The sequence below is a fragment of the Kitasatospora paranensis genome (genome assembly GCF_039544005.1).
GTDB lineage: Bacteria > Actinomycetota > Actinomycetes > Streptomycetales > Streptomycetaceae > Kitasatospora > Kitasatospora paranensis.
In genome coordinates this window covers 4370076-4828175 of the sequence record NZ_BAABKV010000001.1, presented here as the reverse complement: position 1 = coordinate 4828175, position 458100 = coordinate 4370076, and the positions used below count along the sequence as shown (strand labels likewise).

The window sequence follows — 458100 nt, the reverse complement described above, 5'->3', positions numbered from 1 at the left end:
GCCTGGTGCGCGAGAAGTCCCAGCACCTGAACTTCGGCGAGTTCTCCTCCAAGTTCGCCTCCTCGGTGAAGGCCGCCCCGTGGCTGGCCGAGCCCACCGTGATCAAGTCGGAGCCGGGTACCCACCCGCTGCCGACCGCCGAGGCGGGCGCGGACGTCTACGCGCTCACCCACAACGAGACCTCCACCGGTGTCGCCATGCCGATCCGCCGCCCCGCGGGCGCGGACGCCGGCTCGCTCGTCCTGGTCGACGCCACCTCGGGCGCCGGCGGCCTGCCGGTCGACATCACCGAGACGGACGTCTACTACTTCGCCCCGCAGAAGTCGTTCGCCAGCGAGGGAGGCCTCTGGCTGGCCGCCTTCTCGCCGGCCGCACTGGAGCGCGCCGCCGAGATCGCCGGCTCCGGCCGGTACATCCCGCCGTTCTTCGACCTGCCGACGGCGATCGACAACTCGTCGAAGGACCAGACGTACAACACCCCGGCGGTCGCCACGCTCTTCCTGCTGGCCGACCAGCTGGACTGGCTGAACGGCAACGGCGGGCTGGACTGGGCCGTCGCCCGGACGGCCGAGTCCTCCTCGATCCTGTACTCCTGGGCCGAGAAGTCCTCCTTCGCGCAGCCCTTCGTGGCCAAGGCCGAGGAGCGCTCGCAGGTCGTCGGCACCATCGACTTCGACGAGTCGATCGACGCGGCGGCCATCGCCAAGGCGCTGCGCGCCAACGGCATCGTCGACACCGAGCCGTACCGCAAGCTCGGCCGCAACCAGCTGCGCATCGCGATGTTCCCGGCCGTCGACCCGGCGGACGTCCAGGCCCTCACCGCCTGCATCGACCACGTGGTCGAGCAGCTCTGACGGCGCCGCCGCACCCGGACGAAGCGCAGGGCCCCCGCTCCCAGGAGCGGGGGCCCTGCGCGTTCGGGGCGGTGTGCACGGGCGGTCGGCGTTCACGGCGGGCGGCGCTCACGGCGGGCGGCGGCGCGGGCCCGGGGTCCGGCCGGATCACCGCCCGACGAGCGAGCTGACGACGACGACCACCAGCAGCAGCACCAGCGCGCCGGTCACGATCCGCATGCGAGTCTTCGGGTCCACGGCATCGAGGTTAGTCGGTCCTCCGCGGGGCCGGGGCACCGGCCGTCCCCCGGTACTCCTGCGCCCGGAACAGCGACGGGGCCAGCCCCACCCGGCGGGTGAAGATCCGGGTGAAGTACGCCGGGTCCTCGTACCCGACCCGGCGGGCCACCGCGGCGACCGGCAGCTCCGCCGAGGCCAGCAGCCGCTTCGCCTCGTCGAGCCGCACGGTCAGCAGGTACTCCTTCGGCCCGACCGCCCCCGCCGCGCGGACGGCCCGGCGCAGCTCGGCCACCGTCATCCCGGCCCGGCCGGCGTGCTGGGCCACCGAGAGGGGCAGGTAGGCGTCCCGGCGCAGCCCCTCCAGCACGGGCGCGCCGGCCGGGTCGAGGTCGGCGCGGTGCCGCCGCAGCTCCACCAGCAGCTCGTGCACGCCCGCCGCCGCGGCCGCACCGGCCAGCGGGCCGCCGCGCCGGCACGCGCCGGCCACCTTGGCGATGACCGCCTCGGCGGCCTCCGTCCCGGTCAGCGGCACGACGTCGTCCTCGGGCAGCAGGCCGAGCTCCGCGTACGCGGCGACGGCCGGTCCGGTGAAGTCCAGGAAGGACTCCGCCCAGCCGCCCTCGTCCGGCGCGTAGTGGTGCGGGACACCGGGGCGCAGCCAGAGCACCGCCGGGGCGACCACCGGCCTGCGGTCGCCGTCCGGTGCGGCGAACCAGCCGCGTCCGCCGGTGACCAGCACGGCGACCCAGCGGTCCAGGGTGCGCGGGCCCACGGTGGGCAGCCGGCCGCGCTGCATCCCGACGCCGAGACAGGCCAGGCCGGTCGCCAGCTGCGCCGGGCCCGGCGTCAGGTACTGCCACCAGCGGTCCATCGCCCCTCCCTCCTCGGCGTCACGACAATCCAACAGACACCCGGGGTTTGTCCATGGCAGCCGCCGGGGCGTTCTTGCAGGCTGGGGACATGCTCACCTACGACTCCACCGGGTTCGCGCTCGACGGCCGCCCGCTGCGCATCCTGTCCGGCGCCATGCACTACTTCCGTACCCGGCCCGAGCAGTGGCCGCAGCGGCTGGCCGCGCTGCGCGCGATGGGGCTCAACACCGTCGAGACGTACGTGGCGTGGAACCTGCACGAGCCCGCCGAAGGCCGGTTCGAGCGGATGGCCGAACTCGGCGCGTTCCTGGACGAGGCCGCGGCCCAGGGCCTGTGGGCGATCGTCCGGCCCGGTCCGTACATCTGCGCCGAGTGGGACAACGGCGGGCTGCCGGGCTGGCTGACCGCCCGGGCCGGGCGCCGGGCGCGGACGGGCGACGCCGGGTACCTGGCCGCAGTGGACGCCTTCTTCGACCGGCTGCTGCCCCTGGTGGTGGAGCGGCAGGTCGACCGGGGCGGCAATGTGCTGATGGTCCAGGTGGAGAACGAGTACGGCTCGTTCGGCAGCGACGCGGCCTACCTGCGGCACCTGGCGGACGGCCTGCTGCGGCGGGGCGTCACGGTGCCGCTGTTCACCTCCGACGGGCCGGAGGAGCACATGCTGGCGGGCGGCACCGTGCCGGGGGTGCTCGCCACCGTGAACTTCGGCTCCGAGCCGGAGGAGGCCTTCGCGCTGCTGCGCCGGCACCGGCCCGAGGACCCGCTGTTCTGCATGGAGTTCTGGAACGGCTGGTTCGACCACTGGCACAAGCCGCACCACGGCCGGGACGCCGCGGACGCCGCCGACACGCTGCGCCGGATCCTGGCGGCCGGCGGCTCGGTCAACCTCTACATGGCGCACGGCGGCACCAACTTCGGTACCGGCGCGGGCGCCAACCATGCCGACGCGCCGTTCAACTCGACCGACTGGACGCACTCGCCGTACCAGCCCGTCACCACCTCGTACGACTACGACGCCCCGCTGGACGAGCGCGGCGCGCCCACCGCCAAGTACGAGGCGTTCCGCGAGGTGCTGCGGGAGTTCGCCGCCGCGCACCCGGACGAGGCCCGCTTCCGGGACGACCGGGTGCCGGAACTTCCCGCACCGGCACCGGTCGTGGGGCCGGCCGAGGTCGCGCTGACGGCGTGGGCGCCGCTGCCGTTCGGCCCGGGGGTGGCGTCCGCCGTCCCGCCCACCTTCGAGGAACTCGGCCTGGAACACGGCCTCGTCCGGTACACCTTCCGCCCGCCGGGCCCGGCGGGCGAGCAGCCGCTGAGCGTGGACGGGCTGCGCGACCGGGCGGTGCTGCGGGTGGACGGGCTGCGCGTCGCGGAGCTGGAGCGCGGCGTGGAGCACAAGCCGCTGCCGGTGCCCGGCGGGAGCGAGGTGGAGCTCCTGGTGGAGTCGCTGGGCCGGGTCAACTACGGCCCGCAGGTGGGCGAGACCAAGGGGATCACCGGCGGGGTGCGGCACGAGCGGCAGTACCTGCACGGCTGCCGGGCCGCCGCGCTGGCGCTGGAGCCGTTGCCGGCCCTGGAGTTCACCGACGCCGCACCCGACGGGGAGTGCTTCGCCCGGGGTTCGCTCGCCCTGGGGTCGACGGGCGACGCCTTCCTCGCCGTTCCGGACGGCGGCCACGGCTACCTGTGGGTGAACGGCTTCCTGCTCGGCCGCTACGACTGCGCGGGGCCGCAGATCACCCTGTACTGCCCGCAGCCGCTGCTGCGCGCGGGGGACAACACGTTCGTGCTGCTGGAACTCGGCGCCGCGCGGCCGCTCCGGATCCGGCTGCGGACGGCGCCCGAGCTGGGCTGAGCCGGGCGCCGGGGGCGCCCCGGCCCGGTCAGGGCGCCTCCCAGCGGGCCAGCGGCCAGACGCCGACGCTGTGGTAGCGGGAGGGGCCGAAGCCGGTGTCACTGTGCATCAGGTGGAACTCCGCGGCCTCCCACTCGGCGCCGCGGAAGCCGTCGAGGCCCGCCGCGACCTGCTGCAGCTGGGCGGCGGCGCCGCGCTGCTCGGCCCGCCGCCGCCCCCGCGCGGAGCCCGTCCGGGCCAGCGTCAGGTGCGGGTGGAAGCCGAACTCGTCGGTCTCCACACCGATCTCGCCGACCCCGGCGCGGACGGCCTCGGCCAGTCGGCGCAGGGCCCACACCTCGCCGTCCACCCCGGCCCACAGCGCCCGGTCGCCGAAGGTGCCGGCGCCGGCGAGCCGCAGCCGGTGGGCGCCGTGCTCGGCGGCGATCCGGGCCAGCAGGTCCTGGAGGGCCGGCACGTCGGTCACCGGGACGTCGCCGAGGAAGGCGAGGGTCAGGTGCCAGCCGGCCACCTCCGTCCAGCGCAGCCGCTCCGCGCCCGGCAGCTCCCGCAACGGGGCTGCCGCGTCCACCAGTTCCTGCACCGCCTCGGTCGGCGGGTTGACCGCCACAAAGAGCCTCATGGGCCCATCCTGCCGTCTGCGGCCGCCCGGGCCTTCCGAATTCCGCACGGCACGAACCAGACTGTTCGTATGAAGATCCGTACCGGTGGTCCGGAGGACGCGGCCGCCACCCTCGCCCTGCTCGACGCCGCGGTCGCCTGGCTGGCGGCCCGCGGCCGCACCGGCCAGTGGGGCGACCGCCCCTGGACGAGCCGCCCCGCCGCCGCCGAGCGGATCCACCGCTACGCGGCCGAGTACCTGCTGCGTGCCGCCGACGACCCGCAGGGGCGCACGGTCGGCGTCTGCGTGCTGGCCGAGACGCCGCCCGACTACGCCCCGCCGGTCACGGAGCGGGAGCTGTACGTGCGGCTGCTGGTGACCGACCGGGAGCACACCGGCCGCGGGATCGGCGCCGCGCTGGTGGCCGACGCGGTCGCCGAGGCCCGCCGCCGCGGGATCGGCCTGCTGCGGGTGGACTGCTACGCCGGCGACGACGGGGCGCTGGTCGCCCAGTACGAGCGGCTCGGCTTCACGTCCACCGACGCCTTCACGGTCGACCGGCCGACCGGGCCGTGGCCCGGCCGGATCCTGGCCGTCCGGGTGTGACGCCGGGCCCGGCCGGCCGGGTGGGACGGCCGGGCCCGCAGGCCGTGCGGCGCACCGGTCAGCAGGCGGTCGCCAGCTCCCGCCGCGGCAGGGTGCGCGGCACCACGGCGACCACCCGGCCGCCGGCGCCCGGGTGCAGGTCGACCCGGACCTTGAGGTCCGCGGCCCGGGCCAGCACCACGGCGACCACCCCGGCCGCCGCCGCCGACACCAGGCCGCAGGCGAGCAGGCCCAGCCGCGGCCCGTACAGGTCGGTCACCCAGCCGACCAGCGGGGCGCCGATCGGGGTGCCGCCGGTGAACACCAGCACCAGCAGGCCCATCACCCGGCCGCGCATCTCGGGGTCGGTGGCCAGTTGCAGGGCCGAGTTGACCGAGGTGTTGAAGGTCAGCCCGAACACGCCGATCAGCGTCAGCAGCCCGGCGAACGTCCAGTAGCCGGGCGCGAACGCGGCCAGCACCTCCAGGGCGCCGAACGCGATCGCGGCACCGACCAGCCGGCGCAGCCGCGGCGCGCCGCGCCGGGCCGCCAGCAGGGCGCCGGTGAGCGAGCCGACCGCCATCGCGGTGTTCAGCAGGCCGTACTCGCCGGCGCCGACCTTGAACGTGTCGTAGGCGAAGCCGGACAGCAGGGTCGGGAAGTTGAACCCGAAGGTGCCGATGAAGGCGGCCAGCACCATCGGCCAGAGCAGCTCCGGACGCTCCCGCACGTAGGTCAGGCCCTCGCGGAGCTGGCCCTTCCGGCGGGCGATCGGCGCGGTGGGGCGCAGTTCGCTCTCCCGCATCGCCAGCAGCCCGCCGATCACGGCCGCGAAGGACAGCGCGTTCACCGCGAACGCCCATCCGCTGCCGACCGCGGCGATGAGCAGACCGGCCACGGCCGGGCCGACCAGCCGGGCGGTCTGGAAGTTGGCGGCGTTCAGGCTGACCGCGTTGGAGAGGTCCTTGGGCGGGACCATCTCGCTGACGAAGGCCTGCCGGGTCGGGTTGTCGACCACCGTGACCAGGCCGAGCAGCAGCGCGAAGACGTACACGTAGCCGGCGGTCACCGTGCCGGTGACGGTCAGCACGGCGAGGCCCGCGGCGAGCAGGCCCATCGCGCCCTGGGTGGCGATCAGCAGCCGGCGCTTGGGCATCCGGTCGGCGAGCACGCCGCCGAACAGGCCCAGCAGCAGCATCGGCAGGAACTGCATCGCGGTGGTCACACCGACCGCGAAGGGGCTGCCGGTGAGGCTCAGCACCAGCCAGTCCTGCGCGATGCGCTGCATCCAGGTGCCGGTGTTGGAGACCACCTGGCCGGCGAAGTAGTAGCGGTAGTTACGGATCCGGAGGGAGGAGAACATCCCCCGGGCCTGGTGAATCCCGCCCCGGTGGGGCTCCCCGCCGCGGGGTCCGACGCGGCGGTGGGAGCCGCCGCGGGACGTTCGCAGGGGTCGTCGTCGCCGGTGCCGGGCAGGCCCACGGGTGCGGGCGCCTGGCTCTCGGCGGTGGCAGCTCCGGCGGGTGCCGGGTCTGCGGTGAGGTCGTCGGTACGGATGGCGGCGGCGCTGGCTGCGGCCGGCGGTGTCAAGGCGGTCTCCCCTCGGGGCGCGGCGGCGGGCAGGTGCGCCGTCGGGCCTGCGGTGTCACGAATCGTTCCTGCGGTGATGCGGTACTCCTTCTTCCGGGTGCCGTGGGATGTCGTCCGGATGGACGCGGTCGATGCGGTCAGAGATGGGCGAGCTTGTAGAGCGCGGGCGCGGCCTGGCGGATCAGCGCCCACTCCTCCTCGGTCAGCCCTTCGGCCAGGTCGGCCAGCCAGGCGTTGCGTCGCCGACGGCTCTCCATGAGGATCGCCTCGGCCTGCTCGGTACTGCTGACGACCACCTGTCGGCGGTCGTCCGGGTGCGGCTCGCGCCGTACCAGACCCTTCTCCTCCAGCATCGCGATGATCCGCGTCATGGACGGCGGCTGGACGTGCTCGCGTCGTGCGAGCTCGCCGGGCGTCGCCTTGCCGCAGCGGGCCAGGGTGCCGAGCACCCCCATTTCGGTGGGGCTCAGCGACTCCTCGACCTGCTGGTGTCTCAGCCGACGGGCAAGGCGCATCGTGGACGATCGCAGCTGGCTGACGGCTGCGAGATCGTCCTCGGACATCTCGGGCATGGTCCTTAGACTATGTCATTACCCTGGCTAAAGAAAACCGGATTTGGATCACACCTCGGCACGCACCCCGACCGGCGCACCGACCGGACGGCCGGAGCGTCGCCGTCAATGCGGAGCCGACCGGGTGATCACGTCAGGACTTGGTGTCGGGGAGATGCGCCTCACGTGAAGTACCCACTCTGACCTGCGAGTTCACCGAATCTCCCGGCGTTGCCCACGACCGGAACCGGTGACTAGGGTGCCCGTTGACAGGAACACAGCACGCGGACAACTTGCACCCCCACTCCGTCCGAGGAGTCCTCTTGGGTCACATCCATCACGCGGTCTACGGCTGGGTGACACCGGCGATCTCCTACCTCGTCGCCTGTCTCGGCGCCCTGATCGCCCTGCGCAGCACGCGCTGGGCCCTGATCAGCGAGGGCCGCTCCCGCCGCAACTGGCTGCTGTTCGGCACCGTCTCGCTCGGCGGCGGCATCTGGAGCATGCACTTCGTGGCCATGCTCGGCTTCGCCGTCTCCGGCACCGAGATCCGCTACAACGTCTGGCTCACCGTACTGAGCCTGCTGGTCGCTGTCGCCTTCGTGGGCGTGGGCATCTTCACCGTGGGCTACAGCACCCGCCCGCGCGGCGCCCTGGTGGCCGGCGGCATCGCGACCGGGCTCGGGGTGGCGGCGATGCACTACCTCGGCATGGCCGCCATGCAGGTCCCCGGCCGGCTGAGCTACAGCACCCCCGTGGTCGCCGCCTCGGTCGCGATCGCGGTGTTCGCCGCGACCGCCGCCCTCTGGGCGACCCTCAACATCAAGGGCACCGGCGCGGTGCTCGCGGCCGCACCGGTCATGGGCGTCGCGGTCTGCGCGATGCACTACACCGGCATGATGGCGGTCTCGGTCCACCTCGACCCCGAGGGCGGCACGCCGGGCGGCGTGGTCGCCCTGCAGTTCGTCTTCCCGCTCGCCGTCGGCTTCGGCACATACGTGTTCATCAGTGCGCTGGCCTTCGCGGTGGCGCCGAGCCGGCACGGCCGGGCGCAGCCGGTGCTGGTCGGGCCGGCCGCCCCGATCCCGACCGTGCGGCCGGCCTTCGAGCCCGCGCCCGGCCAGCGGCGCACCGCGCCGCCCGCCTGGTCGGCCCCGCTGCAGCCGAACCCGGCCCCGGCCCAGCACCGCTGACGGTCCGCCCGGAACGCCCGGAGGCCGGGCCGCCCCTCCCGCACCACGCGGAGGGGCGGCCCGGCCTCCGGGCGTAGGCGGTCAGCCGCGCAGGTGCTCCGGGGTCGCCGTCGGGCAGACCTTGTGCACGAAGTCGCGGCGCAGCCGGTGGTAGGGCTCCTCCGGGTCCAGGAAGTTGCGCCGCATGTGGGTCAACTCCTCCTCCCGGTAGGCCGCGAGCGGCTTGGCATCCTCGTCGGCGGCGCGCCGGCGCTTCTTCTCCAGCAGCCGGTCGGCGAGTTCGGGCGAGCCCGCGAGCTCGGCCGCCCTGGCGTGCACCCAGGACCGGAACTCGGCCGGGCCGCCGGGCCGGACGGCGTCCACCAGGCCCAGCCGCGCGGCCTCCGCACCGCCGACCGGCAGCGCCGCGGTGGTCAGCCGCTCGGCCGCCTCGGCACCGACCCGGCGCGGCAGCGTGTACGTCCAGTACTCGGAGCCGTACAGGCCCATCAGCCGGTAGTGCGGGTTGAGCACGGCGGAGGCGCGGCACCAGACCTCGTCGGCGGCGATCGCGAGCATCAGGCCGCCCGCGGCCGCGTTGCCGGCCAGCGCCGAGACGGTGAGCTTGTCGGTGGTGGTGAGGATCGCCTCGACCAGGTCGTCCATGGCGTTGATGTTGAGCCAGGATTCCTCCGCCGGGTCGGCGGCCGCCTCGATGGTGTTGAGGTGGATGCCGTTGGAGAAGAAGTCGCGGCTCGGGCCGAGCACCAGCACCGCGGTGGGCCGGGCGCAGGCGGCCCGGTACGCGGCGAGCAGGCGACGGCACTGCGCGGTGCTCATCGCCCCGCCGGGGAAGGCGAATTCGAGGTGGCCGACGCCCGCGTCCTCGCGGTAGCGGATCTCCGACCAGGTGGTGCGGACGGTCGCCTCGGCCGGGCCGACGGGGATCTCGGGCACCGGGCCGAGGAGTTCTCCGAGCGCCCGGGTGGCGGGCAGCTTGAAGGTGGCCGGGCCGCCGGGGGTGCGGCGCGGGCGGAGCTGCGGGATCCACACGGCGCCGTCGACGGTGGCCCGGCAGATCGCCCCCTCGCGGGTGGCGATCAGCGCGCCGCTCTCGCCGCGCAGCCGGTCCTCGGGGTGGCCGCCGTGCAGGAAGAATTCGCGGCCGTGGATCTCGTCGAGCACGCCGGGCTGCGAGTCGCCGGAGCGCAGCTTGCGCAGCACGGTGGCGGTGTCGTCGGCGGCCCAGTCGATCCGGCGGACGTCCTGCTTGTGGTACGGGCGCAGGCGCCCCTGGACGTCCCAGCGGGTGTAGTCCAGCGGCTCGGGCTCGAACCAGCCGCCGGCGAACCGCTCGACGGCCAGCAGCACCGCCTCCAGGGCGGCGTCGGCGACCTCGTTGCGGTAGGACTCGCTCTTGCCGCAGGGCTGGAGGGCGAACGGGACGGAGGCCCAGATCGGGCCGGCGTCCATCTCGGCCACGGCCTGCAGCACGGTGACGCCCCACTCCTCGGCGCCCTCGTGGATCGCCCAGTCGAGCGAGGAGGGTCCGCGGTCGCCCTTCGGCCCCGGGTGGACGATGAGGACGGTGTGCCGGCTCCAGACGTCCTCGGGGACGGCTCTGGTGAGCATCGGCGCGAGGATGAGATCGGGCCCGAAGCGGGCGACCGCGGCCCGGACGGGCTCGTCGCCGAGCGCCAGTTCGACCGCCACGGTGTGCCCGCGCTCGCGGAGCTCGGTGTGGACGCGCTGGGTGAGGCTGTTGAACGCGCTGGCGACCAGCAGGATGCGCAAGGTGCCCTCCGACGGCATGTCAGCAGTGCTGGATGGTCCCCCCGTCGAGTCCGGTCACCGGTGGGTACCCGTCGGACCCGTCGTGTCACCACTCCTGGCGTCGCACGGGCCGCGGTCCCCCCGTTCGGCCGATGGCTCGGTGCGGTCATCCAACCATGGTCATGGACACGAAACTTCGCCGTTCGGGGCAGGTCATCAGCCCTGCACAACACCCGCCACGAACGTGCGTTCCATGCCGCGAATCGCCCCGGGATCACCCCGGGACCGCCACCCGGGCTCCAGCGCACGGACACCGTCGCGCGCCGGCACCGGACAGCTCCACCGCCCCGGGTTCCGGGGCCGGTGCGGCCGCCCTGGCGTGTCGGCGGGGCGGACGGATGCGGCAGGTGCACCGTCGGTGTCATGACGACGACCGCACAGCGCCCGCCCGCCGCGCCGGCCCGGGGGATGGCGTGGATCCCCGGCGGCACCTTCCCGATGGGCTCCGCGGACTTCTACCCGGAGGAACGGCCGGTGCGGACGGTCTCGGTGGACGGGTTCTGGATGGACGAGTCCCCGGTCACCGTGGCCGCCTTCCGGCGCTTCGTGAAGGCGACCGGCCACGTCACCGTGGCGGAGCGCCCGCTCGACCCGGCCGACTACCCGGACGCGGACCCGGACGCCCTCGTGCCCGGGGCCCTGGTCTTCCGGATGACCTCCGGCCCGGTGGACCTGGACGACTGGCACCGGTGGTGGAGCTACCTGCCGGGGGCGTCCTGGCGCCACCCGCACGGCCCGGGCAGCACCCTGCACGGGCGCGAACGCCACCCGGTCACCCAGGTCGCCCACGAGGACGCCCGCGCCTACGCGGCCTGGGCCGGCAAGGACCTGCCGACCGAGGCGGAGTGGGAATTCGCCGCCCGGGGCGGTCTCGACTCCGCCGTCTTCCCCTGGGGCGACGACTTCGCACCCAGGGGCCGCCGGATGGCGAACACCTGGCACGGCCGCTTCCCGTGGGAGTACCTGCCCTCCGGGCGGACCGCCCCCGCCCCCGGCACCACCCCGGTCGGCACCTACCCGCCCAACGGCTACGGTCTGCACGACATGGCCGGCAACGTCTGGGAATGGACGGCCGACCACTACGCCGCCCGTCGCCCCGACCCCGCGCCCGGCGCCTGCTGCGCGCCCCGCAACCCCCGCGTGGACACCCCGCAGCCGGCCGGCCCCGGCAGGTCGGCCCCGGAGCGGTTCCCACGCCGGGTGATCAAGGGCGGCTCGCACCTGTGTGCACCGAACTACTGCCTCCGCTACCGCCCCGCGGCCCGGCAGGGACAGAGCGAGGACACCGCCACCTGCCACCTCGGCTTCCGCTGCGTCATCCGCTGACGCCCCCTCACCCGGCCGGCCCACCCGGGCTGCGGGCCCCCGGCCGCGCCGTGAGGATGGCGCCGGAGGTCTGCGCCCGGCACGGTGGCGCAGCCCCGTTCCGGAAGGCAGGTGCGCGGTGGCTGGGACGTTTCGCGGTGTGGTGAACCTGGACGTGCGGGACTCGGTGCCGGACTGGTCCGCATACGAGCAGCCGAAGGCGCCCGAGGGGGCGCCGAACGTGGTGTACGTCGTCCTGGACGACGTCGGCTTCGGCGCGATGAGCTGCTACGGCGGCCCGATCGAGACCCCGAACATCGACCGGCTCGCCGAACAGGGCCTGCGCTACTCGCAGTGGCACACCACCGCGCTGTGCTCCCCGACCCGTTCCGCGCTGCTGACCGGACGCAACCACACCACCAACGGCATGGCGTGCATCAGCGAGGCCGCGATCGGCTTCCCGAACGCCAACAGCCACATCCCGCCCGAGTGCGCGACCCTCGCCGAGGTCCTGGTCGAGCGCGGCTGGAGCACCGCGATCACCGGCAAGTGGCACCTGTGCCCGGAGGACGAGATGAACCTCGCCTCCACCCGTCGCAGCTGGCCGCTCGGCCGGGGCTTCGAACGCTTCTACGGCTTCCTCGGCGCCGAGACCAGCCAGTGGTACCCGGACCTCGTCCACGACAACCACCCCGTCGAACAGCCCGCCACCCCCGCGGAGGGCTACCACTTCGGCGTCGACATCACCGACAAGGCCATCCAGTACTTCGACGACGTCAAGGCCATCGCCCCCGAACGGCCGGTCTTCCTCTACTACGCGCCGGGCTGCGCCCACGCCCCGCACCAGGCGCCGAAGGAGTGGATCGACCGCTACCGGGGGCGCTTCGACGCGGGCTACGAGGCGATGCGCGAGGAGATCCTGGCCCGGCAGAAGGAGCTCGGCCTCGTCCCGGCCAACACCGAACTGCCGGCGCTGAACCCGATCGGCACCCCGGAGACCCGCACCGGCCCGGGCGGCGAGCCGTTCCCCGCCCTGGACTTCACCCGTCCGTGGGCAGAGCTGAGCGCGGACGAGCGGCGGCTGTTCGCGCGGATGGCCGAGGCGTACGCCGGGTTCCTCTCGCACTGCGACGACCAGGTCGGCCGGCTCATGGCCTACCTGGAGGACATCGACCAGCTCGACAACACGATCTTCGTCGTGGTGTCCGACAACGGCGCGTCCGGCGAGGGCGGCCCGAACGGCTCGGTCAACGAGAACAAGTTCTTCAACAACGTCGCCGACGACATCGACGACAACATGGCCATGATCGACAAGATCGGCGGCATCGAGACGTACGGCCACTACCCCAACGGCTGGGCGATGGCCTTCAACGCGCCGTTCAAGATGTGGAAGCGGTACTCCTTCAACGGCGGCACCTGCGACCCGTGCATCGTGTCCTGGCCGGCCGGCATCGCCTCCCGGGGCGAGGTGCGCTCCCAGTACCACCACGCCATCGACATCGTCCCCACCGTCCTGGACTGCATCGGTGTGGAGATGCCCGGGAGCGTCCGCGGGCACGTCCAGGTCCCGCTGCAGGGCGTCAGCATGCGCTACTCCTTCGACGCACCCACCGTGCCGTCCGCCCGCACGACGCAGTTCTACTCGATGCTCGGCACCCGAGGCATCTGGCACCAGGGCTGGAAGGCCGTCACCACCCACCCGGCGATCAGCGGCTGGAGCAACTACGGCCAGGACACCTGGGAGCTGTACCACACCGACGAGGACCGCTCCGAAATCCGCGACCTCGCCCAGCAGGAACCGCAGCGACTCACCGAACTGATCGGCCTGTGGTTCTACGAGGCCGGTGTCAACCAGGCCCTGCCCCTGGACGACCGCTCCGCACTGGAGATCCTCTCCACGCCGCGCCCGCAGCTCACCCCGCCCCGCAACCGCTACACCTACCGGCCGGGCGGCTCCGAGGTTCCCGAGGCGGTCGCCGTCAACATCCGCAACCGCTCCTACGCCATCGGCGCGCTCGTCGACGTCCCCGGCCGCGAGGCGTCCGGCGTACTGTTCGCCCACGGCGGCCGCTTCGGCGGGCACGCCCTGTTCGTCCGGGACAACCGCCTGCACTACGTCTACAACTTCCTCGGCACCGACCACCAGCTGATCACCGCCGGCGAGGAGCTCCCGGTCGGCGAGAAGCTCATCCTCGCCGCGGCCTTCGACAAGGACGGCGAGGTCACACCCGGCGTCGCCACCGGCATCCTCAGCCTCTACCACGGGGACCACAAGGTCGGCGAGGGCCGCATCAAGACCCAGCCCGGCCGGTTCACCCTCGCCGGCGAAGGCCTCAACATCGGCCGCGACAGCGGCGAGGCCGTCACCGACCACTACCCCGGCACCGCCCCCTGGGCCTTCACCGGCGCCACCCTCCACCGCGTCGCCGTCGACGTCAGCGGCGAACCGTACATCGACCTGGAGACCGAGGCGCAGGCCATGCTCGCCCGCGAGTAGCCCCCACGGATCGAGCCCTCCCCGGTGACCGGGGAGGGCTCGACGCGCGTCCGCGGGCGGGATCCGCCGACGGAAGCCCGGATCGGCTCAGGCCGAGCGCCGGCATCACGCCCACTGCTGGTGATGAGAAACGATTCGGACCCTCACCGGCAGGAGGGGACTTCAGCAGGGGAGCCCGTCCGCCTCGATGACCACGGCCGCCTCGGCTGCTTCCCGGAAGGTGACGACCGCCTCGCCGTTCTCCCGCGCCCATGCGGTGAGCATCCTGATGGGCTCCTCCAGGGTTCGCCCCAGATCGGTCAGGCAGTACTCCACGCGCGGCGGCGCCTCCGCGTACGCGTGCCGCTCGACGAGCCCGTTGGCCTGGAGCCGGCGCAGCGTCTGGGTCAGCACCTTGCGCGAGATGCCACCGCTCAGCTCGACCAACTCGCCGTGTCGCAACGGGCCATCGGTCAGCGCGAAGAGCGTGACCATGGACCACTTGCTGGCGATGATCTCCATGGCCAGGAGAGCGGGGCAGTCGGCGAGGAAGGCGACTCCGGGTCGCAGGCTCATGCCCCGAAGGTTACCTGGAGGTACCTAACGGCCGCCTATCGTCGTCCAGGTGCGCACGCCGCCCTGCTCACGTCTCGCATGATTGAGGTCTCAGCCATGTTCGTCCCCCTTGCCGTGGTCACCGTGATCGTGTCGGCGCTTCTCCTGATATCGGCCGGAGCCAAGTCTCTGCGGACGCGCCACATCACCGAGCAGATGTCCACTCTCGGAGTGCCGCAGAGCATGATGGCGTTCCTGATCGGCGCTCAGATCGCGGGCGCGGCGGGTGCGATCGCCGGACTCTGGTGGGGACCTGTCGGCATCGCCGCCGCGATCGGTCTGACGCTCTATTTCGCCGGGGCGGTCGCCTTCCACCTGCGCGTCGGCGACCACAAGGGCGCGTCCCCGGCAGCGGTCCTCACCGTGGCCTCCGTCGCCCTGATCGTGCTGCACACTGCCACCCTCTGATCCGCTGTGCGCCACACGCTCGAACTCGCCCTCGTTCCCGACGCCGAGGAATTCCCGCCATCGACGTGCGGGGATCGCCCAGCGCCTCCCTGTCGTGGGCTGCCCCGTCCCGGCGGCTACGGTCGCCGGCATGAGCGACTCCGAACACAGCGAGGCGGTAGCGCAGCCCCGGACCACCGCCGGTGTGCTGTTCTTTGACGACACCGGCCGGGTGCTCCTGGTGAAGCCCACGTACAAGCCTGGCTGGGAGATCCCCGGCGGCTACGTGCACCCCGGCGAGACGCCGAGCGAGGCAGCCGCCCGGGAGGTCCGGGAGGAACTCGGCGTCACCCCGCCGATCGGCCGCCTTCTGGCCGCCGACTGGGCCCCGCACCCGACCGAGGGCGACAAGCTGCTCTTCGTCTTCGACGGCGGCACGCTCTCGCCCGAGTGGCTCGCCGAGATCAACCTCGACGGCGTGGAGATCGACGCGTACGCGTTCCACGAGATCGACCGGGTGGACGCCCACCTCATCCCACGCATGGCCCGCCGCGTCCACGCTGCCTGTGCTGCTCGCGCAACCGCCGGAATCGCATACCTGGAGCACGGGGCGCCGCTCACTTGACGATCGAGGCGGAGCCGTCCGCCTTGGTGGTCGTGCCCATCGGTCCAGCGAAGCTGCCGTACTTCCGGTCAACGAGACGAGCCCTCCCCTGGCAGTCAGGAGAGGGCTCGACGCGTGTCTGCGGAAGGTACCCGCAGATCAGAAGTACCGGATCAGTTCAGACCGAGGGCCGGCATCAGGTAGTAGAAGGCGAACACCGCGGACACGGCGTACAGCGCCACCGGCACCGAGCGGCCGCGGCCGACGGCCAGGCGCAGGATGCAGAACATGATGAAGCCCATGCCGATGCCGTTGGTGATCGAGTACGTGAACGGCATCAGGATGATCGTCAGGAACGCCGGGATCGCGATGGTGTAGTCGGACCAGTCGATCTCCGTGATGGAGTTCGCCAGGATCAGGAAGCCGACGGTGACCAGGGCCGGGGTGGCCGCCTGGGCGGGGACCATGGTGGCCAGCGGGGAGAGGAACAGCGCCACCAGGAAGAGCGCACCGGTCACGATCGAGGCGAAGCCCGTCCGGGCGCCCTCGCCGACGCCCGCGGTGGACTCGACGTAGCAGGTGTTGGCGGAGCACGAGGCGGCGCCGCCGGCCACGGTGGCGATGCCGTCGACCATGAGGATCTTGTTGATGCCGGGCAGGTCGCCCTTCGCGTCGAGCAGGTGCGCCTCGTCGGCGACGCCGAGGATGGTGCCCATCGCGTCGAAGAAGCAGGACATCAGCACGGTGAAGGTGAACAGCACGCCGGTGAGGATGCCGACGTGGTGGAAGCCGCCGAACAGGCTCACGTGACCGATGAGGCCGAAGTCGGGTGCGGCGACCGGGTTGCCCGGCCAGGTCGGCACGGTCAGGCCCCAGGCCTGGCCGCCGAGGCCGGCGAGCTGCTCGATGAGCAGGGCGACCGCGGTGGAGACCACGATGCTGATCAGGATCGCGCCGGGGACCTTGCGCACCAGCAGCACCAGGGTGAGGACCAGCCCGAGCACGAAGACCAGCACCGGCCAGCCCAGCAGGTGGCCGCTGCCGCCGAGCTGCAGCGGGACGGTGGTGTGCGCGGCGTCCGGGATCCGGCTGACGAAGCCGGAGTCGACCAGGCCGATCAGCGCGATGAACAGGCCGATGCCGATCGCGATGGCCTTGCGCAGGCCGAGCGGAACGGCGTTCATGACCCGCTCGCGCAGGCCGGAGGCGACCAGCAGCATGATCGCGATGCCGGCCAGCACCACCATGCCCATGGCCTCGGGCCAGGTCATCCTGGGCGCCAGCTGGAGGGCGACGATGCTGTTCACGCCGAGGCCGGCGGCGAGCGCGATCGGGACGTTGCCGATCACACCCATCAGCAGGGTGGTGATGCCCGCGGTGAGCGCGGTCGCGGTGACCAGCTGGCCGCTGTTCAGGTGCGCGCCGTTCATGTCCGTGGCGTTGGCCAGGATGATCGGGTTCAGCACCAGGATGTAGGCCATGGTGAAGAAGGTGGCGACACCGCCGCGGATCTCACGGGGCAGCGTCGAGCCGCGCTCGGATATCCGGAAGAAGCGGTCGAGTGCTCCGGCGGGGGCTTCGGAGCGGAGGGCGCGTCGGACACGGAGGTCGACCGGGCCTGGGGAGACATGCGCAGGTCCTCGTCGGGTGGGGGCGGAGGAGGAGGGACCTGGGCATCACTGGCCGGGTCCGCCGGCGACGGGGGAAGGCGGGGTGACCCGCCGGTAGCCAGCCGGAATCCCCAGTATGGGTTTTCGCTCGTGCACACGCCATCTTCGCGCGTAGAGCCGACCCCTTACCTGCAGACGGAGGACAATCGCCCTCAGACGGGGGCCTCGCGCCGCGCCCGCCCGACTCCCCTGCCGGTGCCGCCGCCCGCCGCCGTACCCTAGGGCCATGCCGAAGACACCCCTGCGCCCCTCGCCCCCACCCCTGGAGGCGAACGACGTCGCCATCGTCGGCGGCGGCACGGTGCTGTGGTTCGTCGCCTTCCTGGTGCTGCTGCCGTTCTGGGGCACCCTCTCCGACCACGGCCACGGCGACTGGCCGTGGATCTGCCTCTCCGGCGGCCTGCTCGGCCTGATCGGCCTCTGGTACTGCCGGGCCCGCCGGGACGCGATCCGCCGCGCCCGCGCCGCGGAGGCCGCCGCTGCCGACCCGAGCGGCGAGACGGGCGGCGCCGCCACCCGTCTGGACTGATCCGTCCGAACCGGGACAGCACGGGGCAAACCGCCCCCATAGAGTCGTGCCATGACGCATCCCGCGGAGGGCACGGCCGAGACCGGGCGACCCGGTGCTCCCGCGAGGCCCGGCGGGCTGACCGCCGCCGAGGTGGCCGACCGGGTCGCGCGCGGCCAGGTGAACGACGTCCCCGTCCGCTCCAGCCGCTCCGTACGGGAGATCGTCCGGGCCAACGTCCTCACCCGCTTCAACGCGATCATCGGCGTCATGTTCGCGATCATCCTGGTGGTCGGGCCCCTCCAGGACGGACTCTTCGGCCTGGTGATCGTCGCCAACACCGCGATCGGCATCGTCCAGGAACTCCGGGCCAAGCGGACGCTGGACAGCCTCGCCCTGGTCGGCGAGGCCCGCCCCCGGGTCCGCCGGGACGGCGCCGAGACCACCGTCGCCACCGCGGGCATCGTGCTCGACGACACCGTGCTGCTGGCCCTGGGCGACAAGGTCGTCGTGGACGGCGCGGTGACCACCGCCGACGGCCTGGAGATCGACGAGTCGCTGCTCACCGGCGAACCCGACCCCGTCCTCAAACGGCCCGGCGACCCGGTCATGTCGGGCAGCTTCGTGGTCGCCGGCGCCGGCGCCTTCACCGCCACCCGGGTCGGCCGCGAGGCGTACGCGGCGCAGCTCGCCGAGGAGGCCAGCCGCTTCACCCTCGTCCGTTCGGAGCTGCGCAGCGGCATCGACGCCATCCTCAAGTTCATCACCTGGCTGCTGGTGCCGACCGCGCTCGGCCTGATCATCAGCCAGCTGGCGGTGGAGCGGCACAACTGGCAGGAGGCGGTGCGCCGGATGGTGGCGGGCATCGTGCCGATGGTGCCGGAGGGCCTGGTGCTGCTGACCTCGGTGGCGTTCGCGATCGGCGTGGTGCGCCTGGGCCGCCGGCAGTGCCTGGTGCAGGAGCTGCCGGCGATCGAGGGGCTGGCCCGGGTGGACACCGTCTGCCTGGACAAGACCGGCACGCTGACCGAGGGCGGCATGGACCTGCGCGAGCTGCGGCCGCTGGCCGACGGCGGCGGGCCGTTCGGGGAACGTGCGGACCTGGCGGAGGCGCTCGCGGCGATGGGCGCGGTGGACGTGCGGCCGAACCCGTCCATGCAGGCGGTGATCGACGCGGTCGGCGCACCGCCCGACAACCGCTGGCGGGTGGTGGACTCACTGCCGTTCTCCTCGGCCCGCAAGTGGAGCGGGGTGTGGTTCCAGGAGCCGCAGGGCGGCGCGGCAGCCTGGCTGCTCGGGGCGCCGGACGTGCTGCTGCCGGCCGGGCACCCGGAGCTGGGCGAGGTGGACGCGCTGGGCGCGCAGGGGCTGCGGGTGCTGCTGCTGGGCCGCTCGCCGCGGCCGCTGGACGACCCGGGCGTCGCCGAGGGCCTGCAGCCGCTGGCGCTCTTGGTGCTCCAGCAGCGGGTGCGGGCGGATGCCGCCGACACGCTGCGCTACTTCGAGGACCAGCAGGTGCGGGCCAAGGTGATCTCCGGCGACTCGGCGGTGGCGGTGGGCGCGGTCGCCGCCCACCTCGGGCTGCCGGGCGCCGAGCAGCCGGTGGACGCCCGGACGCTGCCCGCCGCTGGCTCGGACGGGCTGGCCGAGATCGCCGACCGCACCTCCGTCTTCGGCCGGGTCACCCCGCAGCAGAAGCGCGAGCTGGTCGGGGCACTGCAGTCGTGCGGGCACACCGTGGCGATGACCGGCGACGGCGTCAACGACGTGCTGGCACTCAAGGACGCCGACATCGGCGTGGCGATGGGCACCGGCAGCGACGCCACCCGGGCGGTGGCGCAGATCGTGCTGCTGGACGACTCGTTCGCCACGCTGCCCTCGGTGGTGGCGGAGGGACGACGGGTGATCGGGAACATCGAACGGGTGGCCAACCTCTTCCTGGTGAAGACGGTCTACTCGGTGCTGCTGGCCCTGCTGGTGGTCTTCACGCACGTGCCGTACCCGTTCCTGCCGCGGCACTCGACGGTGCTGTCGACGCTGACGATCGGCGTCCCGGCGTTCTTCCTGGCGCTGGCGCCGAACAGCGAGCGGGCCCGCACCGGGTTCGTGCGGCGGGTGCTGCGGCTGGCGGTGCCCGGCGGGGTGATCGCCGGGACGGCGACCTTCACCTCGTACATGCTGGCGCGGGCGGACACCGCGACCGATCTGGAGGCGGACACCAGCGTGGCGACGCTGACGCTGTTCCTGGTGGCGCTGTGGGTGCTGGCGATCGTGGCGCGGCCGTACACCTGGTGGCGGCTGCTGCTGATCGGGGCGATGGGCGGGGCGTTCGCGCTGGTGCTGACGGTGCCCTGGCTGTCGGACTTCTTCCAGCTCCAGCTGGTCGGCGTCCGCGGTCCGCTGACCGGCGTGCTGATCGCGCTGGTCGCCGGGGTGCTGCTGGAGGTGGTCTGGCGGGTGATCGTGCTGCGGACGGACCAGGAGCCGGCGGCGGGCGGGCGGCCCGGAGCCACCCGCCCGCGCGCCGGTCAGCCCTCGTAGTCGCGGGCGTTCAGCAGCTCGTAGGCGCGGTCGGGCTCGGCGAGCGCGGCGAGGACCTCGAACCGGCGGTGCCACTGGCCCACCGACCAGGCGAGGCCGGCCGCGAGGCCCTCCGGGGTGGCGGCGTGCAGCAGGCCGGGCACCGGCGGGATCTCGAACTCGTCGTCGAGGTCGCCGCTCTCGGCCTCCTCCGGGTCGTACGGCAGCTCCGGGGCGTCGGCGGCCGCGTCCCAGCGCCAGTCGACGTGCGCCTCGCCGCCGTCGGGGCCGACGACCAGCAGCTCCTCGTGCTCCTCGTAGACGGCGGGGCAGCCGGGCAGCAGCTCGCGGACGACCGCCGGGACGCGGTGCACGGCACCCTCGGACAGCACCCGGCCGCCGGCCACCTCGCTGGCCAGCGACACGTGCAGCCGCTCGGCGAGGGCGGCGGCCAGCTCCGGGGCGACCGGCAGCACCGGGTGGTCGTGCAGCAGCGCGACCAGGTCCGGCGCATCCGCGACGACGGCCGCGGACGCGTCGACCACCACCGTGGTGTCGGGACGGCGGCCGGTCTCCGGGTCGAGCGGGGCCAGCGCCCGGACGACGTCCAGCGGCTCGACCCGCTCGGCGGCCAGCGCGGCGAGCTGGGTGTGGATGCCGTGCAGCTGGCGGTGGGTCACCTCGGAGGCGTCGTCGACCAGGCGGTCGAGCAGCTCCTCCGGGCCGTGCGGCTCGGCGAGCAGCGCCGCCAGCGTGGTGCGCACCCCGAGCGCGTGCAGGAACTGCTCGTCGAGGGTGGTGCGGGCCTCGTCGTAGAGGCCGCGCAGCAGCGGGTCGGCGCCGGCCGCGCGCAGGCCGGCCGGCTCCCGGCCGTCCAGCACCGGGTGGTCGCGCAGCCACCAGGAGGTGTACGGCGGCAGGTCGACGTAGCGGCCGTCCGGCAGCAGGGTGCGGACGGGGTTGACCACGGCGTCGCGGTAGGGCGGGCGGGCGAGGACGGCGAGCGCCTCGGGCCAGGCCCGGTTGTCGACCAGGTCGAGGTCGCGCACGGCCAGCAGCTCGGCGGCGACCGGCGGGACGCCGAGTTCGCCGCTGTCGTCGGCGTGCAGCAGCTCCAGCGTGTCCTCGCACCAGTCGGCCAGGCCGTCGGGGGCCTCGTCGATCAGGCCGGTCGGGGCGCCGCCGGCGGCCCGGTCGGCGGGGACGGTCGGATCGAGCCGCTCCAGGTCGTCCGGGTCGAGCACCACGTCCTCGGCGCGGACCAGCACGAAGCCGGCCAGCGCGCCGGCCGCGGCCAGCACGTCCGGGCCCCAGCGCTCCAGCAGGTCCTCGTCGACGTACGCGGCGTCGCCCTCGCGGGCGAGGGCGGCCAGCGGGCTGTCGGGGAGGATCAGCTCGCCGGCCCGGCTGAGCTCGCCCTCGTCGTCGGGCAGGGCCAGCCGGGCCAGCCACGGGTGGTCGCCGGGGCCCGCCTCGGCGGCCCTGACCAGGGCGAGCACGGCGTCGGCGAGGTCCACGGCGGCGTCGAAGTCGTCCTCGCCGAGCTCCAGCGAGCGGGCGACCGCGGCGCGCACCTCGGGGGTGTCGAGGATCCCGGCCGGGGTCGCGGTCGCGGCGCCCAGCTTGGCCAGCAGCGGGTGCGCGGCCTCCGGGTGGGCCAGCCGCAGGTCGAGCAGGCCGAGCGCCTCGGCGAGGGAGTCCGGGTAGCCCTCGTAGCCGGCCCAGTCGGCCGGGTCGGAGGGCAGCAGGACGCGGCGGGGCCCGGTGACCGTCCGGCCGTCGGCCAGCGGCACCGGCAGCGCGCCGAGCGCCTCCGGGTCGGCGCCGACCAGCGCCGCGTACAGGTTGCGCCACCAGGCGGGCTCGCGCTCCAGGCCGCCGAGCTGGTCGACGACCTCGGCGAGCGGCACCCGGCGGACATCGAGGGCGCGCAGTTCGGGCCGCCGCTCCAGCCCGGCCGGCAGCAGGCCGGGGAAGATCGGGGCGAGCGCGGCGACCACCGAGGTGTCGGCGCCCTCCAGCAGGGTGGCGTCGCGGGGGCGCAGCGCCGGGGTGCCCTCCTCGACCGGGCCGGGGTGCGGGAGGAACGGCGTGCCGGGCAGGCGGCCGAGGATCGCCGTCCGCAGCGCGTTGTCGAGGGTGCCGTGGCCGAGCGGGCCGGGGACGAGGATGAGCGAGCCGAGGTCGGCGCCGCGGGCCCGCAACAGGTCGGCGTAGGCGTCGGCGGCGCGCTCGGTGAGGAAGTCGGTGAGCGGGCCCGGGGCGACGTGCCGGCGGGTGGAGTCCAGCGGGTACCCGGCGATCAGCAGGGCGGGCACGCCGAGCGGCTCGTCGCTGGGCGTGGGCGCGTGCACGACGGGGGCGGTGCCGAGGGTCTGCGGCACCCCGGTGTCGGAGACCGGCACGGCCCAGGTCACCGACCAGTACGGGCGGGCGCGTTCCTCGGTGGTGCGGTCGGCGAGGAGCTCCGGGGCGACGGCGCCGGCGGCGGTGACGGTCTGCCAGACGGTCTGCTGCGTGTCGTCGGTGATGGTCACGGTGGTGATGCCGTCGGGGTTCTGGTCGCCGGCGGTGCGGGTCAGGGTCCGGACGCCGTCCGGGGTCTCGACGACGACCTCGGCGAGCCCGGGCAGGGTCAGCAGCAGGGCGTCGTCGATCTCGGCGAGCTGGCGGCGGGTGAGGTCCTGGGCGGCGGCGTCGCGCAGCGGCAGGACGACGACGGTGTCGTAGCCGGTCGGTGCGGCGCCCTCGGCGGGGAAGGGCAGCCGCAGCAGCGGGACGTGGTCCTCGCGACGGCGCAGTTCCTCGGCGAGCCGGGGGCGGTCGGCGGTGAGCGCGAGGGCCTCGGCGAGGGACCAGCGGACGGAGCCGTGGGTGGAGAGCACGGCAGGTTCGTCGGTGACCGCGAGGACGGCGGAGAAGCCGACGCCGAACCGGCCCACGGTGGGGGCGCCGTCGGGGCGCTTGGCGGAGGCGCGCAGGGTGGAGAGCGATTCGACGGCGGCGGCGTCGAGCGGGGCGCCGGTGTTGGCGGCGGCGAGGACGCCGTCCCGCAGGGTGAGGCGCAGCCGGCCGGGGGCGACGCCGGCGCGGGCGGCGGCGTCGGCCGCGTTCTGCGCGAGCTCGACGACCAGCCGGTCGCGGTACCCGCCGAGGGCGAGTTCCTCCTCGGCGTTGGCGTCCTCCCGGAAGCGGGCGGGGGCGGCCGTCCAGGCGTCCAGGACCCGGTGGCGCAGCCCGGCCGTGTCGAAGACGTCCGCCGCCTGCCCGTCCGTACCGCCGATGATCCGAGGCTCCACTGGCCCTGCCGCCTTCCGTCGCGCTGCCGTGCGTACGGCCGCATTCTCCTCCGCCGGCGGCGGACGCCACGCCGTGGGCCGGCCGCCGGGGCGGCGGGCCGGCCGGTCAGGAGTGGCCGAGCTCCTCGGTGGGGGCGTCGGGCTCGACGGAGCCGCCGGTGCGGTCGGGGTGGAGCTGGAGCGGCTCGACGACGGTCTCGTCGAGGATCAGTTCGGAGGGGGTGGGCGGAGCGGGCAGCACGGCGGCCTCGGAGTGTCCGCCGCAGCCGTAGCCGAACGCGACGACCTGGCCGTCGGCGGGGCCGAACTCGTTGCCGCAGACGCCGAACGCCTGGCCGAGCGAGCCGCCGATCGGGATCAGGAAGCCGCAGGTGTCGCAGCAGGCGGGAGCGGACTGCGCCATGGGCGTCTGCGGGCCGTAGGCGGACTCCCAGCGCTCCGCGGCAAGGTGCAGGCCGAGCCGGGAGAGCACCCGCGGGCGGGCCATGCCGAGCTCCACGGCGATGGCGCCGATCTCCGCGCGGGCCGGGGCGGGCTGGATGTGCGGGTCGGTGAGCACGAGCTCCTCCTCCGCGGCCTCGACGAGGGCGGAGTTGGGGGCGGGCTCGTCCTCGCCGCTCCAGCCGGGCTCCAGGCGGAGGTCGTCGGCGCCGGTCGGCAGGAGGTCGCCGGGGCCCATGTCGCCGGGGCGCAGCCGCTCGCTCCAGGGCACCCACTGCGGGGCGAGGACGGCGTCCTCGCCGGGCAGCAGGACGGCCTCGTCCAGGGTGACGTTCTTGGCGCGGGGGGCCCGGGCGACGGTGACCGCCCAGTGCCAGCCGCGGTAGGCGGCGTCGAGGCACTCGAAGGAGTGGGTGACGACCCGGTCCGCGTCGGCGCGGACGCCGAGGTGGGCGCCGACGGTCTCCGGCCCGACCATCTCGACGGCGGCCTGGCGGGCGAGTTCGACTGCCTCGGCACAGAGCCGGTCGGGGGTACGGCTTCGCATCGCAGCGCTCACGGCGTCGATTCTCTCCCAGTCGTGTTGTCCAGCGATCGGCCCGCGGCGGCCTCGGCCGCTCCGGCGAGTCGGGTCTCGTGCGGTGGCGCTTCCATTCTGCGCGACCGGAAGGTGTCCGGGCACCGGCCGCGCCGCCCCTGGCGCCGCGAGCGCGTAGTGCAGGCTACCCGTCGGTCGGCACCGGGGCACAGCCCGGGGCGACGTGTCCCGGCGCCGCACGCCCCGCCACGGCCGGGTCCGACGGCCGGTAACGGTCGTACGGAGGCCCATTCTCGGGCAGGATGGCAGATGTGGCGGACGAGAACCCGTCGCAGCACGGCGTGGGAGCTCCGCAGCCGGAGCGCCCTTCGCAGCCTTCGGCTGTGCCGCGACCACAGCTCCAGGAGCCCCCGGCGGACGGTGCGGACCCTCGGCCGGAGGCGGAGTCGTCGTCGCCGCAGGCGGGCAGGGTGCGCAACGTGTTCGTCCGCGGGGCGTCCGCGGCGGGGGTGCGGACGGGCCGGGTGGTGCACGGCACCGGTCGGCGGATCCGGCGGGCGACATCCGCGGAGGGTGCCGGTGAATCGGGTCTCGCGAAGCTGATCGAGCTTCATGCGCTCAACTCCTTCGGCGACATGCTGATCACCGTGGCGCTGGCGTCCACGATCTTCTTCTCGGTGCCGACGGGTGAGGCCCGCGGCCGGGTCGCCCTCTACCTGCTGATCACGATGGCGCCGTTCGCGGTGCTGGCGCCGGTGATCGGCCCGCTGCTGGACCGGCTGCCGCACGGCCGCCGATCCGCGATGGCGATGTCGATGCTGGCCCGGGCGGTACTGGCGTGGACGATGGCCGGCTCGGTGACGGGTGGCGGTATCGCGCTCTATCCGGAGGCGCTCGGCGTCCTGGTGGCGTCGAAGGCGTACGGGGTGGTGCGCAGCGTGGTCGTGCCCCGGCTGCTGCCGCCGCAACTGTCGTTGGTGAAGGCGAACTCGCGGGTGACGCTGGCCGGGTTGCTGGCGACCATGGTGGCGGCCGGGGTGGGCGGGCTGCTGCACCTGATCGGGCCCGGCTGGCCGCTGCGCGGCGCGTTCCTGGTCTTCGTGGTGGGCACCCTGATGGCGTTCCACCTGCCGCACAAGGTGGACTCGGCCAAGGGCGAGCAGCGGGCGGTGCTGCACGCCGAGGACCCGGGGGCGGCGCCGAGCAAGGCGACGCTGCGGACGGTCGGCCCGTCGGTGATCCTGGCGCTGCGGGGTGTCGGCGCTGCGCTGGCTGGTCGGGTTCCTGGTGATGTTCCTGGCGTTCCTGATCCGCAGCGAGCCGGTGGGCGGCCTGCCGGCGACGGCGGCGCTGGGTGTGGTGGCGGCGTCGGCGGGGGTGGGCAACGCGCTGGGGTCGGTGCTCGGTTCGTGGCTGCGCTTCCGCGGCTCGGAGGCGATCGTGACGGCGATGCTGGCGCTGGCCACGTTGGCGGCGACGGCGGCGGCGCTCTGGTACAGCCTGCTGACGGTGGCGCTGTTCGCGGCGGCGTCCGGGATGGCGGCCTCGCTGGGCAAGCTGGCGCTGGACGCGCTGATCCAGCGGGACGTGCCGGAGGCGGTGCGCACCTCGGCGTTCGCCCGCTCGGAGACGCTGCTGCAGCTGTGCTGGGTGGCGGGCGGCGTGGTGGGCATCTCGCTGCCGCTGAACGCCACGCTGGGGCTGTCGATCGCGGCCGCGGTGGTGGCGGTCGTCCTGCTGTGGACGCTGCGTTCGCTGGCCAGGGTGGGGGTGCGCAGACCCTCGACTCGGCCACGCGTGGCATGACCCGGGGCGGCACGTCGACCCCCGCGTCGCGTGATCGCGAAAGCCCGGTAGCCTCTTGCCCATGAGCCTCAGCACCCGTGCATTCGCCGCCCTCGGCGCCCTGGTCGTGATCGGCGCCGGCACGGTCGGCGGTTCCATCGCGTACGCCAACAGTGAGGGCGCGCCGCCGAACCCGAAGCAGCAGGCCACGCTGACGGTCGGCACCTCCTCCGTCCGGGCCCAGCCGCTCTGCTACAACGGCGGCAAGGCGCTGGCACAGGACGTCCTGGCCAAGTGCCAGGCGGACGCCAAGACGGCCAGCCAGAAGGGCACCCTCGCGCACCTGGACGTGATCTCCAGCGACCGGGTCGGTGTGGGCGTGTCCACCGAGATCGCCGACAAGGGCTGGTTCGCGTTCACCGACGGCGGCTCGCAGGGCCAGACCCCGCTCGCCCAGGACACCCGCAAGGCGACGTGGTCCGGCTCGGTGCTCGCCTCCAGCGTGCTGAACTCCAGCGGCACCACCACGGTGACCGTCGTGGAGGCCGACCAGGCCAAGCAGGAGATCCTCGGCATCTGGTACTTCCAGATGAACAGCAAGGGCCAGTGACCGGCGGGTCCGTGATCCCGAAGCATTCCGACGAGCAGTCCGGCCCCGCGGCCGGGCTGCTCGTCGTCGTCGCGGTCGACGCGGAGGCCGACGCGGTGCTGCGCGGGCTGGGCGGCGACGCCCGGCCGGTGCCGCTGCCCGGCGGCGGGCTGCGGCGGGCCGTGCACCCCTCGGGGACGGTGGTGGACGTGCTGGCCGGCGGGGTCGGCCCGGCGGCGGCCGCCGCTGCGGCCTCGGCGGCCCTGGGCGCCCACCGGTACCGGCTGGTGGTGTCGGCGGGCATCGCGGGCGGCTTCGCCCCGGCGGCGCCGGTCGGCTCCACGCTGGTCGCCTCCGAGATCGTGGCGGCGGACCTCGGCGCCCAGACGCCCGAGGGCTTCCAGGACGTCGAGGCGCTGGGCTTCGGCTCCGTCCGGCACCGGCCCGCGCCGGCCGCCGTGGCACTGGCCGCCGGCGCACTGGGCGCGGCGGTGGGACCGGTGCTGACGGTCGCCACGGTCACCGGCGGCGCCGCGCGCGCGGCCGAGCTCGCCGCCCGCCACCCGGGCGTGGTCGGCGAGGCGATGGAGGGCCACGGGGTCGCCGAGGCGGCAGCCCGTTTCGGCGTGCCGTGCCTGGAGATCCGGACGGTGTCGAACCCGGTCGGGCCGCGGGACCGCTCGGCCTGGCGGATCGGGGAGGCGCTGGCGGCCCTGGAACGGGCCTTCGCCGCGCTGCCCCACCCCGAACTGATCAAGGAGGCCGACGGTGGCTGAGCCGCTGCGGATCGCGTACTCGCCCTGCCCGAACGACACCTTCGTCTTCCACGCCTGGTCGCACGGCCTGGTGCCCGGCGCCGACACGCCCGAGGTGCGGTTCGCCGACATCGACATCACCAACGGCCTGGCCGAGCGCGGCGAGCTGGACGTCCTGAAGATCTCCTACGGGCAGCTGCCGTGGGTGCTCGACGAGTACGCGCTGCTGCCCTGCGGCGGCGCGCTCGGACGCGGCTGCGGCCCGCTCGTGCTCACCCGCGAGGCCGGGGCCGACCTGGCCGGCGGCACGGTCGCGGTGCCGAGCGAGCGCTCCACGGCGTACCTGCTGTTCCGGCTGTGGGCCGCGAAGGCGGTGCCGGGCGGCTTCGGGAAGATCGTGGTGATGCCGTTCCACGAGATCATGCCCGCCGTCCGGGACGGGCTGGTCGACGCCGGCCTGGTGATCCACGAGGCCCGTTTCACGTACCGGCAGTACGGGCTGCACAGCCTGGCCGATATGGGCGAGGCGTGGGAGGCCGAGACCGGCCTGCCGATCCCGCTCGGCGCGATCGTCGCCCGCCGCTCGCTGGGCGAGGAGCGGCTGCACCGGCTGGCCGAGACCGTCCGGGCCTCCGTCGCGGCCGCCTGGGACGACCCGGAGGCCTCCCGCGCGTACGTCCTGGCGCACGCCCAGGAGATGGACCCGGCCGTCGCGGACCAGCACATCGCGCTGTACGTGAACGCGTTCACCGCCGACCTCGGCGCCGAGGGCTACGCGGCGGTGGAGACGCTGCTGGCCCGGGCCGCCGCCGAGGGGCTGGTGCCGGCGGTCGACCCGGGTGCGCTGAGGTTCTGAGCCGCGCTCAGACGTCGAACTGGTCGGCTACCGCGCGCAGCAGGACGGCGAGCTTCTGCCCGGTGGGCTTGGCCGGGTAGCGGCCGCGCTGCAGCCCGGGCAGGACGGCGTCCAGCGTGGTGATCAGGTCCTGCACGATCGGCGCCATGTCGTCCGGGCTCTTGCGGTGGGCGGCGGCCACCGAGGGCAGCGCCTCCAGCAGCGTGACGGCCATCGCCTGGTCGCCGCGGTGGCCCGCGACGACGCCGAACTCGACCCGCTGTCCCGGCCGCAGCGTGGTGACCCCGTCCGGCAGCGCCTTGGTGTGGACGAAGACGTCGCCGCCGTCGTCGCGCGACAGGAAGCCGAAGCCCTTCGTCTCGTTGAACCACTTGACCTGGCCGGTGGGCATCTCGAACTGTCCTCGATGTGGGTGTGGGCGGGCCGGCACGGAACCGGCCCCGCGGGGTGGACGACGAACCGACCCCCACGGCGGGCGGTCGGCATCGATCAGCGGATCAATGATCTCTCAGCCGGTCACTCACGTGCGGCCGGATTTCGGTAGGGGGCCGACGCGGCCAGGGCGCGGCGCGGCGCTGTCCACTGGCTGGCACCCCCATCGGCGAAGCGAAGTCCCGGAACGACCTCGTGCGAGGGCTGCATACCCGGCGCGGACGGCGGTCGAAACGTTCGGTCCCCGGAGAACTGCGGGCTGTGACCGTCGCAGCTCCCGGGCCTGTGCCGAGGCCCCCGCGGGCCGCCCGGCCCGGCATAGGGTGATCGCATGGCTCTCACCGTCGGCTTCGACCTCGACATGACGCTGCTCGACACCCGGCCCGGCATCCGGGCGACCTACGATGTCCTGGCCGCCGAGACCGGCACCGCCATCGACAGCGGGCTGGCGGTGAGCCGGCTCGGCCCGCCGCTGGTGCACGAGCTGGCCCACTGGTTCCCCGCCGAGCGGGTGGAGGCGGTCGCCGACCGCTACCGCGAGCTGTACCGCGAGCACGCGCTGCACGGCACCGTGGTGCTGCCCGGCGCACGGGAGGCGGTGGCGGCCGTCCGCGCGCTCGGCGGCCGGGTCGCGGTGATCACCGGCAAGTACGAGCGCAACGCCCGGCTCCAGCTGGACCACGTCGGGCTGACCCCGGACATCCTGGTCGGCGACCTGTGGGCGGAGACCAAGGGGACGCGCTGCGCGAGCACGGCGCCGGCGTCTACGTCGGCGACCACCTCGGGGACATCATCGGTGCCCGGGCCGCGGGCGCCGTCGCGGTCGCGGTCGCCACCGGCCCGTACGGCACCGGGGAACTGCGGGCGGCCGGCGCCGACGTGGTGCTGAGCGACCTCACCGGCTTCCCGGGGTGGCTGGCGGACTACTGCGCGGCGGCCTGAGCCCGCCGCTTCTGCGCACGCGCCGAGACCAGCAGCCCGACCAGCGACACCAGCAGGCCCAGCGGCATCGTCATGCAGACCCAGTAGGCCGCGGTCGGCAGCCTGGTCAGGTCGAGGAACAGCGGCACGAAGGTGACCAGGGTCGCGACGGCCCCCAGGGCGAACAGGATCGCCCCGGCCCGGACGATTGCGTCGCTGCGGTCGGCGGTCTGATGGCTCACAACGGGCTCCTCACGGGTCGGACGTCCCAGTCTCGCAGGAGGACGCCCCCGCCGATCGGCGGGGGCGAATTCCGCCTGTACGGCGAGTTCTCCCAGGAAACTCTCAGTCATCCTTGAGTTTGGCAGGAGACGGCCGGAGGAACGGGGAACGCGGACATGGGGCTGACCAGTCACAAGGTGCTGGCGCTGGCGGCGCTGTTCGCCGTCGCCACCGTGGCCGGCACGGTCTGGCTGTGGCCCCGGCTGTCCCGGCCCACCTGGACGGCCGTGCTGGGCCGGATCGGCACCATCATGGCCACCCAGCTCGCCGTGATGTGCACCCTGGGCCTGCTCGCCAACAACTACTTCGCCTTCTACAGCAGCTGGGACGACCTCCTGGGCACCGGCGACCAGGGCCCGGTGACGATCCAGAACCGCCTCGACGGCCGCGAGCACGGCGTCCGGCAGATCTCCTCCGAGACCGTCCGCGGCACCAACACGGTCGGCCGCGACCCGGCGCAGGTCGGGCGGCTGGAGCGGATCCGGATCCCCGGCGCCACCACCGGCCTCGCCACCGACGGATACGTCTACCTCCCGCCGCAGTACTTCCAGCCCGCCTTTCAGGGCCGGCGCTTCCCCGCGGTGATCGCCATCACCGGCTTTCCGGGCGACGCCCGGAACCTGATCACCAAGCTGAACTACCCCGGCACCGAGCTCCAACTGCTCCGCGACGGCCGGATGCGGCCGACGGTGCTCGTGATGATGCGCCCGTCCCCCGCGATGCCGCGCGACACCGAGTGCGAGGACGTGCCCGGCGGCCCGCAGGCCGAGACCTACTTCGCGACCGACGTGCCGGCCGCGCTCCGGGCCTCCTACCGGGTCGCCGACGGCCCGGGCAGCTGGGGCGTGATCGGCAACTCGACGGGCGGGTACTGCGCCCTCAAGCTGGCGATGCGCCACCCCGACGTGTTCTCGTCCGCCGCCTCGCTCTCCGGCTACTACAAGGCCGCCGAGGACGCCACCACCGGCGACCTCTTCGGCGGCGACGCCGCCCGCCGCGACCAGGCCGACCTCGGCTGGCGGCTGACCCACCTGAAGCCGCCGCCGGTCGCGCTGCTGGTCGGCGGCAGCCGCGAGGGGGACGGCGACTACTACCGGACGACCGAGGAGTTCGTGGCGGCGGCCAAGGGCGGCGCCACCAAGGTCTCCTCGATCACGCTCGCCGCCGGCGGGCACAACTTCAACACCTGGTCGCGGATGCTCCCCGCCTCGCTCGGCTGGCTCGGCGACCACCTCAAGGACCCTTCCTGACCCGACCGTCACGGGCTCGCGGCGCCCCGTGACGGATCTTCAGGACGGACGGGCGGATCCCCCGTACTCTGGGCCAGAGCCCGACCCCGGGAGGAATCCGATGCCCCACCAGCCGACCCGGCGGGCCGTCCTGGCCACCCTCGGCGGACTGGCGGGCGGCACCGCCCTGACCGCCTGCACCGGGTACACCGTCCGCACCGGGGCCGCGCAGAGCGACGGCCCGACCGCCGCCCCCTCCGGCAGCCCCGTCGCGCCGGCCACCCCCAGCACCACCGTGACGGCCGCGACCGGCCCGGTGGTGGTGCCCGGCGGCCCGATCCGGGTGGTCGCCCTCGGCACCCCCGAGCTGGACTCGGCGATGACGCTCGGGATCACCCCGGTCGGGGCCACCCGCTCCCCCTGGACCACGGCTTCCCCGACTACTGGCCGGCCTCGCGCCTCGCCGGGATCGCGGACGTCGGCGAGACCGGCGCCCCCGACCCGGCGCTGGTCAGGGCCACCGAACCGCAGGTCGTGCTCGGCAGCCAGGCCCGCGACGGCGCCCGCTACGAGGCGCTGCGGCGGATCGCCCCGACGGTGCTCAGCCGGACGGCCGGGCCGCCGTGGAAGGACAACTTCCAGCTGCACGCCCAGACCCTCGGCCGCCAGGAGCAGGCCGCCGCCGTCGTCCGCGAGTACGGCCGGCACACCACCCGGGCCGCCCAGGTCATCCGCGACGTCGGGGCGGGCGGGCGGCGGATCAGCGTGCTGCGCTTCGTCGAGGGCACACCGCCCGGCATCCGCACCTACGGCCGGCAGAGCTTCATCGGCAGCGTCATCGCCGACGTGCAGCTCGGCCGGCCCGACGCCCAGAACATCGACCAGGACGAGCTCGAACTCCCGGCCGACCAGCTGGCCAGGGCCGACGCCGACCTGATCCTCTACGCCACCTACGGCGACCCGGGCCGGGCCGGCACCACCGCCGTGCTGCAGAGCCCGGCCTGGCTCGCGCTGGGCGCGGTGAAGGCCCACCGGGCGTTCCCCGTCGACGACCAACTGTGGTTCCAGGGGGTCGGCTACACCGGCGCCAACCTGATCATCGCCGAGCTGCAGCGTTTCCTCGGCGGCTGACCGGCCCGCCCCGGCCGGCCCGTCCGCGGCCGCCGCCCGCCGTCACTTCGGACCGCGCCGACGGAGCGTCAGGGCCAGCAGGAACACCGCGGTCAGCACGGCGGCGACCCGCAGCACCCCCGGCGCGGCCACCCACAGCGCGTGGTTCATCGGCGAACCCTCGGCCAGCGGGGTGCCCCAGCGGCCCTTCGTCCGGCCCCAGAACCACAGCGTCGAGGCGCTCATGCTGACCAGCGGGATGCCCAGCACCGCGAACTTGCGGGTGAAGTCCGACAACCCGCGCGACAGGTAGGCCGCGCCCCAGCCGAGCAGCATCACCAGCAGCTCGCCGACCGCCGCCCCGCCCACCAGCAGCAGCGCGGCCACCAGCAGCAGCGGCGACGGGCGCCGGACACCGGCCGGCTTCCCGGCCGCGGGCTGCCCGCCGGGATCCGCCGGGGCCGCCGGGGCCGCCTTGCCGCGGAGGCCGAACCAGCCCCGCGGGCCGGGCACCGCCGCCGCCCCGGGCGCCGGCTCCTCACCGGCCCGGGGGCGGGCACCGCAACGGGCTCGGGACGGGGCCCCGGCTCCGGCTCCGGCTCCTGGTACTCCAGCCGGACGGTGTCCCAGCCCGGGAAGACCAGGGCCGCGCCCGGAAGGTCGGACCGCACCCCCGGCGGTCCGGCCGCCTCCGGCCCCCGGAACCGCCCGGACCGGCCTGTGCTCCGGGGACGGCCGGACCGTCCGGTGCGGCCGGCTCGGGCTCGTACACGCTCCGGTCGTCCGCCGGGCCGTCCCCGGGCGGCCGGCGCGGGCTGCCGAGCACCCGCCAGGGGGCGCCGGAGCGCCACCACTCGCCGCCGCCCGGCCCGTCCGCGGCGCCGCCGCCCGCCGCACCGTCCTTCGCCGCCCCGCCGTCCGCCATCGCCCGCACCCCTGCTCGCTCACCGGCCCGCCGACCGCCGACGCTACCCACTGCCGGCCCGCCCGCGCGAGCCCCACCGCCGCGCGCCGCCCGTCCCGCGCCGGACGGGTGCGCAGCATCCCTGGGCTCCGGCAACCCGGGCCGACTAACCTGGGTCGGATGACCACGCAGCAGAGCCAGCCCTCCCGCAGCCGGGCCGGCGCACCCCGTACCCTCGCCGAGGAGCTCCGCGCCCGCGGCGACGAGGAGCTGGCCCAGCTGCTGCGCGCCCGGCCCGATCTGCTGAACCCGGTGCCGACCGACCTCACCCAGCTGTCCGCCCGGCTCTCCAGCCGGGCCTCGGCGCTGCGCGCGCTGGAGCGTCTCGACCGCTTCACGCTCCAGGTCGCCGAAGCCCTGGCCGCCGCGCCCGACGGCACCTCGGAGCAGACCGTCCGCGCCCTGCTGGCCGGCCCGGCCCGGGTCCGTCCGCACCCGCAGGCCGACCCGGCCGACCGCTCCGCGATCACTGCCGCGCTGCCCGGCGCGCTGGCCGAACTGCGGGCCCAGGCCCTGCTCTGGGGCCCCGACTCGGCGCTGCGGCTGGTCCTCGCGGTGCGCGAGACGCTGGCCCCCAGCGCCGCCAACCCGGGCCGCACCGGTCTCGGGCCGACCGTCGCCGAGGCCACCGTCGGCATCTCCCCGGCCCGGCTCCAGGAAATCCTCGCCGACGCCGGACTGCCGGCCACCCCCGACCCGGTGACGGCCGTGGCCGCCCTGGCCGGCCTGTTCGCCGACCGCGCCCGCTGCGCCGCGCTGCTGGCACAGGCACCCCCGCAGGCGCTCGCCCTGCTGGACCGGCTGGTCTGGGGGCCGCCGACCGGTGGCCTGCCGGACGCCGCCCGCCAGGTCACCGCCGACCGCGCCCACACCCCGCCGGAGTGGCTGCTGGCCCGCGGCATGCTGCTGCCGTCCGGTCCCGACACGGTGGTGCTCCCCCGCGAGCTCGCCCTGCACCTGCGCGGCGGCCGCAGCCACCGCACGGTGGAACCTCTCCCGCCCGCGCTCGTCCCGACCGCCGAGCGCGACCCGCGGACGGTGGACACCACCGCCGCCGGGCAGGCCCACACGGCCGTCCGCACCATCGAGGAACTGCTCGACGGCTGGGGCCTCCAGCCGCCGCCCACCCTGCGGGCCGGCGGCCTCGGGGTCCGCGACCTCAAGCGGGCCGCGCTCGCCCTGGACTGCTCCGAGCAGACCGCCGCGTTCTGGCTGGAACTCGCCCACACCGCCGGCCTGCTCGCCCCCGACGGCGAGGCCGACGAACGCTGGGCCCCCACCCCCGCGTACGACTCCTGGCTCCAGCAGCCGACCGCGGAGCGCTGGGCCCGGCTCGCGGAGACCTGGCTGGCTGCGACCCGGGTGTCCGCCCTCACCGGCAGCAGCGACGCCAAGGGCCGACCGCGGGCCGCCCTCGGCCCCGAACTCGACCGCACCCTCGCCCCGTCGGTGCGCCGCGCCGTGCTGCGGGCGCTGGCGGAGCTCCCGCCCGGCGGCGCGGCGGGCGGCGACTCGCTCGGGCCGGTGCTGCGCTGGCAGCGCCCGCTGCGCGGCGGCGCCACCGGGCCGGACGGCCGCGACCTGCGCGAGCACCTGGTCGACTGGACGCTGTACGAGGCCGAGCTGCTCGGTTTCACCGGCCGCGGCGCCCTGGCCGGCCCGGCCCGCACCCTGCTGGACGGCGGCGACCCGACGCCCGCGCTCGCCCTGCTGCTGCCGCAGCCGCTCGACCACGTGATCCTGCAGCCGGACCTGACCGCGGTCGCCCCGGGCCCGCTGCTCACCCCGCTCGCCCAGGCGCTCTCGCTCTGCGCCGACATCGAGTCCAAGGGCGGCGCAACCGTCTACCGCTTCACCACCGAGTCCGTCCGGCGCGCGCTGGACGCCGGCCGCACCGCCGCCGACCTGCGGGCCTTCCTGGAGCAGCACTCGCGGACGCCGGTGCCGCAGCCGCTCGCGTACCTGATCGACGACGTGGCGCGCCGGCACGGGGTGCTGCGGGTCGGCGCCGCCTCCTCGTACCTGCGCTGCGACGACACCGCGCTGCTCGCGGAGGTACTGGCCGACCGGCGGGCGGTCGAGCTGCGGCTGCGGCTGCTGGCGCCGACCGTGCTGGCCGCCCAGGTCCCGCCGGAGACCCTGCTGTCGGTGCTGCGGACGATGGGCCACGCGCCGGCCGCCGAGTCGGCCGAGGGCGACGTGCTGATCACCCGGCCGGACAGCCGGCGCACCCCGCCGCGGAGCGCACCCGTGCCGGTGCCGGACGGGCCCGCCCGGCCGGACGACGTGCTGCTCGGCGCGGCGGTGAAGGCGATCCGGGCCGGCGACCGGGCGGCCACCGCCGTCCGGCGGGAGACGGTGGCCGGGCCGGCCGCCGGCGTCCGGCAGTCCGGGCCGGCCCGCACCGACCTGCGGCAGCTGCCGCGGACGGCGGCCGCGGACACCCTCGCCGCCCTGCAGACCGCGGTGATGCTCGGCGAGCGGATGTGGATCGGCTACATCAACGCCGAGGGGCTGGCCTCGCAACGGGTGGTGGACCCGGTGAAGGTCGAGGGCGGGTACGTCACGGCGTACGACCACCTCTCGGACGAGGTCCGCACCTTCGCCCTGCACCGGATCACCGGCGTCGCCGAGGTCGACGAGCCGGCCTGACCGGCGGCAGCCCGCGGGCCGGGCCGCCGCACCCGTCAGTGGCCCTTGGCGGCCTTGGCGTCCTGCTCGGCCTTCTGCTGCTTGGCCTGGTCGACGAAGGTCTGCGGGTCGGGGATCTTGGGCTGCACGCCGGTCAGCAGACCGGTCGCGGTGAAGGCGGTGGCACCCAGCAGGCCGCCCGGCTGGCCCATGTCGGCGACGGTGTCCAGCCCGGGCTCGGAGGCGGCCTGGGCGGGGCTCGCCCCGAGGACGGCGGCGAAGGCCGCGCCGGAGAGGGCGAGGCCGGCGAGAAGACGGTTCGGCTTGTTCATGCCCTGCCCAACGAGACGGCCGCCGTCCGGTCACCTGCCACCGCCGGAGTGCGGGACACTGGAATGCTGCGAGACGACCGACCGGAGGACAGCCCGCGTGAACGACGGACCGCTCATCGTCCAGAGCGACAAGACGCTCCTGCTGGAGATCGACCACCCCAGGGCGGCGGACTGCCGGCGCGTGATCGCGCCGTTCGCCGAGCTGGAGCGCGCCCCCGAACACGTGCACACCTACCGGGTCACCCCGCTCGGCCTGTGGAACGCCCGGGCCGCCGGGCACGACGCCGAGCAGGTCGTCGACGCCCTGGTCAGCCACTCCCGCTACCCGGTGCCGCACGCGCTGCTGGTGGACATCGCCGACACGATGGGCCGCTACGGGCGCCTCCAGCTGCAGAAGCACCCGGTGCACGGGCTGGTGCTCTCCACCACCGACCGGCCGGTGCTGGAGGAGGTGCTGAAGTCCAGGAAGATCACCCCGCTGGTCGGGGCCCGGCTCGACCCGGACACCGTCGCCGTGCACCCCTCCGAGCGCGGGCAGATCAAGCAGGTGCTGCTGAAGCTCGGCTGGCCCGCCGAGGACCACGCCGGGTACGTGGACGGCGAGGCGCACCCGATCGAGCTGCACGAGGACGGCTGGCAGCTGCGCCCGTACCAGCAGCAGGCGGTGGAGGGCTTCTGGCACGGCGGCAGCGGCGTGGTGGTGCTGCCGTGCGGCGCCGGCAAGACGCTGGTCGGCGCGGCCGCGATGGCCGAGGCGAAGTCGACCACGCTGATCCTGGTCACCAACACCGTCTCGGCCCGGCAGTGGAAGCACGAGCTGGTGAAGCGCACCTCGCTGACCGAGGACGAGATCGGCGAGTACAGCGGCACCCGCAAGGAGATCCGGCCGGTCACCATCGCCACGTACCAGGTGATGACGACCCGCCGGAAGGGCGTCTACGCGCACCTGGAGCTCTTCGACGCCCGCAACTGGGGCCTGGTGGTCTACGACGAGGTGCACCTGCTGCCGGCACCGGTGTTCAAGTTCACCGCCGACCTGCAGGCCCGCCGCCGGCTCGGGCTGACCGCGACGCTGGTCCGCGAGGACGGGCGCGAGGGCGACGTGTTCTCGCTGATCGGTCCCAAGCGGTTCGACGCGCCGTGGAAGGAGATCGAGGCGCAGGGCTACATCGCGCCCGCGGACTGCGTCGAGGTGCGGGTCACCCTCTCCGACTCCGAGCGGCTGGCGTACGCCACGGCCGAGCCGGAGGAGCGGTACCGCTTCTGCTCCACGACGGCGACCAAGCGCCGGGTGGTCGAGGCGCTGGTGAAGAAGCACGCGAAGGACCAGACGCTGATCATCGGCCAGTACATCGACCAGCTGGACGAGCTGGGCGAGGTGCTCGACGCGCCAGTGATCAAGGGCGAGACCAGCAACGCCCAGCGGGAGAAGCTGTTCGAGGCCTTCCGGTCCAAGGAGATCGGGGTGCTGGTGGTCTCCAAGGTGGCCAACTTCTCGATCGACCTGCCGGAGGCCACGGTGGCGATCCAGGTCTCCGGGACGTTCGGCTCCCGCCAGGAGGAGGCGCAGCGGCTCGGCCGCGTGCTGCGGCCGAAGGCGGACGGCCACATGGCGCACTTCTACTCGGTCGTCGCCCGGGACACCGTCGACCAGGACTTCGCCGCGCACCGCCAGCGGTTCCTCGCGGAACAGGGGTACGCGTACCGGATCATCGACGCGGACGACGTGTAGCCGGACGCCTGCGGGTGTCGGGCCGGGTCAGACGCCGTCGCGGCCGAGGAAGACCACGCGGGCAGCGGTGTCGATCATGATGCCGAGGTTGCGGACGGCCTTCGCCAGCGGGCGGCGGGGGCGGGGGGCGTCGTCGGCGCCGCGGCTGTTGTGGGGGCGGGGTGAGGGGTTTCTGCTCATACCTCCACAGTAGGAAACGGTCACCCGTCCGGGCATCACCCCGAAGGTCCTGATCAGGGGAGCCGTGTGTCGTCCTTCCGGCGTACGGCCCCCTACGGAAACGAATGGCGTCGCCTCGGGGTCGGGTCTAGGATCTTCGGTCTGCCCCTCCCGAACCGTGGTGCCCCGTCGTCGGCAGCCGTGGGAGGTCCGGCCGGTCGGCAACCGGTCGGTGTCCTTCACCGTGAGCTACGACGAGTCCGCTGACCCGCAGAGACGGGCAGCCGGGAAGGTTCGCTGTGCACTCCCCCACCACCGACGCCGCCGATGCCGCCTTCGACCCGCTGCAACGCGAGCGCGACCACCTGTCCTCCTCCCGGGCGGCGCTGCGCGCCATGCGCGAGGACGTCGAGTCGCTGGACCTGCGCGACGTCGCGGGCACCTGGGTCTCCGCCAAGGTGCTCTCCCGCCAGATCGAGCAGCGGGTGACCGCGCTCGCCGACCTGGCGCACACCCCGCTGTTCTTCGGACGGCTGGACTACCTGCACGCCGTCGGCGAGGAGCTGGCCGAGGGCGCGTCGGGCGAGCGGTTCTACATCGGACGCCGGCACGTCCACGACTCCGACGGCGACCCGATGGTGATCGACTGGCGGGCGCCGGTCTCCCAGCCGTTCTACCGCGCCAGCCGCAAGGAGCCGATGGACGTCGAGCGGCGCCGCCGCTTCGGCTACACCGGCGGCGAGCTGACGGCGTACGAGGACGAGCACCTGTCCGACCCGGCCGAGTCGGACACCCGCTCCGCGCTGCTGGCGGCGGAGATCGAGCGGCCGCGCGTGGGCCCGATGCGCGACATCGTGGCCACCATCCAGCCGGAGCAGGACGAGATCGTCCGCGCGGACGTCTCCGGCACGATCTGTGTCCAGGGCGCCCCGGGCACCGGGAAGACGGCGGTCGGCCTGCACCGCGTGGCGTACCTGCTGTACGCGCACCGGGAGCGGCTGGCCCGCACGGGCACCCTGGTGATCGGGCCGAACAGCTCGTTCCTGCACTACATCGAGCAGGTGCTGCCGGCGCTCGGCGAGCTGGACGTGGCCCAGGCCACCGTGCAGCAGCTGGTGGCGCACGTGGAGGTGCGCGGCACGGACGGTGCCGCGTCCGCCCTGGTGAAGGGCGACGCGCGGATGGCAGAGGTGCTGCGCCGGGCCGTGCAGGCGGGCATCAGGCTGCCCGAGGAGCCGTGCGTGGTCGTCCGTGGCGCCCGCCGCTGGCGCGTCCCGGCCCATGAGCTGACCGGGATCATCGAGGAGCTGCGGGCCCGCGACATCCGCTACGGCGCGGCCCGCGAGGCCCTGCCGCAGCGGATCGCGCACGCCGTGCTGGTGAAGATGGAGCACGGCGGCGAGGCCCCCGACGACCGGGTGCAGGACGCGGTGGCGCGCAACGCCGCCGTCAAGGCGGTCGTGAAGGAGTGCTGGCCGCCGGTGGACCCGGTCAAGCTGGTGCACCGGCTGCTGTCCGACCCCGTGTTCCTCGCCGAGTGCGCCGACGGCGTGCTGACCGCGGACGAGCAGCGGGCGGTGCTGTGGGAGAAGCCCGCCCGCTCGGCCCGGACGGCCGCCTGGTCGGCCGCGGACGCGGTGCTGGTGGACGAGGCCGCCGACCTGGTGCAGCGCACGCCGTCGCTCGGGCACGTGGTGCTCGACGAGGCGCAGGACCTCTCGCCGATGCAGTACCGGGCTGTCGGCCGGCGCTGCTCCACCGGCTCGGCGACCGTGCTGGGCGACCTCGCCCAGGGCACCACGCCGTGGGCGACCGGCAGCTGGCCGGAGGCCCTGCAGCACCTGGGCAAGCCGGCGGCGCACGTGGAGGAGCTGACCCAGGGGTTCCGGGTGCCGGAGGAGGTCATCGCGTACGCCTCGCGGCTGCTGCCGTCGATCGCGCCGGGGCTGGCACCGGCCACCTCGGTCCGTGACGCGCCGGACTCGCTGACCGTCCGGCAGGTGACGGGGGATCCGGTGGCGGCGGTCGTCGAGGCCTGCCGGACGGCGCTCGCCGCCGAGGGCTCGACCGGGCTGATCGCGGCCGACGCGCGGATCCCGCTGTTCGCCGCGGCGCTCGCCGAGGCGGGGCTGCCGTTCCTGGACCCGGGGACCGAGACCACCGCCGAGGCGCGGCTGACCCTGGTGCCCGCCTCGCTGGCCAAGGGCCTGGAGTACGACTACGTGGTGCTCGACGAGCCGGCCGCGGTGGTCGCCGGGGAGTCCGACGAGCGCACCGGGCTGCGCCGGCTGTACGTGGCGCTGACCCGCGCGGTCTCCGGGCTGCAGGTGCTGCACGCGGAGCCGCTGCCGGAGCAGCTGGCCGACCGCTGACGGTCGGTCGACGGCCGGCGGTCGGCGGCCGATCCGGGGCCGGCCGTCAGCCGTCGACGAGGGTGCGCCAGGCGGCGACCTTGGCGGTGTCCACCGGGGTCGTCCAGCCGTCGACCCGCACGGCGCCGCCGATGTGGAAGGCGTCGAAGCCGGCCGCGAGCAGCCCGGGGACGTGCTCGGCGCGCAGACCGCCGCCGACCAGGATCCGCTGGCAGTAGCCGGGCTCGCCCGCCTTGGCGCGTTCGCCCTCCAGGACGCCCTGCCCGGCGTCGACGCCGGCCGGCGCGCCGGAGGTCAGGAAGGTGTCCAGCCCGGGCAGGTCGGCGACGGCGGCGCGCACGGCCGCCCGGTCGGCGCTGTGGTCGATGGCCCGGTGGAAGGTCCAGCGGCAGCCGGCCACCGCCTCGGCCACGGCGGTGGTGGCCGCGAGGTCGACCGCGCCGTCGGCGTCGAGGAAGCCGAGGACGAACTCCTCGGCGCCCTCGGCGCGCAGCACGGCGACCCGCGCGAGCAGCTCGTCGAGGTCGCCGGGGGTGAACCCGTCCCGGATCCGGAGCATCACCCGGAGCGGGAGGGCGACGGCGGCCCGGATGGCGGCGAAGTCGGCCACCGAGGGGGTCAGCCCGTCGGCGGCCATGTCGGTGACCAGTTCGAGGCGGTCGGCGCCGCCGGCTTCGGCGGCGCGGGCGTCCTGAGCGGTCAGCGCGATGACTTCGACGATTGGTCTAGACATATCGCTACCTTGCCACACCGTCCCGGCGCACGGCGAGCCCCTCCCCGGTCCGTTCGGGCCGCCGTCCGGCCGCGGCCGGCACCGCCTGGGGCGGTCCCGGCGCCGGCGCCTTCCGCAGGACCGGGAGGCGGTCGCCGCGGCGGCGCGGCGAGCGGCCAGAATGGGCGTCATGACCGCTGCCCTGCTCGATGGTTGGAACGACCTGCTGCGCCGCTGCGGCGCGACCGCCGACCCGGTGCCGTACGGCCGGGACCTGCTGGAGCGCTGGGCCGAGCCGCAGCGCCGCTACCACACGACGGACCACCTGGCGGCCGTCCTGGCGCACGTCGACATGCTGGCGCAGGACGCCCCGCAGCCGGACGCCGTCCGGCTGGCGGCCTGGTTCCACGACGCCGTCTACCGACCGGACCGCTCGGAGAACGAGGAGCGCAGTGCCGGGCTGGCCGTCCGGGCGCTGCGCGAGGCCGGGCTGGCGGAGGAGCTGGTCGCCGAGGTCGCCCGGCTCGTCCGGCTCACCGTGACCCACCACCCCGAGCCCGGGGACGGCAACGGCGAGGTGCTCTGCGACGCCGACCTGGCGGTGCTCGGCTCCGAGCCGGAGGGGTACGCCGCATACGCGGCCGCTGTCCGCGAGGAGTACGCGTTCGTGCCCGAGGACGCCTTCCGCAGCGGGCGGGCGGCGATCCTGCGGCAGCTGCTCGCGCTGCCCGCGCTCTACCGCACCGCCGCCGCCCGGGAGCGGTTCGACGCCCCGGCGCGGGCCAACCTCGCCGCCGAGCTCAGCCGTCTCGAAGGCTAGCCTTGCGCCGCCGCAGCCCGGCCGCGGTCAGCCGGGCGACGAGCTCGCGGCTGCCGACCGGGCGGGCGCCGAGGGCGACGGCCTTCTCGTACCAGGGGGCCGGGATGTCGTAGTGATCCCGTTCGAAGGCGCGGGCGGGCGCGCCGAGCAGCGCGGCGAAGGCGTGCAGTTCCTCGTACGACACGTCGCTCACCAGGTGCGACCAGAGCTCCCCGTGGCCGGGCCAGGTCGGGGGGTCGACGAGGATCACGTGAGGGCACCGACCGGGGCCACGGCCACGCCCTCCTTGCCGCACACCCAGTGCGGTTCGGGCCCGAGCTCCGGCTCCACGCTGAGCGCGTGCGGGTCGCCCTCGGCCGCGCAGGCCTCGCACAGCGGCCAGCGGCCGTAGCCCTCCAGCAGGGCGTCCTGGACGTCCTGCGCGACCAGCCCGAGCACGTACTCCGTGCCGTCCGGCCACTGCTCCAGCCACCAGCGGCGGTGCGTGACGGCGTTCTCGACCAGGGACACCACCGCGGCGTCCGCGACGTCACGGGCGGTCAGGTCGGCGAGGATCAGCGCCCGGGCGCTGTGCAGGGCGGCTTCGATGTCAGGGGTGGCCATCCGTCCATTGTCCCGCAGGTCGCCCGGCGGCCGGGAAACCCGCGGTGCCCAGCGGTATCCCGAACGGCTCCGGCAGCGTGGGCGGCTCGGGAACGCCGCGAGGGCGGCCTCCCCGTGATGGGGAGACCGCCCTCGCAGAGCGTCAGGAGCTTGCCGATCCTCGGGAGGATCAGAAGTCCATGTCACCGCCCGGCATGCCGCCGCCGGCGGCCGCAGCGGCCTTCTCCGGCTTGTCGGCGATGACGGCCTCGGTGGTGAGGAAGAGCGCCGCGATGGAGGCGGCGTTCTGCAGCGCGGAGCGCGTGACCTTGGCCGGGTCGATGATGCCCGACGCGATCAGGTCGACGTACTCGTTGGTCGCGGCGTTCAGGCCGTGGCCGGCGGGAAGGTTGCGCACCTTCTCCACCACGACGCCGCCCTCGAGGCCGGCGTTGGTCGCGATCTGCTTGATCGGGGCCTCCAGCGCAACCTTGACGATGTTGGCACCGGTGGCCTCGTCGCCCTCCAGCTCCAGCTTGTCGAAGGCGACACCGGCCTGCAGCAGCGCGACGCCACCACCGGCGACGATGCCCTCCTCGACGGCGGCCTTCGCGTTGCGGACGGCGTCCTCGATGCGGTGCTTGCGCTCCTTGAGCTCGACCTCGGTCGCCGCGCCGGCCTTGATGACGGCCACGCCGCCGGCCAGCTTGGCGAGGCGCTCCTGGAGCTTCTCGCGGTCGTAGTCCGAGTCGCTGTTCTCGATCTCGGCGCGGATCTGGTTCACGCGGCCGGCGACCTGGTCGCTGTCGCCGCCACCGTCCACGATGGTGGTCTCGTCCTTGGTGATGACGACCTTGCGGGCGGTGCCGAGCAGGTCCAGGCCCGCGTTCTCGAGCTTGAGGCCGACCTCCTCGGAGATGACGGTGCCACCGGTGAGGATGGCGATGTCGCCGAGCATGGCCTTGCGGCGGTCACCGAAGCCCGGGGCCTTGACGGCGACGGACTTGAAGGTGCCACGGATCTTGTTCACGACCAGGGTCGACAGGGCCTCGCCCTCGACGTCCTCGGCGATGATGACGAGCGGCTTGCCGCTCTGCATGACCTTCTCCAGCAGCGGGAGGAGGTCCTTGACCGAGGAGATCTTGGAGTTGGCGATGAGGATGTAGGGGTCCTCGAACGAGGTCTCCATCCGCTCCAGGTCGGTCGCGAAGTACGCGGAGATGTAGCCCTTGTCGAAGCGCATGCCCTCGGTGAGCTCGAGCTCCAGACCGAAGGTGTTGCTCTCCTCGACGGTGATGACGCCTTCCTTGCCGACCTTGTCCATCGCCTCGGCGATGAGCTCGCCGATCTGGGTGTCGGCGGCGGAGATCGAGGCGGTGGAGGCGATCTGCTCCTTGGTCTCGACGTCCTTGGCCTGGGCCAGGAGCTGGTCGGAGACGGCGGCGACGGCCTTCTCGATGCCGCGCTTCAGGGCCATCGGGTTGGCGCCGGCGGCGACGTTGCGCAGACCCTCGCGGACGAGCGCCTGGGCGAGCACGGTGGCGGTGGTGGTGCCGTCACCCGCGACGTCGTCCGTCTTCTTGGCGACCTCCTTGACGAGCTCGGCACCGATCTTCTCGTACGGGTCCTCGAGCTCGATCTCCTTGGCGATGGAGACACCGTCGTTGGTGATCGTGGGGGCGCCCCACTTCTTCTCCAGAACGACGTTGCGACCCTTGGGGCCGAGCGTGACCTTCACTGCGTCGGCAAGCTGGTTCATACCGCGCTCAAGGCCGCGGCGAGCTTCCTCATCAAAGGCGATGATCTTGGCCATCAGAAGTGGTCCTCCGGGACACGGTCGACTGCTCGGACCAGAGGTGCCCGCGACGGACGGCCCTGGGAGCGGGGGTCCTGTCCCCTACCGCTCGCGGGGGCCTCACCGACCCGGTCCGCGTTGTCACTCTCAAGCTGTGAGTGCTAACGCCAATGATTAGCACTCCGGGGTGGCGAGTGCAAGCCCGTCGGCCGTGTCCGCGGTCCGTGTCCCGCGACCCCGCGGACGCCGACAGGCCCGTACGACGGTGTGTCGTACGGGCCTGTCGTGAAGAAAGGCGGCCGTCGGCGAGGACGAGCCGAGGCTCCACAGGGGAAGGTCAGGCCGCAGCGGCGCGGACCATGTCCGCCTGCGGACCCTTCTGTCCCTGGGAGATCTCGAACTCGACCCGCTGGCCCTCCTCGAGGGTGCGGTAGCCGTCCATCTGGATCGCGCTGTAGTGGACGAACACGTCCGCACCACCGTCGACCGCGATGAAGCCGTAGCCCTTCTCCGCGTTGAACCACTTGACGGTGCCCTGAGCCATTCCGAACTCCCCTTGTGCTGTGCTGGCCCTTCACGGGCCCGCACGGTGCGGGCCCAAGGTCTGGCAGGCCGGCCCGAGGGAACCCCCTGGACGCAGCCGCGCACGCCGCAGACCGCCGCCCTGCGCCCGGTACCGGGCCGCGCGAGCGGGTGACTGCGTCGATCGCGGCTGAATGTATCCGGCCGGGAGCCCTGTGCAACAGGCCCAACTTCGGAGGAATCGAGTACTCCGACAACGGATATGACGGGATGAATGCCGCAGAGAACGGCAATTCGCGCCGGACATAGCGGACGCAGGGCGACATAACGCCGGAGAAATTCTGACGCTCTCCTGACAGGTCCGCCACCGCATCGCCCACGCCCCGTCTCAGCGACCGGACGGCCCGCCACGCCCCTGCCCGGACCCTGCGTATGCGATCCGCGCGGAGCCGGGAAAGCGGAATTCGGCTGCAACGCACGACGTCAGGACCGATCGGGAAGCCGGAAGGAGCGGAGGTTCCGACATCCGGAACTCTACTCCCCCGCGGGCCTGTGCCATTCCACTGACCCTCCGGCAAAACGCGGCGGGCCGCCGTCGGAACCGGAAAAGCGGAATCCGGTCCGACGGCGGCCCAGGTGTGCGCGCCGGGCTCAGCAGCCGCCGGCCACCGCCGGGATGATCGACACGTTGGCGCCGTCCTTGATCTCGGTCTCCAGACCCTCGGCGAACCGCACGTCGTCGTCGTTGACGTAGACGTTGACGAAGCGGCGCAGCTTGCCCGCATCGTCGAGCAGGCGCGCGGCGATGCCGGCGTGGTTCTGCTCCAGGTCCGCGATGACGGCGGCCAGGGTGGCGCCCTCGGCGGTGACCTCGGCCGAACCGCCGGTGTAGGTGCGCAGGATGGTCGGGATGCGGACGTTGGCGCTCATGCGGGTGCTCCTTGGCGGAAGGGGTGGGCTGCTCAGACGAGGCCGGCGGCGCGGAAGGACTCCAGCGTCGGGCGGATGGTGGTGGTCAGGCCCGCGTCGGCGACTGCGTCCAGGGTCTTCAGGCCGTCGCCGGTGTTGATCGCGACGGTCTCCTTGGACGGGTCGAGCTGCCCGGTCTCGACCAGCTTCTTGAGCACGCCGATCGTGACGCCGCCGGCGGTCTCGGCGAAGATGCCCTCGGTGCGGGCGAGCAGCTTGATGGCCTCGACCACCTCGGCGTCCGTGACGTCCTCGACGGCGCCGCCGGTGCGGCGGGCGATGTCCAGCACGTACGGGCCGTCGGCCGGGTTGCCGATCGCCAGCGACTTCGCGATGGTGTCCGGCTTGACCGGGCGGATCACGTCGCGGCCGGCCTTGAAGGCCGCGGAGACCGGGGAGCAGCCCTCGGCCTGGGCGCCGAAGATCCGGTAGGGGCGGTCCTCGACCAGGCCGAGCCTGATCAGCTCCTGCAGGCCCTTGTCGATCTTGGTGAGCTGGGAGCCGGACGCGATCGGGATCACGATCTGCTCGGGGAGCCGCCAGCCGAGCTGCTCGCAGATCTCGAAGGCCAGCGTCTTGGAGCCCTCGCCGTAGTAGGGGCGGAGGTTGACGTTGACGAAGCCCCAGCCCTCGCCGGCCGGGTCGCCGATCAGCTCGGAGCAGAACCGGTTCACGTCGTCGTAGTTGCCGTCGATGCCGACCAGCGCACCGCCGTACACCCCGGCCATGACGATCTTGCCCTGCTCCAGGTCGTGCGGGATGAACACGCAGGAGTTGAAGCCGGCCCGGGCGGCGGCCGCGCCGACCGCGCCGGCCAGGTTGCCGGTGGAGGAGCAGGAGAGGGTGGTGAACTCGAACGCCCGGGCGGCCTCGATGGCGCAGGCCACGACCCGGTCCTTGAAGGAGTGCGTCGGGTTGCCGGAGTCGTCCTTGACGTGCAGCTGGGCGGTGAAGCCGAGCTCGCGGCCCAGGTTGTCGGCCTTGACCAGCGGGGTCCAGCCGGGGTTGAGGTTGGGCTTGTCGGCGACGTCCGCGGGGACGGGCAGCAGCGGGGCGTAGCGCCAGATGCTGGCCGGGCCGGCCTCGATGCGCTTGCGGAGCTCCTCGGCCTCGTACCCGCTGTAGTCGTACGCGATCTCCAGCGGGCCGAAGCACTCCGGACAGGCGAAGTCCGGGCCGAGCGGGGAGCGGGCGCCGCACTCGCGACAGGACAGCGCGGTGGCGGGGCCGAGGTCGACGGCGGTGGTCACGTCGGAGGGTGCAGGGGTAGCGGTAGCCATGGTGGCGGAGGCCTCTCTCCTCATCTTCCCCGTGGCGCGGTCGCGCCACAGGACGGAATTGGCACCTGTCCCGGCGGGCCTGCGGCGCCGCGCGAGAAGGTTGCCGGGACGTCGACGGGCCGTTCCCTCAGTCCCTCTGGATGAGCTCTGTGAAGTTGTGGGTCCTGCGCTGCGGTGACCCCGGCGTGCGATGGTCGGGCCGCAGTACGAAGACTGTATCCGAAGGCCCGTTGTGCGGGCCCGGATGTCCGATACGCGAGATGGCAGCAACGAGGAGCGAGACGTGACCGACCAGCCCCGCCCGGACGTCCTCCCGGAGGTGGCGTCCTGGCTGCGCCGCCGCTCCTGGACGGCGGCCGACCGGCCGGTGGAGCACCTGCTCGCCGCGAAGCGGGCGGCCGGCCCGGACGGCACGGTGAGCGTGGTCCTGCCGGCCCTGGACGAGGAGCCGACCGTCGGGGAGATCGTCACCCGGATCCGCGAGGAACTGATGGAGCGTCTGCCGCTGGTCGACGAGCTCGTGGTGGTCGACTCCGGCTCGGTGGACCGCACCGCCGAGACGGCCCGCGCGGCCGGCGCCCGGGTGGTGCACCGCGACGACCTGCTGCCCCGGGTCGCGGCCGCGCCCGGCAAGGGCGAGGTGCTCTGGCGGTCGCTGCTGGCGACCTCCGGCGCGATCGTCTGCTTCGTCGACGCCGACCTGCGGGAGTTCGACCCGGCGCTGGTCTCCGGCATCGTGGGACCACTGCTCACCGACCCGGGGATCCAGCTGGTCAAGGCGATGTACGACCGTCCGCTGGAGACCCAGGGCGCGGTGGTGCCGGCCGGCGGCGGCCGGGTGACCGAGCTGGTCGCCCGCCCGCTGCTGAACCTGCACTGGCCGCAGCTGGCCGGGTTCGTGCAGCCGCTGGGGGCGAGTACGCGGCGCGGCGCGGCCTGCTGGAGCGGCTGCCCTTCCCGACCGGCTACGGGGTCGAGCTGGGACTGCTGGTGGACGCGCTGGAGGAGGTCGGGCTCGACGCGCTGGCCCAGGTGGACGTGGGTGTGCGGCACCACCGGCACCAGGACGGGCAGGCACTCGGCCGGATGGCGGCGACGATCTACCGCACCGCGCTGGAACGGCTGGACCGCAGCCACCGGCTGAAGGCCTCCGCGGACCTGGTCCGCCCGTTGCTCACCCAGTTCGACCGCGACCCGGAGAGCAGCGGCTTCACCGCGCACACCCACCCGGTCAGCTCCCTGGAGCGGCCGCCGATGCGGACCGTTCCGGAGTACCGGCAGCGCCGCGCGTTTCCCTGAAGTTCACCGGACACCGGGCCGCGCGCCGCCGCCGAATGGTTTGCACCCCCGGCCGCGCGGCAAGCTAGGGGATATGGCCGATCTCGCGTTCGAACCCCAGCAGCAGTCCGGCGCCGCCCCCATCCTGGTGGCCTCGAACCGCGGCCCGGTGTCCTTCAGCAGCGAGGACGACGGCACGCTCACCCTGCGCAGAGGCGGTGGCGGGCTGGTCTCCGGGCTCTCCGCCATCGACGACCCGACCGCGGTCTGGGTCTGCGCGGCGCTCGGCGACGCGGACCGGCAGGCGGCGCGGCAGGCACCGGACGGCCGGCTGGACCGGGCCGGGCACGATGTCGGCGGACAGGCTGTCCGGATGCTGGACATCGAGCCGGGAACGTTCGCCCGCGCCTACAACGGCATCGCCAACTCCACGCTCTGGTTCGTCCACCACCTGCTGTACGACACCCCGGTCTCGCCGGTGTTCGACGACCGGTTCCGGCGCGAGTGGGAGTCCTACGTCGCGTACAACACCGCCTTCGCCGAGGCGCTCGCCGCGGAGGCCGCGCCCGGCGCGGCCGTGCTGGTGCAGGACTACCACCTGTCGCTCGCCCCCGAGCTGCTCCGTGCGCTCCGCCCGGACCTGCGGATCGGCCACTTCTCGCACACCCCGTGGGCCCCGCCCGAGTACTACCGGCTGCTGCCGGACGACGTCGCCGCCGCCGTGCTGACCGGCATCCTCGGCGCCGACCGGGCCGGCTTCCTCACCGAGCGGTGGGCGCTGGCGTTCGCCGACTGCTGTGCCGCCGTCCTCGGCGCCGAGGTCGACCGCGCCGCGCTGACCGTGACCCACGCGGGCCGGACGACCCGGCTGGGCGTGCACGGCCTGGGCGCCGACGCCGACTTCCTGCGGGAGCGCGCGCACCGGCCCGACGTGGACGCCCGGCTCGCCGCGCTGCGCGAGTCGGTCGGCGACCGGCGGACGATCGTCCGGGTCGACCGCACCGAGCTGAGCAAGAACATCGTCCGCGGCCTGCTCGCCTACCGGCACCTGCTGCGCACCAGGCCCGAGTGGCGCGACCGGGTCGTGCACATCGCGTTCGCCTACCCGTCCCGGCACGACCTGCCGGAGTACCGCGAGTACACCGCCGCCGTGCAGCGGATCGCGCAGGAGATCGACGACGAGTTCTCCACGCCCGACTGGCAGCCGCTGATCCTGCACGTCAACGACGACTTCCCGCGGTCGCTGGCGGCCTACCGGCTGGCCGACGTGGCGCTGGTGAACCCGATCCGGGACGGCATGAACCTGGTGGCCAAGGAAGTCCCGGTGGTCTCCGACGCCGGCTGCGCGCTCGTGCTGTCCCGCGAGGCGGGGGCGCACGCCGAGCTCGGCGAGGACGCCGTCACGGTCAACCCGTACGACGTCGTGGAGACCGCGGAGGCCCTGCACCGGGCGCTGACCATGCCGGACGGCGAGCGCGCCGACCGGTGCAAGCGGCTCGCCGCGGCCGCCACCGCGCTGCCCCCGCAGCAGTGGTTCCTGGACCAGCTCAACGCGCTGGGCTGAGTTCGGCCCCGAGGGCGGCCAGCAGGCCCACCACCCCCGCCGGGCCGGGCACCACGAGGTCGGCCCGGTCGGCGAGCTCGCGGACGGGGGCCTCGCCGGTGGTCGGGCCGCTGCACACCAGGAGACCGGGCAGTTCCTCGGTGCGGCGCTCCTCGACGGCGGCGTACGCGGCGAGGTCGCCGAGGTCGTCGCCGGCGTAGAGCACCGTCCGCGCGGAGCGCTCGGCCAGGAAGGCGGTCAGGGCGGCGCCCTTGTCGACGCCCGGCGGCCGCAGCTCCAGCACGAACCGGCCGGGCTCCACCACCAGGCCGTGCTCGGCGGCCAGCGCGGCGAGCGGCGCGCGCAGCCGGTCCAAAGTCTGCTGTGGTTCGGCCGTCCGTCGGGTGTGCACGGCCAGCGCCCGGCCCTTGTCCTCCGTCCAGGTGCCCTCGGGCGCCCGCTCGGCGGCCAGCAGCGCGGGCAGCGCGGCGCGCAGCGCGGCCACCCCCGGCGGCGGCTCGGGCGAGGACAGCGCACCCGTCCGGGCCTCCCAGCGCTCGGCGCCGTACTGGCCCAGCACGGTCAGGTGCTCCAGCCCGGGCACGCCGGCGAAGCCGCCGTACTCGACGGCGACGGCGGCCGGGCGGCCGGTCACCACGACCACGGCGCCCAGCCGCGGTGCCAGCCGGGAGAGCGCGGCCGCGGCTCCGGGGTGGGCCCGGGCGGCGTCCGGATCGGCGACGATCGGCGCCAGTGTGCCGTCGAAGTCGAGGGCGACCACCGCCTCGCGGGGTGCGGACAGCAGCGCCGCCAGGCCGTCGCGGCCGGCGGGGGTGCGCGGGACGAACTCCTCGGGAATGCCCATGCCCAGCACGCTACCCAGCTGCGGCCCGGGCACCCCTGGCCGCGGTCAGCGTTCGGCCCTGCGGCGCTCCCGCACCCGGCGCAGCCGGTTCACCAGGACGGGGTCGGCGGCGAGCGCCTCGGGCCGGTCCAACAGGGCGTTCACCAGCTGGTAGTAGCGGGTGGCGGAGATGTCGAGCTCCTCGCGGATGGCCCGTTCCTTGGCGCCGGCCGTCCGCCAGGGCCGGGCCTCCAGGGCGAGGACCGCGCGCTCGCGGTCGGTCAGGTCGGCCATGGCCGTGTCCACCTCCTCGGCAGCGTCCCCCTCGTACGGTCTTACGGGGTGTCATTCTGCCCGGCCGGTGGGACACACTCTGCCGTCGCGGGGCGGCGCCGGCCGGGTCTAGCGTCGGACCATGACCTTCGTCCTGCACGTCCCCGACGCCGAGCTGGAGCCCGAGCCGCTCGACCCCGCCCAGATCGTCTCCGGCACGCCGGAGGTGACCGGCCGGGTGCTGTGGAGCTCCCCGGACGGCCGCGAGCTGCGCGGGCTCTGGCAGATCACCCCCGGGGTGGTGACCGACACCGAGGCCGACGAGCTGTTCGTGGTGCTCAGCGGCCGGGCCACCATCGAGGTCGAGGGCGGCCCGACGCTGGAGGTGGGCCCGGGCGACGCCGCGGTGCTGCGGGCCGGCGACCGCACCACCTGGACGGTCCACGAGACGCTGCGGAAGGCCTACGCGCTGACCGTCGCCTGACCGTCGGCCCCGGTCACTGCCGGCGGGCCCGGGCGGCCTCGGCCGACGCGGCGGTCTGCAGCGCGGCCAGTGCCTGGTCGCCGCCGTCCTTGACCGCTCCGCCGATCTGCTTCTTGACCATGCCGCTGACCTTGTCCCAGGCCGGGTCGCCGTACGGGTAGAAGTTGGCGGTGGGCAGGGCGTTGAGGAACTCCGTCAGGTCGGCGTGCCGCCCGTTGGAGGTCATCTCCTGGCGGGTGTCCTGGGTGACCGGGAGCAGGTTGTACTGCTCGTCGAACTCGAGCTGGTTCTGCTCCTGGTACAGCAGGTTGAGGAACTTCTTGATCTCCGCGCGGTGGCCGTTGGCCTTGAACGCCATGATCCAGTCGGCGACGCCGAAGGTGGCGTCGCGGACGGAGGCGTCGCGGCGCGGGATGGCCGCCGTACCGTAGTCGACCTTCGCTGCGGCGGCCTTGCTGATCAGGCCGGGGTGGCCGTTGAGCATGGCGACCTTGCCGGCGGCGAAGTCGTTGAAGGCCGTCTTGCGGTCGGTGGCGGCCGGGTCCGCGTAGGTCAACCGGCGCTGTACGAGGTTGGTGCGCAGCCAGGCGAAGGTGGCCTGGTTCTGCGGGCTGTCGAAGGTGTAGTTGCCGGCGTTGTCGGCGAGGCCGCCGCCCCCGCCCATGGCCCAGATCATCGACTCGGCCTGGGCCTCCTCGGGCCCGAGCGGCAGCGCGTACGGGGTGACCCCGGGCACCTTGGCCTTGATCAGTTCGGCGTCGTGCCGCAGCTCGTCCCAGGTGGTGGGCGGGGCGGTGATGCCGGCCTTGGCGAACATGGTCTTGTTGTAGAAGAAGACCCGGGTGGAGGCGACGAACGGGATGCCGTACTGGCTGCCGAGCACCTGGCCGGCCCGGGCGAAGGCGTCGATCATGTTCGCCTGGGTGTCGATGGAGAGCACGTCCGTGGCGGGGTAGAGCCGGCCGGCAGCGACCTGGTCGGCGAAGCCGCCGGTCTGCACCAGGTCGGGGGTGTGGCCGGCCTTGATCAGGTCCGCGACGTGGCGGTCGATGTCCGTCCAGCTCTGCAGGTCGACGGAGACCTTGATGCCGGGGTTGGCCTGTTCGAAGCGCTGCGCCACGTCGGACCAGAAGTGCGCGGTGCTGTTCTCCTCGTTGTCGCCGTAGTCGGCGGCGACCAGCTTGAGGGTCACCGTGCCGTCGAGGCTGCCGAGGGCGCCGCAGCCGGTGAGGAGCAGGGCGGCGGCGGTCGCGGCGGCGAGGCCGGCGCGACAGGAGCCGCGCAGCGGGCGCGGCCGGGCAGGAGTGTTCAACGCGGGTACCGCCTTCGGGAGGGTGAGCGGCGGCCACCCTCCCAAGCCGGTGCACCAGTGGTCCAGACCTCTCGGGCCGGTAGTTACCGAAGTGTCAGATCACGTTGCATCAGGTGCAACCGGAATCGGGCGAATCGGGGCGGTTCGGCCAGGGTGTTCAGACCGTGATCACCTGGAGGCCCGCCTCCGTGAAGGCGCGCGTCACGTCCTCCCCGGCGCCGGCGTCGGTGACCAGGGTCTCGATGGCCTCCACCCCGCAGATCCGGGCGAAGGCGCGCTGGCCGAGCTTGGAGGAGTCGGCGGCGACCACCACCCGGCGGGCCCGGTCGGCGAGCAGCCGGTTCACCCCGGCCTCGCCCTCGTGGTGGGCAGTGGCCCCGTGCACCACGTCGAGGGCGTCCACGCCGAGCACCGTGACGTCGAGGGTCAGCTCGCCGAGCAACAGCCCGGCGAGCGGGCCGATCAGCTCGTAGGACTGCGGCCGGGCGACGCCACCGGTGACCACGATCTTGACCTGCGGGCGGACGGTCAGCTCGTTGGCGATGTTCAGCGCGTTGGTGACCACGGTGAGACCCTGGCCGGCGCCGCTCTCGGGGCGCTCGGTCAGGTCCGTCCGAACGGCGAGCGCCCGCGCGACCTCGGTGGTGGTGGTGCCGCCGTTCAGGCCGACCACCTCGCCGGGCGAGACCAGGCCGGCGACCGCGGCGGCGATCCGCTGCTTGGCGTCGGCGTGCCGCGCAGTCTTGTAGCGCAGCGGCAGGTCGTACGAGACGTGGTGCGCGACCGCCCCACCGCGGGTGCGGGTGACCATCTGCTGACGGGCCAGCTGGTCGAGGTCGCGCCGGATGGTGGCGGCCGAGACCTGCAGGGCCTCGGCGGCTTCCTCGACCTCCAGCCGGCCCTGCTCGGCGAGGAGTTCCAGCAGTGCGTTCCACCGCTCGTACCTGGACATGCTGTGCCGCCCCTCCCGCGCAGACGCCCGATCCGCTGCGCGCAGCTGCGCGAAGCCTGCACAGCTTTGCACACCGCGTGCACGGCGCGCGCGGTCGGGACAGCGCGCGCTGGCCCGTCCGGGCGAACGCTATTGCGTATTCATGCGCGAAAGAGCTATAAATCAATCATCTTCACGCAGTTCCGCGCCGTATGCCCCGAGGAGCCGCTCCATGTCACTGCCATCCCTCACCGCCGAGGAGCTGGCCACCCAGCCCGCCGACTGGCGCACCGCGGCCGCACTGGCCGCCGGGGCGCAGGCCGACCTGCCCCAGCGCGGCGAACGGGTGGCCGTGGTCGGGTGCGGCACCTCCTGGTTCATGGCGCAGGCCTACGCGTCGCTGCGCGAGAGCGGCGGCCACGGCGAGACGGACGCCTTCGCCGCGTCCGAGTTCCCCTACGCCCGCACGTACGACCGGGTGCTGGCGATCACCCGGTCGGGCACCACCACCGAGGTGCTGGAGCTGCTGCACCGGGTGAAGGCGCCCACCACGGCGCTCACCGCGGACGTGGCGCAGCCGGTCTCGGCGGCCGCCGACCGGGTGCTCGACCTCGCGTTCGCGGACGAGCGGTCGGTGGTGCAGACCCGCTTCGCGACGTCGGTGCTGGCGCTGCTCCGGTCCCACCTGGAGCTGGAGGGCGCGCTGCCGGCCGGGGTCCGGACGGTCGCCGCGGCGGCCGCGGACGCCGCGGGCGCGGTGGCCGAGGAGATCCCGGCGGAGCTGGTCGCCTGCGAGCAGTTCTCCTTCCTCGGCACCGGCTGGACGGTCGGCCTGGCCCAGGAGGCGGGGCTGAAGATGCGCGAGGCCTCGCTGTCCTGGACGGAGGCCTACCCGGCGATGGAGTACCGGCACGGGCCGATCAGCATCGCCGCGCCGGGCCGGGCGGTCTGGGTGTTCGGCGCACTGCCGGACGGCCTGGCGGAGCAGGTCGAGGCGGCCGGCGCGCTGCTGGTGTCCGGGTCCGGTCCGGCGGGCATCGATCCGCTGGCGGACCTCGTCCGGGCCCAGCGGCTCGCCCTGGCGATCGCCGCCGCCCGGGGCCTGGACCCGGACCGTCCGCGCAACCTGACCAGGTCCGTGGTGCTCGGCTGAACGCCCGGCCGGCGGGCACGCCCGCAGGAAGGAAGGTCGACCAGGATTCGCAAACCGGCCCAGCCCGGTCCGAACAGCGACAAACCTCACCTCCATGGACCAGACCAATCACGCAACTGGACTAGACCTCTTCGACCAGGTCAAGGGAGACTGTCCCCCGTGAAGCACGTCATCGCACTCGATGTGGGCGGCACCGGCATGAAGGCCGCGCTGCTCGCCCAGGACGGCTCCGTGCTGTTCGAGGCACGCCGACCGACCGGGCGGGAGCACGGCACGGACGCCGTGGTCGCCGCCATCCTCGACTTCGCCGCCGACCTGGCGGACGAGGGCCGCACCCGCCACGGGTGCGCCCCCTGCCGCGGGCGTCGCCGTCCCGGGGACGATCGACGAGAAGAACGGGATCGCGGTCTTCTCCGCCAACCTCGGCTGGCGGGACCTGCCCCTGCGCAAGCTGCTCGGCGAGCGGCTCGGCGGCCTGCCGGTCGCCCTCGGCCACGACGTCCGCTCCGGCGGGCTCGCCGAGGGACGGATCGGCGCCGGCCGCGGCGTCGACCGCTTCCTGTTCATCGCCCTCGGCACCGGCATCGCCGGCGCCATCGGGATCGGCGGACGGATCGAGGCGGGCGCGCACGGCTACGGCGGCGAGATCGGCCACGTGGTGGTCCGCCCCGGCGGACCGCTCTGCGGCTGCGGCGCCCACGGCTGCCTGGAGACCCTGGCCTCGGCCTCGGCGGTCTCCCGGGCCTGGGCGACGGCCACCGGCGACCCGGACGCGGACGCGGCGGCCTGCGCCGTCGCGGTCGAGAACGGCGACGGGCGGGCGGCGGAGATCTGGCAGAACGCGGTGGACGCCCTGGCGGACGGGATCGTGCTGGCGCAGAGCCTGCTCGACCCCTCCACGGTGATCGTCGGCGGCGGTCTCGCCGAGGCCGGTGACACCCTCTTCACACCCCTGCGCAAGGCGGTGAGCGAGCGGCTGACCTTCCAGATGCCGCCCGAGGTCGTCCCGGCCATGCTCAGAGACACCGCCGCGTCCCTGGGAGCGGGTCTGCTCGCCTGGGATCTGCTCTCCATGGAGGTGACCGCGTGACCGCGGACCGTACTGCACTGGCCGGAGCCAGACTCGTCCTGCCGGGCGGCGTCGTCGTCGAGAACGGCCGGATCGCCGTCGACGGCGGCCGGATCTCCGCCGTCTCGACCGGCGCCGACGTCGGACCGGACGACCTCGACCTGACCGGGCGCACCGTCGTCCCGGGCTTCGTCGACCTCCACGTGCACGGCGGCGGCGGCGCCTCGTACGCCTCCGGGGTGGCCGAGGAGGCACTGCTGGCCGCCCGTACCCACCTGGAGCACGGCACCACCACCACGGTCGCCTCCACCGTCACCGGTGAGATCGACGAGGTGTGCCGGCAGGCGGCCGTGCTGTCCGAACTCGTCGAGGACGGGGTGCTGGCCGGCGTCCACTTCGAGGGCCCGTTCATCTCCCCCGGGCGCTGCGGGGCGCACCGCCCGGACCTGCTGCGCGACCCCGACCCGGCGCTGGTGCGCAAGGTCGTCGACGCGGCCCGCGGCCACGCCCGGATGGTCACGCTCGCCCCCGAGCTGCCCGGCGGCCTGGAGTCGGTGCGGATGCTCGCCGACCTCGGCGTGATCGCGGCGGTCGGCCACACCGACTCCGACTACGGCAAGACGCTGGAGGCCATCGAGGCCGGCGCCACCGTCGCCACCCACCTGTTCAACGCGATGCCGGGCATCCAGCACCGCGACCCCGGCCCGATCGTCGCCCTGCTGGAGGACGAGCGGGTCACCGTCGAGCTCATCAACGACGGCGTCCACCTGCACCCCTCGGTGCTCGACCTGGCGTACGGCACGGCCGGCGCCGCACGGGTCGCGCTGATCACCGACGCGATGGGCGCGGCCGGCATGGGCGACGGCCTGTACCCGCTCGGGCCGCTCCAGGTCCGGGTCGAGAACGGCGTCGCCCGGCTCGTCGAGGGCGGCTCCATCGCGGGCTCCACCCTCACCCTCGACGTGGCGTTCCGGCGCTCCGTCACCGTCAACGGCCTGACCCTCGGGCAGGCCGTCGAGTCCCTGTCCGCCGTACCGGCCCGGCTCCTCGGGCTGGCGGACTCCATCGGGTCGCTGGAGGCCGGCAAGTACGCCGACCTCGTCGTCCTCGACTCCGACACGTACGACCTCGTCGCGGTGATGCGCCGCGGCGAATGGATCACCGGCGCCGACCGCCTCGTCAGGACCGTCTCGGTCTGACCCCGTCCCACCGGGGGTGAGTGGCGGTACTGCGTCCCGTCACTCACCTCCTGGGGACAGCCATGCCACTTGCCGCCACCGCCGACCTGCTCGCCGCCGCCGCGGCCGCCCGCCGCGGCCTGCCCGCCTTCAACGTGATCAGCCTGGAGCACGCCGAGGCGATCGCGGACGGCGCCGAACGGGTCGGCACCGCCGCCGTGCTGCAGATCAGTCAGAACGCCGTCCGCTACCACGGCGGCCGGCTGCTGCCGCTGGCCCGGGCCTGCGCCGAGGTCGCGGCCGCGGCCCGGGTGCCGCTCTCGCTCCACCTCGACCACGTCGAGGACCTCGACCTGCTGCACGCCGCACCGGGCGCCGGGTTCTCCTCCGCGATGTACGACGCCTCCCGGCTGCCGCACGACGACAACGTCAAGTCCACCGCCGAGGCGGCGGCCTGGGCGCACCGGCACGGGCTCCACCTGGAGGCCGAACTCGGCCGGGTGGGCGGCAAGGACGGCGAGCCGCCGCTCTCCCCGCACGCCCCCGGCGCCCGGACCGACCCGGCCGAGGCCGCCCGCTACGTCGCCGACACCGGTGTGGACGCGCTCGCCGTCGCGGTGGGCAGCTCGCACGCGATGACCACCCGCACCGCGGCCCTGGACCACGCCCTGATCGCCCGGCTGGCCGCCGCCTCGCCCGTTCCGCTGGTGCTGCACGGCAGTTCGGGCGTGCCCGACGAGGAGCTGGCGGCCGGCATCGCGGCCGGCCTGGTGAAGGTCAACATCGGGACGGCGCTGAACACCGCCTTCACGCCCGCCGTCCGCCGGCACCTGGCCGAGGACGAGCGGGTCACCGACCCGCGGCGCTACCTCGCCGCGGGCCGCGCCGCGATGGCCGAGGCGGTCGCCCGGCTCGCCGCGCTGGTCAGCTCTTCGGGTAGTCGCTGACCGACATGTCGGTCAGCGCGACCTGGTCGAGCAGGATGCCGCTGCTCCCGGCCGGGAGGGTCACCGTGAGGGTGTTGCTCCCGGCCTGCAGCTGCGGCCATATGTTGGTGCTGTACCAGGCCCGGTTCGGGTCGGTGTTGCCCTTGGAGTAGTTCTTGAAGGTCACGCCGCCCGGGTGGTCCTTGCCGTTGACGGTGACCTGCGCGGGCTGGTCGGTGGCGGTGTTGTTGAAGTGCAGCCAGAACTTGAACTGGCCGGCCGACGGCGCCACGACCGTCCAGGTGACGGTGGAGCCGCCCTGCAGCGCCAGGTAGCTGCCGTCGGCCGAGACGGCGCCCTTGACGGTGCTCGCCACCGGGGCGTTCTGGGCCTGGAGCTTGCCGGCGTCGGCGATCGGCTCGGTGTCCGCCGACGGGCTGGCCGCGGCGGACGGCGAGGCCGGGGCCGCGCTGCTGGGTGCGGCCGGTGCGCTGCTGCGGGCGCCCGCGCCGGTCTTGGCCTTGCCGCCCGGGTCACCGGTGGACAGGGCGATGCCGATGCCGATCGCGACGGCCGCGACCACCGCGACCGCGCCGATCACGGCGCCCTTGCCACGGCCGCCGCCCGGCCGCTCGTCGCCCGGCTGCGGCCGGGAACGCTCGGCGTAGCGGCTCTGCTGGGGCAGCGGCGCGGTCGGCAGGGTGCCGGCGCCGGACTGCTGCCGGCCGGGCTGCTGCTGCCCGTACGGCGCCTGGCCGTACGACTGCTGAGGGGCCCCGTAGGGCTGCTGCGCCTGGGCGGGCTGCTGCCCGTACTGGGCGCGGCCGACCTCCATCGGGCGGTTGTACGAGCTGCGCGGCTGGCTCGGCGCGGCAGAGCCGTCGGCCGGCCGGTACAGATAGCCGAACGGGTCGTCGTCTCCCGCGCCCTCGGGCGCGCCGTTGCTGCCGTCCGTGGTCACGGTGCTCACTCCCCGGGCAGATGATGGACGCTCGTACCGGGGGAACCCTACCTAACCTCGGCGGCCGCGGGGCACGCCGGTGCGGCCGGGACTACCCGGCACGGCGGTGGGACCGCTCCCCGCGCGTACCGCGCACCGAACCTCCACGGGCCCGCTTCTCGTCGTACATCCGCTCGTCGGCCGCGTGCAGGACCTCCTCGATGGACATCCCGCAGCCGGCCCATCCGATGCCGAGGCTCACCCCGACCCGCATCCCCCGGTTGTCGATCCGCATCGGCGGGATGATCGCGTTGCGCAGCCGCCCCGCGAGGTCCTTGGCCTCCTGCCGTCCGATGCCGTCGGCCAGCACCACGAACTCGTCGCCGCCGAGCCGGGCGACGGTGTCGCCCTCCCGGACGGCCTGCTGGAGCCGGCGGGCCACCTCGATGAGCACCGCGTCACCGGCGTTGTGGCCGAACCGGTCGTTGATCGACTTGAAGCCGTCCAGATCGCAGAAGAGCACCGCCAGGCCCTTGTCGGCGATCGGCGGCGTCCGGTGCCCCGGGCTCCACGGTTCGGCGTCCTCCGGGGGCTCCACGGGCACCACGGCGTGCACGTGGGCCGGACGGAGGTCGCCGTGGCCCAGCGGGCCGCCGGCGAACGCCGCCACGTCCCGCTCCAGCGCCGCCTCGGCGGAGCCGTAGGCATGCATCGGGGAGGACGACGCGGCACCCTCGAAGGCGGCGTGCGCGCCGAGCGGGAGCCCGGAGGCCGCGAAGGCGGAGCCGTACCCGGCGGCGGCGCCGTGGCCCTGCGGCAGGGCGCAGAGCCGGCGGCCGAGGCGGGTGCGCAGCTCCGCGCCGTTGGGCAGGCCGGTCAGTGCGTCGTGGCTGGCCCGGTGGGCGAGCTGGAGCTCGTGGCGCTTGCGGTCCTCGATGTCCTCGACGTGGGTGAGCAGGAAGCTCGGGCCCTCGGCGGCGTCCGCGACGACCGAGTTGCGCAGGCAGACCCACTGGTAGCCGCCGTCCCGGCGGGAGAGCCGGAGCTCGGCCCGGCCGCCCTCGGCGCTAGTGCGCTGCAGCAGTGCGAGGTCCTCCGGGTGGACGAGGTCGGCGAAGCTCTGCTGGCGCAGCGTCGCCCGCGGGCGGCCGAGCAGCCGGCAGAGGGCGTCGTTGACCCGGGTCAGCTGGCCGCGCCCGGCGCCGTGCAGTTCGGTGATGGCCATCCCGCTGGGCGCGTACTCGAAGGCCTGGCGGAAGCTCTCCTCGCTGGCCCGCAGGGCCTGCTGCTCCTTCTCCAGCCGGGCCAGCGCACGCTGCATCTCGGCCCGCAGCCGGGCGTTGCCTATCGCGATGGAGGCCTGCAGGGAGAACATCTCCAGGGCCTCCCGCGTCCAGGCGCCCGGCCGCTTGCCGCTGCGCGGGCGGTCCACCGAGAGCACCCCGAGCAGGTCGCCGCCGGCGCTGTACATCGGGGCGAACAGGAAGTCGCGGGGATGCCAGTCGTTGGCGTAGATCGGCAGCGGGCCGTCGCCCGTCCAGGTCGGCACGTCGGTGCCGACCGCCCAGCCCCGGTCGTACGGCAGGAAGCGCAGGGTGCCCCAGTGGTCGCTGACGCTGAGCATCCGGTCCCAGGACTCGCGCGGGCCGACCTGGCCGAGCAGCACGGCGGGGCCGCCCACCCCGCTCTCCTCGACCTCCCAGACGGCGGCCACCACCAGATCGCCGTCCGGTCGCACCAGGCTCACCGCGGCGGCGTCGAACCCGAGCCCGTGCACCGCGCCCTCGACCACGGCCTGCAGGGTGCCGGCCAGGCTGCGGGCAGCGTTGAGGTCCGCCACGACCCGGTGCAAGGTGCGGAGGGTCGCGAGGCGGACGTAGGGCTCCGACTCGGCTTCCATGCGGGGGCTCCCCGGCTGCTTCGGATTGGCGGTGATGGTTATCGTCCGATTGCCAGAAGAAACTGAATCACAGCGAGCACAGCGATAGGCACGCTCGGTCAGCAATACGTCGTCACTTGTGACTTAAATCACACAACATGGGCGTGCCCATACCCAGTTCAGGGAGCGGAAACCCGGACATTCCCCGATATCACCCCCTCCCCCGGGAATCTGACGACCCGTCGGCCGGCCTCCGCGCCGACCGCCGTCCCCGGCCCGTGAGACCCCGCCGTTCCCGCCGGGAGTGAACGGCCGGCGTACTCCGCGCCAACCCGCGGGTCCGCGGTCCTACGACCAGGGCCCGATGCCGCCACGGCCGTCGGCGGGCTACCGTGCGGTACGTGTACAGCTCCCCTCAGCCCTCCCGAGCCCCCGCCGCGAGCCCCGACGAGTTCCGGGCCGCCCTCTCCCAGCTGGCCGCCGGGGTGGCCCTGGTCACCGCCCACGACCCCGAGGACGGCGACGACGTGGGGATGACGGCGACCTCGTTCCTGTCGGTGTCGCTCGACCCGCCGCTGGTGCTGGTGTCGGTGCGCGAGGACTCCCGGATGGACGACGTGCTCGCCCGGGCCGGCACCTGGGCGGTCTCCCTGCTCGGCGAGGAGCACCGCACGCTGGCCTCGCGGTTCGCGATGAAGGGCCGGCTCAGCGACCGGCTGCTGTTCGCCGACACCCCCACCGGCGCGGCGAGCACTCCGGATCCCCCTGGTCGAGGGCGCGCTGGCGACCGTGGAGTGCCGCACCGAACAGCGCGTCACGGCGGGCGACCACGTCCTGGTGGTCGGGCGGGTGCTGCACGCGGCCGTGCCCGGGCCGGCCGGGCGGCCGCTGCTCTACTTCCGCGGAGACTACCGCCGGCTGGGCTGACCGGGCGTCACTCGGTGCCGCGGACCCGGTTGCGGCCCTGCTTCAGCTCCGCACGGTGCCGCTTGTTCGTCAGCCGCCGCTCGATCATCCCGCGGCTCGGCTTGGTGGCCCGGCGGGCCTTCGGCGGCGGCGCCGTCGCCTCGCCGAGCAGCGAGGCCAGCCGCGCCGCGGCCACCTCGCGGTTGCGCCACTGCGAACGGTGCTCGGACGCCCGGACGACCAGCACCCGGCCGTCCACCAGCCGGTTCGCGAGCCGCTCCAGGGCGCGCTCCTTCCACACCGGCGGCAGCGCGGCCGAGGCCGCCAGGTCGTAGCGGAGCTCGACCTGGGTGTCGGAAGTGTTGACGTGCTGGCCGCCGGGGCCGGAGGAACGCGAGAAGCGCCAGACGAGCTCGGCGTCGGGGACGACCACCGACCCCCGTACGCGGATGGGCTCGGACATGCCCCCATCATCCCGCGCCCGGGGGCTCCGGTCACCCGGTTATGCACCGCGGACGGCCCGCCCGGCACCGGACGGCCGGGCTGGGACAATGGCCGGGTGATCGAGCTCGGCTACTCCCTCTCCAACCGCTTCCCCGACCCCCGCAGACGGACTACCGCAGCGCCGGGGTGCGCAGCCTGCGGTACGACCTGTTCTGCGGCGACGTCTATCTGGAGGCCGACGGACGCGACCTGTCCACCGACTGGGGATGGGTCCCGGTGCTGGACTTCGCGTGGGCGCTGTGCGACATCGTGGAGCAGCTCGACCGCGATCCGCAGGGCAGCCGGGCCTCCGCCGTGCAGAGCGCCGACCTCGACTTCACCCAGAACACCGAGCTGCTGCGGTTCGCCCGCCGCTTCGGCTGGGTGGAGATCGGCGCGACCTGGCTGCGCGACACCGAGCCGGCCGTCGTCCGCCACGCCGAGCTGCGGCGCGAGGCGCGCGACTTCCTCCAGGACGTGCTGGCGGACCTGACCGACCTGCACGACGGCCTGGCCGACAACCCGGACATCTGGGCCGTGCAGGCCCGTTTCCCGCGGATCTGACGGGTCGGCACCCGCCGCGCCGCGACGGTTCGTGCGAGAAACACGGCCCGCCCTGGAACCATGGCCCCCGCAACCCGCGTTCTTCCGAACAAAAGCGACCGAAGGGACACACACACCATGCCCGTGAGCCTCTCCAAGGGTGGCAACGTCTCGCTGACCAAGGAGGCCCCGGCCTGACGGCCGTCACCGTGGGCCTCGGATGGGACGTCCGCACCACCACCGGCGCGGAGTTCGACCTCGACGCCAGCGCGATCGTGCTGAACAACGACGGCAAGGTGTACTCCGACCGTCACTTCGTCTTCTTCAACAACACCAGCACCCCGGACAGCTCCGTCGTGCACACCGGCGACAACCGCACGGGCGAGGGCTCCGGCGACGACGAGCAGATCAACGTCAACCTGGCCGCGCTGCCGGCCGACGTCACCCGGATCACCTTCCCGGTCTCGATCTACGACGCGGTCACCCGGGGCCAGTCCTTCGGCCAGGTCCGCAACGCGTACATCCGCGTGCTGAACGCCGCGGGCGGCGCCGAGATCGCCCGCTACGACCTCTCCGAGGACGCCGCGACCGAGACCGCCATGATCTTCGGCGAGCTGTACCGCAGCGGCGCCGAGTGGAAGTTCCGCGCCATCGGCCAGGGCTACGCCTCCGGCCTGGTGGGCATCGCCCAGGACTTCGGCGTCAACGTCTGACGCACCCCTCCGGCGCCGACGGCGCCGGCAGCACCACGAACGATGCCCGGGGCAGGCCGCCCCGGGCATCGTTCGTTGCGGGTGCAGGCGCCCCCGAGCCGAAGGGCGCGCCGGTGTCGAAAGCGAGGAGCGACAAGCGACCGACGAAGGAGGGAGTGCCGGAGCGACGACCGTCGGCGCCGGGCCAGAGCGCCCGGAGGCGAACGGGCGAGATCACGACCGCTGTGCGCGGAGCTCCAGCAGTTGCAGCATCTCGGTGTCGTCGTGCGGCGTGAGGTCGACCACCTCGGGGCGGCTGTGCTCGGCCTCGGTCTCCACGGGGGCCGGGCCGGCTCCGCCGCGGGGCGGGACAGCTGGGCGGAGTAGCGCTCGCTCTCGGCTAGGGCCTCGTCGCCGACCACATCGGCCAGGTCGCCCACCGAGGGCGCCGGCACGGCGGCCCGCAGGGCCGCGGCGGTGGCCGGGCGGCCGAAGAAGCTGAACCCCGGGCCGCGGCCCGCAGGGCGCTGCCGGCCGGCCGGCAGGGTGGCCCGCGCAGCGAGCTCGGCCCGCGGCGGGCGCGCCACCGCGGCCTCCGGCTTCACGGGTTCCTGCTGCGGCCGGGCCACCGGCACCGGCTGGGGCATCCGGGGACGCAGTTCCACCTCCGCCTGCACCTGGCCGGCCCGGCGGGACTCGTCGGCCCGGGCCACGGCCTCGCGGGCCTCCTCGGCCCGGGCCGCGTCGCGCTCCAGGGTGCGCAGCGCGGCGCCGGCCCGCACGTAGGCGGCCGGGCTGGCGGGGTAGCGGGGGCGGGCCGCCTCGGCGGCGCGCTTGGTCGTCTCGGCCTCGCGCAGGGCCTGCTCGGCGACGAGCACGGCGCGCTCGCGCAGCAGCCGGGCGATCTCGGTCTCCGCCTTGGCGAGCCGGGACTTCTCCGCGGTCAGCCGCCGGCCGAAGCGGGTGGCCCGCTCCTCGGCGACCTCGGCCGCGTACTCGGCCTCGGCGAGCTGTTCCTCGAACCGTTCCTCGGCGCGCAGTCGCCGGGTGGCGGCGAGCTGGAGTGCGGCGCGGGCGGCGCGGTCGCGCTGGCGCAGCAGCAGGCCGAGGCCGACGGCCGCGACCACGGCGGCGACGCCGACCGACCGGGCCACCATCACGTCGGGCGTGGCGACCAGGGCGGCCACCGCGGCGAGCACCAGCACACCGGTCGCGACGGAGGGCAGGGACCGGCCGAGGACGGAGGAATGACGGTGGCGTCCACGAGACATGCCAAGAAACTAGCGTGCGAATTGGGGCCCTGTCAGCCTCGACACCCATTCGGCTCTTGACAGTCCGTCGGAACTACGGGGCGCGCCTTTCCGGGCACCCCCGTGACGGTGGAACGGGGGTGGCGGGAGAGGGGTGCCGGGGCGTCAGCGCGGCGAGGGGGCTGCCGGGTGAGTGGGGCCCTCGTGGTCCTCGGGCAGCTTGCAGATGTGCTGCAGCCAGAGGGCGGCGGCCATCACGGCCGCCCCGGCCAGCACCGCGAGGCCGGCCGTGATGGCCTGTGACTGGCGTGCGGCGATGTCGAGTTGGCCGAGCAGGAAGACGCCCGTCCCGGCGTAGATGCCGGTGACGACCGCCGAGACCAGCGCACTGGCCTGGGCGAGCACCACCGCGCGGGCCGCGTGCAGCGGGTCGACGCCCTTCGCCCCGGGCTGGCGCTCCCGGACGGCCTTCAGCCGTGAACGCAGCGAGATCGCGGTGGCCAGCAGCACCACGGCGATCGCCGCGAGCACCACGGGCGCCGCGGCGGGCACCCCGGGGAGACTCCCCATGGAGCCCCACAGTTTGGCACCGGCCCAGGAGAGCACACCCGCCACCACGGTGATCCCGAGCAGCAGGCGGAGACGGATCGGCTTCACGCGGAGGTTGTCCTTCCCGACGGACGCGACGGAGGGTGTGCCCCTGACGGACCGTCGCGATGCGGCGGTGCCAGGCCACCGTACCGGCCCGGCCTCACCCGCCACCTGTACGGACGGCCCGCAACGAGGGAAGTTCCCCGCCGCCGACCAGGGACGGAGCGGCGCCGGGGCGGGTCGGGCGGTCTTACTCGGGCAGCCGCAGCCGGAGGTCGTCGCGGCGGCGGACGCCCTGCGCCTCCTCGCCGCCGAGCCCCTTGAGGAGTTCGGCGGCCGGGCCGTGGCCGGCCACCTCGGCCTGCGGGTCGGCGTCCAGCCAGGGGGCGAGGACGAAGGCCCGCTCGTGGGCACGGGGGTGCGGCAGCAGCAGCTTCGGGTCGTCGCTGACGACGCCCTCCACGGCGAGGATGTCGACGTCGAGCGTGCGCGGGCCCCAGCGGACCTCGCGGACCCGGCCGAAGGCGTCCTCGACGGCGTTGCCGCGCTCCAGCAGGGACAGCGGCGGCAGGGTGGTGCGCAGCACCACGACCGCGTTGAAGTAGGAGGGCTGGTCGGCGGGGCCGCCGACGGCGTCCGTCTCGTACACGCCGGAGACGGCGGTGATCCGGACCCCGGGGGTGTCCCCCAGCGCGTCCACGGCGCCCTGGAGGGTCTCCAGGCGGTTGCCGAGGTTGCTGCCGAGGGCGACGGCGGCGTGCCGGACGGTCTGCAGGGTGGAGTCGGCACTGTCCACCCGGCGCTCCAGGTCGAACGTGGTCGGCGTGGCGGTCGGGTCGCTCGTGCTCATCTCAGGATCCCTCTACGGCTCGGGGGCGAGGTGCGGGCGCGTCACGCGCGGCCCCGGTGGATGGTGACGGTGACGTCGTCGAACGGGACGGTGATCGGGGCGTCCGGCTTGTGGACGGTCACCTCGACCTCCTCCACGGCCTCGTGGGTGAGGCACCGGTCGGCGATCCGCTGGGCGAGCGTCTCGATCAGGTCGACCGGGTCGCCGGCGATGACCGCGGTGACCTCCTCGGCGATGACGCCGTAGTGCGCGGTGCGGGTGAGGTCGTCCCCGGCGGCGGCCGGGCGGGTGTCCAGGTACAGCACGAGGTCGACCACGAAGGTCTGGCCCTCGACGCGCTCCCGCTCGAAGACGCCGTGGTGCCCGCGGGCACGCAGGCCCCGCAGAGTGACGCGGTCCAGCAAACGAATCACTGCTCCCAGAGGACGACGGCCCCGGCCAAGGACAGGGCGAAGGCGGGCACCGTCGCCCGCCACCCGTCGAATCTACCCCCGGGCGGCGACAACCCCGGAGCGCTTACCCGGCACGACGCGCGGTCACACGTGCCGGTTCGGCACTTGACGTGACCCTGGGGCGGCGTTTCGGCGCCGGCCCGGCCGCGGGGTCACTCCTCGTCGTCGTCCTCGTCGTCGCCGCTGGTCAGGACGGGTGAGCCGTGGTGGGACCAGAGCCGCCAGCCGTCGGGGGTGCGCCGGAAGAGGTTGCTGGAGACGACCTTGCCGCCCACCAGCGGGCCCAGCTCGCCCTCCTCCTCGGCCTCTCCGCCGGACAGGATGTTCTCGGTGCAGGTGACAAGGGCCACATCGCCCTGCACCTCGCACTCGACGTCGGTCAGGAAGAACTGGATGTACTCCGTGTTCATCATGATCAGCATGTACGACCGGGTGACCTGGGCGCGGCCGCGGAGCACCGGCCAGCCGGGGTGGACGCAGACCACGCCACCCTTGTCGTCGGCGTCGCCCGCGCCCAGCCAGATCTGTTCGACGGCCTCCAGGTCGCCGTTCTCGAGCGCCTCGTAGAGCGCCTGGTTCGCCGCCAGGACGGCCTCCCGGTCGACCTCCAGGGCCGCCTCGCCGCTCACCGCGCCACCTCCGGTCGGACCGCCCGCCTCGCCGTCGTGCCCCACGGTGCCTCCTGCCGGGCTGCTGCCACGCCTACCCCTTCGGGCGGCCTGCTGCCAGGCCGCGACCACTCGTACGGCGTCGGCCGTGCCGGCCACGTCGTGCACCCGGACGGCCCAGGCGCCGGCCCGGGCCGAGAGCGCGGAGACCGCCGCCGTGGCGTCGTCGCGCTGCCTGGCCGGGCGCAGCTCCCCGGTTTCCGGGTTGGCGAGCAGCGTACCCAGGAAGCGCTTGCGCGAAGCCGCGACGAGCACGGGGCGCCCGAGTGAGGTGAGCGCGTCGAGCCGGCCGAGCAGGGCCCAGTTGTGCTCGGCGGTCTTGGCGAAGCCGAGCCCGGGGTCGAGCACGAGCTGCTCCTCCTTGACGCCGGCAGCCAGCAGGACGGCCATCCGGGCGGTGAGTTCGGCGGTGACGTCGGCCACCACGTCGTCGTAGACGGCGAGCGCGTCCATGTCGGCGGACTGGCCGCGCCAGTGCATCACCACGAAGGGTGCGCCGGTGTCGGCGACCACGGCGGCCATCCCCGGGTCGGCGAGGCCGCCGGAGACATCGTTGACCAGGCGCGCGCCGGCCGCGACCGCCTCGGCGGCGACCCTGGCCCGCATGGTGTCGACGGAGACCACGGCGCCCGCCGCGGCGAGCGCCTCGACGACCGGCACCACCCGGCGCAGCTCCTCCTGCTCGGTGACCCGCTGCGCGCCCGGCCGGGTGGACTCGCCGCCGACGTCGATCAGGTCGGCACCCTGCGCGACGAGCCGCAGGCCGTGCGCCACCGCGGCGTCCGGATCGAGCCACAGGCCCCCGTCGGAGAAGGAGTCGGGGGTGACGTTGACGACGCCCATCACGGCGCAGCGGTCGAGGTGGGGCAGGCCGGGCAGCGGGATGTTCATACCGTCATTATCGAGCCACCCGGGGGCGCGGACGGGCGGCCGGTACGGCGACGGCGGGCCGCCGGAGGAGTCCGGGGCCCGCCGTCGCCGTCGGCTGCGGGGTGCGGCTCAGGCCGCCTCGGTGACCGTGCTCAGCGTGGCCTTGCCGTCGCCGGGCAGCGCGCCCGGACGGGGCCGGCGGCGGCCGAACTGGGGCAGGCCGAGGGTGATGAAGGCCTCCGCCTGCATCGCCGCGAAGCCGATCCGCGGGAGGTCCCGGGTCTGCTTGTAGACCAGGAAGCGGGGCTCCCAGTCGGGCTGGAACTTGGCGTTGAACTTGTACAGCGACTCGATCTGGAACCAGCGGGAGAGGAACACCAGCAGTCCGCGCCAGACGCGCAGCACCGGGCCCGCGCCGATCCGCTCGCCGCGGGCCAGGGCGGAGCGGAACATCGCGAAGTTCAGCGAGACCCGGCGCACGCCGAGCGCCGGCACCTCCTGGAGGGCGGCGACGATCAGCAGCTCGTTGAGGCCGGGGTCGGCCTCGCGGTCGCGGCGCATCAGTTCCAGCGAGATGCCGTCCGGCCCCCACGGGACGAAGTGCAGCACGGCCTTGAGGTCGCTGCCGGCCGGCTCGCCCTCCTCGGGCGCCTTGTGGGCGGTGACCACCACGCAGTCGTCGTCGCCGACGTCGCCGAACCGGCCGAGGGCCATCGAGAACCCGCGCTCGGTGTCGGTGCCGCGCCAGCGGGCGGCGGCGTCGGCGATCTGCCGCTTCTCCTCCAGGGTGAGCTCGCCGACCCGGCGGACCTTGCAGGAGTACCCGTTGCGCTCGATCCGCTTGACCATCTGGCGGACGTTGCGCATGGCCCGGCCGGCCAGCGAGAAGGTGGCGGTGTCGACGATGGCCTCGTCGCCGAGCTCCAGCGCGTCCAGGCCCGCCTCGCGGGTCCAGACCTCGCCGCCGACCTCGCTGCAGCCCATCACGGCCGGCACCCAGGCGTGCTCGCGGGCCTCCGCCATGAAGACCTTGATCGCGCCGGGCCAGGCCTCGACGTCGCCGACCGGGTCACCGGAGGCGAGCATCACGCCGGACACCACGCGGTAGGAGATCGCGGCCTTGCCGGACGGCGAGAACAGCACGCTCTTGTCGCGGCGCAGCGCGAAGTAGCCGAGCGAGTCGCGCTCCCCGTGCCGGGCGAGCAGCTCGCGCACCCGGACCTCGTCCTCCGCGGTGAGCACCGGCTCCGGCTTCTCCGGCCGCAGGGCCAGGTAGCCGGTGGTGAAGGCGGTCAGCAGGCCGAGCGCGCCGAGCGAGTACGCGACGAGGTCGGTGATCCGCTCGCTGCCGTAGCTGATCGGCCCGTCGAAGCCGAAGAGGCCGTAGACCGTCTCCTGCAGGCGCTGGACGAGCGTGGGGTTGCCGAGCTCCGACTTCGGGTGGACGCTCACGATCAGCAGGCCGAGCAGCACGCTGAAGGCGCCCATCACGACCAGGTTGGCGGCCGCGCGCCAGCGGGTGCGCGGGTCGGCCTTGGCGTAGAACTCCCGGCGGTGGATCAGGATCACCACGAACAGCGCCAGCGAGACCGCGCCCGGGCCGGGCTGGTGCCAGCGCAGCATGTGCAGGGCGGCGCCGACGGGCAGCAGCACGCACACGGCCCGCCAGGCCCGGCGCTTGCGGCGGCGCAGCGCGTGCGCCAGCAGCACCAGCAGGACGCCGACCATCAGGGTGCCGACCGCCGCGAGGGTGGTGGTCGCCCCGGGGAGCTGCCCGGCGACGGTGTGCATCCTGGTGCGGCGAAGCTTCGGGAAGACGGCGCTGCAGATGTCCAGCAGGCCGATCAGGAGGCAGGCGTAGCCCACCAGCCCGGGCAGCCAGGCACGGGGGACGGCCGCCGCCTGGTTGCGCAGCGTCTGCAGCCCGCGGCGGCGGGCTGCTCGGTCGACGGCTCAACGGACACGGGAACGCTCATGGAAACTCAGCGTACGGGCAGATCCGGCGCGTCCTGTCACTCCGAAGTAGGAGTTGTGATGAACCTTCATGACTATTCCTTGATCGGGCAATCCGCAGGTCAAGAAGGACTCGCCGGCGGGCAGGCCGGCGTGCCTCCGGGGCCGTGGGAGGCCGGGGGACGGGTGGCTGGTGCCGCGGGGCGGCGGTGGGGCGGCAGATGCTCGGGCACGGATCGCGCCGTCGCGGCAGGACGGTGGCAGGCGCATCCACACACGGTGGACGCCGCATTCTAGGGCCTCGGTTGCAACGCGCCGAGAGCTGCGCCATCAGTGTCTTCCGACGCCCGGTCAGGCTAGCTCCGGTGGTCTCGGGTCGTCGACGAACGCACGATGAACCCTGGCCCCACACCCAGCCCGATGGAAGGCGCCGGCATGGAACTGACCAGCAGGTCGCTGGTGTACGTACTCACTGCGACCGCTGCCGTGGCGCTGATCGCCACGCTCTGGCTGTGGCCCCGGCTGGCCCGCCAGCGGCCGCTGCCGATGCTCGGCCGGCTCTGCCTGCTGACGGTCACTCAGGTCTCCGTGCTGGCTGTGATGGCGCTCATGGTCAACAACTCGTACAGCTTCTACACGTCCTGGAACGACCTGCTGCACCCCGGCGGGGCCGCGCTCGCGCTGACCAGCTCCGAGCACGCCAAGGGGGCGGTGCCGGACAACGAGAAGCTGGTCGAGCCGACCACCGACGGCGGGCTCGAGACGGTCAAGGACGTGCTGCCGGCCGGCAAGCCGGAGGAGGTCGGCCGGATCGACTCGGTGAAGGTCACCGGCCCGGAGTCCGGCATGTCGGACCAGGTCTTCGTCTACCTGCCGCCGGAGTACTTCATCCCGAAGTACGCGCGCGAACGGTTCCCGGTGATGCTCGCGATCGGCGGCTACCCGGGGCCCTCCCTCCACCTGGTGGAGGGGCTGAGACTGCCGCAGACCGCCTCCGAGCTGGAGCGCGGCGGGCGGATCTCGCCGACGGTGATCGTGATGGCGCGGCCGACCGTCGCGCCGCCGCGCGACACGGAGTGCGTGGACGTGGCGGGCGGCGGGCCGCGTTCGGAGACCTGGTTCACCAAGGACCTGCCGACCGCGATGCGCTCGGCGTACCGGGTGAGCCACTCCGCCGCGTCCTGGGGCATCCTCGGCTACTCCACCGGCGGCAGCTGCGCGCTGCGGCTGGCGATGCGCAACCCGGACGTCTTCCCCAACGCGGCCGGCCTGGCCGCCGACTACGTGGTGCCGAACGACCGGTGGACCGACGGCGACCTGTTCGGCGGCGACGCCCAGGCCGCCAGCCGGACGGACCTGGGCTGGCGGCTGAAGAACATGCCGGCGCCGGCGGCCAACCTGCTGGTGGTCAGTACCAGGACCGAGGACAACTACCCGGCGACCGAGGCGTTCCTGGCGGCGGCCAAGGCGGCCGAGGCCGACCACCCGGAGTTCCACGTGGACTCGCTGTTCCTGCCGGACGGCGGCCACAGCTTCGAGACCTGGCAGCGGGAGCTCCCCGCGGCCCTGGAGTGGATGAGCGACCACCTCGTCCCGCCGCAGGACCGCGAGCCGCGCTCGTAGGGCGGGGGCCCGGCGGCCCTCCGTCCGGCGCCCCCGGGGCCCGGCTACCTCGCGACGATCAGGCTCATCGCCTCGGCGCGGGTGGCCGGGTCGCGCAGCTGGCCCCGGACGGCCGAGGTGATGGTCTTGGCGCCGGGCTTGCGGATGCCGCGCATCGACATGCACATGTGCTCGCACTCGACGACGACGATGGCGCCGCGCGGCTCCAGGATGCGCATCAGCGCGTCGGCGACCTGGCTGGTCAGCCGCTCCTGGACCTGGGGGCGGCGGGCGTAGACATCGACCAGCCGGGCCAGCTTCGACAGCCCGGTGATCTTGCCGCTCGTGGACGGGATGTAGCCGACGTGGGCGACCCCGCGGAACGGCACCAGGTGGTGCTCGCAGGTCGAGAAGACCTCGATGTCCTTGACCAGCACCATCTCGTCGTGGCCCAGGTCGAAGGTGGTGGTGAGGACGTCCTCCGGCTCCTGCCACAGGCCCGCGAATATCTCCTGGTAGGCCCGGGCCACCCTGGCCGGGGTCTCCAACAGGCCCTCGCGGTCCGGGTCCTCGCCCACCGCGAGCAGCAGCTCACGAACGGCGTTCTCGGCCCGCTTCTGGTCGAACCGCCCGATGACGGGCTCACCCTCAAGAGTCACCGGGTCGATCATGCGGGCCTCGCTTGGCTTCGGAGTGACAGGGACGGGCGGCGTCGCACCGGACAGCGCGAATGCCGCGCCTCCAGGGTACAAACCCTGGCGGCGCGGCATTCATTCCGCCTCGGTGATCAGCCCTCGGAGGGGCGCTCACCGGCCGGCGGCAGCTTCACGACGTCGACCGGGGCCGCGTCCACGGAGGCGGCGACGCCGTTGGTCAGCGCCAGCTCCTTCGGGGACTGCACCGGGGGACGGGTGGAGGGTGCGGCGGGAGGAGCCCGTCCACGCCGGACGGGCCGGACGCTTGACGATCGTCGAGAAGACCTCGGCGATCTGCTCCTTGTTCAGCGTCTCCTTCTCCAGCAGCTCCAGCACGAGGTTGTCGAGCACGTCGCGGTTCTCGACCAGGATCTCCCAGGCCTCGTTGTGCGCGTTCTCGATGAGCTTCTTGACCTCCTCGTCGACCAGCCCGGCGACCTCCTCCGAGTAGTCGCGCTGGTGGCCCATCTCGCGACCGAGGAACGGCTCCGATTCGCTGGAGCCGAACTTGATCGCGCCGAGGCGCTCGCTCATGCCGTACTGGGTGACCATCGCGCGGGCCGTTGCGGTGGCCTTCTCGATGTCGTTGGACGCGCCGGTGGTCGGGTCGTGGAAGACCAGTTCCTCCGCGGCACGGCCGCCCAGCATGTACGCCAGCTGGTCGAGCATCTCGTTGCGGGTGGTCGAGTACTTGTCCTCGTCCGGGAGCACCATGGTGTAGCCCAGGGCCCGGCCGCGGGACAGGATGGTGATCTTGTGCACCGGGTCCGCGTTGGGGAGGCCGCCGCGACCAGGGCGTGGCCGCCCTCGTGGTACGCGGTGATCTTCTTCTCCTTCTCGGACATGATCCGGGTCCGCTTCTGCGGGCCGGCCACGACGCGGTCGATCGCCTCGTCCAGGACGAAGTTGTCGATCAGCTTCTTGTCCGAGCGGGCGGTCAGCAGCGCGGCCTCGTTGAGGACGTTCGACAGGTCCGCGCCGGTGAAGCCGGGGGTGCGCTTGGCGACGGCCGAGAGGTCGACGTCGGGCGCGATCGGCTTGCCCTTCTGGTGCACCTTGAGGATGTCCAGACGGCCCTGGAGGTCGGGGCGCTCGACCGCGATCTGCCGGTCGAAGCGGCCCGGCGCAGCAGCGCCGGGTCCAGGATGTCGGGGCGGTTGGTGGCGGCGATCAGGATGACGCCGCCCTTCACGTCGAAGCCGTCCATCTCGACGAGCAGCTGGTTCAGCGTCTGCTCGCGCTCGTCGTGGCCACCGCCGAGGCCCGCACCGCGGTGCCGGCCGACGGCGTCGATCTCGTCGACGAAGATGATCGCCGGAGCGTTCGCCTTCGCCTGCTCGAAGAGGTCGCGGACGCGGGAGGCGCCCACACCGACGAACATCTCGACGAAGTCGGAACCGGAGATCGAGTAGAACGGCACGCCCGCCTCGCCGGCCACGGCGCGGGCCAGCAGGGTCTTGCCGGTGCCGGGAGGGCCGTAGAGCAGGACGCCCTTGGGGATCTTGGCGCCGACCGCCTGGAACTTCGACGGCTCCTCCAGGAACTCCTTGATCTCCTGGAGCTCCTCGACCGCCTCGTCCGCGCCTGCGACGTCGGAGAAGGTGGTCTTCGGGGTGTCCTTGGTCAGCAGCTTGGCCTTGGACTTGCCGAACTGCATGACCCGCGAGCCGCCGCCCTGCATCTGGTTCATCAGGAACAGGAAGACCAGGACGATGATCACGATCGGCAGCATCGACAGCAGGAGGCTGACGAAGGTCGACTGCTTCTCGGGGCTGACGGTGTAGTTGTCGGGCAGGTTCCCGTTGGCGAAGGAAGTCTGCAGCTTGTCCGCAATGGTCGCGGCCTGGGTGTCCGAGACGTAGGACGCCTCGAACTTGGAGCCCTTGGGCGCCTTGCCGGAGCTGTTGGCCGGCAGCGTCTGCCCGTCCTTCAGCTGAATCTTGACGAGGTTGGAATCACCTGTGGTGATCTGCGCCGACTGAACCTCGTTCTTGTCGATCGCGGCAATGACCTGGCCCGTGTCAGCCGTCTTGTACCCGCTCGAGTCGGAGACGACCTGCATCAGCACAACGACGGCGAGGACGGCCAGCACGATCCACATGATCGGCGCACGGAAGTATCGCTTGACGTCCATCCATGCGGGGCGTTGCCGCCCCGTCCCTCCTGCCACTCAACGGCGCTGCACGGCCTGAGGGCCGCCGGCGCATCCGGTATGTGCTCATGAGAAGAGCGGTTCATTGGACCGTACCGCAGTGCCGCCCGCCGGAGCGGGGGCACGACGGCACGACGTATTTTCCTACCTCGGCACAACGGGCGGGAACGGCCTGCTGTTCCCATCCGTCGCCCGAACGGTCCTCAGCCTCCGTAGACGTGCGGCGCCAGGGTGCCGATGAACGGCAGGTTGCGCAGCTTCTCGGCGTAGTCGAGGCCGTAGCCGACGACGAACTCGTTGGGGATGTCGAAGCCGACGTACTTGACGTCGATCTCGACCTTGGCGGCGTCCGGCTTGCGCAGCAGGGTGCACACCTCCAGCGACGCCGGGCCCCGCGAACCGAGGTTGCCCAGCAGCCAGGACAGCGTCAGACCGGAGTCGATGATGTCCTCGACGATCAGCACGTCACGGCCGGCGATGTCGGTGTCCAGGTCCTTGAGGATCCGGACCACGCCGGAGGACTTGGTGCCCATCCCGTACGAGGAGACGGCCATCCAGTCCATGGTCACCTGCGAGTGCAGCGTCCGGGCGAGGTCGGCCATCACCATGACGGCGCCCTTGAGGACGCCGACGAGCAGCAGGTCCCGGCCGGCGTAGTCCCGGTCGATCCGCTCGGCCAGCTCGGCCAGCTTGGCGTCGATCTCGTCCTTGCTGATGAGCACCTTCGCCAGGTCGGCACCCATGTCGTTCTGATCCACCGGGGATACGTCCTCAAACGTTCGGGGTCTGTGTCGGCGGCGGCCCCGCGACGCGTTGCCGCTAGTCGCTCTGTCGCCGAAAGACCAGCGTGCCACACCTGCGGGTGGCTTCGACCCCCGGGTAGGTGCAGCGGTCCCTGACCGCGCCATCCGGTGACGAGCAGGTCGACGCTCTCCAGGTGCCGGGCGAAGAGGTCCCCGGCCGGGCATCCGGCCCGCAGCGCGGCCCGGCGCAGCACCCGGCGGCGGACGGCGGGGGGCAGTTCGGCGAGCTTGGGGACGTCCAGGGTGCCTTCGGCCGTCCGGAGGTCGCGCTCGGCGAGGGCGGCCCACTGGTCCAGCGCGTCGGCGTCGTCGCGGAACAGCCGGGCGGTACGGGCCAGGGCCTCGACCACGCCGCCGCCGAGGTGCTTCTCCAGCACCGGCAGCACCTCGTGGCGGACCCGGGAGCGGGTGTACGCGGGATCGGTGTTGTGCGGGTCGTCCCAGACCGGGATGGACTGGGCGGAGCAGGCCTGGCGGGTGGCGGCACGGTCCAGCTCCAGCAGCGGGCGGCGGTAGCGGCCCTTCTGGGCGGGCATGCCGGCCAGCGAGCGGGCGCCGGAACCGCGGGCGAGGCCGAGCAGGACGGTCTCGGCCTGGTCGTCGCGGGTGTGGCCGAGCAGGACGGCGAGCGCGCCGTGCCGCTCGGCGGCGGCGTCGAGGGCGGCGTAGCGGGCGTCCCGGGCGGCGTTCTCCGGACCTCCGGCCCGGCCGACCTGGACGGGCACGGCCTCGACCGGGTCGAGGCCGAGTTCGCGGAGCCGGACGGCGACCAGTTCGGCGCGCTCGGCGGAGCCGGCCTGCAGGCCGTGGTCGACGGTGACGGCGCCGACCCGCAGGCCGAGCTTGGGCGCCTCGAAGGCGGTCGCGGTGGCCAGCGCCATCGAGTCCGCGCCGCCGCTGACGGCGACCAGGACGAGCGGGGCGCCGGGCGCCGCGGGGGTGCGCGGCAGCCCGGAGGGATGGCGGCGGGCGTTGCCGATCAGGGTGGTGGCGGCGGAACCGGCCGGCACCAGGGCCGGTGCGGCGGCGGGACGGCTCTGCGGCGCGCGGACGGGCGCGCCGACGGGGACGCCGGCCTCGGCCGCCAGGTCGGCGAGAGTGCGGCGGACGGCGAGGCGTATCGCCGCGACGGCAGGGTGAGGGCCCACGGGGTGCACTCCTTGACGGAGGGGAGGGACGGGCGGCCGGGGCGGGGGCGGCTGGGCGGGGACCCTGCGCGCACTCGGTCACCGGGCGCTCACAGATGGTCGCAGAAAGCGGGTGCCCCGCAGGCCCTGCGCGGCTGCGCCGCCTCCACCGTCCCACGTACGGGTGAATGGAGAAACGTTCATTCGGCCGCCGCCCGGCCAACCGGCCCAGCCGGAACCCTCTCGGGACGGGCGATTCAGCGGGCCACTCGGGCGACCCACGCCGCCGGGTCGTGGACCTCCTCCTTGGTGGGCAGGGTGTTCGGCGATGTCCAGACCCGGTTGAAGCCGGCCATCCCGACCCGGTCCACCACCCCGCGGACGAACACCGCGCCGTCCTGGTACTGCCGCAGCTTGGCGTCCATCCCCAGCAGCCGGCGGAGCACCAGGTCGAGCCGGCCGGCCCCCGGTCGCGGCGGCGCTGGAACTTCTCCCGGATCTCGGCGACGCTCGGCACCACGGCCGGACCGACCCCGTCCATCACCACGTCGGCGTGCCCCTCCAGCAGCGACATCACCGCGGTCAGCCGGCCGAGCACCTCGCGCTGCGCGGGCGACTGGACGGCCTCCAGCAGCGTGCTGGGCCCGGAACCGTCGCCGCGGCCGCCCAGCCCCGGCAGGCCGTCCGCCAGGACCTCCCGGGCCCGCTCCAGCAACGCGCCCGGGTCGATGTCGGTCTGCGCGAGGAAGGCCTGCACCTCGGACTGGATGTGGTCGCGCAGCCAGGGCACCGCGCTGAACTGGGTGCGGTGGGTCTCCTCGTGCAGGCAGACCCAGAGCCGGAAGTCGTGCGGGTCCACGTCCAGCTCGCGCTCGACCTGGACGATGTTCGGCGCCACCAGCAGCAGCCGGCCGGGGCCGGGCGGCTCCGGGCCGCGGCGCGGCTTGTCGAACAGCCCGGCCGGGCTGTCCGGGGCGGGCGGCAGCTCCGCCGGCGCGAAGGTCTCGTACTGCCCGAGCACCTTCGTCGACAGGAACGCCAGCAGCGCCCCGACCTCGATGCCGGTCGCCTTCTCGCCGAGCGTGCCGAAGAGCGCCGCGCCGGGGGTCTCCGCCCGGCGCGCCTGCAGGCGGTCCACCAGCGGCTGGACGATGGTGCGGAATCCCGCCACGTTGGCCCGCACCCAGCCCGGCCGGTCGACCACCAGCACCGGGGTCGCCTCGGCGTCCGCGAGGCGGGTCGGGCGCAGCTCGGTGTAGCCGCGGACGTGCTCCTCGGCCTCGAGCGCGTGCCGCCGCAGCTCGGCGACGACCGTCGCCGCCTCCGCCCGGGTCACCTCCGGACCGGGCCTGGCCAGCCGGGTCGCGGTGCTGACCGCGAGATTCCAGTCGACCATGCCTGTTCCGCCGCTCGCGCTCGTCATGAGCTCACCGTACGTGCTGGCGGGCGGCGGGGGAGAGAACCGGCCGCAGGTCCGGACGGCGGCCCCGGCGGCCCCGGGACGGGTCAGCGGCAGCCGCAGGAGGCGAGCCTGGCGACGATCCGGTCGACCGCGTCGCGGGCGGACCCCGGGTACGCCCCGGTGCGGGTCATCAGGGCGAACGTGAGCACCCGGCCGTCGGCGTCGACCACGGTGCCGGCCAGCGTGTTGACCCCGGACAGGGTGCCGGTCTTCGCCCGGACCAGGCCGGCCGCCTGCCCGGCGCCGGACCGCTCGCCGAACCGGTTGACCAGGGTGCCGGTGAAGCCGGCCACCGGCAGACCGGTCAGCACCGGGCGCAGCTCGGGGTGGGCCGGCGAGGCGGCCCGGGCGAGGAGCTCGGTCAGGGCGAGGGCCGGGATCCGGTCGGTCTTGCTGAGGCCGCTGCCGTCGGCGAGCACCATGCCGGCCGTCGGCACGCCGAGCCCGGCCAGGGTGGCCAGCGTCGCGGCGGCGGCGCCCTCGAAGCTCGCGGGCCGGTGCGCGGCGATCGCGGCCTGCCGGGCGACGGCCTCGGCGAGGGTGTTGTCGGAGGTGGTGAGCATCCGCTCGATCAGCCGCGGCACGGTCGGCGAGAACACCCGGCCGAGCACGGCGGCCCCGGCGGGTGCGGTGACCTGGGCGGGCGTGCCGTCGACGGTGATGCCGGCCGCCCTGAGCCGGTCCGCGAGCGCGTTCGCGGCCTGGCCGGCCGGGTCGTAGACGCGGGCCGGCGCCTCGTCCGGGGAGAGCGGGGCGACCCGTCCCTCGTCCACCATGAGCGGGGTGACGGCGGCGATGTTCATCGCGTCGTGCTCCGGGTGGAGCAGCGGGCCGCTGTACATCGAGGTGTCGTAGTCGAGGTGGACGGCGGTGGTGCCGGCGGCCTTGAGGGCGGCGGCCGTCCGTGCGGCGAGGTCGGCGAGGGAGGCGGGGGCGGTGTCGTCGTCCACCGGTGCTCCGCCGATCCGGATCTGGTCCGCCGGGAGCACGGTGAGGGTCGGGTCGCCGCCGCCGACCATCACGACGGTGCCCGGCCGGTCGCCGCGCACCACGGTGGTGGCGAGCCGGGTGGCGGGCGGGACGAGCGCCAGGGCGGCCACCGCGGTGGCGAGCTTGGTGGTCGAGGCGGGGGTGACCGGCTCGGTCTCGCCCGCGCCGTACAGCAGGGTGCCGGTGACGGCGTCGGCGACGGCCATGTTCAGGCTGCCCAGCGACGGGTCGCGGACGCTGTCACCGAGTGCCTGCCGCAGGGCCTCGGCGCCGGGGACGGGGCTGCCGGCCGCGTCCGCGGTGGCGGCGAGCACCGGGCCGGCGTCCAGGGCGGCGCGGCGGGCGCCGCCCGCATCCGGCACGTCGTCCCTGGCCTGTCGCACGTCCGGGTGGGCCGGGCCCTGCGAGCGGGCTCCCGGGAGCTGCGCCGCACCGGCCGGCAGGGCCGTCGTGCCCGCGACGGCGAGCGCCGCCCCCACCGCTGCCGCGAGGAGCGCCCTGCCGACGCGTCCCACCCCTGTGTCCACCGACCGGCCCCTTTCCCGAGCACACCCCGCCGTGCGAGACACTTGGATTCTGTCAGGCCGCCCGGTGACCGGGAGCGGGGCGCCCGCGAAGTCCGGTCGCCGGGCGGCCCACACCCATACCTTGGAGGAACCGTTGGAGTTCGACGTCCTGATCGAGATTCCGAAGGGCTCGCGGAACAAGTACGAGGTCGACCATGAGACCGGCCGGCTTCGCCTGGACCGGATGCTCTTCACCTCGACCCGCTACCCGGCCGACTACGGCTACGTCGAGGGCACGCTCGGCGAGGACGGCGACCCGCTGGACGCGCTGGTCATCCTGGACGAGCCGACCTTCCCGGGCTGCCTGATCAAGTGCCGGGCGATCGGCATGTTCCACATGACCGACGAGGCCGGCGGCGACGACAAGCTGCTCTGCGTCCCGGCGACGGACCCGCGCTGGGAGCACCTGCGCGACATCCACCACGTGTCGGAGTTCGACCGCCTGGAGATCCAGCACTTCTTCGAGGTCTACAAGGACCTGGAGCCCGGCAAGTCCGTCGAGGGCGCCAACTGGGTGGGTCGCGTCGAGGCCGAGGCCGAGATCGTCGCCTCGATCAAGCGCCTGGCGGAGAACGGCGGCCACTGAGCCGTTCCGCTCCGGGGGCAGGCTCCCCGGGACGACGGGGCCGGGGTGAGCGGTGTGCTCGCCCCGGCCCCGTGCGTTGCGGCGGTCAGTCGGCGTCCTCCAGCCGGAATCCGACCTTGAGCCCGACCTGGTAGTGCTCGATGCGGCCGTCGGCGAGATGGCCGCGCACCTGGGTCACCTCGAACCAGTCCAGGTTGCGCAGCGTCCTGGACGCCCGGTCGATGCCGTTGCGGATCGCCGCATCGATGCTCTCGGAGGAGGAGCCGACGATCTCGGTGACGCGATAGGTGTGGTCGGTCATGACGCTCTCCCAAGCGGTGGTGTGACGGCCCCTCGTCCACCGTGCCGCAGGATGCGGCGGCCCGCTCGGTGAGCCGCCGCCCGGGTGGACCGGGCGGCGGCGGGTGCTCAGAACGCGGCGCGGACCTCGCCGACGACCTCGCCGCCGCCGTGCAGCGGCTCGGCGGCGATCCGGTCCAGCACCTCGTGCTCGACGCCCAGGCGGCGCAGCGCGGCGGCCAGCACCGGGCCGCGGGCCCGCTCCGAGCCGTCCTCGATCTTGAACGCGAGGGCCCGGCCGTCGGCCAGCGCGACGACCTGGACAGCCTCGGCGCCCATCTTCGAGAGCGCGCCGGGCACGGCCCGCATCAGGTGGGTGTCGGCGCGGCGGGTGCCGGCGACGTACTCCGGGTGGGCGCGCATGGCGTCGGCGACCCGGCGCTGCGGGGTGCCGGGCTCGGCGAGCACCAGGGCGCGGAAGCCGCGGGCCAGGCCGGTGAGCGAGACGGCCAGCAGCGGGGCGCCGCAGCCGTCGGTGCCGACGTGCGCCGCCTGCTCGCCGGTGGCCTCCTCCAGCGCCTCCCGAGCCAGCTTCTGAATCGGGTGGCCGGGGTCGAGGTAGCCGGCGGTGTCCCAGCCGTTGGCGGCGCAGGCGGCGAGCCATCCGGCGTGCTTGCCGGAGCAGTCCATCAGGATCGGTGCGGCGGAGCCGCCGGAGCGCAGCAGGGCCTCGGCCTCGACCCGGTCGAGCGGCAGGTCGGCGGGCGTGCGCAGGTCGGCCTCGGTGAGCCCGGCCTCGGCCAGGATCGCCCGGACGGCGGTGCGGTGGAACTCCTCGGCGGAGTGGCTGGAGGCGGCGAGGGCGAGCCGTTCGCCGTCGAGCGGGAGGCCGGCGCGGAGGGTGGCGACGGCCTGGAAGGGCTTGGCCGTGGAGCGCGGGAAGACCGGCTCCTCGGGCGCGCCGAGCGCGAACTGCACCGAGCCGTCGGCGGCGAGCAGCACGAGGGAGCCGCGGTGGCGGCCCTCGGTGAAGCCGGAGCGTATGACGTCGGCGAGGGCGGGCAGGGCGGACTGCGGCATGGGGTTGTTCTCCTGACGGCGGGGTGCACTGGGTGAGGGTGGCCCGGTCGCCGCCCACCCCGGACCCGTCCGGGCCCTACCCCCGTGAGCAGGTCGTCGACCCGTGCTTCCCCTTCACGGTACCTGCGGGTGATCTCGGCGCTGCAGTCGTCCGCCGTCCGTTGGAGGAGCTGCCGGCGGCCGGAGATCTCGCGTTCGTGCCGGACGAGCCGCTCGATCGCGTCGAGCAGGTCGGCGGTGGGGTGGGCGCCGAGGTCGGCGAGCTGGACGTCGCCCATGAGCACGTCGGCCTCGCGGCGGTACTCCTCGCCGCGCGGCGGCCCGAGGGTGAGGTGCCGGGCGGGGCGGCGGACGGAGGAGGGCAGGTCGGCCAGGATGGCCGGGAGGCGCTCCAGCAGGTCGGTGCGGGCGGCCGCCGGGCCGGCGCCGTGCGGGATCTCGCGCCGGTCGAGTTCGGCCCGCAGGATGTCGAGCCGGCCCTGGAGCAGACGGCGCAGGTACGAGAGGTCGGCCTCCTGTTCCTGCGCGTTCCGCCAGAGTGTGCGGAGCTGGTTGAGGCCCAGCCCGCCGATGTCGCTCGCGTCCATCCACCACCTGCCGTCGTCCTGCGTCCGGTGCCGGTCGGCCCGTACGTGAGCACGCCCGGCCGCCGCCGGCGGTTCCCGTCGGGCGGCGGCGCCACCCCTCCGGGGAGGCCGCCCGCATCGTGCCACGCCGGGGCGCCGGGTGGGCCGACCGACAGCGTGCCACCCCGGCGGGGCGGCGCGCACCGACCGGCACCCGAACGGACCCCTGGCGAAGCGCCATGGCTGGTACGACAATTGCAGCCGGTCGGCTGACCTGCGCCGACCGGAGCGCACGCGCACGCCACCCGGCGCGCGCGGGCACCGTACGCGCCTCCGGCACAATGGCGGCATGCGAGCAGTGGTGCAGCGGGTCGCCGGGGCGGCCGTACACGTGGACGGCGAGTGCGTGGGCGCGATCGACGGTCCGGGGCTGTGCGTCCTGGTCGGCGTGACCCACGAGGACACCCCGGCGAAGGCCGCGCAGCTGGCCCGCAAGCTCTGGACGCTGCGGCTGTTCGAGGGAACGCCCGAGCTGTCCTGCTCCGAGCTGGCCGCACCGCTCCTGGTGATCAGTCAGTTCACGCTCTACGGGGACGCCCGCAAGGGGCGCCGGCCGACCTGGAACTCCGCCGCGCCCGGCCCGGTCGCCGAGCCGCTGGTGGACGCGGTGGTGGCCGAGCTGCGGGCGCTGGGCGCCAAGGTGGAGACCGGGCGGTTCGGTGCGGACATGAAGGTGTCGCTGGTCAACGACGGCCCGTTCACCGTGCTGCTGGAGGTCTGAGCCGCTACTGCGGCACGATCACGTCCTGGGTGCCGGGCACCGTGCCAGCCAGCAGGACGGCGTCCGTCGGGGTGTTCCGCTTCACCAGGGCCAGCGCGATCGGCCCGAGTTCGTGGTGGCGGGCCGAGGAGGTCACGAAGCCCACCGGGCGGTCCTGCCCCGCGACGCGGACCTCGGTGCCGTGCGGCGGCAGGGACTCCTCGGTGCCGTCCAGGTGCAGGAAGACCAGCCGGCGCGGCGGCCGGCCGAGGTTGTGCACCCGGGCGACGGTCTCCTGGCCGCGGTAGCAGCCCTTCTGCAGGTGGACGGCGGTGGCGAGCCAGTCCACCTCGTGCGGGATGGTGCGGTGGTCGGTCTCGAAGCCGAGCCGCGGCCGGTGGCCCTCGATCCGCAGCGCCTCGTACGCCCACACCCCGGCGGCCGGGCCGTAACCGGCCGTCAGCTTCTCCAGGTCGCCGCGCGGCACGAACAGGTCGCGCCCGTGGGCGAGTTCGCGGACGGCGGCGGCGCCGCCGGCATCGGCGGTGGAGCCCGCGGGCAGGTGCACCACCGCGTACTCGGCGGTCGCGTCGGTGATCTCCACCCGGTAGAAGAAGACCATGCTCCGCAGGTACGCCAGCAGCGCCTCCCGGGTGCCGGGCTCGACGTGGATCCACGTGGTGGCGCCGTCGTCGACCAGGTAGAGGGCGTGCTCGACGTGGCCGTTCGGGGAGAGGATCAGCGCGTCGGCGGCCTGCTGCGGCGGCAGCGCGCTGACGTGCTGGGTGAGCAGCAGGTGCAGCCAGGTCAGCCGGTCGCCACCGGAGACGGTGACGACACCGCGGTGCGAGAGGTCCACGAAGCCGTGGCCGGCGGCGAGGTCGCGCTGTTCGCGGAAGATGTTGCCGTAGTGGGCGGCGACGCCCTCGTCCGCGCCCTCGGCGGGGACGGCGCCGGGCAGGGCGAGCAGCGGGCTCTTGGTACCGGTCATACCGGCCAGCTTACGGCTGCGCGGCGCGGAGCTTTTCGGTGCAGTCGGCGCAGCGGCCGAAGATCGCGAAGTGCTTGAGGTCGGTGTCGAAGCCGTGCTCGGTCCGCAGGCTCTCGATCAGCGGCGCGGCGATCGCGGTGTCGGTCTCGGTCACCCGGTCGCAGTCCCGGCAGACCAGGTGCAGGTGGGTGTGGCGGCCCGCGAGGTGGTACGTGGGGGCGCCGTGGCCGAGGTGGGCGTGGGAGACCAGGCCGAGCTCCTCCAGCAGCTCCAGCGTCCGGTAGACGGTGGAGATGTTGACCCCGCTGGCGGTCTTGCGGACGTGGCCGAGGATCTCGTCCGGGGTGGCGTGGTCGAGGACGTCGACGGCCTCCAGGACGAGCTGGCGCTGCGGCGTCAGCCGGTAGCCGCGCGAGCGCAGGTCGCTCTTCCAGTCGCTGGGGGTCTCGGTGTTCGCCACGGTGTGTCCCTGCCCGGTTCGAGGTCGGTGGAACAAGTGTAGGGACCGGCCGTCCGGCCGGTCCCCACCCTGCGCGAGCCGGCCGCGGACGGCCGCGGGCTCAGCGGAAGAAGGCGATGCCGTCGTCCGGCAGGTCGTTGATGTCCTGGATCAGCTTCGCGGGGCTGAGCACCTTCTTGAGCTGCGCGGACATGTACGGGCGGAGCGGCACCTCGGGGGCGGCCTTCTCGCCGACCCAGAGCAGCTCCTCCTTGACCAGGCCGTACAGGCGCTTGCCGCCGGTGTAGGCGGGCGCGCCCTCGATCCGGGCGACCGCGTCGGTGGCGAGGTCGATCTGCGGCTTGCCGTCGTGCAGCTTGCCGTACCAGATCTCCACGGTACCGTCGTCGCGGACGGAGGAGACCTCGATCTCGCGCTCGCCGCCGGTGCCGTGCTGGTTGCTGGTGATCCGCCAGAAGGCGTGCTCGTTCTCCAGCGGGCGGACCTTCTCGCCCTGCTCGTCCAGCACCCAACTGCGGGAGCGGAACTCTAGGAACGGGCGGCCGTCGTGCCGGAACACGACCTCCTGGCCGAAGTTGCACTTGTCGGTGCCGGGGAAGTCGTAGACGCCTGCGCCCTCCCACGTGCCGAGGAGGAAGGCCAGCGGGACGACGTCACGGTGGAGGTCGGAGGGAATCTCGATCATTTTCCTGGCTGCTGTCGTCGGTGTCGGAGTGCTTCAACCGTACGGCAGTGGGGTCAGCGCTGGCCCTGGTAGAGCTTCATCACGGAGAAGATGGCGAACCAGGTGATCAGGACGGCCATCAGCACGAGCACGGCGTCGAAGAAGTAGACCATGGCAAGGCGCTCCATTGAGGGCAGGGATACGACCCGCCGAGTCTATCGGCCGCCCCCCAGGCCGGTCGCGGTGAGCCCCGCCACGTCGTGGATAGGGTTGTGCCATGTCGAAGAAGCTGGTCATCAAGGTCACCGCCGGGGCGGACGCACCTGAGCGGTGCTCGCAGGCCTTCACGGTGGCGGCGGTCGCGGTCGCGAGCGGGGTCGAGGTGTCGCTCTGGCTGACCGGCGAGTCGTCGTGGTTCGCCCTGCCGGGGCGGGCGGCGGAGTTCGAGCTGCCGCACGCGGCGCCGCTGCCCGACCTGCTGGAGTCCGTCCTGGCGACCGGCACGGTCACGCTGTGCACCCAGTGCGCGGCCCGGCGCGGGATCGGCGAGAAGGACACCGTCGAGGGTGTCCGGATCGCGGGCGCCCAGGTCTTCGTCAGCGAGATCATGGCCGACGGGGTGCAGGCGCTGGTCTACTGACGCGGTTCGTGGTCCGGGTGGTCCCGGTCGTGGCCGGGCCGGTTCCACCCCGGGTCGTCCCAGCGCGGGTCGTTCCACCAGTCGTCGTCCGGGTCCCGCTTGTTGGCGAACACCGCGGCCAGCGGCGGGATGACCATGGCGACCACGCAGAGCGCGATGGCCGCGGGGACGGACCAGAAGCGCACGACGCCCCAGGCCAGGACGAACATGCCGAGACAGATGCCCATCATGACGAAGTAGCGCCGGTGCCGCTGCCGGGTCTGCACCCTTCCAGGGTACGGCCGGGGCCCCCTGCCTGAGCAGGGGGCCCCGGGGGTCGCAGCCTCGTCAGACCGCGATCGCGACCTCGGTGAACTCGCCCTGGGAGGCGACCACCTGGCGGTCGATCGTGGCACCCGGGACGAGCGCGCGCAGGGTCCACGTGCCCGGGCGGGCAAAGAAGCGGAACTGCCCGGTCGCCGAGGTGGGGACCTCGGCGGTGAACTCGCCGTTCTCGTCGAGGAGCCGCACGTAGCCGTTGACCGGCTCGTTGTCGCGGGTCACCGAACCCTGAATGATCGTCTCGCTCGCCACGTCAACTCCTGCCAGGTCCGGGCCGCCGGCCTTCGCACCGCACATGTCTTGTCTTCCCTTCTACGGTTCGAGCCGGAGGCTCAGTTGCCGAGCTCGATCGGCACGCCGACGAGGCTGCCGTACTCGGTCCAGGAGCCGTCGTAGTTCTTCACGTTCGACTGCTCGAGCAGCTCGTGGAGAACGAACCAGGTGAGCGCGGAGCGCTCGCCGATGCGGCAGTACGCGATGGTGTCCTTCGCCAGGTCGACGCCCTCGGCCTGGTAGAGCGCGCGCAGCTCGTCGTCGCTCTTGAAGGTGCCGTCGTCGTTGGCGTTCTTGGCCCACGGGATGTTCTTCGCGGACGGGACGTGGCCCGGGCGCTGCGACTGCTCCTGCGGGAGGTGGGCCGGGGCGAGCAGCTTGCCGGAGAACTCGTCGGGCGAACGCACGTCGACCAGGTTCAGGCTGCCGATCGCGGCGAGCACGTCGTCGCGGAAGGCGCGGATCGAGCTGTCCGCGGCCTGGGCGGTGTAGGTCGTGGCGGCGCGCTCCGGCACCGCGGCGACCAGCTCGCGGGAGTCGAGCTCCCACTTCTTGCGGCCGCCGTCGAGCAGGCGGACGTCGCCGTGGCCGTACAGCTTGAAGTACCAGTAGGCGTACGAGGCGAACCAGTTGTTGTTGCCGCCGTAGAGCACCACGGTGTCGTCGTTGGCGATGCCCTTGGCACCGAGCAGCGCCTCGAAGCCGGCCTGGTCGATGAAGTCGCGGCGCACCGGGTCCTGGAGGTCCTGCTTCCAGTCGATCCGGACGGCGTTGCGGATGTGGTTCTTCTCGTAGGCGGAGGTGTCCTCGTCGACCTCGACGATGACGACCTTCGGGTCGTCCAGGCGGGCCTGGACCCAGTCGGCGTCGACCAGGACGTCGCTGCGGCTCATGGTGGTGTCTCCATCCGGGGGCGGTTTGCGGAAGGCTGCTGAGAGGTGCCCGGCCGGGGCTCCGTCCGATCGGATGTCCACATGGTGGACACCTCGGATCGGTGCGGATCACCGCCCGGTCGGGCTTTTCGGGTCGGGATGCCGGCGGGCCGTCGGCTCGGCGGACGGGCCGGGACGGGCCGGAACGGGCCGGCGTGCGGGGTCGGGCGGGCCGGAAGGCCGATCAGTGCTGCCCGGTCAACGCATTCGACACAGGCAGGTGGACACGCGGCACAGGTCTACCGCCCGCCGCTTCGTGAGATCCGCCTGTCGCTTCATGCCGACGATGCTAGGGACACCGCACGCCCGCTGTCATCAGCGTGTCAAATAATGAGACTCGAATGGCCGAATGCTGAGATTTGCCGATTTCCCGGCAGGCATACGGGCCTGCGCCGGTCGGCGGGGGCGCCGGAGCCGCCACGGGGAACGGGCCCCACCAGCCCTTCCTGGACAGGCCGTCTCGCGGATCAAGACACGGGCCGGGGCAACGGGCGGAAACGACAGGGCCCCGGCCGGAGGTGTCCGGCCGGGGCCCGTGGCACCGGGCGCTCAGCCCGTCAGCGACACGTGCTCGCCCTTGAACGCGAGCCGCAGGCCTTCCGGCTCCGGGGCGGCGCCGACCAGGCTGAGCCCGGCGGGCAACTGGGTCAGGGTGAAGCTGCGCGGGCCGAGCAGCGCCGACAGCCGGCCGTTCAGCAGGCCCGCGGCCCCGGAGAGCTTGAAGCCGTCCGCGGTGATGGTGTTGCCCGAGCTGTGCACGTCGCCCTGTCCGATCGGCACCCCCAGCACCGACGCCTTCACCTTGCCCGGCCCGCCGTACGACAGCTCCAGGCGCTCGGCGCCCGGCACCAGCCGGGCCGCGTCGGCGTAGCTGATCAGCCCGCTGCCGCTGCCGCTGCGCACCGTGGCGCTGTGGTAGTCGCCGGCCACGGCGACCCCGGACAGCGTGGCGCTGAAGGAGCTCAGCGCCACCTGCTGCCGGCCGTCGCCGACCGTCATGCCGTCGCCGGAGAGCCGGACGTCGTCGAACTCGCCGCTCACCACCTGGGTGAGGAACGGGAAGCCCTCGATGGCCACGTGCGGGCGCTGGGACATGTGGCCACCGGCCGCCAGCCGCTCGGCCGCCTGGTCCTCGGCCACGCCGAGGGCCAGCCGGTCGGCGCCGACCAGCAGCCCGGCCAGGACCGCCAGGCCGATCGTGAGCTTCAGCCAGCCGCGCATGCCACTCCCCGAGGGTGATCGATGTCCGTCGGAGCTACGACGATCGGCCGTGCGCGGTGGTTCCGGCACCGGGGCGCCGCACCACCGGGGACCCGCCGCCCGGTCAGCCGCCGGCGAAGGGGGCAGCACCTCGACGGAGCCGCCCTCGGTCAGCGCGACCTGCGCACGGTCCCGCCCGCCGACCGGGTCCCCGTCCACCAGGAACGAGCAGTGCCCGAGCACCTTGAGCAGGCGCGGCCGGTCGGCGTGGCGCTCGTGCACGGCCGCCAGCGCCTCGGCGAGCGTGGCGGCCAGGTACGGCTCCTCCGCGATCCCCGCCTCCGCCTTGGCGGCGGCCCAGTAGCGGATCGTGCCGCTGACCCGTGCGGCGGCCGGGGCCACTCCGGCGGGTGAAACAGCGGTGGCATCGGTGCCCATGGCAGGCTCTCCTCGTCGTCCTCGCCCGGTGCAGCGGCCCGGCTCCGTCCGCCGGCCCGCCCACTCCGAGGTGTACACGTACGGTGCGGCCGGTGCTGCCTCCCATGATGACCCCGGCCCGGCCCGGCGGGCCAGCACCCCCGGTGGCACCGGCCGCCCGCGGCCGTCCCGGGCATGACACTCCGGGACGCACCGGGTGCACTCTGTGGCCCATCCCTCGCCGCATTGGCCTCCCGGAGCGGGGCGTGGTCGGCTATTCTCGACGCGTAAGGGATCCGGGCAGAGTCGCCCCCGGGTCCTTTTGTGCTTTCAGGACGCCAGTACGGACGTTCTTGCGAACGGCGCCCCACCCGCGCCGGACTCGGGAACCCCCGTGACAGCGGCACAAGGACGTGCGCGCGGTCGGACGGGGCGTCAGGACCGGCGCCGGGCCCCCGCCCGGCGCGGGAGCAGACCGGAAGGTTCGCGGATGAGCAGGGCAGGAACGGGACGCCAGGGGTTGCGGGACTCCTGTCGCACGCCCCCTCCCGTCGTGCGCGCCGGCCAATCCTCCGGAGCTCCCCCGGCACCCCCTGTGAGCGAATCCTCCACCTGCTCAGCAGCCGTGACCGCCGGACCTTCCGGCCGGCACGCTGCGACCGCGACGACCCGGAAAGGGGACTACCGGGTATGAGTTCTCTCCTCCTGCTCACCAACGCCCTCCAGCCGTCCGCCGAGGTGCTGCCCGCACTGGGCCTGCTCCTCCACAACGTCCGGGTCGCCCCCGCCGAGGGCTCCGCGCTCGTCGACACCCCGAGCGCCGACGTCATCCTGGTCGACGGCCGGCGTGACCTGCCGCAGATCCGCAGCCTGTGCCAACTGCTGCGCTCCACCGGGATCGGCTGCCCGCTGATCCTGATCGTCACCGAGGGCGGCCTGGCCGCCGTCACCGCCGAGTGGGGCATCGACGACGTCCTGCTGGACACCGCGGGCCCGGCCGAGGTCGAGGCCCGGCTGCGGCTCGCCATGGGCCGTCTCCAGGTCACCGCGGACGACAGCCCGATGGAGATCCGCAACGGCGACCTGTCCGTCGACGAGGCCACCTACTCGGCGAAGCTCAAGGGCCGGGTCCTGGACCTCACCTTCAAGGAGTTCGAGCTCCTCAAGTACCTCGCCCAGCACCCCGGCCGGGTGTTCACCCGCGCCCAGCTGCTGCAGGAGGTCTGGGGCTACGACTACTTCGGCGGCACCCGCACGGTGGACGTCCACGTCCGGCGGCTGCGGGCCAAGCTCGGCGTCGAGCACGAGCAGCTCATCGGCACCGTGCGCAACGTCGGCTACCGCTTCGTGGTGCCGGAGAAGCCGGACAAGGGCGAGCGGCCGGGCGCCGAGCAGCCGCAGCGGGCCGTGGCCGGCCGGGACGCCTGACCTTCCGGGCGGCCGCCGGAACGCGGCCGCCCGGGCCCCGGGCCCGTCCCGTGCGCACCCCGTTGCGGCGGCCGGGCCGCGGTACCCGCGCGGGGTACCCACCGATACGTGAGACAGGTCATACCGTCCCGGCGCGACCCGCGTAGACTCCCTCCGTGGCCAAGGTGACGCGCGACGATGTAGCCCGACTGGCTGGGACCTCGACCGCGGTCGTCAGCTATGTGATCAACAACGGACCCCGACCGGTCGCCCCGGCGACCCGCGAGAAGGTCCTCGCGGCGATCGAGCAGCTCGGCTACCGGCCGAACAGCGTCGCCCAGGCGATGGCCTCCCGGCGCACCAACCTCATCGGCATGGTGGTGCCCGACGCTCGCCAGCCGTTCTTCGCCGAGATGGCGCACGCGGTGGAACGCGCCGCCTCCGAGCGCGGCAAGCTCGTCCTGATCGGCAACTCGGACTACGTCGACGACCGCGAGGTCCACTACGTCCGCGCCTTCCTCGGCATGCGGGTCTCCGGGCTGATCCTGGTCAGCCAGGGCCCCTCGCAGCGCGCCGCCGAGGAGTTCGCCGCGATGGAGGGCGCCAAGGTCGTCCTGCTGCACCGGCGGCCCGAGGCGATCGACGACGTCGCGGTCGTCACCGACGACGTCGGCGGCTCCGAACTCGCCGTCCGCCACCTGCTGGAGGTGCACGGCCACCCGTACGTGGTCTGCTTCGGCGGCCCGGTGGAGTCCCCCGCCCCCGGTGACCCCGTCATCGACCACGTCGAGGGCTGGCAGCGCGCCATGTCCGGGCACGGGCTGCCCGCCGAACCGCACCTGGTGGACGCCCCCTTCCACCGCTACGGCGCGTACGAGGTCGCGGTCGAGCTGCTGCGCTCCCCGAACCGCCCGCCGGCGATCTTCTGCTCCACCGACGACCAGGCGATCGGCGTCCTGCGCGCCGCCCGCGAGGTCGGCCTGCGGGTGCCCGAGGACCTCGCCGTGGCCGGCTTCGACGACATCCCCGAGGCCGCCCTCGCCGACCCGCCGCTGACCACCGTCGCCTCCGACCGCGACGCGATGGCCCGCGCCGCCGTCGACCTCGTCCTCGACGACTCGCTGATGGTGCCCGGATCGGACACCGAACGGGTGCGGAAATTCGAATCGCGCCTGGTCGTACGCCGTTCCTGCGGCTGCGGCGGACCGGAGCCCGTACCCGCCGCCTGACCAGGCTTTATGAGAACCGAACAGGCTTCTCGGACCCTTCTGACCCGGCTCTCATCAGATTTTCATCCGGCAGGCGGAGCTTGGTCGTCATGAGCGACCAGTACCCCAGCAGCGACCCGTACCGGCCCGAGCAGCCCCCTCTGGTGCACCCCGGGCAGCCGTACGCGGAAAGCCACGCCCACGGCTCCGCCGAGAGCCCCGCCGGCACGCCGGAACCGCCCGCCCCGCCGGAGGGCACCCCGCCCGAGCAGCCCGGCCGGGGGCCCACGCCGGCCATGCCCGGCGCGGCTTCCTGCGCAGCCGGCTCGCCCTGGTCACCGCCGTCGCCGCCGTCGCGGCCCTCCTCGGCGGCGTCACCGGCGGTGCGCTCGCCGAGAGCGGCCACGGCGGCCGAACGACCGCCGCCACCCTCGTCAGCCCGGTCGCGGCCACCTCCGACGGCCGCGCCAACGTCTCGGCGATCGCCGCCGCGGTCTCCCCCAGCGTCGTCCAGATCACCGTGAAGACCGCCGACGGCACCGCCACCGGCACCGGCGTGGTGCTCACCGCCACCGGCCAGATCCTCACCAACTACCACGTCATCTCCGGCGCGGTCTCCGACGGCGGGCAGACCACCGTCACCTTCGGGAACGGCAGCACCGCCCCCGCCACCGTGACCGGCACCGACAAGTCCCTGGACGTCGCCGTGATCACCGCCTCCGGCGTCAGCGGCCTCACCCCGGCCGTCCTCGGCGACTCCTCCGGAGTCCAGGTCGGCGACCCGGTCGTCGCCATCGGCAACCCGGAGGGCCTCACCGGCACCGTCACCTCCGGCATCATCAGCGCCGAGAACCGCGAGGTCACCGTCCAGGTCGACGAGGGCACCACCCGCGGCAACGGCGGCTTCGGCTTCCCCGGCTGCCCGGCATGAACGGCGGCGGCACGCAGTCCACCGGCGACTCCGCCACCTACAAGGCCTTCCAGACCGACGCCGCGCTCAACCCCGGCAACTCCGGCGGCCCGCTGATCAACGCCAACGGCCAGGTCATCGGCATCAACTCGGCCATGTACTCGGCCGGCGGCTCCAACTCCACCGCCGACTCCAGCAGCGCCGGCAGCGTCGGCCTGGGCTTCGCCATCCCGATCGACAACGTCAAGCAGGTCCTCCCGAAGATGCAGGCCGGTCAGAACCTCTGAGCAGCCCCGCCCGCAGGACAATGGCAGTACCGCACCGGACTCAGAAAGGGCCCGCGCCCATGACTCCCCCGCCGACGACCGCATCCAGGCCGAGCCCACCGGCACCAGTGCCCGGCTTCTCGTGGTCGACGACGAGCCCGCCCTGCGGGACGCCCTGGAGAGCAGCCTCGCCTTCGAGGGCTACGAGGTCACCACCGCCACCGACGGCTTCGAGGCCCTGGAGGCCGTCGAACGCGACCGGCCCGACCTGGTACTGCTGGACATCATGATGCCGCGCATGGACGGCCTCACCGCGGTGCGCCGGATGCGCTCGCGCGGCGACACCGCCCCCGTGCTGATGCTCACCGCCCGCGACGCCGTCGGCGACCGCGTCACCGGCCTCGACGTCGGCGCCGACGACTACCTGGCCAAGCCCTTCGAGCTGGACGAACTGCTCGCCCGGGTCCGCGCCCTGCTGCGCCGCAGCGCCCTCGCCTCCGAGGCCGCCGCCCGCGCCGCCGCCGTCGAGGACGACGGCGAGGTGATGTCCTTCGCCGACCTGCGGATGAACACCGCCACCCGCGAGGTCACCCGCGACGGCAAGCCGATCGAGCTGACCCGCACCGAGTTCATGCTCCTGGAGATGTTCCTCGCCCACCCGCGGCAGGTCCTGACCCGCGAACAGATCCTCAAGGCGGTCTGGGGATTCGACTTCGAGCCCTCCTCCAACTCCCTCGACGTCTACGTGATGTACCTGCGTCGCAAGACCGAGCAGGGCGGCATGCCCCGGCTCATCCAGACCGTGCGCGGCGTGGGCTACGCGCTGCGGGCCGCCAGCGGCGCGGCGGCGTGAAGCTCACCGGCCGGCTGACGGGGTGGTTCCGCGGGCGCTCGCTGCGGAGCAGGCTGGCCATGCTCACCGCGGCGGCGGTCGCCGTCGCCATCGCGCTCTCGGCCCTGGCATGCTGGTTCATCGTCAGGGACCGGCTGTACCAGCAGGCCCGGGACAGCCTGCGCGGCGCGCCGATCGTCAGCGGCGGCCCGGGCGACCACCGTCAGCAGTTGGTCGCCTGCGGCACCACCCCGCAGGCGGCCGCCGAGAGTGCGGCCAAGGAGGCCGCCGCGGTGGAGGCGACGCAGACGAACCTGCCGCCGTTCGGCAGCAGGACGCCGTGGGTCAGCCAGCTGGTGTCCACCGACGGGACGATCTGCACGCCGCTGTCCACCTCGGCCAAGGGCATCGTCGTCGAGCCGTCCGACCTCCGCCTGCTGGGCCAGCCGCCGAACAAGAGCACCTACCGGGTGGGCTCCTTCACCGGCAAGGGCGAGCCGGCGATGGTGCGGGTCAGCAGCGTCACCCTCACCGTCCACAATCCGACCACCCAGCAGGACACCACCGGCGACTACGTCCTGCTCACCGCCACGTCGCTGCAGGACACCCAGGACTCGCTCCGCGACCTGGCCTTCACCCTGCTCGGCGTCGCCGCGCTCGGGGTGGTGGGTGCCGGGTTCACCGGCCGGATCGTGGCCCGCTCGGCGCTGCGGCCGGTCGACCAGCTGACCGACGCGGTGGAGCACATCGCCCGCACCGAGGAGGTGGGCACCACCATCCCGGTCCACGGCAAGGACGAGATCGCCCGGCTCTCCACCTCGTTCAACTCGATGTCGACCGCGCTGCTGAACTCCCGGGAACGGCAGACCCGGCTGATCGCGGACGCCGGGCACGAACTGCGCACCCCGCTGACCTCGCTGCGGACCAACGTCGACCTGCTGATCCGCAGCGACGACACCGGGCGCCCGCTGCCGACCGCCACCAAGACGAAGCTGCTCGGGAACATGAAGGCGCAGATGCAGGAACTCACCCTGCTGATCGGCGACCTGCTGGAGCTCTCCCGCCCGGACTCCCCAAGCCGGACCGGAAGCTCTCCGTGGTGGCGCTGCACGAGATCGCCGAGCGGGCGGTGGAGCGGGCCCGGCTGCGCGGGCCCGGCCTGGCCTTCGACGTGAGAATCGACCCCTGGTACGTGCAGGGGGACGCGGCCGACCTGGAGCGCGCCGTGATCAACCTGCTGGACAACGCGGTGAAGTACAGCCCGCCGGGCGGACGGGTGGACGTGTCGCTCTCCGCCGGCCGGCTGACGGTCCGTGACCACGGCCCCGGTATCCCGCCGGACGAGCTGCAGTACGTCTTCGACCGGTTCTGGCGCTCGCCGTCCTCACGGCAGCTGCCGGGCAGCGGGCTGGGCCTGTCGATCGTGGCGCAGACCGTCCGGGACACCGGCGGCGAGGTGGCGCTGGGCCCCGCCATGGACGGCGGCCCGGGTGCGCTGGCGACCGTGCTGCTGCCGGGGCAGCCGGACCTGCCGCAGTGAACGCGCCGGGGGCGGGGCACCCGTCGGTGCCCCGCCCCCGGTGGTCGTTCCCGCGGTGCCGGTCAGTCCTGGTACCGGTCAGTCCTGGTCGGTGCCGCCGCCGAGGACGGTGATGCGGTCCTCGGCCGGGACGGCGAGCGGGCTCGCCGCCGAGCTGTGCGCGGACAGGTAGGCGGTGAAGAGGTCCAGGTCGGAGGCGCCGACCAGCTTGTCGGTGCCCGCGGTGAAGGCCGGGAAGCCGTCGCCGCCGCCGGCCAGGAACTCGTTGGCGGCGACCCGGTAGGAGGCCGCCGGGTCGATCGGCGTGCCGCCGAGCTTCACCGACGGGACGACCACCCGGTCGGCACCGGACTTGGTCATGTCCAGGGAGTAGGTCAGCCCCGCGACCTGGAGGACCTTCGGCGCGGCCTCGTTCAGCCCGCTCACCTGCTGCTGCAGCACCTGGATCACCTGGGCGCCGGTCAGCGTCTTGACCTGCATCATGTTGGTGAACGGCTGGACGGTGAACGCCTCGCCGTAGGTCACCACCCCGTCGCCCTCGCTGCCGGAGGCCTTGTACACCAGGTCGGCGCGGATGCCGCCGGGGTTCATGAAGGCGAGCTGCGCACCGCCCTTGTCGGCCGGGGCGAGACCGGCGAGCTGGGCGTCGGCGATGACGTCGCCGAGCGGCTTCTCCAGGTCGGTGGAGCCGCGGCCGTTGATATCGGCGGCGATGTACCCGACCGGGCGGTTGGCGATCGGCGCGGCGATGGTGTTGTAGTAGCCGATCAGCTTGGTCATGTCGGGCGCCTTGGGCACGTCCCGGCGGACGACGTGGTTGGCGGCGGTCACCGACGGGCGGACGATGGCGCCGGTGCGCTTGTCCAGCTTCAGGTCGATCTCGGTGTAGAGCCGGCCGAAGGAGGCCGCGCTGGTCACCGAGCGCGGCACGCCGTTCGGGTCCGGGATGGAGCAGGCGTAGGCGTTGTGGGTGTGGCCGGTGACGATGGCGCCCACGGCCGGGTCGATCTTCTTGGCGATGTCGACGATCGGGCCGGAGATGCCCGCGCCGGCGGCGCCGCAGTCGTAGTTGTAGACCGGGCTGGCCGGGTAGCCGCCCTCGTGGATCAGGGCGACGATCGAGTTGACGCCCTTGCGCTTGAGCTCCGCGGCGTACTTGTTGATCGTGGTGACCTCGTTGCCGAACTTCAGGCCCTGCACGCCCGCCGCGGTGACGATGTTCGGCGTGCCCTCCAGGGTGACGCCGATGAAGCCGACCTTCACGCCGTGCACCTCGGTGACCCAGTACGGGTCGAGGATCGGCCGGCCGGTCTTCTCGCTGGTCACGTTGGCGGCCAGGTACTCGAAGTCGGCGCCCTTGAACTTCCGGCCCTTGGCGTAGCAGCCGTCGGTGGGGTGGCAGCCACCGTTCTGCAGGCGCAGGAGCTCCTTGGAGCCCTCGTCGAACTCGTGGTTGCCGACGCTGGTGACGTCCAGGCCGAGCTTGTTCATCGCCTCGATGGTCGGCTCGTCGTGGAACAGGCCGGACAGCAGCGGGCTGGCGCCGACGATGTCGCCGGCGGCGACGGTGAGGGTGTTGCGGTGGCCCTCGCGGGCCTGCCGCAGCGCGGTGGCGAGGTACTCCACGCCACCGGCCGGGGTGGAGACGGTCTGGCCGGTCGCCGGGTCGATCTCCTTGACCGTGCCGGAGGAGCCGGCCGGGGGTTCCAGGTTGCCGTGGAAGTCGTTGATGGCGAGGAGCTGGAGGTCCTCGGTGCTGGGCCGGTGGTGGCCGTGTGCCTGGGCGACGCCGGGCACCAGCAGGGTGCCGAGGAGGCCGACTGCGGCCGCGGCCAGCTTCGCGCGGCGGAATCTCCCGGTCTGACCGGTTCTGGACATGAGGGTACCCCTGCACCGTCGGGGCCCCGCCGTTGCGCCGGGGCCGTCCTGGCGTGACCGTTGCAGCCTAGGGTCAACGCGCGTAGCTGTCAGGGCATCTGACGTAACGAACACATTGCCGGCACTTGACCGTGTGTTGATCAATCCCTGCCCGGGCCCGGCCCCGGCCGGTCACCGTCCGGGCTCGGCCGCCAGGTGCTGCTCGGCCCGCTGACGCTCCGCCACGGCGTCCTCGGTCATCGCGCGGTCGGTGTAGACGAGCGGACGCTCCGCCTCGGTGATGATGTGCTTGACCACTTGGACATTGCCGTTGACGTCCCAGACCGCGATGCCCGGCGACAGCGTCGGAATGATCTCCACCGCCCACCGGGGCAGGCCGAGCACCCGACCGGTGGCTCTCGCCTCCTCGGCCTTCTGCATGTAGATGGTGCGGGTGGAGGCCATCTTGAGGATCGCCGAGGCCTCCCGCGCGGCCGCGCCGTCCACCACGTCGGACAGGTGGTGGACGACCGCCACGAAGGACAGGCCGAGCCGGCGCCCGAACTTCAGCAGCCGCTGGAACAGCTGGGCCACGAACGGGCTGTTGATGATGTGCCAGGCCTCTTCGACCAGGAAGATCCGCTTCACCCGGTCCGGCCGCAGCCAGGTGTGCTCCAGCCAGACGCCGACGATCGCCATCAGGATCGGCATCGCGATCGAGTTGCGGTCGATGTGCGAGAGGTCGAAGACGATCAGCGGCGCGTCCAGGTCGATGCCGGCCGAGGTCGGGCCGTCGAACATGCCGCGCAGGTCGCCGTCGACCAGGCGGTCCAGCACCAGCGCCACGTCCAGGCCCCAGGACTGCACGTCGCCGACGCCCACCCCGAGCGACTCCACCGAGGAGAGGTCGGGGCTGCGCAGGGTGGTGATGATGTCGTCCAGGACGGGCTGGCGGTCCCGCACCGTGGCGTGCACGTGGGCGTGCGCCGCCTTGAGGGCGAAGCCGGCCCGCTCCTCCAGGGAGCGGCCCATCGCGACCTCGATGATGGTGCGCAGCAGCGACAGCTGGCCGGTGGTGGTGATCGACGGGTCGAGCGGGTTGAGCTTGACGCCGCCGTCCCGGGCCGCCATCGGGTCGAGCCGGATGGACTTTATGCCCAGCGCGTTGGCGATCAGGTTCCACTCGCCGACGCCGTCCTCGCCCTGCGCGTCCAGGACCACCACCTGGCGGTCGCGGAAGCGCAGCTGGCGCAGCACGTAGGTCTTCTCCAGCGCGGACTTGCCGTTGCCGGACTCGCCCAGCACCAGCCAGTGCGGGGCGGGCAGCTGCTGGCCGTACAGCTGGAAGGGGTCGTAGACGTAGCCCTTGCCGCTGTAGACCTCGCGGCCGATGATCACGCCGGAGTCGCCGAGGCCGGGGGCGGCGGTCGGCAGGTAGACCGCCTGGGCCTGGCCGGTGGAGGTGCGCACGGGCAGCCGGGTGGTCTCCACCTTGCCGAACATCAGACTGGTGAACGCGTCGGTGAGGTTGCCGATCACGGGTGTCGCCTCCTCAGCGTCGGATGCCGGTCGCGAAGGGCAGGGTGTTGACGAAGGCACGGTGGTGCTCGCGGTCGCACCATTCGAGTTTCAGGTAGCTCTTGCCGGCCGAGGCCCGGATGGTGCGCTTGTCGCGGGCGAGCGCCTCGGGGCTGCGGGAGGAGACCGTGATGTAGCCGACCAGGTTGACCCCGGCGGCGCCGGAGGCGAGGTCGTCGCCGCGCTGGTCGACCCGGCCGGTGTGGGCGAGGTCGCGCGGGTCGACGGTGCGGTTCATCTTGGCGGCGCGGCTGGCCTCCGCCTCGTCGTTGGTCTTCTCGGTGAGCATCCGCTCGATGGCCACGTCGGTGGGCTCCAGCTCCATGGTGACGGCCACCGTGCGGATCACGTCCGGGGTGTGCACCAGCAGCGGGGCGAGGAAGTTGACGCCGACCGGGGTCAGCGGCCATTCCTTGATCCACGCGGTGGCGTGGCACCACGGCTCGCGGGTCGCCGACTCGCGGGTCTTCGCGGCCAGCATCTGCGGGTGGGTGGCGTCCAGTTCGGCCGGCCAGGCGTTGCGCCGGGACATCGCCTGGATGTGGTCGATCGGGTGGTCCGGGTCGTACATCGAGTGGACCAGCGAGGCGAGCCGGGCCTGCCCGAGCGGCTGGCGGACCCGGATGTCCGCCTCGGCGAGGCGGGCGCAGATGTCGGTCAGCTCACGGGCCATCACGGTGGCCAGGCCCTCGTCGTCGCGCTGGCGGCGGCCGTCGGCGGTACGGCCCATGGCGTGCGCCTCGGCGGCGAGGTCCCGGGTGTAGTGCATGCAGGCGACCAGGTACGCGCGGTGCTGCTCCGAGGAGGTGGAGACCATCGACTGGAGCTGGTCGTACGAATCCTGCAGCCAGCGCGGGGCGTCGTGGTCGCCGCGGCGCTCGACGTCCTTGGCGTGCGCGTCCGGGTCGGCGGGCAGGGTGCGGGCCAGCATCTGGAGGCGGGTCACGAAGCCGTCGCCGTTGGCGACGTGCTTGAGCAGCGTGCCGAACCGGTCGACCAGGGTCTCCTGGTCCTCCGAGTCGCGCAGGCCCACGCCGGGGCCCTCGATCTCGATCGCGGCGGTGACGGTGCGGCGCTCCAGGTGCATCAGGACACCGACCTCGTCCGGCCCGAACGGCGCGGAGAGCCAGCGCAGCCGGCCGACGCCGGGCGGCGGGCCGATCTCGACCTCGCGGCCGTCCAGCCTCGTCCCGGCGTCGATCACCTCGGACTTCCACTGCGCCCGGCCGCTGCGGACGGTGCGGCGGTAGGTGCGGTTGATCTCCACCCACTTGTAGAAGGTCCGCCGCCGGTACGGCACGTAGACGGCCATGATGGCGAGCAGCGGCAGGCCGATCAGGCCGGCGATCCGCAGCGGCAGGACGGGCATCAGCAGGCCCCACATCATGCCGAGGAAGGCGCCGAAGATGATCAGGATGATCTCGCCGGACTCCCGGTTGCGCCCGATCGGCGCGTTCGGCCGGGACTTGCCGATCAGGTACGTCCGGCGCTGGTGCACGTACGGCTGGGCGTACTGGGTGCCGAACTGCGGTTCGCTGCTCACCCGTCAGCCTCCCTTCATCGGGTTGTTGACCGGGGCCGGTGCGGCGGCCTGGGCCGGCGGGGCGGGGGTGCGGCCGGCGTGGGCGGCGATCCCGGGGGCGACGGAGCCGCCGCCGCTGCCCGAGGAGGCGTTGGCGGCCTGCGGTCCGCCGCGGGAGCCGTGCGTGGAGATGCCCTGCTTGACCAGGCTGGCGGGGCCGTTGATCATCGCGGAGCCGGCCGAGACGGCGCTGGCCCGGGCCCGTCGCATGGTCTGCAGTTCGTCGCCGAAGCCGGGGACGAAGCGGTAGACGGCGGCGCTGGAGAAGATCGACAGGAAGAGGATGGCGAGCCCGGACAGCACCCGGGCGAAGTCGTCGCTCGCTCCGGCACCGGTGGCGACGGCGCCGGCCAGGCCCATGATGATGACGATGATCGGTTTGGCGAGGTCGACCGCGATCATCAGGCCGGCCCAGCGGCGGACGTGCTTCCACAGCTGCTTGTCCACCAGGCCCGCGTAGACGGCGGTGCCCAGCAGCGCGCCGACGTAGAGCATCGCGGCGCGGATCAGCAGCTCGATCCAGAGCACGGCGGCGGCGAGCACCGCGACCAGCGAGACGATGATCAGGATCAGCGGGCCGCCGCCGAGGTTGCCCTTCTCCAGGGTGTCCGCGAATCCGCCGAGGTAGGTGCCGGTGTCCGACTTCGTCCCGGCCGCGATGGCGGCGGTGAGCCCGTCGGTCGCGGAGACCACGGTGTAGAGGATCAGCGGGGTGAAGGCGGAGGCGATGACGGTCAGCCAGAGGAAGCCGATCGCCTCGGAGATCGCCTGGGTGAGCGGGGCGCCGCGGACGGCGCGCTTGGTGACGGCGAGCAGCCACAGCACCAGGGTGATGACGGTGGAGCCGGCGAACACCACGGCGTACTGCTGGAGGAAGGCGGCGTTGGTGAAGTCGACCTGGGTGGTGCCGTCGATGGCGCCGGAGAGCTTGCGGACGACCCAGGCGGCGGCCTGGGCGCAGCCCTTGGCGAGCGAGCCGAGCGGGTCGGTGACCGGGCTGAGCGGGCTGGTGCCGCCGGTGGTGCCGGGCGGCGGGCAGAGCTGGTTGCCGCCGAGCCAGTCGGCGCCGCCCTGCCCGGTGCAGGTGGGGGTGGCGGTGGGGGCGGGGGTGGGGTCGGCGAACACCTGCTGGGCGGTCAGCAGCGCCGCCGCCTGCAGGGTCGCCATGGCGCCGGCGAGCACGCCGGCCCGGCGGACGAGGGGTCGCATCGAGCCGTCACCGCGCATAGCGGAAGCCTCCGTACTGCTGGACGGCGTCGGTGATCTCCTCCGCCGTTGCGGCCTGCTGGTCACCGGGGACGGGCGCCGGGCCGGACTTCCGGGCGAAGTCCGTGAGCTTCCAGTCGCTGCCCGTCCAGCGCATGGTGATCGTCAGGGTGTACCAGGTCTGGGCGACGGGCTGGGTGGAGGAGGCGCCGGCCAGGCCGGTCAGGCCGGTGCACCAGACGTCGACGACGGTGGCGGTGTCGGCGGCGTTGGTGGTGCGGGTGCCGACCGGGATCGTCCGGCTGACCAGGGTGAGGCCCTTGGGGGCCCGGCCCTGGGCGTCCAGGCCGTAGCGGGCCGCGGCGTCGCCGCCGAAGGCGGTGTCGAGGCGCTGCTTGAGCCGGTCGGCGACGCTGGGGTCGGCGACGGTGTCGACGACGGTGCGCCGGGCATCGGCCCGGAACATGTCGGCGGAGCCGAGGGCGGTGGCGTAGTTGGCGGCCGCGGACTGCGCGCCCTGGTCGGTGTGCGGGAAGCCGGAGGCGATGCCGTTGCTGGTGGTGTCGACGGGCTTGGTGCCGGTGGCGGCGGTGGCCGCGGCGCTGGGCCGGGCCTGGTCGCCGGAGGCGGCGGGGCCGCTGCCGGTGGTCGGGTCGGGCTTGCCGCGGTTGGCGATGGACACGCCGAGCACGAGGAGGGTGACGACGACCAGGACGGCGAGCAGTGTCCGGACGGGCCGGGGCTGACGTGCGCTCATCTGGTGGGAGGGCTGTTCGCCGACCGGCAGCCGCGTCCGGGTGTGCGGCTGGTCGTCGGACAACGGCACGGCGGCCCTCCTGGGACGGGGAGCCCGGCGGGCCCCGGTGACGCGAACACGACTGCACCGGCAGCGCGGCTCGCGCCGCCCTGCCGGGATGACTATCCGATCCGTACGATCGTCAGATCGCCATGCCGTACACAATGGTGAACAGGGTGCCCAGCGATCCGATGATGAACACGCCGGTCAGTCCCGCGATGATCAGTCCCTTGCCCTGTTCGGCACTGAAGGTGTCGCGCATCGCGGTCGCGCCGATCCGCTGTTTGGCGGCGCCCCAGACGGCGATCGCCAGGCAGCCCAGGATGGCGACCGCCATCACCACCTCGACCATCACGCGCGCCTCCGAACCCAGGGTCGCGAAGGGCCCCCAGTCCGGCGCGATGCCGCCGATGATGGTGTCGATGTTGGCCTTCTTGGGTGGGTCCTCGGCCAGGTAGCCGATCACCTTGCTGTCCACGCTGCTCAGGTTCATTCCATCTCACCGCCCGATCAGGCAAATTCAAGGCCCCGAACCACGGCTGGGCGAAGGGGCAGGACCTATTCTTGGCCAGATCTGATGTCGACTTGGCTATATCTCGCGGATTGGTCGTGAGGCATGGGACACGTACGACAGGATGTCCACCGTACGAAGGATACCGCTCACTCTTCGTATCTGTGTTGATTGCGCTGAGCAACGCCTTCCGGGACACTCTCAACTGACGCCACGTCGGGGATGGTGCAGATGGTACTCCGCAGAGCGGGTACGGCGGCGGTCGCGGCCGCGGTCGTGACGATCGGATTCGCCGGTCTCGTCGCCGTGGGCACCTTCGCCGCCGGCGGCGCACCGCAGGGCGACCGCAACAATCTCGCGCTCTCCAGCGGCACCGTCCCGGCGGTCTATCAGCCGCTGATCCAGAAATGGGGCACCCTCTGCCCGGAGATCTCGCCGCCGATGCTGGCCGCGCAGCTCTACCAGGAGAGCGGATTCGACCCGACGGCCAAGAGCCCGGCCAAGGCGTACGGCATGGCGCAGTTCCTGGAGGCCACCTGGGCCACCTACGGCGTGGACGCCAACAGCGACGGCAAGCGGGACATCTGGGACCCGGCCGACGCCATCGCCTCCGCCGCCACCTACGACTGCGCGCTCGCCAAGGACGTCTCGACCGTCCCCGGCGACCGCCAGGCCAACATGCTCGCCGCCTACAACGCCGGCCCGTACGCGGTGATAAAGGCCGGCGGGGTCCCCTCCTACCGGGAGACCCAGGGCTACGTCCGCAACATCCAGTCGCTGGCCCGCAGCTTCACCGCACCGGTCGCGAACACCGCCATCGCCGCCTCGCAGCAGGCCGCCGGCGCGATCTACTTCGCCCAGACCAAGATCGGCATCCCCTACGAGTGGGGAGGTGAGGGTCTGCCCTCGCAGGCCGGCCGGTTCGACTGCTCGGGCCTCACCCAGGCCGCCTTCAAGTCCGTCGGGATCACCCTGCCGCGCGTCGCGAACGACCAGTGGTACGCCGGCGAGCACCCGTCCCGCGACCAACTCCGCCCGGGCGACCTGGTCTTCTTCGCCAACGACCTGAGCGACCCGCGCTCCATCCACCACGTCGGCATCTACGTCGGCGGCGGCTACATGATCGACGCCCCGCACACCGGCGCCGTGACCCGCTACGACACCATCGACCAGAAGGGCTACTTCGGCGCCACCCGGGTCACCGGCGACGGCGCGGGCGCGCTGCCCGTCCGCGGCACCGACGGCACCATCAGCGGCGGCCGGGGCCCGGCCACGAGCTGACCGACGCCCCGGGTGTGGTCACCCGGTGGACGGTGAGTCAAGTTTCCATAACACGCGATCTTCCTGGAACCCTGTGGCCTGCGCATGACGTTGTCGCACCGTGGGCGGACGATCCCCCACAGGTGTGCCGGACAGACAGGGAGGTGCAGCGTGTCGACGCTGCTCGCCGACACGGGCAACCCCGACCTCGGCCTGCTGCGCGCGGTCAACGGCCTGGCCGCGGCCGCACCGGCGTGGCTGGACTCACTGGTCTCCTGGATCGGGGAGTACGGGATCCTGCTGGGCCTGGCCGCCGTCTGCGCGACCGCCTGGCTGCAGGCCCGCCGCCGGCCGGACGCCCCGGTCGCCGTCGCCGGCCTGCTCTGGGCGCCGCTCTCGGTCGCCATCGCCGAGGTGGCCAACCTGCCGATCTCCGCGATCGTCGACCGCCCCCGGCCGTTCGTCACCCACCCCGACCTCGACGTGCTGGTCGACGGCAAGGCGGGCACGCTCTCCTTCGTCAGCGACCACTCGACGATGTCGATGGGTATCGCCGTCGCGCTGTACCTGGTCAACCGCCGGCTCGGGCTGGTCGCGGGCGCACTCGCCCTGCTGCAGGGCTTCTGCCGGATGTACATGGGCGTCCACTACCCGACCGACGTGATCGGCGGCTACGCGCTCGCCACCGCCGTGGTGCTGCTGCTGGCGCCCCTCGCGATGGCCGTCCTGGTGCCGTTCTGCCACGCGGTGGCCCGGACGGCCGCCGCACCGCTGATCGTCGCCCCCGCCGGGGCGCGGCCGCCCGCGGCCGGCAGCAGGAGCGCGCCGCCCGGGAGCCGGCCCGCGACTCCGACCTGGCGGCCTGACCCGGCCCGTACGGGAGCGTGCGGGCGCAGGGCTACCCGTGCCCCGCGGCCTCCGCGAGGTGGTCGGCGAGGTCGCGGCGGGCCCGGTCCCGCGAACGGCGGCCCGAGGCCTGCCAGCCGCACGCGCAGCGCGCGAAGCAGAACGAACCGCGTTCCTCGACCGTCGCCCGGTGGAGCTCGGAAGGGGCTGGGCCGGCTCCGGCCGGCTGCTCGCTCTGCACGGATTCACGGTAGCTCTCCCCGACCGGGGCGCGCGGACCGTTCCGCACGCCGGTCGCCCGTAACCCACACGGCCTCAACTCGTTGGGCCGGACAGGCCTCCGCCCACCCGGGGCGGCGGCTTGCCGGGCATCGGGGCCCGAGGGGGTTGTGTCGATCGTGAAGAAGCCGAAGACCGTCCGCACCGCCGCCGTGACGGCGGTGCTCGCCGCCGCGCTGTCCGCCTGTTCGAGCGGCGGGGGGCAGACCCAGAACGCGTCGGCCGACCAGCTGGCCGCCGACCCGCTGACCGCCGTACGCGCAGCCGCGGACATCACCGGCCGGACGGGGTCCGCGCGCACCACGACCCAGCTGACCACCGAGTCCGGCTCCAAGAAGGCGGTCTTCAACGGCACCGGCGGCTACGACTACGTGAAGCGCATCGGCCGGCTGGAGATCGACGTGCCGGCCGGCGCGGCCACCACCGGCACCATCAAGGAGGTCGTGCTGCCCGGCACCGTCTACCTCCAGAACACCGGCGCCAAGATCCCCGCGGGCAAGTGGGTCAGGCTCGACGTGCGGCAGCTGCCCGACGGCAACCTGGTGAGCAGCGGCGCGACCGATCCGGCCAGCGCCGCGGGCGCGCTGCGCGGCGCGGACTCCGCCGACCTGGTCGGCACCGAGACGGTCGACGGCGTCGAGCTCAAGCACTACAAGGGCACCCTCGACCTGGCGAAGGCCGCCGAGGCCACCGGCGGCCGCGGCGCGGACGGCCTGCGGATGGCCGCCCAGACCTTCACCCACAAGCAGGTGCCCTACGAGGCCTGGCTGGACGCCCAGGGCCGGCTCCGCAAGGTCGTGGAGACGTTCGGCTTCGCGGGCGTGGCGGGCTCCAAGGAGGCCAAGGACCAGGTCACGGTGGTCTCGACCACCTCGCTCGCGGACTTCGGCAAGCCGGTCGAGGCCGCCGAGCCGGCCGCCTCCGAGATCTACTCGATGAAGGCCTCCGCGCCGGCCAAGTAGCCCGGCGCGCGGCATCCGGCGGGCCGGATAGTGCCTGCGGGGGCAGAGATGACCCGTCCGTGCCATACGGCACGGCGCCGCGGCTCCCTACCCTGGAGGGTGGGGTGTCTGCCGCCCTGGGCGGCAGGCGGCGCTGGAGGGGTGGTGCAGAAGGTGGCTTCCTCGAACGGCCGCACCGGCGGCCACGACAAGACCGCACTCGACGAGATCGAGCTGGCGGGCGAGCTCATGATCGCCGCCTCGGCCAGCGCCGAGGAGCGGCTGGCCAACGAGCAGATCGACCGGGTGCTGCTCGACCGGGTGCCGGAGCCGGCCGGGTCGGCGGAGGACGGACCGGGAGGGCCCGGCGGGACGGGGCCCGGTGCGACCGCGATGCCGCCCGTTTGACCTCCTGTCAGGTACGCAGCAGACGGGCGATGGCCGCGGTGGCCTCCGCGACCTTGCCGTCCAGCTCGGCGCCGCCCTCCTCGGCGGCGGCCGCGACGCAGTGCCTCAGGTGCTCCTCCAGCAGCGACAGCGCGAAGGACTGCAGCGCCTTCGTCCCGGCCGACACCTGGGTGAGGATGTCGATGCAGTAGACGTCCTCGTCGACCATCCGCTGGAGCCCGCGGATCTGTCCCTCGATCCGGCGCAGCCGCTTGAGGTGCTCGTTCTTCTGCGCGGTGTAGCCGTGCGGGCCGTGGTGGTGCGCCCCCGCCTCGGCGGTGACGTCGTCGGTGCCGGCCGCGGGCTCCGGCTCCGGGCCCTGGGTACGCGTCTGAATCGTGGTCATCCGGTCCTCCGCTGTGTCCCTGCTCGCCGTGCCTGGACCTCCAGTGTCCAACACGGGCGCCGACCGCTCTGTTCCGCCGTCCGGGCGGGCGGACGGATCTCCCGCTGCACGGCAGGGGCAAACCGGCCGCTGTTCCGCCAGACTGAGGAACCGCGTCAACACCCCGTTTGCACACCCGGGACGGACAGCGCCTAGAGTCGTTGGGTCCCTACCCCGCACATCGGAGATTTCCGTGCGTTTTAGCCTGACCCCGAAGGAGACGAGCTTCTACGACATGTTCACCGCCGCGGCGGAGAACCTCGTCGTCGGGTCGAAGCTCCTGCTGGAACTGCTGGGATCGGACGTGTCGGCCCGCGCGGAGATCGTCGAGCGCATGCGCGCCGCCGAGCACGCCGGGGACGACACCACCCACGCGATCTTCCACCAGCTGAACTCCTCCTTCATCACGCCCTTCGACCGCGAGGACATCTACACCCTCGCCGGCTCGCTGGACGACATCATGGACTTCATGGAGGAGGCGGTCGACCTGGTCGTGCTCTACGACATCGAGTCCCTCCCCAAGGGCGTCGAGCAGCAGATCGAGGTGCTGGCCCGGGCGGCCGAACTGACCGCGGAGGCGATGCCCAACCTGCGGTCGATGCAGAACCTCACCGAGTACTGGATCGAGATCAACCGGCTGGAGAACCAGGCCGACCAGATCCACCGCAAGCTGCTGGCGCACCTCTTCTCCGGCCAGTACGACGCGATCGAGGTGCTGAAGCTGAAGCAGGTCGTCGACGTCCTGGAAGAGGCCGCCGACGCGTTCGAGCACGTGGCCAACACGGTGGAGACCATCGCGGTCAAGGAGTCCTGACCGCGTGAACACGGCAGCACTGATCGCCGTCGTCGGCGTGGCCTTCTTCTTCACCTACACCAACGGTTTCCACGACTCCGCGAACGCCATCGCGACCTCCGTCTCGACCCGGGCGCTCACGCCGCGGGCGGCCCTGGCGATGGCCGCGGTGATGAACCTGGCCGGCGCCTTCCTCGGCTCCGGGGTGGCGAAGACCGTCTCCAGCGGCATCATCGAGACGCCGACCGGCAGCCAGGGGATGGCGATCCTCTTCGCCGCCCTGGTCGGGGCCATCACCTGGAACCTGGTCACCTGGTACTTCGGCCTGCCGTCCTCCTCCTCGCACGCCCTGTTCGGCGGCATGGTGGGCGCGGCGCTGGCCGGCGGCACCGAGGTGATCTGGAGCGGCGTCGTCGACAAGATCATCATCCCGATGATCGTCTCGCCCGTGGTCGGCCTGGTCGGCGGCTTCCTGGTGATGCTGGCGATCCTGTGGATCTTCCGGCGGGCCAACCCGCACCGGGCCAAGCGCAACTTCCGGGTCGCGCAGACCGCCTCGGCCGCCGCCATGGCACTGGCCCACGGCCTGCAGGACGCCCAGAAGACGATGGGCGTGGTGGTCCTGGCGCTCACCATCTCGGGCCACCAGTCCGGCAGCGAGATCCCGATCTGGGTCAAGATCTCCTGCGCCACGATGCTCTCGCTGGGCACGTACGCGGGCGGCTGGCGCATCATGCGCACCCTCGGCCGCAAGATCATCGAGCTGGACCCGCCCCAGGGGTTCGCGTCCGAGGCGACCGCCTCGACCGTCATGTACATCACGTCGTTCGTCTACGCGGCGCCGATCTCCACCACCCACGTGATCACCTCGGCGATCATGGGTGTGGGTGCCACCAAGCGCGTCCGCGCCGTCCGCTGGGGCGTCGCCAAGAACATCGTGATGGGCTGGTTCATCACCATGCCGGCCGCCGCGCTGGTCGCCGCGGCCATGTACGGGATCGTCGACCTGATCCTCCTCTGACCCCGGGCCGGTACGGCACCGGGACAGAGGCAGGGCCCGCCCCCACATCACGGGGGCGGGCCCTTGTTACTTCGCGGCGGCACCGCCATGCAGCACCGCGAAGTAGTCGGTGTCTCCGGGTCGGCTCAGCCGAAGCGGCCGGAGATGTAGTCCTCGGTGGCCTGGACGGACGGGTTGGAGAAGATCCGCTGGGTGTCGTCCAGCTCGATCAGCTTGCCCGGCTGGCCGACGGCGGCGAGGTTGAAGAAGGCGGTGCGGTCGGAGACCCGGGCCGCCTGCTGCATGTTGTGGGTCACGATCACGATCGTGTACTGCGACTTCAGCTCGCCGATCAGGTCCTCGATGGCGAGGGTGGAGATCGGGTCGAGTGCCGAGCAGGGCTCGTCCATCAGCAGGACCTGGGGCTCGACCGCGATGGCGCGGGCGATGCACAGGCGCTGCTGCTGGCCGCCGGAGAGGCCGGCACCCGGCTTGTTGAGGCGGTCCTTGACCTCGTTCCAGAGGTTGGCGCCCTTGAGCGACTTCTCGACGACGCCGTCCAGCACGGACTTCTTGCGGACGCCGGCGAGCTTCAGACCGGCCACCACGTTGTCGTAGATGGACATGGTCGGGAAGGGGTTCGGGCGCTGGAAGACCATGCCCACCGAGCGGCGGACGGCGACCGGGTCGACATTGGAGGCGTAGAGGTTCTCGTCGTCGAGCAGCACCTTGCCCTCGACGCGGGCCCCCGGGATGACCTCGTGCATCCGGTTGAGGGTCCGCAGGAAGGTGGACTTTCCGCAGCCGGACGGGCCGATGAAGGCCGTCACGGAGCGGGGCTCGATGGTCATCGAGATGTCGTCGATGGCACGGGTGGAACCGTAGTAGGCGGACAGTCCGCTGACGTCGATGCGCTTGGCCATGGTGATTCGTCTTCTCTCGTTCTCGTACGTCAGTCGGGGTCAGCGTCCGCCCTTGGGCGCGCGCCAGCGGGCGACGCCCCGGGCGATGAGGTTGAGCCCCATCACGAAGGCGATCAGCACCAGCGCGGCACCCCAGGCACGGGCGTAGCCGAAGTCGTTGTTGACCATCGAGTACTGCTGCCAGATGTAGAGCGGCAGCGACTGCTGCGGTCCGTTGAACGGGTCGCCGTTGATCGCGTCGGCACCGAAGACCAGCATCATCACGGGCGCGGTCTCGCCGGTGATCCGGGCCACCGCCAGCATGATGCCGGTGGTGATGCCGCCGATCGCGGTCGGCAGGACGACCCGCAGGATGGTCTTCCACTTGGGCACGCCGAGTGCGTACGAGGCCTCCCGCAGCTCGTTCGGGACGAGCTTGAGCATCTCCTCGGTCGAGCGGACGACGACCGGCATCATCAGGATGGCCAGCGCCAGGCTGCCGGAGAAGCCCGAGTACTCGAAGCCGAGCATGAGGTTCCACAGCGAGAGGATGAACAGGCCGGCGACGATCGACGGGACACCCGTCATGACGTCGACGAAGAAGGTGACCCACGTGGCGAGCCGGCCGCGGCCGTACTCCACCAGGTAGACGGCGGTCAGCAGACCGACCGGCGCGGCCATCGCGGTGGCCAGGGCGACCTGCTCCAGGGTGCCGATCAGCGCGTGGTAGATGCCGCCGCCGGGGCCGGAGGAGATCACGTTCTTCATGGAGTGGGTCAGGAAGTTCCCGTCCACCACCTTCGCGCCCTGCTGGACCGTGTAGATCGTCAGCGAGGCGAGCGGGATGACGGCCAGGATGAAGGCGACCCACACCACGGAGGTGGCGAGCCGGTCCTTGGCCTGGCGGCGGCCCTCGACCCAGGCGGAGAGGGAGTAGCTGAGCACCACGAACAGGGCAGCGGCGATCAGGCCCCACTGGATGTGGCTGGCCAGACCCGCGCCGGCGCCGATCGCGCAGCCGAGGCCGATGGCGGCCACGGCGACGCCGGGGGCGCCCACTTCGGGAGTCGGGCGGTGGTCAGCCGGCGGCTGAGCTGCGGGGTGGCCGCCGCGGTCGTCGTCACAGTGGTCATGCGTCGGCCCCCGAGTACTCCTTGCGGCGCGCGATGATCAGTCGGGCGGCGCCGTTCACCAACAGGGTGATCACGAACAGGACCAGGCCGGAGGCCATCAGGGCGTCCCGGCCGAAGGGCTGGGCCTCGTTGAACTTCAGCGCGATGTTCTGCGCGAAGGTGCCGCCGCCCGGGTCCAGGACGTGCAGCGACAGGACGCTGTTGGCGGAGAGCACGATGGCCACCGCGATGGTCTCGCCGAGCGCACGGCCGAGGCCGAGCATGGAGGCGGAGATGATGCCCGGGCGGCCGAACGGCAGCACCGCGGTGCGGATCATCTCCCAGCGGGTCGCGCCGAGCGCGAGCGCCGCCTCCTCGTGCATCCGCGGGACCTGCCGGAACACCTCGCGGCTGACCGCCGTGATGATCGGCAGGATCATGATCGCGAGCAGGATGCCCACGGTGAACAGGTTGCGCGGGGTGACCCCGGGCTGGGTCTGGTCGAAGACGTACGTCCAGCCCAGGTACTGGTCCATCCAGGACGTCAGACCGTTCATGTGCGGGACGAGGAAGAGCACGCCCCACAGGCCGTAGACGATGCTCGGCACGGCCGCCAGCAGGTCCACCAGGTAGGCGAACGGCTGGGCGATCCGGCGGGGCGCGTAGTGCGAGATGAACAGCGCGATGCCCACGGCCACCGGCACCGCGATCAGCATGGCGATCACGGCGCTGACGATGGTGCCGAAGGCGAGGACGGCGATGCCGAAGACCGGCTTGGGGGCGTCCGGACTCCACTCGAAGGTGGTGAAGAAGTTGCCCTCGTTCTTGGACAGCGCGAGGCCCGAGCGGTACGCGAGGAATCCCGCGATGGCGGCCATGATGACCAGCAGCAGGATGCCCGACCCACGGGCGAGGTTGAAGAAGATGCTGTCGCCGAGCCGGCTGTCTGCCCGGCTGCGGCGGGCCCTGCCCCGTACGGCGGCAGGGGGGATGAAGTCATGATCGTCTACTCCGGTCTGACGGCGCTGCCCCCGTGGGGGACGGCACCTGGCGGCGGTGCCCCGGACTGTGCGGTTCAGGTGGTGCTCCGGCGGGGCGGCCCGTCCCCCTTGAGGGCCGCCCCACCGGTGGTGCGGGGTGGATCAGGCCAGGGTCGGGACGACGGCCTGGACCTTGGCGGCGAGCTCCTTCGGCAGCGGGACGTAGCCCTTGGCGCCGATGGCCTGCTGGCCGGCGTCGCTGATGGTGTAGGTCAGGAAGGACTTCAGGGTGTCGAGGGTGTCCGCCTTGTTGCCCTTGTCGCAGACGATCTCGTAGGTGACCAGGACGAGCGGGTAGGCGCCCTCGTCCTTGGTCGCGTAGTCGAGGCTCAGGGCCAGGTCGCTGCCGGTGCCCGCGATCTTCGCCTTGGCGAAGGTGGTGGCGGCGTTCTCGGCGGTCGCGTCGACCGGCTTGGAGGCACCGGTGTTGATGGCGGCGCTCTTCAGGCTGTTGGTCTGGGCGTAGGAGAGCTCGACGTAGCCGATCGAGTTCGGGACCTGCTTGACCTGCGCGGAGACGCCGGCCGAGCCGTTGGCGGACTGGCCGCCCTTGCCCGCCCAGGTCTTGCTGGCCGGGTAGGTCCAGGCACCGTTCGACGCCTTGGCCAGGTAGCCGGTCAGGTTGGCGGTGGTGCCGGAGTCGTCCGAGCGGTGGATGGCCTGGATCGGCGCGTCCGGCAGGGTCACGCCCGGGTTCAGGGTGGCGATGGCCGGGTCGTTCCACTTGGTGATCTGCGAGTCGAAGATCTTCGCGATCGTCGGGCCGTCGAGGACGAGCTTGTCGACGCCGTCGACGTGGAAGACGATGGAGATCAGACCGCCGACCATCGGCAGGTCGATGCCCTGGCCGGTCTTGCAGACGGCCTTGGAGGCCTCGACCTCGGCCGGCTTCAGGGCGGAGTCGGAGCCGGCGAAGGCCACCTTGCCCTGGTTGAACTGCTGCACACCGGCGCCGGAGCCGCCGCCACCGTAGGTGATGGTCGAGCTGGAGCAGGCGGAGCCGAAAGCGGCCTTCCAGACGTCGATCGCGTTGGTCTGCGCGGTCGAGCCGGCACCCAGCAGCTGGCCGCCCTTGCCGCAGGCGATCGAGGCGGCCGAGGCCGCGCCGGACGCGGCGGCGGTGGAGCCGTTGCTGGAGGTGCTGTTGTTGTCCGTGCCGCAGGCCGCGAGCGACAGCGTGCTGACGAGCGCCACGGCACCGATGGCGAGGGCCTTGGAGCGGCCGTTCCGCTGGAGCTTCACAGGGTTTCCCTTTCTGAGGCATTACCGGCGCCCTGACGAGCTCGTCGATGGCTCGATCGGCGCGGTTCTGCTGTGATCCGAGGCCTGTTCGGCCCTCCGGTGACACCGAAGGTAGGCGGGGCAGGTGACGCGTCAGGCGGTCGCAAATGAACGGAGGGTGAACCTCGAACGGATGGCAGGAAACCGCGGCCGGTAGTAACGGTTGCGTCACGGTGAGGGCGCGGTGGGGTCACCCCGCAGGATCCGCTCGGACCTGGTCGAGCCGCTGGTCAGGAGGTATGCCCGAACAACCGCATCAGGGCGTCCACGAGCACACCGTCCCGGGCATGGGTGAGCCGCCTGCGGGCCTTGCCGGGGGACAGCCATTCCAGCCGGTCCACCTCGCGGTTGGGCGTGAACGCGCCGCCGGTCGGCACCGCCGCCCAGTACCGGACCTCTTTCGGCCGTCCCTGCACCAGGTAGTGCTGGGTCGGCAGCTCCTCCCCCAGCAGACAGCTCAGCCCGGTCTCCTCACGGACCTCGCGCAGCGCCGCCTCCCGCCACCCCTCACCCGGGTCCAGCTTGCCCTTGGGAAGGCTCCAGTCGTCGTACTTGGGCCGGTGCACCAGGGCGATCCGCGGCTTCTTCAGGCCCTTGCCGCTCTTCTTCGGGGGCCCCGGCACCCACAGCACCGCCCCGGCCGCCAGCACGGTCGGCCCGTAGCCGGCCACACCCTTGCGGGCGCCGCGCGCGCCGGCGCGCCCGAAGGGGTTGGATCCGTGCGCCGCCGCGCCCGAGCGCTCGCCCATTCACTCCGTCCGTGCTGTCGGGGGTGCCGCCACCGCCCCGCCGAGGGCGGGCGGCAGCATCGGCCACCGGCGGCCGAAGGCGTACCGTGCCGCCTCGACCTCCAGTCGCTGATCAGCATGCACCACGCCGAGCACGTACGCGGTCGCGGGTGTGATCCGCGGGGTGCGCGCGGCGGCCGCCGCGGTGACCGCCGCGTCCGCGGCCTCGTGGTGCCGGCCGAGGATCACGTCGAGCTCGCCGAGCCCGTCGGCGCCGGTGCTCTCCCCGCACACCTCCAGCGCGTACCGGGCCCGCTTGACCAACACCCGCGCCCGGTGCCAGGGCTCGTCGTCGGCGGCGAGCACCGCCTCGGCGTCGGGCAGCGGGCCGGCGGCCTCGCTCCGGGCGGCCGGCACCGACGCCAGCCGGCGCAGCCCGTCGCCGCCGTACGGCTCGGCGGCCCGCGCCAGCGGCAGCCGCGCCACGGCGGCCTGCAGTGCCCCGAACGCCGATCCGGCGGCGGCCCGCAGGTCGTCGCCCGACCGTCCGGCGGGCCCGGCCAGCAGCGGCACGTCCCCCGCCAGCAGGGTCATCCGGTCCGCGAGCGCGTGCATCCGGGCCGACCTCAGCTCCTGCAGCAGGGCGGTGTGCGCCCGGGTGCGCGAGAGCGTCAGCTGGCGCTCCAGCAGCGCCCGGGCCTTCGGCGCCCCGGCGTGGCCGGCGAGCATGCCGGGGGCGTCCGCGGTGTCGCTGAGCGAATCCACCGCGGCGAGCAGCCGCAGCGAGCGCCCCCGGTAGCCGGGCTCGGTGGCGAGCAGGTCGAGCAGCCAGCGCAGCTCCGACCGGACGTCCCGCGCCCAGTCGTCCTCGAAGGAGGCCCCGAAGGTGTGCAGGGCGCCGCCGATCCGCCGGACGGCCCGCAGCAGGTCGTCCGCGCCCGCCGCCGAGGCCGGCAGCGAGCCCGGTCTGGACGCCGCCTCGCCCACCGCCTGCGGCAGGGCGCGCAGGAACACGCCCGCCTGCCGGGTGAGGTAGCCGGTGAGGACCTCCCCGGCGGACGCCGTGGGCGCCGCCGGGGCGGTCGTCGGCGAATCGGTCATGCGTGGACTCCCCCAGATGGTGCCGGGACCGTCGCCCGGGCCGGGTGCCCTGCGACCGGACGGCCCCGGCGGACGGTCAGCGCCCGACGGCCGGGCTGCGGCGGCGCTGGCGCGAGGCGATCAGCAGGTCCTGGACGTGCAGCAGCGGGTGACCCTCCGAGTCGGTCGCGTGCCGCGTCCAGGCGCCGTCCGGGCCGAGGTGCCAGGACTCCGTCCCGTCGGAGACGCCGAGGTCGAGCAGGCCGGACAGCTCGGTGCGGTGCGCGGGGTCCGTCACCCGGACGAGCGCCTCGATCCGGCGGTCCAGGTTGCGGTGCATCATGTCGGCGCTGCCGAACCACACCTCCGGCTCGCCGCCGTTGCCGAACACGAAGATCCGCGAGTGCTCCAGGAAGCGGCCGAGGATGCTGCGCACCCGGACGTTCTCGCTCAGCCCGGGGACGCCGGGCCGGATCGCGCAGATGCCGCGCACCCACACGTCCACCGGCACACCGGCCTGGGACGCCCGGTAGAGCGCGTCGATCAGGGCCTCGTCGACGATCGAGTTGACCTTGATCTTGACGTACGCGGGCCGGCCCGCCCGGTGGTGCGCGATCTCCCCGTGGATCCGCGACACCAGGCCGTCGCGCAGGCCGCGCGGCGCGGTCAGCAGCCGCCGGTAGGACTCCCGGCGCGAGTAGCCGGACAGCCGGTTGAACAGGTCCGACAGGTCCGCTCCCACCTGCGGGTCCGCGGTCAGCAGGCCGAGGTCCTCGTAGAGCCGGGCGGTCTTCGGGTGGTAGTTGCCGGTGCCGACGTGCGCGTACCTGCGCAGGGTGTCGCCCTCCTGGCGGACCACCAGCGACAGCTTGCAGTGCGTCTTCAGGCCCACCAGGCCGTAGACCACGTGGCAGCCGGACTCCTCCAGCTTGCGGGCCCACTTGATGTTGGCCTGCTCGTCGAACCTGGCCTTGATCTCGACCAGCACCAGCACCTGCTTGCCGGACTCCGCCGCGTCGATGAGCGCGTCCACGATCGGCGAGTCGCCGGAGGTGCGGTACAGCGTCTGCTTGATCGCCAGCACGTGCGGGTCGGCGGCGGCCTGCTCCAGGAAGGCCTGGACGGACGTGGAGAAGCTGTCGTACGGGTGGTGCAGCAGCACGTCGCGCTCGCGCATCGCGGCGAAGATGTCCGGCTGGGACGCGGACTCGACGTCGGTGAGCCCGCGCGCGGTGCCCGCCACGAACTTCGGGTACTTCAGCTCGGGCCGGTCGAGGCCGGCGATGCCGAACAGGCCGGTCAGGTCCAGCGGCCCGGGCAGCGGGAAGACCTCCGCCTCGGTGATGTTCAGCTCCCGCACCAGCAGGTCGAGGATGTACGGGTCGATCGACTCCTCGACCTCCAGCCGCACCGGCGGGCCGAAGCGCCGCCGCATCAGCTCCTTCTCCAGGGCCTTGAGGATGTTCTCGGCGTCGTCCTCCTCCACCTCCAGGTCCTCGTTGCGGGTGACCCGGAAGGTGTGGTGGGCGAGCACCTCCATCCCCGGGAAGAGCTCCTCCAGGTGCGCGCCCATCACGTCCTCCAGCGGCACGTACCGCTGGGGCGAGGCCTCCAGGAACCGCGACAGCGACTGCGGCACCTTCACCCGGGCGAAGTGCTTGTGCCCGGACACCGGGTTGCGGACGACGACGGCCAGGTTGAGGCTCAGCCCGGAGATGTACGGGAAGGGGTGCGCGGGGTCGACGGCCAGCGGCGTCAGCACCGGGAAGATCTGCTGCCGGAACAGCGTGTGCAGCCGTGCCTGCTCCTTGTCCGCCAGGTCGGGCCAGCGGACGACCTCTATGCCCTCGGCGGCGAGGTCCGGCAGCACCTCGTGCTGGAAGGCCGCGGCGTGCCGCGCCATGAGCTCGCGGGAGCGCCGCCAGATCTGGTCGAGGACCTCGCGCGGCTGCAGGCCCGCGGCACTGCGGGTGGCGACGCCGGTGGCGATGCGGCGCTTGAGGCCGGCCACCCGGACCATGAAGAACTCGTCCAGGTTGCTGGCGAAGATGGCCAGGAACTTGGCGCGCTCCAGCAGCGGGACGTCCGGCTCCTCGGCGAGCTCCAGGACCCGCTCGTTGAACGCCAGCCAGCTCCGCTCCCGGTCCAGGAAGCGGCCCTCGGGCAGGTCGCCGAACTCGGACTCCACGTCGGCCAGCACCGACAGCAGCCGGCCGGCCGCTCCGGCGCCCTTGCCGCGCGCGGCACCGATCACCGGTTCGTCGTTGAGCGGCAGCCCGAGCGCGTTGGAGATCACGCTCGGCAGCTGCGTCCCCGTCGCCGCGGCCACGGTGTCGGCGGCCGCCGGGCCGGCCTGGGCCGTGGCCCCCGGCACGGCGAGCGGCGGGAGGGCGGCCGGCGGCGCCCCCGCCGCGCCGTCCGCGGAGCTCCGGCGGGACTTGCCCGCGCCCTTCTGGGCGGCCTTCCCGCCGGCGGACGAGCGTGGCGCCGGCGTCTGGCGGCCTGACGCGCTACCGGCGCCGAGCGGACTGGACGAGGCGGAGACGGGGCCAGGGACGTTCATCGATGCCAGCTCCTCCTGCAGGGCGAAGTCCCGGTCGTGCGCCGTCCGGTCGTCCCGGTCGTCGGTCGTGCCGGCGGCGTACGTACTCGTGGCGTGCGCAGTGTCCTCGTCCCGCCACAGCGCCCACCCGCCAGGGGCGGCCGGATGGTGGCCGGCCGGTCTGCGGACGGCACGGGGACGAGGCACTACGGGCGTCATCCTGTGATCTTCGCGGCGTCAATTGAATCCACGGTAAACACTGCATGGCCAGGAGGAAAGCTGAGACGGTCACCCCTGTGGCCGCACGGCTGCGGCCGGTCGGGGACCGCCGGCGACCCTCCGCACGCGGTACATGAGATCCACCTCGTGGACGGTGAACCCCACCTTCTCGTATACCCGCACAGCAGCCGGATTGTCGGCGTCCACATAGAGAAGTACGGCGGGCACCTTCCGGTCCAGGATCAGGTGCCGCAGTCCGGCCGCGGTGAGCGCCTTGCCGAGGCCGCCGCCCTGTTCGGTCGGGGCGACCCCGACGACGTACACCTCGCCCAGACCGTCCGGGTGCACCTTCGTCCAGTGGAAGCCGACCGGCTCGTCGCCCCGGACGGCCAGGAAGAACCCGGCCGGATCGAACCAGGGCTCCGCCAGCCGGTCCGCGAGGTCCGCCTGCGTCCAGGCGCCCTGCTCCGGGTGGTGCGCGAAGGCGAGCGCGTTCAACCGCTGCCATGCGGCGTCGTCCTCGCCCGGCCGGAAGGTCCGGAGCCCGACACCGGCGGGCAGCACCGGCTCCGGCGGGACCACCTCGGACGGCCGGCGCATCTGCCGCAGCTCGCGGACCAGCTCGCCGCCGTACCGGGCGGCGAGCCGGGCCGCCGCCGGATGGCCCCCGTGGGCCCAGAAGTCCACGTCGACCGCCCCCTGGCCCGTCCGGAGCGCGGCGGCCTCGTCGAGGACGGCACGCACCAGCCGGCCCCCGAGTCCCTTGCCCCGCAGCTCCGGGTGCACCGCGCACTCGGCGGTCGCCCGGCCGCCGTCCTCCGCCGACTCCAGCTGCGCGTATCCGGCCGGCCGGCCGTCGACCGTCTGGAGCAGGTGCCGCACACCCGGCCGGCCCGCCCCGTCACGAATCCTGAGCCGCCCGGCCTCCGACACCGCGTCCCGCCCGTCGTCGACGGCGGCAGCCGTCAGCACGGCGCGGGCCACGGCCAGATCCTCGGGCCCGAGTTCGGACGTGACACGGATGCGGTCGGACGCGGGCGGCGTGCTGGTGGTCTCCATGAGGCGACCCTACGTCCCGTCAGATCGGACGCGCAGGAGGGCCGCCCTCGGGACGATTCCGGTCCGGGAATGCAGAAAGCCCCTCCAGGCGTGGCCTGGAGGGGCTTTCAGAATGATTGTTCGGCGGCGTCCTACTCTCCCACAGGGTCCCCCCTGCAGTACCATCGGCGCTACGAGGCTTAGCTTCCGGGTTCGGAATGTGACCGGGCGTTTCCCTCGTGCTATGACCACCGAAACACTATGAAACTGTCGCCGCCGACACACCCGAAAAGAATCGGGGTCGGGGTCGTTGTTTCAGAACAACACAGTGGACGCGAGCAACTGAGGACAAGCCCTCGGCCTATTAGTACCGGTCAACTCCACCCATTACTGGGCTTCCATATCCGGCCTATCAACCCAGTCGTCTACTGGGAGCCTTACCCTCTCAAGGAGGTGGGAGTGCTCATCTCGAAGCAGGCTTCCCGCTTAGATGCTTTCAGCGGTTATCCCTCCCGAACGTAGCCAACCAGCCATGCCCTTGGCAGGACAACTGGCACACCAGAGGTTCGTCCGTCCCGGTCCTCTCGTACTAGGGACAGCCCTTCTCAACACTCCTACGCGCACAGCGGATAGGGACCGAACTGTCTCACGACGTTCTAAACCCAGCTCGCGTACCGCTTTAATGGGCGAACAGCCCAACCCTTGGGACCTACTCCAGCCCCAGGATGCGACGAGCCGACATCGAGGTGCCAAACCATCCCGTCGATATGGACTCTTGGGGAAGATCAGCCTGTTATCCCCGGGGTACCTTTTATCCGTTGAGCGACGGCGCTTCCACAAGCCACCGCCGGATCACTAGTCCCTACTTTCGTACCTGCTCGACCCGTCAGTCTCACAGTCAAGCTCCCTTGTGCACTTACACTCAACACCTGATTGCCAACCAGGCTGAGGGAACCTTTGGGCGCCTCCGTTACTCTTTAGGAGGCAACCGCCCCAGTTAAACTACCCACCAGACACTGTCCCTGATCCGGATCACGGACCCAGGTTAGACATCCAGCACGACCAGAGTGGTATTTCAACGATGGCTCCACCATGACTGGCGTCACGGCTTCAAAGCCTCCCACCTATCCTACACAAGCCGAACCGAACACCAATATCAAGCTATAGTAAAGGTCCCGGGGTCTTTCCGTCCTGCTGCGCGAAACGAGCATCTTTACTCGTAATGCAATTTCACCGGGCCTGTGGTTGAGACAGTCGAGAAGTCGTTACGCCATTCGTGCAGGTCGGAACTTACCCGACAAGGAATTTCGCTACCTTAGGATGGTTATAGTTACCACCGCCGTTTACTGGCGCTTAAGTTCTCAGCTTCGCCTAGTCGAAACTAGACTAACCGGTCCCCTTAACGTTCCAGCACCGGGCAGGCGTCAGTCCGTATACATCGCCTTACGGCTTCGCACGGACCTGTGTTTTTAGTAAACAGTCGCTTCTCGCTGGTCTCTGCGGCCAACCCCAGCTCAGACAGTAAATGTCATCACCAGGACTGGCCCCCTTCTCCCGAAGTTACGGGGGCATTTTGCCGAGTTCCTTAACCACAGTTCACCCGAACGCCTCGGTATTCTCTACCTGACCACCTGAGTCGGTTTGGGGTACGGGCCGCCATGAAACTCGCTAGAGGCTTTTCTCGACAGCATAGGATCATCCACTTCACCACAATCGGCTCGGCATCAGGTCTCAGACTACGTGAACGGCGGATTTGCCTACCGTTCGTCCTACACCCTTACCCCGGGACTACCACCGCCCGGGCTGGACTACCTTCCTGCGTCACCCCATCGCTCACCTACTACCCTGTTGGGTCACCGGCTCCACCACGTCCCTTCGTCCGAAGACTCCGGGCCGGCTTCACGGGCTTAGCATCAAGAGGTTCGACGTTGGCGCTTCAAAGCGGGTACGGGAATATCAACCCGTTGTCCATCGACTACGCCTGTCGGCCTCGCCTTAGGTCCCGACTTACCCTGGGCAGATCAGCTTGACCCAGGAACCCTTGGTCAATCGGCGCAAGAGTTTCCCACTCTTGTATCGCTACTCATGCCTGCATTCTCACTCGTGAACCGTCCACAACTGGATTCCTCCGCTGCTTCACCCGGCACACGACGCTCCCCTACCCATCCACAGCGCCGTTGGGCGTATTCTGTGAATGACACGACTTCGGTGGTGTACTTGAGCCCCGCTACATTGTCGGCGCGGAATCACTTGACCAGTGAGCTATTACGCACTCTTTCAAGGGTGGCTGCTTCTAAGCCAACCTCCTGGTTGTCTCTGCGACTCCACATCCTTTTCCACTTAGCACACGCTTAGGGACCTTAGTCGGTGTTCTGGGCTGTTTCCCTCTCGACCATGGAGCTTATCCCCCACAGTCTCACTGCCGTGCTCTCACTTACCGGCATTCGGAGTTTGGCTAAGGTCAGTAACCCGGTGAGGCCCATCGCCTATCCAGTGCTCTACCTCCGGCAAGAAACACACGACGCTGCACCTAAATGCATTTCGGGGAGAACCAGCTATCACGGAGTTTGATTGGCCTTTCACCCCTAACCACAGGTCATCCCCCAGGTTTTCAACCCTGGTGGGTTCGGTCCTCCACACGGTCTTACCCGCGCTTCAACCTGCCCATGGCTAGATCACTCCGCTTCGGGTCTTGGGCATGCAACTCAGACGCCCTATTCGGACTCGCTTTCGCTACGGCTACCCCACACGGGTTAACCTCGCTACACACCGCAAACTCGCAGGCTCATTCTTCAAAAGGCACGCAGTCACAGTCCGAAGACTGCCCCCACGGCTTGTAGGCACACGGTTTCAGGTACTATTTCACTCCGCTCCCGCGGTACTTTTCACCATTCCCTCACGGTACTATCCGCTATCGGTCACCAGGGAATATTTAGGCTTAGCGGGTGGTCCCGCCAGATTCACACGGAATTTCTCGGGCTCCGTGCTACTTGGGAGAAGCTCAAGTGAGCCGCTGATGTTTCGTCTACGGGGGTCTTACCCTCTACGCCGGACCTTTCGCATGTCCTTCGACTACACCAACGGTTTCTGACTCACCCAGCCGCCGGCAGACGACTGAAGAACTTTCCCACGACCCCTCATACGCAACCCCTGCCGGGTCTCACACGTATCAGGTTTAGCCTCATCCGGTTTCGCTCGCCACTACTCCCGGAATCACGGTTGTTTTCTCTTCCTGCGGGTACTGAGATGTTTCACTTCCCCGCGTTCCCTCCACATACCCTATGTGTTCAGGTATGGGTGACAGCCCATGACGACTGCCGGGTTTCCCCATTCGGACACCCCCGGATCAAAGCTCGGTTGACAGCTCCCCGGGGCCTATCGCGGCCTCCCACGTCCTTCATCGGTTCCTGGTGCCAAGGCATCCACCGTGCGCCCTTAAAAACTTGGCCACAGATGCTCGCGTCCACTGTGCAGTTCTCAAACAACGACCAGACACCCACCCTCCACACCGAAACAGTGCGTCAAGTGAGGCCGGCATCCCAGAGGCGAACGAAAAAATCGTTCCCTCAGGACCCAACAGCGTGCCCGACCCGACCGACTCAAACCTGCGTTCCACGCCCCCGAAGGAGCAGTACTGGCAGCCGTCACCGACCGTGCCGAATAGTCAACGTTCCACCCATGAGCAACCGTGCGAGACATTCGCTCGCAACCGGCCATGTGCTCCTTAGAAAGGAGGTGATCCAGCCGCACCTTCCGGTACGGCTACCTTGTTACGACTTCGTCCCAATCGCTGGTCCCACCTTCGACGGCTCCCTCCCAAGGGTTAGGCCACCGGCTTCGGGTGTTACCGACTTTCGTGACGTGACGGGCGGTGTGTACAAGGCCCGGGAACGTATTCACCGCAGCATGCTGATCTGCGATTACTAGCAACTCCAACTTCATGGGGTCGAGTTGCAGACCCCAATCCGAACTGAGACCGGCTTTTTGGGATTCGCTCCGCCTCGCGGCATCGCAGCCCTTTGTACCGGCCATTGTAGCACGTGTGCAGCCCAAGACATAAGGGGCATGATGATTTGACGTCGTCCCCACCTTCCTCCGAGTTGACCCCGGCAGTCTCCTGTGAGTCCCCATCACCCCGAAAGGCATGCTGGCAACACAGAACAAGGGTTGCGCTCGTTGCGGGACTTAACCCAACATCTCACGACACGAGCTGACGACAACCATGCACCACCTGTACACCGACCACAAGGGGGCGACCATCTCTGGCCGTTTCCGGTGTATGTCAAGCCTTGGTAAGGTTCTTCGCGTTGCGTCGAATTAAGCCACATGCTCCGCTGCTTGTGCGGGCCCCCGTCAATTCCTTTGAGTTTTAGCCTTGCGGCCGTACTCCCCAGGCGGGGAACTTAATGCGTTAGCTGCGGCACCGACGACGTGGAATGTCGCCAACACCTAGTTCCCAACGTTTACGGCGTGGACTACCAGGGTATCTAATCCTGTTCGCTCCCCACGCTTTCGCTCCTCAGCGTCAGTAATGGCCCAGAGATCCGCCTTCGCCACCGGTGTTCCTCCTGATATCTGCGCATTTCACCGCTACACCAGGAATTCCGATCTCCCCTACCACACTCTAGCCTGCCCGTATCGAATGCAGACCCGGGGTTAAGCCCCGGGCTTTCACATCCGACGCGACAGGCCGCCTACGAGCTCTTTACGCCCAATAATTCCGGACAACGCTCGCACCCTACGTATTACCGCGGCTGCTGGCACGTAGTTAGCCGGTGCTTCTTCTGCAGGTACCGTCACTTGCGCTTCTTCCCTGCTGAAAGAGGTTTACAACCCGAAGGCCGTCATCCCTCACGCGGCGTCGCTGCATCAGGCTTTCGCCCATTGTGCAATATTCCCCACTGCTGCCTCCCGTAGGAGTCTGGGCCGTGTCTCAGTCCCAGTGTGGCCGGTCGCCCTCTCAGGCCGGCTACCCGTCGTCGCCTTGGTAGGCCATTACCCCACCAACAAGCTGATAGGCCGCGGGATCATCCTGCACCGCCGGAGCTTTCCACCCACCCCCATGCAGGAGCAGGTCATATCCGGTATTAGACCTCGTTTCCAAGGCTTGTCCCAGAGTGCAGGGCAGATTTCCCACGTGTTACTCACCCGTTCGCCACTGATCCACCCCGAAGGGCTTCACCGTTCGACTTGCATGTGTTAAGCACGCCGCCAGCGTTCGTCCTGAGCCAGGATCAAACTCTCCGTGAATGATTACCCGTAATCGGATTCACACCCGCGTTGAGCGGCACGGCGGTCACCGGAATGAGGTGAACCCCGCGCACTGCGTCCTCGCTGTGTTTGTTACTTCAAAAGGAATCTCCAACCGATCGAAACCGACCGGCCGGGGATGTCAACATATCTGGCGTTGACTTTTGGCACGCTGTTGAGTTCTCAAGGAACGGACACTTCCTTCGGACCGCCTTCCAGCGGACCCTCCGGGCGTTTCGCTCTTTCGTGTTTCCAGCTTATCAGATCCGAGCTCGTGCTCTTTCCCGACTTGCTTTCAACTCGCTTTGCCGGAGTCGGCCCTGACGGCCTGTCCGACGTTTCAAACCTTAGCCGATCCCCGCTCCGAAAAGCGAATCCGACCGCAACCCGTTTAAACGCGCGCCCCGAATTCGCACAAGGCCGCGACAAGACGCGACCCGGCCGTGGAACCGGGAAGTGGTGTTTCAAGGGATTGGCTGCCTCGGGACCGTCCGCACAGAGCGCGCGTCCGGTGCTCCCGCAGGGCAACTCGAAGAACTTTACACAGTCGTCGCCTCAGGTTCAAGTGGCAGCTGGAAGGCCAGCACCGCGACATCGTCGTCGTGCTCGGCGGTGACCCCCATGGCCCGCAGCACACGGGCACAGACCACCTCGGGGTCGCCGACCGGGCCGGCGAGGGTCTGGGCCAGCAGGTCGAGGCCGTGGTCGATGTCCTCGTCACGGCGCTCGACCAGGCCGTCCGTATAGAGGAGCCCGGTGGTGCCGGGCAGCAGCTTCAGGGTGTGGGAGACGTGGCTGCCGCCGCCGGTGCCCAGCGGTGGGCCGTTCAGTTCCTCGCCGCGCAGCACGGTGCCGTCCGGGCAGCGGAGCAGCAGGGGAGGTGGCCTGCGGAGGCGTACACGAGGCTGCCGGGAGCCGGGTCCCAGACGGCGTAGGTGCAGGTGGCGATCTGGTTGGCGTCGATCTCCATGGCGAGGCCGTCGAGCAGTTGCATGACCTCGTGCGGGGGAGGTCGAGCCGTGCGTAGGCGCGGACGGCGGTGCGCAGCTGGCCCATGACGGCGGCGGCGCGCAGTCCGCGGCCCATGACGTCGCCGATGACCAGGGCGGTGCGGCCGCCGCCGAGGCCGATGACGTCGTACCAGTCCCCGCCGACCGCGGCGTCGGCGCCGCCGGGCTGGTAGGTGGCGGCGACCCGGATGTCTGCGGGCTGTTCGAGCTTCTGGGGCAGCAGGCTCCGCTGGAGGGTGACGGCGGCCTCGCGCTGGCGCCGCTCGGCTTCGCGGACCCGGCCGGCCGCCTGGACCTGGTCGGTGACCTCGGCTGCGTAGACGAGGAGGCCGCCGGTGGTGGTGATGGTGCTGGTGGTGCCCTCGGGCGTGTCGTGGCCGGCGGCGAGGGCCGGGGCGCGGGCGGCGAGGGGGACGCAGGAGACGTTGTAGTGGCGGTTGCCGGCGGGGCCGGGGATGCTCCGGGCCTTGACGCTGCGCGGGCGCCCGCTGCGCAGGGCCTGGTCGAGCAGCGGGAGCACGCCGAGTGCGGTGAGTTCCGGGAGTGCCTCGGCGGCCGGCAGGCCGGTGGTGCGCTCGCCGAAGAGCTCGCGGTAGGCGTTGTTGGCGTACCCGAGCTGGTGGAGCGGTCCGTAGGTGACGGCGACCGGGGCGGGGAGGCGGTCGAGCACGGCCCGGAGGTCGTAGAGGTCGTGGATCTCGCGGTGGTCGAGCGGACCGGGTGCGGCGGCCGGGTCCCGCGGTCCGGGGAGGGTGACGGACTCGGTGGGGGCCGAGGGCGCGGGGGCGCGCCGCGGGGCTCCGGTGAGCCGGGCACTCCAGCGCATGAGGTTCAACGTCGGCCGCTTCCTCGGTCGTGGGGGTCGTGGGGCGGGGATTCGGGTGGTGGCTCCGGGCGGGGGCTCGGGTGGGGCCGGGCCTCCGCCGGTCCGGCGGACGGGCGATCGGTCATTCTGACGGACTGTCACATGATGTACCCGGGTCAGCACAGGCCGTGATCGCCGGTCTGGCTGATCCTTCCAGGCCGGGGTGCGGTTGTGGAAGCGGTTCCGTCCGCTCGGCGCGTTCGGATTCCGGCGGCGGTCACGGGGGTGGGTGGGGTGCGGCTGTCAGTGGCGTTCCGGGAATCCCGACTCGAATTCGGCCCTGGGGTGTTCCACGGAGCCGAGGGAGACGACCTCCCGGCTGAACACTCCGCCCAGCAGCCAGTCCATGAGGACCCGGACGCGCCGGTCGCTGCTCGGCAGCCTGCGCAGGTGACGGGCCCGGTGCAGCCACCAGGCCCGGCGGCCGGTGAGCCGGCCGCGGCGGGTGTGCGCGACGCCCCGGCCGATGCCGAGCGAGGTCGAGCAGTGGATCCGTTCGGGCCGGTACGCGGTCTGCGGGCGGCCGTCGAGTCCGGCCGCCAGGTTGGCGGCGAGCAGGCGGGCCTGGGCAAGCGCGTGCTGGGCGTTGGGGGCGCACAACAGGCCGTCCGCAGCCGGGTCGGGCACGGCCGCGCCGTCGCCCGCCGCCCAGGCCCCCTCGATCGGGGAGCCGTCCGGGCGGACGACCTGCAGCGTGGGCAGGCAGCGGACCCGGCCGGTGGCGTCGAGCGGCAGGTCGGTGGACTCCAGAAGGGGGAGGGGCGGACGCCGGCCGTCCAGACCAGCGTGCGGGCGGCGAACCGGCTGCCGTCCGAGAGGGTCATCACCCGGTCGACGGCGGACTCCAGGGTGGTGCCCAGGCGGACGTCGATGCTGCGCTCGCGGAGTTCGGCCAGGGTGTGCTCGGCGAGGTCCGGGGACTCCGCCGGGAGGATCCGCCCGGTGGCCTCGACCAGGACCCACCGCAGGTCGTCCGGGGCCAGGTTGTGGTAGCCGCGGACGGCGAACCGGGCCATGTCCTCCAGTTCTGCCAGCGCGCCGATGCCCGCGTAGCCGGCACCGACGAACACGAAGGTCAGCGCGGCCTGGCGGAGCTCCGGATCCCGGGTGGAGGAGGCGAGGTCCAGCTGCTCCAGCACGTGGTTGCGCAGGGCCACCGCCTCGCCCACACCGGCGAAGCCGAGTCCGTGCTCGGCGAGGCCCGGGACGGGATCCGTCCGGGAGACCGAGCCGGGCGCCATCACCAGGTGGTCGTAGCGCAGTTCGCCGATGCTCCCGGCCTCGCCGCGCGGCGCGGTGTCCACCCAGGCCCGGCGGGTGGCGTGGTCGATCCGGCTGATCCTGGCGGTCAGCACCCGGCAGTCCGGCAGTACGCGGCGCAGCGGCACGACGACGTGCCGGGGGTCGATGGTGCCGGCGGCCACCTCGGCGAGAAGGGGGTGGTAGGTCAGGTAGGGCTGGGGCTCGACGACGGTGATCTCGGCCTGCCCGCTGCGCAGCCTGGGCCCGAGGGCGTGTTGGAGCCCGAGGGCGGCGGACATGCCGGCGCAGCCGCCGCCGACGACGAGGATCCTGATGGGGCACCCCCTGCCGGGTGTGGTGTGTGTGACCTGTTTCACGTCCGCCGGGGACGCCCTCCAATGACGCACCGGGAGGGGTGGTCTTGTCCACAGGGCGAACCGGATCGGGTGGGACGGATGTTGCGGCGGTTGCCGGTTTTGCCACGCGGGCGGCGGGTTGTCCCGGTTCGGGAGGGAGGTTCTGCCGGTCCTGTCGCGGGTTCGGCCGACGGGTGGCGGGCGGGGGCGGCGCGGGGGGTGCCGTTGGGTCCGCTTCTGCCACGAACTCGCCTGAACTATGGTCGGATTGTGTCCGGTCGGGACCGGCCGCCCGGCACTGACGCCGGCCGGCCCGTACCGATGCGGGTGGATCCGGCGGCCGACTGGCCGGCGGTGAAGTGGGGAAGGTAGTCCGCACCCGGTGCGCTGCGGACGGAGGCAGGACGCACCGGGGGTGCGATCGGTTGGGCAGGCGCGCTCGGCGTGCCTGCGGGGGAGGGTGGAAGTGACGGATCAGGAGCGCGGACCGGGTGGCCTGGTGTCGCCGGTGCACGGCCGGAGCGTGGCGGGCGGTGGCTCCGTACCGGAGCAGCGCGGCCCGGCCGGGCCGGAGTTGCTCGGGGCGGCCGGGGAGGCGGTGCCCGCCCGTGACCCGGTGGGCCCGGCGGCGGCGCGGCCCGGGCGGCTGCGGGTCGACGCCCGGCGGAACCTGGAGAGCGTGCTGCGGGCAGCCCGGCAGGTGTTCGGGGAGCTCGGTTACGACGCGCCGATGGAGGAGGTCGCCCGGCGGGCCGGGGTCGGTGTCGGCACGGTGTACCGGCGCTTCCCCAGCAAGGACGTGCTGGTCCGTCGGATCGCGGCCGAGGAGGTCGCCTGGCTGACAGCTCAGGCGCGGGAGTCGTTGTACGGGCGGGCCGCGGCTTGGGAGGCGCTCGCCGGGTTCCTGAGCCGGGCGGTGGCGTCGGGTGCCGGGCGGCTCTTGCCGCCCGAGGCGTTCCGGTACGCGGCGGAGATGGCCCGGGTGCCGGAGCAGCGGACGCTGCAGGAGGCGGCGGGGCCGCTGGGCGCCGGCGAGTCGGACGCCGATCCGCGGCTGCTGCTGCAGCTGGTGGCGGAGTTGGTGGCGCGGGCGGCGACCGCCGGCGAGCTGCGGGCCGGGGTGTCCGTGGCGGACGTGGTGCTGGTGCTCACCGCGGCGGTGCCGGTGCACGCGGCGGTGGTCGATCCGACGTCCGGTCAACCCGGGGGTGACGAGCCGGCGCAGCGACTGCTGCAGATCCTGCTGTACGGTCTGCAGGCGCGCTGAGCAGGTGAGTTGACGCCCCCTGCGGGGGCTCGGAGGGTTCCCGCAGGGGTTCGGGGCGGCAGGTCCGGCTACCGGCCGGGGCCGCGCTATGCCATTCTTTGCCCGTGCTTGGAGCCATTGTCCCGATGCGTGCCGTTCCGGCGGGCCGCTGCGCGCGGGTGGCGCACGCCGGTGCCGGGGCGGCCGTCCGGAGGTCGCGGTGAGCACCGAGGAGCAGAAGGAGCCCGGCCGGGCCGGTCATGTGCCGGACCAGGCGGGCGCACCCCTGCGCGAGTCACTGGTCGGCCGGGTGCCCGGGCAGGCCGCGGCCGGCCAGGGCGGGGTGACCCCGGAGGCGTTCGTCGGCGGGGAGCCCCCGGCCCGGGCCGCGGTGCCGGCTCCCGCGGATCCGGTGGACGGGGAACGCCCGCCCTCGGACGCCGAGTTGACCGTCAGGGTGCGGGCCGGCGACGACGCCGCGTACGAGGAGATCTACCGCCGGCACGTGGACCCGGTCCGCCGGTACGCGCGGACGTGCTGCCGGGACAGCTTCACCGCGGAGGATCTGGCCGGCGAGGTGTTCGCCCGCACCCTGCAGGCGCTGAAGTCCGGCCGGGGGCCGGAGTTCGCGGTCCGGGCGTACCTGCTGACGGCCGTGCGGAACGTCGCCGCCGCCTGGGCACGCACCGAGCGGCGCGAGCAGCTGGTCGACGACTTCGGGGCGTTCGCGCAGGGCGCGGCGGCCGCGGTGGAGTACGACCTGGCCGACCCGGGCGCGGACGCCTGGGCGATGGCGCTCGCCGACCAGCGGATGGTGATGCGGGCGTACGCCGAACTCCCGGAGGACGACCGGGTGGTGCTGTGGCACACCGAGGTCGAGCGGGAGTCGCCGAAGACCGTCGCGGTGATGCTGGGCAAGACCGCCAACGCCACGGCCGTCCAGGCCCACCGGGCCCGGGACCGGCTGGCCGCCGCCTTCCTCCAGGCGCATGTGTCGGGCAGCCAGGACCAGGCCTGCGCCGCGTACGCGAGCCGGCTCGGCTCGTACGCCCGGGGGTCGTTGCGCAAGCGGGCCTCGGCGGAGGTCGGCCGTCATGTGCAGGGGTGCGCCCGCTGCACGGCCGCGTACCTGGAGCTGGCCGACATCAACCACAGTCTGCGGGCAGTCCTGCCCGGGGGTGTGCTGCTGTGGGTGGGTGCCGCGTACGCGAAGGCCGCCGCTGCGGCCGGTGCGGTGGTCGGCGGGGCGGCGGTGGCGGCCGCCGCAGCAGGGGCGACGTCCGGCGGCGGGGCGGCCGCGGCTGCCGTCTCGGGCGGCAGCGCGAGCGGTTCGGGGGCGGCAGGTTCGGCGGCCGGTGAGGGACTGGGGGTGGCCGCCAAGGCGGCGATCGCCGCGGGTGTGGCGGCGGCGGTCGCCGCGGTGGCCGCGTACGCGCTGAGCCGTCCGCCCGCGCCGCGGCCCCCGGCGTCGGCGGCGGCCCCGGCCACCGCGTCGGCCCATCCGGTGCCGCCCTCCCCGCCACCGGCCCCCGCACCGACGGCGGCACCGGCCGACGCGCCCTCGCCCGCGCCGTCGCGGGCGACACCGCCGACGCCGACACCGTCGCCGAGTCCGGCGCCCTCCACCAGGGCTCCGTCGCCGGCGCGGACGGTCCCCACGCCGGCCCCGAGCCCGACCCCCACGCCGGATCCGGAGCCCACGCCGACCCCCACCCCGACACCGCCGCCCGTGCCGACGGTGTTCTGGCTGGACCGCCTGCCGTTCGCCCCTCCCGGGCGCCGGGAGGCCGCGCCGGGCCCCACCCTCCTGCGGGGCGGCGGGCTGCTCGCGCAGCTGCCGCTGGTGCGGATGGACGGCGGCCTGTACCGGCATGCCCTGGCGGTGCAGGTCCCCTCCGGGGTCGGCATCGACCTGGGCGGCAGCTGCTCGTCGCTGGACGCCGTCGCCGGGACGGACGACATCACCCTCGGCCAGGGGGCCCTGGTGTTCAGCGTGCGGGGCGGCGACGGCAGCGTGCTGTGGCAGTCGGGCCCGGTGCGGACGGGCGGCGCCCCGGTGCGGGTGCACGCCCCGCTGACCGGCCAGCAGTCCGTCCGGCTGGTGGTCCAGCGGGTGACGGACCGCTGGTCGCTGATCGACGTGGCCGACTGGGCCGACGCCCGGCTGACGTGCTGACCCGCTGACCCGCCCAGGGCCTGTCAGACCGCGCAGGCGCCGTCCGCACAGGCCTCGGCGCCCGGCTCGGCCACGGGGGCCGTCCCGGTCTCCTCGGCGACCTGCTGGAGCACCTGCAGGAAGGTGTCGGCCTCCTGGCCGCCCTGGACGGCCCAGCGACCCTCGAACACGAAGGTCGGGACGGCGGTGATCCCCAGCGCACGGGCCTCGGCGAGCTGGGCCCGGACCTCGTCCGCGCCCTCCTCGCCGGCCAGGTAGGAGGCGACCCGGTCGGCGTCCAGCCCGGCGGCGACCGCGACCGCGGTCAGCTGCGCCCGGTCGCCGATGTCCGCCCCGTCCGTGAAGTGGGCCTTCAGCAGCCGCTCCTTGAGGTCGGCCTGCACCGCGGCGCCGTACTCGGACTCGGCGAGGTGCAGCAGCCGGTGACCCAGGAACGTGTTGGCGTGCAGCGCCGCGTCGAAGTCGTACGTGATGCCCTCGGCCCGGCCGAGCTCGGTCACCCGGGCGTCCATCGCCACCGACTGGGGGCCGTAGCGCTCCGCCAGCCAGGCGCGGTGAGCGGTCGCCTCCGCGGGCGCGTCCGGCACCAGCTGGTAGGGCCGGTAGACCACCTCGACGTCGGCCCGGCCCGGGAAGCGGTCCAGCGCCTGCTCGAAGCGCCGCTTGCCGATGTAGCACCAGGGACAGGCGATGTCGCTGTAGATCTCGACCTTCATGGCGGTGGTTCCTGCTTCCGGAGGGGATGTCGGGTCTGTCCCGAGTTGAACCGTCAACCAACCGTCGGCATTCCCCGGCCCTGAACAAGCCCGTCCGGTGGCCGCCCGATCAGGGTGCCGGAATCGGCGGGGCCGAGGCGATGGTGGCGGTGGCCCCGGCGGCCCGGGCGCCGGGCGCGGGCGGGGCCGGCACCACGAGCACCGGGCAGCCGGAGTGGTGCACCGCCGCCGAGCTCACCGAGCCGAGCAGCAGCCGGGTGAACCCGCCGTTGCCGCGGGTGCCGACCACCAGGGTGTGCTGGCCCGCCGTCGCGGCGAGCAGCACCTCGACCACACTGCCCAGCACCACGTGCAGCGACAGCTCCCCGCCGTACGGGCGGGGCCGGGCCGCCTGGACGGTGGCCACCGCCCGGCGCAGTCCGTCCGCCATGCTCTCGGTCAGCAGCTCGACGCTCTGCTGCACGAGCTCCGCCATCCCGGGCGGGTAGCCGGCCGGCGAGGGATTCACCACCGCCAGGACGTACAGCGGCACGCCGAAGAGCTCGGCCTCGGTCATCGCGCGGTCCAGGGCCCAGAGCGAGCCGTCGGAACCGTCACAGGCGGCCAGGATGCCGGGGCGGTCGGCGCCGGGCGATTCGGCGCGGACGGGCAGGGAGGTGTTCGCGGCGGCCACCCGGCCATGATGCCCCGTCGACCGGCCGGTGCCCGGTCCTGACGCGCCGTCCGCCGCACGGCCGGGCCCGCACGCCGGGCCGGGCTCAGGCCGGACGGGCCAGGGCGCGGCGTTCGACCGGGGGCAGGCCCGTCCAGCAGGAGCCGTTCCGCCGGGCCGCGACCCGGCGCAGCCACAGTTCGGTGGCCACGAGGTCGGCGAGGCCGGCCAGGGTGCCCGGCGGCAGGTCGGTGGCCGGCTCGGCGGCGGCGGACAGCGTGCGGCGGACGGCCGGCAGGTCGATCAGCCCGGCCTCCGCGAGCAGGGGCTCGCGGAACAGCTCGGCGAGGCCGTCCGAGGCCAGCCGCAGTCCGTGCCGGGCCGCGTCGGCGCGGTCCGGACGGGGGCCCCGCCCCCAGTCGGCGGGCAGGTCGGTGCGGCCCGCGCCGGTGAGGACGGAGCGCAGCAGGGCGTGCCGGGCACCGGGGTGCAGCCGGGTGTCGTCGGGGAGCAGCCGGGCCGCCCGGACGACCTGGTTGTCGAGGAACGGGGCGTGGAGGCGCTGCCCGTGCTGCTCGGCGGCCTGGACGAGGGTGCGGTAGGCGGCGGCGTGCCGGTGCAGCGCCAGCCGGGCGCGGCGGGCGCCGGGGTGTTCGGCCGGGGCCGGTCCGCGGGCGGCGACCCGCAGCCGCTGGGAGACGGTGGCGAGCGCCTCGTCGGAGAGCCAGCGGGCGGCGGGCCCCGGGACGGTCCAGGCGAGGTCGGCGGCAGAGCTGGCGCCGGCGCTGCCCTCGGCGCCGCCGGCGCGCCCGAAGTGGCGGACGGTCAGCTGAACGGCGAGGTCGTCGAGGGCGTCGGCGTAGCGGGCGCGGGCGAGCCGGTGGGCGGCGCGCAGGACGGTGACCGGGGTGCGGACGGCGCCGGTCAGGACGCCGCCGACGGCCCGGTCGGCCCCGGCGAGGGCGGCGAGCGGGGCGAGCAGTTCGCGGGAGCGGCCGGACCGGATGAGGTCGGCGAGGCGGGCGGGGTGGCCGTCGAGGACCTGGCGGGCGCCGTAGCCGGTGAGGTGGTCGGCGCCGCCCGCGTCGAAACGTTCGCCGATCCGGGCGGCGCTGGTGAGGGCGGGGCCGGGTTCGTCGGTGAGCGGGCCGGCCAGCGGGTCGGCAGCGACCTCGGTGTACGGGAGGCCGGGGGCAGCACGATGTGCCGCAGGCGCGGGACGTCCACGGCGAGCGCCAGGCGGTCGTCCTCTCCGTGGGTGACCGCGGCGAGGACCTCCGGGTCGGTGTCGACCGGCCGGTCGGTCGCCGGGCGGGCCCAGGAGCCCTTGACCGCGCCGCTGCGCGGGGCGTCGTCGGCGGGCCGGCGGGGGCCGGGCGGCGCGGCCGGGGCGGCCGGTCCGATCGGGACGGCGGCGGCGAGCAGGGCCACGGTCGCGGAGGCCGTGCCGTACGAGAGGTCGACGCCGAGCCGGGGGCGGTCGGGCGGGGCGGGCACACCGGCGCGGACCCGGCAGCGGACGGCCTCCAGCAGGGTGCGGGTGAGTTCGCGGACGGCGGGTGCGTCGTCGCGCGGCCCCTCGGGCGGCACCTGGTCGTACCCGGCGAGGTAGGGGTGGCCGCTGCGAATGCCGAGCGAGTGGCCGGGCGGGACCCGCCGCACGCCCGCGTAGGGGGTGCCGGTGCCGAGGGCCTCGGGCGACTCGGGGCAGGCGAGGAGGGCCGCGAGGTGTCCGGTGTCGACCGGGGCGCCGACCAGGTCGGCCAGCGGCAGGGCCGCCGTGGCGTAGGCGGTACCACCCCGCCAGGGGGTGTGGAAGACGGGCTGGGCGCCGGCGAGGTCCGTGAGCAGGACGGTGGAGCGGGTGCCGGTGCGCAGGACAACGGTGTAACTGCCGGGCCAGCCGGTGAGGTGGCGGACGGCGCCGCCTCGGGCGGCGGCCAGCCCGGCGGCGAGTTCGGCGTCGGTGGCGCCGCAGCGGCCGAGGACGGCGAGCCGGGTGGTGGCGGGGGTGTCCGCGGGCTCGGCGGCGGCCGGGTCGGCGGGGCCGGTGGTGACGGCGGGGTCGGCGCCGGGGCGCAGCGTGACCAGGCGGATCTCGTCCGGGCGCCAGTCACCGACCGCCCAGAGCGGGTTGGGGCCGGCCCACAGGGTGACGGCGGCGAGCGGACGGACGGTGCCGAGGGTCGGGGCGGCCGTCGGGGACGGTCCTCCGCTCCAGCCGGTGATCCACCGCATCGCGCCTCCGCCCTGACGAGGGGTCGGGCGCACCGGTCCGTGCGGGGTGCGCCGCAGGAGACATCGTGCCACCGGATGTGCGGCGTGTGACCGGAGTTGCGCTGACGGGTCGCAGCCGGGCGCGCCGTGGCGGGGGTACGCCGGGTCGCAGGAGTCGGGGTCGCACAGGAACGGCGGCCGACGATCAACCCGCCCCGAGCCGAAGGGCGCGCCGGCGTTGAAGGGGAGGCGCGAGGGAGCGGAGTGGGGGAACCGGGTGTGCGGGAGAGGGCGGGCAGCTGCCCTTCCGCCGCGCGCAGTTCCCCGCGCCCCTGGTGGTGAGCCCCACAGGAGCCTCCCGCCCCGAGCCGAAGGGCGCGCCGGTGCCGAAAGCGAGGAGCGACAAGCGACCGACGAAGGAGGGAGTGCCGGAGCGACGACCGTCGGCGCCGGACCAGAGCGCCCGGAGGCGAGCGGGCGACAACACAGCAGCAACGACCGTCGGCGCCGGACCAAAGCGCCCGGAGGCGAGCGGGCGAGAGGACAGCAACACGGCCCGGGCCGCCCCCTCCGCGGCCCGGGCCGGTCCCCCCGTACGCCTTCATGGCATGGACATCGACGGATGGCCGAAAGGCGCCGTACTGGCCGGGAGGGCATCCGCATGCCCTCCCGGGCCCACCACCGCCCGCGGGGATGTGGACGGCGGTTCCCCCGGCCCGCCGGGTCCTCGGCGGCGGGCCGATCCACGGGGTCCAGCGAACTGCCCACCTGCCGATGCGGACAGGGGGCACGGGCGGGCGCACGTCGGCACGGGACCGGAGCACGGGAGTCCGGGGCGCGCGCCGCGGAGGGCGGCGTTCCGGCGTCCGCCTCCGGTGCTCTCCGCGAGGGGCCGTCCACAGGCCGTTCGGGCGCGCGATCCCGCCATCCGGAATGCGTCCTCTTAACCCTCGGAACCCGTCCGACTACGCTAGGTACAGCGGGTGGCTCGCAGCTGGCGCGCCGCCTTCCGCGCACGACCTCGCCAGGGGGTGCCACCGCCACCATGACCACCAGCTCACGAGGGCCGAACGAACGGCTCGGTGCACTCCTCTCGCTCGCCCAGATCTCCAACGCGGGTCTGGCCCGGCGGGTCAACGACCTCGGCGCGCAGCGCGGCCTGACGCTCCGTTACGACAAGACCTCGGTGGCCCGCTGGGTCACCAAGGGGATGGTGCCGCAGCGGCCGGTGCCGCACCTGATCGCCACCGCGCTCGGCAGCAAGCTGGGCCGGCCGGTGCCGCTGGAGGAGATCGGCCTCGGCGACACCCAGCCCACACCGGAGTTGGGCCTGGAGTTCCCGCGCGAGGTGCCGGAGGCCGTCCGCTCGGCGACCGAACTGTGGCGCGTCGACCTGGACCTGCGGCGCGGCCCCGGCGGCGGCCGGTGGAGCGACAGCCTGGCCGGGACGTTCTCCGTCTCGGCGTACGCGACGCCGGTCTCCCGCTGGCTGATCACGCCGGCCGACGGCTCGGTCGCCCGGGAGGCGCAGGCGCCGGACAGATCCGGCTACCGGGTCGGCCACTCGGACGCCACGAAGCTGCGCGAGGCCGCCCAGGAGGCCCGCCGCTGGGACTCCAAGTACGGCGGCGGGGACTGGCGCTCCTCGATGGTGCCGGAGTGTCTGCGACTCGAGGCGGCACCCCTGCTGCTCGGCTCGTACAGCGACGCGGTGGGCCGGGCGCTGTTCGGGGCGACGGCGGAACTGACCAGGCTGGCCGGCTGGATGGCGTTCGACACCGGACAGCACGAGGCGGCGCAGCGGTACTACATCCAGGCGCTGCGGCTGGCCAGGGCGGCCGGCGACGTGCCGCTGGGCGGGTACGTGCTGGCGTCGATGAGCCTGCAGGCGGCGTACCGGAACTTCCCCGAGGAGGCGGTCGACCTGGCGCAGGCCGCGCTGGAGCGCAACCGGGGGCTGGCCACCGCGCGGACGATGAGCTTCTTCCACCTGGTGGAGGCCCGGGCGCAGGCGAGAGCCGGCAACGCGGCGGCGTGCGGGACGGCGCTCGCGGCGGCGGAGAACGCGCTGGACCGTGCGCGCGACGGGGATCCGGACCCGAGCTGGATCGACTTCTACGCCTACGACCGGCTGGCCGCGGACGCCGCGGAGTGCTTCCGCGACCTGGGCGTGCCCACCAAGGTGCGGCAGTTCACCCGGGAGGCGCTGGCCCGTCCGACCGAGGGGTATGTGCGTTCGCACGGCCTGCGGCTGGTGGTGTCGGCGATGGCGGAGGCCGAGGCGGGCGACCTGGACGCGGCGGTGGCGGCGGGTGAGCGCGCGGTGGACGTGGCCGGGCGGATCTCCTCGCAGCGCAGCCGCGAGTACGTGCTGGAACTGCTGCGCCGGCTGGCGCCGTTCCAGGACGAGCGCCGGGTGCGGGAACTGACCGAGCGTGCCCGGCTGGTGCTGGCGGGCACGACGTAGCAGGCGGCGTAAATGGAGTGCGCGGGCGGGGCGGTGGTGGCTACCGTCGTCCCTGTCCGGGTGCGCAGGCAGAGGTTACTTCCACTGATAATGAGCAGGTCGCGGGTTCGAGTCCCGTCATCGGCTTCGGGCCGGTGTAGCTCAGTCGGCCAGAGCAGCTTCGTCACCTCAGCCGCTTCCGATCTCCGGACACCCAGTCTTCGCACCTCCCGGTGCGCGGGCACCGGTTACTTCTTCCACGAAACCCACCGGTGCCGCTTTCGATCTCGGGAGGCACAGCGCCCGGGGCGTCCGGTGCGCAGGCCGCGGTTACTTCCAGTGGAGCGCCCTCGTGGTGCTGTGAAGCCCCGTCACCGCCGCCGTTTCCGTGATCTCGGACGCCCCGCGCGCCGACGTGCCTCCCCCAGGGGGAATCCACATGTCGCGCTTCAACGTCCGCCGTACCAAGGCCGCTCCGACCTCCCCCGTGACCACCACCGGGCTGCGCACCGCCAACCACGAAGGCGGCACGGGTCACCTGCGCGACGAGAAGTCCGAACTGTTCCTGCTGGCCGTCGCCAACCTGGTCGGGCAGGACACCTTCTACGAGCGCGGCGGTGCGCGCGACGACCGGTACACCGCCCTGGTGCGCTCCCTCGCCGTCGCCGACCCGGAGTGGACGCTCGGCCTGCTGCGCTGGCTGCGCACCGGGGCCGCGATGCGCACCGCCTCGCTGGTCGGCGCCGCCGAGTTCACCCGTGCCCGGCTCGACGCCGGGGCCCCGGGGTACTCGCGCCAGGCGGTCGACGCCGTCCTGCAGCGGCCCGACGAGCCGGGCGAGCTGCTGGCCTACTGGACCTCCCGGTACGGCCGGGCCCTGCCCAAGCCGCTCAAGCGCGGCGTCGCCGACGCGGTGCAGCGGCTCTACACGGGCCGCGCGCTGCTCAAGTACGACACCGCCTCCAAGGGCTTCCGCTTCGGTGACGTCCTGGAGCTGACCCACCCCGCGCCGCACGCCGACCGGCCGTGGCAGGGCGCGCTGTTCCGGTACGCGCTGGACCGCCGGCACCGGCCGGAGGAGGCCGTCCCGCCGGCCGGCGACGAGCTGCTGAACGCCCACCGGGCGCTGCTGGCGCTGCCGGTGGGCGAGCGGCGGGCCGTCGTGACCGGGGCCGACGGTGCCGAGCGGCTCGCTGCGGCGGGCATGACCTGGGAGGCGCTGGCCGGCTGGCTGCAGGGCCCGCTCGACGCGGCCGTCTGGGAGGCGGTCGTCCCGTCGATGGGTCCGATGGCGCTGGTGCGCAACCTGCGCAACTTCGACCGGGCCGAGGTCTCGGACGAGGTGGCCGAGCAGGTCGCCCGCCGGATCTCCGACCCGGACGAGGTCCGGCGCTCGAAGCAGTTCCCGTTCCGGTACCTCGCCGCGTACCGGCATGCGCCGTCGCTGCGGTGGGGCCACGCACTGGAGAGGGCGCTGGCGCACTCGCTGGCCAACGTGCCGGCCCTGCCCGGCCGCACCCTGGTGCTGGTCGACCGCTCGGGTTCGATGTTCGACCGGCCGAGCGCGCAGACCCAGCTCAACCGGGCCGACTCGGCCGCGGTCTTCGGTACGGCGCTCGCGCTGCGGGCCGCCGACGCCGACCTGGTCGAGTTCGGCACCACCAGCCGCCGCATCGAGGTGGCGCGCGGCGACGCGGTGCTCAAGCTGCTCGGCCGCTTCTCCGGCCTCGGCGGGACCAACACCGCCGCGGCGGTGCAGCAGCACTACCGCGGGCAGGACCGGGTGGTGATCATCACCGACGAGCAGGCGTACGGCCGGCAGGACGTGCTCGCCGCGGTCCCGGCGCAGGTCCCGGTCTACACCTGGAACCTGGCCGGCTACCGGGCGGGCCAGGCGCCCTCCGGCGGGGCGCACCGGCACACCTTCGGCGGCCTGACGGACGCCGCCTTCCGGCTGATCCCCCTGCTGGAGGCCGGGCGCAACGCCGCCTGGCCGTGGCAGGAGCACTGAGCGCGGTCTCGACCGCCCCCGCCCGCCGTGGCACGATCGCAGCGGGCGGGGGCAGCCGAGCGAAGGGGCCGAGGTGCGCTACGACGTCGACGTGCTGGTGGTGGGGGGCGGCATCGTCGGGCTGTCCACGGCGTATGCGCTGACCAGGGCGCAGCCGGGGCTGTCCGTGACGGTGCTGGAGAAGGAACCGGTCCTCGCCGCGCATCAGACCGGCCGCAACAGCGGGGTGATCCACAGCGGCGTCTACTACCGCCCGGGCTCGCTGAAGGCCCGGTTCGCGACAGCGGGCGCGGCGGAGATGGTCGGCTTCTGCCGCGAGCACGGCGTCCCGTACGAGGTGACCGGAAAGCTGATCGTCGCGACCGGGGCGGCGGAGCTGCCCCGGCTGGCCGCGCTGGCCGAGCGCGGCCGGGCCAACGGCATCCCGGTCACAGAACTGGACGCAGCCGGCATCACCGGGTACGAGCCCGAGGTCCGCGGGATCGCCGGCCTGCACGTCGGGACCACCGGGATCTGCGACTTCCCGGCGGTGGCCCGCCGGTACGCCGAGCTGGCCGAGGAGAAGGGCGCGGTGCTGCGCACGGGCACCGCGCTGCATGCGGCCGCCCGGCGCGCCGACGGGGTGACGGTGCAGACCGGCGGGGGCGAGCTGCGCTGCGCGGTGCTGGTCAACTGCGCGGGCCTGCAGAGCGACCGGTTGGCCCGGATGACCGGGGACGACCCGGGAGTGCGGATCGTGCCGTTCCGCGGCGAGTACTACGAGCTGGCCGAGGACAGCCGCCGGCTGGTGCGCGGCCTGGTGTACCCGGTGCCGGACCCGGCGTTCCCGTTCCTGGGGGTGCACCTCACCCGCGGCGTCCACGGTGACGTGCACGTCGGGCCGAACGCCGTCCCGGCGCTCGCCCGCGAGGGCTACGACTGGCGCACGGTGCGCCCGCGCGACGTCGCCGCGACGGCGGCCTTCCCCGGTACCTGGCGGATCGCCCGGCGGCACTGGCGCTACGAGCTCGGCGAACTGCACCGCTCCCTCTCCAAGCGGGCCTTCACCGCGGCCGTGCAGCGGCTGCTGCCCGCCGTCACCGCCGCCGACCTGGTGCCGGCGACCGCCGGGGTCCGGGCGCAGGCGGTCGCCCGGGACGGAACGCTGCTCGACGACTTCGCCTTCGCCGGCTACGATCCCGACGATCCGGCCTCCCCCGCCGGGCCGTGCACGTGCTGAACGCGCCCTCGCCGGCGGCGACGGCGTCGCTGCCGATCGGCCGGGAGGTCGCCCGGCGGGCGCTGGCCGCACTGGCGGCCGGCGGATGAGCGGTGCCGGCCGGTGGGGCGGAGGCCGCACCGGAGCAGCGGCGGGCCCTCGTAGAATGGGGCGATTGTGACTGCCTCCGCCCCCAGCCCCCAGCTGTCCCCGTCCGCCCGGATGTCCGCCGCGCCCGCGGCGTACCCCGCGCCGATGTACCCGCACAAGGCCACCGAGGCCCAGCACCGCGAGCAGCGGATCCGCAGCTTCCAGCCGCGCCGCGGCCGGATGACCAATGCGCAGGCCGACGCCCTGGACCGGCTCTGGGAGCAGCACGGGCTGGCCATCGACGGCACCCCGCTCGACCTGCCGGGGCTCTTCGGCGGCCTGCCGGTGACCCTGGAGATCGGGTTCGGGATGGGGGAGACGACCGCGGCGATGGCCGCCGCCGACCCGTCGACCGGCATCCTGGCCGCGGACGTGCACACCCCCGGGCACGGCAACCTGCTGCAGTTCCTGGAGCGCGACGGCGCGCAGAACGTCCGGCTGGCCGCCGGTGACGCGGTCATCCTGGTGCGCGACATGCTGGCCGACGCCTCGCTCGCCGGGCTGCGGATCTACTTCGCGGACCCGTGGCCGAAGCCGAAGCACCACAAGCGCCGCCTCGTGCAGCCGGAGTTCCTGGCGCTGGTGCTGCCCCGGCTGGCCCCCGGCGCCCTGGTGCACTGCGCCACCGACTGGGAGCACTACGCCGAGCAGATGCTGGACGTGCTGTCCGCCTCGCCGGAGCTGGAGAACCTGCACCCCGAGGGCGACGGCTCGCCCTGGCTGGAGCCCGCCGAGCGGCCGGCCGGCAGCGTGCCCGGCTACGCGCCGCGGCCGGACTGGCGGCCGCTCACGAAGTTCGAGCGGGCCGGTCTGGCGAAGGGCCACGTCGTCCACGACCTGCTGTTCCGCCGCAGGTAGCAAGGGGTGCGGGCACTCCCGGGGCGGCCCTGACGGGCCGTCACCGAGGGTGATTCGGCGCACACGGATCGCCCTGAGGGCTCCCGCCCCGGCGGAGGCGTCGCCTACGCTTTCCGGGTGAGCCGTCCGCCGAACGGCACGCCTTCCCCCGTGCCGCGGCCCGCATCGCCGCAGAACCGCCTTCGTACCCCACCGGCACCCGGACGATCCCGGGGCCCCGGGTACGCGGGGTCCGCCGGCTTGTGCCGCTGTACTCCCGGCTGGACGCGCTGCACCGCTCGCTGCGCTACCCGGCGCTGTCGTCCGCGCTGGCGGCGTTCGCCCTGGCCGGCAGCGGCGTGCTGATCATCAGGCTGGTGCAGCGGCAGACCGGCACCACCGGGCTGCTGGTCGGACTCGGTCTCGCCCTGCTGCCCCTGCCGTTCGTGCTCGGCGCGGTGGCCTGGCTCAACCAGGCCGCCCGGGTGCCGCTGCGGCATGCGCTGTTCTGCCTGGCGTGGGGGCCTGCGCGGCCACCACGTTCGCCCTGCTCGCCAACGGGTGGGCCAGCGACTTCCTGGTCGCCCACAGCGCGCGCGGCGAGACGCTCGGCGCCGAGTTCGCCACCCCGCTGATCGAGGAGCTGAGCAAGGGCGCGGCGATCCTGCTCCTGCTGCTGCCGATCCGCCGCCGACGACGATGTCCCACCGGCCACGACTGCACCCTGCTCGCCCGGCAGCCCTCCGCGCCGGTGCCGCGGCCGCGTTCCGGCGGACCGCGCGGCCTGCCCCGGATACGGCGCCACCTGCGCCCGCTGCCGTACCTGCGCCCGGCCGTGCCGCGTCCCGCCGGCAGTCGGCCGCGGGCCCGGTCCAGCCCGCGCACGCTGGCCGCCGGCCTCGTCCTGGGCGCCATCACCGCCTGCGGCTTCGCGTTCACCGAGAACGCCCTTTACCTGGGCCGGGCGTTCACCGACGACCAGCAGTCCCGGCTGGACTCGATCGGCCTCGGCGAGCCGCCCACGCTGCGCGACTTCGACTCCACCGTGCACACCTTCGTGCTGCGCGCCCTGCTGTCCCCGTTCGCGCACCCGCTGTTCACCGCGCTCACCGGTCTCGGCGTCGCGGTCACGCTGACCACCGGCCGCCGCTGGCTGGCGCGGGCGGCCGCCCCGGCCGGGCTGGTGATGGCGATCGGCCTGCACGGGGTGTGGAACGCGGCGGCCGGCCTCGGCACCGACGGCTTCCTGCTGATCTACGGGCTGGTCATGGTGCCCGCCTTCGCCACCCTGGTCTGCTTCGCGGTCTGGGCCCACGCCCGGCGTTCGCGCCAGCTCCCGGCCTCCCCGCGGTAACGGATTTCCCTTCCGCTCGGCACTCACGTAGTGTGGTGTTCACCGACGCGGGGTGGAGCAGCTCGGTAGCTCGCTGGGCTCATAACCCAGAGGTCGCAGGTTCAAATCCTGTCCCCGCTACTCAGTAGCACGAAGGCCCGGCAGATCATCTGCCGGGCCTTCGGCCTTTTCCCCCGAAAATCCGTTGCCTCTCGGAGGGGTGCGTGCCTATGGTGGCGGCACACTGAAAGGAGGTGATCCTGAGTTGAGTTCCATCAGGATGCGTGAGGTGGCTGCTCGCTAGAGCCGCCCCTGCCTGTGGCAGTGAGGCCTTGAGACCTCCGGCGGCAGGCGCAGACCCAAGCAGTCACCCGGCCCGTGGGCTCACCGGTACATCCCCGGTGCCTCGGCCGCCGGCCCTTCACCGGGCCGGCGTCGAGGAAGCAGCCCACGGGCCGTCTGCGTTCCCGGGAAGCTTCCGGGGAGCACTCCCGGGCCGGCAGGCAGCCGGGCCGGACGACCGGAGGCCGGACATGGGCGGGGCATGGGACCCGACGGCGGCGGGCGTGCTGCGGCTGCCCTCCGGCCGGCTCGTCCGCGGGCGGGCGCTGCGCCGGCCGCTCCCCGACGGCCCCGTCCCCGACCTCGCCCTCCACCTGCTGGGCCGGCGCCCGCCGGCGGTGCCCTGGGAGGCGCAGTGGATCCGCTGGCCGGACTTCCGGCTGCCGACCGACGCCGCCGACGCCCGGGAGCGCCTGCGCGAGGCATGGGCCCGGGCCGCCGGCGAACGGGTCGAGGTCGCCTGCGGCGGCGGCCGGGGCCGGACCGGCACCGCCTTGGCCTGTCTCGCGGTGCTCGACGGCCTGACCGGGCCGGAGGCGGTCGCCCATGTCCGGCGGTACTACGCCCCACAGGCCGTGGAGACCCCGTGGCAGCGCCGCTTCGTCTCCCGGTTCGCCACCCGCACCGGTGACGGCCTAGGTCCGTTCGCACCCGAATGACGTTCTCCGCCCGGGCCCGCGCCCGCACCGACGGAGCGTCAGGTCCGCTACAGTCGCTCCGCGGCGGAGCGGACGGCGAGTACCCGGGGGTGTGCGCGATGGAGCTGGAGCGCGGCGGTGAGCCGGTGCCGGCGGTCAAGTACGGGCTGGGCGGGGTGCTCGGCGCCGGTGTGGCCGGCCTGGTGCTGTACGCGCTGGCCCGCGACCACTGGGCCGGGGCGCTGGGCGGCGGACTCATGGTCGCCGCGACCTTCACCGTCGGCGGCGGGCTGCTGGGATTCCTCTTCGGCATTCCGCGGCTGCTGACCAGCGGCGCGGCCGCCCACCCGGACGACCGGTCCACGACCTCGACGGCCGGCTACGCCCCCAACACCAACCTGGAGCAGGTCTCCGACTGGCTGACCAAGATCCTGCTGGGCGCCGGACTGACCCAGATCGGCACCCTGCCGAGGCGGCTGCGGGAGCTCGGCGACGCCCTGGCGCCCGCGCTCGGCGACGGCCCGGGCGCGGCCGGCTTCGCCGCCGCGCTGTCGGTGTACTTCACCATCGTCGGCTTCCTGGCCGGCTGGCTGCTGACCCGGCTGCTGCTGGCCCGCGCGCTCACCGCCGCCGACCGGCAGACCCTCGCCGACTCGGTGAACCAGACGGTCATCGCGGCCGGCGCCCTCGACTTCACCCCGGCGCAGGTGCGGGAGCTCTTCGACACCGGGGTCGAGGGCCTGCGGGTGCAGGCGCTGGCACTCGTCCAGGGCCGGCCGGACCCGGCCCACGTCGACCTGGTGGTCTCGGCCGTCGACCGCCACCTCTCGCCCTTCGAGCTGCTGCAGGCCCTGCTGGCCGCCCGCGAACTGGCCGGGCTGGCCGGGCTCACCGCCGGACAGCGGGCGGCCCTGCGCGCCGCCGTCGCCTACAAGGTGCGCAACACCAGGAACGTCCCGCCCTACTCGCGGCGGCGCTCGGTCGCCGAGGAGATCCTCGGGCGGCTGCCGGCCCCGGTGCCCCCGCAGTCCGCCGGGCCCGACGGACAGCCGGCCGGCCCTGTCGCGCAGCCGACCGGTCCGGCCGGCGGCGCCGACGGGGGTGCGTCGGGCCCGGACGGGGCGGTGGCGGGCGCGGGCACGGAGCCGGGGTCTAAGCGGTAGCAGCGGGCCGGTGCCGGCGGGACGCCGCCCGCAGCACCAGCACCCGTCGCGCCCGGCCCGCGGAGGTCACCGTGACGATCTCGCTCGCCACGCCGCGCCGGCCGAGCGCCCCGCGGAGGGCGGCCAGGTGGGGGCAGCGCCGCCCGACCGCGTCGTGCAGGGGGTGGACCCTGACCTCACCGGCCGGATCGGTGACCCGGACGAGCTCCAGCAGGGCCGCCAGCTGCTCGTCCGGCCCGAACAGCTCGGGGTAGGCGAACAGCAGGTACGAGCTGAGCGTCAGGGCGAAGAACCCGTCGGCGAACGGCAGCCGGGGCAGCGCCGCGGCGACGTAGCGCCCCGGGTTGGCGGCACGGTCCGCGGCGAACAGCCGGCGGGCGCGGTCCCAGCTTCGGAGGTACTTCTCCGGGCGGACGTGCCGGGGCGCCGCGTACAGCCGCGGGGTGGTGCGCATCGCCTCGGCCATGGTCTCCCGCCCGGCCCGGGCCAGGTCGACCAGCCGGAGCGGCGGGACGGCGTACAGCGGGTCGACGGCGACCACCCGGCAGCCGAGCCGGTCGGCCTCGGCGGCCAGCCCCGCGGCCCCGCCGGGGCAGTCGAGCACGGTGCCGCCGAGCCGGCCGAGTGCCGCCCGGGTGAGACCGAAGAGACCGCAGTACTCGTCCAGCGGGCGGGAGGTCACCAACGTCGCGGTCGGTACGGCGGCGCACACGGTGTCCCCTCTCGGCGGAGCGGCGGTTCGGGCTCATCGGACCACGGCCGACGGGGCGCCGCATCCGGGCGTCCGGCGGCCACCGGGACCGGGCCGCCGGCGTCCGGCCTGCTCAGCGGTGGCCGAGCAGCCCGCGGACGGCGAGCCGGTTGACCGTGGTGAGCCCGTGCACCAGCGGCGGCGTGACCAGCACGAGGAGCAGGCCGACGGCCGAGACCCCGGCGATCTGCGCGGGCGAGGTGATGTAGTACGCGTAGTGGTGGCCGGCGTCCGTGGTGAAGTCGACGACGCGGTACCCCGGCCAGTCCGTGTACCGGGCGAAGACCCAGTGGTAGAGCGGGTACAGGGCCATGACCCAGCCGGTGACCAGGAAGGTCACGGTCAGGACGAACCCGAGCACCGCCCAGGGGAACATCGCCACCTGGTAGAGGGCCGCCCGCCAGCCGGCGCCGTCGGCCAGCCGGCCCGTGACCGCGCCCCAGAACCCGCGCCGCGCCGGAGCGACCGGCGCGGGGGCCGCCACCTCGGTGCCCAGCAGGGTCCGGGTGCGGTGGCGCTCCAGCGCGCCGAAGCCGCGGGAGCCGACCAGCAGCAGTGCCAGCACGGGCAGGCCGAGGGCGGTGACCACCAGCCCGGCGCCGGTGGCGAAGCAGGTGACGGCGAAGGTGAAACCGGCGACGGCGATCGGCAGACCGGTGAGGACGAAGCCGACCTCCCGGTGGAATGCGCCGGAGAACGGCGCCCGGAGGAAGCCGGGACGGCCGGGTGCGGTGCGCGGCTCGGCGGGCCAGGCGTCGTGGCTGGTGCGGTGCAGTGTGCCGGTGCTCATCTCGGCCCCTCGGTCTCGTCCGGTGCTGACATCACTACGGTGCCGTCCCGCCGCGCCCGCCGGAATGCAGCCCGCTGCCGGATCCGTGGTGGGGTTGTCCCTACCCCCGCCCCGCCGCGGCCGGCCACTCGTCCTCCAGCAGCGCGTACTGGAAGGAGTCGTGCCACACCCCGTGCAGGAACAGGTCGTGCCGGATCCTGCCCTCCAGCTGGAAGCCGGCCCTGGTCAGCACCCGGGAGGAGGCGGTGTTGTCCGGGTCGACCCGGGCCGCCAGCCGGTGCACCGCCAGCCGGCCGAAGGCGAACTCGCAGAGCAGCGCGACGATCTCGCCCGCGTAGCCGTTGCCCCACAGGTCGCGCCGCAGCGCGTACCCGAGGGCGGCGGCGCGGTCGCCCTCCAGACCGAGTACGGCCTGTCCGACCGGCGTGGCCTCCGCCGCGGGGCCGTCGGTGCCGAGGGTCACAGCGAGCCGGTAGACGGTGCGCGGCTGCTTCTCGGCCTCTTCCAGGTAGAGCTCGATCTGGTCGGCGCACTCCTCCGCGTCGCGCGGCTCGAACGGCAGGAACCGGGCCGTCTCGGCGTCACCGAAGACCGTGTGCAGCCCGTCGACGTCCTGCGGCGAGAGGCGGAACTCGCGGATCGCCAGGCGCGGACCGACCAGCCGGACGGGCCGCACCGACGGGACCTGTTCGGGTGTCATGCCGGCCGACCCTACCCCCGACCGGGCGCCGGCCGGCGTCTCCCGCGCGGGTCCCGGGCGCAACGGCTACGGTACGGGACGTGAATGACGAAGACCTGCAGCTCATCCCCCGTACCCGCGCCGAGGAACTGCTCGCCTGGGCGGAGGCCCAGGGCCTGCCGCCCGTCCCCGAGGAGGCGCTGTGGACGGTGCTGGCGCTGCTGGAACTGGGGGCGCGCCGCTGCACGAGGGCTTCCCCGAGCTGGGCTCGGCGGTGCTGGAGCAACTGCTGCACGAGCGGCTGCACCTGTACGTCCAGCCGGAGGGCGACCCGGGGGTGTACGGCGCGGCGGTACGGCTGCTGATCGACCACCGGCGGGCGGTGCGCCGGCTGAACGCCAAGCGCCACGAGCGGCTGCACGCCGAGGCGGAGTGGCAGGGCGAGCTGCTCGGCACCCTGCTGCGGCGCCCGGCGCTGCTGACCTGGCCGCGGCTCTACACGCTGCTGCTGCGGGCGGACGGCGTGGACACCGGCGACCCGGACGCGGTGCGCGGCTGGCTGGAGGCGTTCCGCGAGCGCTCGCCCGAGGAGCGGACGGCGGCCTACGCGGGGCTGGTGGCAGCCGGCGAGCTGGACCCGCTGCCCGAGGCGGACGGCGAGCCGGCCTGGGGGAGCGTCCACCTGCTGTCGATCGGGATGGCCACCGACGGCGCCCGGCGACTGCTGGAGTACGGCCTCATGCAGCGCAGCTACCGCAACCTGGCCGCGCTGACCGCGCTCGGCGCGCCCATGCCGGACGAACTCTCCGGCGACTTCGAGGAGTTCGAGGCGGTGGCGGAGGACGGCGCGCTGTGGCTGAGCGGTGAGTGGACGGTGCCGGGCCTGGCCGAGCTGCTGGTCCGCGGCTACCCGGACCTCGCCCCGGAGCCGGGCACGGCCGAACTCCTCGCCTACGCGCAGGAGCGGGCCGGCGAGGACCAGGAGAACCCGGAGGTCGCGGAGGACTAGACCTGGACGCCCCGGTCGCGGAGCCAGGACTGCGGGTCGATCGGGGCGCCGCCGCCGGGGCGGACCTCCAGGTGGAGCCGGGGCCGGGTGACGCTGCCGGTCGCGCCGACCGCGCCGAGGACGGTGGCCGGGGTGGCGGGGCCCGAGGTGGCGGCGAGCCGGGCCAGGTGGCAGTACCAGATCTCGGTGCCGTCCGGCAGGGTCTGCACCACCCGGTAGCCGTACGAGCCGGCCCAGCCCGCGGAGGTGACGGGGCCGGAGGCGACCGCGGTGACGGGGGTGCCGACGGGGGCCTCGAAGTCGAGGCCGGTGTGCAGGCTCGCCCAGTACGCGCCGCCGGGACCGTACGGGGTACCGAGCGTGAAGGCCGCGAGCGGTGCGGCGAAGTCCGCCGGGGCGCTCTCGGCGGCCGCGCGGGTGTCCGCGGCGGCGGGTGCGGGCGCGGCTGTGGCCGCCGCGGCCGCGGCACGGCGGGCCTCGGCCTCCTGGGCGGCGGCGAGCCGGGCGGTCTCCTCGGCGGCGGTGCGCCGGGTGTCGGCCTGCTGCTGGATGCGGGCGGCGAGGGCGAGGCCGGGGTCGGCGGCGCTCTGCGCGGAGTCGTCGGGGGCGGCGACGGCGGGTTCCGCGGCCGCGGCCGGCCCGGCGGCGGCCGCGGTGAGGCCGGCGGCTCCGAAGGTGGCGGCCATGGTGGCGGTGACGCCGAGCAGCGGACTGCCGGTCCTGGTCTGACGGGGCACCCGGTGGCGGGCCTGGTCGGCCTGGTCCCAGGGGTGGTCGAGGAGCTGGGTGGATGCGGCGGGGTCCGCCGAGATCGTCGACGCCACGGGGGCGTACTCCTTTCCTTCCCTCGCCGACCGGGTTAGCTGACGGGTTCGGAGCAGGAAGGTCTCCTACGGCTGGGCCACGGCCCGGCCGATTCACCCCAAGGAAAGTGGTTCCCCGGCTCCCCGGCCCACCGGCGAGGGCGGACCGCGGGATTGAGCGACACGCGCACGGTGCCGTGTCGGTACGGCGTTGCCGACCGCGCTGCGTTATCAAACGTTAATGCGACGGCCCCCTGATTCCAAGTACTACCGCAGGTCTACTCACGTCACAGTTGGGCGACTTGGTGGATTTGTGACGGTTTGCCAGTCGAGCCCGGCGATGCCGTGACGGACGGTGACGACGCTGTTGAGTATCCGTACTCATGTGGCGGCGCGGCCGCTCCGGGACCCTGCATGCATGAGCGCACCGATGCAGCCCCGCACCACGGCCGCGTACCACCTGCAGGCCGTTCTGTCGTTCGCCCTCGCCACGGCCGCCCTGGCGATCGGGATCGCCTACCTGCCCGTCGACGCGTGGATGCGCGCGTTCCTGGCGGTCGGCCTGCTCTACGTGATCACCTCGGCGTTCACCCTGGCCAAGGTCGTCCGGGACCGCCAGGACGCCGGCGCCCTCACCTCGCGGGTCGACCAGGCCCGCCTGGAGAAGCTGCTCGCCGAGCACGACCCGTTCAAGGTGGACGGGCTCTGACCATCCGGCCGGGCGCAGCGGGCGGTCGGTGTCAGCCGGCGTCCTGCTCCGCCCGCTCGGCGGCCGCCGCCCGGTCCCGCTTCGCCGCATAGGTCTCACCGGCGAGCGACCAGTTCTCCAGCGGGACCTCGTCGATGGCCACCCAGATCACGCCCGGGTCCACCCCGGTGACCCGGGCGTACGCGGCGGTCAGCTCACGGGCGATCTCGGCCCGCTGCTCCTCCGTGCGGCCGGCGAGCTGCTTGACGTTGATGAAGGGCATGACGACTCCAGGGGCGGATCCGGGTCGGTCCCGGACCGGTCGGCCGCACGCTACCGCAGGCGCTCCGGGGGCACGGCCGGGCGGCGGACGACCCCGGCCGCGTGACCCGGCCCGGCGCGGATCGTTGGGCAGGGCATGAAGAAGCGCAGCATGCTCGCCTTTGCCTCCCTCGCCGTCGGCGTCGTCGCGTCGCTGACCGCTCCCAGTGCCCACGCCGACGCCCCGCAGCACCGCACGGGCGACGCCCGGACGGTGACCGGCGCCGAGCTGCCCGACGCCGGCGCCGACGGGGCGGCCGACACCGACCGGGACGTCTCCTGATCCCTCCCCGCACCGGGCCGCCCGCACCACCTCGCCGCCCGGCCCCACGCAGCCCCGAAGGCCCGCGCCGCCCGCGCGGGCCTTCGCCGCGTCCGGGGGCGGTCCCGGGACGGTCCGAGCCCGGCCGGCCTTGACGCCGGGGCGGGGGAAGCGGAGGGTTCGATGAGCAACGCCACCGCACCGGACAGACCAGGACACCCACCCATGGACACCCTCACCGACCGTCTCCGCGCCAACCTCGCGGGGCAGCGCCTGCTGGCCACCCTCGGGGTGGAGATCGTCGAGCTGGCCCGCGGCCGGGTGGTGCTCGACCTGCCCGTCCGGCCCGAGGTGACCCAGCAGAACGGGTTCGTCCACGCCGGCGCGATCAGCACCCTCGCGGATGCCGCGGCCGGCGCCGCCGCGCTCTCCCTGATGCCCGCCGGCAAGGACGTGCTGAGCGTGGAGTTCAAGCTCAACCTGCTGAGCCCCGGGGTGGGCGACCGGCTGCGCGCCACCGGCACCGTCGTCCGCAGTGGACGGACCATCACCGTCGTCGGCGCCGAGGTGCGGTCGGTCACCGGCGGGGTGCCCGGCAAGGAGGTCGCCCTGATGCAGGGCACGATGATCGCCGTCGACCGGACGGCGTAGCCGGGCCCGCCGCCCGGGGACCGGAACCGATTCGGAGGGGATTCGAGACCGTCCCGTCGCAGAAGCAGGACAAGACTTGGTCCCCACGGGGTACTCGTCACAGCGGGCGGCCCTCCGCCGCCCGCAACGCGCCACGGCAGGAACACGAAGGACGTGCAGAGATGACGAAGACCGCCCCCGGCACGGCGGCCCCGGCGACGGCCGCGGGCCTCGTACCCGGCCAGCGCACGCCGGCCGGCCCGTCGGCCGCCCCCGCCGCGGCGTCCGCGCCGGGCCTGCTCGCCACCGTCCTCCGGGCCTTCGAGGTGGCCCGCGGCCTGCCCCGCCTGCGTCCCGTCGCGGCCCGCCCGCAGGAGTCGTACGGCGAGGTCGACGGGCAGTAGTCCCACCCGCGCCGCCACCTGTCGGGGCACTTGACGCGGCCTCGATCGAAGTGCACTTCAAAAGAGCAGAGTTGACGGAGCGGCCGATCTCCGTGGTGATGATTGACGGGTCCCGCTCACCAAAGCGTGGATCCGTTCACACTTTCGTAGGATCATCACCCTAGAATTCGCGCGTGACGATGACTCAGTGGTACGCGGTGGCAGCCGCCGTCCTCGCCGTCCTCTCCCTGACGGCGGCCGCGAGATACCGCGCCGTCACCGTCACCCTGCGCCGGCGGCTCGCCGAGCAGCAACGCGAACTCGACGGCCTGCGCACCGTACTCGACGCCGAACTCGCCCGCCGCGGCGCCGAGACCGCCGCCGTCCAGCAGGAGCAGGAGCTCACCGCCGCCACCCAGCGGGCCTTCCTCAGCGTGGCCCGCCGCATCCTCGTGATGGCCCACGACCAGCAGGCCGGGCTCGACGAGATGGAACGCACCCACGACGACCCCGCCCTGCTCGACGGGCTGCTCAAGGCCGACCACGCCGCCGCCCAGCAGGCCAGGCTCGCCCAGACCCTCGCGGTGCTCTGCGGCGCCCGCGCCGGCCGGCACTGGCCGGAACCGGTCGCGCTCGAGGACGTGGTACGCGGCGCGCAGTCCCGGATCCTGCCGTTCCAGCGGGTGGTGGTGCGCAGCCGGCTGGAGACCGCCGTGGTCGCCGCCGCCGCCGAGGCGCTGATCCACGCCGTCGCCGAGCTGCTGGACAACGCCACCCGCTACTCGCCGCCCAGCACCCAGGTGTTCGTCACCCTGATCCCCGTCCACAACGGCGCCGTCATCGAGATCGACGACGCCGGGGTCGGGATGCCCGAGCAGGCCGTCGAGAAGGCCGCCACCGCACTGGCCGGCGGCAGCGGGCTGGAGGTCTCCCGGCTCGGCGAGGTGCCCCAGCTCGGCCTCGCCGCGGTCGGCCGGCTCGCCGAGCAGTACGGGTTCCGGGTCACGCTCAGCTCCGCGCCTTCCCCGTACGGCGGTGTCCGGGTGGTCGTCCTGCTGCCGAACGCCCTGCTCACCGAGCCGCTGCCGACCTCCGCCGGGGGCCAGCCCGCCGACGGGGCCGTGCCGGCAACCGCCGCCCGGCGCACCGCGCCGCCCGCCGGGGCGCGCGCGGCCGCCGCCCGCGGGGCCGAGGACGGCGGGGCACCGACCGGCGGACTGCCGCGGCGCACCAACCGCCGCCGCAGCTCCCCCATGGAGGACGACGAGGCCCGCCCGCGGCCGGCCGCCGCGCCGGAGCCCGCCGCGCCGCGCTCGGCCCGGGAGGCCCAGGCCTTCATGGCGCTCTTCCAGGCCGGGACGGCCGACGGCCGCTCGGCCAGCGGCACCCACCGGCTGCCCGACCTCCCGGCCGAACCCGTCCCGGGGCCGGCCACGCTTCCCGCCTCCCCCAACAGCCCCAGCGCTCCGGAGACCTCAATGACCACCAATCCTGATCTCGGCTGGCTTCTCACGGACATCCTGACCGTTCCCGAGGTCCAGCACGCCGTCGTGGTGTCCAACGACGGGCTGGAGATCGGCCGCAGCTCCCGGATCGACCGGGACGACGCCGAGCGGCTGGCCGCTGCCTGCTCCGGCCTGCAGTCGCTGGCCCGCGGCGTGGCCCAGGGCTTCGGCGGCCGGACGAGCACGACCCGCCAGATCGTGGTCGAGTACGGCGGGGGCTACCTGTTCATCGTGGCCGCCGGTGCGGGCGCGCACCTGGCCGTGGTCACCGGCGAGGCCGTCGACGCCGGGCTGGTCGCGTACCAGATGCAGGTGCTGGTCGAGCGGATCGGCACCCACCTGACGAGTCCGCCCCGGGTGGAGCAGGCGGCCGGGGACGCGCGATGAGCGGCCCCGTCCGGCCGTACGTGATCACCGGCGGCCGGAGCCGGCCGAGCCGGAACGTGCTCGCGCTGGAGAGCCTGGTCTCCACCGTGCCCGGGGCCGACACCACGGGGGCCGAGCTCAACCGGGAGCACCAGCGGATCCTCGCGCTCTGCGGGCGGCTCCTGTCGATCGCCGAGATCGCCGCCCACCTGCACCTGCCGCTCAGCGTGGTGAAGGTGCTGGTCGGCGACCTCTGGGACATGGGCGCCGTCCAGGTCCTGCCCCCGGCGACCGCCGTCCACCGGTCGCCGGGCTCACCGCAGGCCGACCGCCTGCCCACCACGCTCCTCGAGGAGGTGCTCGTTGGCCTCCGCCAACTCCGTTGAGCCCGTCTACCTGCCCGCGACGGTGCAGGGAGCCGTCAAGATCCTGGTCACCGGGCCGTTCGGGGTCGGCAAGACCACGCTGGTCGGCTCGCTCAGCGAGATCACCCCGCTGCGCACCGAGGAGGCCATGACGGTCGCCGGGGCCGGGATCGACGACCTCACCGGCCGGCCCGACAAGACCACCACCACGGTCGCCCTGGACTTCGGCCGGATCACGATCAGCCCGCAACTCGCCCTCTACCTGTTCGGCACGCCCGGCCAGCAGCGGTTCTGGCCGCTCTGGGAGGACCTCTCGCGCGGCGCGCTCGGCGCGCTGGCGATGGTCGACGGCCGCCGGATCGAGGAGAGCTTCGAGGTGCTGGGCCGGCTGGAGGAGCAGAACATCCCGTTCGCGGTGGTGGTCAACCTCTTCCCCGACACCCCGGACCACCCCGAGGACGAGCTGCGCGCCGCCCTCGACCTGCTGCCCGAGGTGCCGATCCTGCGCTGCGACGCCCGTGACCGGCGGGCCGCCTACGACGTGCTGATCGACTTCGTCGCCCACCTGCACGCCTCCTCCGTCCTGGAGCTCCAGACATGACCGTCCCCGCACCGGACTCCCCGGCCGCCCCCGCCGGCACCCCGCCGCCCGGCTGCCCGATGCACCAGGGCGGCGGCGCCCCGCTGTTCGGGCCCGCGGTGGCCGCCGACCCGCACGGGCTGTACGCCCGGCTGCGCGAGCGGCACGGCCCGGTCGCCCCGATCGAGCTGGAGCCGGGGGTCGAGGCCTGGCTGGTCATCGGCTACCCGGAGCTGCTCGAACTCACCCGCAACGAGCAGCTGTTCTCCAAGGACTCGCGGCGCTGGCGGGTGCCGGCCGAGGGCCGGCTGGCCGCCGACTCCCGGCTGCTGCCGATGACCGCCTGGCGCCCCACCCTGCTCAACCTGGACGGGGCCGAGCACCAGCGGCTGCGCGCCGCCGTCGCCGACACGCTGGCCCGGATCGACCACCGGCAGCTGCGGGCCGCCACCGAGACCGCCGCGAACTCCCTGATCGACGGCTGGGGGCCGGACGGCACCGCCGACCTGATCGCCCAGTACGCGCGCCGGCTGCCGCTGCTGGTCTTCACCCAGCTGCTCGGCCTGCCCGCCGAGGCGGGGCCCCATCTCATCGAGCTGATCAGCCACTTCGTGGACTCCAGCGAGAAGTCGGTGCGGGCCAACGCCGAGTTCCAGGCGATCCTGGTCGACCTCGTCCGGCAGCGCCGCGAGCGTCCGGGCGCGGACCTGACCTCCTGGCTGCTGGCGCACGAGGCGGGCCTGAGCGACGAGGAGGCGGTGCACCACCTGGTGGTGATCCTGGTCGCGGGCAACGAGACCACCATCAACTGGACGGGCAACACCCTGCGGCTGCTGCTCACCGACCGCCGCTTCCGGGCCACCCTCACCGGCGGCCGGCTCAGCGTCTCCGACGCGCTGGACGAGGTGCTGTGGCGCGACCCGCCGACGCAGAACTTCCCCGGCCGCTGGGCCACCGGCGACACCGTGCTCGGTGGCCAGTACATCAGCGCCGGCGACATGCTGGTGCTCGGCCTGGCCGGCGCCAACGCCGACCCCTCGGTGCAGGGGGCGGGCGGGGTCGGCGGCAACCGCGCCCACCTCGCCTGGGGCGCCGGACGGCACGTCTGCCCCGCGCAGCACCCGGCGCGGCTGATCGTCGAGACCGCCGTCGAGACCCTGCTGCACCGCCTGCCCGACCTCCAACTGGCTGTTCCCTCGAACGAACTGGCCTGGCGCCCGTCACCCTGGTCGCGGGCCCTGGTCGAGCTGCCGGTGCTCTACAGCGCCTTCTCCCCGCCCCGCCCCGCCGCACCCGAAAGGCCGACATGGACACCGCCGACCGTCCCGCCCCCTCGGACTCGACCCCTTCGGACGCGATCAGCACGGCGAGAACGCCCGGCTCCGCGCGGCCGGGCCTGCGGTCCCTGTGGAGCTCCCTGGCGGGGTGGTGGTCTGGGCGATAACCCACCACGACACCCTCCAGCGGCTGCTCGCCGACCCGCGGGTCGGCAAGAACGCCCAGCTCTGGACGACGTTCCGGGAGGGCCGGCTGCCCGAGGGCTGGCCGCTGCTGAACTTCGTGACCGTGCCGGGCATGGTGACCGCCGACGGCGCCGACCACCGGCGGCTGCGCGGCCTGGTCAGCCAGGCGTTCACGCCCCGCCGGATCGCCGAGCTGGCGCCCGCCATCGAGGCCCGCTCCGAGCGCCTGCTCGACGAAGTGGCGAAGCTCTCCGGCGACTTCGACCTGCGGGAGCACTTCGCGTACCCGCTGCCGATGCAGGTGATCGGTGAACTCCTCGGCCTGGAGCGCGCGCAGCAGGACGAGCTGCACGAGCTGTCCGACACCCTGGTGAGCAGCTCCGCGACGCCGCAGGCCGCGATCGCCGCCCAGCAGGGCCTGTTCGGGCTGCTCGGCGCGGTGGTGGCCGCCAAGCGGGAGCGACCGGGCGACGACCTGACCACCGACCTGATCGCGGCCCGCGAGGAGGGCGACCGGCTCACCGAGCAGGAGCTCGTCGGCACCCTGCTGCTGATGCTGGTCGCCGGGCACGAGACCACGCTCAACCTGATCACCAACGCGGTGCGGGCCCTGCTCGCCCACCCGGACCAGCTGCGCCTGGTGCTGGCCGGCGAGGTGCCGTGGTCGGCGGTGGTCGAGGAGACGCTGCGCCACGACTCGCCGGTCGGCCAGTTCCCGCTGCGGTACGCGATCGAGGACATCCCGGTCGGCGACGTGGTGATCCCGCGCGGCGACGCGCTGCTCGCCTCGTACGCGGCGGTCGGCCGGGACGAGGCGCACTACCCGGACGCGGACCGCTTCGACGTCACCCGGCAGCCGGTGAAGCACCTGTCGCTCGGGCACGGGCCGCACTTCTGCCTCGGCGCGGGGCTGGCCCGGCTGGAGGCGGAGACGGCGCTGCGCGGCCTGTTCGGCCGCTTCCCGACGCTGGCGCTCGCGGACGGCCCGGCGCCGGAACCGATCGCGTCCTTCGTCAGCAACAGTGTGCGGACCCTGCCGGTGCGGATCGGCTGAGCCCGCGGATCGCCCCGGGCCGCCGGTCAGCCCGGGGTGATCCGGCCGTGCACCAGCCGCACCAGCGCGGCGTGCACGTCGTCCAGGCTGCGTTCGGGCTGGAAGGCCAGCCAGTCGAGGGCCACCACGAGCACCATCCCGAACAGGGCCGAGCTGGTCAGCTGGGTGTCGAGGTCGGCGGAGAGCTGCCCCTCGCGGACGGCCTCGTCGAGCACGCCGGCGACCACCGCGACGGCGCCGTCGCGCATCATCCGCAGCGAGTCGTGCCACGTCCGGTTGGTGCGCCAGGTCTCCGCGACGAACAGCTGCGCGAAGGACGGGTAGGCGGCGATGAAGACCAGGCCCGCCCGGATCATGGCGTCCACGCCCTCGATCGGCGGGCGGCCCTCGGCGGCCTGCCGCAGCGAGTCGGTGAGCAGCCCGGTGCCGTGCTTCAGCAGCCCCTCGAACAGCTCGGTCTTGCTGGCGAAGTTGTAGTAGACGGTGCCCTTGGCGACCTGGGCGCGCTCGGCGATCTCGTCCACGGTGGTGGCCGAGAACCCCTGCTCGGCGATGAGGGTGACGGCGGCCTCGTACAGCTTCTGCCGGGTCGCGTCGCGGCGAGTGCTCATGTGGTGCTTCCGGGTGGGTGGGAATGGGGCCGGGCGCGCGGATCGTACCGCGCGCCCGGTCAGGGCTCGGCCGGCGCGTCAGAGCGACAGCTCCGGGTGCAGCCTCGTCATCGTCCACATCTGCCGGCCGCGGGCGCACAGCGCGGTCAGCGCCAGGGCGCCGGCCCAGAAGGCGGCCAGCACGGCGCAGCCCGTCCAGACCACGCCGAGGTCGCCGCCGCTGATCAGCCGGCGCAGGCCCGCGACGACGTACGTCATCGGCAGGTAGGGGTGGATGGCGTTGAAGAATCCGGGGCTGGACTCCACCGGGTAGGTGCCGCCGGCCGAGGTGAGCTGGAGCATCAGCAGGGCCAGCGCGAGCAGCCGGCCGGCCGGGCCGAAGCGGGCGTTCAGCCACTGCATCACCGCGGTGAAGCAGAGCACGGCGAGCGCGAGGTAGCCGATCACGCCGGCGGTGCGCGCGGTGTGCAGGCCGAGCCCCCAGTGCAGGACGGCGAGCAGCGCGGCGGCCTGGGCGAGCCCGATCGCGGCGGCGGGCAGCCAGCCGGCGAGCGCGGCCCGCCAGGCGGGCGCGTTGGCGGCCAGTGCCCGCGGAGCGAGCGGCCGCAGCAGCATGTAGGTGACCATCGCCCCGACCCAGAGGGCCAGCGGGATGAAGTACGGGGCGAAGCCGGTGCCGTAGTTGGGGGCCTTGTGGAGCTCCTGCCGGGCGAGGGCGACCGGGTCGCTCATGGCGCCGGCACGGGCGGCACGCTGGCCGTCGGTGTAGTCGGGGATCCGGCCGACGCCGTCGTGCAGCCCGGTGGCGAGCCGGTGGCTGCCGTCGGCGAGCTGTCCCAGGCCGCCGTCGAGCTGTTCGGCGCCGTCGGTGAGGTCGCCGATCCCGTCGGCGAGCCGGCTGTTCCCGTCCGCGATGCGGCCGGTGGCGTCGTCGAGGGACCGCATGCCGCTGGAGAGCCGGTAGAGCCCGCCGGACAGGGTGCGGGCGCCGTCGTCGAGCCGGCCGAGGCCGCTGTCGAGGGTGCGGACGCCGGTGAGCGCGTCGGCGGTGCCCTGCTTGAGCCGGGCGGCGCCGTCGGCGACCTGGTGGGCGCCGTCGTCCAGCCGGTGGATCGCGGCGACCTTGGCGTCGAAGTCGTCGGCGAGGCCGTTGACGGCGAGCTCGCGGGCGAGCTTCTCCACGGTGGCGGCGTCGGCGGCCCAGCCGTCGAGGGCGGGCACGGCCTGCTGGACGACGGCGTCGACCCGCTCGGCAACGGTGACCAGGCGGTGCCCGAGGTCGGCGAGGCGGGCGTCCAGGGCGCACTGGGCTGCGGTGGTGCCCGGGCCGGGTGCGCCGCCGGGGCACTGCCGGGCGTACGCCTGGTCGAGCTGGGCGGCGAGCGAGCGGGCGTCGGCCACGTTCTGCGCGGAGCGGGCGGGCAGGTCCTTCAGGCCGAGCGAGACCTGGTGGGCGGCGTCGGCGGTGAGCCTGGCGGCGGCCTGGATCTGGTCGGCGTACCGGTGCAGGAGCGGGGAGAGGTCCTGGGCGAGCGGATCGACCTGGTCGGTGAGCTGCCGGGTGCCGTCGGCGACCTGGCGGGCGCCCGCGGACAGCTTGGCCATGTTGTCGTCGATCAGGGCGAGTCCGGCGCCGAGGTCGCCGCTGCCCTGCTTGGCCGTGTCGAGCCCGTCGGCGAGCCGGGCGGCGCCCGCGGCGGCGTCGGCGGTGCCGCCGTCGAGCCGGTCGGCGCCGGACTTGGCGGCCGCGGTGCCGTCGGCGAGCCGGCCGGCGGCGTCCTGGGCCTTGCGGCTGCCGTCGGCGAGCGCGGCGGAGCCGGTGCGGGCCCGGTCGGCGCCGGCGTCGAGCTGCGCGGCGCCCTGGGCGGCCTGGGCGGTGCGGTCGTGCAGGTCCGCGAAGCCGACGAAGATCCGGTCGTAGAAGGCGGCGGAGGCCTTGGCCGAGGCGGCGGCCCTGACCTCGCTGAAGACCGTCCGGGAGATCGAGCCGACGATGTAGTTGTTGGAGTCGTTGGTGCGCACCTGGAGGGTGCCGGGCGCCGGGTGGTCCGCGTCGCTGCCGGCGATGTCGCGGCTGAAGTCGGCGGGGATGGTGAGGGTGAGGTAGTAGCGGCCGGAGGCGAGGCCCTTGGCGGCGTCGGCGGCGGTGGTCGGCTGCCAGCCGAAGGTGTGGCTCTGCCGGAGCTTCTCCGCGAGGTCGTGCCCGGCGTCGACGCGGCTGCCCTGCACGGTGACCGCGCGGTCCTCGTTCACCAGTGCGACCGGCAGCCGGTCGAGCCGGCCGTACGGGTCCCAGAAGGACCAGAGGTAGAGCGCCCCGTAGAGCAGCGGGAGCAGGAGCAGGGCGACCATGGCGGCTCGCGGCAGGCGGCTGCGGGAGAAGCGGCCGATCTCGAACCGGGCCAGGCTAAACGCGCGCATCGACGGTCTCCTCGGCGGGGGCGGTCTCCTCGGCAGAGGCGGCGTCCAGGTGCAGGGTCAGGTCGGCTTGCCCGGTGCCCGGTCCGCCGGTGGTGGTGGCGAGCACGGTGACGCCGGTGTCGGCGACGTCGCGCAGCATCGCCCAGGCGGCGTGCCGGTCGTCCTCGGCGAGGCGTTCGCCGACGTCGTCCGCGCAGACCAGCCGGGGTTCGCCGAGCAGGGCGAGGGCGGTGCCGAGCCGGAAGCGGTCGAGTGCGGAGAGCTCCTGCACGGGGGTGCGCAGGTCGTCGAGGGCGAGGCCGGCGGTGGCCAGGGCGTGGGCGGTGCGTGCCTCGTTCCGGCGCCGGGCGCGGGGGCGAACGGGCGGGCGTGCAGCAGGTGGCGCTCGCGCAGGTGGGTGGCGACGGTGAGCGCCTCGTCCGGCGGGTTCACCCCAGGGACGGGCCCGAGCGCGGCGATCCGGCGGACTTTCGCCGCCTGGGCGGGCAGGGCGAGGCCGGCCACGGCGGCGGTGCCCGCGGTGGGGCGCATCCGGCCGGCGAGCGTGAGCAGCAGCGCGGTGCGCCCGGAGCCGGGGGCCCGGTCAGGGCGACCAGGGCGCCGGGTTCGGCGGTGAGGCCGACCTCCCGGTAGACCCAGCCGCGCGGGCCCCGTAGTGACAGGGCGTCCGCGGTCACCGCGGCGCCGTCGTGCCGGTCGGCCATGACATCCCCCATTTGGACTGACTGGTCAGTCTAAATTCTAGGCCCGGCCGCACCGCCTTCCGTCCACCTGCCGTGTGAGATGGGTTACCGGCGAGCGCGACCGCCGCGACGCCTGCCCGCCCTGCCGACCGCGGAAACGGTCGAACCGCCCGTCGGTGACGGGCGGTTCGATGGGGACCGGGTCGGCGGGGCGGCACCCGGCGGACGCCCTACTGCATCAGCCCGTTCGCGTCCGCATAGCCGAACGGGGTCGCCAGGCCGTCGTACCGGCCGGTCCGGTACAGCTCGGCCGCGCCGTCCCGCAGCACGCCGTAGGCGGCGAGCGCCGGGGCCGGTCCGAGGCTGATCCGGGCCACGCCGAGAGCGGCCAGTTCGGCGACGGACGGCGCGCCCGGGCCGGCGAGCACGTTCAGCGGCGCCGGGATCGCAGCGGCCAGCGCGGCGATCGTCCCCGGGTCGCGGACACCGGGCACGAAGATCCCGCTCGCACCCGCCGCCAGGTACTCCTCGGCCCGCCGGACGGCCTCCTCCAGACGCCCCTCCGGCTCGCCCAGGCCAAGCAGGAAGCCGTCGGTCCGGGCGTTGACGTACAGCGGCACGCCGGCCGCGTCGGCGGCCGCGCGGGCGGCGGCGATCCGCTCGGCGTGCTCGGCCGCGTCGCGGGTGCCGTCCTCCAGGTTGACGCCGACCGCGCCGGCGGCGAGCACGGCCGCGACCGTCGCGCCGACCTCGGCCGCGGTCGTGCCGTAGCCGCTCTCGATGTCGGCGGTGACCGGCAGGTCCACCGTCCGCGCCACCCGGCCGATCAGCGCGACCGCGTCGGCCAGGTCGAGGCCCTCGTGGTCGGGTACGCCGAGCGACCAGGAGGCGCTGGCGCTGGCGGTGGCGATCGCCGGGGCCCCGGCGGCGGCGACCAGCCGGGCGCCGAGGGCGTCCCAGACGTTGGCGAGCACCAGCGGCTCGCCGCGGCGGTGGAGGTCGTGGAGGAGTGCGGCCTTGTCCTGCTGCGTCGTCATGGGTACCGGCCTGTCGGGTGGTCGGGGCGGTGGAGGGGTCGGCGTCCGGTGCGGGCGTGCACGGCGCGGACGGCGGGTCAGGCCTGCTTCGGCGCGGGGCTCATCCGGGAGGCGATGGCGATCCGGTTCCAGGAGTTGATCGCGATGATCAGCGCGATCAGCTGCGCCAGCTCCTGCTGCTCGAACTGCTTGGCCGCCTCGTCGTACACGGCGTCCGGCACATGGCCGTCGGTGACCAGGGTGACCGCCTCGGTCAGGGCGAGCGCGGCCCGCTCGCGGGCGGTGTACCAGGGCGCCTCGCGCCACGCGGGCAGGGTGTGCAGCCGGTGCTCCTGCTCACCGAGCTTGCGGGCGTCGGTGGTGTGCATGTCCAGGCAGAAGGCGCAGCCGTTGATCGCCGAGGCGTGGATGCGGACGAGTTCGGCCAGCAGCGGGTCGATCCCGGCCCGCGCGGCGCGGTCCAGGTCGACCATCCGGCGGTAGAAGTCGCCGGCCTGCTCGGGGAGCGAGATGCGCTGGACGGGGGCGGGGACGTAGGCGGTGTCGTTCGTCGTCATGCCTCCACCCTAGGGGCGCAATGGCCCGCGCCTGTGGTTCATTTGATGCATGGAATCGTGGGCCACTTTCGGTGGCGACCTGCATCTGGACCTCACCGCCGGACGCTCCCGGGGCCTCGGCCTGCGGGCCGCACTGGAGGACGCGCTGCGCGAGGCCGTACGGGCCGGACGGCTGCCGGCCGGCACCCGGCTGCCCTCCTCGCGCGAGCTCTCCCGCGATCTCGGGATCGCCCGGAACACCGTCGGCGAGGCGTACGCGCAGCTCACCGCCGAGGGCTGGCTGGCCGCCCGGCAGGGGTCGGGCACCCTGGTCGCCGAACGCGGCAGCCCCTCGCAGCCCGCTCCCGCCGAGCCGCCGCAGCGCACCCCGGCCGTCCGCTTCGACCTGATGCCCGGGCGGCCCGACGTCTCGCGCTTCCCCCGCGCGGCCTGGCTCGCCGCGGCCCGCCGGGCGCTGGCCACCGCCCCGCACGAGGCCTTCGGCTACACCGACCCGCGCGGCCGGATCGAGTTGCGGCGCGCGCTGTCCGACTACCTGGCCCGGGTGCGCGGGGTGCGGATCGACCCGGAACGGCTGCTGGTCTGCTCCGGCTACGCCCAGGGACTCGGCCTGCTCTGCGAGGCGCTGCGCCGGCAGGGGGTGTCCATGGTGGCCGTCGAGGAGTACGGGCTGCCGCCGCAGCAGGAGGTGGTGACCGCCCGGGGGCTGGCGACCGTGCCGCTGCCGCTGGACGCCGGCGGCGCACGCACCGACCTGCTGGCCGGCAGCGGCGCGGGCGCGGTGGTGCTCACCCCCGCGCACCAGTTCCCGACCGGTGTGCCGCTGCGCGCCGCCCGGCGGGCCGCCGCCGTCGGCTGGGCCCGGGCGAGTGGCGGGCTGGTGGTCGAGGACGACTACGACGGCGAGTTCCGCTACGACCGGCAGCCGGTCGGTGCCATGCAGGCCCTCGACCCGGAGCGGGTGGTGTACGCGGGCACCGCCTCCAAGAGCCTGGCCCCGGGCTGCGGCTCGGCTGGCTCGCCCTGCCCGCCGACCTGCTCGCCCCGGTGCTGCGGCAGAAGGAGCTCGCCGACGGGCAGTCCGGGGTGATGGACCAGCTGACCCTGGCCGAGCTGATCACCTCCGGCGCCTACGACCGGCATGTGCGGCGCAGCCGGCTGCAGTACCGGCGCCGCCGGGACCGGCTGGTGGCGGTGCTCGCCGAGCGGGCGCCGGAGGTCCGGGTGACCGGGATCGCGGCGGGGCTGCACGCCGTCCTGGAGCTGCCGCCCGGCTCGCTGGACGAGGAGGAACTGCTGCGGCACGCCGCCTGGCTGGGGCTCTCGCTGAACACCCTCGGCTGGTGCCGCACGCCCTCCGCGGCGCCGCCGGCCCGGCGCCCGCCGGCCCTGGTGATCGGCTACGGCACGCCGCCGGACCACGCCTTCGAGGCGGCGCTGGACGCGCTCTGCACGCTCGTGCGGCTGTGAGCGGGGATCAGCCGTTCTTCCGGGCGCCGATCTCGAACAGCAGGATCACGAAGCCGGCGAAGGCGTGGGTGGCGACCATGTAGATCGCGGCGCGGATCCAGACCCGGCGGTCGGTGCGCCGGCCTGCGTCGGTGGTGGGCTTGACCATGTCCGTCCTCCTGGGGATCGGGGATCAGATCCTCGGCGAATCGCCGAGGCAGAGTTCGCCGCCGGGGCTCTGCAGCAGGGTGTGCAGGAAGAGCAGCTCGACCCCGGCCGGCGACTCGGCGGCGATGCAGTGCGGGGTGAGCGAGTCGAAGTGCGCGCTGTCGCCCTCGTCGAGCAGGTGGACGCCCTCCCCGAGGGTGAGCCGCAGCCGCCCGCGCAGGACGTACAGCCACTCCTCGCCGGGGTGGACCCGGACGACGGCGTCCTGGACGCTCGGCGGGACGTGCACGCGCAGGGCCTGCATGGCCCGGCCCTGGGCGCCGGCCCGCCGGTAGCCCCAGCCGCCGGCCCGCCCCGGTTCGATCGCGCCGCCGCGGACCACCGGGTCCGGCTCGCCGGGCTGTTCGCCGAGCAGGCCGGCGACGGTGGTGCCGTAGGCGCGGGCCAGGCCGAGCAGGACGGGCAGCGAGGGCTGCCTGCGCCCGGTCTCCAGCCGGGAAAGATACGCTGGGGAGAGGCCCACGCGGGCGGCGGCGCCCTCCAGCGTCAGCCGGCCGGCGAGCCGGTGCTCCCGCAGGCGGGCTCCGAGGCCCGCGACCTCCTGGTCGTCCGTCATGGGACCAGTCCACACCCGCGCTGCCTCCGGGGCAAGAAACGTGCCTCAGGGGCAAAATCCCCGGGATCCGGCTACGGGCGCGGGATGTTCCGCAGGTTGGAGCGGGCCAGGTCGATCATCCGGCCGACGCCGCCGGACAGCACCGTACGGCCCGCGGCCAGCGCGAAGCCCTTCACCTGGGCCGCGGTGATGTGCGGCGGGATGGAGAGCGCGTTGGGGTCGGTGACCACGTCCACCAGCGCCGGGCCGGGTCGCTCCAGCGCCTCGGCGAGCACCTCGCGGACCTTGGCCGGGTCGGTGACCCGCTTCGCGGGGATGCCCGCCGCCCGGGCGATCGCCGCGTAGTCGACGTCGCCGTTGTCGACCTCCCACTCCGGGTAGCCGCTGACCAGCATCTCCAGCTTGATCATGCCGAGCGCCCCGTTGTTGAAGACCACGGTCTTCACCGGCAGCCGGTGCCTGGCCACGGTCAGCAGCTCGCCGAGCAGCATGCTCAGCCCGCCGTCGCCGGACATCGAGACCACCTGCCGCCCGGGGAAGGCGAACTGGGCGCCGATCGCGTGCGGCAGCGCGTTCGCCATCGAGCCGTGCAGGAAGGACCCGATCACCCGGCGGCGCCCGTTCGGCGTCAGGTAGCGGGCGGCCCAGACGTTGCACATCCCGGTGTCCACGGTGAACACGGCGTCGTCGGCGGCGACCTCGTCCAGCACCGATGCCACGTACTCGGGGTGGATCGGCGTGTGCCGCTCGATGTCCCGGGTGTAGGCGCCGACCACGTTCTCCAGGGCCCGTGCGTGCCGGGTCAGCATGTCGTCGAGGAAGCCGCGGCCGGTCTTCTGCGCGAGCAGCGGCAGCACCGCCCGCAGGGTCGCCGACACGTCGCCGTGGACGGCGAGTTCGAGCGGTGCCCGGCGCCCGAGCCGGGTCGCGTCGTGGTCGACCTGGATCACCCGGCGCTGCGGCAGGAACGAGTCGTACGGGAAGTCGGTGCCCAGCAGCAGCACCAACTCGGCTTCGTGCAGGGCCTCGTGGCAGGCGCCGTAGCCGAGCAGGCCGCTCATCCCGACGTCGTACGGGTTGTCGAACTGGATGTGCTCCTTGCCACGCAGCGAGTGGCCGACCGGGGCCTGGAGGGCGGCCGCGAGCTTCATCACCTCCTCGTGCGCGCCGCGCACCCCGGCGCCGCAGAACAGCGCGACCGTCCTGGCGGAGTCCAGGGCGTCGGCGAGCGCCCGGACCTGGCTCCACGGCGGGGCGGCCACCGCCTGCTCGGTGAGGAAGTGGCTGTCGCCGGTCGGGCCCGCGGCGGGCTGCGCCGCCACGTCCCCGGGGAACACCAGCACCGCGACGCCGTGCGCGCCGAGCGCGTGCTGCACGGCGATCCGCAGCAGCCGCGGCAGCTGGGCGGGGTTGGAGACCATCTCGCAGAAGCCCGAGCAGTCGGTGAACACCCGTTCCGGATGGGTCTCCTGGAAGAAGCCGGTGCCGATCTGGCCGGACGGGATGTGCGAGACCAGCGCCAGCACCGGCACGCCGCTGCGCTGGGCGTCGTAGAGACCCTGGATCAGGTGGGTGTTGCCGGGCCCGCAGGAGCCGGCGCAGACCGCGAGCCGGCCGGTGAGCTCGGCCTCCGCGGCGGCCGCGAACGCCCCGGCCTCCTCGTTGCGGACGTGCACCCAGGAGATCCCCTCGGCGCGCCGGATGGCGTCCACCACCGGGTTCAGACTGTCGCCGACGACGCCGTACACCCGCTCCGCACCGGCCTGGCGGAGCACCTCCACCATCTGCTCGGCCACACTGCCCACCACAACCGCCTCTCGCCGACCGGCCGCACGACCTCACCACCGTGCGACGGCCGGCACCGCCCGGCACCCGGGCGGCGGCGAACGGGTGAGGGCCGGCCCGCCCTCACTCCGCCTGGAGGTGCTCCACCGGCGGGGGCGCGGGCGCGTGCACGCCCGCCTGGGCGTGCCGGCGGGCGGGCTCCCGCCCGGGCGGCTGCACGCAGCGCTCGGCCGGCGCCTCCACGGCCGTGGTGGGACGCTCCACCGGCACCCCGGACTCGACGGTCAGCGCCTCGCCGTCGTGCAGCACGGTCAGCACCTTGCCCCGGCGCAGCGTGTATGTGGTCACCGCGTGCGTGATCTCGACCCGCAGCAGTGCGTCGCGGACTTTCAGCGCGAACGCCAGCCGCCGCAGGCCGGAGGGCAGCCGCGGCCGGAAGGAGAGCTTGCCCTGCCGGTCCCGCAGCCCTCCGAAGCCGGCCACCACCGCGATGCAGGCCCCGGCCAGCGAGGCCATGTGCAGGCCGTCCCCGGTGTTGCCGCCGAGGTCGTGCAGGTCCATCAGGGCCGCCTCGGCCGTGTAGTCGTAGGCGAGGTCGAGCTGGCCGACCTCGGCGGCGATCACCGCCTGGGTGCAGGCCGAGAGCGAGGAGTCCCGGACGGTCAGGCGCTCGTAGTACGCGAAGTTCCGGGCCTTCTGCTCGTCGGTGAAGGCGTCACCGCGCACCTGCATGGCCAGCACCAGGTCGGCCTGCTTCACGACCTGCTTGCGGTACAGGTCGAAGTACGGATAGTGCAGCAGCAGCGGGTAGTTGTCGGCGGGTGTCCGCTCGAAGTCCCACAGCTGGTGGTCGGTGAAGCCGTCGGCCTGCGGGTGGACACCCAGGTTCTCGTCGTACGGGATGAACATCGCGGCCGCGGCGTCCCGCCAGGCGGCGGCCTCCTCGGTGTCCACGCCGAGTCCGGCGGCCTCCTGCGGGTGCCGGGTGGCGGCCTCGGCGGCGGCGAGCAGGTTGGCCTGGGCCATCAGGTTGGTGAAGACGTTGTTGTCGGCGACGGCGCTGTACTCGTCCGGCCCGGTGACGCCCTCGATCCGGAACCGGCCGACCGCGTCGTGGTGGCCGAGCGAACGCCACATCCGGGCGGTCTCCACCAGCAGTTCGAGACCCCAGGCCCGTTCGAACTCCACGTCCCCGGTGGCGTGGACGTAGCGGACGACGGCGGCGGCGATGTCCGCGCCGATGTGGAACGCGGCGGTACCGGCCGGCCAGTAGCCGGAGCACTCCTCGCCGTGGATCGTCCGCCAGGGGAACACCGCTCCTGCCAGGCCGAGTTGGGCGGCCCGTTCGCGGGCCATCGGCAGGGTGGCGTGCCGCCAGCGCAGCGCCTGGTCGACCGCGGCCGGCAGGCAGTAGGTGAGCACCGGCAGCACGAAGGTCTCGGTGTCCCAGAAGCTGTGCCCGTCGTAGCCCGGACCGGTCAACCCCTTGGCGGGGATGGCCCGCTCCTCGCTGCGGGCGCCGGCCTGCAGCACATGGAAGAGGGCGAAGCGGACGGCCTGCTGCAGCTCGACGTCGCCCTCCACCTCGACGTCGCTGCCGGCCCAGAAGTCGGCCAGGAATCCCTTCTGCTCCGCGACCAGCCCGTTCCACCCGGTGTAGCGGGCGGCGGTCAGCGCCGCCTCCACCTGGTCCCGCACGGCGGGCAGCGAGCGGGTCGCCGACCAGCCGTACGCCATGAACTTCACCATCCGCAGCCGCTCGCCGGGGCGCAGCACGGTGGTGACGCTGATCCGGCACTGCTGCTCGGAGGACTCCGCGGTGGCCTCGAAGCGGTCCGGCCCCTCGATCAGGTGGTCCATGCCGGCGGCCACCCGCAGGCCGCTGTACCGGGTGCGGTTGACCAGCACCGCCTTCGTGCCGGACGCCTCGTGCGCCTCCGGCAGCAGCGGGGCCTCCAGCACGGCCGCCGCCCGCGGGTCGCGCTCGCCGTCCGGCAGTTGCTCGTTGGCGACCAGTTCGGACTGCAGGACGATCCGGACGGGGCCGTCGACGGCCTCCACGGTGTAGTCGACGGCGGCGATCGCCCGCTGGGTGAGCGAGACCAGTCGCGCGGAGGAGACCCGGACGGTCCGCCCGGCGGGCGAGGTCCACTCCGCCTCGCGCCGCAGCAGGCCGTCCCGGAAGTCCAGCCGCCGCTGGTGGCTGCGGAGAACGCCGTACCGCAGGTCGAACGGCTCGTCGTCGACCAGCAGTCGGATGATCTTGCCGTTGGTGACGTTGATGACGCTCTGGCCGGACTCCGGGTAGCCGTAGCCGCTCTCCGCGTACGGCAGCGGGCGCAGCTCGAACACGCCGTTGAGGTAGGTGCCCGGGAGCCCGTGCGGCTCGCCCTCGTCGAGGTTGGCGCGCAGCCCGATGTGGCCGTTGGAGAGTGCGAAGACGGACTCGGCGCGGGCCAGCCCGGACAGGTCGAGGCCGTGCTCGACGACGCCCCACGGGTCGACGTCGAAGGCGTCCTGGGTGCTCACGGGCTCTCCCCGGGGATCAGGTCGGCCAGGTCGCGGACGACCAGGTCGGCGCCGTGCGCCCGGAGTTCGTCGGCCTGGCCGGTGCGGTCCACGCCGACCACCGTGCCGAAGCCGCCGGCCCGGCCGGAGGCGACACCGGCCAGCGCGTCCTCGAAGACCGCGGCGTGCTCCGGCGGGGTGCCGAGCTCGCGGGCGGCGGCGAGGTAGGTGTCCGGGGCCGGCTTGCCCGCGAGCTTCTCGCGGTGCGCGACCACGCCGTCCACCACCACGTCGAAGAGGTCGTCGATGCCGGCCGCCCGCAGCACGTCACGGCAGTTGGCGCTGGAGGAGACGACCGCGCGCGGCAGCCCGAGGTCGCGCAGCCGGTGCAGGTAGGCCACCGAGCCGGGGTAGGGCCGGACGCCGTCCTCGCGGATCATCCGCAGCACCGTGTCGTTCTTGGCGCTGCTCAGGCCGTTCACGGTGCGGGCGCCGGCCGGGTCCTGCTCGGTGCCCTCCGGCAGCGTGATGTCGCGCGAGGCGAGGAAGGCCCGCGTCCCGTCCGATCGGGGTCTGCCGTCGACGTACTCGTCGTAGTCGGCGACCGGGTCGAACGGCACGTACGGCGCGCCGGTGCGGTCCGCCTCGGCGCGCAGGAAGGTGTCGAACATGTCCTTCCAGGCGGCCGCGTGGACGGTGGCGGTCTGCGTCAGCACGCCGTCCAGGTCGAAGAGGAAGGCTCGGGTGGTGTCCGGAAGGCCCAGCATGACTGCAAGTCTCACCCGCTTCGGCGGGGATATGCCGCCCATTCGCGGCGCGGCGTGTTGGCTGCGTCACGCGGCTGCGGGCGGCCGCACGGGGGCGACCGGCGGGGCGACCGGCGGCGCAGGACGGCGCGGCCGGGCCGGACGCTCGGCCCGGCCGCGGGCGCGGACGGCGGGCTCAGCCGGCGGGCTCAGCCGGCAGGGGCCCCGGCCGCCGTGATGATCGCGAACACCGCGCCCTGCGGGTCCGCGAGCAGGGCGATCCGGCCGACCGGGGTGTCGAACGGCGGGGCCAGCACCGTGCCACCGGCCTTCACCAGGGCGTCCGCCGTGGAGTCGGTGTCGTCCACCGCGAAGCACACCTGCCAGTGCGAGGGGCTCCCGGGCGGGTCGTTCTCCAGGCCGACCACGCCGCCCACCGGCCGGCCGCCGACCTGGAAGCCGTGGTAGCCGGGCATGCCCTCCATCGGGGCCACCTCGACGCCGAAGGCCGCGGTGTAGAAGGCGGAGGCGGCGGCGACGTCACTGGTGTGCAGGTCGTTCCAGGTGAGGGCGCCGGGTTCGTTCACGACCCCCGCGCCGATGAACTCCAGCGGCTGCCAGACCCCGAAGACCGCTCCGGTCGGGTCCGCGGCCACCAGCATCCGGCCGGTGGTGCCGACGTCCATCACCGGCATCAGGGTGGTGCCGCCGGCCGCGGCGACCGCCGCCAGCGAGGCGTCGGCGTCGTCCGAGGCGAGGTAGGTCGTCCAGACGGTGGGCGGAGCGGGCTCCCCTCGGCGGCCATCGCCGGGCCGATCCCGGCCACCGGGCGGCCGTTCAGCGAGCAGACCGCGTAGCCGCCGAACTCCGGCGGCCCGACCTCGCCCTGCCAGCCGAACAGGTCGCGGTAGAAGTCGAGCGCGGCCTGCTGGTCCTTGGCCATCAGGTCGACCCAGCACGGCGTGCCGGGCTTGTAGCGGGTGGTTACCTCGGGCATGGCGCCTCCCAGCGTGTCGGCCCCCGCCGCCCACCATGGCCGCCGACCGACCGGCCCGCCACCCGGGAGGCGGGCGGGGCACCGCATTCCGGATGGCGCCATCGATCCCGACCGCCCTCCGCTCCCTCCTGTCGCTGCGCGTTCGGAAACCGTCCGTACGCGTCGGACAGGTCTTGTAGGGTCATCTTCCGTACGGCGACCGGGGGGAACGTCATGCCGGATTCCGACCACCGGGCCGAGGCCACCGCCCTGCGCCGATTCCTGCGGGCCGATCCGGCCCACTGGCCGCAGCTGGCACCGCAGGTCGTGGACCGCGTCGGCCTCGAACGGCTTCGCCGGATCGTCGACGCCACCCGGGACCGGGTCGGCGGGATCCGCGAGGTGGCCGACGGCCCGGACGGGCTGACCGTCGGCGGACCGGCCGGACACGTCCTCGCCTGGGCACGACTCGACGACGAGGGGCGGCTCGCCGCCCTGCTCATCTCGCCCGCGCGCCCGGACCGCCGCGGCCTCCCACCGCCCCTCGTCCGCTGGTGCACCCCGGCCGCGTTCGCCCTGCTGCTCTGGCTCCGGGTCGTCTCCTGCTGGACGGCGACGGACGGGAGCGGCTGGGGAGGCTCGGTGCTCGGCCTCACCGCGGGCTACGTCCTCTACGAGGGGTACTGGGCCGCCGGCACGGACCCATGGTGGGTCCGCCGCCCCATCGAGGCGGGGGCCCTGGCTGCCCTCGGGTCCGTCTGGCGGCTGCCCCGGCTGCCGTGGGGCGACCACCGGATCCACCTCATGGTGGGAGCGGCCCTGGCCGTGGCGAGCGCGGTGGCCCTGGTGCGGTCCCGCCGGCACAGCTGGGGGACGGCGACCGCGCTGCCGCTGGCCGCGTTCCCGCTGCGCGGCGACTGGTACGTGGGGCAGGGCGGCGGCCGGGGCCTGAACCACCACCTGGCCGCACCGGAGCAGCGCGGCGCGGTCGACCTCGTCCAGGTCGGCAGCACCGGAACCCACCGCGGCGACCGCCGCGCGCTCACCTCCTACCCGGCCTACGGGGCGGCGGTGCACGCGCCCTGCGACGGGCAGGTGGCCGCAGCGGTCGACGGCCTGCCGGACCAGGCACCGGGCGTCCTGCGCTACGGGCCGCTGTACGGCAACCACGTCGCCGTCGACACCGGCACCGAGACCGTCGTCCTCGCCCATCTGCAGCCGGGCAGCGTCGCCGTGGCGGTCGGCGACCGGGTCCGCACCGGGCAATTCCTCGGGCGGGTCGGCAACTCCGGCAACAGCACCGAACCCCATCTGCACCTGCACGCCGAACGCGAAGGCCTGGGCCTGGACCTCGTGTTCGCGGATGTCGGCGGCCGACTGCACCGCGGCCGCACCGTCCGCGCCCGCACCGCGAACACCCTCCGCCAGTGAGCGGCCGCCGTCAGCCCTCGAAGACCGCCGGGAACGGGCGACGCACCCGGATCGACCGGGTCTACTCCGTGCCGAGGTGAATCCGAGCGCCGTCCGGTGCACTGTGACCAACATGTCCGGCCCCGGGCCCTCCTCGCCGACGCGGAACACCTGGACGCCTGCGTTGAAGAGGAAGAAGCCGTTCATCCGGGTGATCACCTGGCCGAGCTCGGCCAGCGGGCCGCTCTCGACGCCGAAGTCCAGGTCGATGGCCAGGCCCATCGGGCCGCGGGCACGGCCGAGCAGCTGGTCGAGGGCGCTGTTGGTCATGCGTTCTGCTCCGCTGCGGGGCCGATCGGCCAACTGACGTCGCGCTCCGAAACTGGTGACCGATCAGGCGGTGGCCGGCGCTGCGTGACCATCCGACAGACCGACAACCGGCCCGCAGGACACCACCGTCGGACAACCTCCCGACGCCCGTCCCCGACGGACCGGGTCACCCGGCGCGCCCGACCGGACAACTCCGGTGCAACAGCAACCTCGTGCCCCGCCGGTGACCCGCGGCCGGCCCTCGCGACGGCCCGGATGCACGGACTCGGACGGGTGCGCCGGAAAGGAGAAGAGCCAGGTCAGACAGTGTCTGACCTGGCTCGGCAGTGGTGGGCCGCCAGGGGCTCGAACCCTGAACCTACGGATTAAAGATCGAGCCGGATCGTGCTCCGGCGGGTTGTGGGCGGTTGCTTGCTGCTGCTTCTGCATCTCAGCGCACTGCGCCGTGACGTTCCGTCCGGCATCGGATAGTGGCCGTCTCGTAGTCCGCTCACGCATCGCTCACGCAAACCGGCGTCCTGATCGGGCGCCGACCGCTCTGTCAGCGTGCCCCGTCACCAGAGGGCGCCCTGTGTAGTTACGATCTACATAGATTGAGATCAAGGTGTTGCGTCGACCAGTTCAGTCCGCCCCCTGGCTGCGCGGCAAACCCACGCATCACCACTTCGAGGCCATGACACCCAGGCCCCAACATCTCCCCACAGGCCCAAGGCGCCCCCGGACCTGGGGATGCCGGCTACGCCTGGGCCCTCAGCACCCCGGCCTGGGCCTCCTTGAGACTCCTGTACGACTCCCGCACGTAGGCGGCGAAGCCCTCGCCCGGGTGTCTCACCAGAACATTCGCTTCCCCGCCGGCCTCCCACTCGGCGACGGTGACCTCGTAAGACGCGACGTGAGCACAGAAGCTGAGGACCACCTGGGGCATCTGGTCCTCGATGAAGAGATGGCCGTGGTCCACAATGATGTCCCGAATCCGGCGTGCCGTCGGGACGAAGACGGTGAGTGCCCAGCAGCGCCAGAGCCGGTCCTGTTCCTCCGTCAGCTGTCCGCCGCGCAGACGTTCCTCGGCCGGCGGCAGGTGCTGCTGGCGGAAGGCGTCCCAGGTCCGCTCGTTCGACTCCACGAGCACCAGAAGAGGGCCGTACAGGTCCCTGAGCTGGGAGTTGAGGCGGTCGAGGTGCGCCTGGCGCTTGGTGCGCGTTGTTTCTCCGCGTTGGTTCAGCGCATACGCGAGGACGGCGATCAGAATGCTGGCGGTGGCGGTGACCACTGCCGCGATCAGCGTGGACAGATGAACTCCTCGGCCGGAGAGACGGAGCTGGAGAAGCGGGCCCAGAGACTATTGAGGTGAGAAGACGGTGCTCTTGGAGTCGTGGCGGATCTCGATCATGCCCCCACTACGGGCCGCGAGTGTCTGTAGGCGGTCGTAGTTCTCGATCGTCCGTTGGTAGCCCTCGCTGTCGCAGAGCACGCTGATTCCGCTCTTCCTGACCGTTGTCTCGACGATGCTGCTACTGCCGATGGTCTTGGCGACCTCCGTGACGGTCCACGTCGCCTTGGTGTTGGCGTCCGCGACGCCGGTCGGCGCGGCTTCCCGGTCCCCGTGGTCACGGACGACCGGCGCCGGGGGCCTGCCGTTCGCCTCCAGCCCCCGCTCAAGGGCTTTGAGCCGGATGCTCTGCTCGCGGACGAGGCCGACCAGCTCATTGAGAATGTCGGGAGTCGCGCGGGTCGGTGTCTCCGGCTCCGGCTTGGTCTGCCTGGCCGCCTGCAGCTTCTCCTCCAGGTCTCCCCACCACTTGTCGAACGTGGACCGCAGCCTGTCCGGTTCGACCTGTCTCTCGCACATGCTGTTGATCGACGTGACCATGGCCCGCACCTCCTCCCGGCTGGAGGAGTCGGTGGCCTGGAAACCGCTCAGCGGTCCGGGGGCCAGGTCCTTGACTGGCAGGTCGATGAGAAACGGCATGACCGCACTGGAGGTCACTTCCTTGGACAGCGCTCCGGCTTCGAAGTTGATCCAGGGAGCCGCCTGGTTCTTGCGCGTGACACAGACGATGCCGAAGTTGGATTCCCACAGCTCGTTCGCGATCTTGGCTATCCCCCGCTCGCCTCTGGCGATGTCAGTGTGCGAGCAGAACGGTTCGATGGTCTGGTTGATGTTGGGAAGCCAGTCCTTCAGGGCCAGGGCGCATTGCTTGGACACTTCTCCGGACCAGCTGATGAAGAGCTTCACTCTGGCGCGTCCTTCGGGAGAGGGGATCCGGCGATCCAGTGCGATCACTTGACCTATTGTCAACTCTGCTCCCAGAAAGGTCTACTGGCGATAGGGTGGCTTCTCGTCTCTCCTTCATGCACGAGGCGCAACGGGGGTCACGTGTCCGTGACGGCTTCCAGCGGGATTACGACGGCGGCCCGGGATCTCGAGCTGTTCCTGTCCGGCCGCGGGCGCACTGCGGAGGACGTCCACTCACCGGCGGTTCTGAAGGGCGTTGCGCCGTTCGCGGTGTTCCTGCACCGGAGGGTCGCCATGATGTCCTCGGTGATGGTGCCTGCGGCGGGCCGCGTGGCCAGCCCCAGCCCGCACGCCGTGCTGCTGCCCCGCGTGTGCCAGCGTGCGGCGGCAGTGGGGAGCATACGCTCGCCGAGCTGCTGGACTGGGCGGAGATCGCCTGGACCGGGCGCACGAGCCAGCGCTACTTCTACACCCGCTCACTGCCCGAGCCTTTGCACCAGCACCTGCACGATCTGGTGACCCGGCATGGCGCGGTGATGCGTCGGGTGACCGGATCGCTGGTCCTGCGCGAACGGGCCGAACACCTGCGTGTGGAGGCGGAACGACTCTCGGCCGTCGACCACACCTTCACCCGCCCGCTGTTTGTCAAGCCCGTGGAATCGGTCCTGCATGACCTGAGCCGGGGCGTGGTCGACGATCACGGGCTGCTCGAGCATCCGCCGGAAACACTGGTCTCACGGGCGAACACGGCCCATCGTGCCCAGGGCAACCTCGCACCCGTCCCTAGCAACGGCAAGCGCTGGCCGCTGTTGGTGAAGAACACGGCGGAACTCTGTGATCTGGTGCGGGGTCTGCTGGAGATCGCGGCCGAGCACACCTGGGAGGGTCCCAGCATCTCCGTACCGCCGTTGGACGGGCTTGCCCCGGCCTTGGTGCCCGTCGTCGAGGCGCTCCTGTTCGCCTCCCCGGACCCGGACGGGCCCGAGACCGACGACGGCGAGAAGTGGGTGACGAGAGTCGCCACGGAGGCGTTGACGCTGGCGGCCGCGGAGCACCGGCATCTGATCGCACTGGCCGCCAAGGGCGCTGGCGTGCCGGACGAAGTGACAGGGCCGGCTCTGGAGTCGATCGACAAGATCCGCGACCGAGCCGACATGCTGTTCAGGGGGCTTGTCCAGGATCCGGACGGGGAGGGCGAGGATCTGCACAGCCTGATCCTCGACGCAGTGGTCCGTGGTGATCTTCCCGATGCCCGGCAGGGCCTGGACATGCTGGAGGAGTTGGCTGCCCGGACCGCGGTGGACGCCAGGGTCGCCGCAGTGAAACAGACCTTGGACGGTCTGAACGACGCACGTGCCGAGGAGTCCTTGCGACTCCACCTCAGCACGGTTGAACTGCACCTGGAGCGCGGCGATCTGTGGGCAGCCGAGTCCTATCTGGCGCAGGCCGAGCAGGCATTGCCCGCGGGACCGGAGCCAACCGAGAGGAACTCGCAGCAGCAACAGCCGGCGAAGGCGGCTGAACCGGAGCAGACGCCGGCCGCCCTGGTCGGCACCGCCGGTACAGCGGGCGGCGGCACCGGCCCCTACGACGGGCTGCCCGCCAGGATCCTGGCCGCCTTCCGGTCGCCGACGCCGGAAACACTCGACCGGGCCCAAGTGGAATGGGACGTACGACAGCTGGGCCTGACCGGGCCGCTGCCCGATGTGGTGAGCACCGCCCGCGACCTGTTGCACCTCGCACCTGAACTGGTGCTGGAGCTGACGAACCTGGCACTGGAACGGGCCCGCCCGGCGCTCCGCCCTTCCCTGTGGCAGCTCCAGATCGACGTGCTGCGCCGCCTGGGAAAGTCCGAGCAGGCCGAGAGCGTGTTCCGCCGAGGCCATCCGCCCCTCCCGCCGTTGGGCCTGACCGTCCGTGAGCCAGTCCTGGGTGCGCACCTGCTCAAGCCCCGGGTACGGCCGATCCGGACCGCAGAGGACGGCGCGGACGCAGGCGGCGATCCGGACACCGGACTGCGCACACCAACCGAGGAGGCGAAGCTTTACGCCCGGTCGCTCGAAGCAGGCAACACTGCAGCGCTCGGCTTCGCCATCGGCTGGGCGGTGGCCGCCGGCAGGGCGATGGACGGACTGCGCCTCTACCAGCGGTTCGGGCCGCACCAGTACATCAACGCGACCACCGCGTGGAACGTCGCAGCGGCGTATGCCGGGGTCGGCTTCGCACGGCCGGCGCTGGAGGCGCTGTTCGTCGTCCAGGCCATCCTCTCGGGCCGCATGGAACCTCTCCAGCACATCGCCATGGAGGAGTTCATGGCCTTGCACGGAGCCCGGCCGACGCTCGCCGTGCCAGGCCCCGCAGAGGCACCCGTGCTGGGCGGCGCGCCCGTACGCCCGGAGGAGGAGGCGAAGCGCCTACACGCCATGGGCCGCGCGCCGGAGGCGGTGGCACAGCTCGAACAACTGCTACAGGTGAATCCGCGCTCCCCCGGCGCCTTTCTGCTGCTCCGTATCCACCGGGAGCGCAACAACCTGCACGAGGCCCGCCTGGTCGTCGACCGCATCGCGGCCGCCGGGGCGGTGACCTGGCGGCATCACCTCGAGCTCGCGCGCCATGCGCTGGACGCCGGGGATCTCGCTCTCGCGCGGGAACGGCTGGGTCTCGCCCAGCAGATGGGCGCCACAGCCGACTGGACGGAGAACCTCCTCCGCGATCTGCGCGACTGGCAGGCGGGGCGTGTCGAGGTCTCGGGCACGCTCGCAAGGTCCGACGGTTCGGCGCTGCCGCCCACGACTACGAGGGATGTCGAGGCATGGCGGAGCCACTTCACCGCACGGCTGCGGACGTTCGGGCTGCAGGGAGTGCTGGAGACGACCGAAGCGACCTCGTGGCGGGAGCCCGGCGTCGTCGGGGTACTGACGTCCCAGTTGCGGATTCTGCGGATCCCGGTGCCCGGCGCAGAGCTCACCGACCGGCTGATCGGTCTGGTCAACCACTGCCGGGACTCGTTCGTCAGCCGTGATCTCGCGCTGTGGCTGATCAACGGCGGTGATCACGGTTCTGCTGCACGGGTGCTTCAGGACTGTGTCGCCTGGACGCTGCCCGAACACCTTCCCCGCGTGGTCTTCCTGCGGGACGAGGCGGTGCGCCGGGGTGCCCTTCCCCGCGAGACCTACGACCCGACCTCGCCGCCGTCGAGTGCCACCAGCGTAAAGCGGGCCCTAGATCCGGCGCTCCTTCCGCGTGTCCACGTGCAGGAGATCGTCGGGCCGCAGGCCGAAAGCCCCCTCATCAAGGAGGCCCGGCAACTGCCCCCGCACACGGATTCCTCTCTCGTCGCCGACGCCTGGGTCAGAGCCGTCCGGAGCGGCCAGTCCTTGGCCCTCGGAAATGCCCTAGCGACCCTCGTGCGGGCCGACCGGGCCGAGGAAGCGGTCGCCTTGTACCGCAGCGTGTCCGCCAGGTTCTGGCTCGGCTCGTCTGCGGCGTGGAACCTCGGCTGCGCCTACACGGCCTGTGGCCACCTGGAGGAGGCCGTCACCACCTTCGAGTACCACGCCCGGGTGTTCACCTCGAGCTACACGGACGATCAGCTGAGGGTGCTCACCGCGCTGTTCTCGTCGCTGGGCCGGCCCGTGCCCACCCCCGCGGGTGGCAAGCCGACGCTTGCCCAGGGCGGGAACGTCCGGCCGGCTCCGGGCGAGCGGGCCGTCACCGGGCTCCGCGACGCGCTCGACAGCGACGAGGGCGTGGCGGCCCAGCGGATCGCCGAATGCCGCAGGGCACCGAGAAGCCACGAGTTCTACCTGGCCGGCACGGCGGTGCGCCGGGCCATGCAGTCCGGGGCACCGGGCAATGTCGCCCGGTATCTGGCCACGATGCGGAGCCTCTTCTCGCTCCTGACCAACCCCAGTCCGAAGGCCGCTGCTGAGATGGCGGCTGTGCTCGAGACGGCGGGCCGGGGACAAGAGGCCTGGGACCTGCTTCTGCAGTGGATCGACAGCACCCGTGCGGCATCGGCGCTGCTGGCTCCGGTGGTCCGGATCTCCCGTGAGCTGGGCCGCGACCGGCCGCTGCGGAAGGTGCTGGAGCGCCATCACAAGGAGAACTCCGAATACGAACTGCACCTCGCTCTGGCCAAACTCGCGCAGCGGCAGGGGGACGAGGACGCACTGCTCAAGTACGCCGACCTCGCGCTGCGCCGCAATCCCCGGTCCGTGGAGGCGGCCGTCCTCAGGGAGAGCGCCGTAGGCCAGAACCAGGCACTCCTGCTGGGCGACCGGGGCGTCCTGACGAAGGTCAAGGGTCCCCAGATGTCGGAGACCGAGGCGATCCAGCAGCTGGTGCACGAGTACGGCGACGACGTGGACGCGCTGCGCCTCAAGGCACTGACCTGGTTCCAGCCGAAGGTCGACCGGGCGGATTTGGCCGGCAGGCTGTCGCCGGCGCACCGGACTCAGGCCAAGCCCGCGCTCCAAGCTGCCGCAGACGGGGACTGGGAGACGGCGGCGCGGCTGTTCAAGGAGTTACTGGAAGAGTATCCCCGGGACGTGGCCCTGGGCCAGGCGACGGTGGCCTGCCAGCTCAAGTGCGGCATGTTCGAGGACGCCGCCGCAGTCGCCGAGGTCTTCGGGCACCTTCCGGAAGGGGCGCGCCTCAACGTACAGATCGCCTGCGCCCAGAGGAAGTTCAGGGAAGCCGGTCAACTCCTTGAACTCTTCCAGACGCTCCGCGACGGTTCCATCGAGGAGGCCATCGCCCAGGCGGGCTTGCTCGCTTACCTGTCCGACCGCCAGGCCGTGGCTCCGAAGCTGCTGCTGGAGTTCGCCCGGCGCCGCAGACCGGGAACCTCGGACCTGCCCTTGGCCTTCGCGGTTGTCCTGGCCCATCGTCAGAAGAAGCGGGACCTCGAGCGGGAAGCGCTTCGGGAGCTGCGTCGTGGCCGGGAGGACGAGCTGGACGGTCTTGTCGCCCGGGCGATCGACCAGGACGTTCCCGAGAGCCTCAACGACAAGAACCTGCCGCCCCTCGGGCGGGAGCACCTTGAGCGCGTGGCGGCGAGCCTGCAGGCGGATCCGCCGCGCCTGCTTCGTTTCGTCCAGGACCACCTGAAGCTCAGGGCGGCCGTCCTCGACAGTGCCGTGATGCGTGAGGCACGCGAGCACGGCGCGGCGCTGCTCGCGGAGCACGGGCTGGTGCGAGACGCCTACGACGAGTGGCGCGCACTCGTGGAGAGCGCGCCCACCCCGGAGGAGAAGGGAAGGGTCCTGCGCGAGCTGAGGTCCTTCTGCGACCGGATCTCCTACGCAGAGGGCTACCGCTACGCGGTCGTCACCCTGCCCGAGCTCGGCATCGAGGTAAGTGACGAGGACCTCGCCTACGTCGACACCCTGTTCTCCGAGGCGGAACCGCAGGTGTTGCCAGCCGGGACCGAGGAACTCGTCCGCAAGGCGGTGTCCCGCCGACAGCCCGGCTCCCTTGCGGAGGCATTGGCTGAGGCCGCGACCCGGCTCACAGCTGATGCGGGACCGCAAGACTCGATCGGCCTCGAACAGCTGGGCGACCTCTGGACCCGGCTGGCTCAGCGGTTTGCCGACGCCGACGCTCCGCCCCGGCTGGCCGGCAGCGCGACGCGTGATTTCGTCAAATTGATGACGCACGTCGAGGACGAGATGTGGCTGCAGCAGCAGCTGGCGAAGAACCTCATTTCCAAAGCACGCAGAGCAGCGGCCGTTCAGCTCTGCGGCGCGCTGCAGGCGGTCTGGGATGACGTGGCGCGGCAGCACCTGAAGAGCGGCGGAAACCAACGTCAGCTGGTCTTGAAGGTCAACAAAGCGACCAGGCTGGGCTCCGGCCCCGTGGAGGTCAAGACGGAGCTGCGCAGCAGTCGGCAGCCTCTGTCGCAGGTCAATGTGAGAGTCGAGGGCAGCGCGGGTGCCGAGCAGAATGTCGTGCTGGGCCGCATGTTGGCCCATTCCTCCGCGACGCTGCTCCTCGTCCTGAACAGCCAGGACCAGGAGGTGCGGGTCACGGCCTCAGGCGTACTCCCCGACGGGAGGTCGACCGAGAAGACCGAAACCGTGTTGGTGCACACCTACCCGCCCGGTCAGAGGCTGGCCGCGCGCTTCAACCCGAGCGACCCGGTGGACCCCGACCTGTTCGTCGGCCGTACCAAGGAACTCGAGGACCTGACACGCCACTACGAGAAGGCGTCGCGTACCAACACCAGGGTGCTGTTCATGACCGGTTCACGGCAGGCCGGGAAGACGTCGATCGCGCACCAGCTCAGCGAGATCCGTTCCCCCGGAGCCGTTGAACTGCCGCCGCCCGGCAAGTGGCGGATCCCGCGGGTGTTTCCCGTTTACCTGAACGGCGAGATGACCGCCGCCTCGGACAGCACGCTGATGAGTGACATCGCCAAGGCGGTTGGCCTCGCCGTGGACCAAGCCTTCGACACCCGGCCGCCTGCCATCGGCCTGCCCGACGGCTGCGGCTCGCTCGACTTCCTACGGTGGTGGCGGGGCGTCCGGCAACAGTTGTGGAAGGACAAGGTCGGGCTCCTGCTCATCATCGACGAGTTCCAACACCTGCTGCGGCGTCTGAAGCAGCAGGGAACCCTTGAGCCCGCGCTGAGCGAACTGCGCGGCCTCAAGAACGGGGGCGACATGGCCCTGCTGTTCTGCGGGGCCGCGACCATCGACGGGATCCGGGGCCTGCTCGAGGGCACCCGCTTCCAGCAGGAGTTCACGACGCCGTACGTCATCGGGCCGCTGGACAAGGAAGCGACGCTGCAGGCCTTCCATCAGGGCTTCCTGCCGCCCATCGACGTGATGCCCAACGCCGCTGCGCAGGTCTGGAGTTATACCCAGGGTCACCCCCAGCACATCCACATGCTCGGCGGCCGGGTGCTGGACCTGCTGCACGAGAAGCAGCGGAGGATCGTGGACCTGCACCTGGTGGCCGACGCGTTCGAGTGGGTGGTGGACGAGGACGACGCGGTGATCGGCCTGCTCGACCCCTACGGCGAAGGACGCCGGGAACAGGCCCTGTCACTGCTCTACGAGATCGCCGAGCTCATCAAGGACGATGCGTCCGTCACCTCGGTCCGGACCTCTCTCGCCACGACGAAGCACAAGGACCTAGACGCGCTCCACGCGTTCGGCCTCCTCGTCAAGGATCAGAACGAATGGCGGTGGATCAACGAGATCCTTCCCGCCTGGCTGGAGCGGCGGCCGAGAAACACCGAACACCGGCACTTCACGTGGGAGCCGGACGAGGAGACCCTGAGGGACGAGGGATACGTCATCCAGCTGCGCAGCGACGACGGAATCGGGCCGAAGACGTGCCGCGTCGAGCACGACGATCAGCGGCAGCCGCTGGTGGCCCAGTACCACCCGGGGCAGAGGGCGAAGCTGGCGCGCCTCCACGAGATCTTCTCCGCCCCTCCGCAGCGCGTCGAAGGCGTACCCGAGATCCTTCCCTGCAGCGGGGACTGGCTGCTGTTCCACAGAGTGGACGGGGTCAGCCTGCAGGAGAAGCTCGACACCAGGCTGGCCGGACGCGGCGAGATCAGCCACGTCGACGCCGTCCGCTGGATTGTCGACGCGTGCGACACGCTGCACCGGATGCTCGACCTGCGGGAGGTCACGCACGGGGACATACGACCCGACAACCTCGTGCTGTGCGCAGATGACCCGGGCGAGCTGTGCGTGCTGGGCTGGGGATCCGGCACAGACCTCGCACGCAACGAGCCCCTCCTGGTGGCCGGTACGTCGGACTACCTGCCGCCCGAAGCCAGGAATGACGCGTTGTCGGCGCGGTCGGCTGCGGACGATGTGTTCGCGCTGTCGGCGATCCTCTACCGGCTTCTGCACCCGTTGGGAGCCCTGCCCTACGAGGACCAGGAGTCGTTCCAGTTCGGTCCGGCACCGCTTCCGGAGTACGGGCAGTTGAGCAACACCGTCATGCGAGGGGTGAGCCTGCGCCCCGACGTCCGCTTCCCGACAGTCCTGGAGCTGCGCAACGCCCTGAAGGCGGCCCTTCCCGAACTGCGCGGGACGAGCGGTTCGAGCGGCGGAGGCGGAGGCGGAGGCGGAGGCGGAGGGGCAATGCTAGCGCCCGCCGTCGCCCCTCCGGGAACGCTGTCCGCTCAGGCACAGACCGATCTCCGGGCCGCGCGGGCCAGACTCGAGGAGGAGATCGGATGGCTCAGCGCGAGTCTGTCCGGAGCGGAGGAGCAGGATCTGAAGCGCGACCACGATCACCTCGCCGAAGCCGTTCAGGCCGACGCCCCGGATCCCCGCCGCATCACAAGATTCGCGCGGCGGTTGAGGGAAACTCTCGAAAGCATGGAAGCGCCGTCGCCGGCCATCGGCATGGTGGACGAGATCCTCGACATCGCCCGTTCGTAACGGCCGGGGTGTCCGTGCCGAAAACACGATGAAGAAACCTTGCGCACTCCACGATCACGCTCACGTCGGACACGTACACCAGCCTGCTCCCGGAGATCGACCGGGAAGTGTCCGAGGCCGCCGCGAGGCTCGTCCCCCGTGCCCGTAAGACGGCAGTCGGCGAAACCGCCGGGCTCACTTCGGGCTCACCTGCGGCCGAGAAAGCGAAAGCGCTCCGACCGGTGGAACTCAGTCAGAGCGCTGCGCCGCAGGTCAGCAGCGGTGAAACCGCCGCCACCAACAGTGGGCCGCCAGGGGCTCGAACCCTGAACCTACGGATTAAAAGTCCGCAGCTCTGCCAATTGAGCTAGCGGCCCGCCGGTGGGTGCCCGACCCTGCGGTACAGCACTCACCGGGGGTGATCCTACCCGGTGATCCCCACCCGCCCGCCAGCGGATTGTGCGCCGCGCCGTGCCGTCACGCGGCCGTGGTCAGGTGCGCGGCACGGACGCGGCGCAGCCACGCCTCGGCGGGCGCCTCGTCGGGAGCCACGGGCAGCACACCGGGGCGGTCGAAGCGGGCCTCCGCGGCGGCGAGCAGCCCCGCGGCATCCGCCGGCCACCGGGCGAAGCGCTCACCGAGCTCCCGGACGCGCTCCGGCTCCGCGAGCCGGACGACCACTTCGCCGGTCTCGTGCAGGGCGAGGCCCTGTTCGACCAGCCGAACGAGGTGCCGGGCGTTCTTCGCCGCCCGGACACGGGCCGCCGGGTCGGCCGGATCCCGGCCGGTCAGCTTGCGGAACTGCTGGGCGGCGTAACCGAGATAGGCCCGGCGGACGGCGTCCGCGCCGAGAAACGAGCGCCGGATGCCGATCAGTTCGTCGCCGAGCAGCGTCCGCGTCTCGTACAGCTCGTCCGGCAGCCAGACCAGTTCGGAGGCGGTCGGGTTGCAGGCGAGGGCCAGCCGGCACCACTTGGCGGCCTCGTGCAGGGTGCGGTCGGGCGCGGTGGTGACATGCGACTCGGCCGGCCGGTGCAGGCCGTGCAGGTCGACGGTGGGCGCGGCGAACAGGCCGAGCCGGTCGAGGTCGGAGCCCGCATGGGCGAGCCCGTAGGCCGTGGAGCCGACGATGCCGGAGAGCAGGATGTGCACGGGGGTCGCCTCCGCTTCGGGGACGGTCGCTGATCGGGTGGTGCGGGCAGTCTGCCGGTCGCGGCCCCCGCCGCGCGAACCAATTGCCGCCCGCCGGTACGTCGCTCCGGCCGCGCGGTGCGGGCCGCACCGATACTGGCCGGATGGCGAACAGCGCGATGCGGACGGCGAAGCTCCGCGCCTGGTGGGCGCACCGGCAGTGGTTGGACGGCACGCACCCGGGCGCCGCGCCCGCCGAGGTGCTGGCCGCGGCGGGCTGGGCCCGCTCGGTGGGCGGAGCCGCCCCCTACCTGGGGCTGTTCGCCCGGGCCGGGATCGGGCGCGCCGCGGTGGACGCGGCGGTCGCTGCCCTGCAGGTGCACGAACTCCCGTCCGCCCGCGGCTGCACGTACGTGCTGCCCGCCGCCGACTTCGCGCTCGGCCTGGCCGCCGGGGCGAGCGCCCCGGAGGGCGAGATCGCCGCGGCCGGACGGCACCTGGACGTCGGCCGGGACGAGATCGAGAAGCTCTGCCTGGCGGTGGTCGAAGTCCTCGGTGAGGGCGACCCGATGGAGCCGGCGATGATCCGCGAGGCGGCCGGGCCGGCCGTCCGGCCGCTCGGCGACGCGGGCCGCCGACGGGGCCTGTCGACCACCCTGCCGCTGGCCCTCGGACTGCTCCAGGCCCGCGGGTCGATCCGCCGGGTGCCGGTCAACGGCCGCCTGGACCAGCAGCGGTACGGCTATGTGCGGTGGGACCAGCCCGTCCGGGGCTCCGCCGCCGAACTCGCCGAACGCTACCTCTCCTGGGCCGCCCCGGCCTCCGTGCGGCACCTGCGCTGGTTCACCGGATTCACCGCCGCTACGGCGAAGGCCGCCCTCGCCCCGCTGGATCTCGTCGAACTCCCCGGCACCGACCTGCTGCTGCCCGCCGCGCTGGCCGACGAGTTCGAGGACTTCACGCCGCCCGGCGAGCCCTCGTACGCGCTGCTCGCCGGGATCGACGGCATCCACCTGCTCCACCGCGACCTGCCGCGCCTGGTCGACCCGGCCGACGCGGAGCGGCCCGTCCCGGCCGCGAAGGAGGGGCGCAGCTTCGGCAGCGCGGCCGACCCGCAGACCCACATCGTGGTGGACCGAGGCCGGATCGTCGGCTTCTGGGAGTACGACACCGAGCAGCGGGAGATCGTCCACCAGCTGTTCGTGCCGGCGGACGCCGCGCTGCGCGAGGCCGTCCGGCGGACGGAGGCCTTCGTCCGGGACGAGCTCGGCGACGCCCGCGGGTTCAGCCTGGACTCGCCGAAGAGCCGGGCGCCGAAGATCGCCGCGATGCGCGGGGCCGCGGCGGGCTGACTCCGGGCGGCACCGTTCGGGTACGGTCACGGCCATGGACGACGAGGTACTGGTGATCACCGGGGCGGGCCGTGGCATCGGCGCCGCCACCGCCCGGCTGGCCGCGGCCCGCGGCTACCGGGTCTGCGTCAACTACCGCACCGACGAGGCGGCGGCCGCCGCCGTGGTGGCCGACATCGAGGCGGCCGGCGGGACGGCGATCGCAGTCAAGGCCGATGTCGGCCGGGCCGACGGGGCGGCCCGGCTGTTCCGCACCGTCGACGAGGAGCTCGGCCCGCTCACCGGGCTGGTCAACAACGCCGGGACGCTGGAGCGGCAGTGCCGCCTCGACGAGATGGACGAGGACCGGCTGGCCCGGATCTGGCGGGCCAACATCACCGGTCCGTTCCTGTGCGCCGGCGAGGCCGTCCGGCGGATGTCCACCCGGTACGGCGGGCGCGGCGGCGCGATCGTCAACGTCGGCTCGGCGGCCTCCCGGCTCGGGTCCCCGAACGAGTACGTCGACTACGCGGCGTCCAAGGGCGCCCTGGACTCGATGACCCGCGGGCTGGCCCTGGAGGTCGCGGGCGAGGGGATCCGCGTCAACGCGGTACGGCCCGGTCTGATCCACACCGGCATCCATGCGCTCGGCGGCGAGCCCGGCCGGGTCGACCGGGTCGCCCCGGGCCTGCCGCTCGGCCGCGGCGGGCAGCCGGAGGAGGTCGCCGAGGCCGTCCTGTACCTGCTGTCGCCCGCCGCCTCGTACAGCACGGGAGCGTTCCTGGACGTCGCGGGCGGGCGGTGACCGGGCGCCGACGGCGCGCGCCGACTTCACCGGAACGGGGCGCCCGGGGCGCCCGCCCGCCCTACCGTGGAGCCCATGAGCGACCGTGAGTCCGACACCACCATCGACACGGCCGACGTGGCCAACCTGCCCGGCCGCCCCGACCTTGCCCACGTCGCCGTCCCCGACGTGCCCAACTTCCGTGACGCCGGGGTCGGGCCGCTCCGCCGCGGCGTGCTGTTCCGCTCCGGCACTCTCAGCCTGCTGACCCCCGAGGGGGCGCAGCGGCTCAAGGCGCTCGGCGTGCGGACGGTCGTCGACCTGCGCACCGCGACCGAGCGCTCACGCTGGCCCGACCGGCGCCACGGCCTGGAGTACCTGGGCCACCACCTGCCGCTGCTGCCCGACCGGGCGGAGACCGGCGTCGAGTGGCCGAGCACCGGCCTGGAGGTCTACCTCTTCATGGCCGAGACCGGCGGATACGCCATCGCCGGGACGGTCCGCCGGCTGGCCGGGCCGGACGGCCTGCCGGCCGTCGTCCACTGCGCGGTCGGCAAGGACCGGACGGGCCTCACCGTGGCCGTGCTGCACCACCTGGCCGGGCTGTCGCAGGAGGAGATCGTCGAGGACTTCCTGCGTTCCAACGCCCACCTCGGCCTGGACGCGGGGCCGGTCACCTACCTCGACGAGAACGGCGAGGAGCAGGTCTCGCACGCCGTGGAGCCGGCCAACCTGGTCGCCGCCCTGGCCCGGATCCGCGAACTGCACGGCACCGTCGAGGACTACCTGCTGGCCCACGGCGCCACCGCCGAGGACATCACCGCCGTCCGCACCCGACTGGCCGGCTGACGCCGGGGCGCGGGGTCAGCCCCGCGCCCCGGCCGCGCCGCGCTCCTCCCAGCCGAAGACCAGCGCCAGCACGGCGGCGATCGCGGCGAGTTGGGCGATCGACGCGACGCCGGTGCCGAGCGGGACGGTGGCCGCGATCAGGGCCGCGGCCACCAGGCGGGGCAGGACGGGGCGCAGGCCGAAGGTCTGCCGGATGTCCGCGTTGACGACCAGGAACAGGGCGGGCCCTGCACCGAGCACGGCCGCCCGCGCGAGCGGGAGGTGCCCCGTCGGGTGGGCGACCGCCGCCTCGGCACCGGTGGCGAGCAGGATCACCGCGAACAGCAGCAGGTAGTGGCCGAGGTCGTGGACCCGGATGGCGAGCCGGTTGCGGCGCGCGTCGTCGAGGGCGGCCAGGTAGTGCACGGACCGCTCGTCGTCGTCGTGGCCGAAGTACGCCCACCACAGGCCCACGCAGACGGCCAGCGCGCAGAGCGCCGCCGCCACCGCGGTCGCATCCAGCGCCGGCCCGCCGGCCGCGCCCATGCCGAGGGCGATCACCGACTCGCCGAACGCGATGATCACGACCAGTCCGTGGCGCTCGACGAGGTGGTCCGCCCGCAGGTGGAACTGCGGCAGGTCGACCAGGTACGGGGTGACCAGCTGGAGGACGAAGGCCGCCGTCCAGAGGGTGAGTTGGGCGGTGCCCTCCAGATAGCCGCCGCTGACCACCAGGGCGGCGTTCACCAGATTGGCCAGCCCCATCCGCAGGACGGCGGATCGGGCGACCCCCGCCGCCGCGAACATCCCGGTGTGCACGGCGATCACCACCAGGTACGCCCAGCCGAAGACCACCCCGCTGCCCTCGAAGGCGTGCGGCACGGCCAGCGAGATCACCAGGAACCCGGCCATCGCGGTCAGCAGCAGGCCGCGGCGCGGGTGGGTGGAGGGCGGCATCGCGTTGGTCAGCCAGATGAACGCGTCGTACATCCACCAGATCACGGCGAGCATCACCAGCACCCGGACGAGTCCGCCCGGGTTCAGATGGTGCGTCAGGCTGGCGGTCAGCTGGGTCACGGTGAAGACGAAGACGAGGTCGAAGAAGAGCTCCAACGGGCTGACGCGGAGCTCGGACTCATGTGCGATCGGTTCGGCGGTCACGGGCGTGAGTATGGCCAGGAACACGGCCGGGACGCCCGGGCTTCCCATCCTTCGGTACCGGCCGGGCCGCCGCTGCCCGCGTCCGTCGGCGCGGTTACCGTGGGCGTGGAGTCGTCCCCGTGCCGGACGGGGCCCCGAAGGAGTGTGCACCATGGCGAAGATCCCCACCGCAGCCGTCGCCGCCACCGGGCTGATCGGCGGCTACGGCACCGCGCGGTGGAGCGGGCGGCGGGAGCTCGGCGGCGCGGTGCTCGCCGCTGCCGGGGCGACTGCCGCCGTCCAGTGGGGCCGGCGGACCGGCCCGGGGGCCGCGGCCGCCCTGACCGGGCTGTACCTGGCGGCGTTCGGCGCCTCGCATCCGCTGGCGAAGCGGATCGGCGCCTGGCCGGCCGTGTTCGCCGTCACCGCGGTGGTCGCCGGGGCCTCGGTGCTCGCCACCGGCAGCTGACGGCCCCGCAGCGGCGGCCTAGGACTTGTCCGATGCCGCGGCGAACCGGCGCTCGAAGGCGGCCCGGTTGGTGGAGACCGGCGAGCGGTCCCACACCGCGAAGACCACCCGGCCGAACGGTGCGCCGTGGGTCCGCAGCGCCTGCTCGAAGGCCTCGGCGACCACCGTCGGGTCGTTGCGGAAGACCCCGCACCCCCAGGCTCCGAGCACCAGCTCACGGGCGCCGTGCCGGGCCGCGACCGCGAGCACCCGGCGGGCCCGCTCGACGAGCAGCCCCGACACGTCGACCGGGCGGCCGGCCGAACGCAGCGCCAACTGCCCCGCGTTGGGCGCCGGCGAGGTCAGGAAGGACAGCGCATACGGCTCGGCGAGCAGGCCCTGCGGGCCGCGGATCACCGGCACCCGGGGCGACCAGATGACCCGGTGGCTGTACCCGAGGTCGGAGGAGGCGCGGTGCGCCTCGTAGTAGTCGGGCGCCTCCAGCAGGCAGCGGTACAGCAGGGCGCTGCGACAGAGGTCCTCCTCCTGGGCCTTGGCGCCGCGCAGGTAGCCGCCGCCCGGATTGCGGGCCGACGCGAAGTTCAGCACGGCGACGTGCTCGCCGCCGGCCGCGACCAGCCGCGCCCCGGCCTGCACGCTGCCCTCCGGGGTGACCTCGACGGGGCCCGTGAACGGCCCGCCGCCCTCACCCCCGGGACGGCCTGCGGCCCGTACGAGACCGTGCCGGCCCGGGCCGCCCGCAGCAGACCCCCGATCTCCACCGTCGCGCCGTCGCGCGTGCGGTAGCTCCCCCGCTCGGCGATCTCCTCGTTCTCGACCGCCACCTGATGCATTCGGCTCATGGCGCGACCGTACGCCGGGGCCCGGCCCAGGTTCCACCGATTATTCTCATCGGGAGAACAACGGGGGCGCGACCGGGCCGGGAACGCCGACGGGGCCCGCCCCACCGAAGTGGAACGGGCCCCGATCAGTCGCCGTCGGGCGTCAGGCGTCAGGCGTCAGTTCTTCCAGCGCGGCTTGCGGTCGCCGCCACCGTTGAAGCCACCGCGGTCGCGGTCGCCGAACGAGCGGTCACGGTCGCCACCGAAGGAACGGCCGCCGCGGTCGTCACGGTTGAAGCCCTGCGGGCGGCCACCGGAGCGGTGGTCGTCGCGGCGGGCGAACGGGCGGTTGTTGCTGCCACTGCGGTCGCGGTCCCCGCCGAAGGAGGGGCGGTCGCCGAAGGAGCGGGCCGGACGGTCGCCACCGAAGGAGCGGCCGCCACGGTCGTCACGGTTGAAACCGCCGCGCTCACGGTCACGGTCGCCACCGAAGGAACGGCCGCCACGGTCGTCACGGTTGAACGGACGGCCACCGCGGTCGTCACGGTTGAAGCCACCGCGCTCACGGTCACGGTCGCCACCGAAGGAGCGGCCGCCACGGTCGTCACGGTTGAACGGACGGCCACCGCGGTCGTCACGGTTGAAGCCACCGCGCTCACGGTCACGGTCGCCACCGAAGGAGCGGCCGCCACGGTCGTCACGGTTGAAACCGCCGCGCTCACGGTCGCCGCGCTCGCCGCGGTCCCGGTCACGGTTGAACGCCGGGCGCTCACGGTCACGGTCCCGGTTGAACGCCGGGCGCTCGCTGCGCGACTCGCGGTACGACGGGGCACGCTCGGCGTCGGCGGCCGGGGCGGCCTCGGCCGCGGGGGCCTGCGCCTCGGTACCGGCCTCGGCGGTCTCGGCGGCCGGCTCCTCGACCTCGTCCTCGATGCCGAGGGCGGCACGCTCGCGGGCGGCGCGGGTGGCCAGGCGGTCGGCCTCCTCGCGCAGCTCGGCGGCGCGGCGCTGGGCGCGCTCCAGCTGGCGGGTCATCTCGGCGACCTCGCGCTCGGCGGCACCGGCGATGCCGGCGGCCGACTCGGCCTGCACCTCGACCAGCGAGCGGGCGCCGGTGATCTTGGCGACCTCGGCGTCGAAGGCGTGGTCCAGGATGTGGCGCGAGGCCTCGACGCCCGCGTCCTCCATCAGGCGGAAGACGCCGCGGCGCTGGTGCGGCAGCACCAGGGTCACGACGGTGCCGGAGCGGCCGGCGCGGGCGGTACGGCCCGAGCGGTGCAGGTAGTCCTTGTGGTCGCCGGCCGGGTCGACGTTGAGCACCAGGTCGATGCCGTCGACGTGGATGCCGCGGGCCGCGACGTCGGTGGCGACGACGACGTTGACGTAGCCGTCCTTGAAGTCGCCGAGGACGCGGGTACGGGCGCCCTGGGTCATGCCGCCGTGCAGCGCGTCAGCCTTCACGCCGGCCTCGACCAGCTGCTCGGCGACGCGGTCGGCGCCCATCTGGGTGCGGACGAAGATGATCGTCCGGCCCTTGCGGGCAGCGATGGCGTTGGTGATCGGCGCCTTGTCCTTGGGCTTCACCACGAGGATGTGGTGGGTCATCGTGGTGACCGCGCCGGCGGAGGGGTCGACCTCGTGGGTGACCGGGTTGTTCAGGTAGCGCTTGACCAGGGTGTCGATCTCGTTCTCCAGCGTGGCGGAGAACAGCAGGCGCTGGCCGCCGGCCGGCACCAGGTCGAGGATCTCGGTGACCTCGGGCAGGAAGCCCATGTCGGCCATCTGGTCGGCCTCGTCGAGGACGGCGATCTGCACGTCGTCCATCTTGGCGGAGCCGCGGTTGATCAGGTCGCGCAGGCGGCCGGGGGTGGCGACGAGGACGTCGACACCGCGCTCCAGCGCGTAGATCTGGTTGGACATCGAGGTGCCGCCGCAGACCACCTTGAGCTTGAGGCCGAGCACCGAGCCGAAGGGCTCCAGGGCGTCGGCGACCTGCATGGCCAGCTCGCGGGTCGGGACGAGGATGAGGCCGCGCGGGTGCTTGGCGCGGGTGCGCTCGCCGTCGGCGAGGCGGGTCAGCAGCGGCAGGCCGAAGCTGAGGGTCTTGCCGGAGCCGGTGCGGCCACGGCCCAGCACGTCCTTGCCGGCCAGCGCGTCCGGGATGGTCGCGGCCTGGATCGGGAACGGGGTGGTGACGCCGCGCTTGGCGAGGGCGCGCACGACGTCGTCGTGCAGGCCCAGGTCGCCGAAGGTCACGGTGGGCTCGGCGTCGGCGGCGGCGTCCTCGGTGTCGAGGTCGGCGAGCTCGCTGTCGAGGTCGGTGGTGTCGAGGTCGGCGAGCTCGGTGGCGTCGTCCACGAGGAGCTCGGTGGTGTCGGCGGCGTCGGAACCGTTCGCGGGCATGGCGAAGCGGGCGTCGTCAACGAGAGACATGCAAAACCTTCCGGAAGTGGCACGCGCCAAAGTCCGGGGTTCTGTTACACAACCGCCTCTATGCGGTCAGCCACGGATCGCCGGAACGCGCCAAGGGCGCCAATGGGATTCAGGGCGCCAGTCAAATGAATCAAACGAACGATCTACCACCATAGACGAACCTGGGGATCAACGGCAAATGCGCTGGCCAGACCGTCAATGGCCGGGTGATCCACTACCCCCTCCCGAGGATCCGAGGATGGTGGGCACCGGATCAGGATCCGGGGTGGCGGCCGGCGGGGTGGGCGTCGGGGCGGGGCTGGTCGCCGGGGAGGTGCCGGACCCGCCGGCCGGCGGACCGGTCGGCGTGTCCACGGAGCGGGTGGTCGGGGTGGAGTCGGGCGCGGGGGAGGGCAGGTCCGACGGCACGGGCGAGTCGGCCGGGCCGGGCGCGGAGGCCGCACCGGACGGGGTGTCACCGCGCCGTTCGGCGTCGGCCGCCGGAACGGCGCCGTGCCGGCCCCGCAGGCCCGTCACCGGCCGCCCGGCCCCAACGCCGGCCGACGGGTCGCCGGCGGCGTCCTGACCGCCCTGCTGCCCGCCGCTGCGCGCGTCCGGCACCCCGGCGCCGACCGACATGCACCCGCTCAGCCCCAGACCCGCCAGCGTCATCACGACCGCCCCCGCCAGCGCTCTGCGCCGCCTCGTCCGCACCGCCATCACCCGAGCCACCTCTCGCACCGCCCAGCCGGGCGCACCGCCCTACGGTGCCCAACGCGCGGCCGGGCCGCCGGACACGGGCGGCCGCCGGGATCCCGTCGCTCCGCGCGGGCCCGCAGCCGGCCACGGGCCCGGTCAGCCCCAGAACGCGTGTGCCAGCGCCGTCCCCGCGTACGCCGCGCCGAGGCCGGCCAGCACGCTGCCGGCCACGTTGGCGACGGCCAGCAGGCGGGCGCCGCCCTCGGCCAGCCGCAGCGTCTCGTACGAGAACGTCGAATAGGTCGTGAGGGCGCCGCAGAAGCCGGTGCCGAGCAGCAGTTGGACGTCGGCGGAGGCGGCGCCGGAGGCCGCCGCGCCGACCAGCAGACCGAGCACCAGGCAGCCGGAGACGTTGACAGCGAAGGTGCCCCACGGGAACACCGAGTCGTGCCGGGACTGCACCAGGCGGTCCGTCAGGTAGCGCGCCGGGGCACCCACCGCCGCACCGGCGGCGACCAACAGCCAGTGCAGCGTCACCGCTCGTCCTCCGCCGTGCCGGTCCGGTGCGGGCGGGCCACGACCTCGCACTCGTCGAGCAGGACCGGGCCGAGGCCGTCCAGGTCGTCGAGGAGCGGCAGGAAGGCGCGGATCCGCTCGGCGGTGTCCACCACGACGACCGCCACCGGCAGGTTCTCGCTGAGCGAGAGCAGCCGGGCGGTGTGGATCATCGAGGACGCGCCGAAGCCCTCGATGCCGCGGAAGACACTGGCGCCGGCCAGGCCGGCGCCGTGCGCCCGGTGCACGATCTCGGTGTAGAGCGGGCGGGAGCGGTGCTTCTCGCTCTCCCCGACCAGGACGGTCAGCCGCAGTGCGGTACCCCTGAGCCTGCTCATCGCGGTCCTCTCCACGCTCTCGTCCTCGTGGCCGCCGCGCCCGCGCGGCCGGCCGTCGTCCGGTTCACACGACCCTCCGCCCGACCAGCCGCCGGGTGGTCCCGGCCGCGACCCGGACCGACACGAGGGCTGCCAGCAGCGTGGCGGCCAGGTAGAACAGGCCTCGCGCCGGGGCGCCGTGGTCGATCAGCCGCTGGACGTCCACCGTGGCCGTCGAGAAGGTCGTGAACCCGCCCAGCACGCCCGTGCCGAAGAACGGCCGCAGCAGCGGGTGCGGCGACCAGACCTCGGTCACCGCCACCAGGAAGACGCCGATCACGGCGCAGCCCACGGCGTTCACGGCCAGCGTCGTCCACGGGAAGGCGTCCGCCGCCGTCGGCCATCGCAGCGCAGCCCCGTAGCGGGCCAGGGCCCCCAGGACCCCGCCCAGCGACACCACGGCCACCGCGGGCCCCTGCCCGCGGAGAACGGACCCCGGCCGCACCGCCCCACCCGAACGCACACGCCAACGCACACTCCAGTGAACCACCGCCGCGGATCACCTGGCACACCGTCATCGCACACCCGACAATGAGGCCGTGGACATGACCCGGGACGAGTTCGAGATTGTGGTCGCCGACGCCCTCGACCAGATCCCCCGAAGCTCGCCGCCATGATGGACAACGTGGCGGTCTTCGTCGAGGAGGAGCCCGACCCCTCCTCGCCCGACCTGCTCGGCCTGTACGAGGGGACCCCGCTCACGGAGCGCGGCGAGTGGTACGCCGGCGTCCTGCCGGACCGGATCATCGTCTACCGGGGGCCGACCCTGCGGTACTGCGACACGCGCGGGCAGGTGGTCGACGAGGTCCGCACCACGGTGATCCACGAGGTGGCCCACCACTTCGGTTTCGACGACGACGAGCTGCACGAGCTCGGCTGGTCGTGACCCTCCGGGGCGGCCCCCGGTGGGCCCGGAGAGCGACACCCGGCGCGGCCTCCCGAAATCGTTTTGGCGTTCCGCCCGGCATCCCATATGCTTCTCGACGTCCCCGAACGCTGGAAGTCAGCCGGACGGGCCGCAAGCCCTCATCGTCTAGTGGCCCAGGACGCCGCCCTTTCAAGGCGGTAGCACGGGTTCGAATCCCGTTGGGGGCACGCGTTACCGTAGTGCAAGCAGGACAAGCAGTGCCGCAAGGCCTGAGCGGATCTTCCGCACCAGGTCCCGTGGAGCAGTTGGTTAGCTCGCCACCCTGTCAAGGTGGAGGTCGCGGGTTCAAGTCCCGTCGGGATCGCCCGTCTCGCAAGAGGCGTTGCAGTACGGCCAGGTAGCTCAGTTGGTACGAGCGTCCGCCTGAAAAGCGGAAGGTCGCCGGTTCGACCCCGGCCCTGGCCACCAGTGCTGAACAGCACAAAGCCCCCGAGCGCGTCGCGCTGAGGGGGCTTTTTCATGCCGTCTGACGCCAACGCCGACACCAACGAGCCCGACCGGCAGCAGATCCAGGCAGCTACGAGAGGCACTCCGGTGACCGGCCCGATGCGATGTCGATCACAGGGAGCCACCCCGTCGAGCTTCCCCAGGGCCGGGCGGAAAAGCGCATGCCACCCCGGTACCAGGGCAGTAGCGTGCACCCATGACGTGGCGGGGACCGACGTACAGAACAGTGGACGGGGAGAGGATCGACGGGGCCTGGTGCCACGTCTGGCAGCGGAGTCGATGGGATGCCGAGTACTACCTCGACGACCTGATCGTCTTCGCGGACGGCTCGGTCAGGTGTCAGGAACGGACCGACCTGGCCGGCCTGGAGAAGCTCCTGGCCTCGGGCCGAATCGCCGTGCCACGGCCCGGCGCTCCCGATCTTCCCGACGAGCCCTCGAAGTGGCGCTCCCGTCGCGGTGAACCGCTGACCCCGGACGGGTTTCTGAGCGAGGTCGCCGACAAGATCGAGGAACTCAACGGCCGACCGAGCACCGGGCAGCGCTGTTGGGAGGCGATCCGCCGCTACCAGCAGGAGCCCGACCAGCCGAACCGCGCACTGCTGCGGGACGCCTACCTGGCAGTCCCACCTCACCGCCGGATCCATGTCCTCGGCGACATGGACCTCCAGGACCGGCCCTTGCGGATCCTGCTCACCGACGTGGGTGAGGCCGTGGACGGGGACGGCCCGGTCGTGACGGCGGACATGCACCAGGAGACGCTGGACTACTTCCGCCGCGGGGACGAAGGCGTGGCCCGCGAGCAGGAGAGGCGCGCCGTCCAGCACGCCGACGATCCGACCGGGCCCGGCCGGGCGGCTGTCACCTCCCACCAGACCGTCTACCCGCAGGGTTGGCCCGAGGCGCTGGGACTGTTCGTGCTGCGCAACGACTACCCCGCGCAGATCGCCTTCGCCGGCGAGCTCTACTCGTCGGTAGTCCACGGCTACTGGGCCCTGTCGGCGGCCGGCGCCGCCGATCGGCGGCACATCCAGGAAGCGGCGTCCGGACGGGAAGCTCACGACCTGGGCGGCCGATCGGTCCGGCGAGCGGACTGGGCGGCCATACGGCTCGCGGTGATGGGCGGACTGCTGCGCGCGAAGTTCACCCAGCACCCCGAGCTCGCCGAGGTTCTCCTCTCCACCGGGGACGCGACGATCAGCTACACCGGCTTCTCGGACTCGCCCTTCTGGCGGGACGTCCCCGACGGCCGCGGACGGAACTGGATGGGCCGCCTGCTTGAGCTGGTCCGGTCCGAACTCCTCGCCGAGCAGTCGCTCGGCAGCCACCGCGACCCCGAGAGCCCAAGGGTGACCGGGAAGTCCACGAGCTCGCAGATATGACGGGCGCCCACGACGGCCAGTTGCTGCCGGCAGCGCCGAAGGCGATGCCCACGACCGGGAGCCCCGGTTCGGGGAGGTCAACGACCGGGACTTGGCCGCTCACCTGGCGATCCAGGCGTTCATCAAGATCTGGTACCTGGCCGGTCGCGCTCGGTGATTGCCGGAGGAGATCTCGCCCGAGGAGGCCCTCGACCGCATCGGGCTCCTCGCCGATCTGAGCCACAACCTGCCCGCGGGCACCAGGCCGCGCGCTCGGCGTCCCGCCCGTGGGAAGCCTGACGGCAGGCGGGAACGGGCGATGAGGGGCGGCCGATGAGCCGGCTCTGGAACACGGCCGGCGCGGAGGAGCGGGCCTGGATCGTCTCGCACATCTCCCTTCTACGTTGTTCTACGCGAGCCAACGGGACGGCGGGCGGTCACCGTTCTCCCGCCGGACACACGTACGCGAGGTACTTCGCGTACTTGACGTACTTCCTGCTCGGCGCGACCCTGGTTCTCGGACGAGGAGGCTTCCTATGACCGCGGTCCACTACGAGAGCTACACCGAAGCCCGAGCACACCTGAAGGATCTCCTGGACGCAGCCGGGCAGGGCCGGGTTGCGACCGTTCGCAGGGACACCGGGTATGCGGCGGTGGTCGACGCGGCGCGGCTGCGTCACGCCCTCGCGCTGCTGTGCCCGTCCAAGGCCGAGGTGGTGTCCGAGGGCCACGGCTGGTCGGTGTTCTTCCCCGGCCTCCCGGTCGCCGCGGATGGCGGCACGTTCGACGAGGCCATCGACGAGATGATCGACGCGCTCCGCGAGTACGCGGAGGACTGGCAGGACCGACTCCTGAGCGCTCCGAATCACCGCGACAACTGGGGCCTGGTCCAGTTGATCGGTCTCAGCGACGACGCGCAGCTCCGTGATTGGCTGCTCGGAGTCGCCACGTGACCTGGCCCCAGCCGACACACGAACGCCACGAGCAGTTCTGCAAGGTCGAAGGCTGGGAACGCGTACGTGACGCGCGCGGTCGCACCGGCACCCACCACATCACCTATGAATTCGGGCTCCCCGACGGGCGGATCCTGCGTACTCGGGTGTCGCATCCGGTCGACCGCACCGTGTACGGCGCGAGCATGTGGGCGCACATCCTCCGCGATCAGCTGGACGTGGCAGAGGATGTCTTCTGGCCCTGCGTCCTGGAGGGCACGCTTCCCGATCGAGGCGCACCTGAGCCACCACGCGAGGCGCTGCCCGCGGATCTGGTCCACCTGCTGATCAGCCGCGTCGGACTCACCGAGGACCAGGTCGCCGAGCTGACCAGGGCCCAGGCGATCGCGCGACTCCAGCAGTTCTGGACGGACGGGCACTGACTCCAACTGCTGGATCGCCGCCCGGGGCAGCCGATGCCGGTCTCCGTCCCGCCGCCACCGCGGTCAGCCGAACGTCGGACCGACGTGCGCCAGGACCCGCCTGAGGTACTCGGCCCGATCGGACAGCAACGTGATGCTGACGACGAGTCGGTCACGATCGAGCGGCTGGAACACGTATCCGGCGACCGGCAGCGCGGTCACTCGGAGTCGGAATCCTCCCAGGCGGGTACCGGTGGCCCGCTCGTACTCTCGCAACGCGTCCCTCATCCGGGGAACGGCGCCGGTGGGCCTGCCGGCGTGAGCGGTCGCGCAGCCGGATCGACGACCAGCGCCTGGTGCGGGTGGACGACCGGAAGCCCCAGCGGGTCGGCGATGCCGAGCGCGTCGCGGACAGCCAGGGCGAGAGCAAGGTCGTGGGAGTAGTCCAGGACCACCGACCACGGCGCTCCCGACGTCGCCACCATGCGGCCGTTCCTTCCCTGACGATGCAAGCGTGACACCAGCCGTTTCCCAGCCCGCTCCGCCGCCGTGCACGTCCCACCTCCGTGCCAGTGGATGTCCTGCCCGTACGAAGTCGTGACATTGTTCGAGCCCCGCGGGTGAAACCCGGGCGCCCCTCCACGCGTGTACCTCTCCGGAAGATCTGGTGGAGGGGGCCGTCGTGCGACGGATTTCGATGGTGGGCGCGGCACTGAGCGGGGTTCTGCTGCTGTCCGCGTGCAGTGGCGGCGGCGGCACGGGCGGCTCCGCCGCGTCGGGCGGCTCCGGCGACAAGGGCGGTGCGGCGAAGGCGTCCGCAGCCGTGCTGTCGATCGCGCCCAAGGACGGTGCGCAGGATGTGGCCCCGGGCGCGGTCAAGGTCTCGGTCGCGACCGGCAGGCTCACCGAGGTCGCCGTGACCGACAAGGACGGCACGCCGGTCGAGGGCTCGATGGCCTCCGACGGCCTCAGCTGGATCCCCGCCACGGGCGGCCTCACGGTCGGCTCGCTCTACCGGGTGAACGCCAGGGCCGTGGACGCCGCCGGTGTGACGACCACCGCCACCAGCAGCTTCACCACCCTGACCCCGAAGAGGACCGCCAAGGTCGAGGACAACGTGGTCACCGGCCAGAAGTTCGGCGTCGGCATGATCATCTCGGTGCACTTCGGGGTGAGGGTCAAGGACAAGGAGGCCGCCGAGAAGGCCATCGCCGTGGAGGCCTCGGACGGCACGCAGGTCAAGGGCCACTGGTTCGAGAACGACACCCGTCTCGACCTGCGCCCCGCCGAGTACTGGAAGCCCGGCACCACGGTGAAGATCCACCTGCGGACCACCGGTGTGGAGCTGGCGCCCGGCGTGTACGGCGCGACCCGGCGCGACGAGAACTTCACCGTCGCCCGCTCCCGGATCAGCGAGGTCGACGCCCGCACCCATCAGATGGTGGTCAAGGAGGACGGCAAGCCCGACCAGACCATTCCGATCACCGCGGGCACCAGTGACAACCCGTCCTGGAACGGCACCATGGTCATATCCGCCAAGAGCCGCATGGAGAAGATGACCTCCCGGGGCCAGACCAACCTCGTGGGCGAGGGCTACGACGCCGTCGAGCCGCACGCGATGCGACTGACCAGCAGCGGCACCTACCTGCACGGCAACCCGAAGTCCCGGGCCGCGGTCGGCCGCTCCAACATCAGCCACGGCTGCGTCGGCATGGTCGACACCGAGGCCGGCGACGAGAACTCCACCGCCGGCAAGGTCTACGCCGCCTCCCTCGTCGGCGACGTCGTGATCATCCGGAACTCCATCAAGAAGGCGCCGCTGCAGCCCGACAACGGCCTCAGCGGCTGGACCGTGCCGTGGTCCCAGTGGTGACCGGGGCAGCCGCGCGGCCCTGAGGCACACCCGGGCATGCAAGGGCCCGCACCGCGCGTACGCGGTGCGGGCCCGGGCTGCCGGCCAGGCCATGCAGCGGAAGCTACTAGAGCGGGCGAATGTTCTCCGCCTGCGGGCCCTTCTGGCCCTGCGTGACGTCGAACTCGACCTTCTGGCCCTCGAGCAGCTCACGGAAGCCGTTGGCGTTGATGTTCGAGTAGTGGGCGAACACGTCAGGACCGCCACCCTCCTGCTCGATGAAGCCGAAGCCCTTTTCCGAGTTGAACCACTTCACAGTGCCATTAGCCATTTAAAACTCCTTCAACGGGAAGTCCGGAACACGCTGTTTCGCGTGCTCCGCGTCGCCGCTCTGACCCGTCCGGGGAATGGCCGGAAAACAAAAGCGCGCCTGCGGTCACAACCAGCAGGCGCACACAAAGTTCATGGGAACCACAACTGCAACTACCACGACTGTAGCAGGGTCCGGACCGCAACGGGGGATTGAGCCACGGCCAGTTCCGCGGCGCGCCGGGCCCGCCGGTGACCGGATGGCCAAGATCGAGAAAATTCCGGGTCTCGAACCGCTCCCCCTCATCGGATGAGGCGCATACTGGCCATGATGACGAATTCAGCCGCGCTCCGGCGCCACCTGCCCACCAGCCCCTTCCGTCGGGCTGCGGCTCCGCCGCCGCCCAAGCGATTCGCCGTCGGTGACCGTGTGACGCACGACGAGCACGGCCTCGGCCGGGTCGTCGCCGTCGAGGGCGGCGACGGCGAGATCGCCGTTCTGGTCGACTTCGGCTCCCGCAAGGAGCGGATCACGGCCCCCTTCCCCAAGCTCTTCGTCCTGTGACCCACCCGGACACGCGCACCGGGCCCTGAGCCCGGGGCCGTGTCCGCGGTGGGTCGCCGCACGACCTGAGCACGACCGGAGCCCCTGGTCCGGCCGCTCGGTCCCGTGCGCTCCCGGCACGGCCGGAGGCCGCCGGGCCGCTTCGGTGTGCCCCGGGCCGTGCTCCGGAGGTTCAGCGATCCGCCGGGCCCGGCTCCGCGGGGAGGCCGGACGGCAGGCCCCACTCACTCCACGAGCCGTCGTAGACGGCGACGTCCCGATAGCCCGCGAGGTCCGCGCCGAGCGCCAGCACGCAGGCGGTGACGCCGGATCCGCAGCTGAGGACCAGCCGCTCCCGCCCCGCGGCCGCCGCCGCCAGCAGGGTGCGCAGTTCGCCCGCCGGACGCATCCGGCCGCCCGTCTGCAGGTCCGCGAAGGGCAGGTTGGCGGAGCCGGGGATGTGGCCCCGGCGGAGCCCCGGCCGTGGCTCCTCGACCGTTCCGGCGTACCGCTCGCGGCTGCGGGCGTCGAGCACCGCCGTCGCGGGATCGGCAAGCGCGCCGACCACCGCCGTACGGTCCACGAGCAGACCTGCGCGCGGCTTCGCCGTGAACGTGCCGGCCGGCGCGGCCGACGGCGGGGCGCTCTCGCAGGGCAGCCCGGCGGCCGTCCAGGCGGGCAGGCCGCCGTCGAGCACGGCCGCCCGGTCGAATCCCATCGCCCGCAGCATCCACCACGCGCGGGCGCTGGAGTAGATGCCGGCGCTGTCGTAGACCACCACCGTGCTGCGGTCGTGCACGCCGAGCCCGCGCAGCGCCCGGGTGAACGCCTCCGGGCCGGGCATGGTGTGCGGAAGGGGGCTCGACGGGTCGGAGAGCTCCCCGTCGATGTCGAACGCCCGCGCGCCCGGGATGCGCGGGCCGGTGCTGCGGTACTGACCGACGCCGGCGTCGAGCACGACCAGGTCGGGGTGGTGCAGCCGTTCCGCGAGCCAGTCGGTGGTGACCAGGGGTCCGTCGAGGGACAGCGGGCTCATCGCACACACCTTCTCCGAGTCGACGGTCGCGTCGGGCAACGGACGTGGTGACCTGTGCGGCGACCGGGGCGCCCGTCGACGGTAGCCGATCCCGGGGCGGTCGGGCAGCCCCTGGCGACCGGGCCGGCCGCCGTTGCCCACCCCCGTGGGGCAGCGGCGTGCCGGAGTTCGGGTCGCGGGCCGGGGGCGTGCGCCCGGCCACGGTTGTCGATCCTGCACGCACCGTGACCGGGTGTCAACTATCGTGGATCGGTTGGGGGAAGACCTCCGCGAACCGACACATGTCGCGCACGTGGCGCCCGCGCGATACCCAACGATCGTGCAGATGAACGGGCCAGAAGGGATTCTGGCGACGTGTCAGCTCGTTCTATGATCCGCCCATGGCCACGGACCCCGCACGCCCGGACGCTTCCGGCATCCCGCCCGGCGAGGAGGGGGCCCCACCCGGCTCCGCCGACTTCGCCGCCCGGTTCCGACGCCTGATCGCGGTGATCTACCCGAGAGAACTCGGCCGGCCCTGGCGGGACTCGGAGATAGCCGCGGCCACCGGGCTCAGCGGCACGTACATCGGCAACCTCCGCAAGGGCACCCAGAAGCCCAGCCTGGAGAACGCGGTGAAGATCGCGGCGCTCTTCGGCGTCCCGCTCGACTACTTCAACGACGGCGCCACCGCCCGTGCCGTCGAGCGCGACCTGCAGAAGATCGAGGCACTGCGGGACGCCCGGGTGGAGCGGATCGCCATGCGGGCCGCCGGGCTGCCGCCCGAGATGCAGGACGCGGCCCTCACCGTCGTGGAACAGTTGCGCCGGGCGGTCGGACTGCCCGAGGACGGCGGCCCGGTGACGTGACCGGTCCGCAGCAGACGCCGCTGGGCCACTGGCGGCTTCCCGAAGGGGCGCACGTGCGAGGAGTGGGAGGGACCCGCCGCCGGATGCGGGCGGTGGCCAGGCACCTCGACCTGCCGCCGATGAGCACCGTGGAGGAGCTCTGCGCGGTGGTCGCCGAACGGATCGGCCGACCGGTGCGGCTGGCGCCGCGCCGGATGCGGGTCGGCGAACCCTCCGGCTTCGTGGAGCGGCTCCCCGACGAGGACGTCGTCCACGTCGAGCAGGAGACCTCCGGCCTGCACCGGGCCCACATCGTCTGCCACGAGTTGGCCCACCTGCTCCGCGGCCACCTGGCCGAGCCCCCGCCGCCCGACGATCCGGCCCTGGTGCAGCTGGAGGCCCTCGACCCGGAGGTGCTGCGCCTGGTGCTCGGCCGCTCGCACTACGACGACGCGGCGGAGGAGGAGGCCGAGGTGCTCGGCGCCGAGCTGCTGCGGCTCCTGGTGCTGGCACCGGGCGCCGGAACGACCTCCCAGCTGGCCCCCGCCCTGGAGCACCGCAAGGGGCAGCATGTCTGAACCGCCCTTCGACGCCGTCTACCTGGGCATCGGAGCGGTGGCCTGGCTGGTCGCCGTCCTGAAGTTCCGCGCCTGGCGCCGGGACCCGTCCGCGGGGCTGCTGGTGGTGGCGGCGGCGGTGGCCGCGCCGGCGACCTCGTTCCTGCTGGCCGCGCCGGTGGTCTACCGGCTGGTCGACCGGCTGACCGGGGCCGGCAACCTGGCGACGCTGCTGGTCTACCTCGGCATCACCGGCTTCTCCGCGGCCGCCGTGGTGCTGGCACTGATCTGGACCCCGCCCCCGGACCGCACCGGCGCCCTGGTGTGGGACGTGTCGGCGCCCGGCACCCGGCGCAGCGTGCGGCGGCGGCTCGCCGTCTTCGCGGTGGTGGCCCCGGCGATGGCCGTGCTGTTCGCGGTGGGCGGCGCGGCGGCGCCGGAGACACCGCTGACCTTCGACACCGACTTCGCGCGGCTCCCGGCGATCGCCGGCTTCCTCGTGCTGTACCAGGGGCAGTTCGCGTTCGCGCTGATCGACATCGGCCGGGTCTGCCTGCGGCACGCGGCCCGGTTGCCGGTCGGCCCGCTGCGCCGCGGGATCCGGCTGCTGGCGTACGGGTCGGTCACCGCCTGCGGGTACGTGCTGTGCAAGACCGTCGCGATCACGGCCGTGGCCGCCGGGACGGCCCGGCTGGACTGGCTGAGCACCGCGCTCGGCCCGGCCTTCGCCGCGGTCGGCGCCGTACTGATCACCGCCGGGTTCGCCGGGCCGGCCGCGGCCGCCTGGGGCCGGCGCCGCCGCGACTACCGGGCGCTGCGGCCACTGTGGGACCTCGTCTACCGGGCCGACCGCCGGCTCGCGCTGGAGACGCCGCCGCCGGCCTGGCGGGACAGCGTCGCCCTGCGGGACCTGGAGTGGCGCACCGTCCGGCGCGCCCTGGAGATCCGGGACGGGCAACTGACGCTCCGGCCCTGGGTCGACCCGGCGGTCGTCCGTGCCGCCGCGCGGACGGCGGAGCGGGAGGTCCTGGACGACTCCGAGCGGGCCGCCCTGGTGGTCGCGGCGGCCCTGCGGTCGGCGGTCGCCGCCCTGGACTCCGGTCGCCCGCCCCGGCCGCGCGAGGAGCAGGCGGTGCTGCCGGGGCTGGACGCCGACCCGGCGGACGAGCGGGCCCACCTCGTCCGGGTGGCGCAGCGCCTGGACGGGCTGCTCACCGCCGAGGCGCTGGACGCCGCCGGCCTCGGTGCACCGGCGACCGGATGACCGCCCACCGCGACGCGTACGCCCGGCTGGTGCTGGCCGCGATGCCGGAGGAGGCCCGGCTCGGGCTGACCCTGGGATTCGTCCGGACGTTCGGCGTGCCGGAGATCGCCACCGTGCTGCACGCCACCGGCCGGATGACCGGGGCTCCCGGGGCCCGCGCCAAGGCCACCGGCGCCGCGATGTTCACCCTGATCGGCGAGGGCCCGGACAGCGCGGCGGGCCGGCCGGTGGTCGCCGCACTGCGCGCCGTCCACGACCGGCCCGGGATCACGCCCGAGCTGATGCACTACGTGCTGGCCTGCTTCACCGTCTGTCCGCTGCGGTTCGTCGACCGCCACGGCCGGCGGCCGGCCACCCGTCCGGAACGGGACGCCGCGTACGCCTTCCACCGGGAGCTCGCGGCCGCGCTGGGACTGCCCGAGCCGCCGGGCCGGGACCTGCCGGGCACCGAGGCGTGGATGGCCGGCTTCGAACGGGCCCGGTTCGGGCCCTCCGCCGAGGGCCGGGCGCTGTGGGCGGCCACCCTGGGCCTGCTGACCGCCCGGCTCCCCGGTCTGCCGGAGCCGCTGGCTGCCCGGATCGCGGCCGCCCTGCTGGACGGGCCGCTGCGCGGTGCACTCGGCGTGCGGCGCCCGCCGCTCGCCGTCCGGGCGCTCACGGCGGTGGCGCTGCGCCGCCGCTCCCGCCGCCGCGGCGGGGCCGACCGGGACTGACGCCGGACGGACGGCCGCGGGAGCACACTGGAACTGCATGCCGGGCGCACCGGGCGTGCGGAACGGGATCGGCCGCAGCCGTGCGGCCGGCGGTCCGCGGCCGGGCTCCCGGCCCCGGAGGTGGCCCGTGTCCACAGCCCCGGCAGCACCCCGGCGCCGCCGGACGGCGGTCCTGCGCCGGCTGGCGGGCGGGCTCGGCAGGAGCGGCGCCCGGACGGCGTCCGATCCCGTCGATCCGCTCCTCGGTCCGCAGGAGCAGGCGGCCGCCCTGCTGGCGGTGCTGGACGCGGCGGTGGCCGAGCAGCCGGCGGCCGACCGGGCAATCGCGGCCTGCGGCGAGCCGGGGCCGGCTCCGGCCGCGCTCGCGGAGGAGCTCGGGCGGCTGGCCGTCCGCTACGGGCGGTACGCGGGGTGGCTGCAGGCGCTGCCCGCCGGCGGTGAGCTGGCGGGCGTCCGGGAGCTCGCGGTGCGGTTGGTGGCGTACCACCAGTGGATGCTGCACCAGTCGGCGAACCTCGCCTTCGCGCCACGGCCGGCGCCGCGGGCCGAGGACGCCCGGCACGGTCTCAGCGGGCTGGGCGCCCCCGCCGACCGGCTGCGCGCCCTGCGCGACTCGCTCACGGCGGGCCGGCCCGCCTGAGACGGGGCGCCAGCGGCATTCCCCCGTAACCCCCGCGTTCGCGAGCCGGCTTCCCGGAGCACCCCGCGGGCCCCGGCACCGGCCGGGGCCCGCGGGGTGCTCCGGCCGTCGGCTACATGCCGTTCTTGCGGATGGCGGTGTACTCGGCGAAGGCGGAGAGCGGCGCCTCGCGCGAGACGCAGCCCCGGCTGCCGCTGTCCTCCAGCACGATGATCTTGGTGTGCTGGGCGTCCGCCCAGCCGCCGAACAGCACCACGTGCTGCTCCTGGTCGCCGGACGTGTGGTGGACGACCATGGCGTCGCCCGGCTGCATCGAGCCCTTCGCGATGTGGTGGGCGAAGCCGCCGCTCTCGCTGATCAGCGGGCCGGTGCTGGTCCCCGGCTTGTCGAGGCCCCAGGCGGCCGAGACGAAGCCGGAGCAGTCGACCCGGTAGCCGTTGGTCTCGGCGCCCTGGCTGTAGCCGAGCTTGCGGTTGACCCGCTCCATGGCGCGCTCGACCATCGCCTTGCGCTCGTCGGAGACGCCGTCCAGCTTGGGCTGGGCCAGCGGACCGGCGCCGCCGCCATTGCGCGGGTGCCACTTGTGGGTCGGGCTCCAGTCGTCCCAGCCCTTGCCGTTGATCATTTTGGTGGACCAGTCGCCGTTGCTGTGGTCCTTGATCTTCGGGCCGTCGTGCTTGCCGCCGGGGTGGCTGGTGATGCCCGAGCCGTCGTTGCCCGACGAGTCGGTGCCGGTGCTCGGGGAGTCCGGCGTCCCGTGCCCACCGCCGTGGCCGCCGCCACCGCCCTGGCTGCCGCCGCCGTGTCCGCCACCGCCCTGGCCTCCGCCACCGGCGCTGTCGATCCCGGTGTGGCCGCCGTCGCCCTTCGGGGCGGGCGGGGTCTTCTCACCACCGCCGGTGATCTTGCCGAGGCCGTCCTTGATCTTCTTCTCGATGGCCTGGTACTCGGCGATCACCTGCTTGATCTTCTGGGCGTCCTCGGCGATGTCCTGGGTGAGCTGCTTCTTGGTCTCGGCCAGCGCGTCGGCCTTCTCCTTGATGGTCTTGACCTTGTACGCGACGTCGAAGGCGACGGCGAGGAAGTTGCCGACGCCGGGCAGCATCCCGGCCTCCAGGTCCATGGCGGCAGCCTTGCCGACAGCCGACTTGATGGCCTCGACCTGCTGGCTCATCGCGGTCATCCGCTGGTTGATCTTCTGGAAGTCGCTCTGGATCTTGGCCAGCTCCTGCAGCTGGACTCCGAACTGGTCGGCCACGGGCCGTTTCCCCTCGTACGGTGCGGATGCGGATGTGAGGTCAGGTCAGAAGGCGTCGGCGAGCGACTTGATGGCCTTGCCCAGGTCGGCGAGCTCGTCGGAGACGGTGTTCAGCTCCTTCACCCGGCCCTGGGCGTGCCCGACGAAGGCGTCGGCGGCAGGCCCGTGCCAGGTGAGGTGGCTCAGTGCGGCGCCGATCTCCTTGCCGAACTCCTCCACCTCCTTGCTCATCTGCGCCAGTTCCGCGGCGTACTTGTTCAGCTCGGCGTCAGGGTCGCCGAACATCTTGGTGAGCACCCAGTGGGTGATCTTGGTCGGAGCCCAGAAGACGTCCTCCGCGACGTTCACCGCGGCGCTTCCCAGGTCTTTGACGTCGTCCCACAGTCCCACAGCCGATCCCCCGTGACTTCTTCGAACTCCAGGCTGATAGTCGGTCAAAAGGCTATCCGACCCCCGGTCGACCGGGGAGACCCCCGCAGCCGACCGGGCCCGCTCAGCGGCGCCCCACCGCCAGCACCGCCGCCGCCGCCAGCGCCAGCCGGCCGTCCGGCCCGGTGAGCCCGGCCGCCAGCCGGTCGTAGTGCCGCTTGATCGACGCCACCCCGGCCGGCGGCTGCGCGGCGACCACCCGGCCGATGGTGGCGACCCCGTCGGCCGCCCCGCGCCAGTACTCCTCGGCCCCGACCCGGTGCGTCCAGCGCAGCTCCCGCCCGGACGCCTCCGTCCAGCCGGCCTCCGCGAGCAGGCCGGCGAAGCCCTCGGGCGTCCGCGGGAAGTCCACCGGCAGGGTCGGGAACACCGGACGTTCGACCTCGGCCGCGTCCAGGGCGTCGCCGAACACCTTCATCACGCCGTTCGCGGACGATGCCCACACGGTCGCCGCGATCCGGCCGCCCGGCCGGGTCACCCGGCGCAGCTCGGCCAGCGCGGCGCGCGGGTCCTCGACGTGGTTGAGCACGAAGTTGGCCACCACCGTGTCGAAGGAGGCGTCGGCGAAGGGGAGCTCAGGCAGCACGGCGTGCCGCACCGTCGCCGCCGGCAGGTTCGCGGCGGCCAGCGCCACCATGCTCGGCTCGGCGTCCACCGCGGTGACCCGGGCGCCGAGCCGCAGCGCGGCGGCGGCCGCCGTCCCCGGCCCCGTCCCCACGTCCAGCAGGTCGGTGCCCCCGGCGGCGCCCGAGGCCGCGACCAGCTCCGGCACGGCCGCGGCGCACAGCCCCGCGAACGTCCTGGCGTACGCCTCGGCCCGGCCCGCCCAGATCTCCCGCTCGTGCGCGTCGAACTCCCCCGCCACGGCCCCGCCCTCCGTCCGCTCCCGGCCTCTCCGGAACGCCCGGGCGAGCATAGGCCGGGCCGTTCGCCGTTCACCGCCCGGGGCTGTGACACTGGAGGGGCTCGAAAACCGAGGTGCGCCCGCCCGTACCTCCTTGCGAACCTAGAGGGATGCCCGCAGTGAGTTCTCCCGTAGCCCAGCCCTCCGAGGCCCCCACCGTCGGAGATCTGGCCGCCCGGCTGCCCGAGCTGATGCTCCGCGACCAGCAGCGGATCGGGCGGCGGCTGGACGGCAGCCGGCGGGTGCGCAGCCCGGAGGCCCGGCAGAAGATCGCCGGCGAGCTCGCCGCCGAGATCGCCAAGGCCGAGCTCCGGGTCGAACAGCGCCGGGCGGCCGTGCCGGAGATCCGGTACCCGCAGGAGCTGCCGGTCAGCCAGAAGAAGGACGACATCCTGGCGGCGATCCGCGACCACCAGGTGGTGATCGTCGCCGGCGAGACCGGCTCCGGGAAGACCACCCAGATCCCCAAGATCTGCCTGGAGCTCGGCCGCGGCGTGAAGGGCCTGGTCGGCCACACCCAGCCGCGCCGGATCGCGGCACGCACCGTCGCCGAGCGCGTCGCCGAGGAGCTGGCGACTCCGCTCGGCGAGGCCGTCGGCTGGAAGGTCCGGTTCACCGACCAGGTCGGGCCGGACACCCTGGTCAAGCTGATGACGGACGGCATCCTGCTGGCCGAGATCCAGACCGACCGCGAGCTGCGCCAGTACGACACGCTGATCATCGACGAGGCGCACGAGCGCAGCCTCAACATCGACTTCCTGCTCGGCTACCTCAAGCAGCTGCTGCCGCGCCGGCCCGACCTCAAGGTCGTGATCACCTCCGCGACCATCGACCCCGAGCGGTTCGCCGCGCACTTCGACGACGCGCCGATCATCGAGGTCTCCGGCCGCACCTACCCGGTCGAGGTCCGCTACCGCCCGGTCCTCGACGACGACGCCGAGGAGGGGAGGAGCTCGACCGGGACCGCGACCAGATCCAGGCGATCTGCGACGCGGTGGAGGAGCTCCAGGCCGAGGGGCCGGGCGACGTCCTGGTCTTCCTCTCCGGCGAGCGGGAGATCCGCGACACCGCGGACGCGCTGAACCGGATGAAGCTGAAGTTCACCGAGGTCCTGCCGCTGTACGCCCGGCTGTCCTCCGCCGAGCAGCACCGGGTCTTCCAGCGGTCCAACTCCCGCCGGGTGGTGCTCGCCACCAACGTCGCCGAGACCTCGCTGACCGTCCCCGGCATCAAGTACGTGATCGACCCGGGCACCGCCCGGATCTCCCGCTACAGCCACCGCACCAAGGTGCAGCGGCTGCCGATCGAGGCGGTCAGCCAGGCCAGCGCCAACCAGCGCAAGGGCCGCTGCGGCCGCACCTCGGACGGCATCTGCATCCGGCTGTACTCGGAGGAGGACTTCCTCTCCCGGCCGGAGTTCACCGACGCCGAGATCCTGCGCACCAACCTGGCCTCGGTGATCCTCCAGATGACCGCCGCGGGCCTCGGCGACATCGCCGCGTTCCCGTTCCTCGACCCGCCGGACTCCCGGAACATCAAGGACGGCGTCAACCTGCTGCACGAGCTGGGCGCGCTCGACCCGGCCGAGAAGGACCACCGCAAGCGGCTGACCCCGCTGGGCCGCAAGCTCGCCCAGCTGCCGGTCGACCCGCGGATGGCCCGGATGGTGCTGGAGGCGGACCGCCTCGGCTGTGTCCGGGACGTCATGGTGATCGCCGCGGCGCTCTCCATCCAGGACCCGCGAGAGCGCCCCGCGGAGAAGCGCCAGGCGGCCGACGACCGGCACCGCCGCTTCACCTCGGAGACCTCGGACTTCCTCTCCTACCTCGCGATGTGGCGCTACGTGAGGGAGCAGCAGCGGGAGCTGTCCTCCTCCGCGTTCCGCCGGATGTGCAAGTCCGAGTTCCTGAACTACCTGCGGATACGCGAGTGGCAGGACGTCTACGTGCAGCTGCGCACCGTCGCCAAGCAGCTCGGCGTGACGATCGACGAGCCGCGGGACGACGCCGAGCCGGACGCCGACCGGATCCACCAGGCGCTGCTGTCGGGCCTGCTCTCGCACCTCGGCCTGTTCGACGTGGAGAAACGCGAGTACGGCGGCGCCCGCGGCGCCCGGTTCGCGGTCTTCCCCGGCTCGGGCCTGTTCAAGAAGCCGCCGCGCTGGGTGATGTCGGCCGAGCTGGTGGAGACCTCGCGGCTGTGGGCGCGGATCAACGCGAAGATCGAGCCCGAGTGGGTGGAGCCGCTGGCCGGCCACCTGATCAAGCGGTCGTACAGCGAGCCGCACTGGGAGAAGAAGGCCGGCGCGGTGATGGCCTTCGAGAAGGTCACCCTGTACGGGATGCCGGTGGTCGCCCAGCGGAAGGTGAACTACGGGCGGATCGACCAGGAGCTCTGCCGCGAGCTGTTCATCCGCAACGCGCTGGTGGAGGGCGACTGGGAGACCCACCACCGGTTCTTCGCGGAGAACCGCCGGTTGCTCGGCGAGGTCGAGGAGCTGGAGAACCGGGCCCGGCGCCGGGACATCCTGGTGGACGACCAGACCCTGTTCGACTTCTACGACGCCCGGCTGCCGGGGAGATCGTCTCCACCCGGCACTTCGACTCCTGGTGGAAGAAGGCCCGGCACGAGCAGCCGGACCTGCTCAGCTTCGAGAAGTCGATGCTGATCAACGACTCGGCGGGCGGCGTCACCGAGGCGGACTACCCGGACACGTGGCAGCAGGGCGAACTGCGGTTCCGGCTGACCTACCAGTTCGAGCCGGGCAGCGACGCGGACGGCGTGACGGTGCACATCCCGCTGCCGGTGCTCAACCAGGTCACCGACGAGGGGTTCGACTGGCAGATCCCGGGCCTGCGGGCCGAGCTGGTGACCGCCTGGATCCGTTCGCTGCCGAAGGCGATCCGCCGCAACTTCGTGCCCGCGCCGGACTACGCGGCCGCCGCGCTGCGCGCGGTGAAGGACCGCCAGGAGCCCCTGCTGCCGACGCTGGAGCGGATCCTGCACCGGCTGGGCGGCGTCACCGTCCCGCCGGAGGCCTGGGACGACGAGCGGGTGCCGGACCACCTCAAGGTGACCTTCCGGGTGGTGGACGGCAAGAAGCGGCTGGCCGAGTCCAAGGACCTGGAGGAGCTGCGCCGCGCCCTCCAGCCGAAGCTGTCCGCGACGCTGTCCAGCGCGGCGGAGGGCCGCGGCATCGAGCAGAGCGGCCTGCAGGCCTGGCCGGCCGGGCTTCCGGTGCTGCAGCGGACTTTCGAACAGCGCTCCCGGGGCCACTCACTGCGGGCCTACCCGGCGCTGGTCGACGAGACCGGCTCGGTGTCCGTCCGGCTGTTCGACACCCCGGAGGCCCAGGAGCAGGCCATGTGGGCGGGTACCCGCCGGCTGCTGATGCTCCAGGTGACCTCGCCGGCCAAGGCGATCCAGGGGCGGCTGGGCAACCAGGCGAAGCTCGCCCTGTCGTACAACCCGCACGGCTCGATCCTGGCCCTCTTCGAGGACGTGGTCGGGGCGGCGGTCGACCGGCTGATGGTGCTGAACGGCGGGCCGGCCTGGGACGAGGCGGCCTTCACCGCGCTGTACGACAAGGTGCGGGCCGATCTGTACGACCTGTCGGCCGACACCACGCTGAAGACGGCGACCGCGCTGATCGCCTTCCACCGGGCGTCCACCCGGCTGAAGTCGGTCTCCAGCCCGGTGCTGCTGTCGGCGGTGAACGACGTCCGGCTGCATCTGGCGTCGCTGGTGCACCCGGGCTTCGTCACCGGCGCGGGCTGGCAGCGGCTGCCCGACCTGAAGCGCTATCTGCTGGCGGTCGAGCGGCGGCTGGAGGCGCTGCCGGAGCACCCGCAGCGGGACGCGCAGCACCTGCAGCGGGTGCAGGCCGTCCAGCAGGCGTACGGCGAGCTGCTGGCCCGGGTGCCGGCGGGGCGGCAGCCGTCCGCGGAGATCCTGGCGATCCGCTGGATGATCGAGGAGCTGCGGGTCAGCTTCTTCGCCCAGGGGCTGGGCACGCCGGCCCCGGTCTCGGAGAAGCGCATCCTCAAGGCGATGGAGGCCGCCGCGGCCGCGCTCTGACCCGTCACCGGCCCGGGGGCGACACCCCGGGCCGGGGCGGCGGGAGCCGGTTCGACCTGGGGGCCCCGCATGCAGTACGATCTGTCTTGTTCGCAGGCGAGAGCAGGCGAACGGATCAGAAATCTCTGGTCCCGTGGAGCAGTTGGTTAGCTCGCCACCCTGTCAAGGTGGAGGTCGCGGGTTCAAGTCCCGTCGGGATCGCAGTGCAGGAGAGAGGCCCGGAGCCGTCAGGTTCCGGGCCTCTCTCCGTCTTGGCCTCCGAGCATCGCCGGGCAGTGACGGGTACTCAGCCCACTACACCGAGCTAGGTCTAGACCACAAGATAACGGGAGCGTGACGGTAGTCACTTATCCCATCTTGAGATCGGACACTCCGCACCCCTCTCCGGGGCATCGAAATTTAATATGTAAAATTGCACATGTATTCCCGGTAATTCCCCCCACCCCCACGGGCACCAACGGGAATCGTGGATTCCGGCATGCTGAAGGGCCGCATCCCCGACCCGGCGGAGTCAGGGATGCGGCCCTTCAGGAAAGCAGCTGAGGCCCTCAGGCCTCGGTGCGCTGAGCCGGAATACCGGCCAGCAGAGCACGCACCTCCGCCTCGCGGTAGCGGCGGTGCCCGCCGAGCGTGCGGATGGACGTGAGCTTGCCCGCCTTGGCCCAGCGGGTGACCGTCTTCGGGTCCACGCGGAACATGGTGGCGACCTCTGCCGGCGTCAGCAGAGGTTCGGCGTCAGGGGTACGAGCGGTCATGAGCGGCCTCCTCGGGAGAACCGAACCAGGGCGGTTCTATCCTTCAAATTCTGCACCTTGACCCGCGATGCCCGAAATGGCACACACGAGCCGAGTCGGTTATAGGACGAACGGCTTGTCCTGGTGTCTACAACTACACCATCCGTCCAGCCCCATCGGCCAAACCGCCTAAATTGGCCCCTCGGGGGTTCAAGGCTGACGGATGGCCACGGACCGTCCCATAACGGACAGTCACGCAAGCGTGACATTCGGTTACGAGATGACCAGACCCTCCCTTTCCCCGCAAAGCGCGCACTACCGACAGATGCACCCAGAGGAGGACACACCAGGTGGAACTTGGGCTGGTTGTCCCATTTTTGCATATAGGGGTAAGTTCGCGTCAACGGTGAGTAGTGTCACGTTCGGCAGGTATTGACCCGAACCGGGACCTCCGGCGCCGGATCAGGACCGAACGTCCCTACCCATCCTTACCCCGATCACCGACAGCCCCACCCCTCGCGGGTGACCCCGGGTCAGCTCGGCGGTCAGCTGGCCTGGCGCAGGGCCAGCACCCGCCGCCAACGCGCCGTCACCGACTCGTACGCCCGCAGGGCCGCCGCGGTGTCGCCCGCCCGCAGCGCCACGACCCCCGCCTCCACCACCGCCACCGAGCGCTCCGCGGCCAGCCGCTGCGGCCCCAGCAGGTGCACCAGCCCGCCGTAGTCCAGCTCCACCAGCGACCGCGGGTGGAACTCCTCCAGCCACCGGCCGATCTGCTCCACACCGGCGACCAGGGCGCCGCCCGGGCCCTGGGCCGACGCAGGCACCGCCGCCCGCAGTGCACGGTACCCGCGGGCCACCCGGCGCCGGGCCTGGGCCATCGAGGTCAGGTAGAAGAGGGCCGCCGGGGCGGCCGGCCCCTCGCCGCCCGCCGGGGCGGCCGGCACGAACCTGCGGTCCTCCTCGCCGAACGGCAGGCACCACCGGACGGGCACCTCCCAACGGGAGGTCAGGATCCACGGCCGGGCATCCGGGTGCGCGGCCCGCCAGCGGGCCTGGTCGCTCTCGGCCGCGGCCCGCACCGCCGGCGGCAGCACGGTGTCCAGCAGGAAGGCCGGCAGCGCCTCGCGCAACTCGTCCAGCGCCTGCCAGCTGCGCAGCCGCTCCGTCCACGGGCAGACGTAGGTGACCCGGTCCACCACGCGCACCAGGGCCCGCTCGCTCTCCCGCTCGGGCAGGGCGCCGGGAGTCCGGCCCGCCAGCGCCGCCAGGGCCCTGCGCTGCTCGGCCAGGGCGGCCGCGGCGACCGCCTCCGCGGTCCCGTCGGCGTCCGGGCCGTGCTCCGCCGCGTACGCCTGCCAGCGGGCCCGTTCGGGCTCCGGGTAGGCGGCCAGCGGCTCGTACACCCGCAGCTGGGCGGCGTAGGGCGGGAGCACCGAAGTGCGCACGGCGGTCACCCCGGCATCGTCGCACGCGGCGGCGGCCGCCGGGAGGGTGCCGCAGGGGGTCCCCCGTCGTTATGCCCATGGGACCGTCAGGGGGCAGATCCGCGCGCGGGCCCGGGACTAGGCTTCGATCAGACGCCCGCACCACAGCCGCGGGCCCACAAATACTGGAGTCACCACAGTGACCGACGTACACACCGCGTCCGCAGTGCACCCCGCACCAGGAGTGCTCGGCAGGATCTTCGCGACCGGGCAGGACGGCGAGCCCGGCGACGGGCACGAGCAGGTCGTCCTGTGCCACGACCGCTCCACCGGTCTCAAGGCGATCATCGCCATCCACTCCACCGCCCTCGGCCCGGCCCTCGGCGGCACCCGCTTCCACCAGTACGCCACCGAGGAGGAGGCGCTGGAGGACGCGCTGCGGCTCTCCCGCGGCATGAGCTACAAGAACGCCCTCGCCGGGCTGGACCTCGGCGGCGGCAAGGCCGTCATCATCGGCGACCCGAACAAGGACAAGAACGAGGCGATGCTCCGTGCCTACGGCCGCTTCGTGGAGTCGCTCCGCGGCCGCTACGTGACCGCCTGCGACGTGGGCACCTACGTGCAGGACATGGACGTGGTGGCCCGCGAGACGCAGTTCGTGACCGGCCGCTCGCCGGAGAACGGCGGCGCCGGCGACTCGTCCATCCTCACCGCCTTCGGCGTCTTCCAGGGCATGCGCGCCTCCGCGCAGGCCCGCTGGGGCCAGCCGACCCTGCGCGGCCGCCGCGTGGGCGTGGCGGGCGTCGGCAAGGTCGGCCACTACCTGGTCGGCCACCTGGTGGCGGACGGCGCCACGGTCGTGATCACGGACGTCTCCGAGGCCGCGGTGAACCGCGTCCGGGCCGCCCACCCCGAGGTCGAGGTGGTCGCCGACACCGCCGCCCTGCTCCACGCGGAGCTGGACGTCTACGCCCCCTGCGCGCTCGGCGGCGCGCTGGACGACCACACCGTCGGCGCGCTCGGCGCGGCCGGCACCTCGGTGGTCTGCGGCGCGGCCAACAACCAGCTGGCGCACGCCGGGGTGGAGAAGGACCTCGCCGATCGCGGCATCCTCTACGCGCCCGACTACCTGGTGAACTCGGGCGGCGTGATCCAGGTGGCCGACGAGATCGAGGGCTTCAACTTCGAGCGCGCCAAGAACAAGGCCACGAAGATCTTCGACACCACGCTGGAGATCTTCACCCGGGCCACCGCCGACGGTGTGCCGCCCGCGGTCGCGGCCGACCGCCTCGCGGAGAAGCGGATGCGGGAAGTGAGCGCGCTGCGTTCGATCCTGCTCCCCGGCACCCGGCGCTTCTGACCTCCGGCCCGCGCCGGGCCTGCGTCCGCGCAGGTCCGGCGCGGGTGGTGCGGAGGGGTGCGCGGGTCCTGCGCGCCCCTCCGCATCACAATGTGGAACCGGATTCTCACTTGGTAGCCCGATCGGGCGATACCGAGCCCCCTCGCGAGGGATAATCGGAACCGTAACGACGGGCCCGGGAATGCTCCGGGCAGCCTGCAGAAGCCCGATAAACCTCCCGTGACCTGGAAAGACCTGGTTTCGGGGGTCGACAGTGCGCGCCACGTCACACTCGCGACGTACCGTCCGGCGGCGGAAACAGGTACCGTTGATGCTCCAAGGGACGGCTCTCCCACTTCGGGCAGGCCGCTCCTGATCATGAACACGTGTCAGACTCGGGGCCGTGAGCCCCATCGTTGAGGGGGTCGACCCATGGGGCGCGGCCGGGCCAAGGCCAAGCAGACGAAGGTCGCCCGCGAGCTGAAGTACAACAGCGGCGGGTTCGACGCGAACCGTCTGTCTCATGAGCTGGGCGTATCTCCGTCCACCGCGATCGAGCCTGAGCCGATCGAGGAAGAGGACGAGGACGACCCCTACGCGGCGTACGCGGATCTCTACGCCGACGAGGACGAGGACGAGGACTCGGCCGACAGCGGGCAGTCCCGCCGCCGCGCCTGACTTCCGACACCGGACCGGCCCGACGCTCCCGGAGCGACGGGCCGGTCTTCGGCGTGTCCGCACCCGGTCGGAGCCGGCCGCCGCCCGCGGGGGCCGCCCCGGAGGGCGGCCGCCCGGCGGGCTCTGCGGTCAGGCGAGGTCGAAGCCCTCGTACGCGTTGTAGAGGGCGGCACCGGTGGTGTGCTCGTCGGTGCGCTCGACGATGTCACCCAGCAGCCAGGCCTCGACGCCGCGGTCCTCGAGGATCGACAGCACCACGTCCACGGACGTCGGCGGCACGACGGCCACCATGCCGACACCCATGTTGAGGGTCTTCTCGATCTCCAGGGTCTGCATCCGGCCGACCTGGGCGACGGTCTGGAAGACCGGCAGCGGGGTCCAGGTGCCGCGGTCCAGGCGGGCGTGCAGCCCGGCCGGGATGACCCGGTCCAGGTTGGCCGCGAGGCCGCCGCCGGTGACGTGCGAGAAGGCGTGCACCTCGGTGGCGCGGGTGAGCGCCAGGCAGTCCAGCGAGTAGATCCTGGTCGGCTCCAGCAGCTCCTCGCCCAGGGTGCGGCCGAACTCCTCGACCCGGCGGTCCAGCGACCAGCCGGCCTGGTTCAGCAGCACGTGGCGGACGAGCGAGTAGCCGTTGGAGTGCAGGCCGGAGGCGGCCATTGCAATCACCACGTCGCCGGCCCGGACACGGTCGGCGCCGAGCAGCGCGTCCGCCTCGACCACACCGGTGCCGGCGCCCGCCACGTCGTACTCGTCCGGCCCGAGCAGGCCGGGGTGCTCGGCGGTCTCGCCGCCGATCAGGGCGCAGCCGGCCAGCGCGCAGCCCTCGGCGATGCCCTTGACGATCTGGGCGACCCGCTCGGGGACGACCTTGCCGACGCAGATGTAGTCGGTCATGAAGAGCGGCTCGGCGCCGCAGACGACCAAGTCGTCGACGACCATGCCGACCAGGTCGTGGCCGATCGTGTCGTGCTTGTCCATGGCCGCGGCGAGGGCGACCTTGGTGCCCACGCCGTCGGTGGCGGTGGCCAGCAGCGGACGCTCGTAGCGCTTGAAGGCGGAGGCGTCGAAGAGGCCGGCGAAGCCGCCGAGGCCGCCGACGACCTCGGGGCGGTTGGCCTTCCGCACCCACTGCTTCATGAGCTCGACGGCGCGGTCGCCGGCCTCGATGTCGACACCTGCGGCGGCATAGGTGGCGCCGCTCTCGTTGCTGGTCACGTGCTGTGGCCCTCTCGGGTCAATGGGGGTCGGGAAAAACTCGGGGACGGGCGGAGAAACCGTCGGGGGCGCGGGGAACCGCGATCCGACCGGATCCCCGGGAAGGGATCCGGTCGCGCAGTCCTCCGCGCCCCCGGGTGGTGCATGGGCCTACGGCCGCCGCAGGGCGTCCGCACCGCCGTGGCCGCCGATCAGGGACTGGACGCCGTCCAGGTCGCTGGTGGGCTTGCCGCGCACGGCCGGCGGCTGCTGGCTGCCCGCGAGCTCGGCCTCCAGGAGCAGCTTGCCGAGCAGCGCCGGGTCGGGCAGCTCCATCGGGTACTCGCCGTCGAAACAGGCCCGGCAGAGCTTGTCCTTGGGCTGCGCGGTCGCCTCGATCATGCCGTCGATCGAGATGTAGGCGAGCGAGTCGGCACCGAGCGTGCGGCCGATCTCGTCGATGGTCATGCCGTTGGCGATCAGCTCCGCGCGGGTGGCGAAGTCGATGCCGAAGAAGCAGGGCCACTTGACCGGCGGGGAGGAGATCCGGATGTGCACCTCGGCGGCGCCCGCCTCGCGGAGCATCTTCACGAGCGCGCGCTGGGTGTTGCCGCGGACGATCGAGTCGTCCACGACGACCAGGCGCTTGCCCCGGATGACTTCCTTGAGCGGGTTGAGCTTGAGCCGGATGCCGAGCTGGCGGATGGTCTGGCTGGGCTGGATGAAGGTGCGGCCCACGTAGGCGTTCTTCACCAGGCCCGAGCCGTACGGGATGCCGCTGGCCTCCGCGTACCCGATGGCGGCGGGAGTGCCGGACTCCGGGGTCGCTATCACCAGGTCGGCCTCGACGGGGGCCTCCTTCGCCAGCTTGCGGCCCATCTCCACGCGGGAGAGGTGGACGTTGCGGCCGGCGATGGAGGTGTCGGGGCGGGCCAGGTACACGTACTCGAAGACGCAGCCCTTGGGCTTGGCCTCGGCGAACCGCGAGGTGCGCATGCCCTGCTCGTCGATGGCGATGAGCTCGCCCGGCTCGACCTCGCGGATGAAGGAGGCGCCGCAGATGTCCAGCGCCGCCGTCTCGGAGGCGACCACCCAGCCGCGCTCCAGCCGGCCGAGCACCAGCGGGCGGATGCCCTGCGGGTCGCGGGCGGCGTAGAGGGTGTTCTCGTCCATGAAGACGAGCGAGAACGCGCCCTTCACCTTGGGCAGGATCTGCCGGGCCGTCTCCTCGATGGAGAGGTCCGGGAACCCGGCAAGGAGGGCGGTCACCAGATCGGTGTCGTTGGTGGCGGCCGTGCGGCCCGAGCGGGAGACGTGCTCCTCGCCGGGAAGCTCGGCGACCATCGCCGCGAGTTCGGCGGTGTTGACCAGGTTTCCGTTGTGGCCGAGGGCCAGCGAACCGTGCACGGTCGCCCGGAAGGTCGGCTGGGCGTTCTCCCAGACCGACGAGCCTGTTGTCGAGTAGCGGGCATGTCCGACGGCGATATGCCCGTGCAGCGACCCCAGGGAGGTCTCGTCGAAGACCTGGGACACGAGGCCCATGTCCTTGAAGACGAGAATCTGGGAGCCGTTGCTCACTGCAATGCCCGCGGATTCCTGTCCGCGGTGCTGCAGGGCATAGAGGCCGAAGTACGTGAGCTTGGCGACCTCCTCGCCGGGAGCCCAGACACCGAAGACGCCGCAAGCGTCCTGGGGGCCTTTCTCGCCGGGAAGAAGATCGTGGTTGAGTCGTCCGTCACCACGTGGCACGTCTTCGAGTCTAGGGCAGTTTCGTACGCCACCCCGAACAGGGGAGCCGGGGATTGTTGGCCGAAGCGATGGCAACGCGCGTAGACAAAACCCCTTACACGGACCGGCATTTCCGGGCGGGATTTTCGGCCGGGGCGCGCACCCCCTTGTCACGCCCGCTCTGCGGACACCCGGGGCGGCCTGCCGGGCGCCGGCGCCGGAGGCCGGGGGTGATCCTGCTCACCCGGCGGGCAGCATCAGGGCCCAGGCCCCCGGATGGACCGTCCACGTCCGGTGCCGGACGGGGTGGACGGTGCGCCCGTCGGCCGTGTAGCCGAAGCCCCGGCCGGTCACGGTCAGGGTGGTCACCCGCAGCCGCTCGGAGCGCCCGTCGAGGGCGATCACCAGCTCCAACCCGCCGTCGGCGGGGTCGCCCGCAGCAGCCGCAGCCGCTGGTGGACGTCGGCGAGCAGCCGGCCGTCCGCCTCGACCCGCAGCCAGGGCTGCTCCGGGGCGGTACCGGTCGCCTGGTCGGGCGCAGCCAGTTTCGCCCATAGCGAACGCAGGGACAGCGGGCCGCGGCGTACCTGCCCGGCGACCCGCAGGTCGGCGATGACCACCCCGCCACCGTCGTCCAGCAGCAGGTCGAGCTTGCGCGGCGCACCCGCGAGCACCGTCCTGGCGGCCGCCACCGGCTCGGCCGGGAGACCCAGCCCGCGGCACGTCCCGACCGCCGAGGGCCGGCCGACCGGCACCACCCCGATCGGGTCCGAGCCCAGGTCACGCTGCCGGTGGAGGGCCTGGAGCAGCCGCTGCACGGCAAGATCGCATCCGATCACCACCGGTCGCCGACGGCCCCGGTGCGACAGCACCCGGTCCAGTTCGGACTGGCTCTCGGGCAGCGCGACCTTGGTGTCCGCGCCTCCGCAGAGCACGTCCCTGGCGATCCGGACGGACTCGCCGTCGGCCCGGCTCGCGGCCGGGTCGACCACGACCAGCAACGGATCCCTTCCCCCGGGCTCGTCAGGGCGGGATGCGGGCGTGGACAGGGACGACACGACCGGTCCTTCCTCAGGTAATCTCTCGGTGCAAGAGCCCCTTGCGCTATTGCGCCAGGGGCTTCGTCTATCTCGGGGCAGACTGCGGCCTTCCGCAGGATGCCCCAACCGGAAGGGGTGTACGCCTGTGCCGGCACTCGTGCTCGTTGGTGCCCAGTGGGGAGACGAGGGCAAGGGGAAGGCGACGGACCTCCTCGGCGGCTCCGTCGACTACGTCGTCCGTTACCAGGGCGGCAACAACGCCGGTCACACGGTGGTCATCGGCGACCAGAAGTATGCCCTGCACCTGCTGCCTTCCGGCATCCTCAGCCCGAATGTGACACCGGTGATCGGCAACGGCGTCGTGATCGACCCGGGCGTGCTGCTCTCCGAGCTGGCCGGCCTGAACGATCGCGGCATCGACACCTCGAAGCTGCTGATCTCGGGCAACGCCCACCTGATCACGCCGTACCACCGCACCCTGGACAAGGTCACCGAGCGCTTCCTCGGCAAGCGCAAGATCGGTACCACCGGCCGCGGCATCGGCCCGGCCTACGCGGACAAGATCAACCGCGTGGGCATCCGGGTCCAGGACCTCTTCGACGAGTCGATCCTCCAGCAGAAGATCGAAGCGGCGCTGCACGACAAGAACCAGCTCCTGGTCAAGCTGTACAACCGCCGCGCCATGCCGGCCGAGCTGGTCGTCCAGGAGTACCTCGGCTACGCCGAGAAGATCCGCCCGTTCCTCGCCGACACCACCCTCGTCCTGGACGAGGCGCTGAAGGCCGACAAGGTCGTCCTGCTGGAGGGCGGCCAGGGCACCCTGCTGGACGTCGACCACGGCACGTACCCCTTCGTGACCTCGTCGAACCCGACCTCGGGCGGCGCCTGCACCGGTGCCGGCATCGGTCCCACCAAGATCGACCGGGTCATCGGCATCCTCAAGGCGTACACCACCCGCGTCGGCTCGGGCCCGTTCCCGACCGAGCTGCTGGACGCCGACGGCGACGCGCTGCGGCGGATCGGCGGCGAGCGCGGCGTCACCACCGGCCGCGACCGGCGCTGCGGCTGGTTCGACGCGGTGATCGCCCGCTACGCGACCCGCGTGAACGGCCTGACCGACTTCTTCCTGACCAAGCTGGACGTGCTGACCGGCTGGGAGCAGATCCCGGTCTGCGTCGCGTACGAGATCGACGGCCGCCGGGTCGAGGAACTGCCGTACAACCAGTCCGACTTCCACCACGCCAAGCCGGTCTACGAGACCCTGCCGGGCTGGAGCGAGGACATCAGCAAGGCGCAGACCTTCGCCGACCTGCCGAAGAACGCCCAGGCGTACGTGAAGGCGCTGGAGGAGATGTCCGGCGCGCCGATCTCGGCGATCGGCGTCGGTCCCGGCCGCACCGAGACGATCCAGATCAACTCCTTCCTGTAGCGGCACCGCAAGGGCCCCGCACTCCGGTGCGGGGCCCTTCGCACGTCCCGATTGCGCTCGATTGAACTAGTGCATAAGTGGATTGCACCTAGTGCGTATCGGGTCTAAGGTCGGCCGCATGACCGCGAAGCTGCCCGCGCCCACCGTCCTCACCGGCCGCCACGTCCGCCTGGAGCCCCTCGCCGAGGCACACGTCCCCGACCTGTTCGCCGCGTCCGGCGGCGACGAGGAGGTGTGGCGCTGGCTGCCGTACGACGTGCCGCAGAGCGAGCAGGAGATGGCCCTCCACATCGGCGCCCGGCTCGCCGAGGCCGCCGGCGGCGGCTGCGTCCCGTTCGCGGTGATCGACCTCGCCGACGGCCGGGCCGTCGGGGTGACCTGCTACCTCGACTACAGCGCGCAGGACGAACTCGTCGAGATCGGCGGCACCTGGTACGCCCGCCGGGTCTGGCGCAGCGCGGTCAACACCGAGGCCAAGCTGCTGCTGCTCACCCACGCCTTCGACGAACTCGGCATGGGCCGGGTCAGCTGGAAGACCGACCACCGCAACGAGCGCTCGCAGAACGCCATCCGGCGCCTGGGAGCGGTCTACGAGGGCACCCTGCGCCGCCACCGCCGGCGCCCCGACGGCAGCTGGCGCGACAGCGTGTACTTCTCCATGCTCGACGACGAATGGTCCGCGGCCAGGGCCCGTCTGACGGAGCGCCTGGCCGCGGGCCCCGCGACGGTCTGAGACCCGACGGGTCAGGCGATCGAGGCCGCCACGATCGCGGCCACCGACAGGTTGCACGCGGCGGTCACCCAGACCGCCGGGTGCGGCTCCGGATCGACCAGCACCTCGCCCAGGCGACCCGGCGTCAGCAGATCGACCAGCCAGAACGCGGCTGCCATCAGCAGCAGGCCGAGCAGCCCGAACAGCGCGGTCGCCACCAGGCCCTTGGCGAACTCGTCGTAGGTGTACATGATCGCGGTGAAGACGATGCCGCCGATCCCGAGCAGCGCCGAACTGAGCACCACCGAGGCGTTGCGGTTGCGCTCCAGCCAGATCTGCCGGCCCAGCCGGCCCGGCGTCAGCACGTCGACCAGACCGACCCCGAGCAGCAGCAGCACCAGGCCCACCCCGCCGAAAGCCGCAGCCACCCCGAGGCCGTGGACGATGTCGTTCATGCTGCTCCCCGCCGAAGTGTCAAGGACCGGCAAAAGATATCCCATGGTTCCGGTCCCGGGGAGCCCTGAGTAGCATCACCCGTCATGACGCAGACCGACCCCGCACCCGCCCGCCGCCGCTCCGGCGCCGTCGCCCTCGGCATGGTCGGGACGCTCGCGCTCGCCCTCACCGGCTGCTCGTCCGGCGGCAGCACGCCGCGGCGCTGCGTCGACCCCGGCACCCTCAAGGTGCTGGACAACCACGCCTGCGACGGCGGCGCCGGGGCGGCGGCCGGCCGCTGGTACTACTGCGGCTCCGGTTCCCTGACCGCCGTCGGCGGCACGTTCGACAAGGCCGCCACCCGGCGCGGCGGGTTCGGCTGCCCCACCGGCAGCCACACCACCGGCCACACCAGCACGGGCCACACCACCACCGGCCACACCACCACCGGCCACACCACCGGCCGGTCGGGCTCGGGCGGTGGCTGAGCCGTGCGCCGCCGTACCGTCGAGCCGCGCCCCGGCTGGCAGGCCGCCGTCGAGGGCCAAGGCCTGATCTACGCCGTCTGCGAGGACCCGCGCGAACCCGGCACCGACTACGCCTACTGGGACGAGAGCGCCTACTACGAGTTCTCGGCGGCCGAGGTGGAGACCCTGGAGGAGGTCGTCGAGGAGCTCCACCAGCTCTGCCTGGAGGCCGCCGACCACGTGGTGCGCACCGGCCGGTTCGCCGACTACGGCATCTCCGACCCGCGCCTCGCCGAGGTGATCACCACCTCCTGGCGGCGGCGCGAGGAGCAGCCCTCGCTCTACGGCCGGTTCGACCTGGCCTACGACGGCACCGGCCCGGCCCGGCTTTTCGAGTACAACGCCGACACCCCGACCTCCCTGATCGAGGCGGCCGGCCCCCAGTGGTTCTGGATGGAGGAGCGCTTCCCCGAGGCCGACCAGTGGAACTCGCTGCACGAGCGGCTGGTCGCGGCCTGGGCCCGGCAGAAGGACCTGCTGCCGCCCGGCCCGGTGCACTTCGCGCACTCGCGCGGCGACACCGAGGGCGAGGACTGGATGACCACCCTCTACCTCCAGGAGACCGCCCGGCAGGCCGGCCTGGAGACGGTCTCCATCGCCATGGAGGACATCGGCCTGGACGGGCTGACCGGGCGCTTCGTCGACCTCGAACACCGCTACATCCGGTCCGCCTTCAAGCTCTACCCGTGGGAGTGGCTGGCCGAGGACGAGTTCGGCGCCCAGCTGCTCACCACCGTCGACCTCGGCGGCTCGACCGGCTCCACCCTCTGGATCGAACCGCCGTGGAAGATGCTGCTCTCCAACAAGGCGCTGCTCGCCGTCCTCTGGGAGCTGTTCCCCGGCCACCCCAACCTGCTGCCCGCCTACCTGGACGGCCCGCGCGAGCTCACCGCGACCGGGTACGCGGCCAAGCCGCTGCTCGGCCGCGAGGGCGCCGGGGTGCGGATCGTCGAACCGGACGGCGGCGAGGTCCTGCTGCCCTCGTGGGCCGGCGACCCGGACCGGTACGGCGCCGAGGGGTTCTGCTACCAGCAGCTTTGCCCGCTGCCGGAGTTCGACGGCAACCGGCCGGTGCTGGGCGCCTGGGTGGTGGACGGCGAGGCGGCCGGCCTCGGCATCCGGGAGACCCACGACTCGCCGATCACGCACCAGGGCGCCCGGTTCCTCCCGCACGTCATCGTCTGACATGCCGTCCGCCGGCGTGCCGACGGCATCTCCGGCCGCCCCGGTGGCCACCGACCGGTTCGCGGCCGGCGGCCCCGCAGGGCGGCGCCGAGCACCCGTCAGTCGTTGTGCTCGACCATCCGGTCCACGCAGACCGCGACGGCGAGCAGCAGCGGCACGTCGGCGCCGTCCTCGATCTCGACGCCGAAGGTGTCCCGGATCCGGAACCACTTGCGGGAGATCTCGGCGACCTTGTCGCCGTCGGACTCGATCGTGTACTCCTTGTCGATCAGGTCGCCGTGGATCTCCAGCTCGCCACCGGCCTCCAGCTCCACGTGGTACTTGTCGCGGAACGGCGTGAACAGCTTCTTGCGGACGGTCGCGACCGTGTCGCCGTCGGCGTTCTCGATCCTCATCGCGTCCCGGACGGTGAGCACCTTCTCCTTGATCACCGCGACCACGTTGCCCTGCGGGTCCTGCAGCTCGAAGGTGTCGCGCAGCCGCAGCACCTTGCCGTCCACCAGGAACGCCTTCTCGCCGTCGCCGTCCTCGATCCAGTAGTCGTCGCCGACCGCGAACAACCGCTCCTTGACCACGTACTTCATGCCCCACCAGCTTTCCTCCGCGCGGACACTGCCGAGCACATCGTGCCCGACGCGGGCCCCGGGGTCAGCCCTCCACCCCGGGGTGCGCCGCAACCGCCGCGCGAACGGGCACCGCCGGCCGGCCGGTCGCCGGTCGACGGGAGCCCGGGAACAGGCCGGCGGGAGGCCGGGAACGGGTCGACAGGTCGCCGGACCCGCCCGGGTCAGGAGGAGATCGGACGGTCAGGAGGAGGTCGGACGGGCCCGCAACCGCCGGAGCATCCGCGCGTCCTGGAACCCGACCGCGCGTGCCGCCGCCTCGACCGTGGCCCCCTGCCCGACCAGGTGCTCGGCGTGCTCCAGCCGCAGCTGCTGCTGGTAGCGCAGCGGGGTGAGCCCGGTCGCGTCGGAGAACCGCCGGGTCAGCGTCCGCTCGCTCAGGCCGACGTCGGCGGCCAGCCGGCTCAACGGCAGCGGGTCCGCGAACCGGGCGTCGATCACGTCCTGGGCGCGGTGCACCGCGTCGCTCAGGTGGCCGCGGTACCGCAGCATCGCGCTGGCCTGCTGGTCGCCGCCGTTGCGGCGGGTGTGGACGACCATGGTGCGGGCCACCCGGGCGGCGACGAACGCGCCGTGGCGGACGGCCACCAGGTGGAGGGCGAGGTCGATCCCGCTGGCGATGCCCGCGGAGGTGAGCACCCGGCCGTCCTCGACGAACAGCACGTCCGGCACGACCGCGGCCCGCGGGTAGCGCCGGGCCAGCTCGTCCTGGAGCTCGTGGTGGGTGGTGCAGCGCCGGCCGTCGAGCAGCCCGGCCCGGCCGAGCGCGTCCGCCCCCGAGCAGACGCTGGCCACCGTGCCGCCCGCGGCGTGGTGGGCGACCAGCCGTTCCAGGGTGGCCCGGGAGAACACCGGGCCCCGCGGCAGCGCGGGGGAGCGCCAGCCCGGCACCACCACCAGGTCGTCGGCGGTCAGCTCCGGCCAGGCGGTCTCGGCGCGCAGGCCGATGCCCTGCGCCGTCGGGACATCCTCCTGCTCCGCGACGTACACCGTCTCGTAGCGATGACCGAAGTCGTCCGCCGAGGAGAAGACCTGGGCGGGGCCGGCCAGGTCCAGCAGGTGCAGTCCCGGCGCGAGCAGGAAGACGACCCCGGTCACCGCGCGGCCCCCGTCACGATCACGATCCGGTCAGCTCCTCCACGGTGGCGATCCTGGCGAAACGGCCCGCCAGCGCGTACTCGGTGCGGGCGGTGATCTCGTCCGTGGACAGGGTACGCGGATCGGCCAGGATCTCCGCCAGGCTCCGCCCGGCGGGCGCCTGCCAGTGCTCGATCGGGTGGGTGGCGGTGGCGTCGGTGACGAACACGACCTCGTAGCCGAGGTCCGAGCCGACCCGGGCGGTGGTCTCGCAGCACTGCTCGGTCCGGATGCCGCTGATCACCAGCTCCCCGACCCCGTGCCGGGTCAGCACCTGCTGGAGGTTGGTGGTGGTGAAGGCGTTGTGCGAGGTCTTGGTCACGACGGGCTCGCCCGGCTCGGGCTTCAGCCCGTCGATCAGGCGCACGTGGCCGAGCTCCGGGTCGAAGACGCCGCCCGAGCCGGGCTCGGCGTGCAGCACCCAGACGACGAGGTCGCCGTTCTCCCGGGCGGCGGCCACCAGCCGGCCGACCCGGTCGGCGATCCCCGGGTTGGAGACGGCCTCCCAGTTGGGGAGGCGGCGGAAGGACTCCTGGACGTCGATCACGACGAGTGCGGTCTTCATGCCTCCATCCTGGCCCGCCGAAGCCCCGCACCCCAGGCATGATCACGCCCATCCCCGGACCGATCCGGTCACCGGTGGCCGCCTCCCGCCGAACGGCCGGCGGGGATGCAGGACACGCCCCCGGCCCCGAACCCGCGGGGGCGGAATGTCCGCAGGTCCCGTGCGGTTTGATGGGGTTATGGCTTCTCGTGCACGCGTACGCGCCCCCGAACTGGCGGGCAAGGGCGGATGGCTCAACACCGGCGGCAAGGACCTGTCGCTGGCGGACCTCCGCGGCAAGATCGTCATTGCCGACTTCTGGACCTTCTGCTGCATCAACTGCCTCCACGTCCTGGACGAACTCCGGGAGCTGGAGGAGAAGCACCGCGACACCGTGGTGATCATCGGCGTCCACTCGCCGAAGTTCGTGCACGAGGCCGACCACCAGGCGGTGGTGGACGCCGTCGCGCGGTACGAGGTGCACCACCCGGTGCTGGACGACCCGGAGCTGGCCACCTGGAAGCAGTACGCGGTGCGGGCCTGGCCGACCCTGGTGGTGATCGACCCGGAGGGGTACGTCGTCGCGCAGCACGCCGGCGAGGGGCACGCCCACGCGATCGCCCGGCTGGTCGAGGAGCTGGAGGCGGAGCACGAGGCCAAGGGCACGCTGCGACGCGGTGACGGCCCGTACGTGGCACCCGAGCCGCAGGCCGGCGACCTGAAGTTCCCGGGGAAGGCCGTGCGGCTGCCCGACGGGCACTACCTGGTGGCCGACTCGGGCCACCACGCGCTCGTGGAGCTGGCCGAGGACGGCGAGAGCGTCGTCCGGCGGATCGGCGACGGCGAGCGCGGGCTGGTGGACGGCACGGCGCCGCGCTTCAGCGAGCCGCAGGGCCTGGCGCTGCTGCCCCCGGAGCTGGGCCTGGACTACGACGTGGTGGTGGCCGACACGGTCAACCACGCGCTGCGCGGGGTCCGGCTCTCGGACGGCAGCGTGACCACGCTGGCCGGTACCGGGAAGCAGTGGTGGCAGGGCTCGCCGACCGACGGGGAGGCCCGCGCGGTGGACCTCTCCTCGCCGTGGGACGTCGCCTGGTTCGACGGCCGGGTCTGGATCGCGATGGCCGGCGTGCACCAGCTCTGGGCGTACGACCCGGTGGCCGGCACGGTCGCGGTCGCCGCCGGCACCACCAACGAGGGCCTGGTCGACGGGCCGCTCGCCGAGGCGTGGTTCGCGCAGCCCTCCGGTCTCGCGGTGTCGGCCGACGGCGAGCGGCTGTGGGTCGCGGACTCGGAGACCTCGGCCGTGCGCTGGGTTTCACGTGAAACCGGGGACGTGCACACCGCCGTCGGCACCGGCCTGTTCGACTTCGGCCACCGCGACGGGGGCGCCGGGCAGGCGCTGCTCCAGCACCCGCTCGGCGTCACGGTGCTGCCGGACGGCTCGGTGGCGATCGCCGACACCTACAACCACGCGCTGCGCCGGTTCGACCCGGTGAGCGGCGAGGTGACCACGCTCGCCACCGACCTGCGCGAGCCCTCCGGTGCCGTGCTGGCCGGCGACGACATCGTGGTCGTGGAGTCGGCCCGGCACCGGCTGACCCGGCTGCGGCTCCCGGAGGAGGCCGTGCGGGTCGAGTCGGTGGCGCACCGCACCCAGCGGGCGGCGACCGAGGTCGCGCCGGGCGCCCTGCAGCTGGACGTGGTCTTCCAGGCCCCGTCCGGGCAGAAGCTGGACGAGCGCTACGGCCCGTCCACCCGGCTGCTGGTCAGTGCCACCCCGCCCGAACTGCTGCTCTCGGGGGCGGGGGCGGACAGCGACCTGTCGCGCGGGCTCGTCCTGAACGAGGCGGTCGCCGAGGGCGTGCTGCACGTCTCGGCGATGGCCGCCTCCTGCGACGACGACCCGGAGATCGAGTACCCGGCCTGCCACGTCCACCAGCAGGACTGGGGCGTGCCGGTGCGGCTGACCGCCGACGGTGTGCGGCGGCTGCCGCTGGTGCTGGCCGGCATGGAGTGACCGCCCCGGAGGGCCGGGCCGGCCGGCACCGGCCGGCTCAGCCCTCCAGGAACGCCTTGACGGCGCTGGCCAGCAGGAACGGGTCGTCGGCGCCGCAGAGCTCGCGGGCGGAGTGCATGGAGAGCGCCGCGATGCCGCAGTCCACCGTGGTGATGCCGAGCCGGGCCGCGGTGATCGGCCCGATGGTGGTGCCGCAGGGCATCGCGTTGTTGGAGACGAAGGTCTGCCACGGCACGCCGGCCTTCTCGCAGGCCGCGGTGAAGACGGCCCGGCCGACGCCGTCGGTGGCGTAGCGGTTGTTGACGTTGACCTTGAGGATCGGGCCGCCGTTGGGCATCGGGCGGTGGCCGGGCTCGTGCCGCTCGCTGTAGTTGGGGTGGACGGCGTGCCCCATGTCGGAGGAGAGGCAGACGGTGCCGGCCAGGGCCCGGGCGCGGTCCTCGGGGGTGCCGCCGCGGGCGTACACGGAGCGCTCCAGCACGTTGCCGAGCAGCGGGCTCTGCGCGCCGGTGTCCGACTCGCTGCCGGTCTCCTCGTGGTCGAAGGCGGCGAGCACCGGGATGCACGGCAGGTCGGTGCCGGAGACCGCGACCGCGGCGAGGGCGGCGGTGGCGGCGTGCACGGAGAGCAGGTTGTCCAGGCGCGGACCGGCCAGCAGCTCGCGGTCCCGGCCGAGGTAGGCCGGCGGCTGCACGTCGTGGGTCATCAAGTCCCAGCCGACGACCTCCTCGGCGGCGACGCCGGCCCGCTCGGCCACGTGGGCGACGAGTGCGCCGTCGGTGGTCTCGCCGATCCCCCAGATCGGCGTGAGGTGGCGCTGCTTGTCGAGCTTGAGGCCTTCGTTGACCTGGCGGTCGAGGTGGATGGCGAGCTGCGGGACGCGCAGCAGCGGCTCGTCGATCTGGACGAGCCGGGTGGTGCCGTCGCGCAGCGCGAGGCGGCCGGAGAGGCCGAGGTCGCGGTCGAGCCAGGTGTTGAGCGGGACGCCGCCGTAGATCTCCACGGCGACCTGCCGCCAGCCGGCGGTGCCGGTGTCGGGCAGCGGCTTGACCCGGAGGTTGGGCGAGTCGGTGTGCGTGCCGACCACGCGGAACGGCGTCTCGGGGCCCGCCCCCGCGGGCACGTACCAGGCGATCAGTGCGCCACCGCGGATCACGTACCGCCCGCCGGCCTCGGCCCCCCAGGCGTCGGATTCGCGGACCTGTCGGAAGCCCGCCTTCTCGAGCCGCTCGGCGGCACCGGCCACTGCGTGGTAGGGCGAGGGCGCGGCCGAGAGGTAGGCGATCAGATCGTCGGTGTGCGTCCGGTCGAAGTGGACCGGGCGATCGGCGGTCGACATGCTGCTCCTGGGTTGAGGGAGGTCGGGCGCCGGATGGGGGTCCCGGCTCCGCCACTGAGCATATGCCCGTACACGGACATGACGCTGTGAACTCAAAAACGGTGACAGAACAATCGACTTGGTACAGCCTCGCGACTGTTCCGGACGCACGGCGGGGCCCGCGCAGTGCGCGGGCCCCCGTCGTACTGAGGGTGTGTCAGGCGGTCTTCAGTGGCCGCGGAAGGCTCAGAAGGCCTCTTCCGCCAGCTCCATGATCTCGTTGTCGATGCCCTCGGCGATCAGCCGCTGCGGCGCGGTGGTCGGCAGGATGTTGCGGGCGAAGAAGCGGGCCGCGGCGACCTTGCCCTGGTAGAAGGGGACGTCCTTCTCCGAGGCGCCGGCCTCCAGCTTGGCGAGCGCGACGGCGGCCTGGCGGAGCAGCAGCCAGCCGATCACGACGTCGCCGGAGACCATGAGCAGGCGGGTGGTGTTGAGGCCCACCTTGTACATGTTCTTGACGTCGTCCTGGACGGAGGTGAGGTCGGCGAGCAGCTTGCCGACGATGGCCTCCAGGTCGCCGGCGGCCTTGCCGAGCGCCTCGCGCTCGGCGGTGAGGGCGTCGCCGCCCTCGCCGGTGGCGATGAACTTCTGGATCTGCTCGGAGACGGCGGTGAGCGCCTGGCCGCCGTCCTTGACGATCTTGCGGAAGAAGAAGTCCTGGCCCTGGATGGCCGTGGTGCCCTCGTAGAGGGTGTCGATCTTGGCGTCCCGGATGTACTGCTCGATCGGGTACTCCTGCAGGTAGCCGGAGCCGCCGAAGGTCTGCAGGGACTGCGCGAGCTGCTCGTAGGACTTCTCGGAGCCGTAGCCCTTGACGATCGGCAGGAGCAGGTCGTTGAGGCGCTCGGCGGCCTCGTCGCTCTCGCCGCGCAGGCGGGCGGCGAGCACGTCGTCCTGGACGGAGGCGGTGTAGAGGACCAGGGCGCGCATGCCCTCGGCGTACGCCTTCTGGGTGAGCAGCGAGCGGCGGACGTCGGGGTGGTGCGTGATGGTGACGCGGGGGGCGGTCTTGTCCAGGAAGTTGGCGATGTCCGCGCCCTGCACGCGCTCCTTGGCGTACTCCAGCGCGTTCAGGTAGCCGGTGGAGAGGGTGGCGATGGCCTTCGTGCCGACCATCATGCGGGCGAACTCGATGATCTTGAACATCTGGCGGATGCCGTCGACCTTCTCGCCGAGCAGCCAGCCCTTGGCGGGGTGCTTGGCGCCGAAGGTCATCTCGCAGGTGTTCGAGGCCTTGAGGCCCATCTTGTGCTCGACGTTGGTGGCGTAGGCGCCGTTGCGCTCGCCGAGCTCGCCGGTCTCCCAGTCGAAGTCGTACTTCGGCACGATGTAGAGGCCGAGGCCCTTGGTGCCCGGCTTGCCGCCCTCGGGGCGGGCCAGCACCAGGTGGATGATGTTGTCGGACATGTCGTGCTCACCGGAGGTGATGAAGCGCTTCACGCCCTCGATGTGCCAGGAGCCGTCCTCCTGCTTGATCGCCTTGGTGCGGCCGGCGCCGACGTCGGAGCCGGCGTCCGGCTCGGTCAGCACCATGGTGGCGCCCCAGAGGCCGTCGACCATGCGCTGGGCGACCTTCTGCTGCTCCTCGGTGCCCTCCTCGAAGACGACGCCGGCGAAGGCCGGGCCGGAGGAGTACATCCAGATCGCCGGGTTGGAGCCCAGGACCTGCTCGGCGTACGCCCAGACGAGGGAGGACGGGGTGACCTGGCCGCCGATGCCCTCCGGGATGCCCAGGCGCCACCACTCGGCGTCCATGAAGGTCTGGTAGCTCTTCTTGAACGTCTCCGGGATCGGAGCGGCGTTGGTCTCCGGGTCGAACACCGGCGGGGTGCGGTCGGTGTCCGTGAAGGAGGCGGCGAGGTCGTTCTCCGCCAGGCGGGAGATCTCGCTCAGGATGTTCTTCGCGGTCTCCACATCCATGTCGGCGAACGGACCGGTGCCGTACACCTGGTCGCGGCCGAAGACCTCGAACAGGTTGAACTCCACGTCACGCAGGTTGGACTTGTAGTGACCCATGACCGTTTCTCCGGTTCGTCTGCTTCCGTGGGCCCGCCGTTCGAGCGCCCCACTTACCCACCAGTACGCACCATGATGCTACCGAGCGGTAACTTGTTCAAGCCCTGGCACGGCAAAGCCTTATGAACACCGTCACGTCCCACAACCCGGGGCGCCCCCGCCTTGTACGCCCCGGCACCCCCGGCAGGGCACCCCGGACCGCTAGCCTTGTGCCCGTGTACGGCTACGAGCAGACCGCATACCAGGACCCCTACCAGCAGCAGGCGGGGATGAACGGCATGCCCGGCCCCGGCCCGTACGGCGATCCGCAGCAGGGCGCGGCCCAGCAGCAGTCCCTGTACCCGGAGCCCTCGCCGCCGTCGCTCGCGGACGCCATCCGGGCCTTCACCACCGGGTCGATGCCGGTCGAGGACTTCCAGGCGATCTTCATCACCTCCAAGGTGCACTGCCCGCGCGGCGAGCGGCCCGGCTTCCTCGCCCTGCACAACACCCCGACGCCGGTCATCCCGATGTTCAGTTCGCTCAAGGAGCTGCGCCGCTACGCCGGCAAGGAGTCCAAGCACTTCAGCGTCACCGGCGCCGAGGTGCTGGACCTGCTGCCCACCGGCTACGGCTTCGCGCTCGACATGGAGGGCGAGCACCGGATGGTGTTCGACGCCAAGGCGGTCGAGCAGCTGGTGGACTTCACCATGCGCCGGATGTACGGCTAGCCCCCTTCCACCCCCGGACTCCTCCTCCGCCCCGCCCGCGGATCGGGCCCACCCCTGAAGAGGGCTGGGCGAACCGCATCGTCTCCATTTAGTTCAATCTTCAACTTGCATGTTGTTGAGCGTTGAACTAATATCGCCATCGTAGGCCAGAAACCCCGAAGGAGGCCGACATGCCCGCCGTGACCGTCGAGAACCCGCTGACCCTCCCGCGCGTCGCCACCCCCGACCCCGCCGGCACGGTCGCCCGGCCGGTCGTCGCGGTCGCCACCGCACCCGAGGGCTTCGAGGGCGAGGGCTTCCCCGTCCGCCGGGCCTTCGCCAAGATCAACACCAAGTTCCTCGACCCGTTCATCATGATGGACCAGATGGGCGAGGTGGAGTACGCCGCGGGCGAGCCGAAGGGCACCCCCTGGCACCCGCACCGAGGCTTCGAGACCGTCACCTACCTGATCGACGGCGAGTTCATCCACAAGGACTCGCACGGCGGCGGCGGCCACCTCGGCGGCGGCGACACCCAGTGGATGACCGCCGGCTCGGGCATCCTGCACATCGAGACCCCGCCCGAGTCGCTGGTGGCGACCGGCGGCCTGTTCCACGGCATCCAGCTCTGGGTGAACCTCCCGGCCAGCGACAAGATGACCCAGCCGCGCTACCAGGACATCCACGGCGGCCACGTCAAGCTGCTCTCCACGCCGGACGGCGGCGCGGTGCTGCGGCTGATCGCCGGTGAGCTGGACGGCCACCGCGGGCCGGGTGCCACCCACACCCCGATCACCCTCCTGCACGCCACCGTGACCCCCGGCGCGCAGCTCACCATCCCGTGGCGCCCGGACTTCAACGCGCTGGCGTACGTGCTCAACGGCGACGGCACGGTCGGTGCCGAGCGCCGCCCGGTGCACACCGGCCAGGCCGCAGTGTTCGGCGAGGGCGACACCCTCACCATCGCCGCCGACGCCAAGCAGGATTCCCGGCACCCCAACCTGGACGTGATCATCCTGGGCGGGCAGCCCATCCGGGAGCCGGTCGCCTGGTACGGGCCGTTCGTGATGAACAGCCACCGCGAGCTGGAGCAGGCCATGAAGGACTTCCAGTCCGGCTCCTTCGGCCACCCGGTCGGCTGACGGCCGCGGGGGCGCCCGGGTTCCGGGCGCCCCCGCTCCGGGTCCGGGCGGTCTCAGATCCGGGCGTAGAGCGCGGACGCGTCGTCCGACGCCTTGCCACGCGGCCAGCGCGTGCAGTCGGCGTCCGTCCGCTCGACGGCCCGGACCTGGGCGATCAGCTCGCCCGGCCCGGACTCGGCGAGCAGTCGCAGCGCGTCCGACCAGCTGCCCAGCCGGAACCGGTCGGTGAAGCGGGCGGCGCCGTCGGTCAGGGCCGCCACCCCGCGCAGTTCGGCCAGCGGCACGAAGCCGGTCTCGGCGTGCTCCGCGGCCCGCGGCGTGGCAGCCGCGATCCACGGGCCGTGCCCGGTGTTGCGGGCCGCCCGGACGGCCTGCGCGTACTCCCGATAGAGCGCGGCCCGTTCGGCGGTGCCGGGGACGGTCGTCCACACCTGCCGCCGCAGCCGCTCGCCGCCCGGGAAGCGCTGGTTGTCGCCGATCACCCGCGGCGCGCCGCGCCGGGGATGCAGCACCAGCAGCGAGTCCCCCAGCACCAGGTACTCCAGGGTGGCGCCGTGCAGGCGGGCGGCGACCACCATCGCGGCCGGGGTGTTGGGGTGGCCGAGGTCGCAGCGGCCGCCGTGCAGGGCCGCGGTCTCCGCGATGGCGTCGGACAGGCACTGCGCGATCGTCCGGTCGGTGCGGTCGGTCAGCCGGGCGAGCAGATGCACGCCGAGCCTCCTCGCGTACCAGGCGGTGCCGTGCCGGCACCCGGACTCCAGGTCGTCGGGCGTGCTGGATCCGTCCAGCAGCACCAGTGCTTCGGCTGAGGCGGCGGCGAAGTCCTCGCTCTCGCGCTCCGGCCCGTACGGTTCTCCGGCGAGCTGTACGTGCATCGGACCAGTCTGCGCGCCACCGGGCCGCGCGAACAGGGGTCGGACGCGGCCGTCGGCGCGGCCGCCGCACCGCCGGGTGTGCGGTGGCGGGGGCGCGTGGCCGGACATACCGTCGGATCACCAGCCGCCCCCACCCCTGGAGTGCCGCGATGGTCTGGCAGTTCTTCGTCCTCCTGGCCGCCTCGATCATCTTTCCGATCATGGCGCTGTTCATGTTGATCGGCGGCCCGCGGTTCCCCGACGAACGCAAATGAGGCCGCAGGCGCGATCCGCCCCGTGGGAGGGTGGGCACTGCACACGGCTCCGCACCCGGAGCCCCGTTCAGGAGGTCGCGCCATGAGCCAGGAAGCAGCCCCACCCGCCGAGCAGCCGGAGCAGTCGGCGGCCGAGGCCGCGCCGGCGGAGCCGGACGACGTCAAGGCGAAGTTCCTCGCCGCGCTGCAGGCCAAGCACGGCGGCCGGTCCGGCGCCGCGGGCGGCCCGGGCGGGGATTCGAAGATCCACGGGACGCACGGCGCCGCCGGCGGCAAGCGCACCTTCCGCCGCAAGAGCGGCGGCTGACGGCACCCGGCAGTCGGGTTCGAACGGCGGGCGGCACCCGGAAGGGGCCGCCCGCCGCGGCGTCCGGCGAGCGTGACGGGGCCCCGGTGACGCCCTATGCCGCGAGCGCGCCCCCGACGACGGCCGCGTGGGCCAGCAGCCGCTCGTCCGCGCCCTCGGCGCCGACCAGTTGCAGCCCCAGCGGGAGACCGCCGAGCGCGCCCGCCGGCAGGCTCACCGCGGGCAGCCCCGCGAGGCTCCAGGGCAGCGACATCACCGCGTCGCCGGTCGAGTCGAGCCCCAGCGGTGCCGGACCGGTGGCCGCGGGCGTCACCCACGCGTCCACCCCCTGCTCGGCGGTGACGTCGGCCAGCCGGCGGCGGAACTCCTCGCGCGCGGCGAGCGCAGCGGTGTAGTCGGCCCGGTCGATCTCCCGGCCGTGCCGGATCGCCGCCACCGTCTCCGGCCGGTAGAGGGCGCCGAAGCGGGCGAACAGCTCGGCGTGCACCTGCGCCAGCTCGTAGCGGATGATCGTCCGCAGCTGGTGCCGGACGGCCTCGAAGTCGCCCAGCGGATCCACCCGGCGGACGGTCAGCCCCAGGTCGGCAACGGTCCGTTCGAACACCGCGAGGGCGTCCGGACGCGCCTGCGCCAGGTACTCCCCGACCGGCACGCCCAGCACCGGCGCGCCGGCCGCCGCGACCGGCCGCCAGCCGTCGCACAGCACCGCGGCGGCCAGCGCCAGCCCGGCGGGATCGGTGGCGTAGCAGCCCATCGTGTCGAGGGTCGGCGCGTGCGGGATCACCCCGTCCACCGGCATCCGCCCGTAGGTCGGCCGGAAGCCCGCCACCCCGCAGTAGGCGGCAGGACGGATCATCGAGCCGACCGTCTGGGTGCCGATCGCGAGCGGTACCAGCCCGGCCGCGACGGCGGCCGCCGAGCCGCTGCTGGAACCGCCGGGGGTGTGCGCGGGGTCGTGCGGATTACGGGTCGGGCCGGGCGCGAGCACCGCGAACTCCGCGGTCACCGTCTTGCCCGCGACCAGGGCCCCGGCCTCCCGCAGCCGGCCGACCAGCGAGGCCTCGGGCCCGGCGAGCACACCGGGCGGCAGGGCCGAACCCGCGTGCGTGGGGAGTCCGTCGACCCGCACCACGTCCTTGATGCCGACCGCGACCCCGAACAGCGCGGGCCGGTCGGCCGGCTCGGGGAAGCGCCGGGCCAGTTCCGCCGCCTCCGCGGCCAGCCGCTCGTGCCGCCCGGGCTCCGGCACGAAGGCCCGCAGCCCCGGATCGTCGTGCTCGATCCGGCGGCACAGCCGCTCCACGCTCTCGGCCGGCAGCGGATCACCCGCCCGCAGCGCCGCAGCGACCGAGGGGAGGGACGTCATCGGCTCCATGGACCCAACTTAGAAGGTGCGCGCACCGTCGGGGGCCGATCCGTGCACGCGGCCGTGCTCACTCCGGGTGCTCGCCGGGCACGTAGGGCGACTCACGCAGGAACACCGCGCCGCAGGTGTGGCAGTTCAGCTTCGGTGTGCGGTCCCACAGGCTCGGGTCCTGCTCCGGCGCGGCGGCGTCCAGATCCCGGCCGCAGAGGGCCACCGCCTCGTCGCCGCGGACGATGTGCCAGGTCTTCACTTCTCCGGACAGCCCCTCGGGGCCGTACTCGGCGCGCATGCGATGCCTCATGCGGCCATGCTGCGCCGGGGCCGCGGAGGCGGCAATTCGGCACGGCGGGCGGTGCGCGGTGGGCGAACCCCGTCGGGCGCCGGTCAGGAGGCGGCCTGCAGCAGAGCGTCGTCCTGCCACTTGAGGATCTTGTCGAAGCTCACGATGGCCCCGCGCAGCGGGTGGTTGCGCAACTGCACGTGGTCGGTGAGGGCGTGGATCAGGAAGAGGCCGCGGCCGGACTCGCCGGCGAGGTCGGGCAGCGCCTCCGGATCGGGGGTGCGCACCGGGACGGGCCGGCCGGCGGGCAGCACGTGCATGTCGTAGGGGCCGGGCCGGGCCGGACGGCGGGGCAGCCCCCGGCCGACCGGGGCGGGCAGGGTGGCCCGGCCGCGGCGGGTAAGGCACCGGCGGGTGTCCGGGCGGACCTGCGCGGGCGGCGACGGCGGAGTGCGGCGCGGCTCGGGGGCCGCGGCGGGCACCGGCGGGGCGATCGGCGGCAGCCCCGGCCCGGAGTCGACGACCTCGATCCGCAGCCGGTCACCGGCGATCGCGGCGGTGACCTGGAAGCCGTCGTCGGGGCGGCCGGTGACGGCGTGCTCCACCGCGTTGGCGCACGCCTCCGTGAGGGCGACCCCGAGGTCGAAGGCGATCTGCGGGTCGACCCCGGCGGTGTCCATGGCGCCGAGCAGAATGCGGCGGGCGAGCGGCACGCTGGCCGGGTCCCGCTTGAGGTGCAGAGTCCACCAGATGTCCACGGGAGGTCCCTCCTGGCTGCGGCTCCACATACAACTAGGTATCTCCGGGCGTTTCCGCGGTGAACCGTCGTCGCGGGCCGTTACCGCCCGTTCGGCGGATGGACTGGTGCGGGACTCTGTGCCGCGCGGCGCACTGCACGGCGCGCACGCCGGGCCGAATGGGGCATTAAGCCGTAATCCACACCCTGCCCCCGGTGGAGCTGTGAGCGATGCGATGATGACTCGGCCATGACTGCCCAGACCGTCGCCCCGTTCGCAGGCGCCGCCGCACCCGTCGACGGGTCGGCGGCCGCGGCCTGGGATCTGCGTGCGGCGCGAGCGGTCCCCTTCGCCCTGGTCTGCACGCTGATCGCGGCAGCCGGGCACGCGCTGACCGGCGGCGGGGCGGTCGCCCTGCCCGCGCTGGCGGCCGGGTTCGCCGCGGTGGTCCTGGCGGCCGCCGCCCTCGGCGGCAGGGAGCGCTCGCTCGGCGCCATCGCCGGGGCCCTCGTCTCGGGCCAGCTCGGCCTGCACATCCTCTTCCACACCCTGGCGCCGACGAGCCTCCACCAGGGCATGGCCGGGATGGCCGGAATGTCGATGCCGGCGGCCGCCGGGCGGCTGCTCTGCGACGACGTGCCGGGCAACGGGCCGACCGCACTGCCGGCCGGCACCACCCCTGAGCAGCTGATCAGCGCGGCCGGACTGGATCCGGCGGCGTTCTCCGCGGCCGGGACCGGGCACGGCGTGGGACTGCTCGGGATGAGCCCGGCGATGCTGCTCGGCCACCTCGCCGCGGCAGCCGTCGCCGGCTGGTGGCTGCGGCGCGGCGAGGCGGCGCTGTGGCGGCTCGTCCGGCTGACGGCGGTCGGCGCCCGCGCCTGGGCCGCTCCGCTGCGCACCGCGCTCGGGCTGCTCACCGCACTGCTGCTGGGCAGCGCCGTGCCCGCCGCCCCGCGGCGGCCGCGCGGCCGGGCGACGGACTGGCGGCTGCCAGCGGCGGCCGTCCTGCGGCACAGCGTGGTCCGGCGGGGGCCGCCGGCGGGGCTCGCCGCGCACTGACCGGGCCGCAGGGCCGGGTCGGTGGCGCGGTCCGTGACGCCGTCCCCCGCGAGGCGGGCGCGACGGCGAGGACGAGTCCCCACCACAGCCCGGTGCACGCCCGCGGTCGCGAGCCGCCGTGCGCCCGCTCCCCTTGGAGAAGCCCATCATGCGTACCACTCCTGCCCGCCGGATCGCGCTCGGCGCCGCCGTGACCGCTGCCGCCGTCGTCGCGCTGGCCGGCCCCGCCTCCGCGCACGTGACCGTCCAGCCGGGCAACGCCCCGCAGGGCAGCTACTCCGTCGTGGCGTTCCGGGTGCCGGACGAGAGCGACACCGCCGCCACCGTGAAGGTGGAGGTCAGTCTGCCGATGGACCACCCGGTCGCGTCGGTGCGGGTCCAGCCGCTGCCGGGCTGGACGGCCACCCTGGAGAAGTCCAAGCTCGACAAGCCGCTGACCTCGCACGGCCAGAACATCACCGAGGCCGTCTCCAAGATCACCTGGACCGCGGACGCCACCGGGAAGATCGCCCCCGGCCAGTTCCAGGACTTCCGGGTCTCGCTCGGCGCCCTGCCGTCCGACACCGACAAGCTCACCTTCAAGGCCCTCCAGACGTACGACAACGGCGACGTCGTCCGGTGGATCGAGGAGGCCAAGGACGGCCAGCCCGAGCCCGCCAAGCCGGCGCCCGTGCTGACCCTGACCAAGGCCGCCGCCGCCACGGCGTCCGCCGCGCCGGCCGCCGACCACCACGCGGGCGGCTCGTCGGACGGCACGTCCGCCCAGGCCTCCGCCGCGGGTGACGACTCCACCGCCCGTACCCTCGGCGTGGTGGGCATCGTGGTCGGCGTGATCGGCGCCGCCCTCGGCGTCGCCGGGCTGCGCCGCAAGAGCAGCGGCACCGCCTCCTGACCCCGCGTCCGGCGGGCCGCATCCCGGTGCGGCCCGCCGGACCGATCCGCACCAGCGCACGATCGGAAGACCTGGCCATGGCCCACACCCCCGTCCGGCCGGCCGCCTGCTGGCGGCCGCCGCCCTCGTCCTCACCGGGACGCTCGCCCTGACCGCCTGCGGTTCCGGCGGCACCGGCAGCAGCGGCGCCGCCACGGTGCGCAAGGAGAGCAGCAGCTCCGCGTACCAGGGCAGCGTGCTCAGCAAGCACTTCGACAAGCCCGACCTGGTGCTCAGCGACACCTCCGGGCAGCCCTTCGACCTGCGCAAGCAGACCGCCGGGCATGCCACGCTCCTGTTCTTCGGCTACACCAGCTGCCCCGACGTCTGCCCGACCACCATGGGCGACATCGGCGTGGCGATGGCCAAGCTCCCGGCCGACGAGCAGAAGAAGATCGACGTCGTCTTCGTCTCCACCGACCCCGTGCGGGACACGCCGAAGGTGCTGCGCACCTGGCTCGACTCGATGGGCAAGGGCTTCATCGGGCTCACCGGTGACCTCGCCAAGGTGAAGGCGGCCGCCCGGCCGCTCGGCGTCGTCGTGCAGGACCCGGTGGTCAACGCGGACGGCACGGTCAGCTCGGCGCACGGTGCCCAGGTGCTCGCCTTCCTCCCCCAGGACGACAAGGCTCACCTGCTGTGGCTGGGCAGCAGCACCGTCGAGACGTACGCCCACGACCTCGCGCTGCTCGCGAAGGGCGTGCCGGCGTGAGCCGCGCCTTCCGCCGCAGCGCCCTGATCGGTGCCGGGCTGGCCGGCGTGCTGACGGCCGCGACGATCGTCGTGGCCTGCGGCCCGGGCTCCGGCTCCGGCGACACCGCCGAACTGAGCGTCAGCGGCGGCTACGTGCCGCTGCCCGCGCTGCCCGGCGGGATGGGCGCCGGCTACCTGACCGTCCGGAACACGGGCGACGGCCCGGACCAGCTGGTCCGCGTCACCAGCCCGGACGCCGGCTCGGTGACCCTGCACAGCTCCGGCGTCACCTCGATGAGCGAGGTGAGCAGCCTCAAGGTGCCGGCCCACGGCGCCCTGGAGCTCGCCCGCGGCGGCCACCATCTGATGATCATGGGATGGCAGCGGCAGCCGGCCGTCGGCGACCGCCTCGAACTCGACCTCACCTTCGCCAAGAGCGGCACCATCACCGTCAAGGTGCCGGTGGAACCGCTCACCTACCGACCGGGGAGCTGACACCGATGCCACGGAGAGTCGCCGCGCTGCTGGCCGTACTGGCCGCGGCCGTCGCGGTGCTGCTGGGCGGGGCCGGACCGGCCGGCGCGCACGCCGCACTGCTCGCCACCGACCCGGCGCAGGGGGCGGTCGTCGCGACCGCGCCCACCGCCGTCACCCTGACCTTCAGCGAGGGTGTCTCGCTCGCCGCCGACTCCGTCCGGGTCCTCGACCCGGCCGGCAAGGCGGTCGACAACGGGGACGCCGCCCACGCCGACGGCAAGAACGACACCGCCCGGGTCACCCTGCGCTCCGGCCTCGGCAACGGGACGTACACCGTCGCCTGGCGGGCCGTCTCGGAGGACTCCCACCCGGTGGGCGGCGCCTTCACGTTCTCCATCGGCGCCCCCTCGGACACCTCGGTGTCGCCCACCGCCGTCCAGGGCGCGAAGGCGGACGGCGCCGTCGCGTTCGCCTACGGCACGGCCCGCACGGTCGCCTACGCGGCCTTCGCCCTGCTGGTGGGGGCCGCCGCCTTCGTGCTGCTCTGCTGGCCGCGCGGCGCCGCCGTCCGGCAGGTGCAGCGGCTGCTGATGACCGGCTGGATCGCCCTGCTGGTCTCCACCGTCGCGGTGCTGCTGCTGCGCGGCCCGTACGAGCGCGGCTCCGGGCTCGCCCAGGCGCTCGACCTGTCGCTCGTCCGCACCACGCTGGACGAGCGGATCGGCACCGCCCTCGCGGCCCGGCTGCTGCTGCTCGCCGCCGGCGGCGTCTTCCTCTCCCTCCTGGTCGGGCAGCTCGGCCAGGAGAACGGCGAGGGCGGTGACGACGGCGAGGACGGCCCCGACGAGGAGGCCGGCACCGACGGGTCCGACGACGAGCTGGCCGAACTGGAACGTCGGGCCGCGCAGCGGCCGCTGCGCGACGCCCGGCTGGGCCTCGGCGTGGCCGGGGCGGTGCTGGCCGTCGCGCTCTCCGCCACCTGGGTCGGCGCCGACCACTCCTCGGTCGGCATCCAGGTGCCGCTCGCCCTGCCCCTCGCGGCCCTGCACCTGCTGGCGATGGCGCTCTGGCTGGGCGGGCTGGCCACGCTGCTGGTCGGCCTGCGGCACCGGGTGCCGCTCGCCGCGGTCGAGCTGTTCTCCACGGTGGCGCTGGGCTCGGTCACCGTGCTCGCCGCCACCGGCGTCTACCAGTCCTGGCGCGGTCTCGGCAGCTGGGGCGCACTGCTGGACACCTCCTACGGGCGCCTGCTGCTGGTCAAGATCGGCTGCGTGGCGGCGATGGTCGGCACCGCCTGGATCTCCCGCTCCTGGGTGGCCCGGCTCCGGGCCGGCACGGCGGAGGACGCCGACGGGACCGTCGTCCGGACGGACGCGGTCGGGGCCGCGGCCGTGGCACACGCCGACCGCACCGAGGCAGCAGCCGGGGACGCGGCCGGGTCGGCAACGGCCCCGGCCGATCCGGGGCGGCAGGCGCAGCTGGCCCGCCAGCGTGCCGCCCGGGCGGACGCGGTGGACCGCCGTGCCCGCGACGGCGGCCCGGCCAGGGCCAGGCTGCGCCGCTCCGTCCTGGTCGAGACCGGGGTGGCGATCGCCGTCCTGGTGGTGACCACGCTGCTGACCAACTCCCCGCCCGGACGCGTCGCCCAGGCGGTGGCCGCGACCCCGCAGACCCCGGCGTCCACCGCTCCGGGCAGCGTGCCGGGCCGCAGCACGGTGCTGAAGCTCGCGTACGACACCGGCGGCAGCACACCGAACGCCAAGGGCACCGCGACGGTCACGGTCGACCCGGTCGCCACCGGTCCGAACACCGTGCGGCTCGCGCTGGACGACAGCACCGGCAAGCCGGCCTCGGTGCCGGAGGTGCAGCTCGCCTTCACGCTCCCCGACCGCGACCTCGGGCCGCTGCCGGTGACACTCACCGGTGCGGGCACCGGCCGGTGGTCCGGCACGGCGCAGCTGCCGCTGGCCGGGAACTGGGTGGTGTCGGTGACCGTCCGCTCCTCGGACGTCGACCAGTCCACGGCGACGGAGCAGCTGAAGGTCGGCTGAGCACCGCGCGTTCCGCCCAGTGGTCGCGGCGCCGGGCGGCGCCGCGACCACTGGGCGGAACGCCGTCCGGGTGGCGCGCCCGAGTGACTAGGGTGGCTAGCCGAATCATGCTCAGCACCACCCTGCTCCCGGAGGCGGCCATGTCGGCGACCCGCTACACCTATCTCGGGCCCGCGGGCACCTTCACCGAGGCGGCGCTGCGCACCCTGCCGGAGGCGGCGACCCGCGAACTGGTGCCGGTGGCCTCGGTGCCGGCGGCGCTGGACGCAGTGCGGGCCGGGCAGGCCGGGGGCGCGTTCGTGGCGGTGGAGAACTCCGTCGAAGGTCCGGTCACGGCGACCAGTGACGAGCTGGTCAACGGCACACCGCTGATGATCTACCGCGAGGTGCTGCTGCCGATCACCTTCGCGCTGCTCGTCCGTCCCGGTACCTCGCTGGACGCGATCAAGACGGTGACCAGCCACCCGGTGGCCCAGCCGCAGGTGCGCCGGTGGCTGTCGGCGAACCTGCCGGACGCCCAGTGGGAGGCCGCCTCCTCGAACGCGGACGGCGCCCGGCTGGTGCAGGAGGGCCGATGCGACGCGGCGTTCGCGGGCGAGTTCGCGGCCGCGCTGTACGGGCTGGAGGTCCTGGTCTCCGACGTCAACGACGAGGCCAACGCCACCACCCGCTTCCTGCTGGTCGGCCGGCCGGGCCGGGTGTCCTCGCCGACGGGCCTGGACAAGACGTCGATGGTGGTCTGGCTGCCGGACGACCACCCGGGCGCGCTGCTGGAGCTGCTGCAGGAGTTCGCGGTCCGCGGGATCAACCTGATGCGGATCGAGTCCCGGCCGACCGGCGAGGGCATGGGCAGCTACTGCTTCCTGATCGACTGCGAGGGGCACCTGAGCGAGCGCCGGGTGAGCGAGGCGCTGATGGGCCTGAAGCGGATCTGCCCGCAGGTGCGCTTCCTCGGCTCGTACCCGCGGGCCGACCACGGGGGCGGCGGCCGGTCCGGCCGGGCACCTCGGACGCGGACTTCGCGGCCGCCTCGGACTGGCTGGCACGCTGCCTGGACGGCCGCGGCGAGATCTGAGCCGACCGATCACTTTCGGTCGACTTCGGAGATTTTTCGACACGCCGGAGGATTCACCCCTCCGGCCCTCCCCGCCGCACCCCCGGCCGCCCGTCGACGGCGGCCGGGGGCGGCGCGCCCGCGCGCCGCGGACCGGCCGGACGGCCGCTCATCCACAGGCCGGTGCCGTATCCACAGGACGCTCCCTACGGAGAGTTATCCACAGGGGCGGGCTGGAGTCGACAAAACGGTATAGCCACTGGCAGAGCCGGTCAGATCATCACTCCGGGTCGCAGAGCAGACTAATCGCACCAGAGTCACCCCTCTGCCAGCAAATCACCCGTCCGAGCGGGCGAATTCCCTCACCCGGGCAGGCAAATCGAGGTTTGAAACCTCAATTCCCCGGCGGCCCGGACAGCCGCCCCGCGCTTTCCCGTCATCCACAGGATCGTCCGGGGCCCTGTGGACAAACGCCCCCGCGCCGGATCCCCACAGGAGTTATCCACAGGTTCGGCCGGGTTATCCCCAGGGGCGCCGCACCTCTCCCCAGCCCCTGACCTGCCGCCCCCGGCCGGTGGCCCGGGACAGGATCGCAGAATCCCGGACAGCCGGCGACATATCCGACGGACATTGCCGAAGCGGTGAAAGCCGGTGAATCGGCGGCGAAATCCGACGGTCCGTCAGGACTTCCGACGCGCGGGAAAGCCGGGGTAAACCCGTTCCGGCCCGGGGCCCGCTCACCGGTAGGCTGGCCCCGTGATTGACCTTCGCCTGCTCCGTGAGGACCCCGACCGAGTACGCGCCTCGCAGCGCGTCCGTGGTGAGGACGTCGACGTCGTCGACGCCCTCCTCTCCGCCGACGAACGGCGCCGGTCCTCGGGCAGTCGCTTCGACGAGCTGCGCAACGAGCAGAAGCTGCTCGGCAAGCAGGTCGCCAAGGCCCAGGGCGACGAGAAGACCGCGCTGCTCCAGCGCACCAAGGAACTCGCCGCCGAGGTCAAGGCCGCCGACGCCGAGCAGAACGAGGCGAAGGACGAGGCCGACCGCCTGCTCCGCTCGCTCGCCAACCTGATCGACCCGGCCGCGCCGGTGGGCGGCGAGGAGGACTTCGTCACCCTCGAGGAGATCGGCACCCCGCGCGACTTCGCCGCCGAGGGATTCGAGCCCCGCGACCACGTGGAGCTCGGCCAGCTCCTCGGCGCGATCGACACCGAGCGCGGCGCCAAGGTCGCCGGCGCCCGCTCCTACTACCTGACCGGCGTCGGCGCGCTGCTGGAGCTCGCCCTGGTCAACATGGCGATGGCGCAGGCCACCGCCGCCGGCTTCACCGCGATGATCACCCCCGCGCTGGTCCGGCCGGCCGCCATGGACGGCACCGGCTTCCTCGGCCAGGCCGCCGAGAACGTGTACTACCTCGCCGAGGAGGACAAGTACCTCGTCGGCACCAGCGAGGTCCCGCTCGCGGCCTACCACATGGACGAGATCCTCGACGCGGGCCAGCTGCCGCTGCGCTACGCCGGCTTCTCGTCCTGCTTCCGCCGTGAGGCGGGCACCTACGGCAAGGACACCCGCGGCATCATCCGCGTCCACCAGTTCGAGAAGGTGGAGATGTTCGTCTACACCACCCCGGAGGAGGCCGAGGCGGAGCACCGCCGCCTGCTCCAGTGGGAGAAGGACTTCCTCAACGCGCTGGAGCTGCCGTACCGGGTGATCGACGTCGCCTCCGGCGACCTCGGCTCGTCGGCCGCGCGCAAGTTCGACATCGAGGCGTGGATCCCCACCCAGGGCAAGTACCGCGAGGTCACGTCGACCTCCAACACCACCGAGTACCAGTCGCGGCGGCTCTCCATCCGGGTCCGCGAGGACGGCAAGGTGCGCCCGCTGGCCACGCTGAACGGCACCCTCGTCGCCGTCCCGCGCACCATCGTGGCGATCCTGGAGAACCACCAGCAGGCCGACGGCTCGGTCGTGGTGCCCCAGGCGCTGCGGCCCTTCCTCGGCGGCCGCGAAGTGATCGAGCCCGTCCGCAAGTGACCGCGCCCGCCCGTACCTGACCGACACTCCCGGAGACACAGGGACCATGACCTCCACCGGCCACCGCCCCGTCGTCTCCCCCGGTGGCGACCTGCCCTACCGGCTGGTCGCCACCGACCTCGACGGCACCCTGCTCACCCCCGCCGAGACGGTCTCCGACCGGACTCGCGAGGCGCTGGCGGGCGTGGTCGCCGCCGGGGCACAGCACATCATCGTCACCGGGCGCTCCGCCGCCTGGGCCCGGCCGGTGTTCGACGAGATCGGCTACACCGGCATAGCGGTCTGCGGCCAGGGCGCCCAGGTGTACGACGCCGGTGCGCACCGGCTGCTCACCTCGCTCACCCTGGACCGCCGGCTGGCCGCCGTGGCCCTGGCCAAGATCGAGGCGGAGGTCGGGCCGCTGCTGGTGGCCGCCAACGAGGACGGCCTGGACGGTCGGGTGCTGGCCGCGCCCGGCTTCCGGCTGCGGATCGGCACTGAACTGCCGGTCGAGTGGGCCGCCGCCGGGGAGCTGCTGGCGAACCCGGTCGCCAAGCTCTACATCCAGCACCCGGAGCTCGGCGACGACGAGCTGGCCGACGCGGCCCGCCGGCTGGCCGGGGACCTGGTCGGCGTGGTGATGGCCGGGCCGGGTGTGGTGGAGCTGCTGCCCCCGGGCCTGTCGAAGGCCACCGGGCTGGCCGTGGCGGCGCTGCGGCTCGGCGTGAAGGGTGCCCAGACCATCGCCTTCGGCGACATGCCGAACGACATCCCGATGTTCTCCTGGGCGGCGTACGGCGTCGCCATGGGCGGGGCCCACGAGCAGCTGCGCACGGTCGCCGACGAGGTGACCGCGGGCAACGACGCGGACGGCGTGGCCCTCGTGCTGGAACGGGTCTTCGGCCTGCGCTGAGCGCCTGCCGGGCCGCCGGGCGCCGGGCGCGCCCGTACGGCCCCGCCGCGGGCCCGGGTGCACCGGGCCCGGGCCGGGCGCGGCCGGTCAGCCGTAGGAGACGTTGGAGCAGGGGTCGTCGTCGGCCGAGCGGGCCCCGGCGGCGACGCTGGTCGGCAGCGGGCCGGACGGCACCGCGGACGCCGCGCCGACCGTCCCGGCGGCGTAGTCCTTGCCGAGAACCAGGCTGATGCCGGCCCTGGTCGAGGACTGCAGGGTCGACCCGGGGAAGAGCTTGGCGACCTGCTCCGCGTCGGCCTTCTGGCCGGGCCCGTACTGCACGAGCGTGGTGGCGTGGTCCTGCGAGGACGCGTTGGTCTTGGCGGTCACGGTGAAGTCGGAGGCGGTCAGCGCGGCCGCCGCCTTGGTGCCGAGGCCCGCGGTCACCGTGCCGTTGTAGACGCCGACCTTGATGCCCGTACCGCTGACGGCGGCCGGGGTGGGCGCCGCGGAGGCGCTCGCGTCGCCGCTGGGCGCGGCACTGGCCCCCGCCGAGGCGCTGGCATCCTGGCCGTCGAGCGTCCGGTCGGCCTTGAGCGCCTGCCAGAGCTGGTCGACGTCGGGGTGCAGCAGCGCGACCCGCTCGCCGGCGAACTTCCACGGCGTGGTGAGGAACTTGATGTTGTGCAGGTCGATGTCCTTCAGCCCCATGCCGAAGGAGATCAGCTTCGTCGGCGAGTTCAGCCCCGGGTCGACGGTCATCGACTTGGTGGCGGCGTCGGCGAGCGGCAGCAGGTTGGTCGGGCTCATGCCGTTGGTCTTGATGCTGGTGATGAGCGAGGAGAGGAACGCCTGCTGGCGCTTCATCCGGCCGATGTCGGAGCCGTCGCCGATGCCGTGCCGGAGCCGGACGTAGTCGAGGGCGGCCTGGCCCTCCACCTTCTGCTGGCCCTTGGGGTAGAGCAGCTTGCCCTTCTTGGCCAGGTTGGGGTTGAGGTCCTTCTCGTAGATCGCGTTCGGGAGGCAGACGTTGACGCCGCCGACCGCGCTGGTCATCGCGGCGAAGCCCTCGAAGTTGACCACCATGGTGTGGTCGACGCGGATGTTCGTCAGCGCCTCCACGGTGTTCTGGGTGCACGCGGGGTTGCCCTCGTCGGTGTTGCCGACGGAGAAGGCGCTGTTGAACATGACCCCGGTCTGCGGCTTCGTCCACGACCCGTTGGGCAGCTTGCACTTGGGGACGTCCACCAGGGCGTCGCGGGGGAAGGAGACGCCGACGGCGTGCTTGTGGTCGGCGTAGACGTGCAGCAGGATCGTGGTGTCCGAGCGGGCGCCGCCGTCCTGGCCGCCGCCCAGGTCCTTGTTGTCGCCGCTGCGCGAGTCCGAGCCGATGAGCAGGATGTTGACCGGGGTGTGGCCGTTGGCGTCGGGGGCGGCCGCGGCCGGCCGGTCCTTGCTGAGGGCGTCGCCGTCGAAGGACTTGATGTTGCCGCTGAGCTTCAGGTAGACGGCGCCACCGGCCGCGGTGACCAGGCCGAGCGTGGTGACCGCGACCCAGACGACGATCTTCTTCTTGCTGCGGGGTTTCTTGCGGGCACGCCGCGCGTCCGCGCGGCCGCCCGGCTGGTCGTCACCGCCGCGGCCCTGCTGGGCCCGGCGCATCTCGGCACGGCCGCCCTGCCGCGGAACCGGCGGCTGCTCCTGCGCGGCCCCGCGGCGGGGCCCCGGCAGGGCGTCCTCACGGTACGGCCGGCGCGGGGCGTCGTCCCGATACGGAGCATCCCGGTCGTACTCGTCCTGGTGGGGGGCGTCGTCGCGCCACCAGCCGGCGTCGTTCTCCGACGCACCCGCCCTTCGGCCTGACATACGTACACCCTCCACCGGCACCAGCCATCACACGAGCCCCGACAACGCACCCTGTGCAGGACAGACGCGTGAGCTTCTGCGGAGCATATAAAGGCATCATTCAAGAGTCACGGCCCGGGCATCCGGTTGCACAAACGAACAAGAGAGTCAAGGAATCGCAGGGGCCGGATGGGGAGGTCTGCGGGAGAGTTGTAGGATGACCGGGCAAGCGATCGATCCGTCCTGTGAAGGGAGTCCGCCATGACCGGCCGTGCCGACGGTCTGCACACCGCAGGGCGCCGCTCCCTGGTGGACGAGACCATCGCCCAGTTGCGCGACCGGCTCGGCGCCGGGGCCTGGCCGGTCGGTGAGCGGATCCCGACCGAGCACGAGCTCGCCGAGCGACTGGGGGTCGGCCGCAACACCGTCCGCGAGGCGATCCGGGTGCTGGTGCACGCCGGCATGCTGGTCACCCGCCAGGGCGAGGGCACGTTCGTCCGCTCCACCAGCGACCCGGCCGCCGTCCTGCGCGGGGTGCAGCACTCCGGAGTCCGGGACGTGCTGGAGGTGCGCGCCGCCCTGGAGGCGGAGGCCGCCCGGCTCGCCGCCGTCCGGCACACCCCCGAGGACATCGCCCGGATGCGGGCCGCCCTCGCCCGCGAGGCCGCCGTCATGGCCGCCCACCCCGAGCGGGCCGGCCGGGAGGCGACGGTCGAGCACGACCTGGAGTTCCACACCGCCGTGGTGGAGGCCGCGCACAACCCCGCGCTGGCCGAGCTGTACCGCTACTTCGGCGACTCGGTGCGGGAGGCGATGCGGGCCGCGTTCGGCGACCACGACATGCCCGAGGTCGTCCTCGCCACCCACGAGGCCCTGGTCGACGCGGTGGAGAGCGGCGACCCGGACCGCGCCGAGGCGGCCTGTCGCGAGCTGCTCGCGGAGCCGACGGCCGCCGTGGAGCAGTTGCTCGCCGCCATCGCGGCGCGGAAGTGACGGCGTACGCCTCCTCCCGCCCCGCCCCCGACCTTCGCACGTTCCCGGAAAGAGCCTTCGCACCATGGCGGTCACCCGCGCCCCGCAGCCCCTTGCCACCCCGGTGGTCCGTACCCGCACCGCCGCGATCGCGCACCCCGCGCTGCTGCTCGCCGGCATCCTGCTGGTCGCCCTGAACATGCGGGCCTGCCTGGCCGCGATCTCCCCGATGGTGGGCGAGATCCAGCGGAGCCTCGGCCTGTCCGCCACCGCGAGCGGCCTGATCACCACCGTGCCGGTGCTGTTCCAGGGCGTCGGCGCACCGCTCACCCCGCGGCTGACCCGCCGCTTCGGCGCCGAGCGGGTCGTCCTGGGCGCGGTCCTCGTCCTCGGGGCCGGGGTGCTGCTGCGGGTCCTGCCGGGCGCGGCCGCGCTCTACGCGGGCTGCGTGGTGATCGGCGTGGCCATCGCCGTCCTGAACGTCTCGATGCCGAGCCTGGTCAAGCGGGAGTTCCCCGAGCGGGCGGCGGCGATGACCGGTGTCTACTCGACCACGATGCTGGTCGGCGCGACCCTCGCGGCCGGGGTCTCGGTCCCGCTGGAGCGGGCTCTCGGCGGCGGCTGGCGGGCCTCGCTGGGCTCCTGGTCGCTGCTCGCGCTGGTCGCCGCGCTGGCCTGGCTGCCCCAGCTGCTGCAGGCCCGCCGCCCGGCGGGCCCGGCGGCGCCCGCGGCCGCGGTGTCCGCCGCCCCCGCGGGCCGCAGCCCGTGGCGTTCGCCGCTGGCCTGGCAGATCAGCGCCTTCATGGGCATCTCGTCGCTGCTGGTCTACAGCCTGGTCGCCTGGCTGCCGACCGTCCTGGCCGACCACGGGATGGACCGGGGCGAGGCCGGCCTGGTCTTCGCCTTCTCGAACCTCGTCCAGGTGGCCGGGGCGTTCCTGGTGCCGCTGATGGCCGGCCGGATGACCCGGCAGCGGGCCCTCGCGGTGGCGATGGCGGGTCTGAACGCGGCCGGCATCGCCGTCCTGCTGCTCGCCCCGGTCTCGGGTGCGTGGGCGGCGGCGGCCGTCCTCGGGGTCGCCCAGGGCGGTTCGCTCGGGCTGGCACTGGCCTTCATCGTGCTGCGCAGCGACAGCGCGGCCGGAGCGGCCCGGCTCAGCGGGATGTCCCAGGCGGTCGGCTACCTGGTGGCGGCCGCCGGGCCGGTGGGTGCCGGTGCGCTGCGCCAGCTGACCGGCGGCTGGCAGCTGCCGCTGGCGCTGCTGCTCGTCCTGGCGCTGGTGGCCGCCGCGGCCGGCTGGGGCGCCGGCCGCGACCGCACGGTCTGAGGCCGCCTCACTCCTCGCCGGCGAGGGTGAGCCCGCCGAGCCGGACGGCGGCCAGGGCGGTCGCCCCGACGGCGACCACCAGCAGCAGCGGCACCGCGGTCGCCATGGACACCTCGGAGCTGACGGAGCCGTCGGTGATGAGCGGCTTGGCCACCGCGAGGCCCCACTGCTGGATGCTCAGCGTCCGGGCGCCCGGCACGAAGTTGCCGACCAGGCTCTCCCAGACCAGGGCGTAGGCGAGTCCGGCCACCACGGCGTTCTTGGTGACCACGCCGAGCAGCAGGAACAGCGCGCTGTAGGCGGCCCCGGAGACCAGCGCGGCGACGGCGTAGCCGAGGGCGACGCCGTCACGGGTGCCGCAGAGGATCAGTCCGGCGACGTACGTCGGCACGGCCGCGAGCAGCCAGGTCGCGCCGACCGCGACGGCCAGCTTGGTGGTGACGATCCGGTGCCGGGGCAGCGGCTTGGCCAGCAGGTAGACGATCGAGCCGTCCTCGATCTCGGTGGCGATCACACCCGTCCCGACGATCAGCGCCAGGATCGGCAGCAGGGTGCCGACGCCGAGGTGGCCGAGCACGGGGGCGGGGAGCGTGTCCGGGGAGTCGGAGACGGCGCGGGCGATGGCGGCGATGGCCACCAGCAGGACGGGGACGACCAGCAGCAGGATGCCGCTGCGGCGCCCCAGCAGGCCGCGCACGGTCAGCCTGGCGACGGTCGGGTTCACGGGATTCGGCCTTCCTTGGGGCGGTGGCGCGGGCGGTGGCGCCGGCTCGGTGCCGGCGCGGGGTGCAGCGTCGGTCAGGAGGCGACGAGGTAGGAGAAGACGCTCTCCAGCGACTCGTCGGCCGGGGAGACCGTGTAGAGCCGGATCCCGGCGTCCCGGGCGACCCGGGGCAGCAGGGTGGTGAAGCCCTGGAAGTGCACCGCCTGGATGCGCAGGGCCCCCTCGCGCGCGTCGAACTCGATGCCGGCGGTGGAGCCGTCGGCGATCAGCGCGGCGGCGAGCTGCCGGTCGTCGCTGGAGCGGACGAGGTAGCGGTGCGGGCGGTCGGTCATCAGCCGGCGGATCCGGCGGAAGTCGCCGGACGCGGCGTGCCGGCCGGCCACCACGACCTCGATGTGCCGGGCGAGCTGCTCGACCTCCTCCAGGATGTGGGAGGAGAACAGCACCGTGCGGCCCTCGGCGCCGAACCGGCGCAGCAGGTCCATCAGCTGGAGCCGCTGGCGCGGGTCCATGCCGTTGAACGGCTCGTCGAGCAGCAGCACCGCGGGTTCGTGGACGAGCGCGGAGGCCATCTTGACCCGCTGCTTCATGCCCTTGGAATAGGTGCCGGTCTTCCGGTCCTGGGCGTACTCCATCTCGACGAGGGCCAGCGCGCGCCGGGCGGCCGCGCCCGGGTCCGCGAGACCGTGCAGTTCGGCGTTGGCGAGCACGAACTCCCAGCCCGTCAGGTAGTCGTACATCGACTCCCGCTCGGGGACGAGCCCGATCGCCCGGTACGCGTCCTGGTTGCGCCAGATCGGCACGCCGTCCAGCGCGACCTCGCCCGCGGACGGCGGCAGGAAGCCGCTCATCATGTGGATGAGGGTGGACTTGCCGGCGCCGTTCGGGCCGAGCAGGCCGGTGACCCCGGGGCCGAGCTGCAGCGAGACGTCGTTGACGGCGACCACGTTGCCGAACCAGCGGGAGACCCGGTCGATGGTGATGACGGCCATGTCGAGCCTCAGATCTTCCGGTAGCGGCGGTCGGTGAACCAGTAGCAGGCGACGGTCAGCAGCACGATCTCGGCGCCGAAGACCAGCAGGGCGAACGGGCCCGGGGCGTGCACCACCTTCGAGTTGACGACCAGACCGAACAGCTGGTTGATGAAGCCGTCGACGAGCATCGCCGGCGAGAGCAGCGCGGCCCAGTTCGCGGACGCGGGGGCTCCGACCACTCGCCGCCGTTGAGGCTGTAGACGATGCCCGCCACGATGTTGCTGATCACCAGGACGCCCATGATCGCGGCGACGCCGAAGCCCCGGCGGGGCGTTGCGGCCGCGATCAGCAGGGCGATCGAGGAGAGCAGCAGGGCGTAGAGCAGGGCGGCGACGAGCCCGTACAGCAGGTGCAGGGAGTGGTGCCCGATGCTCTGCCTGCCGAGGATCGAGCCGAGGTACAGCACGAGCATCGGCACGACCATCACGATCAGCAGGGCGCTCGTCATGGCCGCGAACTTGGCCCGGACGTAGTCGGCCCGGGTGATCGGCCGGGAGAAGTACAGCGGCACGGTGTGGTGCCGCAGATCCCGGGAGAGCATGACCGGGGCCTGCGAGGCCACGAAGATCCCGATCATCAGGCCGGTGGCGTTGAGGTACTCGACGTAGTCGACCAGCGGATCCTTCCGGCCGACGAAGATCTGCACGGCGACCACGACCAGGGCGATCAGCGTCGGCACGGCCAGCATCGCCATCGGCAGCACCTTGGACCGGCCGGAGCGGCCGAGGCCGAACGCGCCGCGCAGGCTCTGCTCGTACAGCGAGCGGGTCGCGTAGCCGCGACCGAGCCGGGGGCCCTCGTAGCGGCGGTACCCGATGTTGTGGATCACTCCGCCGTCGGCGGGGGCGGTGACGGGGGCGTCAGGAGACTGCGGCATCGGCGGGACCTCCCGTCAGCTCGGCGTGGTCGGCGGCGCTGGGGCCGAAGGCGGGGCCGGGACCGGCGGGGGCGGGACCGGCGGGGGCGGTGTCGTCGACGTCGGCGTCCGCGCGGGCACCGAAGATCTCGGCGACCCGGTGGCGGCGCTGCTCCAGGCGGACGAGGCCGAGCCCGAGGTCGGCGACGGCGTCGCGCACGGCGTCGTACGTGTCGTCCCCGGCGATCTCGACCAGCAGCACGCGGGAGCCGCCGGAGCGCACGGACAGCCCGGCCGCGGTGAGCCGCTCGCGGACGGCGGCGTCCGGGTCGGGCAGGGCGTCCTCCGGGTGGTCGGTGACCTCGACCGCGAGCAGCTGGGTGGCCTCCGTGAACGAGGCGGTGGAGGACGACCGCAGCAGCTTGCCGCCGTCGATGACCACCAGGTGGTCGCAGGTGCGCTCCAGCTCGCCCAGCAGGTGCGTGGTGACCAGCACCGAGATGCCGAAGTCCGTGTGGACCCGGCGGATCAGCTCCAGCATGTCGTCCCGGCCGACCGGGTCCAGGCCGTTGGTGGGCTCGTCGAGGAGCACCAGCTCCGGGTCGTGCACCAGCGCCTGGGCCAGCTTCACCCGCTGCTTCATGCCCGTCGAGTAGCCGCCCATCGGGCGGTAGCGCTCCTCGTACAGGCCGACGTGGCGCAGGATGTCGGCGGTGCGCTCGCGGGCCGCGGCCGGCGGCAGGCCGGACATCCGGGCCACGTGCACCGTGAACTCGGTGGCGGAGACGTCCGGCGGGAGGCAGTCGTGCTCGGGCATGTAGCCGACCCGCTCGCGGATCGCCGCGCCCTCGGTCGCGATGTCCAGGCCGAGCACCCGGCCGGTGCCGGAGGTGGCCGGGGAGAGCCCCAGCAGGATCTTGATCAGGGTGGACTTGCCCGCGCCGTTGGCTCCGACCAGGCCTACCACCCCGGGCTGCACCTCTACGGTCAGCTGGTCGAGGGCGGTGACCCGGGGGAACCTCTTGGTGAGGCCGTCCGTTGCGATGACAGTGGACACGGTCATCAACGTAGTGGTGCGGCGCCCTCACGGGAATGAGCTGGGATGACGAGCCTGTCCTGATGCTTCGGGATGACACGGCGGGCGTGTCCCCTAGGGGACGCGCCCGCCGCGGCCGTCCGGCCGCCGTTCCGCCGGTGCGACGCCGTCAGCCGAGCAGCTGCCACTGCAGCACGGACACCTGCCGGTACGGCTGGAACGGCACGCCCTTGGGGTTCACCATCGCGATGCTCGCGACGACGTCGCCCTGGGTCATCGTGGTCGTCCTGACCGTGGGGAGGCCGGCCACCTTCTCCGCCGTGGAGCGGGTGTTCACCACACCTGCCGGCAGCGTCGGGTCGAGGTCCAGGATGTCCAGCTGGAGCTGCGGCTGGTCCTTCGGACCGGAGTCGGCCAGGGCGCCGTACATGCCGGTCGCCTCGGTCCGGGAGCCGAGGCGGAACAGCCAGATCTCCGTCCTGGTGCCGTCCGCGGCCGTCCACACCCGCCGGGTGGCGGCCCGGCAGCCGTACTCGGAGATCGCCTGGGTGATCTTGTCGGCGGCGCGGTCGCCCTTGGCGAAGTCCCCGCAGGCGAGCCACGGGACGTCCGCGTAGGGCAGGGCCGGCGCACTCGCGGGGGCGCTCGGGTGCACCGCCGCGCTCGGGCTCGCGCCCGGGGCGGACGCGGTCGGCGACGGCACGGCCTCCGCGGCGCCGCGGGGCGCCGGGAGGAGCAGCCCGCGCAGGTCAGCGAAGTGACGGCCCTTCGCCTCGGTGGTGCTGGGCGCCGGACTGCCGGAGGGCAGCTGGGGCAGCGTCAGCACGGGGAAGGCGTAGCGACCGTCGTTGGGCGTGGCGAGCCCGGGGAGGTCCGTCCGGTCCGGTGCGGTGACCGCCAGCGCCGCACCGGTGCCGGTCAGGACGAGGATCAGTGCGGCCGCACCCCAGCGCAGCAGCGCACCGCGGCGCTGCTTCCGGGCGGCGGCCGCGGCCTCGTCCAGGACGGTGCGGTCGGCCCACACCGCGTACGGGTCCGGGGCCGGCGCCGGAGCGGACGCCGAGTCCTCGGCCGGAGCCGGGGCCGGAGCCGGTGCTTCGGCCCGGTCGTCCTGGTCCTGCGGAGCCACGGTGGCGGGCTCCGCGGGCTCGGGAGCGGGAACGGGAACGGCCGCCGGAGCGGGTTCCGTCAGGGCGGGCTTGGTGAGGTCGAGTGCGGCCGGCACGGGCTCGGCGGCACCGTCGGCGGTCGGCCGGGTGGTCTCGGTCATGCGGTCGCTCCGGGGATGGCCAGCCGGTCGAGCTGTTCGGCGAAGAGGGTGACGAGTCTGTCCTTCGGCAGCGGGGCCACGCCGTCCACCTGGAAGACCACGCGCAGGTCGCCCAGCGCGGCCGAGCACTGCAGGCTGTCGACCTCCGACCCGGGCGGCAGGGCCGGGAGGTAGCAGTGCGCCTCGGTGTGGCCCGGGACCTGCGGGCCCAGCCGGAACAGCCCGGTGTCCGAGCCGAGGGTGGACACCCAGGCGTCGTCCGCCTTCACGGCGGCCTGGTGGTACTGGAGCAGCCAGACGGTCGCGACGAGCGTGTCGTCGCTCGCGGCCAGACTGCGGACGCCGCCGCCCTTGAGCGGGGTGTCCTGCCAGACCTTGCGGAGCGAGTCCTGAAGCTTCGTCGGAAGCCCGCGGATCTCGTCCTCCATCCAGGACTTGCGCTGTGCCTCGGTCAGTTCGGTGTCGTTGCCGTAGGCGCCCGCGTCCGGGCCGAGCCGGTAACCGTCCGGCACGGGCAGCAGCAGGTCGCGGAACGAACCGAAGTGCGTGCCGTTGGACTTGGCACCGAAGGCGGGGCTCGCGGAGGGGCCGGGCGCGGCGGCGGTGGGGCCCGCGGCGACGACGGGCTCGTCGTCGTAGCGCACCTTCAGGATGCCGACGCCGATGCCGACGCCCACCAGGGCCGCGGCCACGACGGCGGCGGTGGCGCGGACGGCGAACGACGGCCGCCGTCGGGCAGCCGGGGGAACCTCCAGGACAGGCGCGTCCTCGACGGGCGCGTCCTCGACGGGCGCGTCCGCGAGGGGCGCGTCGGCAGGAGGGGCGTCGGCCAGCGGTGCGGTCTCGGCCGGCACGTCGGTGGAGGGCGCGTCGGCATCCGCCGGCACCGGGTGGGCGGCGGTCTCCGGCGGGACGGCCGGGGACTCCAGCGGCGCGGGGCCACCGGGCGGGTTCACTGCGGTGTCGCTCACTTCAGCCTCTCCCACTGCCGCGTGGCCAGATCCTTGAGCTCGTTGGCGTCGACCGGGCTCGGCGAGTAGACGCTGATCCGCATGACCACCGAGCCGCGCCTGGCGGTCGCCAGGCCGTAGTAGTACGTCTCGGTGCTGTCGTCGTAGTGCTCCGGCTCGCGGGGCGCCGAGTAGTAGCCGGAGGCCGTACCGGGGATCGTGCCGCCGTTGTCCGGCACGGTGATCATCCAGCTCGACGTACCGGCGGAGATGTCGTCGGGGCCGAACTGGATGAGCTCGACCCGGTAGTGCGTCTCGCCGCGGCTGAACGCCAGGTAGGCATCCCGGCGGAAGCCGTCGTACAGCAGGCTGCGGAACTGCTTGCCGGAGTTGCCGTAGGACAGCGCCTTGTCGCCGGCGGTGAGCCAGCCGGCTGCCGTGCCGTGCTCGTAGTTGTCCCACTCCTCGGTGCCGGCCGGACGGTCGATCAGCAGCTTGCGCAGGTCACCGTCGATGTTCAGCGGCTTGGGCGCGGCCGCAGCGGCGGCCGCGGCGTCGAGCGGAACCGAGGGGTAGGTCAGCGGGCCGACGGCCAGCGGGGGCAGCGGCGTCGGCGGCCGGAGGGCCTGCACGGTGTAGCCGACGCCGGCGCCGATCACCGGACCGAGCACGGCGGCCACCAGCAGGAGGCGGGCGGTGCCGAGGCGGCGGCGCGGCCGGGCCGGCCGGTCCGGGCCGGCCTCAAGCACCTCGGACCCGACCGGCGGCTCGACCGGCGGCTCGACGGACGGCTCGGCGGGCGACGCCGTGGCGGAGGACGGCTCGACGACGAGCGGTTCGACGAGGGGCGGTTCGGCGGGCGGCGGCGGTGTCGCGGCGGCCCCCGGCACCGGGATCTCGGTGGTCACGGGGTGCTCCAGATCGGCGGGGAAGGAGGCCGGCTGCTGGTCCGGCGCGCGCTCAGCCACCGGAGGCCAGCCGCTCGCGCTGACGCCGCATCGCGTCGACCAGCAGGGCCTTGTCGGGCGTGCCCTTCACATCGACGGTGACCTCGTACTCGATGTCACCGGAGAACGAGATGCCGACCATCTCGCCGGTCCAGGCCTCCTGTTCGGGCTTCATCATGTAGCCCTGGGCGCTGGAGTCGCCGTCGATGTCGAACGGGTGCGCGGAGCTGTACTTGGAGCCGTCGGCGAAGGCCTTGGCCATCTGGCGGCTCTTGAAGCGCAGCAGGCGGACGTGCACCTCGGAGCTGCCGTCGACCGTGCGGTAGCGCCGTTCGGCGGCGTCGTCCCGGTAGCCGTACGAGCTGAGGATCGACGGCATCTCGTCCGCGTTGCTGAACTGGGCGGCAACGTCCTTCGTGCTCAGGGTGGTGCCGTCCGCGGAGCCGTACGACTCGGCGCCGGCCGGCATCGGCAGCAGGAAGTAGCGCAGGTCACCGCCGTGGATTCCGCCGGAGACGGTGCCGTGCACCGTGCTGCTCGGGGCCGGTGCGGGTGCCGCCGACGAGGCCGCGGCCGACGGGCTCGCGGCCGCGCCCGACGGCGAGGCGGAGGCCGAGGCGGTGGCCGACGGGGCGGCCGCCACGGCGCGCGGGGTTCCGTCGGGGCGGCCGACCGCCACGGTCACGGTGGCGCTGGCGGCCGTGACCGCGAGCAGCCCGGCCGTCGCGAGGGCCACGGACAGGGCCCGCGGCATCCGGCCGACACCGGCCGGAGCCCCGGTCGGACCGCCGGCCGGGCCCCCGTCCGGAGTGCCGGCCCCGGCCGCGGCCGGCTCACCGGGCAGCGGCGCGGGCACGACGTCGGGATCCGGCTCGGGCATCACCGGTGGCGCGTTTTCGGGCGCGGTCAAGGAACTCCCCCACAACTGACGAATTAGGTGGCCCGTGCAGGTGGAGGCGGGCCCCCGTCTGCCGCCATCCGACCAGGTCACCGCACGGTGAGAGAATTATGAGAGCGAACAGTCTCGGCCAACAACCGAGTTGATCGAGACAATCTGCCCGACCTGCACGCATGTCGGACACGTCGTGACCGAACCGCAACGGGCCGCCCTCACTCCTCCGGCGTGCCCTGCGCCCCCTTCTCCGGAGCGTCCTGCGGGGCGTCGGCCGGAGCGTCCGGTCCGGCTCCGGCGGGCGGAGTCCCCGGCGCGGTACCGGGTGCGGTACCCGGCGCGGCAGGCTGCGGGCGCGGGGCCACGCCCGCCGCGGCCGCCAGGGCCACGTCCAGACTCTCCCGCCGGATCCGCCGGTCGATGTAGAGCAGGGCGTTGGTGAGCGGTGTCAACGGCATGGTCAGTGCGGTACCGGCGATCATGCCGATCGCCACCAGGACCACCGTGACGACGAGTGCGGCGGGGTCGAGGGTCGGACCGCTCCCGTCCGTCGACGCCGGGTCCTGCACCAGGCCGGTCATCATGACGAACATCCCGACGATGACGAACGGCGCGATCACGAACTGGCCGACCGTCGACCCGATCAGGTTCACCAGGTACGGAATGCCGAGGCTGCGCCACCAGGCGCCCTCGTTCAGCCGCCAGGCCCGGCGGGCGGCGGCGACCACCGACGCCTCCTCCATCACCAGAACGGGGACGTCCAGGACCAGCCGCACCTGGACGTACATCGCCGCTCCCCAGCCCGGCACCAGCAGGAGCAGCCCGAACACCGGCACCAGCACGCTGTGCGCCAGGAGGCCGAGCAGGGCGAACAGCAGGAGAGAGCCCAGCATGAGGGCGAACCCGACGGCGCCGATGAGCAGCTGGGATCCCAGGACCCGCCACAGCACCGGCCGTGCCTCCGCCCACACCTGACGGGCGGTCGGCCTGCGGCCGACGACGGCGTGGCGCACCACGACCGTGGCGGTGGCCGCGGAGACGGTGAACATCACCAGGAAGCAGAGGAACAGCAGCAGGGCGGTACCCGCCAGCACCGCGACGAGCGAGCCGGCCTCGGCGCCGGTGAGACCCCGCTGTGTGCGCACCGCGTCGAGGACCCCGCCGAGCGTGGCGGCGGCGACGACGCCGCAGGCCGCCATCAGCGCCACACCGGCCAGGACCACCCAGAGGAGCGGGAGGTACAGCGCCGCGGCGTGGTTGCGCAGGCTCGCGAAGACCCCGGAGAGGATGTCGCCGACCCCCAGTGGGCGCAGCGGCACGACGCCCGGCTTCGGCGCGTACGCCTCGTAGGGCCACCCGTACGGTCCCGGGCCGGGTATCGCCCCGGGACCGTAGGCCGGACCGCCCGGCTGCCACTGCCCGGGGCCCTGCCCCGGCCGGGGTCCGGCCCCCGGGCCCTGCCCGTACCCCTGTTCCGGTCCCGGTTCCTGCCCGTACCCGCCGTTGCTCATCCGGCCCCTCCCGCAGTCGTCCGCCGCACCGGATGCGGCGCGGCCACCGAAGCGTAGGAGAGCGCCGAACGGCCCGTCACGGGGATTGTCCGCGGCGGGCCGTTCGAGAGCGCGGGATCGAGGTCAGCCGAGCTGGGCGAGGCCCTCGGTGGCGATCCGTTCGAACACCGCGAGGTCGTTCGCGAAGATCGAGTCCGGCACCGGCCAGTGGATCACCAGCTCGGTGATCCCGAGCTCGCGGTAGGTGCCGGCCCAGTCGACGAACGCGTCCAGCGAGGCCAGCGGCTTCTCCGCGGTGGAGCCCTGCAGCAGCATCTTCTCCAGCTCGCCGACGTCGCGGCCCTGCGCCTCGCAGGCCGCGGACAGCTTCGCCAGCTGGGCGGCGATCACGGCCGGGGCCTGGTTCACGGGCACGTCCGCCGGTCCGCGCGGGTCGCCGTAGGTGACCCAGCCCTGCCCGTACTGCGCCGCCAGCCGCAGACCGCGCGGGCCGGTCGCCGCGACGTAGAACGGCACCCGGGGCCGCTGCACGCACCCGGGGATGTTCCGCGCCTCGACCGCGGAGTAGTACGTGCCCTCGCGGGTGACCGCGTCGTTCGTGAGCAGCTCGTCCAGCAGCGGCAGGAACTCGTCGAAGCGGTCCGCCCGCTGCTTCGGCGACCACTCCTCCTGCCCCAGCGCGGTCGCGTCGAAGCCGACGCCGCCGACGCCGATGCCGACCGTCAGACGCCCCTGCGACACGTCGTCGACGCTCAGCAGCTCCTTGGCCAGGGTCACCGGGTGCCGGAAGTTCGGCGAGGTGACGAGCGTCCCGAGCCGGATCCGCTCGGTCGCCGTCGCGGCGGCCGTCAGGGTCGGAACCGCCCCGAACCAGGGCTCGTCCCGGAAGGAACGCCAGGAGAGGTGGTCGTAGGTGTAGGCCGCATGAAAGCCGAGGTCCTCGGCCCGCCGCCAGATCTTCTGCCCCTCGGCCCACCGGTGGATGGGGAGGATCACGGTACTCAGTCGCATGGCATCGACCCTATGCGGCGAAAGCACGACAAGGTATGCATACCGGCAGCGTGCTTGCCCCTGGCGGCTGTCACGCGTCGCCGAGGGCCGCCCGGAACTCCGCGTCGGTGATCTCCTTGGTGAGCCACGACCAGAGAGCATCGGCGGGCTTCCGGTGGAGGCCGAGGGCCTCCTTGGCGGCGCGCAGGAACAGGCCGTCCGCGGTGGCGGCGGAGCGGCCCGAGGAGCGGAAGCGGAGGCAGGCGTCGGCCGGCCCGAGGCCGCCGGCGGTCAGCCGGGCCAGTTCGGCCACATCGTCGTCGAAGCGCGACTGCGGACGGATCCGCACACCGTACGCCGACTCGAACTCCTCGCAGAACCGCCGAGCCGCGTACGCCGGGCAGTTCCGCAGCCACCACTCGTCGTTCGGGAAGTCGGTGAACGCCTCGTGGGTCAGCACCTTCCGGACAGCCCGGTCGGTCCGCTCGATCGCGTCGCGAAGGCCGTCCGCCTCCGGGCCGGCCAACTCCGGCAGCACTTCCGAGAGGACCGACCGCAGTGTCAGGTCGTCGAGGTAGTCGTCCAGGTCCCAGGCGAACCCGGCCGTGCAGTCGCCGGCGAATCGCCGCCAACGATCGACGGCTTCCCGAGGGGAGATCCCGGTGCGCCACCCCTTGCCGGTGAAGGCCTGCGAGAACTCCCGCTCGAAATCCGCTCCCACGCTCTCCTGCCCTCCTCGTCCGCTCGTCCGCGATGCCCGCTGCGGCCGGGCCGACCGGGTGACCGTCAGCCGAGCTGCGGCTTGACGTGGGTGGCGACGAGCTCCAAGTGGTCCAGGTCGTCGAGGTCGAGGACCTGGAGGTAGATCCGCCGGCTGCCGACCTCCTGGTAGCGGCCGATCCTGTCCACGACCTCGGACGGGGTGCCGGCCAGGCCGTTGGCCTTCAACTCGTCGACCTCGCGGCCGACGGCGGCCGCCCGGCGGGCGACCTCGGCGTCGTCCCTGCCCACGCACACGACCAGGGCGTTCGAGTAGACCAGGTCGTGGGCCGGCCGGCCGCGCTCCTCGGCGGCGGCCCGCACCCGGGCGAACTGCGCCCCGGTCTCCTCGACCGACGCGAACGGGGCGTTGAACTCGGCCGCGTAGCGCGCCGCCAGGGCGGGGTGCGCCGCGGCCCCATGCCGCCGAGCAGCACCGGGATCCGCTGCTGCACGGGCTTCGGCAGGGCCGGCGAGTCCTTCAACCGGTAGTACGTGCCCTCGAAGTCGAAGGTGTCCCCGAGCTCGGTCTCCCACAACCCGGTGACGACGGCGAGCTGTTCCTCCAGGCGGTCGATCCGCCGCTCGGGGAAGGGAATGCCGTACGCGGCGTGCTCCTCACCGAACCAGCCCGCGCCGAGGCCCAGTTCGACCCGGCCGCCGCTCATCGCGTCGACCTGCGCGACCTGGATCGCCAGCACTCCGGGCAGCCGGAAGGTGGCGGCGGTCATCAGCGTGCCGAGGCGGATGCGCTCGGTCTCCCGGGCCAGGCCGGCGAGCGTGATCCACGCGTCGGTCGGGCCCGGGAGGCCGTCGCCGTCGCCCATCCGCAGGTAGTGGTCGGAGCGGAAGAAGCCGTCGTAGCCGAGCTGTTCGGCTGCCCGGGCGACGCGCAGCAGCGTCTCGTAGGAGGCGCCCTGCTGGGGCTCGGTGAAGATGCGGAGATCCATGGGGCCATCATGCCCGGAGGGTGATCGCTTTCCGGGTGACGGGGACGGATTGGACATGCGGGAGACCATCACGGATTTCTCCTTCAAGGCTTTCCGAATCCCGCCCGGAAAGGAATTCCCCGGCCGCCGCGGCCGGCCGCACCCTGCGCTGCGCTCGACGCATGCGTGACAGCACGTCGAACGGTGTACGAATCCGGGCCGGACGGGACGGACCCGAACCGACGCCTCGTTGTCATATGATCCGGTCGCTTTGATCGACTGCCCGGCCCCCACCGCACCCGGGCACGGCCGAAAGAGACCCCCATGACCGCACCTGCCTCCGCTCAGGCACCCGCGCCGCAGCAACTCTCCCCCGCCGTCGTCTCCCTGAGCATGGCCGAGGGACTGGGACGGCACTGGGAGACGTTCCTCCCCAAGCGCCACGGGTTCTGGCGGATGACCGGCCTGATCGTCTTCACCCTGCTCGGCCTGGCCTGCTTCGTCCTCCCCGGGCTCTTCTTCATCTGGATACTGGCGAAGTCCCCCAACCTCTCCGCCAAGCAGGCGGCGAAGCGCATCCACGTCTTCGAGTTCGGGCTGATCGTCGCCGACGGGACGGGGCCGGTGGGGGCGTTCCGGTGGGACTCGATGGCCGCCCTGCAGCAGATCACCGAGCGGTACGTCAACGGCATCCCTGTCGGCACCAACTACCTCTACACCCTGTACAAGCAGGACGGATCGACCATCGAGCTGACCGACTTCTACGCCGACCCCGAACGGTGGGGCCAGGCCATCCAGCAGGAGATCACCCGGGCCCAACTGCCCGGCGCCATGGCCACGCTCCAGCAGGGCGGGACGGTGCGCTTCGGGGATCTCGCCGTCACCTCGGGCGGGATCGCGACGCCCAAGCGCGGTGCACTGGCCTGGCACGAGATCCGGCGCGTGGAGGTGAAGAACGGCACGCTGTTCCTCGACCGGGCGGGCAAGATGCTGCCCTGGTCGAACACCCCGGTCGCGAAGATCCCCAACTTCTTCCTCTTCCTCGCGGTCGTGGACCAGATCCGGCGCCACAGCCGCTGAGGCGGGGGCCGCGCCCCGGGTGCGGCCCGTCCTCGACCCGTGCCTCAGGCCCCCGGCGTCACCGCGGCCACGGCCGGCTCCCCGCCGGCCGTCTGGTGACGGCCGGCCCGGCACCGCCGAGCGCCGCCGCGACCGCGACACCCGCCGCGGCCAGCAGGGCGCAGCCGGCCCAGACCGCGGTGTAGGCACCCTCCGACGGAGTACCGGGGCGCAGCACCAGGGAGTCGAGGAGTGCCGCACCCAGGGCGCCGGTGGCGGCGCCGGCCAGGGTCTTGAGCGTGTTGTAGACGCCGGTGCCGATGCCGGTCTGCTCGGCGGGCAGGCGGTGCAGCAGCAGGCCGGGCAGCAGGCTGAGGCCGATTCCGCCGCCGAACCCGGTGAGGGCCCCGGGCACCGCGAACGCCGCCGCCGAACCGTGCAGCAGGGTGATCGAGCCGTAGCCGGCGGTGGCCAGCAGGAAGGCGCCCACCAGGGTGCGACGGGCGCCGAGCCGGCCGGCGAGACGGACGGCGACCAGCGCCCCCGCGGTCGCGCCGAGCACCGACGGCAGGGTGAGCAGGCCGAGCGTCTGCGAGTCCGCGCCGAGGCCGTAGCCGGTCTCCGCGGGCGAGGCCGCCTGGAAGGCCAGCGTCGGCGCCTGCGAGCCGTACAGCACACAGCCCAGCAGGAAGCTCAGGGCGAAGACCGGCGCGGTGGCGCGGCCCGCGAGGACCTTGACGTCCACCATCGGGTTCGGGGCGCGCAGCTCGCGGCGGACGAACAGGGTCAGCAGCACCGCTGCGGCGGCAAGGCAGCCTGCGGTGAGCGGGGCGGCGCCCCGGCCCGCACTGCCGAGCCCGCCGAACAGCACCAGCAGCCCGAGGCTCAGCAGCACGCCGCCGCCCCAGTCCATCCGGCCGCCCGCGCGCGTCAGGGACTCCGGGATCCGGCGCGTCATCAGGACGAGGGCCAGGGCGGGCAGCGCGGCCAGGCCCCACAGGGTGGGCCGGAGCATGGCGTCGTCGGTGGCCAGGGAGCCTGCGGCGACGGCTCCCGCGACCGTCCCCAGGGTGAGCGCGCCGACCAGCAGTCCGATCGCGCGCCCGCCGCGGTCGGGCCCCAGCCGGTCGCGGAGCAGCGCGAACTCCAGCGGCAGCCAGCAGGCGAGGAAGCCGCACAGCGCCCGGCCGGCCAGGATCTCGCCGAACGAGGACGCCTGCGCGGAGACCGCGAAGCCGGCCAGGCAGAGCACGGCGGTGAGGCGCAGCATCCGACGGTGGCCGTACAGGTCGCCGAGCCGCGAACTCAGCGGCACCGCGACCCCGGAGACGAGGAACTCCACCCCGGTGACCAGGGCCTGGTCGCCCGCGCCGAGGTGCAGGGAGTGGGCCAGCGGCGGGAGCAGGATCGGGAAGGCGCCCTGCAGCATCCCGCTGGCGAACTCGATCAGGATCAGCAGCGGGACGAGGAGGCCGAATCCGGTCATGGGCACATCCGTGGGGAGACGCGGGGCGCAGGGGAGCGCGGGGGTGGCGGCAAGGATGGCTAACCTGGAGGTCGCGGGGCCGCAACCGCACGGATCCGCTGATGTCGCCCCCCGTACGCAAGGATCGGCCATGATCGACGAGCTGGACCTCGCCCTGGTGGACGCCCTGCGCGTCGATCCCCGCGCGTCGTGGTCCCGGCTCGCGGCGCCGCTCGGTGTCGACCCGGCCACGCTGTCCCGGCGGTGGGCGCGGCTGTCGGCCGGCGGGGACGCCTGGGTGTCCTGCTATCCGTCGCCGGAGCGGCTCGGGCACGGGCTGAGCGCGCTGGTCGAGGTCGAGTGCCGGGCGGACGCGGTGGCCTCGGTCGCGGCCGAGCTGGCCGGTGATCCGCAGGCGGCCAGCATCGAGGTGGTGAGCGGGCGGGCCGACCTGATGGTGACGGTCGCCGGCCTGGACCCGGCACAGCTCAGCGCGTACGTGCTGGAGCGCCTGGGCACGGTGCCGGGCGTGCTGCGCAGCCGGACGTCGATGGTGGAGCGGATGCTCCGGGAGGGCAGCCACTGGCGGGACGGCGCGCTGGACGCCGACCAGCGGGCCGCCATCGCCGGGCCGCCGGCCGGCGGCAGCGACCGGGGCGTCACCCGCGACCTGCTGGACGACCTGCACCTGCTGCACGCGCTCGGCGCGGACGGGCGGATGCCGTACGCGGAGCTGGCGCAGCGCACCGGCCTGCCGGCGACGACGGTGCGGCGGCGGCTGACCGAGCTGCGGGCCTCCGGCCGGCTGGTGCTGCGCTGCGACGCCTCGCCCCGGCTGACGGGCCATCCGCTGGGGACGATGCTCTGGCTCGACCTGCCCGCCGACCGACTGCCGGCCGCCGCCCGGTGGCTGTGCGAGCAGCCGCAGACCCGGATGTGCGCGGTGACGGTGGGCGACGCGAACCTGGCGGCGTACCTGTTCACCCAGCGGCTCGGCGATGTTCGGCGGCTGGAGGCGGAGCTGGGCCGCCGCTTCCCGGACAGCCGGGTCCGGGAGCGGCAGCTGACCCTGCGGACGGTGAAGCTGGTCGGCCGGCTGCTGGACGGCGAGGGCCGGGCCAGGGGCTACGTGCCGATCGACCCGCGCACCGCGCCGCCGCGGCCGGCCGGGGCTCAGCCGCGCTGAAGGCGGCCGATCGCCAGTGCCGCCAGCAGGGCGGCGCCGGTGTCGAGGACGCCGTCGTCGAACTCCGCCTCCGGCGAGTGGTTGTAGGCGGCGGCGAACGGGTCGCGCCCGGGCGGGCAGGCGCCCAGCATCAGGTACGCGGACGGGACGATCTCGCCCACCACGCCGAAGTCCTCCGAGCCGGCGATCGGGGTCGGCATCTCGACGAAGCGCTGCTCGCCGAGCAGGCGCCGGGCGGTGCCCGCGACGAACGCGGCCTCCAGCGGGTCGTTGACGGTCACCGGGTAGCCGGGCTCGATCCGGGCGTCCGCCTCCAGGCCGTGGGCGGCGGCGACACCGCGGACGACGCGCAGCGCCTCCTCGTGCACCCGGTCGCGGGCCTGCGGGGAGAAGGACCGGATGGTCGCCGCGAAGACCGCATCGTCCGGGATCACGTTGGAGGCGGTACCGGCGTGCAGCATCCCGACGGTCAGTACCACCGGGTCGAAGGCGTCGAACCGGCGGGTGACCATCGACTGGAGGGCGAGCACGGCCTCGCAGGCCGCGGGCACCGGGTCGAGCGCCGCGTACGGGCTGGAGCCGTGGCCGCCCCTGCCGCGCAGGGTGACGTGCAGAGTGTCGCAGGCGGCCATGGCCGGCCCGGGGCGGGTGGCCACCATGCCGTTCGGCAGCAGCGCGGCGCCGACGTGCAGGGCGTACGCGCCCACGACGCGCTCGCCCGCCGCGTCGAGGACGCCCTCGGCGATCATGCGCTCCGCGCCGCCCGCACCCTCCTCGCCGGGCTGGAACATCAGCACCACGTTGCCGGGCAGCTCCGCTCGGCGTTCGGCGAGCAGCCGGGCGGCGCCGACCAGTCCGGCCACGTGCAGGTCGTGCCCGCAGGCGTGCATGGCCCCGGGCACCCGGGAGGCGTAGGGCAGGCCGCTGGTCTCGTGCACCGGCAGGGCGTCCATGTCGGCGCGGAGCAGCACGTTGGGGCCGGGGCGGCCGCCGCGCAGGACGGCGGTGACCGAGCTCAGCTCCTTGCCGAGGGTGATCTCCAGCGGCAGCCCGTCGAGGGCCGCGAGGATCCGGGCCTGGGTGCGGGGCAGGTCGAGGCCGATCTCCGGCTCGGTGTGCAGCTCGCGGCGCAGGGCGACGAGGTCCGGACGGATCCGGGCGGCGCCCTCGGCGAGGTCGGTCAGCTGGTCGGAGCCTGGCAGCTCGTCGGGGGTGGGCATCGCGGCCTCCTGGGGTCCATGGCGGTGGGGCCCATCTTCGGCCGCCCGCCGCCGCCCGTCCGGGTGCCGCACGGAAGCGCCGCGATCCGGCCGGACCGCGCACGGATCCGCCGCGGCGGGCCGGCCGCCGCAGGTCAGTCGGGGCCGAGCCCGGTGAGCAGCAGGGCCGTCTCCAGACCGGTACCGAGATAGTCGACGAACAGCCGGTTGTGCAGGGCCCACGGGGACCTCCGGCGGCGGATCAGTTCGACGGCCTCCTCGGTGCCGTGCCCGAGGTCGACCAGCGCCCGGGCGGTCACCAGGCCCGACCGGTTGTACCCGGAGTGGCAGCGGACCAGGACGGTGCGGCCGGACCGCAGCGCCTCGGCCGTCCGGCCGGCCAGCCGGATCACGGTGTCGATCTGGCCGGGCGAGAGCGGACCGTCGGGGACGGGCCCGCAGTGGTGCGCGACCTGCGGGTCGGGCCCGTGCCCGGGGATGTCGACCAGGCTCACCACGGTGTCGAACTCGGACCGCACCACGGCGGGCTCGATGCCTTCCGGACCGAGCCACCAGTGGCCGCCCATCCACAGCCCCGGAACGATCTCGTTCCAGGGCGCGGACGGGCCCGGTACGTCGCGGTCCCGTTGCCTGGTGCGCATGTGTCCCTCCCGCTGCGGAACGGCCCGCGGGCGGGCCGCGTTCCCGTCCCGGGCGGGGTGGTACCCGCCTCTCCCGGGGAGCCGCGGGGGTGCGCGAAGATGGAGCGGTGACCGCCACCCCGCCGCGCCCCCGTCTGATCGCCACCGACCTGGACGGCACCCTGCTGTGCCGCGGTGGCACGGTCTCGGAACGGACGGCGGCGGCGCTCGCCGCCGCCGAGCGGGCCGGGCTCCGGGTGGTGTTCGTGACCGGCCGGCCGCCGCGCTGGATGGCGCAGCTGAGCCCGCACATCGGGGGCCACGGGGTGGCGATCTGCTCCAACGGCGGCGCCGTGGTCGACGTGCACCGCGGGGAGCTCCTGGAGACCTTCCCGCTGGACCGGGAGGCGACCCTGGCGGTCGTCCGGGCGCTGCGCGAGCGGCTGCCCGGGACGGCGTTCGCCTTCGAGTTCCCCGGCGGTTTCGCCCGCGAGCCGGAGTACACGCTGGTGATGTGGGAGTCGGACAAGCCGCACCCGGTGGCGCCGGCCGAGCAGCTGATCGCCGAGGGCCGGGTGGACGGCCTGTTCAAGCTGCTCGCCAAGCACCCGGTCCTCGACCCGGACACCTTCCTGCGGGAGGCCAGGGAGGCCGCCGGGCACGTCGTGGAGATCACCCGGTCGAGCCCGGTGTCGCTGGTGGAGATCAGCGCCGCGGGCGTCACCAAGGCGAGCACGCTGGCCCGCTGGTGCGGCGAGCAGGGCATCGACCGCTCGGAGGTGGTGGCCTTCGGCGACATGCCGAACGACCTGGAGATGCTTGCCTGGGCGGGTGCGTCGTACGCGGTCGCCAACGCGCATCCGGACGTGCTGGCCGCGGTGGCCCAGCACACCGTCAGCAACGAGGACGACGGCGTGGCGGCGGTGATCGAGACGCTGTTCTGACGACTCCGGCGCGTGGACCGTCCGATGCCGTCGGTAATCTGTTCGATCGTCAGCCGCGGCCACCGGGGCCGCGCACCGATCGGGGGATCCTCCAGCATGTCTTCGCGCACCGCCCTGCGAGCGGCGGCCCTGGCCGTCTCCGCCCTGGCCCTGACCGCCTGCAACGACCCCGGCGGCGCCGCGGCCGGGAGCGCCGCCCCCTCCGCGCCCGCCTCGGCCGCCGCGAGCGCACCGGCCGGGAAGCCGAGCGCCCCGGCGTCCGCCGCGGCCGCCGACCACGGCCTCGACAGCCCCCGCCGGGCCAGGCCCGGGTGGCCGGCCTCGCCCTGCTGCCGTGGGAGTGGGGCAACGGCTTCAAGGAGAGCGGCAAGCCCTCGGAGGACACCTCTCTGGCCCTGCCCGCGCTGGACGCCTCCTGCCATCTCACCGGGAGCACCCCGGTGAAGGGGCTGACCGGCCGGATGCAGCGGACGGTGGAGCTGCCCAGCCCGGCCGGCACGGGGGTCTCCGTATTCGGGTGGTCCGAGGCCGAGGTGTTCGGCTCGGCGGACGCCTCGCACCGCGACTTCGCGGACACCCGGGCCGGTGCCAAGCGGTGCCCGGCCTACACCGACGACGCGTCCGGCGACCGCTTCAGCGGCGTCCACGAGGTGAAGGCCCCGAGCGTCGCGGGCGCCGACGAGGTCTACGCCGAGGAGGGCACGGGGGTGTTCGTCCTGGCGGACGGGAAGAAGAGCGACCCGCTGCCGTACGTGCTGCTGGTGGCGCGCAAGGGCGAGGTGACCTTCGACGTCTACGCCGACATCGACGACGGCCGGGGCATCGCGGCCGCCCGCACGTACGCCGGTGAGGCGATGCGGACACTGGCCATCAAGTTCTGACGCCTGCGGCAGAGGGCACCGGGCCCGGGCGGGCGGGTGGTCAGAGCCTGACCGTCCAGCTCACCCGGGTGCCCCGGCCGTCCGGCCCGCACTCGTGCCAGGCGTCGCCGCCGAGCGCCTCGGCCCGCCGGGTGAGGTTGCGCAGCCCGCTGCGCCGGCCGCCGTCCGGGATGCCGACGCCGTCGTCGGTGACGGTCAGCAGCGCTCCGGGCCGGGCCTCCTCCAGCTCCTCCACGACGGTGCCCGGCAGCGGCCGGCCCTCGCGGTCCAGGTGGACGGTGGCGTCGAGCTGGACGGAGACCCGGGAGGCGCGCGCGTGCCGGGCCGTGTTGGAGAGCATCTCCCGCAACGCCGCCAGGAGCTGACGGGCGGCCTGTTCCCCGACCAGGCTCTCCACCGGCCCGGTGAAGCCGACCGACGGTTTGAAGCCCAGCGCGGCGGCGGCCTGGCTGGCCTCCCGCAGCACCCTGGTGCGCAGCGTGTCGGGCTCGTCGCCGGTGTCGTGCTGCAGGGCGTAGATCGTGGTCCGGACCTCCTGGATGGTGGCGTCCAGCTCGTCCACGGCCTGGCCGATCCGCTCCCTGACCTCCGGGACGCCGGCCCGGCGGGCGGCGCCCTCCAGCACCATCCCGGTGGCGAACAGCCGCTGGATGACCAGGTCGTGCAAGTCCCGCGCGATCCGGTCGCGGTCCTGGAAGACGGCGAGCCGCTGCTGGTCGCGCTGGCCCTCGGCGAGCCGCAGCGCCAGCGCCGCCTGCGAGGCGAAGGTCTGCGCGAGCTGCTTCTCCCCTCGGTGAACGGCGCGCTGCCACGGGTGCGCCAGACCGCGAGCCCGCCGAGGACCCGGCCGGACGAGATCATCGGCACCGCCATCGACGGTCCGAAGCGCCGGGCCAGCCGGAGCACCACGCCCGGGTGGGTGGACATGTCCTCGAAGTAGACGCTCTGCCCGGCCAGCAGCCGTCCGGCGAAACTGCCCTCCGGCATCAGTTCGCCCCGGACGAACTCGGCGGACTCGCCGGAGGCGTGCGCCACCCGCATCTGACCGTCGCCGGTGGGCAGCAGGATCATCCCGAGGGCGCCGTCGGCGAGTTCACGGACCTGCTCGGCGGCGACGGTCAGCGCGAGCTGCGCCTCGTCGGTGGAGAGCAGCGCGGTGGTGACGGCGGCCGCGCCGGCGATCCACCGCTCGCGGCGCCGGCCCTCCTCGTACAGCCGGGCGTTCTCGATCGCCACCCCGGCCGCGGTGGCGAGGGCCAGCACCACCTGTTCGTCCTCGGGGGTGAAGCCGGCGCCGCCCTGCTTCTCGGTGAGGTAGAGGTTGCCGAAGACCTCGCCGCGGACCCGGATCGGCACGCCGAGGAAGGACGTCATCGGCGGGTGGTGCGGCGGGAACCCGGCGGACCGCGGGTCCTCGCGGAGGTCGGCCAGGCGCAGCGGCTCGGGCCGGTCGATCAGCGCCCCGAGGATGCCGCGGCCGGAGGGCAGGTCGCCGATCCGCGCGGCGGTCTCGTCGTCGATGCCGACGTGGATGAAGTCGGACAGGCCGCTGCCGTGCGGGGACACCACGCCGAGTGCGGCGTACTCGGCGTCCACGAGCTCCGCCGCGCCGGTGGCGATCCGCTGGAGGGTGGCGTGCAGGTCGAGCCCGGACCCGACGGAGACCACGGCCTCCAGCAGCCGCTGCATGCGGTCCGTGACGGCGGCGGCGGACTGCAGTCGTTCGGAGACCTCGGTGACCAGCGTGTCCAGGCCGAGCGAGGCGATCTCCGGCACGCGGTGCGCGGTCCGGTCGGGGGCGGCTCCATGCTCACGAGCCTAGGCTCGCGGGCCTCCGGGTGCAGGGTTCCGGCACCGTGCGGGGGGCGCGCCGGGCGGCGCGGGGTGCCGGGGCGTCAGCCTCCCGCGGGTGCGAGGCGGGCGTCGGCGGCGCGTTCGCGGCGGTGGAGGCCGGCGAGCAGTCCGTCCGGGCGGGCGAGCAGCTCGGAGCAGCGGCCGCGTTCGACGATCCTGCCCCCGTCCAGGACGAGGACCTCGTCGACGCTGTCGTCGTCGAGGCCGGCCAGCCGGTGGGTGATCAGGAGCGTGGTGCGGCCGGCCGTGGCCGCGAGCAGGTCGGCGGTCAGGGCGTCGGCGGTGGGCAGGTCGAGGTGCTCGGCGGGCTCGTCCAGGATCAGCACGGGGAAGTCGGCGAGCAGCGCCCGGGCCAGCGCGAGGCGCTGCCGCTGGCCGCCGGAGAGCCGGGCGCCGTGCTCGCCGACCATGGTGTCGAGGCCGTCCGGGAGGGCGTCGACCCAGTCGAGCAGGCGGGCGGCGGCGAGCGCGGCACGCAGCCGCTCCTCGTCGGCGTCGGGCCGGGCGAGGCGGAGGTTCTCGCGCAGTGAACTGTCGAAGACGTGGGCGTCCTGGGCGCAGAGGCCGACCACCCGGCGGACGTCGTCGCCGTCCAGGAGCCGGGTGTCGGTGCCGTCGGGGCCGAGCACCACCCGGCCCGCCCGCTGGTCGAGGAAGCGCAGCAGGACGTGCGCGAGCGTGGTCTTGCCCGACCCGGAGGGCCCCACCACCGCGATCCGGCGGCCGGGGGTCAGGTCCAGGTCGACACCGGTGAGCGCGTCGGTGGCCTGCCCCGGCCAGCGGGCGGCGAGGCCGCGGACGGTCACCGGCAGCACCTGCGCCGGCAGTGGCCGCGGCGCGGCGGGCTCGGTGACCGGCTCGGGCGCGCCCAGCACGTCGTCCAGGCGGGCCCGGGCCGCGCGGCTGCGCTCACGGAACCCGACCGCGCTCGGCATGGCGGCGACCGCCTCGAACGCGGCGAGCGGGGTGAGGACCACCACGGCCAGGCAGACTCCGGGCAGCGCGCCGGTGGCGACGCCGTGCACCCCCACGGCGGCGGCCAGCACCAGCGTGCCGCCGGTGACCAGGGCGGTCAGCCCGGCGCCGAGGGCGGCGCCGCCCGCGGACCGGGCGGCGAGCCCGGTCAGCCGGGTGTCGGCCGCGCGGGCCGCGGCGAGCCGGCGGGGGAGCGCCCCGGAGACGGCCAGTTCGGCGGTGCCGGTGAGGGTGTCGACGACGGCCGTGCCGAGGGCGCCGCGGGCGGCGGCGAGCCGGCGGTCGGCACGGCCGGCGATCCGGACGGTGAGGGCGGGCACCGCCGCGCCGGCCAGCAGCAGGCCGGCCGCCAGCACCGCCCCGGCCGCCGGGAGCAGCAGGGCGAGGCCGGCGGCGGAGCCCGCGGAGACCAGCAGCGCGACGGCGGCCGGGAGCCGCCAGCGCAGGTGGTGGTCCTGGACGGCGTCCACGTCGCCGACCAGCCGGGCGAGCAGGTCGCCGCGGCGGAAGGCGGGCAGCCCGGCCGGGGCCAGCCGCTCCAGCCGGCGGTACACCGAGGTGCGGACCCCGCCGAGGGCCTTGAGCACGGCGTCGTGGGAGACCAGCCGCTCTGCGTAGCGGAACACCGACCGGCCGATGCCGAAGGTCCGGACGGAGGTGACCGCGACCATCAGGTACAGCACCGGCGGCATCTGCGAGGCGCGGGAGATCAGCCAGCCGGAGGTGGCGAGCAGGGCGACCGCGCAGCCGAGCGCGAGGGTGCCGAGCAGGACGGCGCCGGCCAGCCGGGGCCTGGTGGACGGCACGGTGAGCGGCTCGTCGTCGTCGGCGGCCGCCGGCCTGGCGGTGACGGCGGCGGCGGTGCGGGCGGCGGGCACCGCGGCGACGGGGTCGCCGACGGGTGCCGGGGCCGGTCCGGGCAGGTGGTGGCGGTGGTCGGCGGCGGCGAGCAGGGCGGGCCGGTGGGCGACCAGCAGGACGGTGCGCCGGCCGTGCAGGGCGCGGACGGCTTCGACGACGGCCGCCTCACTGGCCCCGTCGAGGTGGGCGGTGGGCTCGTCCAACAGGACGAGCGGCCGGTCGGTGAGCAGGGCGCGGGCGAGCGCGAGCCGCTGCCGCTGCCCGGCGGACAGGCCGGCGCCCCCGTCGCCGAGCGGCAGTGCCGGGTCGGCCGCGAAGTCGAGGGCGTGGGCGGCGGCGAGGGCCTCGTGCACCTGGTCGTCGGTGGCGTCCGGACGGGCCAGGCGGACGTTGTCGGCGACCGTCCCGGCGAACAGGTACGGGTGCTGGGGGACCCAGGCGACCTGTCGCCGCCACTCGGCCGGGTCCAGGTCGGCGAGGTCCTCGCCCCCGACCCGGACGGTGCCGCGGTCGGGGGCGGTCAGGCCGAGCAGGACGGCGAGCAGGGTGGACTTCCCGGCGCCGCTGGGGCCGGTGAGGGCGGTGGTGGTGCCCGGCCGCAGGGTCAGGCGGGCGTCGTCCAGCGCCGGTGTGCTGCGGCCGGGGAAGGTGACGGTGACCCCGTCGAGCACGATCTCGGCGCCGGCGAGCGGCGGGACGGGGCGGGTGCCGGCCGCAGGCAGCGGGGTCTCCAGCACCTCGAAGACCTGCCCGGCGGCGGCCAGCCCCTCGGCGCTGGAGTGGTAGAGCGCCCCGACCTGGCGGATCGGCAGGTGGACCTCGGGGGCGAGGACGAGGACGAGCAGCCCGGTCTCCAGGTCGAGGGTGCCGTCGACCAGCCGGAAGCCGACGGAGACGGCGACCAGCGCGACCGAGAGGGTGGAGAGGAGCTCCAGGGCGAAGGAGGAGACGAAGGCGATCCGCAGCGTGCGCAGGGTGGCGCGGCGGTGGTCGTCGGTGATCCTCGCGATGGTGCGGGCCTGGGCCCGGGCCCGGCCGAAGACCTTGAGGGTGGGCAGTCCGGCGACGACGTCCAGGAAGTGGTGCGAGAGCCGGGCCAGGTGCCGCCACTGACGGTCCATCCGGGACTGGGTGGCCAGCCCGATCAGCACCATGAAGAGCGGGATCAACGGCAGGGTGCCGGCGAGGATCGCGGCCGACGTCCAGTCGGCGCCGAGGATCCGGGCGAGCACGACGGCGGGCACGACCACGGCGAGCGCGAGCTGCGGCAGGTAGCGGGCGAAGTAGTCGTCGAGGGCGTCGATGCCGCGGGTGGCGAGGGCGGCGAGCTCACCGGTGCGGCGGCCGGCGAGGTAGCCGGGGCCCAGCGCGGTGGCGTGCTCCAGCAGCCGGCCGCGGAGCACCGACTTGACCCGGGCGACCGACCGGTGGGCGGTGAGCTCGGTGAGCCAGGCGACCGCGGCCCGCCCGGCCGCGGTGGCGGCCAGGGCGAGCAGCGGGCCGGTGAGGTCGTACCGGTGCTGCTGGAAGGCGCGGACGACGATCTCGGCGACGAGGCCGGCCTGGACGACCGTCAGGACGGCGCCGACCCCGCCGAGCAGGACGGATCCGGCGAGGAAGGCCCGGGTGGCCGCGGCGTACCGCAGCAGGCGGGGGTCGACGGGCTTCATCAGTGCTGCACGGTCGCGGGGATGTGCTGGACGCCGATCCGCCGGCGGAACACCCAGTACGTCCAGGCCTGGTAGAGCAGGACGATCGGGGTGAAGACGACGGCGACGACGGTCATCACCTTGAGCGTGTAGGGCGAGGACGAGGCGTTGGTGACGGTGAGGCTGAACGCCGGGTCCAGGGTGGACGGCATGACGTCCGGGAACAGCGCGAGGAAGAGCATCGCGGTCGCCGCGGCGACGGTCGCCCCGGAGAGGGCGAACGCCCACCCTTCACGGCCGGCCTGATTGGCCGCCAGCGCGCCGAGCAGGGCCAGCACGGCGACGATCATCGCGGCCAGGCTCCAGCCGTTGCCGGAGTCGGCCTGTGTCCAGATCAGGAAGGCGAGCGCGAGGACGGCGGTGCCGAGGCCGAGCAGCAGGGCCTGGGCGCGGGCCCGGTCGCGGATGTCGCCGACCGTCTTCAGGGCGGCGAACACCGCGCCGTGGAAGGTGAACAGCACCAGGGTGGTCAGTCCCCCCAGGATCGCGTACGGGCTGAGCAGGTCCCAGAAGGTGCCGACGTAGTTCTTCTGCCGGTCGATGTCGACGCCGTGGACGATGTTGGCGAAGGCGACGCCCCACAGGAAGGCCGGGACGAGGGACGTCCAGAAGACGGCCAGCTCCCAGTTGCGCTGCCAGCGCTCCTCGGTGCGCTTGGCCCGGTACTCGAAGGCGACACCGCGGACGATCAGGCAGACCAGGATGACCAGCAGCGGGATGTAGAAGCCGCTGAACAGGGTGGCGTACCAGTCGGGGAAGGCCGCGAAGGTGGCGCCGCCGGCGGTCAGCAGCCAGACCTCGTTGCCGTCCCAGACCGGGCCGATGGTGTTGATCAGGACGCGCCGCTCGCTGGTGTCCCGGGCCAGGGTGCGGGTCAGGATGCCGATGCCGAAGTCGAAGCCTTCGAGGAAGAAATAGCCCGTCCACAGGACGGCGATGAGGATGAACCAGAGGTCGTGGAGGTGCATGCCGTTTCCGTCCTCAGTAGGCGAAGGCGAGGGGCTTGTCGGCGTCCTCGTCCGAGGAGGGCCGCGCAGCGTCGGATCCTTGGCGGGCGGCTGCTCGGAGGTGTCGGGCCCGGGCTTGGCGTACTTCACCAGGAGCCTGACCTCGATCACCGCGAGGATCGCGTAGAGGGCGGTGAGGGTGATCAGGCCGCCGGTCTGCATGCCGACGCTGACGCTGGGGGAGGAGGCGTTCGCCGTCTTCATGAGGCCGAAGACCACCCAGGGCTGACGGCCCATCTCGGTGAAGATCCAGCCGAAGCTGTTGGCGATGAGCGGGAAGCCCATGGTGAGGATCCCGATCCGCCAGCTCCACCGGGTGAAGAAGACGCTCATCTCCCGGTGCTTGGTGAGCATGAGGCGGGGCGGCTCGTCCTCGCCCGTCCGGAACTCCTCGGCGAGCCAGAACCTGCGCCGGGTCGTCCAGAGGCCGATCAGCGCGGCGACGAAGGACGTCATGCCGAAGCCGATCATGAGGCGGAAGCCCCAGTAGGTGACGAAGATGTTGGGGATGTAGTCCTGCGGCTGTCCGCCGTACTTCGCGGCCTCGGCGTCGGCGGTGTCGTTGATGCCGGGGACGGCGGAGCTGAAGTCGCCCTTGGCGAGGAAGGACAGTATCCCCGGGATCTCCAGCTCGACGTCGTTGTGGCCCTTGTTGACGTCGCCGACGGCGAAGATCGAGAACGGCGCGGGCGCCTGGGTGTCCCACAGCGCCTCGGCGGCGGCCATCTTCATCGGCTGCTGCTCGAACATGACCTTGGCCAGGGAGTCGCCGCTGACCGCCGTGCCCAGGCCCGCGACCACCGCCATCGCCAGGCCGAGCCGGAGCGAGGTGCGCATCGCGGCGGTCTTGCGCCGGTCGGACTCCTTGCCGCGCTTGGCCCGCCACAGGTGGTAGGAGGCAATGCCGACCACGAAGGCGGCGCCGGTGAGGAAGGCGGCGGTGAGGGTGTGGAAGACCTGGACGAGGGTGGTGTTCTGGAACAGCACCCGGCCGATGTCGGTGAGCTGGGCCTTGCCGGTGGCCGGGTCGACCCGGTAGCCCACCGGGTGCTGCATCCAGGAGTTCGCGGCCAGGATGAAGTAGGCGGAGAGCGCGGTGCCGATCGCGACCATCCAGATGCAGGCGCAGTGGATCTTCCTGGGAAGGCGGTCCCAGCCGAAGATCCACAGGCCGATGAAGGTCGATTCGAAGAAGAAGGCGATCAGCGCCTCCATCGCGAGCGGGGCACCGAACACGTCGCCGACGAAGCGCGAGTAGTCGGACCAGTTCATGCCGAACTGGAACTCCTGGACGATGCCGGTGACCACGCCCATCGCGATGTTGATCAGGAAGAGCTTGCCCCAGAACTTGGTGGCGTGGAAGTACTTCTCCTTGCCGGTGCGCACCCAGGCGGTCTCCAGGCCGGCGACGACGGCGGCCAGGCTGATCGTCAGCGGGACGAAGAGGAAGTGGTAGACGGTGGTGATGCCGAACTGCCATCGCGCGACCGTCTCGTGGGCGACTGCGAGGTCCACTGCACGCGCTCCTACGAATCGCTACCTAACGGACAAACGGTGTGTAGCACGCATCCGCACCGATCCATGCCAAGCTTGCCCGCTTGTGAAAGTGAACACGTTCACAAGCGCAGTATGCACCACCCCTACATCGGCTGATGCGGTGGGGGTGCCCATGGCGGGCGGATGTGATGTCGATCGGATGATCCGACGGATCGGATGCGGCTCACAAGCGCCCCGCGGACGGGGCACTGGACGTCACGGCACTTGACAGCCGGCGCGGGTCAGATCTGGCGGGGCAGCTGCACCCGGAAGGCGGCGCCCGCACCGGGCGCGGTGTCCAGGGTCAGCACGCCGCCGTGGGCACTCACCAGTGCCGAGGCGATCGCCAGGCCGAGCCCCGCTCCCCCGCCGTCCCGCCGGCTGCGCGAGGCGTCCACCCGGTAGAACCGCTCGAACACCTGCGATGCCTGAGTCGTCGTCAGCCCCGGACCGCGGTCCGCGACCTCCAGCAGGCAGCGCCCGTCCACCGAGCCGACACCGATCCGCACCGCCGTCCCCGTCGGGGTGTGCTTGACCGCGTTGCCGACCAGGTTGGTGACCACCTGTCGCAGCCGCGCCTCGTCACCGAGGACCGGCGCGGCCTGCGGGGCACCGGTGCCGTCCGGTCCGGTCAGTGAGACGGGCCGGCCCGGATCCAGCGCGGTGAGGTCGTGCAGGGCGTCCGCGGCCAGCGTCCGCAGATCCATCGGCGCCAGGTCGAGCGGGCGCTCCTCGTCGAGCCGGGCCAGCATCAGCAGGTCCTCGACCAGACCGCCCATCCGGACGGCCTCGGACTCGATCCGGTCCATCGCCCGGTCGACGTCCCCGAGCGCGCCCATCCGGTGCAGCTCGGCGAAGCCCCGGATGCCGGCCAGCGGGGTGCGCAGCTCGTGCGAGGCGTCCGCGACGAAGCGCCGCATCCGGGCCTCCGACTCGGCGCGGGCCGCGAACGCCGCCTCGATCTGCACCAGCATCCCGTTCAGCGCCGCGGAGAGCCGGCCCACCTCGGTGCCCGGCGCCAGCTCGGGCATCCGGTGCGACAGCTCGCCGGAGGCGATCCGCGCCGCACCCTTCTCGATCCGGCGCAGCGGCTTGAGCCCGGCCCGGACGGCGAAGAAGCCGAGGACGGCGATCAGCACCAGCACGGCACCGCCGATCGCCAGGAAGGCCGTTCGCAGCTTGTGCACCGTGCCCTGGACGTCGTCCAGGGAGACCGCCACCACGACGTAGGCGGGTACCGGCGCCGCGGACTCGGCGCGGCCGGCCCCGGTCGTCTGGGACACCTGCAGCACCAGCACCCGCCACTGCCCGGCGCCGTGCTGGTCGGGCACGTCGAAGGCCTGCCGGAGGTGGGCGCGCAGGACGGGGACGGTCAGCGTGCTCAGGTCGGGCGCCGGGTCGGAGTCGGACATCGGCTGGCGCAGCACCTGCTGCACCGAGCCATCGGCCGCGAGGTACTGGACGACGTACTGGCTGGGCAGGAACTGGTTGATCCGCCGCGCGCCGCCCTGTCCCGTCCCGGGGCCCTGGCCGTCGCCGCCGGCCTGGGGGTCTGCCCCGGTGACGGGCTCGCCGACGGACCGCGGCCCTGCTCCTGCGCCTGACCCTGGCCGAGGCGGCCCGGCACCCGGCGCGACAGCGGCTCGCCGAACCGGGCCAGCTGCTGGTCCGTCCGGTCCACCAGCTGCGACTGGACGGCGCCGATCACCAGGGTGTCGCTGACCACCAGCCCGGTGGCGACCAGGAGCAGGGCCAGCACCAGCAGGCGCAGCCGCAGCGAGAACCGGGCCACCGGTCAGCCCTGCGCGGGCCGGCGCAGGGCGTAGCCGATCCCGCGGACGGTGTGGATCAGCTTGGCGCCGTGGGTGGGGCCGGAGTCCAGCTTGCGGCGCAGGTAGGAGATGTAGGACTCGACGATCGAGAGGTCGCCGCCGAAGTCGTAGGCCCAGACGTGGTCGAGGATCTGCGCCTTGGAGACCACCCGGCCGACGTTGGCCATCAGGTAGTGCAGCAGCTTGAACTCGGTGGGGGAGAGCGAGACGGCCCGGCCGCCCCGGGTCACCTCGTGGGCGACCGGGTCGAGGGTGAGGTCGGCGATGATCAGGCGGCCGTCCTCGGCGGGGCCTCCGGCGCGCCGGAGGATCGCCCGGATCCGGGCGATCAGCTCCTCCAGGCTGAAGGGCTTGGTCACGTAGTCGTCGGCGCCGAGCGCGAGGCCCTGCACCTTGTCGCCGGTGCCGTCCTTGGCGGTGAGCAGCAGGACGGGGACGTGCTCGCCGCCGGCCGGCCACTGGGTCTGGTCGCGGAGGCGCTCGACCACGGTGAAACCGTCCAGGTCGGGCAGCATCACGTCGAGGACGACCAGGTCGGGGCGTTCGGCGGCGACGGCGGCCAGGGCCTCCTCGCCGGTGGCGGCGGAGGCGACCCGGAAGCCGGAGAAGCGGAGGCTGGCGGAGAGCAGCTCACGGATGTTCGGCTCGTCGTCGACGACCAGCAGGAACGCCTCACCCGGGGCGGGGGCCCCGCCTGCGATCTGTACTGTTCCTGACACGCGCCTCAAGCCTCCTGGTCCGGACGAATCATCTCATCGGACGATAGCTCGGGAGGCTATGCGGGGTTGATGAAAGTTGGATGAATCACCCTACCCGGCTACGGCCGCCGGCGCGGCGGCCGCCGCGGTCGCGGCCGCGCCGCGGGCCCGCGCACGGCGCGCGTACAGCACCGTCCAGGCGATCAGGGCGCCCGTGACGCCGTAGGAGAGCACCGCGTTCAGGGTGACCATCGCCCCGGTGGTGAGCACGTACGAGAGGCCCACCCGGACGGCCGCCTCCGCGATGTAGCCGAGGCCCCAGCCGAGGGTGAGGTTGCGCTGCACCCGGCGGAAGCCCTCGAACTGCCAGAGGCCGTTCCACCGGTCGAGGCCCTCGGGCGTGCCGTCGGTGGCGAACTTCCGGCCGAAGTAGAACATCAGCGGGCGGGACGCGGCCAGCGAGGCGAGGCAGACCACCCCGAACAGGCCGGTGACGAGCGAGTCCTTCACCAGCAGCAGCCGCGCCGAGTGCGGGCCGACCAGGGTGACCACGACGGTCAGCCCGAGGAAGACCAGCGTGATCGCCGCGAACTCGTCGATCCGCCGGTGCCAGGCGAGGTAGACCGCGATGTCCACCAGCGGCCACACGCCGGAGATCAGCAGGGCGACGAAGTCGGCGTAGCCGCGGTCGCTCAGCGCGTTGTAGGTCAGGACCGGCGCCACCACGTTCAGGCCGATGGTGAGCACCCAGCCGAGCGCGGTGGCGCCCCCGAGCGGGCAGGCTTGTTCTGCGACACGGTTCCCCCGTTGTCCTCGTGGTCATCGTGCGATGCCGACGGGGGAGATTATCTGATCATGAGTCAGCAGCGCTACGGCAAGGGCCCGGTCGGTGCATCGCACCGGCCGGGCCCTCTCCGAGGACTTCCGGGATCAGCCGTTGGACGAACCCGGGGCGCCGCCGCCGGTGCCGCCGGCCGCCCCGGCCCGACCACCGCCGAAGCCGCCGAATCCACCGGCCGCGCCCTCGGTGAGCTGGGTGGCGTTCACGCTGCCGTCCGTGCCCTTCTGGCCGATGACCGTGACGGTCTGGCCGGGCTGGAGGTCGGTGACCGCACCCTGCTTGTTCAGCGTGACCTTGGTGGAGCTGCCGGTGGTCACCTTGACGGTGTTGCCGTTGGCATCCGTCAGCGTGACGGTGTTGCCCTGCACCGAGGTCACCGTGCCGCGGGTGAGGCCGCCGAAGCCGCCGGCCCCGCCCTGGCCGCCGGTGCCGGTGCCGCCGCGCTGGCCGCCGGTACCGCCGTAGCCGCCGCGCTGGCCGCCGAAGCCGCCCGCGCCCTGGCGGTCCGCGGAGACCCGCTGGTTCGCCGAGGTGCCGTTGTCCTTCTGGTACCAGACGCCGCCGGCGAAGGACAGCGTCGCCACCACCGCACCGGCCAGCACCAGGGTCGGCCAGGGCAGCTTGCGGCGCGGCGCGGCCGCGAGCTCGGCGGAGATGTCACGGGCGTCCGGGGGCGTGGCCAGCAGTTCGACGGCGTCGTCCTGCGGGCCGCCGGCGGCGGCTGACTGGTGGTCGCTGGGCATGTCGTCCTGCTCCTGGGTCACTCGTGTCGAAGGGCTTCGATCGGGCGCAGCGAGGCGGCCCGGTTGGCGGGGTAGCTGCCGAAGAAGAGGCCGATGGCGACCGCGATGGCGAACGCGCCGAGCACCGACTCCGGAATGATCACCGGCTTGATGCCGACGATCGAGAAGTGCGAGCCGATCAGCCCGGCCAGTACGCCGAGACCGGCCCCGATCACCGAGAGCAGCGTGGACTCGGCGAGGAACTGGCCGAGGATCACCCCGCGCGGCGCACCGAGCGCCTTGCGGATGCCGATCTCCTTGGTGCGCTCGGTGACCGTCACCAGCATGATGTTGGTGATGCCGATCCCGCCGACCAGCAGCGAGATCGCGGCGACCGCGCCGAGCAGCACGGTGAACGTCTGGGTGGTGGACTCCCGGGCGGTCAGCAGCGAGGCCTGGTTGCTGATCCGGAAGTCGACCTTGGTGGCGTCCTTGATGCCGTGGGTGCCCATCAGGATGCGGGTGATGTCGGCCTGCGCGTCGGTCGTGGTCTCGGCCGAGGTGGCCTGCACCAGGATCTGGCTGACCGACCCGAAGCCGGTGAACGCGTTCTGCACGGTCGGCAGCGGGGCGATCACCACGTCGTCCGGGTCGTTGAAGCCGCTGCTGCCCTTGGTCCTCAGCACGCCGACGACGGTGAACGGGGTCCCGCCGATGGTGATCCGCTTGCCGACCGGGTCCTCGTTGGCGAACAGCTGCTCGGCCGTGGTGGAGCCGATCACGGCCACCTTGCGGGAGTTGAGCACGTCGTCGTTGGAGAAGTAGTCGCCGCGGGCGATCTTCTGGTTGGCGGTCTCGAAGTACGCGGGGTACGTGCCGACGATCGAGCCGGGCTGGTACGAGATGTTCCCGTACAGCGCGGTGCCGGTGGTGCTGACCACGGGCGCCACGGACTTGATCGACGGGGCGTCGGTCGCGGTGCCGAGCGCCTTGGCGTCCTCGACCGTCAGCTTCTTCGCCGCAGTGGCGGAGCCCCGCAGGTTGCTGGAGGAGACGGTCAGCGAGTTGGTGCCGAGCGAGGTGATCGACGCCTTGACCGCCGCGGACGAGCCGTTGCCGACCGCGAGCAGCAGGATCACCGAGGCGACGCCGATCAGGACGCCGAGCATGGTGAGCGCGGAGCGCACCTTGTTGGCGACCAGGCCGGCCACCGCGAATCGGACCATCTGCCAGGCGATCATGCGCCCACCCCCACCGCGAGGGCGGGCGGCGGACCGGCCACCTTCGCCTGCCGGATGTCGGAGACGATGGCGCCGTCGACCAGCCGGATCACCCGCTTGGCGTGCCGGGCGACCTCGTCCTCGTGAGTGATCACGACGACGGTGCGGCCGGCCGCGTTGAGGCCGTCGATGATGCCCAGCACCTCCTCGGTGGAGTGCGAGTCGAGGTTGCCGGTGGGCTCGTCGGCGAGCAGCATGGCCGGCGCGGTGACCAGTGCGCGGGCCACCGCCACCCGCTGCTGCTGGCCACCGGAGAGCTCGTTGGGCTTGTGCCCGGCCCGGTCGGCGAGGCCGACCAGGTCGAGGGCGGCCAGTGCCCGGCGGCGCCGCTCCGCGGAGCGGACGCCGGCGTAGGCGAGCGGCAGCTCGACCTGGGCGAGCGCGGTGGTGCGCGGCACCAGGTTGAACGACTGGAACACGAACCCGATCTTGCGGTTGCGGACCAGCGAGAGCTGCTGCTCGTCGAGGTGGCCGACGTCGGTGCCGTCGAGCAGGTAGCGGCCGGAGGTGGGGACGTCCAGGCAGCCGAGGATGTTCATCAGGGTGGACTTGCCGGAGCCTGAACTGCCCATCACCGCGACGTAGTCGCCCTCCTCGATGTCCAGGCCGACGCCGAGCGGCTCGCCGCCCGGCCCCGAGGGCCGCGCAGCGCGTGCACGGTGGCGTCGCCCTGGCCGTAGGACTTGGTGAGCCGGCGGATCTGGATCACCGGGGGCTTCGATGCGGTCATCAGCGGTTGCCACCGCCGGTGCCGCCCCCGTTGCCGCCGCCGAACACGCCGCCGTTGCCGCTGCGCCCGGTGCCCCCGCCGGTGAACGAGCCGCCGCCGAGGCCGCCGCCCGCCCCGGGGAAGCCGCCCGCCGGGAAGCCGGTGCCGGTGGACGCGGTGGTCGAGGTCAGCTCGACCTTGTCGCCCGCCTTCAGGGTGTCCAGGACCTGCACGGTGGAGTCGCCCTCGATGCCGACGGCGACCTGCACCCGCTCGGTGGTGCCGTCGTCGTGCACCAGGGTGGCCGTCCGGGTGCTGCCGGTGCCGGACAGCGCGGCGGTCGGCACGGACAGCGCGTTGTCGGCCTGGCCGACGGTGACCGCGATGGTGGCGCTGAGGCCGGTGCGCAGGGTGCTGGTGTCGCCGCTGATCTGGAGCACGGCACCGTACTGGACGGCGCCGGTGCTGCTGCCGGAGGAGGTCGGCAGGCTGCTCACCGAGAGCACGGTGGCGTCGAGCTTGGTGTCGGACTGCGCGTTCAGCGTGACGGTGGCCGCCTGGCCCTTCTTGAGCTTGAGCGAGTCGAGCTCGGAGAAGGCCGCGGAGACCTGCATGCCGGTCGGGTTGGTGAGCACGATGAAACCGCTCGGGGTGGAGCTGCTGCTGGTCGTCCCGGTGCCGCTGCCGCTCTTGCTGCTGCCGGAGCCGGCGGACGAGCCGGAGCCGGTGGAGGACGAGCCGGCGGAGCCGCTGCCGCTCACCGTGTCGCCGACCTTGCCGGCGACCGAGGCGACGGTGCCGTCGGCGGTCGCGGTCAGCGTCGTGCCGGCGACCTCGTCCTTGGCGTTGGCGACGTTGGTCTTCGCGGTGTCGACCTGCTGCTCGGCCTGGGCGACCTGGGAGGCGTCCACCTTGGTGGTGGTCGTGGTCTGCGGCTGCGGGGTGGCACCGCCGCGGGAGCCACCGGACCCGGAGCCGCTGCCGGAGACGGTGGTGGTCACCGTCTCACCGGCCTCGGCCTTGGTCAGGTTGGCCTCGGCGGTGGTGAGTGCGGCGTTCGCCGCGGTGAGGTCCTGCTGGGCGCTGGTGGTGTCGACGGTGGCGAGCACCTGGCCCTTCTTGACCGTGTCGCCGACCGCGACCTTCACGGAGGTCAGCCGACCGCCGGTGGTGAAGTCCTGGGCGGAGTCGGACGGTGAACTGAGCGTGCCGGAACCGGACACGGTGGCCAGGACCGTACCGGTGGCCACGGTGGCCGTACGGAGCCGGGTCTTGCTCGCAGCCGAGCTCGTGCCGGAATCCAGGGTGGTGTACGCCAGTGCGGCCCCGCCCAACAGGGCCACACCGAGCGCGGAGTTGACGAGGACGGCACCACGCCGTCGCGGGAGCACCTTCATGGCGGACAGCTTCGCCCGGTGCTCTTGCGGGACCCTGGCGCAATCCTGGGAGAAAGCTGAACCCAGCAATACGGACAATTACCATCAAATACTGACACCGGGGCCGAAGGCGCTACCTGTTTCTGGTGATCCGTTGATCCAACGCCCAGGAACTTCCCAGCGCATCCGCTCCGGTTTCTGAAGGACCGCGGGCAGAGGACGTGGCCCCGGACACACGTGAGGGGCCCGCGGCGCAAGCGCACCGCGGGCCCCTCGCGTGGGAGCGGCTCAGAACTCCTTGCGGAAGGCCTCGGCCGCCGCCAGGAAGATGTCGTTGCCCGCCGTCTCGCCGATGGAGACGCGCACGCCCTCGCCCGGGAAGGGGCGGACGACCACGCCCGCCGCGGCGCAGGCCGCGGCGAAGTCGACCGTCCGCTCGCCGAGCCGCAGCCAGACGAAGTTGGCCTGCGAGTCGACGACCGTCCAGCCCTGCTCGCGCAGGCCGGCCAGCACCCGGGCGCGCTCGGCGACCAGCGATTCGACCCGCTCCAGCAGCGCGTCCTCGGCGCGCAGCGAGGCGACCGCGGCGTCCTGGGCGAGCTGGCTGACGCCGAACGGGACGGCGGTCTTGCGCAGCGCGGTGGCCACCGGCTCGTGCGCGACGGCGAAGCCGACCCGCAGGCCGGCCAGGCCGTACGCCTTGGAGAAGGTGCGCAGCACGCAGACGTTCGGGCGGTCGCGGTAGAGGTCGAGGCCGTTCGGGACCTCGGCGTCGCGGATGAACTCGATGTACGCCTCGTCGACCACGACCAGGACCTCGGCGGGCACCGCGTCCAGGAAGCGCTCCAGCTCGGCCCGGTGGATCACCGCACCGGTGGGGTTGTTCGGATTGCAGACGAAGATCAGCCGGGTGCGCTCGGTGATCGCGGCGAGCATGGCGTCGAGGTCGTGCGCCTCGCCGTCGGTCAGCGGCACCGGAACGGGCGTCGCACCGGCGACCTGGGTGATGATCGGGTAGGCCTCGAAGGAACGCCAGGCGAAGATCACCTCGTCGCCGGGCCCGGCCGCGGCCAGGATCAGCGACTGCGCGACGCCGACCGAGCCGCAGCCGGTGGCGATGTGCTCGACGGGAACGCCGAAGCGCCGGGAGAGCTCCTCGGTGAGACCGGTGACCGCCATGTCCGGGTACCGGTTGAAGGATCCGGCCGCCGTGACGGCCGCCTCCAGCACGCCGGGCAGCGGCGGGTAGGGGTTCTCGTTGGAGGACAGCTTGTAGGCGTCGGCACCGGCCGGCTTGCCGGGCTTGTACGTGGGGATGCCGTCCAGGGTCGGCCTCAGCCGGGGCCCCTGCGCTGCCGTACCGCTCACGGTCGTTCTCCGTTCTCTGCTCTCTGCGGCGGTGCGTCCGTTGTCACCGCCACGCGCCCGTCCCGCACCGTGCACCCGCGCCACCCCGGTCGGGTGTCCCGAACGATACCGACCGCGCTCACCCGTGCGGGTGAGATGCTCGTTCGGGTTACAGGTGCAGATCAGCCATTCTGCCGCGTTCCCATGGCACATGTCAGAGGTAAGACGCCCGGATTGCCGCAGATATCGAAGGAACTGATCCCCTTCGGCTCATGGAGAAACGTATCTTCAGACCGGTGGCCAGGGCCGGTCACCGCCCGCTGTCATGAGCCATACGATCGATCCGCCATGACAGCACCAGCCAACCAGAACGGTCGGCGACCCACCTCGCGGCGTCTGGAGCGGGCCGGCATCCGGGACGTGGCGGCAGCCGCCGGAGTGTCGATCACCACGGTCTCGGACGCCCTGAACGGCAAGGGCCGCCTCCCCGAAGAGACCAGAAGCCGGGTACGCGAGGTCGCCGAGCGCCTGGGCTACCGCCCCTCCGCCGCGGCCCGCACCCTGCGCACCGGCCGCTCCGGCCTGATCGGCCTGACGGTCACGACGTACGGCGAGGAGCCCTTCACCTTCACCGAGTTCGCCTACTTCGCCGAGATGGCGCGCGCGGCCACCAGCGCGGCGCTCAGCCGCGGCTACGCGCTGGTCGTCCTGCCCGCCTCGTCCAGGCACGACGTGTGGAGCAACATCGCCCTCGACGGGACGGTCGTCATCGACCCGCCCGACCAGGACCCGCTGGTCGGGGAGCTCTACCGGTCGGGGGTGCCGGTGGTCAGCGACGGCAAGCCCGGCAACTGCCCGGTCACCGCCTGGGTCGACAACGACCACGAGGCGGCCGTCCTCGACATCCTGGAGCACCTCACCGAGGCCGGCGCCCGCCGGATCGGCCTGCTCACCGGCACCTCCACCGACACCTACACCCGGCTGTCCACCGAGGCCTACCTCGGCTGGTGCAACCGGGTCGGGCAGGAACCGGTCTACGAGGCCTACCCGGCGCACGACCCCGCGGCCGGCTCGGTCGCCGCCGACCGGCTGCTCGCCCGGCCGGACCGCCCGGACGCGGTGTACGGCCTGTTCGACCCCAACGGCACCGACCTGCTGGCCGCCGCCCGGCGCTACGGGCTGCGCGTCCCGGACGACCTGCTGCTGGTCTGCTGCAGCGAGAGCGACGTGTACGCCGGCACCGAGCCGCCGATCACCACCCTGTCGCTCAAGCCGCGCCGGATCGGCACCACCGTGGTCAACCTGCTGATCGACGCCATCGAGGGAGTCGACTCCGGTACCGGAGTGGACAACGGACGGCTCTTCCCCGCGCGCTTCCGCACCGCCGGAACGGGCCCGCCGCCCGGCACCCTGATGCCCACCGAGCTGATCGTGCGGGCCTCCTCGCAACGCCGCAGCCCCCGGACGACGGTCAGCCCGCCGAGGTCACCGGGCGAGGAGCAGAGCCCGCCGGCCCCCGTCCGGGACCAAGGTCTAGACCATCTCAGACCGGGGCAGACCGGGCCGCGCGGCCCGGCCCGGTGACGCTCCGAAGGATTGGATGCCGACCAGGTGAGGACGCCGGGAGAGTGGTCTTCCTATGATGGGCGAATGACACCCGAGGACCGCTTCCCCGGGCCTGAGCAGCCCCACTCAGGCCCCCGCCACCAGCCGGACCTCGACGTGCTCCCGTACGGCTCCTACTACGAGCCCGCCGAGCCCCCCGCGGGCTACGGGTACGACGAGACCCACAGCGGCTTCGGCGGTGCCCACTACCTCGAGCAGCACTGGCCGGGCGCGACCCACCAGCCGGTCGCGGCCCACCCCGGGGACGGCCACGACGAGCCCGCCAGCGCCGTCCCGGCCGCCGCCCACGAGGACCCGCCGACCATCGAACTCGGCCCCCCGCTCGCCGAGCAGCAGGTGCACTTCCCGTACCCGCAGCCCGAGCCCGGCGAGGCGCCCGGCCCGCTCTACGTCATCGGCGACGTGCACGGCTACCTCGACGAGCTGCGCACCGCCCTCCAGCAGCACGGCCTGATCGACGCCGAAGGCCACTGGTCGGCCGGCCGCTCCCGGGTCTGGTTCCTCGGCGACTTCACCGACCGCGGTCCCGACGGCATCGGCGTCATCGACCTCGTCATGCAGCTCGCCGCCGAGGCCGCCGCCGCCGGCGGCTACTGCCGCGCCCTGATGGGCAATCACGAACTGCTCTTCCTCGGCGCCTCCCGGTACGGCGACGAACCCGTCCAGTCCACCGCCGGCACCGCCTCCTTCCTCGCCGCCTGGCGGCTCAACGGCGGCCAGCAGCACGACCTCGACCGGCTGGAGCCGCACCACGTCAGCTGGCTCTCCCGGCTGCCCGCGATGGCGCTGGAGGACGGCCACCTGCTGCTGCACTCCGACACCACCGCCTATCTCGAGTACGGCGAGTCCATCGCCGCCGTCAACGACGCCGTCCACGACCTGCTCGCCGACGAGGGCGCCGACGAGTGGTGGGACTGCTTCCGCCGCTTCACCAAGCGGTTCGCCTTCCGCGGCGACAGCGGCCCCGCCGCCGTCCACGAGCTGCTCTCCGCGTACGGCGGCTACCGGGTCGTCCACGGCCACAGCCCCATCCCGTACCTCACCGGCGCGGTGCACAACGACGACGGCGCGCCCCCGCACGTGCCCGGGCCCTACATCTACGCCGAGGAGCTGGCCATCGCCATGGACGGCGGCGTCACCATGGAAGGGCGCCTGCTGGTCGCCCGGCTGCCGCTCAACTGAACCCCGCACCCGCCCTCCTGACCGGGTGTCCGGCCGACCTGACCGCGGCCTGACCCGGGGCTGAGGGCACTGAAAATCCGGAAACGGACTGTCAGCGCCTCGGTGGTCACCCCTACCATCGAGGCATCACGCGACCGCCCGCCCGCCACCGGGCCGCCGCGCCACCAGTCCAGCTCCGTGAATCAGCGGAACGGGGTCCCCATGACCGACGCCCCGCACCTGCTCGCCGAGGACCGCCCGGACTACGAGCGCGTCCTCGACGAAGCACTGCGCGACGCAACCATCCTCGACGCCCTGCGGGCGCCGGGGCACCACCTCAACGCGGAACAGCTGCGCACCAAGGCGATGCTCGCTGCCGAGGACGTGGCCGCCGCGGCCGGAACGGAGTACCGGCACTACGTCGGGCTGCGCGACGACCTCCGACGCCCCGCCCCCGCAGCGGACGGCCCCGGCGGGCTGACCGGGGAGCTCTCCGGCCGGCTGCGCGCCGACGACGGCGCCGGGCTGTTCCCCGTCCTCACCGTGCTCGCCCCGATCCTCTCCTGGTCGGCCGCCGCCCTGCTGCTGCTGATCGGCTACCTGCTGCGTGCCGTCCGGCCCGCCCTGCCGCTCGGCCGCAGCGTCGTCACCGCCGGCTGGGCGGCCATCGCCGTCGGCATCGCCGCCATGGCCGTCGGCATCGTCGGCCTGCTGCTCACCGCCCTGCGGGACGGCGCGGCCCGGCCCGCGGGCCAGGACCCGCACCTCGCCGACGACGTCCAGGAGGCCCGCCGGGCCTGGCACACCGCCCTGCGCGACCGGGCACTGCTGCCGTACCTGCACGACAACCTCGGCTCCGACCCCGCACTCTCCGCGCAGCCCGCCGGGCGGCCCGTACCGCCCGACCTCCTCAGCCCCGGCTACAGCCGCCCCGGCTACAGCAGCGCGGGCTTCACCAGCCCGGGCGTGGAGGGCATCACCGACCAGGAGGGCCGCACGCCGCGCACCGCGGAGTTCACCAGCCCCGGCTACAGCCCGCCCGGCTTCACCGGCCCCGACGAGGTCTGACACCCCGACGGATCCGCATCCTCCGTCCGCAGTGGGCCTGACGCCCCGTCCGGCCCGTCCCCCGCCCGCCCGCGCCTCACCCAGACGGGGGAAAGTCATGACCCGGGCGGCCCATCCGGCCGCCGCACCGGCCGGGCGGCCGCGCCGGGCGCCGCATCATCCGGGCATGAGGACGTCCCTGCGGGTCGCCACGGTGACCGGAACCGCCCTGCTGATCACCGCCGTCGCCCTGCCCGCCGGCAGCACCGGCGGCGACACCGGCACGGCCCGCTGCACCGCCCCGCTGGTCGCCGGACACCGCGGCTCGCCCCGCAGCGCCCCCGAGAACACCATGGCCTCCTTCGAGGCGGCGCTCCGCGACGGCGCCGACTGGCTGGAGACCGACGTCCGGACCACGCGCGACGGCGTGCCCGTCCTCATGCACGACGCCACCGTCGACCGCGTCACCGACGGCCGCGGCGCCGTGGCCGACCTGACGGCCGCCCAGGTCGCCGCCCTGCACGTCACGGCCGGCCCCGGGCCGGCGCAGCCCGTCCCCACCCTGGACGGGCTGCTGCGGCGGATCGCCGGCACCGGTGTCCGGCTGCTGATGGAGATCAAGGAGCAGCGCAGCCCCGAGGACACCGCGCGGATCGCCCGCGCGGCCGCCGCATCCGGCGCCGACGTGGTGCTGTACTCCTTCTACGCCGACCACCTGCGCGAGGCCCACCGGGCCGCGCCGACGCTGCCCCTCGTCCTGATCCAGGGCGCCGGGACCGTCCAGGACCCGGGCGGCCTGCCGCTCGACGCGGTCGCCCTGGACACCGGCCTCGCCACCCCCGAGCGGATCGCCGCCGAGCACGCCGCGGGCCGCCGGGTCTACGCCTGGACCTTGGACGACCCCGGCGCCTGGCAGACCGCGGCCGACCGCCGGGTCGACACGGTGATCACCGACGTCCCCGCCGATGCCCGCAGATGGGCATCGGGGCACTGCCCCGCGGGCGGCTGAACCCGCGCCACCGGGCCGCGCCCGGCGCTCAGAGCTGGGACAGGCCCTTCACCAGGGTGGTGAGACCACCGCCGAGGGCGAGCGCCAGGACGATCCGGCGGGCGCGCCGCTCCGGCACCCGGTCGGCGAGCACCGCGCCGATCAGCGCCCCCGCCGCGACGGCGGCCGCGACCAGCAGCCAGACCGACCCGGACAGCCGGGGCAGGCCCTTCGCGGAGACCGAGAGGACGTTCACCACCACGCCGTAGAACTGGGCGCTGGGCACGAACTCCCGGGTGGTCCAGCCCGCGTTCAGCGCGTACAGCGAGACCGCGGGGCCGCCGACCCCGGCCGAGGAGTTCATGAAGCCGCTCGCGGCCCCGGCGGCCAGCGCGCCCCGGGCGCCGCGCAGCGAGGGCAGCCGGGCGCCGTACATCACCAGCAGCACCGCCGCGGTCACCACCGCGCCGGTGCCGGCCAGCAGTGCGGGCACCGGCAGCCGAGCCGCCACCCAGGCGCCGGCCGGGACGGTGCAGGCGGCCGCCGCGACCAGCGGCAGCATGGCCGCCAGCCGGACCCGCCGCCAGCTGCCGAGGAGCCCGATCGCGCTGATCGTGCCCGCCGAGACGTTCGCCAGCAGCACGCCCTGCGCCGGGCCCAGCATCAGGGCGAGGGCGGGCGCGGCGACGAGCGCGAACCCGATCCCCGCCAGCCGCTGCACCGACGACCCCAGCAGCACGACCAGGCCCAGCGCCAGCTCGGCCGTCCACCCGTTCACGGTCCGCCCCCGGGCGGTACGGGGGTCTCATCGGTCCCGGCTCCTGCGTGTCGTCACGCCTCCACCCAACCAGGCCAAGGGCCGATCGTCCACGGACCGGGCCAGGCCGGCCGGTGCTCGCCCCGGCGCGACCCGGCGCCGCGGCCCCGTCAGCCCGCCGGCGCCCCGGCGGCGTCCGCCGCGGCCTGCACGAACGCCCGCACCCGCGCCGTCGTGTTGCTCTCCAGCCAGACCGGTCCGCGTTCGATCGGCGGGGCGTCGCGGATCGGCACGTAGGCGACGTCCGGCCGCGGGTAGTACCGCCGGGAGTGCTCCCCCACCGGGAGGACGCCCCGGCCCATCGCGACCAGCGTGAGCATCTCGGAGAATGTCCCGCCCACCGGCCCGCTGGTCACGGGCCGGCCCGACGGGGTCCGGTCCGGAGTGCGGTCCTGCTTGAAACCCGCGGAGGTCACGGCCGGGTACTGCACCACCGGGTGGTCCGCCAGCACCTCCAGGGACACCGACTCCGCGCCGGCCAGCGGATGCCCGGCGGCCACCGCGAGCACGCGGTTCTCCGCCAGCAGGACGGGGCCGCGGGCCATTCCGTCGAACGGGTACGAGGCGATCAGGACGTCGACCGAGCCGTCCAGCAGGCTCGACCGGGAGGTGGCCAGCTGGACCTCGCGGACGTCCACCCGGCAGTCGGGGTGGCGCTCGCCGAACAGCGCGACCGCCCGCAGCAGGACGGGCGCCGTCCCCTCGCCGAGGAACGCGACCCGCAGCCCGCCGGTGACACCGCGGTGGGCGTCGGCGGCCCGCTGCAGGGCCTCCTCCATCCCGGCGACCATGGGCGCCAAGTCGTCGGCCAGCTGCCGACCGACCGGGGTGAGCCGGACGGACCGGCTCGTCCGCTCGAACAGCGCGCCGCCCGTCCGGCGCTCCAGCTTCTTGATCACCTGGCTGACCCGGCCGGTCGTGATCCGCAGCCGCTCGGCGGTCCGGCCGAAGTGCAGCTCCTCGGCCAGGGCCAGGAAGATCTCGGTCTCCAGCCGTTCCAGCACGTCCGCCCCCGTCGTTGAATCCTGCTCAACGATCGTATGCCGATCGCGCCTTGATGACACCGGCCGCCCGGCGGATCGTGGAAGTCGTCACCCCGACCCGCCACGGCAGAGGAACCCGCCATGAGCACCCCGCACACCACGGCCCACCCCACCGCGGCACGCTCGACCACCCCGGAGGACCGGCCCCGCCCCGGCGGCCCGCTGCTCCGGGTGAAGGCCTTCGACCACCTCGTCCTCAACGTCGAGGACGTCGAACGGGCCCTGGACTTCTACCTCGGACGCCTCGGCCTCGAACCGGTCCGCGTCACCGAGTGGCGCGCCGGAGAGGCCCCGTTCCCGTCCGTCCGGGTCACCGCGGAGACCATCATCGACCTGGTGGCCCGCGACCGCGGGGCATCCAACGTCGACCACATCTGCCTCACCGTGGAACCGCTGGACTGGCAGGAGGTCGTCGACTCCGGCCTCTTCACCGTCCTGGAGGGCCCCGTCCGCCGCTACGGCGCCCGGGGCAGCGCGATCTCGCTCTACGTCCAGGACCCGGACGGCAACACCGTCGAGCTCCGCTGGTACCCGCAGGACACGGCCGACGACCGGCCCGCCACCCGCCCGTGACCTCGACCGCCCCGGGTCGGCTGCCGCAGCAGCCCGGTCCGCGCGGGCCCATGACGTGGCCGCCGCCCCCGGGCCGGCACGGCTGTCGCCGCCTACTCGACGAGCGGCAGGTCGGCCCGGCCGCGCGGGGCCGGGAGTGCCGTGTCCGCCGATGCCAGGTCGGCCAGGAGTGCCCGGATGCGCCCGTCGTCCCCGCTCCGCGCGGCCTCCGTGATCGCGGTGATCGCCCGGCGGACCTCGACCGCGACGTTCGGACCGCCCGGCACGGGCGGGAGGGCTGCCGTCCCGGCGGGAGGAGGGATGTCGGGCCTGGCGGCCCGCGGCGGCAGGGCTCTCCCCTGGCCCTGCGCGGGGATCCGGACGCGCAGGGCGGCGGCCTCGGCCAGGGCGGCCGCGGACGGCGGACGGGACACGGCGCCGTCGCGCTCCCGGCACGGCCAGGCGCCCGCGGGCACGGAGCGTCCGGGCCGTTCCAGGGTGATGTCGAGTCCGCGGCCGCACACCACGAGTCCGGCTCCGCGCGGTGCGAGGAAGTGGCGGGCGATCACCGCCCCGCGCATCGTGCTGATCGAGAGGTGCGTCTCGTCGAGGCGCCAGCGGACCTCCACCAGCGCGCCCACCAGGTCGAAGGGGACGGCGTAGAGGTTGCCGCGGAAGGCGACCAGGTTGTGCCGGGTGACGGTGCGCGGTGCCCGGATCAGCGCCGGGAACGGTGCGGCCGGCAGGGCGGACAGCCCGCTCGCGGCGACCGGGCGGCCGGTCGGCCCGGCGTCGCCCGGCTGCGCCGGCACGGTGTCCGTCCACCGCGCCAGCTGATCGAGACCGTCCTGCGCGGCCTGGAGCCTCGTGTGGCCGCCCACCGTGCGCCACCAGAAGCGGGCGATCGCCTCCGGGCCGCCGGCCGCCGGGCGGGCTCCCGCACCCCGGGTGGTGCGGCAGTCGACGGCGGCGCCGTAGTACCTGGCCACCCGCGCGAAGGCTGCGGTCGCCCGGCCCGTGCCGGGGCAGCAGGCAGCCGCCACCGGGTCGAACAGCCAGCGTCCGCCGGTGCCGCCCAGATGCCTGAGCACCCGGTCGGTGGCCTCGACGAGTTGCGGGAACTCGCTGCTCTCCGCCAGCACGGCACGCCATCGGCCCGTCCGCGGGACGGAGGCCATCAGGACGTGGGCCTGGCTCCGGCAGCCCCACCCCGCGGGCGGGTCGGGGAAGCTCAGCCAGTCGAACCGCACGTCCTCGACCGAGGGCGCGGACACCGGCCCGTCACCCGGGCGGAGGCTCGCGAGGCAGCGTTCGCAGGCCGGCCGCACCCGGTACTTGCGCAGGGCCCGGGTGAAGGTCGAGTAGCCACCCCGGTAGCCCAGTTCGACGAGTTCGTCGAACAGCACGGTCGCCCTGAGGTGCGGCTCGTCGAGCAGTCGTTGGCGACAGTAGCGGGAGTACCGCAGGAACCCGTCCTGCTCCGTCCTGCGCACTCCCACCGTCCGGTCCCCGGCGAGGTAGGACCGCACGGTCTTCCGGTCCCGGCCCAGGTGCCGGGCGATCGCCGATACGGACCATCCCTGACCGCGCAGTGCACACACGTCCCGGTATTCCTTTTCGGTCAGCACCAAGCCCCCTCACATACCGTCATTCCAGTTGTGTCGACGCACAGTTGATGGCACCCGAAAGAATCGGAAATCTAACACGGAGATCCGACCGGGCACAGAGAATCGGCTCCTCTCTGCAACCGTGCGCCCCGGGTAATTTCGTGAAGCACGCCCGGCGACGAGTTGCTCCCGGGGACCGCCCCCGACCGGCCCCGGCGTGCGCCGACAGGTCCCGTGGCGCGCGCCACCCCGGGAATTCCGCCGAGCATCACGGGCGGTACGACTCATCCGACACCCGCCCCGGCAGGGCGTTCCGGAGACGGACGGACGACACCGCCCGGCCTCCCGGGAATTTCGCCGAGCACCGCCGGGGAACACGATGGAATGGAACCCGATTGCCGCAGGCCCCCGGCAGGAGAAGCCTCGTTGTTGGGGCATGAGTTCAGCGCAGCTTCCCATGGCGCCGGCATCAGCACCGGGCACCGATCCGGTGTGCAGGCTCGGCGCATGGTTCTTCGTCCCCGACCGGGTGAATGCCTGCGGCGACGTCCGGACGGGCTATCTCCACGGCAACGGCGAACGGGTGGTCCTGGAGCACTGCTCGCGCCTGCTGGCCGACTTCGCCCGGACGATCCGCCTGCTGGAGGACGACTTCTCCGTTCGGTGCACCACCGAACAGACACCGGCCGCCGGATGACCCCCGCAGCGACGGCCGGGGAGACGGGTGCACGCGCGAAGCATCGAGGAGCGGACGGAGCCCACCGTGTATGACCCGACAGGCGAGTTCTTCCCCTCCTACGGGACCCCTCCGTACGGAAGCCCTTACGACACCACCGGGTACGGCACCACGGTGCACGGGACCACGAGTTACGGCACCACCGGGTACGCCACCGCCGGGTACGTCACCCCTGGGTACGCCACCAGTGGGTACGGCACCACTGCCCTCGGCCTCGCGGAGGAGCCTCCGCCGGCCGGTCCGTACGAGCCGCACGGCCGGCCCGACCCGGGCGCCGCCACCACCGGCACGGGAGTCGCCCACCCGGCCCCCGAGGTGCCGGCCCCACGCAGCCACGAGCCGGTCTTCGCGCCGCACCCCAGCGACTCCGGCGACGCAGCGACCCGGGCCGGAACCGGAGCCCGTCCGACCGGACGCCCGCGGAGGCGGCCGGGACGGGTGGCGCAGGTGGAGTGGCCGCAGGTGCTCAGCGCGACCTTCGTGGCACTGACCGCCGCGACCTTCGTCGTGGTGTGCGTGGTGGGCTGGATGGTCTCCTACGACCCGCTCCAGGGCGTGGCCTCGCCCCGGCTGCCGGACGGCATGTCGCAGTTGTGGCCGATCATCGTCAACGGTCCGTGGCTGGCCTGCTGCCTCTCCGTCCTGCGCGCCGCGCTGGAGGGACGCCGCGTCGTGTACTCCTGGGCGGTGCTGGTGCTGTTCTCCGGCTTCTCCATGGCGCTCTGCATCGCCAACGAGCCGCATGTGATGCCCGACGTCGTGGTCGCGGGCCTCCCCCGCTCACCGCCGTGGCCTCCCTGCACCAACTCGTGCGCCAGCTCACGCTCACCTCGGGCCACCGCGTACGCCCGCCCGCGTCCCGCCCGGCCTCCCACCGGCTGTCCCGCTGACCGCAGGCCGTACCCGCTGCGGCCGCCGCCGGGAGCAGGGAACAGCGAGCCGGCCGCTCGGCCCCGAACCGCCGCCGCGCCGGAGCGCTGCCCCGGGAAGTCCCCTCCACCTCCCGGAGCAGCGCGGTCGACGGGCCGCTGTCAGTCGGCCAGCGGCAGGTACACCCGGTTGCCCTGGGCCGCGAACTCCTCCGACATGGCCCTCATACCGGCCTCGGCCTCCTCGTCCGCGGCGGAGCGGACGGCGGTCGAGCCGTCACCGTGCTCCTCGCGGATCTTCTGACTGATCTTCATCGAACAGAACTTGGGCCCGCACATGGAGCAGAAGTGCGCCGTCTTGGCGGGCTCGGCGGGGAGGGTCTCGTCGTGGAACTCACGGGCCGTCTCCGGGTCGAGGGCCAGGTTGAACTGGTCCTCCCAGCGGAACTCGAAGCGGGCGTCGGAGAGGGCGTCGTCCCACTCCTGGGCTCCGGGGTGGCCCTTGGCGAGGTCGGCGGCGTGGGCGGCGATCTTGTAGGTGATCACGCCGGTCTTGACGTCGTCGCGGTTGGGCAGGCCCAGGTGCTCCTTGGGCGTGACGTAGCAGAGCATCGCCGTTCCCCACCAGGCGATCATCGCCGCGCCGATGCCCGAGGTGATGTGGTCGTAGCCGGGGGCGACGTCCGTGGTGAGCGGGCCGAGCGTGTAGAACGGCGCCTCGTCGCAGATCTCCTTCTGGAGATCCATGTTCTCCTTGATCTTGTGCATCGGGACGTGCCCGGGTCCCTCGATCATGACCTGGACGTCGCGCTCGCGGGCGATCCGGCCGAGCTCACCGAGCGTCTGCAGCTCGGCGAACTGGGCCTCGTCGTTGGCGTCGGCGATGGATCCGGGCCGCAGGCCGTCGCCGAGCGAGAACGTGACGTCGTAGGCGGCGAGGATGTCGCAGAGCTCCTCGAAGTTCGTGTAGAGGAAGTTCTCCCGGTGGTGCGCCAGGCACCAGGCCGCCATGATCGAGCCGCCGCGGGAGACGATGCCGGTCTTGCGGCGGGCGGTCATCGGCACGTACCGCAGCAGCACGCCCGCGTGCACGGTCATGTAGTCGACGCCCTGCTCGCACTGCTCGACGATCGTGTCGCGGTAGACGTCCCAGCTGAGCTCCTCGGCCCGGCCGTCGACCTTCTCCAGCGCCTGGTAGAGCGGCACGGTGCCGATCGGGACGGGGGAGTTGCGCAGGATCCACTCGCGGGTGGTGTGGATGTTGCGGCCGGTCGAGAGGTCCATGACGGTGTCGGCGCCCCAGCGGGTCGCCCAGGTCATCTTCTCGACCTCCTCCTCGATCGAGGAGGTGACCGCCGAGTTGCCGATGTTGGCGTTGATCTTCACCAGGAAGTTCGTCCCGATGATCGACGGCTCGACCTCGGGGTGGTTCACGTTGACCGGGATGACGGCCCGGCCGCGGGCCACCTCGTCGCGGACGAACTCCGGTGCCAGGCCCTCCCGGAGGGCGACGAACTCCATCTCCGGTGTGACGATGCCGCGCTTCGCGTAGCCGAGCTGGGTGACGGCCACGCCGTCGCGGGCCCGCAGCGGGCGGCGCGGCCGGCCGGGGAAGACGGCGTCGAGGTTGCGCAGGTTGCCGCCGCGCGGTGCGGTGTGCCGGATGCCGTCGTCCTCCGGCCTGGCCTCGCGGCCGTCGTACTCCTCGACGTCGCCGCGCTGGCGGATCCACGGGTCGCGGAGCGCCGGCAGGCCGCGCCGGACGTCCGCCTCGTAGGCCGGGTCGGTGTACGGGCCGGAGGTGTCGTAGAGCGGAACGGTCCGGCCGTTGGTGAGCTGCACCTCACGGTAGGGGACGCGCAGATCGGGGCGGCCACCCTCGCGGTAGGCCTTGCGCCAGGCCGGGGCCGGGTAGCCGGTGGACGCGCTGCGGACGCCGGCGGCGCCCTGGCCGGAGGCAGGCTTCGGCTGTGCTTCGAACGTGGTCATGAGACCTCTTACTCCCTACGCCGGCATTACCCGGTCAGGTTCCTGCGGTCGGCGCAGCGGTCGGTTCGCGTACCCGCGGACCTGTCAGCGCCCTCTCAGCCCGGTGCTCCGAGCTCCCGTTGGTCGCAGGCGGTTGCCTGCAACAAGACGTCAACACCGTAGCGGGAGCCCCTGCGCAGGTCCAGACGGGTTCCGGCCAGTGGGCGGCGGGGGCAGACTGGTCGCATGGTGGGAAGCACGGGGCGGGTGACCGGCCGGGTCGGGCCGGGTCTGGTCGGCGAGGTGATGGTGTTCGTCGCGGAGCGGCGGAGCACCGAGGCGTTCCTGGCGTACCCGGCCGTGCCGGGGACGAACTGCCCACCGGGACGGCGGTGGTGGTGATCGAGTACCAGCCGCCGCGCACGGTGTACGTGGCGCCGCTGGGCTGACGCCGGGTCCGGTGGCGCGCGCGTCCTCGCACGCGTGCCCGTACGCGCGCCGGGTCCGGTGACAGGACCGGGACGGGTACGTAGCAAAGGCTCGACAAAATGCTCTTCCCAAGTGATCGGGACAGGCGCAGAATCTCCTGCTGCCACCGGATTCCGCGCCATCCTGCACAACAGAGCGCAGCCACGGAACACCGGTGTGCCCTGAAGGGGAATCAGCCGATGCTCATCGGCATCGCGGGGGCCGTCGTGGCCGCCATCGTCGTCCTGATCGTGCTGTTCAAGCTCATGTGGCGGGTCGCCGAGCCCAACGAGGCACTGATCATCTCCGGCTCCAAGCACCGTTCCGAGGGGTCGCCGACGGCCTCGGATTCCGGATCGTCACCGGGCGCGGCACCTTGGTGACGCCGGGTGTCCAGGTGGTTCGCAAGCTGTCGCTGGACCTCAACGAGGCCGACCTGGACGTCGAGTGCGTGACGTCGCAGGGCATTCCGGTGCACGTCAAGGGCGTCGTGATCTTCAAGGTGGGCGACGACCCGGTGTCGATCGCCAACGCCGCACGCCGTTTCCTCGACCAGCAGAAGATGATGGGCCACCGCGTCCACAACGTCTTCGCCGGACACCTGCGCTCCATCGTCGGCGGGCTGACCGTGGAGGACATGATCCGTGACCGCGAGCGGCTGACCGGGGAGACCCGGGCCGCGTCGGGCAGCGAGATGGAGAAGCTCGGCCTGATCATCGACTCGCTGCAGATCCAGGAGATCCTGGACCCGACCGGGTACATCCAGAACCTGGCCGCGCCGCACGCCGCGGCCGTCCAGCGCGACGCCCGGATCGCCGCCGCCGAGGCGGACCGGCGGGCCACCGAGGCCGAGCAGGAGGCGTTCGCCCGCAAGGCCGAGGCGACCCGCAACTCCGGTATCCAGCAGGCCGGTTACCAGGCCGAGATGGAGACCGCGACGGCCCGGGCGATGCAGGCGGGCCCGCTGGCGCAGGCCGCCTCCCGGCAGGAGGTCGTCGTCCAGGAGACCAAGGTCGCCGAGCTGGAGGCGCACCGCAAGGAGCAGCAGCTCCAGGCGGACGTCCGCAAGCCGGCCGACGCCCGGGCCTACGAGACCCGGACGAAGGCGCAGGCCGACCGTGACGCGCGGATCTCGGCCGCGGAGGCGCTCGCCCGGGAGACCGAGCTGAAGGCGGCCGCCGAGGCGAACCGGGTCAAGATCGCGGCCAACGCGGAGGCGGAGGCCACCCGGGCCCGCGGTCTGGCGTCGGCGGAGGCCACCAAGGCGACCGGCCAGGCCGAGGCCGCGGCGGCCGAGGCCAAGGGTCTGGCCGCCGCGGAGGCGGCCCGGGCGCTCGGTCTCGCCGAGGCCGAGGCGATCAAGGCGCGGGCGTCGGCGCTGGCCGAGAACCAGGAGGCCGTGGTCGCGCAGCAGCTCGCGGAGAACTGGCCGGAGATCGTCCGGGCCGGTGCGGAGGCGTTCGGCAACGTCGAGCACATGGTGCTGCTGAACGGCGCGGAAGGCATGGGCGAGATGTTCGCCAAGGCGCTGACCATGGGCGGCACGGGCCTCGGCCTGGCCCGGCAGCTGCTCGGCGCGATGAGCCCGCAGAACGACGCGGGCGAGGGCGCCGAGCAGACCGCGCAGCGCGTCGTCAGCCAGGCGATCCCCGTCCAGGACAACGCCAAGGACTGATCCCGCAACGCCGGACGCCCGCCCACCGCTGCTGCGGTGGGCGGGCGTCCGGCGTTGCGGGCGCCGGTGCGGGTCACTCGGCCTCGGCGATGACCTGCCGGGCCATCCGGCCGGCGAAGACGTTGCCGACCACGACACCGAGGCCGAGCGCGGCCACCAGGAAGACGGTGCCGAGCCAGACCATCGTCTCCACCGGGACGGTGTAGGCGCCGATCACCCGGGCGATGCACTCGGCGACGAGCACGGTGCCCCAGACCAGCGAGAAGGCGCGCTCCTGACGGCGGAAGGCGACCGATCCGGCGGCCAGCCGGTCCCAGGCGGCGGCGCGGGCGGCCTGGCCCCGGACGACGAAGGGCCGCATGCCCGCGGTCATCAGCGGCCTGCCGACGAGGGCCGACACGATGATCGCGCCACCGATCACACTGCTGACCGCACCGTCCTTGGCGAGCATCAGCCGGGGGTCGCCGGTGAGGGCGGAGAGCGCGATGCCGGCCAGGTTGACCACCAGCATCAGCAGCGCCAGGCCGTTGACCGAGCGGCTCCGCAGCAGGGAGGCCACGGTGCGGACGGCGGGGACGGCGCTGCCGAGCGTCAGCGAGGCGACCAGCCCGAGGCCGAGCAGCCCGTGGGCCGCAGAGTACGTGCCGAGCGGCACGGCCACGTCGATCACGAGCGGCTTCAGCGCGTCGCGGCCGGACTCCGCACGCCCGGTCCGCTCGGTCCGCTCGATCGCTGCGCTGGTGGTGATGGTGGCCATCGTGCCGCTCCCCTGTCCGGTGGTGCCGTTCTCCCGTTGCCCCAACGATCCCGCGCACGGGGGCCGCCCGGCAGTGTCGCCCGTGCACGAAACCGCGTGACAGACGTCATGGCTGAGGCCGACGGCCCGTCATGCTTGAGTACGGGTACTCAAGCCCGGGCCGCCCGGGCGGCGGGAGCATGACGGGTATGAGCCTGACCGGCCCGCATCCGGGCACCCCCTCGTGGGCACCAGCGCCACGGGCATCACCGCCGTGGGCATCACCGGCGTCGGCAGTGCCCTGCCGGAGCACGAGCTGACCTCCCGGCAGTTGCAGGACGAGGTCACCGCGGGCAGTGGACTCCGGCTCCCCGAGGGCATGTTCGAGAAGGCCACCGGCATCGCGACCCGGCGGTTCGCCGCCGACGGCGAGTACGCCTCGACGCTGGCGCTGGCCGCCGCCCGCCGGGCCCTCGCCCGGGCCGGCCACGATCCGTCCGACATCGACCTGCTGGTGTACGCCTCGGCCACCCGGGACGTCTGCGAACCGGCCACCGCCCACCTGGTGCAGGCGGAACTCGGCTCCCGGGCGCACGCGTTCGACGTCTCCAACGCGTGCAACAGCTTCCTGAACGGCATCGACACGGCCCGCGCGATGATCCTGGCCGGCCGGGCCCGGCGGGCACTGGTCGTGACCGGGGAGACGCCGAGCCGCGCGATGCGGCGCGACCCGGCCGGCCTCGCCGAGTTCCGGGACGGCTTCGCCGGGTACACCTTCGGGGACGCCGGCGCGGCCGTCGTGGTCGAGCCGGTCGCACGCGGCGGGATCGTCGACGTCGAGACCGAGACCGCCTCGGAACACTGGGCGGTGGGCGGCATCCCGGGCGGCGGGTCGCGGCACCCGCGCGGCGACGAGTACAGCTGGTTCCGCGGCGGCGGCAAGGAGTTGCGCGGCGTCTTCGAGAAGATCGGCGGCGACATCCTGACCCGGGTCGCGGCGCGCACCGGGCTGGGCTGGGACGCGTACGCCCGGGTGCTCGTGCACCAGGTGACGGTGCCCTACCTGGAGCGCTTCGTGGAGCTCACCGGGGTGCCCCGCGACCGGCTGGTGCTCACCGTCCCGGAGCTCGGCAACATCGCCAGCGCCACGATCGGCGTGCAGCTGGACCGGATCCAGGACGAACTGGGCCCGGGGAGCGGGTGCTGATGGTCGGCCTCGGCGGTGGGGTCAGCCTGATGACGATGGTGTGGGAGGTCACGTGAGCCGGCTCTGGGTGGTCGTCCCGGCGTACCAGGAGGAGGACCGGATCGGCGGCACCCTCCGGGCGCTCGCCGCCCAGCACGACACCGACTTCACCCTGCTGGTGGTGGACAACGGCTCCACCGACCGCACCGCCGGCCTGGTCCGGGCCTTCGCCGTCGGCGCGCCCTTCCCCGTGCACGTGCTGGTGGAGCACGAGAAGGGGTCGGCTGCGCGATCGACACCGGCTTCCGGCACGCCATCGCGCACGGCGCCGAACTCCTCGCCCGCACCGACGCCGACTGCCTGCCCGCGCCCGGCTGGACGGCCGCCGCCCGGGCCGGGATGCTCGCCTCCCGCGGCCTGGTCTGCGGGCACATCGAGGCCCGGCACGACGAGCACGGGCCGCTCGGCCGGCGGGTGTTCCGCGCCCTCGTCGTCCTCGGCGCCCTCTTCGGCCGGATCCGCCCCGCGCACCGCCGCCGGCACGGCTACCTGGTGCCCTACCGGATGCACGCGGGCAACAACATGGCGATCACCGCGGCGCTGTACGAGGCCGTGGGCGGCATGCCGCGCCGGCCCTCACCCACCGACCGGACCTTCATCAACCGCGTCCGCCGCCACACCACGGCCATCGTGCACCGCCGCGACATGGTGGTCCAGAACTCCACCCGCCGGATCCGCGCCTACGGCGTCCTCGGCACCGCCCGCTGGTACCTCGAACGCGGCAGCGGCGGCCGCGGCGTCGACCCGCGCTGACCGCACCCCGCGGACTAGGAGAGACCGTGCTCGACCACCTCGCCCGAGTGCTCCGGGAGGGCGCCGAACGGCCCGCCGTGCTCGGCTGCACCCGCAGCGGCGCCGTCCGGGTCCGCGCCCGCTGCGGCGACCTCGCCGACCTCGCCGACCGGTACGCCGCGGCCCTGCACCACGGCCACGGGCTGGCCGCCGGGGACACCCTCGGGGTCGCCGTCCGGCCCGGCCCGCGGGCGCTCGCCCTGATGATCGCCGCACACCGGCTCGGACTGCGGGCCGCCGTCCTCGACCCCGCCGCCGGCCCCGACGTGCTGCTCGCCCGGCTCCGGCTGGCCCCGCCCGCCCTGGTCGTGGCCGACGCCGCCGCCCAGGCGGTGGCCGGCTGGGCCCGGCCGCTCGCCCGGCGGGCCCGGCTCGAACTGCCCAGGCTCGACGCGCTCGGCCCGGTCGCCACGGTGGGCCCGCGCCACCCCGGCTGCGCGCCCGCCCTGCGCACCGGCGGACGGGCCCCGGCTCCGCACGACGGGGACGGCGACGCGGTGATCGTCTTCACCTCGGGCACCACCTCGGCGCCGCGGGCCGTGGTGCACACCCGCGACTCGGTCGCCGCCGGGCTGCGCGCCGTCCGCGCCCTGGTCCGGCCGCAGGCCGGCGACGCCGTCCTCGGCGGCACCTTCTTCGTCCTCGTGCCCGCGCTGGCGGCCGGCGCCACCGTCGCCCTGCCCGCCCGGGCGACCCGGGTGCTGTCCCGGCAGATCCGCCGGCTGGCACCCGCCGAGACGTACCTGACGCCGCCGCAGCTGCGGACGGTGGACAGGTTCACCGGCCGGGTCTGGACGGGCTCCGCACCTGCCCCGGCCGAACTGCTGCGCCGGGTCAAACGGGCCGGGGCCACGGAGGCCTGGGGCGTGTACGCGCTCACCGAGCTGTTTCCGGCCGCGGCCGTCGAGGAGGCGGAGAAGTCCGCCTTCACCGGCGAGGGCGACCTGCTGGGCCGTCCCCTGCCCGGCGTCCGCACCCGGCTCGCCGACGGCGGCGAACTGCTGCTGGCCTCCGCCACCGCCCGCGACCGCTACCTCGGCGAACACCCCGACCCGTGGGTGCGCACCGGCGACCGGGCCGGCCTCGACGCCGACGGGCGGATCGTGCTGGCCGGCCGCTGCAAGGACATGGTGCTGCGGCGCGCCGAGAACATCTATCCGGGCCTGTACGAGCCCGGCCTGCACCTGCCCGAGGTCGAACTCGCCGTCCTGGTCGGCATCCCCGCCGGGGACGGCGACGAACGGCTGGTCGCCCTCGTCCAGCCCCGCCGAGGCGCCGACCGCCGCCGGCTGCGGGCCGATCTGGAACGGCCGCTGGCCCGGATGGGCAGCGCCCGGCCGGACGCCGTCCTGCTCGGCGAGGTGCCGCTGGCCGGACGCTCCCGCAAACCCGACCGGGCGGCGGCCGCCCGGTTCTGCGCCCGGGAGCTCGCCCGATGACCGACGACACCGCGGCCCGCACCCACCGGGCGGCCCGGCGGCTGGACCGGCGGGTCTACCTGCACAGCCACCCGGTGCTGTTCGCACTGCTCGCGGCCACCCGGCGGCGCCCGCTCGTCCGGCTCGGCTCCACCGTGCTGGTGCACGACGCCGAGGCGTACCGGGAGGTGCTCACCCGAGTCCCCCTGGACCGCACCGCCGAGGGCACCACCGGTGGCGCCGCGGCCCGGCGCACCGGCGGCACCCTGCTCTTCGACCAGGACGCCGGGGAGCACCGGACGGCCCGCCGCGAGGTCGCCGACCTGCTCGGCACCGACGGGGTTGCCCGGCTGCGCCCGCACTGGCAGGCCGTCCTGACCGCCCGGCTCACCGAACTCCCCGGCACCGTCGACCTGGTGGACGTCGTACGGGAGCTGGCGGGAGCCACCGCGGCCGCCCTCACCGGCTCCGACGCCGAACCGCTCCGACTGGCCCGTGCCTGCACCGGGGCCGCCGCCGAAGCCGCCCGCGAGCACCTGCCCGGGCTGCCCCGCCGGCCACGCACCGAGGCGGCCGACCGGCTCAACTCCCTGGTGCCACAAGCACGGGACGCCATGCTCGCGGTCGCCGCGGTCAACACCACGCTGGCCGCCCTGCCGCGCGCCGCGGCCTGGTGCGCCCGGGCCGGTCTCTGGGACCGGACGGGTCCCGAACTCGCCTCCGAACTGCTGCGGTTGACCGCTGCCTCACCGCTCCTGCCCCGGGTGGCCGGCGCCGATGCCGTCGTCGACGGCCGTCCGATCCGGCGCGGGGACCGGCTCGTCCTGGTCGCCCGGCACGCGGCCGGCGCCCACCGCACCGCGCCCGCCGGACGGCAGGCCGCCCAGGCGGTCTTCGGCGCCGGCCCGCACGCCTGCCCGGGCGCCGGTCTGGCCCGGGCCCAACTCACCGACTTCCTCGACGCACTGGCCCCGCACCGGCCGGTCGTCGTGCGGGCGTCCGTGGACCGCAGGGCCGCCCTGCCCGGCTACGCGACCCTTCTCGTCAGAAGGGCCGACCCGCAATGACCACGATCGCCGTCACCGGCGCCGGCGGGTTCTGCGGCTCGTACGTGGCCCGGGCTGCCGCCGCGAGCGGCGCCGACGTGCTCTGCGTCGGCCGCCGGCCCGGGCCGGTCGGCCGCCACGTGCGGTGGGACGCCGCCGGTGCCGCGCCCGACCTGCGCGGCGCCGACCTGGTCGTACACTGCGCCGCCGCGGTCGGCGACCACCCGCCGGGATCCCCGGCCGAGGCCGAGCAGGTCGCCGTCAACGTGGACGGCACGGCCCGGCTGCTGGAGGCGGCCGCCGGCCGCCCGGTGGTGGTCGTCTCCAGCGCCAGCGTCTACGACCCGCGCATCGACCGCACCCTGGTCCGCGAGGACCACCCCACGGCCGACGGTCACCGCAACGCGTACGGCCGCAGCAAGGCCGCCGCCGACCGGATCGCCGTCGAGGCCGGCGCGGTCGTGCTCCGACCGCGCGCCGTGTACGGGCCGGGCGACCCGCACCTGCTGCCCGCACTGCTCGCCCGGGTCCGCCACGGCCTGCTCCTGCTGCCCGGCCCGGACGTCCCGCTCAGCCTGACCGCCGTGCAGAACCTCTCCGACGCCTGCCTGGCCGCCACCGGCTGGCCGCCCGGCGCGTACAACATCGCCGACACCTCGCCCTACCGGCGCGACGCTGCCGTCCGCACCGTGCTCACCGCCCACGGCATCCGTGTCCGGATCGGCCATGTCCCGTTGGGAGCAGCCGAGTTCGCCGCCCGGCACGGGCTGGTGCCCGGCCTGACCCCGTACGCAGTGGACCAACTCGCGCGCCCGGTGGTGCTGGACACCACGAAGGCCGCCACCCAGGGATTCCTGCCGTGTCGGTACCTGGGCTCGACATCTGACGGACCGAATGATCACGTTCGGGCAAAGTCGCCGGAAATCGCGTGACACTTCGCATGCCACCCGACAGAATCCCCCTGCCCGTGCACGAGCGGACCACCGCCGCCGGGTCCACTGACCTTCCTGGGGATGACCGACCATCATGCGCATACGCCAGTCCGCCGCCGTCCTGGCCGCGGGCCTCACCGCCGTCCTCGGCCTGCCCGCCCCGAACGCGGCTGCCGAACAGGCCGCCACGCTCTATGTGGGCACTCCCTCCGCCGGCTGTTCCGACGCGGGCAGCGGGACTCAGGCGCAGCCCTACTGCAGCGTCAACACGGCCGCCGCGGCGGCCCTTCCCGGCCAGACCGTCCTGGTCCAGGGCATCCACCACGAGAGCGTGCGCATCACGTCCTCCGGCACCCCGGATCACCCCATCGTCTTCCGGAACGTCTGGGTCGTCAACGAGACCGGCCCGGCCGTCGTGGTCTCCGGCGCCCACGACGTGCTGCTGCGGCGAGGGACCGTCGCCGGCACCGACGCCGGAATCCGGGTGGAGGGCTCGACCCGGATCGGCATCGAGGGCATCCATGCCCGCGCGACCGATCCGCAGTCCGGCGCAGCCCTGCGGATCACCGGGGCCAGCACGGATGTGACGGCCCGCGCGAACATGGTGGAGTCCGCAGGCGCCATCGGCATCTCGGTCGAGGGCGGGGCCCGCGGCACCGTCCTCGCCCGGAACGAGCTCACCGGCAAGACCGGCCCGGCCATCGCCGTGAACGGCGCCCCGCAGACCGCGGTGGTGAACAACTCCGTCTGGAACAGCTGCGCACCCGGCATCGACCTGCGCGGCGAGTCGACCGGCTCGTCGGTGGTCAACAACCTCACGACCGCGATGAAGGACCCGACCACCGGGAGCTGCACCGTCGCGTCCCCTGCCGCGCAGATAGCAGTCGCCTCCGAGGCCTCCGACGGCACCCGGGTGGACTACAACCTGCTGGCCCCCGGCGTCACGCCGTACAGCTGGAAGGGCGTCGCCCAGCCGACCCGCACCGACTTCACGAACGCCAGCGGCCAGGGCAGCCATGATCTGGTGACGGACCCCAAGATCTGGGGCACCGCCTACGTCCCCGCCGAAGGGTCTCCCGCCATCGACAGCGGGGACGCCACCGCGACCGGCGTGCCCACCCTCGACCTCATGGACAATCCCACGGCGGACGACACCCTGGTCCCGGACACCGGCATCGGGCACATCGACCGCGGAGCCGTCGAAGTCGAGGACAACCTGTTCGGTGTGGGCCTCACCACCGACACCGATCAGGGCCCCTACCCGCTCACCGTCCAGGCCACGGCGAAGGCCAACAACCAGTGGCCGGATTCCCTCGCCTACACCTTCGACTTCGGCGACGGCAGTCCGCAGGTGACCGGCACATCCGCGTCCGTGAGCCACACCTACACCGGGCCCTGCACCTGCACCGCCACGGTGACCGCGGCGAGCGCCGCGAGTCACGTCGTCAGCCGGGCTGTGACCATCAAGTCCACCGAGCCCGGCCCCCTGGTGCCCGCCCTGACCGTCACGTCCCTGGTCCCCGACCACGCGGACACCACGAACGAGCTGGTGCCCCTCACCGTGCAGGCCGACGCGTCCGCCACGGTGAGCCCCTGGCGGGTCGCGAAGTGGGTGTACGACTTCGGCGACGGGACGGTCGAGGAGCGGTACACCGACACCTCCCAGCACGCCTACGCCCTGCCGGGCGACTACACGGTCACCGTCACGGCAACCGACACGACGGGCCGCAGCGCCACCGTGAGCCGTCCCGTCCGCGTGCAGTACACGACCTCCGGCTACCTGCCGATCACGCCCTTCCGCCTGATCGACACCCGCCGCAACGACACCGCCCTCCCGGGTGGGGTCAGCATGTCGGTCTGTTCGTGCTGGCGATCGTCCGAGATCTCACCGCCGGTACCGGGCGGCGTGTCGGCCATGGTCCTCAACATCACCGCCGTGGACGCCACGACCGACACGTACCTCACTGTCTGGCCGTCGCGCCAGCCCCGCCCCACCACGTCCAGCCTGAACGTCCGGGCCGGCAAGCCGGTCGCCAACCTCGTGACCGTGCCGATCGGTCCCTCGGGCACGGTCGAGGTCTTCAACCAGCGCGGGCTCGTCCACGTCGTGGTCGACGTCGTCGGCTACTACCACCCGGGCATCGGGGCGAAGTTCACCGCCGCGGCGCCCGCCCGGCTGCTCGACACCCGGAAGACCGGGACCCGGGTCACCTCCGGTGCCACCCTGCCCGTCCAGGTGTCCGGCAAGGCCGGCGTCCCGGCCTCGGCCACCGCGGTGGTTCTCAACGTGACGGCGGCGAAGGCGGATTCGGGCGGCTTCCTGACCGTCTGGCCGAGCGGCACGGACCGCCCGACGACCTCCAGCCTCAACTTCGAGCAGGGGCAGACGGTCGCCAACCAGGTGATCGTCCCGATCGGCCCGGACGGACGGATCGACCTCTACAGCAACGGCAACACCCATGTCGTCGCCGATGTCTTCGGCTACTACAGCCCGGACGGGAAGGGCCTGTTCACGCCGACCGTGCCCGTCCGGCTGAAGGACACCCGGTACGACACCCCGAAGACCACCCTCGGTGGCGGCGGCCGGCTCGTCCTGCCGGTCGCCGGCACGCACGGCGTCCCGGCCGGTGCCACGGCCGCCGTCCTGAACCTGACGGCCGCCACCGCCACCGCCGACGGGTGGCTCAGCGTCTGGCCCGACGGCACCCCGTGGACGGGCACCTCCAACCTGAACACCGTGCCGAACCGCGTGGTGCCCAACCACGCCATCACCCCGCTCGGGGCGAACGGCGCGATCGACGTGCTCAACTTCGCCGGACGCACGGACGTGGTGGCCGACCTGGCCGGCTGGTTCACCAACGGCTGAGCGGGCATCCCGGCACGCCGACGGGCCCCGGCCCCCGCTTCACGCGGGTGGCCGGGGCCCGTCGGCGTCCCCGTCAGCTCTTGGCGGCCTTCTTCACCAGGATCACCACACCGGCACCGATGCCCACCACGAGCAGGACCTTCAGCAGGAATCCCAGCAGGGCCCCCACGACACCGACGACGAACCAGAGCAGGTTCCACGCCAGGATCAGCACCAGGATCGGGACGACGATGTTGCGCACCCACGAGGGCAGCGACTTCCAGAGCTCGGCCATGTCTGTTCCTTCTCTCCCCTCGGGCTCGGCGCCGGTCTCGCCCGCCGCATCCCGTTCAATTTCCGACACTTCGATCGTAGGACGGCGGCCAGGCCGAAACGAGGCCCAGCGCCCCGGAGAGAACCCGGAGATCACCCCGAGGCGACCGCCGGGGAAACCCCGACATCCGACGACCGCCCCCTGTGAAGCCGCTCCCGGCACCCAGTAGGGTGCTGCTCCGCACGCGATCATCATCGCCGTGCTCAACCGGCAGAATGCCCTTGGGGGGTACGCCCGTGCGCATCAATCGCGCCGCCGGCCTGACAGTCGCCTGCCTGACCGGCCTGATGGGGCTCGCCACCCCGGCCGTGGCCGAAACGGCCACCACCCTGTACGTGAACAAGGCCGCCGGCGCCGGGTGCTCCGACGCGGGCACCGGCACCGCGGAGCAGCCCTACTGCACGATCTCGGCGGCCGTCGCCGTGGCGCAGCCGGGCCAGACGGTCAACGTCGCACCCGGCGCCTACAACGAGCAGGTGGTGGTCAACCGCTCCGGCGAGCCGGGCCGTCCGATCACCATTCGGGACACCGGCACGAGCGGCTATGCCAAGGGACCCGACGCAGCCAAACCCACCCTGGTGATCGACGGCGTCCACGACATCGCGGTCCAAGGCCTGACCATGGTGGGTGGTGCATCGATCACCGGCTCCGACCGGATCACTCTCGACCGGGTCAGAACCACCTCCCAGGGCGGACGACCCGCGATGGTGATCGGCGGCGCGAGCCATGACGTCGCCTACATCCGGTCCGTGGCCCTGGGCACCGCGGACGCTTCTGCGGTCAGGGTCGAGGGCGGGGCCACCGGCACGCTGCTCGGCCGGGACCGCTTCGACGCGGGCGACACACCGGGTGCGGTCACGGTGGTGGACGCGCCGCACACCACCCTGACCAACAACACCCTGCCGTGGCGTTGCAGCCCGGCGTTCGCGGTCTCCGGTGACTCCGCCGGCGTCAACGTCTTCAACAACGTCGTCAGCGTCTATCCGCCGACAACCTGCACCGCCGGGTACCGCCCGCTGATCTCGGTGGCCGCCTCGGCCGTCAGCGGCAGCCGGGCGGACTACAACCTGGTCCAGCAGCAGCCCGGTTACGTCCCTTACTCATGGGCCGGGACCGCGTACGCCGACCCGGCCGGCCTCCTGGCCGGCACCGGGCAGGGCGGTCACGACCTCGTGATGCCGTCGACGGGTCACACGTACGACGAGGACGCTCTCCTCATCGACTCCGCCGACGCCTCGGCGCCCGGTGTCCTCGACACCGACGCCGCCGGCAATGGCCCCACCGACGATCCGCAGATCGCCAACACCGGTACCGGCGTCGGCTACCTGGACCGCGGGGCCTACGAGACGCAGGACTCCCTGTCCGGCGTCGACATGAGCCTGGACACGAAGCAGGCACCGTACGGCACCACGGTCACGGCGGACGCCCGCGCCGTGGACACCTGGCCCAAGGGGCTGACGTACCGCTTCGACTTCGGTGACGGCACGGTCGTCACCACGGACAGCACCCGCGCCACCCACGTCTACACCGCGGCCTGCGACTGCAAGGCGACCGTCACCGCGGTCAACGGCGCGGGGGTCAGCGTGGTCAGTTCACCGGTGGCCATCAAGGTGACCACGCCCGGGCCCGTCCCGGCGCCGGTGCTCACCCTCTCGCCCTACCTGCCCAACGACACCAGCCCGATGACGCACATCCAGCCCCTGTCGGTACTCGTGGACGCGGACGTGCCGGCATCGCCGTGGCCGGTCGCCGGGTACACCTACGACTTCGGCGACGGCTTCGTCACCGACTCCTTCAGCCTGCCGATGCCCACGCACACCTACCGGGCGCCCGGCGACTACACCGTCACCGTCACCGCGATGGACGTCAAGGGCCGCACCGCGTCCTCGTCGGCCGTCTTCCACGCGGCCTACGCGGCGAGCGAGTACACACCTGTGACGCCGTTCCGGCTGGTCGACACCCGGAAGGCCGTGGACGGGCTGCACGGCGGCCAGTCGATGCAGCTGCGGGTCTCCGACGGCTACCCCGACGCGAGGAAGCCGGCCACCTCCAGCAGTCCCTCCGCCGTGGTCCTCAACGTCACCGCGACCAAGGCCACCTCGGACACCTATCTGACCCTGTTCCCGAGCGGGCAGGACCGTCCGAAGGTCTCCCACCTGAACGTGCGTGCGGGCCAGACGGTCGCCAACCTGGTGACTGTCCCGGTCGGTGCGGACGGCACGGTGCAGCTGTTCAACTTCCTCGGCCGGACCGACGTGATCGTCGACTTCGTCGGGTACTACCAGCCCAACGCCGGGCAGAAGTTCAGCCCGGCGGGACCGTCCCGGCTGTCCGACGCGTCGATGACGCACGGGACGACCCGGACCCTCAAGGTCGCCGGCACCGCGGGCGTGCCCGCCGACGCTACGGCGGTCGTGGTCAACCTGACCGCGGACCGGACCACCGGCAGCGGCTTCCTGACCGCCTACCCGCACGGGATCGCACTGCCGACCGTCTCCAACCTCAACTTCGACGCCCGGCAGACCGTGGCCAACCAGGCGATCGTGCCGATCGGGGCGGACGGCTCGATCGACGTGTACAACTTCGGCGGCACCACCCGGGTCGTGGTGGACGTCTTCGGCTACTACAGCCCCGGCAGCAAGGGCGTGTTCACCCCGACGGTGCCCGTCCGGCTCGCCGACACCCGGTACGACGGCCGGCAGCTTCCGGTGTCCGGCGGCGGGCAGCTCGGCCTGCAGATCGGCGGCGCGCACGGCGTCCCGGCGGACGCCACCGCCGCTGTGCTGAACGTGACGGCGACCAGGCCGACCGCGCCCGGCTACCTCACGGTGTGGCCGGACGGCACCGACCGTCCGGGGACGTCGAACCTCAACTTCGCCGCGGGCGCGACGGTTCCGAACCACGTGATCACCCGCCTCGGGTCCGACGGCGCGGCCGACGTCTACAACTTCGGTGGCAGCACCCACGTGTTCGCCGATCTGTTCGGCTGGTTCACCAACGGCTGACCGGAGCAGGACGCACGAGGGCCCGGCCCCCACCAGGGGTGCCGGGCCCTCGCCGTGCCGGGATCAGACCGGCCAGGTCTCGCCGCGCCAGGCGGCGTCCCAGAACATCCACTCGTACTTCGAGGTGGTGGTGAAGTGCTCGACCATCCGCCGGCGTTCGGCGGGGAGATCTCCTCCCCGAGCCGGTCGGTGAGGTCGAGGACGCGCCGCACCACGGCCTGGAACTGCTCGTCGCCGTAGGTGGCGATCCACTTCGCGTACAGCGGCTCGGGGAGGACGCGGCCAGCAGCCGCTCGCCGACCCGGGCGTAGATCCAGTAGCAGGGCAGCACCGCGGCGACGGCCTCGGCGAACGACCCGCCGTAGACGGTGGCCAGCAGGTAGCTGGTGTACGCGCGGGTGGTGGGCATGACCGGCTCGGCGGCGGCCTGTTCGGCGGTGTCGCCGAAGGCGGTGAGGAACTCGGCGTGCATGCCCTGCTCGGCGGCGATCGCCCCGACGGCGTCGTCGGCGAAGGCCCGCACCTCGGCCTCGCCCGGCGCCTTGGCCGCGCAGACGGCCAGCGCCCGCGCGTAGTCCCGCAGGTAGTGCGAGTCCTGGACGACGAAGTGCCGGAAGGCCTGCCGCGGCAGCGTGCCGTCCGTCAGCCCGGCGAGGAACGGGTGCGCCAGGATCTCGTCGTAGACCGGCTCGATCGCCGCCCAGAGCTCGTCGGTCAGGGACACGGCTTGTCTCTCCCCCGGAGTCGGTGTGCTGTCCGGCCGACCCTACCCCGGAGCCCGCCGGCGGCCCCGGCCGCCGGGCGTCCCGCACCGGCCGGGAGCGCGGCTCAGTCCTCCGGCGGGGAGAAGACCACCAGGACGCGCAGTTCCTCGGTGATGTGGTGGAAGCGGTGCGGCATCCCGGCGGGGACGTACACGACGCTGCCGCGCCCGACGGTGGCGGTCTCCCGGCCGACGGTGATCTCGGCGCGGCCGCTGATCACCTGGTAGATCTCGTCCTGCGCATGCGCGGACTGGGTGTCGGTGTCACCGGGGGAGAGGGCGTACAGGCCGGCGGACATCCGGGGCTCCTTGAGGAACCGCAGGTAGGCGCCCTGGTTGGCGGCACGCTCCGCGTCCAGTTCGTCCAGCCGGAAGATCTTCATCACGCTGCCCCTCTCCGGGCCCGGCCCGGGCCGGAGCCCATTGAACACCGGTCCGCGGCACGACGTGACCGCCGGAGGCTTCCTGCGGGCGGACGGCCTGCGACCATCCGGTGCCATGAAGAGTTTCGTGATCAAAACGCTCATCAACGCGGTGGCCATCTGGATCGCCGCCTGGATCGTCGACGGGATCACCCTGTCGGGCGGCGACTTCTGGCACAAGACGCTCACGGTGATCGCCGTCGCGCTGATCTTCGGCGTGGTGAACTTCCTGATCAAGCCGCTGGTGAAGCTGCTCTCGCTGCCGTTGTTCATCCTCACCCTGGGCCTGATCACCTTCGTGATCAACGCCCTGATGCTGTGGCTGACCTCCTGGGCGTCGGACAAGCTCAGCCTGGACTTCCACGTGTCCGGCTTCTGGGCGGCGCTGCTCGGCGCGCTGATCATCAGCCTGGTCTCGTGGGGCCTGAACCTGGCCTTCGGCGACGACGACTGAGCCCCTGGAGCGGCGGGGGTCGCCGGTGCCGCACGGGCCGCCGGAACCGCGGGGACTCAGCCTGCGCTCTCCCGGCCCCTGCTGAGGATGAGGGCGAGCTGGGCGTCGAGTTCGACCGTGGTCTGCTCACGGCCCAGCGGCACCGCACGGTCCGTGTCGGCGAGGAACGCGATCAGCGGCGGCGCCGGGGCGACGAGACGGGCCGCTCCGTCGGGGGAGCGCAGCACGAGGCAGACCTCGGCGAGTTCGGTCCCCACCGGGTGGATGTGCACGTCCCCGTCGCCGGCCGGTCTGCTGACCCCGTCGACCAGGAGTTCACGGGCGAAGTACCAGGTGACCGGGGTGTCACCGGGGAGGTGGAAGGTGAAGCGGACGGCGAACGGGTCCCCGAGGTCGTAGCCGAGGTCGACCGCGATGCGCAGCGAGACCTCGTCGGACATCACGAGACTCATCACCAGGTGGCTCTGGACCGTGCTGTGCATGGTGCACACCTCTCGTCGTGTCCGGTCTCTCCTGATGCACACCTGCCGCCCCGGCGCGGGGCGGGCGGTGGGGCGCGCCGGGTCACCGTGGACCCGGTGCGTGCGCGGCAGGCCCGCCGGAGTGCTCGGCTCCGCCTGCCCGACTGGCGGCCATTGCAGCACAGGGGGCATCGGGCTGCAATCATTACGGTCAGTACAGATGGCTATTGGGCTTTGATTCAAAGGGAATCGAACGGCAAGATCGGAACACGCATCCGGGATCTCGCCGAGCACCTTCGATTGGAAGATCCAACCGGGCGTCCGGGCAGGCCCGTCAGGACACGCAGGCTGCGGGCGAATCATCCGTTCGGCCCAGTGATTTCCCCCTGTTCGCCCACGTGTGCGAGTTTCGCGCGCGCCCCGGCGCGGGAGAATCCCGCACAACTCCCGTGCCCCCGGAGGTGGCCATGGCCGTCCCCGTCCGCCCCGTCGTCAAGCGCACCGCGCGGGCCATCCTGTTGGAGGTGGACCCGGCCGATCCGCACGGCCCGGCCAGCATCGTGCTGATCCGGCGCGTGCGACCGGGGGCGGCACACCCGTACTGGATCACGCCGGGCGGCGGCGTGGAGCCGGGCGACCGCACGGTCGTCGAGGCGCTGCACCGCGAGGTCGACGAGGAGCTCGGCGGCAAGGTGGAGGACGTGGTGCCCGCGTTCGTCGACACCGTGGCGCAGTCCCACCACGACGACGGCACTCCGGCCCACCCGCACGGCGTCAAGGTCTCGCACTTCTTCGTCTGCCGGCTCGCCTCGATGGACCTCAGCCGGCGCCACGGCCCGGAGATCGACGAACCGAACGGCGACTACGAGGTCGTCCGGCTGCCGTTCACCCGCGAGGGCGTGACCTCGGTCAACGTCGTGCCGCCCAGTCTGCGGGCCTACCTCGCCGCCAACATCGAGGGCGTCCGCGCGCTGCTCGCCCCCGACCTCGGCTGAACCGGCCTCGGCCGCGCCGAGCGGGGCCGGACCGGCACGCCCCTACCGGGCGGCTCAACCCCCGGCCAGGTCCCCCACCAGGTCGTGGTGGATCCGGGCCGCGGGCACCCCGGCGCGCTGGAGCGACGCCACGCCCCGCCGCACCATCGCCGCCGGCCCGCTCAGGAACGCGTCGTGCCCGTGCCACGGCGCGTACCGGGCCACCACCTCCGGCAGGTCACCGGTCAGCGCCCCGCCCGGCAGCGGCTCCCGGTCGGACACCACGGGGTGCACGGTGAGCCACGGGTGACGGTCGGACAGCGCGCGCAGGGCCGCCAGCGCGTACAGCTCGGACGACCGCCGGGCGCCGTAGTACACCTGGACGGACCGGTCGCCGGCGCCGCTCCCGGCGAGCTCCTCGACCAGAGCGGTGATCGGTGCGATGCCGGTGCCGCCGCCGACCAGGAGCAGGCCGCCGTCGCCCACCCGGTCGGCGGTCATCCCGCCTGCCGCCGGCCCCAGCCGCAGCACGTCGCCGGGGACCGCCCGGCGGACCAGCGCGTTGCTCACCCAGCCCGCCTGCACCGCCTTCACGTGGAAGGTCAGCAGACCGTCGGGGCGGGGAGCGCCGGCGAACGAGAAATGCCGCCACACCCGCGGCCACCACGGGGTCTCCACACCGGCGTACTGCCCGGCCCGGTACGGGTAGGGCTGGTCCGGCCGGAGTGTGATCACCGCGACGTCGGGGGTGGCCATCTCCCGCGAGACGACCTCCGCCTGCCACCACGCGGGCGAGGTCCGGGCGGCCTCCTCGGCGGCCTCGATCATGATCCGGGAGACCAGCCCGTACACCCGGCGCCAGGCCAGCTCGGTGGCGGCGTCCCAGCGGCTGCCGCAGTACCGGGCGAGTGCCGCCACCAGGCACTCCCCGACCGGGCCGTAGTGCCCGTTCAGGGTGCCGTACTTGCGGTGGCCGCGGCCCAGCGCGGACAGGTACTCGGTCAGCCGGGCCGGGTCGTGGGCGTTGCGGGCCGCGGTCAGCAGCGCCCGGAACAGCCGGTCCCGCTGGACGTCCATGGACGCCGGGAACAGTGCCCGCACCTCGGGGTGGTGCAGGAAGATCAGCGCGTAGAAGTGCGCGGTGGCGCGGTCCGCGACCGGTTCGACCACGGCCAGGGTGGACCGGATGAGTTCGATGTCGCGGGGGTGGGCGGCAGGTCCGCCGGATCCTGCGGGCCGGCGGGCAGAGCGGCCGGTGTGCTCCGCGGCGCGGCGGGTCCGGGCTGCGCGGGAGCCTCGGCCTGGTTGCCCGCCGTCCAGGCTCTGGTCCAGTTGTCGCCGGGCCCGATCCAGTTGAGCCCGGGGGCGTCGCTGAACAGCGGCTGGTAGACCGGCAGGGCGGGGGCACCGGGCCCGGCCGGCGCGGTGTCCGGACGGCTGGGTGCCGGGATCAGTGGCGGGCGGCTCGGACGCTCGGGGATCACCGGGCCCTCGGGGGTGTCCGCCGGGGGCGCACCGGCGGGCGCGCCCTCCACCGCGGGCGGCGCGGCCGGTTCTCCCGGTGCCCCGACGGCCGGGGCCGGCTCCGCACCCGCGGGCGCCGCGTCCGGTTCGGGCCGGGACGCGGCCGGGGCGGCCGGTGGCTCCGGCACCACCGCCAGGGCGGGGGTGAGCCCGGGCACGGAGGCCGGACCGGTGGCTCCCGATCCGGCCCTGACCCTGAGCGGACGTGTCTTCAACGCGACATGACGAGTACCCAAGAGAATCGTTTCCGCTTCCGGTCGCCCTGCAGCCACATCTGGCTGGCCTGTCTCTCCGACGCCTTCAGCAGACTGGCACGCCCGAACAGTTCATCCGACGAATCATCGGAACCCCGGACACGCACCCGATCCGCACGCTACGCTCACCCGACCTGTGCCACCGTACGCAACCGCACGGTGGCACAGGGCGACGGGAGTCAGAGCTGCCGCAGCAGCAGCCCCGGCTGCTCGACACAGTCCGCGACGAACCGCAGGAAGCCGCCCGCCGTGCCGCCGTCGCAGACCCGGTGGTCGAAGGTGAACGACAGCTGGGTCACCTGACGGACGGCCAGGGCACCCTCGTGCACCCACGGCTTGGGCGTGATGCGGCCGACGCCCAGCATCGCCGCCTCCGGGTGGTTGAGGATGGGCGTGGAGCCGTCCACCCCGAACACCCCGTAGTTGTTCAGCGTGAAGGTGCCGCCGGTCAGTTCGGCGGGCTTCAGCGATCCCTCCCGCGCCGACCCGGTCAACCTGGCGAGCTCCTCCCCGAGTTGTTCGGTGCCGAGCGACTGCGCGTCGCGCACCACCGGCACGACCAGCCCGCGCTCGCTCTGCGCGGCGAATCCCAGGTGCACCGCGCGGTGCCGGATGATCTCCGAACCGTCCGGCGACACGCTGGAGTTGAGCTCGGGGAAGCGGGCCAGTGCGGCGGTCGAGATCCGGGCGAGCAGGGCGAGCACGCTCACCTTCGGCCCGGCCGTGCGATTCAGCTGCTGCCGCAGCTCCATCAGCCCGGTCGCGTCGGCGTCCACCCAGCAGGTCGCCGCCGGGATCTCCCGGTGGCTGCGGCCGAGCTTCTCCGCGATCGTCCGGCGCAGCCCGCGCAGCGGGATCACCTCGGCGTCGCCCACCGGGGCGGCCGGGGCCGCGGGCACGGTGGCGGCGGCCGGGGACTGCCCGGTGGCGACCGCACGCTGCACGTCGGCCCGCATGATCAGCCCGTCCGGGCCGCTGCCGGCCAGCCGGGCCAGGTCGATGCCGTTGTCCCGGGCCAGCCGGCGCACCAGCGGCGAGATCACCGGCACCACGGCGGGGGCCGCGGCCGCGACGGGCACCGGCGCGGGGGCGGGGGCGGCCGCGGGGGCGGCGGCGGACACCGCGGCACCGGCCCCGACCCGGCGGCGCCGGGCCCCGCCGGAGGACTCCGCGATGCCGTAGCCGACCAGCGGCCGCTCGACCGGTGCGCCCAGCGCCGCCGGGCCCGTCGAGGTCTCGCTCGACCCCACCGCCACGGTCACCAGCGGGGCGCCGACCGGCACCTCCTCGCCGACCGCGCCGAACAGCGCGGTCACCACCCCGCCGTAGGGGCAGGGCACCTCCACCACGGCCTTGGCGGTCTCCACCTCGACCACCGGCTGGTCGACGGCGATGACCTCGCCGACCTCGACCATCCACCGGACGACCTCGGCCCCGGTGAGGCCCTCACCGAGATCCGGCAGGGTGAACTCGCGGACGACGGGCATGATCGTCACTCCTCCCACTGCAGCCGGGCGACCGCGTCCAGGATCCGGTCCACCCCGGGCAGGTGGTGGTGCTCCAGCATCGGCGCCGGGTACGGGATGTCGAACCCGGTGACCCGCAGGACGGGCGCGGCCAGGTGGTGGAAGCACTTCTCGGTCAGCCGGGCCGCGATCTCGGCGCCGGGGCCGGCGAAGCCGGTCGCCTCGTGCACGACGACCGCGCGGCCCACCGAGCGGACGATCTCGCAGGCCGTCTCCTCGTCGAACGGGACGAGACTGCGCAGGTCCAGCACAGCGAGGTCCCAGCCCTCCGCCTTCGCGGCCTCCGCCGCCTCCAGGCAGACCGGGAGCGAGGGCCCGTAGGTGACCAGCACGGCGGAGCGGCCGGTGCGGCGCAGCACCGCCCGGCCGATCGGCTCGACGGTTGCCGACGGGTCCCACTCGGCCTTGCCCCAGTAGAGCCGCTTCGGCTCCAGGAAGACCACCGGGTCGTCGGAGGCGATCGCCTCGCGGAGCAGGCCGTACGCGTCGGCGACGGTGGCCGGGGTGACCACGTGCAGGCCGGGCGTCTGGACGTAGTACGCCTCGGAGGAGTCGCTGTGGTGCTCGACGCCGCCGATGCCGCCGCCGTACGGGACGCGGACGGTGATCGGGAGCGGGAGCTTCCCGGCGGTGCGGTTGCGCATCTTGGCGACGTGCGAGAAGAGCTGCTCCAGCGCCGGGTAGGCGAAGGCGTCGAACTGCATCTCGACCACCGGCCGCAGGCCGTACATGGCCATGCCGACGGCGGTGCCCAGGATGCCCGCCTCGGCGAGCGGGGTGTCCAGGCAGCGGTCCGGGCCGAACTCGGCGGTCAGGCCGTCGGTGATCCGGAAGACACCGCCGAGCCGGCCCACGTCCTCGCCCAGGACGTGCACGGTGGGGTCGGCCTGCATGGCGTCGCGCAGGGCCGCGTTGAGCGCCTGCGCCATGGTGCTGGTGCGGGCGGAGACAACAGTCGTCATCAGTGGTGCACCTCGGCCTCGGCGGCCAGTTCGGCGGCGAGCTGGGCGGCCTGCTCGCGCAACTGCGGCGTGGGCTCGGCGTAGACGTGGGCGAACAGCGACATCGGGTCGAGCTCCGGCTCGGCGTGGAACTCCGCGCGCATCCGGGCCGCGAGCGCCTCCGCCTCGTCGGCGGCCTCCTGGACGAGCGTGTCGTCGAGGATGCCGAGCGGGCGCAGGTGGCGCTCCATCAGCAGGATCGGGTCGTGTTCGCGCCAGGCGGCGACCTCGTCGTCCTGCCGGTAGCGGGTGGCGTCGTCGGCGTTGGTGTGCGCCTCGACGCGGTAGGTGAGCGCCTCGACCAGGGTCGGGCCGCCGCCGCTGCGGGCGCGCTCGAAGGCCTCGGTGAGGACGGCGTGCACGGCCGGCGCGTCGTTGCCGTCCACCAGGCGGCCCGGCATGCCGTAGCCGACGGCCTTGTGGGCCAGGCTGGGAGCGGCGGACTGCTGGGTGAGCGGGACGGAGATCGCGTAGCCGTTGTTCTGCACCAGGAAGACGACCGGGGCGTTCAGCACGGCGGCGAAGTTCAGCGCCTCGTGGAAGTCGCCCTCACTGGTGCCGCCGTCGCCGAGCATGGCCAGGGCGACGACCGGGTCGCCGGCCAGCCGGGCCGCGTGGGCGAGGCCCACCGCGTGCGGGGCCTGGGTGGCGAGCGGGGTGGAGAGCGGGGCGGTGCGGGTGGCGCGCGGGTCGTACCCGGTGTGGGCGTTGCCGCGCAGCAGAGTGAGCGCCTCCAGCGGGTCCACGCCGCGGGCGACCACGGCGAGCGTGTCGCGGTAGCTCGGGAACAGCCAGTCCTGTTCCTGCAGGGCCATCGCGGCGGCGACCTCGCAGGCCTCCTGGCCCGTGGTGGCCGGGTAGACGGCGAGCCGGCCCTGCTTGGTGAGGACGGTGGCCTGCTGGTTGTAGCGGCGGCCGACGACCAGGCGTCGGTACAGCTCGCGCAGCAGCGCGGGGTCGGTCTTCTCCAGCGCGGGCGTGCCGAGCACGCGCACGGGGGAGTCGTCCGGCAGCAACGGCGCGGGGTCGGTCCGCGGGCCGGTGGCACCGGGCTGCCAGCCGGGTACGGCGGCAGTCTGGTGTCTGTGGTCGAGAACGGTCATCTCGGGCACCTCCGGTGTGATGGGGGCTCCCTACCGATTGTTCGGTCGTCTGGTCATCCTGACCATATCTACGACAGAGTGGTGGACAATCGGCCCGCTTGGCGATCGACTGGAGTCAGCATGTCCACAGAGGGAGGGTGGGGGGCCGTGTCGGCTGAACAGACGTCCAGGCTCGACCGTGTCGACCGTGCGATCCTGCGGCTCCTGCGGCAGGACGGCCGCGCTTCCATCCGCTCGGTGGCCGAGCGGGTGCACGTGTCCCGGGCCAATGCCTACGCCCGGATATCCAGGATGGTCGAGGACGGCGTCATCCGCGGCTTCACCGCGCGGGTGGACCACGAGAAGGCCGGGCAGGGCGCGTCCGCGTACATCACCATGAAGATCGTCCAGAACTCCTGGCGGGCTGTCCGCGAACAGCTGCTGCTGCTGCCCGGGGTGGCCCACATCGCACTGGTCGGCGGGGAGTTCGACGTCCTCATGCTGGTGCACACCGCGGACAACCGGGCGCTGCGGGAGCTCGTCCTGGGCAGCATCCAGTCCATCCCGGACGTGCTCGCCACCCAGACCCTGCTGGTCTTCGACGAGACGGACCAGGTGCCGCCGGACGCGTAGCGCGCGCCGCGACGACCGGTCACGCGGCTACGGCCGGGCGCGCAGGCCGTCGAAGGCGAGCTGGGCGACGGCCTCGGCAACGCCGTCCGTCCCCTTGCTGCCCGGGCGGTACCACTCGACGATCGAGTTGATCATGCCGAAGAGGAGCCGGGTGGCGAGCCGCGGCTCGACGTCCGAGCGCAGCTCCCCGCCGCGACGGCGGCCCGCAGCAGCTCGGCCACCCGGTGGTCGAAGTCCCGGCGCCGGTCCAGCGCCCACAGCTCGGTGGCGGTGTTGCCCCGCACCCGCAGCAGCAGCGTCACGTACGGCAGCTCCGCCAGCAGCACCTCCGCCGTGCGGCGCACCACGTGCTCCAGCCGGTCCACCGGCCGGCCGGAGACGGCCGCCGGCTCGTCCAGGATCCCGAACAGCGCGTCCAGGGCCCGTCCGACCGCCAGCCGCAGCAGCTCCTCCTTGCCCCGGACGTGGTGGTAGATCGAGGACTTGGAGATCCCGGCGGCCCGCGACAGGTCCTCCATCGAGGTGCCGTCGTACCCGCGCTCGTTGAAGACCCCGACCGTCACGGCGAGGAGCGTGTCGGCGGTGTAGGCGGTGCGGGTGGTGTTCTCGGCCATACGGACGAGTATCCCCGGCGGGCGGCCGCCGCGACCCTCCGGGGCCGGACAGAGGTCTCCACCTGTCGAAAGGCCGGACGATAGAATCCGCGCGCCACCCGCATGCGGCGGGTGACCCGCTACGGAGAAGGCCCGACGCCCATGAGCGCGATATCCGACACGGAGCTGCCCCGGCAGAGGCCGGCCACCGACGACGGCCTGCCGCCGCGGGAGGCGGAGCCGCTCGGCAGTGCCCTGCGGTCCGCCGCCCGCCGGTTCGGCCCGGCGATCGCGCTCTTCGGGGCCGTCCGGCTGATCGGCTTCTCGTTCTTCATGCTGCTGCTGGACTCCTCGGGGAAGTTCCGCACCCAGAACCCCCGGTTCGGCGGCGGCGCCCACCCGTGGGACGTGCTCGGCAGCTGGGACGGCTGGTGGTACCAGAACGTCGCCCAGGTCGGCTACGACCCGAAGCTGCTGCCGGACACCGGCGGCTTCTTCACCATCCAGCAGAACTCCTCCGCGTTCTTCCCGCTCTACCCGGGCCTGATCCGGCTGGTGTCCGACGCCACCGGCCTCGGCAGCTACGGCGCGGGCATGCTCGTCTCCGTCCTGTCGTCGTTCGTCGCCGCCGCCGGGATCTACGCGGTGGCGGCCCACCTCGGCGGGCACCGCACCGGGGTGATCGCCGCGGCCGTCTGGGGCGTCTTCCCCGGCGCCGGCATGGCCTGGGCGGTCTACTCGGAGTCGCTGTTCGTGGCGCTCGCGGCATGGGCCGCCTACTTCACCATCACCCGGCAGTGGTCGAGTGCCGCCCTGGTCGCCTTCGTCGCCGGCCTCAGCCGCCCCACCTCGATGACGCTCATCGCGGGCGTGGCCCTGGCCGCCATGGTGGCGCTGTACCGCCGCCGGGACGGCGTGGCCGGCCCGCTCGCGGCGATCGTCCTGCCGCCGCTCGCCTTCTTCGGCTACATCGGCTGGGTCGGCTGGCAGATGGGCCACTGGGACGGCTACCTCACCCTGCAACGCGGTGGCTGGCTGCACTTCTTCGACTGGGGCCACTACACCTGGACGGCCGTCTCCAACATCCTCATCGGCGAGACCAACTACCTCTACCCGTACCCGACCGAGGACCTGGTCGCCGTCCTGGTGCTGTTCGCGCTGCCCTGCCTGCTGGTGCCGTTCCTCGCCCGGCGCCCGCCGCTCGTGCTGGTCGTCTACACCGTGGGCTCGCTCGTGCTGACCCTCGGCAGCCAGCAGATGTTCGGCACCCTCTCCCGCTTCGTCTTCCCGCTCTTCCCGCTGACCGTCCCGGTCGCCCTCGGCCTGCGACGGCTCTCCCTGCCCGTCCTAGGCGCCGTCCTCGGCGTCGCCGCGATCGCCTCCGGCTGGTACGCGGGCTACGTCGTCTTCGAACTGGGCATCCCGTAACGGAGGCGGGCCTCAGTCGCCCAGGTAGGCGCGGACGTCGGCCAGGTAGTGGGACAGCTCGTGCGCGTCCCGGAACACGACTCCGGTCAGGTCGTGCCACCGGTCGACGTCGAGCGGGCGGTGTTCGACGAGGTGCCGGAGTCCCGTGCGGACCGTGGCCCGGTAGTCCGGCCAGGCGAGGTGGAAGCTCCGGCCCAGCTCCCAGAACTCGTCGGAGGCGTTCGCGCTCAGCCAGCCCGCGCAGAAGTGCACGAACCGCCGGTCCACCCCGGGCACGTCCAGCCCCAGCTCGGCGAGCGGCACCGTGGTCGGGTCGATCACGGGCCGCGGGGCCGCCCACTCCAGAGCGCTCACCAGCTGCCCCGGTCGGCGCGGGCCTGCCGCCGGGACGCCGTCGGCGGGGCCGAAGACCGCGAAGGCCAGCGCGCCCGCGTCCATCACCGCCGACTCGAACGTGAACGCCCCGTCCGCGGCCGGCGGCCCGACGGGCCGCACGCTGCGCGCCGTCGCCTGCCCCAGCGCGGCCTCCCCGGCCCGTACACCGTCTCGAAACGCAGGACGGGAGCGAGGTCGCGGCCCGCCACGGCGGCCGGCCTGAGCGCCACCGCGGCCCGCTGCGACGCACGGTCCGAGGCGTACTCGGCGTACCACGGGCCGAACCACGGCAGCGGCTGGTCGCACAGCTCCGGCAGCTCCGGAGGCTCCCGCCCGGGCAGTGGCGGCCCCCAGAACTCCGCCGGCGGCCAGCGGTCCGGATCGGGCAGCCGGGGCCGGGCGGCGCCTTCGTAGTAGTGGGCGAAGACCTCCGTCAGGAAGCCGTACAGCTCGTCCTCGCCGTAGAACTGATAACCGGTCAACCGCAGCCAGTCCGTGGTCGAGAGCGGTCGCTCGGCAAGCAGCCGCTCCAGGGTCGCGCGAAGCCGCGTGGCGCCCTCGGTCCCGTCGTCCGCCGCCGCCCGGTACGCCGCCGCCTCCGCCATCCCCGAGGGACTCATCAGCCAGGTGAAGAAGTACCGGACCTGCGGGCTCTCGGCCCAGCCGGGGACGGGCACCGCGGCGTCGGACATCCCGCGCCCTCAGTTCGGCGCGACCGGCATCGCCGGGAAGCCGTCGAACAGGAAGGCGTAGACCTGGGCCAGGTACTGCGTCAGCTCCTGCTGGTCCGGGAAGGCGACGTACGTCAGGGCGTACCACTGCTCGACGGTGATCGGGCGGTGCTGCACGACGTGCAGCAGCCCGGCCCGGATCGTCTCCCGGTAGTCGGGCCAGGCCCCCGCGAAGTTGGCCTGCAGCTCGCCGAGATCGTCCACCGCCTCGACCCCGAGCACGGCCGCGCAGAAGTGCACGAACCGCCGGTCCACGCCCGGGACGTCGAGGCCGAGTTCGGCCAGCGGGACGGTGGTGGGGTCGACGGCCCCGCCCGGGTACGGGTAGAGCGTGGTGTTCCACAACTGCTCGCCGTCCGCCGGCCCGTTCGGACCGACCCCGTCCGCCGGGCGGTACACGCCGTAGGCCAGTGCCTCGGTGAAGAAGTCCCCGCGGACGTAGTTGATCTCGCCGTCGGCCGTGTACGGCTGCTCGGGATCGATGCCGATCGCGGTGGCCTGCGCCGCCCGCACCAGCATGTCGGGGCCGTAGACCTCCTCGAACGAGAGGACCGGCGCCAGGTCGTGCCCCCGGAGGGCGGCCGCCCGCAGCGCGTCGTCCGCCCGGACGAGCGCCTCCTCGGAGTCGAAACGGGTGGCCCACGGCCCGGTGCGAGGGGGAAGTTCGTCACGCAGTGGCATGGTGCTTGGTTCCTTGTCGTGGGCGCTGTGAACCGGTCAGTACTCGGGCGCAGGGGGCGGATCGGCCCGGTCACCGTAGAAGTAGGAGTGGAGCTCCCGAAGATAACCGTAGAGGTTTTCCTCGGTCAGGAATGTGAACCTGGTCAGACTCCACCAGGAGCCCACATCGGCCGGCCGTTCCGCAAGGAGATACTCCAGGCTTTCCCGAAGGCGGCGGGCATGGTCGCTGCCGTCGACGGCAGCAGGCCTGCAGAGCGCAATGTCGGCGATCATCTCCGGATGCAGGGAGTGCTTGTAGAAATTCCGAAGATCAGGATCGTCATGCCACCCCGGAATGTCCCAGGCCGTCCACGCCATGTCGTACAACTCACCATTCATCAACGAAGGGAATATTCTCGATCATTCAGTGCCGCGACCTGTTGTGCTTTGTCTGCGGCTCCGGGAACATCGTATGCAGCCTGTGCCCGCCCATTCCATCCGGCTCGTAGTATGCCTTGATCGTCGCGCCCCTGAAGTCGTCGGCGCGGTAGTTCACGGAACCGTCGTGGGCGAGCGGAGTGTCCGGGTCGATGAAATAACCCTTCATCCGCCCCAGATGGCCACCGGGGCCCCAGGCATCGCTGGGACTGAACTCCACCGACTGCTGTCCGGGATTCGTCGGATCGAGTTGGCGACGGGCGTACTCCTCTGCCATCACGAAGGACTCGCTGTCCGAGAAGGCGGTGGCGTGGCTGCCGCAGACGTGCTTGTTCGGTGCCTTCTCCGCATCGTAGTAGCGGTCGGGTTCGGGAAGCCGCGTCCTGGCGTCGGGGCCGTGCAGGGGGTCGATCTTGTTGGTGGAAACCACATAGCCGCTCTTGGGGTTCTTCGCGACGTACGGCGCAGCGCTCGGCCCCTGCATGACCGGCACGCCCAGACGATCCTTGAGCTGCTGGTCCGTGACCCTGAGATGGCGCCCGACCGCATGGCCCTGGCCGGCCAGGTCGTCCACCCGCTGCTCCAACCGCCGCCCGTACAGCTCGCGCAGCCCTTGGCGCCCGGGGACGGACTGGCCCGGACTCAGGTCGACCCCGTGTTCACCCAGGGAGGAACCGCTCTCCCGCAGGCCCTTCTGAACGGCCCGCTCCGCCTCGTCGAGGTTTTTCCTGGTGATCTCCAGGCCCTGGCCGAGCGAGCGGTGGCCCTTGGCCATCGCTTTCGACATGTCGGTGATCATCGAGTCGATGACCGGCCGCACGGACTTCTCGACGGCCCGGCCCAACGGCCCCTGCCCCAGCGCACGGCCCCGGGTCCGGGCATCGAGTTTCCGGGAGTGCGCCTCGACCCGGTCCGCGTGTTCGTGCATCCTCTTGGCTGCTTCACCGATGCTTTCCGGATGGGCGCGGAAGCCGTCGCTCATGCCGCACCGCCGAGGGCCGCCTCGACGCCCTCGAAGACCAGACCCGAGACGGCCTGCTCGATCGCGGCCTGGAAGGGCTCGATCGCCATGGACACCAGTTGGCCGATGATCTCCTGCTCGATCTGGTCGAGGATGGCGTTCACGATCCGCTTGCCGGCCTCGATGATGACCACGTTGGCCGCCTCGGCCAGCCCGAGGGTGGCGACGGCCGCGGCCTGTTCTGCGGCGAACTCGGCCGCCATCGCGATCAGCTCGGCGATCACCGCGCCCTTGGCCGCCACGATGCCGACCGCCGCGATCTCCAGGCCGGTGGCGAGCACCCCGCAGTAGTCGACCAGGACGGTCATGTGCTCCGAGGAGGCCCGACCCCAGCGCTCCACCAGGGCCTCGTAGGAGGCGCCCTGGTAGGCGTCGCCCAGGCCCTGGAGGACACCGTGGGTGTCGTCGTGGGCCTCCTGGAGGCCGGCTGCGAACTCGCGGACGTGCGACGCCCACTCCCGCATCTCGTCCTCGTCCACGTCGGGCCAGTTCAGGCCCAGCAGGTTCATCACCCAGACCAGTTCGTCCGGCAGTTCGATCGACACGCCCGCCCCTCCCCCGAGACGCCGCCCCCTGCGGTGCCGCCGATGCTCTCACACCGCCGGACAATCATGGCCGGAGGGTCTTGCCCCGACCGATCGTTCGGTTACTCTGAGGTGTGTTCCCGCCCGCCCCTCTGAGGAGCGCACCATGGCTGCTGCGACCCCCGCCCCGTCGGTCGCCGATCTGATCGAACGCCACCAGGAGACCCTCGACCGCGCCCTCCGCGCGATCGCCGAGCGTGACTACTGGTCGCCCTACCCCGAGTTCCCGAAGGCGTACGGCGAGACCGGCGCCGAGGACGGCAAGGCCGCCTTCGACGCGCTGCTCGGCACCGTCTTCGCGGTCGACGGCCAGCCGGGCACCGGCGACCTGGTGAGCGGCGAGGCGTCCCCGTACGGCATCGAGCTGGGCGTCAGCTACCCGCACGCCGAGCCGGAGGCGCTGATCGCCGCCGTGGAGGCGGCCCGCCCGGTCTGGGCCGCGGCCGGTCCGGCCGCCCGCGCGGCGGTCTGCCTGGAGATCCTGGCCCGGATCAACGCCCGCTCCCACGAGTTCGGCCACGCGGTGATGCACACCACCGGCCAGGCGTTCGGCATGGCCTTCCAGGCCGGCGGCCCGCACGCCCAGGACCGCGGACTGGAGGCGGTCGCCTACGCGTACGCCGAGCAGACCCGGCTGCCGCAGAGCGCGCAGTGGACGAAGCCGCAGGGCAAGCGCGACCCGCTGTCGATGGTGAAGGAGTTCACCGTGGTGCCGCGCGGCACCGCGCTGCTGATCGGCTGCAACACCTTCCCGACCTGGAACGGCTACCCGGGCCTGTTCGCCTCGCTGGCCACCGGCAACGGCGTGGTGGTCAAGCCGCACCCGCGGGCCGTGCTGCCGCTCGCGCTGACCGTCCGGGTCGCCCGCGAGGTGCTCGCCGACGCCGGCTTCGACCCCAACCTGGTCTGCCTGGCCGCCGAGCACGAGGGTGGCACCGCCGCGCAGGTGCTCGCCGTCCGCGACGAGGTCAAGGTGATCGACTACACCGGCTCGACCGCCTTCGGCGAGTGGCTGGAGGAGAACGCCCGGCAGGCCCTCGTCTACACCGAGAAGGCCGGCGTCAACACGGTGCTGATCGACTCCACCGACGACTACCGCGGCATGCTCAACAACCTGGCCTTCTCGCTGTCGCTGTACAGCGGCCAGATGTGCACCACCCCGCAGAACCTGCTCATCCCGCGGACGGGCATCACCACCGAGGCCGGCGAGAAGTCCTACGACGAGGTCGTGGCCGACCTGTCGGCCGCCGTCGAGGGCCTGCTCTCCGACGACAACCGGGCCGCCGCGATCCTCGGCGCCGTGGTCAACCCCGGGGTGCTGCAGCGCACCGCCCAGGCGGCCGGCGGCGAGTTCGGCGAGCTGGCGCTCGCGCCGCGCCCGGTGGCCTCGGCCGAGTTCCCGGGTGCCACCATCCGCACGCCCGCGCTGATCAAGGCGGACGCGGACAAGCCGGACGACCGCACGACCTTCCTGGGCGAGCTGTTCGGCCCGATCGCCTTCGCCGTCGCGGTCGAGTCCGCCGAGGCCGGGATCGACCTGCTGCTGCGCAGCGCCCGCGAGCACGGCGCGATGACGGTCGGCGGCTACACCGTCGCGGCCGAGGTCGAGGACGCGCTCGTCGAGGCCTGCCTGGAGGCCGGCGTCTCGCTGTCGCTGAACCTGACCGGCGGGGTGTACGTCAACCAGACGTCCGCCTTCTCGGACCTGCACGGCACCGGCGCCAACCCCTCGGCCAACTCCGCGTACTGCGACGCCGCGTTCGTCGCCAACCGGTTCCGCACGGTCGAGGTCCGCCGGCACTCCTGAGCCGCCCGGACGTACCGGTGGCCCGCTCCCCGGGGGCGGGGGAGCGGGCCACCGGGGCCTCGGCCGTGCTGCACCTGCCCGCCTGCACGGCGGCGCCGCGGGGCGGTCAGCGGCCGCGTCGCGGGTTGAACACCCAGACCCGCAGCAGCACGAACCGGATCAGGGTGGCGAGCGCGTTGGCACCGACCAGCGCGACCAGCTCGGCCGAGTGCCCGGCGCCGGGTTCCACGGCGTGCAGCAGGGCGATCGCACCGCTGCTGAGCACCAGTCCGACCACGAAGGCGATACCGCCCTCCACCTGGTGCTTGAGCAGGTCCCGGCGGCCCGTCACACCGAAGGTGAACCGCCGGTTGGCGGCCGTGTTCACGATCGCGGTGGCCGCCAGCGCCAGGAAGTTGGCGAGCATCGCCGGGCCGACCTGCCGCAGCCCCAGGTAGAGCAGCACGTAGGCGAGCGTGGAGAGGGTGCCGATCGCCGCGAAGCTGGCCAGCTGCCAGCCGAGCCCGGGCGCCAGCCGGGCCGCCCGGACCCGCTCGGGGACCTCGATCCGCGCCGCACCGGCCAGCGAGCGGCGGGCCACCCTGGCCATGCCCTTCAGGTCGTCGACGGCGGTGCGGACGATGTCCACCCGGCTGTCCGGGTCGTCCACCCAGTCGACCGGCACCTCGTGGATGCGCAGACCGGAGTGCTCGGCGAGCAGCAGCAGTTCGGTGTCGAAGAACCAGGCGTTGTCCTCGACCTCGGCCAGCAGCTGCCGGACGACCGTGGCCCGGCCGGCCTTGAAGCCGCACTGCGCGTCCGAGAACTTGGCCGCCATGGTGGCCCGCAGCAGGAAGTTGTAGGTGCGGGAGATGAACTCCCGCTTGGGGCCGCGGACGACCGCCGAACCGCGGTGCAGCCGGCTGCCGATGGCGAGGTCGCTGTGGCCGGACAGCAGCGGCGCGACCAGCGGCAGGAACGCCTCCAGCCCGGTCGAGAGGTCGACGTCCATGTAGGCGACCACGTCGGCGTCGCTGCTCCCCCAGACCTGGCGCAGCGCCCTGCCGCGCCCCTTGAGGTCCAGGTGGACGGCGGTGACCTGGTCGATCTCGTCGGCGAGCGCAGACGCGACCTGCCACGTCCGGTCGGTGGAGGCGTTGTCGGCGATGGTGATCCGGTACGGGTAGGGGAAGGTCTCGCCGAGGTAGGCGTGCAGGCGGCGGACGCACCGCTCCACCGTGTGCTCCTCGTTGTAGACCGGGACGACGACCTCGACCAGGCTCGTCCGGACCTTCTCCCCGGTTGGTTCGGTGTCGGCCAGGATGGCTGCGGGCTCTGTCATGCAAAGGAGATTCACAGTGCCTGATGGGCCCGGGATGATGGGAGCCTGAAAGCGGGCTGAGAAGCGCGCGGCCCGGGATCCGGATCGACGTGGGGAGACGGCGGATGGCCGACGATTGGGTGGAGTCCGATGTCGTGGTGGTCGGCGCGGGGCCGACCGGACTGCTGCTGGCGGGCGACCTGGCGGTCGCCGGCCTGCGGGTGACGGTGCTGGAGAAGCGCGGCACCGAGTCCGACCTGACCCGGGCGTTCGCGGTGCACGCGCGGACGCTGGAGCAGCTGGACGCCCGCGGCCTGGCGGACGAGCTGATCGCGACCGGCACCCCGGTGTCCTCGCTGCGGCTGTTCGGGCGGCTGCGGGTGGAGCTGGGCTCGCTGCCGTCGCGGTTCCCGTTCGTGCTGATCACGCCGCAGTCCCACACCGAACGGCTGCTCCAGGAGCGCGCGGTGAAGGCCGGTGCGACGATCGTGCGCGGCGCCGAGGTGCTGAACCTGCGACAGGACCCTTCCGGTGTGCGGCTGCAGGCCCGCCGGGACGGCCGGGTCGTGGAGTACCGCGGCCGGTACGCGGTCGGCGCGGACGGGGTGCACAGCACCGTCCGCGACCTGCTGGGCATCCCGTTCCCGGGTGAGTCGGTGGTGGAGTCCCTGGTGCTCGCCGACGTCCGGCTGGCGCACGCCCCGGAGGAGGTGCTGACGGTCGGCGCCACCGAGGCGGGCTTCGCCTTCATGGTGCCGTTCGGCGACGGCTGGTACCGGGTGATCGCCTGGGACCGCGCGCGGCAGCTGCCCGACAGCGCCCCGGTGGAGCTCGGCGAGGTCGCCGCGCTGACCCGGTCGGTGTTCGGCGTCGACCACGGGATGCACGACGCCCGGTGGCTCTCGCGGTTCCACAGCGACGAGCGCCAGGTGCCGACCTACCGCTCGGGGCGGGTGTTCCTGGCGGGCGACGCCGCGCACTGCCACTCGCCGGCGGGCGGGCAGGGCATGAACACCGGCCTGCAGGACGCCGCGAACCTGTCCTGGAAGCTGGTCGCCGCCGTCCGCGGCTGGGCGCCGGACGCCCTGCTGGACACGTACCAGACGGAGCGCCACCCGGTGGGCCGGGCGGTGCTGCGCAGTTCGGGCGCGCTGATCCGGGTCGCGCTGGCGCAGTCCGTGCCGACCCGGGCCCTGCGGGCCGGGCTGACCGCGGCCGCGGAGCGGCTCGGGCCGCTGACCAGACTCGGGGCCAAGGCGGTGTCCGGGATCGGCTTCTCCTACCCGTCGGCGCCGGAGTCGCATCCGCTGACCGGCCGGCGGATCCCCGACCTGCGGCTCGCGGTGGACGAGCCGGGCCGGCCGGGCCGGCTGTACGAGGCGCTGCGGTCGGGCCGGGCAGTGCTGGTCGGCCCGGACGAGCTGTCGGTCGCCGACCCGTGGGCGGACCGGGTGGTGACGGCCGCGCCGGAGAACCCGCACGGCAAGCTGCGCGAGACGGTGCTGCTCGTCCGGCCGGACGGCTACGCGGCCTGGGCGGCGGTCGATCCCAGCCGGGCGGAGATCCGGGCCGCGCTGACCCGCGCCCTGGGCCGGCCGGCCGACTGAGCCCGGAATTCGCTACGCCCGGGTCGCCCGCTCGTAATGGCGGGCGGCTTTCGAGCGATTTCCGCAGAGGGCCATCGAGCACCAGCGGCGCCGGCCGTTCTGGGATGTGTCGAAGAAGTGCAGAATGCAATCGGGATGCGCGCACCGCTTGATGCGGTGCGCGCCCTGCGCGAGCAGGGAAAGGTAGTCGTCGGCGGCGAGCCAGGCGGCCAGCCAGTGCGGGCCGTCGGTCTCGGGCAGCTCGGCGGGGCCGTCCGCGGTGAGGATACGGCCGATCCGGCCGTGGGCGAGGACGGCGTTCAGGGCCGCGGGGTCGGCGGTGCGCTGCTCCTCGGCGGCGAGCAGCAGGCCGTCGAGGGCGCTGCGGGCGGTGCGGACGGCGTCGAGTGAGGCCTGGTCGGCGGGGCAGCGGTCGGCGAGGCCGGCCGAGGAGAGCCAGATCCGGTAGCCGTCGAGGTCGTCCAGCAGGTCCCGGGTCGCGGCGGCGCGCCAGCGGGTGTTCAGCAGATCGAGGGCGAGCGGCTCGCCGATCAGCGGACGCGGGTCGCGGGGGTCAGCCATGCGGTCGAGTCTAACGCCGCCCTTCCATGTTTCCGGCGTGTTATTCACTGTATGAAATACCGTCCATTCTGTTCATGAATTCCCCGTCCACACTTGACTGTTCTTTATCAATCAATTGCTGCCGCATGGGCCAAATTCTGAGAGTTATCTGGGAACTTCGAGCAAGCGTTTTCGAACCCCGGAGCGCCCCACACTTTCCGGAGGAGCCCGTGCGACCCCGCTCGCTCGCCCTTTCCGCGGCCATCGCCGTTCTGCCCCTGACCATGGTGTCCCTCGGCGTCACCACCGCCCAGGCCGCATCGACCCCGAACGCCGCCGCCTCCCGAGTGGCGCTGCCGAACACCGTGACCCCCGCGGTGGCCCGCTCGCACAAGCAGGGCGACGTCCCCGCCGCGCAGCAGCTCTCGGTGGCCGTCAACCTGAAGCTCCGCAACACCGCCGACCTGGACCGCTTCCTCACCGCGCTGAGCACCCCGGGCGCGCCGGAGTTCGGCCGCTACCTGACGCCGGCCCAGTTCACCGCGCAGTACGGCCCGACCCAGGCCGCCGTGGACCAGGTCCGCGCGTTCGTGGTCGCCCAGGGCCTCAAGGTCACCTCGGTGAGCGCCAACCGCCAGGTGGTGAACGTCAGCGGCAGCGCCGCGCAGATAGCCAAGGCCTTCGGCACCCACGAGTCGACCTACGCGGACCCGCAGCAGGGCAACCGCACGTTCTTCGCCAACGACGCCGCCGCCTCGGTCCCCGCCGAGCTGGCCGGTGTGGTGGACGGCCTGGTCGGCCTGGACAACCACACGGTGCGCACCGCCCGGCTCGCCAAGCCGAGCGCGTCCACCCCGCACGCGGCCCCGAGCGGCTTCGGCCCGTCCCAGTACGACGGCGCCTACAACCTGGGCAAGCTCGGCACCGACGGCACCGGCACGACGGTGGCGCTCTGGGAGTTCGACGGCTACTCCTCGACCAACCTGAAGACCTACGACAGCCAGTACGCGCTGACCGGTCCGACCGTCTCCACCGTCTCGGTGGACGGCGCCAACTACGACTCGGCGCCCGGCGACGGCCAGGGCGAGGTCGAGCTGGACAGCGAGATCGTCCGCGGTGTCGCGCCCAAGGCCACCCAGCTGGTCTACGAGGCCCCCAACAGCGACCAGGGCGAGATCGACATGGCCGCCAAGATCGTGTCGGACAACCGGGTCTCGGTCGTCTCGATCTCGTGGGGCTCCTGCGAGCCGGACACCACGGCCTCCTCGATGACCGCCGTGAACAACTCCTTCAAGCAGGCTGCCGCGCAGGGCATCTCGATCTTCTCGGCCTCCGGTGACGACGGCTCCCGCGACTGCACCCGCTCGACCAGCGGCTCCACGGTCAAGGCGGTCGACTTCCCGGCATCCAGCCCGTACAACACCGGCGTCGGTGGCACCAACCTCAAGGTGAGCGGCACCACCTACTCGTCCGAGAGCGCCTGGAGCACCGCAGGGGGCGGCGTCTCCACCCAGTTCGCCAAGCCGACCTGGCAGACCGGCACCGGCGTGACGGGCACCATGCGCACCGTCCCGGACGTCTCCTCCAACGCCGACCCGGCGAGCGGCTTCGCCATCTACACGGCGGGCGGCTGGCAGGTCTACGGCGGCACCTCGGCGGCCGCGCCGCTGTGGTCGGGCTACGCCGCGCTGTACAACCAGAAGGCCAAGGCGGCCGGCAAGGCCGTGCTCGGCGAGGCCAACCCGAAGCTGTACGCGGTGGCCAACAGCTCGAGCTACGCGACGTCCTTCCACGACGTCACCAGCGGCAAGAACCAGGACTTCTCCACCAAGGCCGGCTACGACCAGGTCACCGGCTGGGGCACCCCGGTCGGCGACTCGCTGGCCAACGCGCTGCTCGGCACCGGCACGGGCACCGGCAACACCGTCACCGTGACCAACCCGGGCAGCCAGAGCGGCGCCACCGGCACCGCGGTCAGCCTCCAGGTCAGCGCCTCCGACAGCGCGTCGGGCCAGACCCTGACCTACAGCGCGTCCGGTCTGCCGACCGGCCTGTCGATCTCCTCGACCGGCAAGATCACCGGCACCCCGACCGCCGCGGGCAGCTACACCGTGACGGTCACCGCCACCGACACCACCGGTGCCAGCGGCAGCGCCACCTTCACCTGGACGGTCAGCGGCACCTCCGGCTGCACCCCGGCCCAGCTGCTCGGCAACGCCGGCTTCGAGACCGGCACCGCCTCTCCGTGGACGGCGTCCTCCGGTGTCGTGGACAACAGCAGCTCCGAGGCGGCGCACTCCGGGTCCTGGAAGGCCTGGATGAACGGCTACGGCTCCACCCACACCGACACCGTGTCGCAGACCGTCACCGTGCCGGCCGGCTGCAAGGCGACCTTCAGCTTCTGGCTGCACATCGACACCGCCGAGACCGGCTCGACCGCGTACGACAAGCTGACCGTCTCGGCCGGCTCCACCACGCTGGCGACCTACTCCAACGTGAACGCGGCCACCGGCTACGTGCAGAAGTCCTTCGACCTGTCGGCCTTCGCCGGGCAGACGGTCACCCTGAAGTTCAACGGCGTCGAGGACTCCTCGCTCCAGACGAGCTTCGTCGTCGACGACACCGCGGTCAACGTCTCCTGACCTCCTGACCGCGACCCGCATCGAGCCGGTACGGACCTTCACGGTCCGTACCGGCTCACTGTTTCGACTGTGTTTCGATCTCCCCTGATCTGCGATTTTCTTGTCGTGACCACTGTCATATGTCCGAGTTGATGACGTAGCCTCTCGACGGTGCGTAGGGTTCCGACAGCTCGGTGTGGCAGCCCCGACCGTGTGGTGAGCCGGGCCGATGCCGCCGAAGCCACCTGGTGGGGGAGGTATCCGGATGGGGTCGCAGCAACCGCAGCACGCCGGTCGGCTCAGGTTGGTCGGACAGCGTGACGCCGGACCGGGGGACGGACGGCCGCGAGCGGCCGGCGCCGCCGCCGCGCCGGTGCCCCCGCCCGCCGCCGGGCCGGGTGCGCCCCGGCCGCAGGTTCCGGGCCGGCAGCCCGACCCGCCCTCGCCCCCGGCACCGCTCCCCCGCCGTCCGGCGGCGCCTCGCCCGGCGGACCGGCCTTCGCCGACGTCCTCAACGCCGCCATCGAGAACAGCGGCCTCAGCCTGGACCGGATCCGGGCCTCGCTCGCCCAACAGGGCGTCAGGGTGAGCGTCACCACCCTCAGTTACTGGCGGCGTGGTCGCAGCCAGCCGGAGCGGGCCGCCTCGCTGCGCGCCGTCCACCTGCTGGAGGAGCTGCTCGGGCTGCGCCGGACGGCGCTCACCGCACTGCTCGGACCGCCCCGCCCGCGCGGCCGCTGGGTCACGCCGACCACGCACGACGCACTGCGGGTCGAGCAGGTCTGGCCCGGCGAGGACGAGATCGCCGAGCTGTTCGTCGAGCTCGACGCACCGCCCACCGGCGAACTGGAACGGCTGTCCATCCACGACTCGTACTTCGTCGACGCCCGGCGGCGCGGCCACCTGCTGCGGATGCGCCAGGTGATCCGGGCGACGGTCGGCGGGGTGGCCCGCTGCGTGGTGGTGCACAAGGCGGACGACGGAGCCGTCGGCTGCCCGGAGATCACCTCCGTCCGGCACGCCCGGCTGGGCCGGATCCGCCGCCGCCCGGAGAGCGGGCTGCTGGTGGCGGAACTGCTGCTGGACCGCCCGCTGGCGCTCGGCGACTCCACCGTCCTGGAGTACGAGGTGACCGTGCCCGACACCGGGCCGACCACCGACTACGGCCGGTTCTTCGCGGTGCCGGTCCGCGAGTACGTGCTCCAGGTGCACTTCGACCCGGTTGCCGTCCCGGCGCACTGCGAACGCTTCGACCGGGATCCCGGCGCCGAAGTGGACCGCAAGCGGGAGCAGCTGTGGATCGGCGCGTCGGCCAGTGCGCACGTGCTCGCGCCGGACCAGGCCCCGGGGCAGGTCGGGATCCGCTGGGAGTGGGAGTAGCGGCAGCCCTTCTAACCCGTACACACGTTCATACCGGTTGACCTCCGATCTTCTAACCTTTACGCTCACCTGTATCGGTTAGAAGATCGGAGTGCACCCATGCCCGGCACCCTCGCGCCCCCGTCCCTGCGCACCGGCCACGTCGGCCTCAACGTCACCGACCTCGACCGCTCGGTCGCCTTCTACCGCCGGCTGCTCGGGCTGGAGGTGGCCGGCGAGGGCACCGAACCCGACCGGCGGTTCGCCCTGCTGGCCAAGGACGGCGCGCTGGTGCTGACGCTCTGGCAGCAGAGCAGCGGACGGTTCGGCCCCGGCGCCCCCGGCCTGCACCACCTCTCCTTCCAGGTGGACAGCGTGGCGGAGGTCCGCGCCGTCGAGGAGGTACTGAAGGACCTGGGCGCCGGCTTCGCCCACGAGGGCGTCGTGCCGCACGGCGAGGGCGCGGACTCCGGCGGCGTGTTCTTCACCGACCCGGACGGCATCCGGCTGGAGGTCTTCACCGCCGCCGGAGTCGCCGCCGAGGGCGGCCACGCACCCGATGCCACCGCTCCGACCTGCGGTTTCTTCTAGGAGAGAGTCATGTACCACCCGGGCGAGCTGGCAGTGCAGCAGCGCACCGGCCTGCGGGAGCGGGCCGGCCACACCGGCCGGTCGATCGGCGACACCATCCCGCCGGTCGCGGCCCGGTTCCTCACCGAGCGCCGAACCCTGGTGGTCGGCGCCGCGGACGGCGACGGGCGGCTCTGGGCGACCCAGCTGAGCGGCCCGGCCGGGTTCCTCCGGGCGGCGGACCAGCGGACCCTGGCGGTGGCCGCCGGCCCGGTGCCGGGCGACCCGCTGGCCGCCGCCCTCGCCCGGCCCGCCGAGGTCGGCACCATCGCGCTGGACCCGGCCGGACGGCGCCGGATGCGGCTCAACGGGCGCTCGGCCCCGGACGGCGCGGGCGGACTGCTGATCAGCGCCGCCCAGGTGTACGCCAACTGCCCGAAGCACATCCGGCGGCGCTCGCCCGCGGATTCCCCGCACGCCCGCCGGCGGCGACCGCCGCCGACCGGCTGACGCTGCGCCAGCGGCTCGCGGTGGCCACCGCCGACACGTTCTTCGTCGCCACGGCCGGGCCGGACGGCGGAGTGGACGCCTCGCACCGCGGCGGCGCTCCGGGCTTCGTCGAGGCCGCCGGCCCGGACGAGCTGCGCTGGCCCGAGTTCGCCGGGAACGCGATGTTCATGACCCTGGGCAACCTGGAGCTGGACGACCGGGCCGGGCTGCTCCTCCCCGACTGGGAGACCGGCGGCGGACTGCTGCTGACCGGCCGCGCCCGGGTGGACTGGTCCGACCCGGGCGCGCCGTCCGTCCAATACCGGGTGGAGCGGGTCGTCGAGCTCACCCACGCCACCGCGCTCACCTGGACGGACGAGGAGGTTCCGGCGGTGCGGCGGTGAGCCGGTGCCGTGTCGCCGGCGACCCTACTGGGACGTTTCGTCCCTATTAATCATATTTTTATACCCATCAGGTGATATTCCGTCGGCTTACGGTGGAACACATCCCGTTCCGGAACCACGAGGAAGGGATCCCACCGTGCTGATGGAGTTCACCGAGGTCGAACCGGACAGCGCCTGCCGCTGCCCCGGCTGCGGCGCCCGCCGCCTCGCCCGGCTGCACGCCGCCCGACCCGCGGACGGCGGACACCCGGCCGCCCGCGGCGCCCGCCGGGCGGCCGTCCTGGTCGCCGCGGTCGGCACCGTGCTCGGCGGCGCCACCAGCTCGATAGCCGCCGCTCCCCGGGCCGCCACCACCGACACCGCCACCACCGACACCACCGACGCCACCGCTCCCGGCAGCCCGCAGGGCGAGATCGCCGGCCCCTTCGGGGACGTGGAGTCCGCCCGGGCCCTCGCCGCCACCACCTCCACCACCCGCGAGGAGATCATCGCCCGCGCGCAGCACTGGGTGGACCAGAAGGTGCCGTACAGCATGGGCAAGTTCTGGTCGGACGGGTACCGCCAGGACTGCTCCGGCTTCATCTCGATGGCCTGGGGCCTCGGCAGCAGCCAGACCACCTGGACCCTGCCGAACTACGCCGACCGGATCTCCAAGGACGACCTCCAGCCCGGCGACGCGCTCGTCTACAACAACTCCGCCGACCCGCAGGGCGGCTCCCACGCCGTGCTGTTCGGCGGCTGGACGGACTCCTCGCACACCCGCTACACCGCGTACGAGCAGACCAGCCCCACCACGATCAAGCGGAGCACCCCGTACGCGTACTGGAGCCACTCCGGCTCGTACCTGCCCTACCGGTACCGCGGGCTGACGACCGCCACCACCGACCCGAACGCCTTCCCCGGCGCCGGCTGGTTCGGGCCGGGCAAGCAGAACGCCTACGTGCAGCGGCTGGGCGAGATGCTGGTCAAGGCCGGCGCCGGGCAGTACTACGCGCAGGGCCCGGACCAGAGCTGGGGCGAGGCGGACCAGCGGGCGACCGAGGCCTTCCAGCAGGCGCAGGGGTGGGCCGGCGCCGAGGCCGACGGCCTGCCCGGCAAGGACACCTGGGACCTCCTGGTGCACGGCCGCGGGCGCAGCGTCCCGCCGCCCGCGCCGCAGCCGGTGCCGCCGCCGCCCGCACCCGTGCCCGGCACACCGGCCGCACCCGCGTTCCCGGGGGCCGCCCTCTTCACGCCGGGCCAGGTCAACGACTGGGTCAAGGCCCTGGGCGAGCAGCTGGTCCGCAAGGGGTACGGCCGGTTCTACACGATCGGCCCGGACCGGGAGTGGGGCGAGGCGGACCGCCGCAACGTGGAGGCGTTCCAGCTGGCCCAGGGGTGGACGGGCGCCGAGGCCGACGGCTACCCGGGCCCCGACACCTGGCGGCTGCTCTTCAGCTGACCGCGGGCTCCCCCACCGGGCGGCCGCCTGCACCGCCGTGCACCCGCACCCAGGCGTGCATGGCGATGGCGGCGGCCGCCCCGGCGTTGATCGAGCGGGTCGAACCGAACTGCGCGATCGAGCAGACCGCCGCCGAGTGCCGCCAGGCCTCCTCGGTCAGCCCCGGCCCCTCCTGCCCGAACAGCAGCACACAGCGCTCGGGCAGCTCGAACGTCTCGATCGGCACCGCGCCCGGCAGGTTGTCGATGCCGATCACCGGCAGGCCGCGCTCCGCCGCGAACGCGGCCAGCGAGGCCACCGAGTCGTGGTGCCGCACGTGCTGGTAGCGGTCGGTCACCATGGCGCCGCGCCGGTTCCACCGGCGCCGGCCGACGATGTGCACCTGCTCCGCCAGGAACGCGTTGGCGGTGCGCACCACCGAGCCGATGTTGAAGTCGTGCTGCCAGTTCTCCACCGCGACGTGGAAGCCGTGGCGCCGGGTGTCCAGGTCCGCGACGATCGCCTCCCGCGTCCAGTAGCGGTAGCGGTCCACCACGTTGCGGCGGTCGCCGCCGGCCAGCAGCTCCCGGTCCAGGTGGTCCCCGGCCGGCCACGGCTCGGGGTGCGGGCCGACCCCGATCTCCCGGCCGTCCGGTGCCGGTGCGAAGGCGTCGTCGTACTGCTCGCCCTCGTGGGGCACTCCGGTCTCGCTCACGTCCCCGAGGGTACGCGGCGCGAGCGGACCGCCTTCTCCAGGTCCGCGACGGCCCGCATCATCAGGGTGGCGCCGGCCCGGGCCACCGCCGTCCGGTCGTCGGGGCCGCTCTCCGGCCGTCCGGCCAGCGCGGCGTCCCAGCGGGTGTGCGCCTCGCGGAGTCCGGAGAAGTCCAGCGGCTCGCCGATCAGCAGCGCCGCCGCGGCGATCGCCGTCGCGTACCGCAACTCGTCGGCGAACTCCGCAGCGCCCTGCACCGGCGGGCTCTCCCCGTCCGGCAGGTGCGCCTCCATCAGCACCGCGCTGCGGCCCAGCAGACCGACCGCCGTCCGGGCCCGGTCGAGCTGCTTGCGGGAGAACTCGGGCACCTGGTCGGCGTGCCGGACGGGCTCCGCGTCGGCCCGCTCGATCGCCTGCAGCAGCTCCGAACGGGCCTCCCGGGAGTCCAGCAGGGCGTCCCGGACGGCCCGTCGGTCCCGGCCCGCCGGATCGCCGAACACGCCCATCACCTCGGCCGTGTAGCGGCCCGCCCCGGCCAGCCACTCGGCCAGCCGCTCCGCCAGCCGGGCGGTCTGCCAGGTGGGGAACAGCGCGTACGCGCCCAGCGCCACGGCGCCGCCCATCAGCGTCAGCAGCACCCGTTCCAGGGCGGTCTCCAACGGGTCGCCCGCCTGCAGCCCGAGCAGGAAGACGACGTAGGCCGAGACGCACGCCGTGGTCACCGCGTAGCCCGTGCGCAGCGTCAGGTAGGCACCGAAGATGCAGACCACCGCGAGCGCCGTGGACACCATTACGCCCGGGTCGGCCAGCTGGACGACGGTCGTGGTGACCGCGACCCCGGCCACCGTCCCGGCCAGCCGGGCCACCCCCGGCTGAAGGTCTGGGCGAAGTCCGGCCGCATCACCATCGCGGCGGTCAGCGGCGCCCAGTAGCCGTGGTGCAGCCCGAGCGGGCGGGACGCCAGGTACGACAGGGTGACCACCGCGGACATCCGCACCGCGTGCTGGAAGACCGCGGAGCGCGGCCGCAGCTGGCGGCGGACGACCTGCAGGGCGCCCGGCACCACGCGCAGCAGCGACGGCCGCCGCAGCCCGCCGGAGCCCGGCCACGGGTCCGGCTCGGTCACCGTGGAGCTGTCCTGCCGGTCGAGGGCGTCGGTGGCCTTGATCAGCAGCGAGGCCAGCCGCCGGGCGGAGCGGCGGGCCGCACCGGTCAGCCGCGGGCCCTCACCGGAGTCGGTGAGGGCGAGCGCCGGGGTGGACTTCGGCGCTCGGACGGCCTCGCCCGCCCGGACGGCGCGGGCCAGCGCGTCCAGCGACTCGGCCGCGGCGGCGAGGATCTCGCGCGCCCGGTCCCGGCCCGGGCCCTCCGCGGGCGCGCCCACCCCGGGGTCGGCGAGCGCGGCCAGCGCCGGGCGGATGTGTTCGGCGATGCCGCGCAGACCGCGCATCCCGGGCGGCCGGTGGCGCCGCTGCCACGGCGTGAGCGCGGAGGCGCTGCGGGCCGTGATGAACGGCTCGGGGTCGAGGTGCGCGAACGGGTCCTGGCGCAGCCTGCGGGCGTAGTCGGCGAGTTCGGCGTAGGTGTCGGCCAGGGCGTCGCGCTGGGCCTCCCAGCGGTCCACCGGCCACACCAGGACGACCAGGGCCTGGACGGCGCCGCCGAGCGCACAGAGCGCGGCGTGGCCGAGCGCGGTCGCCAGGCTGACCGGCAGCTGCACGACGACCAGCATCACCGACACGGTGGTCGCCGCCACCACACCGCCGGTCGGGCCGACCGCCCAGAGCATGCCGGCGCCGAAGGACCAGACGGCCAGCAGGACGGGGAAGGCGAGCGGCACCCCGACCGCCGCATAGCCGAGGAAGGTGGAGATGCCGAGCCCGAGCCCGGCCGCCGCACCCAGCGAGGCCCGCGGCCGGAACGAGCGCTGGAAGGTCGCGGTGCCCGCGATGAAGGCGCCCATCGCGGCCGAGGTGGCGGGCTTGGGCCCGGCGAGGACGAGCACCGGGAAGACCACCAGCGCCACGGCGAGCGCACCGCGGGCCGCCCGCCGCGGGTCGGTGAGCGCGCGATCGGGTGTCAGCCCCGACCTCGCGGTGTCGCGAAGCGCTGCTGACCACGGCATGTTCGGAGCCTAGGTGCTGTCCGGCCGAAGGGCCCGGCGGCGGAGGCGTCCGGGCAGGGCGCCCAGGCGGAGCAGCAGCGTGGTGGGCAGGAAGACCGCGTCGGCGGCGATCATCGCCAGCGAGAAGAACGGCAGTCCGAGGACGACCGCGATCGCGGTGTGCTCCGCCATCATCAGCGCCAGCAGCACGTTCTTCAGCCGCCGGTCGATCAGCGTGAACGGGAAGGCGACCTGCAGGATCACCGTGCCGTAGGTCAGCGCGAAGGTGACCAGCAGGCTGCCGCCGAGCAGGGCAGAGAGCCCGGGCCAGGGCGTGAAGTAGTCGAGGTGCAGCGGGTAGTGCAGCGCGGTGCCGTCCTGCCAGCGGGAGCCCTGCACCTTGTACCAGCCGGCGGTGGAGTAGATCAGCACCACCTGGACGGCGATCACCAGCATCGCGCAGTTGTGCAGCATCGTCGCCAGGGCGTCGGCGACCGCCCGCACCTCGCCCTGCGGCGCGGTGCCGGGGGCGGCCCGCGGGCGCGGCGCCGGGCGTCGAGTGACCAGACCCGGCCGCAGCGGGTGAACACCAGGTAGATCGCCATCAGGTGGACGACGTTGTCCCCGCCGTCGCCGACCAGCACGTTGCGGTTCTGCAGCGAGAGCACCGTCACCGCGAACAGCACGCTCACCGCCCGCGTCCGCAGGCCGAGGACCATCAGCAGCGCCGCGGCGATCCCGAGGTGGTAGACGGTCTCGAACCAGATCCGGGAGTCGGACCAGCTCAGCACGGTGAAGGCGTGGGTGGAGGCGAGCAGCCGGTCCGCGAGGTCGGCGGACCACGGCGAGCGGTCCCCGTACAGCACCCGCCGGTTCGGCCACTCCCGCAGCAGGAAGCCGAGCCAGGCCAGGCCGAAGCCGATCCGGACTACGGCGGCCTGGTGCGGCCCGGCGGTGCGGGTGGTGAAGGCGTCGAAGAGCCGCTCGAAGCGGTTCGGCGGCAGCGGCGTCGGCGTCGGCGGCGGTGCCGGGGCCTCGGCCGGGCCGGTGGCCTGCGCCGGCAGGAGGTCCGCGGGCTCGCTCACCGCAGCCCCCGGTAGTCCTCGTCGTTCACCGGCCACCACGGCAGTTCGCGGGACGGGGCGTCCGGGGCGGCGGGCTGGTCGCGGCTCCACGCGGGCGGCGCGATCGGGGTGGCGGACGAACGGAACTGGATCTGCAGGATCCGCTCGCCGCCGGCCGTCCGGCCGAAGCGCTGGAGCGCGATCCGCTTCAGGTACTCCTCGGCGAGCCGGCCGCGTTCGGTCGCCGCGACGGCGCCGTCCTGGTCGGGGTGCGAGGAGTCGTAGAAGTCCCAGGCCCGGCGCAGCATGTTCTGGTCGACGTGGCTCGGCGCCGGGTTGTGCCGGACGGCGGCGGTGTCCTGGGCGGTCAGGCCGACCCAGTCGCGGGTGTGCACCCGGCCGGTGTCCGAGACGGTCTGCACCCGGGCGTCGACGGTGACGTTCAGCTGGAGCGGGTTCGGGGCGAACAGCTTCCAGTTCTGCTCGAACTCCGGGTAGACGATGTCGTCGACCTGCTGCTGGTACCGCTCGGAGAGCGCGTTGGCGGGCGCGACGTGCAGGAAGAGCGCGCCGAGGAACAGCCCGGTGGCGCCGAGCATCCCGGCGCCGGACAGGCAGAGCACCGCCAGCGCCGGCGTCGACCAGGTACGCAACGGCCCACTCCTCCCTGACGGCACGGTCCGCCGGGCCATCCTGCCGCACCCGGACGCCGGGCGACAGGAGGACGGCGGACCGGGACCGTCCGCGGGGCTCAGAGCACGAAGGCGTCCCGGCCGTCGGTGCCGACCATGGGACGGCCGGCCGCCTCCCAGGCGAACATGCCGCCGTCCACGTTGACCGCGTCCCGGCCCTGGGCGACCAGGTACTGGACGACCTGGGCGGAGCGGCCGCCGACCCGGCAGAGCACGTACAGCCGCTCGTCGGGCAGCTCGGCGATCCGGGCGACCACCTCGCCGATCGGGATGTGCAGCGCACCGTCCACGTGGCCGGCGTCCCACTCGTCCTGCTCGCGGACGTCGAGCAGCGCGGCGTCGGCGGGGACGGAGGCTGCCTCGGCGGTGGGCAGCTGATTGGCGAACATGGTCTGGCTCTCCTGGGGGTCGGTCGGTTCCGGTCCATTGTGCGGGTCGGCGCCGAGCAGCCGCTCGAGTTCGGCCCGGCGCTCCGAGGCCCGGCCGAGCAGCTGCTCCGCGAGCTCCTCCAGCAGGCGTTCCGGCTGCTCCGGGGCGAGCAGCAGCAGCTCGCCCATCGGCGTGCGCTCCAGCCGGACCTGCTCGGTGGCGAGCTGCCCGATCTTGCCGGTCAGCCACTCCAGGCGGCGCAGCAGCCAGTCGGGGCGGTCGGGGAGTCCGGGTCGGGCGCGTACTCGGGCGCGGTCGACCACTCGCCCGCGAGCTCCTCCAGCCCGGCGGTGTCGCCCTGGGCATAGGCCTCGTTGACCCGGGAGATGAAAGCGGAGCGGCGCTCCTGCTCGGCCGGGTCGGTGGTCAGGTCGGGGTGGGCCCGGCGGGCCAGGTCGCGGTAGATCCGCTGGGCCTCCCGGTCGGGCCGGACCTTCGCGGCGGCCCGGGCCTCGGGGGCGAGGTCGTCGGCGGCCGGATCGTCGGGCTCGGCGACCCGGCTGCGGGCCTCCGCGGCGCGGCGCAGCGCCTCCGGGTCGCCGCTGCGCGCCGCGTGCGTCTCCGCGATCAGTGCGTCCAGCTCGTCGAGGCGCGCGTACAGCGGGCCGAGCAGCCGGTGGTGGACGAGCGCGAAGTTGTCGATCTCGACGCGGAGGGTGGCCACGTCGACGTCCAGGGTCAGCCAGGCCAGCTCGGTGGCGGCCACCCGCTCCTCCAGCAGCAGTCGCTCCTGGTCGCTCCACTGGGCGGGGCTGTCCGTGCTCACCTGGTCCGCCTCCGGGTCGTCCTGTCGTCCGGCCTGCCACCCTACCGGGGCGCGGCGGGCCCCCGCGGGGCCCCGGAAGGGCGGGCGGAGGCGGCCGACCCGGGCGTCGCCGGGTGATCGTTCCGGGTGAACCCACCGCGCACGGCGCGGTACGCTCGGTGACACACAACCGAGACCGAGCAATCTCCGCGATTCGCTGTTGAAGCCGCCCTGGTCCGTGCTGCACTGGAAGGTGCACCGGCGCTGCACCGCACGCATGCCTGAGTGCCGCAGGGATGCCGGCGTACAACAGACGGGGACACACAGGAGCGGCAGCAGACGAGGAGCCCGAACGCCGCCCCCACACAACGGCCGCCACCCAGGCACGGCGGACAGGCGGGAGCAGACCGAATCCATGGTGGACGAGCCCAACTCCACACAGATCCCGAACGACGGCACGGGTGACCCTCCCTCCGGAGTGGTCGCCCTGCTGCGCGTCGCCGCGGTGCTGGTCGATCCGGACGGCCGGATCGACCAATGGAACCGCGCGGCCGAGGAGCTGTTCGGTCACCGTGCCGAGGTGACCCGCGGCCGCACCGCCTCGGGTCTGCTGCCCGCGATCGAGCCGCGGCCGGAGACCGCGCCGCCGCGCGGCACCCCGGCCCACCGCTGCGACGCCCTGGACACCCTCGACGACCTCACCCAGCTGGACACCCCCTGGGCCGGCTCGATGTCCGTGCTCGACCGCGAGGAGCGGCTGCGGGACGTCATCTGGTGGGCCTACCCGCTGATGGAGCCCAGCGGCCGCAGCCTGCTCGCGCTCGCCGCGGACGCCCGCCCGCTGCGGGCCGGCGGCCCCCGGATCGCCCTCGGCCAGCGGATGCTCCCGTACGCGGCCGCACCGGTCGCCGGCGGGGGCTTGCACCGGGTCGCGGCGGCCTTCGCCCCGACCGGGCCCACGGGGGCCGCCCCGCTCGCCGGACTGCTGCCGGCCGGGGCCGAGCGCCGCGGACGGCTGCTCGCCGGGATCGCCCGGGCCGGGCTGCCGGCCCTCTGGGTCGACTCCGCGACCCGGCTGCCGGTCCTGCCGTACGAACCCGCCGGCCAGGGCGCGGCCCGCGTCGCGGCCGGCCTGATCCGCCGCTACCCGACGCCGCAGCAGCGGGCCGAGCGGCCCCGGGCGGGTCTGCGACCGGGGGAGCCGGCCAGGTCCGGCGGCCGGGTCGCGATCGGGCTGCAGGTCCTGCCCGCCGCGGCCCCGCAGGCGGCCGGCACACCCCGGCTCGGCTCCACCGTGCCCGGCCAGCGCGACACCGAGGACGCCACCGCGAACGGCCCGACCCAGGGAGGTCCCGCCATCGAGTCCATCGCCAACGGCAGCGCACCGGCCAGGGAGAGCGCCCCGGGGCCGGCGGCGCCGCCCATCGACGGGCCCGCCGTACCCGCCCCCGCCCAGCCGCCCGCGCATTCGTCGGTCGAGGTGCTGACCATCAGCCAGGCCGGCGAGCAGTTGGCCCTGCTGAGCGAGGTCGGCAGCCGGGTCGGCACCACCCTGGACCTGGACACCACCGCCCGCGAGCTCTGCGAGGTCCTCGTCCCGCGGGTCGCCGACTTCGCCTGCGTGGACCTGCTGGACGGCCTGATCTCCGACTCCGAGCTCCCCGAGGAGCGCCCCGACGACCGCACCATGCTGCGCCGGGTCGCCCGTGCGGTGCACACCACGCCGCACTCCGCCGCCGGCCACTGGGACCACGTCCTGGACGAGGGCGCGCTGCTGGCGATGCCCCGTTCCACCCCGCCCGGGCTCGCCCTGCAGGAGAACCAGCCGGTGCTCGTCCCGGTGATCAGCCCGGATGTGGCGGTGGACTACGCGGCCTCGCTCGGCGGCGGCCCGGCCCTGGTGCCGGTGGTCGTCGGCCGCTCGATGCTGGTGCTGCCGCTGTCCGCCCGCGGCACGGTGCTGGGCATCCTCAAGCTGCTCCGGCTGCCCGACCGGGCGCCCTTCGACAAGTCCGACGCCGCCACCCTGCGGGAGCTGGCCGCCCGCGCCGCCCTGTCGCTGGACAACGCCCGGCTGCACCGGGCCGAGTCCCGGGTGGCGACCACCCTGCAGCGGTCGATGATCCCGACCCGGCCGCCGCGGATCCCCGGTGTCCAGGTCGCCCACCGCTACCTGCCCGGCGACTCCAAGGCCGAGGTCGGCGGCGACTGGTTCGACGCGATCCAGCTGCCCGGCAGCCGGGTGGCGCTGGTGGTCGGCGACGTGATGGGCCACGGCCTGCACTCGGCGGCCGCGATGGGCCGCTTCCGGACGGCCATGCAGACCCTGGCCGCGCTCGACCTGCCGCCAGGCCAGCTGCTGAGGCACCTGGACAACCTCGCCCACAAGCTCGGCGACGACCATCTCGCCACCTGCCTGTACGCGGTCTACGACCCGATCAACCGCACCTGCGAGCTGGCCAGCGCCGGGCACGTCCCGCCGGTGCTGGTCCACCCGGACGGCCGCGGCGAGCTGCTGGAGATCCCGGCGGGAGCGCCGATCGGCGTGGGCGGGGTGCCGTTCGTCGCCAAGAGGATCGACGTGTCGGACGGCTCCATGCTGGTGCTCTGCACCGACGGTCTGGTGGAGGTCCGGGGCGGCGACATAGGGGAGGGGCTGGCCGCGCTCTGCGGCAACCTGATCGACCCCAAGCAGACCCCGGACGAGGCCTGCGACACCGTGCTGGAGCGCCTGCACTCGGACGACCGGCAGGACGACATCGCCCTGCTGGTCGCCCGGTTCGACGGTGTCCCGCCGACCGAGGTGGCCACCTGGGAGCTGGCGGTCGGCGTGGGGGAGGTGCGCCGGGCCCGCGCGCTCGTCCGGGAGCAGCTCGCGGCCTGGGGCCTGGAGGCGCTCGGCGACACGGTGGAACTGCTGGTCAGCGAGCTGGTCACGAACGCCGTCCGGGTCGCCCGGGACCACGTCCAGCTCCAGCTGATCCGGGTCGACAAGCTGCTGGTCGAGGTCAGCGACGACAACCACAACCTGCCCTCGCTGGAGCCGGCCGAGTCGATGGACGAGAACGGCCGCGGGCTCCACCTGGTCAGCAAGCTCGCCGAGCGCTGGGGCACCGCCCGCAAGGCGGTCGGCAAGGTCGTCTGGTTCGAGATGGCGCTGCCCCGCGCCTGACGCGATCGGTGCCCGTGCCCGCGGTGCCCGGTCAGCGGGCGGCGGGCACGGCCGCCCGCGACCGGGTGTCGGCGACGGCGGACGCGGCGCCGACCCCGGCGAGCACCCGCGGCCAGAAGTCGCCGAAGACCTCCAGCGACGCGGCGATCAGGCCGGCCGTCAGCAGCGCCACCACGTGCTCCAGCCCGGCGAGGTTGGGCAGCAGCGCCGCCTCGACGACCATCGACAGCACCACCGTGCCGCCCGTCCACCAGGCCCGGCAGCGGATCGCCACGCAGACCGCCAGCGCCACCACGGCCGCCGAGGGGCCGGTGTCCCGGACGTACCCCACCCAGGCCGGGAAGCCGAACAGGTGGTCCGGGCCGAGCTCCACGCCGAGCCGGGCGAACAGGGTGCCGGCCAGCGTGCAGGCGTAGGCGACGATCAGCGTCAGCCGGCGGCCGAGCACGATCTCGGCGATCCCGAACACCAGGAAGACCTGCACCAGCGCACCCCACACCGGCAGGTCGAGGGCCGGCACGTAGAGCGACAGCGGGGTGCGCAGCAGGGAGACGTCGAGCGGCAGCGCCGCCTTCACCACGCCCAGCCGGGTGACCACCCGCTCGCCGCCCGGCAGGTGCTGGACGACGGAGAACACCAGCACCAGCAGCGTCGCCGCGGAGGCCAGCGGGACGGCCCGCACGCCGCCCGTCCGCAGCCGCTCGCGGACCGTCGTGAACAGCGGCCCCCATTCGGACACGGCCGCCCGTGTCGCAAGGAGAACGACCCCCTTGCCCCCACCCCCGTGCGAGCCGTTCCGTCCACCGCAGAAACTCCCCGTCAGCGCCGTCGACACCCGGCGCCCGAAAGGCACCGGAGTATCCCGAAGACATTCCGGCCGTCCCCTCACGGCCGATATACCAACGGTATGCACGCGTCCGGCGGAGTGCGTCACCTTGCGAGTGGAACCACGGCTCATCCCCAGGACGGAGGGTGGGGCCCGGAATCGGACGCCCACCCCCGTCGTTCGGCGGCTGCCCTCCGCCCCCGGCGGAGGGACTACCCCTACCCGTTCCGTTCCGCCGCAGCTCCGCCCCCGGACCGCCCCTGAGGGACGAGGGGGTATGCCTGCGACGGAAGAGAGCGGGGAGACTCGGTGCCGTGATGAAGCCCTCGGCACGGGCGCTGGCGATCCCGATCCGGGGAATCTCGCTGCTCTTCTCGAAGAGCAGATAGCGCGGCTCCCAGATCGGCCGGTACTTCGCATTGGCCCGGTACAGCGACTCGATCTGCCACCAGCGCGAGAAGAAGCCGAGAACGGAACGCCACAGCCGCAGCACCGGCCCGGCACCGAGCCGCGAACCGCGCTCGAAAACGGAACGGAACATCGCGAAGTTCAGCGAGACGCGTTCCAGCTCGACCTCGGGGGCGCGCTGCAGGAGTTCGATCACCATGAATTCCATCAGGCCGTTCTCGCTGTCGCGGTCCCGGCGCATCAGGTCCAGCGAGAGCCCGTTGGCGCCCCACGGCACGAAGCTCAGCAGGGCCCGCAGCTCGCCGTCCCCGTCGTGGCACTCCAGCATCACGCAGCGGCCGTCGTCCGGGTCGCCGAGCCGCCCCAGCGCCATCGAGAAGCCGCGCTCGGTCTGGCCGTCCCGCCAGTGGTCGGCCTTGTCCAGCAGCTCGGCCATCTCGCCGTCCGGGATCGCCTCGTGCCGCCGGATCCGCACCGTGTAGCCGGCCCGCTTGACCCGGTTGTAGGCCTGCCGGACGACCCGCATCGCCCGCCCGTCCAGCGAGAACTCGTCGATCTCCACGATCGCCTCGTCCCCGAGCTCCAGCGCGTCCAGCCCGTGCCGGGCGTAGATCACACCGGCCTCCTCGGAGGCGCCCATCACCGCCGGCACCCAGGCGTGCTCCCTGGCCTCCTCCAGCCAGGCCTCGATCGCCCCCGGCCAGGCCTCCGGATCACCGATCGGATCGCCCGAGGCCAGCGACACCCCGCCGAGCACCCGGTACGCCACCGCGGACTTCCCCGAGGGCGAGAAGATCACCGCCTTGTCGCGGCGCAGCGCGAAGTACCCCAGCGAGTCCCGCTCCCCCTGCCGGTCCAGCAGTTCGCGCAGCCGCCGCTCGTCCTCGCCGCTCAGCAACTCCTGGCCGCGCGGGCTGCGGAACGCCAGGTACATCACCAGCAGGAAGAGCACCGCGCCCATCGCGTTGATGCCGGCGTTCACCCAGGTCGGCACGGCGATCTGGTCGGCCAGCCGGCCGGACGGCGTCACGGTGACCATCCGGGCCACCGCGTAGCCGAACCGGACACCGAAGCCCGCGCCGTGGATCGTGTTGGTCAGCTGCACCAGCACCGCGCCGACGACGCCGCCGACCACCAGGCCGCCGACGAAGGTCGCCACCCCGGTCTTGGGGTTGGAGCGGTCGCCCTTCGACGTGAACTCGCGCCGTCCGACCAGCAGGGCCAGGAAGAACCCGACGGTGAGCACCGTCGACACATAGTTCAGCGGGTGGTCCGCGAAGGCGCCGCCCGGCACCACCATCAGCAGCACGTACAGCACCGAGAACAGCCCGGACACCACGGCGTTGAAGATCCACGCGGCCCGTTTGCGCCGCCGCATCGCCACCGCCAGGAACAGCGACAGCAGGACGGTGGTCAGGCCCGCGGTCAGCAGGTACGGGGTGAAGAAGTCGCCCTCGTTGTGCTCCTGGACCTGGTCCCGGAACGGGACGGCGAGGACGGCCACCAGGTTCAGCAGGGCCATCAGCCGCAGGTACCAGACGGTGGCCGAGGCGGCCCTCGGCCGCCAGCGGGCGAGCGGCCCCTCGGCGGGGGCGGACCGGGCGGCGGGAACGGCGGTGGGCGCCGGCTTCACAGTGGACACAGCTCCAATTGCAGACGATCGGCCAGGGGGCGCATCCGTACGGCACCCGCGGGGGACGGAGCAGCCCGCATCACCCGGTCATCCGAGCGGCCAGGGCCCGCAGAAGGGCTCCTGTTCCATCGTTCCCCACCCGGGATGAGAATTGCGTGAATCCCCCTGCGGATTCACACCCCCGCCGAACGGCGGGGGTCCCCACCCGCCCGATGGACCGGACGCACCCCCGCCGCGCCCTAGGCTCGGTACCGAACAGCCCACGCCGAGGAGAACCATGCCACCGACCCGCGTTTTGATCGTGGACGACGAGGTCCTGGTCCGCTCCGGCCTCGGCCTGATCGTCGGGTCCGCGCCCGACCTGGAGGTCGTCGGCAGCTGCTCGGGCGGCCAGGCCGAACGGCTCACCGCCGAGCTCCGGCCGCAGGTCGTCCTGCTCGACATCCGGATGCCCGACCTCGACGGCATCAGCGTGCTGCGCCGGCTGCGCGCCCTCCCCGACCCGCCGGCCGTCACCATGCTCACCACCTTCGACACCGACGAGTACATCGGCACCGCGCTGCGCGCCGGCGCGGCCGGCTTCCTGCTCAAGGACACCGCCCCCGAGCAGCTGGTGCACGCCGTCCGGGTGCTTGCCGCCGGCGGCAGCATGCTCTCGCCCACCGTCACCCGCACCGTGATCGGCGGCTACGTCGACGGCGGCGGGCCGGACGCCGACGCCGCCGCGCTCGCCCGCCAGCTCACCGGCCGCGAACTCGACGTGCTCGCCCTGCTCGGCGAGGGCCTGTCCAATGCCGAGATCGCCGACCGGCTGTTCCTCGGCACCGGCACCGTCAAGGACCACATCAGCGCGATCCTGGCCAAGCTCGGCGCCGCCAACCGGGTCCAGGCCGCCGTGGTGGCCCACCGGGCCGGCCTGGTCCGCAACCCCCGCCATCCCGGCGCATGACCACCCCCGCACCGCTGCCCGGCCCGCTGCCCGCCCGGCTCACCGCGCCCTGGCTGATGCTGCTCCTCCCGGTGCTGATGGCCGCCCTGGATGCCGCCCTGGTCTCCAAGGGCGCAGCCTGGTGGGAGGTCGCGCTGTCCGGTCTCGCCACCGCCGTCCTGCTGCTGCGGCGCCGGCTGCCGGTGCTCGTCCTGCTGCTCACGCTGCCCGGCACCTTCGTGAACTACATCTGGATCGCCCCGATGACGGCCGTGTACTCGGTCGCCGCCGACCCGCGCTCCCGGCTGCGGACCACCGCCGCGTGCGCGACCGCGTTCGCCCTCACCGAGTTCTTCCACTGGCCGCTCTCCGACCACCCGCTCGCCCTGGACCGGGACAACGCGCTGTACGCCATCCAGTGCGTGATGCTCGCCGCCGGGCCCGCCGCCCTCGGCCTGCTCGCCCGGACCAGGCGCGAGCTCGCCGACCGGCTCGACGACCTCACCCGCGGCCAGGAGCGGGAGAGCCGGCTGCTCGCCGAGCGGGTGCTGGCCACCGAGCGGGCCCGGCTCGCCCGCGAGATGCACGACGTGGTGTCGCACCAGGTCAGCCTGATCTCGATCCAGGCCGGCGGGCTCCAGGTCTCCACCGGCGACCCGGTCGCCAAGGAGACCGCGGGCACCATCCGCGAGCTCGCCGTCCGCACCCTGGAGGAGCTGCGCCAGATGGTCGGCGTGCTGCGCGCCGCCGGGGTACGGCAGGACACCCCCTCGCCCCCAGCCGCGGCTGGGCGACCTGCCGGGCCTGATCGACGGCTCCGGGCTGCCGGTCACCAGTGAGCTCCACCCGGGGCTGCGGCGCTGGCCGGAGGCGGTCGAGCGGGCCGCCTACCGGACCGTCCAGGAGGCGCTCACCAACGCCCGCAAGCACGCTCCCGGGGCGGCCGTGACCGTCCGGGTGCTCGGCCGCGGCGCCCGGCTGCTCGTCGAGGTGCACAACGGCCCGCCGCCGCTGCACGCCGAGCGGGACGCCCCGCTGCCCGGCGGCGGCCACGGGCTGGTCGGCCTGCGCGAGCGGGCCCAGCTGCTCGGCGGCACCCTCACCGCGGCCGCCACTCCGGACGGCGGCTTCGCCGTCCGGGCGAACCTGCCCGCCGCGGTCGAGTAGCCGCCCCGGAACGGGAACGGCGCCCTCCCCCACGAGGGGGAGGGCGCCGCAGCGGGCCGATCGGTGATCAGCTGGCGCTGTAGTAGCCCATCAGGTCGACGATCACGTCGGCCGGGCTGTTGGTGGTGATGTCCACCGAGTTGTCGTGCACCGGGACGACCACCGCGTTGGCGATCATGTTGTTCACGCCCATCCAGTTGAGGTTGGACGAGCCCGGCTTGGTGGTGTTGCCCGGCCAGGCGGTCAGGAAGCCGTCGCCGTGGGTGTTGACCACGGTGACGTTCAGGACCACCGAGGTGGCACCCGCCAGCACGCCGCTGTCGTTCAGGTTGATGTGCAGGGTGTTGCCGTTGATCTGGCCGGGGGCCGCAGCACCCTTGCCGTACCGGGTGTCCACGATGCGCTTCGGGCCGGCCACGTGGAACTTGGCCCCGGAGTCGCTGGTGAAGTAGCCGAACACGTCGGCGAGAACGTCGACCTGACCGCCCATGCCGTTGTGGAAGGTCACCTTGCCGTCGGTGCCGACCGGCACCACGACCAGGTTCGGCACGGTCTTCTTGTCGGTCCAGTTGAGGTTGGACGACTTGACCGCGCCGCCGGTCGGGATGACGGCCATCCAGCCGTCGCCCTGCCCGCGGGTCACCGTGGTGTTGAGGACGACCGCGGTCACGTTGGTGGCCGGCACGCCGTTGGCGTTGCCCTTGGCGTCCTTGCCACCGGCGATCTTGACGCTGATGTCGGCCCCACCGGCGACCGGCGCCTTGGCCGTGTTGTTGGCGTCGCCGTAGCGGGTGTCGAACAGCCGGGCCGGAGCCAGCGGCACGAAGTTCGCACCGGCGGTGTCCGGGGTGTAGTACCCGAGCAGGTCGACGACGACGCGGGCCGGGCTGCTCCAGGCACCGTTGAACATGCTGATCTTGCCGCCGGCACCGACCGGGACGGTGACCAGGTTCGGCACGGCGCCGCTGTGGTCCACCCAGTTGATGTTGGAGGTGACGGGCTGGGCCTTGCCGGTCGGCCAGACGGTCAGGTAGCCGACACCGGAGGTGTTGGCCACGGTGACGTTCAGCGCGACCGCGGTGACGCCGGCCGGCACACCGTTGGGGTTGCCCTTCGCGTCATTGCCGCCGGCGATCTGGAGGCTGGTGTTGCCGCGGGCCGGGATGGCCCCCGGGACACCGGTGTCCAGCAGACGGGTCGGCGAGACGCTGGTGAAGCTGCCCGCCGGCTGCGAGGGCAGCTGCCGGCAGAGCGCGGCGATCAGACCGCGGCCCTTGGGCGAACCGAGGCCGGTCGCCATGTCGTAGCCGCCGGTCGCCTGGTAGCTGCCGCCGAAGTAGCCGGAAGCCGTCAGGTCGTTGCTGCTGAAGTCGCTCACGTCGTTGAAGACGGACGTGTTGCCGACCAGCTTGTACAGGGCCGGGTTCAGGAAGCCGACCGGACCGTTGGCCGCGCAAGCGACCGACGAGTTGGCGGTGGCGACGATCGCGGCCCACAGCGGGGCGGCGGCGCTGGTGCCACCGTAGATGCTGTACCAGACGCCCTGCGAGTCCACGTTGGTGAACACGAGGTAGCCGTGGTTCGGGTCGGCGAGGGCCGAGACGTCAGGGACCTGACGGCAGCTCTCGCCGGCACCCGCACCGCAGACAGTGGGGTCGTAACCGGCGCCGTGGACGGACCCGGCCGGGTTGTCCGCGTCGCTGAGCTTCCAGTACTTGGAGACGCCGCCGCCGCCCGCGCCCTGACCGTCGTTCCAGGTCGAGAACGAGCTGGGAACGGAGCCGGAGTGCGAGGTGCCGCCGACACCGGTGATGTACGGCAGGGCCGCCGGGTTGTCCACGCTGAGGCGCGCGTCCTGGGTGCCGCCGTAGCGGTAGCAGTCGGTGGAGCCGGAGTCGCCGGAGGCGGCGACGACGGACTGACCCTGGGCCGCGGCCTGCTGGAGGATGAGGTTCAGGGTGGAGTCGGCACCGCGGACCAGGTCGCAACGGCCCCAGCTGATCGACACCACGCTGGCGCGGTTGTCGTTGACGATCCGCGAGTAGTTGTCGACGAGACCCTGCTCGGTGTTCGCGTCCTGGTAGACCAGGATGGTCGAACCGGGCGCGAGGCTGGCGACCGTCTCGATGTCGAGCGCGGTCTCGCCGCCCTCGCCGTTCGCGGTGTCCGGCGCGCCGGCCTGGCCGCCGACGCGGACATTGCTGACGTTGGCCTTGGTGCCGTTGCAGCTCTGGTATTCGTTGACCGCGGCGGAGGAGTAGTTCTCCAGCGACATGATCGCGACCGTGGCGCCGAAGGCGCCGTCGGGCATGTTGTTCATGTCGTAGGCGGTGGCCAGCGTGCCGGAGCTGTAGTAGTTCTGGCCGTCGACCATGCCCTGACTGCCGAGGAAGCTGCTCCAGTCGGAGCACAGATGCGGGTTGGCGTTGATGTTGTGCGGCGCCACCGCGTTCGGCTTCACCTTGGCGGGCTTCGGCTTCTGCTTCGGCACGTTGCGGGGCGTCGCCCTGGTGGCCGTGTCGAGGCCGGTGATGCCCGCGATCTTGCCGGCCACGTCGCCGCGGACGGCCGGGGCCTTGGTGTTGCTGAAGCCGGTCGAGCCGTCCGCCAGCTTGTAGCCGGCGAAGTCGGTGTCGAAGGCCTTCTTCGCCTCGGCCACGGTGGCCTTGACCGGGATGGTCAGGCCGTTGGCACTGACCTCACCCGGGTGCAGGCCGGCCGCGGTCAGCGCCTGGCGCACGCTCGCCACGGTGGCCGCGTCGGCGCCGAAGCGCTTACCGAACTCACCGGTGCCGAGGTAGTGCTTGTAGAGCGGCGAGGCCGGGTTGGAGACCGCGTTGACGAACGTGGTCAGCGCAACCTGGTCACGGGGCTGCAGGGTGATGCTGAGGTCGATCTGGGTGATGTCGGCAGGCGCGGTGGACTTGGTGGCGCCGTGCGGGACAACGGGAGCGGAACCGACGCGCTTGGGCGTCAGCGACTCCGCCTGAGCGGTCGCGAGGGTGGGCAGGCCTGCCCCGGCGACCAGAGCAGCGGTGACGACGGCGAGGGTGGTCGCGCGTCCTATCCCCCTGGTTCGTGGCGTCCGGATCGGACCCAACGGGTCGAGCATCCGCGATCTCCTTGGATGACAATGCTGCGGATATGGGTGGAATTCCGGACAGAACGACGTCCCCGCGACTTAAAGACAGAGGCCTGGTCAGCCGCTCGAAGCGGCGATTCTCCGGCCATCCCCCACGTACAACCCCCGCGGAGACCTCCGAGTTGGCACCAGCGGGCACCAAATCGGACATTTCCTCGAACTGTCGAACGGAATTTCCGAAGGATGTTTTATCAGCCCCTCAGGACAGAATCCGTTCGGGGGCACCTGCTGTTACCACTCGGAGACCTTGGTGAACACGGGACAAGGCCGGGAAGGCGTCGCCGAGGGGGCGCGCAGGAGCACGGGCCCGCATGCGGACAACGAGAAAGCCCCGCAGATCCGAAGATCTGCGGGGCTTCGCTGTGCGCGAGGGGGAGTTGAACCCCCACGCCCTTTCGGGCACTGGAACCTGAATCCAGCGCGTCTGCCTATTCCGCCACCCGCGCAAGGGTGTCGCAGTCGGGCGCTTGCGTGCCTTCCTGCTCGTCGAGAACCTTACCGCATCCTCGCCGGTCTTCCGTTCTTCCCTCTCGGGCGCCCCTTCCGACATGCAAAACATTAGCACGACCTGCGGGCTACCTCCGAATCAGTTGCCCCGCCACCCGGCCGACCGGTCGGCCGGGACCCCGACGAACGGGTGACCGAGGGGTGAGAAGGGCCCCGGGCGGGTAGCCCTGGCTTGCCGCCCGTCGGCACCCTCCGTACCCGGACCCGTCCCCGTCCGACCCGTGTGCCGGGTCTCACGCCCCGGGACCACGTCCACGGGGAACCGTACGGATGGGCCCGACGTGGATACGATCAGTACGGAAAACCGCAACCCGGCCCGCGAGCGCGGCCCGGTCGAAGCCCTGGAAGGGGGTGCCCCGTGGGAGTCCTGAAGAAGTTCGAGCAGCGGCTCGAGGGTCTCGTGAACGGCACCTTCGCCAAGGTGTTCAAGTCCGAGGTCCAACCGGTGGAGATCGCCGGCGCGCTCCAGCGCGAGTGCGACAACAACGCCACCATCTGGAACCGCGACCGCACCGTCGTCCCCAACGACTTCATCGTCGAGCTCAGCCCGCACGACCACGAGCGGCTCAGCCCGTACGCCGGCCAGCTCGGGACGGAGCTCGCCGGGATGGTCCGCGAGTACGCCGAGGCGCAGCGCTACAGCTTCATGGGCCCGCTCAAGGTCACCCTGGAGAAGGCCGACGAGCTCGACACCGGCCTGTACCGGGTGCGCAGCCGCACGCTGGCCGGCGAGGAGCCGGCCCAGCAGCAGGCCGCCCCGGGCGGCTACGAGCGGCGCCCGACCCCGCCGGCGCCCGGCGCGCCCTGGCAGCAGCCGGGCGCGGCCCCGTACAACGCGCCGCCGCCGCCCGCGGCGCCGCCCGCGATGCCGGCGAACCCGCCCGCCGCGGGCGGGAACGTCCGGCCGTTCCCCGGCTCCGGCCACAGCGGTGCGAACACCCGGCGCTGGATCGAGGTCAACGGCACCCGCTACCAGATCACGGGCAACGCCTGCGTGCTGGGCAGGTCCACCGAGGCCGACGTCCGGATCGACGACCCCGGGGTGTCCCGCAAGCACGCGGAGATCCGGCCGGGCACGCCTCCGATGGTGCTCGACCTCGGGTCCACCAACGGCATCGTGGTGGACGGGCAGCACACCCAGCGCGCTACGCTCCGCGACGGCTCCCGAATCGTCCTCGGGTCCACCACCATCGTCTACCGACAGGTCGAAGGGTAGAGCGGGCCACTCATGTCAGAACTGACCCTGACGGTCATGCGGCTGGGCTTCCTCGCCGTGCTGTGGCTGTTCGTCATCGTCGCGGTGCAGGTCATCCGCAGCGACCTCTTCGGCACGAAGGTGAACCAGCGCACCGCGCGGCGCACCGCCCCGGCCGCCGCCGCCTCCGGTGCCCGCCCGCCCCAGCAGGGCGGGCCCGCCGCACCCCCGCAGCCGCGCCAGCGCCGCGGAGCCCCGACCCACCTGGTGGTCGTGCAGGGCTCCCTGGCCGGCACCACCGTCGCCCTCCAGGGCCAGACGATCACGCTGGGCCGGGCGCACGACTCCACCATCGTGCTGGACGACGACTACGCCTCCTCCCGCCATGCCAGGATCTATCCGGATCAGGCTGGGCAGTGGACGGTGGAGGATCTAGGCTCCACCAACGGCACCTATCTGGACCGGCAGCGGCTCACCGCGCCGATGCCGCTCCAGCCGGGCATGCCGATCCGTATCGGCCGGACCGTCATCGAACTGCGGAAGTAGCGGCGCATGAGGGACACCACCCCGTCCAAGACCAGCCGGGAGCGCGGCCCCCGCGCTGCCGCTGCCGTGCGCGCCCGCGGCATGGTCACCGCCGAGCAGTCCCGGAAGGGGGCGGCGACCGCATGAGCCTCGTGCTGCGCTTCGCCGCCGGCTCGCACAAGGGCCTGATCCGGGAGGGGAACGAGGACTCCGGCTACGCCGGTCCGAGGCTGCTCGCCGTCGCCGACGGCATGGGCGGCGCCGCGGCCGGCGAGGTCGCCTCCTCCGAGGTGCTCGGGTCGATCGTCCGGCTCGACGAGGACGTCCCCGGCGCCGACCTGCTGACCCTCCTCGGGGAGGCTGTCCAGGGCGCGAACGACCGGCTGCGGCAGATGGTCGAGGAGGACCCGCAGCTGGAGGGCATGGGCTGCACCCTGACCGCCATGCTGTGGACCGGCCAGCGGATGGGCATGGTGCACATCGGCGACTCCCGCGCCTACCTGCTGCGGGACGGCTCGCTGACCCAGATCACCCAGGACCACACGTGGGTCCAGCGCCTGGTCGACGAGGGCCGGATCACGCCGGAGGAGGCCGAGACCCACCCGCAGCGCTCCCTGCTGATGCGGGCACTGGACGGCCGCGGCCAGGTCGAGCCCGACCTGTCGATCCGCGAGGTCCGGGCCGGCGACCGCTACCTGATCTGCTCCGACGGCCTGTCCGGCCCGGTCAGCCACCAGACCCTGGAGGAGACGCTCGGGAGCTACTACGCCCCGCAGCAGACCGTCCAGGAGCTGATCCAGCTGGCGCTGCGCGGCGGCGGCCCGGACAACATCACCTGCATCGTGGCGGACGTCATCGACGTCGGCGCCACCGACACCCTCAGCGGCCAGCTCGCCGACATCCCGGTGGTGGTGGGTGCCGTCGCCGAGGCGCAGCCGCACCACGCCGACCCCGGGCTGCTGAACACCCCGGCCGGCCGCGCCGCCGGGCTCGGCCGCCCGCAGGCCCCGCAGGGCGCCTTCGGCCCCGCCAACGGCTACGACACCGCTCCGGGCTTCGGCCCCGCGGAGGGCTACGCGGACGGCTACGGCGATCCCCAGGGCGGTTACGGCGCCGCCGACGAGCAGGCGTACGAGGGCTACGAGGAAGGCCGCTCGCGGCGTCGCAAGAAGGGCCGCGGGCTCAAGCTGACGCTGAGCGCGCTGGTCGTGCTCGGCCTGCTGGGCGGCGGCGGCTACCTCGGCTGGCGCTGGACGCAGGACCAGTACTACGTCGGCGCCGACGGCGACGGTGTGGCGGTCTACCGCGGCCTCAACCAGAGCCTGGCCGGGCTGAGCCTGTCCTCGGTGTACGAGAAGCACGCCGACATCGAGCTCAAGTTCCTCCCCGACTACCAGCGGACGCAGGTCGGCAAGACCATCCAGGCGAAGAGCCTGGCGGACGCCCAGGACCAGGTCCGCACGCTCGGCGCACAGGCCGCGGTCTGCAAGAAGGTCTCGCAGGGCGCCACCACCGCCCCGCAGCCCGGCACGGCGAGCCCGAGCCCCAGCCCGACCGCCACCTCGACCGCCCTGACCACCGCGGCCCTGCGCACCGAGGGCACCGCGAGCCCCAGCCCCAGCCCGACGTCCGGCACCCTGAGCACCGGGAACCCCGGCACCACGCCCGAACTCACCGAGCAGGAGAAGCAGCTGGCGGCCTCCTGCCCGACCAAGTAGCACCATCCCCCGCCAGGGGACTCAGCCGTCGGGGAGCGGCCTACACGTGAGCACCTTTGACCTGAGCAACAGTTCCACCGACCGCGGCGCCCGACGCGCCAACACCACCATCACCCCGCAGAACGCGCCCAACCGCCGCAACACCGAGCTCGCCATGCTCGCCTTCGCGGTGGTGCTGCCCGTCTTCGCCTACGCCAACGTCGGCCTCGCGATGGACGGCACGCTGCCGGCCGGCATGCTCGCCTACGGGCTGGGCATGGGCGCGCTCGCCCTCGTCGCCCACCTGGTGATGCGCCGCTTCGCGCCGTACGCGGACCCGCTGCTGCTGCCGCTGGCCACCCTGCTGAACGGGCTCGGCCTGGTGATGATCTGGCGGCTGGACAAGGCCGGCAAGCTGCTCGCCAGCAACTACCCGGCCGCCGCCAACCAGCTGATGTGGTCGGGTCTGGGCATCGCGTTCTTCATCGGCGTGATCGTGCTGCTGAAGGACCACCGGATCCTCCAGCGCTACACCTACATCTCGATGGCGGTGGCCCTGGTGCTGCTCGCGGCGCCGGCGTTCTTCCCGTCCCGGCCGGGCGACTTCGGCGCCAAGATCTGGATCCACATCGGCAGCTTCTCCATCCAGCCCGGCGAATTCGCCAAGATCATCCTGACGATCTTCTTCTCCGGCTACCTGATGGTCAAGCGCGACGCCCTGGCCCTGGCCAGCCGCCGCTTCATGGGGCTGTACCTGCCGCGCGGCCGCGACCTCGGCCCGATCATCGTGGTCTGGCTGCTGTCGATCCTCATCCTGATCTTCGAGACCGACCTCGGCTCGTCCTTCCTGTTCTTCGGCCTCTTCGTGGTGATGCTCTACGTCGCCACCGAGCGGACCAGCTGGATCGTCTTCGGCCTGATCATGTCGATCGGCGGCGCGACCGTGGTCGCCATGGCCGAGCCGCACGTCAAGACCCGCATCAACGCCTGGCTCGACCCGATGGCCGCGTTCGGCCCGCACCCGCCGGCGCAGTCCAGCGAGCAGATCGGCCAGACCCTGATGGCGTTCGGCTCCGGCGGCGTCACCGGCTCCGGTCTGGGCCAGGGCCGCTCCTGGCTGATCCAGTTCGCCGCCAAGAGCGACTTCATCCTCGGCTCGTTCGGCGAGGAGCTCGGCCTCACCGGCATGATGGCGCTCTTCCTGCTGTACGGCCTGATCGTCCAGCGCGGCCTGCGCACCGCCGTGGCGGCCCGCGACCCGTTCGGCAAGCTGCTCGCCGTCGGCCTCTCGTCCGCGTTCGCGCTGCAGGTCTTCGTGGTCGCCGGCGGCGTCACCGGCCTCATCCCGCTGACCGGTATGACGATGCCGTTCCTCGCCCAGGGCGGTTCGTCGGTGGTCGCCAACTGGGCCCTGATCGCCATCCTGCTCAAGATCAGCGACAGCGCCCGCCGCCCCGCAGCCGAGCCCGAACCGGCCACCGCGCCGTCCCCGGCCCCGGCCCGATAGGGAGATCCGCACGTGAACAAGCCCATCCGCCGGGTCTCGGTGTTCTGCCTGGTCCTCGTCCTCGCCCTGCTGGTGCGCACCAACTGGGTGCAGGGGGTCCAGGCCCAGGCCTGGGCGAGCAACCAGCACAACGACCGCAACAAGTACGACCGCTACGCCTATCCGCGCGGCAACATCATCGTCGGCGGCCAGCCGGTCACCAACTCCGACTTCGTCAACGGCCTGCGCTACAAGTACAAGCGCAGCTGGGTCGACGGCCCGATGTACGCCCCGGTCACCGGCTACTCCTCGCAGTCCTTCGGCACCAGCCAGCTGGAGTCCCTGGAGGACGGCATCCTGGCCGGCACCGACTCGCGGCTCTTCTTCCGCAACACCCTCGACATGCTGACGGGCGGCGACAAGAAGGGCGGCAACGTCGTCACCACGATCAACGCCAAGGCCCAGAAGGCCGCCTTCGAGGGCCTGGGCAACAAGAAGGGCGCCGCGGTCGCGATCGACCCGCGCACCGGCGCGATCCTCGCGCTGGTCTCCACCCCGTCCTACGACCCCGGCACCTTCTCCGGCAGCACCGCCGCCGACGCCAAGGCCTGGACGGACCTCAACGCCGACCCGAACAAGCCGATGCTGAACCGGGCGCTGCGCGAGACGTACCCGCCCGGCTCGACCTTCAAGCTGATCACCGCGGCGGCCGCCTTCGAGACCGGGATGTTCCAGAACCCCGAGGACAAGACGGACACCCCCAACCCGTACACCCTGCCCGGCACCAAGACCGTGCTGAAGAACGCCTCGGACACCGAGCCCTGCGAGAACGCCACACTGCTGGTCGGCATGGACTTCTCCTGCAACACCGTCTTCGGCAAGATCGGCGCCGACCTGGGCAAGGACAAGCTGCGCGCCCAGGCCGAGAAGTTCGGCTTCAACAACTCCCAGGTGGATGTGCCGATCCGGCCGTCCACCAGCGTGTTCCCGACGAACTCCTCGCCGGACGGCACCGCGATGGACGCCATCGGCCAGCACGACACCCGGGCCACCCCGCTCCAGATGGCCATGGTCGCCGCGGCGATCGCCAACAACGGCAGCCTGATGCAGCCGTACCTGGTGGACCAGGAGCAGGCCGGGAACCTCGCCGTGGTGTCCAAGCACTCCGAGAAGCAGCTCAGCCAGGCGGTCTCCCCGGCCACCGCGCAGAAGCTGCAGCAGCTGATGGAGTCCGTGGTCAAGAACGGCACCGGCACCAAGGCGCAGATCGACGGCGTCACCGTCGGCGGCAAGACCGGCACCGCCCAGCACGGCCAGGACAACAGCGGCCTGCCGTTCGCCTGGTTCATGTCCTACGCCAAGGGCGCCGACGGCAAGCAGGTCGCCGTCGCGGTCGTGGTCGAGGACGGCGCCGCCGAGAGCCGCGAGATCAGCGGCGGCTCGATCGCCGCGCCGATCGCGAAGAGCGTCATGGAAGCCGTGGTCAAGGGGTAGCGACGCGTCACCGGCCTGCGTGATTGGTCACAGCGGGGCCGTTCCGGTGCATACCGGTCTGGTCTCAGCTGGCAGGCTGTTCGGGTCGTCTCAGGTTCGCCCGGTAGCGTATCCGCCAGCAGCGGGTGTATCCGCCGCCGACCACGGCTCCGGCCGCGGGCCGGCGGGTGGAGAACCGGGGCGTCTGCGACAGCGTCAAACAGAGCGTGCGGGGACACCTACGTCACATCCTCACCGGCCGGTGAGGGAGAGGGTCGGAACTATGGAAGAGCCTCGTCGCCTCGGCGGCAGGTACGAGCTCGGCGGCGTCCTCGGACGCGGCGGCATGGCCGAGGTCTACCTGGGCCATGACACCCGGCTCGGCCGCTCGGTCGCCGTGAAGACGCTCCGCGCCGACATGGCCCGCGACCCGTCGTTCCAGGCCCGGTTCCGCCGCGAGGCCCAGTCCGCCGCCTCGCTGAACCACCCCGCGATCGTCGCCGTGTACGACACCGGCGAGGACTACATCGACGGCATCTCCATCCCGTACATCGTGATGGAGTACGTCGAGGGCTCCACCCTCCGCGAGCTGCTGCACTCCGGCCGACGACTGCTGCCCGAGCGCGCGCTCGAGATGACCATCGGCATCCTCCAGGCGCTGGAGTACTCGCACCGGGCCGGCATCGTCCACCGCGACATCAAGCCCGCCAACGTCATGCTCACCCGCCAGGGCAACGTCAAGGTCATGGACTTCGGCATCGCCCGCGCGATGGGCGACGCCGGCATGACGATGACCCAGACCTCGGCCGTCATCGGCACCGCCCAGTACCTCTCCCCGGAGCAGGCCAAGGGCGAGACCGTCGACGCCCGCTCCGACCTGTACTCCACCGGCTGCCTGCTCTACGAGCTGCTGACCGTCCGGCCGCCGTTCGTCGGCGACTCCCCGGTCGCGGTGGCGTACCAGCACGTCCGGGAGGAGGCCCAGCCGCCGTCCGCGTTCGACCCCGAGGTCCGCCCCGAGATCGACGCGATCGTGCTGAAGGCCCTCGCCAAGGAGCGCGACTACCGGTACCAGAGCGCCGACGAGATGCGCGACGACATCGAGCGCTTCCTCGACGGCCTCCCGGTCGCCGCCGCCCAGCAGGCCGCCGCGTTCGGCATGGGCGGCTACGGCTACGACCAGGGCGGCGCCCAGTACGACCCGTACGGCCAGACCAACCTGCTGCCCCAGCAGGGCGCGGCCGGCCCCACCACCATGCTTCCGCCGGTCGGCTCCCAGCAGTCCGGCTACGGCTACCCGCAGGAGGGCTACGGCGGCGGCCAGGGCGGCTACGACAACGGCGACGACGGCTACGACCGGCCCAGCCGCCGGGCCAACCCGCCGAAGAAGAACAACACCTCCTGGATCGTGCTGGCCGTGGCCGCGGTGCTCGTCCTGGTCGGTGCCTTCTTCGTCGTGCAGGCCATGCTGAACAGCGGCAGCGGCGCGAGTGGCCAGACCACCTCGCCGAACCTGGTCGGCCTCAGCCTCACCGACGCGCAGACCAAGGCCAAGCAGCAGAACGCCAAGCTGCAGGTGGCGGCCGCCAACCCGATCGCCTGCCCCGACGCCAAGATCCAGAAGGACCAGGTCTGCACCCAGGACCCGGCGGCCGGCAACAAGATCGACGAGACCACGGTCATCAAGGTCCACCTGTCGACCGGCCCGGTCGAGACCGACATCCCGGAGGTCTCCGGCCAGTCCGTGGACTCCGCCACCGCGCAGCTCCAGCAGGCCGGCTTCACCGTCGAGACCCAGACCAAGAACGACGACACCGTCGACCAGAACAAGGTCATCTCGTACTCGCCGACCGGCAAGGCGCCCGCCGGCTCCAAGATCACCCTGGTGGTCTCGGGCGGCACCGGCAAGTTCCCCGTCCCGAACGTGATCGGCAAGACCAAGGCCGACGCCAGCCAGGCGATCACCGACGCCGGGCTGCAGGTCTCGATCAAGACCACGGTGGTGACCGACCCTGCGCAGGTCGACGTGGTGCAGTCGCAGAGCCCGACCGACGGCCAGCTGAAGAAGAACGGCACAGTCACCATCACTGTCGGCAAGCTGGCCGACAAGGTCTTCGTCCCCGTCCTCCAGGGCAAGACCTACAAGGAGGCCTTCGCGATGCTGACCCAGCGCGGCCTGGCCCCGCTGGTCATCAGCGGTCCGCAGGACGACACCGCGATCGTGGTCACCAGCGACCCGCCGTCGGGCACCCCGGTCGACGCCGGCACCACGATCCGGCTCACCACCAAGCCGGGCGGCCTCGGCCTCCCCGGCGGCAACTGACCGGACGGCACCACCCCGGAGGGGCCGCGCGAACCGCGCGGCCCCTCCGGGCTTTTCCGCGGCCGGACGGCGGTGCGGGCACCGGTTGTGCACAGGGTTGTCCCCAGGCCGCCACTCCCCCACCCGTTCGGGCCAACACCATGTCAGGCGGCCCGGGCATCCCCCTACCGTCCGTCACCGGCCGGAAGTTATCCACAGGCTGTGCACAGCCGGTGGAGCCTCACAGCACCCCGCGTCCGATGTCCTGCAGCACCAGCCGGCGCATGATCACCACACCCTGGGGCAGGGCCACCGGCTGGAAGTGGTGCACGCACGGCCAGCCGTGCACCGCCCCGCTGATCCGCCGCACCCGGAACAGCGACCCCAGCCGCCGGTCGGTGATGCTGTGCCCGCCGTACGGAGGCTCCAGCTGCCGGAGCAGCCCGGCGTCCCGCGCCGTCCCGAAGAGCCGGTTGCGGCTCAACTCGGGGCGGCCGAGCTCGGCGCCCAGCAGCTCGGCGACCGCGTCGAAGGTGAGCGCCTCCTCCGGCACGTCAGGGTGCCAGAGCGGCCCGTCCGGCGGGATCCGCCCGGCCCGCGCCTGCCCCGGGACGTGAGGCGTCCCGGCGTCCATCCGATCGGTGAGGTCGGCAATCCGGCCGCTCAGACCGTCCACGGCCCTCGTCGCGTCCTCCACCGCCGACGCCAGCCGGCTCCCCGAGGCGAAGGCCTCCCCGGCCGCCCGGGCGATCAGCCGCAGGACCTCCGCCATCGCCTCCGGCACGTCCTGGTCCTGGCTGTCCGACACCGCGTACCGGCCGGTCCGCCGGATCTGCGGGATCACCTCGTGGGTGATCCACCGTTTGAAGGCCCGCGCCTGCGGCTTGCGGGAGCGCAGCACCAGCGAGTAGAGGCCGGGCTCGTTGATGACGGAAACCTGCTGGTCACCGCCGGGGGTGTAGACAGTAGCTACCCCTTCTCGTCGTCGTCGAGCGTCTTGCGCAGGGCGTCACGGGGGTTGGCGATCTCCAGGACCGCGCACACGTCGGCCGCCACCCACCACGGGTCCCCGCCGACCGTGAGCACCCGGATCTCCCGGCCCTCGAACTCGAACGGCGCCGGGACGTTGTTCGTCGTCGTCATATCAGCATCAACGAGTCACCCGGACGGCGGGCAACTACCCCTGACGGCGGCCCAGCTCCTGCGGCGGTGTGCGCCGGGCGTCCATCGGGACCACCCGGGTCAGGCTGCCCCAGACGGCCATCCGGTACAGCGAGGTGTAGGCGGGCGTGCAGGTGGTCAGCGTGATGTAGCGGCCGGGCCGGTGGTACGGCGAGCCCTCGGGGACGGGGGCGATGACCCCGACGTCCTCCGGGGAGGTCTCCGGCAGGACGGCGTCGACGCGGTAGACGTACCAGTCGGCTGCGGTCTCGATGACGACCGGGTCGCCGGGCCCGAGGCGGTCGAGGTCGTGGAACCGGGCGCCGTGGCCGTCCCGGTGGGCGGCCAGCGTGACGTTGCCGACCGCGTCCCAGGGCATCGCGGAGGGGTAGGGCGTCCGGTAGAGACCGGCCACCCCGCCGTCGAGCACGTCCGGGCCGGTGCCGGGCCGGATCAGCACCTGGTAGTCGGGGCCCAGCGCGGGCACGTGCAGGAACCCGACGGCGTCGCCGCCCGACCGCCCGTCGAGGGCCGGCGGCGGGGCCGTGGACGGCCCGGCCGACCAGCTGCCGCGGAGCCGGGCCGCGGCCCGGGAGGCGTCGTGGTCGGCCACCAGGTCGGTCCACCAGAGCGCGTACGCCGCGAACAGGGCGAGCACCACCCCGAGCGTGATCATCAGTTCGCCGACCGCCGAGGCGACCGCCTGGATCCGGGCCGCGGGCACCCGACTGCCGAGAGGACTCACCGTGGTGCCTTCCGTCGCGCGACAGGACACCCCCGGCCGGAGCAGGCCCCGGCCCCCAGGGCTTGGCTGACAATTCCCGCCGCGCGGGCGAATCGTCAGCCAAGCCCTAGCCGGTGAGCGCGGCCGGCTTGCCCTGGCTCCTCGGCTGTTCCCCGACCATCTTGCCGAAGACGATGAGCCGTCCCCGGGCACTGAACTCGGGTGTGCACGTCGTCAGGGTGATGTATCGACCCGGTTGGGTGAACGGCGAGCCCTTGGGCACGGGCTGGATGACGCCCACGTCGGTCGGCGGCGTCTCCGGGATGCCCCCGGCGACCTGGTAGGTGTAGAACGTCGTCGCGGTCTCCACCACGATCATGTCACCGGGCTTCAACTGGCCGATCTTCCGGAACGGCTGACCGTGCGTCGTGCGGTGCGCGGCAACGGCGAAGTTGCCGGCCTTGTCGGCGGGCATCGCCGTACCGGTGTAGTGCCCGACCAGGCCCTTGTCGAGCACCTGCTGCTTGCCGGTGCCCTCCGCGACCGGGTACTTGAGCCCCAGCGCGGGGATGTACAGCAGCGCGAACCCCTGCCCGGGCTGGAAGGCCCCGGCGGCCGGTGCGCCCGGGCTGCCGCTCGGCTGCGGGGCACTGCTCCACTGCTGCTCCAGCCGGTTCCCGGCGGCGCTCGCGGAGGCATCGGCCTGCACGTTGGTCCACCAGAGCTGGTACGCCACGAAGAGCAGCATCACCAGGCCGAGGGTGATGAAGAGTTCTCCGACCGCGCGGGCGACCACGACCCGGCGGCGTTCCGGGGCCGCACCCGGGCGGCGGCCGTGCGGCCGGTCGCCCGGCGCCGGCCCGTCCCCGGAGCCGCCAGTCCGCCGGCCCGGCGGCGCTCGGCCCGGCCGCCCGCCTGCACCGCCCCGGCCGGGCCGTCGGCGGCTGCCCACTCCTCCGGCCGCTCGTCCGGCCTCGACAGCGGCGGTGCGGGCTGCGCCGGCACCGCGCGCAGCTGCATCGTGCTGTCGTCCGGCACCGGCACCACGGCCTGACCGGCCGGAGCCCGCCCGGCCTGCGGCGGCTCCGGCCGCTCGGGCCGCTCCCGCTGCTCCGGCTGCTGCTGCGACGTCTGCTGCTGCGACGTCTGCTGCGGCCGGGCGGGCTCGTACACGCCCCAGTCGTCCGCTCCCGGACCCTTCGGCCCGCCCCCTCCGGGCGTACGGCGGTCACCTGGTCAGCTCCGGCCGATCACCGGGGCGAGCCCTCGGGATCGCCCGACCGCCTCCGGGAAGCCGCACTCGGCGAGCCAGTTGGCCAGCATCCGGTGCCCGCCCTCGGTGAGCACCGACTCGGGGTGGAACTGCACGCCCTCGACCGGCAGCGTGCGGTGCCGCAGGCCCATCACGACCCCGCTCGCCGTCCGTGCGGTGACCACCAGGTCGTCCGGCACGGTGGCGGGCTCGACCGCCAGCGAGTGGTAGCGGGTGGCCGTCATCGGCGAGGGCAGGCCCTCGAAGACCCCGCCGTCCTCGTGCTCGACCGGCGAGGTCTTGCCGTGCAGGAGCTCGGGCGCCCGGCCGACCACGGCGCCGTACGCGACCGCGATGGACTGCAGCCCGAGGCAGACGCCGAAGACCGGCAGCCCGATCGCGGCGCAGTGGTGCACCATCGCGACGCAGACTCCCGCCTCCTCCGGCGTGCCGGGGCCGGGGAGAGCAGCACCCCGTCGAAGCCCTCGTCGCCGGCGCGGCGGACGGCGTGGTCGACCGTCACCTCGTCGTTGCGCACCACCTCGCAGGTGGCACCCAGCTGGTACAGGTACTGGACGAGGTTGAAGACGAAGCTGTCGTAGTTGTCGACCACGAGGATCCGGGGCGAACCGGCTGCGGAGCTCATGAGTGCTACTCCTGGAGTGCGGGTCGGGCGGCGGGCGGGAGCGGAGCGGCGGGCTGTCGGCGGGATCAGCCCGCGCCGCCGTCGTCCACGGTGACGTCGCTGAACGGCATCAGCGGCTCGGCCCACGGGAAGACGTACTGGAAGAGCAGGTAGACCAGGCCGAGGACCAGCAGCAGCGAGACGACCGCGCGGACCAGGGTGTTCCCCGGCAGGTGCCGCCAGATCCAGCCGTACATGGTGCTCCTCGGTTCAGGTCGGACACCAGACTAGACGCCGATCCGCCCCGGCACGGCGCGTATCGGCGCCTTCGGCGGCCTCAGCGCCCGTCGGTGGCGCTCAGGTCCACCGAGCCCGCGTAGCCCGGCACGGTGAGCTCCCCGCTCTCCTGCACCTTCCAGCCGAGGCCGTACGCGTCGACGTACTGGAGGTAGTTGCGGATCGCCGGGTCGGCGTCGACGGCGGAGCGCAGCGCCTCGGTGCGGCCGACGGCCCGGATCACGTACGGCGGGGAGTAGACCCGGCCCTGGAGGAGCAGGGTGTTGCCGACGCAGCGGACGGCGCTGGTGGAGATCAGCCGCTGGTCCATCACCTGGATGCCCTCTGCGCCGCCCCGCCACAGGGCGTTGACCACGGCCTGCACGTCCTGCTGGTGGATGACCAGGTCGTTGACGCCGGGCTCGGGCACGCCGGGGATCCGGGCGGTGGCGTTCGGCGGGGCGTCGTTGAGGGTGACCGTCAGTCCGGGTCCGCGCAGGGCCTCCAGGCCGGCGGACTGCTGGAGGCTGCCGAGCCGGGCCGCGTCGGAGGGGTGCGGCCCTGCTGGCGGGCGAGCCCGTCGGCGCGGTCCTGGAGGGCGCCGATCTGCGCCTGGATCTGCTGGTTCTGGGTCGAGCGCTGCTGTATGACGTCCCCGAGCCGCAGCAGCGAGGCGTCGGTGCGCAGGTCGGTGCCGTGGGCGGTGCGCGCGCTGACGTAGAAAAGCAGCCCGGCCAGCACAAAAACGGTGCAGGTCAGGGCACGTCCGACAATTCGGGTGGGCCGCGGGGGCTGCGAGGCCGGGAGTGGGGGAATCATGGAATTAGGCACCGTACCCTTATCTCCTTCAGACCCGGCGAGCCACTACGCTAACGGACGCCGGTGGCATGTGCGGAGCAGTGCTTCACCACGTCCGGCCCCCAACCCGCCCGTTTCCCCGCTGCACACCGCGCGGTCACAGCGCATCGACAGGAGAGCCTCTCGTGCCGAAGTCTCGAGTCCGCAAGAAGGCCGACTACACGCCGCCGACCACCACGACCGCCGTGAAGATCAGTTCCGGCCGCAGCTGGGTGGCCCCGCTGATGCTGGCGTTCTTCCTGATCGGACTGGTGTGGATCGTCACCTACTACGTGACGAGCGGCGACTGGCCGGTGCACAGCTGGGGCAACTGGAACATCCTGGCCGGTTTCGGCTTCATCGCAGCGGGCTTCGGCGTCTCCACGCAGTGGAAGTAGCGGCACCAGGAGCCGCACGGGCGCCGTTCCGGCGGAGGCCGGAACGGCGCTCCGCACTGCCCGCCGCCAGCCGCTCGTACGTTTATCCACACAGTTATCCACACTGGGGAAAACCGCCCCTCGCCTGTGGATAACTCATCCCCGGATTGACCGGCACACGCCTGCGGCATTCCTGGGCAATTCCGAATTCTACTGCAGGACGCGCGTAGACCGAGGGGTGCGGCCCCTCGGTCGTACGGGCTGTGCACAACCCGGCGCACACTGTGGACAACGCACCCGTCCACCGCCCCGGTCAGCCGCCGAGACGGGCCGTCTCCACGACGACCATCAGCACCCCCAGGGCGAAGACACCGCCCACCGTCAGCCCCTGCACCAGGCCGCGGCGGTCCCTGGGCGCGTACATCAGCCCGTACGCGGTGAGCCCGCCGGCCACCAGGCCGCCGATGTGCGCCCGCCAGTCGATCCCCGCCACCGAGAAGCTGATCACCAGGTTGAACACCAGCAGGGCGATCACCGGGCCCAGCGGAGTGCGGGTCGCCCGGAACAGCACGGCCGTCGCCCCCAGCAGGCCGAAGATCGCCCCCGAGGCGCCCACCGAGAACACCGTGCCGCCGCCGACCACGTACGCGAACGCGTTGCCCACCACGCCGGACACCAGGTACAGCGCGAGGTAGCGCATCCTGCCCAGCACCCGCTCCAGCTGCGGACCGAGCACCCAGAGCGACACCATGTTCATCAGGATGTGGAACGGCCCGGAGTGCACGAACATCGCCGTGACGATCCGGTACCACTCGTCCGGCCCGACCGCGACGCCGTAGCGCACCGGGACCCCGCCCAGGTGCGTCCCGCTGAGCAGCGCCAGCCGGACCCCCAGGCCGGGCTGAGGTACTCGGTGAGCAGGAAGACCGCCAGGTTGACGCCGATCAGCACCTTGGTGACCAGTGCGCCGTCGGCGGACGGCAGCCCGCCGAACCGCGTCCTGGCGGGCCGGGTCTCCGCGGCCCCGCCGCGCACGCAGTCCGGGCAGTGGAAGCCCACCGAGGCGCTCACCATGCACTCCGGGCAGATCGGCCGTCCGCAGCGGGCACAGCCGATGCCGGTCTCCCGCTCGGGGTGCCGGTAGCACCCGGGCAGCTGCGCCGTGCCCTCCGGCCGCGGGCGCACGGGCTCGTCCGGAAGCATCCGGGGTTCCCTCCTCGTACGACGGATCCCGGCGGCCTCCCGTTGCGGGGCCCCCGGGATCGTCCAGGCTACTGCGCGGTCGTCAGCCGCGGGTGATCTCGACGGACTCGATCACGACGTCCTCGACCGGACGGTCGGCCGCGCCGGTCGGCACGGTGGAGATCGTCCGCACGACCGCCCGGCTCGCCTCGTCGGCCACCTCTCCGAAGATGGTGTGCTTGCGGGTCAGCCACGTGGTGGAGTCCACCGTGACGAAGAACTGCGAGCCGTTGGTGCCCGGGCCGGCGTTGGCCATGGCCAGCAGGAACGGCTTGGTGAACGCGAGATCGGGGTGGAACTCGTCGGCGAACGCGTAGCCCGGGCCACCGGTCCCGTTGCCGAGCGGGTCGCCGCCCTGGATCATAAAGCCGCGCATCACGCGGTGGAAGAGGGTGCCGTCGTAGAGCGGGGCGGACCGCTTCTCGCCCGTCCTCGGGTCGACCCACTCGCGGGTGCCCTCGGCGAGCTCCACGAAGTTGGCCACCGTCTTCGGGGCATGGTTCGGGAAGAGCGTGATCACGATGTCGCCGTGATTCGTCTTCAGGGTGGCGGTGAGGTTCCGTGCCACGGAATGCCCTTCGGTCTCCGGTCCGGTGAACACCGGGAATCATCCCATGCCCCTTCGCGGACGGCGCAGTCCGGCGTGCCCGGCCCGGCAGCGGGATGCATGATCTCCAAACAGGTGGAAATGTGCATAACGGACGCCACCGAGGAGGAGAACCGCCGTGACCCGTTTGGACTCAGCCAAGGACACCGCCGACCGGACCCGGGATGCCGTGGCGCCCTATGCCGCCACCGCCAGGAAGGCCGCCCTGCAGTACGCGGACGAGGCCAGGAACCGGCTGGGCCCCACCGTCGAGGCCATCGGCCCCAAGGCTGCCGCCGTCGGCGCCCAGGCCCGCATCGGCGCCTCCAACGCGGCCCAGGCCGCCCGCGTCCAGTACGGCAAGCACGTCGCACCGCAGCTGGAGCACGCCTTCGCCGCGCCCTCCGCACGCGCAGGAGACCACCCTGAAGGCCGTCCACCGGGCCCAGGAGGCCGCGCTGGCGGCCAAGCACTCCGCCGAGCGCGCCGCCGAGGCGACCCGGACGACGGTCGGCCCCCGGATCGGCGAGGCGGTGGCCGGCGCCAAGGCCGCCGTGGTGCCCACCGCCCAGGAGGCCCAGGTCCGCGGCGCCGCCGCGCTGACCGCACTGCAGGGGCACGTGACCGCGGCCGAGATCAGCGAGATCGCCGCCAAGAACATCAAGAAGGAGAACCGCAACGGCTGGGCCACCGGTCTCGCCGTGGCCGGCACCGTCGCCATCGGCGCCGGCGTCTTCGCCTGGCAGTGGTGGCGGCGGCAGAACAACCCGGAGTGGCTCGTCGAACCGCCCATGCCGGCCGACACGGCGCCGGGCGGCGTCGGCGGCACCGTCCCGCAGGGCGGCGGCGCCACGGCCTCGACCGCCCCGGTCAACGGCTCCACCCCGCGCGACCCCGGCGCCGACGGATCCGCCTCCACGGCGGCCGCCCCCGACGCGGCCCCGTCCAAGCCGGACACCGACCGGCCCAAGCCGCACGACCCGCGCAAGCCGCACTGACGCCGGCCGCAACGGAGCAGGACCCGGAAACGACGATCGGCCGCCGACCTGAATCCAGGTCAGCGGCCGATCGGCATGTGGAGCTTAGGAGATTCGAACTCCTGACATCTGCCATGCAAAGACAGCGCTCTACCAACTGAGCTAAAGCCCCGCAGCAGCGCACGGGCGCGTGCGCTGCGCACTAGCGTACCCGCTCCGGGCGGAAATCCTGAGCGGGCCGCCGGTCGGACCCGACCCGGCAGCGCGGGACGGGGCCGACGAAGATCGTCGGGGGTCTCAGCGACCGGCCGGGACCGGGTCGGTGGCCTCGGTCCACAGGTCCTGCTCGGCGCGGTCCGCCTGAACCTGACGGTAGACAAAGAAGCCGCCGAGGGCTACCAGGGCGACCAGGAGGAGCTTCTTCACCGTGGGACCTCGTCCTTCTTGCAGTTCGGATGATCGAGCACGAACGAGCAGTCGGGCCAGACGACTGCCCTGCGGCCGATGATACACACCGGTAACCCGCTTCCGAGCGGGCGCCGCCCGTCCAAACCGGCACTCCCTGCACCCGATTGACGCCGCGGCTCACTCCTTCGGACCGCCCTCGTCACGGCCTCCACCTGCGGGAAGGACGGCCGTACCGCGGAGCAGGTCGACGCCGCCGCGCGGCGGCGCACCGTCGCCCTCCTCGTCGCGGAGCATCAGCGCGGTGCCGCGCTCGCGCAGCTCGTGCTGCTTGCCGGCGGAGAACTGCGCGTGCAGCTGCTCGAACCCGGTCGCCGAGATCTGTCCCTCCCGGCCGCGGCCGCGCCACGGCAGTCGGGACAACCGGCGAACCCGCAGTGCCAGCTGGTCCAGCACCGCCACCGCGACCAGTGCACAGACCAGCCCCGGCAGGCTCATCGCCCAGAAGATCGCCATCCCCGCCCTTGCCTTCCGCCTCGTCCCGGCAAGCCTGCCCGGGACGGGACGGAAGGTCCAGGGTCGACGGTCAGCGGCCGCGGCCCCAGCGGCGGTCGCGGGTGCCCCCGCCGAGGGCGGCCAGGGCGGCGAGCGCACCGCGGATCTCGGCGACGTCCGCCCGCAGCTCGCGCAGATCGTGCGCCGCCTCGCACAGCCGCGCGCTCATCGCCCGGACCAGTGCCCGGTCGGCCAGCACCATCCGCTCGCACGCGCCGAGCCGCCGGCCGACCTCACCGTCGAGCACCCGGCGCTCCGCGTCGGCGAGCAGGGCAGCATGGTCGAGACGGCCGGCCGAGGCCCGCTCCTCGACGTCCAGCAGGTGCCGACGGACGTTCCGGGCGACCTCACTGTCCCGCAGCAGCATCGCGACGTTGAGCACCGCCCGACGGGGCCAGAGGGCCAAGGATCGTCCCCCGTTCGGGCTAAGCTGCACGTTGCAGCCCTGCGTGACCTGGTCTTTTGCCGACCTGTGGACAACGGTCAGGCCATTGGAGTCGAGCTCGGCCCGGTGCCTGTGGATAACGGCATTGATGGCGCGCTCGCCGACCTCGAAGTAGTCGGCCACCATCCGCGTGGTGACGTGCAGCCCGTCGGGCAGCAGGACGAGGGCCTTGACCTTGTCGAGGACGTCGACGCGCTCGCACATGCTGCGGCGGAGCGTCCGTGATTCGAGCAGGGCGGTTTCCCGGGACATGGGGATGCCTCCATGGCTGGCAGGGGACGGCTGGATCGCCCTTCACCCGGGGCCCGGGGCATGGTCTTCCGCCAGCAGGAGCGGAGGTCGCGTCACGTCCACGGATCCCATGACCGGCCCTGTGGACCGGCAATCCCCACATTCACAGCAGTTTCGAGTCGTCCAACCCCAGGTGCCTCCGCGCATCCGGCCCAACGACCGGGCGGCCGAGCGGGTTACGCCGTCCGGCTGACAGGGGTTCACCGGAGACGACCGCCGCGGGCCGGGAGGCCCCTGTCCCGGCCCCGCACGGTGGCCGGGCGGGCCCGTGCCACGCCCGGGGGCACAGCGCCCACCAGGAGGAGCAGCAGGAGGGCGGCACCCCGCCCGGCGGCGGGCCGGGCAGCAGGGGAGCAGGGCACCGCCGACCAGGCCCGAGGAACGCCCAAACACAGAGGCCCGGATGACGAGTCATCCGGGCCTCTGCCGCAGGTGGGGCTAACAGGACTTGAACCTGTGGCCTCTTCCTTATCAGGTGATCATCGGGCTCGTTTGGCCTCGATCAAGCCGCCTACTGGCCCCGCTGCCAATCCGCCCATGCACCGGCTAGTCCGCCGCTGTCCGCTGGTGTTGGCGTAGAGCACTGGCGTACGCGATGGCGTATGGGCCGGTCAGCTGTGGCTTCGAGGTGTGGCGCGGCGGCCCCATTCCGTCAGGGCAAGCCCGCCAAGAAGAGTGAGAGGAGCTACCGGCCAGGCCGTACCGCCCCAGCCGGTCATCACAATGCCAAGGGTGCAGCCCACAGTCACCATGAGCTGGCCTATAGCCCAAAGGCGGGGCATTCCCACCGGACCCCACCAACGCGGTTGTCGGCCGCGTATGAGAGCTGGTGTGGCGAAGGCAATCATCGGCGTCCAGATCGCAACTACACACGCCCAACGGAGAACGCTCACGACGGCCTTGCCTTCTGAGACGGCCCTCTTATGAGCCGCAGTGCACGGATCATGCCACCTGCCGCTGCACGGCGGGAGATCGGGGGCCGACAGCCTTCGGAGCGCGTCGCCGTAGACGGGACCTACTGTTGGCAGAAGATCACGGCCGCATCGTCACCTGCCTTGTACCGTGGCCAGCGCTGGCCGACCGGGTCTGTGGCCTCGACCTCCCGCACATACCGAATCAGACTTGTCGGCCCGCCATCGCGCAGCATCTTGAAGACATCCGCCCATGTGGCCATGCCGTACTCGGTGACAAGGCGGGACACACCGTCCGACATAACGGCTGCAGCGGACACCGCGTCGCGGCTGGCTACGCCGACGACAGCATGCTCAGCTGCCTCCGGGCCACTCGCAGCGACCCAGTAGCCTCCCGGAGCGTTTCGCGTAAGCCGCTGGGCAGTGATCATCCTCTGTACAGCGGCCTGATGCTCGGGTGAACCTGTCGCGTAGAGCTCCGTCTCCGCTCGAAGCTCCGGAACCACCGAGTCAACACGGAGATCGGTGTGGACGGTGTAGCCGTCTTCGCCTTCGAAGACCACTGGCGAATCGGCAAGGATCAGGAAGTCGAGGCTGGCCGGCCCTTCGCGCAGGATCGACACGGTCGCCGACGGGGTACCCGGGTTGCTCAGGTCGCACTCGGCATGGAGCATCGCCACCTGCTCCAAGGCACGAGCCAGTCCCTCAGTGAGAGCGATCCCGGACCCGCTCAGCTCGGCGATGATACGGCCGCCGAGCTGCGCCACGTACCAGGGGACCCCGTGCGAGCACCCCGTATCCAGGCCCCCCGTGCTGAGACCATCCAGCACCACAGCAAGCGACGGTGATGCTGCCGCCCAGTCCTCGTTCGGCGCGAGGCCGCCCGGTTCGGTCGCAAGGGAAGCCTGCATGTTCACGCCTCGTGTCGGTAGATCGGAGTCACGCGCTTGCTCTCCAAGACTTCCAGGGTCGCGGGGTCGTACCGGCAGGAGATCAGAGTGGAGAAGCGGCGTGTCTTGACCTCGCGGTAGAGCTCTGCAAGGTGGTTCTCCAGATAGTGCACGACGCCGTTCGCCCCGATGGCGTGGATCCCTGCGATGTACAGGAACGTCCCCTTCCCATCCAGCCGCGGCAGGCGGGCGAGGTAGCCCACGTCTCCTGCTGTCCCGTCGATGTCTAGCGGAGACCTGTACTGAGTCTTGGTCGCCTGGTCTACCAGGTGCCAGGACGTGTCCTTGTGGAAGCGCAGGAAGTCATCACCTTCGAGCACCTGGGCGATGATCGGAGACAGGCGGGGACCGCAAATGACAACCAGATGTTCGCGATTGAGGTTCACGATGCCGCTGGGCGGGATCACCTCGTACTCCGCATCCAGCTTCATGCCCGCCATGAGCTTTCGCAGGTGCTCGAAGTTCTGAAGGTCTTCCCTCGTGACCACCTGGCTGGGGTTCTGGTCCGGCGTCTTGCTCGCCTCGTACTTACCCCCCAGCGGGATCGTGATCGGGCCGACCCCGAAGAACGCGCGCTCCGGGGGCGGGCCGGCCGCAGCGAGCTGCCCCACCCGGCCCCGGCTGACGCCCAGCTGTGTGGCGATCTCCGCCTGCGTCATGCCAGCTGCGGACGCTTCCTCGATGGCCTCCCGTCGGATACGAGAGAGCTCCACAACACGGCCTTGATAGTCCGCCATCAGGTCGATCGCTGCCTTGGCCCTGTCGACCGGCGGGGCGACACTCGCGACCCGCTCCAGTTCCTCGTGCACGGTGATCCCTTCACTGCCTAGGGGGCATAGCAAGGCTACCGCGAGGGGGCCTGACGCAAAGGCTCGCCCTGCCTACCTTGGGTATCACGCCAAAGGGAAAGCCCCCTAGGCAAACCAGAAGCCCTTCTTAGGGCTGCTCTGAGCTGTGCAAATGCGCCTGGAGGGGTGGGGTGACAGCCCCCGAAGGAAGCGCGTGTTCCTTGAGAACTCAACAGTGTGCTCATCAACGAACGAGTCACTTTGGTGACCGGCCCGCACCCCTGGATGCGGGCCGGGATCCATGGCTACTCGTGCGTGACGAGTGGTCTGGGCCCAATGAGACGGGCCGCCGCGCTCCGGCCAAGGAGTGCGCGGCGGCCCTCGGGCCCACCTCCCCGACGGACGAAGAGGTAGACCCGTGAAGTCGATTGTTGCAGGCCAGCATGCCGTGAACTCGGATGAGTTCGCGGAGCTGGCGTTGGGTGTGGATGAGGAGCTGTTCGTCGGCGTGCCCGGCGAGTCGGCCCTCGACCGCGCCGCCCGGATGGACGTGGCGCATGCGGTGCTGGCGGACCTGCGCCGGGATGCCCCGGAGCTGGCCGCCTACGCCGAGCGTCTGATGAACACCGCGCCGGTCCCGCTGGCCGTGGCCCGCCGCACCGTCCGTCGCCGGCCGGTGATGCTGGGGGTGGCGGCGTGAGTCGGGCGGGCAAGTTCTGGATGGTGGCCGCGCTGCTGGGCGTGGTCGGCATGGCGTTCCGCGTCTCGTGGAACGCGTTGAAGGACATCGCCGCCGCGATCGGCGCGGACCCGCTCGCCGCCGGTCTCTACCCGCTGGTGGTCGACGGTCTGATGGCGCTCGCACTGGTCGCCGCGCTGATCCTGACCGGGCCGGACCGACGGTTCGCGCTGCGGGTGCTGGGCGCCTTCACTGCCGCCAGTCTGGTGCTCAACTACGTGCACGGTCTGGTGCCCGCGCTGCACGGCGGCGGTCGGGTCCGGTTGGCCGACTGGGCACCCGCCCACTATGCGCTGGTGCTGCTCGCCTCCTGCTTGCCGGTTGGCTCCATCTTCTTCGGATCTGACCTGGTCGCGAAGGTGCTGCACCACCGGCCCGAACCGGCAGAAATCGACCAGCCCAGTGCAAACCGGTCGGGGTCTGAACTGCTCGAATCGGCCGACCCCAAGCGCATCGAACCCTTGTTCGAGTTGGCCGACTCGGCACCGACTGCGGAGCCGATTCCGGCCCCGGTCGAGGTGGTGCCGGTCCGCCCGGTGCGGGCGGTGGCGGCGGTGTCGAGTCGGCCGCGGCGGTCGACCGGCAGCGTGCCGCAGTCGGCCCGCACGAAGGTCCCGACCCGCACGCCGGCGGAGCTGCTCGCCGAGGCTCGCATCGCCACGGCCGACTGGCCCGAGGCCGAGCTGACCGCGGAGCGGATCCGCACCGCGGTCCGCACGTCGTCGGTCAACGCCCGCGGCCTGCGCGACACCCTCAAGGCCGAACGCACCGCCACCCCAACCGAGCCGCCGACCGTCGCCGACGAGGACGAGGACGGCGCTGCGGGTGAGGAGTCCGCGGCGTGAGCCGGCCGCGGTTCTGGGACCCGGACGGCGAGCGGTTCGGCCTGCCGACGTTCCCGTGGCGGATGGCCCCGGACGGCTACCTGACCCGCCGCCAGCTCCGCGCCCGGGGGTTGCGGCCGGGTGGTCAGCCGGTCGCCGCACAGATCCTCTGGCGCTCCCGCCGCTCCGGTGTGCGGGCCGCCTACCTCTACCGCACCACCTTGGCCAAGCCCGTGCGGCCGATGACCCCGCCCGTGCCGCGGCGCTCGCCGCGGCGAACCGGGCCCGCCGTACCTGCCCGTCCTGTGGGCGGGACGCCGGATACGTCCTGCCCGCCCACCTCGGTACCTGCCTGCCCTGCGCCGACGGCCTCCCGGTCGCGGCCTGATCGAGACGAGACACCGTGTTCACGCTGATCCACAAGGACCCCGTCACCGGGCTGCCGGTCGGCACCGAGGCCGTGTTCCTCACCCTCGGCTCCGCCCTGGTCGCCCTGTTCAACCACGCCGAGGCCGCCGCCCACCACGGCCCCGACCTGGCGTTCAAGTGGCTGTGCCTCGGCTGCCAGGCCGACAACGGCCCCGGCTCCACCCAGCGCCACACCGCCCGCGACGCCGCGAACAAGCACGCCGCCGACTGCCGCTCGATCCCCTGGCGCGCCACCGACCGCGACTGACAAGGAGCCCCGCCATAGAAAACCAGACCGAAACCGTCCAGCTGGAACTGCGCTGGGAGAACCCGGACGCGCGACACGCCCTGGAGCGCTGGAACGAATACGCCGTCACCATCACCCGTCACCAGCTCGGCGACCTGCTGACCGTGCTGGACGACATGGAGTTCGACGCTGACCTTCGCCCCACGGCCCTCACCAGGCTGCAGCACTGCGCCGCGCTGCACCTGCGCTCCTGCGACTGCGCCACCGCCTGACACGCATCACACCCGGGACGGCCGTTCCTGCCGGCAAGCTGTCCGGCCGCCCCGGGCCCCTTTTCCCGCACCACCCATGGCAGTGAGGAAGGAACCACCAGTGAACCAGCACCACACCCCTTCCGGGTCGGACAACAACCCCGACGACCCGAACGGCCTGTTCGCCGCCCTGGAAGCGGACATGGCTACCGACCAGGCCATCGGCGCCACCGTCCTGGACTTCGACAAGGCCCGCGCCGACCGCCGCCCGGTCGGGCCTGGCGTGGACGAGGACGGCCTGCCGTCCGTCTACGTCGACTCCCGCGAGAAGTCCGGCCCGGTGGACCGGATGGCGACCGCCCGCGGGGCGAAGCGCCGCCCGATCATCCCCGCCTGGGCCCGCTCGAAGGCCGAACTCGTCTCCTACGCCCGGTGGCTGGGCGGCAACGCGGCCCACACGACCGGCTACCACGCGGTCCGCTCCCCGCTCTACGCCGGGAAGCTGCTCGGCCGGGCGCCGCGCGGCACCGCCCGCCTGGTCGGCGGCACCTACCGGTGGGTGACCGACTCCGAGGGCCGCCCCGTGCGCGCCGCGTCGGTGCGCCGGGAGGACGTGGAGCAGTACCTGATCCTGTCGCGGCAGCGGGACCGCCGGGTCCGCTCCCGCGGCGTGATCCTCGCCCTCGCGGCGGTGCTGGGGGTGGCGTTCACCGCGGTGCTGCTGGTCGCCACCCCGGGCTGGACCACCCTCGCCCTGGCCACCGCCGCGGCCCTCGCGCTCGGGGGTGCGGGTGGGCAGGCCGATCAGCCGCTGATCGACCGGGCGGTGGTGGCGACGAAGGTGCAGCGCCTGACCTCGGACATCATCGTTCGGGCGCTGGGGGCGATGGGCATTGCCGAGATCAACAAGGCGATGGCCAAGGGTGGTGACGGGATCAAGTTCGTCGCGCCGATCACCCGGGACGGCAACGGCTGGCGGGCCGACATCGACCTGCCGTATGGCGTGACCGCGATCGACATCATCGACAAGCGGGACCGCCTCGCCTCCGGTCTGCGCCGCCCGCTGGGGTGCGTGTGGCCGGAGCCGGTCCACGATCAGCACGCCGGACGGCTGATGCTGTGGGTCGGTGATCAGGACATGTCGCAGACCAAGGCGCCGGCGTGGCCGCTCGCCGCGGCGGGCACGGTCAGCCTGTTCAAGCCGTTGCCGTTCGGCACCGACCAGCGCGGCCGCAGCGTGTCGATGCTGCTGATGTTCGCGAACGTGCTGATCGGTGCGATGCCCCGGTTCGGCAAGACCTTCGCCCTGCGGGTCCTGATGCTGGCCGCGGCGCTCGACCCGACCGCCGAGCTGCACGTGTGGGAGCTCAAGGGCACCGGTGACCTGGAGGACGCCGCCAAGGTCGCCGCCGACTACGGCTCCGGCGCCGACGACGAGACCATCGAGGGCGCCGTCAACTCCCTGCGCTACGTACACAAGGAGCTGGAGCGCCGGGCCGCGGTCATCCGCTCGCTGCCGAAGGAGCGGCGGCCGGAGAACAAGGTCACCCCGGAGCTGGCCGCCGATCGCAAGCTCGGCCTGCACCCGCTGGTGCTCATCATCGACGAGTGCCAGGAGCTGTACTCCCACGACACGTTCGGCAAGGAGGCCGGCACCCTCTCGGAGGCCATCATCAAGCGCGGCCCGGCGATGGGCGTGATCCTGCTGCTGGCCACCCAGCGGCCGGACGTGAAGTCCCTGCCGTCGGGGGTGTCGGCGAACGTGGGTATCCGGTTCTGCCTGCGGGTGATGGGCCAGACCGAGAACGACATGGTCCTCGGCACGTCCAGCTACAAGAACGGTCTGCGGGCCACGTCGTTCACAGCGAACGACAAGGGCATCGGCTACCTCGTGGGAGCGGCCACCGACGCGCAGATCGTCCGCTCCTACTACCTCGACGGCCCCGCCGCCGGGCGCATCATGGACCGGGCCCGGGCCGCGCGGATCGCGGCCGGCACCCTCACCGGGGTAGCCGCGGGCGAGCAGCCGGAGCGGGCGAAGAACAACACGGGGATCCTGGACGACCTGATCTCCATCTGGCCCGCGGGTGAGGCCAAGGTCTGGTCCGAGACCCTGGTCGCCGCGCTCGCCGCCCTGGACGAGGACCGGTACGGCGGCTGGGAGCCCGAGCAGCTGTCCAGCGCGCTCAAGCCGCACGGCGTGAACGCCGGGCAGGTCGGCCGCCGGGTGGGCGGCAAGTTCGTCAACAAGCGCGGCATCGAGCACAAGGACCTCACCGAGGCCATCACTCGGCGTGACGACAAGCGGCCCGCCTGACACCCTCCGGGGCTGCTATCGATAGCGGGTGCCCCTGCTATCGATAGCAGCCCCGATAGCGGCCCATCCAGGCTCCGAGCTGGCCGCTAGCGGATAGCGGCCCACCTGCGCAAACCCCCGAAACCCGCCCCGGAGGCACCCACGTGACCCCCACTGTCCTGGCACTCGCCTGCCTACTCGCCGTCACACTGTGTTACAGCGCCGTGTGCTGGGTGAGCCCATTCGGCCGCTGCCGCAAGTGCACCGGCACCGGCTGGCAGGCCCCCACCGGCCGCCTGCGGCGCCGCCCCAAGCCCTGCCGCCGATGCCAGGCGACCGGCCGGCGGCTGCGGATCGGCCGCCGCCTGCACAACCACTCCACCCGCACCCGGGCCGCCGCCCGCCGCATCCGCGACGCCGCCCGCCGCTAACCGAGAGGAGAACCACCGTGCTCGTCACCGTGTCCGCCGCGCTCCTGATGGCCGCCGGAGCCGGAGCGCTCCTGTACTTCCGCCGCCTCGGCCCCGGCGCCGCCCTGGTGGTGTGGCTGTCCGGCTTCACCGCCGCCTCCACCGGCCTCGCCGGGCCCGTCAACGCTCTGCTGACCGCCGCCGTCCACGCCCTCGCCCAGCACTGAGCCGATTCAGGCCCGGGCCGCCCGACGGCGGGTCAGCATCCAGCCGCTCCAGCAGAGCGCGAGCACCAGCACGACCACAGCCGCCACGGACCCTGACACGCCCAGCCAGCCGAGGAACAGTCGCACCCCTCCACGGATCGCGCCCTTCACCAGTAGCGCCAACAGCTTCTCCATGCGCGCACCCTAACCACCCGCTGCCCGGCCCCCGGCCGCGGCCCCGTGGAAGGAACCACCGCCATGACCAGCCCCGACATCCGCCCGCTCGCCGCCGTCCACTTCCGCGAAGCCCTCACCGCCGCCACCGACCGGCAGCCGGCCGCCGCGCTGGCGGCCCTGATGCACATCGACGCCCAGTCCTGGCAGGCCATCGAACACCGGCTCGCCGTCCTCGGCACCACCGTCCTGGACGCCCTCGCCACCTGCACCGCGAACGGAGGCACCACCCCGTGAGCACCGCCGACCTGGTCACCGCCGCTGTGCTGTTCGGCCCCGGCATCGCCGGCACCGCCGCCTACCTCACCGGACAGCGCGGCTGGCGCACCGACGCCGCCGCCGTCGACACCGTCCTCGCCGAATCCGCCCACGCCCGGGCCACCGCCGGGGACGGGGTGCCGCCGGAGGGCGGCGAGCCCGCCCCCGACACCGCCGAGGCGGAGCCGGTCCAGCTTGCCACCGTCCTGCCCTTCCCCACCGCCCGCCGCCGCGCCGCCTGAGATCAGGAGACACCAGCCATGGCCAAGAAGGACCGCCCCACCTACCTCGACCCGCGCCAGCTCGGCGCCGACAACCTCACCGACGCCGCCCGCCTCTTCCTCCTCGGCGTCCGGATCACCCGCGCCGACGACCGCGGGAAGTCCACCAAGCGCCTGGAAGCCCGCGCGGACCGGCTCCACGACGAGGCCATCGCCCGCTGGGACGCCAAGTACGGCGACCGCTAACCACCCATGACCGGGCCCGGCCTGGACTGGCGCGACGCCCGCCACTACGACCGCACCGGCGACCGCCCGTGTCGCTGGTGCGGCCGCCCTACGCCCCTGCGGGACCAGCAGCGGCGTCCGGCGCACAAGGTGTGCGCCGAGCAGCACATCCCACCGGAGGAGGGAACAACCCTTGCCCCCGACCAGTAACCCCCAGCTTGCCGCCGCCCTCGCGGCGGCCGGCCGCGGGCACCACGTCTTCCCGCTCGCACCCGACGCCAAATACCCCGCCCTGCACCACAAAGACCGCTGCCCCGGCATCAGCGCGTGCGCTGACGGTCACCTCGGCTGGGAGAAGCGCGCCACTCTCGACCCGGACGTGATCGGCCGGGCGTGGGGGCACGGCCCGTACGGCATCGGGGTGGCCTGCGGCCCGTCCGGGCTGCTGGTGGTCGACCTCGACACCCCCAAGCACCCCCGGGACGTGCCTCCCCCGGATGTGGCCGGGCAGGGCATCGCGGACGGCATGGACGTGTTCGCCGCCCTGTGCGAGCAGTACCAGCAGCCCATCCCCGACCAGACCCTGACCGTGCGCACCGGCCGCGGCGGCTTCCACCTGTACTTCGTTCTGCCGGACGGGGTGCGGCTGCGGAACACCACCGGAGACAAGCGCGGCGGGTTGGGGTGGAAGGTCGACACCCGCGCCAGCGGCGGGTACGTCGTCGCCCCCGGCAGCACCGTCAACGGCAAGCCCTACGTCGTCACCGTCGACCTGCCCCCGGCCCCGCTCCCGCCATGGCTGCTGACCCTGCTCACCCCCAAGGCCCCGGCCGGGCCGCCGCCTGACGTGGCGTCGATCCGCTCCCGGATCGGGCGCCTGAGCGCCTACAACCGCGCCGTTCTCGACCGCGAGGCCGCCAAGGTCGAGGAGGCGGGCGAGGGGCGGCGGAACACGGCCCTGTTCGCTTCCGCCGCCTCCGTCGGCCGCCTGGTCGCCGCCGGAACCCTGCCCGAGGCTGACGCCACGAACGCCCTGCTCGCCGCCGGCCGCTCCATCGGCCTCGGTGAGTCCGAGTGCCTGCGCACCATCCGCCAGGGACTCGCCCGCGGCGCACAGGGCGTCAGCCGCGCAGCCTGACCCGCCGCCCGCCGGTGCCCCAAGGAGTAAGCAGCTTTCTCCTTGGGGCACCCGGGCCCGCACGTCGCCGCGAACGCCCGCCACGGCCCGCCTGACCGCCTTTCACCCCTGCCCGGAAGGAACGCCCGTGTCCATGCCCGCCAACCCGCCCGAGTCCCCGTACGGCAACGTCACCAGCCTGTTCGGCGAGGGCTGGGACCAGATGGAACCGCCGCCCGAGCAGGCCGACGTGTGGGACGCCCCCGTCCCGCTCGGCCAGGCCCGTGCCCTCCCGACGTTCCCCACCGATGCCCTGCCTGCCTGGATCGGCGCCATGGTGACCGCGGCTGCGGAGGAGACCCAGACCCCCGCCGACCTCGCCGGATGCATGGGCCTGGCCGCCCTTTCCACAGCCTGTGGAGGGCGGGCCGTGGTCGCGGTGCGCGGCCGGTGGCGCGAGCAGGTGAACCTGTTCACCGTCGTGGCGCTCCCGCCCGGGAACCGGAAGTCGGCAATCGTCTCCGAGCTCACCCGGCCCCTGCTCGCCGTCGAGAAGGCCCTGATCGAGCAGCACGCCGCCGTTCGGGCCGAGGCCGAGACCACGGCCAAGCTCGCCCGGGCTGCTGCCGAGAAGGCCGCCACGAAGGCCGCGAACGCCGCCCCCGACGAGCGGGACGCCCTGACCGCCGAGGCCATCGACCTGGCGCAGGCCGCCGACACCACCACGGTCCCGGCCCGCCCGCAGCTCGTTGCCGACGACGTGACCCCGGAGGGGCTGGCCACGCTGCTGGCCGAGCAGGGCGGCCGGATGGCCGTCATCTCCGCCGAGGGCGGGATCTTCGACATCATCGCCGGCCGCTACTCCGGCACCCCCAACCTGGAGGTCTTTCTCAAGGGGCACGCCGGGGACATGCTCCGCGTGAACCGGCAGGGCCGGGACAGTCAGTTCCTCGAAGCGCCCGCGCTCACCATGGGCCTCGCGGTGCAGCCGTCGGTGTTCCGGGACATCGCCAAGGCCAAGGGCTTCGGTGACCGCGGCCTGCTCGCCCGGTTCCTGTACTCCCTGCCCCGCTCGATGGTCGGGTTCCGCAACCTCACCCCCGACCTGATCCCCCCGCAGGTCGCCGACACCTACGCCCAGACCCTGACCACCCTCGCCCTGGCCATGGCCGGCTGGACCGACCCCGCCGTCCTCACCCTCAGCCCCGAGGCCGACGCCGCCCTGCTCGCCTACCAGCGCCGCACCGAAGCCGCCCTGCGGCCGGGCGGACCGCTCGCCCACATCGACACCTGGGCCGGAAAGCTCGACGGCGCCGTGTGCCGCATCGCCGGCCTGCTCCACCTCGCCACCCACCCCGCCGACGGCTGGACCCGCCCCATCACCGCCGACACCCTCACCGCGGCGTGCCGGATCGGCGACTACTTCACCGCGCACGCCCTCGCCGTATTCGACGCCATGGGCTCCGATGCCGCCCTCGCCAAGGCCCGCACCGCCCTCGCCTGGCTCGCCGCCAACCCCCGCGACTCCATCAGCCGCCGCGAGCTGTTCAACGCCCTCCCGCGCGCAGACTTCCCCACCGTCACCGACCTCGACCCCGCCCTGACCCTGCTCGAAGACCACGGCTGGATCCGCCAGGTCGAGCAGCCCAAGCGCACCACCCGCGGCGGCCGGCCCCCGTCCCCGCGCTACCAGACCCACCCCACCGTCACCCACCCCAGCACCTGAGCCCACCCCCAACCCGCCGCAGAACCTGCAGAACCTGCAAAACCCCCGCACACGCACCCTGACCTGCACCGATGCGCAGGCCAGTCGCGCCCGCAAAACCTCCGGAAACTCCAGCAAAACCCCCGAGCCCCCGAACGCCCCGTCGGGCCGCCCGAGGTTTTGCGGAGTTTCCGGAGGTTTTGCAGAAACCAAGATCAGCCGAAAACCCGCAGCTCAGAACCCCTCCCGGGAGGTTCTGCAGGTTCTGCGGGTTCTGCGGCGCCCCTGGAGCCCCCGGACGCCTGGAGGACCACCAATGACCACCGCGCTCCCTGAGGCGTTCACCGCCGAGGAAGTCATGGCTGCGCTTCGGATCGGCCGCAGCACCCTCTACGACCTGCTCCGTTCCAAGGAGCTCCCCAGCTTCACCATCGGCCGCTCCCGCCGGTTCGATGCCGCCGACGTCGCTGCCTACATGCGCAAGCGCAAGATGATCGAGGAGAACGCCTGATGGCCAAGCGCAACCCGAACGGCGCCGGGAGCGTCACCCGGCGCAAGGACGGCACCTACGAAGCGAGGGTGTACGTCACCACGACCGACGGCGAGCGCAAGCGCATCTCTCGGTACGGCAAGACCTACGACGAGGCTGCGGAGAAGCTGGCCAAGGCGAAGGAGCTGGAGGACAAGGGCGTCCCGACGCCGGCGAAGGCATGGACAGTGGGGGAGTTCCTGGCCTACTGGCTCGCGGAGATCGTGGAGCCGAACGCCCGGCCGAACACATACTCGAAGTACGAGACTATGGTGCGGCTCTACCTCCGCCCCAAGCTCGGCAAGAAGCGGCTAGCCAAGCTGGGTGTGGCCGACCTACGAAAGTTCTTCAAGGAGCTGCAGGGCGCGGGGGTGGGCGGTTCCACCCGCCAGGAGTGCATGAAGACGTTGCGGAACGCGCTCAACCGGGCGATGCGGGAGGAGCTGCTGCTGCGGAACGTGGCCACCCTGGTGGACATGCCGCAGGCCACCGCAAAGGAGGTGATCCCGTGGCGGTCCGCAGAAGCCGTCGCCTTCCTGCGGTCGACACGCTCCCACCGACTCCACGCCGCGTTCGTGATGGCCATCGTGCTGGGCCTGCGACGCGGTGAGCTGCTGGGCCTGCGCTGGATCGATCTCGATCTCGGGGAGGGGGTGGCCCACCCTCGCAAGCAGGTGCTGCGGCGAACGGGCGTGGGTCTGGTCCTCGCGGACCTGAAGACGGACCCGTCCAAGGGTGCACTGCCGCTCCCGCGCCTGGTGCTCGAAGCGCTGGGAGAGCGGCGGCAGCTTCAGCGGATGGAGCGTGCCAAGGCTGGCGACAGGTGGACCGAGCTGGATCTGATCTTCACCAGCGAGACCGGCGGCATGATCGATCCGGATGGCTTCTCGGGAAGCTTCGAGCGGCGGGTGATCCGCTCCGGCATCCGACGGATCCCGCTGCATCACGCACGGCACACCACCGGCAGCCTGCTCGCCCACCTCGGGGTGCACCCCAACGATGCGCAGAAGATCCTCCGGCACAGCCGGATCACCACCACGCTGGAGATCTACACCCACGTCACTACGGACTCCCAGCGAGCCGCCGCCGCCAAGCTGAGCGCCAAGCTCCGGGACGCGATCAATGGTCCGGGAGAGTGACGCTGGTCACGCGGCAATGGGGAAATTTCCCTGCTGCTGCGGACTCTGATGGCTACTGGCGTAAGACGCTGGCGTAACACCCAAACAGAACGGCCCGGATGACGAGTCATCCGGGCCGTTCTCGCAGGTGGGGCTAACAGGACTTGAACCTGTGGCCTCTTCCTTATCAGGGAAGCGCTCTAACCGTCTGAGCTATAGCCCCTTGCCGCACTGAAAGATTAGCGGACCGAGCGCCGATCCCCCAAATCCGTATCGGCGGCCGCGGCGGGACCGGCCTGGTCGTGGGCTCGGTGGCCCGTGCCGAGCCACTGCTCGCGGGTGGCGGGCAGGCCGCTGGCACCGGATTCGGGGGTGCGGACGGCGAGGACCTGGTTGATGCCGATCCGGTTCTCCTCGAAGGCGACCGCGGACGCCGCCATGTAGAGCCGCCAGACCCGGGCACGGCCGCGGCCGACCTGCGCGACCGCCTCGGGCCAGTGCGCCTCCAGGTTGGCCACCCACTCGCGCAGGGTCAGCGCGTAGTGCTCGCGGAGCGACTCGACATCGCGGACCTCGAAACCGGCCTCCTCCAGCAGCGAGACGGTGGAGCCGACGGGCGAGAGCTCGCCGTCCGGGAAGACGTAGCGGTTGATGAACGGGCTGAGCTCGTAGGGCTCGCCGGGGCGGCTGGGCCGGCGGGCGATCTGGTGGTTGAGCAGCCGGCCGCCGGGGGCGAGCAGGCCGTACAGCCCGCCGGCGTAGGCGAGGTACTGCTCGGCCCCGACGTGCTCGGCCATGCCCACGCTGGAGATCGCGTCGAAGGGGCCGTCCGGGATCTCCCGGTAGTCCTGCAGGCGGACCTCCACGCGCCCCTCCAGGCCCGCCTCGGCCACCCGGCGGCGGGCGAGGTCGACCTGCTCGGCGGAGATGGAGACACCGACCGCGGTGACGCCGTAGTGGCGGGCGGCGTGCAGCAGCAGGGATCCCCAGCCGCAGCCGACGTCCAGCAGGCGCAGCCCGGGCCGCAGGCCCAGCTTGCGGCAGATGAGGTCGAGCTTGGCCTCCTGGGCGGCCTCCAGGCTCTTCGCACCGGGCTCCCAGTACGCGCAGGAGTAGACCATGCTGGGGCCGAGCACCAGGCCGTAGAAGTCGTTGCCGACGTCGTAGTGGTGGCTGATCGCGGCGCGGTCGCGCTGCCGGCTGTGCAGCCGGCCCTTGGGGGCCGGACCTCCTCCGCCGGGGGCGCGGGCTGGGGGCCGAGGACGCCGGCCCGCAGCGCGGTGCGGAGGGCGGTGCGGCCCTTGGTGTGCAGGGCGTCGGCGAGGCCGGGCCGGTGGGCGTCGGGGCGTTCGGCGAAGCGGCCGATCGCGGACAGCACCTCGTACAGGTCGGTGTCGGGGGCCAGGTCGAGGTCCCCGGAGACGTACGCGCGGGCGAGGCCGAGCTCACCGGGCGCCCAGAGCAGCCGGCGCAGGGCCCGGCGGTGGCGCAGGACGACGGTGGGGGCGCCGGACGGGCCGGCGACGCTGCCGTCCCACGCCTGGATGCGGACCGGGATCCTGGCGCCGAGCAGTTCCTCGGCCGCGCTGACCAGTTCCGTTGCGATCTGTGCCATGACACACCTCCGAGCAGCCGAAACGACCGACCGGTCCGCTCCCGGACACCGGCACAGCCAACTCCTGCCGGTGGCCGGAAGGTGTTCCGGCACGCCGGTCAGGTCCCGGCTGTCACCCGGATGCAGCGGACCCCGACCGCTGAAACAGCTGTCGGGGCCCTGGTGTTCCCGGGAGTTGACTCAATGTCAGGGAACGTCGTGCGGGGTGGCTCAGTCCTCCTCGGCGAGGGTGAGCTCGATGCCGCCGGTGAAGCCGGCCGCGGTGTTGTAGATGAAGGCCGAGAGGGTCGCCAGGGCAGTCATCAGGACGACGTCGACGACGGCAATGAGGGTCGTGAAGACCATCACGTTGCCGAAGCCGAGGTAGTCCATCAGGTTGAACCCGCTGGAGGTGTCCGACCCGGTGACGTCCTTGAGGGTGCTGGTCAGCGAGTCGAAGACGCCGAGGCCGTCCAGGACCATCCAGAGCACGGCGGCCGCGACGATGATGATCACGCCGACGGCCAGCGACAGCAGGAAGCTGACCTTCATGACGGACCACGGGTCGGCCTTGACGATCCGCAGCCGGGCCTTGCGGACCCGCCCGGCAGCCGCGCCGGCGGCGGGTGCGGACGGGCGGCGCGGGGCCCCACCGGTCTGGCCGCCGCCCTGGGCCGCGCCGGGCACCCGGGTGCCACGGGCCGGCGTGGGCTGGCCCTTGGCGTAGGTGGTCGGCTGGGAGTAGCCGCCGGGCGCCGCCGGGGGCTGCGGCGGGGCCGCGGGCGGCGGGCCGGCCGCGGCGGGGCCGCTCTGCCCGGCCGAGGCGACCGGGGGCATCAGCGAGGTGGACGCGGCCGGGTGCTCGGCCGGAGGCTGGGGCACACCGCCGTAGGGCATTCCGCCCTGCGCGGCGCCCGGCGTCCCGCCCGAGGCACCTCCCGCAGCACCCGTGGCTCCACTCACCCTGGTCCTCCCGCAGTTCCCGTCCGGGCGGCCGCCGCCACCCGGTCATCGTTCGTCGTCCGGCGCCGGCCAGGTGCCGGTTCCGGTCGGCGGCCGGCGCACCCCGGTGAGGGGTGTGCCGGCCGCCGGACGTGCGGTCAGGCCTGCTCGGCCGTGCCGTCCGCCGTCGTCGTGTCCGCGGTGGCCACGGCCTCGCCGGCCTCGTCCTCCGCGGTGTCCTCGTCCTCCGCCTCCGCGTTGCGGGCCATGCCCACGACCGCGTCGCGCTTTCCGAGGTTGATCAGTTGGACGCCCATCGTGTCACGTCCGGTTTCACGGACCTCGGAAACCCTTGTCCGGATCACACCGCCGGACAGCGTGATCGCCATGATCTCGTCGGTCTCCTCGACCACCAGGGCCCCGACCAGCGAGCCCCGGCCCTCGACGATCTTCGCCGCCTTGATACCGAAACCACCACGTCCCTGGACACGGTACTCGTCGACCGACGTCCGCTTGGCGTAGCCGCCGTCGGTGGCCGTGAACACGAAGGTACCCGGCCTGATGACGTTCATCGACAGGAGCTCGTCGTCCTCGCGGAACGCCATGCCCTTCACGCCCGAGGTGGCCCGGCTCATCGGCCGGAGCGCCTCGTCGGTGGCGGTGAAGCGGATCGACTGGGCCTTCTTCGAGATCAGCAGCAGGTCGTCGTCGGCGGAGACCAGCTCGGCCCCGATCAGCTCGTCGTCCCGGCCCTCCTCGTCCTGCCGCAGATTGATCGCGATCAGGCCGCCGGAGCGCGGCGAGTCGTAGTCCTTGAGCAGGGACTTCTTGACCAGACCGTTGCGGGTGGAGAGGACGAGGTACGGCTTGTCCTCGTAGGTGCGCACCGCCATGACCTGGGCGATGTGCTCCTCGGGCTGGAAGGCGAGCAGGTTGGCGACGTGCTGGCCGCGGGCGTCGCGCCCGGCGTCGGGCAGCTCGTAGCCCTTGGCGCGGTACACCCGGCCCTTGTTGGTGAAGAACAGGATCCAGTTGTGGGTCGTCGTCACGAAGAAGTGGTCGACGATGTCGTCCTGCTTGAGCTGGGCACCGCGCACGCCCTTGCCGCCGCGCTTCTGCGAGCGGTAGAGGTCCGAGCGGGTGCGCTTGACGTAGCCGCCGCGGGTGATGGTGACGACGATGTCCTCCTCGGCGATGAGGTCCTCGATGGAGAGGTCGCCGTCGGAGGGGATCAGGGTGGAGCGCCGCTCGTCGCCGTACTTCTCGACGATCGCGGTGAGCTCCTCGGAGACGATGCCGCGCTGGCGCTCCGGGGAGGCGAGGATCGCGTTGTACTCGTTGATCTTCGTCTGGAGCTCGTCGTGCTCGCTGAGGATGCGGGCGCTCTCCAGGGCGGCGAGACGGCGCAGCTGCATCTCGAGGATCGCGTTCGCCTGGAGCTCGTCGATGTCGAGCAGGCCCATCAGGCCGGTGCGGGCAGCGTCGGCGCTCTCCGAGGCCCGGATGAGCGCGATGACCGCGTCGATCTGGTCGAGGGCCTTGAGCAGCGCGCGCAGGATGTGCGCCCGCTCCTCGGCCTTGCGCAGCCGGAAGGTGGTGCGGCGGACGATGACCTCGATCTGGTGCGTCACCCAGTGCCGGATGAACGCGTCGAGCGAGAGGGTGCGCGGCACGCCGTCGACCAGCGCGAGCATGTTGGCGCCGAAGTTGGTCTGCAGGTCGGTGTGCTTGTACAGGTTGTTGAGGACGACCTTGGCGACGGCGTCCCGCTTGAGCACGATGACCAGGCGCTGGCCGGTCCGTGAGGAGGACTCGTCGCGGACGTCGGCGATGCCGGCGATCTTGCCGTCCTTGACCAGGTCGGCGATCTTCAGCGCGAGGTTGTCCGGGTTGACCTGGTAGGGGAGTTCGGTGATCACCAGGCACTGGCGGCCCTGGATCTCCTCGACCTCGACGACCGCGCGCATGGTGATCGAGCCACGCCCGGTGCGGTAGGCGTCCTCGATGCCGCGGCGGCCGACGATGAGCGCGCCGGTGGGGAAGTCCGGGCCCTTGATCCGCTCGATGAGGGCTTCGAGCAGCTCCTCGTTGGCGGCCTCGGGGTGTTCGAGGGCCCACAGGGCGCCGGAGGCGACCTCGCGCAGGTTGTGCGGCGGGATGTTGGTGGCCATGCCGACCGCGATGCCGGTGGCACCGTTGATCAGCAGGTTGGGGATGCGCGCGGGCAGGACGGTCGGCTCCTGCGAGCGGCCGTCGTAGTTGGACGCGAAGTCGACGGTCTCCTCGTCGATGTCGCGCATCATCTCCATGGCGAGCGGCATCATCTTGCACTCGGTGTAGCGCATGGCCGCGGCCGGGTCGTTGCCCGGCGAGCCGAAGTTGCCGTTGCCGTCGACGAGCGGCATCCGCAGCGACCACGGCTGCGCCAGGCGCACCACGGTGTCGTAGATCGAGGTGTCGCCGTGCGGGTGGTAGTTGCCCATCACGTCGCCGACGACGCGGGCGCACTTGTAGTAGCCCTTCTCGGGCCGGTACCCGCCGTCGTACATCGCGTACAGCACCCGCCGGTGGACCGGCTTGAGGCCGTCGCGGACCTCGGGCAGCGCACGGCTGACGATCACGCTCATCGCGTAGTCGAGGTACGAGCGCTGCATCTCGGTCTCGAGCTCGATCGGCTCGACCCGGGACACGAAGGTGTCGGTGGCGGTGCTCTCGGCCTGCTCCGGCTGCATGTCGCCGTCGGGACGGTTGTCGTCGACCACTGGTGGTCAGTTTCCTTTCACGCGTGACTGGACGGTACTGGCGGGGGCGGGCCCCGTCAGACGTCCAGGAAGCGGACGTCCTTGGCGTTGCGCTGGATGAAGGAGCGGCGGGCCTCGACGTCCTCGCCCATCAGGACGGAGAAGAGGTCGTCGGCGCGGGCCGCGTCCTCCAGGGTGACCTGCATGAGCAGGCGGTGGGCCTGGTCCATGGTGGTGACGCGGAGCTCCTCGGCGTTCATCTCGCCGAGACCCTTGAAGCGCTGGATCGCGTCGTCCTTGGGCAGCCGGCGGCCGGCCGCGACGCCCGCGGCGATGACGGAGTCGCGCTCGCGGTCGGAGTAGACGTACTCGAAGTCGTCCTTGCCCCACTTGATCTTGTAGAGCGGCGGCATCGCCAGGTAGACGTAGCCGGACTCGACCAGCGGGCGCATGAAGCGGAACAGCAGGGTGAGCAGCAGGGTGCGGATGTGCTGTCCGTCGACGTCGGCGTCCGCCATCAGGACGATCTTGTGATAGCGGAGCTTGGACTCGTCGTAGTCCTCCTGGATGCCGCAGCCGAAGGCCGAGATCAGCGCCTGGACCTCGGTGTTCTGCAGCACCTTGTCGATCCGCGCCTTCTCGACGTTGAGGATCTTGCCGCGGATCGGGAGGATCGCCTGGATGCGCGGGTCGCGGCCCTGCTTGGCGGAGCCGCCGGCCGAGTCGCCCTCGACGATGAAGATCTCGCACTCCGCCGGGTCCTTGGACTGGCAGTCGGAGAGCTTGCCGGGCAGCGAGGCGGTCTCCAGCAGGCCCTTGCGACGGGTGAGGTCGCGGGCCTTGCGGGCGGCGACCCGGGCGCTGGCGGCCTGGATCGACTTGCGGATGATGTCCGCGGCCTCGTTGGGGTTGCGGTCGAGCCAGTCGGCGAAGTGCTCGTTGACGACCTTCTGCACGAAGGTCTTCGCCTCGGTGTTGCCGAGCTTGTCCTTGGTCTGGCCCTCGAACTGCGGCTCGCCGAGCTTGATCGAGATGATCGCGGTCAGACCCTCGCGGATGTCCTCGCCGGAGAGGTTGTCGTCCTTCTCCCGGAGGATCTTCTTGTCGCGCGCGTACCGGTTCATCAGGCCGGTGAGCGCGGCACGGAAGCCCTCCTCGTGGGTGCCGCCGCCGTGCGTGTGGATGGTGTTGGCGAACGAGTAGACGCCCTCGGTGTACGAGCTGTTCCACTGCATGGCGATCTCGACGGAGATCGTCCGGTCCTTGTCCTCCGCCTCGAAGTCGATGACGGAGGGGTGGACGGGCTCGCCCTTGCGGGAGTTGAGGTGCGCGACGAAGTCGGCGATGCCGCCGTCGTAGCGGTAGGTCACCGAGAGCGGGTTGCCCTCGTCGTCGTAGTGCTCGGGCCGCTCGTCGGTCAGCGAGATGGTGAGGCCCTTGTTCAGGAACGCCATCTCCTGGAAGCGCCGCGACAGCGTCTCGAAGGAGTAGACCGTGGTCTCGAAGATGTCGCCGTCGGCCCAGAACGTGACGCTGGTGCCGGTGCGGTCGGTGGCCTCGTGCTGGACGAGCGGCGCGGTCGGGGCGCCCATCTTGTAGTCCTGGGTCCAGCGGTGGCCGTCGGTGTGGATCTCGACCGCGAGCCGGGTGGACAGCGCGTTCACCACCGAGACGCCGACGCCGTGCAGACCGCCGGAGACCGCGTAGCCGCCGCCGCCGAACTTGCCGCCGGCGTGCAGGACGGTCAGCACGACCTCGACGGCCGGCTTCTCCTGGCCGGGGACGATGCCCACCGGGATACCGCGGCCGTTGTCGACCACCCGGACCGCACCGTCGGCCAGGATCGTCACGCCGATGGTGTCCGCGTGCCCGGCCAGCGCCTCGTCGACGGAGTTGTCCACGACCTCGTACACCAGGTGGTGCAGGCCTCGCTCGCCGGTCGAGCCGATGTACATGCCCGGGCGCTTGCGGACGGCATCGAGCCCTCCAACACCTGGATCGCGTTGGCGTCGTAGGACTTCCCGGTGGCCGGGTCGACGGGTTCTTGGGTCTGGCTGGGGTTGCCGGAATCGGCCACGAAGCGCCCTCTCTGGCACAGCGCGGGCCGCACCCCCACCCCTGTCTCGGGCGGGCCTGCGACCACGGCGTTTCGACTCGGTTGCTGGCAGCAACTGTGTTTGGCTTCCAGTCTACCGGTACGACTGACAGAGAGGGGCGTTTGGCAGCCCCTGAGGGCAGATGTGCCGCCCGTAATCCCCTCCACACATGTCCCGATACTCGGCCGGGGGCTCAGAGCCGCTACGCGGGCCGCCAGCCGTTCCGGAGGAATTCACTCCGGGTGACGTCGCCGCAGGCCGATCAGCCCCAGGTGTCCCCGGGGCCGCGGCTGCCCGGGGCCCGCAGCCGGCCGTAGCCGCGCTTGGGGGCGTCGGGGCCGAGCACCTTGATCACCCGGACCGTGCCGTGCCCCAGCTCGTGATTCAGCCTTGCCACCAACTGCCTCGCCAAGAGCCTCAGTTGGGTGGCCCAGGCAGTCGAGTCGCACTGCACGGTCAGCACCGCCTCGGCCTCGTCGAAGGTCTTCGGCACACAGTGCGCGGCGATGTCGGGGCCGACGATCTGCGGCCAGCGCCCCATCACTCCGCCCACGGCCGCCGGGGCCTCCCAACCCCGCTCCGTGATCAACCTGTTCAGTGCCGCCCCCAGCGGGACGGGGTCACGGCCGTCCGCACGCGCCCCGCTGCGCAGGCCGTGCCGCTTGGCCTCGCGCTTCTCCCGGACCTGCTCACCGCGCTGCCGGGCCTGCTCCTTGGCCGCGCGCAGCGCGACCCGCGCCAGATCCACGCCCGACGGCTCCGGGGTCTCGGTCATCGGTGCTCCTTGTCCCCAGCCTGTGCATGCGCCCGATCCGCGCCCGGCGTACGCCGGGGGCGAGCCCTCCAGGGTACGGAATCCGGGGAGATCACGGGTCGAGTCGGGTGACCGAACCGTCCGCGACCGCGTACCGCACGCCGGCCAGCGCCTTCGGCACGTCCTCGGCCACCGCCGCCGTCACCAGCACCTGCTCGCCGCCGGCCACCAACTCCGCGAGCCGGTCCCGGCGGCGGGCGTCCAGCTCCGCGAACACGTCGTCCAGGATCAGCACCGGCTCCCCGCCGTCCGCCTTCAGCAGCTCGTACGAGGCCAGCCGCAGCGCCAGCGCGTACGACCAGGACTCCCCGTGGCTCGCATAGCCCTTGGCGGGCAGCGGGCCCAGCCGCAGCACGAGTTCGTCGCGGTGCGGGCCGACCAGGGTCAGGCCCCGGGCGACCTCCTGGCTGCGGACGGCCAGCAGGGCCGCCAGCAGCTGCTCCTCGGCCTGCTCGCGGCTGGTGGGGAGCTCGCCCTCGAACGAGCTTCGGTACTCCAGCACGGTGTCGCCGCCGCCCGGCGCCAGTTGGCGGTAGGCCTCCGCGACCAGTGGTTGGAGGGCCGCCACCAGCTGCAGCCGGAACGCGGTGAGTTCGGCGCCGGCGCGCGCCAGGTGCCCGTCCCAGACCTCCAGGGTGGACAGGTCGGCGCCCTTGCCGCCGCCCGCCCGGCGGGCCGACGCGGCAGTCTTCAGCAGCGCGTTGCGCTGCTTGAGCACCCGCTCGTAGTCCTGCCGCACGCCGGCCAGCCGGGGTGCCCGCGCGGTCAGCAGCTCGTCCAGGAAGCGCCGGCGCTCGCCCGGATCGCCCTTCACCAGGGCGAGGTCCTCCGGTGCGAACAGGACGGTGCGCAGCAGCCCGAGGACGTCCCGCGGCCGAACGTTGTCGGAGCGGTTGATCCGGGCCCGGTTCGCCTTGCCGGGGGTGATCTCCAGCTCGACCAGGGTGCTGCGGGTGCCCTGGACGACGCTGGTGCGGACGACCGCCCGCTCGGCGCCGAGCCGGATCAGCGGGGCGTCGGTCGCCACCCGGTGGCTGCCCAGGGTGGCGACGTAGCCGATCGCCTCGACCAGGTTGGTCTTGCCCTGGCCGTTGGGCCCCACGAACGCGGTGACGCCCGGGTCGAGGGGCACCTCGACCCGGGCGTAGGAGCGGAAGTCGGCGAGCGACAGATGCGCGACATGCATGGGTGTGGACTGCGCTCGCCTTCCGTGGACCGCTGCCGGGCTACTTCGACTCGACCGCGTGGCCGCCGAACTGGTTGCGCAGTGCGGCGATCATCTTCATCTGCGGGGAGTCGTCCTGGCGGGAGGCGAACCGGGCGAACAGCGAGGCGGTGATGGCCGGCAGCGGCACCGCGTGGTCGATCGCGGCCTCGACCGTCCAGCGGCCCTCGCCGGAGTCCGCGGCCCAGCCCTTGAGCTTGGCCAGGTGCTCGTCGTCGTCCAGCGCGCGGACGGCCAGGTCGAGCAGCCAGGAGCGGATGACCGTGCCCTCCTGCCAGCTGCGGAAGACCTCGCGCACGTCGGTGACCTCGGGTGCGGCCTCCAGCAGCTCCCAGCCCTCGGCGAAGGCCTGCATCATGGCGTACTCGATGCCGTTGTGGACCATCTTCGCGAAGTGGCCGGCGCCGACCTTGCCCGCGTGGACGGCACCGAAGTCGCCCTCGGGCTTGAGCGCGTCGAAGACCGGCTGGACCTTCGCCACGTGCTCGGCATCGCCGCCGTACATCAGGGCGTAGCCGTTCTCCAGGCCCCAGACGCCGCCGGAGACACCGCAGTCGACGAAGCCGATGCCCTTGGCCGCGAGCAGCTCGGCGTGCTTGATGTCGTCCGTCCAGCGGGAGTTGCCGCCGTCGACCACCACGTCGCCGGGGGAGAGCGCCTCGGCCAGCTGCTCGACGGTGTCCTGGGTCGGCCCGCCCGCCGGGACCATCACCCACACCACGCGCGGCGCCTGCAGCTTGCTGACGAGCTCTTCGAGGCTGTCCACATCGGCGACGTCCGGGTTCCGGTCGTAGCCGATGACGGTGTGGCCGGCGCGGCGGATGCGCTCGCGCATGTTGCCGCCCATCTTGCCGAGACCGATGAGGCCGAGCTCCATGACAAGTCCTTCACTGTGGTGTCGTGCCGTGACGGCGGCGCCGTTGCCGCACAGCCAGAGCCTACGCCGCGAGCGGGCCAGGCCTCCCGCGGCAGGGTCTGACCGGGGGAGGCCTGGTTCGTCCACAGGCTGTGGGCGGTGAGGGTCAGCCGGAGAGGCGCACCGGCATGATCAGGTACTGGTAGGCCTCGTCCGCCTCCGCGTCCACGGCCGGCTTGCCGCTGAGCAGCGCCGGCTTGGTGGGCGTGGTGAAGCTCAGCTGGGCGTACGCGGAGTCGATGGCCTTGAGGCCCTCCTCCAGGTAGCCCGGGTTGAACGCGATCGAGATGTCGTCGCCCTCGAGGTCGGCGTCGATCCGCTCGGTCGCCTGCGCGTCGTCGCCGGAGCCGGCCTCCAGGGTCAGCACGCCCTGCTCGAAGCTCAGCCGGACGGGGGTGTTGCGCTCGGCCACCAGCGAGACGCGCTTGAGCGCCTCCAGGAACGGCTGGGTCTGGATCGCGGCGACCGCCGAGAACTCGGTCGGGAACAGGCTGCGGAACTTCGGGAACTCGCCCTCCAGCAGCCGGGTCGTGGTGCGGCGGCCGGCGCCCTCGAAGCCGATCAGGCCCTCACCGGCGCCGCCGGAGGCCAGCGCGATCGACACGGTGTCGCCGCTGCCCAGCGACTTGGCGATGTCCTGGAGGGTCTTGGCGGGCACCAGCGCGACCGCGGAGATGTCCGGCTGCTCGGGCTTCCACAGCAGCTCGCGGACGGCGAAGCGGTACCGGTCGGTGGCGGCGAGGGTGATCCGGTCGCCCTCGATCTCCACCCGGACGCCGGTGAGCACCGGGAGGGTGTCGTCGCGCCCCGCGGCGACCGCGGCCTGGCTGACGGCGGAGGCGAACACGTCGCCGGAGACCGTGCCGGTGGCGGTCGGCATCGCGGGGAGGGCCGGGTACTCGTCCACGGGGAGGGTCGGCAGGGTGAACCGGGAGCTGCCGCAGACCACGCTGACCCGCATGCCGTCGGTGGAGATCTCCACCGGGCGGTTCGGCAGGTTGCGGGAGATGTCGTTCAGCAGGCGGCCGGAGACCAGGACGGTGCCGGCCTCCTCGACGTCCGCCTCCAGCTCGACCCTGGCCGAGACCTCGTAGTCGAACCCGGAGAGGGCCAGGGAGCCCTCCTGGGCGGTCAGCAGCAGGCCGGCCAGCACCGGCACCGGCGGCCGCGCCGGGAGGCTGCGAGCAGCCCAGGCCACCGCCTCCGCGAGGACATCACGCTCCACCCGGAACTTCACCGGTAACCGCCTCCTGGCTCACTGCTGTCGCATCCGCGCTTGATCGTCTTCGTGCACTGGGCCGCCCGGCGCAACCACCCGGCTTCCAGTTGCCGAGAACAGTCTGACGTACTCCGCCGACAGTCGGGGCAGACGGGCCGGGAGAAGCCGAACAGATGTCGGGGAGCGGTTGTCCACAGATTTCGGCCCGACCCACTGTTGATCAAGAAGGGGGCTCTATAGGTGTAGTGGTAGTAGTAGGGCCTGTGGATACCGTGGATAACCCCGTTTCCGCAGGTCAGACCCCAGATTTTGTCCACAGAGCCTGTGGACGGCCGCTGTGGACAACCAGGGCTCGCTGTGGACAGCGGAGAGTTATCAACAGGGCACGCTGAGTATCCACAGGTTGTCCACAGGACTGTCCCCAGATCATGGCCGGGTTATCCACGGGCCGCAAGCAACATCACGTGACGCCTTTCACACCTGGGGGTGAACAATGGGCCCGCGTTGTCGAACTGTGGACAGGCCTGTGGAGAACCTGGGGATAACTCCCCGATTCCTGGGGACAAGCGGTGGACAACTTTGTGGGCGGCTGGTGGGCCGTCAACTGTCCACAGCCTGTGGACAACCGTTGTGCACAAGTCCACAGGGAGCTGACCTGCGCGGAAGAGCGTAACCCGGACGGCCCTGTGGAGGAATTCTGGATAACTCCGGGCCGGTCGGGCTGTGGACGGGGAAAACCCACCCGATCCTGTGGACAACCACGCGTTGCTCCGGCCGCGTTCGAATTGCCGGTCGAATGTTCCAATCCGCCGTTTGCGCGTCGCCCGGCCGGCGGAGTGGATCCTGCCCGGCCCGGCCGCCGTCCACACCTTCGCCGCCGGCCCCACGGGGCAGGCCGGGGCTGCAGTGGAGGCGTTCGGGAGCGCCGCATGCCCCGCCCGTGCGCCGGACGGGCAGGGGGCCGCGACAACGCCGCCGGGCCCCGTCGACAGGTGCGTCGACGGGGCCCGGCGGTGAGTCGGGTGCGGCGGAGCCGCGGGCTCTGCGGGCCTAGCTCTTGATCCGGTTGGTGAGCTCGGTGACCTGGTTGTAGATCGAGCGGCGCTCCGCCATCAGTGAGCGGATCTTCCGGTCGGCGTGCATCACCGTGGTGTGGTCGCGGCCGCCGAACTGGGCGCCGATCTTGGGCAGCGAGAGGTCGGTGAGCTCCCGGCAGAGGTACATGGCGATCTGGCGGGCCGTCACCAGTACGCGGCTGCGCGAGGATCCGCAGAGGTCGTCGACGCCGAGGCCGAAGTAGGCGGCGGTCTGCTGCATGATCACCTGGGCGGTGATCTCCGGGCCGGCGTCCTCGTCGCCGCCGGGGATCAGGTCCTTGAGGACGATCCCGGCCAGCTCCAGGTCGACCGGCGCCCGGTTGAGGTTGGCGAACGCGGTGACCCGGATCAGCGCGCCCTCCAACTCCCGGATGTTGCGGGTGATCCGGGAGGCGATGAACTCCAACACGTCGGCCGGAGCGTTCAGTTGCTCCTGGATTGCCTTCTTGCGAAGGATCGCGATCCGGGTCTCCAGCTCCGGCGGGGTGACGTCGGTGATCAGTCCCCACTCGAAGCGGTTGCGGAGCCGGTCCTCCAGGGTGATCAGCTGCTTGGGCGGCCGGTCCGAGGAGAGCACGATCTGCTTGTTGGCGTTGTGCAGGGTGTTGAAGGTGTGGAAGAACTCCTCCTGGGTGGACTCCTTGCTGGCGAGGAACTGGACGTCGTCCACCAGCAGGATGTCCATGTCCCGGTACCGCTTGCGGAACGCGTCCGCCTTGCCGTCCCGGATCGAGTTGATGAACTCGTTGGTGAACTCCTCGGAGCTCACGTACCGCACCCGGGTGCCCGGGAAGAGGCTGCGCGAGTAGTGCCCGATGGCGTGCAGCAGGTGGGTCTTGCCCAGCCCGGACTCGCCGTAGATGAAGAGCGGGTTGTACGCCTTGGCCGGGGCCTCCGCGACCGCCACCGCCGCGGCGTGCGCGAACCGGTTGCTCGCGCCGATCACGAAGGTGTCGAACAGGTACTTGGGGTTCAGCCGGGCGGCCGGCTCGTCCTTGCGCGGACCGCCGGCCGGGGGTGCCCCGGGCGGCGCGGGGACGCCGGGGGTGCGCTCGGGGAGGGCCGGGCCCGCCGAGGGCTGCGGAGCCGGGGCCCGGCCGGCCGTGCCGCGCCGGCTCTGGCCGCCCGGGCGCCCGCGGCCGCCTTCGCCGGGATCGGGCCCGAGCACCCCGCCGAACAGGTCACCCTGCGCGGGCGTGGCCGCCGGCAGGCCCTTCGGCCGGTGCGGTTCGGGCCGGCGCTCGTCGGCGGACGGGGCCTCGTCGTAGGCCGGGCTGTCCCAGTCGGTGCCGGACTGCTCCGCCCACGGGCGCTGCTCGGCCGGGAACGGCGCACCGGGCCGGTCGTACGCCTGGTCGTAGCGGCCGGGCGCGGGGGCTGCTGCGGGTAGGGCTGCTGCTCGAACGCCGGGCCGCCCTGGTAGTCGCGGCCGCCGTAGTCGCGCTCACCGTGGTACGGCTGCCCCGACCAGTCCTGCGAGGGGGCGGGCTGCACCGGCTCCTGCGGCTGCGGCTCGGGGGCGACGGCCTCGGCGTCGACCATCACGGCGATCCGGACGGGGCGGGAGAACTCGTAGGTGAGGGCCTCGGTCAGCTGCGGCAGCAGCCGGCCCTCCAGCACCTGCTTGGCCCGCTCGTTCGGGGCCGCCAGCAGGGCGGTGTCGTGCATCATCCACATCGGGCGGGTGCGCCGCAGCCACATCTTGTCGCTGTCCCCGACACCGGAGTCGTTGACCAGCCGCTCGACGACCTTCGCCCAGAGCGGGACGAGATCGCTGTTGACATCAGCCACTGGTGCACGCTTTCTCGTTCCGCCCCCGGACTCGGCCGGGGGCGCCCCCGGCACGGGGGAGGTGTCATGGGACTCGGTGTGCCGGTCCGATCGATGAACAAACCCGACAAGTCCTGCAACGGTAGTCAGCGCGCAGACCTGATTCAAGTTGTTGTCCACAGGCTGTGGGCGACCGGCGCGCGGGCTGCCGGTTTGACCCTCCGGCCCGCTGCCGCGTACCGTAACCAGGTCGAGTTGTCGATGGCCGCTGCCGCATGCCCGCGGGTCCACCCGCTTCCACAAGGCGCGCAGCACGGGCGCCGTGGATCGCCCCAACCCCAGCAGACCTGGGATTTTGGGGCGGATTTCCCAGCACAGGGGAGATCGCGCGGACGCACGGTGACGGCCAAGCGACACATCGTCATCCTACGATTCATCCCAGGAGCCCCCGAGTGAGCAAGCGCACCTTCCAGCCGAACAACCGTCGTCGCGCCAAGACCCACGGCTTCCGGCTGCGGATGCGTACCCGCGCCGGCCGCGCCATCCTGGCGAACCGCCGTGGCAAGGGCCGCGCCAGCCTGTCCGCCTGACAAGCGCGCGGGTTCCGAAGTGCTGCCCTCCGAGAATCGGCTGCGGCGGCGCCAGGACTTCTCGACCGCGGTGAAACGCGGTCGACGGGCCGGTCGGCCCCTGCTGGTGGTCCATCTCGACAGAGAGGGCGACCGGACGGGGCCGGCCGACCGGAACAGCGACTGTGGCCCGCACGCGGCCGAGGGGCTTCCTTCGGTGCGTGCGGGTTTCGTCGTGAGCAAGGCCGTGGGCCCCGCGGTCGTGCGCAACCTGGTCAAGCGTCGCCTTCGTCACCTGGTCCGTGAGCGTCTGCCCCGGCTGCCCGCAGGTAGCCTGATAGTGGTACGCGCGCTGCCCCAGGCCGGGACGGCCTCGTATCTCGATCTCGAACGCGATCTGGACGCGGCGCTGCGTCGGTTGCTCCGTGTGGAGCGGACCGATGGCGCGCCGACGGGAGCAGGGCGATGAAGTACCTGCTGATGGGGCTGATCAGGCTCTACCAGTGGACGATCAGTCCGCTGCTGGGGCCGGTGTGCCGTTACTACCCCTCGTGCTCGCACTACGGGTACGAGGCGGTGCGTGTGCACGGCGCGATCAAGGGGAGCGGTCTCACCGCTTGGCGCATCCTGCGCTGCAACCCGTGGTCGCCCGGTGGGGTCGATCATGTGCCGCCGCGAAAGCACCCGGTGTGGCACCGCCGGCTGCGCAATCTGCTGAGCCCGAAGAGCGGGACCGCCGGGGCTGAGCCGGTGGCCAAGCCCGATGTCCAAGGAGTCTGACCGGTGACCTGGTCCTTCCTGAATCCCCTCTACACAGCGGTGTCCTGGATCATCGTCCAGTTCCACTCGCTGTACAGCCACGTCTTCGATCCGAACGGTGGCTGGGCCTGGGGCCTGTCGATCGTCTCCATGGTGATCGTCATCCGGATCTGCCTGATCCCGCTGTTCGTCAAGCAGATCAAGGCCACCCGGGCCATGCAGGCGATCCAGCCGAAGATGAAGGCCATCCAGGAGCGCTACAAGAACGACAAGCAGCGCCAGTCCGAAGAGATGATGAAGCTCTACAAGGAGGCGGGCACCAACCCCTTCTCGAGCTGTCTCCCGATTCTGGTCCAGGCTCCGTTCTTCACCGCCCTCTACGGCGTGCTGGCCTCCGTGGCCAAGGACAAGCCGATCGGCGTCATCAACGAGACGCTGCTGGCCAGTGCCAAGCAGGCGCACATCTTCGGTGCTCCGCTGTCGGCGAAGTTCGTGGGTGCGGAGAGCATCCACGTCCAGGTCGTCGTCGCGATCATGATCGTGATGATGTCGCTGTCGCAGTTCATCACCCAGCGCCAGCTGATGACCAAGAACGTGGACCTCTCGGTCAAGACGCCGTTCATGCAGCAGCAGAAGATGCTGATGTACGTCTTCCCGGTCATGTTCGCCGTGATGGGCATCAACTTCCCGGTCGGTGTGCTCGTCTACTGGCTCACCACCAACGTGTGGTCCATGGGTCAGCAGCTGATCGTCATCCGCAACAACCCGACGCCGGGCTCGCAGGCCTTCAAGGAGCGCCAGGAGCGGCTGAAGCGCCAGGGCCGGCTGAACCCGGACGGCACGGTCACGAAGGTCGGCCTGCTCGCCAAGATCAGTGGGGGCGGCACCGGCGGCTCGACCGCGACCGCCGAGGCCGTCGTCGCCGAGACCGTCCAGGTCCGCCGCCAGCAGCCGCGCAAGCAGAGCAAGGCGCAGCGGCAGCACGCGGGCGGCCAGCAGGCGGCCGGCCACACGGCGGTCGAGGACGCCCCGGCGGACGAGGCCGGCTCCGCCGAGCCGGTCAAGGCCGATCTGTCCAAGCAGGACGCGGTGCCGGCGGGCCGGGGCGCCAAGGAGCCCGCGGCCAAGCAGGCGGGCGGCAAGACCACCCAGCGCCAGCAGCCGAAGCGGACCCAGGGCGGCCAGCGGCCGAAGAAGAAGTCCTGACCGTTCGGAGCCGGGGGCAGCGGCCCCAGATCTTCGTTCTCGGCCCCACCCGAGGGCCCATCCCCGAAGGAGTCCATCAGTGACGGAAGGCACCACCTCCGCCGTCGAGGTCGAGGCAGCGGCGGAGTCCGGTGAGGGCCTCGTGGCCCGCCTGGAGCGCGAGGGCGACATCGCCGCCGACTACCTGGAAGGTCTGCTGGACATCGCGGACCTGGACGGCGACATCGACATGGACGTCGAGGGCGACCGTGCGCTGGTCTCGATCGTCGGTGAAGGCTCGGACCGCCAGCTGCACCGCCTGGTCGGCCAGGACGGCGAGGTGCTGGAGGCGCTCCAGGAGCTGACCCGGCTGGCCGTGCACCGGGAGACCGGTGAGCGCAGCCGGCTGATGCTGGACGTCGCGGGCTTCCGGGCGCGCAAGCGTGCCGAGCTCGCGGCGCTGGGCGCGAAGGCGGTCGAGCAGGTGAAGGCCAGCGGTGAGCAGGTGAAGCTGAGCCCGATGACCCCGTTCGAGCGCAAGGTGGTGCACGACGCGGTGGCGGCGGCCGGCCTGCGCAGCGAGTCGGAGGGCGAGGAGCCCCAGCGGTGCGTGGTCGTGCTGCCGAGCTGACCTCGGTGTGGTGTCGAGCGACCCCGTCCGCCGTGTGCGGGCGGGGTCGTCGTTCCTTGCGGGCCGATGTCCGAGAGGGGCGGTCCAGGGTGGTGGCCAGAGGCAGGTGGATCCGGTGAGCGGAGAGGCTGAGATGGAGACGGACGGCGTGGCGCCCGAGGGTGAGCCTTCGGTGGAGGTGCCGCCGCAGGGGCCGGGGAGACTCCCGCCGTGGCGCGGGAGATCTTCGGGGAGCGGCTGGCGGCTGCGGTCCGCTACACCGAGTTCCTGTCGACCGCAGGTGTGCAGCGGGGGCTGATCGGGCCGCGCGAGGTGCCGCGGCTGTGGGACCGGCACGTGCTGAACTGCGCGGTGCTGGCGGAGCTGCTGCCGGCCGGGGCCTCGCTGTGCGACGTGGGGTCGGGGGCCGGGCTGCCCGGCATCCCGGTGGCGCTGGCGCGTCCGGACGTCTCGGTGACCCTGCTGGAGCCGCTGCTGCGGCGCACCACCTTCCTGGAGGAGGTGGTGCGCGAGCTGGGTCTGGACAACGTCACCGTCGTGCGCGGCCGGGCCGAGGAGATGGTCGGCAAGCTGGCGGTCGACATCGTCACCGCGCGCGCGGTGGCGCCGATGGACCGGCTGGCGGGCTGGGGACTGCCGCTGCTCCGCCCGTACGGGCAGATGCTGGCGCTGAAGGGGGACAGCGCCGAGCAGGAGCTGGCCGATTCGCGGGCGGCGCTGACCCGGCTGGGCGCGCTGAAGTGGTCGGTGATCTCGGTGGGCGAGGGCACGCTGGAGACCTCGACCCGGGTGGTCCGGGTGGAGGCGGGCGAGAGCCCGGGCGGCGTCAAGGCGGCGACCCGGCGGGCCAAGGCGGCCCGGGCCGGCCGCGGTGCCCGGGACGGCGGCAAGGCCGGCGCGCGGCGCCGCCGCTGACCGGCGGATCCGCCGATCGCGACGATTCGTACCGAGCGGGTGGGCCAGGAGCTGCGGCTTCCGGTCCACCCGCTCTGTCGTGTGCCGTGCGGCGTTCGGGGGGATCCGGAGTGTCGCACTGTCAGATTTGCGACATTCCGGGCAAGGTGTTTCACGTGAAACGTCGCTCCCTGCTCCCCGGAATCCTCGACCGCGCCCTGGCGGTGACTGTTGCCGCTCCGGTTTCACGTGAAACACTGACCCCCATGCAGGACTCGGAGACCATCGAGCAGATCGATGACACCCCCATCGGACGCGCCGCCCAGGCTGCGGTGCAGGCCATCGGGCGGGCCGGCGAGGGGCTGCCCAGGCCGGACGCGACCCGGGTGATCGTGGTGGCCAACCAGAAGGGCGGCGTCGGCAAGACCACGACGACCGTCAACATGGCGGCCGGCCTCGCGCTGCACGGCCTGCGCGTCCTGGTGATCGACCTCGACCCGCAGGGCAACGCCTCGACCGCGCTCGGCATCGACCACCACGCGGAGGTGCCGTCGATCTACGACGTCCTGGTCGAGGGCAAGCCGCTCGCCGACGTCGTCCAGCCCGTGGTCGACGTCGAGGGGCTGTTCTGCTGCCCGGCGACCATCGACCTGGCGGGCGCGGAGATCGAGCTGGTCTCGCTGGTGGCCCGCGAGAGCCGGCTGCAGCGTGCGATCACCGCCTACGAGCAGCCGCTCGACTACATCCTGATCGACTGCCCGCCGTCGCTCGGCCTGCTGACCGTCAACGCCCTGGTGGCCGGCCAGGAGGTGCTGATCCCGATCCAGTGCGAGTACTACGCGCTGGAGGGCCTGGGTCAGCTGCTGCGCAACGTCGAGCTGGTCCGCGCCCACCTCAACCCGGTGCTGCACGTCTCCACCATCCTGCTGACCATGTACGACGCCCGCACCAGGCTGGCCGCCCAGGTCGCCGAGGAGGTCCGGACACACTTCGAGCGCGAGGTGCTGCGGACGGCCATCCCGCGTTCGGTCCGGATCTCCGAGGCGCCCAGCTACGGCCAGACCGTGCTCAGCTACGACCCCGGTTCCACCGGTGCGCTCTCCTACCTGGAGGCGGCCCGCGAGCTGGCGCTGCGGGGGGTCGGGGGCGATTACCCGGCCGGGGCCGCGACGGGCTACGGTGCGGTCGGGCAGCAGCGGACCGCGGACGGCGCGGGGGCGGCACAGCACGGCACGATGGAGGGCAACCGGTGAGTGGTGGGCGCAGAGGTCTGGGACGCGGGCTCGGGGCGCTGATCCCGGCGGCCTCGCCGGCGACGGGATCCGCTCCGGCAGCCGGGGCGCCGGCGGCGCCTCCGGCGGTGGTGCCGGTGCCGACCGACCGGGGCACGGTGGCTGCGAAGGTTGCTGCCGAGAGCCTGCGCGAACTCACCGACGGCCCGCGCGACGCGGCGGCCGAGCTGTCGCCGGTCGACGGCGCGCGCTTCGCCGAGCTGCCGCTGGACGCGATCACGCCCAACCCACGTCAGCCGCGGGACGTCTTCGACGAGGACAAGCTCGCCGAGCTGGTCGCCTCCATCAAGGAGGTGGGCCTGCTCCAGCCGGTGGTGGTCCGCCAGGTGGCGGCCGACCGCTTCGAGCTCATCATGGGCGAGCGGCGCTGGCGTGCCTCCCGGGAGGCCGGGCTCGACCTGATCCCGGCGATCGTCCGGGCCACCGAGGACGACAAGCTGCTGCTCGACGCCCTGCTGGAGAACCTCCACCGGGCCGAGCTGAACCCGCTGGAGGAGGCGGCCGCCTACGACCAGCTGCTGCGGGACTTCTCCTGCACCCACGACGAGCTGGCGGACCGGATCGGCCGCTCGCGTTCGCACGTCTCCAACACGCTGCGCTTGCTGAAGCTCCCGCCGGCCGTGCAGCGCAGGGTCGCGGCCGGCGTGCTGACCGCCGGCCACGCCCGGGCGCTGCTGCGCGTGCCGGACGCCGAGCGGCAGGACCAGCTGGCGAAGCGGATCGTCGCGGAGGGGCTCTCGGTGCGCACCACCGAGGAGATCGCCGAGCTGATGGCGAGCGAGAAGCCGCAGAAGCCGAGCGGGCCGAAGGCCGGCCGGATCCTCTCCCCGGCCTTCGACGACCTGGCCGGACGGCTCTCCGACCGGTTCGACACCCGGGTCAAGGTCGAGGTGTCCCAGCGCAACGGCCGGCTCGGCAAGGGCAAGGTGGTGCTGGAGTTCGCCTCGGTCGACGACCTGAACCGGATCCTGGACAGCCTCGCCCCCGGCGAGGAGGGGCTGCGGCTCTCCCAGGGCTGACCGCGGGCCGACCGCCGGACGAGTGGGTGCATGTTTCACGTGAAACGTGCACCCCTCGCGTTTTTCGGAGCAAGCTCGTGGTGGGGAACCGAGCCGGAGGAGGTGTGCGAGGCGTGGGGCGCAGGCTCGTACCGCTGACGTTGGACAACCTGCAGGATCTGCCCGACGGCTGTCGTTCGTGCGTGTTCTGGGAGCTGGACCCGGTCAGTGCGCGGGTCGCGGTGGAGGGCGGCAAGGCGGAGCTGGAGAAGGAGGGGTGGATCTCCGCCGTCCTGCTGGAGTGGGGGTCGTGCGGCCGGATCGTCTACGTGGACGGGGTCCCGGCCGGCTTCGTGCTGTACGCGCCGCCGGCGTACGTGCCGCGGTCGCAGTCCTTCCCGACCAGCCCGGTCTCCCCGGACGCCGTGCAGCTGATGGTGAGCCGGGTGCTGCCGGGCTACCAGGGGCAGGGGCTGGGCCGGGTGCTCGTGCAGACGGTGGCCAAGGACCTGCTGGCGCGCGGCACCCGGGCGATCGAGGCCTTCGGGGCGGTCGGCAGGCCGACGCCCAGCTGCCTGCTGCCGGCCGACCACCTGCTGGCGGTCGGCTTCAAGACGGTGCGTCCACACCACCGGTATCCGAGGCTGCGGCTGGAGGCGCGGACGACGCTCTCCTGGCGCAGCGACGTGGAGGGCGCGCTGGAGCGGCTGCTCGGCGGAGCCCGCAAGGAACCGGCCTGGCGGCCCTTCTGAGCGGCCGGCCGGCCCGCTGCCCACAGCCCCGGCCGGACCGGTCGCGGGAACGGCGGAGGGCCCCCGGGATCGCTCCTGGGGGCCCTCCGCCGACTGGCGCGGCGAGCGGCTAGATGAACTCGGCCAGCTCGCGCAGCAGCGCGGCCTTCGGGCGGGCACCGGTGATGGTCTTCACCAGCTCGCCGTTCCGGTACACGTTCAGCGTCGGGATCGAGATGACGTTGTAGGCGGCCGCAGTGCCCTGGTTTGCGTCGACGTCGAGCTTGGCGATGGTCAGCTTGTCGCTGTGCTCGGCGGCGATCTCCTCCAGGATCGGGGCGACCTGGCGGCACGGGCCGCACCAGGTGGCCCAGAAGTCGACCAGCACGGGCTTGTCGCTCTTGAGGACGTCGGCGTCGAAGGTTGCGTCGGTCACGGTGATGGTGGCGCCGGCCACGGTCTCTCCTAAGGGTCACGGGCGAGGTGGTACCTGGGCGCTGCTTCGGCGGTTCGGCACCTTCGGTGGGGAGAACAACCGCGAGGGCTGTTCTGTTTCACGCCGACGGGCGGGGGCCCGCCGGCGTGCGGGGGTGGTCAGACGGCGGCTACGGCCGCGGCCTGGGCCTCCAGGTCGGCGAGCGAGGCGAGGTAGCGCTCGGCGTCGAGGGCGGCCGAGCAGCCGGTGCCGGCGGCCGTGATGGCCTGGCGGTAGGTGTGGTCGACGACGTCGCCGGCGCCGAACACACCGGGGATGTTGGTGCGGGTCGAGGGGGCCTGGACCTTGAGGTAGCCCTCGGCGTCCAGGTCGAGCTGGCCGGTGAAGAGGTCGGTGCGCGGGTCGTGGCCGATGGCGATGAACAGGCCGGTGACGGCCAGCTCGCGCTTCTCGCCGGTGGTGGTGTCGCGCAGGGTGACGCCGGTCAGCTTGGGGTCGCCGTGGATCTCCTCGACGGCGCTGTCCCAGGCGAAGGTGATCTTCGGGTCGGCGAAGGCGCGCTCCTGCATGGCCTTGGAGGCGCGCAGGCTGTCGCGGCGGTGGACGACGGTGACGCTGCGGGCGAACCGGGAGAGGAAGGTGGCCTCTTCGAGGGCGGTGTCGCCGCCGCCGACGACGGCGATGTCCTGGTCGCGGAAGAAGAAGCCGTCGCAGGTGGCGCACCAGGAGACGCCGCGGCCGGAGAGGACGTCCTCGCGGGGCAGGCCGAGCTTGCGGTGCTGGGAGCCGGTGGTGACGATGACGGCGCGGGCGCGGTGCACGGTGCCCTCGGAGTCGGTGACCGTCTTGACGTCGCCGGTGAGGTCGACGGCGACGATGTCGTCGGGGACGAGCTCCGCGCCGAACTTCTCGGCCTGGGCGCGCATGTTGTCCATGAGCTCCGGGCCCATGATGCCGTCGCGGAAGCCGGGGAAGTTCTCGACCTCGGTGGTGTTCATCAGGGCGCCGCCCGCGGTGACCGCGCCCTCGAAGACCAGCGGCTTCAGGGAGGCACGCGCGGTGTACAGCGCAGCGGTGTATCCGGCGGGGCCGGACCCGATGATGATCACGTTTCGGACGTCGCTCACTGCATCTCCTGGTTCGCTTCGCGACCCGCGCTGGTGCGGGGAGGGCGGTCCTGCTCCGCCGCCCGGGACAACGGTTGTCCAGTGTCCCGCATTCCCGGGTCGGGGTGTACCAGGCGCCCGCAGTGTGGGAGCGGACATTCCGATGGGTGACCGGGGCCGTCGCCGTGGATCGTGAGGAGGGCCGTCCTCAGGACGCCGGAACCGTCCGGTGCAGCACGATGCCCGGTGCGGAGCAGTCGGGGGTGATCAGGTAGACGTCGAGGGCGTCTGTCCGTCCGGCCGCCGGGTACACCAGGGCGAGCACGTCGGTGCCGCGGTAGTGGCCCGGGGCGACGGCGAGCGGGCTGCGGTCGGTCACGCCGGTGGTGCCGGCGGCGCAGGCGGGTGCCGGGGTGCCGCTGCCGGCGGTGCCCGGTCCCTCCCCGGCGGTCTGCTGGTGGGCGAGCGATCCGGGACGGCTCGTGGTGGCGGTGCCGGCGGTGCGGACGAGTTCCTGGATCTGGGCGGTCAGGTGGTCGTCCTGGTACTGGATGCCGCCCGCGGCCAGGCCGGGCTTCTCGGCCTGGGACCCGGCGGCGGGCCGGGCGGCGGACGAGGCCGCCGTCCCGCCGGGGCCGCTGGGGGAGAGCGGCAGGAAGAGGGCGCCGAGCCCGAGCACGACCGCGGTGGCACCGGCTGCCAGCAGGACACTGACGCGGCGCCGCCGGGGGCGGGACGGGCGGCCCGGTCCGGCCGCGTCGGCGCGTCCGGGCGGCGTCCGGGGGCTGCCGGCGGGCGGTCCGGCCGGTGGGGCGGTGGAGGCACCCGCGGCCGCCCGGGCGGTGGGGTGCGGGGCGCCCGCAGCGCCGGCGAGGGCGGCGTCGATCCGCCGGGCGACGTCCTCCGGCATGGCGGGCGGCGGGGTGTCGACGGTGCCGAGCAGGGCCTGCACCTCGGCGAGGGCGGCGTAGGTGTCGGCGCACTCCGGGCAGCCGGCGAGGTGGCTGCGCAGGGCCGGTTCGTCGGCGGGGTCGGTGAGCTCCTCGGCGAGGTCGGCAAGGGCCTCGATGTCGGGGTGGCCGTCCTGCGGGCCGTCCGGCTCGGGGGCGGAAGGGGTGTGCGGTGTCATCGCGTGGTCACGTCTCCTTCCGGCATCCGGTGGCGGCTGCCTGCGCTGCCCGTACCTGGGACGGGCGAGGACCCGGACGGGTTCCCCTCCGGCGGTAGGGACGCGCGGGGCGAGGTGGCGCCGCCCGCCGTGCCGCGCGGTGTGCCGTGCGGCGGGTGCCCGCTGCCGCCCGGCGTCCCCGGTGTTTCACGTGAAACGGGAGCGGTGGCTGCCGCGCCGCGGGGCGGTGTTTCACGTGAAACGGGCGCCTGGTCGCCCTCCGGCCGGGTGTCGCCCCCGTCGCGCAGGTGCCGGACGAGGGGCAGCAGCCGGGCCCGGCCGCGGGCGCAGCGGCTCTTGACGGTGCCGACCGGGACGCCGAGCATCGCGGCGGCCTCGGCGACCGGATGGCCCTGCATGTCGACCAGGACGAGGGCGGCCCGCTGGTCCGCCGGGAGGGTGGCCAGCGCCTGGACGACCTCGCGGCGGAGCTCGTCGCGGACGACCGGGGAGTCGGCCGGTTCGGCGCTGCCGAGGGCGGCGTCGAGCTGCTGCGGATGCGCGTCGAGGGAGCCGGCCCGGCGGGTGGCGGCGCGCCGGGCGCGGTCGAGGCAGGCGTTGACCACGATGCGGTGGAGCCAGGTCGTCACCTGCGAGCGGCCCTCGAAGGTGTGGGCGGCGCGGTAGGCGGACACCAGCGCGTCCTGGAGGGCGTCGGCGGCCTCCTCACGGTCCCCGAGGGTGCGCAGGGCGACGGCCCACAGCCGGTCGCGGTGGCGCCGGACGAGGATGCCGAAGGCGTCCGGGTCGCCGGCGGCGTGCCGGGCGAGCAGGTCGGCGTCGGACGGTTGCTCCGTCATGTCCCCCTCCCTCCCCGCCCGGTGCTCAGCCGTTCACGGTGATCTCGGCGACCTGGCCCTGGTAGCCGCCCCCCACATCGTTGGGGATGCCGGTCAGCCAGATCAAGAGGTAGCGGGTGGTGATCGGCTTGGCGGGCTTCAGGGCGACGGTGGTGCCGCTGCCGGTGGCGATGGCCGGGCCGAACGAGTCGAAGCCGCCCTGGCTGGGCGCGGGAGCCGTGCCGGCGTCCGCGGGGAGGGCCTTCAGTTCGACCTTGTGGCTGCCGGCGAAGCGGACGTCGACCGAGCCGAACGTCCTGGCCGTGCCGAGGTCGAGCAGCAGCCCGGTGCCCGGCTTGTAGCTGCCGAACTGGTCGTTGTAGGTCTGCGTCGTCCAGACCGTGTCGGCCTTGCCGTCCGACAGGAACGGCAGCTCCGCGGCGTGCTCGGCCTTCTTGTCGCCGAACGCGTTGAAGGAGCTCGCGGTGTAGGCGAGCGTGGCGTGGTCGAGTTTCAGCGGGCCCGTGGAGGGGCGGCGCTGCCGTGCGTGGCGGGCTGGTCGGCGACCGCGCTGTCGCCCTTGTCGAGGTGCTCCACGGCCTGCCAGGAGCCGACCACGACGGCGGCCAGCGCGACCAGGGAGGCGGTCGCCTTGAGGGCGCCGAGCAGGACCCGGCGGCGTCGGCGCACCGGGCGGCCCGCGCTCGCCGCGGAGGCGCCCTCCGGCCCGCGGTCGTGCGGGGGCACCCCGGTGCCGCCGGGGTGGCCCGGCTGCCGTGCGCCGGGGTGGTGCGGGGGCTGCGGCTTCGCCTTGGGGGCGGAGAACACCGGGGCGGGCTGATCGGGCTGACGGATCTTCGGCATCAGCGCGATCGCCTTGGCCAGCTGCTCGGGGCCGGTGATCGGTTCGAGGTGGTGCGGGGGTTCTCGCACAGGGTGCGGGCGGCGAGCTCGGACAAGCCCTTGTGGACGCCGGCCCGGACCTGGTCGGGCGGGACGGCGCCGAGGCTGCGCGGCATGCCCCGCAGGTCGTAGCGGTCCTCCGGGTAGGGCCAGCGGTGGGTGAGGGCGGCGAACAGGAGCGCGCCGATGGCCCGGGTGTCGGTCCGTTCGGCGTCCTCGGCGGGCAGGCCGCGCAGCGCCGCGTCCACCGCGATGCCGTTGATCCGGTACTGGCCGCTGTCCGTCCGCAGCACGCAGCGCGGGGTGAGCCGCAGGTGGGCCTGCCCGCGGCGGTGCGCGGCGGCGACCGCGTCGGTGACCTGGCGGACCATCTGGTAGGCCTCGTAGGGCTCCATGGGGCCGTCGGCCAGCAACTGGGCGAGGTCGGAGGCGTCCGGCAGCCACTCGCGGATGACGTAGACCAGGTCGCCCTCCTGGACGGCGTCGAGGACCTGGACGAAGCGGGGGTCGTTGAGCAGCGCGGCCGCCCGGGCGGCGGTGAGCACGGCCTTGGCGCGGCGGTGGCCGGCCGCCATGAGGTGCACGCCGACGGCGCGGCGGAGCTTCTCGTCGACCGCGCGCCAGCTGCTGAAGGTCTCCGACTGGGTGATGCACTCCTCCAGCCGGTAGCGGCCGCCGATCTTGTCGCCGCTGTGGCGCAGCGGGGCGGGCCGGGCGGCGGGGAGGGTGCCGGTGTCGGCGTCCAGGGTCTCGGTGCTGACGGCGGGTCGGGCGGCGGGGCGCTTGCCGGGTGCGACCTCCGCCGGGCCGGTCTTGGCACCGGACGGGGGCGCCGGGCCTTCGTGGCACCGGAGGCACCGGCGGCCGGGGTGGTGGCGCCGGCCGCGCCGGCACCGGCGGCGAGTTCGGCGGCGATCTCCCGGGCGGAGAGCTGTGCGGTGGAGTCCTGGGGGCCTCGGGGGCGTCCTGGTCGGTGGTGGCGCCCGGCGACTGCTCACGGACCGTCACGGCGTCGCGCAGGGCGGCCTCCACGGCCGCCGCCGGGCCGGTGCCGGCCGCTGCCCCGTCGGTGCCGCCGTCCTCGGCCGGATCGTCCGTGGACGGCCCGTCGGCCGCGGTCGCGTCGTCGGTCGTGCCGGCGGCCGCCGCGCCGTCCTCCGCGGCCCGGCCCTCGCCCTCGTCGGCCGTTCCCTCGGTCGCGATGCCGTCGACCGCCATGGCCAGTGCCGCCTCATCGGCGACGGACGCGTCGACGACCGCCTTGGTGCCATCAGCCACCGTGGTCCTGCCTCCCCTTGTATGGCCCGGTCCTGAGAATCGCCCGGCCCTGGCACCGGAGTGCCGGGGGCGTGCAAGGACAATTGTGCCCACTCTTTGCCACCGGGTACGACCGCTGGGGGCCCCGACTGGTTGCGCGATCAGCCGCATTCCGTCGGAGGGACCTGGCGCTCCGTCCGACCCGGTGCCGCCGAACGGGCGACACCGGGTTGACGCGCTGTCACCGCTCAGCGGCCGAGACGGCTGCGGACCATGCCCGCGAGGGAGTTCAGTTCCTCGATCCGCATCCGCCGGGCGACCATCAGAAAGGCCGTGACCTGCAGCGTAGCGGCTACCAGCAGGGTCAGGACACTGCCTGCCCAGTTGTCCAGCAGGTCGAGCATCAGCAGCTCGACGGCGAGCCCGAGCACGGCGGCGGGCAGCGAGGCGATGCACAGCCGGACGTACGTCTTGGCGATCCGGGCGGTGTCCAGTCCGCCGATCCTGGCCTTCAGCCGGGGCAGCGCGACCGCGACGCCGACCGCGTACGAGGCGCCGTAGCCGAGTGCCATGCCGGTCACCGCCCACTGGGCGGGCAGCACCAGCCAGCAGAGCACCGCGCTGCCGGCCTGGCAGGCCGCCACCCAGACGGTGTTGGAGAACGGGGTGCGGGTGTCCTCGTAGGCGTAGAAGCCGCGCAGCAGGACGTACTGCACCGAGTACGGGATCAGGCCGAGGGCGAAGGCGGACAGCATGAAGCCGACCGCCGTGGTGCCGTGGGCGACCGCGCCGCCGTTGCCGAGGCCGTAGATCGCCGAGCCGATCACCGGCCCGAGGGAGAGGAACAGGAAGGCCGACGGGACGATCGCCACCGCCGAGGTCCGCAGCCCGTAGGAGAGGTCGTCACGGACGGCGCCGGCGTCCTGGTCGGCCGCCGCGCGGGAGAGCCGGGGCAGCACGGCGCTCATCACCGAGACCGTGATCACCGCCATCGGCAGCTGCCAGATCAGCAGGGCGTTGGAGTAGGCGGCGAGACCGACCCCGAGGTGGCCCTCGTCGGCGGCGGCGATCCCGGACGCGGTGGCGAGCTGGGTGACCACCAGGTAGCCGGCCTGGTTGGCGAGCACGAACAGGAACGTCCACTTGGCCAGCCGGGCCGCCTTGCCCAGGCCGTGGCCGCGCCAGTCGAACCGCGGCCGGAAGGAGAAGCCCGCCGCCCGCAGGTACGGGATCATCGACAGCGCCTGGACGGCCAGTCCGAGCAGGGTGCCGATGCCGAGCAGCCGCACGCCCTCCGGGGAGACCGTCTCCGGGGTGACCTCGCTGTGCTGGAAGGTGCCGAACACCCAGATGTAGGCCCCGAAGGTGAAGATCACCACCAGGTTGTTGAGGACGGGCGTCCACATCATCGCGCCGAAGCGGCCGCGGGCGTTGAGGATCTGGCCCATCACCACGTGCACGCCCATGAAGAAGATGGTGGGCAGGCAGTAGCGGGCCAGCGCCACGGTGGTGGCGGCGCTCTGCGGGTCGCGCATCAGCGAGTGCGAGATCAGCTGGACGAGCAGCGGGGCGGCGAGCACCGCCACGAAGGCGACGCCGGCCAGGCCGGTCATCACCAGGGTGAGCAGCCGGTTGGCGTAGGCGGTGCCGCCGTCCTCGTCGTTCTTCATGCTCCGCACCAGCTGCGGGACGAACACGGCGTTCAGCGCGCCGCCGCCGATCAGGATGTACAGCAGGGTCGGCAGCGTGTTGGCGGCGTTGTAGGAGTCGCCCATGGTGCCCACGCCGATCGCGGCGGCGATCACCATGGTGCGCAGGAACCCGGTACCCCGGGAGACCAGGGTGCCGGTGGCCATGACGGCACTGGAGCCGAGCAGACCGGCCATCCGGGTGGCCGGGCCGGGGGCGGGCGCGGCGGGCGCGGGCGGCACCGGGCCGGGCGGGGAGCCGTCCGGGGGCGCGCCCGGCGCTCTCGCGGAGCTCGGCCTCCTCGTCGCTGAGCGGCGGGTCGAACTCGATGGTCGGGATGAACGGCTGCGGCTCGGGGGCGCTGCGCTCGCCCGTCAGCAGGGCGTCCACGCCGATGTACTCGGCGGCCTCCCGCTCGGCCTCCTCCTCGGCCGCGCGCTCCGCCTCGGCCGTCGTCCCCGGTGTCCGGCTGCGCCCCTCGTCGGGGGAGTCGGGGGAGCCGGGGGAGTCGGCGGGGTCCGAGCCGTCGGGGCCGTCCGGTCCGGGCGGCGGCGGCTCCGCGCGCTTCGACGGCTGCTCGGGTTCCTCCCCGCCGCTCGGCGCGCCGCGGCCGGCGCCCAGGAGCGCGGGAGCCTCCCGGGCAGGGTCCTGCGCGGCCTCCTGCCGGGCCTCCTGCACGGTCTCCCCGCCGGCCGACGGGAGCGCCGCGGCAGCGGCCCCGGCCCGTCCAGCAGGCCGCTGTCGGCCCAGTGCGGGGTCGGCGCGGCCAGGGTCACGGGCTGCGCCCCGGCGGGGTTCGGCGTGGACTGCTGCGGGGGCAGCGCGGCCGTCTCGGCGGCCCGCAGCCCGTACGGATCGTGCTCGGCGGCGCTGCCGAACGGGTCCGAGGCGTGCGGGTCGTGGGCGTAGGCGTCGGCCACGTACCAGTCGGTGGTGGAGTCGGCGGGCTGCGGGGCGGCGGTGCCGCCCTGGCCCTGTGCTCGTTCCTCGCGCGGACCGCTGCTCATGCCACCTCTTCACTGGTCGGTGGAGACCCGGACGGGGTTCTCTCAGGGACCAACCTTCTCATCACCGGTGGCCCGATCCCGGGCATCCGCGCCTGAGGCGACGGAGGATTCGGAGGGCTCCTCGGAGCCCTCCTGGGCCGGTTCCCCGGCGGCCGCGGCCTCGCGCTCGGCGGCGGCCGCCTCCTCCTCCAGCAGCCGCTCCGGGTCGAGGTCGACCTCGCCCGCCGCGGAGCGCTTCTTGCGCTGCAGGGAGAACCGGACACCGGCGAGCACGATCAGCACCAGACCGGCGCCGATCACGTACATCACGCCGCTCGCGACCGAGGTCACCTCGACGGTGAAGGTGACCGGCTTGCCGTACGGCTGCGCGTCCGGGCCGGTCGTCCAGAGCTGGGCGGTCATCTGCACCGGGCCGTTGACCTGGGCCTTGGCGGGGAAGCGGAACGTCCGGGCGGTCGTGGTGTCCAGCACGACGGCCTCGGCCTGACCGACGTTCAGCCGGTTCACCTGGGCCGAGGAGACCCGCAGCTGGAGGTTGCCGACGGCCTGGTTCAGGTCGTTCTTCACACTGATCAGCAGGGTGGCGTTGTCACCGGGCAGTGTGATCACGCTCTTGGCGGGCACCCGCACCGCGGAGGTCAGGTTCGCGAGGTAGCTCTGCACGCCGTCGCGGTAGGCCGCGCCCGGGTCGGCCTGGCCGCGCCACTGGGTGGACATCGACCGGACCATGGCCGCGTTGAACGGGCCGCGGACCCGCTGCGGCTGGGTCAGGATGAGCAGCAGCTGGTCGAGGCCGTTCTGCACGCCCATCACGGAACTCAGCGCGGTGGCGGACAGCTCCGAGCCGCGCAGGTCGCCCGGGTAGTCGCCGGGCACGGAGTCGTTCGCCCGGGAGTCGGCGGTCGCCGCGGCGACCGTGTCCAGCCGGGCCGGGGCCACCCAACCGCCCTGGGCGGAGGCCGCGCCCAGCGCGTCGGCGAGCGCCTTCGCGGTGCCCGCGCTCATCGTGCGGGGCGGCATCACCAGCAGACTGCGCTGGTCGTCCGGCCGCTGCCGGCTGACGGTCATGGTCTCGGCGAGGAAGCGCTGCTCGGCCAGGGTCTGCGCCTGCTCGGTGCCGAGGTCCCCTGGAACAGCGCGGAGATGGTGCTGTCGGCGACCACCGCGGTCTGTCCGTTGCCGATCGACCGGGCCGCGTTCGGCGTGTAGGAGAGCGAGCGGGACTCCGGCATGGAGGCGCCGTCCGCCAGCACCAGCCCGGCGCCGGTCGTCCGGGCCACCGCGGCGGTCTGCTGGTCCAGCCGGCCCTGGTACGGCCAGGCGACGCCGCCGGTGACGTCCACCGACAGCCGCCCCTCGGCGGTCACCTTGCCGGCGGTGGCGGCCTTGCTCAGCGCGGTGTCCATGCCGGGCAGCCCGGCGCCGTTGTGCGCGATCGACGCGAGGTCCGGGTCGGCGTACGGCAGCGCGACCACCTGGGCGCCGTTCATGCCGACCGCCGTGCGGAGCTTGGCCAGCCAGTCGGCCGCGACGGCGCTGCCCGTCCCCGCGAGGGTGTTCTCCTCCTTGGCGGAGTCCCCGCCCGTGCCGGGCTTCTGCACCCGGTACGGCTTGGTCATCGCGTACACCGTGTCGAGCAGGTCCGGGTCGATCACCCAGGTCAGGTTCGGCAGGTTCTGGCCGAGGGAGACCAGCTTGCCGAGCCGTCCGTCGGGCCCGAGCTCGGTGGCCAGGCCGTCGTCGCGCAGCACCGGCGTCTGGTCGTCGCCCGGCATCGTCTGCGCGACCAGCTCCGGGGCGTGCGTGATCGGCCAGAGCGTGGCGATCTGGGTCTGCTTGCCGGACTGCTGCACGTTGTACGGCAGGTAGCTGCGGGCGATGCCCAGCGCGTGGTCCTGGTCCTCGTCCCGGACGTCCACCGCGAGCTCGTAGACGCCGCCGTCCTTCAGCCCGAGGTCCGCGACCGAGGTGTGCACGGTGAACGGCGCGGACCGGCCCGGGCCGAGGTCGCCGATCGGGGTCTTCGTCTTCGCGAGGTCGATGCCGTCCTGGGAGCTGGGCGTCGTCCGTCCGGCGACCAGGTTGATGTCGCTGCGGGTGTCCAGCGGGCGCGGAGAGCGGACGGCGACGTGCGCCGCCTTCAGGGTGCCCGAGCCCGTGTTGGTCACCTTGCCGACGATCGTCACCTGGGCGTTGTCGCCGGCCACCGGGGTGACGGAGGTGATCTCCACCGTGGCGGGGTAGTCGGCGGAGGCCTTGACCAGGCCGGCCCGGGCGGGCGCCGCGGCGAGCGCGGGGCCGGCGGAGGACAGCAGGACCGTGCCTCCGGCCAGGGCCCCGGCCACGATGCGGACCGCCCGTCCCGCGCGTCCGTACGCTGTCAGGCCGTGCCGTGCCTCGCCCACGTGCTCTGCCCTCGCCGTTCTCGTTCGAAGTGGTGGTGCCCGTGACCCGTCGGCGACCCCGGCGGCGGAACGTCCGGTCCCGGGGGCAGCCCCGAGCGACCGGAGCACTCGGCGCCCCGCAGAAAGCCGACTCACCCGGCATGGTAACGACGCTCCCGGGCCGCCGGTGGTTCGGGCCACCGGCTGGCGACCCGGTCGGGCGTCCGCCGACCACCCCGCCCGTGGTGCCGCACCCGGGAAAACGGGCGGGCGGAGGGCGGTCGCGGCCACGTACCCTAGGGAGCCGTGTCCACTGCCAATGAGTCCAGCGTCCATCATTCCAGTTCCGCCGCTCCGGCCGTCCTCCCCGGGCTGAGCGAGGCCCAGACCATGGGTCTGCAGGAACTGCTCCGGGTCTCGCCGGTCGCCGACGAGATCGCCGGCCGCTTCCAGGCCGCCGGCCACCGGCTGGCGCTGGTCGGCGGATCCGTCCGGGACGCGCTGCTCGGCCGGCTCGGCAACGACCTCGACTTCACCACCGACGCCCGCCCGCACGAGGTCCTCAGGATGGTCAAGGGCTGGGCCGACGCCGTCTGGGACGTCGGCATCGCCTTCGGCACCGTCGGCGCCCGCAAGGACACCGCCGACGGCTCCTTCCTGATCGAGATCACCACCTACCGCTCCGAGGCGTACGACCGGACCTCGCGCAAGCCCGAGGTCACCTACGGCGACACCATCGAGCAGGACCTCGTCCGCCGGGACTTCACCGTCAATGCGATGGCCGTCGACCTGCCCGGCCGCGGCTTCGTCGACCCGCACCACGGCCTGGACGACCTGGAGGCCCGCGTCCTGCGGACCCCGGCCACCCCGGAGGAGTCCTTCTCCGACGACCCGCTGCGGATGATGCGTGCTGCCCGGTTCGCCGCCCAGCTCGACTTCACGCCCGCGCCCGAGGTCGTCGCCGCGATGACCGCCATGGCCGAGCGGATCACCATCGTCTCCGCCGAGCGGGTCCAGGCCGAGCTCAACAAGCTGCTGCTGGCCGCCCACCCGGTGAAGGGCCTGCGCCTGCTCGTCGACACCGGCCTCGCCGACCACGTCCTGCCGGAGCTGCCCGCCCTCCGCCTGGAGAGCGACGAGCACCACCGCCACAAGGACGTCTACGAGCACTCGCTGACCGTGCTCGAGCAGGCCATCGCGCTGGAGACGGACGGGCCCGACCTGACGCTGCGCCTCGCCGCGCTGCTGCACGACATCGGCAAGCCGCGCACCCGGCGCTTCGAGTCCGACGGCCGGGTCTCCTTCCACCACCACGAGGTGGTCGGCGCCAAGATGACCCGCAAGCGGATGCGCGCCCTCAAGTACTCCAACGAGCTGGTCGACGACGTCTCCCGGCTGGTCGAGCTCCACCTGCGCTTCCACGGCTACGGCGGCGGGGAGTGGACGGACTCCGCCGTGCGCCGCTACGTCACCGACGCCGGCCCGCTGCTGGAGCGCCTGCACAGGCTCACCCGCTCGGACTGCACCACCCGCAACCGCAAGAAGGCCGCTGCCCTCGCCCGGACGTACGACTCCCTGGAGGAGCGCGTCGTCCAGCTGAAGGATCAGGAGGAGCTCGACGCGATCCGGCCCGCCCTCGACGGCAACCAGATCATGGAGCTCCTCGGGTTGAAGCCCGGGCCGCAGGTCGGCCGCGCCTACAAGCACATGCTGGAGCTCCGGCTCGAGCACGGACCGCTGGAGCACGAGGCTGCCGTGGCGGCCCTCAAGGAGTGGTGGGCGGGGCAGGAGTGACCCGTGGGACGGCCGGGACGTGAGTCGCTTGAGCGTTTCCGCTCGATCGTGTGGTTCCGGCCGTCCGGTGTGACGGGATGATCCGCGACGGCGTTGCTCCGTCCGAGCGAGGGGACGCACCCCTCGGCGCGGAGGGAGGACACGGCATGTCCGTGGACGCGGTCCTGTTGGAGTCGCCGACGATGCGGGCGACGGTGGCCGGGCGGGTCGAGGTGCTCGACCGGGTGGGCGCGCTCCGGCTGATGCCGGACGACCTGCACGTCACGACGGAGGGCGTGGCGGGGTACTTCGGTGTCGGGCTGAAGGCGATCTACTCGCTGGTGGTCGATCACCGGGCCGAACTGGTGGCCAACGGCTACACGGTTCTGACAGGTTCGCGACTGACCTCCTTCAAGGAGGTCAGTGGAAGTCAGTCGCGCGCCCGGTCGCTCGCCCTGTTCACGAGGCGCACGGTGCTCAACGTGGCCATGCTGCTGAGGGACAGCGAGACCGCCCGCCGGGTGCGCTGCCTGCTCCTCGACATCGAGCAGGAGTCCCGCGGTCAGAGCGTGGCCGAGCCGGCGGACGAGCGGCCGCGGTACCCGGAGGGGTCGGTGGACGCGGCCGTCGCCAGGGTCGCCGAACGGGTGGTGCGGGACGTGGTCGGCACCGCGGTGGTGCCGCTCCTGAATGCCCTCGCCGTCGAGGTCGGCCGCAACAGCACCAAGCTCGACGCGATGGCGGATCGAGTCGACCGGCTGGAGCGGATCGTCCTGGACGACGACGAACGGACGGTGGCCCGGCGGCGGCTGCGCCTGATGCGGGCGGTCGACGGCGGCGCCGGCGACGAGGAGATCGCCGACCTGCTGGTGTGAACCGCGGTGCCCGGGACGCCCGTTCGCGGGGCCCGGGCACCGTTCCGGCCGTGACGTGCGGTCAGCGCACCGCGGTCAGAACTTCTTCGGAGAGGCGCCCGCTCCGGGGGCGCCGGCCGGGCTGTACGGCGCCAGGCAGAGCACGTAGTGCTTGCGGTGCAGGCGGCGGCCGTAGCTGCCGCGGTAGGTGGCGGTCACCCCGGGCGTGCCGGTGCAGCTGCTGGTGAGGCTGTTGTTGACGCGCTTGACCACCTTGTAGTTCGCCTGCGGGTCGCTGCACGAGACATCGGTGACCTTGGTCGTCGTGGTCGAGCGGTGGAGGCAGTCGCCGACCTTCGACCCCGGCGCGGTGTCGCTGAACAGGGCAACCACCAGGACGACCGCGCCCAGCGCCAGGACGCCCATCTGGGCCCAGAACCGCAGCCCCCGACGGGACTTCGGCGGGCTCGCGGGCATCCCCGGGCCGCCGTAGGCCTGCTGCGGCACGGGCGGCTGCGGCGGCCCGGGGTAGCCATAGGCGGGCGGCGGCGGGACGGTGCCCGGCTGCGGCACGGGCGGCTGTGCCGGTCCGGGGTAGCCGTACGCCGGCGGCGTCCCGTAGCCGGGCGGTGGGCCGTACCCGGGCGCCGGTGGCGGAGCTCCGTACGGCGGTTGGCCCGGAGCTCCGCCGTACTGCGGTGCTCCGTACGGATGCTGAGGTGTGCTCATCGATCCCCCCGTGGGCTGCTCAGTGTCGCGCTGGTGCGCGGACGTACTGTAGCGAGGGGGTGCCGGGGGCGGGGAGTTCAGCCGGTCGCCGAGCGGTCGCCTCGGGCGGCGCGGGCGTAGAGCACGGCGCCGATCGCGTAGGCGGCGGACACCCCGGCGACCACCGTGACGGACCGGCCGTTCAGTGGGAGGACGAGGGCCGTCACCCCGGCCGCGGCCACGAAGGAGATGTTGAACAGCACGTCGTAGACGGCGAAGACGCGACCGCGGTAGTCGTCCTCGACGGACTCCTGGACGACGGTGTCGGTGCAGATCTTCGTGCCCTGGGTGACCACACCGAGCAGCAGGGCGGCGACCAGCCCGGGGAGTTCGCGGAAGGGGAGCCCGAGGGCGGGCACGAACACCGCGGCGCCGGCCAGGCAGGTGGTCATCCAGCCGGTGAGCCCGAGCCGCCGGGTGCACCAGGGGCTGACCACCGCGGCGAGGAAGAACCCGACGGCGGAGAAGCCGACCGCCCGGCCGAGACTGGCCAGCCCGGCCGCCGCGTCCTCGGGCCGGTTGAAGGTGTACCGGGAGAGCATGAGCACCACGACGATCAGGACGCCGTAGCAGAACCGGGCCAGCGTCACGGCGGCGAGCGCGTGCACCGCGGGCCGGCAGTCGCGGACCAGGTGGCGCAGGGCCGCGCCGAGTTCGCGGGCGGCCGTGCCCAGGGCGCGGCGCAGCGGGGGCCGCTCGGGGTGGCGTTCGGGGCCGAGCTCGTCGGGGCCGATCCGCTGGGCGGCGAGCGCGGCGCTCAGGTAGAGCAGCGCGGCGACGGTGACCAGGGCGGCATCGGCCCGCGGCCCGGGCGGCAGCACCTGGTGGACGAGGAAGCCGATGCCGCCGCCGACGGTCGCGGCCACCGTGCCGAGGGTGGGGGAGACGGCGTTGGCGGTGACCAGTGCGGCCGGATCGACGACCCGGGGCAGGGACGCGGACAGGCCGGCCAGGATGAACCGGTTGAGGGCGGTGACCAGCAGGGCGGAGGCGAAGAACATCCACTCCGGTGCCCGGCCGAGCAGCAGGGCGGCGGTGGCCAGGCCCAGTCCGAAGCGCGCCAGGTTGCCGAGGTGGAGGACCTGGCGGCGGCGCCAGCGGTCGAGCAGCACGCCGGCGAAGGGGCCGACCACGGAGAACGGCAGCAGCATCACGGCCAGCACCGCGGCGATGTCGGCGGGGGAGGACTGCCGTTCCGGGGAGAAGATCACGTAGGCGGCGAGCGACACCTGGAAGACGCCGTCGGAGAGTTGCGACAGTATCCGGACGGTGAGCAGCCGCCGGAAGCCGCGGCCGCGGAGCAGCCCCCGGAGGGTGGCCCGGTGGGGTGTCTGCATGCTGCCGTCCTCGGTGATCGCCACCCGGACAGGTTGTCATGCCCGATGGCGTTGTTTCACGTGAAACAGCGCACCCCGGGTGTCCCGGGAACGCCGAAGGGGTCCCGGTCGCAGGACCGGGACCCCTTCGGGGAGGAGCGGTGTCCGCTCAGTGACGAGCGGTGCTCAGCGCTGTGGAGTTCAGCGCTCGACCTCGCCGCGGATGAACTTCTCGACGTTCTCCTTGGCCTCGTCGTCGAAGTACTGGACCGGCGGGGACTTCATGAAGTACGAGGACGCGGAGAGGATCGGGCCGCCGATGCCGCGGTCCTTGGCGATCTTCGCGGCGCGGACGGCGTCGATGATGACACCGGCGGAGTTCGGGGAGTCCCAGACCTCGAGCTTGTACTCGAGGTTCAGCGGGACGTCGCCGAACGCGCGACCCTCGAGGCGGACGTACGCCCACTTGCGGTCGTCGAGCCACGCCACGTAGTCGGACGGGCCGATGTGGACGTTCTTGGCGCCCAGCTCGCGGTCGCGGATCTGCGAGGTGACGGCCTGCGTCTTCGAGATCTTCTTGGACTCCAGGCGCTCGCGCTCGAGCATGTTCTTGAAGTCCATGTTGCCGCCGACGTTCAGCTGCATGGTGCGCTCGAGGATGACACCGCGGTCCTCGAAGAGCTTCGCCATCACGCGGTGCGTGATGGTGGCGCCCACCTGGGACTTGATGTCGTCACCGACGATCGGCACGCCGGCCTCGGTGAACTTGTCCGCCCACTCCTTGGTGCCGGCGATGAACACCGGGAGGGCGTTCACGAAGGCGACCTTGGCGTCGATGGCGCACTGGGCGTAGAACTTGGCGGCGGCCTCGGAGCCCACCGGCAGGTAGCAGACGAGGACGTCGACCTGGCGGTCCTTGAGGGTCTGGACGACGTCGGCCGGGGCCTCGTCGGACTCCTCGATGGTCTCCCGGTAGTACTTGCCCAGGCCGTCGAGGGTGTGGCCGCGCTGCACGGTGACGCCGGTCGGCGGCACGTCGCAGATCTTGATGGTGTTGTTCTCGCTGTTGCCGATGGCGTCGGCGAGGTCGAAGCCGACCTTCTTGGCGTCGACGTCGAACGCGGCGACGAACTCCACGTCGCTGACGTGGTAATCGCCGAACTGGACGTGCATCAGCCCGGGGACCTTGCCGGCCGGGTCGGCGTCCTTGTAGTACTCGACACCCTGCACCAGCGACGCGGCGCAGTTGCCCACGCCCACGATGGCTACGCGAACCGAACCCATTCCGGTTGCTCCCTGTGTTCTCATGAGCCCCGCCGAAAGGCGGTTCTCGAATCCCTACTCATATGACTGTCTGACGGGCGCGCGGCGCCCACTCCTCCCACGGACCCGGTGTCCCGAAGGGCACCCGGAAGCCGCGGGTCTCAGCGCTCCTGTGCGGAGCGCCCCGGGCGGTCGTGCGGTGGCCTCGGCGGGTCCGAGGACCCGGCCTCCTGGCCACGGCCGTCCGAAGTCTCTGGTGCACCGGGGGCGTGTTGCCGCGCCCGGTGCGGTTGGCCCGCTCGGTCTCGATGAGCTCGTTGAGCCAGCGGACCTCGCGCTCCACGGACTCGAGTCCGTGCCGCTGGAGTTCGAGGGTGTAGTCGTCGAACCGCTCGCGGGTACGGGCGATCGAACTGCGCATCCGCTCCAGCCGCTCCTCCAGCCGGCTGCGGCGGCCCTCCAGGACGCGCATCCGCACGGCCTTGTCGGTCCGTGCGAAGAACGCGAAGTGGACGCCGAAGTGCTCGTCCTCCCAGGCGTCCGGCCCGGAGTCGGCGAGCAGTTCCTCGAAGCGCTCCTTGCCCTCGCCGGAGAGCCGGTAGACGATCTTCGACCGCTTGCCGTTGAGGGCGGTGGCCGGGACGTACTCCACGTCGGGGTTGTCCTCGACGAGGAAGCCCTGTGCCACCAGGCTCTTGAGGCACGGGTAGAGCGTGCCGTAGGAGAAGGCGCGGAACGAGCCGAGCAGGACGTTGAGCCGCTTGCGGAGCTCGTAGCCGTGCATCGGAGCGTCGTGCAGCAGGCCGAGGACGGCGAACTCCAGTACTCCGGAACGCCTGCTCACGCTGCTGCCTCCTCTCCCCTGCGGCCGTGGGCCGGCACAGGGGGCAGTGTATGCCGCCCCGATGTATCGGCTCGATATATCGAGAACAGTAAACCTGGGTCTCGATACGGGCAAGGGGGCCACGCGTGAACGTGATCACAAGGCCGTCGCGGGCGCCGTGGAGGGGCTGCGTCAAGCGCGGCACGGCCTGCAAGGCAACGGGCCTGTAATGATCTGCCGTCTATTTGTCCTATTTGTCATCTAATACCCGATTAGTGACTCTGCAGGGGTGCGTACGCTGTCGCGTGTGCACGAGGACCACCTCCGGGGTTTAGGCGGTTGCGGGCATCGGAAGTGAACCCTGCCTTCGGGCCCCATCGGTCCGACCGAGGAGTTGCTGAGAGATGAGCGAACACCGGCGAAGGTCGCCCAACCCGGGCGGCGAGCAGCAGCCGCCGGGCCGCGGGGCCGACGGTCAGCGCCCCTACGCCTACGGTGCGCCGCCGGAGGGCGCGCCCTCGTACGGTCGCCCGCGGCCCGACGAGGTGCGCTCGGACGGCGCGGCGCGCCGCCCGCGTCCCACCGGCGGCCGGGAGACCGCGCAGCAGCCGCGGCTGACGCGTGCCGAGATGCGCCGGCAGACCCAGAAGGGCGGCGGCCGCCGCGCCGGCGGCCCCGGTGGACCTGCCGGTCCGGGCGGTCCGGGCGGTCCTGGCGGTCCCGGCGGTCCCGGTGGTCCGGGTGGCCGCGGTGGTCCGGGCGGTCAGGGCGGTCAGGGCGGCCGCGGTGGCAAGCCGCCGAAGAAGCGCTTCATCGACTACCCGCGCTACGGCAAGAGCGGGTTCCGCCGCTGGCTGCCGTCCTGGAAGCTGATCCTCAGCCTCTTCCTGATCTTCTTCGGCAGCGGCGTGGCCGCGGTCGGCTTCGCCTACGCGAGCACCGGCATCCCGGACCCGAACAAGGCGCTCCAGCAGCAGAACAACATCTACTACTGGGACGACGACACCGAGATGACGCGCAACACCGCGCAGAACCGCCAGGCGGTCGAGCTCGGTGACATCAGCAAGGCCGCCCAGGACGCGACGATCGCGGCCGAGAACGAGACCTTCCGCACCGACAAGGGCATCGACCCCAAGGGCATCGCCCGCGCCGTCTACAAGATGGCGACCGGCGGCGACACCCAGGGCGGCTCGACCATCACCCAGCAGTACGTGAAGAACACCTACCTGAGCCAGGACCAGACCTTGACGCGCAAGCTCAAGGAGTTCTTCATCACCCTCAAGATCAACGGACAGCAGAGCAAGGACCAGATCCTCGCCGGCTACCTGAACACCAGCTGGTACGGCCGCGGCGCCACCGGGATCCAGGCCGCCTCCCAGGCCTACTACGGCAAGGACGCGAAGAGCCTGAACCCCTGCGAGGGTGCCATGCTGGCCGGTCTGCTCAAGGGTGCCGCGCTCTACGACCCGACCATCACCGAGAACAAGCCGCGCATGCAGGAGCGCTGGGAGTACGTCCTCAACCGTATGGTGGTCAACCACCTGATCACCGAGGACCAGCGCACGGGATGCGGCAAGACCTTCCCGGAACCGATCCCGCGCAAGGCCCCGTCCAACATGAACGGCGAGGTCAGCTACCTGGTCGACACCGCCAACAAGTACCTCACCGCCACCGACCCGAGCATCGACGACCAGGCCATCCAGCGCGGCGGGCTCAAGATCTACACCACCTTCAACAAGGCCAAGGTGCAGGCCCTGAAGAACGCTGTTGACGAGGTGCAGTCGGCCAGCCTCCGCCCCGACAAGCGGGAGGCCGACAAGTTCGTCCAGGTCGGTGCCTCCTCGGTCGATCCGAAGACGGGCGCGATCGTCGCCCTCTACGGCGGCCCCGGTGTGGAGAACAACCACTACACCAACAACGCGGACGCCCCCGGCATCCCGGTCGGCTCGACCTTCAAGCCGTTCGTGCTGGCCACCGCGATGCAGGTCGGCGTGCTGACCAAGACGGACTCGAACGGTCAGCCGACCCGGATCAGCACCGACAGCCGCTACCTGTCGGACAACCTGTCGCAGATCTACAAGCCGGACGGCAGCCCCGTGCTCGGCGACGACGGCAAGCCCTACCACCAGGCGAACGACGAGAACAACAAGACCGGGTACGTCGACCTGAAGGAGGCCATGCGCAACTCCTACAACGTGCCCTTCGTTCAGCTCGGTCAGGACGTCGGCGGCAAGAACGTCGAGAACATGGCGATCAGCCTCGGCATCCGCAAGGCGAGCCTGGCGCCCTCCAGTACGGTGACCTTCCCGCTCGGTACCTCCACCCCGAGTGCCATCCGCATGGCGTCCGCCTATTCGGTGTTCGCCGCCCACGGTCAGCAGCACGACCCCTACTCCGTCAGGAAGCTGCTGAGGGACGGCGCCGACGAGCCGAAGTTCGACCGGGCCCCCGCCACCAACGCGGGCAAGAAGGTGCTCGACCAGGACGTCGCGGACAGCATCACCGACGTGCTGCAGAACGTGGCCGCGCACGGTACCGGTACCAAGACCAACGCCCTGGGCTTCCCGGTGGCCGGCAAGACCGGTACCACCGACTCCGGCACCTCGGCCTGGTGGGTCGGCTACACCAACAGCCTGACCACCTCGGTGGGCATGTGGCGCGAGGAGCCGGGCAAGCCCGGCCTGCTCTCGCTGAAGGGCACCGCCGGCCAGACCACCGTCCACGGTGGTGACTTCCCGACCGCGATCTTCACCGCCTACATGAGGACCATCGGCCCGGGCAGCCCGCGTTCCTTCACCAAGCCCACCGACAGCCCGGGCGTCCAGGTGGACTCCTCCGGTGCGCCGTCCACCGCGTCGCCGTCGCCCTCGGCCTCGCCCACCGACAGCGCGTCGGCCCTGCCGTCGCCCACCACCTCGCCCACCGAGTCGCCGAGCGGCCAGCCCTCGCCGACGGGCCGGCCCAGCCGCAGCTGCTTCCTGTTCTGCCCGAGCCCGACCGGGGATCCCTCCCCGACCGGTGGGGGCAGCACCAAGACGCCCGGCGGAGGTGGCGGCGGTGGCGGTGGCGGTGGCGCCGCCACCGGCGGCTAGCCGTCCGGCCCGTCCGTGACCGTGCGGCGCCGGTCCGTCCTTCGGGGCGGACCGGCGCCGTTTTCTTGCCGGGGTCTCCTCGTCCCCGGAGCGGTGGTGCGGCAGTATGTGCGCCATGACGTCGAGCACCCGTGACGAGACCGCAGCGCCGGAGCCCCTTCCGGCCGTCGGCCCGCTGCCCAACACCGTCGTCGTCCCGGCGGACGAGGACCCGGTCGCGGCGGCCGGCAGCGAGGTGTTCGGCGGCCCGCCCGGGCGCCGGGCGCTGCTCGGCGTCTCCTGGTGGGTGCCGGCCCGCGTGCTGGCGGTGCTCACCATCGCCGTGTTCGTGCTGGGGCTGGCCCAGAAGGCGCCGTGCTACACCGATGGCTGGTTCCACGGGGCCACCGCGCAGTACACGCACGCCTGTTACAGCGACATCCCGCACCTGTTCTCCGGCCGCGGCTTCGACACCGGGCGGCACCCGTACCTGGATCAGCTGCCGTCGCCCTCCGCGGACATGCAGTACCTGGAGTACCCCGTCCTGACCGGCCTGTTCATGCAGGTCGCGGCCTGGCTGACGCCGACCGGCGGGGACCTGGAGGGCCGCGAGCAGTGGTTCTGGATGGTCAACGCCGGGATGCTGATGGTCTGCGCGGTGGTCGCCGCGGTCGCGTTGAGCCGCACCCACCGCCGCCGGCCCTGGGACGCCCTGCTGTTCGCGCTCGCCCCGTGCCTGGCCCTGGACTCCACCATCAACTGGGACCTGCTGGCGGTGGCGCTGGCCGCGGTGGCGATGGCGTACTGGTCGAACTCCAGGCCCACCGCCGCCGGCGTGTTCATCGGACTGGCCACTGCCGCGAAGCTCTACCCCGTGCTGCTGCTCGGGCCGCTGCTGGTGCTCTGCTGGCGGGCCGGGCGGTGGCGGGCGTTCGGACAGGCCGCGGGCGGCGCGGTCGCGGCCTGGCTGCTCGTCAACCTGCCGATCATGGTGGCGAACTTCAAGGGCTGGGCGACGTTCTACACGTTCAGCCAGGTCCGCAAGGAGGACTTCGGCTCGTTCTGGCTGATCCTCATGCAGGACCGCAACCAGCAGCTGCCGACCCTCAACACCTGGATCTCGGGGCTGCTGGTGCTCTGCTGCCTGGGCATCGGCTGGCTCGCCCTCTCGGCCCCGCGCCGGCCCCGGTTCGCCCAGCTGGCCTTCCTGGTGGTGGCCGCCTTCATCCTCACCAACAAGGTCTATTCGCCGCAGTACGTGCTCTGGCTGGTGCCGCTGGCCGCGCTGGCCCGGCCGCGCTGGCGGGACTTCCTGATCTGGCAGGCCTGCGAGGTGCTGTACTTCCTCGGGGTCTGGTCCTACCTGGCGTACACCGGCGACTCGAAGCAGCACGGCATCGGCCAGGACTGGTACCACCTCGCGATCGTGCTGCACCTGCTCGGCACGCTCTACCTGTGCGCCCTGGTCGTCCGCGACATGCTGCACCCCGACCGCGACCCGGTCCGCTGGGACGGCAGTGACGACCCGGCCGGAGGTGTCCTGGACGGCGCCCCGGACGTCTTCGTCCTCGGCACCGCGCGCCGGCTGCGCGAGGAGGCGACCTACGCCGGCCACGGCTCGCAGGACCGCGGCGGGGAGGCCTGGCTGACGGAGATGTCCGCGATGTCGGCGGCGTCCGAGGAGGCCTTCGCCCGGGCCGGCGAGGAGGACCCCGCGGAGGTTACTCCCGAGAAGGCCGCTCCCGAGAAGGCCTAGCGGTCGACCACCCGGTCGAAGTGCGTCGTGGTGTGGCGCACGGTCAGCGACAGCTCGTCGCCGATCACCGGCGGTTTGACGTCACCGGGCAGGAAGAGGATCGATACCTGCATGTGCGGCGGCTCGGCGAACCAGAGCTGGCGGCCAGCCCAGGCGTACGGCGACAAGGTCCGGTTGACGGCGGCCAGGCCCGCCCGGGCCAGGCCCTTGGCGCGCGGCACCAGGCCGTGCAGGTACTTGGGGGCCTCCATCCCCACCCCGTGCGCGGTGCCCCCGGTGGCCACCAGCAGGTGGCCGCCGGAGGGCGCCCGGCGCTGCCGGTAGCCGTACCGTTCGCCGCGGGCGACGGGGGTGACGTCCAGGACGGCGGCCTGTGCCCGGAGCGCCTGGACGTCGCCGAGCCACAGCCGGGTGCCGATCCGCGACCGGAACGCGGTCTCCGGGAACCGCTCCGCCAACCGGGTGACGTCGGCCGCCGCGAGGTGGCTCAGGTACACCGTGGCCGGCGGCCGCCCGGCCGCGCCGATCGCCCGCACCCAGGTGGTGACCTCGGCGACCGGGTCCGAGCCGTCCGGCCGGTCCAGCGGCAGGTGCAGGGCGTACCCCTCCACCGAGGGCCCGTCGGCGGGCAGCTTCGACAGGTCGGCGCGGGCGATGCCGTGGCGCCGCATCCCCGTCATGCACTCGACCACCACCCGTGTCCCGGCCGGCAGCGCCCGGAACGCCTCCACGTGGGCGACCGTGCGCACCGTCCGCTCCGGCAGGCCCGGATCCTCCTCACCGGCCCGGTAGGGGGTGAGCACCAGCAGGTCGCCGGGGTAGCCGGCGGCCGCGGCGGCCTCCTGCGCGGTGCCGACCGCCAGCACCCCGGTGCCCAGCTGCGCCGCCTCCTCGGTGAGCCGGGCGTTGCCCAGCCCGTACCCGTTGCCCTTGGCCACCGGCACCAGCCCGGGGAACTCCGCCAGCACGGCCCGCTGGTGCGCTCGCCAGCGGGCCGTGTCCACGTACAGCGACAGGGTCATCTCTGCTCCCCGAGGAGGTGGTGAGGGTGCGTCAGCGCCGGGACATGTAGAGGTCGAGCGCCTTGTGCAGCAGCTTGTTCAGCGGGAAGTCCCATTCGCCGAGGTACTCGACGGCCTGGCCGCCGGTGCCCACCTTGAACTGGATCAGGCCGAAGAGGTGGTCGTCCTCCTCCAGGGTGTCGCTGATCCCGCGCAGGTCGTAGACGGACGCGCCGAGCGCGTACGAGTCCCGCATCATCCGCCACTGCACGGCGTTGGACGGCTTCACCTCGCGCTTGTGGTCCGCGGAGGCGCCGTAGGAGTACCAGACGTGGTCGCCGACCACGAGCATCGTGGTGGCGGCCAGCGGCTCGCCCTCGTGATAGGCGATGTAGAGCCGCATCCGGTTGGGGTCCTCGGCGGTCAGCGCCGTCCACATCCGCTGGAAGTAGGCCAGCGGGCGGGGGTGAAGCGGTCCCGCTCGGCGGTGGTCTCGTACAGCCGGTGGAAGACCGCGAGGTCCTCGTAGCCGCCCTGGACGACCTCGACGCCGCTCTTCTCGGCCTTCTTGATGTTGCGCCGCCAGAGCTGGTTGAAGCCCCGCTGGACGTCGTCGAGCGAGCGGCCCGCCAGCGGCACCTGGAAGACGTACCGGGGCTGGACGTCGCCGAAGCCCGCGCCGCCGTCCTCGCCCTGCAGCCAGCCCGCCTTGCGCAGCCGGTCGGCGACCTCGAAGGCGCGCGGCTCGTACCAGTCCGGCTCCACGTCGCGCAGCCGCTTGGCCTGGTGGCCGGCGATGGCCTCCTTGATGGTGGTGGCGTCCCAGCGGCGGACGACCACCGGCGGGCCCATCTTCACCGAGAACGCGCCCTGCGACTTGAGGTGCGCCAGCATCGGCTGGAGCCAGCCCTCGATGTCCCGGTCGAACCAGTCGATCACCGGGCCCTCGGGGAGGTAGGCCAGGTACCGCTTGACCTTCGGCAACTGGCGGTAGAGGACGAGCCCGGCGCCGACGATCTCGCCGGACGGCTCGAACCAGCCGAGGCTCTCCGAGCGCCACTCCGCCTTCACGTCGGCCCAGGCGGGCACCTGCATGTGGCTGGCCGAGGAGCGGGACCGGATGAAGGCCAGGTGCTCGTCGCGGGTGATCGTCCTCAGGCGCAGGCTCATGCTGGGGTGCTCCTCCTGGGTCGGGCGTGCAGGGGGTGAGGTCACGGTGACCCTAGCGCCCGAATGGTCCGTTTTCGATGGGGCTGGCCCGGGGCTTTCCACAGCCCGGTGCCCTCCCCGCCTACCTGTGCACAAGTAGTACGCGGGGAGGGCACCCGAGGTCACGCGGTGATGCGGCGTACGGGTGTCCTCACATCCCCCCGAAGAAGCCTCCGTGGGCCAGCCCGAGGTAGAAGCCGATCGCCGCCGCGCCGGTGGAGATCACGAGCACGAACCGCTCGGCGGTGGTGACCGAGACGAACTGGCCCCACATGCCGGCGATGATCCCGATCAGCCCCGTCCACGAGCTCATGATGTGCAGGTTGTGGAAGAAGCAGCTCACGAAGGCCAGCAGGCCGAACAGGGCGGCGATCCCCACCAGCGTGTTCTCGCGCGGGTGCGGATGACCGTCGGTGTTGAGGGTGATGGCCGGAAACCGGCGGATGGTCTGTGCCACGGAACCCACCTCCAGGGTGGTCTCGGACGGGCCGGCCGATCGCCGTGCCGTTCGTCCAGATTGCGTCCGCTATGCCCTGGATCACAACCCCTGTGCATTTTGGTGCCCCGCCCCGGTACCGGTAGGCTGTGCCGTCTGCACTGGTGTACTTGTGCCCCCTATGCCCTCCGGGCGGGGATTGTCAGACCTCCGCTCTACGGTGGTCGGACGTCGGCACTCCACGGGTGCGACGCTGCACAACCCTCCTGCCACGGAGAGACCGTGGCCGTTGAGTCCAAAGGAGGTGGGTTACCCATGCGTCACTACGAGCTGATGGTCATCCTCGACCCCTCGGTCGAGGAGCGCGCTGTCTCCCCGCTGATCGAGAACTTCCTCAACGTTGTCCGCACCGGTGGCGGCAAGGTCGAGAAGATCGACACCTGGGGTCGCCGCCGTCTGGCGTACGAGATCAACAAGCAGTCCGAGGGCATCTACTCGGTCATCGACCTCAAGGCCACGCCCGAGGTCGTCAAGGAGCTCGACCGCCAGCTCAGCCTGAGCGAGTCGGTTCTGCGGACCAAGGTCCTGCGCCCGGACACCCACTGAGCCACCGCTGACACCTCCGGGTGTCGGGTGACTCACGCACGGTGTTTCACGTGAAACACCGGGCGAGCACCGCAGAACTCCTTTTCCGAGAGGTCATCACCACCATGGCAGGCGAGACCGTCATTACCCTCGTCGGCAATCTCGTCGACGACCCCGAGCTGCGCTTCACCCCGTCGGGTGCGGCGGTCGCGAAGTTCCGTATCGCGTCCACCCCGCGCACCTTCGACCGTCAGACGAACGAGTGGAAGGACGGCGAGAGCCTCTTCCTCACGTGCAACGTCTGGCGTCAGCCGGCGGAGAACGTGGCCGAGTCGCTGCAGCGCGGCATGCGCGTCATCGTGCAGGGCCGACTGCGCCAGCGGTCTTACGAGACCAAGGAAGGCGAGAAGCGGACGGTCTTCGAGGTCGAGGTCGACGAGGTCGGCCCGAGCCTGCGGTCGGCGACCGCCAAGGTCACCCGGGCCAACCGGTCCGGTGCCCCCGGCGGCGGTGGCGGCGGCTTCAACGGCCAGCAGGGCGGCGCGCCGTCCGGTGGCGGTTGGGGCGGCGGCCAGCAGGGCGGCGGCGGTGGCAACTGGGGTGGAAACTCCGGCGGCCAGTCCGGCCCGTCCGACGACCCGTGGGCGTCCTCCGCTCCCTCTGGTGGCAACCAGGGCGGCGGCGGCTGGGGCGCTCCGTCCGGTGGCGGCTTCTCGGAGGAGCCCCCGTTCTAAGCGGTGCGTGCCGGGCCCCCGCGGCCCGGGCATGCTGACAGATTTTCGTACCCACAGGAGCACACGATGGCGAAGCCGCCTGCTCGCAAGCCGAAGAAGAAGGTTTGCGTCTTCTGCAAGGACAAGGTCAACTACGTTGACTACAAGGACACGAACCTGCTGCGGAAGTTCATCTCCGACCGCGGCAAGATCCGTGCCCGCCGGGTCACCGGCAACTGCACCCAGCACCAGCGCGACGTCGCCACGGCCGTGAAGAACAGCCGTGAGATGGCGCTGCTGCCCTACACCTCCACCACGCGCTAAGAGAGGGTGACCGAAGAATGAAGATCATCCTCACTCACGAGGTCCCCGGCCTCGGCAGTGCCGGTGAGGTCGTCGAGGTCAAGGACGGCTACGCCCGCAACTTCCTGGTCCCGCGTGGCTTCGCCATCCGCTGGACCAAGGGTGGCCAGAAGGACGTCGACGCGATCCGTCGCGCCCGCAAGATCCACGAGATCCAGACCCTCGAGGCCGCCAACGAGGTCAAGGCCAAGCTCGAGGGCCTGCAGATCAAGCTGGCCGTTCGCTCCGGCGACGCCGGCCGTCTGTTCGGCTCCGTGACCCAGGCCGACGTCGTCGACGCCATCAAGGCGGCCGACGGCCCGGCCGTGGACAAGCGCGCGATCGCGATCGCCTCGCCGATCAAGACCGTGGGCAGCCACAAGGTCTCGGTCAAGCTGCACTCGGACGTGCAGGCCAACCTCGACGTCAACGTCGTGGCCGGCTGAACGCCCTAGCAGTGGCCTGAGGGCCGGGCTCCCCTCCGGGGAGTCCGGCCCTCTGCCGTTGCGGCGGCGGCGCCGTGCGGGCCGCCACGGCCGCGCATGCCCGGTGGTCAGGCCCCGGGATCAGGCCCGGACGGCCCCGGTGACCAGCCAGCGCCCGGTCCGCACCCGCGCGGTCAGGAACACCGCCCTGGTCAGCATGAAGAGGTTCATCGCCCACCACAGGGCCACCAGGCCGCCGCCCGCGGCCGGTACGGCGAGCGCCACCGGCCCGAAGACCAGCAGCGTGCCGAGCATCGCCCAGGCCAGGTAGCCGCCGTCCCCTGCCCCCATCAGCACCCCGTCCAGCACGAACACCAGCCCGCCCACCGGCTGGGTGAGGGCGGCGAGCAGCAGGACGCCGGACAGCAGGTCCCGCACCGCGGGGTCGGCCGTGAACAGCGGTCCGTACAGCGGCCGGGCCAGCACCATCAGCAGGCCGAGCAGCAGCCCGGCGCCGATGCCCCACTCGACCATCCGCCGGGTCGCCGCCCGGGCGCCCGGGGCGTCCCCGGCACCGAGGTAGCGGCCGATGATCGCCTGGCCGGCGATGGCGATCGCGTCCAGCGCGAACGCCACGAACGACCAGACCGTCATGGTGATCTGGTGGGCGGCGATCGCCGTGTCGCCCAGGCCCGCCGCGACCGCGGTGGCGATCAGCAGCACGGCCCGCAGGCTCAGCGTGCGCACCAGCAGCGGGCCGCCGGCCCGGGCGCTGGCCCGGATGCCCGGCGCGTCCGGTCGCAGGCTCGCGCCCTCGCGCCGGGCGCCGCGCACCACGACGACCAGGTAGGCGGCGGCCATCGCGTTCTGGGCCAGTACGGTGCCCCAGGCGGACCCGGCGACACCGAGCCCGGCGCCGTAGACCAGGCCCAGGTTGAGGAACAGGTTGGCGGTGAAGCCGCCGACGGCCACCAGCAGCGGTGTCCGGGTGTCCTGGAATCCGCGCAGCACACCGGTGGCGGCCAGCACCGTCAGCATCGCCGGGACGCCCAGCGCGCTGATCCGCAGGTAGGTGACGGCGTAGGGGGCGGCCGTGGGGGAGGCGCCCAGCAGGTCGGCGGCCTGCGGGGCGAGGGCCGCCGTGAGCGCCGCGAGCACGGTGGACAGCAGCAGGGCCAGCCAGATGCCGTCCACGCCCTGCTGGACGGCGGCCCTGCGGTCCCCGGCGCCGATCCGGCGGGCGACGGCGGCGGTGGTGGCGTACGCGAGGAAGACGCAGGCGCCGATCACCGTGGTGAGGGCCGCCGAGGCGATGCCGAGACCGGCCAGCTGGGCGGTGCCGAGGTGGCCGACGATCGCCGAGTCGGCCATCAGGAAGAGGGGCTCGGCCACCAGGGCGCCGAAGGCCGGGACGGCCAGCGCGAGGATCTCGCGGTCGTGGCTGCGGCGGGTGGTGGAGGAGGTCATGGGCGCCAGCCTACTCATCCACAGGTAAGTGTCACAAGCCCTTTTGATCTCTTACTCGAAATCTTGATCGATCGCCCGAGTGGTGTAACACACGTGGCCTGCGGGTCGGCCAGGGGGACGTGTGAAGTATTTCTCATGCACAGCCATCCGAGGAGGTAATCGCAGGTCACCGGGTTGACGGTGGATGGATGGTGTGGTTATCCACAGAGCTGTCCACAGGGTTGTGCACAGGTTTCGGGCAGTTCTCCACAGGGGTGGTCCCACTGTCCACACCCCCTGTGGATAACCACCTTGGACGATCGGGGCCGGGCGCCGTAGCGTGGGGCGCCGGCCGGCCTTTCGCCGGCGCCCGCCCACCGGCCGGGACACGGCGGGCAGCCCCCGCGACACCCGGCGTCCGGCTTCGGATTTTTGTCGGCCCGGTGGCGTATGAAGATGGGTGCGCCACCCGGCAAGGCCCGCACCACTCGCACGACTCGCTGATCGGGGAACACGCGTGACCGGCCCCCAGTACGACGACCACGACGTCCCGCCGCCGCCGGAGGACGACTGGCAGCCGTCCGACGACGCCTTCGCGCCCCGTGCCTTCCCCGACACCCCCAGTGACCGGCTCCCGGTCTCCCGGGGCCGTGACAACGAAGGCCGCGGCTCCTTCCAGCGGGACGGCGCCCAGCGGGACGGCGGGCAGCGCCGCGGCGAGCGCGGCGACCGCCGGGGCCGGGACGACCGGGACGACGACCGCGGGTCCACCGGCGACGGGTTCGAGCGCGTCCCGCCGCAGGACCTGGCGGCCGAGCAGTCCGTCCTCGGCGGCATGCTCCTGTCCAAGGACGCCATCGCGGACGTCGTCGAGGTGCTGAAGCCCGCCGACTACTACCGGCCGGCGCACGAGATGATCCACGGCGCGATCCTCGACCTCTACGCGCGCGGCGAGCCGGCCGACCCGATCACCGTCGCCGGTGAGCTCACCAAGCGCGGCGAACTCGCCCGCGTCGGCGGACCCGGCTACCTGCACACCCTGGTCAACTCCGTCCCGACCGCCGCCAACGCGGAGTACTACGCGGAGATCGTCCACGAACGCGCCGTGCTGAGACGGCTGGTCGAGGCGGGCACCCGCATCGCCGGCATGGGGTACGCCGCCGAGGGCGACGTCGACGAGATCGTGAACGCCGCCCAGGCCGAGATCTACGCCGTCACCGAGCAGCGCACCAACGAGGACTACGCCCCGCTCGCCGACATCATGGAAGGCGCCCTCGACGAGATCGAGGCGATCGGCTCCCGGGCCGGCCAGATGTCCGGCGTGCCCACCGGCTTCGCCGACTTCGACCAGCTCACCAACGGCCTCCACCCCGGCCAGATGATCGTCATCGCGGCCCGCCCCGCGATGGGAAAGTCCACCCTGGCGCTGGACTTCGCCCGGGCCTGCTCGATCCACAACAATCTGCCCAGCGTGATCTTCTCGCTGGAAATGGGCCGCAACGAGATCGCCATGCGCCTGCTGTCCGCCGAGGCCCGGGTCGCCCTGCACCACATGCGCTCGGGCAACATGACGGACGACGACTGGACGCGGGTCGCCCGCCGGATGCCGGACGTCACCAACGCACCGCTCTACATCGACGACTCGCCCAACCTGTCGATGATGGAGATCCGAGCCAAGTGCCGCCGCCTGAAGCAGCGCAACGACCTCAAGCTGGTGGTCATCGACTACCTCCAGCTGATGCAGTCCGGCGGTTCGCGCCGCGCCGAGAGCCGCCAGCAGGAGGTCTCCGACATGTCGCGAAACCTCAAGCTGCTCGCCAAGGAGCTGGAAGTCCCGGTCATCGCGCTCTCCCAGCTGAACCGAGGCCCCGAACAGCGCACCGACAAGAAGCCGATGGTCTCCGACCTCCGCGAGTCGGGCTCCATCGAGCAGGACGCCGACATGGTCGTCCTGCTGCACCGCGAGGACGCCTACGAGAAGGAGTCCCCCGCGCCGGCGAGGCCGACCTGATCGTCGCCAAGCACCGTAACGGCCCGACCGCGACGATCACCGTGGCCTTCCAGGGCCACTACTCGCGCTTCGTCGACATGACCCGCGACGTGACCTGAGGCAGTGCAGGTGTCGCGATCCGCGGCGGAATGCCGTGGATCCCGGCGGGGTGGCGGCGCATACGTCACCCCGCCGGCCCGGGAGGAACAGCGCCTCGACCGCAGCGGCCGGTGAGCAGACCGCCGCCATCATGGGGTCGTGAAGACATGGATGCGCTGCTACTGGGACGAGGAAGATGTCTGGTTCTACTGCGAGGTCGATGCCGAGGGCTGGGTGACCCGGCAGGTCGAACTCCAAGGGCCTGGGCTGACACCGATCGCAGCCGCCTCTCTCGATGAATGGCAGCAGGCCCATGAGACAGGCCGCCTCGATGAGTACGACAGCAGGTTCGGGATCACAGCCGAGCTGCCCGTCCCGGAATGGGAAGGCCACGACCCCGAGCAACTCACCTCCGAGGAGTTCGAGGAGGTCTGGGGCCCGGCCCGTCGGCAGATTGCATCCCGGCCGCGCCGACCTCTCGGCCCTGCGGAGGCCTCCTGGGACCATCCCGACATGACCCCGACCCTTCCCCGCACCGTCCGAGCCGTCGACACCGCCCGACTTGTGGACCTGGCCCGGGAGGCCTCCATGTACGGCTTCAGCCAGCGGCTCCCGGTCGACTGGCTCCAGGAACACCTCGCCGCAGAGGCGACGCACTACCTGTTGCCCACGCTCGTGCAGCGGCTCGGGCACCGTCCCGACGTGCCGCTGCAGTGGAGGTGCCGGCAACTGCTGACCGTCAGGACCGGTGAGCAGATCTGGGGACTGCTCGATGTCCTTCCCGCCACCTTCGACAGACTTCCGGAGTCCTTGGACACGGCGTCCGAGAAGGACATCGTCGGCCGCATCGAGCGCGCAGTGACCCAGCGCGAGTGGGCGGAACGGATGGCTGCTGACGCAGCCCCTGACGAAGTGCCACGGAACTGAGACAGGTGCAGCGCAAGAACCCCTGCCCGGAGCTGCGCTCCATGACACCAGCCGCGGCGCCCTACAGCGTCAGCACCCGGTCGGCGACCGCGGCCGTGGCCGTCGCGGTGACCAGGAGCGCGGCCATCGCCGCCAGCAGGGCGGTCTCGTAGTACGGCCCGGTGGCGGCCTGCGCCGCGACGGCGGCGGCGGCCAGGCCCGCGGCCGCAGCGGCGGCCAGGGCCACCCCGACGCGGGCCGGACGGCCGCGCAGCGCGGGTGCTGCGGCCGCGGCGAGCAGGGCGAGCGCGCAGAGGCCGGACACCTGGACGTGGCCGAAGCCCACGCCGTAGCGAATCGCGAGGGCCGGCACCAGGAAGAGCGTGAAGGTCCACCGCAGGCCCGCGGCCAGGGACTCCACCGCGGGGCCCGCGTCGGACCGGTCCGGCCGGCGGCCGACGAGCCGGACGGCGGCGAGCACGGCCAGGGCGGTCAGCATGCCGGGCAGCCGACCGGGCAGGTGCCCGAGGTTGTAGAGCAGGGCCGTGTCGTAGACGTCCAGGACGAGGTGGCCGACCGCCCACAGTGCGGCGCCGAACAGCAGCAGGCCGCGGGTGGTGGCCGGCCGGCCGGGGAGTCGTCCCGGCGGGCCAGGGCGCGGATCAGGGGCGGGGTGGCCAGGGCGGAGGCGATCCGGATCGCGATGTCCTGCCCGGTGTACGGGTTGTGGAGGCCCCACTCGACGGTGCAGAACACGGCGGTGTACGACCCCGCGGCGAGCGGGATCAGCGGCGAGGTGCCCAGCCGGCGGTGCAGCGCCGGGTCGAGCAGCCGCACCAGGGTCATGAACATCAGCAGCACGAAGGGGAGTTCGAGGAAGGCCTGGACCCGGAGCACGGTCGGGGCGAGCAGCTGCGGTGCCGGGGTGTGGGCGGCGATCCACCCGATGGCCCGGTCGTGGTCGGCCAGGGCGAACCAGCCGGGCGGCAGGTAGCGCGCGATGAAGCCCGGGTCGCCGTCGCGCACCCGCAGGACGTACACGGTGAACAGCAGTTGGTTGAGGTAGATCAGTGCGGTGACGGCGGCCAGCACCGCGCCCGGGCCCGGTGCCCGGCGCCCGGACCGGCCCTCGGTGGGGGCCGGTCCGCGGGCGGGCAGCCGTGGGGCGACGGCGAGGGCGGCGACGGTGGAGGCTGCGGCGGTCGCATCGACCAGCAGGGGGCCTGACAGCATGCGGCGACCCTACGGTGCGGCGGACCGGACGGGGGTCACAGCGTCAGGACGACTGCGCCACGGGTCCCGCCGGCCTCCAGCCGGGCGTGGGCGGCCGCCGCCGCGGAGAGGTCGTGCACGGAGTCGATCCGCAGGACGAGCCGCCCTTCGGCGACCAACTCGGCGAGGCGGCCCAGTGCCGCGCCGTCGGGGGCGACGTCCAGGACGGCGATGTCGATGCCGCGCTCGGCCACGGGCGCCGACGGGCGGACGGCGACGAGGACCGCGCCGTCGCGCAGGGCGGCCAGCAGCGGGGCACCGACCTGCGCGGTGTCGACGGCGGCGTCGGCACCCTCGGGGACGAGCCGGCGCAGGGCCTCGGCGGCGTCGTCGCCCCGTGCGACGAACTCGGCTCCCAGGGCGGTGAGGTGGTCACGGTCGCGGGGGTCCGCGACGGCGAGGACGCGCAGGCCGCGGTCGACCGCCAGCTGGGTGACCAGGTGGCCGAGCTTGCCGGCGGCCCCGGTGACGACGAGGGTGCCGCCGGCGGTGAGGCCGGTGCGGTCGACGGCCTGGAGGGCGGCGAGCCCGTTGAGCGGGAGGGCCGCCGCTGTGGTCGCCGGGACACCGGCCGGTGCGGGGGCGAGCTGGTGGGCGGGCAGCACGACGTACTCGGCGTGGGTGCCGTTCCGGGAGGCGAACCAGTGCGACAGCCCGACGACCTGCTCGCCGACGCCGAATCCCGTGGTTCCGTCGCCGAGTGCGTCGACGGTGCCGGACACGTCCCAGCCGAGCCGGAACGGCGGTGCGCCGAGCACCGCGGCCAGGACGCCGGACCGGACGACGAGGTCGGCGGGGTGCACGGAGGAGGCGAGGTTGCGGATCCGGATCTCGCCGGGCCCGGGGACGGGAAGTTCGGTCTCGGCGAGCTCGGCCCGCTCGGGGCCGCCGTAGGTGGTGACGGTGATGGCGCGCATGGTGTCCCTCTCTGTCGCCGATCGGGTGAAATCCTCGACCGGGTGGCGTGGTTCGAGGTTTCCACCGGGCCCGACGGCGGGGGAGAGGAAGGATCGGCCTGGGATCGGCGATCCCAGGCTGACGGCCGGGCGGCCGGCGGCCGCGCGCTCCGCGGCGAGGTCAGAGGGTGACGGAGGCCCGGAAGACGGTGGCGCCGGGCCCGGCGAGCGTGGTGGGGGTGCCGCCGGCGGGCAGGAACGCCGACTCGCCGCGGGCCAGGGCCAGGGCGGTGCCGTCGGCGGCCGTGAGGGTGGCCGTGCCGTCGGTGCAGAGCAGGATCTGCGGGGCGTCGCCGGACAGGACGGCGGGGTGCTCGCCGAGGGTGTAACGGGAGAGGCTGAACTCGTCGATCGGGACGGGGTAGCGGTGCTCGCCGTCGGTGGCGGCCGCGGGCCGGAGGACGTCCGGATCGGTGGCCCGGAAGTCGACGACGCGCAGCAGTTCGGGGATGTCGACGTGCTTGGGGGTGAGGCCGGCGCGCAGCACGTTGTCGGAGTTGGCCATGATCTCGACGCCGGTGCCGCGCAGGTAGGCGTGCGGGATGCCGGCGCCCAGGTAGAGGGCCTCGCCGGGCTGCAGGCGGACGAAGTTGAGCAGCAGCGCGGCGATCAGGCCGGTGTCGCCGGGGAACTCCCGGGCGGCGAAGGCGTATCCGGCGAGGGCGCCGGTCGGGTCGCCGGGTGCGGCGTCCTCGATCGCCCGGGCGACCGCGGCGACCGTCCGTTCGGCCTTGCCGCCCTTCATCGACAGGACGGCGGCGAGGACGTGGGCGAGGGCCTCGCGCTCCGGCTTGGTCCGCAGCACGTCGATCAGCGGTGCGAGCTCGGCGACGTCGAGCGAGGACATCAGGGCGGCCGCGTCGGCGGGCCGGCGGAATCCGCAGAGGCCTTCGAACTCGTCCAGGGCGCAGATGAGTTCCGGCTTGTGGTTGGTGTCCTTGTAGTTGCGGTGCGGGGCGTCCACCGGGATGCCGGCGGCCTCCTCGGCGGCGTGGCCGGCCCGGGCCTGGGCCCGGGTGGGGTGGGCCTGGATGGAGAGCGGCAGGCCGGCGGCCAGCACCTTGAGCAGGAACGGCAGCGCGGTGCCGAACTTGGCGACGGCGGCGGGGCCGAGCTCGGCCTGCGGGTCGGCGGCGATCAGGTCGGCGAGGGTGCCGGCGGCGTCGCCGCGCTCGGTGCGCGAGGGGGCGCCGGGGTGGGCGCCGATCCACATCTCGGCCTGCGGCTCGCCGTCGGGCTCGGTCCCCAGCAGCGCGGGGATGGCGGTGGTGGAACCCCAGGCATAGGGGCGGACGGTGTTGCGCAGCCTGTCCATGGGGTTCGGTCCTCGCTGTTCCGTGGGCACCGGGCGGTGTGGAACCGCCGACTCTAGTCGAGCGCGGTGGACGGATCGAGTACGGCGGAAGGCGGGCCGGTGCGCTCCGGTGCGGAGCACGCCGACCCGCCCTCCGTGGGTGTCAGGCGCGGACGATGGCGAGGACGGCGTCGCGGAGCTCCGCCATCCGGGCCGGGTCCTTGGCCTCGACGTTCAGCCGCAGCAGCGGCTCGGTGTTGGACGCCCGGAGGTTGAACCACCAGTCGTCGCCGGCCACGGTCAGACCGTCCAGCTCGTCGGTGCTCACCCCGTCCAGGCCGCCGTACACGGCGCGGACGGCCTCGGTGCGGGCCGCCTGGTCCGCCACCGTCGAGTTGATCTCGCCCGACGCCGCGTACCGGTCGTAGCGCGCGCACAGCTCGGACAGCGGCCGCTCCTGCCCGCCCAGCGCGGCCAGCACGTGCAGCGCCGCGAGCATCCCGGTGTCGGCCCGCCAGAAGTCCCGGAAGTAGTAGTGCGCCGAGTGCTCCCCGCCGAACACCGCGTCCGTGCGCGCCATCTCCTGCTTGATGAAGGAGTGGCCCACCCGGGTCCGCACCGGCACCGCGCCCAGGTCGGAGACGATCTGCGGGACCGTCCACGAGGTGATCAGGTTGTGGATGACGGTCGGCCGCTCCTCGCCCGCGGCCCGGGCCCGGACGATCTCGCGCTCGGCGACGAGCGCGGTGATCGCCGACGGCGACACCGGCTCGCCGCGCTCGTCCACGACGAAGCAGCGGTCGGCGTCCCCGTCGAAGGCCAGGCCGATGTCCGCGCCGACCTCCCGGACCTTCGCCTGCAGGTCCACGAGGTTCTTCGGGTCCAGCGGGTTCGCCTCGTGGTTGGGGAAGGTGCCGTCCAGCTCGAAGTACATCGGGACGACGTCCAGCGGCAGCCCGGCCAGCACGGTCGGCACCGTGTGCCCGCCCATCCCGTTGCCCGCGTCCACCGCCACCTTCAGCGGCCGGATGTCCGTCAGGTCGACCAGCGACCGCAGGTGCGCCGCGTACCCGTCCAGGGTCTCTCGCGCGGACAGCTCCCCGGTCACGGTGCCCGCCGGCGCCGCCGGCACGGACACGGTCCCGTCCTCACCGCACCACGACTCCACCAGCTCCCGGATCTCCGAGAGGCCGGTGTCCTGGCCCACCGGGGCCGCACCCGCCCGGCACAGCTTGATCCCGTTGTACTGCGCCGGGTTGTGCGACGCCGTGAACATCGCGCCCGGCAGGTCCAGCGAGCCCGACGCGTAGTACAGCTGGTCCGTCGAGCACAGCCCGATCTCCACCACGTCGGCCCCGTAGGAGGCCGCACCCAGCGCGAACGCCCGGGTCAGACCCGGCGAGGACGGACGCATGTCGTGCCCGACCACCACGGCCGAGGCGCCCACCACCCGCACGAAGGCCGCACCGAACGCGAACGCCAACGACTCGTCCCACTGATCCGGCACCACACCCCGGACGTCGTACGCCTTCACCAGGTCACTCAGATCCCGCATGGGGGCTCCCACCCTCGTCGGTGCGGTCCGTGCCGCACGCTGTCGTTCGACACCCGGCGCGGGCAGGCTCCGGCGCCGTCGTCCGGTGCGCCGTCGGGTGGACGGGTGCGGTGTGAACGGTGCCGGGCGCGAGCGACCGGTTGCTGCGCGACCCACGGGTGTGCTGGTGGTGCCGAGACTACCTGGTGGCCGGTGGCCGCCGACCCCGGCGGCCGGGGCGGTCGCGCGGACGTTGTACGATCCGATTTCCCGGGGCGTCTGCCGGTCCCGGGCCCTGTCGCCGCCTCGCGCGATTCCGATCCGCCGTCGGCTGCGGTCTCGCCGCATCCTTCCCGTTGTTCCGAAAGGCTCTGACGTGACTGCCCCCGAGGAGAGCACCTTCGCCGATCTTGGCAAGGTGCTGGTGATCATCCCGACGTACAACGAGGCCGAGAACATCGAGCGGATCGTGTCCCGGGTCCGTGCCGCGGTCCCGGAGGCGCACGTCCTGGTCGCGGACGACAACAGCCCGGACGGCACCGGCGACCTCGCCGACAAGCTCGCCACCGACGACGCCCACGTCCGCGTCCTGCACCGCAAGGGCAAGGAAGGCCTCGGCGCCGCCTACCTGGCCGGCTTCCGCTGGGGCATCGACGAGGGCTACGCCGTCCTCGTCGAGATGGACGCCGACGGCTCCCACCAGCCCGAGGAACTCCCCGGCTGCTCACCGCGCTGCGCGGCGCCGACCTCGTCCTCGGCTCGCGCTGGGTGCCCGGCGGCGAGGTCGTCAACTGGCCCAAGTCCCGCCTGCTGATCTCCCGCGGCGGCTCGCTCTACTCCCGCCTGATGCTCGGCGTCCCGATCAAGGACGTCACCGGCGGCTACCGCGCCTTCCGCAAGGAGACCCTCCTCGGCCTCGGCATGGACGAGGTCGCCTCTGCCGGCTACTGCTTCCAGGTCGACCTCGCCTGGCGCACCGTCAAGGCCGGCTTCAAGGTCGCCGAAGTCCCGATCACCTTCGTCGAGCGCGAGCACGGCGCCTCCAAGATGAGCCGCAACATCGTCTTCGAAGCCCTCCTGCGCGTCACCGGCTGGGGCATCACCGACCGCCTCAACAAGCTCACCGGGAAGAACCGGGCGAAGTAACTCCCGCAGGGCGAAGCCGAAAGCGCCCCGCCGCACTCCTGGTTGACGTGTCGTCAACCGGATGGTGCGGCGGGGCGCTTCGTCGTGCGCGCGGCCGGATGCGTCAGCAGGAGCCGGGCGGCAGGGCGGGCAGGTGGTGTTCGGCCCAGGTGCGCAGCTCCGTCATGGCGGGGCCGAGGGCGCAGCCGGATTCGGTGAGCTGGTAGCGGACGCGCAGCGGCGGGCCGTCGTCGACCTCGCGCAGGACGAGGCCGGCCTCGGCGAGCTCGGTGAGCCGGTCGGAGAGCATGCGTTCGCTGATTCCGGGGATGGCACGGCGGAGCTCGGCGAAGTGGGCGGGGCCGTGTCCGAGGACGGCGACCACCAGGCCCGTCCAGCGCTTGCCGAGCAGCGCGAAGACCCGGGTGATGCCGTGGTCCACCCCGGTACAGGCCGCTTGGGCCGGTGCTGTTTCCTGCGCCATGCCACCAGGGTACTGCCCTCGCGCCAGTGACTAATAAAAAGTAAGCTGCTACTGTTTACGAAGCTGCGCACCAAGCTGCAGTCACTATCGAAAGGGAGGCATGTCATGCCCACGCTGCTGCACATCGACTCGTCCGCGCTCGCCGAGGGCTCCGTCTCCCGCGAGGTCTCCGCGACCTTCCGTGCCGAGTGGGAGGCCCAGAACCCCGGCGGCACCGTGATCTACCGCGACCTCGCGGCCGAGAACATCCCGCACCTGGACGCGGCCGGCATCACCGCGGGCTTCGTCCCGTCGGAGCACCGCAGCCCTGAGCAGCAGGCCGCGCACGAGCTGCGCGACCGCCTGATCACCGAGCTGGAGCAGGCCGACGCCGTCGTCATCGGCACCCCCATGTACAACTTCACGATCCCCTCCAGCCTCAAGGCCTGGCTGGACCAGGTGATCCTGATGGGCCGCACCGCCGGCGAGCAGCCCTCCGCGGCCGGCACCCCGGTCACCGTGGTCTCCGCCCGGGGCGGTTCGTACGGTCCGGGCAGCCCGCGGGAGAGCTTCGAGTTCGTCACCACCTACCTGGAGAAGGTGCTGACCGGCATGCTCGGCCTGGAGGTCGACTTCGTGCTGCCCGAGTTCACCCTGGCCCGGGTGAACCCCGCGCTCGCCGACTTCATCGAGGCGGCCGACGCCTCCAAGGCCAAGGCGCACGACGAGGCGGCGGCCAGGGCCAAGGCCGTCAGCGCCCGCCTCGCGGCCTGAGCAGCCACGACGGCGTCGCCCGGGCCGGTGGCCGCGGCCACCCGCCCGGGCGTGTCTGACCGGCGATCGGCCGCGGCACCTTCCAAGCTGGTACGGACGAGCGGCCCGCCCCGGGCCGCCCCGCCGACCAGGGAGCCCACGTGACGCCCAACCCGCCCGACGAGCCCGCCGGCCCCCACCGCGCGGCCCACGGGCACGGGCATCCGGGCCCCCGGCCGCTGGAGATCGACGTCTTCACCGGGCCGGAGACCGGGTTCTTCGCCACCTCCGTCCTGATCATGGGCGAGACCGCGGCGATCCTGGTCGACGCCCAGCTCACCCGCAGCGCCGGCCGCGAGCTCGCCGAATGGATCGCCGGCAAGGGCCGCCGGCTGCTCGCCGTCGTCATCACCCACCAGCACCCCGACCACTACTTCGGCGCCGAGGAGGTGCTGCGGCTCTTCCCCGAGGCGCAGCTGCTCGCCGCCCCGGCCGTCGTCGACGGCATCGCCCGCACCGGGGCCGCCAAGGTCGCCGAGTGGAAGCCCGTGTACGGCGCCGACATCCCCGACCAGCCGTTGCTGCCCGCCCCGCTGCTGCCCCAGCCACTGATGATCGACCAGCAGGTGATCCGGGTACTGCCGCTCGGGCAGGGCGACTGCGAGGACTCGACCGTCGTCCACATCCCGGCGCTCCGCACCGTGATCGCCGGCGACTTCGCCGCCAACGGCACCCACCTCTGGACGGCCGACACCGGCCCGTACCAGCGCATCGACTGGGCGCACAACCTGGCGCGGATCGCCGACCTCGGCGTCGACCGGGTCATCGCCGGGCACCGTGCCCCGGGCGCCGACGACGACGCGCTGCGCGTGCTCGCCTTCACCGGCGAGTACCTGCAGGACTTCGACCGGGCACTGGCCGCCCACCCGCACGACGCCGAGGCGCTCGCGGCCGCCATGAACGAGCGGTACGGCGCCCTCACGCTGCCCGCCTTCCTCGACCTCGGCGCCGCTGCCAACACCCGCCGGGGCACCGCCGTCGAGAGCGCCCCGCAGGCCCTCGCCGACGGGACGGAGATCGTCGACGCGGAGATCGTCGAGGACGAGTGAGGGCTCCTGTGCGGGCCACCCCCGGCGGATACTGTCCGCATGACCGACTACGACGCGATCGTCCCCGCCGGGGGAGCGGCCGGCCGGCTCGGCGGCGCCGACAAGCCCGGCCTGCAGGTCGGCGGGCGCACCCTGCTCGACCGGGTGCTGACCGCCGCCGCCGGGGCCGCCACGACCGTCGTCGTCGGGCCCGCCCGCCCGACCACCGCACCCGGCGTCCACTGGACCCGCGAGGACCCGCCGGGCGGCGGCCCGGTCGCCGCGGTCGCCGCGGGCCTCGCCCACGTCACCGCCGACCGGGTGCTGCTGCTCGCCGCCGACCTGCCCTTCCTGGACGCCGGGACGGTCGGCCGGCTGGTCGACGCCCTCGACGACCCCGGCACCGAGGCCGCCGTGCTCGTCGACGCGACCGGCCGCGACCAGCCGCTCGCCGGTGCCTACCGCACCGCTGCGCTGCGTGCCTCGCTGGCGGCCCTCGGCGATCCCGCGGGACTGCCGCTGCGCAGGCTCACCGGGCCGCTGGCCACCACCCGGCTGGCCGACCCGGCCGACGCCGCGTACGACTGCGACACCTGGGAGGCGCTCGACCGGGCCCGTGAACGGGACGCGACCGGCCGCCCCGCGCGCTGAGCGCCCGACCGCTCACCGCGGCCGCCGGGCGGCGGTGAGCAGAACGACCCGCGCCGCTCACGGGGGCTGCGTCCGGCCGGCCACCGCATCGGGCAGCATGGAGCCCATGGAGCGCACGCTGGATGACTGGATCGCCGAGGTCAGCACCGAACTCGGCATCGAGCTGGACGTCGACGTACCCGGACTGCTCGACCTCGCCCGGGTGGTCGCCCACGGGGTCGCCCGTCCGGCGGCCCCGCTGACCGCCTTCCTGGTCGGGTACGCGGCCGGGCGCCAGGGCGGCGGTGCCGAGGCCGTCGCCGCCGCCAACGCCCGTACGGCGGCCCTCGCCGAGCGCTGGGCCGCCGCGGCGCCCCCGGAGCCGGCATGACCGGCTTCCTGACCGACGTGGACCGCCCGCGCTCCGGCGCCGCCCCGGACCCTGCCCGCGACTGCCCGTGGCAGACCGCCCGGGCCTTGGCGCGCCGCGCCGCCGGGGCTCCGCTGCCCGCGCACGGCGTCGACCTCGCCGCGGCCCTCGGCCGGACGCTGGCCGAGCCGCTGGCCGCCGTCGCCGACCTGCCCGGCTTCGACACCTCCGCGATGGACGGCTGGGCGGTCGCCGGACCGGGCCCCTGGCGGCCGGCCGGCCGGCTGCTGGCCGGTGCCGCGCCGCAGCCGCTGGCCGACGGCACCGCGGTGGAGATCGCCACCGGCGCCCAGCTGCCGCCCGGTGCGACCGGCGTGCTGCGCCGCGAGCACGGCCGCTCCGACGGCGGCCTGCTGTACGGCACGGTGACCCCCGGTCAGGACGTCCGCCCGCGGGGGCAGGAGTGCCGCAGCGGCGAGCCGCTGCTGCCCGCCGGCACCCGGGTCACCCCGGCGGTGCTCGGCCTGGCCGCGGCCGCCGGACACGACCGGCTCACCGTCCACCGCCGGCCGACCGTCGAACTGCTGCTGCTCGGTGACGAACTGCTGGAGTCCGGGGTTCCCGGTCCGGGGCTGGTGCGGGACGCCCTCGGCCCGCTGCTGCCGCCCTGGCTGGCCGCCGCGGGCGCCGAGATCACCGGCCGCCGCCGGATCGGCGACGACGCCGGCCTGCTGCACGAGGCCGTCCGGCAGTCCACCGCCGACCTGGTGGTCACCACCGGCGGCACCGCCGCCGGGCCGGCCGACTTCCTGCACGGGACGCTCGACGCGGTCGGCGCCCGGCTGCTGGTCGACGGCGTGGCCGTCCGTCCCGGCCACCCGATGCTGCTCGCCGCGCTGCCCGGCGGCCGGCACCTGGTCGGCCTGCCGGGCAACCCGCTGGCCGCCGCGGCCGGCACCCTCACGCTGGCGCTGCCGTTGCTGGACGCCCTCTCCGGGCGCCCCCGGCCGGCCCCGCGGACGGAGCCGGCCGCTGCCGACCTGCCCGGCCACCCCGCCGACACCCGGCTCGCCCCGGTCGTCCGCACCGGGCACGGGGTGGCCGCGCTGCCCTTCGACGGCCCGGCGATGCTCCGCGGGATCGCCCGCGCGGAGGCGCTCGCCGTCGTCCCGCCCGGCGGCGTACCGGCGGGAGCCCCGGTCGAGCTCCTGGAGGCCCCGTGACGGAGCCGCCGCGACGCCAGCCGCTGCTCCGGTCGCGCCGGGGTGCCCCGGAGAGCTCCACCGACCTCGGCATCGTGCTGCCCGCCCGCCCGGCCGCCCCCGCCATGCGGCAGGTCGGCCTGCGGCTGCTGCTGGCCCTGGCGGTGCTGGTCACCACCACCCTGATCGTCTGGGCCGACCACGACGGGTATCACGACAACGCGGACGACTCGGTGTCGCTGCTGGACTCGGCGTACTACGCCACCGTGACGCTCTCCACCACCGGCTACGGCGACATCACCCCGGTCAGCGACGCCGCCCGGCTGGTCAACATCCTGGTCGTCACCCCGCTGCGGGTGCTCTTCCTGATCATCCTGGTCGGCACCACGCTGGAGGTGCTCACCGAACGTACGCGCCAGCAGTGGCGGATCAACCGCTGGAGGTCCACCGTGCGCGAGCACACCGTCGTCGTCGGCTACGGCACCAAGGGCCGCAGCGCGGTCAGTGCCCTGGTCGGGCAGGGCGTGCGGAAGGACTCGATCGTGGTGGTCGACCCGCTGCAGAAGGCCGTCGACCAGGCCAACCGCGACGGCCTGACCGGCGTGCTCGGCGACGCCACCCGGACGGACACCCTGCTGCGCGCCGAACTCCCGCGCGCCGAGCGGGTGGTGATCGCGCCCGACCGGGACGCCACCGCCGTCCTGGTCGCGCTGACCGCCCGCCAGCTGAACAAGGCCGCCACCCTGGTCGCCGCCGTCCGCGAGGACGAGAACGCGCCGCTGCTGCGGCAGAGCGGCGCCGATGTGGTGGTCACCAGCTCCAGTTCGGCGGGACGGCTGCTCGGCATGTCGCTGCTCAGCCCGTACACCGGCTCGGTGATGGAGGACCTGCTGACCGTCGGGACCGGCCTGGACATGGCCGAGCGCCCGGTCACCCGGGCCGAGGCCGGGCACAGTCCGCGCGACTGCGAGGACCTGGTGGTGGCCGTCATCAGGGGCCGGCGGGTGCTCAACTACACCGATCCGGAGGCCGCCGTGCTCCAGCTGACCGACCGGGTCGTCACCATCCAGCGGGCCGTCAACCGCGGCTGACGGCAGGGCCGGTGACCGGCGGGCCGCCCGCAGGGGGAGCGGGCGGTCCGCGTAGCGTGATCCGCATGCGAGCCATCACGATTCCCCAGTCGGGCGGGCCCGAGGTACTGACCTGGGCGGAGGTCCCCGAGCCGGAGCCGGCGGCGGGCGAGGTCCTCGTCGAGATCGCGGCCACCGCCGTCAACCGTGCGGACCTGCTCCAGCGGCAGGGCTTCTACGATCCGCCGCCCGGATCCTCCCCTATCCCGGCCTTGAGTGCGCCGGGCGGATCGTCGCCCTGGGCCCGGGGGTCGCCGGCTGGGCCGTGGGCGACGAGGTGTGCGCGCTGCTCACCGGCGGCGGCTACGCCGAGCGGGTCGCGGTGCCGGCCGGCCAGTTGTTGCCGAGGCCCGCCGGCCTGAGCGCCACCGAGGCGGCCGCCCTGCCGGAGGTCGTCTGCACGGTGTGGTCCAACGTCTTCATGGTGGCCCATCTGCGGCCCGGCGAGACGGTGCTGGTGCACGGCGGTGCCAGCGGCATCGGGACGATGGCGATCCAGCTGGCCAAGGCGGTCGGCGCCCGGGTCGCGGTGACGGCGGGCAGCGCGGCCAAACTGGCGCGCTGTGCGGAGCTGGGCGCGGACGTCCTCATCGACTACCGGGAGCAGGACTTCGTCGAGGCCGTGCGGGAGGCCACCGGCGGGGCCGGTGCGGACGTGATCCTGGACATCATGGGCGCCAAGTACCTGCCGCGGAACGTGGCGGCGCTGGCGGTCAACGGCCGGCTCGTGATCATCGGGATGCAGGGCGGCGTGAAGGGCGAGTTGGACCTGGGCGTCCTGCTGCGCAAGCGGGCCGCCGTCGCCGCCACCAACCTGCGCGGGCGCCCGCTGGAGGAGAAGGCGGCGATCGTGGCCGCCGTGCGCGAGCACGTCTGGCCGCTGCTGGAGTCGGGCGTCGTGAAGCCGGTGGTGGACCGCGTCCTGCCGATCGCCGAGGCGGCCGAGGCCCACCGGGCCGTGGAGGAGAGCGGGCACGTCGGCAAGGTCGTGCTCCGCGTGGGCTGACCCCGGGGGCTCCGCCCGGGCCGGCCGGCGGGTGTTTCACGTGAAACATCCGGGTTGCCCGAACTGCCGCCGCCCCGGACGTGTGCTCCGTCCGGGGCGGCGGCATGGCGGGGGCGTCGCCGTCGGCGTACGAAATGCCCGGAATGCCGGAATGTGTGACGCTGGTCCCGAGCTTTTCCGCAGCCGGCCGCCGCATCGCAGCGCGGTCGCCAGTCGGAAGGACCTCCCGTGGCCGCACGTCCGCACGCGTTCCGTGTCCTGTCCGTCGCGCTGTCCGTCACCTGCCGCCGTGCGGCGCTGACCGCAGCCGGTCTCGCTCTCCCCTGGTGCTCGCCGGGACGGCCGGCGCCTGCCCGGCCGAGTCCGCCCGGGGCGCCTGGACGCCGTCCGCCGCGCAGTCGGCCCCGCAGGACGTGCCGACGACCCCGCAGGCCGTCCCCTCCGCGACCGCCTCGGCGTCCGTCTCCCTCCCCGCATCGGAGACGGCCGTCCCGGTGCCGCCCGCCCCGCCGTCGACGGCAGAGCCGGGGGCGACGTGGTGCCGGGGGTTCCGGCGTGTCCTGCCCGCCGGACGGCCGGGACCGGTCCGCCCCGGCCTCGGTGCCGGACCCGGGCGCCGCCGTGGGCAACCCGCCGGAGTGGCCCGCCGCCGGCCCGGCGCAGTCCGCCCAGGCGTCGTCGAGCGAGGGGCCGGCCGGCCTTCCCGGCGACGGGGCGGACGGGGCGGACGACGTCGCCGCCTCGGCGCCGGCCGCCGACGGGCCCTCCACCGCCGATCCCTCGGTCGTCCCGGCCGAGCCGGCCGTCGACCACCCGGCCGCCCAGGGCGCCGTGCAGCCGGCCCGCCCGACCCCGGCCAAGGTGCACGGCAGGCTGGGCCGGTCGGCCCCCGCCGCCGTACCCGCTCTGCCTGGCCCCGTGGCGCAGGCGCCGGACCAGGCCGGACAGGCGGCTCCCGACACCTCCGCCGACGGGCCGGCCGAACAGCCCGCGCCGGACGCCACCGCAACCGCGGACCCGCAGGCCGCGACCGAACTCGCCGCCCCGCTGCGCTGGTCGGACGCCTCCACCCGGCAGCTCCCGCTCGGCGCCGGGCTCACCCTGATCGGCTCCGGTCTCGCCCTGGTGGGCTACCGGATGCGGCGCGGCTGACTGCCGGCCCGAGCCCGGGCCGTCCGCCGGTCGGCCCGGGCTCGCTCCGTGTGCCGACATTCCGCAATCAAGATCCGCAGGAGCTCCCCCGACGAACCCCGGTGGGGAGAATGCCTTTCATGACGAACCCGATGAACGAGCGGTCCCCGGAGCAGCCCCACGGGGCGTCGGGCGGCCAGCCGGACGACAACCCGAAGGTGCTGATCGTCGGGCCGGACGGCATGCCCGTCGGCGCCGTCCCGGGCGCCTTCGGCCACGGAGAGGGGCACGGCGAGCCCCGTGAGCTCCCGGTGACCGAGATGGTCGAACAGCCCGCCAAGGTCATGCGGATCGGGAGCATGATCAAGCAGCTGCTGGAGGAGGTCCGCATGGCCCCCTCGACGAGGCGAGCCGTGCCCGGCTCAAGGACATCCACGCCAGCTCGATCAAGGAGCTGGAGCTCGGCCTCGCACCGGAACTGGTCGAGGAGCTGGAGCGGCTCTCGCTCCCCTTCACCGAGGACACCATTCCGACCGAGGCCGAGCTGCGGATCGCCCAGGCCCAGCTGGTCGGCTGGCTGGAGGGCCTGTTCCACGGCATCCAGACCGCGCTCTTCGCCCAGCAGATGGCCGCCAGGGCGCAGTTGGAGCAGATGCGGCGGGCGCTCCCGCCCGGTCTGCACGGCGCGGAACCGGGCGAGGAGGAGGTCGGTCCGGGCCGCGGAATCCGTTCGGGCCCGTACCTGTAACCGGCCCTGCGGACGGCTCTACCGGCGCTGTGTCGCAGGACGTTCCCGGTCGCGTTGCGGCCCGGACACAGCTGTGCCCCTGCACCCGGCGGTGTCCCTCCGAGCCGATACCCTGGCCCCTGTCGTCGGTCCCGGCCGCCGGCAGGGGTCGCTGGGCCCGCGCCGCCGGCCGAGCGATCCCGGACGACGGCGGACGAGAGCTGGAAGCAGGGGGACATGAGCGAGGACGGCACCACGGTCGAGGGCCACGCCCTGGGCAACGGTCGGTACGTGCTGCAGCGCCTGCTCGGGCAGGGCGGCATGGCATCCGTGCACCTGGCGCACGACACCGTGCTGGACCGTCAGGTCGCGGTGAAGACGCTGCACACCGACCTCGGCCGGGAGGCCTCGTTCAAGGAGCGGTTCCGCCGGGAGGCGCAGGCCGTCGCCCGGCTCCAGCACATCAACATCGTGCAGGTCTACGACAGCGGCGAGGACGTCGCAGCGGACGGCACGACGACGCCGTACATCGTCATGGAGTACGTCGAGGGCAAGGGCCTCGGCACGATGCTGCGGGAGGCGGTCGCCCAGCACGGTGCGATGCCGACCGCGCAGGCCCTGAAGATCACCGCGGACGTGCTGTCCGCGCTGGAGATCTCGCACGACGCGGGCCTGGTCCACCGGGACATCAAGCCCGGCAACGTCATGGTGAACACCAAGGGCGTCGTCAAGGTGATGGACTTCGGCATCGCCCGGGCGCTGCAGTCCGGCGTGACGTCGATGACCCAGACCGGCATGGTGGTCGGCACCCCGCAGTACCTGTCGCCCGAGCAGGCGCTCGGCAAGAGCGTGGACGCCCGGTCCGACCTGTACTCGGTGGGCTGCATGCTCTTCGAGCTGCTCACCGGCGGCCTGCCGTTCGAGGGCGACTCCGCCTTCTCCATCG

Annotated in this window: 386 protein-coding genes, 9 tRNA genes, 3 rRNA genes, 49 pseudogenes and 2 riboswitches (2 of these 449 running past the window's edge); of the genes and pseudogenes, 203 read left to right on the top strand and 244 right to left on the bottom strand. The window is 73.1% G+C overall.

Annotated elements, in window-relative coordinates:
• Positions 1 to 854 carry the 3' portion of a phosphoserine transaminase gene (serC, locus tag ABEB13_RS23300; protein WP_345707053.1) on the top strand. 265 nt of this gene lie to the left of the window's left edge, so 854 of the gene's 1119 nt are visible here — the last part of the coding sequence; the start codon falls outside the window, past its left edge; its stop codon occupies positions 852 to 854.
• Between the two features lie 247 nt (positions 855 to 1101).
• On the opposite strand, the gene ABEB13_RS23295 is transcribed toward serC, so the two are convergent.
• The gene (locus ABEB13_RS23295; RefSeq protein WP_345707052.1) at positions 1102 to 1944 is read right to left on the bottom strand and encodes an AraC family transcriptional regulator; all 843 of its coding nucleotides are present in this window, start codon (positions 1942 to 1944) and stop codon (positions 1102 to 1104) included.
• Between the two features lie 89 nt (positions 1945 to 2033).
• Here ABEB13_RS23295 and ABEB13_RS23290 point away from each other — a divergent pair, with 89 nt between their 5' ends.
• On the top strand, positions 2034 to 3800 hold the full coding sequence (locus ABEB13_RS23290; protein ID WP_345707051.1) for a glycoside hydrolase family 35 protein: 1767 nt from the start codon (positions 2034 to 2036) through the stop codon (positions 3798 to 3800).
• A 28-nt stretch (positions 3801 to 3828) separates the two neighbouring features.
• Here ABEB13_RS23290 and thpR read toward each other — a convergent pair whose 3' ends face one another.
• Positions 3829 to 4422 carry an RNA 2',3'-cyclic phosphodiesterase gene (thpR, locus tag ABEB13_RS23285; protein ID WP_345707050.1) on the bottom strand — a complete coding sequence of 198 codons (594 nt, stop codon included), beginning with the start codon at positions 4420 to 4422 and terminating at the stop codon, positions 3829 to 3831.
• 69 nt (positions 4423 to 4491) lie between these two features.
• Here thpR and ABEB13_RS23280 point away from each other — a divergent pair, with 69 nt between their 5' ends.
• Positions 4492 to 5007 (top strand): GNAT family N-acetyltransferase, encoded by a 516-nt coding sequence (locus tag ABEB13_RS23280; RefSeq protein ID WP_345707049.1) that lies wholly within the window; start codon positions 4492 to 4494, stop codon positions 5005 to 5007.
• A gap of 58 nt (positions 5008 to 5065) precedes the next feature.
• Here ABEB13_RS23280 and ABEB13_RS23275 read toward each other — a convergent pair whose 3' ends face one another.
• Complete coding sequence (locus tag ABEB13_RS23275; protein WP_345707048.1) at positions 5066 to 6349, bottom strand: MFS transporter; 1284 nt, start codon at positions 6347 to 6349, stop codon at positions 5066 to 5068.
• Positions 6350 to 6713: 364 nt separating this feature from the next.
• Positions 6714 to 7148, bottom strand: a complete 435-nt coding sequence (locus tag ABEB13_RS23270) for a MarR family winged helix-turn-helix transcriptional regulator (protein ID WP_345707047.1) — start codon at positions 7146 to 7148, stop codon at positions 6714 to 6716.
• A gap of 302 nt (positions 7149 to 7450) precedes the next feature.
• Between ABEB13_RS23270 and ABEB13_RS23265 the strand changes: the two genes are divergently transcribed.
• On the top strand, positions 7451 to 8320 hold the full coding sequence (locus ABEB13_RS23265; RefSeq protein WP_345707046.1) for an MHYT domain-containing protein: 870 nt from the start codon (positions 7451 to 7453) through the stop codon (positions 8318 to 8320).
• Between the two features lie 81 nt (positions 8321 to 8401).
• Here the strand turns inward: ABEB13_RS23265 and ABEB13_RS23260 are convergent, their stop codons facing one another.
• Positions 8402 to 10093: a hydrogenase maturation protein gene (locus ABEB13_RS23260; protein ID WP_345707045.1), complete on the bottom strand. Its 1692-nt coding sequence runs from the start codon at positions 10091 to 10093 to the stop codon at positions 8402 to 8404.
• A gap of 402 nt (positions 10094 to 10495) precedes the next feature.
• On the opposite strand from ABEB13_RS23260, the gene ABEB13_RS23255 reads away from it, so the two are divergent.
• Positions 10496 to 11458 (top strand): formylglycine-generating enzyme family protein, encoded by a 963-nt coding sequence (locus ABEB13_RS23255; RefSeq protein WP_345707044.1) that lies wholly within the window; start codon positions 10496 to 10498, stop codon positions 11456 to 11458.
• A gap of 139 nt (positions 11459 to 11597) precedes the next feature.
• Complete coding sequence (locus ABEB13_RS23250; protein ID WP_345707043.1) at positions 11598 to 13934, top strand: arylsulfatase; 2337 nt, start codon at positions 11598 to 11600, stop codon at positions 13932 to 13934.
• Between the two features lie 162 nt (positions 13935 to 14096).
• Here ABEB13_RS23250 and ABEB13_RS23245 read toward each other — a convergent pair whose 3' ends face one another.
• Positions 14097 to 14489 carry a winged helix-turn-helix transcriptional regulator gene (locus tag ABEB13_RS23245; protein WP_345707042.1) on the bottom strand — a complete coding sequence of 131 codons (393 nt, stop codon included), beginning with the start codon at positions 14487 to 14489 and terminating at the stop codon, positions 14097 to 14099.
• 96 nt (positions 14490 to 14585) lie between these two features.
• Here ABEB13_RS23245 and ABEB13_RS23240 point away from each other — a divergent pair, with 96 nt between their 5' ends.
• Together ABEB13_RS23240 and ABEB13_RS23235 are read left to right on the top strand one after the other, a co-directional pair.
• Entirely contained in the window at positions 14586 to 14936 is a 351-nt protein-coding gene (locus ABEB13_RS23240) for a DoxX family protein (protein ID WP_345707041.1), read from the top strand.
• A 130-nt stretch (positions 14937 to 15066) separates the two neighbouring features.
• Entirely contained in the window at positions 15067 to 15540 is a 474-nt protein-coding gene (locus ABEB13_RS23235) for an NUDIX domain-containing protein (RefSeq protein ID WP_345707040.1), read from the top strand.
• A gap of 152 nt (positions 15541 to 15692) precedes the next feature.
• On the opposite strand, the gene ABEB13_RS23230 is transcribed toward ABEB13_RS23235, so the two are convergent.
• A complete protein-coding gene (locus ABEB13_RS23230; RefSeq protein ID WP_345709787.1) occupies positions 15693 to 17063 on the bottom strand; it encodes an NCS2 family permease in 1371 nt (456 codons plus the stop codon).
• A gap of 352 nt (positions 17064 to 17415) precedes the next feature.
• On the opposite strand from ABEB13_RS23230, the gene ABEB13_RS23225 reads away from it, so the two are divergent.
• Both ABEB13_RS23225 and ABEB13_RS23220 read left to right on the top strand, forming a co-directional pair.
• Positions 17416 to 17718 carry a DUF2530 domain-containing protein gene (locus tag ABEB13_RS23225; protein ID WP_345707039.1) on the top strand — a complete coding sequence of 101 codons (303 nt, stop codon included), beginning with the start codon at positions 17416 to 17418 and terminating at the stop codon, positions 17716 to 17718.
• 51 nt (positions 17719 to 17769) lie between these two features.
• Positions 17770 to 20238: an HAD-IC family P-type ATPase gene (locus ABEB13_RS23220; protein ID WP_345707038.1), complete on the top strand. Its 2469-nt coding sequence runs from the start codon at positions 17770 to 17772 to the stop codon at positions 20236 to 20238.
• Here ABEB13_RS23220 and ABEB13_RS23215 read toward each other — a convergent pair.
• Together ABEB13_RS23215 and ABEB13_RS23210 are read right to left on the bottom strand one after the other, a co-directional pair.
• A complete protein-coding gene (locus ABEB13_RS23215) occupies positions 20226 to 23516 on the bottom strand; it encodes a sacsin N-terminal ATP-binding-like domain-containing protein (protein WP_345707037.1) in 3291 nt (1096 codons plus the stop codon). The genes ABEB13_RS23220 and ABEB13_RS23215 overlap by 13 nt on opposite strands.
• Positions 23517 to 23622: 106 nt before the next feature.
• Positions 23623 to 24504, bottom strand: a complete 882-nt coding sequence (locus ABEB13_RS23210; RefSeq protein WP_345709786.1) for a DUF3027 domain-containing protein — start codon at positions 24502 to 24504, stop codon at positions 23623 to 23625.
• A gap of 293 nt (positions 24505 to 24797) precedes the next feature.
• Between ABEB13_RS23210 and ABEB13_RS23205 the strand changes: the two are divergent.
• The 4 genes and pseudogenes from ABEB13_RS23205 (at position 24798) to ABEB13_RS23190 (ending at position 28480) form a co-directional block, all read left to right on the top strand.
• Positions 24798 to 26301, top strand: a pseudogene (locus tag ABEB13_RS23205) (MFS transporter).
• 61 nt (positions 26302 to 26362) lie between these two features.
• Positions 26363 to 26890: a hypothetical protein gene (locus tag ABEB13_RS23200; RefSeq protein WP_345707036.1), complete on the top strand. Its 528-nt coding sequence runs from the start codon at positions 26363 to 26365 to the stop codon at positions 26888 to 26890.
• Between the two features lie 11 nt (positions 26891 to 26901).
• Complete coding sequence (locus ABEB13_RS23195) at positions 26902 to 27645, top strand: futalosine hydrolase (protein WP_345707035.1); 744 nt, start codon at positions 26902 to 26904, stop codon at positions 27643 to 27645.
• Positions 27638 to 28480 carry a 1,4-dihydroxy-6-naphtoate synthase gene (locus ABEB13_RS23190; protein ID WP_345707034.1) on the top strand — a complete coding sequence of 281 codons (843 nt, stop codon included), beginning with the start codon at positions 27638 to 27640 and terminating at the stop codon, positions 28478 to 28480. Before ABEB13_RS23195 ends, ABEB13_RS23190 begins: the two co-directional genes overlap by 8 nt.
• 7 nt (positions 28481 to 28487) lie before the next feature.
• Here ABEB13_RS23190 and ABEB13_RS23185 read toward each other — a convergent pair whose 3' ends face one another.
• Positions 28488 to 28871 (bottom strand): cold-shock protein, encoded by a 384-nt coding sequence (locus tag ABEB13_RS23185; protein ID WP_345707033.1) that lies wholly within the window; start codon positions 28869 to 28871, stop codon positions 28488 to 28490.
• A 372-nt stretch (positions 28872 to 29243) separates the two neighbouring features.
• On the opposite strand from ABEB13_RS23185, the pseudogene ABEB13_RS23180 reads away from it, so the two are divergent.
• Positions 29244 to 29854, top strand: a pseudogene (locus ABEB13_RS23180) (HAD family hydrolase).
• Here the strand turns inward: ABEB13_RS23180 and ABEB13_RS23175 are convergent.
• Positions 29836 to 30075: a hypothetical protein gene (locus tag ABEB13_RS23175; protein WP_345707032.1), complete on the bottom strand. Its 240-nt coding sequence runs from the start codon at positions 30073 to 30075 to the stop codon at positions 29836 to 29838. The pseudogene ABEB13_RS23180 and the gene ABEB13_RS23175 sit on opposite strands and share 19 nt — an antisense overlap.
• Before the next feature lie 156 nt (positions 30076 to 30231).
• On the opposite strand from ABEB13_RS23175, the gene ABEB13_RS23170 reads away from it, so the two are divergent.
• A complete protein-coding gene (locus ABEB13_RS23170) occupies positions 30232 to 31365 on the top strand; it encodes an alpha/beta hydrolase (RefSeq protein ID WP_345707031.1) in 1134 nt (377 codons plus the stop codon).
• A 39-nt stretch (positions 31366 to 31404) separates the two neighbouring features.
• Here ABEB13_RS23170 and ABEB13_RS23165 read toward each other — a convergent pair whose 3' ends face one another.
• Positions 31405 to 31755 carry a hypothetical protein gene (locus ABEB13_RS23165; RefSeq protein WP_345707030.1) on the bottom strand — a complete coding sequence of 117 codons (351 nt, stop codon included), beginning with the start codon at positions 31753 to 31755 and terminating at the stop codon, positions 31405 to 31407.
• Between the two features lie 9 nt (positions 31756 to 31764).
• Between ABEB13_RS23165 and ABEB13_RS23160 the strand changes: the two genes are divergently transcribed.
• Positions 31765 to 32475, top strand: a complete 711-nt coding sequence (locus ABEB13_RS23160) for an ABC transporter substrate-binding protein (protein WP_345709785.1) — start codon at positions 31765 to 31767, stop codon at positions 32473 to 32475.
• Between the two features lie 42 nt (positions 32476 to 32517).
• On the opposite strand, the gene ABEB13_RS23155 is transcribed toward ABEB13_RS23160, so the two are convergent.
• A complete protein-coding gene (locus ABEB13_RS23155; protein WP_345707029.1) occupies positions 32518 to 32967 on the bottom strand; it encodes a hypothetical protein in 450 nt (149 codons plus the stop codon).
• Between the two features lie 571 nt (positions 32968 to 33538).
• On the opposite strand from ABEB13_RS23155, the gene ABEB13_RS23150 reads away from it, so the two are divergent.
• Positions 33539 to 36070, top strand: a complete 2532-nt coding sequence (locus tag ABEB13_RS23150) for a helicase-associated domain-containing protein (RefSeq protein ID WP_345707028.1) — start codon at positions 33539 to 33541, stop codon at positions 36068 to 36070.
• A gap of 35 nt (positions 36071 to 36105) precedes the next feature.
• On the opposite strand, the gene ABEB13_RS23145 is transcribed toward ABEB13_RS23150, so the two are convergent.
• Positions 36106 to 36381, bottom strand: coding sequence for a hypothetical protein (locus ABEB13_RS23145; RefSeq protein WP_100888960.1), 276 nt, complete (start codon positions 36379 to 36381; stop codon positions 36106 to 36108).
• A 97-nt stretch (positions 36382 to 36478) separates the two neighbouring features.
• Here ABEB13_RS23145 and ABEB13_RS23140 point away from each other — a divergent pair, with 97 nt between their 5' ends.
• Entirely contained in the window at positions 36479 to 38113 is a 1635-nt protein-coding gene (locus tag ABEB13_RS23140) for a DNA repair helicase XPB (protein WP_345707027.1), read from the top strand.
• Positions 38114 to 38140: 27 nt separating this feature from the next.
• Here ABEB13_RS23140 and ABEB13_RS23135 read toward each other — a convergent pair whose 3' ends face one another.
• The gene (locus ABEB13_RS23135) at positions 38141 to 38293 is read right to left on the bottom strand and encodes a hypothetical protein (RefSeq protein WP_345707026.1); all 153 of its coding nucleotides are present in this window, start codon (positions 38291 to 38293) and stop codon (positions 38141 to 38143) included.
• Between the two features lie 278 nt (positions 38294 to 38571).
• Between ABEB13_RS23135 and ABEB13_RS23130 the strand changes: the two genes are divergently transcribed.
• Positions 38572 to 40644, top strand: a complete 2073-nt coding sequence (locus ABEB13_RS23130) for a HelD family protein (protein WP_345707025.1) — start codon at positions 38572 to 38574, stop codon at positions 40642 to 40644.
• Between the two features lie 46 nt (positions 40645 to 40690).
• Here ABEB13_RS23130 and ABEB13_RS23125 read toward each other — a convergent pair whose 3' ends face one another.
• The gene (locus ABEB13_RS23125; protein WP_345707024.1) at positions 40691 to 41377 is read right to left on the bottom strand and encodes a copper homeostasis protein CutC; all 687 of its coding nucleotides are present in this window, start codon (positions 41375 to 41377) and stop codon (positions 40691 to 40693) included.
• 169 nt (positions 41378 to 41546) lie between these two features.
• Here ABEB13_RS23125 and ABEB13_RS23120 point away from each other — a divergent pair, with 169 nt between their 5' ends.
• On the top strand, positions 41547 to 42176 hold the full coding sequence (locus tag ABEB13_RS23120) for an HD domain-containing protein (RefSeq protein ID WP_345707023.1): 630 nt from the start codon (positions 41547 to 41549) through the stop codon (positions 42174 to 42176).
• On the opposite strand, the gene ABEB13_RS23115 is transcribed toward ABEB13_RS23120, so the two are convergent.
• The 6 genes from ABEB13_RS23115 to thrC all read right to left on the bottom strand — a co-directional run bounded on the left by ABEB13_RS23115 (position 42157) and on the right by thrC (position 47324).
• A complete protein-coding gene (locus tag ABEB13_RS23115) occupies positions 42157 to 42426 on the bottom strand; it encodes a DUF4031 domain-containing protein (protein WP_345707022.1) in 270 nt (89 codons plus the stop codon). The two genes, ABEB13_RS23120 and ABEB13_RS23115, sit on opposite strands and share 20 nt — an antisense overlap.
• Positions 42423 to 42779 carry a hypothetical protein gene (locus ABEB13_RS23110; protein WP_100888964.1) on the bottom strand — a complete coding sequence of 119 codons (357 nt, stop codon included), beginning with the start codon at positions 42777 to 42779 and terminating at the stop codon, positions 42423 to 42425. Before ABEB13_RS23110 ends, ABEB13_RS23115 begins: the two co-directional genes overlap by 4 nt.
• A gap of 169 nt (positions 42780 to 42948) precedes the next feature.
• The gene (gene groL, locus ABEB13_RS23105; RefSeq protein WP_345707021.1) at positions 42949 to 44571 is read right to left on the bottom strand and encodes a chaperonin GroEL; all 1623 of its coding nucleotides are present in this window, start codon (positions 44569 to 44571) and stop codon (positions 42949 to 42951) included.
• Positions 44572 to 44890: 319 nt separating this feature from the next.
• Positions 44891 to 45097: a cold-shock protein gene (locus ABEB13_RS23100; RefSeq protein ID WP_100888966.1), complete on the bottom strand. Its 207-nt coding sequence runs from the start codon at positions 45095 to 45097 to the stop codon at positions 44891 to 44893.
• Positions 45098 to 45726: 629 nt separating this feature from the next.
• Complete coding sequence (locus ABEB13_RS23095; protein ID WP_100888967.1) at positions 45727 to 46005, bottom strand: MoaD/ThiS family protein; 279 nt, start codon at positions 46003 to 46005, stop codon at positions 45727 to 45729.
• 32 nt (positions 46006 to 46037) lie between these two features.
• On the bottom strand, positions 46038 to 47324 hold the full coding sequence (gene thrC / locus ABEB13_RS23090; RefSeq protein WP_345707020.1) for a threonine synthase: 1287 nt from the start codon (positions 47322 to 47324) through the stop codon (positions 46038 to 46040).
• 17 nt (positions 47325 to 47341) lie between these two features.
• Positions 47342 to 47471, bottom strand: a riboswitch (SAM riboswitch).
• A 172-nt stretch (positions 47472 to 47643) separates the two neighbouring features.
• On the opposite strand from thrC, the pseudogene ABEB13_RS23085 reads away from it, so the two are divergent.
• A pseudogene (locus ABEB13_RS23085) lies at positions 47644 to 48623 on the top strand (glucosyl-3-phosphoglycerate synthase).
• Positions 48624 to 48696: 73 nt separating this feature from the next.
• A complete protein-coding gene (locus tag ABEB13_RS23080) occupies positions 48697 to 50166 on the top strand; it encodes an alpha,alpha-trehalose-phosphate synthase (UDP-forming) (RefSeq protein WP_345707019.1) in 1470 nt (489 codons plus the stop codon).
• Here the strand turns inward: ABEB13_RS23080 and otsB are convergent.
• Together otsB and ABEB13_RS23070 are read right to left on the bottom strand one after the other, a co-directional pair.
• Positions 50150 to 51010 carry a trehalose-phosphatase gene (gene otsB, locus ABEB13_RS23075; protein WP_345707018.1) on the bottom strand — a complete coding sequence of 287 codons (861 nt, stop codon included), beginning with the start codon at positions 51008 to 51010 and terminating at the stop codon, positions 50150 to 50152. The two genes, ABEB13_RS23080 and otsB, sit on opposite strands and share 17 nt — an antisense overlap.
• 45 nt (positions 51011 to 51055) lie before the next feature.
• Positions 51056 to 51283, bottom strand: coding sequence for a DUF3263 domain-containing protein (locus tag ABEB13_RS23070; protein ID WP_100888971.1), 228 nt, complete (start codon positions 51281 to 51283; stop codon positions 51056 to 51058).
• 121 nt (positions 51284 to 51404) lie between these two features.
• Here ABEB13_RS23070 and ABEB13_RS23065 point away from each other — a divergent pair, with 121 nt between their 5' ends.
• The gene (locus ABEB13_RS23065) at positions 51405 to 51746 is read left to right on the top strand and encodes a cupin domain-containing protein (RefSeq protein ID WP_100888972.1); all 342 of its coding nucleotides are present in this window, start codon (positions 51405 to 51407) and stop codon (positions 51744 to 51746) included.
• Between the two features lie 13 nt (positions 51747 to 51759).
• Here the strand turns inward: ABEB13_RS23065 and ABEB13_RS23060 are convergent, their stop codons facing one another.
• Both ABEB13_RS23060 and ABEB13_RS23055 read right to left on the bottom strand, forming a co-directional pair.
• On the bottom strand, positions 51760 to 53058 hold the full coding sequence (locus ABEB13_RS23060) for an extracellular solute-binding protein (protein WP_345707017.1): 1299 nt from the start codon (positions 53056 to 53058) through the stop codon (positions 51760 to 51762).
• Between the two features lie 157 nt (positions 53059 to 53215).
• A complete protein-coding gene (locus ABEB13_RS23055; protein WP_100888973.1) occupies positions 53216 to 54010 on the bottom strand; it encodes a DeoR/GlpR family DNA-binding transcription regulator in 795 nt (264 codons plus the stop codon).
• Positions 54011 to 54221: 211 nt separating this feature from the next.
• On the opposite strand from ABEB13_RS23055, the gene ABEB13_RS23050 reads away from it, so the two are divergent.
• From ABEB13_RS23050 to ABEB13_RS23035, 4 genes and pseudogenes are all read left to right on the top strand, one after another.
• A complete protein-coding gene (locus tag ABEB13_RS23050; RefSeq protein ID WP_345707016.1) occupies positions 54222 to 55142 on the top strand; it encodes an SIS domain-containing protein in 921 nt (306 codons plus the stop codon).
• A gap of 198 nt (positions 55143 to 55340) precedes the next feature.
• Positions 55341 to 56232 (top strand): annotated as a pseudogene (locus ABEB13_RS23045) (ROK family protein).
• The gene (nagA, locus tag ABEB13_RS23040; protein WP_345707015.1) at positions 56229 to 57410 is read left to right on the top strand and encodes an N-acetylglucosamine-6-phosphate deacetylase; all 1182 of its coding nucleotides are present in this window, start codon (positions 56229 to 56231) and stop codon (positions 57408 to 57410) included. Before ABEB13_RS23045 ends, nagA begins: the two are co-directional and overlap by 4 nt.
• A gap of 62 nt (positions 57411 to 57472) precedes the next feature.
• Positions 57473 to 58336: a class II fructose-bisphosphate aldolase gene (locus ABEB13_RS23035; protein WP_345707014.1), complete on the top strand. Its 864-nt coding sequence runs from the start codon at positions 57473 to 57475 to the stop codon at positions 58334 to 58336.
• Here the strand turns inward: ABEB13_RS23035 and ABEB13_RS23030 are convergent.
• The gene (locus ABEB13_RS23030; protein ID WP_345707013.1) at positions 58314 to 59276 is read right to left on the bottom strand and encodes a carbohydrate-binding protein; all 963 of its coding nucleotides are present in this window, start codon (positions 59274 to 59276) and stop codon (positions 58314 to 58316) included. The two genes, ABEB13_RS23035 and ABEB13_RS23030, sit on opposite strands and share 23 nt — an antisense overlap.
• Positions 59277 to 59367: 91 nt before the next feature.
• Entirely contained in the window at positions 59368 to 61155 is a 1788-nt protein-coding gene (locus ABEB13_RS23025; protein ID WP_345707012.1) for a GGDEF domain-containing protein, read from the bottom strand.
• Between the two features lie 380 nt (positions 61156 to 61535).
• Here ABEB13_RS23025 and ABEB13_RS23020 point away from each other — a divergent pair.
• Positions 61536 to 62061, top strand: a pseudogene (locus tag ABEB13_RS23020) (flavin reductase family protein).
• Between the two features lie 7 nt (positions 62062 to 62068).
• On the opposite strand, the gene arfB reads toward ABEB13_RS23020, so the two are convergent.
• Complete coding sequence (gene arfB / locus ABEB13_RS23015) at positions 62069 to 62503, bottom strand: alternative ribosome rescue aminoacyl-tRNA hydrolase ArfB (RefSeq protein ID WP_100888981.1); 435 nt, start codon at positions 62501 to 62503, stop codon at positions 62069 to 62071.
• A gap of 96 nt (positions 62504 to 62599) precedes the next feature.
• Here arfB and ABEB13_RS23010 point away from each other — a divergent pair.
• Positions 62600 to 63087: pseudogene (locus ABEB13_RS23010) on the top strand (hypothetical protein).
• A gap of 117 nt (positions 63088 to 63204) precedes the next feature.
• Positions 63205 to 63779, top strand: a pseudogene (locus tag ABEB13_RS23005) (TerD family protein).
• Here ABEB13_RS23005 and ABEB13_RS23000 read toward each other — a convergent pair.
• The 7 genes and pseudogenes from ABEB13_RS23000 to ABEB13_RS22970 all read right to left on the bottom strand — a co-directional run bounded on the left by ABEB13_RS23000 (position 63728) and on the right by ABEB13_RS22970 (position 70362).
• Positions 63728 to 65029, bottom strand: coding sequence for a hypothetical protein (locus tag ABEB13_RS23000; protein WP_345707011.1), 1302 nt, complete (start codon positions 65027 to 65029; stop codon positions 63728 to 63730). The pseudogene ABEB13_RS23005 and the gene ABEB13_RS23000 overlap by 52 nt on opposite strands.
• Before the next feature lie 144 nt (positions 65030 to 65173).
• The gene (locus ABEB13_RS22995; RefSeq protein ID WP_345707010.1) at positions 65174 to 65665 is read right to left on the bottom strand and encodes a DUF3180 domain-containing protein; all 492 of its coding nucleotides are present in this window, start codon (positions 65663 to 65665) and stop codon (positions 65174 to 65176) included.
• A 184-nt stretch (positions 65666 to 65849) separates the two neighbouring features.
• A complete protein-coding gene (folK, locus tag ABEB13_RS22990; protein ID WP_345707009.1) occupies positions 65850 to 66449 on the bottom strand; it encodes a 2-amino-4-hydroxy-6-hydroxymethyldihydropteridine diphosphokinase in 600 nt (199 codons plus the stop codon).
• A 41-nt stretch (positions 66450 to 66490) separates the two neighbouring features.
• Complete coding sequence (folB, locus tag ABEB13_RS22985; protein ID WP_100892688.1) at positions 66491 to 66850, bottom strand: dihydroneopterin aldolase; 360 nt, start codon at positions 66848 to 66850, stop codon at positions 66491 to 66493.
• Between the two features lie 203 nt (positions 66851 to 67053).
• Positions 67054 to 67530, bottom strand: coding sequence for a nuclear transport factor 2 family protein (locus ABEB13_RS22980; protein ID WP_198524306.1), 477 nt, complete (start codon positions 67528 to 67530; stop codon positions 67054 to 67056).
• An 87-nt stretch (positions 67531 to 67617) separates the two neighbouring features.
• Positions 67618 to 68460 (bottom strand): annotated as a pseudogene (folP, locus tag ABEB13_RS22975) (dihydropteroate synthase); the annotation flags it as partial.
• 108 nt (positions 68461 to 68568) lie between these two features.
• A complete protein-coding gene (locus ABEB13_RS22970) occupies positions 68569 to 70362 on the bottom strand; it encodes a phosphatidylglycerol lysyltransferase domain-containing protein (RefSeq protein ID WP_345709784.1) in 1794 nt (597 codons plus the stop codon).
• A 465-nt stretch (positions 70363 to 70827) separates the two neighbouring features.
• Here ABEB13_RS22970 and ABEB13_RS22965 point away from each other — a divergent pair, with 465 nt between their 5' ends.
• Positions 70828 to 72015, top strand: coding sequence for an alpha/beta hydrolase (locus ABEB13_RS22965; RefSeq protein ID WP_345707008.1), 1188 nt, complete (start codon positions 70828 to 70830; stop codon positions 72013 to 72015).
• Between the two features lie 44 nt (positions 72016 to 72059).
• On the opposite strand, the gene folE is transcribed toward ABEB13_RS22965, so the two are convergent.
• From folE to dacB, 6 genes and pseudogenes are all read right to left on the bottom strand, one after another.
• Positions 72060 to 72665 (bottom strand): GTP cyclohydrolase I FolE, encoded by a 606-nt coding sequence (gene folE, locus ABEB13_RS22960; protein ID WP_100888990.1) that lies wholly within the window; start codon positions 72663 to 72665, stop codon positions 72060 to 72062.
• Between the two features lie 116 nt (positions 72666 to 72781).
• Positions 72782 to 74823: pseudogene (ftsH, locus tag ABEB13_RS22955) on the bottom strand (ATP-dependent zinc metalloprotease FtsH).
• Positions 74824 to 75044: 221 nt separating this feature from the next.
• Positions 75045 to 75563: a hypoxanthine phosphoribosyltransferase gene (gene hpt / locus ABEB13_RS22950; protein WP_345709783.1), complete on the bottom strand. Its 519-nt coding sequence runs from the start codon at positions 75561 to 75563 to the stop codon at positions 75045 to 75047.
• 97 nt (positions 75564 to 75660) lie between these two features.
• Positions 75661 to 76792 (bottom strand): annotated as a pseudogene (gene tilS, locus ABEB13_RS22945) (tRNA lysidine(34) synthetase TilS).
• A 236-nt stretch (positions 76793 to 77028) separates the two neighbouring features.
• A pseudogene (locus ABEB13_RS22940) lies at positions 77029 to 78194 on the bottom strand (zinc-dependent metalloprotease).
• Positions 78195 to 78277: 83 nt separating this feature from the next.
• A complete protein-coding gene (gene dacB, locus ABEB13_RS22935; protein ID WP_345707007.1) occupies positions 78278 to 79738 on the bottom strand; it encodes a D-alanyl-D-alanine carboxypeptidase/D-alanyl-D-alanine endopeptidase in 1461 nt (486 codons plus the stop codon).
• A 145-nt stretch (positions 79739 to 79883) separates the two neighbouring features.
• On the opposite strand from dacB, the gene ABEB13_RS22930 reads away from it, so the two are divergent.
• Entirely contained in the window at positions 79884 to 80375 is a 492-nt protein-coding gene (locus tag ABEB13_RS22930; RefSeq protein WP_100892690.1) for an inorganic diphosphatase, read from the top strand.
• 85 nt (positions 80376 to 80460) lie between these two features.
• On the opposite strand, the gene ABEB13_RS22925 is transcribed toward ABEB13_RS22930, so the two are convergent.
• The 3 genes and pseudogenes from ABEB13_RS22925 to ABEB13_RS40710 all read right to left on the bottom strand — a co-directional run.
• Positions 80461 to 80676 carry a dodecin gene (locus tag ABEB13_RS22925; RefSeq protein WP_345707006.1) on the bottom strand — a complete coding sequence of 72 codons (216 nt, stop codon included), beginning with the start codon at positions 80674 to 80676 and terminating at the stop codon, positions 80461 to 80463.
• Between the two features lie 107 nt (positions 80677 to 80783).
• Positions 80784 to 81734, bottom strand: coding sequence for an asparaginase (locus ABEB13_RS22920; RefSeq protein WP_345707005.1), 951 nt, complete (start codon positions 81732 to 81734; stop codon positions 80784 to 80786).
• Between the two features lie 431 nt (positions 81735 to 82165).
• Positions 82166 to 82321, bottom strand: a pseudogene (locus ABEB13_RS40710) (RsiG family protein); the annotation flags it as partial.
• Between the two features lie 328 nt (positions 82322 to 82649).
• Between ABEB13_RS40710 and dtd the strand changes: the two are divergent.
• On the top strand, positions 82650 to 83081 hold the full coding sequence (dtd, locus tag ABEB13_RS22910; RefSeq protein ID WP_345707004.1) for a D-aminoacyl-tRNA deacylase: 432 nt from the start codon (positions 82650 to 82652) through the stop codon (positions 83079 to 83081).
• A gap of 4 nt (positions 83082 to 83085) precedes the next feature.
• Here the strand turns inward: dtd and ygfZ are convergent, their stop codons facing one another.
• From ygfZ to ABEB13_RS22895, 3 genes are all read right to left on the bottom strand, one after another.
• Positions 83086 to 84051, bottom strand: a complete 966-nt coding sequence (ygfZ, locus tag ABEB13_RS22905; RefSeq protein WP_345707003.1) for a CAF17-like 4Fe-4S cluster assembly/insertion protein YgfZ — start codon at positions 84049 to 84051, stop codon at positions 83086 to 83088.
• 10 nt (positions 84052 to 84061) lie between these two features.
• Positions 84062 to 84511 carry a Fur family transcriptional regulator gene (locus ABEB13_RS22900; RefSeq protein WP_345707002.1) on the bottom strand — a complete coding sequence of 150 codons (450 nt, stop codon included), beginning with the start codon at positions 84509 to 84511 and terminating at the stop codon, positions 84062 to 84064.
• A gap of 100 nt (positions 84512 to 84611) precedes the next feature.
• Positions 84612 to 85196, bottom strand: a complete 585-nt coding sequence (locus tag ABEB13_RS22895; RefSeq protein WP_345707001.1) for a heme-binding beta-barrel domain-containing protein — start codon at positions 85194 to 85196, stop codon at positions 84612 to 84614.
• 256 nt (positions 85197 to 85452) lie between these two features.
• Here ABEB13_RS22895 and ABEB13_RS22890 point away from each other — a divergent pair, with 256 nt between their 5' ends.
• Positions 85453 to 85815, top strand: a complete 363-nt coding sequence (locus ABEB13_RS22890) for a DsrE family protein (RefSeq protein ID WP_345707000.1) — start codon at positions 85453 to 85455, stop codon at positions 85813 to 85815.
• On the opposite strand, the gene ABEB13_RS22885 is transcribed toward ABEB13_RS22890, so the two are convergent.
• The 5 genes from ABEB13_RS22885 to ABEB13_RS40700 form a co-directional block, all read right to left on the bottom strand.
• On the bottom strand, positions 85809 to 86045 hold the full coding sequence (locus ABEB13_RS22885) for a hypothetical protein (protein WP_380230236.1): 237 nt from the start codon (positions 86043 to 86045) through the stop codon (positions 85809 to 85811). The two genes, ABEB13_RS22890 and ABEB13_RS22885, sit on opposite strands and share 7 nt — an antisense overlap.
• Positions 86046 to 86142: 97 nt before the next feature.
• The gene (locus ABEB13_RS22880) at positions 86143 to 86433 is read right to left on the bottom strand and encodes a DUF1416 domain-containing protein (protein WP_100889005.1); all 291 of its coding nucleotides are present in this window, start codon (positions 86431 to 86433) and stop codon (positions 86143 to 86145) included.
• 35 nt (positions 86434 to 86468) lie between these two features.
• Positions 86469 to 87302 (bottom strand): sulfurtransferase, encoded by an 834-nt coding sequence (locus tag ABEB13_RS22875; protein WP_345706998.1) that lies wholly within the window; start codon positions 87300 to 87302, stop codon positions 86469 to 86471.
• A gap of 237 nt (positions 87303 to 87539) precedes the next feature.
• Positions 87540 to 87620, bottom strand: coding sequence for a putative leader peptide (locus ABEB13_RS40705; protein WP_350637490.1), 81 nt, complete (start codon positions 87618 to 87620; stop codon positions 87540 to 87542).
• Between the two features lie 270 nt (positions 87621 to 87890).
• The gene (locus ABEB13_RS40700; RefSeq protein ID WP_425559905.1) at positions 87891 to 88979 is read right to left on the bottom strand and encodes an LmeA family phospholipid-binding protein; all 1089 of its coding nucleotides are present in this window, start codon (positions 88977 to 88979) and stop codon (positions 87891 to 87893) included.
• A 669-nt stretch (positions 88980 to 89648) separates the two neighbouring features.
• Here ABEB13_RS40700 and ABEB13_RS22860 point away from each other — a divergent pair.
• The 7 genes from ABEB13_RS22860 (at position 89649) to ABEB13_RS40695 (ending at position 95121) form a co-directional block, all read left to right on the top strand.
• Positions 89649 to 90386 carry a response regulator transcription factor gene (locus ABEB13_RS22860; RefSeq protein ID WP_345706997.1) on the top strand — a complete coding sequence of 246 codons (738 nt, stop codon included), beginning with the start codon at positions 89649 to 89651 and terminating at the stop codon, positions 90384 to 90386.
• 155 nt (positions 90387 to 90541) lie between these two features.
• Entirely contained in the window at positions 90542 to 91594 is a 1053-nt protein-coding gene (locus tag ABEB13_RS22855) for a LacI family DNA-binding transcriptional regulator (protein WP_345706996.1), read from the top strand.
• A 499-nt stretch (positions 91595 to 92093) separates the two neighbouring features.
• Positions 92094 to 92504 carry a S1C family serine protease gene (locus ABEB13_RS22850; RefSeq protein WP_345706995.1) on the top strand — a complete coding sequence of 137 codons (411 nt, stop codon included), beginning with the start codon at positions 92094 to 92096 and terminating at the stop codon, positions 92502 to 92504.
• Positions 92501 to 92770: a S1C family serine protease gene (locus ABEB13_RS22845; RefSeq protein WP_345706994.1), complete on the top strand. Its 270-nt coding sequence runs from the start codon at positions 92501 to 92503 to the stop codon at positions 92768 to 92770. Before ABEB13_RS22850 ends, ABEB13_RS22845 begins: the two co-directional genes overlap by 4 nt.
• A gap of 82 nt (positions 92771 to 92852) precedes the next feature.
• The gene (locus tag ABEB13_RS22840) at positions 92853 to 93602 is read left to right on the top strand and encodes a response regulator transcription factor (protein ID WP_345709781.1); all 750 of its coding nucleotides are present in this window, start codon (positions 92853 to 92855) and stop codon (positions 93600 to 93602) included.
• Positions 93599 to 94756, top strand: coding sequence for a histidine kinase dimerization/phospho-acceptor domain-containing protein (locus tag ABEB13_RS22835; protein ID WP_425559904.1), 1158 nt, complete (start codon positions 93599 to 93601; stop codon positions 94754 to 94756). The genes ABEB13_RS22840 and ABEB13_RS22835 overlap by 4 nt, the downstream gene beginning before the upstream one ends.
• Positions 94681 to 95121, top strand: coding sequence for a sensor histidine kinase (locus ABEB13_RS40695; RefSeq protein ID WP_425559903.1), 441 nt, complete (start codon positions 94681 to 94683; stop codon positions 95119 to 95121). Before ABEB13_RS22835 ends, ABEB13_RS40695 begins: the two co-directional genes overlap by 76 nt.
• 78 nt (positions 95122 to 95199) lie before the next feature.
• Here the strand turns inward: ABEB13_RS40695 and ABEB13_RS22830 are convergent, their stop codons facing one another.
• The 6 genes from ABEB13_RS22830 to ABEB13_RS22805 form a co-directional block, all read right to left on the bottom strand.
• The gene (locus tag ABEB13_RS22830) at positions 95200 to 96999 is read right to left on the bottom strand and encodes a bifunctional metallophosphatase/5'-nucleotidase (RefSeq protein ID WP_345706993.1); all 1800 of its coding nucleotides are present in this window, start codon (positions 96997 to 96999) and stop codon (positions 95200 to 95202) included.
• A 171-nt stretch (positions 97000 to 97170) separates the two neighbouring features.
• Positions 97171 to 98481: an ATP-binding protein gene (locus ABEB13_RS22825; protein WP_345709780.1), complete on the bottom strand. Its 1311-nt coding sequence runs from the start codon at positions 98479 to 98481 to the stop codon at positions 97171 to 97173.
• Between the two features lie 49 nt (positions 98482 to 98530).
• Complete coding sequence (locus ABEB13_RS22820) at positions 98531 to 100099, bottom strand: SCO6880 family protein (protein WP_345706992.1); 1569 nt, start codon at positions 100097 to 100099, stop codon at positions 98531 to 98533.
• A 3-nt stretch (positions 100100 to 100102) separates the two neighbouring features.
• A complete protein-coding gene (locus ABEB13_RS22815; protein ID WP_345706991.1) occupies positions 100103 to 101347 on the bottom strand; it encodes a hypothetical protein in 1245 nt (414 codons plus the stop codon).
• Positions 101348 to 101354: 7 nt separating this feature from the next.
• On the bottom strand, positions 101355 to 102170 hold the full coding sequence (locus tag ABEB13_RS22810) for a hypothetical protein (protein WP_345706990.1): 816 nt from the start codon (positions 102168 to 102170) through the stop codon (positions 101355 to 101357).
• A gap of 112 nt (positions 102171 to 102282) precedes the next feature.
• Entirely contained in the window at positions 102283 to 102633 is a 351-nt protein-coding gene (locus ABEB13_RS22805) for a hypothetical protein (protein ID WP_100889016.1), read from the bottom strand.
• Positions 102634 to 102882: 249 nt separating this feature from the next.
• Here ABEB13_RS22805 and ABEB13_RS22800 point away from each other — a divergent pair, with 249 nt between their 5' ends.
• From ABEB13_RS22800 to ABEB13_RS22780, 4 genes are all read left to right on the top strand, one after another.
• A complete protein-coding gene (locus ABEB13_RS22800) occupies positions 102883 to 103932 on the top strand; it encodes a C40 family peptidase (RefSeq protein WP_345706989.1) in 1050 nt (349 codons plus the stop codon).
• A 150-nt stretch (positions 103933 to 104082) separates the two neighbouring features.
• Positions 104083 to 105159 (top strand): phosphatase PAP2 family protein, encoded by a 1077-nt coding sequence (locus tag ABEB13_RS40690; RefSeq protein ID WP_425559902.1) that lies wholly within the window; start codon positions 104083 to 104085, stop codon positions 105157 to 105159.
• A complete protein-coding gene (locus ABEB13_RS22785) occupies positions 105156 to 105998 on the top strand; it encodes an SCO4651 family lipoprotein (protein WP_345706988.1) in 843 nt (280 codons plus the stop codon). The genes ABEB13_RS40690 and ABEB13_RS22785 overlap by 4 nt, the downstream gene beginning before the upstream one ends.
• 153 nt (positions 105999 to 106151) lie before the next feature.
• Complete coding sequence (locus tag ABEB13_RS22780) at positions 106152 to 106385, top strand: hypothetical protein (RefSeq protein WP_345706987.1); 234 nt, start codon at positions 106152 to 106154, stop codon at positions 106383 to 106385.
• Between the two features lie 7 nt (positions 106386 to 106392).
• On the opposite strand, the gene ABEB13_RS22775 is transcribed toward ABEB13_RS22780, so the two are convergent.
• Positions 106393 to 106770, bottom strand: coding sequence for a metal-sensitive transcriptional regulator (locus tag ABEB13_RS22775; RefSeq protein ID WP_345706986.1), 378 nt, complete (start codon positions 106768 to 106770; stop codon positions 106393 to 106395).
• A 232-nt stretch (positions 106771 to 107002) separates the two neighbouring features.
• Between ABEB13_RS22775 and ABEB13_RS22770 the strand changes: the two genes are divergently transcribed.
• Positions 107003 to 107623: a DUF47 domain-containing protein gene (locus ABEB13_RS22770; RefSeq protein WP_345706985.1), complete on the top strand. Its 621-nt coding sequence runs from the start codon at positions 107003 to 107005 to the stop codon at positions 107621 to 107623.
• Between the two features lie 4 nt (positions 107624 to 107627).
• Positions 107628 to 108623, top strand: a complete 996-nt coding sequence (locus ABEB13_RS22765) for an inorganic phosphate transporter (protein ID WP_345706984.1) — start codon at positions 107628 to 107630, stop codon at positions 108621 to 108623.
• A gap of 125 nt (positions 108624 to 108748) precedes the next feature.
• Here ABEB13_RS22765 and pstB read toward each other — a convergent pair whose 3' ends face one another.
• The 13 genes and pseudogenes from pstB to ABEB13_RS22700 form a co-directional block, all read right to left on the bottom strand.
• Entirely contained in the window at positions 108749 to 109525 is a 777-nt protein-coding gene (gene pstB, locus ABEB13_RS22760) for a phosphate ABC transporter ATP-binding protein PstB (protein ID WP_345706983.1), read from the bottom strand.
• Between the two features lie 39 nt (positions 109526 to 109564).
• A pseudogene (gene pstA, locus ABEB13_RS22755) lies at positions 109565 to 110637 on the bottom strand (phosphate ABC transporter permease PstA).
• A complete protein-coding gene (gene pstC / locus ABEB13_RS22750; protein ID WP_345709779.1) occupies positions 110634 to 111608 on the bottom strand; it encodes a phosphate ABC transporter permease subunit PstC in 975 nt (324 codons plus the stop codon). Before pstC ends, pstA begins: the two are co-directional and overlap by 4 nt.
• Before the next feature lie 150 nt (positions 111609 to 111758).
• Positions 111759 to 112898: a phosphate ABC transporter substrate-binding protein PstS gene (gene pstS, locus ABEB13_RS22745; protein WP_345706982.1), complete on the bottom strand. Its 1140-nt coding sequence runs from the start codon at positions 112896 to 112898 to the stop codon at positions 111759 to 111761.
• Positions 112899 to 113167: 269 nt separating this feature from the next.
• Complete coding sequence (locus ABEB13_RS22740) at positions 113168 to 113686, bottom strand: NUDIX hydrolase (protein WP_345706981.1); 519 nt, start codon at positions 113684 to 113686, stop codon at positions 113168 to 113170.
• Positions 113687 to 114766 (bottom strand): CHAD domain-containing protein, encoded by a 1080-nt coding sequence (locus ABEB13_RS22735; protein ID WP_345706980.1) that lies wholly within the window; start codon positions 114764 to 114766, stop codon positions 113687 to 113689. It lies immediately after the preceding gene.
• A gap of 76 nt (positions 114767 to 114842) precedes the next feature.
• The gene (locus ABEB13_RS22730) at positions 114843 to 117506 is read right to left on the bottom strand and encodes an RNA degradosome polyphosphate kinase (RefSeq protein ID WP_345706979.1); all 2664 of its coding nucleotides are present in this window, start codon (positions 117504 to 117506) and stop codon (positions 114843 to 114845) included.
• 69 nt (positions 117507 to 117575) lie between these two features.
• Entirely contained in the window at positions 117576 to 118565 is a 990-nt protein-coding gene (mshD, locus tag ABEB13_RS22725) for a mycothiol synthase (protein WP_345706978.1), read from the bottom strand.
• 118 nt (positions 118566 to 118683) lie between these two features.
• Positions 118684 to 118800: ribosomal RNA gene (rrf, locus tag ABEB13_RS22720) — 5S ribosomal RNA — on the bottom strand.
• An 88-nt stretch (positions 118801 to 118888) separates the two neighbouring features.
• Positions 118889 to 121993, bottom strand: a 23S ribosomal RNA gene (locus tag ABEB13_RS22715).
• Between the two features lie 279 nt (positions 121994 to 122272).
• Positions 122273 to 123794 (bottom strand): 16S ribosomal RNA (locus tag ABEB13_RS22710).
• Together the 16S, 23S and 5S rRNA genes form the textbook arrangement of a ribosomal RNA operon.
• Before the next feature lie 566 nt (positions 123795 to 124360).
• A pseudogene (locus tag ABEB13_RS22705) lies at positions 124361 to 125639 on the bottom strand (PP2C family protein-serine/threonine phosphatase); the annotation flags it as partial.
• 273 nt (positions 125640 to 125912) lie between these two features.
• A pseudogene (locus ABEB13_RS22700) lies at positions 125913 to 127210 on the bottom strand (NAD(P)/FAD-dependent oxidoreductase).
• A gap of 523 nt (positions 127211 to 127733) precedes the next feature.
• Between ABEB13_RS22700 and ABEB13_RS22695 the strand changes: the two are divergent.
• The gene (locus tag ABEB13_RS22695) at positions 127734 to 128534 is read left to right on the top strand and encodes a TetR/AcrR family transcriptional regulator (protein WP_380232735.1); all 801 of its coding nucleotides are present in this window, start codon (positions 127734 to 127736) and stop codon (positions 128532 to 128534) included.
• 199 nt (positions 128535 to 128733) lie between these two features.
• Positions 128734 to 130689, top strand: a complete 1956-nt coding sequence (locus tag ABEB13_RS22690) for a sigma-70 family RNA polymerase sigma factor (RefSeq protein ID WP_345706977.1) — start codon at positions 128734 to 128736, stop codon at positions 130687 to 130689.
• A gap of 23 nt (positions 130690 to 130712) precedes the next feature.
• On the opposite strand, the gene ABEB13_RS22685 is transcribed toward ABEB13_RS22690, so the two are convergent.
• From ABEB13_RS22685 to ABEB13_RS40685, 3 genes and pseudogenes are all read right to left on the bottom strand, one after another.
• Positions 130713 to 131405, bottom strand: coding sequence for a DsbA family oxidoreductase (locus ABEB13_RS22685; protein ID WP_345706976.1), 693 nt, complete (start codon positions 131403 to 131405; stop codon positions 130713 to 130715).
• Positions 131406 to 131514: 109 nt separating this feature from the next.
• Positions 131515 to 132078: a universal stress protein gene (locus ABEB13_RS22680; protein ID WP_345706975.1), complete on the bottom strand. Its 564-nt coding sequence runs from the start codon at positions 132076 to 132078 to the stop codon at positions 131515 to 131517.
• Between the two features lie 229 nt (positions 132079 to 132307).
• Positions 132308 to 133159: pseudogene (locus ABEB13_RS40685) on the bottom strand (asparagine synthase-related protein); the annotation flags it as partial.
• A gap of 2160 nt (positions 133160 to 135319) precedes the next feature.
• On the opposite strand from ABEB13_RS40685, the gene ABEB13_RS22670 reads away from it, so the two are divergent.
• The 9 genes and pseudogenes from ABEB13_RS22670 to ABEB13_RS22630 all read left to right on the top strand — a co-directional run bounded on the left by ABEB13_RS22670 (position 135320) and on the right by ABEB13_RS22630 (position 144392).
• Positions 135320 to 136741: an NsdA family TPR-like regulatory protein gene (locus tag ABEB13_RS22670; RefSeq protein ID WP_345706974.1), complete on the top strand. Its 1422-nt coding sequence runs from the start codon at positions 135320 to 135322 to the stop codon at positions 136739 to 136741.
• A gap of 418 nt (positions 136742 to 137159) precedes the next feature.
• A complete protein-coding gene (locus ABEB13_RS22665; RefSeq protein WP_345706973.1) occupies positions 137160 to 138731 on the top strand; it encodes a TROVE domain-containing protein in 1572 nt (523 codons plus the stop codon).
• Between the two features lie 73 nt (positions 138732 to 138804).
• Positions 138805 to 140039, top strand: a pseudogene (gene lhgO, locus ABEB13_RS22660) (L-2-hydroxyglutarate oxidase).
• A 112-nt stretch (positions 140040 to 140151) separates the two neighbouring features.
• The gene (trmB, locus tag ABEB13_RS22655) at positions 140152 to 140937 is read left to right on the top strand and encodes a tRNA (guanosine(46)-N7)-methyltransferase TrmB (protein ID WP_380232745.1); all 786 of its coding nucleotides are present in this window, start codon (positions 140152 to 140154) and stop codon (positions 140935 to 140937) included.
• Between the two features lie 242 nt (positions 140938 to 141179).
• The gene (locus tag ABEB13_RS22650; RefSeq protein ID WP_345706971.1) at positions 141180 to 141551 is read left to right on the top strand and encodes a hypothetical protein; all 372 of its coding nucleotides are present in this window, start codon (positions 141180 to 141182) and stop codon (positions 141549 to 141551) included.
• Positions 141434 to 142270: a PrsW family intramembrane metalloprotease gene (locus ABEB13_RS22645; RefSeq protein WP_345706970.1), complete on the top strand. Its 837-nt coding sequence runs from the start codon at positions 141434 to 141436 to the stop codon at positions 142268 to 142270. The genes ABEB13_RS22650 and ABEB13_RS22645 overlap by 118 nt, the downstream gene beginning before the upstream one ends.
• Before the next feature lie 46 nt (positions 142271 to 142316).
• Positions 142317 to 142390 (top strand) — tRNA-Met (locus tag ABEB13_RS22640).
• Between the two features lie 392 nt (positions 142391 to 142782).
• Positions 142783 to 143250 (top strand): protein-tyrosine phosphatase family protein, encoded by a 468-nt coding sequence (locus ABEB13_RS22635; protein WP_345706969.1) that lies wholly within the window; start codon positions 142783 to 142785, stop codon positions 143248 to 143250.
• Between the two features lie 98 nt (positions 143251 to 143348).
• Positions 143349 to 144392, top strand: a complete 1044-nt coding sequence (locus ABEB13_RS22630) for a hypothetical protein (RefSeq protein WP_345706968.1) — start codon at positions 143349 to 143351, stop codon at positions 144390 to 144392.
• Here ABEB13_RS22630 and ABEB13_RS22625 read toward each other — a convergent pair.
• From ABEB13_RS22625 to ABEB13_RS22615, 3 genes are all read right to left on the bottom strand, one after another.
• Entirely contained in the window at positions 144382 to 145074 is a 693-nt protein-coding gene (locus ABEB13_RS22625) for a hypothetical protein (protein ID WP_345706967.1), read from the bottom strand. The two genes, ABEB13_RS22630 and ABEB13_RS22625, sit on opposite strands and share 11 nt — an antisense overlap.
• 142 nt (positions 145075 to 145216) lie before the next feature.
• Positions 145217 to 145933, bottom strand: a complete 717-nt coding sequence (locus tag ABEB13_RS22620) for a sensor domain-containing protein (protein ID WP_345706966.1) — start codon at positions 145931 to 145933, stop codon at positions 145217 to 145219.
• Positions 145934 to 146033: 100 nt separating this feature from the next.
• Entirely contained in the window at positions 146034 to 146633 is a 600-nt protein-coding gene (locus ABEB13_RS22615; protein ID WP_345706965.1) for a GNAT family N-acetyltransferase, read from the bottom strand.
• Between the two features lie 181 nt (positions 146634 to 146814).
• Here ABEB13_RS22615 and ABEB13_RS22610 point away from each other — a divergent pair, with 181 nt between their 5' ends.
• Positions 146815 to 147621, top strand: a complete 807-nt coding sequence (locus tag ABEB13_RS22610; protein WP_345706964.1) for a hypothetical protein — start codon at positions 146815 to 146817, stop codon at positions 147619 to 147621.
• Here ABEB13_RS22610 and ABEB13_RS22605 read toward each other — a convergent pair.
• On the bottom strand, positions 147618 to 148445 hold the full coding sequence (locus ABEB13_RS22605) for a M23 family metallopeptidase (RefSeq protein ID WP_345706963.1): 828 nt from the start codon (positions 148443 to 148445) through the stop codon (positions 147618 to 147620). The genes ABEB13_RS22610 and ABEB13_RS22605 overlap by 4 nt on opposite strands.
• A 7-nt stretch (positions 148446 to 148452) precedes the next feature.
• Positions 148453 to 148615, bottom strand: a riboswitch (cyclic di-AMP (ydaO/yuaA leader).
• A gap of 227 nt (positions 148616 to 148842) precedes the next feature.
• Between ABEB13_RS22605 and ABEB13_RS22600 the strand changes: the two genes are divergently transcribed.
• Positions 148843 to 149133, top strand: a complete 291-nt coding sequence (locus ABEB13_RS22600; protein WP_100889047.1) for a YiaA/YiaB family inner membrane protein — start codon at positions 148843 to 148845, stop codon at positions 149131 to 149133.
• Positions 149134 to 149164: 31 nt separating this feature from the next.
• Here the strand turns inward: ABEB13_RS22600 and ABEB13_RS22595 are convergent, their stop codons facing one another.
• Positions 149165 to 149395, bottom strand: a complete 231-nt coding sequence (locus ABEB13_RS22595) for a tautomerase family protein (protein WP_345706962.1) — start codon at positions 149393 to 149395, stop codon at positions 149165 to 149167.
• A gap of 135 nt (positions 149396 to 149530) precedes the next feature.
• On the opposite strand from ABEB13_RS22595, the gene ABEB13_RS22590 reads away from it, so the two are divergent.
• From ABEB13_RS22590 to ABEB13_RS40680, 7 genes are all read left to right on the top strand, one after another.
• On the top strand, positions 149531 to 149716 hold the full coding sequence (locus ABEB13_RS22590; RefSeq protein WP_345706961.1) for a hypothetical protein: 186 nt from the start codon (positions 149531 to 149533) through the stop codon (positions 149714 to 149716).
• 204 nt (positions 149717 to 149920) lie between these two features.
• Positions 149921 to 150346, top strand: a complete 426-nt coding sequence (locus tag ABEB13_RS22585) for a PaaI family thioesterase (RefSeq protein WP_345706960.1) — start codon at positions 149921 to 149923, stop codon at positions 150344 to 150346.
• Positions 150347 to 150507: 161 nt separating this feature from the next.
• A complete protein-coding gene (locus ABEB13_RS22580; RefSeq protein WP_345706959.1) occupies positions 150508 to 150729 on the top strand; it encodes a hypothetical protein in 222 nt (73 codons plus the stop codon).
• A gap of 179 nt (positions 150730 to 150908) precedes the next feature.
• On the top strand, positions 150909 to 152600 hold the full coding sequence (locus ABEB13_RS22575; protein WP_345709777.1) for a roadblock/LC7 domain-containing protein: 1692 nt from the start codon (positions 150909 to 150911) through the stop codon (positions 152598 to 152600).
• Positions 152597 to 152965 (top strand): DUF742 domain-containing protein, encoded by a 369-nt coding sequence (locus tag ABEB13_RS22570; RefSeq protein ID WP_100889054.1) that lies wholly within the window; start codon positions 152597 to 152599, stop codon positions 152963 to 152965. The genes ABEB13_RS22575 and ABEB13_RS22570 overlap by 4 nt, the downstream gene beginning before the upstream one ends.
• Positions 152943 to 153545: a GTP-binding protein gene (locus tag ABEB13_RS22565; protein ID WP_345706958.1), complete on the top strand. Its 603-nt coding sequence runs from the start codon at positions 152943 to 152945 to the stop codon at positions 153543 to 153545. The genes ABEB13_RS22570 and ABEB13_RS22565 overlap by 23 nt, the downstream gene beginning before the upstream one ends.
• A 1167-nt stretch (positions 153546 to 154712) precedes the next feature.
• Complete coding sequence (locus ABEB13_RS40680) at positions 154713 to 156041, top strand: cytochrome P450 family protein (RefSeq protein WP_425559969.1); 1329 nt, start codon at positions 154713 to 154715, stop codon at positions 156039 to 156041.
• A gap of 26 nt (positions 156042 to 156067) precedes the next feature.
• Here ABEB13_RS40680 and ABEB13_RS22550 read toward each other — a convergent pair whose 3' ends face one another.
• The 6 genes from ABEB13_RS22550 to ABEB13_RS22525 all read right to left on the bottom strand — a co-directional run bounded on the left by ABEB13_RS22550 (position 156068) and on the right by ABEB13_RS22525 (position 161350).
• Positions 156068 to 156652: a TetR/AcrR family transcriptional regulator gene (locus ABEB13_RS22550; protein WP_345706955.1), complete on the bottom strand. Its 585-nt coding sequence runs from the start codon at positions 156650 to 156652 to the stop codon at positions 156068 to 156070.
• A 78-nt stretch (positions 156653 to 156730) separates the two neighbouring features.
• Entirely contained in the window at positions 156731 to 159073 is a 2343-nt protein-coding gene (locus ABEB13_RS22545; protein WP_345706954.1) for a YhgE/Pip family protein, read from the bottom strand.
• Positions 159060 to 159344 carry an ATP-binding cassette domain-containing protein gene (locus tag ABEB13_RS22540; protein ID WP_345706953.1) on the bottom strand — a complete coding sequence of 95 codons (285 nt, stop codon included), beginning with the start codon at positions 159342 to 159344 and terminating at the stop codon, positions 159060 to 159062. The genes ABEB13_RS22545 and ABEB13_RS22540 overlap by 14 nt, the downstream gene beginning before the upstream one ends.
• 157 nt (positions 159345 to 159501) lie before the next feature.
• Positions 159502 to 159777, bottom strand: a complete 276-nt coding sequence (locus ABEB13_RS22535) for a hypothetical protein (RefSeq protein WP_345706952.1) — start codon at positions 159775 to 159777, stop codon at positions 159502 to 159504.
• Between the two features lie 209 nt (positions 159778 to 159986).
• On the bottom strand, positions 159987 to 160793 hold the full coding sequence (locus ABEB13_RS22530) for an isocitrate lyase/PEP mutase family protein (protein ID WP_345706951.1): 807 nt from the start codon (positions 160791 to 160793) through the stop codon (positions 159987 to 159989).
• A 77-nt stretch (positions 160794 to 160870) separates the two neighbouring features.
• A complete protein-coding gene (locus ABEB13_RS22525; protein WP_345706950.1) occupies positions 160871 to 161350 on the bottom strand; it encodes a carboxymuconolactone decarboxylase family protein in 480 nt (159 codons plus the stop codon).
• A 49-nt stretch (positions 161351 to 161399) separates the two neighbouring features.
• Here ABEB13_RS22525 and pdxR point away from each other — a divergent pair.
• A pseudogene (pdxR, locus tag ABEB13_RS22520) lies at positions 161400 to 162820 on the top strand (MocR-like pyridoxine biosynthesis transcription factor PdxR).
• 7 nt (positions 162821 to 162827) lie between these two features.
• Here the strand turns inward: pdxR and ABEB13_RS22515 are convergent.
• The 6 genes and pseudogenes from ABEB13_RS22515 to ABEB13_RS22490 all read right to left on the bottom strand — a co-directional run bounded on the left by ABEB13_RS22515 (position 162828) and on the right by ABEB13_RS22490 (position 169619).
• On the bottom strand, positions 162828 to 162968 hold the full coding sequence (locus tag ABEB13_RS22515; protein WP_345706949.1) for a DUF6126 family protein: 141 nt from the start codon (positions 162966 to 162968) through the stop codon (positions 162828 to 162830).
• 24 nt (positions 162969 to 162992) lie between these two features.
• Positions 162993 to 163583, bottom strand: coding sequence for a helix-turn-helix domain-containing protein (locus ABEB13_RS22510; protein WP_345706948.1), 591 nt, complete (start codon positions 163581 to 163583; stop codon positions 162993 to 162995).
• Between the two features lie 71 nt (positions 163584 to 163654).
• Positions 163655 to 165388, bottom strand: coding sequence for a pyruvate dehydrogenase (locus ABEB13_RS22505; RefSeq protein ID WP_345706947.1), 1734 nt, complete (start codon positions 165386 to 165388; stop codon positions 163655 to 163657).
• A 103-nt stretch (positions 165389 to 165491) separates the two neighbouring features.
• Complete coding sequence (locus ABEB13_RS22500; protein ID WP_345706945.1) at positions 165492 to 167897, bottom strand: glycoside hydrolase family 65 protein; 2406 nt, start codon at positions 167895 to 167897, stop codon at positions 165492 to 165494.
• Positions 167894 to 168643 carry an HAD family hydrolase gene (locus ABEB13_RS22495; RefSeq protein WP_345706944.1) on the bottom strand — a complete coding sequence of 250 codons (750 nt, stop codon included), beginning with the start codon at positions 168641 to 168643 and terminating at the stop codon, positions 167894 to 167896. Before ABEB13_RS22495 ends, ABEB13_RS22500 begins: the two co-directional genes overlap by 4 nt.
• Before the next feature lie 188 nt (positions 168644 to 168831).
• Positions 168832 to 169619, bottom strand: a pseudogene (locus ABEB13_RS22490) (VOC family protein).
• Positions 169620 to 169832: 213 nt separating this feature from the next.
• Here ABEB13_RS22490 and ABEB13_RS22485 point away from each other — a divergent pair.
• Positions 169833 to 171029: a M23 family metallopeptidase gene (locus tag ABEB13_RS22485; protein WP_345706943.1), complete on the top strand. Its 1197-nt coding sequence runs from the start codon at positions 169833 to 169835 to the stop codon at positions 171027 to 171029.
• Positions 171030 to 172074: 1045 nt separating this feature from the next.
• Here ABEB13_RS22485 and ABEB13_RS22480 read toward each other — a convergent pair.
• Together ABEB13_RS22480 and ABEB13_RS22475 are read right to left on the bottom strand one after the other, a co-directional pair.
• Positions 172075 to 172608 (bottom strand): hypothetical protein, encoded by a 534-nt coding sequence (locus ABEB13_RS22480; protein WP_345706942.1) that lies wholly within the window; start codon positions 172606 to 172608, stop codon positions 172075 to 172077.
• A gap of 69 nt (positions 172609 to 172677) precedes the next feature.
• On the bottom strand, positions 172678 to 173574 hold the full coding sequence (locus ABEB13_RS22475; RefSeq protein ID WP_345706941.1) for a toll/interleukin-1 receptor domain-containing protein: 897 nt from the start codon (positions 173572 to 173574) through the stop codon (positions 172678 to 172680).
• Between the two features lie 371 nt (positions 173575 to 173945).
• On the opposite strand from ABEB13_RS22475, the gene ABEB13_RS22470 reads away from it, so the two are divergent.
• Entirely contained in the window at positions 173946 to 181985 is an 8040-nt protein-coding gene (locus ABEB13_RS22470) for a hypothetical protein (RefSeq protein ID WP_345706940.1), read from the top strand.
• Positions 181986 to 182023: 38 nt separating this feature from the next.
• A pseudogene (locus tag ABEB13_RS22465) lies at positions 182024 to 182134 on the top strand (tyrosine-type recombinase/integrase); the annotation flags it as partial.
• A 134-nt stretch (positions 182135 to 182268) separates the two neighbouring features.
• Here the strand turns inward: ABEB13_RS22465 and ABEB13_RS22460 are convergent.
• Positions 182269 to 182341 (bottom strand) — tRNA-Lys (locus ABEB13_RS22460).
• A gap of 100 nt (positions 182342 to 182441) precedes the next feature.
• Positions 182442 to 183116 (bottom strand): DNA polymerase beta superfamily protein, encoded by a 675-nt coding sequence (locus ABEB13_RS22455; RefSeq protein WP_345706939.1) that lies wholly within the window; start codon positions 183114 to 183116, stop codon positions 182442 to 182444.
• Between the two features lie 143 nt (positions 183117 to 183259).
• Between ABEB13_RS22455 and ABEB13_RS22450 the strand changes: the two genes are divergently transcribed.
• The 3 genes from ABEB13_RS22450 (at position 183260) to ABEB13_RS22440 (ending at position 186059) form a co-directional block, all read left to right on the top strand.
• A complete protein-coding gene (locus ABEB13_RS22450) occupies positions 183260 to 184447 on the top strand; it encodes a DNA glycosylase AlkZ-like family protein (RefSeq protein WP_345706938.1) in 1188 nt (395 codons plus the stop codon).
• Positions 184448 to 184481: 34 nt separating this feature from the next.
• Positions 184482 to 185231 carry an SDR family oxidoreductase gene (locus ABEB13_RS22445; RefSeq protein ID WP_345706937.1) on the top strand — a complete coding sequence of 250 codons (750 nt, stop codon included), beginning with the start codon at positions 184482 to 184484 and terminating at the stop codon, positions 185229 to 185231.
• 75 nt (positions 185232 to 185306) lie between these two features.
• Complete coding sequence (locus tag ABEB13_RS22440) at positions 185307 to 186059, top strand: tyrosine-protein phosphatase (protein WP_345706936.1); 753 nt, start codon at positions 185307 to 185309, stop codon at positions 186057 to 186059.
• A gap of 15 nt (positions 186060 to 186074) precedes the next feature.
• Here the strand turns inward: ABEB13_RS22440 and ABEB13_RS22435 are convergent, their stop codons facing one another.
• On the bottom strand, positions 186075 to 187199 hold the full coding sequence (locus tag ABEB13_RS22435) for a low temperature requirement protein A (protein WP_345706935.1): 1125 nt from the start codon (positions 187197 to 187199) through the stop codon (positions 186075 to 186077).
• 151 nt (positions 187200 to 187350) lie between these two features.
• Between ABEB13_RS22435 and ABEB13_RS22430 the strand changes: the two genes are divergently transcribed.
• Positions 187351 to 187647, top strand: a complete 297-nt coding sequence (locus ABEB13_RS22430) for a hypothetical protein (RefSeq protein ID WP_100889073.1) — start codon at positions 187351 to 187353, stop codon at positions 187645 to 187647.
• 18 nt (positions 187648 to 187665) lie between these two features.
• On the opposite strand, the gene ABEB13_RS22425 is transcribed toward ABEB13_RS22430, so the two are convergent.
• The 7 genes from ABEB13_RS22425 to ABEB13_RS22395 form a co-directional block, all read right to left on the bottom strand.
• Positions 187666 to 188283 carry a TIGR02452 family protein gene (locus ABEB13_RS22425; RefSeq protein WP_345706934.1) on the bottom strand — a complete coding sequence of 206 codons (618 nt, stop codon included), beginning with the start codon at positions 188281 to 188283 and terminating at the stop codon, positions 187666 to 187668.
• Positions 188229 to 188489 carry a TIGR02452 family protein gene (locus ABEB13_RS22420; protein WP_345706933.1) on the bottom strand — a complete coding sequence of 87 codons (261 nt, stop codon included), beginning with the start codon at positions 188487 to 188489 and terminating at the stop codon, positions 188229 to 188231. The genes ABEB13_RS22425 and ABEB13_RS22420 overlap by 55 nt, the downstream gene beginning before the upstream one ends.
• Positions 188490 to 188645: 156 nt before the next feature.
• Positions 188646 to 190901: a DEAD/DEAH box helicase gene (locus tag ABEB13_RS22415; protein WP_345706932.1), complete on the bottom strand. Its 2256-nt coding sequence runs from the start codon at positions 190899 to 190901 to the stop codon at positions 188646 to 188648.
• 195 nt (positions 190902 to 191096) lie between these two features.
• Complete coding sequence (locus ABEB13_RS22410) at positions 191097 to 191612, bottom strand: hypothetical protein (RefSeq protein WP_345706931.1); 516 nt, start codon at positions 191610 to 191612, stop codon at positions 191097 to 191099.
• A 123-nt stretch (positions 191613 to 191735) separates the two neighbouring features.
• A complete protein-coding gene (crcB, locus tag ABEB13_RS22405; RefSeq protein WP_345709775.1) occupies positions 191736 to 192110 on the bottom strand; it encodes a fluoride efflux transporter CrcB in 375 nt (124 codons plus the stop codon).
• 2 nt (positions 192111 to 192112) lie between these two features.
• Complete coding sequence (locus ABEB13_RS22400) at positions 192113 to 192472, bottom strand: DUF190 domain-containing protein (RefSeq protein ID WP_345706930.1); 360 nt, start codon at positions 192470 to 192472, stop codon at positions 192113 to 192115.
• A 64-nt stretch (positions 192473 to 192536) separates the two neighbouring features.
• On the bottom strand, positions 192537 to 192986 hold the full coding sequence (locus ABEB13_RS22395; RefSeq protein ID WP_345706929.1) for a fluoride efflux transporter FluC: 450 nt from the start codon (positions 192984 to 192986) through the stop codon (positions 192537 to 192539).
• Between the two features lie 70 nt (positions 192987 to 193056).
• On the opposite strand from ABEB13_RS22395, the pseudogene ABEB13_RS22390 reads away from it, so the two are divergent.
• From ABEB13_RS22390 to ABEB13_RS22360, 7 genes and pseudogenes are all read left to right on the top strand, one after another.
• Positions 193057 to 193397, top strand: a pseudogene (locus ABEB13_RS22390) (metallopeptidase family protein).
• Positions 193398 to 193533: 136 nt separating this feature from the next.
• Positions 193534 to 193606 (top strand) — tRNA-Glu (locus ABEB13_RS22385).
• Between the two features lie 63 nt (positions 193607 to 193669).
• A tRNA-Asp gene (locus ABEB13_RS22380) sits at positions 193670 to 193743 on the top strand.
• Positions 193744 to 193770: 27 nt separating this feature from the next.
• A tRNA-Phe gene (locus tag ABEB13_RS22375) sits at positions 193771 to 193847 on the top strand.
• A 235-nt stretch (positions 193848 to 194082) separates the two neighbouring features.
• The gene (locus tag ABEB13_RS22370; RefSeq protein WP_345706928.1) at positions 194083 to 195267 is read left to right on the top strand and encodes an NADAR family protein; all 1185 of its coding nucleotides are present in this window, start codon (positions 194083 to 194085) and stop codon (positions 195265 to 195267) included.
• 515 nt (positions 195268 to 195782) lie between these two features.
• The gene (locus ABEB13_RS22365) at positions 195783 to 196199 is read left to right on the top strand and encodes a prevent-host-death protein (protein WP_345706927.1); all 417 of its coding nucleotides are present in this window, start codon (positions 195783 to 195785) and stop codon (positions 196197 to 196199) included.
• Positions 196196 to 196621: a cytotoxic translational repressor of toxin-antitoxin stability system gene (locus tag ABEB13_RS22360; protein WP_345706926.1), complete on the top strand. Its 426-nt coding sequence runs from the start codon at positions 196196 to 196198 to the stop codon at positions 196619 to 196621. Before ABEB13_RS22365 ends, ABEB13_RS22360 begins: the two co-directional genes overlap by 4 nt.
• Positions 196622 to 196684: 63 nt before the next feature.
• On the opposite strand, the gene ABEB13_RS22355 is transcribed toward ABEB13_RS22360, so the two are convergent.
• Both ABEB13_RS22355 and ABEB13_RS22350 read right to left on the bottom strand, forming a co-directional pair.
• Positions 196685 to 196822, bottom strand: a complete 138-nt coding sequence (locus ABEB13_RS22355; RefSeq protein WP_345706925.1) for a hypothetical protein — start codon at positions 196820 to 196822, stop codon at positions 196685 to 196687.
• A gap of 62 nt (positions 196823 to 196884) precedes the next feature.
• Positions 196885 to 197085 (bottom strand): hypothetical protein, encoded by a 201-nt coding sequence (locus ABEB13_RS22350; RefSeq protein WP_345706924.1) that lies wholly within the window; start codon positions 197083 to 197085, stop codon positions 196885 to 196887.
• 197 nt (positions 197086 to 197282) lie between these two features.
• Between ABEB13_RS22350 and ABEB13_RS22345 the strand changes: the two genes are divergently transcribed.
• Positions 197283 to 198473 carry a L,D-transpeptidase gene (locus ABEB13_RS22345; protein WP_345706923.1) on the top strand — a complete coding sequence of 397 codons (1191 nt, stop codon included), beginning with the start codon at positions 197283 to 197285 and terminating at the stop codon, positions 198471 to 198473.
• 106 nt (positions 198474 to 198579) lie between these two features.
• Here the strand turns inward: ABEB13_RS22345 and ABEB13_RS22340 are convergent, their stop codons facing one another.
• Positions 198580 to 198783 carry a cold-shock protein gene (locus ABEB13_RS22340; protein ID WP_045694210.1) on the bottom strand — a complete coding sequence of 68 codons (204 nt, stop codon included), beginning with the start codon at positions 198781 to 198783 and terminating at the stop codon, positions 198580 to 198582.
• 408 nt (positions 198784 to 199191) lie between these two features.
• Between ABEB13_RS22340 and ABEB13_RS40675 the strand changes: the two genes are divergently transcribed.
• On the top strand, positions 199192 to 199326 hold the full coding sequence (locus ABEB13_RS40675) for a hypothetical protein (protein WP_425559901.1): 135 nt from the start codon (positions 199192 to 199194) through the stop codon (positions 199324 to 199326).
• A gap of 172 nt (positions 199327 to 199498) precedes the next feature.
• Here the strand turns inward: ABEB13_RS40675 and ABEB13_RS22330 are convergent, their stop codons facing one another.
• Positions 199499 to 200341 (bottom strand): sulfurtransferase, encoded by an 843-nt coding sequence (locus tag ABEB13_RS22330; RefSeq protein WP_345706922.1) that lies wholly within the window; start codon positions 200339 to 200341, stop codon positions 199499 to 199501.
• Between the two features lie 380 nt (positions 200342 to 200721).
• Here ABEB13_RS22330 and ABEB13_RS22325 point away from each other — a divergent pair, with 380 nt between their 5' ends.
• From ABEB13_RS22325 to ABEB13_RS22305, 5 genes are all read left to right on the top strand, one after another.
• The gene (locus ABEB13_RS22325) at positions 200722 to 201189 is read left to right on the top strand and encodes a helix-turn-helix domain-containing protein (RefSeq protein WP_345706921.1); all 468 of its coding nucleotides are present in this window, start codon (positions 200722 to 200724) and stop codon (positions 201187 to 201189) included.
• Positions 201190 to 201281: 92 nt separating this feature from the next.
• The gene (locus tag ABEB13_RS22320) at positions 201282 to 201746 is read left to right on the top strand and encodes a hypothetical protein (protein WP_345706920.1); all 465 of its coding nucleotides are present in this window, start codon (positions 201282 to 201284) and stop codon (positions 201744 to 201746) included.
• Positions 201739 to 202989: an MAB_1171c family putative transporter gene (locus ABEB13_RS22315; protein WP_345706919.1), complete on the top strand. Its 1251-nt coding sequence runs from the start codon at positions 201739 to 201741 to the stop codon at positions 202987 to 202989. Before ABEB13_RS22320 ends, ABEB13_RS22315 begins: the two co-directional genes overlap by 8 nt.
• Positions 202986 to 203702: an oxygenase MpaB family protein gene (locus ABEB13_RS22310; RefSeq protein WP_345706918.1), complete on the top strand. Its 717-nt coding sequence runs from the start codon at positions 202986 to 202988 to the stop codon at positions 203700 to 203702. Before ABEB13_RS22315 ends, ABEB13_RS22310 begins: the two co-directional genes overlap by 4 nt.
• A 127-nt stretch (positions 203703 to 203829) precedes the next feature.
• Complete coding sequence (locus tag ABEB13_RS22305; protein WP_345706917.1) at positions 203830 to 204342, top strand: hypothetical protein; 513 nt, start codon at positions 203830 to 203832, stop codon at positions 204340 to 204342.
• A gap of 112 nt (positions 204343 to 204454) precedes the next feature.
• Here ABEB13_RS22305 and ABEB13_RS22300 read toward each other — a convergent pair whose 3' ends face one another.
• The 3 genes from ABEB13_RS22300 to ABEB13_RS22290 all read right to left on the bottom strand — a co-directional run bounded on the left by ABEB13_RS22300 (position 204455) and on the right by ABEB13_RS22290 (position 206894).
• A complete protein-coding gene (locus ABEB13_RS22300) occupies positions 204455 to 205600 on the bottom strand; it encodes an NlpC/P60 family protein (RefSeq protein ID WP_345706916.1) in 1146 nt (381 codons plus the stop codon).
• 45 nt (positions 205601 to 205645) lie between these two features.
• Positions 205646 to 205990: a WXG100 family type VII secretion target gene (locus tag ABEB13_RS22295; protein ID WP_345706915.1), complete on the bottom strand. Its 345-nt coding sequence runs from the start codon at positions 205988 to 205990 to the stop codon at positions 205646 to 205648.
• Between the two features lie 103 nt (positions 205991 to 206093).
• On the bottom strand, positions 206094 to 206894 hold the full coding sequence (locus tag ABEB13_RS22290) for a class I SAM-dependent methyltransferase (protein ID WP_345706914.1): 801 nt from the start codon (positions 206892 to 206894) through the stop codon (positions 206094 to 206096).
• A 149-nt stretch (positions 206895 to 207043) separates the two neighbouring features.
• Here ABEB13_RS22290 and hrpA point away from each other — a divergent pair.
• Positions 207044 to 211010, top strand: a pseudogene (gene hrpA / locus ABEB13_RS22285) (ATP-dependent RNA helicase HrpA).
• A gap of 127 nt (positions 211011 to 211137) precedes the next feature.
• Positions 211138 to 211211 (top strand) — tRNA-Asp (locus tag ABEB13_RS22280).
• Positions 211212 to 211558: 347 nt separating this feature from the next.
• On the opposite strand, the gene bldC is transcribed toward ABEB13_RS22280, so the two are convergent.
• Positions 211559 to 211765: a developmental transcriptional regulator BldC gene (bldC, locus tag ABEB13_RS22275; protein ID WP_014137253.1), complete on the bottom strand. Its 207-nt coding sequence runs from the start codon at positions 211763 to 211765 to the stop codon at positions 211559 to 211561.
• 524 nt (positions 211766 to 212289) lie between these two features.
• Complete coding sequence (locus ABEB13_RS22270; RefSeq protein ID WP_345706913.1) at positions 212290 to 213201, bottom strand: DUF8083 family protein; 912 nt, start codon at positions 213199 to 213201, stop codon at positions 212290 to 212292.
• Between the two features lie 214 nt (positions 213202 to 213415).
• On the opposite strand from ABEB13_RS22270, the gene ABEB13_RS22265 reads away from it, so the two are divergent.
• Positions 213416 to 214531, top strand: a complete 1116-nt coding sequence (locus tag ABEB13_RS22265) for a Glu/Leu/Phe/Val dehydrogenase dimerization domain-containing protein (RefSeq protein WP_100889090.1) — start codon at positions 213416 to 213418, stop codon at positions 214529 to 214531.
• A gap of 411 nt (positions 214532 to 214942) precedes the next feature.
• The gene (locus ABEB13_RS22260) at positions 214943 to 215188 is read left to right on the top strand and encodes a DUF3073 domain-containing protein (protein ID WP_345706912.1); all 246 of its coding nucleotides are present in this window, start codon (positions 214943 to 214945) and stop codon (positions 215186 to 215188) included.
• Positions 215189 to 215317: 129 nt separating this feature from the next.
• Here the strand turns inward: ABEB13_RS22260 and purM are convergent, their stop codons facing one another.
• The 4 genes from purM to ABEB13_RS22240 form a co-directional block, all read right to left on the bottom strand.
• Complete coding sequence (gene purM, locus ABEB13_RS22255) at positions 215318 to 216403, bottom strand: phosphoribosylformylglycinamidine cyclo-ligase (protein WP_345706911.1); 1086 nt, start codon at positions 216401 to 216403, stop codon at positions 215318 to 215320.
• Positions 216404 to 216553: 150 nt separating this feature from the next.
• Complete coding sequence (purF, locus tag ABEB13_RS22250) at positions 216554 to 218131, bottom strand: amidophosphoribosyltransferase (protein ID WP_100889093.1); 1578 nt, start codon at positions 218129 to 218131, stop codon at positions 216554 to 216556.
• A 219-nt stretch (positions 218132 to 218350) separates the two neighbouring features.
• Positions 218351 to 218515, bottom strand: coding sequence for a hypothetical protein (locus ABEB13_RS22245; RefSeq protein ID WP_345706910.1), 165 nt, complete (start codon positions 218513 to 218515; stop codon positions 218351 to 218353).
• Positions 218512 to 219168 carry a diacylglycerol kinase gene (locus ABEB13_RS22240; RefSeq protein ID WP_345706909.1) on the bottom strand — a complete coding sequence of 219 codons (657 nt, stop codon included), beginning with the start codon at positions 219166 to 219168 and terminating at the stop codon, positions 218512 to 218514. The genes ABEB13_RS22245 and ABEB13_RS22240 overlap by 4 nt, the downstream gene beginning before the upstream one ends.
• Before the next feature lie 127 nt (positions 219169 to 219295).
• On the opposite strand from ABEB13_RS22240, the gene ABEB13_RS22235 reads away from it, so the two are divergent.
• Complete coding sequence (locus ABEB13_RS22235) at positions 219296 to 220579, top strand: adenylosuccinate synthase (RefSeq protein WP_345706908.1); 1284 nt, start codon at positions 219296 to 219298, stop codon at positions 220577 to 220579.
• A gap of 118 nt (positions 220580 to 220697) precedes the next feature.
• Positions 220698 to 221312: a GNAT family N-acetyltransferase gene (locus tag ABEB13_RS22230; protein ID WP_345706907.1), complete on the top strand. Its 615-nt coding sequence runs from the start codon at positions 220698 to 220700 to the stop codon at positions 221310 to 221312.
• An 11-nt stretch (positions 221313 to 221323) separates the two neighbouring features.
• On the opposite strand, the gene ABEB13_RS22225 is transcribed toward ABEB13_RS22230, so the two are convergent.
• Positions 221324 to 221746, bottom strand: a complete 423-nt coding sequence (locus tag ABEB13_RS22225; RefSeq protein ID WP_100889096.1) for a DUF350 domain-containing protein — start codon at positions 221744 to 221746, stop codon at positions 221324 to 221326.
• An 84-nt stretch (positions 221747 to 221830) separates the two neighbouring features.
• Here ABEB13_RS22225 and ABEB13_RS22220 point away from each other — a divergent pair, with 84 nt between their 5' ends.
• Together ABEB13_RS22220 and ABEB13_RS22215 are read left to right on the top strand one after the other, a co-directional pair.
• Positions 221831 to 222214, top strand: coding sequence for a hypothetical protein (locus tag ABEB13_RS22220; protein ID WP_345706906.1), 384 nt, complete (start codon positions 221831 to 221833; stop codon positions 222212 to 222214).
• 3 nt (positions 222215 to 222217) lie between these two features.
• The gene (locus tag ABEB13_RS22215) at positions 222218 to 223438 is read left to right on the top strand and encodes a glutathionylspermidine synthase family protein (RefSeq protein ID WP_345706905.1); all 1221 of its coding nucleotides are present in this window, start codon (positions 222218 to 222220) and stop codon (positions 223436 to 223438) included.
• A gap of 98 nt (positions 223439 to 223536) precedes the next feature.
• Here ABEB13_RS22215 and ABEB13_RS22210 read toward each other — a convergent pair whose 3' ends face one another.
• From ABEB13_RS22210 to ABEB13_RS22200, 3 genes are all read right to left on the bottom strand, one after another.
• Positions 223537 to 224022 (bottom strand): LURP-one-related/scramblase family protein, encoded by a 486-nt coding sequence (locus tag ABEB13_RS22210; protein WP_100889099.1) that lies wholly within the window; start codon positions 224020 to 224022, stop codon positions 223537 to 223539.
• 222 nt (positions 224023 to 224244) lie between these two features.
• Positions 224245 to 225159 (bottom strand): GlxA family transcriptional regulator, encoded by a 915-nt coding sequence (locus ABEB13_RS22205; RefSeq protein WP_345706904.1) that lies wholly within the window; start codon positions 225157 to 225159, stop codon positions 224245 to 224247.
• Between the two features lie 19 nt (positions 225160 to 225178).
• The gene (locus tag ABEB13_RS22200) at positions 225179 to 225763 is read right to left on the bottom strand and encodes a cysteine hydrolase family protein (protein ID WP_198524040.1); all 585 of its coding nucleotides are present in this window, start codon (positions 225761 to 225763) and stop codon (positions 225179 to 225181) included.
• 178 nt (positions 225764 to 225941) lie between these two features.
• Between ABEB13_RS22200 and ABEB13_RS22195 the strand changes: the two genes are divergently transcribed.
• Positions 225942 to 227762 (top strand): NHL domain-containing thioredoxin family protein, encoded by a 1821-nt coding sequence (locus ABEB13_RS22195; protein ID WP_345706903.1) that lies wholly within the window; start codon positions 225942 to 225944, stop codon positions 227760 to 227762.
• A 37-nt stretch (positions 227763 to 227799) separates the two neighbouring features.
• Here the strand turns inward: ABEB13_RS22195 and ABEB13_RS22190 are convergent, their stop codons facing one another.
• Entirely contained in the window at positions 227800 to 229101 is a 1302-nt protein-coding gene (locus tag ABEB13_RS22190; RefSeq protein ID WP_100889103.1) for a M18 family aminopeptidase, read from the bottom strand.
• A 225-nt stretch (positions 229102 to 229326) separates the two neighbouring features.
• Entirely contained in the window at positions 229327 to 231156 is a 1830-nt protein-coding gene (locus ABEB13_RS22185; RefSeq protein WP_345706902.1) for an acyl-CoA dehydrogenase, read from the bottom strand.
• A 215-nt stretch (positions 231157 to 231371) separates the two neighbouring features.
• On the opposite strand from ABEB13_RS22185, the gene ABEB13_RS22180 reads away from it, so the two are divergent.
• Positions 231372 to 231866 carry an SseB family protein gene (locus ABEB13_RS22180; RefSeq protein WP_100892707.1) on the top strand — a complete coding sequence of 165 codons (495 nt, stop codon included), beginning with the start codon at positions 231372 to 231374 and terminating at the stop codon, positions 231864 to 231866.
• 170 nt (positions 231867 to 232036) lie between these two features.
• A complete protein-coding gene (locus tag ABEB13_RS22175; RefSeq protein ID WP_345706901.1) occupies positions 232037 to 232987 on the top strand; it encodes a pirin family protein in 951 nt (316 codons plus the stop codon).
• 53 nt (positions 232988 to 233040) lie between these two features.
• Here the strand turns inward: ABEB13_RS22175 and ABEB13_RS22170 are convergent, their stop codons facing one another.
• On the bottom strand, positions 233041 to 233862 hold the full coding sequence (locus ABEB13_RS22170; RefSeq protein WP_100889106.1) for an integrase: 822 nt from the start codon (positions 233860 to 233862) through the stop codon (positions 233041 to 233043).
• Between the two features lie 336 nt (positions 233863 to 234198).
• On the opposite strand from ABEB13_RS22170, the gene ABEB13_RS22165 reads away from it, so the two are divergent.
• The gene (locus ABEB13_RS22165) at positions 234199 to 234423 is read left to right on the top strand and encodes a DUF5302 domain-containing protein (protein WP_100889107.1); all 225 of its coding nucleotides are present in this window, start codon (positions 234199 to 234201) and stop codon (positions 234421 to 234423) included.
• Between the two features lie 94 nt (positions 234424 to 234517).
• Here the strand turns inward: ABEB13_RS22165 and ABEB13_RS22160 are convergent, their stop codons facing one another.
• From ABEB13_RS22160 to ABEB13_RS22150, 3 genes are all read right to left on the bottom strand, one after another.
• Positions 234518 to 235789: an amidase family protein gene (locus tag ABEB13_RS22160; protein ID WP_345706900.1), complete on the bottom strand. Its 1272-nt coding sequence runs from the start codon at positions 235787 to 235789 to the stop codon at positions 234518 to 234520.
• Between the two features lie 67 nt (positions 235790 to 235856).
• On the bottom strand, positions 235857 to 236090 hold the full coding sequence (locus ABEB13_RS22155) for a hypothetical protein (protein ID WP_345706899.1): 234 nt from the start codon (positions 236088 to 236090) through the stop codon (positions 235857 to 235859).
• Between the two features lie 83 nt (positions 236091 to 236173).
• Positions 236174 to 236827: an ATP-binding protein gene (locus ABEB13_RS22150; RefSeq protein ID WP_345706898.1), complete on the bottom strand. Its 654-nt coding sequence runs from the start codon at positions 236825 to 236827 to the stop codon at positions 236174 to 236176.
• Positions 236828 to 237055: 228 nt separating this feature from the next.
• Here ABEB13_RS22150 and ABEB13_RS22145 point away from each other — a divergent pair, with 228 nt between their 5' ends.
• The 8 genes and pseudogenes from ABEB13_RS22145 to ABEB13_RS22110 all read left to right on the top strand — a co-directional run bounded on the left by ABEB13_RS22145 (position 237056) and on the right by ABEB13_RS22110 (position 246000).
• The gene (locus ABEB13_RS22145) at positions 237056 to 237868 is read left to right on the top strand and encodes a hypothetical protein (RefSeq protein ID WP_345706897.1); all 813 of its coding nucleotides are present in this window, start codon (positions 237056 to 237058) and stop codon (positions 237866 to 237868) included.
• Positions 237869 to 238016: 148 nt separating this feature from the next.
• The gene (locus ABEB13_RS22140; protein WP_345706896.1) at positions 238017 to 238760 is read left to right on the top strand and encodes a YcnI family copper-binding membrane protein; all 744 of its coding nucleotides are present in this window, start codon (positions 238017 to 238019) and stop codon (positions 238758 to 238760) included.
• A 196-nt stretch (positions 238761 to 238956) separates the two neighbouring features.
• A complete protein-coding gene (locus ABEB13_RS22135) occupies positions 238957 to 239511 on the top strand; it encodes an SCO family protein (protein WP_345706895.1) in 555 nt (184 codons plus the stop codon).
• Complete coding sequence (locus ABEB13_RS22130; protein ID WP_345706894.1) at positions 239508 to 239987, top strand: copper chaperone PCu(A)C; 480 nt, start codon at positions 239508 to 239510, stop codon at positions 239985 to 239987. Before ABEB13_RS22135 ends, ABEB13_RS22130 begins: the two co-directional genes overlap by 4 nt.
• A gap of 5 nt (positions 239988 to 239992) precedes the next feature.
• Positions 239993 to 242020: a copper resistance CopC/CopD family protein gene (locus ABEB13_RS22125; RefSeq protein WP_345706893.1), complete on the top strand. Its 2028-nt coding sequence runs from the start codon at positions 239993 to 239995 to the stop codon at positions 242018 to 242020.
• Positions 242021 to 242160: 140 nt separating this feature from the next.
• Positions 242161 to 243095: pseudogene (pheA, locus tag ABEB13_RS22120) on the top strand (prephenate dehydratase).
• A gap of 735 nt (positions 243096 to 243830) precedes the next feature.
• Complete coding sequence (serS, locus tag ABEB13_RS22115; RefSeq protein ID WP_345706892.1) at positions 243831 to 245108, top strand: serine--tRNA ligase; 1278 nt, start codon at positions 243831 to 243833, stop codon at positions 245106 to 245108.
• Positions 245109 to 245154: 46 nt separating this feature from the next.
• Positions 245155 to 246000 (top strand): HAD family hydrolase, encoded by an 846-nt coding sequence (locus ABEB13_RS22110; protein ID WP_345706891.1) that lies wholly within the window; start codon positions 245155 to 245157, stop codon positions 245998 to 246000.
• An 87-nt stretch (positions 246001 to 246087) separates the two neighbouring features.
• Here the strand turns inward: ABEB13_RS22110 and ABEB13_RS22105 are convergent, their stop codons facing one another.
• Entirely contained in the window at positions 246088 to 247845 is a 1758-nt protein-coding gene (locus tag ABEB13_RS22105) for an LCP family protein (RefSeq protein ID WP_345706890.1), read from the bottom strand.
• A gap of 240 nt (positions 247846 to 248085) precedes the next feature.
• On the opposite strand from ABEB13_RS22105, the gene ABEB13_RS22100 reads away from it, so the two are divergent.
• Both ABEB13_RS22100 and ABEB13_RS22095 read left to right on the top strand, forming a co-directional pair.
• Positions 248086 to 248817: a FadR/GntR family transcriptional regulator gene (locus ABEB13_RS22100; RefSeq protein ID WP_345706889.1), complete on the top strand. Its 732-nt coding sequence runs from the start codon at positions 248086 to 248088 to the stop codon at positions 248815 to 248817.
• 64 nt (positions 248818 to 248881) lie between these two features.
• Positions 248882 to 250123, top strand: a complete 1242-nt coding sequence (locus ABEB13_RS22095; RefSeq protein WP_345706888.1) for a CynX/NimT family MFS transporter — start codon at positions 248882 to 248884, stop codon at positions 250121 to 250123.
• Positions 250124 to 250130: 7 nt separating this feature from the next.
• Here the strand turns inward: ABEB13_RS22095 and ABEB13_RS22090 are convergent, their stop codons facing one another.
• The 12 genes and pseudogenes from ABEB13_RS22090 to ABEB13_RS22035 form a co-directional block, all read right to left on the bottom strand.
• On the bottom strand, positions 250131 to 250847 hold the full coding sequence (locus ABEB13_RS22090; RefSeq protein ID WP_345706887.1) for an ABC transporter permease: 717 nt from the start codon (positions 250845 to 250847) through the stop codon (positions 250131 to 250133).
• 74 nt (positions 250848 to 250921) lie between these two features.
• A complete protein-coding gene (locus ABEB13_RS22085; RefSeq protein WP_345706886.1) occupies positions 250922 to 251839 on the bottom strand; it encodes an ABC transporter ATP-binding protein in 918 nt (305 codons plus the stop codon).
• A gap of 55 nt (positions 251840 to 251894) precedes the next feature.
• Positions 251895 to 252758: an ABC transporter permease gene (locus tag ABEB13_RS22080; RefSeq protein WP_345706885.1), complete on the bottom strand. Its 864-nt coding sequence runs from the start codon at positions 252756 to 252758 to the stop codon at positions 251895 to 251897.
• Positions 252742 to 253800: an ABC transporter ATP-binding protein gene (locus ABEB13_RS22075; RefSeq protein ID WP_345706884.1), complete on the bottom strand. Its 1059-nt coding sequence runs from the start codon at positions 253798 to 253800 to the stop codon at positions 252742 to 252744. The genes ABEB13_RS22080 and ABEB13_RS22075 overlap by 17 nt, the downstream gene beginning before the upstream one ends.
• A 142-nt stretch (positions 253801 to 253942) precedes the next feature.
• Positions 253943 to 255043, bottom strand: a complete 1101-nt coding sequence (locus ABEB13_RS22070; RefSeq protein ID WP_345706883.1) for a hypothetical protein — start codon at positions 255041 to 255043, stop codon at positions 253943 to 253945.
• Positions 255040 to 256014, bottom strand: a complete 975-nt coding sequence (locus ABEB13_RS22065; RefSeq protein ID WP_345706882.1) for a hypothetical protein — start codon at positions 256012 to 256014, stop codon at positions 255040 to 255042. The genes ABEB13_RS22070 and ABEB13_RS22065 overlap by 4 nt, the downstream gene beginning before the upstream one ends.
• On the bottom strand, positions 256011 to 256901 hold the full coding sequence (locus tag ABEB13_RS22060) for a hypothetical protein (protein ID WP_345706881.1): 891 nt from the start codon (positions 256899 to 256901) through the stop codon (positions 256011 to 256013). The genes ABEB13_RS22065 and ABEB13_RS22060 overlap by 4 nt, the downstream gene beginning before the upstream one ends.
• A 52-nt stretch (positions 256902 to 256953) precedes the next feature.
• On the bottom strand, positions 256954 to 257850 hold the full coding sequence (locus ABEB13_RS22055) for a hypothetical protein (RefSeq protein WP_345706880.1): 897 nt from the start codon (positions 257848 to 257850) through the stop codon (positions 256954 to 256956).
• Between the two features lie 200 nt (positions 257851 to 258050).
• Positions 258051 to 259151 carry a hypothetical protein gene (locus tag ABEB13_RS22050; RefSeq protein ID WP_345706879.1) on the bottom strand — a complete coding sequence of 367 codons (1101 nt, stop codon included), beginning with the start codon at positions 259149 to 259151 and terminating at the stop codon, positions 258051 to 258053.
• 315 nt (positions 259152 to 259466) lie between these two features.
• Positions 259467 to 260354 carry an LLM class flavin-dependent oxidoreductase gene (locus ABEB13_RS22045; RefSeq protein ID WP_380230478.1) on the bottom strand — a complete coding sequence of 296 codons (888 nt, stop codon included), beginning with the start codon at positions 260352 to 260354 and terminating at the stop codon, positions 259467 to 259469.
• A gap of 70 nt (positions 260355 to 260424) precedes the next feature.
• Positions 260425 to 261054 (bottom strand): hypothetical protein, encoded by a 630-nt coding sequence (locus ABEB13_RS22040; protein ID WP_345706877.1) that lies wholly within the window; start codon positions 261052 to 261054, stop codon positions 260425 to 260427.
• Positions 261055 to 261119: 65 nt separating this feature from the next.
• A pseudogene (locus ABEB13_RS22035) lies at positions 261120 to 262042 on the bottom strand (LLM class F420-dependent oxidoreductase).
• Between the two features lie 303 nt (positions 262043 to 262345).
• Between ABEB13_RS22035 and ABEB13_RS22030 the strand changes: the two are divergent.
• The gene (locus tag ABEB13_RS22030) at positions 262346 to 263101 is read left to right on the top strand and encodes a DUF6585 family protein (protein ID WP_345706876.1); all 756 of its coding nucleotides are present in this window, start codon (positions 262346 to 262348) and stop codon (positions 263099 to 263101) included.
• Positions 263102 to 263159: 58 nt separating this feature from the next.
• On the opposite strand, the gene ABEB13_RS22025 is transcribed toward ABEB13_RS22030, so the two are convergent.
• Complete coding sequence (locus ABEB13_RS22025) at positions 263160 to 264566, bottom strand: MFS transporter (RefSeq protein ID WP_345706875.1); 1407 nt, start codon at positions 264564 to 264566, stop codon at positions 263160 to 263162.
• Between the two features lie 130 nt (positions 264567 to 264696).
• On the opposite strand from ABEB13_RS22025, the gene ABEB13_RS22020 reads away from it, so the two are divergent.
• Complete coding sequence (locus ABEB13_RS22020; RefSeq protein WP_345706874.1) at positions 264697 to 265731, top strand: Lrp/AsnC family transcriptional regulator; 1035 nt, start codon at positions 264697 to 264699, stop codon at positions 265729 to 265731.
• Here ABEB13_RS22020 and ABEB13_RS22015 read toward each other — a convergent pair.
• Both ABEB13_RS22015 and ABEB13_RS22010 read right to left on the bottom strand, forming a co-directional pair.
• Positions 265719 to 266951: a M20 metallopeptidase family protein gene (locus ABEB13_RS22015; RefSeq protein WP_345706873.1), complete on the bottom strand. Its 1233-nt coding sequence runs from the start codon at positions 266949 to 266951 to the stop codon at positions 265719 to 265721. The genes ABEB13_RS22020 and ABEB13_RS22015 overlap by 13 nt on opposite strands.
• A 134-nt stretch (positions 266952 to 267085) precedes the next feature.
• Entirely contained in the window at positions 267086 to 267592 is a 507-nt protein-coding gene (locus tag ABEB13_RS22010; RefSeq protein ID WP_345706872.1) for a protein-tyrosine phosphatase family protein, read from the bottom strand.
• A gap of 107 nt (positions 267593 to 267699) precedes the next feature.
• Here ABEB13_RS22010 and ABEB13_RS22005 point away from each other — a divergent pair, with 107 nt between their 5' ends.
• Together ABEB13_RS22005 and ABEB13_RS22000 are read left to right on the top strand one after the other, a co-directional pair.
• A complete protein-coding gene (locus ABEB13_RS22005) occupies positions 267700 to 268515 on the top strand; it encodes an HAD family hydrolase (RefSeq protein ID WP_345706871.1) in 816 nt (271 codons plus the stop codon).
• 311 nt (positions 268516 to 268826) lie between these two features.
• Entirely contained in the window at positions 268827 to 269396 is a 570-nt protein-coding gene (locus ABEB13_RS22000) for a hypothetical protein (protein ID WP_345706870.1), read from the top strand.
• Positions 269397 to 269436: 40 nt separating this feature from the next.
• Here the strand turns inward: ABEB13_RS22000 and ABEB13_RS40670 are convergent.
• The 14 genes and pseudogenes from ABEB13_RS40670 to hisC all read right to left on the bottom strand — a co-directional run bounded on the left by ABEB13_RS40670 (position 269437) and on the right by hisC (position 286164).
• Positions 269437 to 271085 (bottom strand): annotated as a pseudogene (locus ABEB13_RS40670) (sensor histidine kinase).
• A 206-nt stretch (positions 271086 to 271291) separates the two neighbouring features.
• Positions 271292 to 274756, bottom strand: a complete 3465-nt coding sequence (gene cydD, locus ABEB13_RS21985; protein ID WP_345706868.1) for a thiol reductant ABC exporter subunit CydD — start codon at positions 274754 to 274756, stop codon at positions 271292 to 271294.
• A complete protein-coding gene (gene cydB, locus ABEB13_RS21980; RefSeq protein WP_345706867.1) occupies positions 274756 to 275763 on the bottom strand; it encodes a cytochrome d ubiquinol oxidase subunit II in 1008 nt (335 codons plus the stop codon). Before cydB ends, cydD begins: the two co-directional genes overlap by 1 nt.
• Positions 275764 to 275776: 13 nt before the next feature.
• Positions 275777 to 277317: pseudogene (locus tag ABEB13_RS21975) on the bottom strand (cytochrome ubiquinol oxidase subunit I).
• A 263-nt stretch (positions 277318 to 277580) separates the two neighbouring features.
• Positions 277581 to 278750, bottom strand: a complete 1170-nt coding sequence (locus ABEB13_RS21970; protein ID WP_345706866.1) for a sensor histidine kinase — start codon at positions 278748 to 278750, stop codon at positions 277581 to 277583.
• Positions 278720 to 279130 (bottom strand): hypothetical protein, encoded by a 411-nt coding sequence (locus ABEB13_RS21965; RefSeq protein ID WP_345706865.1) that lies wholly within the window; start codon positions 279128 to 279130, stop codon positions 278720 to 278722. Before ABEB13_RS21965 ends, ABEB13_RS21970 begins: the two co-directional genes overlap by 31 nt.
• Before the next feature lie 3 nt (positions 279131 to 279133).
• On the bottom strand, positions 279134 to 279889 hold the full coding sequence (locus ABEB13_RS21960) for a response regulator transcription factor (protein WP_345706864.1): 756 nt from the start codon (positions 279887 to 279889) through the stop codon (positions 279134 to 279136).
• A 90-nt stretch (positions 279890 to 279979) separates the two neighbouring features.
• The gene (locus tag ABEB13_RS21955; protein WP_345706863.1) at positions 279980 to 280615 is read right to left on the bottom strand and encodes a VC0807 family protein; all 636 of its coding nucleotides are present in this window, start codon (positions 280613 to 280615) and stop codon (positions 279980 to 279982) included.
• A 183-nt stretch (positions 280616 to 280798) separates the two neighbouring features.
• Positions 280799 to 281452, bottom strand: coding sequence for a hypothetical protein (locus tag ABEB13_RS21950; protein ID WP_345706862.1), 654 nt, complete (start codon positions 281450 to 281452; stop codon positions 280799 to 280801).
• Between the two features lie 17 nt (positions 281453 to 281469).
• A complete protein-coding gene (locus ABEB13_RS21945; protein WP_345706861.1) occupies positions 281470 to 282672 on the bottom strand; it encodes an ABC transporter permease in 1203 nt (400 codons plus the stop codon).
• The gene (locus tag ABEB13_RS21940; RefSeq protein WP_345706860.1) at positions 282669 to 283283 is read right to left on the bottom strand and encodes an ABC transporter ATP-binding protein; all 615 of its coding nucleotides are present in this window, start codon (positions 283281 to 283283) and stop codon (positions 282669 to 282671) included. The genes ABEB13_RS21945 and ABEB13_RS21940 overlap by 4 nt, the downstream gene beginning before the upstream one ends.
• Entirely contained in the window at positions 283283 to 283441 is a 159-nt protein-coding gene (locus tag ABEB13_RS21935) for a hypothetical protein (RefSeq protein ID WP_345706859.1), read from the bottom strand. The genes ABEB13_RS21940 and ABEB13_RS21935 overlap by 1 nt, the downstream gene beginning before the upstream one ends.
• Complete coding sequence (locus tag ABEB13_RS21930) at positions 283441 to 284817, bottom strand: efflux RND transporter periplasmic adaptor subunit (protein WP_345706858.1); 1377 nt, start codon at positions 284815 to 284817, stop codon at positions 283441 to 283443. The genes ABEB13_RS21935 and ABEB13_RS21930 overlap by 1 nt, the downstream gene beginning before the upstream one ends.
• Before the next feature lie 267 nt (positions 284818 to 285084).
• Complete coding sequence (gene hisC, locus ABEB13_RS21925) at positions 285085 to 286164, bottom strand: histidinol-phosphate transaminase (RefSeq protein ID WP_100889165.1); 1080 nt, start codon at positions 286162 to 286164, stop codon at positions 285085 to 285087.
• A gap of 327 nt (positions 286165 to 286491) precedes the next feature.
• Here hisC and ABEB13_RS21920 point away from each other — a divergent pair.
• From ABEB13_RS21920 to ABEB13_RS21905, 4 genes and pseudogenes are all read left to right on the top strand, one after another.
• Positions 286492 to 287634, top strand: a pseudogene (locus tag ABEB13_RS21920) (LacI family DNA-binding transcriptional regulator); the annotation flags it as partial.
• Positions 287635 to 287793: 159 nt separating this feature from the next.
• Complete coding sequence (locus ABEB13_RS21915) at positions 287794 to 288951, top strand: metallophosphoesterase (RefSeq protein ID WP_345706856.1); 1158 nt, start codon at positions 287794 to 287796, stop codon at positions 288949 to 288951.
• A gap of 201 nt (positions 288952 to 289152) precedes the next feature.
• Positions 289153 to 289998: a hypothetical protein gene (locus ABEB13_RS21910; protein ID WP_100889167.1), complete on the top strand. Its 846-nt coding sequence runs from the start codon at positions 289153 to 289155 to the stop codon at positions 289996 to 289998.
• Between the two features lie 166 nt (positions 289999 to 290164).
• Positions 290165 to 290986, top strand: coding sequence for a glycerophosphodiester phosphodiesterase (locus ABEB13_RS21905; protein ID WP_345706855.1), 822 nt, complete (start codon positions 290165 to 290167; stop codon positions 290984 to 290986).
• A 28-nt stretch (positions 290987 to 291014) separates the two neighbouring features.
• Here the strand turns inward: ABEB13_RS21905 and ABEB13_RS21900 are convergent, their stop codons facing one another.
• Together ABEB13_RS21900 and ABEB13_RS21895 are read right to left on the bottom strand one after the other, a co-directional pair.
• On the bottom strand, positions 291015 to 291743 hold the full coding sequence (locus tag ABEB13_RS21900) for a TSUP family transporter (RefSeq protein WP_345706854.1): 729 nt from the start codon (positions 291741 to 291743) through the stop codon (positions 291015 to 291017).
• Between the two features lie 149 nt (positions 291744 to 291892).
• Entirely contained in the window at positions 291893 to 292786 is an 894-nt protein-coding gene (locus ABEB13_RS21895; protein WP_345706853.1) for a LysR family transcriptional regulator, read from the bottom strand.
• 120 nt (positions 292787 to 292906) lie between these two features.
• On the opposite strand from ABEB13_RS21895, the gene ABEB13_RS21890 reads away from it, so the two are divergent.
• A complete protein-coding gene (locus tag ABEB13_RS21890; RefSeq protein WP_345706852.1) occupies positions 292907 to 293398 on the top strand; it encodes a VOC family protein in 492 nt (163 codons plus the stop codon).
• A 92-nt stretch (positions 293399 to 293490) separates the two neighbouring features.
• On the opposite strand, the gene ABEB13_RS21885 is transcribed toward ABEB13_RS21890, so the two are convergent.
• Positions 293491 to 295005, bottom strand: coding sequence for a Mu transposase domain-containing protein (locus tag ABEB13_RS21885; RefSeq protein ID WP_345706851.1), 1515 nt, complete (start codon positions 295003 to 295005; stop codon positions 293491 to 293493).
• 436 nt (positions 295006 to 295441) lie between these two features.
• Between ABEB13_RS21885 and ABEB13_RS21880 the strand changes: the two genes are divergently transcribed.
• Positions 295442 to 295681, top strand: a complete 240-nt coding sequence (locus tag ABEB13_RS21880) for a hypothetical protein (protein ID WP_345706850.1) — start codon at positions 295442 to 295444, stop codon at positions 295679 to 295681.
• A gap of 27 nt (positions 295682 to 295708) precedes the next feature.
• Positions 295709 to 296485: pseudogene (locus ABEB13_RS21875) on the top strand (DUF2637 domain-containing protein); the annotation flags it as partial.
• Between the two features lie 266 nt (positions 296486 to 296751).
• On the opposite strand, the gene thiC reads toward ABEB13_RS21875, so the two are convergent.
• Complete coding sequence (thiC, locus tag ABEB13_RS21870) at positions 296752 to 298578, bottom strand: phosphomethylpyrimidine synthase ThiC (protein ID WP_345706849.1); 1827 nt, start codon at positions 298576 to 298578, stop codon at positions 296752 to 296754.
• 225 nt (positions 298579 to 298803) lie between these two features.
• Here thiC and ABEB13_RS21865 point away from each other — a divergent pair.
• Positions 298804 to 299006: pseudogene (locus tag ABEB13_RS21865) on the top strand (hypothetical protein).
• 219 nt (positions 299007 to 299225) lie between these two features.
• Positions 299226 to 300700: pseudogene (locus tag ABEB13_RS21860) on the top strand (SPFH domain-containing protein).
• A gap of 73 nt (positions 300701 to 300773) precedes the next feature.
• On the opposite strand, the gene ABEB13_RS21855 reads toward ABEB13_RS21860, so the two are convergent.
• A complete protein-coding gene (locus ABEB13_RS21855; RefSeq protein WP_345706848.1) occupies positions 300774 to 301457 on the bottom strand; it encodes a VC0807 family protein in 684 nt (227 codons plus the stop codon).
• A gap of 223 nt (positions 301458 to 301680) precedes the next feature.
• On the opposite strand from ABEB13_RS21855, the gene ABEB13_RS21850 reads away from it, so the two are divergent.
• From ABEB13_RS21850 to ABEB13_RS21820, 7 genes and pseudogenes are all read left to right on the top strand, one after another.
• The gene (locus ABEB13_RS21850; protein ID WP_345706847.1) at positions 301681 to 302643 is read left to right on the top strand and encodes a 3-oxoacyl-ACP synthase III family protein; all 963 of its coding nucleotides are present in this window, start codon (positions 301681 to 301683) and stop codon (positions 302641 to 302643) included.
• A gap of 40 nt (positions 302644 to 302683) precedes the next feature.
• Positions 302684 to 302842: pseudogene (locus ABEB13_RS21845) on the top strand (glycosyltransferase family 2 protein); the annotation flags it as partial.
• Positions 302843 to 303021: 179 nt separating this feature from the next.
• Positions 303022 to 303435: a hypothetical protein gene (locus ABEB13_RS21840; RefSeq protein WP_345706846.1), complete on the top strand. Its 414-nt coding sequence runs from the start codon at positions 303022 to 303024 to the stop codon at positions 303433 to 303435.
• Between the two features lie 26 nt (positions 303436 to 303461).
• Positions 303462 to 304913, top strand: coding sequence for an AMP-binding protein (locus ABEB13_RS21835; RefSeq protein ID WP_345706845.1), 1452 nt, complete (start codon positions 303462 to 303464; stop codon positions 304911 to 304913).
• Complete coding sequence (locus ABEB13_RS21830; protein WP_345709772.1) at positions 304910 to 305959, top strand: cytochrome P450 family protein; 1050 nt, start codon at positions 304910 to 304912, stop codon at positions 305957 to 305959. Before ABEB13_RS21835 ends, ABEB13_RS21830 begins: the two co-directional genes overlap by 4 nt.
• Positions 305956 to 306870 carry an NAD-dependent epimerase/dehydratase family protein gene (locus tag ABEB13_RS21825; protein ID WP_345706844.1) on the top strand — a complete coding sequence of 305 codons (915 nt, stop codon included), beginning with the start codon at positions 305956 to 305958 and terminating at the stop codon, positions 306868 to 306870. Before ABEB13_RS21830 ends, ABEB13_RS21825 begins: the two co-directional genes overlap by 4 nt.
• Positions 306871 to 306964: 94 nt before the next feature.
• Complete coding sequence (locus ABEB13_RS21820) at positions 306965 to 309736, top strand: right-handed parallel beta-helix repeat-containing protein (RefSeq protein WP_345706843.1); 2772 nt, start codon at positions 306965 to 306967, stop codon at positions 309734 to 309736.
• 73 nt (positions 309737 to 309809) lie between these two features.
• Here ABEB13_RS21820 and ABEB13_RS21815 read toward each other — a convergent pair whose 3' ends face one another.
• Positions 309810 to 310010: a DUF5326 family protein gene (locus tag ABEB13_RS21815; RefSeq protein WP_345706842.1), complete on the bottom strand. Its 201-nt coding sequence runs from the start codon at positions 310008 to 310010 to the stop codon at positions 309810 to 309812.
• A gap of 275 nt (positions 310011 to 310285) precedes the next feature.
• Between ABEB13_RS21815 and ABEB13_RS21810 the strand changes: the two genes are divergently transcribed.
• Positions 310286 to 313054, top strand: a complete 2769-nt coding sequence (locus ABEB13_RS21810; RefSeq protein ID WP_345706841.1) for a PKD domain-containing protein — start codon at positions 310286 to 310288, stop codon at positions 313052 to 313054.
• On the opposite strand, the gene ABEB13_RS21805 is transcribed toward ABEB13_RS21810, so the two are convergent.
• Positions 313041 to 313778 (bottom strand): TenA family protein, encoded by a 738-nt coding sequence (locus ABEB13_RS21805; RefSeq protein ID WP_345706840.1) that lies wholly within the window; start codon positions 313776 to 313778, stop codon positions 313041 to 313043. The two genes, ABEB13_RS21810 and ABEB13_RS21805, sit on opposite strands and share 14 nt — an antisense overlap.
• Positions 313779 to 313882: 104 nt before the next feature.
• The gene (locus ABEB13_RS21800; RefSeq protein ID WP_100889187.1) at positions 313883 to 314200 is read right to left on the bottom strand and encodes a cupin domain-containing protein; all 318 of its coding nucleotides are present in this window, start codon (positions 314198 to 314200) and stop codon (positions 313883 to 313885) included.
• A 115-nt stretch (positions 314201 to 314315) separates the two neighbouring features.
• Between ABEB13_RS21800 and ABEB13_RS21795 the strand changes: the two genes are divergently transcribed.
• Positions 314316 to 314693: a phage holin family protein gene (locus ABEB13_RS21795; RefSeq protein ID WP_345706839.1), complete on the top strand. Its 378-nt coding sequence runs from the start codon at positions 314316 to 314318 to the stop codon at positions 314691 to 314693.
• A 56-nt stretch (positions 314694 to 314749) separates the two neighbouring features.
• Here the strand turns inward: ABEB13_RS21795 and ABEB13_RS21790 are convergent, their stop codons facing one another.
• Complete coding sequence (locus ABEB13_RS21790) at positions 314750 to 315175, bottom strand: SsgA family sporulation/cell division regulator (protein ID WP_100889189.1); 426 nt, start codon at positions 315173 to 315175, stop codon at positions 314750 to 314752.
• Positions 315176 to 315621: 446 nt separating this feature from the next.
• Here ABEB13_RS21790 and ABEB13_RS21785 point away from each other — a divergent pair, with 446 nt between their 5' ends.
• Complete coding sequence (locus ABEB13_RS21785) at positions 315622 to 316149, top strand: NUDIX domain-containing protein (RefSeq protein ID WP_345706838.1); 528 nt, start codon at positions 315622 to 315624, stop codon at positions 316147 to 316149.
• Between the two features lie 54 nt (positions 316150 to 316203).
• Here the strand turns inward: ABEB13_RS21785 and ABEB13_RS21780 are convergent, their stop codons facing one another.
• From ABEB13_RS21780 to pdhA, 5 genes are all read right to left on the bottom strand, one after another.
• Complete coding sequence (locus ABEB13_RS21780; protein ID WP_345706837.1) at positions 316204 to 317298, bottom strand: globin domain-containing protein; 1095 nt, start codon at positions 317296 to 317298, stop codon at positions 316204 to 316206.
• The gene (locus ABEB13_RS21775; protein ID WP_345706836.1) at positions 317250 to 317810 is read right to left on the bottom strand and encodes a hypothetical protein; all 561 of its coding nucleotides are present in this window, start codon (positions 317808 to 317810) and stop codon (positions 317250 to 317252) included. The genes ABEB13_RS21780 and ABEB13_RS21775 overlap by 49 nt, the downstream gene beginning before the upstream one ends.
• A gap of 275 nt (positions 317811 to 318085) precedes the next feature.
• The gene (locus ABEB13_RS21770) at positions 318086 to 319393 is read right to left on the bottom strand and encodes a dihydrolipoamide acetyltransferase family protein (RefSeq protein ID WP_345706835.1); all 1308 of its coding nucleotides are present in this window, start codon (positions 319391 to 319393) and stop codon (positions 318086 to 318088) included.
• A 5-nt stretch (positions 319394 to 319398) separates the two neighbouring features.
• Entirely contained in the window at positions 319399 to 320394 is a 996-nt protein-coding gene (locus ABEB13_RS21765) for an alpha-ketoacid dehydrogenase subunit beta (protein WP_345706834.1), read from the bottom strand.
• A complete protein-coding gene (gene pdhA / locus ABEB13_RS21760; RefSeq protein ID WP_345706833.1) occupies positions 320394 to 321536 on the bottom strand; it encodes a pyruvate dehydrogenase (acetyl-transferring) E1 component subunit alpha in 1143 nt (380 codons plus the stop codon). Before pdhA ends, ABEB13_RS21765 begins: the two co-directional genes overlap by 1 nt.
• 147 nt (positions 321537 to 321683) lie before the next feature.
• Between pdhA and ABEB13_RS21755 the strand changes: the two genes are divergently transcribed.
• Positions 321684 to 322148, top strand: a complete 465-nt coding sequence (locus ABEB13_RS21755; RefSeq protein ID WP_345706832.1) for an Lrp/AsnC family transcriptional regulator — start codon at positions 321684 to 321686, stop codon at positions 322146 to 322148.
• Between the two features lie 27 nt (positions 322149 to 322175).
• Here the strand turns inward: ABEB13_RS21755 and ABEB13_RS21750 are convergent.
• Positions 322176 to 322762, bottom strand: a pseudogene (locus ABEB13_RS21750) (TetR/AcrR family transcriptional regulator).
• Positions 322763 to 322903: 141 nt separating this feature from the next.
• Here ABEB13_RS21750 and ABEB13_RS21745 point away from each other — a divergent pair.
• A complete protein-coding gene (locus ABEB13_RS21745) occupies positions 322904 to 324169 on the top strand; it encodes a hypothetical protein (protein WP_345706831.1) in 1266 nt (421 codons plus the stop codon).
• Positions 324170 to 324181: 12 nt separating this feature from the next.
• Here the strand turns inward: ABEB13_RS21745 and ABEB13_RS21740 are convergent, their stop codons facing one another.
• From ABEB13_RS21740 to ABEB13_RS21715, 6 genes are read right to left on the bottom strand one after another with little or no spacing between them, the layout of a single operon-like run.
• Positions 324182 to 324610 carry a hypothetical protein gene (locus ABEB13_RS21740; RefSeq protein ID WP_345706830.1) on the bottom strand — a complete coding sequence of 143 codons (429 nt, stop codon included), beginning with the start codon at positions 324608 to 324610 and terminating at the stop codon, positions 324182 to 324184.
• Positions 324607 to 325236 (bottom strand): hypothetical protein, encoded by a 630-nt coding sequence (locus tag ABEB13_RS21735; protein WP_345706829.1) that lies wholly within the window; start codon positions 325234 to 325236, stop codon positions 324607 to 324609. Before ABEB13_RS21735 ends, ABEB13_RS21740 begins: the two co-directional genes overlap by 4 nt.
• Positions 325237 to 325245: 9 nt before the next feature.
• Positions 325246 to 325956, bottom strand: coding sequence for a hypothetical protein (locus ABEB13_RS21730; protein ID WP_345706828.1), 711 nt, complete (start codon positions 325954 to 325956; stop codon positions 325246 to 325248).
• 36 nt (positions 325957 to 325992) lie between these two features.
• On the bottom strand, positions 325993 to 326334 hold the full coding sequence (locus ABEB13_RS21725) for a hypothetical protein (protein ID WP_345706827.1): 342 nt from the start codon (positions 326332 to 326334) through the stop codon (positions 325993 to 325995).
• 25 nt (positions 326335 to 326359) lie between these two features.
• On the bottom strand, positions 326360 to 327355 hold the full coding sequence (locus ABEB13_RS21720; protein ID WP_345706826.1) for a hypothetical protein: 996 nt from the start codon (positions 327353 to 327355) through the stop codon (positions 326360 to 326362).
• A complete protein-coding gene (locus ABEB13_RS21715; protein ID WP_345706825.1) occupies positions 327352 to 327939 on the bottom strand; it encodes a WXG100-like domain-containing protein in 588 nt (195 codons plus the stop codon). Before ABEB13_RS21715 ends, ABEB13_RS21720 begins: the two co-directional genes overlap by 4 nt.
• A gap of 145 nt (positions 327940 to 328084) precedes the next feature.
• On the opposite strand from ABEB13_RS21715, the gene paaN reads away from it, so the two are divergent.
• Positions 328085 to 329785, top strand: coding sequence for a phenylacetic acid degradation protein PaaN (gene paaN, locus ABEB13_RS21710; protein WP_345706824.1), 1701 nt, complete (start codon positions 328085 to 328087; stop codon positions 329783 to 329785).
• A 106-nt stretch (positions 329786 to 329891) separates the two neighbouring features.
• On the opposite strand, the gene ABEB13_RS21705 is transcribed toward paaN, so the two are convergent.
• Positions 329892 to 331106, bottom strand: a complete 1215-nt coding sequence (locus tag ABEB13_RS21705) for a bifunctional glycosyltransferase family 2/GtrA family protein (RefSeq protein ID WP_345706823.1) — start codon at positions 331104 to 331106, stop codon at positions 329892 to 329894.
• Positions 331107 to 331210: 104 nt separating this feature from the next.
• Here ABEB13_RS21705 and ABEB13_RS21700 point away from each other — a divergent pair, with 104 nt between their 5' ends.
• On the top strand, positions 331211 to 332692 hold the full coding sequence (locus ABEB13_RS21700; RefSeq protein ID WP_345706822.1) for an FAD-dependent monooxygenase: 1482 nt from the start codon (positions 331211 to 331213) through the stop codon (positions 332690 to 332692).
• A gap of 12 nt (positions 332693 to 332704) precedes the next feature.
• Here the strand turns inward: ABEB13_RS21700 and ABEB13_RS21695 are convergent, their stop codons facing one another.
• On the bottom strand, positions 332705 to 333253 hold the full coding sequence (locus tag ABEB13_RS21695; protein ID WP_345706821.1) for a CGNR zinc finger domain-containing protein: 549 nt from the start codon (positions 333251 to 333253) through the stop codon (positions 332705 to 332707).
• Positions 333254 to 333462: 209 nt separating this feature from the next.
• Here ABEB13_RS21695 and ABEB13_RS21690 point away from each other — a divergent pair, with 209 nt between their 5' ends.
• From ABEB13_RS21690 to ABEB13_RS21665, 6 genes are all read left to right on the top strand, one after another.
• The gene (locus ABEB13_RS21690; protein ID WP_345706820.1) at positions 333463 to 335874 is read left to right on the top strand and encodes a protease pro-enzyme activation domain-containing protein; all 2412 of its coding nucleotides are present in this window, start codon (positions 333463 to 333465) and stop codon (positions 335872 to 335874) included.
• 564 nt (positions 335875 to 336438) lie between these two features.
• Complete coding sequence (locus ABEB13_RS21685) at positions 336439 to 337233, top strand: hypothetical protein (RefSeq protein WP_345706819.1); 795 nt, start codon at positions 336439 to 336441, stop codon at positions 337231 to 337233.
• Positions 337234 to 337332: 99 nt separating this feature from the next.
• Positions 337333 to 337803: a VOC family protein gene (locus ABEB13_RS21680; RefSeq protein ID WP_345706818.1), complete on the top strand. Its 471-nt coding sequence runs from the start codon at positions 337333 to 337335 to the stop codon at positions 337801 to 337803.
• 9 nt (positions 337804 to 337812) lie between these two features.
• Complete coding sequence (locus ABEB13_RS21675; RefSeq protein WP_345706817.1) at positions 337813 to 338292, top strand: hypothetical protein; 480 nt, start codon at positions 337813 to 337815, stop codon at positions 338290 to 338292.
• A 20-nt stretch (positions 338293 to 338312) separates the two neighbouring features.
• Positions 338313 to 338675: a pyridoxamine 5'-phosphate oxidase family protein gene (locus ABEB13_RS21670; RefSeq protein WP_345706816.1), complete on the top strand. Its 363-nt coding sequence runs from the start codon at positions 338313 to 338315 to the stop codon at positions 338673 to 338675.
• Between the two features lie 142 nt (positions 338676 to 338817).
• Positions 338818 to 340116 carry a peptidoglycan-binding protein gene (locus ABEB13_RS21665; protein ID WP_345709771.1) on the top strand — a complete coding sequence of 433 codons (1299 nt, stop codon included), beginning with the start codon at positions 338818 to 338820 and terminating at the stop codon, positions 340114 to 340116.
• Here ABEB13_RS21665 and ABEB13_RS21660 read toward each other — a convergent pair.
• The 7 genes and pseudogenes from ABEB13_RS21660 to ABEB13_RS21630 form a co-directional block, all read right to left on the bottom strand.
• Positions 340109 to 340810 carry a TrmH family RNA methyltransferase gene (locus tag ABEB13_RS21660; RefSeq protein ID WP_380232206.1) on the bottom strand — a complete coding sequence of 234 codons (702 nt, stop codon included), beginning with the start codon at positions 340808 to 340810 and terminating at the stop codon, positions 340109 to 340111. The two genes, ABEB13_RS21665 and ABEB13_RS21660, sit on opposite strands and share 8 nt — an antisense overlap.
• Positions 340807 to 341676: an FUSC family protein gene (locus ABEB13_RS21655; protein ID WP_345706815.1), complete on the bottom strand. Its 870-nt coding sequence runs from the start codon at positions 341674 to 341676 to the stop codon at positions 340807 to 340809. Before ABEB13_RS21655 ends, ABEB13_RS21660 begins: the two co-directional genes overlap by 4 nt.
• Positions 341601 to 342935, bottom strand: a complete 1335-nt coding sequence (locus ABEB13_RS21650) for an FUSC family protein (protein ID WP_345706814.1) — start codon at positions 342933 to 342935, stop codon at positions 341601 to 341603. The genes ABEB13_RS21655 and ABEB13_RS21650 overlap by 76 nt, the downstream gene beginning before the upstream one ends.
• 9 nt (positions 342936 to 342944) lie before the next feature.
• Positions 342945 to 343918 (bottom strand): annotated as a pseudogene (locus tag ABEB13_RS21645) (HTTM domain-containing protein).
• Positions 343919 to 343995: 77 nt separating this feature from the next.
• Positions 343996 to 344631, bottom strand: a complete 636-nt coding sequence (locus tag ABEB13_RS21640; protein WP_345706813.1) for a DUF5819 family protein — start codon at positions 344629 to 344631, stop codon at positions 343996 to 343998.
• A 98-nt stretch (positions 344632 to 344729) separates the two neighbouring features.
• The gene (locus tag ABEB13_RS21635; RefSeq protein WP_345709769.1) at positions 344730 to 345059 is read right to left on the bottom strand and encodes a rhodanese-like domain-containing protein; all 330 of its coding nucleotides are present in this window, start codon (positions 345057 to 345059) and stop codon (positions 344730 to 344732) included.
• A gap of 221 nt (positions 345060 to 345280) precedes the next feature.
• Entirely contained in the window at positions 345281 to 345865 is a 585-nt protein-coding gene (locus ABEB13_RS21630) for a J domain-containing protein (protein WP_345706812.1), read from the bottom strand.
• Between the two features lie 394 nt (positions 345866 to 346259).
• On the opposite strand from ABEB13_RS21630, the gene ABEB13_RS21625 reads away from it, so the two are divergent.
• Positions 346260 to 349016 carry an ATP-binding SpoIIE family protein phosphatase gene (locus ABEB13_RS21625; RefSeq protein ID WP_345706811.1) on the top strand — a complete coding sequence of 919 codons (2757 nt, stop codon included), beginning with the start codon at positions 346260 to 346262 and terminating at the stop codon, positions 349014 to 349016.
• Between the two features lie 31 nt (positions 349017 to 349047).
• Here ABEB13_RS21625 and ABEB13_RS21620 read toward each other — a convergent pair whose 3' ends face one another.
• Both ABEB13_RS21620 and ABEB13_RS21615 read right to left on the bottom strand, forming a co-directional pair.
• A complete protein-coding gene (locus ABEB13_RS21620) occupies positions 349048 to 349755 on the bottom strand; it encodes a hypothetical protein (RefSeq protein WP_345706810.1) in 708 nt (235 codons plus the stop codon).
• A gap of 364 nt (positions 349756 to 350119) precedes the next feature.
• A pseudogene (locus ABEB13_RS21615) lies at positions 350120 to 351892 on the bottom strand (phosphatidylglycerol lysyltransferase domain-containing protein); the annotation flags it as partial.
• A gap of 268 nt (positions 351893 to 352160) precedes the next feature.
• Here ABEB13_RS21615 and ABEB13_RS21610 point away from each other — a divergent pair.
• From ABEB13_RS21610 to ABEB13_RS21600, 3 genes are read left to right on the top strand one after another with little or no spacing between them, the layout of a single operon-like run.
• On the top strand, positions 352161 to 352832 hold the full coding sequence (locus tag ABEB13_RS21610; RefSeq protein WP_345706809.1) for a response regulator: 672 nt from the start codon (positions 352161 to 352163) through the stop codon (positions 352830 to 352832).
• Positions 352829 to 353650 (top strand): sensor histidine kinase, encoded by an 822-nt coding sequence (locus tag ABEB13_RS21605; protein WP_345706808.1) that lies wholly within the window; start codon positions 352829 to 352831, stop codon positions 353648 to 353650. Before ABEB13_RS21610 ends, ABEB13_RS21605 begins: the two co-directional genes overlap by 4 nt.
• The gene (locus ABEB13_RS21600; RefSeq protein WP_345709768.1) at positions 353598 to 353978 is read left to right on the top strand and encodes a sensor histidine kinase; all 381 of its coding nucleotides are present in this window, start codon (positions 353598 to 353600) and stop codon (positions 353976 to 353978) included. Before ABEB13_RS21605 ends, ABEB13_RS21600 begins: the two co-directional genes overlap by 53 nt.
• A gap of 67 nt (positions 353979 to 354045) precedes the next feature.
• Here ABEB13_RS21600 and ABEB13_RS21595 read toward each other — a convergent pair whose 3' ends face one another.
• Positions 354046 to 357090, bottom strand: a complete 3045-nt coding sequence (locus ABEB13_RS21595; RefSeq protein ID WP_345706807.1) for a S53 family peptidase — start codon at positions 357088 to 357090, stop codon at positions 354046 to 354048.
• 392 nt (positions 357091 to 357482) lie between these two features.
• Positions 357483 to 357567, bottom strand: a tRNA-Leu gene (locus tag ABEB13_RS21590).
• Positions 357568 to 357985: 418 nt separating this feature from the next.
• Here ABEB13_RS21590 and ABEB13_RS21585 point away from each other — a divergent pair.
• The 6 genes from ABEB13_RS21585 (at position 357986) to pknB (ending at position 366326) form a co-directional block, all read left to right on the top strand.
• Entirely contained in the window at positions 357986 to 358843 is an 858-nt protein-coding gene (locus ABEB13_RS21585; protein WP_345706806.1) for an FHA domain-containing protein, read from the top strand.
• A gap of 12 nt (positions 358844 to 358855) precedes the next feature.
• Positions 358856 to 359368, top strand: coding sequence for an FHA domain-containing protein FhaB/FipA (locus ABEB13_RS21580; protein WP_345706805.1), 513 nt, complete (start codon positions 358856 to 358858; stop codon positions 359366 to 359368).
• Between the two features lie 122 nt (positions 359369 to 359490).
• The gene (locus ABEB13_RS21575) at positions 359491 to 361065 is read left to right on the top strand and encodes a PP2C family protein-serine/threonine phosphatase (protein WP_345706804.1); all 1575 of its coding nucleotides are present in this window, start codon (positions 359491 to 359493) and stop codon (positions 361063 to 361065) included.
• A gap of 46 nt (positions 361066 to 361111) precedes the next feature.
• Positions 361112 to 362551, top strand: a complete 1440-nt coding sequence (locus ABEB13_RS21570; RefSeq protein WP_345706803.1) for an FtsW/RodA/SpoVE family cell cycle protein — start codon at positions 361112 to 361114, stop codon at positions 362549 to 362551.
• Between the two features lie 12 nt (positions 362552 to 362563).
• Positions 362564 to 364024 (top strand): peptidoglycan D,D-transpeptidase FtsI family protein, encoded by a 1461-nt coding sequence (locus tag ABEB13_RS21565; protein WP_345706802.1) that lies wholly within the window; start codon positions 362564 to 362566, stop codon positions 364022 to 364024.
• A 262-nt stretch (positions 364025 to 364286) separates the two neighbouring features.
• On the top strand, positions 364287 to 366326 hold the full coding sequence (gene pknB, locus ABEB13_RS21560; RefSeq protein WP_345706801.1) for a Stk1 family PASTA domain-containing Ser/Thr kinase: 2040 nt from the start codon (positions 364287 to 364289) through the stop codon (positions 366324 to 366326).
• A 220-nt stretch (positions 366327 to 366546) separates the two neighbouring features.
• Here the strand turns inward: pknB and ABEB13_RS21555 are convergent.
• The 8 genes and pseudogenes from ABEB13_RS21555 to ABEB13_RS21520 form a co-directional block, all read right to left on the bottom strand.
• Positions 366547 to 367254: pseudogene (locus ABEB13_RS21555) on the bottom strand (BRO-N domain-containing protein); the annotation flags it as partial.
• A gap of 20 nt (positions 367255 to 367274) precedes the next feature.
• Positions 367275 to 367448, bottom strand: a complete 174-nt coding sequence (locus ABEB13_RS21550) for a BRO-N domain-containing protein (RefSeq protein ID WP_345706800.1) — start codon at positions 367446 to 367448, stop codon at positions 367275 to 367277.
• 34 nt (positions 367449 to 367482) lie between these two features.
• Positions 367483 to 368211, bottom strand: coding sequence for a class E sortase (locus tag ABEB13_RS21545; RefSeq protein ID WP_345706799.1), 729 nt, complete (start codon positions 368209 to 368211; stop codon positions 367483 to 367485).
• 106 nt (positions 368212 to 368317) lie between these two features.
• Entirely contained in the window at positions 368318 to 368986 is a 669-nt protein-coding gene (locus ABEB13_RS21540) for a class E sortase (protein ID WP_345706798.1), read from the bottom strand.
• Entirely contained in the window at positions 368938 to 369363 is a 426-nt protein-coding gene (locus ABEB13_RS21535; RefSeq protein ID WP_345706797.1) for a hypothetical protein, read from the bottom strand. Before ABEB13_RS21535 ends, ABEB13_RS21540 begins: the two co-directional genes overlap by 49 nt.
• A 63-nt stretch (positions 369364 to 369426) precedes the next feature.
• Positions 369427 to 370088, bottom strand: a pseudogene (locus tag ABEB13_RS21530) (aminodeoxychorismate/anthranilate synthase component II).
• Between the two features lie 65 nt (positions 370089 to 370153).
• Entirely contained in the window at positions 370154 to 370324 is a 171-nt protein-coding gene (locus ABEB13_RS21525; RefSeq protein ID WP_198524051.1) for a hypothetical protein, read from the bottom strand.
• Positions 370325 to 370404: 80 nt separating this feature from the next.
• Positions 370405 to 371162: pseudogene (locus ABEB13_RS21520) on the bottom strand (DUF881 domain-containing protein).
• A gap of 164 nt (positions 371163 to 371326) precedes the next feature.
• Between ABEB13_RS21520 and crgA the strand changes: the two are divergent.
• Positions 371327 to 371578, top strand: coding sequence for a cell division protein CrgA (gene crgA / locus ABEB13_RS21515; RefSeq protein ID WP_100889228.1), 252 nt, complete (start codon positions 371327 to 371329; stop codon positions 371576 to 371578).
• Positions 371579 to 371870: 292 nt separating this feature from the next.
• On the opposite strand, the gene ABEB13_RS21510 is transcribed toward crgA, so the two are convergent.
• The 3 genes from ABEB13_RS21510 to ABEB13_RS21500 form a co-directional block, all read right to left on the bottom strand.
• Positions 371871 to 372347, bottom strand: coding sequence for a rhomboid family intramembrane serine protease (locus ABEB13_RS21510; protein ID WP_345706796.1), 477 nt, complete (start codon positions 372345 to 372347; stop codon positions 371871 to 371873).
• A complete protein-coding gene (locus ABEB13_RS21505) occupies positions 372314 to 372760 on the bottom strand; it encodes a hypothetical protein (RefSeq protein WP_345706795.1) in 447 nt (148 codons plus the stop codon). The genes ABEB13_RS21510 and ABEB13_RS21505 overlap by 34 nt, the downstream gene beginning before the upstream one ends.
• A gap of 82 nt (positions 372761 to 372842) precedes the next feature.
• On the bottom strand, positions 372843 to 373367 hold the full coding sequence (locus tag ABEB13_RS21500) for a peptidylprolyl isomerase (RefSeq protein WP_345706794.1): 525 nt from the start codon (positions 373365 to 373367) through the stop codon (positions 372843 to 372845).
• 157 nt (positions 373368 to 373524) lie between these two features.
• Here ABEB13_RS21500 and ABEB13_RS40665 point away from each other — a divergent pair.
• Positions 373525 to 373719: pseudogene (locus ABEB13_RS40665) on the top strand (DUF5324 family protein); the annotation flags it as partial.
• Positions 373676 to 374383 (top strand): DUF5324 family protein, encoded by a 708-nt coding sequence (locus tag ABEB13_RS21495; RefSeq protein ID WP_425559968.1) that lies wholly within the window; start codon positions 373676 to 373678, stop codon positions 374381 to 374383. The pseudogene ABEB13_RS40665 and the gene ABEB13_RS21495, both read left to right, overlap by 44 nt.
• A 78-nt stretch (positions 374384 to 374461) precedes the next feature.
• Here the strand turns inward: ABEB13_RS21495 and ABEB13_RS21490 are convergent.
• The 6 genes from ABEB13_RS21490 to ABEB13_RS21465 all read right to left on the bottom strand — a co-directional run bounded on the left by ABEB13_RS21490 (position 374462) and on the right by ABEB13_RS21465 (position 378728).
• A tRNA-Ala gene (locus ABEB13_RS21490) sits at positions 374462 to 374534 on the bottom strand.
• 125 nt (positions 374535 to 374659) lie between these two features.
• Positions 374660 to 374788 carry a DLW-39 family protein gene (locus ABEB13_RS21485; protein ID WP_014137031.1) on the bottom strand — a complete coding sequence of 43 codons (129 nt, stop codon included), beginning with the start codon at positions 374786 to 374788 and terminating at the stop codon, positions 374660 to 374662.
• A gap of 159 nt (positions 374789 to 374947) precedes the next feature.
• Complete coding sequence (locus ABEB13_RS21480; protein WP_345706792.1) at positions 374948 to 375283, bottom strand: DUF6191 domain-containing protein; 336 nt, start codon at positions 375281 to 375283, stop codon at positions 374948 to 374950.
• A 70-nt stretch (positions 375284 to 375353) separates the two neighbouring features.
• Positions 375354 to 376019, bottom strand: a complete 666-nt coding sequence (locus ABEB13_RS21475) for a hypothetical protein (RefSeq protein WP_345706791.1) — start codon at positions 376017 to 376019, stop codon at positions 375354 to 375356.
• A gap of 1054 nt (positions 376020 to 377073) precedes the next feature.
• Entirely contained in the window at positions 377074 to 377880 is an 807-nt protein-coding gene (locus tag ABEB13_RS21470; protein ID WP_345709767.1) for a hypothetical protein, read from the bottom strand.
• 2 nt (positions 377881 to 377882) lie between these two features.
• Positions 377883 to 378728, bottom strand: coding sequence for a sigma factor-like helix-turn-helix DNA-binding protein (locus ABEB13_RS21465; RefSeq protein ID WP_345706790.1), 846 nt, complete (start codon positions 378726 to 378728; stop codon positions 377883 to 377885).
• Positions 378729 to 379155: 427 nt separating this feature from the next.
• Here ABEB13_RS21465 and ABEB13_RS21460 point away from each other — a divergent pair, with 427 nt between their 5' ends.
• The 7 genes and pseudogenes from ABEB13_RS21460 (at position 379156) to ABEB13_RS21430 (ending at position 384109) form a co-directional block, all read left to right on the top strand.
• Positions 379156 to 379407, top strand: coding sequence for a hypothetical protein (locus ABEB13_RS21460; protein ID WP_345706789.1), 252 nt, complete (start codon positions 379156 to 379158; stop codon positions 379405 to 379407).
• A complete protein-coding gene (locus ABEB13_RS21455; protein WP_345706788.1) occupies positions 379404 to 380291 on the top strand; it encodes a DUF2637 domain-containing protein in 888 nt (295 codons plus the stop codon). The genes ABEB13_RS21460 and ABEB13_RS21455 overlap by 4 nt, the downstream gene beginning before the upstream one ends.
• A gap of 62 nt (positions 380292 to 380353) precedes the next feature.
• Positions 380354 to 380658 (top strand): annotated as a pseudogene (locus ABEB13_RS21450) (RRQRL motif-containing zinc-binding protein).
• A 15-nt stretch (positions 380659 to 380673) separates the two neighbouring features.
• On the top strand, positions 380674 to 380946 hold the full coding sequence (locus ABEB13_RS21445; RefSeq protein ID WP_345706787.1) for a hypothetical protein: 273 nt from the start codon (positions 380674 to 380676) through the stop codon (positions 380944 to 380946).
• Positions 380947 to 381297: 351 nt separating this feature from the next.
• The gene (locus ABEB13_RS21440; RefSeq protein WP_345706786.1) at positions 381298 to 383493 is read left to right on the top strand and encodes a P-loop NTPase family protein; all 2196 of its coding nucleotides are present in this window, start codon (positions 381298 to 381300) and stop codon (positions 383491 to 383493) included.
• Between the two features lie 212 nt (positions 383494 to 383705).
• A complete protein-coding gene (locus ABEB13_RS21435; protein ID WP_345706785.1) occupies positions 383706 to 383903 on the top strand; it encodes a hypothetical protein in 198 nt (65 codons plus the stop codon).
• 17 nt (positions 383904 to 383920) lie between these two features.
• The gene (locus ABEB13_RS21430; protein WP_345706784.1) at positions 383921 to 384109 is read left to right on the top strand and encodes a hypothetical protein; all 189 of its coding nucleotides are present in this window, start codon (positions 383921 to 383923) and stop codon (positions 384107 to 384109) included.
• A 6-nt stretch (positions 384110 to 384115) separates the two neighbouring features.
• Here the strand turns inward: ABEB13_RS21430 and ABEB13_RS21425 are convergent, their stop codons facing one another.
• Positions 384116 to 384283: a hypothetical protein gene (locus ABEB13_RS21425; RefSeq protein ID WP_345706783.1), complete on the bottom strand. Its 168-nt coding sequence runs from the start codon at positions 384281 to 384283 to the stop codon at positions 384116 to 384118.
• A gap of 63 nt (positions 384284 to 384346) precedes the next feature.
• On the opposite strand from ABEB13_RS21425, the gene ABEB13_RS21420 reads away from it, so the two are divergent.
• From ABEB13_RS21420 to ABEB13_RS21390, 7 genes are all read left to right on the top strand, one after another.
• Positions 384347 to 384559, top strand: a complete 213-nt coding sequence (locus ABEB13_RS21420; RefSeq protein ID WP_345706782.1) for a hypothetical protein — start codon at positions 384347 to 384349, stop codon at positions 384557 to 384559.
• Entirely contained in the window at positions 384556 to 384822 is a 267-nt protein-coding gene (locus ABEB13_RS21415) for a hypothetical protein (RefSeq protein ID WP_345706781.1), read from the top strand. The genes ABEB13_RS21420 and ABEB13_RS21415 overlap by 4 nt, the downstream gene beginning before the upstream one ends.
• A gap of 18 nt (positions 384823 to 384840) precedes the next feature.
• The gene (locus tag ABEB13_RS21410; protein ID WP_345706780.1) at positions 384841 to 385047 is read left to right on the top strand and encodes a hypothetical protein; all 207 of its coding nucleotides are present in this window, start codon (positions 384841 to 384843) and stop codon (positions 385045 to 385047) included.
• Positions 385048 to 385219: 172 nt separating this feature from the next.
• A complete protein-coding gene (locus ABEB13_RS21405; protein ID WP_345706779.1) occupies positions 385220 to 386164 on the top strand; it encodes a bifunctional DNA primase/polymerase in 945 nt (314 codons plus the stop codon).
• A gap of 133 nt (positions 386165 to 386297) precedes the next feature.
• Complete coding sequence (locus ABEB13_RS21400) at positions 386298 to 387869, top strand: YfjI family protein (protein WP_345709766.1); 1572 nt, start codon at positions 386298 to 386300, stop codon at positions 387867 to 387869.
• A gap of 295 nt (positions 387870 to 388164) precedes the next feature.
• A complete protein-coding gene (locus tag ABEB13_RS21395) occupies positions 388165 to 388359 on the top strand; it encodes a helix-turn-helix domain-containing protein (protein ID WP_345706778.1) in 195 nt (64 codons plus the stop codon).
• Entirely contained in the window at positions 388359 to 389516 is a 1158-nt protein-coding gene (locus tag ABEB13_RS21390; protein WP_345706777.1) for a tyrosine-type recombinase/integrase, read from the top strand. The genes ABEB13_RS21395 and ABEB13_RS21390 overlap by 1 nt, the downstream gene beginning before the upstream one ends.
• Positions 389517 to 389644: 128 nt before the next feature.
• On the opposite strand, the gene ABEB13_RS21385 is transcribed toward ABEB13_RS21390, so the two are convergent.
• From ABEB13_RS21385 to dnaA, 10 genes and pseudogenes are all read right to left on the bottom strand, one after another.
• Positions 389645 to 389718: transfer RNA gene (locus ABEB13_RS21385), tRNA-Ile, on the bottom strand.
• Between the two features lie 16 nt (positions 389719 to 389734).
• A pseudogene (locus ABEB13_RS21380) lies at positions 389735 to 391110 on the bottom strand (class I SAM-dependent methyltransferase).
• Positions 391111 to 391320: 210 nt separating this feature from the next.
• Positions 391321 to 391971, bottom strand: coding sequence for a DUF3566 domain-containing protein (locus tag ABEB13_RS21375; protein WP_345706776.1), 651 nt, complete (start codon positions 391969 to 391971; stop codon positions 391321 to 391323).
• A 218-nt stretch (positions 391972 to 392189) separates the two neighbouring features.
• Positions 392190 to 394793, bottom strand: a complete 2604-nt coding sequence (gene gyrA, locus ABEB13_RS21370; protein ID WP_345706775.1) for a DNA gyrase subunit A — start codon at positions 394791 to 394793, stop codon at positions 392190 to 392192.
• A 56-nt stretch (positions 394794 to 394849) separates the two neighbouring features.
• Positions 394850 to 396849 (bottom strand): annotated as a pseudogene (gene gyrB, locus ABEB13_RS21365) (DNA topoisomerase (ATP-hydrolyzing) subunit B).
• A 281-nt stretch (positions 396850 to 397130) separates the two neighbouring features.
• Positions 397131 to 397643 carry a DciA family protein gene (locus tag ABEB13_RS21360; RefSeq protein WP_100889235.1) on the bottom strand — a complete coding sequence of 171 codons (513 nt, stop codon included), beginning with the start codon at positions 397641 to 397643 and terminating at the stop codon, positions 397131 to 397133.
• Positions 397644 to 397734: 91 nt separating this feature from the next.
• Positions 397735 to 398868, bottom strand: a complete 1134-nt coding sequence (gene recF, locus ABEB13_RS21355) for a DNA replication/repair protein RecF (RefSeq protein WP_345706774.1) — start codon at positions 398866 to 398868, stop codon at positions 397735 to 397737.
• Between the two features lie 40 nt (positions 398869 to 398908).
• Positions 398909 to 399784 carry a phosphogluconate dehydrogenase (NAD(+)-dependent, decarboxylating) gene (gene gnd / locus ABEB13_RS21350; RefSeq protein WP_100889237.1) on the bottom strand — a complete coding sequence of 292 codons (876 nt, stop codon included), beginning with the start codon at positions 399782 to 399784 and terminating at the stop codon, positions 398909 to 398911.
• A 145-nt stretch (positions 399785 to 399929) separates the two neighbouring features.
• Positions 399930 to 401060, bottom strand: coding sequence for a DNA polymerase III subunit beta (gene dnaN / locus ABEB13_RS21345; protein ID WP_100889238.1), 1131 nt, complete (start codon positions 401058 to 401060; stop codon positions 399930 to 399932).
• Between the two features lie 1032 nt (positions 401061 to 402092).
• Positions 402093 to 403930: pseudogene (dnaA, locus tag ABEB13_RS21340) on the bottom strand (chromosomal replication initiator protein DnaA).
• A 431-nt stretch (positions 403931 to 404361) separates the two neighbouring features.
• Between dnaA and rpmH the strand changes: the two are divergent.
• The 9 genes from rpmH to ABEB13_RS21295 all read left to right on the top strand — a co-directional run bounded on the left by rpmH (position 404362) and on the right by ABEB13_RS21295 (position 410989).
• On the top strand, positions 404362 to 404499 hold the full coding sequence (gene rpmH, locus ABEB13_RS21335) for a 50S ribosomal protein L34 (RefSeq protein ID WP_006381191.1): 138 nt from the start codon (positions 404362 to 404364) through the stop codon (positions 404497 to 404499).
• A 19-nt stretch (positions 404500 to 404518) separates the two neighbouring features.
• On the top strand, positions 404519 to 404947 hold the full coding sequence (rnpA, locus tag ABEB13_RS21330) for a ribonuclease P protein component (protein WP_100889240.1): 429 nt from the start codon (positions 404519 to 404521) through the stop codon (positions 404945 to 404947).
• Positions 404944 to 405258: a membrane protein insertion efficiency factor YidD gene (gene yidD, locus ABEB13_RS21325; protein ID WP_100889241.1), complete on the top strand. Its 315-nt coding sequence runs from the start codon at positions 404944 to 404946 to the stop codon at positions 405256 to 405258. The genes rnpA and yidD overlap by 4 nt, the downstream gene beginning before the upstream one ends.
• A 3-nt stretch (positions 405259 to 405261) precedes the next feature.
• Positions 405262 to 406443 (top strand): membrane protein insertase YidC, encoded by a 1182-nt coding sequence (gene yidC, locus ABEB13_RS21320; protein WP_345706773.1) that lies wholly within the window; start codon positions 405262 to 405264, stop codon positions 406441 to 406443.
• 79 nt (positions 406444 to 406522) lie between these two features.
• Positions 406523 to 407053: a Jag family protein gene (locus ABEB13_RS21315; protein ID WP_100889243.1), complete on the top strand. Its 531-nt coding sequence runs from the start codon at positions 406523 to 406525 to the stop codon at positions 407051 to 407053.
• 210 nt (positions 407054 to 407263) lie between these two features.
• Positions 407264 to 407968: a 16S rRNA (guanine(527)-N(7))-methyltransferase RsmG gene (gene rsmG / locus ABEB13_RS21310; RefSeq protein WP_345706772.1), complete on the top strand. Its 705-nt coding sequence runs from the start codon at positions 407264 to 407266 to the stop codon at positions 407966 to 407968.
• A gap of 272 nt (positions 407969 to 408240) precedes the next feature.
• Entirely contained in the window at positions 408241 to 409200 is a 960-nt protein-coding gene (locus ABEB13_RS21305; protein ID WP_198524313.1) for a ParA family protein, read from the top strand.
• Positions 409197 to 410258 carry a ParB/RepB/Spo0J family partition protein gene (locus tag ABEB13_RS21300; RefSeq protein ID WP_345706771.1) on the top strand — a complete coding sequence of 354 codons (1062 nt, stop codon included), beginning with the start codon at positions 409197 to 409199 and terminating at the stop codon, positions 410256 to 410258. Before ABEB13_RS21305 ends, ABEB13_RS21300 begins: the two co-directional genes overlap by 4 nt.
• Before the next feature lie 113 nt (positions 410259 to 410371).
• A complete protein-coding gene (locus tag ABEB13_RS21295) occupies positions 410372 to 410989 on the top strand; it encodes a GNAT family N-acetyltransferase (protein WP_100889247.1) in 618 nt (205 codons plus the stop codon).
• A 109-nt stretch (positions 410990 to 411098) separates the two neighbouring features.
• Here the strand turns inward: ABEB13_RS21295 and trxA are convergent, their stop codons facing one another.
• The 4 genes from trxA to sigM form a co-directional block, all read right to left on the bottom strand.
• A complete protein-coding gene (trxA, locus tag ABEB13_RS21290) occupies positions 411099 to 411425 on the bottom strand; it encodes a thioredoxin (protein ID WP_345706770.1) in 327 nt (108 codons plus the stop codon).
• Positions 411426 to 411562: 137 nt separating this feature from the next.
• A complete protein-coding gene (gene trxB / locus ABEB13_RS21285; RefSeq protein WP_345706769.1) occupies positions 411563 to 412531 on the bottom strand; it encodes a thioredoxin-disulfide reductase in 969 nt (322 codons plus the stop codon).
• A 187-nt stretch (positions 412532 to 412718) separates the two neighbouring features.
• Positions 412719 to 413639 carry an anti-sigma factor family protein gene (locus ABEB13_RS21280; protein ID WP_345706768.1) on the bottom strand — a complete coding sequence of 307 codons (921 nt, stop codon included), beginning with the start codon at positions 413637 to 413639 and terminating at the stop codon, positions 412719 to 412721.
• Positions 413636 to 414478, bottom strand: a complete 843-nt coding sequence (gene sigM, locus ABEB13_RS21275) for an RNA polymerase sigma factor SigM (protein ID WP_345706767.1) — start codon at positions 414476 to 414478, stop codon at positions 413636 to 413638. The genes ABEB13_RS21280 and sigM overlap by 4 nt, the downstream gene beginning before the upstream one ends.
• A gap of 116 nt (positions 414479 to 414594) precedes the next feature.
• Here sigM and ABEB13_RS21270 point away from each other — a divergent pair, with 116 nt between their 5' ends.
• Positions 414595 to 414819 carry a hypothetical protein gene (locus ABEB13_RS21270; RefSeq protein ID WP_345706766.1) on the top strand — a complete coding sequence of 75 codons (225 nt, stop codon included), beginning with the start codon at positions 414595 to 414597 and terminating at the stop codon, positions 414817 to 414819.
• A 151-nt stretch (positions 414820 to 414970) separates the two neighbouring features.
• On the opposite strand, the gene ABEB13_RS21265 is transcribed toward ABEB13_RS21270, so the two are convergent.
• From ABEB13_RS21265 to ABEB13_RS21240, 6 genes are all read right to left on the bottom strand, one after another.
• Positions 414971 to 415321 carry a hypothetical protein gene (locus ABEB13_RS21265; RefSeq protein ID WP_345706765.1) on the bottom strand — a complete coding sequence of 117 codons (351 nt, stop codon included), beginning with the start codon at positions 415319 to 415321 and terminating at the stop codon, positions 414971 to 414973.
• The gene (locus ABEB13_RS21260; RefSeq protein WP_345706764.1) at positions 415321 to 416358 is read right to left on the bottom strand and encodes a protein kinase family protein; all 1038 of its coding nucleotides are present in this window, start codon (positions 416356 to 416358) and stop codon (positions 415321 to 415323) included. Before ABEB13_RS21260 ends, ABEB13_RS21265 begins: the two co-directional genes overlap by 1 nt.
• 507 nt (positions 416359 to 416865) lie before the next feature.
• Entirely contained in the window at positions 416866 to 418548 is a 1683-nt protein-coding gene (murJ, locus tag ABEB13_RS21255) for a murein biosynthesis integral membrane protein MurJ (RefSeq protein ID WP_345706763.1), read from the bottom strand.
• A 132-nt stretch (positions 418549 to 418680) separates the two neighbouring features.
• Complete coding sequence (locus ABEB13_RS21250) at positions 418681 to 419313, bottom strand: hypothetical protein (protein ID WP_345706762.1); 633 nt, start codon at positions 419311 to 419313, stop codon at positions 418681 to 418683.
• 42 nt (positions 419314 to 419355) lie between these two features.
• Entirely contained in the window at positions 419356 to 420381 is a 1026-nt protein-coding gene (locus tag ABEB13_RS21245) for a DUF6049 family protein (protein ID WP_345706761.1), read from the bottom strand.
• Positions 420378 to 422033: a DUF6049 family protein gene (locus ABEB13_RS21240; RefSeq protein WP_345709764.1), complete on the bottom strand. Its 1656-nt coding sequence runs from the start codon at positions 422031 to 422033 to the stop codon at positions 420378 to 420380. The genes ABEB13_RS21245 and ABEB13_RS21240 overlap by 4 nt, the downstream gene beginning before the upstream one ends.
• A gap of 54 nt (positions 422034 to 422087) precedes the next feature.
• Here ABEB13_RS21240 and ABEB13_RS21235 point away from each other — a divergent pair, with 54 nt between their 5' ends.
• Both ABEB13_RS21235 and ABEB13_RS21230 read left to right on the top strand, forming a co-directional pair.
• Positions 422088 to 423491, top strand: a complete 1404-nt coding sequence (locus tag ABEB13_RS21235; RefSeq protein WP_345709763.1) for a CCA tRNA nucleotidyltransferase — start codon at positions 422088 to 422090, stop codon at positions 423489 to 423491.
• Positions 423492 to 423637: 146 nt separating this feature from the next.
• Entirely contained in the window at positions 423638 to 424345 is a 708-nt protein-coding gene (locus ABEB13_RS21230; RefSeq protein WP_345706760.1) for a restriction endonuclease, read from the top strand.
• A gap of 75 nt (positions 424346 to 424420) precedes the next feature.
• On the opposite strand, the gene ABEB13_RS21225 is transcribed toward ABEB13_RS21230, so the two are convergent.
• The 4 genes from ABEB13_RS21225 to ABEB13_RS21210 form a co-directional block, all read right to left on the bottom strand.
• On the bottom strand, positions 424421 to 424897 hold the full coding sequence (locus tag ABEB13_RS21225) for an LppU/SCO3897 family protein (RefSeq protein ID WP_345706759.1): 477 nt from the start codon (positions 424895 to 424897) through the stop codon (positions 424421 to 424423).
• 233 nt (positions 424898 to 425130) lie between these two features.
• Positions 425131 to 426429 (bottom strand): MFS transporter, encoded by a 1299-nt coding sequence (locus tag ABEB13_RS21220; RefSeq protein WP_345709762.1) that lies wholly within the window; start codon positions 426427 to 426429, stop codon positions 425131 to 425133.
• Positions 426430 to 426609: 180 nt separating this feature from the next.
• Entirely contained in the window at positions 426610 to 427692 is a 1083-nt protein-coding gene (locus ABEB13_RS21215) for an inositol-3-phosphate synthase (RefSeq protein ID WP_345706758.1), read from the bottom strand.
• 58 nt (positions 427693 to 427750) lie between these two features.
• Complete coding sequence (locus ABEB13_RS21210) at positions 427751 to 428515, bottom strand: PadR family transcriptional regulator (RefSeq protein WP_345706757.1); 765 nt, start codon at positions 428513 to 428515, stop codon at positions 427751 to 427753.
• Positions 428516 to 428898: 383 nt separating this feature from the next.
• On the opposite strand from ABEB13_RS21210, the gene ABEB13_RS21205 reads away from it, so the two are divergent.
• Positions 428899 to 431586 carry a transglycosylase domain-containing protein gene (locus ABEB13_RS21205; RefSeq protein WP_345706756.1) on the top strand — a complete coding sequence of 896 codons (2688 nt, stop codon included), beginning with the start codon at positions 428899 to 428901 and terminating at the stop codon, positions 431584 to 431586.
• 115 nt (positions 431587 to 431701) lie between these two features.
• Entirely contained in the window at positions 431702 to 433321 is a 1620-nt protein-coding gene (locus tag ABEB13_RS21200) for a glycosyltransferase family 87 protein (RefSeq protein WP_345706755.1), read from the top strand.
• Here the strand turns inward: ABEB13_RS21200 and ABEB13_RS21195 are convergent.
• The 3 genes and pseudogenes from ABEB13_RS21195 to ABEB13_RS21185 form a co-directional block, all read right to left on the bottom strand.
• The gene (locus ABEB13_RS21195; RefSeq protein ID WP_345706754.1) at positions 433318 to 434343 is read right to left on the bottom strand and encodes an alanine racemase; all 1026 of its coding nucleotides are present in this window, start codon (positions 434341 to 434343) and stop codon (positions 433318 to 433320) included. The genes ABEB13_RS21200 and ABEB13_RS21195 overlap by 4 nt on opposite strands.
• Before the next feature lie 31 nt (positions 434344 to 434374).
• Positions 434375 to 435492, bottom strand: a pseudogene (locus tag ABEB13_RS21190) (lipid II:glycine glycyltransferase FemX).
• Positions 435493 to 435682: 190 nt separating this feature from the next.
• Positions 435683 to 435988, bottom strand: coding sequence for a hypothetical protein (locus ABEB13_RS21185; RefSeq protein ID WP_345706753.1), 306 nt, complete (start codon positions 435986 to 435988; stop codon positions 435683 to 435685).
• A gap of 294 nt (positions 435989 to 436282) precedes the next feature.
• On the opposite strand from ABEB13_RS21185, the gene rpsF reads away from it, so the two are divergent.
• From rpsF to rplI, 4 genes are all read left to right on the top strand, one after another.
• Positions 436283 to 436573, top strand: a complete 291-nt coding sequence (rpsF, locus tag ABEB13_RS21180; RefSeq protein ID WP_345706752.1) for a 30S ribosomal protein S6 — start codon at positions 436283 to 436285, stop codon at positions 436571 to 436573.
• A gap of 104 nt (positions 436574 to 436677) precedes the next feature.
• Positions 436678 to 437286, top strand: coding sequence for a single-stranded DNA-binding protein (locus ABEB13_RS21175; protein ID WP_100889264.1), 609 nt, complete (start codon positions 436678 to 436680; stop codon positions 437284 to 437286).
• A 66-nt stretch (positions 437287 to 437352) separates the two neighbouring features.
• Entirely contained in the window at positions 437353 to 437589 is a 237-nt protein-coding gene (gene rpsR / locus ABEB13_RS21170; RefSeq protein ID WP_030270170.1) for a 30S ribosomal protein S18, read from the top strand.
• 17 nt (positions 437590 to 437606) lie between these two features.
• Positions 437607 to 438053, top strand: coding sequence for a 50S ribosomal protein L9 (rplI, locus tag ABEB13_RS21165; protein ID WP_345706751.1), 447 nt, complete (start codon positions 437607 to 437609; stop codon positions 438051 to 438053).
• 120 nt (positions 438054 to 438173) lie between these two features.
• On the opposite strand, the gene ABEB13_RS21160 is transcribed toward rplI, so the two are convergent.
• Positions 438174 to 439499, bottom strand: a complete 1326-nt coding sequence (locus tag ABEB13_RS21160; protein ID WP_380231570.1) for an MATE family efflux transporter — start codon at positions 439497 to 439499, stop codon at positions 438174 to 438176.
• A 496-nt stretch (positions 439500 to 439995) separates the two neighbouring features.
• Here ABEB13_RS21160 and dnaB point away from each other — a divergent pair.
• The 3 genes and pseudogenes from dnaB to ABEB13_RS21145 all read left to right on the top strand — a co-directional run bounded on the left by dnaB (position 439996) and on the right by ABEB13_RS21145 (position 442494).
• Positions 439996 to 441587, top strand: a pseudogene (gene dnaB, locus ABEB13_RS21155) (replicative DNA helicase).
• Between the two features lie 151 nt (positions 441588 to 441738).
• Positions 441739 to 442035 (top strand): annotated as a pseudogene (locus ABEB13_RS21150) (hypothetical protein); the annotation flags it as partial.
• Positions 442036 to 442080: 45 nt separating this feature from the next.
• On the top strand, positions 442081 to 442494 hold the full coding sequence (locus tag ABEB13_RS21145; protein ID WP_345709761.1) for a hypothetical protein: 414 nt from the start codon (positions 442081 to 442083) through the stop codon (positions 442492 to 442494).
• Between the two features lie 61 nt (positions 442495 to 442555).
• Here the strand turns inward: ABEB13_RS21145 and ABEB13_RS21140 are convergent, their stop codons facing one another.
• From ABEB13_RS21140 to ABEB13_RS21120, 5 genes are all read right to left on the bottom strand, one after another.
• Positions 442556 to 442972 carry a hypothetical protein gene (locus ABEB13_RS21140; protein WP_345706749.1) on the bottom strand — a complete coding sequence of 139 codons (417 nt, stop codon included), beginning with the start codon at positions 442970 to 442972 and terminating at the stop codon, positions 442556 to 442558.
• Positions 442966 to 443706 (bottom strand): hypothetical protein, encoded by a 741-nt coding sequence (locus ABEB13_RS21135; protein ID WP_345706748.1) that lies wholly within the window; start codon positions 443704 to 443706, stop codon positions 442966 to 442968. Before ABEB13_RS21135 ends, ABEB13_RS21140 begins: the two co-directional genes overlap by 7 nt.
• Positions 443707 to 443741: 35 nt before the next feature.
• Positions 443742 to 444662, bottom strand: coding sequence for an NADP-dependent oxidoreductase (locus ABEB13_RS21130; protein WP_345706747.1), 921 nt, complete (start codon positions 444660 to 444662; stop codon positions 443742 to 443744).
• Positions 444663 to 444822: 160 nt separating this feature from the next.
• Positions 444823 to 446016, bottom strand: a complete 1194-nt coding sequence (gene manA, locus ABEB13_RS21125; RefSeq protein WP_345706746.1) for a mannose-6-phosphate isomerase, class I — start codon at positions 446014 to 446016, stop codon at positions 444823 to 444825.
• A gap of 142 nt (positions 446017 to 446158) precedes the next feature.
• Positions 446159 to 447550, bottom strand: a complete 1392-nt coding sequence (locus ABEB13_RS21120) for a phosphomannomutase/phosphoglucomutase (protein ID WP_345706745.1) — start codon at positions 447548 to 447550, stop codon at positions 446159 to 446161.
• Between the two features lie 355 nt (positions 447551 to 447905).
• On the opposite strand from ABEB13_RS21120, the pseudogene ABEB13_RS21115 reads away from it, so the two are divergent.
• A pseudogene (locus tag ABEB13_RS21115) lies at positions 447906 to 448675 on the top strand (polyprenol monophosphomannose synthase).
• A gap of 103 nt (positions 448676 to 448778) precedes the next feature.
• Here ABEB13_RS21115 and ABEB13_RS21110 read toward each other — a convergent pair.
• A complete protein-coding gene (locus ABEB13_RS21110) occupies positions 448779 to 449138 on the bottom strand; it encodes a winged helix-turn-helix transcriptional regulator (RefSeq protein ID WP_345706744.1) in 360 nt (119 codons plus the stop codon).
• 105 nt (positions 449139 to 449243) lie between these two features.
• Here ABEB13_RS21110 and ABEB13_RS21105 point away from each other — a divergent pair, with 105 nt between their 5' ends.
• The 9 genes and pseudogenes from ABEB13_RS21105 to ABEB13_RS21060 all read left to right on the top strand — a co-directional run.
• Positions 449244 to 449891 carry an FMN-dependent NADH-azoreductase gene (locus ABEB13_RS21105; protein ID WP_345706743.1) on the top strand — a complete coding sequence of 216 codons (648 nt, stop codon included), beginning with the start codon at positions 449244 to 449246 and terminating at the stop codon, positions 449889 to 449891.
• Between the two features lie 140 nt (positions 449892 to 450031).
• A complete protein-coding gene (locus ABEB13_RS21100) occupies positions 450032 to 450979 on the top strand; it encodes an MBL fold metallo-hydrolase (RefSeq protein WP_345706742.1) in 948 nt (315 codons plus the stop codon).
• 39 nt (positions 450980 to 451018) lie between these two features.
• Positions 451019 to 451979: pseudogene (locus ABEB13_RS40660) on the top strand (NTP transferase domain-containing protein).
• Positions 451976 to 453181, top strand: a complete 1206-nt coding sequence (locus ABEB13_RS21085) for a molybdopterin molybdotransferase MoeA (RefSeq protein WP_345706741.1) — start codon at positions 451976 to 451978, stop codon at positions 453179 to 453181. The pseudogene ABEB13_RS40660 and the gene ABEB13_RS21085 overlap by 4 nt, the downstream one beginning before the upstream one ends.
• Positions 453178 to 454251, top strand: coding sequence for a potassium channel family protein (locus ABEB13_RS21080; protein ID WP_380232944.1), 1074 nt, complete (start codon positions 453178 to 453180; stop codon positions 454249 to 454251). The genes ABEB13_RS21085 and ABEB13_RS21080 overlap by 4 nt, the downstream gene beginning before the upstream one ends.
• Positions 454252 to 454316: 65 nt before the next feature.
• Positions 454317 to 455296 (top strand): annotated as a pseudogene (locus ABEB13_RS21075) (NAD(P)H-quinone oxidoreductase).
• Between the two features lie 555 nt (positions 455297 to 455851).
• Positions 455852 to 456448 carry a hypothetical protein gene (locus tag ABEB13_RS21070; protein ID WP_345706740.1) on the top strand — a complete coding sequence of 199 codons (597 nt, stop codon included), beginning with the start codon at positions 455852 to 455854 and terminating at the stop codon, positions 456446 to 456448.
• Positions 456449 to 456567: 119 nt separating this feature from the next.
• Positions 456568 to 457175 (top strand): annotated as a pseudogene (locus tag ABEB13_RS21065) (bacterial proteasome activator family protein).
• Between the two features lie 216 nt (positions 457176 to 457391).
• On the top strand, positions 457392 to 458100 hold the 5' portion of the coding sequence (locus ABEB13_RS21060; RefSeq protein WP_425559899.1) for a protein kinase domain-containing protein. 611 nt of this gene lie beyond the right edge of the window; only the first 709 of its 1320 coding nucleotides appear in the window; the start codon lies at positions 457392 to 457394; its stop codon lies beyond the right edge, outside the window.

Coding starts and splice junctions, on each gene's coding strand:
- ABEB13_RS23255 (WP_345707044.1), top strand. CDS start 10,496: ATGACGACGACCGCACAGCGCCCGCCCGCCGCGCCGGCCCGGGGGATG.
- ABEB13_RS21665 (WP_345709771.1), top strand. CDS start 338,818: ATGGAGTTCACCGAGGTCGAACCGGACAGCGCCTGCCGCTGCCCCGGC.
- ABEB13_RS21910 (WP_100889167.1), top strand. CDS start 289,153: ATGACCGACGCCCCGCACCTGCTCGCCGAGGACCGCCCGGACTACGAG.
- rpsR (WP_030270170.1), top strand. CDS start 437,353: ATGGCGAAGCCGCCTGCTCGCAAGCCGAAGAAGAAGGTTTGCGTCTTC.
- ABEB13_RS22160 (WP_345706900.1), bottom strand. CDS start 235,789: ATGACGTCCCTCCCCTCGGTCGCTGCGGCGCTGCGGGCGGGTGATCCG.
- ABEB13_RS21280 (WP_345706768.1), bottom strand. CDS start 413,639: ATGACACCGCACACCCCTTCCGCCCCCGAGCCGGACGGCCCGCAGGAC.
- ABEB13_RS22165 (WP_100889107.1), top strand. CDS start 234,199: ATGAGCCAGGAAGCAGCCCCACCCGCCGAGCAGCCGGAGCAGTCGGCG.
- ABEB13_RS21735 (WP_345706829.1), bottom strand. CDS start 325,236: ATGTCCGACGCCGCGGTGCCCGTCCCCGGCTGGGCCGAGAGCCCGCAG.
- ABEB13_RS40700 (WP_425559905.1), bottom strand. CDS start 88,979: ATGGGCACCGATGCCACCGCTGTTTCACCCGCCGGAGTGGCCCCGGCC.
- ABEB13_RS21790 (WP_100889189.1), bottom strand. CDS start 315,175: ATGCACAGCACGGTCCAGAGCCACCTGGTGATGAGTCTCGTGATGTCC.
- ABEB13_RS22830 (WP_345706993.1), bottom strand. CDS start 96,999: ATGTCCAGAACCGGTCAGACCGGGAGATTCCGCCGCGCGAAGCTGGCC.
- ABEB13_RS23225 (WP_345707039.1), top strand. CDS start 17,416: ATGCCGAAGACACCCCTGCGCCCCTCGCCCCCACCCCTGGAGGCGAAC.
- cydB (WP_345706867.1), bottom strand. CDS start 275,763: ATGCACCTCCACGACCTCTGGTTCATCCTCATCGCCGTCCTGTGGACG.
- ABEB13_RS23095 (WP_100888967.1), bottom strand. CDS start 46,005: ATGAGCGCCAACGTCCGCATCCCGACCATCCTGCGCACCTACACCGGC.
- ABEB13_RS22535 (WP_345706952.1), bottom strand. CDS start 159,777: ATGGCCGACCGGCACGACGGCGCCGCGGTGACCGCGGACGCCCTGTCA.
- ABEB13_RS21215 (WP_345706758.1), bottom strand. CDS start 427,692: ATGGGTTCGGTTCGCGTAGCCATCGTGGGCGTGGGCAACTGCGCCGCG.
- ABEB13_RS21195 (WP_345706754.1), bottom strand. CDS start 434,343: ATGACCCTGTCGCTGTACGTGGACACGGCCCGCTGGCGAGCGCACCAG.
- ABEB13_RS22105 (WP_345706890.1), bottom strand. CDS start 247,845: ATGTCAGGCCGAAGGGCGGGTGCGTCGGAGAACGACGCCGGCTGGTGG.
- ABEB13_RS21625 (WP_345706811.1), top strand. CDS start 346,260: ATGGTGGACGAGCCCAACTCCACACAGATCCCGAACGACGGCACGGGT.
- ABEB13_RS22575 (WP_345709777.1), top strand. CDS start 150,909: ATGACTCAGTGGTACGCGGTGGCAGCCGCCGTCCTCGCCGTCCTCTCC.
- ABEB13_RS21420 (WP_345706782.1), top strand. CDS start 384,347: ATGACCAGCCCCGACATCCGCCCGCTCGCCGCCGTCCACTTCCGCGAA.
- ABEB13_RS22110 (WP_345706891.1), top strand. CDS start 245,155: ATGACCTCCACCGGCCACCGCCCCGTCGTCTCCCCCGGTGGCGACCTG.
- ABEB13_RS22220 (WP_345706906.1), top strand. CDS start 221,831: ATGACGCAGACCGACCCCGCACCCGCCCGCCGCCGCTCCGGCGCCGTC.
- ABEB13_RS23050 (WP_345707016.1), top strand. CDS start 54,222: ATGTCACTGCCATCCCTCACCGCCGAGGAGCTGGCCACCCAGCCCGCC.
- bldC (WP_014137253.1), bottom strand. CDS start 211,765: ATGACCGCTCGTACCCCTGACGCCGAACCTCTGCTGACGCCGGCAGAG.
- ABEB13_RS23150 (WP_345707028.1), top strand. CDS start 33,539: ATGACCACGCAGCAGAGCCAGCCCTCCCGCAGCCGGGCCGGCGCACCC.
- ABEB13_RS22325 (WP_345706921.1), top strand. CDS start 200,722: ATGGCCACGGACCCCGCACGCCCGGACGCTTCCGGCATCCCGCCCGGC.
- ABEB13_RS22225 (WP_100889096.1), bottom strand. CDS start 221,746: ATGAACGACATCGTCCACGGCCTCGGGGTGGCTGCGGCTTTCGGCGGG.
- ABEB13_RS21145 (WP_345709761.1), top strand. CDS start 442,081: ATGACCCCGACCCTTCCCCGCACCGTCCGAGCCGTCGACACCGCCCGA.
- ABEB13_RS22340 (WP_045694210.1), bottom strand. CDS start 198,783: ATGGCTAATGGCACTGTGAAGTGGTTCAACTCGGAAAAGGGCTTCGGC.
- ABEB13_RS23145 (WP_100888960.1), bottom strand. CDS start 36,381: ATGAACAAGCCGAACCGTCTTCTCGCCGGCCTCGCCCTCTCCGGCGCG.
- ABEB13_RS21510 (WP_345706796.1), bottom strand. CDS start 372,347: ATGTTCGTGCACTCCGGGCCGTTCCACATCCTGATGAACATGGTGTCG.
- cydD (WP_345706868.1), bottom strand. CDS start 274,756: ATGAAGCCCGTCGACCCCCGCCTGCTGCGGTACGCCGCGGCCACCCGG.
- ABEB13_RS22010 (WP_345706872.1), bottom strand. CDS start 267,592: ATGCGCACCAGGCAACGGGACCGCGACGTACCGGGCCCGTCCGCGCCC.
- ABEB13_RS22025 (WP_345706875.1), bottom strand. CDS start 264,566: ATGACCGGATTCGGCCTCCTCGTCCCGCTGCTGATCCTGATCGAGTTC.
- ABEB13_RS22815 (WP_345706991.1), bottom strand. CDS start 101,347: ATGCGACCCCTCGTCCGCCGGGCCGGCGTGCTCGCCGGCGCCATGGCG.
- ABEB13_RS22880 (WP_100889005.1), bottom strand. CDS start 86,433: ATGTGCGGTGCGAAGGCCGGCGGCCCGGACCTGGCAGGAGTTGACGTG.
- sigM (WP_345706767.1), bottom strand. CDS start 414,478: ATGACGGAGCAACCGTCCGACGCCGACCTGCTCGCCCGGCACGCCGCC.
- ABEB13_RS21200 (WP_345706755.1), top strand. CDS start 431,702: ATGACGTCGAGCACCCGTGACGAGACCGCAGCGCCGGAGCCCCTTCCG.
- ABEB13_RS22805 (WP_100889016.1), bottom strand. CDS start 102,633: ATGAACCTGAGCAGCGTGGACAGCAAGGTGATCGGCTACCTGGCCGAG.
- ABEB13_RS22015 (WP_345706873.1), bottom strand. CDS start 266,951: ATGCCCACCCCCGACGAGCTGCCAGGCTCCGACCAGCTGACCGACCTC.
- ABEB13_RS23290 (WP_345707051.1), top strand. CDS start 2,034: ATGCTCACCTACGACTCCACCGGGTTCGCGCTCGACGGCCGCCCGCTG.
- ABEB13_RS21245 (WP_345706761.1), bottom strand. CDS start 420,381: ATGACCGTCAGCCGGCAGCGGCCGGACGACCAGCGCAGTCTGCTGGTG.
- ABEB13_RS21950 (WP_345706862.1), bottom strand. CDS start 281,452: ATGCCCAGCGACCACCAGTCAGCCGCCGCCGGCGGCCCGCAGGACGAC.
- ABEB13_RS21820 (WP_345706843.1), top strand. CDS start 306,965: ATGCGCATACGCCAGTCCGCCGCCGTCCTGGCCGCGGGCCTCACCGCC.
- otsB (WP_345707018.1), bottom strand. CDS start 51,010: ATGGGCATTCCCGAGGAGTTCGTCCCGCGCACCCCCGCCGGCCGCGAC.
- ABEB13_RS22580 (WP_345706959.1), top strand. CDS start 150,508: ATGACGAAGACCGCCCCCGGCACGGCGGCCCCGGCGACGGCCGCGGGC.
- ABEB13_RS21700 (WP_345706822.1), top strand. CDS start 331,211: ATGGCCGACGATTGGGTGGAGTCCGATGTCGTGGTGGTCGGCGCGGGG.
- ABEB13_RS23100 (WP_100888966.1), bottom strand. CDS start 45,097: ATGGCTCAGGGCACCGTCAAGTGGTTCAACGCGGAGAAGGGCTACGGC.
- ABEB13_RS21935 (WP_345706859.1), bottom strand. CDS start 283,441: ATGACCGCATCGAAGCCCCCGGTGATCCAGATCCGCCGGCTCACCAAG.
- ABEB13_RS21085 (WP_345706741.1), top strand. CDS start 451,976: ATGACCGGCTTCCTGACCGACGTGGACCGCCCGCGCTCCGGCGCCGCC.
- ABEB13_RS23280 (WP_345707049.1), top strand. CDS start 4,492: ATGAAGATCCGTACCGGTGGTCCGGAGGACGCGGCCGCCACCCTCGCC.
- ABEB13_RS22885 (WP_380230236.1), bottom strand. CDS start 86,045: ATGATGGGCATCTGTCTCGGCATGTTCGTCCTGGCCTGGGGCGTCGTG.
- ABEB13_RS23070 (WP_100888971.1), bottom strand. CDS start 51,283: ATGGCCGACCTGACCGACCGCGAGCGCGCGGTCCTCGCCCTGGAGGCC.
- ABEB13_RS21250 (WP_345706762.1), bottom strand. CDS start 419,313: ATGAGCAGCGGTCCGCGCGAGGAACGAGCACAGGGCCAGGGCGGCACC.
- ABEB13_RS22095 (WP_345706888.1), top strand. CDS start 248,882: ATGGCGGTCACCCGCGCCCCGCAGCCCCTTGCCACCCCGGTGGTCCGT.
- ABEB13_RS22260 (WP_345706912.1), top strand. CDS start 214,943: ATGGGGCGCGGCCGGGCCAAGGCCAAGCAGACGAAGGTCGCCCGCGAG.
- arfB (WP_100888981.1), bottom strand. CDS start 62,503: ATGTCCGAGCCCATCCGCGTACGGGGGTCGGTGGTCGTCCCCGACGCC.
- ABEB13_RS22370 (WP_345706928.1), top strand. CDS start 194,083: ATGACGTGGCGGGGACCGACGTACAGAACAGTGGACGGGGAGAGGATC.
- ABEB13_RS21400 (WP_345709766.1), top strand. CDS start 386,298: ATGCCCGCCAACCCGCCCGAGTCCCCGTACGGCAACGTCACCAGCCTG.
- thrC (WP_345707020.1), bottom strand. CDS start 47,324: ATGGCTACCGCTACCCCTGCACCCTCCGACGTGACCACCGCCGTCGAC.
- ABEB13_RS21410 (WP_345706780.1), top strand. CDS start 384,841: ATGGCCAAGAAGGACCGCCCCACCTACCTCGACCCGCGCCAGCTCGGC.
- ABEB13_RS23170 (WP_345707031.1), top strand. CDS start 30,232: ATGGGGCTGACCAGTCACAAGGTGCTGGCGCTGGCGGCGCTGTTCGCC.
- ABEB13_RS22310 (WP_345706918.1), top strand. CDS start 202,986: ATGACCGCCCACCGCGACGCGTACGCCCGGCTGGTGCTGGCCGCGATG.
- ABEB13_RS21890 (WP_345706852.1), top strand. CDS start 292,907: ATGAGCACCCCGCACACCACGGCCCACCCCACCGCGGCACGCTCGACC.
- ABEB13_RS21880 (WP_345706850.1), top strand. CDS start 295,442: ATGGCGCCGGCATCAGCACCGGGCACCGATCCGGTGTGCAGGCTCGGC.
- ABEB13_RS21580 (WP_345706805.1), top strand. CDS start 358,856: ATGTCAGAACTGACCCTGACGGTCATGCGGCTGGGCTTCCTCGCCGTG.
- ABEB13_RS21425 (WP_345706783.1), bottom strand. CDS start 384,283: ATGGAGAAGCTGTTGGCGCTACTGGTGAAGGGCGCGATCCGTGGAGGG.
- ABEB13_RS22430 (WP_100889073.1), top strand. CDS start 187,351: ATGGCGAAGATCCCCACCGCAGCCGTCGCCGCCACCGGGCTGATCGGC.
- ABEB13_RS22190 (WP_100889103.1), bottom strand. CDS start 229,101: ATGTCGACCGCCGATCGCCCGGTCCACTTCGACCGGACGCACACCGAC.
- ABEB13_RS23000 (WP_345707011.1), bottom strand. CDS start 65,029: ATGTCTCGTGGACGCCACCGTCATTCCTCCGTCCTCGGCCGGTCCCTG.
- ABEB13_RS21610 (WP_345706809.1), top strand. CDS start 352,161: ATGCCACCGACCCGCGTTTTGATCGTGGACGACGAGGTCCTGGTCCGC.
- yidD (WP_100889241.1), top strand. CDS start 404,944: ATGAAGTACCTGCTGATGGGGCTGATCAGGCTCTACCAGTGGACGATC.
- ABEB13_RS22875 (WP_345706998.1), bottom strand. CDS start 87,302: ATGAGCCGCAGCGACGTCCTGGTCGACGCCGACTGGGTCCAGGCCCGC.
- ABEB13_RS21675 (WP_345706817.1), top strand. CDS start 337,813: ATGTACCACCCGGGCGAGCTGGCAGTGCAGCAGCGCACCGGCCTGCGG.
- ABEB13_RS21105 (WP_345706743.1), top strand. CDS start 449,244: ATGCCCACGCTGCTGCACATCGACTCGTCCGCGCTCGCCGAGGGCTCC.
- ABEB13_RS23235 (WP_345707040.1), top strand. CDS start 15,067: ATGAGCGACTCCGAACACAGCGAGGCGGTAGCGCAGCCCCGGACCACC.
- ABEB13_RS21730 (WP_345706828.1), bottom strand. CDS start 325,956: ATGCCACTGCGTGACGAACTTCCCCCTCGCACCGGGCCGTGGGCCACC.
- ABEB13_RS21915 (WP_345706856.1), top strand. CDS start 287,794: ATGACACCCGAGGACCGCTTCCCCGGGCCTGAGCAGCCCCACTCAGGC.
- ABEB13_RS21725 (WP_345706827.1), bottom strand. CDS start 326,334: ATGAATGGTGAGTTGTACGACATGGCGTGGACGGCCTGGGACATTCCG.
- ABEB13_RS21785 (WP_345706838.1), top strand. CDS start 315,622: ATGGCCGTCCCCGTCCGCCCCGTCGTCAAGCGCACCGCGCGGGCCATC.
- ABEB13_RS22735 (WP_345706980.1), bottom strand. CDS start 114,766: ATGACCGATTCGCCGACGACCGCCCCGGCGGCGCCCACGGCGTCCGCC.
- ABEB13_RS22140 (WP_345706896.1), top strand. CDS start 238,017: ATGCGTACCACTCCTGCCCGCCGGATCGCGCTCGGCGCCGCCGTGACC.
- ABEB13_RS23245 (WP_345707042.1), bottom strand. CDS start 14,489: ATGAGCCTGCGACCCGGAGTCGCCTTCCTCGCCGACTGCCCCGCTCTC.
- ABEB13_RS22890 (WP_345707000.1), top strand. CDS start 85,453: ATGTCGAAGAAGCTGGTCATCAAGGTCACCGCCGGGGCGGACGCACCT.
- ABEB13_RS21605 (WP_345706808.1), top strand. CDS start 352,829: ATGACCACCCCCGCACCGCTGCCCGGCCCGCTGCCCGCCCGGCTCACC.
- ABEB13_RS23125 (WP_345707024.1), bottom strand. CDS start 41,377: ATGTCTAGACCAATCGTCGAAGTCATCGCGCTGACCGCTCAGGACGCC.
- ABEB13_RS22330 (WP_345706922.1), bottom strand. CDS start 200,341: ATGAGCCCGCTGTCCCTCGACGGACCCCTGGTCACCACCGACTGGCTC.
- ABEB13_RS22420 (WP_345706933.1), bottom strand. CDS start 188,489: ATGAGCCGAATGCATCAGGTGGCGGTCGAGAACGAGGAGATCGCCGAG.
- ABEB13_RS21475 (WP_345706791.1), bottom strand. CDS start 376,019: ATGTCCCGGGAAACCGCCCTGCTCGAATCACGGACGCTCCGCCGCAGC.
- ABEB13_RS22530 (WP_345706951.1), bottom strand. CDS start 160,793: ATGACGACGCAGCAGGACAAGGCCGCACTCCTCCACGACCTCCACCGC.
- pknB (WP_345706801.1), top strand. CDS start 364,287: ATGGAAGAGCCTCGTCGCCTCGGCGGCAGGTACGAGCTCGGCGGCGTC.
- pstB (WP_345706983.1), bottom strand. CDS start 109,525: ATGGCCAAGCGCATCGACGTCAGCGGACTGTCCGCCTACTACGGTTCC.
- ABEB13_RS21395 (WP_345706778.1), top strand. CDS start 388,165: ATGACCACCGCGCTCCCTGAGGCGTTCACCGCCGAGGAAGTCATGGCT.
- dtd (WP_345707004.1), top strand. CDS start 82,650: ATGCGAGCAGTGGTGCAGCGGGTCGCCGGGGCGGCCGTACACGTGGAC.
- ABEB13_RS23120 (WP_345707023.1), top strand. CDS start 41,547: ATGACCGCTGCCCTGCTCGATGGTTGGAACGACCTGCTGCGCCGCTGC.
- ABEB13_RS22085 (WP_345706886.1), bottom strand. CDS start 251,839: ATGGCCGTCATCACCATCGACCGGGTCTCCCGCTGGTTCGGCAACGTG.
- ABEB13_RS22400 (WP_345706930.1), bottom strand. CDS start 192,472: ATGAGCAGGCTCAGGGGTACCGCACTGCGGCTGACCGTCCTGGTCGGG.
- ABEB13_RS21930 (WP_345706858.1), bottom strand. CDS start 284,817: ATGAAGGTGCTCCCGCGACGGCGTGGTGCCGTCCTCGTCAACTCCGCG.
- ABEB13_RS22965 (WP_345707008.1), top strand. CDS start 70,828: ATGGAACTGACCAGCAGGTCGCTGGTGTACGTACTCACTGCGACCGCT.
- ABEB13_RS22170 (WP_100889106.1), bottom strand. CDS start 233,862: ATGCACGTACAGCTCGCCGGAGAACCGTACGGGCCGGAGCGCGAGAGC.
- ABEB13_RS22100 (WP_345706889.1), top strand. CDS start 248,086: ATGACCGGCCGTGCCGACGGTCTGCACACCGCAGGGCGCCGCTCCCTG.
- rplI (WP_345706751.1), top strand. CDS start 437,607: ATGAAGATCATCCTCACTCACGAGGTCCCCGGCCTCGGCAGTGCCGGT.
- ABEB13_RS22155 (WP_345706899.1), bottom strand. CDS start 236,090: ATGAGGCATCGCATGCGCGCCGAGTACGGCCCCGAGGGGCTGTCCGGA.
- ABEB13_RS21745 (WP_345706831.1), top strand. CDS start 322,904: ATGAGCGCGATATCCGACACGGAGCTGCCCCGGCAGAGGCCGGCCACC.
- ABEB13_RS21130 (WP_345706747.1), bottom strand. CDS start 444,662: ATGCGCGCCATCACCGTCACCACCTACGGCGGCCCCGAGCGGGCCGAG.
- ABEB13_RS21795 (WP_345706839.1), top strand. CDS start 314,316: ATGAAGAGTTTCGTGATCAAAACGCTCATCAACGCGGTGGCCATCTGG.
- ABEB13_RS22365 (WP_345706927.1), top strand. CDS start 195,783: ATGACCGCGGTCCACTACGAGAGCTACACCGAAGCCCGAGCACACCTG.
- manA (WP_345706746.1), bottom strand. CDS start 446,016: ATGGACAGGCTGCGCAACACCGTCCGCCCCTATGCCTGGGGTTCCACC.
- ABEB13_RS23025 (WP_345707012.1), bottom strand. CDS start 61,155: ATGGAAGCCGAGTCGGAGCCCTACGTCCGCCTCGCGACCCTCCGCACC.
- ABEB13_RS22450 (WP_345706938.1), top strand. CDS start 183,260: ATGGCGAACAGCGCGATGCGGACGGCGAAGCTCCGCGCCTGGTGGGCG.
- ABEB13_RS23220 (WP_345707038.1), top strand. CDS start 17,770: ATGACGCATCCCGCGGAGGGCACGGCCGAGACCGGGCGACCCGGTGCT.
- ABEB13_RS23055 (WP_100888973.1), bottom strand. CDS start 54,010: ATGTCCAGGTACGAGCGGTGGAACGCACTGCTGGAACTCCTCGCCGAG.
- ABEB13_RS22895 (WP_345707001.1), bottom strand. CDS start 85,196: ATGATCGAGATTCCCTCCGACCTCCACCGTGACGTCGTCCCGCTGGCC.
- ABEB13_RS23210 (WP_345709786.1), bottom strand. CDS start 24,504: ATGCGAAGCCGTACCCCCGACCGGCTCTGTGCCGAGGCAGTCGAACTC.
- ABEB13_RS21680 (WP_345706818.1), top strand. CDS start 337,333: ATGCCCGGCACCCTCGCGCCCCCGTCCCTGCGCACCGGCCACGTCGGC.
- ABEB13_RS22350 (WP_345706924.1), bottom strand. CDS start 197,085: ATGGTGGCGACGTCGGGAGCGCCGTGGTCGGTGGTCCTGGACTACTCC.
- ABEB13_RS22415 (WP_345706932.1), bottom strand. CDS start 190,901: ATGTCTCTCGTTGACGACGCCCGCTTCGCCATGCCCGCGAACGGTTCC.
- ABEB13_RS21575 (WP_345706804.1), top strand. CDS start 359,491: ATGAGCCTCGTGCTGCGCTTCGCCGCCGGCTCGCACAAGGGCCTGATC.
- ABEB13_RS22825 (WP_345709780.1), bottom strand. CDS start 98,481: ATGTTCGGCAAGGTGGAGACCACCCGGCTGCCCGTGCGCACCTCCACC.
- ABEB13_RS22030 (WP_345706876.1), top strand. CDS start 262,346: ATGACCGCACCTGCCTCCGCTCAGGCACCCGCGCCGCAGCAACTCTCC.
- ABEB13_RS21175 (WP_100889264.1), top strand. CDS start 436,678: ATGGCAGGCGAGACCGTCATTACCCTCGTCGGCAATCTCGTCGACGAC.
- ABEB13_RS22185 (WP_345706902.1), bottom strand. CDS start 231,156: ATGGGTCACTACAAGTCCAACCTGCGTGACGTGGAGTTCAACCTGTTC.
- ABEB13_RS40705 (WP_350637490.1), bottom strand. CDS start 87,620: ATGAAGCGACAGGCGGATCTCACGAAGCGGCGGGCGGTAGACCTGTGC.
- pdhA (WP_345706833.1), bottom strand. CDS start 321,536: ATGACCGTTCTCGACCACAGACACCAGACTGCCGCCGTACCCGGCTGG.
- ABEB13_RS21220 (WP_345709762.1), bottom strand. CDS start 426,429: ATGCAGACACCCCACCGGGCCACCCTCCGGGGGCTGCTCCGCGGCCGC.
- ABEB13_RS21650 (WP_345706814.1), bottom strand. CDS start 342,935: ATGCCGTGGTCAGCAGCGCTTCGCGACACCGCGAGGTCGGGGCTGACA.
- folE (WP_100888990.1), bottom strand. CDS start 72,665: ATGATCGACCCGGTGACTCTTGAGGGTGAGCCCGTCATCGGGCGGTTC.
- ABEB13_RS22545 (WP_345706954.1), bottom strand. CDS start 159,073: ATGCGCGCGTTTAGCCTGGCCCGGTTCGAGATCGGCCGCTTCTCCCGC.
- ABEB13_RS22145 (WP_345706897.1), top strand. CDS start 237,056: ATGACTGCCCAGACCGTCGCCCCGTTCGCAGGCGCCGCCGCACCCGTC.
- ABEB13_RS21825 (WP_345706844.1), top strand. CDS start 305,956: ATGACCACGATCGCCGTCACCGGCGCCGGCGGGTTCTGCGGCTCGTAC.
- recF (WP_345706774.1), bottom strand. CDS start 398,868: ATGCATGTCGCGCATCTGTCGCTCGCCGACTTCCGCTCCTACGCCCGG.
- ABEB13_RS22600 (WP_100889047.1), top strand. CDS start 148,843: ATGAGCGCACCGATGCAGCCCCGCACCACGGCCGCGTACCACCTGCAG.
- ABEB13_RS22020 (WP_345706874.1), top strand. CDS start 264,697: ATGATCGACGAGCTGGACCTCGCCCTGGTGGACGCCCTGCGCGTCGAT.
- ABEB13_RS21265 (WP_345706765.1), bottom strand. CDS start 415,321: ATGCCGAAGATCCGTCAGCCCGATCAGCCCGCCCCGGTGTTCTCCGCC.
- ABEB13_RS21595 (WP_345706807.1), bottom strand. CDS start 357,090: ATGCTCGACCCGTTGGGTCCGATCCGGACGCCACGAACCAGGGGGATA.
- ABEB13_RS21800 (WP_100889187.1), bottom strand. CDS start 314,200: ATGAAGATCTTCCGGCTGGACGAACTGGACGCGGAGCGTGCCGCCAAC.
- thpR (WP_345707050.1), bottom strand. CDS start 4,422: ATGAGGCTCTTTGTGGCGGTCAACCCGCCGACCGAGGCGGTGCAGGAA.
- ABEB13_RS22620 (WP_345706966.1), bottom strand. CDS start 145,933: ATGAGCACCGGCACACTGCACCGCACCAGCCACGACGCCTGGCCCGCC.
- ABEB13_RS21360 (WP_100889235.1), bottom strand. CDS start 397,643: ATGACCGAGACCCCGGAGCCGTCGGGCGTGGATCTGGCGCGGGTCGCG.
- ABEB13_RS21235 (WP_345709763.1), top strand. CDS start 422,088: ATGGGTCTGCAGGAACTGCTCCGGGTCTCGCCGGTCGCCGACGAGATC.
- ABEB13_RS21940 (WP_345706860.1), bottom strand. CDS start 283,283: ATGGGCAGTTCAGGCTCCGGCAAGTCCACCCTGATGAACATCCTCGGC.
- ABEB13_RS21855 (WP_345706848.1), bottom strand. CDS start 301,457: ATGGCCACCATCACCACCAGCGCAGCGATCGAGCGGACCGAGCGGACC.
- ABEB13_RS22670 (WP_345706974.1), top strand. CDS start 135,320: ATGACCACCAGCTCACGAGGGCCGAACGAACGGCTCGGTGCACTCCTC.
- ABEB13_RS22495 (WP_345706944.1), bottom strand. CDS start 168,643: ATGCTGGGCCTTCCGGACACCACCCGAGCCTTCCTCTTCGACCTGGAC.
- ABEB13_RS23275 (WP_345707048.1), bottom strand. CDS start 6,349: ATGTTCTCCTCCCTCCGGATCCGTAACTACCGCTACTACTTCGCCGGC.
- ABEB13_RS22775 (WP_345706986.1), bottom strand. CDS start 106,770: ATGACCACGATTCAGACGCGTACCCAGGGCCCGGAGCCGGAGCCCGCG.
- ABEB13_RS22525 (WP_345706950.1), bottom strand. CDS start 161,350: ATGACGACGAACGACACCGCCTACGTCCCCGCCCCCGTCCAGCGCATC.
- ABEB13_RS22800 (WP_345706989.1), top strand. CDS start 102,883: ATGGTACTCCGCAGAGCGGGTACGGCGGCGGTCGCGGCCGCGGTCGTG.
- ABEB13_RS21160 (WP_380231570.1), bottom strand. CDS start 439,499: ATGACCTCCTCCACCACCCGCCGCAGCCACGACCGCGAGATCCTCGCG.
- ABEB13_RS21205 (WP_345706756.1), top strand. CDS start 428,899: ATGAGCGAACACCGGCGAAGGTCGCCCAACCCGGGCGGCGAGCAGCAG.
- ABEB13_RS22860 (WP_345706997.1), top strand. CDS start 89,649: ATGAGTTCTCTCCTCCTGCTCACCAACGCCCTCCAGCCGTCCGCCGAG.
- ABEB13_RS21635 (WP_345709769.1), bottom strand. CDS start 345,059: ATGTTCGCCAATCAGCTGCCCACCGCCGAGGCAGCCTCCGTCCCCGCC.
- ABEB13_RS22630 (WP_345706968.1), top strand. CDS start 143,349: ATGGAGCTGGAGCGCGGCGGTGAGCCGGTGCCGGCGGTCAAGTACGGG.
- ABEB13_RS21770 (WP_345706835.1), bottom strand. CDS start 319,393: ATGCCCGTCGTCCGCGAGTTCACCCTGCCGGATCTCGGTGAGGGCCTC.
- paaN (WP_345706824.1), top strand. CDS start 328,085: ATGGCTGCTGCGACCCCCGCCCCGTCGGTCGCCGATCTGATCGAACGC.
- ABEB13_RS22070 (WP_345706883.1), bottom strand. CDS start 255,043: ATGACCGAGACCACCCGGCCGACCGCCGACGGTGCCGCCGAGCCCGTG.
- ABEB13_RS21765 (WP_345706834.1), bottom strand. CDS start 320,394: ATGACGACTGTTGTCTCCGCCCGCACCAGCACCATGGCGCAGGCGCTC.
- gnd (WP_100889237.1), bottom strand. CDS start 399,784: ATGGAGCTCGGCCTCATCGGTCTCGGCAAGATGGGCGGCAACATGCGC.
- ABEB13_RS23240 (WP_345707041.1), top strand. CDS start 14,586: ATGTTCGTCCCCCTTGCCGTGGTCACCGTGATCGTGTCGGCGCTTCTC.
- ABEB13_RS22845 (WP_345706994.1), top strand. CDS start 92,501: ATGAACGGCGGCGGCACGCAGTCCACCGGCGACTCCGCCACCTACAAG.
- ABEB13_RS22595 (WP_345706962.1), bottom strand. CDS start 149,395: ATGCCCTTCATCAACGTCAAGCAGCTCGCCGGCCGCACGGAGGAGCAG.
- ABEB13_RS23080 (WP_345707019.1), top strand. CDS start 48,697: ATGGCCGATCTCGCGTTCGAACCCCAGCAGCAGTCCGGCGCCGCCCCC.
- ABEB13_RS22510 (WP_345706948.1), bottom strand. CDS start 163,583: ATGACGGACGACCAGGAGGTCGCGGGCCTCGGAGCCCGCCTGCGGGAG.
- ABEB13_RS21120 (WP_345706745.1), bottom strand. CDS start 447,550: ATGCGGGATCTGAGTGACCTGGTGAAGGCGTACGACGTCCGGGGTGTG.
- ABEB13_RS21905 (WP_345706855.1), top strand. CDS start 290,165: ATGAGGACGTCCCTGCGGGTCGCCACGGTGACCGGAACCGCCCTGCTG.
- ABEB13_RS22075 (WP_345706884.1), bottom strand. CDS start 253,800: ATGACCGTGTCCACTGTCATCGCAACGGACGGCCTCACCAAGAGGTTC.
- ABEB13_RS22570 (WP_100889054.1), top strand. CDS start 152,597: ATGAGCGGCCCCGTCCGGCCGTACGTGATCACCGGCGGCCGGAGCCGG.
- ABEB13_RS22515 (WP_345706949.1), bottom strand. CDS start 162,968: ATGGTCAAGCCCACCACCGACGCAGGCCGGCGCACCGACCGCCGGGTC.
- ABEB13_RS22685 (WP_345706976.1), bottom strand. CDS start 131,405: ATGAAGGTCGAGATCTACAGCGACATCGCCTGTCCCTGGTGCTACATC.
- folK (WP_345707009.1), bottom strand. CDS start 66,449: ATGAGCACGAGCGACCCGACCGCCACGCCGACCACGTTCGACCTGGAG.
- ABEB13_RS22230 (WP_345706907.1), top strand. CDS start 220,698: ATGACCGCGAAGCTGCCCGCGCCCACCGTCCTCACCGGCCGCCACGTC.
- ABEB13_RS22615 (WP_345706965.1), bottom strand. CDS start 146,633: ATGACACCCGAACAGGTCCCGTCGGTGCGGCCCGTCCGGCTGGTCGGT.
- ygfZ (WP_345707003.1), bottom strand. CDS start 84,051: ATGACCGGTACCAAGAGCCCGCTGCTCGCCCTGCCCGGCGCCGTCCCC.
- ABEB13_RS22200 (WP_198524040.1), bottom strand. CDS start 225,763: ATGAAGACCGCACTCGTCGTGATCGACGTCCAGGAGTCCTTCCGCCGC.
- ABEB13_RS21525 (WP_198524051.1), bottom strand. CDS start 370,324: ATGTACGGCTGGATCTGGCGGCACCTGCCGGGGAACACCCTGGTCCGC.
- ABEB13_RS21695 (WP_345706821.1), bottom strand. CDS start 333,253: ATGGCTGACCCCCGCGACCCGCGTCCGCTGATCGGCGAGCCGCTCGCC.
- ABEB13_RS23135 (WP_345707026.1), bottom strand. CDS start 38,293: ATGAGCAGAAACCCCTCACCCCGCCCCCACAACAGCCGCGGCGCCGAC.
- ABEB13_RS21705 (WP_345706823.1), bottom strand. CDS start 331,106: ATGACAGAGCCCGCAGCCATCCTGGCCGACACCGAACCAACCGGGGAG.
- ABEB13_RS22175 (WP_345706901.1), top strand. CDS start 232,037: ATGCCCGCCGTGACCGTCGAGAACCCGCTGACCCTCCCGCGCGTCGCC.
- ABEB13_RS21110 (WP_345706744.1), bottom strand. CDS start 449,138: ATGGCGCAGGAAACAGCACCGGCCCAAGCGGCCTGTACCGGGGTGGAC.
- ABEB13_RS23035 (WP_345707014.1), top strand. CDS start 57,473: ATGCCACTTGCCGCCACCGCCGACCTGCTCGCCGCCGCCGCGGCCGCC.
- ABEB13_RS22080 (WP_345706885.1), bottom strand. CDS start 252,758: ATGCCGCAGTCTCCTGACGCCCCCGTCACCGCCCCCGCCGACGGCGGA.
- ABEB13_RS21970 (WP_345706866.1), bottom strand. CDS start 278,750: ATGTCCGACTCCGACCCGGCGCCCGACCTGAGCACGCTGACCGTCCCC.
- ABEB13_RS22210 (WP_100889099.1), bottom strand. CDS start 224,022: ATGAAGTACGTGGTCAAGGAGCGGTTGTTCGCGGTCGGCGACGACTAC.
- ABEB13_RS23065 (WP_100888972.1), top strand. CDS start 51,405: ATGACCTTCGTCCTGCACGTCCCCGACGCCGAGCTGGAGCCCGAGCCG.
- ABEB13_RS21720 (WP_345706826.1), bottom strand. CDS start 327,355: ATGAGCGACGGCTTCCGCGCCCATCCGGAAAGCATCGGTGAAGCAGCC.
- ABEB13_RS23110 (WP_100888964.1), bottom strand. CDS start 42,779: ATGGCCACCCCTGACATCGAAGCCGCCCTGCACAGCGCCCGGGCGCTG.
- ABEB13_RS22445 (WP_345706937.1), top strand. CDS start 184,482: ATGGACGACGAGGTACTGGTGATCACCGGGGCGGGCCGTGGCATCGGC.
- ABEB13_RS23295 (WP_345707052.1), bottom strand. CDS start 1,944: ATGGACCGCTGGTGGCAGTACCTGACGCCGGGCCCGGCGCAGCTGGCG.
- ABEB13_RS21140 (WP_345706749.1), bottom strand. CDS start 442,972: ATGCTGACCGCCCTGGCCGTGCTCGCCGCCGTCCGGCTCGTCGGCCGC.
- ABEB13_RS21815 (WP_345706842.1), bottom strand. CDS start 310,010: ATGGCCGAGCTCTGGAAGTCGCTGCCCTCGTGGGTGCGCAACATCGTC.
- ABEB13_RS21240 (WP_345709764.1), bottom strand. CDS start 422,033: ATGGACGCTGGACTCATTGGCAGTGGACACGGCTCCCTAGGGTACGTG.
- ABEB13_RS21840 (WP_345706846.1), top strand. CDS start 303,022: ATGCTCGCCTCCCGCGGCCTGGTCTGCGGGCACATCGAGGCCCGGCAC.
- ABEB13_RS22045 (WP_380230478.1), bottom strand. CDS start 260,354: ATGCGACTGAGTACCGTGATCCTCCCCATCCACCGGTGGGCCGAGGGG.
- ABEB13_RS22920 (WP_345707005.1), bottom strand. CDS start 81,734: ATGCCGCAGTCCGCCCTGCCCGCCCTCGCCGACGTCATACGCTCCGGC.
- ABEB13_RS22925 (WP_345707006.1), bottom strand. CDS start 80,676: ATGACCGACCACACCTATCGCGTCACCGAGATCGTCGGCTCCTCCTCC.
- ABEB13_RS23200 (WP_345707036.1), top strand. CDS start 26,363: ATGAGCCTCAGCACCCGTGCATTCGCCGCCCTCGGCGCCCTGGTCGTG.
- ABEB13_RS22635 (WP_345706969.1), top strand. CDS start 142,783: ATGGGCGGGGCATGGGACCCGACGGCGGCGGGCGTGCTGCGGCTGCCC.
- groL (WP_345707021.1), bottom strand. CDS start 44,571: ATGGCCAAGATCATCGCCTTTGATGAGGAAGCTCGCCGCGGCCTTGAG.
- mshD (WP_345706978.1), bottom strand. CDS start 118,565: ATGGAGACCACCAGCACGCCGCCCGCGTCCGACCGCATCCGTGTCACG.
- ABEB13_RS22665 (WP_345706973.1), top strand. CDS start 137,160: ATGTCGCGCTTCAACGTCCGCCGTACCAAGGCCGCTCCGACCTCCCCC.
- ABEB13_RS21830 (WP_345709772.1), top strand. CDS start 304,910: ATGACCGACGACACCGCGGCCCGCACCCACCGGGCGGCCCGGCGGCTG.
- ABEB13_RS22550 (WP_345706955.1), bottom strand. CDS start 156,652: ATGAGCACTCGCCGCGACGCGACCCGGCAGAAGCTGTACGAGGCCGCC.
- ABEB13_RS21505 (WP_345706795.1), bottom strand. CDS start 372,760: ATGCTTCCGGACGAGCCCGTGCGCCCGCGGCCGGAGGGCACGGCGCAG.
- ABEB13_RS21480 (WP_345706792.1), bottom strand. CDS start 375,283: ATGGCGATCTTCTGGGCGATGAGCCTGCCGGGGCTGGTCTGTGCACTG.
- trmB (WP_380232745.1), top strand. CDS start 140,152: ATGTCCGCCGCGCCCGCGGCGTACCCCGCGCCGATGTACCCGCACAAG.
- ABEB13_RS21945 (WP_345706861.1), bottom strand. CDS start 282,672: ATGATCGCCTGGCAGATGGTCCGATTCGCGGTGGCCGGCCTGGTCGCC.
- ABEB13_RS21390 (WP_345706777.1), top strand. CDS start 388,359: ATGGCCAAGCGCAACCCGAACGGCGCCGGGAGCGTCACCCGGCGCAAG.
- ABEB13_RS21470 (WP_345709767.1), bottom strand. CDS start 377,880: ATGCAGGCTTCCCTTGCGACCGAACCGGGCGGCCTCGCGCCGAACGAG.
- rpsF (WP_345706752.1), top strand. CDS start 436,283: ATGCGTCACTACGAGCTGATGGTCATCCTCGACCCCTCGGTCGAGGAG.
- ABEB13_RS22590 (WP_345706961.1), top strand. CDS start 149,531: ATGAAGAAGCGCAGCATGCTCGCCTTTGCCTCCCTCGCCGTCGGCGTC.
- ABEB13_RS22730 (WP_345706979.1), bottom strand. CDS start 117,506: ATGACGCCCGTAGTGCCTCGTCCCCGTGCCGTCCGCAGACCGGCCGGC.
- ABEB13_RS21230 (WP_345706760.1), top strand. CDS start 423,638: ATGTCCGTGGACGCGGTCCTGTTGGAGTCGCCGACGATGCGGGCGACG.
- ABEB13_RS23185 (WP_345707033.1), bottom strand. CDS start 28,871: ATGCCCACCGGCCAGGTCAAGTGGTTCAACGAGACGAAGGGCTTCGGC.
- ABEB13_RS22440 (WP_345706936.1), top strand. CDS start 185,307: ATGAGCGACCGTGAGTCCGACACCACCATCGACACGGCCGACGTGGCC.
- ABEB13_RS21135 (WP_345706748.1), bottom strand. CDS start 443,706: ATGCTGTCAGGCCCCCTGCTGGTCGATGCGACCGCCGCAGCCTCCACC.
- ABEB13_RS22315 (WP_345706919.1), top strand. CDS start 201,739: ATGTCTGAACCGCCCTTCGACGCCGTCTACCTGGGCATCGGAGCGGTG.
- ABEB13_RS22740 (WP_345706981.1), bottom strand. CDS start 113,686: ATGGGCGAGCGCTCGGGCGCGGCGGCGCACGGATCCAACCCCTTCGGG.
- ABEB13_RS23270 (WP_345707047.1), bottom strand. CDS start 7,148: ATGCCCGAGATGTCCGAGGACGATCTCGCAGCCGTCAGCCAGCTGCGA.
- ABEB13_RS22125 (WP_345706893.1), top strand. CDS start 239,993: ATGCCACGGAGAGTCGCCGCGCTGCTGGCCGTACTGGCCGCGGCCGTC.
- ABEB13_RS21550 (WP_345706800.1), bottom strand. CDS start 367,448: ATGACGACGACGAACAACGTCCCGGCGCCGTTCGAGTTCGAGGGCCGG.
- ABEB13_RS22195 (WP_345706903.1), top strand. CDS start 225,942: ATGGCTTCTCGTGCACGCGTACGCGCCCCCGAACTGGCGGGCAAGGGC.
- ABEB13_RS22585 (WP_345706960.1), top strand. CDS start 149,921: ATGGACACCCTCACCGACCGTCTCCGCGCCAACCTCGCGGGGCAGCGC.
- thiC (WP_345706849.1), bottom strand. CDS start 298,578: ATGACCACGTTCGAAGCACAGCCGAAGCCTGCCTCCGGCCAGGGCGCC.
- ABEB13_RS22485 (WP_345706943.1), top strand. CDS start 169,833: ATGCCGGATTCCGACCACCGGGCCGAGGCCACCGCCCTGCGCCGATTC.